Source organism: Rhizobium etli CFN 42 (genome assembly GCF_000092045.1).
GTDB classification, from domain to species: domain Bacteria; phylum Pseudomonadota; class Alphaproteobacteria; order Rhizobiales; family Rhizobiaceae; genus Rhizobium; species Rhizobium etli.
In genome coordinates this window covers 1,706,381-2,155,057 of sequence record NC_007761.1, presented here as the reverse complement: position 1 = coordinate 2,155,057, position 448,677 = coordinate 1,706,381, and the positions used below count along the sequence as shown (strand labels likewise).

Here is a 448,677-nt window from a genome sequence, read left to right as displayed (position 1 = left end):
CCATAGGAAATGGCCAGGATGGTGATCAGCTGCACGGCGATGTTCGGCAGGACATGGCGCCAGATCGTGCCGAAGGGGCTCACACCCTTGGCGCGGGCCGCAATGACGTAATCCTGACTCAACTGCTCCAGCGTGAAGCTGCGGGTCATGCGGGTGATGTAGGCCATCGCGGCATAGGCGAGGATGATGGCCGGAAGGATGATATGGCCGAGCGCGTTCCAGAAGATTTCCGTCTCGCCCTGCAGGAGGCTGTCGACCAACAGCAGCCCAGTTTGCGGAGTGACGAGACCTTCGTAAAACACATCGATCCTGCCCGGGCCGCCGACCCAGTTCAGGCCGGCATAAAAGATGACGAGCCCGACGATGCCGAACCAGAAAACCGGGATCGAATGACCGACCAGGGCGACCACGCGCGCGACCTTGTCGATCACGCTGTCGCGAAACAGCGCCGCGACCAGGCCGAGCGGCACGCCCACGAAAGTCGAAATGATCACGGCAAGTGTGGCCAGTTCGAATGTCGCCGGAAAGGCCTGAGCGAGGTCCGAGGAGACGGGATTGCCGGTGAGTACGGCCGTGCCGAAATCACCATGGGCGAGCCCGTTCAGATAGAGCAAGAACTGCTGATAGATCGGCAGATCGAGCCCCAGACGCGTCCGCATCGCCGCATAGGCGGCGGGATCGGCAAGCTCGCCGACGATCGCGCCGACGGGATCCGTGGGAAGGACGCGGCCGATCACGAAGGTCACACAGAGGAGGATGAACAGGCTGACGAGCAGATGCGCCAGGCGTCGGCCAAATTCGGCTACAGAGAGTTCCTTCATGATCGGTTGCCTCGGGAGTATTACTGGGCTTCAGTCTTCGTGACGTTCTCGAGGCGCGTCAGCTGGGTCGGATGCCCGACATAGCCCTCAACCTTGCTCGACAGGACGATCGGCTCGAAACGCTCGAACATCGGCAGCACCGCCGGCTTCTGCTCGACGAACATCTTCTGCATCTCGACATAGAGTTCGCCGCGCTTCTTGGCGTCCGGCTCCATCGAAGCCTTGGCCGTCAGCGCCGTGAGTTCGGGAATGTCCCAGGCCGAGCGCCAGACGAAGTTACCGGCGTTGTTGGCTTCCTTCGAGTTGTCGGGATTGGAGGAGAACTGCTCCATCGAGCCGAGCACGTTCGGCATGTAGGCGCTGGTCTGCGGGATCAGCAGATCGAAATCCCTGGCGCGATGAGCGGCGATGATTTCCGAGCCGTTGCCCTGCTGGATGTCGATCTTGATGCCGACCTGAGCGAGCGATGCCTGGATGGCCGTGGCAAGATCGATGCGCGGCGTCTGCGCGATCGTCTTCAGCGTCAGCGAGAAGCCGTCCTTGAACCCTGCTTCGGCCAACAGCTGCTTGGACTTTTCGACATCGAGATTCCAGTCGGGGTTCGGGATCGCAGATTCGAAATTCTCCGGAACCGGGACGTTTCTCGCCCGCCCGTAGGGCCCCATGATCGTCTTCTCGATGCCCTTATAGTCGATGCCATAGGCAATCGCCTCGCGGACCTTGGGATTGGACAGGTACTGGTTACCGGCATTCATCGACAGCACATAGAAGCCGCCTGTCGGAATACGCTGAATGGTAAAGCCCTGCTTGTCCTTGAAGGTGGCGAGATCGGCGGCGGTCAGTGCGCTGGCGATATCGATGTCGCCGTGCTCCAGCATCAGCCGCTCGACCTGGCTTTCCGGGACATGGCGGACGATAACGCGCTTCATCTTCGGAGCGCCGGTGACGTAATCCTTGTTGGCGTCGAGAATGACAAGTTCGTTCGGAGACCAGCGGTTCAGGGTGAACGGACCGGAGCCGGCGGAGTGCGTGCGCATCCAGGCATTTCCCCAGTCGTTGTCGGTGACATGCTTCTCGACTTCGACGCTGTCGACCACGCTGGTGGTCGATGCCGCGAGTCGGTAGAGCAGCATCTCGGCGGTCACCTGGCCGGAAAAATCGATGCGCACCGTCTTGTCATCGACTGCGGTGACGAGCTTGTCGACATTGGTCTTGTCGTAGCCGACGCGCTTGAGGTTGGCGGCGGCAGCCTGGTCGAGCTTCAGGAGCCGCGCCAGCGAATAGACGACATCTTTAGAGGTCACCGGATTGCCGGAGGCGAAATTGGCCTGACGCAGCGTGAAGCTGATGCCTTTGTCGTCGATCTTCCAGCTTTCGGCCAGCTGCGGCACGATCTTGCCATCCGGCGTGCTGTTGACCAGCCGGTCATAAAGGTTCGACATGATCTCGACCGCCTTGCCCTCGGTCGCCTGATGCGGATCGAGCGACAGGACCTGCGCCAATGATGTTCCGATCACCAGCTGGTCCTTCGGGGTGGCGGCGTACGAGAGCGGCGCAGCGATCGTCAGAGCACCGAAGACGACGCCGACGAACAGGCTCTTAGAAAAATGCTTCATTGCAACTCCTCCCTGGATTACTATAAGAGACATATTATGTCGCCCGTATGTCGTATTATGATTTATCGAAGTCGAATTCGATTTGCAAGTGCCGAGCGGGAGACGTGAGCCAAGGAACTGGGGAACGAAGAATGACAGCACTCGGCCGTGGTCGGCAAAGACTGGCGCAGCAGGTCATCGATCAGCTGCGGGCGCAAATCGAAACCGGGAAACTGCGCGTCGGCGATCAGTTGCCGACCGAACCCCAGCTCGAATCGACCTTCGGCGTCAGCCGCACCGTCGTGCGCGAGGCCATCGCCGATTTGCGGGCGGCGGGTTTCGTCCGGCCGATCCAGGGCAAAGGCGTCTTCGTCGCGGACCCGAAGGTAAATACCGTGATGTCGCTGACGCCGGTCGAGATCAAAAGTATTCCGGAAACCCTTGAGTTGCTGGAGTTCCGCATGGCGACCGAGGGTGAGGCGGCAGCCATTGCCGCCTATCGCCGCACCGCCGAGCAGGAGGCGGCGATTCGCGAGGCCAATCGGAAAATGGCGGGCATGATCGAGACCGGACAGCAGACCGTGGAAGCGGACTACGCCTTCCACATGGCGGTCGCCGCCGCCACCAACAACCGCTTTTACGTGGACGTCCTGCGCCATTTCGGCCCACGCGCCATTCCGCGCGGCCAGTTCCCGACCCTGCCCGAAGCCAATGATCGCGAATACCTGCAAAAGGTCTATGCCGAACATGTCGAGATTCTGTCGGCGATCGCCGATCAGGACCCGGAACGCGCCCGTCAGGCGATGCGCGCGCATCTGATGGCAAGCCAGCGTCGCTACCGCATGCTCGCCGAACAGCAATAGGGCTCGACACTCTCAGAAATTCATATTATGTCATACGACATTGATGAACTTTGAGAGGGTCTCCGATGTATCTGGGAACACAGGTGGCGGCGCGCGATGACGACGATTATCGCATCTTTGCGCAATTGGGCGTCAAGCATATCAGCGCCGACCCGCCGGGCAAGCCGAGCAGCTGGACGCTGGCCGATATCGAGCGTCATCGCGACAAGGTCGAGAGCTTCGGCCTGATCCTCGACATGATCCAGCTCCCCCTACCCTCGCAGCCGATCGAGAAGGCCTCCTTTCCCGATATTCTGCTCGCCGGCCCCGAGCGCGATCGGCAGATCGATGCCGTGTGCACAATGATCGAGAATGTCGCAAAGGCCGGCATTCCGGCGGTAAAATACAATCTCAACCTGATCGGCATTCCCCGTACCCCGGATGAGCCGGGGCGCGGCGGCTCGATGAATGCGAGCTTCCGCTGGGAGAAGACCGATCAGCAGGCAGCACCCGGCCTTGCTGGGGTGCTTTCCGAAGACGAGAACTGGGAGCGGATCGATTATTTCCTCGAACGGGTCGTGCCCGTCGCCGAAAGCAATCGCGTCCGCCTCGCCTGCCATCCGCACGATCCCTATACACCGCCCGGCTATCGCGGCGTCACCCGTGTGCTCGGCACGGTGGAAGGCCTGAAGAAGTTCGTGCAGATGCGCGAAAACCCGTATCACGGCCTCAATTTCTGCCAGGGTTCGGTCGGCGAAATGCTTGAAAATCCCCGCGAAGAGATCGACGACATCATTCGCTGGTTCGGAGAGCGCGGCAAGATCTTCAACGTCCACTTCCGCAACATCCGCGGCGGCAAGCTGTCCTTCATGGAGACCTTCCCCGACGAGGGCGACATGGACATGGTCCGCTCGGCCAGAATCTACAAGGAAGTCGGCTACAAATACATGCTGATGCCCGATCATGTGCCGACCGTCAGCGGCCAGGACCCGTCCGCCACCGCATTCGCCTTTTGTTACGGCTACATCGCGGCACTTCTGCAAGTGCTCGAGAATGCCTGACATGATTTTCAACACCTAAGGAATAGGACTTGATGATGAACCCGATCGAATTGAAAAAGGCCGTCGGCAGTGGCCTGCTCTCGTTTCCGGTCACCCATTTCGACGATCAGCTTAAATTCGACGAGGCGAAATACCGCCGTCATGTCGAGTGGCTTGCCGGTTACGACGCCGCCGCACTGTTTGCCGCCGGCGGCACCGGCGAGTTCTTCTCGCTCAACCCGGCCGAAATCCCTCAGGTCGTCCGAGCCGCCAAGGTGTCGGCGGGCAATACGCCGATCATCTCCGGAACCGGCTACGGCACGTCGCTTGCCATCGAGATCGCCCAGGCCGCCGAAAAGGCCGGCGCCGACGGATTGCTGCTGCTGCCGCCCTATCTGATGTTTGCCGAACAGGCCGGCCTGATCGCCCATGTCAAGGCGGTCTGCCAGTCGGTCGGTATCGGCGTCATCGTCTATAACCGCGACAATGCCGTCCTGACCGCCGAAAGCATCGCGCGGCTCGCCGAGGAATGCCCGAACCTGATCGGCTTCAAGGACGGCGTCGGCGACGTCGACAAGGTGATCGAGATCACCACGCTGCTTGGCGACCGTCTCGTCTATGTCGGCGGCATGCCGACCCATGAGGTCTATGCGCAAGCCTATTTCGCCGCCGGCGTGACGACCTACTCGTCCGCAGTTTTCAACTTCGTCCCTGCCCTCGCTCAGCGCTTTTACGGGGCGCTGCGCACCGGCAACCAGGCGACCGTCGACGAGATCCTCAAGAGCTTCTTCTTCCCCTTCGTCGCCCTGCGCAACCGCAAGAAGGGTTATGCCGTCTCAATCATCAAGGCGGGTCTTCGCGTCCTCGGCCAGAACCCCGGCCCCGTGCGGCCGCCGTTGACGGACCTCACCCAGGAGGAACTGGCGCTGCTGGAGAAAATCGTGCAGGCCAATGGCCTCTCGCGGATCGCAGCGGAATAATAGCCGTGACCGGGAACGGCGGTGGCACTGCCGCCGCAGACTCTTCCAGCGGCTCAATTTGTTGAGAGACCTCGCTCCTCACTCTCGACGTCATCCTCGGCCTTGTGCCGAGGATCTGCTGTGCATCGACCCGTGGCAGATGCTCGGGACAAGCCCGAGCATGACGAAAGAGGAGTTAGTCCCATTTTCATCAGGTCTTGGTGACTGCGCTTACCCGGCGGTCCGGTCGTTGTTGGGCTGAATGAGAACCACGCCTACAGCGCCACCCCGCTGCCGCGGTCGAAGACATGCACCTGATCACTGGCAATGCTTGCCTCGAACACCGCGCCGTAGCGGGCGGGGTATTCGCCGTCGACGATTGCCGTGACCTGCTGGCCGGCGAGATCGAAGACCACATGGGTCTGGGCGCCGGTCGGTTCGACCAGCATGGTGCGGCCGGCGAGCGGTGTGCCGGCTGAAAGGCCGGGAACGAGATGTTCCGGACGAAGGCCGATGGTGATGGCCTGGCCGGGCCTGACCCTGCGGTCGGGTGCGATGCGAATCGCCGTGCCGTCTTCGAGGCGGGCGGCGGGCGCACCGTTTTCACCGTCGACAGTACCCTCAAGCATGTTCATCGCCGGCGAACCGATGAAGGCGGCGACGAAGAGGTTGGCCGGCTTCTTGTAAAGTTCGAGCGGCGTGCCCGACTGCTCCACCCTGCCCTGATTGAGCACGACGATGCGGTCAGCGAGCGTCATTGCTTCGATCTGGTCGTGGGTGACATAGATCGAAGTGGTTTTCACCTTCTGGTGCAGCGTCTTGATCTCCGAGCGCATCTGCACGCGGAGCTTGGCATCGAGGTTGGAGAGCGGCTCGTCGAACAGGAAGACCGCCGGATTGCGCACGATGGCGCGGCCCATGGCGACACGCTGGCGCTGACCGCCGGAAAGCTGGGCCGGCTTGCGGTCGAGCAACTGGGCGAGATCGAGCATGCGGGCGGCTTCAGCAACGCGCGCCTCGATCTCAGGCTTCTGAACGCCGGCAAGCTTCAGGTTGAAACCCATGTTTTCGGCGACCGTCATATGCGGATAAAGCGCGTAGGACTGGAAGACCATGGCGATATTGCGCTCGCGCGGCGTCATGCCGTTGACGACATTGCCGCCGATCGACATCTCGCCGTCGGTGATCTCCTCGAGCCCGGCGATCATCCGCAGCAGCGTCGATTTTCCGCAGCCGGACGGCCCGACGAGGGCGACGAATTCGCCGTCCTCGACATGCAGCGAAATGCCGTGGATGACGTCGACGGCGCCATAGGCCTTAGTCACATCGTGCAGTGAAACGGATGCCATGATTGCAGCTCCAATAGTTCGGCTCAGGACTTGACGGCGCCGGCTGTCAAGCCGGCGATGATGTGCCGCTGGGCGACGAAGAAGACGATAATCGTCGGCAGGATGGTGAGCGTGATGAAGGCCAGCACCAGCTGCCATTCCGTGCCGTATTCGCCGCGATAGACCATGATGCCGAGCGGCCAGGGATATTTCGATTCCGAGTTCAGCATGATCAGCGGCAGGATGTAGCTGTTCCAGCTGCCGACGAAGGAAATGATGCTGACGGTGGCGACGATCGGCCGCGAAAGCGGCAGCGAGATATGCCAGAAGAACCTGAGATAACCGCAACCATCGACGAAGGCCGCCTGAAACAATTCCTCCGGCAGATTGCGGAAATAATTGCGGAACAAGAGGATGCTCATGCCGAGCCCGAAGGCCACCTGTGGCAGCACCACGCCCCAATAGGTGTTCAGCAAGCCGAGATCGCGGATGCGGATGAAGAGCGGCAGGATCGCGGTCGCTGCCGGAAACATCAGGCCGAGCAGGAAATAATTGAGCAGGAAGGACGAGCCAAAGAAGCGGACATGGGCAAAGGCGAAGGCTGCCATCGACGAGACGATCAGCGTCAGCAGCACGGTGAGCGCGGCGATGATCAGCGAATTGCCGATCTGCAGCCAGTAGCGTTCGCCGAACAGGATGTCGGTATAATTCGCCCATTGCCATTCCGTCGGCAGGCCGAAGGGATTGGTGCGCAGGTCGCCCAGCGTCTTGAAGCCGCCAAGGGCCGTCGTCAGCAGCGGGATCAGTACGATGGCGGCAATCAGGCTCAGCGACACATAGAGATAGATGCGGGTCGACGCGCGCATGCGGATGGAAGAGCTCATGTCAGTCATGGCGCATGAAGATCCTTTTGTAACCGAAGGCGAGCGTCACGCAGATGATGAAGAGCACCACACCGACGGCGCTGCCCAAGCCGACCTGCATGCGCATGACGCCATAAGTGTAGAGGAAGGTGACCATCGTCTGCGTCGAGTTTGACGGCCCGCCGCCGGTCAGCGGCATGATCATGTCGAAGAGCTGCAGCGAGCCTACAACGGCAAAGAAGATCGAAAGGCGCAAGGTCGAGCCGAGCAGCGGCAGCGTGACGTAGCGGAATTTCTGCCAGCCGGTGGCGCCGTCGATTTCAGCCGCCTCCAGCACGCTCTTGTCGACCGATTGCAGGCCGGCGATGAAGAGCATCATGTGAAAGCCGAAATATTTCCAGACGATGACGCCGAGCACGGCGTAGATCGCCACGTCCTTGTCGGCGAGCACGTACGGGTTGGCGAAGCCGAAAAAGTTGGAGACGGCGGCAAACAGGCCGTAATCGCCGTCATAGACGAAACGCCAGATCAGGCCTGCGGCAACATCGGCCAGCACATAGGGCAGGAAGAAGATCAGGCGATAGCCGACGACGCCCGGAATGCGGTGGGCGAGCATGGTGGCAAGCCAGATGGCGAGCGGCACCTGGATGCAGATCGAGATGACGATGATCAGGCCGTTATTGACCAGCGCCTGGGTGAAGGCCGCGTTGCGGAACAGCACCTGGAAATTCCGCAGGGCGATGAACTCGGTCGGCGTGCCGTAGCCGTTCCATTTGTAGAGGCTGTACCAGGCCGCCTCGCCCATCGGCATGATGACGAAGAGCGTGAACAGCAGCAGCGCCGGCGGCAGGAAGAGCAATAGAACCGTCAACCGGTCGTGGGCGACTGAACTCTTTCGGTTTACGGCTCGTCTTGCCGGCCTTGCGGCGCTCGGTGTCGATAGGACTGAGATATTGGCCATGGTTCCTGCTTTCGCATCTCGTCGGCAGCGATGCCGGCGCTCCCAATTGGCAGGAGCGCCGGAAGGTTCTGCAGGCGCTGGTTATTGTTCCAGCTCGAAAGCATCCTGGATCATCTGGGCGCCGTCCTTGGAGTTCATCTGTCCGGAGACGATTTCCACCGAGACGTCGTTGACGACACGGCCGACGGCTGCGCCGAGATCCTGGTCGAAGAAGTTCTGATGCCAGGTTGAACCGGCCAGCTGTTTGGCGGATTCGGCCAGCAGCGGGTTGACGACGCCGTCATCGGCGCCGACGGCAACGGGAAGCAACATGCCAGCCTTGGCCATCGCCCGCTCATTCTCCGCATTCGTCAGGAAAGCGAGGAAATCGATCGCTTCCTTGGAGGCCTTCTTGGTGACGGCCCAGCCATTCAGACCACCAAGCGTATCCGTCGGCTTGCCGGCGCCGCCCTCGACCGTTGGGAAGACGAAACGGCCGATATTATCCGGGGAGAGGCCCTTGCCGTCGCCGGCATTTTTTCGCTGATTGGCCTCGGTCGCTTCAAAGCCGAGGATCATCGCAGCCTTGCCGTCGCCGAAGACACCGAGCGTCTGCGGCCAGGTGGCGCCGAGATAGCCGGGCTGGAAAGGCTCGAGCTTGCCGAGCTCGGCGAGGTCGTCACCGGCCTTGATGATGGCGGGATCGAGGAAACCTTCGCCCTCGCCGTTCTTGGCCGCTTCGAAGACCTTCTGGCCGCCTTCGCGCATGACGAGATAGCTCCAGTAGAAGTGAATCGGCCATTTCTCGCCGCCGCCGCCGGCAATCGGCACGATGCCGGCCGCCTTGATCTTCTTCACCGCAGCGAGGAAATCAGTCCAGGTCTTGATGTCTTCGGCCTTGACGCCAGCCTTGGCAAACAGCGCCTTGTTATAGAAGAAGCTGACAAGACCGACCTTGTAGGGAATGGCCCAGGTCTTGCCGTCGAAGGTCAGGCCATCGACCGAGGCCGGGGTATAGGCCTTGCGCAGCTTGCCGCCATCGGCGTCGAGAGCTGCCGTCACATCCTGCAGCGCGCCGGTCTCGGACTGCTGCTTCAACACACCGCCGCCCCAGCTGAAAAAGAAATCCGGCACGTCGTCGGACTGCAGCAATGTCGGAAGCTTGGCCTTGAAGGCCTCGTTTTCGAGGAACTGCATCTGGATATCGACATCGGGATGCTGGGCTTCGTATTTCTTGACGATATCCTCCCAGGCCGCGACGTTTTTCGGATCGAGCTCGAGATGCAGCCATTTGACCACCGTCGTCGCCGAGGCGGCTCCTGCTCCGGCCAGCAACATGCCGGCTGCCGCGGCCATAGATACGATGCGCCTGCCGCCGAAACCGGCGTTCTTCAGCATGAAATTCATGATTTCCTCCCTGGGGACCTATCCTCACAATTTTTTCCCCGATGCGGATTAATTCAACGGAGGTTTCGTCGGATGTCAACCCAATCGCCGCTATTTTTAGCAAATGCGCTTGACAGGCGCCTGGAATTGCCTGCTATTTATTTCGTAACCCGTTAAAAATATTGGCTTCCGCCCAACTAAACGACCGCCGGCTGATTTTCATGAAGACTGCAGATCCAGAATTGATGCGCGCGATCAACCGCTTGAACGTGCTCGATACCGTCCGGCGCCATGGTCCAATCTCGCGCATCGAGATCAGTGAACGGACCGAGCTTTCCACCACCACCGTTTCCGCTATTACCGCCTCGCTGCTCGACGATGGGCTGATCCTGCCGCGTCACGAAGGCGACATCCGCAACGAGGCGGTGCGCGGCAGGCCGCGCGTGGCGCTGGAGCTCAATCCCGATGCCGCCCGCGTCGTCGGCGGCAAGATCGCCGCCAACCGGATGGTGTTCGTCGTCACCAATTTCCGCGGCGACGTGCTGTCGAAGCTCGCTCTGCCGATCCGCATCGACCGGCAGCCGATCGGCGTCATCGCCGATCTCGTCGAGGACGGGGTCAGGCGCTGCGTCGTCGATGCCGGACTGTCGCTCGAGGATGTCGACAGCGTCTGCCTCGGCTTTCCCGGGGTCATCGAACATCGCACCGGCTACATAAGAAGCAGCCCGATCTTCCGCGACACCAATGTCGATTTTGCCGCCGAAATGTCGACGCGGCTGTCGACGCCGACCATCGTCGAAAGCGACGCGCATGCCATTACGCTTGGCCATCACTGGTTCGGAAGAGCCAGGGATCTCGAGGATATGGTGTTGATTTCGTTGGAGCAGACGCTGGGTCTCGGCGTGTTGCACGGCAACCGCCTGTTTCGCGGCGCCGGCGGCCTCAGCCACAATCTCGGCGACCTGGTGCTCGGCATGGGGCCGAACGGCGTCATGCGGCTCTCCAGCCAGGCCGGCGAAAGCGCCATTCTCGGCGAACATCAGGCCGACGGGCGTTTTGCCGAAGCGATTCGGCTCGGCCGCGGCATGACGCACGCCCAGGCGCTGATCAAGGCTGACGACGACCGGCTGATCAGCGCCGCGATCCGCGCCGGCGAAGCCGTCGGCTTGACGATCGCCAATATCGTCACGCTGTTTGCGCCGCCGCGCGTCATACTGGTGGGGTCGAGCCTGGCGCTCGGCGAACCCTTTTTGAACAGTCTCCGAGACGCCTATGCGCTTGCCATTCCGCCATCGCTCAAGGGGGTGAGCGAACTCGTCTTCGACGATTCGAGCGATGATTTCTGGGCGCAGGGTGCGGCCGCGGTGGCGCTCTACGAACTCTACGAATCGCCCTGGAGCACCACCGGGCCGGCGCTCTGACGGGGGTCACAATCACGATCAGATGGAGGAATTCATGGAAAGAGTCGGTATCGGCATCATCGGATGCGGCAATATTTCGGGCGCCTATCTCACAGCGATGGCCTCCTTTCCCATTCTCGACATTCGCGGTGTGGCCGACCTCAACCGGGACCTGGCGGAGGCGAAGGCGCGGGAATTCAACGTTCCCGCCAAAACGGTCGAGGGACTTTTTGCCGACCCTGAGGTCGAAATCATCGTCAATCTGACGATCCCCAAAGCCCATGTCGCCGTGGCGCTGCAGGCGATCGAGGCCGGCAAGCATACCTATTCGGAAAAGCCGCTCGGGATTAATTTCGCGGAAGGGAAAAAATTGGCCGAGGCGGCGCGCGCCCGCAATCTGCGTATCGGCGCGGCGCCCGACACCTTCCTCGGTGGCGGCCACCAGACGGCCCGTGCGCTGATCGACCAGGGCGTCATCGGCCAACCGGTCGGCGGATCGGCCACCTTCATGTGCCCGGGCCATGAGCGCTGGCATCCGAACCCGGCCTTCTATTACGAGGTCGGCGGCGGGCCGATGCTCGACATGGGTCCCTATTACATTACCGATCTCGTCAATCTGCTCGGGCCGGTATCGCAGGTCGCGGGCTTTGCGACGACGCCACGGGCCGAACGGCTTATTACCAGCGAGCCGCGTAATGGCGAGCGTATCGCCGTGCATGTGCCGACCCATGTCGCCGGCATGATGGCTTTTGCCAATGGCGCGGTCGTGCAGATCGCCATGAGCTTCGATGTCGCCGGCCACAAGCATGTGCCGCTCGAAGTCTATGGAACCGAGGGCACGCTTATCGTCCCGGATCCCAACAAGTTTGCCGGTCCTGTCGAGTATCTGAAGAAGGGCGGCGCCTTCGAGGACCAGCCGGTCACCGCGCCCTATGCCGAAGGCAATTTCCGCTCGCTCGGCGTCGCCGACATGGCGCATGCAATCCGCTCGAACCGGCCGCACCGCGCCAATGGCGACCTGGCGCTGCACGTGCTCGAAGTCATGGAAGCCTTCCATACAGCGTCCGAGACCGGCCGAACGGTGACGATCACCACGGCGGTGGAACGCCCCGCCCCGTTGTCCCAATCGATCGTCGACGGACGGCTGGCGAAATAAGTTTCAGGAGGAAAGAGAATGCGTGAAGCACTGATCGTCTGGGGTGGCTGGAGCGGACACGAGCCGCAGGAATGCGCCGAAATCATCAAGACCATGCTCGAGGAAGACGGTTTCAAGGTTTATCTCGAACACGGAACCGAGGCGCTTGCCGACCCTTCGGTCCATGATCTCAGCCTCGTCGTGCCGATCATGACGATGTCGAAGATCGAGAAGGAGGAGGTCAAGAACCTCGCCGCCGCAATCGAAAGCGGCGTCGGCATTGCCGGCTATCACGGCGGCGCCGGCGATGCCTTCCGCGACTCCGTCGACTATCAATTCATCATCGGCGGCCAGTGGGTGGCCCATCCCGGCAACATCATCGACTATACCGTCAACATCACCCGGCCGGATGATCCGCTGATGGAGGGGATTGCCGATTTTCCCTACACCTCCGAGCAATATTACATGCATGTCGACCCCTCCAACGAGGTTCTGGCAACGACCAGGTTCACCGGCGAACACGCCTACTGGATCGACGGCGTCGTCATGCCTGTCGTCTGGAAGCGCAAATACGGCAAGGGCCGCGTCTTCTATTCCTCGCTCGGTCACCAGGCCAAGGAATTCGACGTCCCGGAGATGAAGACGATCTTCCGCCGCGGCGCCAACTGGGCGGCGCGGTAGTCTGTTCAATTCGCGGGAAACCAAAAGACCCCTCCCCAACCCTCCCCACAAGGGGGAGGGGCTAAGATGCCGCACCGCTTCACCTAAACTCTATCGGGTCAATTCGTCGAACGGCGACAGCCAGCAAGACCTCTGCTTTTGGGTCGCCGTCGGACGCCACAGCTTAGTCCCTCCCCTTGTGGGGAGGGGTTGGGGATGGCTTTTTGGCTCAGCGAATGATCAACGCCGTCCCGTAAAGTCCCAGCGCAAACACCGTATGCGCCAGCAGATTGAAGCATCGGACCTTCATCGGCTTCGGATGCCTGGAAGCGGCCCAGCCGAGGCCGAGGCCGGGCTGCAGCAGGAACCACCCTGCCCCGACGGTTACGATGCCGAATATCCAGGCGGGGAGAAATGTCGGTGCGGCCAACCACTCCTGCCCCATGATGATCGCAAAGATCACGCCATAGAGAATGCCGACGGCATAGTGGCTGATCCAGCCGAGAGCGAGCTCATTCGCATAAGGCGCTGCATCGGCGATGTTCTCATGAAAGACCTTGCCGCGACCAAGATGCCAGAACCAGCGGCCGACCGGCGCCCAGTTCGGCGGCGTCTGGCCGAAGACCTTCGTGAGCACAATCGCCCAGAGGTCCATGAGGATGGTTGCGCCGGCGCCGATCACCAGACCGCGCCACAGGATATCGAACATCGTGAATCACCGGAAAGCGTTGCGATTGCAGAGGCCGTAGAAAACCATTGCGGACGCACTTGCGCAATGGTTTCGGCAAGACATGCGCGGAGACATTACGGCAAAGAGCCGCGTTCGACGGGGCCGTTGCTCCATCATCCGCAAAAAGGCATCGGTGCGACCGCAAATTGATGCTTTTCGCAGGTAGCTTTATTCCCTACTCACTGTCTCGAACGGCAAGGAGAGGCGAACGGCAATGACAGTGCCATTTTACTGGAACGAGTTGGTCAGCGATGACTTCACCGGACTGTCTCCCGACACCACGATCGCCATCCTGCCGATCGCCTCGACGGAACAGCATGGGCCGCATCTGCCGATCGCGACCGATGTGGCAATCGCCGAAGGCATGCTCGCCGAATTACGCAAGCAGAAACCCGTCGATCTCGATTGTCTGGTGCTGCCGACGCAGGAAATCGGTAAGGCCAATGAACATATCTACGGTCCGGGTACCTTGTCGCTCGGCGCCGAACTGCTCATTCCGGTCTGGACCGCGATTGGCGCAAAGGTTGCCGAAGCCGGCATCCGCAAGATGGTGATCATCAATTCGCATGGCGGCAATGTCGATATCATGAGCATCGTGGCGCGAGAGCTGCGCGTGCGCTACGCGATGGCCGTCATCTCCACGCAATGGGGGCGCTTCGGTCACCCCGGGGGCATGATCAGCGAGCATGAGCTGAAATACGGCATCCATGGCGGCGAGGTGGAAACGTCGCTGATGCTGCATTTCCGGCCTGACCTGGTACGGATGGAGAAGGCGCAGAATTTCAAATCCAAGGCGGCATGGATGCGGGAGCAATCGAATTACATTCAGCCGCTGCCGCCGCATTCGCTCGCCTGGATCGCCCACGATCTCAATCCCAACGGGGTCGTCGGCGACGCGTCGCGCGGGACGGCCGAAAAGGGCGAAGCGATCTGCCGCCATCAGGTCAAGGGCTTCATCGAACTGCTCTGCGACCTAAAGCGCTATCCGCTTTCCAGTCTTTATTCCAAGTAGGGCCTGCCGAACTGCGGCTCAGATCGCGACGGAAGTATCCGCCGCGATGTGCCCTTTGGCCTGCAGTTCCTGCACCAGTCCGGCCAACTCGGCCAGGAGATATTCGACGAACAGGCTGGTGGCGGAGTCGAGCGGCGCGCGGGCGCGGGCAAAAAGCTTCATCGGCTGGTGGCGCGCATGTGGCTCCGCGATCGGCCGGAAGACCAGTTCGCCCTGCCGGCATTCGGTGATGACGTCGAGCGGGTTCAGGATCGTTAGCCCCGCCCCCGACTTGACCAGCTTTTTCAGCATCTCCGAGGCATTGGTTTCGAGCACCGGTTCGACATGCACGTCGAGGCGCGCCAAAGCCAGATTGATCACGTCGCGCAGGCTGGTCCCTTGCTGCGCCAGCACCAGGCGCTCCTGGACGATATCGGCCAGGTTGATCGGGCCGGGACCGATCAGATGGTGACCGGGCGGCAGAACCACGCCGATCGGAATGTCGAAATTGCCGAGCGTGCGGATGCCGGGCGTTGCCGGAATATTGAAGCCGAGGCCAATATCCACCTCACCTGAAAGTACCGGGTTGACGGTCATCGTGCCGGCGTCGTTCCGCAATTGCATGAAGACGCGCGGATGTTCCGACTGGAAGCGGGCGATTATTTCCGGCAGCGGCCCTGCCGCAAGGCCGACGGTCGTCACCAGCCGAACCTTGCCCGCCTGCTGCATCTTAAGGCTGCGGATACGCCCCTCCAGCCGCTCGTAGTTCTTCAGCACCTCGCGGATATGTTCGATGCAGAGCTCGCCGGCGGCGGTCAGCCGCAGCCCGCGCGGCAAGCGCTCGAAGAGCGGCGCGCCCATTTCCTCCTCCAAGGCCAAAATCTGCCGGTTGATCGCCGAAGACGCCACGTTCAGTCGTGCCGCCGCCTTGCGGATCGAGCCCGAACGCGCGATCTCGTTGATATAGAGAAGCTTTCTGGAATGCAGCATCAGAACCTCGTTGCATGAATATCAGGCACGCAGCGCAAAATAGGCACGGGCTTTCAATGAGATGCCGAAAAGGCATCATTGCGCACGAAATTTGATGCTTTTCAAAGAGCAAAGCAACGGCTCCTATGAAGAAAATCGGACGTCGCCGCGACGGCCGCGAACTCAGAAGGGGAACGTTGATCATGCCCATGACAAAGAAGAACAGGGTCTTTTCCGCATTGGCCGGGCTTGGCGGCATGATTGCCTCCATCGCGTCCGCTCAGGCGGCCGACAAGGTCACCTATGGCACCAACTGGCTGGCGCAGGCCGAGCATGGCGGCTTCTACCAGGCGGTCGCCGACGGCACTTATGCCAAGCATGGCCTCGACGTCACCATCGTCCAGGGCGGTCCGAATGCGGCCAACAGCGCGCTGCTGATCTCCGGCAAGATCGATTTCTACATGGGCGGGCCGCAGGGCGAGATTTCGGCCGTCGAGCAGGGCATTCCGCTCGTCGACGTCGCGGCGATCTTCCAGAAGGATCCGCAGGTGCTGATCGCACATCCCGATGCCGGCATCGAGAAATTCGAAGATCTCGCCAAGCTCAAGACGCTGTTTCTCGGCAAGGACGGCTATCTCACCTATTTCGAATGGATGAAGGCGAATTTCAAAGGCTTCAGGGACGAACAGTACAAGCCCTATAATTTCAGCCCGGCGCCGTTCCTTGCCGACAAAGATTCGGCGCAGCAAGGTTATCTCACCTCGGAACCCTACGAGATTCAGAAGCAGGCCGGCTTCGAGCCGAAAGTCTTCCTGCTCGCCGACAACGGCTACTCCCCCTATTCGACGATGATCACCACCACGCAGGCGATGATCGACAGCAAGCCCGATGTCGTCCAACGCTTCGTCGATGCCTCGATCGAAGGCTGGTACCACTATCTCTACGGTGACAACACCAAGGCCAACGAGCTGATCAAGAAGGACAATCCTGAAATGACGGATGGTCAAATCGCCTATTCCATCGCCAAGATGAAGGAGTACGGCATCATCGAATCCGGCGACAGCCTCGACAAAGGCATCGGCTGCCTGACCGAGGCGCATTACAAGGCCTTCTTCGACGAAATGGTAGCGATCAAGGTGTTCAAGCCGGAGACGGATTACACCAAGGCCTTCACGACGAAATTCGTCTGCAAAGGCACCGGAATGGCGATGAAGAAGTAAGCCGAAGACTCCGTCGGAGATCCGCCTCACACGGCGGATTCCATTCCCTGATGAACGAGACAGCCAATGCCCCCAGCAGAAGCTCAGGCCCTATCCCCGAAAGAGTTGCGCAAGCGGCCGCTGGTCGTCATGCAAGCTGTTTCAAAAGCATTCTCCAGCGGAACCGTTGCCCTTTCGGAGATGTCGCTCATAGTGGAGAGCGGCGAGTTCATCAGCCTGCTCGGCCCATCCGGATGCGGCAAGTCGACGGCGCTGCGGATCATCGCCGGGCTCGGCGATGTCACGTCGGGCGCGATCGACTGGCCGAGTTCTCGGATCAACTCCAAGGGTCTTCCGGAGGGGGATATCGGTTTCGTCTTTCAGGAGCCGACCCTCATGCCCTGGAAGACCGTGTTCGACAATGTTCATCTGCCGCTGAAGCTTCGACATATCTCCAAGAGGGCGGCACATGATCAGATCGTGGAAGCGCTGACCACGGTCGGCCTAGAGGATTTCGCCAAGGCCTATCCGCGCGAACTGTCCGGCGGCATGAAGATGCGTGTCTCGATTGCCCGGGCTCTGGTGACGAAGCCGAAGCTGCTACTGATGGACGAGCCCTTCGCGGCTCTCGACGAGATCACCCGCCAGAAGTTGAACGATGACGTGCTCAGGCTGTGGAATACGACCGGCATCACCGTCATCTTCGTCACCCATTCGGTCTTCGAATCCGCCTATCTCTCCAACCGCATCGTCGTGATGAAGGCAAGGCCGGGGCGTGTACATGCCGATCTGCCGCTGATGACCAGTCTGGCACGCGACGCCCATTTTCGCACTTCGGAAGAATACCGCAAAGCCTGCGAGACGGTCTCGCATTCGCTCATCGGAGCGATCAACGCCGCGGAGGATCGTCGATGAGTGACGAAAAATCCGCGGCGCCGCTGCTTGTCCAAACGACTGCAAGCGCCCGGCGCCGCGAACTGGCGCTGCGCGTCCTGACGCCCTTGCTGGTTATCGCGTGCCTGGTCCTGGTCTGGTATGCCTATGTCAGACTGTCGGGCGTGCCGCCCTATATCCTGCCCGGTCCGGCGGCCGTCGCCAGCACTTTCGTCACGGATTGGGGTACGCTTGCCCCTGCCCTCTGGGTCACCACCAAAATCACGCTGATATCGTTGATGCTGGCGCTGGTCGGTGGCGTCGGCTTCGCGATTTTCCTGGTGCAGTCGCGTTGGATCGAACTCGCCTTCTATCCGCTCGCCGTCATCCTTCAGGTCACGCCGATCGTCGCGATTTCGCCGCTGATCCTGATCTACGCGCCGTCAACGCAGGTGGCGCTTCTGATCTGCGCCTTCCTCGTCGCCTTTTTCCCGATTCTTTCGAATATGGTTCAGGGCCTGAAAAGCGTCGATCACAATCTCATCAATCTGTTCGAGCTCTACGGCGCCTCGCGCTGGCAGACGCTGCTCTTTCTCAAGCTCCCGGCTGCCCAGCCCTATTTCATGACCGGCCTCAGGATCGGCGGCGGCCTTGCACTGATTGCTGCCGTCGTCGCGGAATTTGCCGCAGGCTCGGCGGGTGCGGGCTCAGGCCTCGCCTTCCGGCTTCTCGAAGCGCAATACCGGCTCAACATTCCACGACTCTTTGCAGCCCTGCTGATGCTCTCGCTGCTCGGTGTGGCGATCTTCGCCGTCACCTCGTTCATATCGTGGCTTGCCCTGCACCGCTGGCACGAGAGTAGCCTGAAACGGGAAAACTGATGACCTATTCCTTCATTTCACCGCCCAATTCCGGCCGCTTCGTGCTGAGCAATGCGACCCTGCCTAGCGCCGCCGTCACCGGTTATGAGGCGCCTATTGTCGAGGGGCTCGTCAGGGCTGATATCGTCATCGCCGACGGCATCATTGCCGATGTACTGCCGCCCGGCGAAGCGCCCGTGGAACTGGCGAAGTCCGACCTGAAGGAGAGCATGGTCTGGCCTTGCTTCGCCGACATGCATACGCATCTCGACAAGGGTCATATCTGGCCACGCAACGCCAATCCGGACGGCACCTTTCCGGGAGCGCTGGAGGCCGTGCGCGCAGACCGCGAAGCGAACTGGTCGGCTGGCGACGTGAAGAAGCGCATGGAGTTTTCCCTGCGCTGCGCCTACGCGCATGGCACAAGCCTCATTCGAACCCATCTCGATTCGCTGGCGCCACAGCATCGCATCTCCTTCGAGGTCTTTGCCGAGATGCGCGAGGCCTGGAAGGACAGGATTGCGTTGCAGGCGGTGGCGCTCTTTCCGATGGAAAATATGGCGGATGCTGCCTATTTCGCCGAGCTCGTCGCCGTGGTTCGCGACAAGGGTGGCCTGATGGGCGGCGTCACACGGATGAGCCCGGATCTCGACAGCCAGCTCGATACGCTGTTCAGAGCCGCGGCCGATAATGGCTTTGATGTCGACCTGCATGTCGACGAGACAGACGATCGGGCCGCTGAAACACTGAAGGCGATCGCGCAAGCCGTGTTGCGCAACCGTTTCGACGGCAAGGTGACGGCCGGCCATTGCTGCTCGCTCGCCCGTCACGACCAAGAGACGGCAAAGCGCACAGTCGAACTCGTTGCCGAGGCCGGTATCGCCGTCGTTTCGCTGCCGATGTGCAACATGTATCTGCAGGACCGCTACCCTGGCCGCACACCGCGCTGGCGCGGCGTTACCCTGTTCAAGGAATTGGCCGCGGCCGGCGTGGCAACCGCGGTCGCCTCCGACAATACCCGCGACCCCTTCTATGCCTATGGCGATCTCGACCCCGTGGAGGTGTTCCGCGAGGCGGTCCGCATCCTGCATCTCGACCATCCGCTGGATACGGCGGCGCGCGTCGTCACCACCTCACCTGCCGAGATTCTCGGCCGGCCCGATAAAGGGCGCATCGCCGCCGGCGCCTCGGCCGATCTGGTGCTCTTCAGCGCTCGGCGCTGGAGCGAATTTCTTTCCCGTCCGCAGTCCGACCGCGTCGTGCTTCGCCGCGGCAAGGTGATCGACCGCCGCCTGCCGGACTACCGTGAACTCGACAGCGTCGTTGGAGCCTGACATGCCGGATTATCAGTCGATCAAGAAAGAACTTGAAGGCATCGCCATTGAAGACAATCCGGCGCTAGTGCGCCAGAAGAGCCGCGATTTCTACTGGTATTCACCGATACTGAAGGCGCAGCTCGACAACGTGACGGCCGATCTCGTCGTCACGCCGACAAACCAAGAAGAGGTCATCCGGACGCTGAAGGTTGCCTTCGCGCATGGCGTGCCGGTCACGCCCCGCGGCGGCGGCACCGGCAATTACGGCCAGGCGATGCCGCTTTCCGGCGGCATCGTGCTGAATCTGGCGGCCATGGACAAGATCAAGGAAATCCATCCCGGCCGCGTGATCTGCGAGCCTGGCATCATCATCGCCCAGCTCGACAAGCAGACCAAGGCCCATTCCGGCCAGGAGCTGCGGTTCCACCCGTCCACGGCGCAGATGGCAACCGTCGGCGGCTTCATTGCCGGCGGCTCCGGCGGCGTCGGTTCGATCACCTGGGGCGGCCTGCGCGACCTCGGCAATATCCTGCGCCTGCGCGTCGTCACCATGGAGGCCGAGCCACGCGTGCTCGATCTCACCGGCTGGGACCTGCAGAAGGTCAGCCATGCCTATGGCACCAACGGCATCATTACCGAGATCGAAATGCCGCTGGCGCCCGCCTATGATTGGGTGGACGTTCTCGTCGGCTATGACGACTTCATGGCTGCCGTGCGCTTCTCCGATGCGCTCGCCAAATGCAACGGCATCCTCGTCAAGGAGATCGCACCGATCGCCGCCCCCATACCGCACGACTATTTCACCCGGCATAAATCCTATATCAGCAAGGGCCAGTCCGTGGTGGTGCTGATGATCGCGCCGCATTCCATGGATGCCTTCCTCGCCTTTGCCGCCGCTCACAAGGGCGAGGTCATCTTCCGCTCCGACAGGGTCGAAAGCATGAAAGGCATTCCGCATGCCTATGAGCTTGCCTGGAACCACACGACGCTGCGTGCTCTCAAGGTCGACCCCAACTTCACCTATCTGCAAGTGCAGTATCCGGGGCCGGACCATGTGGCCAAGGTCGCCAAGATGGTGGAAATCTTCGGTGATGAAGTGCCGGGTCATCTCGAATTCATCAAGTTCGACGGGCAGATCCAGTGCTCCGGCCTGCCGCTGGTACGCTACACCACAGAGGCGCGGCTCGAGGAGATCATCAAGATCCACCAGGATCACGGCTGCCCGATCTTCAATCCGCACCGCTACACGCTGGAGGAAGGCGGCATGAAGCGCACCGACAAGGTGCAGCTCGCCTTCAAGCACGAGACCGATCCCCGCGGGCTGCTGAACCCCGGCAAGATGATTGCCTGGGAGAATCCTAGTTTCGATTTCGATGCCGGCAAGAACTATCTGTTTCCCGGACTTGCGAGCGTCATGGAGGCCTGATGAACGTTCTCGTCCTTCATTCGCACCCGGTTGAGGAAAGTTACGGCAAGGCGCTTTACAAACAGACGCTGGATAGCCTTGAGAAAGCCGGCCATGCGGTTGATGCCTGCGATCTCTATGCCGAGAAATTCGACCCCGTGCTCACCCGCCGCGACCGGCTCAGCTATCACGACTATCCCGCCAATTCTGATCTGGTGAAACCCTATGTCGAGCGGCTGAAGCGGGCCGAGGGCCTGGTGCTGGTGACGCCGATCTGGAATTTCGGGTTCCCAGCGATCCTGAAGGGCTATTTCGATCGCGTCTGGCTCCCGGGTGTTTCCTTCGACCTCGTCGACGGCAAGGTGGAATCGCGGCTTCGCCATATCAGGAAGCTCGCCGCCGTTCTGACATACGGCGCCACGCCGTTTCGCGCCTTCGCCGCCGGCAATCCGCCGAAGAAGATTGTCAAACGTGTGCTGAGGGCACAGATCAATCCCCTAAGGCCGGTCACCTTTCTTGCGCATTACGACATGAACAATTGCACCGCGGAAACTCGAGCCAAGTTTCTGGAAAAGGTGAAGACGGCGATGGAGCGGTTCTAGATGAAGAGGATCTTCAATCCCTCCTCCGTTCGCCGCCCCTTCGGAAATTACAATCACGGTTTGCTGGTCCCACCGGGCGCCTCGTTGCTCGTAACCTCCGGGCAACTTGGCATTGGCCTCGCGGAGGAGGTGCCGGAGGATGTCGGCGCGCAGGCAGAACTTTGCTTCGAGGCGATCAAGGCGATTCTTGGCGAGGCGAAGATGAGTTTTTCCGACATTATCCGCATCTCGGGTTTTGTGACGAAGCGCGAGCACTTCGCCGACTATATGGAGGTCCGGGATCGATACACGCTCGAGCCGAAGCCGACCTCGACGCTAATCGTCGTCGGTGGCTTCACCCGCCCCGAATTCCTTGTGGAAGTCGAAGTTACGGCCGCAAAAGTATTTTGAGGCGCTTTTCTCGACGCCCACCTGTCAGTCGCCATCGTCCTGCGGCTTACGGGCGCTGACGCTTATCTTGCCGCTGATCTCATCTGCGAATTTGCGCGTCAGCACGTACCAATTCATTGAGATCGTGTTCGTCCAAGCTTTCGAAGATCGCGCGTCCGATGCTTTCGCGTGCGGCATCGATGCGGTCGGCCATCGAAAGACGACTTGATTTGCTCTTGCCGGGCGTCGCCAAGGCGAACGAACATCCAACCGGAACGCCTGACACTCTGGGGACGGAAACCGCAAGATGAGGTGTCATATCGATTGGCGCCAAGGTCTTGCGCTTCTCTGAAATTTAGCCAAAAATACTGATCGAATACTTGTGCTCCGACAGCAATCCAGTGTCCTTTACGCATTCATTCGATAAATCAACATTGAGTGCGGATTTCACAGCGTGGCAGCGGCAATCTGCCTACCCGGACTGAACAATACGAATTTGTTTCATTGGCGGCATGGATGCGACATGTCTTTCGTGGAATCGCAAGGTGACAGAAAGTATCGGACCAGCGAGCGAGTGGGTGGGCTTGTTGATTGCTCATCGCTACAGGTCGAGCTCAGACATTTCGATCCGGGCTGGCAGGTCGACCTTACACTCGAATGCACGGAAATAGCTGTCCTGCTCTCGGGGCAGTCGAAGATCAGGTGGACGGGTGACGGCCACAGGCAGGAGGCGATTGCCCGCCCTGGTGTCGCTTGGGTTTGTCCGGCGGGTGTCCATGAGAGTGCCGTGGAAATCATGGGTACCATGCCCGAGTCCCTCCACATCTTTCTACCGCCGTCGCTGGTCGGTGAGAGCGCACTTTCAAACTTCGACATCGATCCGGCCAAGGTGCAACTCGCCTATGCGGGAGGCGTCCCCGATCCCATGGTGCTGCAGTTCGGTCAACTCTTTCGAGGTTTGTTGAACAGAAGCCTTGAACCGACTGATCGCCTCTATCTGGACGGCATTCAGACGGCGCTGGCGGCGCACCTGCTCAGCACCTATTCGTCTGTTCGCTGGCAACCTGCCGCACGGGCGCCGACTGTCGACCCAAAAAGGCTGCAACGCGTCTTCGATTTCATTGAAGCCCGCATCGCAGCCGAAATCTCGCTGGATGACCTTGCTGCGGAGGCTTGCCTCAGCCCCTTTCATTTTGCCAGGATGTTTCGAAAGGCTACTGGGCTGACGCCGCATCGCTACGTCACCGAGCGACGGATCGAGGCGGCCAAGGAAAAGCTGCGGCTCGCACGGTCATCGCTCGCGGAGATTGCGCTCGATACCGGCTTCGGCTCGCAGGCCAATTTCACCCGTGTCTTCCGCAAGATGACCGGCTTGACGCCTGGCCAATTCCGCGCGCTCATCCGCGGTTAGCGCGTTCCGCCTGCCGGAGATAGTTCGCCGTTCGTGCGTGCCGGCACGCCGGAGCGCAAGATTTGCACAAAGCGCAGCAAGAGCTGAAAATACTGCAAAACCGGTTCCGCCTATACATCTGTCTCATCGAGCGGGGAGCGCCAGCCCCTGAACGAAAAGAGGAGACAGGAGATGTTTACCATTGACGAAGCTCGCAGGATCATCGCCGCAGGTGAGGCGCGGGCCAATGAGATCGGTGTGCGGGTCAATATCGCGGTCCTGGACGCCGGAGCCCATCTCAAGGCGTTCACCCGAATGGACGGCGCAGTGCTCGGCTCGATCGACCTCGCTATGGGCAAAGCCCGGACGGCCGTCTTGTTTCAAACCACAAGCGAGGCCGTCTGGGATTATTGCAAGCCCGGGGCTCCCGCCCATGGCCTCGAACTATCCAACGGCGGCCTGACTCCCTTTGCCGGCGGCATATCGCTTTTTGCCCGCGACGGCACGGTGATCGGCGCCGTTGGCGTTTCCGGCGGAGCGGTTCCACAGGATCTCGAAATAGCGCAGGCAGCGGCTGCAGCCGCCGCGTGATGCTGCGGCGACACTTGATTTCGACCAACCCGAACCATCAGAAGGAATGTCTCATGACCAAGACCATTTTGATCACCGGCGCAGGCTCCGGCTTCGGCAAGGGTGCCGCCATCGGCATGGCCAAGAACGGCCACAGCATCATCGCGACCACGCAGGTTTCCTCGCAGGTAACGCCGCTGCGTGAGGAGGTCGCCGCCCTCGGCCTGAAGAACATCCGTGTCGAGCGACTCGACCTCACCGATCCCTACGACATCAAACAGGCGCAGGGATGGGATGTCGACGTTCTTTGGAACAATGCCGGTATGGGCGAAGCCGGCCCGGTTTGGGAAATCCCGATCGAACTTGTTCGCAAGAACTACGAAGTCAACGTCTTTCTGCCGCTGGTGCTGACTCAGGGCGTCGTCCAGAGATGGGTGCGCGAAGGCAAGAAGGGCAAGGTGGTCTTCACCTCCTCGATGGGCGGCCTCTTCACCCCGGCCAACTGGGGCACCTATGTCTCCACCAAGCACGCGTTGGAATCGATAGCCGAGGCGCTGCAGCAGGAACTCGCCCCTTATGGCATCAAGGTCCAGACGATCAATCCGGGCGCCTATTACACCGGCTACAATGAGACGATGGCGGACAATCCGTTCCGCTGGCTGGATGACAGCAAGAACTTCACCAAGCGTGCAGATCTGCGAAAGGGCTTCGACGATTTCTTCGCGACGCCCGAAGGTAAGATGGATCCGAAGGAAATGATCGACCGGATGATCGAAGTCGTTCCGGCCGACACCGGCAGGTTCCGCAATGTCGTTCCGAAGGTTATCGAGGACATGCTGAAGGAGCATCAGCTGAGAGCTTGGGAAAACCAGATCTAAGCAGATTTCTGGCGGCGAGCCCGCAAGCTGCACCCGGCCAGCGGGTGTCGCCCCACTTACTCGACCCTCTGGAGATAACCATGTCCCACACCGCAACGGCAGCCATCTGTCGGCCGCAATCCCTGACCAGGCGCGTCTTCAATGCAATCCTCGGCATCGCAACCACCATCCTTGCTCTGGGCGGGCTCGAAGCCCGCGCCGCAGCGCAGTCTCTCACCGAAACCGAACGCCGCAACAAGGCAGCCGTCGAGGCTGGCTTCGAAGCCTGGACGGCCGGCACAGGCAGCCCTTATGACCTCCTCGCCGACGACGCCCGCTGGACAATCGAGGGCTACTCGCTGGCATCGAAGACCTATCCAAGTCGCGAGGCATTCTTGCGTGAGGTGATCCACCCGTTTAATGCCCGGATGAAGGCGCCGCTGAAGCCGGCGATCCGCAACGTATATGCCGACGGCGACACTGTGATCGTCTTTTTCGACGCCCGCGGCATCGCCCGTGACGGAGAACCCTACGCAAACACCTATGCCTGGTTTCTCGACATGCGCGACGGCCGTATCGTCCGTGCCTCGGCCTTCTTCGATTCGGTCGTGTTCAACGCCTTTTGGACCCGTGTGACGCCGGCCGACTAGCGTTTTCCAGGTCAGAACCAAACTTGCCGTTCCTAGGGGCGCGGCGGACATCCTTGCGCGGGCGGACATCCTGCACCATATCGCTGGGTGCCCGACGCCTTCTCTGCGCTTCAGTGGAAAGTTTAACAGGAACGGCAGTCATACCGATCAGCCGCCCAATTCCTGCGGTTTCTCGGCGTCCTTATCGATATCCCCACCGATGTCCTGAGCAAATTTCCGCATCAGCCGCACCAGTTCATTGAAGTCGTGTTCGTCCCAGCTTTCGAAGATTGCACGGCCGATCTTTTCGCGAGCGGCGTCGATGCGGTCGGTCATCGCCTTGCCTTTCGCGCTGATGACGGCCTCACGCACGCGGCGGTCCGCCGCACTTCCGCGGCGCTCGATGAGATCAAGGCTTTCGAGCTTGGCGACCTGGCGGCTGACCGTGGTGTAGTCGCGCCCGGCGCGGTCGGCGAGTTCGACCACGCCGATTGGACCGAGGCGCTCCACCGTCACCAGCAGCGGAAACAGGGCGCGATCGAGCGAAATGCCCGCCTCGCGGACCATCTGCTCGTCGCGCTGGGGCCGGTTCATGACACTGACGATCTCGATCAGCGATCCGTGCAACTCTCGCAGCTTTTCCGACATATGTGTATTTTGCACGTTTTTTCTTGACGTCATATCGATTCTCCTATTATGTGCATAATACACATATGGAGATCGCGATGACACAGAATTCGACAACCGACGTGCTGATATCGGGGGCCGGCGCGGCCGGGCTGACACTGGCGATCGAGCTGGCCCGTCGTGGCGTATCTTTCCGTCTGATCGAGAAAATGGACGACCCGTTCCGCGGTTCGCGCGGCAAGGGCATTCAGCCGCGTACGCAGGAAGTCTTCGAGGATCTCGGCATCCTCGACCGGATCGTCGCGCGCGGCGGCGCATATCCCCCGCAGCGGGAATATCGCGACGATGGAAGCTTCGTTGAATCCGACGCCATGCTGCATCAGGAGCCGACGCCTGCCGAACCCTATCACCTTCCGCTGATGGTGCCGCAGTTCCGGACCGAGGGGGTGATGCGCGAGCGCCTCGTCGAGCTCGGGCACTGGCCGGAATTCGGATGCGAGCTCACCGGCTTCGAGCAGGACGAGACGGGCGTGTCGGCGCGGCTCAAGGGCCGATCCGGCGAAGAGACCATCCGTGCGCGATGGCTGGTGGGCGCCGATGGCGGCCGAAGCTTCGTACGCCAAGTGCTGGATATCGGCTTTCCCGGCAAGACGCTCGGCGTGCGCGCCGTCGTCGCCGATGTCCTCCTGACCGGGTTGGATCGCGACGCCTGGCATCGCTTCGGCGAAGGCGACATGCAGCGCCAGCTGGCACTTTGCCCACTGGCGGGAACCGATCTGTTCCAGATCCAGGGGCCGATCCCTCTCGAGGGTGAGATCGACCTGTCGGCGGCGGGATTGACGGCGCTGGTGAGCGAGCGCACCGGCCGCAACGATATTCAGGTACACGCGGTTTCCTGGGCTTCGGCCTTCAACATGAATGCCCGGCTTGCCGACCGCTACCGGCTCGGCCGCGTCTTTCTCGTCGGCGATGCCGCCCATACGCATCCGCCGACCGGCGGCCAGGGCCTCAATACCAGCGTCCAGGATGCCTATAATCTTGGATGGAAACTGGCGGCGGTCGCCGCCGGGGCCTGTGATGCGCTGCTCGACAGTTATGAGGAAGAGCGTCGCCCGATCGCTGCGGCGATGCTCGGTCTGGCGACCAGACTGCTCGACGCTCTGACGCGCGGCGATATCAGGCGCGGCCGCGAGGTCCATCAACTCGATATCGGCTATCCCCAATCCTCGCTTGCGCTGGAAAAGCCGGAACGCCGCGGCAGCGTGCTTGCCGGCGACCGCGCGCCGGACGCGCCGCTCACCGGCGCAGCCGGCCAACCGACGCGTCTGTTCGACCTCATCAAGGGTCCGCACTGGACGCTGCTCGGTTATGAGGCGGAGCAAGCAGCCGTGCCGCCACGCCCAGGACTGCAGATCCACAGGATCGGCCGGCGCGGCGATCTCGTTGACGAAGACGGGCATTTCCGCGACGCCTATGCGCTGGCGCCCGGCGAGTGGGTGCTCCTGCGTCCGGACGGCTACATCGGCGCCATCGTCGCCTCCGCCGAGGCCTCAACACTGGAGACCTATCTCGCGACCGTCGGCCTTGGCCTGGTTGCGGACCAATGGTCATAACCGCGCCGATCGCAACAGACGACGCCGCGGGCCTGTCTCAGAGTGCGTCGCGTTCGTATCGCGGCGTCCAGCCGCGGGCCATTCCGCGGCTCATCACGCTTTCCGCCAGCGCCAGTTGCCGGCGCAGATGTCGGCAGTCGTCGAGCAATGCGCGGATCGCCGCCTTGGCATCGTCGTCATGCCAGGCGAGCACGGCTTCCACCTCCCAGGCGGGATCAGGCCAAGCCGGATTGGAGCAAGCCGGATCTGGCCGCAGCTCATCGGGTTTGGATGTCTTTGCCGACTGCATCAGTTCAACGCCAGCGGCAATTGGACCGGCCGCGGCAGAGGCGGCAGCGGTCGGCTGAGTTCGACCTTTTTCTGCCAGGCGGCGCGGCGCTGCTGATCCCGCTCGCGGGCGGCGCGAGAAGCTTCGACGAGGGCAAGGGCGTTGGCGATCACCTGTTCCGTATGTGTCATGACCATCTCCAATGTTCCTGTTTTGTTCCAATTTAGACTTTTGACTGGAGAAGTCAAGCGTCGGGACGAGCTGCGTGGAACGGCGAGAAAACCGGAACAGATGCGCGCCGCTGGTCAGTCGGCGGCTTCTATGACGGCGATGCCCGCCTCCTGCGCAGCCCTGATGAAGACGGCGCGCACATGATCCGGCGGGAGATCGCCGGTAATCGCATCCAGGCAGGCTTTGACCGCTTCGAAATATTCTTCGCCGTCATCCACCGGCCAGTCACGGAGCAGCGTGCGCGCGGCATCCCACACAGAATTAATAACGGCATAGTGCCCGAGCCCCATAGAGGCCAGGCCGACCGGTCGAAAATTTGCCGTCTGTCTCACTTTGCTACAGCTTTTCCTAATTTCGGCGAGCTAACCGATAATATGCAATTAGCATGCCGTTGGCAGCGGCCTTCGATCCGTGGCACCATGGCCGTGACAGACATGTCTCTCCGGCGGGATCCGGCAGGCGACGCTTGAAGCGGGAAACGTCTGAAGCTTCTCGAGAGGGTTCCGGAAATCTGGCTATCAGCATTAAACGACCGATTATGGTAAATATCAGACAGAACCACCACGCCTACTCATTAAAACCGCAGTATTCATGCGTATTCTCTCGAATGTGCAGCAACGCGTTGCGTTTCCGGAAGCAACGCCTTGCGACAATCAGCCTTTGATTGTCCCTAAGGTGGACGGGAATGCTTCCAGATCGTACAATGCCACCTCCTGCACGCGGCGGATCTGGGAGGACGCGCGATGCCCATCTTCATGGACCGGCACTTTCTCGAAGGAACGTCAGCCGCCGAGGTTGCGCAGGCGCATCGCATGGATATCGACATTCAGGATCGATACGGCGTCAAGTTTCTGACCTACTGGTTCGACGAGCGGCGCGGGACGGCCTTCTGCCTGGTGGATGCGCCCGATGTCGAAACCGTCCACTGCGTGCATCGCGAGGCGCACGGTTTTGTCGCCAATGAGGTCGTCGAGGTGGCACTGTCGGCCGTCGAGGCTTTTCTCGGTCGCATCAATGACCCCGATCCGGCCCCCGGCCAATCCACGCCGCAGATGGATGCCGGCCACCGGGCGATCCTCTTTACCGATATTGTCGGCTCGACCGAGATGACGGCGCGCCTCGGCGACCGCATGGGGACGGAGCTGGTCAGGGCTCACGACGCGATCGTGCGCCGGTGCCTCGGCAAAAATTCCGGCCGCGAGGTGAAGCACACCGGCGACGGCATCATGGCGGCCTTCGCGGCGACGACCGCAGCCGTCGAATGCGCCATGGCTATCCAGCAGGAATTCCAACATTACAACGGCAGCAAGGCCGAGCCGATCCATGTTCGCATTGGACTCGATTGCGGCGAGCCGGTCGAGGACAGCAACGACCTCTTCGGCTCCACCGTGCAACTCGCAGCACGCCTCTGCGCGGCCGCAGCCAGTGACCAGATCCTCGTGTCGGAGAATATATTCCGGGAATTTGGCGCCGGCGACCTCTTCGTCGACGCGACGCGCCGGCGCATCAAGGGATTTTCGAAGCCCATGCTGGTCTTCCGCTGCGATTGGGCGGGTGCCAGCCTTGGCTAAAGCGTGTCGCGATCGGGCGACGCGCATAGATCCGGTGAAATCAACGGAGAGCTGTTGCCGCTGTCCGCGGCCTGCCGCGGTCGGCTATGACCGCAGATTCGCGACCGGACGCGCCGCTTTGACGTGGCGGCACGCCGGCTCAGATCGTCAAGAACAGAGCTGGCTCTTCAAGCATTGCCGACGTTTCGATCGCCCATCCTCTCGAATTTGGGGCCGTTGTCGAGCATGCCCGACATCTTCAGAAAACGGCGGAAATTCTCGCGCGCGGCGCTGAGCGGAAAATGCCCCTTGGCGGTATCCCTGCACGCCTTCAGCAGCGTGTCATATGCCAGGCCTCGTTTGTCCTGCGGCCAATCATCCAGAAAATCGATGATTTCGTCGAGACATGTGATCTCGGCAACGAAATGCTGACGATGAAGAAAAACCGGCTCGAACCGAGCTTCCGACATAGTAACCTCCCATTTATATTACTTTTTTATGGGATAATACTACTGAAAATCAGCGATTTATTCAAGACAAAATCGGGAATCATTCGCTTGCCAACACTGCGGACTTACTTCCATAATCGCAGAATAGTTCGACCAAATTATCCCCGAATTTTCCCACGGAGCGAAGAGCGGCCCTCGGATCATCGAAGCCAGTTCCTATCAGATGAGCGTGATTGCCCTCTCAGGTCCTCGCATCTCTTTGTGCCGGCATGATAGATTGCCGAGACCAACCTCAGGAGAAGCTCAGATGGCCCGATTCCCCGCCTTGTTCGCGACCAGCGCGATCATCGGCTTGTCCACGCTCACGGCGTCCTGCACCTCGCTCGCAAGGCAGGACCGGGAAGATTATCAATATCAGCTGGATACTTCGAGGAACCCGGCCTGTGCGGGCGGATTCAGACCCGGCAATGCTCGCTCGTGCAGCTATTGAAATGTCCGTTTATGCCAATGGGAGGTTTGGCGCGTCAGGAACCGGGATAACCGTTGCAGTGCGGTCGATCGTCTGCATAGCCAAGAGAAACATTGGAAACACCGTGGATCCTCCGACGCGATGTCGCACCGCGCCTGTCAAAGCCGTCCCGCAAAGGCATTCCTGCTGCATGCCCAGAACGCACTCATGGAGTGGGCGATATCTTGAGGATCGGGCATTGCGCCTCGACATGATCCGGCCCGCGACCCTCGGCATGCACGAGCTTTCCCAGTCCTTAAATTGTGTCGTTTTCGCATCACTTTCCGTAGGGTTGTAAATTCCCTCTTGGCAATGGCCAATAGCTTCGCTACAAAACGCTACCGCTTCAGATCGAACACAAGGGAGGCGTTGTTGACATCAGCAATCATCGAAGCCTTCCCGTGCGGAATGACCCGACGCTAGGTCATATCCATTCGCGCCCCGCCTTAAGCGCGCGCGACATGCGGTTTTCTCTTCCTTCATAGCCCGATTGATCTGACGCCATTACTTCGTCTTCCGCGCGGGCTGTGCCTTTGAACTCTCGATTTTGAGGACCGGTTTCCGATACGGGCCGGACTGTATAAAATGACTCGCAAGAAGCTCGATTTCCGCGCCGATGCCTATCGTCACGTGCTCGGCTTTGTTTTTCATCATTGGAGCCACCGTCCGGCATTGGTTGGCATCATCATCGTGCTGGTAATCTCGAGCACGCTGGCCGAAGTCATGGTGCCGGTGTTTTCCGGCCGGATCGTCGATGCCATTGCCGGCGGCAATGCGGCTGACGGCGCGCTCAGCGCCTTTGTTGTCGTCGTCGTTCTCGGCTTTATCAGCGTGGCACTGCGCTGGTTCATCTTCAACGGCATCATCCGGCTGACGCTGCGCATCATGGCGGATGTGGTCAATAACGGTTTCTACAAGGTGCAGCGGTTCTCGACCGACTGGCACGCCAACAGCTTCGCCGGTTCGACGGTGCGCAAGATCACCCGCGGCATGTGGGCGCTCGACTCGCTCAATGATCTGCTGCTTGTCGCCCTGCTGCCTTCCATCGTCATGCTGGTCGGCGCCAGTATCGTGCTCGGCAGCTACTGGCCGGTCATGGGCCTGATCGTGGCTGCGGGGTCGCTGATCTATATCGTTGTCACCGTGGCGCTTTCCATGGGCTTCGTGTCGCCGGCGGCAAGGCTTGCAAATGCCTGGGACACCAGGCTCGGCGGTGCGCTGGCGGATGCGATCAGCTGCAATTCGGTGGTCAAGGCCTTCGGCGCGGAAAACCGCGAAGAGGCCCGCTTGCGCCGTGTGCTGGCAAAATGGGACAGCCGCACGCGTCGGACATGGAAGCGCGGAACTTTGAGCGGCACGATCCAGGGTTTTATGATGGTATCCATGCAGGCCGGCATTCTGGGAACGGGCCTGATCATGTGGCGGCAGGGGCTGGCGAGCCCCGGCGACATCACATTCGTGCTCGCCATGTTCTTCGTTCTGCAAGGCTATCTGCGTAATGTCGGCCAGGACATCCGCAATCTCCAGCGTGCCGTCAACGACATGGAGGAGCTGGTGCTGCTCGACAGGATGCCGCTCGGCATCGAGGACAAGCCGCACGCCAAGCCGATTTCGATCGGCGCGGGCGAAATCGTCTTCGATCGCGTCACCTTCCAATATGGCGCTCATCCCGACCCGCTTTACGAGGACTTTTCGGTTACCATCAGGCCGGGCGAGCGTGTGGGGCTGGTTGGACATTCAGGCTCGGGCAAGACTACTTTCGTCAAGCTCATCCAGCGCCTCTATGACGTGAACTCGGGCGTCATCCGCATAGACGGGCAGGATATCGCCGAGGTTAGACAATCAAGCCTGCGCGGCCAACTCGCCATCGTGCAACAGGAGCCGATCCTGTTCCACCGGACGCTTGCAGAAAATATCGCCTATTCCAGGCCGAACGCCTCGCGGCGCGAGATCGAGCAGGCGGCAAAACAGGCCAATGCGCACGGCTTCATCATGGACCTTCCGAAGGGCTATGAGACGATGGTCGGCGAACGCGGCGTCAAGTTGTCGGGCGGCGAGCGGCAGCGTGTCGCCATCGCCCGCGCCTTCCTGGCTGATGCCCCGATCCTGATCCTCGACGAGGCGACGTCGAGCCTCGATAGCGAAAGCGAAGTGCAGATCCAGCAAGCCATGGAACGGTTGATGGACGGCCGCACGACGCTGGTCATCGCCCATCGGCTGTCCACGGTGCGGGCGCTCGACCGGCTGCTGGTGTTCGACAAGGGCAAGATCGTCGAAGAGGGTGACCACCAGGCGCTGATCCGGCTCAATGGCGGCATCTATCGGCGGCTGTTCGAGCGGCAGGCGCTGGAACTGACCAAGGGTCTGGTGGCCTAAACGGGAATGCCGGGGCTGACGCCCCAGCTTTTGATAACGACAATGGCTCTGCTGTCGAGCTTCCCACTGAGGCTGCAGTGGGGCCTCGGCCGGGGCGATGTCGTTCTCCCGCGGCAATCTGCGTCCTATTGCTCGGCAGCCCGGTATATCTCCGCCAGATCACACAAGTCCCAGTTCCCGCCAGTCAAAACCGCACAGACCTTTTCATCCGGCCTGACTACTATCGAGCCGGCAAGCAAGGCTCCGATCCCTATCGATGCGGCAGGTTCGGCGATCAGCTTCGCATCCCTCGCCAGGCTGCGCATGCCTGCGATAATGTGTTCGTCATCAACAAGGACGATCTCGTCGACATATTTTTCGATGATCGGATACGGGTTCTGCCCCGGAACGCTTATCCTCAAGCCGTCCGCGATGGTATTCTTCAGTGGAAACGAGGTGCGTTCCCTATTGATCCGGCTGTGAAAATACTTCGGCGTCAAAGCGGGCTCTGCGCCTATAACCCGGACCGAGGGTTTCGTTTCCTTGATGGCAGTGGCAATGCCTGAGATAAGCCCTCCGCCACCGACGGGCACGATGACCGTATCCACATCGTCCAAATCATCCAGTATCTCACATCCGATCGTGCCCTGCCCTGCCATGACAACGGGATCCTCAAACCCGTGAATGGTCGCGTAGTTGTTTTGCTCGGCGATTTCATAGACCTTTTTCCATCTGGCAGCAGTATCACCATCAAACAGAATGACCTCGGCGCCGAGAGCCCGCGTGTTGGCGATCTTGATTGCCGGCGTGGTCACCGGGAGCACCAGGATTACTTTGACGCCGAGCATCCTAGCTGCGTAGGAAAGCCCCTGGGCGTGGTTGCCCGACGAACTGGCGATGACGCCGTTTGCGAGCTCCTGTCGCGGAAGCGAGAGCGCCTTGTTGAGCGCGCCGCGGATTTTGAAGGCGCCGGTGATCTGCAGCGTCTCAGGCTTGAGGTAGAGCTGGCAGCCAACCTCTTTCTCTATTTTTTCGGCACGCAGCAGCGGCGTGTGCCGGATGTGGGGCTTAAGCCTTTCCCGGGCTTCGCGGATGTCCTGAATGGTCGCGTAGTCGCGCATGATGCTCCTCGCCTTCCGCTTCCAGGCCGACATTCTTGCGAACATGGGCGCAGAGCGCTGATCGATGGTTTTTTGATTTGGTAGGCCAAGCCTTGGATTTGCTCACAAGCCGATCGGAAGAGCGCACGGCCTCCGTCAGGATCTAAAGAATTCAAAGAACGTTCCGGCGCCCCTGTCTATTGCGTTCCGGTATATCCTGTCCGCTGTGAGATTGTCTTGAATAGCCATTCCCGTGGAGTCGAAAATGGTGACCTCGTCATCATTTTCTCTGCCCGGCTTTCGACCCAGCAAAATCTCGCCGATCTCTCCATGAATATCGTCTCTGGCGATGATATTCCTGTTCAACGGATGCCAGGTCTCACCCTTTTCGGCGCACTGCGCCATTGAATCGACCACCACCTTGGCATTCCTGAATATCTCAGGGTCCAGTTCCTGTTTACCCCTCTGATCGGTGCCGATGGCAACGATGTGCGTGCCGGCCTTCACCCAATCGGCTTCCACAACCGATCCTTTCCCGCGGGTGGTCGTAACCAGGATATCGGCCTGCTCTACGGCCGCCCGTTTGGAATGCGCCGTGACGACGGAAATGCCGAACTCGCTCTCGATATCCGCCTTATACTTGGCAAGCGTATCCGGATGGCTGTCCCAGGCACGGATCTCTTCGATGGTCATGATCTCGTTGATCGCCCGGATCTGCATTCTCGCCTGGTTTCCTGTTCCGATCGAAGCGACTTTCCTGGCATCTTTCCGCGCCAGTGCTTTCACCGAAACAGCTCCGGCGGCTCCTGTCCTGAGGCCGGTGATCAGGCTACCGTCCATGACGCAGTTCAGGGCGCAGCTTCTCGCATCGAACAGGAGGATCGTGCCCATGCCGCTCGGCACCCCATGCGCCGTCGGGTTGTCGATGAAACCTCCGGAAGATGCCTTCATGGAAATCACTTCATTGGCTTTGTTGTAGCCAAGCTTGAAATCCACTTCCCCACGAGGTGGCGGGAGATGAATCCCGATATAATCGGGCTGCACCACCTGATCGCTGTTGAAGGCCTTGTAGGCTTCTTCCACTGCAGCGATGACGTCGCGCATGCAGATCAGCCTTCCTACGTCTTCCTTGGTAAGCAGCAGCGTTTGCATCCATTGCCTCCCTATTCTCAAGCTTCAGGCACAGGCGCGTCCCACACCCGCCAGACTGGGTCCACCACGCCCCGTGTTCAAACGCCGCGCCGGCCATGTTCAGGCGAGACGGCCGGCTATGGATGCTCTTGTTCACGCGCTCCCCCGCGACTATCGCATGGATCTGCGTGCGATCATCATTGCATCGGCAAGACGGCAGAAGATGTGGGATTTTCGGGAAATTCAGACATTCCGGCGGTGTCCGCCTCCACCTGCAAAAACTCATCGCCGGTAGCCTCTGCTAGAATGATCACGCCGTCCTTTCGCGGTCATGGTGAGCAAACGAGACGAGGTGCGGCAATGCAAAGCCGCGGAGAGCATCTGGGCCGAAGAAGATCCACGGAGATATGGCTTGTCGCAGCGAGTCGGATGCGCCGCGTTCAGGTCGAACCCACTTCTGCCTCGATACCTGCGTTCAGCGGAACGACCCTTACGACAGCGCGAAGATCCTGACCTCCCTGCCGATGCCTTGAAGTTCCGCCATCCGAGAAGCTGATGTGACGCCGCTGTCGCGCAGGATCTCCGAGACATGGATATCCTCGACGATCGCCTCCGTCGTCATGATCACATTCGGATCGGCAAGCCCCTGGACGCGCGAGGCGATGTTGACGGTCTGGCCGAAATAGTCCTGCCGGTCGTTGAGGTTGACGGCGAGGCACGGTCCCTCATGGATGCCGATCTTCAGGAGCAGGTCTTCGCTGCCGTGTTCGGCATTCAACCGGCGCATCGCCTCGCGCATTCTGAGGGCGGCCGCCACCGCGCGGTCCGGGCTCGGGAAGGTCGCCATCACGGCATCGCCGATGGTCTTGACGACCGCGCCGGCCTCGGTGGCGACGATCTCGTGAAGAACGCGGAAATGCGCGCGCACCAGGTCGAAGGCGGCAAGATCGCCGACACGTTCATAAAGCGCGGTCGACCCCCTGAGATCGGTAAAGAGGAACGTCAGGCTGGTGATCTTCAGGCGCTGGTCGACGTCGAGCGTATCGGTCCGGTAGATGTCGCGGAAACTCTGGTTGGTCAGCAGGCGCTTGGCCGTCAGAAATGGCCGCCTGCGGCCCAGGAGATCGTGCAGATCATCGCCGGCGATGCAGACATTCGGCACCACCCGGCGATCGGTGTGGTTCTCGAGGGTGAGCCGCAGCAAGCCGGGACGCAGCGTCACGGTTTCGTTCAAGGCATGCCCGCGGCTGATGACCATCGAGAGGTTCTGGCGTTCGCCGGTGGGTTCACCCTGCACGTCGATGAACTGCGCCGAATGCGTCACAGCATCAAAGATGATGACGAATTGCGACGGCAGCTGCAGCGACACGAAGGCTTTCTCGCCGGGTCCCAGCTCGATCATCTCCAGAAGGATGCTTGCAAACTTGCCTTCCAGATCCTCCGGCAGGTCGACGCCGGAGCTGAAGAAAATCTGGCGGTAATATTCGAGCGGCGGTAGCCGGTCGGGCTCGTGGGCGGCAATCCTGCGCACGCGCGGACTGACCGTGAAGGTGACCTCGACCATCTCGTCGAGGGTCGGTTCGTATCCGGCCGCGCAGAGGGCGCAATGATAGGTATCCTGGTTGACCCCCTTGAGGGTTGCACCGCTGTCAAGGACGCCGCCGCATCCCGGGCAAAGCACGTTCCAGGTCATCTCGAAGGCGCCGATACGGGCCGCATGCAGAAAGGCTGCAATGGTTTTTTCTTCGTCGAGATGGTGCTTGTCGGCGAAGGCGAGCGCATTGATGCGATTGAGATCGCGGTCCAAGCCCTGCTTGACGACATTTTCGATACACTCGACCGTCCGCTGGTCAGCCGCCTGTCGCAGGGTGGCAAAAAGCACGTCCATTTCACTCATCGGACAAGCCTCGGTACTGACAACACGGCCGATAAGGCCAGTCCCGTAATCATAACACGGGATGTTCCCAATAGAAATCAACGGGCCTGGGATGCCGCTCGTTTCCCGGTCGTCAAGCTTCGTCGCCGCCCGGAAACAGGGCATCGGATTCTCCGTTACGCCGCTGCATCAGCACCGCGAAAATCGGTGGAAACAGCGCACAAAAAGTGAACATCACCCCCTCGACTTCCGCTACAATCAGTCGTTTCGGCCTCATGAGGCAGATCGCAAAGGAGAAACGATGGATCGTCTCGTCGGCGCGGATGAAGAGGCCCAATCGCCGGGGCGGGTTGAAGAAGCCGGTATTGAGCGGGAGATTACTGCAATCAAAATCGGCGACTGCCTCCTCGGCTACAAATCCGTGCAGCGCCGCATGCGGGGCAGTCGCTGGAACCATTTCCGCGGCCGGATGCGCGAGATCGAAAAATTGATCCGGCATCGTCACGGCGAAATCGTTCCCGAGGCGGATGACGCAATGATCTATGTCGAGGTGATCGCCAGCCTCGCCCTAGTCGAGTTCAGGGAAGGGTTTGTCGAGGTGGTTCTCGGCTGGGCGGCGCGATGGCTGCCCTGGGCTGAGAAAGCCGCGATCGAGGAGATCATCTATGAGCGGACGAAAGTGCGCTTTTCTCCCCTGACCGCCGATGCGCTCGGTCACGCCCTGCATCTGAGCCACGCAGAACGCGGCGCGCTCGACATTCGCACCATCGGCGCCTTCGACGTGCCGAAGGCGAAAAGAGCAAAACTGCAGAAGGAAAAGCGGCGCCAGCGCGACCGAAGCCGGAAGGAAGAGCAGCGGCGGGCCGCCGGCGCCGTTTCCAGATCCGATTATCTCGACAATTCCCTCACCGCAGCCCGCCCCTGGGAGGCCTTCGGCATCAGCCGCCGCACCTGGGAGCGCCGTGGCAAACCCATGCCGGAACCGGAGACAATAGCTGGGTGCGCGCCCATTTCCCGCGCCGCTTAGCTCAGCGGCTTTTTCGCCTTGTCAGCGGGGCGGCCCGAACCACGTGTTCATCGCTGCGTCGAGGCCAGTCCGGGAGCCATCGCCCACCCATGCTACATATCCGTCCGGCCGGATCAGCACCGCAGTCGGCGCGGCGACCGTCCCCAGCGCCGGTAACTCCCATGGCCCGTCATAGCGCGCATGGACCAGAGGCACGCGGTCTGACCATGGCCCCGTGTCGAGGCTGTCGCGCGGTCCGAGGTTCAACAGCACCGGTCTCGCTTGTTTCAGCAGCGTAAAGAAACGCAAGGGGTCGTCCGGCGTGATCAGGTCGAGGTCGGGCATGCGGCGGCCGAGCAACGGGTGCCCCTCGCCGAAATCGTAACGGATGGCAAGTCCGGACATCTCGGCGGCGATCTTCTTGCGCGCCTCCTCCAGGCCAAGCAGCTCCAACACGATGTCGCGCAAGGCTTCGGTGCGATCATCGGTCCGTTGCAGGGCGACCTGCGCCATCGTCGTGCGCAGCACGCGGGCGGCGACCGGATGGCGCTCGGCATGATATGTGTCGAGCAGGGCCTCTGGCGATATGCCCTTCACAACCTGGGCAAGCTTCCAGCCGAGGTTCACGGCATCCTGCACACCGGTATTGAGCCCCTGCCCGCCGACCGGCGAATGAACATGGGCGGCATCACCCGCCAGCAGAACCCTGCCCTTGCGGTAGAGCTCCGCCTGGCGCGACATGTCGGTGAACCTGGAGATCCACTTCAGGCCGTGGATGCCATAATCGGTTCCGCAGGCGGCGATGAGCGCTTGTCTCAGATCATCAAGCGTCGGCTCGCCTGTGGCGCCGGCCGTCTTCTCCGTCACCATGACGTTGATCGGACCCTCATTGGCAAAGACCACCTTGCCGTCGCGGATTTGATATTCCTCGCGGCCGAAGGCATGCATGCCGAGCGCCGTGCGATGGACGCCGAGTGGCGGCTCCTCCTCCATCTCGGCCTCGGCGAGAATATTGCTGGTGGTCGCGTCCCATCCCGGAAAGGCGATGCCGGCGATCTTGCGAACCAGGCTGCGGCCGCCATCGCAGCCGACGAGATAGCCCGCGCGCAGCGACGACCCATCGGAGAGTTCGAGGGTGACGCCGGTCTCATCCTCCCGGAAACCGGTCAGTTCGCGGCCGCGATAGATAGCCACCGGCAGTTCGCCCACCCAACCGGCCAGGATGCGCTCGATATGCTTCTGCCGCAGCGCCAGCCCGTAATTGTGTCGCGTCGGGAAATCGCTGATATCAAGCCGCGTGACCGCAAATCCCGTGACCTGGGCGATCTGCCCTTCCGCCAGGAACCGATCGACGATGCCGCGCTGATCGAGCACTTCGAGCGTGCGCGAACTCAGACCGCCGGCACGTGAACCGACGATCTCCTGATTCTCGCGACGTTCGAGGATGGCGACATCGACGCCCGCCAGGGACAGTTCACCCGCCAGCATCAGCCCCGTCGGCCCTCCTCCCGATATCACGACCGCATGGTCTCTCATCCGCGAGCTCCTTTGTTCACTCTATCCGATCGCAATCCGGCATTGCGGACCGTCCCGGCCCGGCTGCCTCTCCCCTATTTCGCAATGCCTGCGCGGGCCCCGATTACCCCTGTCGCAGGTTGTTCCCCCCATAAATATAAGCTCTCTACTGGTGGGAAGGACTTGCGACAGAATTTCTGCCTTGCTTTCCAAAGCCCTTGTTGGTTGCCGCTTGCGGGCTGCCTCGCAGTGGAGCGCGGGCGTTTCAGCACGACCGGACCGGGTGGGCGTTGGATCTGGCAGAACGCCTTCCCTTTCACCATTCGTTCTCAAAGGGCGACCGATACAATTGCTGTTGTGATGTCTCTCACTGCGGAGCTGTCGACTTTTGCGGAATGGACTCAGCCGCTGGTGGCTCGGACGGATCGGCGGGATGGCCGTAGAGCGTGTACACGGCGCCCGCCAGAATGCCGAGGACGAGAAGAGCGATCACGTAGGACAACATTCCGCGAATGGCTGTTTTCGGTGTTCTGTCCATCAGGGGGACCTCCAAGGTAACTCAGGGGTCAAAGTCGATGCGGGCGCTTTTGGTTCCGTGAAGGAAAGTCTCGGACCGCCCGTCGGCGTCTGCACGAAGGCCATTTGGATGCCGTGTCCGGGTGTGACGCTCGCGCGTTGGGCGGAACTGCATCGAACCGAGATTCTGCGAGGTTTGAACCAGTCGCTTATTGAGCATCTCCGTCGCCATGCCACCGGCGGCAAGCGCACATTTTGCTTCTGGCTGGTCGGCTTCTCGGAGCGACGAAAGATCACCGTCCGCTACCTAGCCCGCCATAGTGCCGCCATAGAATTCGGCCCAATCATGATTTTATAACAAGCGGATGCGAAGAATGAGATTGCTGGTTTTCCTTGCTGCGGCCCTATTTCTGACAGTGGCGCATGCCCAAGCCCAAGTTTACGCGCCGTATGATGGATACGATGAATACGACGGTTATAGCTATGATGACCCTTACAGCCCCTATCCCCCTCCTCCTAACTACGAGCCAGAGCCTGGCTACCCGGAACCCTTTCCGGAACGTCGGGAGCCATCGACGCGCGTTGGAAGAGGAACCATCGTCATCGCCACGCGTGAGCACACCCTTATCTACACGACATCAGAGGGTGAGCAGTTTGCCTACCCCATCGCCGTCGGCCGCGAAGGCAAACAATGGTACGGGACGACGCGTGTCGTGTCGAAACGACTGCATCCCGAATGGCGGCCAACAGCCAGCATGCGCCAGAAAAACCCAAGGCTCCCGGCAGTGGTCAAGCCCGGGCCCGCAAACCCGCTCGGAACCCGCGCGATCTACCTTGCCGACGGACTTCTCCGCATCCACGGTACCAACGATCCCTCCTCCATCGGCACCAATGCATCAAGCGGATGCTTCCGCATGTACCGCGAGGATGTCGAGGAGCTTTACGACATGGTCCAACCGGGGACCCGCGTGATCGTCCAGCGGTGACCGGATCGGGTGCGTCGCAGCCCTGGAGATGACGCTGGCGAAACATCAGGTCGGCTGTATTTCGCCGGAATAGCGATTGCCACCAAATCCGTCATTTATCGTGCTGCAACGGCGACGTAACTTGGAATTGAGATGCGCGTTGCATTTTGACCTCATAGGGTACGGCTCGGTGCTGGCCTGCCGGAACGCTCTTGCGCGGATAACCGAGCGTATTTCGCAAACACGATTATTTGCAACCGTCACCGCCGGCGAGTAGCTGTGCGGTTCGGAGGGCGGCGTTCGTTTCGACGGCACGAGCATTGAGGAAGGATGACAACTCCGGGGAAACGGTGAGTCGATTTTCCCCAGCCGATCCGCCGGAGCAATCGTTCCGCGCATCCGATACACTTTTTATGGTTGTCTTTTGCTTGTGGTGAGAGCGTCGGGGTTCGAACCCGAGACCTACTGATTAAAAGTCAGAGCGGATGAATCATATATAACTGGTTTAATTCATTTATTTTCTTCAATTTCTTCAATGTGCGTAAAATTGTGTGTGTGTGCGAAGTGGAAAAGTGAGCCACGACGGGCGGCGCTCTGATGAATTTTAGTGATGGAACGGACCCAAACGAGACAGAGCATCCCTGTGCGGCTTCGCCATAGCCGGCGACGATCACGGCCCTCGCAAGGGTGCCGCTCCGACCGGAGCTCACCTATCTTCCGGCGCGACGCCAACCGGCCGCACGGGCCTCCGCTTCCGAGCAAAACCATCTCTCCCCATACTGCGGGGAAATCCGGGTCTCGAGATAAAACTCCTGCCCCGGCATGTGATAGATGCGCTCGCCGCTGCCGATGCTGATATTGCCTTTGATATTGCAGCCAGCGGCAAGGCCTGCAAATGGAGCAAATTCTGGCCAAACCTCGGCGCCGAGGTATCCGGCCACGCCACCGGCGATGATCGCCAGATAGAACACCTCCATCCCGAACCGCGGGCGAGCCTGTTTCCCGGTTCTATGCTTCGGCGAGAATGAGCGATGGGTCGGCATACGCCATAGAATGCACATCCCCCCACCATTGCAAGTGGTGGTTGATTTAGCGGTTAATCCGAGTCCGCGTTATTCATTAAAATGCACCGATCCATAGACGCCCTCACCGTAGCCCGAAAACAATAGCTGGGAGGCGGCTTGCGCCGCCTGCCAGCTAACTCTTACGTGCGCTCAGAGCCGCAGGCATGGTTCGGTCGAAAAACCTTACCCATCCCGTAATCGATACGACCGGCCCGGATCGTAAGGCCGGTTTCCTTGGTGATGGCGAGGATAATTGGCGCCAGCGAGCCAAGCTCCTCATCGCCCAAAGAGATGAGCGTGGGATACTCGATATGGACGCCGCCGTCATCGGCCGTCAAAGCATTGCTCCAGTATCCGCCATTGATGCGGTATTCATGCGTCTCATGATCGATGTCGAGCTCATCGAGCAGGTCAACGGTGGTGCGCCCGAAGATCTCTACTTCGCCCTTGAGTTGATAGACCGCGCCCTTGTCGTCACCGTGGAGAATCGCTCGCTCCAGCGCCATAATCGTCCGAAGCTGGCCAATGGCCGCGTCGAGTCCGTCAAGCAATCGATCATGAAGCACCCGGGAGAAATCGCCGTCGCAGCAGATGCTATTTGCGATGACAGCTAGCCGAAAGCCACCGAGCTTCGCATAGAGCATCAGGTTGTCGTTGGATGTCATGATATCAAACTCCTTTATAGTGAAGACGGAGATTGCCGCGAGGCAAACGTCCCCGCGTCATCATGTGACAGTGGCTATGATAAAGGGCGGAACACGCCCCAGCAGACGATCAGATGGCAATTTAGGAAAGGCTGCCGTGGACTTGTTCAAGCTGCGGCAGCTTCACGCGAGATCGGTTGATCTCCAAGGGTTACTTAGACGTTCGTCATAGAGATAGCGAAGCCACGCCTTTCACCGATGGCCAAGAGGATGCAACGGCGCCGAGGGCGGATTGGGAGAGAAAAAGGGCTTGAGAAGATCGTAATAGCCCACGTTCGCGCGGAGTGGGTTCATTGACTTACGCGATAATCATGCCCGACGGAAATGTTTGGCGCAACAGATTGCGCCATCGCTTTCCCGAACTGCGCCGGCACGCTTGCTGCAGTTCCTACCGTCGGCGGTAATACGCATCCCAGGCTAGCTTGATGTCGAAAAACGACCATTCCCGGCGACGGCCGTAAGCCGGGCTCGAGCGGCTAAAACACTCGCCCAAGCCGCTCTCGCGCTGGAACTTCATAAACCACGCGGTGGACTTCGCTTTGCCGCGCGACGTCTCCGCGATTAGACAGATAATGCCGCTGTGAGCCCAATGATCGCGCGGGTTGGTAAGGGAACCCGGATCGGCCAGATAGGCGCGGAGTTTCTGCAGCGTGGCGTCATCCGGCGCTTGGTGAAGCTGGGCGCGAAGTTCATTGACTGCTAAAGCTGCACCTTGTCTGGCCGCCTCCATCAACATATCGCGCAATTGCACATCAGTGAGAACAAGCGCCCGCAAGGCTTCCATGAGCAATGACTTTCATTGGTGGGATGTGCGCGGTCGGAGATCACCGCGAACTCATTGCCGCACAGCAAAAAAATGACGTCAAGGAGGAACGGACCTGAACAGCATAGCAACAAAATGCCCAGTTTTACCGACAGCGTTGGAAAGAACTTTCGGTGACGTGGAGCGTAGTGGCTTTGCCTCCAATCGCCTTGTAAAAGGATAAAACGAAGAAGTTTCATAATCCGAGTGAGCCTCATGACCGATAGCATCTCCCCCGACCTCATCGAAGAATGGATCACTTGGCTTCGAGACTGTGCTGCTGCGGCGAAACGCTTCATGGCGGAGGACGCCGTCCCCGTTGCCACCGAAGAAGAGCGTCAGCTCGTATCAATCAAGATGGCTTTGTATGCTCGCGCCTTAAGTTTGTTCGAAGGCTCGTTGCTCTTTATCGAGAATGACCGGCAGCTCGATTTTCGCATCCATTCGCGTGGAGTAATCGAGGCCGCCATGTACCTCATCGCACTGGACCGCAGCCCAAGCTTCGTTGACAAGATGAAGGATGACGACTGGAAGAGCCGCCAAAAGAGAGCCAAACTACATCTGGACGCCAACGACTTCAGGGGTACTCCTGACGTCAGGGACATGCTCGAAGGTTTCGTCGCCCAAGGTCTTCAGGGCGCGAGGGGCATCGAATTGGGTTCGTTGCTGGAGGGGAGTGATTTCGAACGGATCTATCGAAGCTATCGGAATATCTCCGGCGATGCGGCTCACGTAAGCATCGTGAGCGTACGGTGAGCTGTTTTTGCTGATCGGCCAAATCAGGCGATGTTCTGGCATTAGAACCAGCATTAGTGCTGACATTAATACCAGAACGAAGAGGTTTCATGGCTCGCATAGAGATCATGTCCGGTACCGAGCGCAGACGGCGTTGGTCGGACGAGGCGAAGCTGAGGATACTTGCGGAAGCTGATGAGCCCGGTGCTCGCATTGGCGATGTGGCGCGCCGGCACGACATTCATCCGGGCCAGATCCGCTTGTGGCGGCAATCATTCAACTATGCCGATCGGCCGACGGTGTTCCTCCCGGTGGAAATCACGGAGGAGGTTGGCGTAAGCCAGCCGTCTACCGCATCAACAAGGCCGACGATCGTTGAGATCTTGCTTCGAAACGGTCGGAGCTTGAAGGTTGCGGTTGACGTTGAGTTGAAGCTGCTTGGCCCGCTCGTCGCTTGCGTGGAGGCGGTATGATCGGCCCATCGGGGAATGTGAGGGTCTATCTGGCCTGCGGAGTGACCGATATGCGGCGTGGCATTGATGGTCTGTCCGCGCTGGTCGAGACGGTCGTGAGGGAGGCACCGGGCTCGGGCGCAATCTTCGGCTTTCGCGGAAAACGCGCGGACCGGATCAAGCTGCTTTGGTGGGATGGCCAGGGGTTCTGTCTGTTCTACAAGATTTTGGAGCGCGGATACTTTCCCTGGCCGACGGCGAAAGAGGGTGTAGCGCACCTGACGCAGGCGCAGCTTTCGATGCTCGTTGAGGGGATCGATTGGCGACGCCCGGCGTGGACTTCCGCTCCCGGCCGAACGGGATAAAAGCTATATTTTGCAGGGGCATGGGAAGCTTAACGCTGGTGCGTCAGAGGCAAATCGGCTAGTTTCGCGGATATGGAAACAGCGCCGCTGGACAGTCAGGACGAGCTCAATACTTTGCGCGCACTCGTCGCGGAACAGGCGGCAAAACTTGAGAGCCAGGAAGCCGAGGTCATCAAGCGAGACTCCATAATCGGGCTTCTTCGCGCGCAACTGGAGCTTCTCCGACATCGGCAACATGGCGCGTCTTCGGAAAAGATCGACAGGAAGATCGAGCAATTCGAGCTGATGTTGGAGGAGATCGAGGCCTCCCGGGCCGAGGCTGAACAGCGCTCCGGGAAACCGCCTCTGCCGGAGTTGGACGACGCATCCGAGAAGCCGAAGCGCAAGCCTCTACCCGATGATCTCACCACCGAAGAACTGGTCTATGCAGCTCCCTGCAATTGCCCGACCTGCGGTGGCACTTCGTTCCTGAAGGCGGCCGACAGAGTGGTCCAGGTGCTGGAGCACGTGCCGGCGTCGGTCAAGATTGTCCGGCATGTCGAGAAGCGCATGATCTGCAGGGAATGCGATACGACAGTGGCTGGCGAGATGCCGACCTTGCCGATCGAGCGCGGCAAACCCGGGCCGGGGCTGCTCGCCCACATCATGATCGCCAAATTCGACGATCACATTCCCCTTTACCGCCTGTCAGAGATGTACGACCGGTTGGGGATAGACATCTCCCGATCCGTAATGGCCGACTGGGTCGGCCGGGTATCTGCATTGCTGACACCACTTGTCCTGTTAATCAGGGCCCATATCGCCGCACTCGACCTAATACATACGGACGATACCCCGGTCGATGTTCTCGACCCCGGGCGGGGCAAGACAAAAACCGGCAGGGTCTGGGTCTACATCTTTGACGGCAGTGGCTATCAATCCGCCACTCCCGCAGCCATTGCCTATTACTACAGCCCCGACCGCAGGGGCGCACATCCGGCTGATCACCTGGCAAGCTTCAGCGGCGTCATGCATGCCGACGGCTACGGGGGTTACAAGAAGCTCTATGGCAACCAGATCATTGAAGCCGCCTGCATGGCGCATGTGCGCCGCAAGTTCCATGATGTGATAAAGCTCAAGCCGTCTCCGATCGCTGAGGAAGCGCTGTCACGCATCGGCGCTCTCTACGATATCGAGAACCGTATCCGAGGCATGTCGGCTGACGAGCGGCGCACCCTGCGCCAACACCATGCCCGGCCTGTTCTGGACGAACTCAAGGCCTGGATCGAGGCGACACTCTCGACTTTGCCTCAGAAGCAGAGGCTGGCCGAGGCGATGCGATATGCCCTGTCGCGATGGGCAGCCTTAAGCGTCTACATCGACGATGGCCGTGTCGAAATCGACAACAACATCGCTGAACGAGCCATGCGTCCGCTTGGAATTGGAAGGAAGAACTGGCTGTTTGCCGGCTCGGACAAGGGCGGCGAGCGCATCGCCAACATCCTCACCATCATCGAGACGGTCAAACTGCAAGGCCATAATCCAGAGGTCTATCTGACGGATGTCCTGACCCGGATCCAGGATCACCCCGAAGACCGAATTGAAGACCTCCTGCCTTGGAACTGGACGCCGGCAAAAGCTCGATGCGAGGCCGCCTGATGGCGCGCTCGAGGTTCATCTACACACTCAGCCAAGTCGCCGGCATGATCGGCGAAAACCTCGAACTGATCGAAGAAGTGACCGCAAACTCGGACAACATCTCCGAAGGCGAACTGGTTTACGTCGGCGATGGCAGTGAAGACGGCACGAAGGGTCTGACCGAGAATGGCATCGAAGAACTTCAAAGCCTACTCGCCGACATCAGGACGTGGGACGGCGGTATCCGCGAGTTCCTCATCGACACACAGTGCGATCCCGAAATAATCGACCGCATCATGGCCGATGAGATGAAACGCGGCCTATAGATTCCATCTCTCGACACCCGAAAATGCGTTCGCCGGACGCTTACTAAGCATCACGGCGCTCAACCGTCATTATGTGGAGAACCCTGCCGATCAGTCAGCCATGCTCATTGCTCATCCTGCCCTCGACGAGGTCGATTTTCTGGTGACCGTGACCGAACTGGCGATGTCGATGATTATCGCCACTCTTATGCTTATGAAAATTAAGCAAAAGACGGATCTCTGGGACGGTAAACGGCAAGCTGAGACCGTTCAGCGCGCGTAATTCCACGGCATGAGTGCATCGAGATCGCTGCTCGGCCAGCCGTTGGCGATCCGCTCAAGTGTTTGGGTGAGCCAAGCCTGCGGGTCCACGTTGTTCATCTTCGCCGTCTGAAGGAGCGTGGCGATAGTCGCCCAGGTCCTTCCACCGCCATCGCTGCCGGCGAAGAGACTGTTCTTTCTCGTGATCGTCTGGGGCCTGATGGCACGCTCAACGATGTTGCTGTCGAGCTCGATGCGGCCGTCGGTAAGGAAGCGTTCGAAGATGGAGCGACGCGAGGTGGCATAGCGGATCGCTTCTGCGAGCTTCGACTTGCCGGAGATCCGCGGCAGGGTCTTTTGCCACAGGGCGAAGAGCTCAGTGACAACTGCAGCAGATGTCGCCTGACGTGCCGCGACACGCGCGTCAGGGCTCTGCCCCCGGGCCGCCGCTTCCACCTCCCAGAGCTTTGCCATCAATTCCACCGTCTCGCTGGCTATCTTGGAGCTGTCCGAGGCGTGGAGTTCGTAGAACTTGCGCCTGCTATGGGACCAGCAGCCGGCCAGCATCACGCCGTCATTGCCGCCGTCAGATCGGGCAAGCTTGTTGTAGGCACCATGCCCGTCCACCTGAAGGATACCGCGATAGCCATTCAGATGCCGGGCGACGCGATCGCCAGCGCGGCTATCTTCGAAGCGATAGGCGACCATCGGCGGGCCACTACCGCCAAAGGGTCTATCATCCCTCGCATAAGCCCATAGCCAGGCTGTCTTTGCCGATCCGGATCCGGGCGCGAGCGTTGGCAATGTCGTCTCGTCCGCAAAGATGCGCTCAGCCTTCTTGATCTCGGCGAGGATGTAGTCGGCCAGGATATCGAGCTCGTAGCCGAGCTTGCCCATCCATTGGGCCATCAGCTTCCGGTCAAGCTCAACCTTGTCGCGTGCATAGATTGCCTCCTGTCGATAGAGCGGAAGGCCATCTGCATACTTCGAGACAGCGATCTGGGCGAGAAGCGCTTCCGTTGGAATGCCACCCTCGATGATGTGCGCGGGCGCGGCTGCCTGGATGACGCCGTCTTCGTTCTTGAAGGCATACTTCGGCCGCCGGGTGACGATGACGCGGAACTTCGCCGGCACGACGTCCAGTCGCTCCGAGACGTCTTCTCCGATCAGCACCTTCTGTTTGCCGATGTGTTCGTGCAGTTCATCCGGCTCGATCACCACTTCGACTCGTTCCAGATGAGGTGCAAAGCCCTTGCGCGGCCGGGGTGCACGTTTCGCATCGGGATCAGCGGCACCCTTGTTTACCTTGGCTCGGATTGCCGAGATACCGGTCTCGATTTCCTCGAAGACAAAAGCCTGCTGCTCATCATCGATGCCCGGAGAGCCGAGCTTTTCCGATTGCCGGCCGAAGCGGGCGCGATCGAAGGCTTTCAGGATCTGGGTCAGTCGCTCGATGCGTTCGTCGGCATCGGCGTTTCTGGCTTTCAGGTCTGCGACCTCGCTCTCGAGAGCATCGGTGCGCGCTGCCTTCTCGGCCATGGCAAGGACCATGGCTTTCAGGGTCTCTACATCATCCGGGAGCTGTAGATCGGGCGGCGTCATGAGGCCTACCAGAGCACAATTTGCTCCGGTTTTCCTGCCTTTTCAGGCGGTTGATTCACTTCGCCGCAGCCCTTTACCCAACAATCTCCGGCGGCTTCACCGCCACTGAGCGCACCCGTTTCCAGTCCATGCCGTCAACGAGCGCCATGAGCTGAGCGTGATTGAGCTGCACCCGGTTGTGGCCGATCCGCGGCCAGCAGAACTGCGCCTTCTCCAACCGCTTGGAATAGAGGCAGACCCCTGATCCATCCCACCAGACGATCTTGACCCGGTCCGCCCGCTTCGCCCGGAAGACATAAAGCGAGCCATTGAACGGATCACTGCCGGCGTCGCGCACCAGCGACAGCAAACTGTCCGGCCCTTTACGAAAGTCGATGGGGTGACTGGCGAGGAAGACCTTTACACCTGCGGGGATCATGCTGAGCGAACTGCCCGGATGACACGCTGCAGATGAGCTTCGTCCACATCGGCGGGAGCGCGCACGACGACATCGCCAATCAGAACTTCGATTATCGCGCCGTCGGCAGATGGCGTGACTGCCTTATGACCGATCGGCGCTATGTTCTCCTTGTGAGAGCCCAGGGCGGCGCGACGCCAGCCAAACAGTTGTGACGGATGGATATCAAGCCGACGTGCGATCGCTGACACGCTCGAGCCAGGCTCGAGTGCCTCTGCAACTGCACGCGCTTTAAAATCGTCCGACCAGCGCCGCCGAAGCTGCCGAGGCGCGCCCTCAAATCGGTCCGCAACAGCCTCGATCATATGAAAAGTTCTAGTTCCAGAGCTAGGCGCAGACATAGAAGCTCACAGCAGTTCATCGTGTCCGCTACCGATAGCCGACCGCTAAGCTGCTTCGCCAGATGGGGTCTGCTTGTCGCTTACCTGGGACGACTTTCAGTCTCTACTCCGTCGATATCATGAACTCACACCCGGCACGCCGATATCCTCTGACGGGAACTCCGACTAAACGCCGAGTAAATCGCCAAGCTTTTCTGTGACCGGCCTTAGGGGGTCGACTAGGCCGAGGTCATAGATCATGGTCGTCTCAAGATTCCCCTTGTGATCGACATAGTGGGAGATGGCTTCGTGCGACACACCCTGCCCCGCCAGCATCAGCGAAATCGCGATCCGCTTGAGGTCATATAACTGGAAATACTCCGGCGCGTCCGGCAGCGCCTTGAACCGTACTAATCCGCGACGGAAGTTGTCTCGAGGCTGAGAGGCATCGGTATGCGACGGAAACAGAAGCTCACTCTCCGGCCAACGAGCCCGCTGCGCTCTGACCATTTGAGCCACCCTAGGATGGATCGGCACCGAACGGTAGGCGTATTCATTCATTGAACGGGAAAGCTTGATGCCCTTCGTATTGTGCTTGTGCCAAACGAGCTTTTCGAGGTCGAAATGCTCGAATTTGGCGGTCGCGAGATCGCTCGGCCGCGCCATCGTCAGGAACAAGATACCCATCAGATTGCACAGTTCCAACATCTGATCATTGGCGGTCTGAGCTGCTCCTTTGGCGAGGGCAGCATTCCGCTTCTGAAAGCCGGTTAACCCCTCGATTTCCGGCACGGCTTCTATAACGGGATGGAAGATGTAGGATGCGATCTTGCGGATTTGCTCAGTCGAGTAATCGCGGCGCCGGCGGATAACCTTCCGCAAGCGGATGGGATCGCAAGGGTTTCGCATGTCGACCAATTGCATGCGGATCGCCCAGTTAAATACGGCCCTAACATGCTTCAGCGCATCGTTGTGGCTGTACAACGATGAAAACTGCTTCTGGTAGCGCTCAATGTCGAGCGGTTTGATCGACGTAAGGGAACGATTGGCGAACATCGTTCCAAAGTCGACATAGCTTCTTTTGATATTGTGGCCGCGGCGGGTGGCCGTCTTCGGCGCGCGCTTCCGCCAATCTGCCACATACAAAGCAAAGGCATCCCTATATCCTTCCGTGAGGCCGTAGATGTAGCTTTCCCAATAGCGATCAATTACGCTACGAACCGTGAGGGTCTGCGCATCGTTGAACTCCACTTCCGGTCCGGCTTCCGACGCGTCAGGGTTTGTGCCGGCATCAAGTTGCTGCTGCCGTTCACCAATGAGCAGACGGGCAGATGCGACGCTCAGGTTGGCGGGAGTTCCGAGGATTTTCCGATAACGCTCACCATTGAACCTGTAGTCGTGAATAAACGTCCTTCTTCCGAGGTTGGTGACCTTGAGGCCGAGCCCCGAAACGGAGCCATTGCGGGTCCGCCCATCGGTTCCGACGGGGTGATCCCAGTAAATGCACTGCCGTCTTCCGGCCTGACACCTCAATGTCAGAACCAGGGTATCGGTCAAATATAACTTTGGCATATTGCGTCACTTTCGCGTCACCAATTTATAGCATTGGTGACGCAAAAAGTGAAGAAATGACGACTACAAAAATCAAAAAAATGATGAAATTACATATAACTCCTTACATTTCCTAATAATCGAAATAAGCTCGGGATGGGCTCCGAAGGAAGGGGTCATGCGTTCGAATCGCGTCGGGTGCGCCAAACTTTTCAAAGCGTTATACATCCTTCCCGCAACCCAAACCTTCCTGCGTCACTTTTGCGTCACCACGCCCCATCGGCGAGCCTGAAGCTTACGAGGCCGAACTTGAAGCGCGGGCGCAGCTTGCACATAGCACGCTTCGCCAGACCATCTACGAAAACCAATTTGAGAATGCGACCGTGCAGCAGGACCGCGTCCGCACCCCGGGGGCAGCAAGAACGGTGGGGCTGAAGGGGGACAACGGTTCACGCAGGAAACCGGCTAAGCGGACCGTGGCGCAGCGGTGTGGAAGCTCGCCTTGCTGCGAACACCAATTAAAAACTACCTCACATTCGGCGTCGCATTGATCAACCTTCGGGAAGGTCAATCGGCTCGATGGTCGCCGCAAGAGGTACTGATGATTTCGGGAAATCCTTGCGCAGTTGCCGCGCCAGATCGCCCACTGGATCCTTACGCTCAATCGCATGCTGGATAAGGAGCGCCACCACTTGCATTGCTTCGGATTTGGCGCCCCGAACGTGATTGTTCTGACGTCCAGCGAGCGCATCGCGCCAGCCGCGGGTAGCTTTGTCGACCTCTACCTGTCTTAGTACTTTCTGCAGGAAGTTAGAGTCTACCGCGATCATAAGCTGCAGAAATAAAAGCGCCTCGTTGTAAAAGGTCGGACTCTGTTGCGAAAGCGCGGTTGCGATGGCCCCAAGATGCGGCGCGATCAGCGCGGGGATCAGTTGCCGCTTCTTCTCGATGAAACGGATAAGCACTGCCCCGCCGAGTCGCCATTCTACATGCCCCGAATAGGAAAGTGCGATGCTCCTGCCGTTGGCGATGTGACGGAACGCACTCTCTGGCGCGACCGCGGCAAGGTGTGCCGACATAGTGGTGATCTTGGCTTCGTTGCGCGCAACAAGTGCCTCAATCGCCGGACGCGCCGCAGGCAGACCCCAGGCAACACCCAGCAACATGCGTGCGTCACCAATCTCTTCCGCCCAGCCCGCGCCGATCTGCTGATCGATCTCGTTCCAATCGAGGGCGAGCACCGTTGCTTCGAACATTTTTGGCGCCGCCTTGCGTATGAAACTCAGCAGTCCTGCAGCAGACTGAAAGTTCCGCGGTGTACTCTGTGACAGCTTCGCGGCGAGATCGACAGGCGACCAACATGCACAAATCTTTCGACCGACCTGCCGCATCCGACGTGTCGGTGCGAGCTTGCCGACATAGACCTCCAATGGGTCATAGAGCCGGAGTGAATGCCAGACAATATCGTCCAACTCACGAAATGAATATTGTGGATCGCCGCGAAGCCGCTTTGCAACCGCCGGAATGAGGGCTTCGATTAGCTGATAGCCAAACTCAGGCTCGAAATAACAGAAATGCTTACAAAGATCAGCGACGGCGGAAAGCCACGCATCCTCCGGCCACCTTGAAACAAGGCCGAACAGCTTGAAACGGTCGATTCGTTTGAGATAGACGGCCTTCCAATCTTCATTTTCCGCGACACGCATCGCCGAGATCAGTTTGGCGATCTCGCATGCATGAAGCGGCTCTGCCGTGCTGATCGCCCGAGCAAGTATCAAAGGTTCGACCTTAGCACTGATAGTGCGGCCGAGAGCACCGTCCTCATTGTGGATATGATTAATCAGCTGACCTATCGCGTAGCAAGCCCCCTGCGGCGCGCTGGTGATCCAGGTCGCCAATTCGTCCTCATGTGCAGCGACAATTGCCATTTCGTCCACAGCATAACCGTGTAAGGCGTTAAGCGCCCAGCAAGCCTCACGAATTTCATTTGGCGCGCTGGCGGCCCAACAGCGCTCCAGAAGAGGGTTCAGCCATTCGCGTTCCACAAGCTTATGCCACCGCCCATAATCACCGCCAAACGACAGCTCGTTCAAGAGCAATGCGATACCGCCGACTGGCACCTCGGGATTGATCAAGAGCCGGTGGAGCATTGTTCCTATCGCCTTGCGGCCCAGAGCGCTCTGCCCCTCAAGCACTTTGGTAAGAAGGACGCTTGCAAGCCGCTGATGCGGGCAGCGCAGGTCATCCCGTGCCAGGAGGAGCCTCTGAGTGACTAGCCACTCTATCGCCGGACCAAGCTCGCTGGCCGAAACCGTATCTCCTATGAAATTCACAAGTGCCGTTTCTGAACATCGGGCGTCTCGGGTTCCAAGCTGTCGTATGGCCACCGCTGCGAGAACAAGATCAAAACCGGCAGCTCGGGCGGAACTGGCGAGCGCGCTCGCTCGACGCCAGCCGCCGCCAAGGATGAAACAGAACTGCCATGGAAACAGCGCCACCTCGGCTGCGTGATCCAGCCGTTGCTCAAGACGTTCGTCTCCGGGCCTGTGCCCGACGTGATCATCGGCCCGACGTACAGCTTCGAGCGTCACATCAGGGACCGCTCGAAGGCCGTCCGCGATCACGCGAACTGCACGCTTCGCATCAAGTTGGATTGTGCCCGGCGTGTTCTCCCTGCCCTCCCCGATCGTATGCCCACTCAGCACACGGCACGTTGCAGTCGCCTGCTCCTCAAGACGGCGCACGAAGGCCGGTCGAGCGAGATGCGCGTCATCAACGATCAACAGCGTCGGCGTGCTTGCTTCGATCGCGGGAATGCTCTCTGCCATCGGGTCGTCTAGCCGTAGCACGCGCCAGCCTTTGGCATGAAGGTGACGCGCCGCTTGAAGCATGCAGATCGACTTGCCCGCGCCGGCGACTCCGGAAAGTCGCGCAGACCAGGCGCGCTCAAGATCAGCCAGAAGCTCGGCTACCTCGGGCAAGAGTGGACAGGCCGCCACATCGGCCGGTCCGAGCGGTCGCCCCATGAGTGCTGGGCCGAGGTTGCGGGCGGTCTCAAAGCGGACTTCTGACCAGTTGGAGCCGAGGACAGCAGTCACCTCGTGTTTGGCGACTGAGCGCAGAGCGATCTTGATGGCTTCGAGTTCGTCCGGCTTGGGAAGGGCCTTCAGCGCAGCTAAGACTGCGGGCAGGTCGCCGGAATGTTCAGGATAGAATTGCTCGATGATATCGCTATGACCTGACATGATCGCCTGGATTGTCTCCCAACCCACAGCGACCACCGGGAACCGCCCTTCTCGCACACGCTGTTCCGAAACAATGCGGGCGTGACGCTGCAACGTTGCGTCATTGGGCGCAGTCGTTGCGAATGTCCAATGCGTCAGACCCGGCTCAAATTTCTCAGCCTTAGCAAGCTCCGCATCAAACTCATCTATGGTCGCTTTCGCGCCGTAGTTGCCCTCTTTTCCCTTGCACTGCACCCCGCGGAAGGCACCGGGGCGATCCGGCGGCGATCCATACACATCTACGCCGTGCTGCTTCTGACCGGTTCTGCCGTTTTTCTGAGCGACCGGATCAAGCCAGATCTTTCCAAACAACGCTCGCGTCAGCTCCTCGAATTTCTCCCAGGATTTTGGCGGCGCTATTTGCTTGTCGATAAAGTCCATGCACAATCTATATGTCTACTTTACCTTTCCTCGCAATTCTTTAAGCACATACCGCAACCGCGGGCGCCGTCATAAAGCAAGAAATTGAGCTCTCGCCGATAGCGAGAAGACACCCGGCCTCAGATTTGGCGGCATCGCAACTCACCGCCATAATTCGTCTTCGAAGGAACGCGTCGCGTCGGGTGCGCGAAAGCTCTCAAAGCTTTATTTGGTCGGCCGAGCTAAACGGAAGGCCCCGCCATTCTTTGCAGGATCCTGCAATTGACCGTCAGCTAACACTTTTGCGAGTAGCAGTTTGGCCGGAATGCAGGTCATGTCTGGTGCGATAGACATTAGAAAAGGAGATAAGAATGCCGGAGAGCCCGTCCTTTACCTTTTATACCTATAGCCTGGTCAACGACCCCTGTGACGATCGCTGGGCCTATACAGGCATCCCAGGCATCTTCTTCGATGACGCAGAAAGTGCGCGCCACGATCTTCTCGAATTGCGACGCGACGTCGAAAGTGAGCCGGGCTGCAAATGGTCGCCCATGCGACTGGAGAAGATCGAAACCCTCCCCATTTCGAAAGCGAGCATCCTGGCGCTGCTGAACAGCGACTTGGGCTCGTTCGTGAAAAGCTACGAGGTAATCGACGTCATCGACTGAACCCGGGACCGGGGCGACGTCGTGCTTTATATGAACAGAGCTCTCCCGCATCTTGACCCTATTACGGAGGGCAGTTTTCCGCTATTGCCAGCAGTATGGGGCGGAATGTCGGTCCTCCTCCAACGCGGGCGACACAAAGCCGCTCCCTCTCTGGGGAGAGCGTCATGTTTCCGTTTGAAATGGTGTCGTTCACAGATGCCGAATTCGATCTCATCACGACGACGGTCGGCCGGTGGGCGCAGCGCAATCATGTGGAGGTCGAAAGCGCACTCGGCGAAGCGGCAATGAAGTATGCCGTCGCACTGGTCAGCCGCGGGCTCAATTCAGATGAGGCGATTGCAGCTCGGCTCAATGAGCTTCTCGGTTCTCGCGAGAAGCCACCTTCAACGAAGAGCGCATGATATCGCTCTTCCATCGTCACGACCTGTTCCCTGCGTTGTGGCGCCATGTCCACGCCTGAGCACTCGGTCCCGTCGCTGAAATGTGATTTCGCGCCCATCCGCTAACGCGCTGGTAAGTGGGAACCTTTAATCATGGCCCAATGCCAATGTCTCTGGAATCAAATCGTTACGGTTTGGAAGGCCGGGGTCAACGAGCGACAAGCTCCGGTCCTTCTTGCCTCGTCAGGATGTGCGGCCGGGACACCAACCGGCGTCAAGAGATCAAGACCGCGTGACCAAAGCACCTCAAAAGAAGACCGAAATTAAATTGCAGGACGCCCGCGAAGAGCTCGAACATCGCATGAGGGTCACGCCGGCGATGCTCCATTCCATTGACGGCCAAGGCCGCCTCATCTCCGTCAGCGACGCCTGGCTGACCAAACTGGGCTATACGCGTGACGAGGTTATCGGCAGGCGCTCGTCCGAATTTCTGACGCCGGAGTCACGGCTTCATGCCGTCACCAACGTGCTGCCCGACTTCTTCAGGACCGGACGCTGTGATGACGTGCAATACCAGATGGTCTGCAAGGACGGTCGGATCGTCGACGTTCAATTATCGGCAGTTTTGGAGTTCGACGAATCGATCCAGGAATCGATCTCCTTGGCCGTGATCACGGACGTAACGGCACTTAAGGCGACGAAGCGGCAACTGGCGGCCAGCGAGGCCCGATACCGCGAACTCGTGGAGAGCCAATCGGAACTTGTGTCGCTGGCACGCGAGGACGGTACGCTCGAGTTCGTCAACCACGCCTATGCTCGCTGTCACGGGAAACGGCCGGAAGACATGGTGGGCGCAAGCCTGTTCGATTTCGTGCCCGAAGACGATTACGCCGAGGTCGCCCGGCACCTGAAGGCCGGCTGCGCGAATGGCGACTGTGTCGACAACGAGAATCGGATCTTGATGCCTGATGGCGAGACGCGCTGGTTTGCCTGGACGAACCGCGCTCTCAAAGACGCCGATGGACGGGTGACGGTCATTCATTCCGTCGGCCGCGATATTCACGAGCGCGTCATGGCCGAGGAACGACTGAGGGAAAGCGAGGCTCGCTATCGTCTGCTCGCCGACCACAGCACCGACATGGTGTTCCAGCTCGATCGCAATCTTGTGCGCCGCTACGTCTCCCCCGCGTGCCGGGAAATTCTGGGGTACGAGCCGGCTGATCTTATCGGAAGATCTCCGGCGGAGTTGATACACCCCGAAGACGAGCCGTTTGTCACGCTCGCGTTTCGAGCCCTGCTCGACGGCACCTCGGAGCGGCGTTCGATAACGAACCGGATCCAGCATCGCGACGGTCATTGGATATGGGCTGAAGCCCAGTTGAAGGCGCTCCGCAACAACCTGACAGGAGATTCCGACGGCATTATCGGAACCTTGAGGGATGTGTCTTCACGAAAGGCGATTGAGGACCAACTCCACCAGGCAAATACGCGTTTGTTGGCTCTGGCGGAACAGGACGACCTGACGGGCCTGTCAAACCGGCGGTGCTTCGATGCCGCTCTTCTGCGCGAGCATAACCACGCGCGCCGGGACAAACGAGCCCTCGCCCTTCTGATGATCGACGTCGACTGGTTCAAGCCATACAATGATCTCTACGGTCATCCGGCCGGTGACGAATGCTTGAAAAGGGTCGGCGCGGTTATCAAAGACGCTGCCAGACGACCCCATGACCTTGCGGCACGGTATGGCGGCGAAGAATTCGTCACTCTTCTTCCCGACACCGACGTCGCGGGAGCGATGATGGTTGCCGAGCGGATCAGGGAAGCTGTCCTCGATCTGAGGATCGAGCATGGCGGCAGTGCCTTCCGGGTTGTCTCGGTGAGCATCGGTGCGATTTCGCTCGACTGGACCGAGCTGAATGACTCCGACAACCTGCTTCATCAAGCGGACCGTGCTGTTTACCAGGCTAAAGGCGCCGGTCGAAACAAGGTGATTTGTTCAGGCGAAGGGGCCGGCAACCGGGTGGCAGGATCCTCGGCCCGTTAGATTGACATGAATTGGGGCCAGGTCCCGAGATCCGATCTATGCTATCTCAATGAAAGGAAATGCGAATGTCAGTGCTTGAATATTTCGAAGGTAAGGGCAAATGGGCGTTTCATCCATGGTCCGGCCTGGGATTATGGGTGGCGGCCGTCGTTCTCTTGGAGATCGTTTGCAGACTGTCCGGTTTCGCGCCGGCTCTCAGCTCGAAACTTGCGTTGGCAGGTGCGGTGATGGCGAGCCTCGGCGTATTCACGATTGCCCGGCCCGTCATTCGCGCTGGCGGTTATAAGTCGTGGCTAGAAAAGAATCGTAAAATCGGCGGAGCGTCCTATCAGCCCACGCCAGAAGAATTGGAAGAAGCCGGTCAGATCGAGAAGGACGCGCTTGCGGTCAATATTGTTGGACCGGCGCTTGCCATTGTTGGGACGATCATGAACGGTGCGAGCGGGTTCTTCTGAATGCTTGCTGCATGAAAGGGTGGTAAGCGAGCGCGAGGAGAGCCAAGCCAATAATGAACCGAGTGTCACCCTATCGATCAGTGGGAAAACAAAATCAAATCTCGAGTCGCACAATCAGCAAGATAATTGCTGCAGCGACGGCAACCTCAAAAAGCCTGAATTGCCGAATGCGTCGCCGAAAGAGCGGCTTGTCATCGCGCTCGACATACTCAATCTTCCCTGGCAACGAGCGATAGCGACAAACTTCAAAGAAAAAGCCCCAAAAGTTTTTGTCGAGGGTCCTCAGATGCGCGGCAAAGAAGGCCGAACTCGCTTTGAAATTCGGGCAGACCTTGAAATACTCCAACAGCATCAAGGTAAAGGGCTTTCGCTTGAAATGAATGCGAATGTAAAGCGCTTCAAAATTCTTATAGATCGTTCCGGAGTTTTTTTCCTGACGAATCTTGTTGATAAAGAGGTGCGAGACCCAGAACAATCGCTCAGTTAAGGTCCTGTACTTCTTATAGAAGTACTCCTCAGAGATATATCCCATGTCGATGTCGATTGCCGCCTTCTCCATAGTCTGGAACAATCCCATATAGCTTGCGAATATCTGTTTTGCTGATCTTCGGGATAATCCGCCTCGATATAGTAGGTACCTTTATCCAGCAAAGTGCTGATTGTCTTAAGGGCACCGAGATATTCTGACCTATCAAGAATACCCAGATAGCTATGGCTATGTTTCGCGCGGTCGCCGTGTATCTGACCACGTCGCGTTGCAAACCATCCAGCCGCTACTGCCAAAAGAGAAACAAGCGCAGGGTATTCTTTAAAAAATTCGAGAAACAAGAGAGGCCCCCAAGAAGAGGGCCTCTCAATACCACGATTATCGTGGCCAAGGAACATCACGCATGGCATGTTCTCCTGTGGAAAAACGATAATACTCGGTGAATCCTGAACGATTCCTTAAGAACATATAGGGAACTCGAGATGCATGGCAAGAGATATCTACATATAAGCTCTTGCGGGGCTGATTGCAGGGGCCCTCCGGCAGACCGGGTGGGTGGGGAGCGCGAGGGAAAGCGGCCACGGGCTCCTCCTCGCCGTTGGCTTGGCCAGGCCGAACCCGGCGGAGATAGGCATCAGGCTCCGCGCCGGGTAGCAAAAAAGCCCGGATGCTGGCCCGGGCTTGGTAGTCGGTATCGCTCAGGGGGCTATACCGAAGCTTCCGGCAAAGCGCCATGCCCTTCGCTGCGCAAGTGCACCGGGAGCCATCCTTTGCCCGCAAGCTGCTTTTCAGCTTCGGCCACCGCCTCGGCTTTTGGGGCCTTCTCGATAACCCGCACCACCTGTGCCGCGCAACCGGCCTCGTCCAGCACCTCCGCAATCCCCGCCTTGCTCAGACGGTTGAGGAATGTGGCGTCCGCCGTCCAGTGGCTCCGCATGTCGAGGCCCACGGCCACGGCCACCTGTTCGGCATTGTCCAGCCGTGTGCGGCTCTGGTCGTGCTTGCCCTTCACGCCATTGAGGTTGGCGGCGGTGACGAACGCCAGCAGTTCCAGCAGCTTGTCGGTGGGCTGGTCGAGCAGCCATGTCCAGAGGTCCGCAGCCGCACCGGGAAGGATGTCACCCCATGCCTCCTTCATCGCCTGCCATGCCGAGAGCGCGCGGGCCTCCCCCGGCTCCTTGATGGACGGGGCAAGCTCACGGCGTTGGCCATTCACTTCCACCGCCGCATCATAGCTCGTGTAGCCGCTGTGGAAGATGCGGCCCACCAACGGATAGAGCAACGCGGCCAGCGCCACCGCAGGACGGTTGGCCAGTTCGACCCGCATGGCGGCGGTGCGGATGGCGGTCAGTTCCTCCACCAGTGCGGCGGAATAGCCCGCTTCCGGCTCCGGGGCAGACGCGGCAGGCACCTCGCCATCCTCTTCATTCCCCGCCTCCCCGCGCCGCAACTGCTCCAACGCCTCGCGGCCCTCGGCCTTCACATAACCTCTGCCCACCTGCACCGCGCCGAACTGGTCGACATAGACCTTGCACCCGGCCAGTGCCTGTTCCCGTGGGTCGTAGGTCTTGGTGCCGCTCTGGATTGCTCTGATGCGCCCTTCGATCTCGGCCAGCCGCATCTTGTCGGCCTCAATCGCCGGGTCGGCTTCTTCATACCCCTCCAACTGCGCCTGCATCTCGTCAAAGCTCTCGCCCAGCGCGGCAAGCTCGGCCTGCTCGTCGTCGGTCAGGTCGCGGGTCTGCGGGTAGATGCGCCCGTAAACGCCGCCATAGGCCACCGAGGCGTCAAGCGAGGTTTCGACCCAGCCCCACCCCTCGATTTTGAGGGGTTCCGCCGCCCGCTCCAAGACCTCCATCGCCAGCCGGACCAGCAACGGCTGGTCGGTGAGGAAGATGCCGCTGTCCTCGTTGAACAGGTCACGCACGATGCCGCCGCCCGCCGCCTCATAAGCTTCCAATCCCACCAGCCGGGCCAGCCGGTCGCTACTGCGCACATGCTCGCGGGTCAGCATCGCCCGCAGGCTGCGCGGGTCGCGGTTATACGAGACCGTCTCGAACCAGACCCGCTCCTGCTCCTCGTGGCTGTCGCTAAGGGCCAGCGCCCGCGCCTGCTCAAGGCTCATGCCATCCTCGCGCAGCACGTCCAGCACCTTCGGGGAGAGGTTGGCAAGCTTCAATCGCTGGCGCACGGTGATGACCGACTGGCCAAACCGCGCCGCGATGCTCTCCGGGGCCATGCCGCCTTCGGCCAAGTCCCGGAAGGCAACTATTTCATCGACGACGTGCATGGCTTCGCGCTGCACATTCTCAGCCAGCGACAGTTCCGTCACGTCCTCCCCGTTGCGCAGGGTACAGGGAATAGGCGCATCCTCCGCCAGCCGCCCCTCCTTGGCGAGCAGCCGCAGCGCCCCAAGGCGGCGCGACCCCGCAATCACCTCGTACCTGCCCTTCTTGCCCTTGCGCACGGTGAGTTTGTGGATGAGGCCGTGGGCCTCGATGCTGTCGGCGAGCTCCGACAGGCCTGCCGTCGCGTTCACGCGCCGCACGTTGCCCGCGCTCGAGACCAGCCGGTTGAGCGCAATGCTCTCATCCTCGTGCTGGATAGTGATGAGGGGATGGACCGCGGCGGTATCCGTGGCAATTGTCATGGTGTTCATAGGTCTTTTCCTTCGATTGGGTTGTCTTGGTGGAACACGGCAGAACCGCGTTCTGCCTCCCGGGGCCGCGCGAGCGGTGGGGATGGAAGGGGGACAACAGTCTTCGCGGGGAACCGGCTGCACGGAACAGAGCGTAGTGGCGTGGAGGAAGCTGGGCGGAAGACCTTGTCGTCGCGGACGGACTGCAGGAATTCCGCACCTTCTGCGGTCAGACGCTCAACCTCAAAACTGGTCATCGAGAGTTGGCGACCCGCGACGACTTCTGGTCGAAGAGGTACATCATGTTGATCCTGATCTCCATCGGATCGGCGCCTTCAAACCGCCCATTCTCGCTCACCAGAGCCTCAGCATAGAATTGATGGGTCGCACCGTCCTGCAGGCTTTCGACCTTAAACAGGAGCGCGCGCATGAGGTCTGGATTCATTTGGGTGTTTTGGCCATTGATAATGCCAACACATCGAAAACTTGTAATCGACGAAAGAACAACATCATAGCGGGAACAGCAACCGGGCGCTGATGGAATTCCACCGATTTATGACAGCCAATCAGTTTCTTACTGAGTTGAAGCCTTTGCGCGCCTTTCGTGGCGAGTTTATCGGCACGGGTCTTCTAGATAGTCTGGAGGCGGCGGGATTGCTTCGCCCCCGACTTCGCATCCGCTATCCCGACCCAATCGCACGCCGTTTCTGGTTGGAGACGCACGACCACATACAATGTCAATTCACGCTGCCGGTTGAACCTGACGGCCCACGGTGGGATGCCGCAGTCGAGCTTTCCAACGGGCTCTACAGGTGGCGAAATTTCATTGCCTATGGCCCCTCGCCTCATCCCTTGGATGATCGGGATCCACGGTTTTCCGAATTTATCCAGCAGCCCAAGGATTTCCTCTTCGAGCCGAGGCTTGCTCGGCGCGTTGACGTCAGCAGCGACGTTTACGACGAGCTCTTCGACGATTGCAATGTCGAGGATTATTATTGCACTTGGCAGGTTCTTCTCGCTGCGGAAGCTGCTGAAGCCGGCATCCATATCAGATTGAACCTGGCGGACGACGACATCGCTCAAGCCGCCAGAGACGCCTTCGCCGCAGGCCGCGTTCCCAGTGGCGCCACCTATTCGTACGATACGAGCAGTGCCCGCGCGGCCGGACAATTTATGGAACACCAGAATGCTTTGGATGCGGTTGTCTGGTTTGCGGAAGAGCGCGCGTGTGTTGCGGTATATCATCAGGGATCATGGTGGGGGACGGTTTCAACTAAGTCCGACAGAAGCGGCAGCATATGAGCAGCAGAGCCAAAACTTGGCACTCGCATCAGCCGCCCGCTTTGGCATCGGCGATGATGAGCTTCTCGCGCTCATACATTTTCTGGCTGAAACCTGGTCAAACTGGCATCGCGACGGCCGCCCGCTGATCGCAGAGGCTTACAAAGCTGTGCTCGAAAAAGCTATCATCCTCACGCGACACACCGAAGGTATGTCGTTTGCACAACTGCGCGAGCGGATTGGCAAGATTGGCGGCTGGTTCAAACCTATATTTGACTTGATCTGGCCCGACTGGGCGGAGGAGGAAAAGGAACGCGTCCGCCTCACGCTGAAAGGCGCAACTCGGTCGAGCAAGCTCAACACGATTGCGGTTACGGATTCCGATATAGAGGCCTTCGTTAATTTCCTTGCCGCTGGAGGGCTTGAAGCATTCTTCTGGAGGCTGAAATCTTTTGAGGACCATGCTTTGCGTGGCAACGAGTTTGCCCGTGAAGGCATGAGAAGCGACATTCAGGGAATGGCCATCGCCGTCGAGCACGTTACGGTGTCGCTTGGCGGAACCGAAACGCAGCTATACGAGAAATTCAAGCAGTTGTGGCGCAATCCCGATGTTCTGCAAATTCTCAAGCGCGGCGATGTTGCGCCCCTGGCCAGAAAAGCTGATCTTGCGAACGATTGGAGCTCCCTCAAAACGAGGATCAAGGCATTGGCCAATGAACCCTCTGGTCAGATCGCGGCCGATCTCGTGATGGCACATCGTATTCGGGGCGGCGTCCACACAAGCCTGCCGGAAGACGATCATTTTGAGCTGGAGGCCCTTTTCATCGGGCTGATGCGGGCTGCACTCTTAACGTTCATAGAAACCCAATCCAATTTGCCGGAAGCTAAACACCCAGCTTAGTCGTTGTTTGGAAATCGATGCCGCCCCAGCGCCACCGGCGCAACATATCGAAAAGCAAAAATCGCCCTCCACGGCATGTGAAATGCTCGTTAAGCGAGAGAATCTTTACATCTTGGGATTAAAGGAACCAATCTGAATACCACATCGAGGGAAGTTATGAGAATCACGACAAACGCAACCACAAAAATGCTTACCAACGCAGTCGTCGGGGAGTTGGTAAAGGTGCTGCAGGATGGTGCGCAGGCATATGGTGTCGTACTTCAAAAAGAGGGCACTTCGCCGCGCGTTGGGTTTTTGGAAGGCACCGACGCCGCATATGGCGTGCTTAAACTGAAAACGTTCTCTTCCGAGGCCACATGCTTGTCGCTGGGAAGAGAATGGGTGCTGGATCCCATCATCTTCTCAAGCTTTGCCCCAGGCAATTGGCGTAAGCTTATTCCAGGGTGCATCTACTGTGATGGCGCCGCACTCAAATTCATGTTGACGGAGCATTCTGAAGGACAGGATATTCCTCGGTGGATTGATCTTCGAACGATGGAAGCAACATCCAAACCGGCTGAGTCTGCTGCTATTATTGTTAAGACGGGAATATGGGAGAACGAGGAGAAATTCGTCAAGTATCCCGGTAATCCGCTTTTCTTGCTTCAAGAAATGACCAAATAATGGGACATCCGCCGGGCCCATAGCCCTGTCAAGATCCTCAGTTAGTCAGCAATCGTTGGCGGGCTGTCCTGCCAACATTATTCAATTTGTACTCGTTGGTCTGATCGCCGGAGTCAACCTGGGTACCCGTGCAATCGTGCTCCCGCTGATACCGAACGCCCGCGCAATCAGCGTTTCCAAAGTCGTGGCGCCAAGATGCAAGTAAAGATGCGCGCGGCGCAACGTGGGGTTGGAAATTCTCGATAACTTCCTATATAGTTGGCGAAGAATTAACCGGCCGTGGAAAGGCCATTAGACTCGACCTAATCTAGAGGTATTGATGGTCCCGAACGCGCGTTTTCTCGAACTCCTCCAAGACATCGAACCCAGCACCACTACGAAAACCAATTCATCAAAAGCCCATACGGGCGTCCGAGATCACCTGAAAGTACAGGACGACTTTAAGACGAAAATCGTGAGGGACTTTCTCTCCGGAAGCTACGCGCGTAACACCTCCATCCGTCCCAAGACGGATGCCGACGGCGTGGTGCGTCCCGACGTCGATATCATCATCGTCACCAACTATACGACGGATGACGAACCTGAGGATGTTCTCAACGATCTTTGCGCCGCTCTCGAGGACGGAGGCGACGGCTACGAGGTCGAGCGCATTAACAAACGGTCCGTCAAGCTGATCACGCCCCTTGCCGAAATGGATGTCGTGCCGGTGATCGAATGGGGAGAGCAATACAAGATTCCGGATCGTGAAACAGGCGAATGGAAGCTGACCGACCCGCCTGGCCATATCAACTGGAGCCGCGATCGGAACAATGATTTCGGCGGTCGCCTTAAGCCGCTTGTCAAGCTGTTCAAGTGGTGGCGCCGCGAAAACAACTCCGGCAAACGCCCCAAGGGCTTCGTGCTTGAAGTGCTAACGGCGCTGCACGCCCCGCAAGACGAAACCCACTACGGTGAAGCCTTCGCCAAAATGCTGGAGAACATCCGTCAGGCATATGCATTCCAGGCCGAAATGGACATCAAGCCTGTCATCCTTGACCCGTCTGTCGCTGGCAGCGACATCCTTGCCAAGGTGTCAATAACGCAGTGGAAGGCATTTATGGACAAGGTGAAAACCTATGCCGACTACGCACGGAAAGCTCAGTCAACCGACAACATGGATGACGCGACGTGGTATTGGCGCAAGGTGTTCGGCAGCCGATTTCCTGCGACCGAAACTGAAAAGGTTGCCAAGGCCAGCAACCTGCTTGAGAAGGCGGCCGCTACGGCGGGTACCTCGTCCTATGTGTTTCCGGATGCCATGGCCGCTCCCACGAAGCCCCGCGGATTTGCATGAGCATCTGGTGGCTTAACAACACCGTCCGCGTTGCCCGGGAAAAAGAAGCGGTAGAGAATCTGGCGACCGAGACAGAGTGGTTCGTTTTGGATCGCTGGGAGATACACGATTACAAGTTTGCGGCTATCGGCTCGATCGTCGCGCACGGCGCCACCTACCCTATCCGTCTCGTTTATCCGGACAACTTTCCGCTCGTGCCTGCCTGGGTGGAGCCGCAAGACCCTGAAGCGAAATGGTCCTATCATCAATACGGCAAAGGCGGTGCGCTTTGTCTCGAGCTGCGCCCCGACAACTGGACGTCCCGCGCTAACGGGGCAGATGTTCTGCGTAGTGCCTATGGCTTGCTCAACCTCGAGAACCCGTTGGGAGATGGGGAGAAGGGCAAGGTTACCTCGGCCCATAATGTCGGTGAGATCCAGAAATATAACTGGGGCGAGTCACCAGTCTTCATCGGGCAGGAATGCCTGACACGTCTATTGAGTGGTGACATTCAAGACGTTAATGCCTTGCGGTGGTCGGCCTCGGACAAGGTTTGGCCCATCTTCCTCAGCGACGCCGTTGACCGCCAGGGTGTTCAACGGCCACCATCGGCGGATCTGAACACTTGGCGGCTTCACGTGCCCGTAGCTCTGGTCAGCGGGAAAGTGCCCGATGGTCTTCCGTCAGAGCGAAGCACCTTCATATCGACCCTATGGGAAAGTTCGCCGGTGGAAGGCGAAGTGAACTTCGTAACCGTGTTCATCGAAGATGATGGCATTAACGTCTTCCATGTGCTGTCGGATAATGCCTATCATCGCAAAGTTTATGTCCTGCCTCCCGAAACGGGCCTGCGCTCCGGTCGCGCACCCTCTGCTCAAGCCAAGAAAGTAGCCGTTGTCGGGGCCGGTTCGGTGGGCTCGAAAGTTGCGGAAATGCTGTTGCGCAGCGGGATTGACACGCTGCGCATCTTCGATGGAGATGTCTTCCTGCCGGGTAATCTGGAGCGCCATGTTCTTGACTGGCGGGATGTCGGATATCACAAGGTCCATGGCCTGAAGCGCCGGCTTCTTCATATCGTTCCAGGCGCCGATATCATGACCATCGACCAGAACTTGAACTGGCAGAAATCTGCCAGAACCAATGCTCTTCATTTCGATCTGATTACGGCCTGCGATATCATCGTGGATGCCTCTGGTGATCCCGCAACATCGATGCTGCTCGGCGCTCTTGCTTTCGAGAACAAGAAGCCATTCGTTTCCGTGGAAGTGTTCGAAGGGGGGATCGGGGCCTTGGTTGCGCCGTCCGTGCCGGAGCGAAATGCCGCTTATACCCTTGGCCGAGAGGCGCTGCTGAACTGGACAGATGAAAAAGGGCGCGTAGTGCCACTTTCGGCCGGCGATAGGGCTTATGAGGCAATCAGCGATGACGGCGATATTATCGTCGCGGATGATGCAGCGATCAGCATGGCCGCCTCGCATGCCGCCCGCGTTGTGCTCGACATTCTTGACGACAAGCTTGACGATTTCCGGTGGTTGCTGATTGGCTTCCGGAAGGAATGGGCCTTTGACATGCACGGCCATGTAATCGCTCTCGATGTCGGTGGTCCGTCGGAGTGGAATAATAATACCGAGGATGCCGACGCCCAGAAATTTGTAATCGAGATTGCCGGAGAATTGCTGGATGTTCTTAAAGCTTTCACCCAGTGAACTGGCAACTCTGACGACTGCCCTCAGGAGCGCAGGCGACAAGGAGATCGGGGGCCAGCTGTTCGGCGAACAGATTGAGCCCTCACATTTCCGCGTATCCACCATGACGATTCAGGCCCGGCGCGGCACTTTCAGCCGGTTCCTGGTCGACATCCTACAGGCCGTACGCGATGCAACACGATTCTTCGACCGGACGCACCACCAATATCGCCGCTACAACTACATCGGCGAGTGGCACAGCCACCCCAGCTTTGAAGTCCGCCCCAGTGGAGTCGACGTCCAGAGCATGAGGGATCTGGTCAGGGATCCGGATTTCAAGGGCAGCTTCGCAGTTTTGATGATCGTGCGCTTGCGCGCCGACAAATTCGAGGCGGGCGCCTGGCTTTTTGATCCACGCGGCTTTGAGCAAAACGTAAAATTGGAAATGGACGCATGACCGACAAGCAGGCCGCACCAACGCTAACCGACGCCAAGGGCATGGGCGGTATAATCGCCCAGGATGGTTTCGAATACCAGATCTGGGACGGACTGGCGCGACTGCCCGCGTGGCTCGGGAATCCCGCGTTCGAAGGGATGATTTTCGAAGGACTGGAGGATCTCGAAGCCCGTTTTTTCGCGCCTCTCGCGCCACATGGTTCTGTAATTGACCGCCACCAGGCCAAATCGGGCGTTCTCAAGCCCGCCGACATCAAGGAGATTGTAGAAGGGTTCTCCCGCTATAATGACAGCTATCCGGGCACCGCACGAACCCACATTCTGGTAACTCCCGTGGTTCCAGCCACGTTGGCATACATGGCGAAAGACCGCGACCGGGTGCGAAAGGCGCGGCCTTTCTATGATCCGTTCACAGAGATCAAGGCACAGTTCGATGCCAAGTTCCGAGCTGACGTAGTCGATCAATATCCAGATCCCCTTGGCGGATTCGTCGTGGATTTCGTCGACTTTGACGAACGCAACATTCCGGACGAAAAGATCGCCCGCAGCCTGTTTGATAGTGCGTTCCATGAGGCGTTTCCCGCCTTAGACCTCAAGGCCAGCCAGCTTCGGAAAGTCTTCGATGATCTTCTCGCAATGGCCAAGGCAAACCACAATATCGGCAGTTTTCTGACCCGATCGGCCTTGATCCAGTGCATTGAAACAGCCATGGGCGGCGACCTGCCTTTGCCACCGATTGCGCTGCATATTCTCTCCGACCGGAGGGAGAGCAATCCGTCGATGCTGGAACTGGATGCCAGCGCGTTTTCGGCCGGTGCCGCCAGCACGGCAGATTGGCAGCAAGGTCTCCTAACCCCCCTCCAGCGAACGGCCACCTGGCTCAAGCAACAGGGGGCTGCGCGTCTAATTGTGCAGGGATCCTATCGCCTGTCGGCGGGCTTCGCTCTCGGATGGTCGTTTCGATCGGCCACCGGCTTCGATATAGATATCGTGACCCGTGACGGCGTATGGGCAACGGACGATCGCCCCCAGGCCGACGCCACCTACGCCCAATGGGACGTGTCGGATCCTCAGCTGGCTGCAGGTGATGTGCTGACCGTGAGCATTGGAATCCTTCGGGACCCTTTCGGCGATCTGGTGGCATCCGGCATCCCTGCCGAAAAGATCCAGCGCTTCCACCTCTCGGTGCCGGTTACATCGGCTAAAGAGATGCAAGCAATTGTAGGGCAGCTCAAAAGGCACGTCTCCGACCTTGCGGCAAAACTTCAGATAAAGAAACTCCGGCTCTATTATGCTGGTCCCGCTCAGTTCGCGGTCGCGCTGGGCCACCGCTGGAATGCAATGCCGGAAACTGCGCTCCACGAGTTCAACGCTGAAACCCGAGATTACGTCGCTACTCTGACCTTAAAATAGCTTCGAGCGGCGAGTGTTGGAGCAGATCGTGCGGTAAACACTTCCAACGTCCGGATCGGACCTTTCGCCAGCTACCATAAGGATTTGGTAGTGCGGTGAACCGGCACCAGGTCCATCAGGCGGCCTGCGATCGGGGCGTTATTAAGAAGATAAACGCGTCGCGACGTTTGATTCCACGCCTGATTGGGAACGCAAAATTCGCTACATGTGAGCGCGGTTATCGCCAATCAAGCCGCTCAGCATCATCATCATGCCAGCGAGCATCCTGCTCATAACCTTTAGCGATGTTTTCAAGAATGGCGGATGTACGCGGCCACTCTAGTGCGGTAGCGCGCGACCATTCACGATACGTCGCCACCAACTGGTGTTCCTGCACCCCCCCATCACCCGGCAATCTCGTTGTCACACCCCGAAGATTGCGACGACCAATCATAACCCCGGTATCGACTTGTCCGCTTCGAACACTTTCAATCACCTCACGAACAGCCTCTGCTGGCCAGATGCTGTCCTTACCCACCCCCGAACACGCAAGAATTTCGCCAATTTTCTGGTCCGCGATATCTTCCCTTCCCACAGACCGCGCCAGTCGCCTTGCCTCTCGGACCCAGCCTTCGAGCGCTGTTTGGTCGATGGTGCCATCATCGGATGATCCCGGCACGACGTCCCACAGACGCAAGAGATCAAACGCTTTATGTGCCAGAATCTTGGCACGCTCTGGTTCTAGTTGGACATCATCAGCGACGCCGCTTTCGTCGCTGGGTTTATAGATTGCTGAGATCATCTCCACGAAAAGCTGCGGATTGGAAGCCAATTCGCGCATGATCAACTTGGCTGGGCGCTGCGAGTATTCCAGCAGGGGAAGATACATCCACTCCAACATCAGCATATCGTTTGCGTCCAAATCCTCACGCTTATCCAGATCCGCGAAAATCTCAGCCACGTAGTGCTGGAACATGGTCGCTTCGTTGCTGTCGGTCTCGGAATCGATCGGCTGCTGAGCAGCCTCCCTTAATACGCGGACGAGCAAATTTGAATCGAGCTTCATGCCATTGTGCGAGCGTAGTCCGACAAGATGGACCGCATGACGAGCCCGACCAACCTCTATCAATTTGTTCAAGGCGAAAGCGGTGTCGGCAGGCTCTTCGTCAACCAAAAGGATCGGCGCTTTCCTCCAGTATTGAGCCTCAATTTCGGCACCTATCTGCCCGGCCAACAACCACGTCCCTGAAGAGACCGGAAGTGCAAGCAGAATTGTGAGGATTGCGTCGTCTGCCCCGCCCCCCTCTTTCACTTGCGCAAGCAACGCTTCAGCCCAGCCATCAGCCTTTTTTCCCCGAAGAGCGAATATTATGCCTCGTGCCAATCCAAAGCCATCTTCCCCTTCGCTCATCAGCGCACGTAGCAAGATTTCGTCTTGCTGCGTTGGAACGCCTAAATCGGCTTCCGCTACAGCGATTCCTAAGAAGCCCTTTTCCTGAACTGTGTGAACAAGAGCGAACACCCCGTCGACGCCAAGATTGCGGAATATGTTCTCAACGGCCTTTCGCCGTTCCTCTTGAAGCTGCGCGTCTCTCTCACTCCATCCACCGACAGGGTTCGGAACTGCTGCCGAGGTCTCAAAAAGCCACGAGACTTGCCCGATTGGATCATGAGGATTGAGGGAATCATAGATTTCCTGAAAGTGCGCGAGCTCTTCTTCCGGGAGCGCCCACGCTGCATCGCTAAAATTGCGGTTATGGTGCAGAATTGCACGCAATTTTGTTCGCAATGCGCGGCGGTCATCCTCATTTGTTATCTGGCGGTGGAGTTCTTTCAGCTTCTGTAGGGCTTCTCCACGTTTCGCTCCCAAGTTAGCCCACCGGTCAAGTAACGCCTCCCATCGAGAAACGTCAGTCGAAACATCGACAAGGAGGCGATCGATTACGGCCAACGCGCCCTTTTCAATAACTGCATATGTAACGACCTCCGGCGCCCTTGCGTAGAAGTCACGCCAGCGCGGAGTTGGAGCAGGTGAAAAGGAATCGTGCCCCTTTGGAAGGATCGCCAACATTAGCTTCCATGCCGCTTTGGGAAACCGTAGACGCAACCGGTCAAGCACACGGAGCCTTTGCTCCAAGGTTGCATGTGTTTGCGGTGCCCAGAGGAGGAATGTTGTTTTCAGACTATTACCAGGACGGTTGGTATAGCGGCCGCCTGGGTCTATTTCGTCAAGCGCGGCAAGAATGGATGCAACACGGCCAAGATAATCAGGTGACCAAGCAAGGGCTTCGAGCGCCCACAACAATGGTGACAGATGCTCGGTGCCAAATAGAGGAGAATCGTCCTGCCCAAACAGGACAGCCACGGGGCTATTATCCATAACTAGTGCATCATCAAGAGCACTGAGAAAGCTCAAGGGTGAAGCCTCCGCCAAGAGCCGAAAGTCTCTCGACAGCGACCACCAACGCTGACGATCAGCCCCATCAAGCAGGTCTCGCACAATACCATCCGGCAATCGATCGGCAGATGGCACGGACGACGCAAAGCTGCCGAACAAGGCCAACAGGATCAGCACTTCGCCGATTCCATGGCGTAAATGCTCAGAAAATTGCGGGTGCACGCCTCGGATCGGCGCGTACCAACGCTCCTCCTGAGACATCTCAAACCGAGGATCTGTCGCACTCAGAACGTCGAAAGCAACCGCAGCGAACCGCTCGACGTGAACGGTTGAAAGATGGCGGGCAAGCAGGCCCCAAGCATCACGTGGCGACGCAAGCTTCCAAGTGGAACCAACGCGGCGCAGCGGGCTGTCAAAATTTCCTGCGAAACCGGCAATACCCGCGACAAACTGCTCGTACGGCATATCGGCCAATCGTGACAGGATTGTTCTATCACCCTCATTACTCTCATCCCATCCGCCCGCCAACAATGATGCGAGTAGCGACTGCGACGGAGCTTCTTGCGCCCAGCGGGGCAAACGTCCGGCAACTCCCGGCATTTGACGCCGCAGAATGCTGAGGCTGCGAGCGGACTCTCGCGCCAAACTCTTTGCGGACTCTGGCGGAACACCAATCCCGTGAAGAGAAACTTCGATGCTCTCACGCGATGGACGCTCCAGCACAACTTCGATTTTAGATGAGGCGTTGTCCTGACCATAGGCCGCAAGTACGTGATGCCCCTTTTTGGCAAGCAGTTGCACCAGCCCCGGTTCCGGATCTAAGACAACAATAATCAATGGTGTCGCACTGTCACCTGCCAACCTTGCCATCTCGGGACTTGCCGCGACGAGGCATCGGCAAAGATAGTGCTCCGCAATTTCCTGAGGAAGTTGGGTGATCGCAGAATAGAAGAAAGCAGAAACCTCTTCGGGGCTTTCACCCTTCACCGCTAACACTGACGAGGGCTCTCGAAGCCACCGAAGAACACGGGTAGCGCTTTCATCGCGGTCGCTAAGCAACAACTCGGTCGAAAGGGGCCAGCGGGTTGCGAGCGACCACTCAAGCCAATGCTCGCGAAGATCAAGCGCTCCTACAGGACGCTTACCGAGTGCAATGGCAAGCCATAAACCAATGGCAGGATACAACTCGATCCAGTGGACGAGATTGGTACCATCATAAGCGCGGACATCCCGGAAGATATTCTCTGCTCGCCGCGCCTTCAGCCAAGCCGCCTTTTCCGGCCAGTGTCGGGGAGTTACAAAAACAAACGTTGTCTCGTCAGGCTTGAGTCCCAAAGGATCTTTAGCGCGTTTGTTAAAATCATCAGTCGCCTTGGTAGCGATGCGATCCCGCTGCGACCCGATCTCCCAACCGGCAGTACCTGCCGGAACGAATTCTGTATCCTCGCTCGCCTCGGTTATGCCGTCCCAGCCGGAATACTGGACACCCTCGTCGGATGGAAACTGCAAAGACATCGGCCGTGCAGCCCTGGCCAATTTGGCCAGAAGCGTAGGCATAGAATCTTGCCCGTCGCGCCGCTCGGCCCATTGGGCAAGGTCTGTGGCGTCAACCCATCGGATAGGGGAACCACCACCGCCATTCTGGGGAAGCGCGGGCAACGGTGGGCCGATGACTGCACCTCCCTCGCGAAATGCAATGCCTGCCGCCTCAAGTGCGCCACGGATTGCCTCGGCATTTTGCGCGATGGGAGTTCGCTGTCCACGCTCGAAATCCGCTACCGTCGACGTTCCCACCCCCGCATGGGTCGCAAGATCCTGCTGTGACCACGCCAATAGCGCGCGCGCTGCGCGGGATTGAGCGGGAGTGATGGCGCCTAACGCGCCGGAAGAAGTTGGGTGCATCGACATCAGTGAATTTATATGACATCATGGAATAAATAGCAAAAAGCGAAAAGGATCGAGCGCAATGGACAGGCTCGAGGTGAAGCTCAGCCGGTATTTGTCGCTCAAGGCAGAGGGAAAACTAGCACTGTCGGTGTTGGCGCTCATAACCATTTGCGGCGGAATCGGCATGACAATTTGGACCTGGCACTAAGCAGCCATCTTGGGATGTGATGCGGTCATAGGTGCGCAGGCGAATTCCTAACGCTCTGCACCCCGTACCCGTGAAATTGTGCTCTCGCTCACGCTGAAGGCTTGCGCAATTCGCGCACACGGCTCGCCTCGAGCTTTCCTATCCATCACCTGAGCCCTCTGGCGCTCACTGAGCTTTGGCTTGCGCCCGAACTTCACGCCACGAGCCTTCGCCATTGCACGGCCATTGGCCGTGTTTGCCAGAATCCTCAGACGCTGCATACGACCTACCCAGCCGCGAAAATAGGCGATCACGTCGGCAAAATCGAAAGCCGTGTCGATGTACGGTTCGTCGAGAAGACGAAGCTGAGCGCCTGCGCTCTCAACTTCCCTGAGGATCAAAACCAGATCGAGCGGGTCCCGGGCAACACGATCCGACTCTGTGGAGAGCAGGACATCGCCAGGTTCGAGACCTGCCAACAGCCGCAGAAATTCCGGCCGCCCTTTCGTGTCTTTACCGCTCTTCTTCTCGTGGATGATGCGCTCGCAACCAGCCTTTCGGAGCCTGTCGAGCTGATAGGCGAGATCCTGCTTTTTCGTGGAAACGCGGGCATAGCCGTATATCATTGCTGTAGCCTGCCAATTAAAGCGACAGGAACAAGGGAAATCGACACGTCGTCAACACTTTGTATTATTTTATATTAACTCTCCACCGCGACATTCATAAATCACGACTTTTGCAAGAGAAGTAGATTCACATTCTGTTACAGCATTTATATTTCAGCAATACCTTATGTAATTGATCTTACTATTTAGACTCTGTCTGCAGTTTCTCGGTCACGCAACCGTCAAAAGTCGTGATTTTTGCTATCCCAGGCCTTTATCGCGCAAGGGAGCAACACATGGCGGATTCCTTTAAATTATCGACATTCATCTGGATTGCGGCGGGGCTTCTGGTGCCTCTCTGGCCCATCAGCCTGCCGATCTGCTTTTATTTCGCTTACCGCTCCTTCAAGGACGGCACGCCGCCGAGCGGCAGCCTCACCGACCTCCAGACCGCAGTCGAGCTGCACAAGTCCGGCAATCTCTCGGACGAGGAGTTGCGGGCCATCCGCGCCAAAAGCCTCGTCGGCCGGACTTAAGATCGCGGCGGGAGCTCCTCCCCCAACTCCAAGCAGCCCCACCCGCCGACAGCGAATGCACGTCGGTTTTCTCTTTCAAATTACCCTGAGGTCACCGCATGGTCACGAAGTTCTGGAAATGCCTCTTGCTTGCCCCGGCCGTCTTCATTTTGCCGGGATGGTCGCTGTTCGGCGGGAGCGACGGCCCGTCAGCCGACGTGGCTGCATCCTATCTCACCAACGAACTCGGCAACGTCTCCAATCTCAAACTCTCCAACTGCTCGGGCGACGACACGCACCAGTCCTGTATCGCCGCCTACAATCGGACCTTCGGCCCCGGCCGGTATTACGAAGAGCTGAACATGGATTTCCAGAAGACTCCTTCGGGCTGGAACGTCACCCGCTACCGCGTCATCAAAACCGACATCCTGTGAGGCCCCCCATGTTCAAACGCACCCTGACACTCGCCGTCCTCCTCGGCACCATCGTCGTCGGTACGGCACGCGCCGACGACAGCTGGGACCGCTACCGCCTGATCACCAAGCATTTCGGTTACATGGAAGGCTGCAACTACATGGGTCAATCCCCCATGACCGCCCAATTCATGGAGAAGCTGCACCAGAAAATAAACCAGTTTGAAGCCTCTCACGGCTTCAAGACAGCCGATATCGATGCCCTATTCGAGGTCAACAAGGCAGACACGCTCAACGTGATGCAGACCGGCTGGCTCGACGGCCCGCAATGCTACAAGACCGGCGAACTGCTTAGCGCCAAGCTTAAAGACGACGTGTTCTGGCAGTAAATCCGCTGCGCTTTGAATGCATTGCCGGCCGCCTCAAGGCGACCGGCTATCCGGATTGTACGGTTTGATCGCTTTCTCGCGTCAGCCACGTGGCGCTATTCCCGAGGCCGCCGCGCCCCATCCCCTTCATTTGCACCACGAGGCCCGTTTATGCGTTCGACGCTTGCCAAAGCCCTACTCACACCCAGCATCATCGCCGTCCTCGCCGGCTGCTCCGATGACCGCTCTCCCCTTCAGGGAACGTGGGAACTGCACAGGCGTGGTGAAACCCGGCTCCTGGCGACGATTGACTTTCAGAAGGACGGCAAGGCCTCCATCTATGACCAGGATTCGTCCACAGTGAGCGCAAGCCGTCCCTGGAGCGTCTCGACGGACAACCCGCCCGACAGCTACGCGGGCATCCTCAACATCGCGTTTGGTGAGCGCGAAGAAAACAGGGTCGCCTGCGCTTACAAGATCAGCGGCACGCAGGTGACGTTCGGCGAGTGCTCGCCAGGCGACTGGAACGCGATGACGCTGATACGCATTCAACCAGACCCGGACATCTCGCCATCGGCCGACCAGGTTCTGGGCAAGTGGCAATGGGACGACCACGGTCAGGCCGTCACGGTCGAACTGCTCAAGGACGGCCGGGCCATGGTCACGCCTGAACTCAAGGGTCAGGGTGTGCTCGACAGCCTGGCATCGACATCCGGGGTGGGCACTTCCTTTTATAGGGAAGGCGGTTGGAGGTTGGCCAGGTATGCCCCCTCGGGCTATGACGGCATCCTTAAGGTGTCGATACCGGGCGACAAGCACTTCTCGTGCGCCTACAAGGCCGCATCCCAAAGCCTCACGTTCGCCGACTGCACATCCGAAAACAACGACGCCGGCCCTTACAACGGCATGACATGGACCCGTGCCCAATAAGGTGACGGCGCACGGGCTCTCGGTCCGGCAGAATCCAAGGCGACCGTCACCGGCCGCCTTGGCTTAGTGGCATCAGTATTCATCAGCCCGCATCACGGTCAGCACCCGGCAAGTGACGGCAGGATCGGCCGGATCCGGCGAGCCGTAGGTCTTGTCACGATCGCAGTAGTCGATCTTCCAGAAGTAGCGTACACTGCGGTGCACGAAGCTGCCGAAATCATGCTCGCCGTGCGGATCATTGTCGGCACTGAAGGCATCAAAGGTCCTCACCTGATGCAGCACGGCGCCGAGATCGTGTCCGGACAGGCCGGCCACACCACTGGTGAGAACCATCTCGCCACGCGGCGGGAACGGGAACGCGCGCAGCTGGTCGTTCAGCTGGCGGATGCGAAGGGTGGACGCGCTCATCGCGCGTCTCCCTTCGATTTATCATCCTGCTTCGGTTTGCGGACCACGAGCCGGCCGTTCAGTGGCAGGCAGCTGAGGCTGATAGTGAAGCCGTCGTCGTGCGTCCAGGCACCGCCGATCTTGGTCCAGAAGGCTTTCTTGCCCTCACCCTCGATGTGAAAGACCTCGTGAGAGGGTCGTTTACTTTCGGTCGTCATTGGGATTCTCCCGTTGGTTACCCGGCTCGCCCCTTGCGGCCGGTCGGGATCTCACAGCGACGTAAAGCCCGAGGCGCGGCACGCGCCGGTCCCCGTCAACGGCAACACGGGAGCGCAGCGAAGGGAGCGGGCAGCTAGATTGACGGGGACGTGCCACGACGCAAAAGCCCGACCACACCAGGCCGTGAGGGAGAGACGGTCACCCCGGAACCCAGACTCAAAAGCATCGACAAAGACGGACAAATTGGCGGGTAGGCAGATCCTTCACAGGGCAATATCGAATGCTGCCCAGGCGATCAGCGTCATCATATAGCCACTGCCTAGCAAATGCTCTCGGATGCTTCGTTATGTCTTCCCCTTAAGAGCCGATGAAAAAAGAAGGGCGTGAGGAGAGTTGTTCACAGACATTTTACCTTTCGAACTTTTCGCGATCCCATTGCCTGGTGGGTGCCCTCATGGCGATGCGACGGTCCGCGTCTCGGAACCTTCTGCAATGTTGAACCATTCGGCCTGAGTAACTGCAAACGATCGCCGTGAAATAGCCGTAAGGCTTTGTATTACCTGAAATGAGATCTTGTCATTTTGCAAAGCGGACTTAAAACGTACTTGATCGAAAGGTATTTTTCTAACCTTGTGATTGTGATATTGTCTTAGTCGCTCAACCACAAACAGGCGTCACATGGAGCATCTAAAGCTTTTGATCATCTTCTCGCCATTCATAGGCGGTGCCATCTGCTTTGCAGTCGTGGCATTCATTCTCGAAAAAAAAGGCCTTCTCCGTTAGGAGAAGGCTATCTTGTTATTCTCAAAAAATACTCGTGATCCTCTTTCTCGATTCGGCTGTCCATGTTTGGAAGAGAATGTAACGCTCGCAGCATCATCCCGCCGCAGCCAAATAGAATTATTGTGAATGATAGACCTATGTATATCCCGGTGAATACGCCGCTAAACTCCCCGGAATTGTAACCTCTCAAAACGTGGGAAATCGCGATTGTAACAAACAACGGGGCCCCAAAAAGCAACCCCTTTAACCAGAAATTGCGGTGAATTCCCCTGATTGCGGCACGCTTCGTTGTTGCGCCAAGATCCGAGACTTTGCGGTTATTCTTAGCCTTCATAAATACAATGTTATTTTCTATTGAGACGCCAGAAATAGCATCCAACGCTTTATTAACGCTGCGCTTCTTTTGCATCAAAAACATGGAAATCATAAAATATAAAGCAGGCAATCCATAGTACCAGCACTGAGGCACAAGAATAAGACCGACAAAGGTGATCGAATGGGTTAAAAGAAATGCATACATTAATTGCTCGTCTGATGCTGTAACAAAGTGTTTGTTCCAGAAACGAATCACGTAGAAGTTAATGTATATCAGAGACCCATTAAATAATGTTATCGTGCATATCAGACCACACAGCAGCATTAATTTCGCGGACTGATATTGTCCCCCGAAAGAATTGAAAATATAGCTGAAATATTCTCATGTATAGACACTAAGAACGTTGGAGGAGCTGCCGCAATGCCAATGTAAGTAGCTATGAGAAAGAAGAGATTTGCGGTGAGTGTCCCGTAAAGCAGAGCAGTGGGCTTAAGCTCGATACCTTGATCCTGAAATGCGTCATTAAAGGAGGTGGCCATCAACTTCTAGTCTCGTTTTCAGGGGCCTATCAGGAAGATCGGAATATGAAGCAACCAATGATTGCCCAATATCTCACAGCAATACAAGAACCTGCAATTTTATTTATTCGCGGCACGCCTTCAAGCGTCAGCAAACCGCGCGTTATTGATTGGGTTTCCGTCCGAAGCGGTCGATGATTTCAATCACTGTCCGCCACAATTCTTCTTTCACCATTTCAAGCGGTGTTGGATTTTCGTTCTCAGGAACGCCGTTGGTGTAGATGTGGCCCCGCCACTCCCCCAATACGAATTTTCCTCCTAAGTCGATCTCATTATTCCGTACGACTATCGCTACGTACTCGGGATCACTCGCGATTCGCCGCTTTGGCAACTCTGGCAGCGGAAATGGAATTTCTGACCCATGCCAAAGCCCCTCCCCAGGGTTTCGTAGCTTGACCGTCACTCGCCAAGCGCCATAGTCGTATTTTGCTGGCTGATAGATATGCACAACCACCCTATCGTCGATCCGATCGGCATATTTTCCGATGAATTCTTCAATAAGCTCTCTTAGTTGATCCGAGGGGGTTTTGTCGAATGAGGTAGCAATAGCTTCAAAATCAGCCTTAGTGGCCTTATCAATTCGCGCCCGAATTATTTCTGTTTTTTCATCGGCCATACCGCGATCTCCGTGCTACAAATTCTCATTTTCGTGATTTGTAGCGCGTTTTGGTTCCGGCGTCAATTTATAGGGTAACAAGAGGTGCTCGGTCCCGTTATCGTGGGGCGTTGCGGGTCTCCCGCAGAAGGGGTGGCGTAAAACCGCCCGCGGGTTGCAGACAGGGGAAGGCCTTCCCCACCAATTCCATTCCCACATCACCCAACAACATCAGTCAGCCGTCCGCACTCCCGCCAAGCGGCGCGCAGCCGCGCCCTGCCCGCGAACCAGATGGGCCAACCATCGGAAGGTGGCCCCACTCCGATCCGCCGATACCCGGCGTCGCGCCAGTCTGTGCTCGGGAGACCGCCGATAGGCGGCGGCACACGACTTGCGCAACGCCGGAGGCGGATCAGGGTGCCACCCCTGCCGAAAGCCCATCGCCAGCGAGCGGAGCACCCGGCGCAAAGCAGCGGCGGGACCGGTCGGACATCACATGTCCGACCGTACGGACGGCGGCGGGTCCGTCACTCGCCAATCCCATTGGGGAGTGACGGACCCGCCCTCGCCCACTACCGAAGCCATTTTCCCGCAAACGATCCCACGTGACCGACAAATGACGCCCGTTCCGATCGGAACGAAGCGGCATCATTTTTTAGGCAACACGCTGGCACTTATCAGGCGACCTCGTTCACTATCCCGCTCGGTCAAGCAAGACGCCTGATCCATCTCACCCGACCTTTTTCCCACCCAACAGGAGAGCACTATGCATGCTCATACCATCCGAGCGCCGCCGCGGCGGCGCCACCCCGGACGCCGGTTCCCCGAACCGCCGCCGGCCGCCCAACAGGGCAAACCCACTCGGCCAGCCGCCCGGCTGGCTCAGGACGGCTCTTACCGCATGAAAGGAGACTAAACAGCATTCCCTGGCCCCCGCCGCGGATGTCTTTTCGCGGGGTGACCTGATCTAAGGACAGGCATCGGCCATCAACACTCACCGCCTTGAACAAAGGAAACGAGGCTGATGGACGATCTGACCATGGACCTGGTGCGGGTGTGCCGCCGCAACCGGGACGGCGCCTACGGCACCCAAAATAACCGCCAACGCGGCCTTGCCGCGATGGCCGAAGAACTCCTCGAACTCGGCTATCGACTGCCGACCGCGGCTTCGCTCAAACCGAAGCACGTCGAAGCCCTTGTCGAGAAATGGCTGAACGAAGACAAGACCGACGCCAGCATCCGCAACCGGCTGACCTGGCTGCGCTGGTGGGCCGAGAAGATCGGCAAACCTAACGTGGTCTCCCGCGACAACGCCGCCTACGGCGTCGCCGAACGCGGCGAGGTCACGCGCAACCGCGCCCAGGTTCTCGACCAGAGCCGCCTCCAGGCCATCGAAAGCCCGCATATCCAGGCGTCCCTCCTGCTGCAGGTCGCGTTCGGCCTGCGCCGCGAAGAGGCGATCAAGTTCCGCCCGCAGGTCGCCATGCGCGCTGACCATATCAGCCTGCAGGGCAGCTGGACCAAGGGTGGCCGCTCACGGACCATCCCCGTGACCACCCTCGAGCAGCGCCAGACCCTCCACCACATCGCGGCCCTCGTCCAAGGCCAGGGCTCGCTGATTCCGCCGGACCTCACTTATGTCGAACAGCTCAAACGCTACGAGTACCAGACCCACAAGGCCGGACTGCGCAACACCCACGGGTTCCGCCACGCTTATGCGCAGCGCCGCTACCAAGCGCTCACCGGCCTCGCCTGCCCGCTCGCGGGCGGCAAGACCTGGAAGGAGATGACCACCAGCGAACGCGACGCCGATCGTGCCGCCCGGCGGCAGATCTCGGCCGAACTCGGCCACGGGCGGCTCAAGATCACCGATACCTACCTGGGGAGGGCCTTCCAATGAAGCGCGCCGAAGGCAATTTCCTGATGGCCACCAATGTCAGGACCAAATACGCTAACCAACTGTTCACTCCGGCGACCGTCGCTGCCGGCATCGATGAGGTGGCCTTCCGGGGCCTGCGCCAGTACCGCATCGTCCAGGACCAGCCGTTCGACCTGTCCGACACCGATGCCGCCAAGGCCCTGGAGGAATGGCTTGATGAGGAGCAGTTCCATTACATATGGCGTCCGACGTTCATCGAACGCGACGCGCTGCGGCCCGCCATCACCACCGAGTATCCGGAGCTCGAAATCTCATGGTGATCCTGATCCTCCTCGCGCTGCTGCTAGTGCTCCAGTCGCTGCTGACCGTGACTGGCCTGATTGCCCGACTTGTGTCGGGCATTCTGGGCTTGATCCTCCTCTACATCCTGGCGATGCGGCTTCTCATCGGCTGAAGCCGCTCAGCCAATCCATTCCCAGCCGAGGGAAGACAGACGTTCTCGACACCAGCCACCCCGGGCTGAATTCGTGCAGATGAACATGCACGCGTTGATGCGGCACGATGACAAGGCTGCTATCTGAGATATTGTTGGTCGAAATATGCGTGGAGGCGGTTGATGGAAAACGAAATTGAGATCCGAAAAATTCCCCCGTTTCCATCACGAGCCCTCGTGATCGCCGCAGCGAATATGCTGCGGGCCGAAGGGCACGACGGATTTGACGCCATGCGCCTGGCATGGGATCTGTTGGAGACCGATGCCGGGCGGGGATCAACATTGGCCGCAAGGGCCACGTCGCTAGCCACTTATGCTCTCAAGAATCCGGAATTTCGGACGCCTGATGGCGTCTATTTGCAGTCTGCAATCGTCGCGAGGGCCGGCGATATCTATCGCAGCGGCTGGATGACCAATATTGGCGAGAATGAACGCAACGCCTTCGAAAAGGCTTCCACAGAAGCCGGCTCGATGAACGACGTCTCCCAAACCGGCGTCGTACGATCTACGGGAAGTGCCGAGACCACGTTCAATGCGCCGAAAGCGGATTTATCCGATGAGCCTCAAAAAACGACAGCAACGAGACTAAAACGCAACGTCATCAACATGGAGGGGAAAATGAATAATGGCGATACTAACAACGGACTGAGGTCGGATGCGGATCGAAAACCCGGTTTTTGGGAAGGCGTCAAAAACAAGGTCATCGAGAACGTCGGCGTAGCCATTGCAGGCGTCATAACAGCCACGATTTTGGCGACTGCCGCTGTGACATGGGCGGCAATAAAGAAATGGGTGGTCATTGATATTCCGTCGGGACTGGTCATAGCGTCAACCCGCGAATGCCGCGATCTTGCAGGCGGATCTTGGAGCGCCTTCGACGCAGCAGGCGGTAGGTTTATTATCGGCGCGGGGGGACATCCCACCAATCCTGGCGTGACTAAATCCTACGCGGTGTTCACGAATGAAAGCGATGCACCGCCAACAGGGATGGTAAAATCCACAGGTGGTACAGAATCGATAACCATTGCCGCTGTCACCCCACCGACACTGGACATGGACACGCCAGATGGCTATTTGAGAAATAACAATCCTAACTATAAGGCAGTTACCGCCGTCAGGATTTCTGGAGGAGGCAGTCTAAGCTACCCCCTGGAGAGTATTCCTCCCTATGTTGCGCTTTATTACTGCAAAAAGAATTGAAATTGCAGCAACAGTTCCTTCGTTGCGGACAGGCGGCCGCCTCACGGCAGTCACAGTGATACGCCCTACCTTCATATCCAACTGCCGACGCTCCGGCCGACTCCGGCTGGAGCGTCTCGCGTCAACCAGCCGCTCACCGGTATGGATGGACTACTGCCATCCCACCGTAAGCCGCACGCTGCCGCGGTTGTTGCCATAGGCCTGCCAGGCATCATTGGCAAAGGCGTATAGATATCCGCTTTTGGCGGGTGTGAAGCTCGCCTTGTCACCGATCATGAAAACCTCATGCGGCGAATAGTTGGGCTTCTCGTCCGAGTCGGCGGTCGGAAACACGCCATTGGCGACGACGCCGACCAGCGAGAACCACTTGGCGTCCTCCTGGCGCCGGGTGTACCAGAAGTCAATCTGATGATTGCCGGTCAGCTTGCTGTAAAGCGCTTCGCCTTTGCCCCAGATGGAGGAAGCCATCTGGACGGCCTCGCCGAGATGGAATTTGCCGTCGTCCGTTCCGGCAGGTCCAGCGGGAATGCTGCTGTCCATCCATTCCCCCTCCGCGGAGAACCGATATTCGACCCCAGCCTCCAAATACAGGCCGGTGAAATTCCATCGCTCGGCCGCGAAAACGTCGACGGTGACCGGCGTGCCCTTGTCGAGCCGGCGCGTCTTCCAATAGTCACCCTGCGCTAAGGGCGGATTCGTGTGGCGATCCAATGCCGATTTGTGAAGAAGGGGACTGTCCGCAGCAAAGAGTGGCACGTCGCGGGGCCGCGTCTTCAGGGATTTGAACACGCCCGTGACGGAATCGTGCAATTGCCCCAACTCGTTTGCAACCATTTGGCTGGCAATGTTCTCCCGGAAGTTCAGGCCGAGCTGCTTGGCCTCGTCGATCATCCAAACGAGCGCACCATCTGATAACTCAGGCCTGCCGTATCCGCCGCCGACATCTCCGTGAACGCCTGGGAACCAGATCTGCCGCACATTGGGATTATCGTCCACGTTCGTCCACAGGGTCGGGATGAAGCTTTCACGCCTTTCGTCAATAGCCACGGCGTGGCGGGCATTCGCAACGATGGGGCTCAGGTCGGTATCGTGAAAACTGTGTTTGCTGGGATCGTCGATGAGATTGAGGAGCGCCATGTCATTGGGCACACCCAGCGCGCCGACCGTGTCCCAGACGCCGATAAAATGGATGGGCATGGAATGCTTGGTCATCTGGCCGCTCGCCACGCCGTGGAACGGCAGTTTCTTCGTTGCGGTGACTGGCTTGGCTTCCTTTATTGGCAGGCGGTAGTTGGCGAATAACTCCTCAACCGCCGCCCAAATCTCCTGCTCGGTAAGGTTTTCGCATTCAGCAGACCACACCGCGATATCATCCCGCCGAGGCTCCGCACCGTATAGGCGCCACGACTGAATCCGAAGAGCCAGATTTTTGCGCCCGGCTCATAGTTGCGCGCCAGCCAGTTGTAGGCGCTCATAATGTTCTTATCGAGCCCCTCGCCCATGCCGCCCCCGGCAATCCGGTCCCACCATCCTCCGTCGGTGCCGACACCTTTGTGGTAATAAATCCGCTGTTCTTGGCCGTTTGGTCCGCGGGTGCCAGCGCGTAGCGAAGCTTCACCACATTGGTTGGAGCCGGCAAACCGTCATCCATCTGATCCGGTGTATTCCAAGTGCCGTCGCAGAATGTGATTAAATGCAAATTCGCCTCCCGCTCCCAAGAAGAATATTGGCACGTATACTTGACAATGCCGCCTGGAGAAATTCAACATAAACTTGTAATATTTGGGAATTTTTCACCGCATTCAGGAGCAGCCATGGCGCGGCATCTGCGATCCGACAAGGATATCGACAAGTTCATTGCCAAGGCGCTTTCGAATGCGGTACGAGCCCTGCTCAATTTGGCCATCGATAAAGTTGAAGTTTACGAACGAAACGGCCAACTCGCCAGAACATGTTGGGTGACGATCAGGGGGCGACGATACGTCTTCACCTACAACTATCGTTCGGGGCAAATCGACCTCAAAGTTGGCTCTTTACAAGGTGCCCACCGATTTAGTTTTGGTAACAACACCTCTCCGGCTGCCATCACCCGTGAAGCGGCTGGCCTCTAAAGTGCGGGCAAAATATTCCAATCATGGACCTCGCCTCAGCCGATCAAACAACCTACTGTGGCGGCCAGATTCCAACTGCTTCTTGATGAAATTCTCGTAGTGTTCAATCAGTGCAAACTTGCCATAGCGCATTGGCCTCCACCTCGGAGGACGGCACCGCCGATTCCGCGTGCGTGATAGATCGCGCCTACGCCTAGGCTAGCCGCAACAAAACCAGCCCTGTCAATATTGCAAAGCTGCCTATCATCTTACTCCGATTCAACGTTTCCTTGAGTATCGTAACCGCGATCAGAAGACCAAAAAGGATATTGGTTTCTCGCAGCGCCGATACGAGCGCTACCGGCGCAACCGTCACAGCCCATACCGATATGACGTACGAAGCCATCACGAAGAGCGATCCAGCGGCCAATTGGAGAGCATTCGCACTTATGTAGCGCTCGGGCAGTTCCTTCCTTAGGAACAAGGCATAGATAGCCAGGAAAATCACGCCGTCGAGTGTAGCTCCTACCAATCCATAGGAAATGGCCGAGGAGGCGGCGCGGCTGCCCCATGCATCCAGCATGGTAAAGCAGGAGATTGTAGCACCTGCAGCGAGCGCAAGGGCCAGGGGGCTGAACGAGGTCGTGATGGAGCCAGCAGATCTCGCCAGACCGACAATCATCACGCCTGCCATTATCAGACACAGGGCGATGACGCTCGTGATCGACATGTGATCGCCGAGGAGAGGAATGGCCAGGATGGTTGTCAGAACAGGCGCTGTCCCGCGGGCCACCGGGTAGACCTGGCTTAGATCGCCGCCCTGATAAGCCTTCGCCATCAGCAGGTAGTAGCATTGCCGCAAACCGGAAGCGGCGATCGCCGGAAGGAGCCATCCGCCGTGAGGCAGGCCAATGAACACCAGCGCAACCGACGCGAAAAGACCGGCGATGATGTTGAGAGCGGCAAGGGCCAGATAAGGCCTTATATTGACCTTTGTTAAACTATTCCACGCAGCGTGCATGACTGCCGACAGCAGCACAAGAAAGAAAACCTCTACGCTCAAACAACCCCCTGCACCATCATCAAACGACCAGTGTACCCAATGTTTTCTCAACGTTGGTGCTGTCAATTAGGCATTTCAGAGTTGTCAGCGTATCCTTCGCTACATCGGAGGAAAATGCTGCCGAAACAAGTGAAAGATATTTTTCTTCCAGATCCTGTGGAGACAGAGGATTCAGCGTCTGGCCCTTGGCGTGATCTACACGTTTCTCATGACGACCACGAGGGGTATACACCTCGACGACAGCGGCCTCCTGGCCTGAACCCTCACTCGTGCTTCCGATGCCAACCGACGGATCTTCAACGATCGAAATCTTCGAGAACCAGCGCCTCAATTGCTCGGAATTGATGAAATCCCCATCGAGTTCCGCAAGCCCGACCGTCCCTCTTGCCATGACGGACGCCACGGAGAATGGAAGGCTGAATTGCGCTTCCTCGCGGTTGTTCGGGCGAGCAAAGGTAAGGCATGACACGACATACTTATTCACGCGCACGGTGATATTCTCGACCTCCTCGGGCGTGACACCGTCTTCCCGAATCTGCCGGAGCGCATCGATTGTCGCATGCGCCGCGGTGCAAACCGGATAAAGTTTGTAGGTTGGACCGGGAGCATCGAGAAATAAACTGTCTCTACCGTAGTCAGGGCCGGAAGCCACGTTTACGTTTCGCAACGCGAGCGGCCCTCTGGCGTCTTCCAGAATTCCTAGTGGACCGGTGTGACCGGACTGGGCCAATAGCGCCGCTTCGAAACCGGCGCGTGCGCTCAAGCCAACACCCAGCGCCTTCGCTGACGACCCGAAGCACCCCTTCATCCCAAAACTGCTCGCGATTGCCAAGGCGGTGGCATGAGCGCTGACTTCTGCGGTGTATCCGAGGACGTGCGCGACAGCCAACGCGGCGGCCGGAGCTCCCAGCAAAGCGGTCGTCCACCAGCCATCGTCATAAAAACGTTGTGCGCAGAGTTCCCCGAGTAATCCCTGAAATTCAAAGCCTACGGCCAAGGCATCGAAAAACACGCCGGCATCGACTTCCTTTATCGATACCGCCGCCAATAATGCCGGCAGGATCACAGCCGTTGGATGCGATTGAGCGGGATAGAGACTGTCGTCGAAATCCAGGAAGTGGGCGTGATAGCCGTTCAGCAGCGCCGCGTGGCTGGGACCGGCTCTCGTCGATCGACCGATCACGACTGCAATTCCGTTGTTGGACGGCTCCGTTAATCCGAACGGTTTTGTCGCGGATGCCGCACCTATAAACATGCACCCGACAGCGTCGATTATCGAATTGAGCGCGCGCTGGCGAGAAGAGGCGTTCTGCAGTCTCGAAACCCGCTGCCTGGCCTGATGCACCAACTCGTAACACAGTGTTGAATGCGCCATTGTGCACCCCTTATGCGGTTTTAGCGGGTATGAACATGTCTTCCCGTTGCAGGGTGAAGCAGGCATTCACAGCCTCCAAGAGCGATGAAACCCGCAAATCCGCGTCCGCCGCGGCGGATTCCGTATGTTTCAGGTTTCGGTCCAAGAGCACCGTGGTCATGTCGCAGCCGTGAGCCCCGGCCAACTCGTTGTCACCTCCATCCCCGATATAGATGCAATCCTCCGTGCGGACGCCGAGCAGTTCCGCGGTGAACCGGTACGCCTCGGTGGCCGGCTTCATCTGCCCGATTTGATAGGACAGAATTGTCGCGTCGAAATGGCGACGCAATCCGGCCATCGACAGGATGTGTTCCGAATAGCTTGAAGCGTTGCTCAGCAGACCGAGTTTGAATCCCTTACCGCGGAGGAGATCGAGCGCAGCGTGCGTGTCGTCATATATGCGGATACTGCGCAGCCACAGATAGAGATGACGTTCACCGATTTCATGCGCGAGCTTGCTGGAGCCGCTAAATCCCGCCATCTGGGCGGCGACACTGACTCGCTCCCCCATGCTGACGATCTTTCCCGACATCGTTGCCGTTCCGAGCGACTTGTAGGCCGTGAGGAACGCATTGACATCTGTTCCCAGGTCGGATGCCACCCGATCGTAGAAGGGGTTGGCCGCATCCTCCCAAACCAGGGTGCTGTACTGGTCGAAGATGACCGCCTTGTATTTGAACTTCATTCGTGACCTCCGATGGTTTCTACGACCGTGGACACAGCGCCGTGAAGAGCCAGAAGGCCGTCGGCAATCTGCTCGGCTGAAATCGACAGCGGTGGCGTAAACTTGAGAATGGTCTTTTCCCGGCCTATCGGCGCAAACACCAAGAGGCCCGATTGCCATGAGCGCTTCGCGACAAGAGCGCAGATACGTGGGTCTTTGAAGACCAAGCCGGCAGCCAGACCGACGCCCCGAACATCCTCGATGTGCGGGTGGAATTCGGCAGAGATGGCATGCAGCCCCTCCAAGAGTTGTGCACTGCGAGCCGTGACATTCGCGAGGATGTTCGAATTCGTAAATGCGTTGAGGACGGCTGTCGCGGCAGCCAGGCCTAATGGATTTCCGGAATGGGTGCTCGACAGTTCTCCGAGATTGAAGTTGCGCACGACCTCGTTCGAGCAAAGCACCATGGCCATCGGGAAGCCGTTCGAGATCCCTTTGCCACAGCAAACGAGGTCGGGTTCAATGTTCAGATATTCGTAACCAAACATGCGACCCGTTCTGCCGAACCCCGCCTGCACCTCGTCGCAGATGAGCAACGCATTGTGGGCTCGGCACCATTTTTCGATATTCGCGACGGCCGCCTTATCCGCCACCTTGAGTGAGCTGCCTTGGTAGGGTTCAATCAGAACCGCGGCGACGCCGCCTCCTTCCTCCTCGAGCTTGCTCAGTGGCTCGACGGGATCAAAACCATCGGCGACACTGTCCCTCGCAGGAAAGGGAATTCGGGTGAATGTCCTGCTATTTTGCGGGAGCCATGTTTGCTGTGCGGCGATGCCGCCGGCCGATTGAGCGCCCATCGTGCGGCCGTGGAACGCATAGTCGAAGCTGACGATCTTTTCTTTTCCGCGAGAGGCGCCGTTACGCAGCGCAATCTTGATCGCTGCCTCGACTGCCTCGCTGCCGGTGGTCAACAGCAGCGCCTTCTCGTATCCCAAAACCTCCTTCACCATGTTGAGGTAGGCAGCCCGTTCCAATGTGGGGTAGACATAGCTGTGAAGGAGGGGTCTCGAAGCAACCTCGATAATGGCGGCACCGACTGCTTCTGATCCGTGACCGAGATTGGCGGCGATAACCCCGGAGGTCCAGTCAAGCCAGATGTTTCCATAAGGGTCGAAGATTTGCGATCCTGAGGCTCTCGTCCAGACGGTTGGGAATTGGGTGAGAACCGAAGGGGGCTCGTTGCGGAAAATTTCGGAAAGTACTGCGACGCTTTCCGGAACCGGGAGTCTGGTGCCGATGCGCCGAAATTCGGTTAGGACCTTCGGCACATCTTCGGGAATAAGCTCAAACATCACCGCCCTCAACGTGCCACAAATTGCGATTGGAGAGACAGCGATGAATGGGTCACCAAAATGGAGAGCTCGGCTCCCTCAGCCCGCAGCGCGTGAAACACGTTTTTCTTGACCGCCAGCGCCTTTACAGGCTGAAGCGCCACCCTCTCGACGGCTCTTTCGTAGATGCCGGACGGTTTTGGCGTTGGAAGGACCTTCGACGTCGGATCGGGCTGATAAAATTCGCCGCCGGCGAACGAGCCGTTGTCAAACAGATAAAGACCGCCTGTGCCGGACAGTATGACATATTGGACGTCCGATTCCAGGAGCCTGTAGGGTCCGAAATCCGTCTCCGGCGGCAGGATGTAGACGCTGGATGCGAAGGAGCGATCGTACCACTGTCCAAGCTTATTGGCCTGTCCGAGGTTCGAACCCAGGGCGTTGTTCCAATCATACTCCTTAAACATTGGCGATCTCCTCATCGGCAGGGGACAGGAGCTCGAGCTCCATGAACTGGAGGAAATATTTTCCTTCAGGCCGTCGACCGACCTCGGAAAATTCCAAGCGGACTTTGGAAGTCTTGGTCGAGCCGATGTCCCAAGTGTGCCAGGCGTCCGGAGTATTGACGATCTCCTGCTGTTCCCAGAATTCTGCCCAGGTTCCGTCCTTCCACGCGCTCGCAACGATTTTGCCCGGGAAGCCGGCATCGGCGTTGATCTTCCGGGAAAGAATGCGCAATTGCTGGAGAACGGTTTCCTTCCCCAGATCGATTTCCAGGAATTCGGTAGTGGGTTGTGACCGGCTGGGCGTGCACCAGCCGGTATCTTCCCGCCCGTCAAAGAGAAACTGCTCGTTCCAATAGGGATACCGATGGCATCCGGAGGAAGCGGTAACGACACATTCGCGTAACAACTGCATTCAAACCTCCATGTAGCGGTCTGGTTGGCACGGCGATTTTCCAGTGGGTTGGAAAAATCGCCGGGAATTCGCTCGTCGTGACCGGGAGAGTGAAACAGCTGATTGATGAGCACAAGCTGTGGGGAGTCAGAGGTTTTGCCACCTAAGCGGCAGTATCATTTACAAAATTTGAGAAAAAATATCGCAGGCAATTTTTTCGGTTTGCCTGGCTGAACATGGGGGTATCGTTGTTCTCGCCGTCGCGGGAGCCATCGCAGGTGGGATCAACACCAGGACAAAGAGTAGTTGAATTAAGCCTTTGCTCAAGGCGATGGCTGCAGCTTCCACACGGGATCGAGCACTCAGCTTTAAACGTGTATTTGCCAGATGCATCCGAACGGTGTGTACCGATAGGTCGAGCCTTCTGGCGATTTGACGATCAGTCAAACCTTGGCATGAAAACTGTAAGCAGCGACTCTCTTGACGGGTTAATTTTGCAGGAAAATCAACGGCTTTAGTGCCATGGATATTCATGTCATTCATACGTGCTCTCCTTTCCGGGAAGCCGGATGCTTAATTTTGATCTTATGATTGTGGCGCAACTATAGAGAGAAAATATTTTCCTCTGAAACGCCAAAACGAAGATAGTTTTGGCGTTTGCAACCTCTAGTACGCTTGAGACGTACCGTTTCGGCGGGACCGGTGCAGAGAACGATTAACGACATGACCGTTTTGCGGTCGCGTGAGCGCATCCGAATGGATTTCGGTCGCAGAAAAATCGGCCCGACAGCGGCTTGCGCTGTCGGGCCGACCGACTGCTACGCCATGCCGGAATGAACCCGCAGACTCGCCGTCAACTGATGACGATGTTCCAGCTCCATACCCAAGTAGTCCCGTCCGCTTCGCGCGGCGGCGAGCAACGTCGAGCCGGACCCACAGAACGGGTCGAGCACCAACTCACCGGGCTTGCTGAACGCCCGGATGATCTGCTCCAGCGGACGCAACGGTTTTTGGGTCGGATGCATCCGGTTGCCGGTATAATCCCACGGCAGAACATCCGCGATCGGTTGCGCGGGCGGCGCGGCGTCGCCCTTTGCCAGAACATAGGCCTGCTCATGGTGATACCGCACGAACCGCTGCGAGGACGCATAGGATTTGACGAAGACCAGATGGCCGACCACCCGGAACCCGGCCTTACGCCAGGCTTCCATGAACCGGTCGACATGGTTCCAACCATAGAAGCTCACCGCCAACCTGCCGGGTTTGAGGACGCGATGCATTTCAGCAAAGGCGGGCTTCAACCACACAGCGTTGTTGTCGTTGGCCACGGTGCGCCCGCGACGGTCGCGGTAGCGCACCAGGTAAGGCGGATCGGTCAGGATGAAATCCACCGACCCGCCCTGTAGGCGCTGCATCAAGGTCATGCAGTCGCCGTACAGGATGGTGTTGCGGGCCGCGGGCATTAGGCGTCGTCCCGTTCGGCCTTGGGTTTGCGGACCGTCAGGCGGCCATTCATCGGCAGGGCCGACAGGATGATGTTGATGCCTTCGTCGTCACCGTGTGACCAGCCGGCGCCGATTCTGGTCCAGTGGGCTTTGTCGCCCTCCCCTTCGACGACGTAAACGGCGTAGTCGGGCTTGCTTTTTTGGGTCTGTTTCATGATGGGTTCTCCCCGTTGGTTATCCGGCTGCGCCTCTCGCGGCCGGTCGGGGAATTGAAGCGGCTACGTATCTGAGGAGAAGGCGGTCGTAGGCAACGGCCACTCGGGAGCGCAGCGAATGGAGCGGGCAGCCGATTGCCGACGGCAGAAACCAGACGCATACCCCGACCGTTCCGGCCGCGTGGCGTAGCCGCCACGGGGAAAAGCGATGAAACGGCTAGAACAGGCAAATCTTGCGTTCATGGCGAATGATGGAGATGGCCACGGAATGCCCATCCAATATGGCCGGACCATACCTCCCGCGACAGCATTTTTGTCTCCCGTGTTCACGCGCGGTAACGTGACCCAAAAGTATCATCCTTTGGGCGATCTTCAGCGCGACTTTGTGCTTGCGCTGTTGATGGTGCTCCAGGTCCTACTCACAGCGACACGCCGGATTACCCGGCTGCTGTCGGGCATTGGGCTTACCTGCTGTATTTTGTCGTCATGCACGTGTCCCGCGGTCTAAAACTCGACATTTCTCGATCTCGCCGGCGACTTTCGCCGCGCCAGGCTGCAGCAAAACGGCGGGACCATATTGCATGCACACCGGTTTCATGCCGTTCTAATGGAATCGCAGCAACAGTCGTGCCTCACCAGCGATAGGGAGGGAGCTATGCCTGATGAAGAGGAACATGGTTTCTTACATGGTTTGAAACTGCCGCCCGGCTATGCAGAAAATGAGCAGGCATTTTTGGACGCTCGCGCTCAGGCTCAAAAACTCATGGCCTCGATCAAGCAGCCACTCGTTCAATTCGACAAGGTCGATACGGAGAATGGGGTGATCGGCCCAACCGTGGTTAAGAAAAATCCACCCTTCCCGTCCAGAGCGCTGGTCATCGCAGCTTGCGATATGCTGAAGGTCTTAGGACATTCTGGCTTTGACGCTCTCCTTCTCAGATGGGATCTACCCGCAGGCGTAGGCGACGGGTCCGGTTTAGCCGCCAGGGCAACCTCTTTGGCGAAATACGCCCTCAGCGATCCCGAGCTGCGAACGGCGGAAGGGCATGCTCTTCAGTCTGAGATCGCTCGCGAAGCAGGCGAGATCTATCGCGCTGGATGGATGACCAATATTGGCGAGAAAGAGCGGGACGCCTTCAAGAGGGCTTCAGCAGTCGCCGGATCCATGGATGACGTTACAGAGAGCGGGATGCTCGTTTACGGGACAAATGACGTGCAAAATGCTGCTGTGAATGTACCTGGGCGGCCGGCGAAGCCGAAATCCAACAAAGTTTTCATCGTCCACGGCCACGACGAGGCCGCTTTGGAGAAGCTGGCGCGATTCCTCGAAAAAGTAGGGCTCGAAATCATCATTCTCAAGGAACAGCCAAACCAGGGTCGAACCATCATCGAGAAGTACGAAGGTTGCGCGGACGAAGTCGGGTTTGCGGTGGTACTCCTCACACCGGATGACGTAGGATCAGCGGCGGCCGCCACCGGCCAGGCGCAACGCGCCCGTCAGAACGTCATCTTTGAACTAGGCTATTTTTCCGGGAAACTGGGACGCGGAAAAGTCTGCCTGCTGCGCAAGGGCAACGTCGAAATGCCGTCTGACCTGTTCGGGGTCGTCTATACCGATATGGACTCGTCCGACGGATGGAAAATGGCGCTTGTGAAGGAGCTTAAGGCGGCCAAACTTGAATTCGACCCCAACCGGCTCTGGGAATGAATTTGCCAGCAATCGCGAACGCGTCGCTCACATTCTCATGAACCCAACAACCTAAATCGCGCTTAGGTCGGTTTCGGCGCCATCCCAGCTTGACCATACTGCGGACTTTATTTGGTAGAAGCCAACCCCGGATCGGATTCTGATTGATCCTCAATTTCCGATTGATATTCTCGCGCTGGTTGGGCCGGGGCGATATTGTGACCAATAAGTTTGATCCTTTAGGCGATCTTCAGCGCAACTTTGCGCTGGCGCTGAGTTCGGCAAAATGGGGACTGAAGGCCGGAAGGAGCCTCAAAGCGCGCTCCGCCCGGCGAGACGTCGAAGAGCTCTATGGTCCCGAAGTGGCCGATGCCGTCGAGGCCGCCATCCGTTCCGGTCGTGACCCTGCCCCCATCATCGAACGGGCCAAACGGGATCTCGCGGCCCGCCAGGAACGGGAGCGCCAGATTGCCGATCCTCCTCCGCTTTACGGTTCGGCCCGGTGGCCGACCTCGCAGGATCTTCGAGCCTACCTACGAGACAGGACCGCCTTCGACGATCCGCGGTCGATCCTGCTCGGCGCGTTCAGCGACGAGGGCCAGACGATACCACCGGGGTTCGTGCATTGGGATGGGGACGGGCACCTCCTGACAATCGCACCGACCCGTTCGGGCAAAGGCAAGACGACGATCATTCCGAACCTGCTGCGCTATCAGGGCAGCTGTGTGGTGCTCGACCCGAAGGGGGAGCTTTTTGAAGCAACCTCCCAATGGCGCAGCAAGCTTGGTCCGGTCTACCGGATCGCGCCCCTGGATGGCGGCTCGGGCAAGCCCGTTCATCGTTTCGATCCCGTCAGCCGTGTGCGTCGGGAATCCGATGCCCGTGCGATCGCCATGCAGATGTTTCCCCATGATCCGAAGTCGCCGGCGTTCTTTGCCGACGACGCGGTCGGTTTCGTGACGGCAATCATCATGTTTGTCCGCTACAAGGCGCCGCCGCACCGCCAGACATTGGCGACGGTGTGCCAGATGGCATCCCTCAAGGGCGCCAGCCTGCTCCAGATCGCGAAACAGATGGAAACGTTCCAGCCGTCCGCCGATGCCGCTAGGACGATCCTTGAGAAGGACCCGACGCGCGGGCTGAAGGTCCTGCAGGAAACGCTGACCAGCAAACTCTACGAATGGAAAGATGTCGATATCCAGCGCAGCGTCAGCGGCAGTGATGTCAGCTTTGAGAGCCTGAAGGACCGGCCGGCGACCGTCTATATTGAAATTCCGTTCGACATGATGAAGACGTTCTCCGGCTGGCTCCGGGTGCTGCTGAAGTCCGCCCTGGATGCGATGCTCGCCAACCCGCGCATACCGGAGCTTCCGGTGCTGTTCGTGCTCGACGAGTTCTTGAACATCGGCCCTTTCCCTGAGTACCGCGACGCGATCCGTACCCACGCCGGCGCCGGCATCCGGCTATGGTTCTTCCTGCAGGACATCTACTCGATCGAGGAACACTATCCGGGCAACAGCTGGCGACCCTTCCTGAATTGCGCCGTCAAGCAGTTCTTCGGCATCAATGACGACGACACCGCCAAGATGATCGGCGGCTATCTCGGCCACAAAACCCATGCGGTCCGGACGACCGGCGGCAGCGCCAACGTCTCGTCGCACCTCAGAGATCTCTACGGCGACGCCTCCACCAACACCAGCTTCTCGATGACGGAAGGCGTGCAGTTCCTCGGCCGCCCGCTACTGACCAGCGATGAGGTCAGGGAACTGCTGGGCGGCTGGCAGGGCGACGGCTGGCGCTACGGGATCACCGACATCGCCGGCACGCGGCCATTCAAGACGCAGCTGGTGGTACACGAGAAGAGTGAAACCTGCCGGCAACGCATCGGCATGATGATGCAAGGGGACGACAAATGGCCGTAGAGAAGGTGAATGTTCAAAATCTCAAAAATAGCAGTTTCCCGACATGGCTGAGCCTGGTGTTCGGCAGCTGGGTCGGATTGCTCTGGGGCAGCCTGATCTCGGCGCCGGTCGGAATCGGATTTGGCGTCCTTGCCGGAAGCGCGTTTGGTGGCTTCCTGGCGGTCCCGCTGTGGGGTACCATCTGGGGTCTTGTCGGCCTCGGCCGGCAGCGCGAGAACGCTATCCGTCAACAGGGCATCACGCTCCTGAAGGAAGGCGACCCGCTCGCACGGCGCGTCTACACGTTGTCTGCCCAACTCGGGCTGAAGACGCGGCCATGGGTCGGCGTAATGCCGCACAACAATGCCTACGCCATTGGCGCCCATGCCGACGCCGCCCTGGTGGTGATCGGCCAACCGTTGATCGACACGATGAGCGAGGCGGAAGTGGATGCCGTCATCGGCCACGAGTTGGGCCATATCGCCAACAATGACATGCGCCGCATGGGCCTGGCGCGCTCGTTTCAGAACTCCTTGGTGTGGTATCTCGGTTTTTCGCAGACAGTGCAGAACTGGGGCCGTTGGATCCTGACCTGGCTGTCTGAGCTGTTCGTGCTGCGCCTGTCGCGCAGCCGCGAATACTGGGCCGATGCGATCGGTGCCGCCCTCACAAGCAAGGAGCATATGATCGCCGCTTTGGAGAAGCTGCACAACGGGCCGAAGCTCAGCGAATTCGAGCGTTCCAACGCGCGACTGATGTTCCGCGGTGTGGCTGCAGGGTCTCTGCTGTCGACACACCCGACCCTCGAAGAACGCCGTGCGGCGCTCCGGACCGAGGCCTACCTGAAACAGATCCCCTTACTGACAGACCATGGCGCGATATCCCACAGTTCGCACCGCCCCCGCTAAAGCTTCAAGACATCTCGTACGCTAAAAACGCCAGCCTAGACTAGTCTCTGAGAATCGTCGTACGAATTAACGGGGCGCACTTCCTCATCTTATGCGCCCCAACTCTTGCGGGTAGCGAACAGCAAAGGCTGGGCGCCAAATTATCCGTGAATGAACAGTTAATGCAGTTGATCTCAACTACGGATTCTGCCAGCCTTTAGTAAAGCGAATCGATTCGCAGGACTAATTGCAAAGATCGGCGGAACCGGAAAACTCCCCGAATTTAGAATAACTTCGTTGCACTCGCTACGTCGCCGGCGAGGAGCTGATCGTTGTGAATTACTCAGCGGAATTCTTATGAACCAGTTCAAACCAGCTGAAGCTCCGAATCTTCTTTTGAAGGGCATGCCCGTGTTCAGACCGCTATCGAAGCGCAAGTTGAGGCTTTTAACGTACTATGCGTCCCTCGAAACCATCTCGTAACGCAACATTCTCGGCTGGCCGGGACGTCGTCCATTATTGGGACGGACGTACGATCAATTTTATCGTTCCTTTGACGGGGTCGTTTGTCGGCCCCGTTTTTCGTTTCGCAACATCCAACAGAAAGGAGAAAATTGGATGCGAAGCCATCGTAGACGAAGTGACAAAATGAAAAGGGGGCCACCGCCGAAGCGACAGCCCCCCTCTCATGCATCTCCCACTAGCGAACCCAGACCGTCATCCTCGCAAGATACATCTGAAGTTCACCTGACCAGGGAGAACTCGTTAGCCTCCGTTGTCGCTGACGCAACGTGGAAGGTTTCCGTTTTTCGATTCAGCTTGGAATTGCTGGTGATTTGCGCCCCGGCGTGGAGCGTAGATCCGGGCAAAATCGAGCTGCTCGAATTACTGGTATTCTGCTTGCTTTGGCCCAATATATTCTTCGAGATGTGCGACCATCTCGTACAGAAGTGGGTCAACCGCCGATATGGCAACAGGTAAAACGCCAGATGGCTCATCGCAATACCCCACGCCTTCACCGGCGTGGGTTTCGTTACGTTCGTGTAAAATATGCCAGATTCGGAACCAAATGGCAACATTTCATGAATCCCTGGTTCGGGGACGCCGATTTTCCGATCCCAAATCACCGAAATCCCTAATTCGGGCGAAATACACACGCACATTTCACCGAGGCCGCTATCTGAGACTTGACAGGATCACGAATCATTAATCAACCGGAATCATGCTACGCTGTCAGGTTACCCCAAAAATCCCCAATGTTTTACACAGCCACATGGGGCTTGACATCGCAGCGGGGCACTCCTTACCTGCTTTTCCACCAATCCAGATAATCTTCCGGCTCCAGATCCTCGCGGTGCATGTCCTGCAACATCCGCTCCTCGCCCTCATGGTGACGATCGCGGTCGTCCCGGTCGTGCTCCGGCGGCTCCGGCGCATCCAGCACCGGCCGCAGCCAGTCCAGGTAATCTTCCCGGGCGACCGGCACCGCTGCCTCCCAACGTTCGACCGCCGCTATCTCTTGCGCGCGCTCGTCCTGCTCGCGTATCCGGTTCTCGATGTCCTCGATCTGTGCTTCCGTCTTTCCGAGGTCATACATCAGTCCCGCCTGGTCGTTCTGGCGGTCGCGCAAAATGGAAATGGCACGACCGGTATCGGTTGAGCCCGACGCGACCGAGTGAACCGCCCGCTCGATCTCGTAATCGAGGTCCTTGACGGCCTTGTCGAGCGTCAGCGCGTGCTCTCGAAGGCGCTCCAACTCGTCTTTCAGATCCATGGTGACCTCCGGGCGAAATGCCCTCAATGGGCGTAGTGATAGGCAGGCAGGTGTTCAGGTTGGTCTTGAAGCTCGGCAACGAGATAAGCGCGCAGGCGCTCACCGGAGTTCACAAGCTCCTGGGCGCGCGCGTGGAAGTAAATCGCGCTCTGCCGCAGTTCCTCGCGAATGTTTGGTAGGGTGTCGGCCTGATGCTTGCGCAGGGCCCAGTAGGCAAGCCGCTTGCGGCGGCGGATCAGGTCGCCTTCAAGCCATGCCAACTCGTCGCGCGCCGCTTCGCGCTGTTTATCCGTGAGTTCGCGGATTCCGAATACCGAGCCAGTATAAACCTTGGTCATGACATGATGATGGGATGAATTGTGTATGTCCGCAAGTGCTACTTGTGGCTTTATTGCACCTAAGTCCGAAACCTCCCAGTCAAAGGGTTTGCCGGTAATTTAGCTGTTTCTATCTGGATATTCCTCCGGCTCCAGATCCCCGCGGTGCATTTCCTGCAGCATCCACTCTTCCCCCTCATGTCGGCGATCATAGCCCTCCCCACTTTCCAGCGTACCGGCTACGGGGAGGAGCCAATCCAGATAATCTTCCTGCGCGACTGGTCGTCCCTCAGCTAAATCGTCCGCTAAAACCTTCGCGCGATCCAGATCCGCCTGCTCGCGGATATGAGTTTCCAGACCTTCAATCCGAGCACCGATGTCGCCCAGATCGAAGGTTAATTTCGCCTTGGCTTCATACAGGTCCTGAATGCGTGAGATGGTGCGCTCACCATCACTAAGCCCAGCCGTAAAGGTGCGGACCTCTCCCGCGATTTCACCATTGAGATCGCGGATGCGTTTCCCCAGCGAGTGCTCTTCCTGTTGGAGAAGATCCAACGCCACATCATCGTTCATGGTCGCCCCCTATCGTGTTCAATGCAAACTTTGCTGAAACCACCGCGTTGGCCGCAAGAGAAATCCCTGAAAAATGATGGCAGGCACTAGCTGCGGCCTCGATCAGGTTCGCGCGATATTCCATCGTCCCCAGGTGCCGCCGGCAGCCGCTGCTCGGGCTCCAGCCAGTCCAGGTGGTTTTCCCAGCGCTCGAGGGTGTCCAGGTCAGCCACATCTTGTGACAGAGTCTTTTCTCCCAACCAATCCAGCATGTCTTCCGAGGCCAGCCGATAGGCGGCGGCTTGGTCCTCGCTCATCTCACGGGTATTTTGTCGATCAATGACCGCCCGTGCCGCAGCGATGTCGCCTTCGCGACTAATCGCGCCGGGCGGAGCATTGCCATGCATGTCGTCCAACATGCGGCTTTCCGCTTTCGCGAGTTCTCGCGGATGGATTGGCGACCCGTCCGGGTCTGGAACAGGCAGATTATCGTCGTTGTCTCGTGGTATCATCTGCGGCCTCCGTTGCTGCAGGCGGGCTCGGCGCGCCTGTCGTTCCTCTCGGTCCGGGCCGCGATGCTCGCCCGGCTTCCGTTCCAATTGACGTTTCGCATAACTCCGCTCATCGATGGCCACGGCGATGCCTGCCTTGCCCAAGGCAGCATTGGCAACTCTCGCCCAGAGGCTTCTCGCCTCGATCACAAAGGCGCGGCCGTCGGCGCTGCGGATCTTCGGCCCGAACCCTTTCTCGGTGATCACGCGCGTGGTCAGCAGCAGGTGCACATGCGGATTGTGTTGGGCGCCGTCATCGTGGATCGCAAGGTCGGCAACGAAGCCCTTGGCGGTATAGGCGTCCGCCATGGCGTGCGCCACGCCGAGCCATGCCGAGCGCGGCAACTCGCGCGGCAGTGAAAACTCCAGCTCTTTGGCAAGGCGCGCGTCTTTACGGATCTCGGCAGCTTCCACGGCGTTCCACAACTCGGCGCGATCTGCCATCCAGGATGGTGCTCCTTGCGGAAGGCGGATTTCATTGGCGACGACATCGCGTCGTCCGCCGAAGACGGACATCCGCTCCTCGATCTCGTTGGGCAGCGTCTCGCCGGCTCGATAGGCGGCGGCCGCGAGGATCGAACGTCCCTCGCCCCGGCTGATGTTCTTCACATGCAGGTGGTAGATGGCCACCAGCCTCTCCTCGGCACGGACGGGTCCAGGGGTCTCCCCTGGCGCACTTGCCGGTTTTCTCCAGACGCCGTGCGGCTGGTCAGAAAACCGCGCAACGCATCGCCTCTAGCTCAATGCGTACACATTGGGCGATGCGTAAGTGCGCTGTACGCATCCTACACGGATGCGTTGATTTTCTTCAAGGTCACCGACAACGCCAAATTATGACGCCCGCCCTACTGATGGCGCGTCTTAATGAGCCCAATGAGGGGGCTGGGCGGCACCGCGAGCTTGAGGCGGTCGGGACGCGGAGCTGAGCCCTACGCAGCAACAACCGTCAAGCGCGAGGTTCACGACACGCTGGAGCGAGCTTCCTGGCGTTCAGCCTGCGGATAAATGCCCGTTAAAGCAGCAATTCCTGCGAAACGGCCCAGATTGATCAAATCTTGAGGAGAGACATGGTGTATGAAATGCCAACAAGTCAGTAAATCTGTTCAGGCAGTGGGAGAAGATCCGAATGGCAGAGAAAAAAGTTGTCTTTGTAGCTTTTGCTATCGAGGACGAACGGACTCGTGACATGATCAAAGGGCAGTCGCTCTACACCAACTCGCCTTTTGAATACATCGATATGTCCGTCAAAGAAGCATATGAATCAGATTGGAAGGCCAAAGTTAAAGTCCGTATCCAACGTTCGCACGGTGTACTCGCCATCATCAGCAAGAACTCTCTGTCTTCAACAGGTCAGAAGTGGGAGATCGCCTGCGCCAGAGAACTCGGTGTGCCAGTCCGCGGTATCTGGGCGTACAGGGATGACCGTACTACGATCCCCGGCGTCAACACTATGGTCTGGACGTGGGATAACATCTCTAACTGGATTAACGGCCTCTAAGGGTTTCCAATGCGCAAGGCACTCATTGTCGGGATTGATCACTATGAACATATCTCGCCGCTAAACGGCTGCGTAAACGACGCGCACTCGGTTCGCGCGGCCTTGGAGCGGAATTCCGACGGCACAACCAATTTCAAGACGCCGAGGCTCATCACTGGCACCGGTGCAGCCGATATCGTCGAACGTGCTGAACTCAAAGAAGCGGTTCGTGCGCTGTTTGCTGATCAAGCTGAGATTGCGCTCTTCTATTTCGCCGGCCATGGGTACATTGAGGACACGGGCGGGTTTCTCTGTGCGGGCGACTGCAAGACTGGCGATGACGGGCTTTCGCTCAATGAAGTGATGACTATTGCCGCTGCGTCGCCCGCAATCAATAAGGTGATTATCCTCGACAGCTGCCATAGTGGCATTGCCGGTGAACGTCCGGCAATGAAGGGCTTTTCGGAAATTTCGACTGGAATGACCATCCTCACAGCTTCCACCGCTGACCAATACGCTCTGGAGACAGGTGGTCCCAATCCAGGCGGCGTCTTCACGAGTCTGCTGGTCGACGCCTTAAGTGGCGCCGCTGCGAACCTTGTGGGTGACGTGACTCCTGGCAGTGTCTACGCGCATATCGACCAATCACTCGGTCCTTGGGCTGGGCAGAGACCCCTGTTCAAAACGAACGTACAAACGTTCGTGTCATTGAAGAAAGCCGACGCGCCAATCCCATTGAGCGATCTGCAGCAGTTAGCGACGCTCTTTCCAACACAGGATTACGCGTTTCCGCTCGATCCCGGGTATGAGCCCGAGAGGAGTGCCGAGCAGAAGGCCGATCCGACGATCCCGCCCCCCGATCCGGCGAAGACTGCTGTCTTCGCCATTCTGCAGAAATTCGTAAAAGTGAACCTGGTCCGGCCTGTCAATGCTCCTCACATGTGGCACGCCGCGATGCAAAGCAAGAGCTGCGAGCTCACGGTGCTTGGTGAGCACTACCGGAAGCTCGTTGAAGCGGGGATGATCTAGGCGTGGCCACCGACGAGATCTTAGACGGCTTACTTGATGAACTGGCGGCGATCGAACATGAACGCTGGGCTCATTGGCAGCGATATGTCCATGACAAAGGTCAAAAGCGGTCCGACGGGTCCCTGCTTATCCCAGCAGAGCTTGTTGCTCGGTGGGAAAAGCAGATCGAAACCCCTTTCGCCCTCCTCTCGGATGAGGAAAAAAACAGCGATCGTGAACAGGTTCAGAAATACCTACCCCTGTTGAAAGCCGCACTTCGTGAGTGAGGCGTTGCACAGCGCCCTGCAGATCAATGACAAACAGTGACATGCCGGGTAGAATGCCCGCAATGAACTCACACTCCGAATACCACCTCTTCATCGACGATACCGGCAGTCGGGATCCCGACCATGAACTCCCCGGGCAACGCAAAGACAGCATGGACTGCTTCGGCCTAGGCGGCTTCCTGATCAAGCAGGAAGACGTAGACGAGCTGACGGCGCAGCACGCGGCGTTCTGCGCGGCGCACGGCATCAACTACCCGCTTCACTCGCACAAGATCCGGGGCGGGCGCGGCGACTTCGGCTGGCTGAGGAACCCCGAAAAAGCGCGCATCTTTTTCTCAGAATTGGACAGCTTTATGCTGTCACTGCCGGTGATGGGAATCGCGGTCGTAATCGACCGACCCGGATATGTGCTGCGCTATCGCGAGAAGTACAACGACCGGCTTTGGCTTATGTGCAAGACTGCGTACTCGATCCTCATCGAGCGCGCGACGAAGTTCGCCGACAGCCAGGGCCGCACCCTACGTGTCTTTTTCGAGGAGAGTGGCAAACATGAGGACCGTGACCTGATTGCGTATGCCAAAGCGCTGAAGGCTGAAGGCATGCCGTTTGCGGGTGAAGGCGCCGCCGCCTACGGGTCCTTGCCCCCCGCCGAATTTCGGCGAATCGTCATGGGTGAGCCGAAGCGCCGGACCAAGAAGGCGCCGATGCTGCAGATCGCCGACCTGTTGCTGTACCCGATGGCCAAGGGCGGCTATGATCCTACCTATAAGCCTTATGTCGACCTGAAGAAGGCTGGCAAGTTGATCGACGCACACCTTCGCGAAGAGGACAGGCCGAGCATGGGCATCAAATACAGTTGCTTTAAATGAAAAAAGGTCCTTGCGGACCTTAATTCGTTTGCGGCCAGCGCCTAGCGCTGACCCCGGAGCGTTGCTCTAACTAGAATCTAGTACGCGTAAAACTTTTTTACAAGCTTTTTTGCAAATTCATTGCAAATCAATGCGTTGCTCCCGAGGTTCAGCCAGCAGTTTCCGACCGCTTCCCAAGGACGATGCTCAAGCCTGCGCTGGCGCAGAGATTCCATCCACACTAGCGACCCGGCCGGGCTCATTGACGATGACGCTGGTGATCCAACCACGGCTTTCACGCAGCAGCTCCCCAAGTCCTACGCATCTACAACAGCCCTCGTCCGCCGCCGCACATTGATGGCCTTGGCATCGAGGGTGTTCTTCAGATGCACCGCATAGTGCTTCTCAATCATTTCCACGCTGGTCCGGCAGTTCTTGGCAATTTGATAGATATCCGCGCCCTCGAGGAGGCGCAGGCAGATATAGGTGTGACGCAGGCTATAGGCCGAGCGCCTGTTGCCCTCACGATCGAATTTCAGCTCACAGTGCTCGAGCACCCGGTTGAACTGCTTTTTGTGGTCCTGGGGGAAGATCAAATCAGTGGGTTTGGGCGTGTTACGCTTCACCAGCCGTTCAAACGGATGGACCGCACCCGACGTGCTCTTGCAGTAGCCGACGCCGCGTTTGCCGCGCACCTCAATCACCAGAATGCGCTCGCCATCTTGCTCTTCCTGCTCAATCGTCACGTCCCGATATTCCAACCGGTTGGCCTCGTCCGGCCGCAAGCCCGTATTCGCCATGAAGAGGATATAGTCGTGCATCTGCGCGACGGCATGTTCCCAGCTCGTGCCCTGGGTGGCTCGTACGCGCTCGCGGGTGTGGGTATAGAGGCGCTTATACTCCTCGGGCGAAAACCAGGCGCGGTGAGTGATTTTGCCGGATGCGCGATACGGGGCGGAAAAGTCCGGCAAATGGCTGATCCAGCCGTGCCGCAAGGCAGTCTTCATGACCTGCCGTAGCGTCACCGTCTCATGGTGCAAGGTGCTGCGCGTCGGCACCTTCCCGGTCGCGGCGTTCGGCTAAAGCCGCATAACTCGGTATTCCTGCACCTTGCCCGCGGTCAGGGCACTGAGGCCGGTGGCGCCGAAGTAGGGCAGCAGATGATTGTCCAGCCGTGCCTCGTGATCCTTGACATAGCGCGGATGGCGCTGGCCGTTGGTAAGGGGCACATATTCCTGGACGAACTGCTTGGCGGCGTCGGCGAAGGTTTTCTCCTTATTCAGCTGGCCCGCGCGGCTCTTCCCTTTCAGCTCAAAATACCAGTCTTCCGCAAACTCTTTTGCAAGGGAGAGGCTGTCAGTCTTCGTGCTGACCCGCCATTCTTTGCCGTCGATATAGGTGGCGCATTGCCAGACGGAACTGTTGGACCGGCGATAGACGCGAACCTTGTCACCGAGCACTTTGTGGGATGTCATTTGACCCTCAAAACTGTGCGAGAAGTGTGTGAGGGCATTTTAGCTGATCTTCCACCAATCTCAATGCCATAAACCATTGAAATTATTGGTGAGAGCGTCGGGGTTCGAACCCGAGACCTACTGATTAAAAGTCAGTTGCTCTACCGGCTGAGCTACGCTCTCCCGCCCCGCGGGTGTGAAACACCCCGGCTGGAAGTGGGCGGAACATAGGCAGGCGACCCATTGCGGTCAACCGAAAAATTCGGCTTTTTCCAGCGATCGGCACATTTCTTGCGGGGCGCAGAGGCCAATCGCCGGCGCACGCAAAAAGGTGATTGGCAATCGCGGCCTCGCAAAGCTAGGAACAGGGCGCAGATTGCAGCCGGAGAGAATGCGTGTCGATTGCCGATATTTCCCTGTGGAGCGCGTTGATAGCCGGGGCGCTTTCCTTTCTTTCGCCCTGCGTGCTTCCCCTCGTCCCGCCCTATCTCTGCTATATGGCCGGCATTTCAGTCGATCAGTTTCGTGGCGGCTCCGCGGTGGCGGTGGCGCCCGATGTCAGGCGCGGCGTGCTCTTCTCCGCGCTGTTTTTCACGCTCGGCTTTGCCACCGTCTTCGTGGCGCTCGGCGCCGGGGCTTCCAGCATCGGCATGGCGCTTCGCCAGCATCTCGACCTGCTCTCCAAGATCGGCGGGCTGATCATCATCGTCATGGGGCTGAATTTCCTCGGTCTCTTCCGAATCGGGTTTCTCGGCCGCGAGGCGCGCTTCCAAAGTGGCGGCAAGCCGGCGACGCTGACGGGCGCCTATGTCATGGGTCTGGCCTTCGCCTTCGGCTGGACGCCCTGCATCGGCCCGGTGCTCGGCGCGATTCTCGGTGTCGCCGCCTCGCGCGAGACGGTCGGCTCCGGCGCCGGGTTGCTCGCCATCTATTCGCTGGGTCTTGCCATTCCCTTCTGGATCGCCGCCGGCTTTTCCGGCGCCTTCATGCGCTTCCTGTCGCGCTTCCGCCATCATCTCGGCACGGTAGAAAAGGTGATGGGCGTCTTCCTCATCCTCACCGGCCTCGCCTTCCTGTTCGGCTGGGTCAGCGATGTGGCAATCTGGTTCCAGCAGACCTTTCCGATCCTGATGCAAATCGGCTAGAAGAGATTCTTTCCCGCCGACTACCCCGCGAAAACCGGACTTTCCCTTGGCCGATATCGTCAGCCTGCTCCTGCCGTTCTTCGGCCTGATCCTGATCGGTTACCTCGCCGCAAAGGCGACGAAGCAGCCGGCCGAGGCGCTCGGCTGGCTGAACACTTTCATCATCTATGCCGCCCTGCCCGCTTTGTTCTTCAAGCTCGTCTCGCGCACGCCGATCGAAGAGCTGACGCGGGTCGATTTCATTGTCACCGATATCGCCGCGACCTATGCGGTCTTCGTCCTGCTCTTTGTCATCGGCTGTTTCGTGCGCCGCAATCCGCTTGATGAATGCACCATCCAGTCCTTTGCCGGCGCCTACGGCAATATAGGGTATATGGGGCCGGGGCTGGCGCTGCTTGCGCTCGGCGAAGGCGCTGCCGTGCCGGTGGCGCTGATCATCTGCTTTGAGAATGCGCTGCATTTCATCGTTGCGCCGGCGTTGATGGCGGCAGCCGGCGACGACAAGCGTTCGGCAGGCCGGCTCGCCGCCGATATTGCCCGCAAGGTGGCGCTGCATCCGTTCATCCTGTCGACGACGGCAGGCTTTGCCGTCGCCGCCTTTCACATCGACCAGCCCCTGGCCCTTCAGCGGCTTGTCGACTACCTCGCTCAGGCAGCTGCTCCCTGCGCCCTCTTCGCCATGGGCGTCACGCTGGCTCTGAGGCCGCTGAAGCGGATTCCGGCGGAGATTTCCTATATCGTGCCGGCGAAGCTGATCCTGCATCCGATCGCGGTGTTCCTCGCGCTGACTGCTGTCGGCGGTTTCGAGCCGGTCTGGATCCAGTCGGCCGTGCTGCTCGCCTCACTGCCGACGGCGACCAATGTCTTCGTCATCGGCCAGCAATATGGCGTGTGGCAGGAGCGCGCCTCGGCGACGATCCTGATCACGACGGTGCTTTCGGTGGCCACCGTTTCGCTCTGGCTGATTGCGATCCGCTCAGGCCTTCTTTCGCTTCAGCTTTTCCCGTAGGGCATCGGGAATATCGCGAAAACCACGGCCGGGCTCGATACCTTCGCGCATGACGAGGTTGCGCAGCGGCGGAATGGCCGAGAGGATGTGCAGGCCGGCGGCGCGCAGCACCTGCACGGGGAGGAAATCGGAAAGCAGCGAACGGTTGAGCAGATCGACGCTCGCCGTGCGCGTCATGATGTCGGCGCGGCGGCGGCGGTCGAAGCTTTCGCCGGCATCGGCCGGCACCGGCAGTTCCGCCCGGTCGCAGAGAATGTCGGTGAGCGCCAGGATATCGCGCAGGCTGAGGTTCAGCCCCTGCGCCCCGATCGGCGGGAAGACATGGGCGGCCTCGCCGATCAGCGCGATGCGGCCTTTGCCGAAACGATGGGCCATCATGCCCGACAGCGGCCAGAGCTGGACGCCTTCCTCGATGCTCACCTTGCCGAACATCGACTGCATCTGCGTCTCGACGAGAGAGCCCAACTCGGCCAGCGGCAGCTCCAGGCGGGCGGCCGCTTCGGCGGGATCCTGCACCCAGACAAGGCTGGAGCGGCTTCCTGGCAGTGGCACCTGGGTGAAAGGGCCGTGTTTGGTATGGAATTCGCTCGAAATGTTCTGGTGCGGCAGCGAATGGGCGAAATTCAGCACCATGGCCGATTGCGGGTAGGACCAGTTGCGCACGCCGATACCTGCCGCCTCGCGCAGCTTCGAGCCGCGGCCGTCGGCGCCAACGGCGAAATCTGCCGTCAGCGTCTCGCCGCCGGCAAGCGTGATCGACACTCTCTCGGTTGATATCTCAATCGATTCGGCCATATCGGTGAAGCGGGTGATATTGCCCTCGCCGGCCGTGGCCGCTTCGAGAATCTCGGTCAGCGCCTTGTTGGGGAAATTGTAGCCGAAGGCATCGAGGCCGACCTCGGCCGCGCGGAACGTGGTGGTCGGCGCGCGCAGCAGCCGGTCGGTGCCGTCGATGATGCGCATGCTGGTGAGAGGCGCCGCCGCCGGGCGCAGCTTTTCCCAGAGCGTCAGGCGGTCGAGGAAACGGATCGACTGATCCATCAGCGCTGTCGTGCGCCGGTCCTCCTTTGCAGCAACGGGAGCCACCAGCGCCACGCTGCGGCCGCCGCGACCAAGCGCTATTGCGGCGATCATGCCGGCAAGCCCGCCACCGATCACCGCGATTTCGAATGTCTTCATGCTATATTCCGCCATCGTAAAGAGGCGGACCCGTCGCTTATGCGGCCGGCTTCGCCTGACGGCGCCAACTATAGCCCTTGCCGGCTTCGGCGTCACGCACCGCCGGCTGATAATGATGGGGAATGGCGGGCAGACGGTTTTCGGCAAGCCGCTTCAGCGCCGTGGCGTTGGTCACGGCAAAGCTGTCGATGCCGACGCGCAGCATCAGCGGCACCTGGTCGATCAGCACGTCGCCGACGGCGCGCAGCTCGCTGGTGTAGCCGAGGCGCTGGCGCAGCAGCGAGGCATGGCTGAAGGCGCGGCCGTCGTTGAAGGCGGGAAAGGCGACCGCCACGATTGCGAGGCGATCGAGATAAGGCTCCAGCCGGCGCACGTCGTCGGCCGGCTTGATCAGCACGCCGAGGCCGGCATCGTTGCTTCCATCGGCCTTTGCGATCAGTTCATCGAGGCTGAGCAGCGGCTTCTGCTCGCCTGTTGCCTTCACCTCGTCGGTTTCGATCAGCCAGGGATCATTGTCGACAAAACCGGTTTCTCTCCAGATCTTCGTCATCATCCCCTCCTTAAGCCGCTTCGGCGGCCGAGCCGTAGAGCGCATCCTTGAAAGGCTGCGGCCCGACGCGGCGATAGGCGGCGAGGAAGGTTTCGGATTGTTCAAGACGCAGGCCGAGATAGGTGTCGACGATCGTCTCGATCGCATCCGTCACCCGGTCCGGCTCGAAGCCGCGGCCGATGATCTCGCCGATCGAGGTATGTTCGTCACCCGAACCGCCAAGCGTGATCTGGTAGAGTTCGGCACCCTTCTTCTCCACACCAAGCAGGCCGATATGGCCGACATGGTGATGGCCGCAGGCATTGATGCAGCCGGAGATCTTGATCTTCAGCTCGCCGATTTCGGCCTGGCGTTCCGGGCTGCCGAAGCGGCGGGAGATTTCCTGCGCGACCGGAATGGAGCGCGCATTGGCGAGCGCACAGTAGTCCAGCCCCGGACAGGCGATGATATCGGTGATCAGGCCAGCATTGGCTTCCGCCAGGTTAATGGCGACGAGGCCGCGATAGACCGCTTCCAGATCGGCCAGCGCCACATGCGGCAGAATCAGATTCTGCTCGTGGCTGACGCGGATTTCGTCGAAGGCATATTCTTCGGCCAGATCGGCGACGGCATCCATCTGTGCGTCGGTGGCATCGCCCGGAATGCCGCCGATCGGCTTCAGCGAGATCGTCACCATGCCGTAATCGGGGTTCTTGTGCGGCTGCACATTCTGCTGGACCCAGCGGGCGAAAGCCGGATCGGCCTTTTTCCAGCGGGCGAGATTTTCCCAGCCCTCGGCGCGCTCGGGCAGATCAGGCAGTGCGAAATAGGCGGCGATCGCCTCGACATCCTGTTCCGGCAGCTTGAGCTCGCTGTCCTTCAATGCGGCGAATTCGGCTTCCACCTGACGCGCCAGCTCCTCGGCGCCCGTCTCATGCACGAGGATCTTGATGCGGGCCTTGTATTTGTTGTCGCGCCGGCCATGAAGATTGTAAACGCGCACGATCGCCGTGGTGTAGGAGAGCAGATCCTCCTCGGGCAGGAAGTCGCGGATCAGCTTGGCGATCATCGGCGTGCGGCCCTGGCCGCCGCCGACATAGACGGCAAAGCCGATCTCGCCCTTGTCGTTCTTCTTCAGGTGCAGGCCGATATCATGGACCTGGATGGCGGCGCGGTCGCGCTCGGCGCCTGTGACGGCGATCTTGAACTTGCGCGGCAGGAAAGAGAATTCCGGGTGGACGGACGACCACTGGCGCAGGATTTCCGCATAGGGCCTGGGATCAGCGATCTCGTCGGCGGCAGCACCGGCGAAGTGGTCGGCGGTGACGTTTCTGATGCAGTTGCCCGAGGTCTGCAGCGCGTGCATCTCGACACTTGCCAGATCGGCCAGCGCATCGGGAATGTCAGACAGCTTCGGCCAGTTGAACTGCAGGTTCTGCCGGGTGGTGAAGTGGCCGTAGCCGCGGTCGTAGGTGCGGGCGATATGGGCGAGCATGCGCAGCTGGCGCGCGCTCAGCGTGCCATAGGGAATGGCGATGCGCAGCATATAGGCATGGAGTTGCAGGTAGACGCCGTTCATCAGGCGCAGCGGCTTGAACGCATCCTCGGCAAGCTCGCCCGAAAGGCGGCGCTGAACCTGGTCGCGGAACTGCTCGACGCGCTCGCTGACAAAGGCATGATCAAATTCGTCGTAACGGTACATCGTCTTCCTCAGACTGCAATGAATTCGGGATCGGCAGGAGCGTAGCCCGGTGCGTATTCCATGGTCGGGCCCTGCGCGCGAATGCGCTCGCGCAGGCGAAGCGGCCAGAGAATGCCGTTCGTTTCCTGGACGTCGACGACGGCCACGTCAACGACCTCATTGTCGGCATAGGACTTTTTGCCGATTGCTTCCAATGCTTCGACGGCTTCGTTGTGACGGGCGACAAGCGCCTCCTGCAGCGAGGTCGACCATTTCCCGCTCGCATCCAGCCAGACGGCAATGCCGTCCGTCAGCCGGTTGGCCGTCAGGACCTTGTCTACCATGTTCAGCTCCTTGCAAATTCCTCGAGCCGGGCGTTCGCGCGCACCAGCGGCTCGGACAGTTCGAAATTGGCGCCGGCGACCGCATCGCCGATAATCACCATCACCGGACCAGTCAACTCGTCACGGTGCTGCAGGTCGGGCAGATCGGCAAGCGTGCCATGCAGCAGACGACGGTCAGCGCGGCTGGCATTCTCGATGACGGCGACCGTGGTCTCGGCGGGAATGCCGGCCTGCATCAGCCGCTCGGCAACCGAGGCGGCAACCGTGCGCCCCATGTAAACGGCAATCGTCGCGCCGGAGACGGCAAGGCTTGCCCAATCGGGCAGCACGTCGCCGGTGAGATCATGGCCGGTCGTGAAGACCAGCGACGAGGCGACGCCGCGCAGCGTCAGCGGCAGTTCGAAATCGGCGGCGGCGGCGAAGGCCGAGGTAATGCCGGGCACGACCTCATAGGTGATGCCGGCGGCGCGCAATGCAGCCATCTCTTCCCCTGCCCGGCCATAGACCAGCGGATCGCCGGACTTGAGGCGGACGACGCGCTTGCCCTGGCGGCCGAGCTCGACCAGCAGCTCGTTGATCTCTTCCTGCGACTTCGAATGGCACCCTTTGCGTTTGCCGACGGAAAGCCGCTCGGCATCACGGCGGCCCATATCGACGATCGCCTGCGGCACGAGCGCATCATAGACGATGACATCGGCTTCCATCATCACGCGCTGGGCCCGCAGCGTCAGCAGATCCTCAGCCCCCGGACCGGCGCCGACAAGCCAGACATGGCCAGCGACCTTGTCCATCGAACCTAAGAGACGGTCGGCAGCGTGGCGGGCCTGCGGCAGGTTGCCATTGGCGACAGCATCGGCAACGGGGCCAGAGAAGAATCGGCGCCAGAAGGCCCGGCGGGAAACTCCGCGGGGAACGAGCTGTTCGACTGACTTGCGATAACTCGTCGCCAGCGCGGCCAGGCGCCCGAGCGAAGGGGAAAGAATCTGATCGACCTGGGCGCGGATCATCTGCGCCAGAACCGGCCCCGCCCCTTCGGTGCCGATCGCAACGGCGACCGGGGCGCGATTGACCAGCGCCGGCGTGAAGAAATCACAGTAATCGGGCTGATCGACGGCGTTGGCCGGAATTCTTGCGGCACGGGCGGCATCGACAATATCCCGGTCGTCGGCCTCATTGCCGGTGGCGGCGAAGACGAGTGCTGCGCCTTCGACCTGCTCGGCGGCAAAGCCGGCTCGCACGGTTTCGATGCGATTGGCGATCAGGAAAGCATGATAATCGGCTTCCGGCCTGTCGGCATAGGCAACGATCCGCGCCCTTGTATTGAGCAGCAGCCGCACCTTGGCGAAAGCCTCGTCGCCATTGCCGAAGACAGCCGTCTTCTGGCCTTCCACGCGAAAGAAGGCTGGAAATACCGAAAGCTGCTCAGTCTTGGGAGACATTACCAATCCACTTCGAAGTTGCCAGAATATGCCCGTGATCCACAAGCGATTGAAGGAACAGAAATCCGAAAGCCCCGGCAAGCGCGTATTCTTTTGCTCGCCTCATCGGCGATTTGAGAAAAGTCAACCGTGCTGACGACAACCACCTGTTCTCACGCTCTTTGTTGCGGTGCAGTGTAAAGCCTGTGACAAACGACGTCCACCGGCGTTTGCCGCATTTCGCTCGTGCCGCCAAGACGATAGACTGGGAAAAAACCGGAGACACCAATGGCCGACAAGACCATCGCCACCCGCCTGCTTTCGGTCATCGAGGACGATATCCTGCCGCTCACCGAACGCGGCGTCTTCTTGGGCAACAAGGTGTTCGGCGCGGCGATCCTGCGCAAATCCGATCTCTCGCTCGTCGTCGCCGAGACCAATAACGAGCTCGACAATCCGCTCTGGCACGGCGAGGTGCACACGCTGAAGCGCTTCTACGAGCTTGGCGACAAGCCGCAAACCAAGGATCTGATCTTCCTCTCGACGCACGAACCCTGCACCATGTGCATGTCGGCGATCACCTGGGCGGGCTTCGACAATTTCTACTATTTCTTCAGTCATGAGGATTCCCGCGATGCCTTCGCCATTCCGCACGACCTGAAGATCCTGAAGGAGGTCTTCGGGCTTGAACCGGGCGGCTATCGCAGGCAGAACGCTTTCTGGAACAGCTTTGCCATCGCCGATCTGGTCGAGACCGAGGAGGCTCAGCTGCAGGCAGCGCTGAAGGCGCAGACCGCCCGCATCAAGGCGCGCTACGACACGCTGTCTTCCACCTACCAGTCGTCGAAGGGCGCCAACGACATTCCGCTGAACTAAGGCCGCCGAACCGAGGCATCATGGAACCTTCCAAAGACATTTCGCGACTGATCGAGATCATGGCGGCGCTGCGCCATCCCGAAACCGGCTGCCCTTGGGACATCGAGCAGAATTTCCAGACGATCAAGCCCTATACGATCGAAGAAGCCTATGAGGTCTCCGATGCAATCGAGCGCGGCGATATGGACGATCTCTGCGACGAACTCGGCGACTTGTTGCTGCAGGTGGTCTTCCACGCCCGCATGGCCGAGGAGGCCGGCGAATTTTCCTTCGGTGATGTGGTCAACGCCATCACCACCAAGATGATCCGCCGCCACCCGCATGTCTTTGCCCGGTCGGACGCCGATACACCAGACGCGGTGAAGATCCAATGGGACGAGATCAAGCAGGCGGAAAAACGCGAGCGCGCCGAGCGCCGGGCCAGGCGCGGCATCACCGAGGATTTCAAGGGTGGCTTCCTGGGCTCAGTGCAGCGCAGCTTCCCGGCGCTGACCGAGGCGCTGAAGCTGCAGGAACGCGCCGCCAAGGTCGGCTTCGACTGGTCGGCTCCCGAACCGATCCTCGACAAGATCGAGGAGGAGATCGGCGAATTGCGTGCGGCGCTGAGAGACGGCGACCGGGTCAAGGTCAGCGACGAACTCGGCGACCTGATCTTCGCCGTCGTCAATATCGGCCGGCATGTGAAGGCCGATCCGGAACAGGCGCTGCGCGGAACGAACACGAAATTCCGGCGTCGCTTCAATCATATAGAACAGGTTCTTGAAGCAGAAGGCGAGACGCTGGAAGATGCGACGCTGGAGCGCATGGAGGAGATTTGGCAAGCGGCGAAGGCGATCGAGCGGGCTGTGACGTCGGGGGCTGAGTGAGTACGCGGCCGCATCGCCCGTCCACCCATCCGAAACAGGATATTTCCTTGCTTTGATAAGCGTCATTCACCGCGCAGACGCGCGGTGGCTGGATTCCTGTGCCTGTCAAAGGAATCCAGCGCGCCCAAGTCCTTGGGCAGAGAAGACTCTTCCCTCTCAGGATATCGAATTATCGACGCAGCAGACGCGCGGTGACTCGGCGTCTGGCAGGATGAGGTGGGCTACCGCTCCCAATCCTCACGCGGCGGCTTCGGGCCGTTGCCGATGCGGCGCTCGAGTTCGGCGGCCTCGGTTTCCGACAGGCGCAGATCGAGCGTGATCGAGCCGTCCTCATTGTCCTCGCGGCCGTCGACGATCGCGTGGTCGTAGAGCCAGGGCAGCAGCGCCAGCTTGTCGACCGGAAGCCGGATCGTCGTTTCGGTCATCACGCCGGAAAGCCTGCGGCTGATCTCTTCCATCAGCGTGTCGACGCCCTCGCCGCTGACGGCCGAGACCGCGACGACGTTGCTGGCGCCCGCCGCCCTCTGCACCATGGCGTCATGCACCTCAGGCTCCAGACGGTCGATCTTGTTCCAGACCTCGATCAGCCGCTTCTCCGCTTCGGCCTCATCGATGCCGAGGTCGCCGAGAATGCGCATCACATCGGAGCTCTGCGCCTGGTTGTCGGGATCGGACATGTCGCGGACATGCAGGATGAGATCGGCCTCGAGCACCTCTTCCAGCGTCGCCCGGAAGGCTGCGACGAGATGGGTCGGCAGGTCTGAGATGAAACCGACCGTGTCGGACAGGATGACGGTGCGTCCATGCGGCAGCTTCATGCGGCGAAGCGTCGGGTCGAGCGTCGCAAAAAGCATGTCTTCGGCCAGCACGCCGGCGCCGGTGATGCGGTTGAACAGCGTCGACTTGCCGGCATTGGTGTAACCGACGAGCGCGACGATCGGGTGCGGCACCTTGCGTCGCTTGGCCCTATGCAGCTGGCGGGTGCGCACGACCTGCTCCAGCTCGCGTTCGAGCTTGATGATGCGGTCCTGCAGGAGCCGCCGGTCGGCTTCGATCTGGGTTTCGCCGGGGCCGCCCATGAAGCCGCCGCCGCCGCGCTGGCGTTCGAGGTGGGTCCAGCTGCGAACCAGCCGGCCCTTCTGATAATTGAGATGCGCCAGATCGACCTGCAGCGTGCCCTCCTTGGTGGAGGCGCGGCGGCCGAAGATTTCGAGGATCAGGCCCGTCCGGTCGATGACCTTGGCGTTCCATTCCTTTTCGAGATTGCGCTGCTGCACCGGCGTCAGCGGATGATCGACGATGACGAGACCGGAATCGCGCTCATCGAGCAGCGCCTTGATCTCCTCGATCTTGCCGGTGCCGAGCAGCGTTGCGGGTCTCGGATCATTGACCGGCACGATCGAGCCGTTGACGACATCGAGGTCGATCGCCTGGGCAAGGCCCGTCGCCTCTTCAAGTCGGCTTTCCGGCGTGCGGGTCGAGGCCGATTCGGTCTGACCACCGCGACTGCGCGATTTCAGAACCGGCACGACGACAGTCGCACGCATATCGTCCCTGTGCTTGGCGGCCTCAGGGATGATCGAATCGTTCTTGGTATCGCGTGTCGAAATGACGGCTGATCCTGTTAGGACGCGGCTTCTTCACTCTCGAACATCTGCATCGGCTGACCCGGCATGATCGTCGAGATCGCATGCTTATACACGAGCTGCGAGTGGCCGTCACGACGAAGAAGAACACAGAAATTGTCGAAGGAGGTAACAACGCCCGTGAGTTTCACGCCGTTGATCAGAAAGATTGTAAGGGAAATCTTTTGCTTGCGAACAGTATTGAGAAATAAGTCCTGCAAATTCTGAGAACGTTCCGCCATCGCGCCGCTTCTTTCTTTATTGCCGACCTGAGCTGGCCGGTAGAATATCAATCAACCTCTCCATGCAAGACCGGCAGCACCCTCATTCCGCCGGTCCAGCAAATCTTGGTATCAAATCGCAATCTTTTCCGCAACGTCGAAAAAGGCTTCGCGGACTTTCTGCGAGACGCTGCCCGGATGGCCGTTGGCGATAGGCAAACCATCAACGGAAACGACCGGAAAACAGATACTTGTGGCTGCCGTGAGGAAGACCTCGCGGGCCGCGAGCATTTCGGAAACAGAGAAATTCCGCTCGGCGATCTTCAAGCCCAGCTTGGCTGCGACATCCATCAATGTGGTGCGGGTAATGCCGCGCAGGATGCCGTGTTCGGCCGGACGGGTCACCAGCGTTCCATCCGAATCGACCATCCAGACATTGGTCGCCGCCCCTTCCTTCACCATGCCTTCGCCGTCGATATAGATCGCCTCCTGGGCGCCGGCTTCCTTGGCCTGCTGGCGCGCCATGGCGTTCGGCAGCAGGCCGACGGATTTGATGTCGACGCGATCCCAGCGGTTATCGGTGACAGTTATCGCCTTGATGCCGTTGGTGTTCTTGGCGGCGATGATCTTCGGGTCGGTGCTTTTCGCGGTTATCACCAGCGAGGGCGGCGTGCCCTCGGCCGGAAAGACATGGTCGCGGCGGGCGACGCCGCGTGTGACCTGCAGGTAGAAAAGGCCGTTGCGGACATGGTTGCGGCGCAGCGTCTCGCGAATGACCTGCGTCAGCGCCGCCCGGCTCATCGGCCAGGCGATGCGCAACTCCCTGAGCGAACGGTCGAGACGATTGAGATGGCGGGTGAGGTCGACGATATAGCCGTGGCGGATCTCGCACACCTCGTAGACCCCGTCGGCGAATTGATAGCCGCGGTCCTCTATATGCACGCTGGCATCGGAATGCTTGACGTAGCGGCCGTTCACATAGGCGATTCTCGGCATGGGAAACCTGGTCTTCGGGATTTGGGGGACGCGGCGCGGCGGCGGACCGCGCCGACAGGATCAGACTCCGAGCGATTTCAGCTTGCGGTGCAGCGCCGAGCGCTCCATGCCGACGAATTCGGCGGTGCGCGAGATATTGCCGCCGAAGCGGTTGATCTGGGCGATCAGATAATCCTTCTCGAACATCTCGCGGGCTTCGCGCAGTGGCAGCGTCATGATGTGATAGTCGTTCTTGGCCGAAACCTTGGGCAGCATGTCGCCGAGATCGGTCGGCAGCATATCGGCGGTGATCGGCGTATCCGGGCCGTCGGTACGGGCAAGGATCATCAGCCGTTCGATGTTGTTGCGCAGCTGGCGGATATTGCCAGGCCAGTCATGCGCCTGCAGCACCGCCATGGCATCGTCACCGATGCGGCGCGGACGGATGCCGGCCTGTTCGGAGATCTGGCGCATCAGCTGGTCGACGAGGAAGGGAATATCCTCGCGCCGCTCGGCAAGCTGCGGCACGCGCACCGGCACGACGGCGAGGCGATGATAGAGATCCTCGCGGAACCAGCCTTCGGCGATGCGGCTCTCAAGATTATAGGCCGTCGAGGAGATGATGCGGACGTCGACCTTGACGCGCTTGGATCCGCCGACCCGCTCGAACTGCTGATCGACAAGCACACGCAGGATCTTGTTCTGCGTCTCGCGCGGCATCTCGCCGACCTCGTCGAGATAAAGAATACCGCGATGGGCTTCCTCGAGTGCGCCGATCTTGCGCGCCTGGCCGGGCGTGCCTTCGGTGCCAAAGAGCGCCACTTCCATGCGATCGGGCGTGATGTTGGCAGCGTTGAGCGCAACAAACGGGCCGTTGGCGCGGGCCGACTTCTTGTGGATCATCCGCGCCACCAGTTCCTTGCCGGAACCGGATGCGCCGAGGATCATGATGCGGCTGTTGGTCGGCGACACCTTCTCGATCGTCTGGCGCAGCTGCGAGACGGCGACCGAAGTGCCGATCAGTTCCAAGGCGTCGCCGGTGCGCCGCTTGAGCTCGGAAACCTCGCGCTTGAGCTTGGAGTTTTCCAGAGCGCGTTCGGCGATCAGGATCAGCCGGTCGGCCTTGAACGGCTTTTCGATGAAATCGAAAGCGCCGCGCTTGATCGCCGAGACCGCGGTTTCGATGTTGCCGTGGCCTGATATCATCACGACGGGGAGATCGGGATGACGAGTCTTGATCTCGTCGAGCAGCGACAGTCCGTCGAGCTTGCTGCCCTGCATCCAGATATCGAGGAAGATCAGCCGCGGCACGCGATCTGATATCGCGGCCAGTGCGCTGTCGCTGTCATGGGCCGTGCGTGTCTCATGGCCTTCGTCGGAGAGAATGCCGGAAACGATCTCGCGAATATCGTGCTCGTCATCGACGACGAGAATATCAGAGGCCATAAGCGCTTTCCTTGTCATTGGCTGCGGGAGCGGCGGGCGCTGGCTCCAGGCGTGGCAGATGCACGCGGATCATGGCCCCTCTTCCCCGGTCAAAATCGGCGGGCGCATCGTGTAGCTCGAGCTGCCCGCCATGTTCCTCGATGATCTTCTTGACGATGGCGAGGCCGAGGCCGGTGCCCTTCTCGCGCATCGTCATATAGGGTTCCAGAATGCTGTGGCGGTTTTCCACCGGCAGGCCGCGACCATTGTCTATCACGTCGACGGTGAAACGGTCGCGGGCCACATCGAGCGCGGCACGCACGAGAACCTTGCGCTCGTCGCGCTCATCACTCGGAACGGCTTCCAGCGATTCCACGGCATTCTTGATGAGATTGCCGAAAGCCTGGCCAAGCATGCGACTGTCGAACAGGCCCTCCAGCGGCTTATCGCCGAACTCCGAGAGGAAGGTGACGTGATGATTGCCCATCTCGCGCAGGAAGATGGCGTCGCGCAGGATGTCGCGCAGGTCGCTCGGCTCCTTGGTCGGCTTCGGCATGCGGGCGAAAGCGGAGAATTCGTCGACCATGCGGCCGATATCGCCGACCTGGCGGATGATCGTATCGGTACATTGGTCGAAGACGGTGCGGTCGTCCTGGTTGATCTGCTTGCCGTAGCGGCGCTGGATGCGCTCGGCGGACAGTTGGATCGGCGTCAGCGGGTTCTTGATCTCGTGGGCAATGCGCCTTGCCACGTCGCCCCATGCGGTCGAACGCTGGGCGATAACGAGATCGGTGATATCGTCGAGCGTGATCACGTAGGATTCGCTCATGTCGCGCACTTCCTCGCGGGTGACCTGCACGCTGAGCGTCCTGACCGTACCGCCGCGCACCAGCGCGATCTGCTTGCGGAAATCGCCGCGATGACGCACCGCCGCCTCGGTCAGCACCTGATCGACCTCGGGCGCGATATCGGCTAGCTGCTTGCCGAGCATCTCGTCGGCCGGCAGCGCCATCAGCGTTTCGGCCGAGCTATTGACGATGGCGATGCGGCGATCCTGTTCGACGCCGATGACGGCGGCGGTGACGCCCGACAAAACTGCTTCAATGAAGCGCCGGCGGTCGTCGACCTCGTCCTTGGCCTCGAGGATCTCGTCGCGCTGGGTGCGGATTTCCGAGATCATCTTGTTGAAGGTGCGCGACAGATTGGCGACGTCGCCATCGACGGCATGCACCGGCACGACGATATCCATATTGCCCGATGCAACGCTGTCGGCCGCCGTGATCAGCAGGCGGATGGGCCGAACGATGCGGTCGGCGACGGCAATCGCCGTCCAGATTGCCGCGAGCAGCACGATCAGCGCGAAGCCGATGTAGAGCACGGCGAAGGCGATCTGCAGCGAAAAGCGGTTGGCCTCCATCGAACGATATTCGGTGGCGTTTTCCTCCATCATGCGCATCGCGCCCATGACTTTGGGATCGACGGCGCGCACTGTGTAGAGGAAGGTGCCCTGGATGGCATCGAGCTTGATGATGGCGCCGACGAGATTGGTGACGCCGGGCGGAATGAGCGTCGGCTGGCCGGCCGCCGCCTTTTCCAGCGCATCCTGCGGAATGGCCGGCAACGGTTTTTCCGTGGTGATATCGGCCTGGACGACCACCGAACCGTCGCTTTCGACAAGGAAGGCGCCGAGCAGGCCGCGGCCCCTTGCCTGGCGCGTCATCAGGTCGGCGAAGCCCGTCCTGTCGAGGCTGTAGAGGGCGCGGTTGCGCTCCAGGTCGTTGGCCATGGAGACCGTCTGCCCCTGCAGGTAGCTGGCGTTCTCCATCATGTAGGCCTGGCCGATATTGCGCGACGAGCTGACGATCGACTGGGTGCGCAGCGCAAACCAGCGATCGAGGCCGGCATTCAGCGTGATGCTGGCGAAGATGGCAACGAGGATCGCCGGCGTGATCGCGACGATTGAGAAGAGCACGACGATACGAATGTGCAGGCGCGCGGCCGCCCTGCCCCTTGTGCGCGCCTTGAGCAGCCTCGACACCTCGCGGGCGATCAGCGCCAGCAGCGTCAGGACGAAGAAGGAATTGACGATCACCGAGGTGATGACGACATGCGAGGTCGGCGCGATCGGCGTCAGGCCGAGCAGTATGAAGAGTGTGATTGTTGCGCAGAGAAGCGCGCCGCCGGCTAGCACGAGGCCCGGTACGGCGAAAAGGGCGCGGCGATCGGTCACCGTCGTCACCGTCTCCCCCGCCGCCGGCGCTACCCCATCCTGCGTCATTCGGCCTCTCTTCAGACGGCACCCGCCGCCCGCCATCCGACCGAAACCAAAGAACGCCGGCTCATGAGAGCCAGCGTCGGAACGACGCGATCGGGAGCGAAATGTCCAAAACCCTTGCGTGACCTTTAAGCAACGCATTGTGGCGAAAATGCAACGCGCCTCGTCACGTTGTCAAGCTCCGGCAGAGCCCCGCCTCGGACACTTTTGCGCGACTTGCGTCAGAAACGTCGTGGACCTTCCGGCTTATTTCCTGCAATCGCATCAATGCGGTCCATCACCTCAGGTGTCATCTTGTGCCGGTGCGAGAGGGCCGCGAGGTTGTCCTGCAGCTGGCTGGCGCGCGAGGCGCCGAGAATGACGGTAGAGACGTTCGGATTGGCGAGGCACCACAAAAGGGCAAGATGAGTGATCGACAAGCCGACCTCGTCGGCGAGTTTTGCGAGTTCGCCAACTTGTCGGAGCTGAGCGCGGCCGGCGTCGCTCGACCATCTTTCCTTCAGCCATTCGTAGCCGGGAAGGTTCATGCGGCTGTCGTCCGGCACGCCGTTATTGTATTTACCGGTCAGGACGCCCGAGGCGAGCGGCGACCAGATGGTGGTGCCGAGGCCGATCAAGTCGTAGAGCGGGAGATAATCGGCCTCGACCTTCTGGCGCTCAAAGATGTTGTACTGCGGCTGCTCCATGGTCGGAGGCGTGAGGCGCAGGTCCCGGGCCACGGCATAGGCTTCGGTCAGCTGCTGCGCCGACCATTCCGATGTCCCCCAATAGAGCACCTTGCCCTGGGCGACGAGATCGTGCATCGCCCGGACCGTTTCCTCGACCGGCGTGTCGATGTCGGGGCGATGGCAGAAGTAGAGGTCGAGATAGTCGACCTGAAGCCGCTTCAGCGCCGCGTGGCAGGCGTCGGTCACATGCTTGCGCGAGAGGCCGCGCTGCGTCGGCTTCTGGCCTCCCCAGAAAACCTTGCTGGAGACGACGAAGCTGTCGCGGCTCCAACCAAGCGACTTCAGCGCCTCGCCCATGACGATCTCCGACTTGCCGCTTTCATAGCCTTCAGCATTGTCGAAGAAGTTCACCCCGTTGTCGTAGGCAAGCCGCATGAGATCGACGGCGTCACCGCCGTTCACCTGCTTACCGAAAGTGACCCATGAGCCGAAGGAGAACTCGCTCACCTGCAGGCCCGACTTTCCCAAACGACGATATTCCATCATGCAGCTCCCGCAAATTATGAACATGTGCCGGCCAGTACCCGGCCTCGACAGCACACGATCGATCAACGACCGATCGGCTTAATCTATGGCATGAACGACAATATGCGAGCCTCGGCGCAACAAGCTGCTTAAACCAGCCCCGCAAAAGACGCTCAATGCGGTTTTGATGCCTCCTCGATACTGGCTCTCATTTCCTCGACCGATTGTGCCCTGGTAAACTTCTTGCCGTTTACGAAGAATAGCGGTGAGATGAAGTCCGGCCGCGTCAAGTTTCGGGTGGTGCTGACGATGGAGAAAAACGATGCGTCTGAATCATGATTTCACCAAGCCGACCGTCGTGCACGCCGCGAAACTCGATTGGGTCGCCAGTCCGGCTCGCGGGGTCGATCGCCGGATGCTTTACCGCATCGGCGGGGAAGTGGCTCGGGCGACCTCGATTGTCCGCTATGCCGCAGGCAGCGTCTTTCTGTCTCATACCCACACGGGCGGTGAGGAAATATTGGTGCTCGATGGGATATTCGAGGACGAGCACGGTCGCTTCCCGGCCGGATCATACTTCCGCAATCCGCCGGGCACGTCGCATGCGCCTGCATCCGCTGATGGCTGCACCATCTTCGTCAAACTCTGGCAGTTTCGCGAGGGCGACGAGGCGCAAATCTTGCGCAGACCGGGTGAAGGAGAGCCTGGACTTCGAAACGATGCCGTCACCGCAACGATCCTGTTCGATGACGGTCATGAGCAGGTCTATCTTCAAAGGTGGGGTCGCAGCGCCTCGGCCAAACTTTCGAATCATCGTGGATTGGAGCTGCTGGTTCTCGAAGGCGAGCTGTCTGTCGGAACAGAGCAACTTGTATCCCAGAGCTGGATGCGGCTGCCCGAAGGCGAAAACCTGATGGCGAGCGCCGGTCCGGAGGGGTGCATATGCCTGGATCAAAGACGCACCGCTACAGCACGCCGATGTTCTTAAACTGCCGCGCTGACGCATTTGAACCGCATGCAATTTTGAAAGACTGGGCCGCCAACCCATTCACTGCAACAGTCCGCGACCGCCTCGCCGCCGGGCATCTGTCGGCCGAGGATAAGGATTGGGTCATCGGGACCCTGGGCCCATCGACTGTTTATGGCCGGCAGCGAGACGATTGAACCCCGCTTCCTTGCCGGCGCCGTCGCCGCTACGAGACGGGCGGTGCCGGCGGTCGTTTCGCCAAGCTGATCACAGAGGGCTGCCTCCTCAGCGGTTCCAAACTTGATCCGGAACGGATTGGCAACATCCGTGTGGAATCGGGCGTCTTATCGCATGCTTCCCAACCCATGCCGTCCACCTGTTATCCACAGCTTATCCACAGGCGTGGTGTCGGCGACCGCAGCAACTTCAATGACATTTGCCCGGCGGCAAACAATAGCTCGCAAATACTATGTGACTATCAAATGACACTGCGTTTTTGTTTGCCGGCGCAGATACAAACCGTGACGGGGCTGGGATAGATTTAATTTGTTCCCGACCGTGGCGGCGGATACTGGGAGGAGGAGGCGGTGGGCAAACGAGGAGCCCACCGCCTTTTCTTCAGGCCGTGCGCGAGCTTCTGTAAACAGAGACGCCGAGTTCCCTGATCTTCTTGCGCAGGGTGTTGCGGTTGAGCCCGAGGAGATCGGCCGCCTTGATCTGGTTGCCGCGCGTCGCCGTCAGTGCCGCAAGGATCAGCGGATATTCCATTTCGGTCAGCACACGGTCATAGAGACCGGGAGGCGGCAGGTTGTCGCCGAAGCTCGCAAAATAGGTGCGCATGTTCTCCTCGACGGCCTGCGAGATCGTCATCGAGCCGTTGCGGATCGGCCCCTTGTCGATCGGGCTGTCGGGCACATCGGAGCGCAGCTCGGCATCGATGATCTCGCGAGTGATGACATCCTGGGGATAAAGCGCCATCAGGCGGCGGATGAGATTTTCAAGCTCGCGGACATTGCCCGGCCAGGCATAGGCCTTCATCAGTTCCAAGGCTTCCTGATCGAAGCGTTTGGAGCCGAGGCCTTCCTTTTCCGCCTGCTGGATGAAATGGCGCACAAGATCGGGAATATCCTCAGCGCGGTCGCGCAGCGGCGGCAGGCGCAGCGGCACGACGTTGAGGCGATAATAGAGATCCTCGCGGAAGAGGCCCTGGTTGATCGCCTGCTTCAGATCCTTGTTGGTGGCGGCGACGATGCGCACGTCGGTGCGGATCGGCGTGCGGCCGCCGACGGTGGTGTATTCGCCCTGCTGCAGCACGCGCAGCAGCCGGGTCTGGGCGTCCATCGGCATGTCGCCGATCTCGTCGAGGAAGAGCGTGCCGCCTTCGGCCTGCTCGAAGCGGCCGGTGGAGCGGGTCTGCGCGCCGGTGAAAGCACCCTTCTCATGGCCGAAGAGTTCGGATTCGATCAGGTCGCGCGGGATCGCCGCCATGTTGATCGCCACGAACGGGCCGTTGCGGCGCTTGCCGTAATCATGCAGCGCGCGGGCGACAAGCTCCTTACCGGTGCCGGACTCGCCGGTGATCATCAGCGTCAGATCCGTCTGCATCAGGCGGGCAAGGACGCGATAGATTTCCTGCATGGCCGCCGACCGGCCGACGAGCGGCATGCCGTCCTGCATATCCTCTTCGAGCTTGGCCGGCTTGCGCTTCGGCTCGGCCAGCGCCCGGCCGATGATGCCGATCAGCTCGGTCAGGTCGAATGGCTTCGGCAGATAGTCATAGGCGCCTTTCTCCGAGGCCTTGATGGCGGTCATGAAGGTGTTCTGGGCGCTCATGACGAGGACCGGCAGATCCGGACGGGCCTTCTTGATGCGCGGCAGGAGGTCGAAGGCGTTCTCGTCAGGCATCACCACGTCGGTGACGACAAGATCGCCCTCGCCCGCCGAAATCCAGCGCCAGAGGGTCGCGGCATTGGAGGTGATGCGAACGTCATAACCGGCGCGGCTCAAAGCCTGGTTGAGCACGGTGCGGATCGCCGCATCATCATCTGCAACGAGGATCGTGGCTGTCATCGAGAAGGTCCTGTCGAGCTTGCGGAAGAAGCATCCTCGAGCGAGGCGTCTTTCGACGCCGGCATGAGAACACGGAAAGTCGTGCGGCTGTTCTGGCTGTCGCATTCAATGATGCCGCCGTGATCGCCGATGATCTTGGCGACCAACGCCAAGCCGAGGCCGCTGCCATTCGTCTTGGTGGTGATGAAGGGATCGAAGAGATGCGGCAACAGATCGGCGGGCACACCTGGGCCATTGTCGTGGACGCAGAATTCCAACGGCAGCGAGATTTTTTCGCGCGTGCCGGCGACCGAGAGACGGATGCCGGGGCGATAGGCAGTCGTCAGCATGATCTCGCCGTCCGGCCGGTCGCCGACTGCTTCGGCGGCGTTCTTCACCAAATTGAGGAAGACCTGAACAAGCTGGTCGCGATTGGCATAGACCGCCGGCAGCGATGGGTCGTAACTTTCGGTGATGCGGATATTGCGGGCAAACCCCGCCTTGGCGACCGCCTTCACGTGGTCGAGCACGGAATGGATGTTGACCGGCATGCGGTCGACCGGGCGTTCGTCGGAAAAGACCTCCATTCGGTCGACCAGCGAGACGATGCGGTCGGTCTCGTCGCAGATCAGGCGGGTGAGCGCCCGATCGTCGTCGATGACGGATTGTTCGAGCAGCTGGGCGGCACCGCGGATACCGGAAAGCGGGTTCTTGATCTCGTGCGCCAGCATAGAGGCGAGACCGGTGACCGAGCGGGCGGCGGCGCGGTGCGTCAACTGCCGGTCGATCTTGTCGGCCATCGAGCGTTCCTGAAAGACGATGACGACGGCGCCTGGTTCGCTCAGCACCGGAGCGACATAGAGATCGACGAGTTTGTCCTGACCGAGGCGTGGCGAACTCAGATCGACGCGATATTCGTTGACCGGCGCCTTGCGCTCGCGCACCTGATCGACCAGGGCGAGCAGCGGACTGCCGAAGGGAATGAATGTCGAGATCCGGTAACGCGCCAGATGCGAAGCGCTGGCGCCGAAAAAGGCCTCCGCCTCCCAATTGGCGAAGGCGATGAAACCGGATTCGTCGACCATGACGACCGGGTTCTGGATGGCGTTCAGCACGGCCATGGCAACGGTTCCGCCAGCCTGATCGGGCGGAGATGTCGTATCCTTCGTCATGCCGCCTCCCGGCCGTCGAGCGCACCTGCATCAAGCGCGTGATAAAGGCGCGCGGCCACCTCACGCGGGTCACGCGAGGTCATGATCCCAGCCTTCTCGGTGCCGGCAAGCGCGGGGGCGAAACGCTCGAGATACCAGCCGAGATGCTTGCGGGCATGGCGGATCGCCACCGCCTCGCCGTAGAAATCGAGCATCATCCGGTAGTGTTCGACGGCGATATCGGCAATGTCTTCGCGCCGCGGCTCCGCCGCACCGGCAAGCACGCCGGCATGCCACGGCCTGCCTTGGCAGCCCCGGCCGATCATGACGGCATCGGCGCCGGAGCGGCGCAGGATTTCCTGCGCATCGTGCGCGGTCTCGACATCTCCATTGGCGATGAGCGGAACGGAGATCACCTCACGGACGGCGCGGATCGCATCCCAGTCGGCGCGGCCTTCGTAAAACTGCATGCGGGTGCGGCCATGGATGGTCACGAGCTGAATGCCGGACGCCTCGGCGCGGCGTGCAATATCGGGCGCGTTGATCGAATTCTCGTCCCAGCCGAGGCGCATCTTCAGCGTCACCGGAATGTCGACGGCCTTGACCGTCGCCTCGATCAGGCCGAGTGCGTGATCGGGATCGCGCATCAGCGCCGAGCCGGAATAACCGCCGATCACCTTCTTTGCCGGACAGCCCATGTTGATGTCGATGATATCGGCGCCATGATCGGCGGCGATCTTCGCCGCTTCTGCCATCCAATGCGCCTCGCGGCCGGCGAGCTGGACCATGTGCGGCCGGAAGCCGGCGGCCTTCAGCCGCGACCAGGATTCGGCGGTGTCATTGACCAGCTCGCGGCTCGCCACCATTTCGGTGACGACCAGGCCGGCGCCGAAGCGCCAGGCTAGCTCGCGGAAGGGCATGTCCGTGACGCCGGACATCGGCGCCAGCACAACGCGGTTCCGCACGGACACGGGTCCGATTTGAAAAGGCGCTGCGAGATTCTTGCAAATCAAATGATTATCTTTCAGGCACACCATAGAACTGCATTATTTTTAGCCACAGATCCATGGCTTTGCCAAGGGGGCTCGGATCGGAATCGATATTTTTTGGGCATATGCTGGAAAAGGCCAAAGCAAGAGGTTAGAGCACTCCGGTCAATTCCGCATAATTTAGGGGATTTATGCTGCAAATGCCGTCCAAGCAACCGATATCGGCTGGAATTGTCGTCGTTGCCGCCGGCCGCGGCGAGCGCGCCGGATCTTCCACGGAAGGCCCCAAGCAATATCGCATGATCGGCGGCAAGCCGGTTATCGTTCATACGCTTGAAAACTTCATGACATGGGAAGCCGCCAAACAGATCGTTGTCGTCATTCATCCCGATGACGAGGCGCTGTTTGCCAAGGCGTCTCGCCACATCATCTCGGAAACTCCGATCGAAACGGTACATGGCGGTGCGACAAGACAAGAGTCCGTGCTCGCCGGCCTGAGATACCTTAAGGACAAGCATGTTAGTCATGTGCTGATCCACGACGCAGTCCGGCCCTTCTTCGACCATGTTCTTCTCGACCGCATTGCCGAGCGCCTTGGCAATGGCGCGCCGGCGGTGCTGCCGGCCATGCCAGTCACCGACACCCTGAAACGCGCCGACAGCGCCGGCACCATATCGGCGACGGTCTCGCGCGAGCACCTCTATGCGGCACAGACGCCGCAATCCTTCGTATTCGAAACCATTCTCGACGCGCATGAGAAGGCAGCGGCAAGCGGGCGAAGCGATTTCACCGACGACGCCTCGATCGCCGAATGGTCGGGCATTCCGGTGACGGTCGTCGAAGGCACGCCCGACAACGTCAAGCTGACGCTCAGGAGCGATATCGCCATGGCTGACGACAAACTTTCGGCTCCGATGCTTCCCGACGTGCGCACCGGCAACGGCTATGACGTGCACCAGCTCGAACCAGGCGACGGCGTGACACTCTGCGGCGTGTTCATTCCGCACGACCAGAGGCTCAAGGGCCATTCGGATGCCGACGTCGCGCTGCATGCGCTAACCGACGCGCTGCTTGCCACCTGCGGCGCTGGCGATATCGGCGATCATTTCCCGCCGTCCGATCCGCAATGGAAGGGAGCGGCTTCGAAGATCTTCATCGAGCATGCCGCCCGGATCGTACGGGAACGCGGCGGCACGATCATGAATGCCGACGTCTCGCTGATCGCCGAGGCGCCGAAGGTCGGCCCGCATCGCGAGGCCATGCGGGCGAGGTTGTCCGAATATCTCGGCATCGATATCGAACGATGCTCGGTCAAGGCCACAACCAACGAGAAGATCGGTTTCGTCGGCCGGCGCGAAGGCATCGCGGCGATCGCCACGGCAACCGTCGTCTATCGCTGGAGGAAAAGATGAGCTTGTTTCCGCAGGATATCGTTTCCGCGGCGGAGGCGATCATTCGTGATTTCACCGCCGCCGGGCTCATGATCTCCACCGCCGAATCCTGCACCGGCGGGCTGATCTCAGGCGCCCTCACCGAGATATCCGGTTCGTCGGCCGTCGTCGACCGCGGCTTCGTCACCTATACGAACACGGCAAAGATCGAACTGCTCGGTGTGCAGGAACAAACATTGCTGCGCTTCGGGGCCGTCTCTGAGGAAACCGCGCGGCAGATGGTGCACGGCGCCCTCCTCCGTTCGAGCGCTGACATTGCCGTTGCCGTCACCGGCATCGCCGGCCCCGGCGGTGGATCGGCCGAAAAGCCGGTCGGTCTCGTGCATCTCGCCGCCAAGTCGCGCGCCGGGGCCCTCATCCACCGGAAAATTCTTTATGGCGACATCGGTCGTGGCGAGATTCGGCTGGCGACCATCAGGACGGCGCTGGAGATGGTACGTTTGCTGCTCACGCGTTGAGGATGCCTGCAACCGGCCGTCAGACCGGAGCGTAGATCTTGCTCGCGCGCGTCTCGAAGGCTTCGGTGAACATGCGGAAGGCGCGGTCGAACATCGAGCCCATCAGCGCCCCGAGGATGCGGCTCTTGAACTCGTAATCGATGAAGAAATTGATGGTGCAGCCGCCGGACGGCGTCTCGGCAAAATGCCAGCGGTTCTCGAGATATTTGAACGGGCCGTCGATATATTTGACCTCGATCACCCGCTCGGGTCGGTTCAGCAGCACCTGGGTCGTGAAGGTCTCGCGGATCGCCTTGTAGCCGACCGTCATGTCGGCCACGAGCAGGATCCGGCCGTCGCGCTCCTTGCGGCTCCTGACCGACAGCGCCTCGCAGAGCGGCAGGAATTCGGGATAGTGTTCGACATCGGCCACGAGATCGAACATCTGGTCGGGCGTGTGCGGGACGGAGCGGTGCGTTTCGAATTGCGGCATAGGCGGCACTTAAGCGGGCCGGTCCAGAAGATCAAGGAGCTCGCGCATCTGGCGGCGGGATTTTAGTTGGAGACCCGGCATTTCAGGACCGTCCTCGGCGATGCCGGCAGCATGATCCCGAAGTGCGGCCTCGATTAACGGGACCGCATCGCGCTCGAAGTTCCAGATATAGGAAAGCGCGGCGAGCGACAGGCTTTCAGGGCAGCCGGCAGGCAGTTCGGGACGGTTACGCCCGAAATAACGCAACGCTCTTACGATGGCACCGTACAAACAGACACGTCTTGGCGGGCGAAGCCAGATGACCGCCTGCGCGCGCGGCAGGCGAAGATGAAAGGAGCTGAGGCCGGTCCCATCCATGATCCAGCGCTCGCCCGCCACGGCCTTGCCGATACGGCGATCGACCTCATCGCGCGGCCTCTTTCTCCAGCCCGGCAGCCAGTAAAACTCGCGGTCCATGGAGATGTAAGTAAGGTCGAGCGCTCGCGAGAGCCGCTTTGCGAGCGTGCTCTTGCCGCTCCCGGGGCAGCCGATCACCAGGATACGGTGGGCTGCGGCCAGATTCGAATTCAACCCGGATGTGACATTCATCGGCGACCGCCCAAGGAAAAACCGCGGCAAAATCGCTGCGGTTTCCTAAAAAAGCAAGCGCCGACTATTACTCAGCCGCCATCAGCAGCTTCTTCTCACGCGCTGCCCGCAGCCGCGCAAAATCATCACCGGCATGGTGGGAGGAGCGGGTCAGCGGACTGGAGGCGACCATCAGGAAGCCCTTGCTGTAGGCGACCGTCTCGTAGGACTTGAACTCTTCGGGGGTGACGAAGCTTTCGACCTTGTGGTGCTTTCGGGTCGGCTGCAGGTATTGGCCGATTGTCAGGAAATCGACATCGGCGGTGCGCAGGTCGTCCATCAGCTGCAGCACCTCGTTGCGCTCCTCGCCGAGGCCGACCATGATGCCAGACTTGGTGAACATGGTCGGATCGAGTTCCTTCACCCGCTGAAGCAAGCGGATGGAGTGGAAGTAGCGGGCGCCAGGGCGAACCGTCAGATAGTTGCCGGCTACCGTTTCCATATTGTGGTTGAAAACGTCGGGCTTGGCGGCGACGACACGCTCCAAAGCACCCGGCTTCTTCAGGAAGTCCGGCGTCAGGATCTCGATCGTCGTTGCCGGCGAGGCGGAGCGGATCGCCCAGATCACCTTTTCGAAGTGCTCGGCGCCGCCGTCCTCGAGATCGTCGCGGTCGACCGAGGTGATGACGACGTGGCTGAGGCCCATCTCCCTGACGGCCTTGGCAACGTTTTCTGGCTCGTCCATATCGAGCGCATTCGGCTTGCCGGTGGCGACGTTGCAGAAGGCGCAGGCGCGGGTACAGATCTCGCCCATGATCATGAAGGTGGCGTGCTTCTTGTCCCAGCACTCGCCGATATTCGGGCAGCCGGCCTCCTCGCAGACGGTGACGAGCTTGTGCTCCTTCACGATCGCGCGCGTCTCGGCATAACCCTTGGAGGTCGGCGCCTTGACACGGATCCAGTCCGGCTTGCGCATGACTTCCGTATCCGGCCGATGCGCCTTTTCGGGATGGCGCACGCGCTTGGCGTCGGGATTGATCGTGTCGAGAATGGTCACCATTGCAGTTTCAGCTTTCCGTCGCCCTTGAAGCGGCATCATCTCTTGATCTAGCGCCGCACCAGCCGCGCAAGGAATATCAGCAGGCAGGCGCCAAGGAAACCCGTCACGAAATAACCGAGCCGTCCGCCGGCGAGCTGGACATGGAATTGGGCGAGAATGGCGGTGGCGACGACCGAGCCGACGATGCCGAGCACGATGTTCAGGAAAATCCCGTATCGCGCCTCCATCAGCTTGCCGGCGAGCCAGCCCGCAAGCCCGCCGATGATGATTGCCGATATCCAGCGGACGCCTGCCATGCCTATCCTTACCCTTAAGCGACCGCCCTGGCGACCAGCACCACGATGATGGCGCCGACGGTGGCGTGGATGATCTGCACGACCAGCGCATTTTCAATGCCCAGCGAAATTCCGAGCGCGCTGAACAGATAGCCACCGACGAAGGCGCCGATGATGCCGCTCAGCAGGCATCTGATCAAACCACCGCCACCGACGACGAGACTTGCCAGGAAGCCCGCAACCAGACCGATCAGCAAAAACACCAGCAACGCCTGCGTCTCCATAGACATGATGATTTCCTCTCGCTTTTTCCACCCGACCGGAGTGGCTTCCCACTCCGGAAAAAGGGCGGCGCCCCGAAAATTCTCAAGCGTTCAGCACACGACCATAAGCATCGAGCACCGCTTCCTTCATCGTCTCGGACACGGTCGGATGCGGGAAGATCGTATGCATCAGCTCTTCCTCGGTTGTTTCGAGGTTCATCGCGACGACGAAGCCCTGGATGAGTTCCGTGACTTCGGCGCCGACCATATGGGCGCCGAGCAGCTCGCCGGTCTTCTTGTCGAAGATCACCTTCACCATGCCCTGATCTTCGCCAAGCGCGATCGCCTTGCCGTTGGCGGCGAAGGAGAAGCGGCCGACGCGGATATCGCGGCCCAGCTCCTTGGCCTTAGCTTCGGTGAGACCGACGGAAGCGACCTGCGGATTGCAATAGGTGCAGCCCGGGACCTTACCCTTATCGGTGGGATGAACATTCGGCAGGCCGGCGATCTTCTCGACGCAGACGACACCCTCATGCTCGGCCTTGTGCGCCAGCATTGGCGGGCCGGCGACGTCGCCGATTGCATAGATGCCGGCGACATTGGTCTTGCCGTAACCGTCGGCGACGACGCAGCCGCGGTCAGTCTTGACGCCGAGCGCCTCGAGGCCGAGATTTTCGATATTGCCCTGAACGCCGACGGCCGAAATCATCCGGTCGGCGGTGATCTGCTGCACCTTGCCGTCTGACGTCTCGACATGGGCGGTGATGCTGCCGGCACCCTTCTCCACCTTGGTGACCTTGGCGCTGGTGAAGATCTTCAGGCCACGCTTTTCCAGCTGCTTGCGGGCGATGGCGGTGATTTCAGCATCCTCGACCGGCATGATCGTCGGCATGACCTCCACCACCGTGACGTCGACGCCCATCGAGCGGTAGAAGCTGGCGAATTCGATGCCGATCGCGCCCGAGCCCATGACGATCAGCGACTTCGGCAGTGCATCCGGCTTCAGCGCCTCGAAATAGGTCCAGATCAGCTTGCCATCCGGCTCGATACCCGGCAGCGCACGCGGACGGGCGCCGGTGGCGATGATAATGTGCTTGGCGGTATAGGTGCCCTCGCCCTTGACGTTCTTCGGCAGCGGGTGCTGCGGCTCGACGACCGGCTTCGACGACTTGCCGACGACGATCTCACCAGGCTTCGTAAGCTTCGCCTCACCCCAGATGATGTCGATCTTGTTCTTCTTCATCAGGAAGCCGACGCCGGCGTTCAGACGGGCGGAGACGGCGCGCGAGCGGCCGACGACGGCCTTGGCGTCCGGCTTCACCGAGCCTTCGAGGACAAGGCCGAAATCCTTGAAGTGGTTGGCATGGTCGAGCACCTCGGCCGAGCGCAGCAGCGCCTTGGTCGGGATGCAACCCCAGTTCAGGCAGATGCCGCCCATATGCTCACGCTCGACGATCGCCGTCTTGAGGCCGAGTTGGCTGGCGCGGATGGCGGCGACATAGCCGCCGGGACCGGAACCGATGATGATGACGTCGTAGGATTCAGCCATGTGTGTCCTGCCCTTTGTTTACGCTGCGCTGCGGGTCATGAGCACCCACGCGTGTCTCTTGCTGTTTTCGAAGAGCGGCACGGCGTCAGCGCGCGCAGCCTCCGAGAATCCGTTTCTTCCATAAAGCGACAGAGCCGCCTCGTTATCACTTGCGGTAATGAGACAGACAGGCCGGCGATCGGCCCTATCGATCTGATCCTCCAGCAACCTTCTCCCGATCCCGATGCCGCGCAGATGGCGATAGACGCCGAGACTGCCGATAAACCAGCTTCCCACCACCGTCTTCTGCAAGGCGAGCATCGGCTCGGTCGCGGCGATCGTCGCCTCGACACCCTCTATGGCTTCATCCAGCACATGGCCGATCGCCACGCCCGCAACTTCCCCATAAGCCTCGGCGATCGCGGCATCCCGCCAACCGCCGGTGGCCTCCTCATCGCTCATCTTCAGCCGCCCCAGCTCCAAAGGCGTGTCGGTCACACCATTCGCAACATCGGCAAACCAGAGCCAGGAAGCAAAGCCATGCGATGCGATATCTGCCAGGATCGCCAGCTCCGAGGCATCGCGCCGGGAGGCCTGCCGCAGCGCGATGAAGGCGGTCATCAGCCTCAGATCCCCAGCATCATCCGCACGATGGATTCCAGCCCGCGTCCCAATGCACGGGTATTCTCCGCATCGAGATGAATGCCGTCGATCGGCGTGGTCTTGGCGACGGAATTGCCGTCGAAAAAGCCACAGCCGAGCTCGTCGGCAAGATCGCGATAGAGCGTTGCGAGCTTTGCCGATTCCTCGATTCCGCCGGGAAAAGACGCCGCGAAGGGCACATTGCCCGTCGCGCAGATCGCCGGCGGCGCGACGATCAGGATCTCCGGCCCGTCGAATTCGAAGGGCCAGGCGTGATTGCGGATCAGCCGCACGAGCCGGCTGATGCCCTGGCAGGCGGCAAAGGCGGAGCCCGCCACGACCGGCTTCATGTCGTTGGTGCCGAGCAGAAGAATGACGAGGTCGAGCGGCGCATGCGTCTGCAGGATCGTCGGCAGGACGCGCGCGCCGTTGCGGTCGCAATCGGCGAGGTGGTCGTCGAAAGCGGTGGTGCGACCGTTCAGCCCTTCGGCGATGATACGCGCCTCGCTGCCGAGCGCCGCCTGAAGCACGCTCGGCCAGCGATTCTTGTACTCGTGACGGCCGATGTTTTCGGGGTCATGACCCCAGGTCAGCGAGTCACCATAGCAAAGAACGGTCTTGGTCATTTCCGCCTCCGCTTCGCTATTAGACGAGCATGCCCATCGGGTTTTCGATGTAGCCCTTGAAGGCCTGGAGGAGCTCGGCGCCGAGCGCACCGTCGACGCAACGATGGTCGGTTGACAGCGTCACCGACATCACGGTGGCAATCGCCATTTCGCCGTTCTTGACGACGACCCGCTGCTCCCCGGCGCCGACTGCGAGGATCGTCGCATGCGGCGGGTTGACGACGGCGGCGAAATTCTTGACGCCCATCATGCCCATGTTCGAGACCGAGCTGGTGCCGCCCTGATATTCCTCGGGCTTCAGCTTGCGGTCCTTGGCGCGCTTGCCGAGATCGCGCATCTCGTTGGAGATGGCAGACAGCGTCTTCTGTTCGGCCTTGCGAATGATCGGGGTGATCAGGCCGCCGGGGATCGAGACGGCGACGCCGACGTCGGCGTGCTTGTGCTTGACCATGTTGCTGTCGGTCCACGACACATTGGCGTCCGGAACGTCGCGCAATGCCAGCGCCATGGCCTTGATCACCATGTCGTTGACCGAGAGCTTGTAGGCCGGCGCGTTTTCCTTGCGCGGCGCCGCATCGTTGAGCTGGGCGCGCAGCGCCATCAGCGCATCGAGCTCGCAATCGACGCTGACATAGAAATGCGGGATCGTCTGCTTCGACTCGACCAGGCGCCGGGCAATCGTCTTGCGCATGCCGTCATGCGGGACGAGCTCGTAGGAGCCCGGCTCGAACAGCTTGAGAACGGCATCATCGGAAGCGCCCTTCGGCGCGGCGGCAGGAGCCGGCGCGACAGCCTGCGGAGCCGAAGCAGCGGCAGGCGCCGGAGCGGGCTTGGCGCCGCCGGCAAGGGCAGCTTCGATATCGCTCTTGATCACGCGGCCATGCGGACCAGAACCGGCGACGGCCGAAAGGTCGATGCCGGCTTCCTTGGCCAGGCGGCGTGCGAGCGGCGAAGAAAAGGTGCGGTTGCCACCAGCCGAAACGGCCGCGGGTGCAGCGGTAGGTGCCGGTGCCGCGGCCGGAGCGGCCTCAGCCTTCGCTGGCGCAGCGTCGGCTTTCGGCGCAGATGCAGCCTCAGCCTTGGCCGGAGCAGCGGAACCCGCGCCGCTTGCGGCAGCGGCGACATCCTCGCCATCGGCCGCGAGAACGGCGATCAGCGCATTGACCTTGACGCCTTCGGTGCCGGCGGCAACGACGAGCTTGGCGACCGTGCCTTCATCGACAGCTTCGACTTCCATCGTCGCCTTGTCGGTCTCGATCTCGGCGATCACATCGCCAGACTTGACCTTGTCGCCTTCCTTGACCAGCCACTTGGCCAGATTGCCTTCTTCCATGGTCGGAGAGAGGGCGGGCATCGTGATATTGATCGGCATCGAGATACCCTCCCCTTATTTGTAGCAAACGGCCTTCACCGCATCGACGACTTCGCCGACGTTCGGAAGCGCCAGCTTTTCGAGATTGGCGGCGTAAGGCATCGGCACGTCCTTGCCCGCAATCGTCAGGATCGGCGCATCGAGATAGTCGAAGGCCTGCTGCATGACGCGGGTGGCGATTTCGGTGCCGACGGAAGACTGCGGATAACCTTCCTCGACGGTGACTAGGCGACCGGTCTTCTTGACCGATTCGATGACCGTCGGAAGATCCATCGGGCGGATGGTGCGAAGGTCGATCAGTTCGACGTCGATGCCGATCTTTTCGAGTTCGGCAACCGCCTTCGTCGCATAGGTCATGCCGATGCCGAAGGAGACGACCGTGGCGTCCTTGCCCGAACGATGGATGCGGGCCCTGCCGATCGGCAGGACGAAATTATCGAGCTTCGGCACGTCGAAGTGCTGGCCGTAGAGAATTTCGTTTTCAAGGAAGATCACCGGGTTCGGATCGCGGATTGCAGCCTTCAGCAGGCCCTTGGCGTCGGATGCCGTGTAGGGCATGACGACCTTCAGGCCGGGGATGGCGCTGTACCAGGCCGCATAATCCTGGCTGTGCTGGGCGCCGACGCGAGCTGCTGCACCGTTCGGGCCGCGGAAGACGATCGGAGCGCCCATCTGGCCGCCGGACATGTAGAGCGTCTTGGCGGCCGAGTTGATGATGTGGTCGATCGCCTGCATGGCGAAGTTGAAGGTCATGAATTCGACGATCGGGCGAAGGCCGGCCATAGCGGCGCCGACGCCGACACCGGCAAAACCATGTTCGGTGATCGGCGTATCGATGACGCGGCGGGGGCCGAATTCCTGCAGCAGGCCTTGGGTGACCTTGTAGGCGCCCTGATATTCGGCGACTTCCTCGCCCATGACGAAGACGTCATCACTGGCGCGCATTTCTTCGGCCATGGCGTCGCGGAGCGCTTCGCGCACGGTCATCGACACCATTTCGGTGCCGGCAGGGATTTCCGGGTCGTTCGGCACGGCAGCCTTCGGCTCGGCGGGAACGGGAGCGGCAGCCGAACCCGTATTCGTTGGCTTTTCTTCCTGGGCAACCTGCGGAGCAGCGACGGGAGCCGGCTGAGCAGCGGGAGCAGTGGAAATCGCGTCCGCCGATTCGCCATCCTGCAGCAGCACGGCGATCTTGGTGTTGACCTTGACACCTTCGGTGCCGGCGTCGACGAGCAGCTTGCCGATGACGCCTTCGTCGACGGCTTCGACTTCCATCGTCGCCTTGTCGGTCTCGATTTCGGCAATGATGTCGCCAGAGGTGACCTTGTCACCTTCCTGCTTCAGCCATTTGGACAGCGTGCCTTCTTCCATCGTCGGAGAAAGGGCGGGCATGAGGATATCGATAGGCATGGGTTCCCTCCCCGAATTAGAGCAGAATGTCGGTGTAGAGCTCGGATGCATCCGGCTCCGGATCGGCCTGGGCGAAATCGGCGCTGTCGGCGACAATGTCGCGGACATCCTTGTCGATTGCCTTCAGATCATCTTCGGACGCCCAGCCCTTTTCGATAAGGCGTGCCTTGACCTGCTCGATCGGATCCTGCTCGGAGCGCATCTTCTGCACTTCTTCCTTCGTGCGGTACTTCGCCGGGTCCGACATGGAGTGGCCGCGGTAACGATAGGTCAGCATTTCGAGGATGATCGGCCCCTTGCCGGAGCGGCAATGTTCGAGCGCCTCGTCGGCCGCCGCCTTGACGGCGCGCACGTCCATGCCGTCGACCTGGATGCCGGGGATGCCGAAGCCGGAGCCGCGCAACGAGTAGTTCGACTGCGCGGTGGCGCGGGCGGTCGACGTGCCCATGGCGTAGCGGTTGTTCTCGACGATATAGACGATCGGCAGCTTCCAGAGAGCCGCCATGTTGAAGCTCTCGTAGACCTGGCCCTGGTTGGCGGCGCCGTCGCCGAAATAGGCGATTGCGACATTGCCGTTGCCACGGTAATGGTTGGCAAAGGCGAGACCGGTTCCGAGCGAAACCTGGGCGCCGACAATGCCGTGACCGCCATAGAAGTGCTTTTCTTTCGAGAACATGTGCATCGAGCCGCCCTTCCCGTGGGAATAGCCGCTGCGGCGCCCGGTCAGTTCCGCCATGACGCCGCGCGCTTCCATGCCGGTTGCCAGCATGTGGCCGTGGTCACGATAGGCGGTGATGACCTGATCGCCCTCCTTCTGCGCCATCTGCATGCCGACGACGACAGCTTCCTGACCGATATAGAGATGGCAAAAGCCGCCGATAAAGCCCATGCCGTAGAGCTGGCCGGCCTTCTCCTCGAAGCGGCGGATCAGTAGCATCTCGCGATAGGCCTTGAGTTCCTCATCCCGATCGAAGTCGGCTACCGGGCCTCCATTCGATGCTTTGGCTGCTGGTTTTGCTGCAGTTTTGCGGCTGGAAACGGTCGCGGTCTTTCGCGGCGCCATTCAACCCTCCCTATGGGTTTGTCGTTTCTCGATGGCGCGTACCATAGGGAAGAAATATGACCACAGCAATGCCATAATTGCATGGCTCGTATTCGTCACTAAACCATTGGAAATACTTAAAAAATCCCAATTAACCGAATTCAGGTTAATTGGAATAATGGTTGAATATGACGATCTCGTCGGCGCGCGACATATTCAGCTGATAGCGCGCTTTTTCGTCCAGCATATCCTTGTCGAGCGAGCCATCACTGAGGAGCGCGACCTGATTTTCCAGATGTTCGCGCTTCGCCTTCAAGATCGCAAGTTCTTTTTCACGCGCGACGCGCTGGTGCTCGAACGTCTCCGTCGCCCGCAGGCCGTAATCACCGTGAATGCAATGATAACCGAAATAGGAGAGGAAGGCGACCGTCATGGCTGGAATGACGAAGCGGCCGAGCTTTCTCTTCTTATGATGCTTTGTCCACATACACGTATGCTCTTGAACGCATTACCAATTCGTTCAGTATAATGCGCAGAGATTAACCGTTCGTTGACCGTAAAAATCAAGCAATAAAAAACCCGCGCCGGGAGGGCGCGGGTTAAGCCGTTGAATTCAGATCCGATCAGCCGCGGATGATCGAGCGGCCGGCATACTGTGCCTGGGGCCCGAGGCCTTCCTCGATGCGGATCAGCTGGTTGTACTTGGCGAGGCGGTCGGAACGCGACAGCGAACCGGTCTTGATCTGGCCGCAGTTGGTGGCAACCGCGAGATCGGCGATGGTCGAATCCTCGGTCTCGCCGGAACGGTGGGACATGACCGCGGTGTAGGCCGCCTTGTGCGCCGTATTGACCGCATCGAGCGTTTCCGTCAGCGAACCGATCTGGTTGACCTTGACGAGGATTGAGTTGGCGACACCCATGCGGATGCCGTCGCGAAGACGGGCGGAGTTGGTGACGAAGAGATCGTCGCCGACGAGCTGGATCTTCTTGCCGGCCAGATCGGTCAGCGCCTTCCAGCCGTCCCAGTCGTCTTCGGCCATGCCGTCCTCGATCGAGATGATCGGGTACTTGGCGGCGAGTTCGGCCAGATATTCGGCCATGGCGCCCGATTCGAGCGTGCGGCCTTCGCCTTCGAGGACGTATTTGCCGTCCTTGAAGAATTCCGTCGAGGCGCAGTCGAGGCCGAGGTAGATGTCCTCACCCGGCTTGTAGCCGGCTTTCTCGACCGACTTGACGATGAAGTCGAGGGCTTCCGAAGCGCTCTTCAGGCCCGGTGCGAAACCACCTTCGTCGCCGACGTTGGTGTTGTGGCCCTGTGCTGCAAGTTCCTTGCGCAGCGTATGGAAAACTTCCGAACCCATGCGCACGGCTTCGGCGATCGTATCAGCGCCGACCGGCAGGATCATGAATTCCTGGAAGTCGATGGGATTGTCGGCATGAGCGCCGCCATTGATGATGTTCATCATCGGCACCGGCAGCAGGCTGGCGGAAGCGCCGCCGACATAACGGTAGAGCGGCAGGCCGGAGGCCTGGGCGGCCGCCTTGGCGACGGCGAGCGACACGCCGAGGATAGCGTTGGCGCCGAGACGCGACTTGTTCGGCGTGCCGTCCAGCTCGATCATGATGTTGTCGATCTGGATCTGGTTTTCCGCGTCGATGCCGCCGATCGCGTCAAAGATCTCGGTGTTGGCGGCCTCGACGGCCTTTTCGACGCCCTTGCCGAGATAGCGCTTGCCGCCGTCGCGGAGCTCGACCGCCTCATGCGCGCCCGTCGACGCGCCCGAGGGAACGGCCGCGCGGCCCATGCTGCCGTCTTCGAGATAGACGTCGACTTCGACGGTGGGGTTGCCACGGCTATCGAGGATCTCGCGGGCGATGATATCGGTGATTGCAGTCATGGATTCTTCCTGCTCGGTGGGTGATCAAACGTTCGAAGCCTGTCATAATCGAAGGCGTGTAAATTACAATGCCGCAATTATCAGCCTTCGAATCGGCGTTCCCAAGTGGCCTAGACCACGATCATGTCATCCTGTTGAAGGTCAGGCCTTGGCGACCGCATCAAACGCAAGCAATTTCTCAAGCAGCCGCGGCATGTCCTTGAGATAGACCATGTTCGGGCCGTCGGACGGTGCGTTGTCAGGGTCCTGGTGTGTTTCGAGGAAGACGCCGGCAATACCAGTCGCCACTGCTGCGCGTGCCAGCGTCTCGACGAATTCGCGCTGACCGCCCGAGGATTCGCCCTGCCCGCCTGGCTGGGCGACGGAGTGGGTCGCATCGAAAATGACGGGCGCGCCCATCGCCGTCATGATCGGCAGCGAGCGCATGTCGGAAACCAGCGTATTGTAGCCGAAGGAGGCGCCGCGCTCGCACAGCAGCACGTTCGGATTGCCGCTGGCATTAAGCTTCTTCAGGACGTTCTTCATATCCCAGGGGGCGAGGAACTGGCCTTTCTTGACGTTGACGACGCGGCCGGTGCGGGCGGCGGCGATCAGAAGATCGGTCTGGCGGCAGAGGAAGGCGGGGATCTGCAGAACGTCGATCACCTCCGCCACCTCGGCGCATTGCTCGGCGGTGTGGACGTCGGTCAGGACGGGAAAGCCGAATTCCTTCTTCAGGTCGGCGAAGACCTCCATGCCCTTTTCAAGCCCGATGCCGCGCTCGGCCGAGAGCGAGGTGCGGTTCGCCTTGTCGAATGAACTCTTATAAACGAGGCCGACGCCGAGCTTTGCGCAGAGCTCCTTCAGTGTGCCGGCGACCATGAAGGCGTGATCGCGGCTCTCCATCTGGCAGGGGCCGGCGATCAACGACAGGCGGCCTGCATTGGAAAAGGTGACCTGGCCTTCGCCTTCGCCAATCTTGACCTCGGAATTGGTATCAGTGCTCATCGTGGTTCCTCGAAGGCAAAAAGCACGCCCTGCCCGGGCGTGGGCTTCACCAGAATGCGGTTGTTCTTGCGTGTGTATGTCACCCCGTTAGCAGCCAAATGCGCTTCTGTCACGGCAAGATCGGCGACGCTGAAAAGGATTGCCTGACCGCGCAGGCCACGATCGGCGGCGGAAACGACAAGCTCGAAATAAGCCTCCAGCCCTTCCGGTGTCATCAGGCTGATCTTGGCATTCGAGGCGGCGATCTTGATGCCGAAACCGGTTTTCTCCACCGCCGTTTGCCCGACCGCAAGACCAACGAAGGCGGCAAATGCCGCCGGGTCCGGCGTACAAACCGCGATTTCGGCAATGCCGGTCACGCCATTGGCATGTGTCTCCAGCGTGCCGCGATCGGCGGGGAAGGCATTGATGCGCTGACAGGTAAAGAGAAAGAAGTCGGGAGCGCGCAGATCGCCTGAAAAGGCCAGTTTGAAGCTGCCGACGCTTTCCGAACCGTCGGGCATCCGCAGCGGCCGGCTGAACTGCAACATCTCGCCGGCACTCGCTCCGTTGCCGACGAATCGCCGATGATCCAGGCCGGCATCCTCGGTGAGAAAGGCCAGCGCCGAAAGTCCCTCCTCGCCGCAGCGGAAGCGGAAGGCGCGATTGCGGGCGATGAAGACGTTGCCCTGGCGGGCCGCTGCCTCGCTCTCCTCGACGCTCGCCACACCAAGCGGCTCGATATACGTCTTGTCTGCGAAGAAGACGCAGGCATTCTCCGTTCCGAAGGGATGACGCGCATCGGCGGCGACGGTGAAGCCGAGTTTGCCGAGCCTTTCGCGCGCCAGCTCGATATCGACGACCGGAAGTACCACGTGATCCAGCGGATGCGGCTTAGCGGAATGTGCGATCATGATATCCCTCCTGACACGCCAAGAGATGTGCGACAGCACTCCCCTCAATGCAAGACGTGTGTGCCAATCCGGCCAATGAAAATAAGAATCTCGACGAGTTGGCGCGAAGTTTTACGGAAATTTAGCTACTTGCGGAACACATATGGAACAGATAGTGTCTGTTCTGGATTTGTTTCAATCACGGGGTCTGACGTCGATGCTCACGCGCAAACAACAGGAGCTTCTCCTTTTCATCCATGAGCGCATGAAAGAATCCGGCGTTCCTCCTTCTTTCGACGAAATGAAGGACGCCCTGGATCTAGCCTCGAAATCCGGAATCCACCGGCTGATCACGGCGCTGGAGGAACGCGGCTTCATTCGCCGCCTACCGAACCGCGCCCGGGCGCTCGAGGTGATCAAGCTTCCGGAGGCCTATAATCCCAGCCTTCAACCGCGTCGCGGTTTTTCGCCGAGCGTCATCGAGGGCAGCCTTGGCAAGCCCCAGCCGGTCGCCGCCCCCGCTGCGCCAAAGCCGGTCGCCGACAATGGCAACTCCATCTCCGTGCCGGTCATGGGACGTATCGCCGCCGGCGTTCCGATCTCGGCGATCCAGAACAACACGCACGACATCGTCGTTCCCGCAGATATGCTTGGCTCCGGTGAGCACTATGCGCTGGAGGTCAAGGGCGATTCGATGATCGACGCAGGCATCTTCGACGGCGACACCGTGATCATCCGCAACGGCAGCACCGCCAGTCCCGGCGATATCGTCGTTGCCCTCGTCGATGACGAGGAAGCAACGCTGAAGCGTTTCCGCCGCAAGGGTGCCTCGATCGCGCTCGAGGCCGCCAATCCGGCCTACGAGACCCGCATTTTCGGGCCCGACCGCGTCAAGGTGCAGGGTAAGCTCGTCGGCCTCATCCGCCGCTATCACTGACGCTGGACGGGCCGGAATCGATGAAACGGTCGTTGCGCCAATCATAGGCGCGATGGCGCTTCCATGGTCGCGACAAAGCATCGAAGGCGGTGGTGACCTCCAGGCCACTGTCGGCGAAACGCAATTCGAGCGAACCGGTCCTGCGCAGCGTCTCGCCGGTAAACAGCGCCGCACCCGAGCGGCAGCTGGCGAAGCGCAGGCGCACCGACGTCACGACGATATCGCCGGCATCGCAGGCCGGGCCGAGATAGGCGGCATTCTCGATGACGGTGACGACGTGACCATTTGCAAGCCTCGCTGTGCACCAGGCTTTCTTTACGCAGGAAAAACGCTCCGCCTCACCCTCCGCTGCGGCCGTCCGGATGGCGATCCTCGCTTCGTTCTGCTGCTCGCGGGAAAGCCTGAGGCGCCTGTCTTTTTCCTCCGGGACTGCAGGACCATCCAACATTTTCGGCGGATGGTGCGTCGGCAGAACCAGCGCTCTCTGCCACTGGCTGAAGATGAAGTCCGATGGCCTTTCACGGTTGGAGGCGAGCGCGGCCGTGGCGACGACTGCGACGAGAGCGCCATCTTCCGAAATCACCAGATGGGGTGGCCGGGATGCCGGTAGAACCAAGACGGTAACCGTCGAGACGGCGATAAGGGCGGTCCCCACGTGGCGCAGGCGCGTCCGCAGTAGGCTCATCAGCAGGAAACCTGCCACGGCCACCGAGAAGTACCAGCCGGGCAAACGACCGATGTCGATATTCCCGCCCCAGCCGGATATCGTCTTTGCCACCGCGATCACCAGATCGAGGCCGAATCCGACCACCTTCCAGGGTAAGGTATCCAGGCCGAAAGGCATGAGCAGCATCGCTAACAGCCCGGCCGGCATGACTATGAAGGAGATGATCGGCATGGTTGCGAGGTTTGCGGGGAGCCCATAGGCCGTCAGCCGATGAAAATGCTCGATCGAAAACAGCGCCGTCGAAAAGCCCCCGATGAGCGAGGTCAGGAAAACGCCGCCGAAGAAACGCACGACGGCAACAACTGGGCGCAGGGCCGGCATTTTCAGCAAGGCGTTTTGGCGAACGGGCCGGTCCTTCCACAGCTGATAAACCGATACCAGTGCCAAGGTCGCGGCAAAGGACATTTGAAAGCTCGGGCCCAGGACTTCGGAGGGCGAAATTGCGATGATAACAAGGGCGGAAAGAGCGACATTGCGCAGACTGATCGACGGCCGGTCGAAGAAGACGGCAACCAGCATGATGGCCATCATGATGAAGGCGCGTTCTGCCGAGACGGCGAAACCCGAGATTAGGAAATAGGCCGAGACGGCGATGAGCGCGCCGGCGGCGGCGAACTTCTTGGTCGGATGTGCCTGGGCGACGCCGGGAAAGAGGCTGAGCAGCATCCGGAAGCCGACGAAGAAGATGCCGGCCGACAGTGCCATGTTGAGACCTGATATAGCGATGATGTGGGCAAGGCCCGACTGACGCAGCGCCTCTGTCGTCTCATTTGAAATGGCGCGCCGCTCGTCCGTCACGAGAGCGGCGGCAAAAGCGCCCGTGTCGCCGGGCAGGATCGAGCGTATGCGATCGCCGATGCCGCTGCGTAGCCGATAGAGCCGTTCGAGCAGAGCATCGGAAGTCCATCTCGCCCCCGGCGGCTCCACCTGCGGATCGAGCTTCGTCGGCGCGCCGTAGAAGAAGCCGTTCGCACCAATGCCATCGAAATAGGCACCGAAGGAAAAATCGTTAAGCGCGGGCAGCGCCGGGCCCGCCGGCGGTGTCAGCCGTGCCCTGCCGGTGATGATGTCACCGATCTCGAAAGGCGCATCGGCGCCGCGGGCGATCACGGTTATACGCCTCGGCGGCCGCTTAACCTCCGGCTCCGCAGTGCCGGCGACGGCAAGAATATAGCGCCACCGCCCGCGGTCGTCGCCTTCACGCCGCTCGACGCGGCCGGTCACCGTCGTCGTCACCGATGAATCGAGTATGACAGTCGACGCCCGCCAACTCTCGAACTGCGAGCAGAGCATGCCGCTTACTACAAGCGCAAGCGCCAGAAGCGTTATCTGCAAAACCGGCCGGCCGCTGCAGGCGACGAGGACCGCAACCGTCAACGCCGACAGGCCGAGCAGCAATGGGCCGACCGGGATATCGGTCGCCGCCAGAAACCAAAGGGCCGAGCCGGCGCCGAGGAGAACCGGCGAGAACAAGAGCAGGCGGCCATAGTCCACCTCCTCGCTCAGCATTCGGGCGCCGGCACGCGATACTTGTAAGATGGCGGACGTTAGCCGGTGTCGCAAATGGACCGAGGACTGCGTCGTTACCAGCCGCTTCCCCGCTGCAGGCGCAAGAGAAGGCGCGGGATCGGCAAGGCCGACGCCCGCTTGCGGCCGCAATTCGGCTGTCGTTGTTTCCTGCATGCGCCGCCCAAGATCACCCCGCCATGCCCCAGAATGCAACCTTCGAGTAAATCCGGCAAGAATAATCGCTTGAAATATGAGGGAAAATCGCGAGCGGCAAAAGACCAGTCGAATCATCGGCTTCCGCTATGCGTGCGGCTCATCGCTGCAGTGCCTAAAAGGTGATGCCGCAATGCACAAAATGGCGTCACGGTAACTTGGCATTAGCCTCGCGATCATATAGCTATCGCAAAGGACGCTTAACCCCTATGGCGCTTTTGTGGCGCCACCGACATTTCGGAGGATCAGCATGACGGATCAAAGCGCAACAATAAAAATCGGTGACAAATCGGTCGACCTCGCCGTCAAAAGCGGCACGATCGGCCCGAGCGTCATCGATATCGGTGCTCTCTACAAGAACACCGCCTCCTTCACCTACGATCCGGGCTTCACTTCGACCGCATCCTGTGAATCGAAAATCACCTATATCGACGGCGACGAAGGTGTGCTGCTGCACCGCGGTTATCCGATCGAGCAGCTCGCCGAACATGGCGATTTCCTTGAGGTCTGCTACCTCCTGCTTTACGGCGAACTGCCGACGGCCGCGCAGAAGAAGGACTTCGACTATCGCGTCACGCATCACACCATGGTGCACGAGCAGATGAGCCGCTTCTTCACCGGCTTCCGCCGCGATGCGCATCCGATGGCTGTCATGTGTGGCTGTGTCGGCGCGCTGTCGGCCTTTTATCACGACTCCACAGACATCACCGATCCGCACCAGCGCATGGTCGCCAGCCTGCGCATGATCGCCAAGATGCCGACGCTGGCCGCCATGGCCTACAAGTATCATATCGGCCAGCCCTTCGTTTACCCGAAGAACGACCTCGACTACGCCTCGAACTTCCTGCGCATGTGCTTTGCCGTCCCCTGCGAGGAATATGTAGTCAATCCGGTGCTTGCCCGCGCCATGGACCGCATCTTCATCCTGCATGCCGATCACGAGCAGAACGCTTCGACCTCGACCGTGCGCCTCGCCGGTTCGTCGGGCGCCAATCCGTTCGCCTGCATCGCCGCCGGCATCGCCTGCCTCTGGGGCCCCGCCCATGGCGGCGCCAACGAAGCAGCGCTCAACATGCTGAACGAGATCGGCACGGTCGACCACATTCCGGAATATATCGCCCGCGCCAAGGACAAGAACGATCCGTTCCGCCTGATGGGCTTCGGTCACCGCGTCTATAAGAACTACGATCCGCGCGCCAAGATCATGCAGAAGACGACGCATGAAGTGCTCGGCGAACTCGGCATCAAGGACGATCCGCTGCTGGAAGTGGCGATGGAGCTGGAGCGCATCGCGCTCACCGACGAATATTTCATCGAGAAGAAGCTCTATCCGAATATCGACTTCTATTCCGGTATCACGCTGAAGGCGCTGGGCTTCCCCACGACCATGTTCACCGTGCTCTTCGCGCTTGCCCGCACCGTCGGCTGGATCGCCCAGTGGAACGAGATGATCGAGGATCCGGAACAGCGCATCGGCCGTCCGCGCCAGCTCTATGTCGGCGAACCCAAGCGCGACTACATCCCGGTTTCCAAGCGCTGATCGCTTCAGAGCTCAAAATAAACCCGGTCAGGAATGGCCGGGTTTTTTCTTTTTCAAAACGTCGAGAAGGATTTCGGCGGCATGTTCGCCAGGCGGCTTTTCCGTCTGCATGCGCTGCCAGATGAGCTCGTAGCCTTCCTTCATCGCCTTCAGCTGATAGGTGTCGGCCGACAGCCTCTCCATCCAACGTGCAAGGCTTGCGCCTCGAACGACATCGTTCAGATATTCCGGCACGACCGGGTAATCGGCGATCAGGTTCGGCAGCGCGCCGGTCCAGGTCTTGATGCCCGATGTTAGCATGCGCATGATCCAGTCGACCTTGTAGGCAGAGACGACGGGAACGTCGGCAAGCGCGAGTTCGAGAATAACGGTTCCGGACGCCGCCATGGCTGCATCGGCCTCGGCAAAGGCTTTCCATTTTGCTTGCGTGCCAACGACGATCTCCGGCTTTACCGCCCACCCCGCCGTCATTTCGCGGACAAGCGCTTGCCTGTGCGTCACCGTCGGCAGAATGAAGCGCATCGACCCGTTGCGGGCGACGAGTTCATTCGTGGCGACCTCGAAGTAAGGCAGAAGCTTCCGGATTTCGGAGGAGCGTGAGCCGGGAAGAAGCAGGATCGGGCCATTGCCTGGCTGCCTTCCCAGACGCAGGCGACGTGTCTCCAGCAGCGCGGGATCGGCGACCAGACGATGCCCGACATAGGTTGTCGCCGGCCCATTGAGGCGCTGCATGGCTGCCGGTTCGAAGGGCAGGACGGCAAGCACGTGATCGACGTAGCCGAGCATGCGCGTGGCGCGATATTCCTTCCAGGCCCAGACGCTCGGACAGACGTAATTGACGACCGGCAGATCGGGCAACGCGGTGCGCACACGCTTGGCGACGCGATGGGTGAAATCGGGACTGTCGATTATGACAAGGATATCCGGCTTTGCGGCGACGATCTCAGCCGTGGTTCGGCGGATAAGCCCAAACAGCCTTGGCAGCCGGCTCAGCACCTGGGTGATCCCCATGATGGACAGCTCGGAAAAATCGAACAGGGATTTCAATCCTTCCGCCTGCAGCCCCTCGCCGCCAACGCCGACAAGCTCCACCGGTCCGCTGTAAATCCGCTTCAGCGCCGCGATGAGATCGGCGCCGAGCAGATCGCCCGACACTTCCCCGGCGATGACGGCGATCTTCAGCGGCACCCCGTTCATTCGAGCCCCCATGCCGGCAGACCGCGGTCGATGCCGCAAACGAACAACCCAGCCTCGTCGGCGGCGCTGATGACTGCGGCCCGATCAAGCACCAGCGAGCGACCGGCTTCGATCGCGATGCCGGCAAGGCCGGCTTTCGCAGCGTTCAGGATTGTGGCAACGCCGATCGCCGGCAGGTCGGCGCGAATGTCCTGTTGCGGCTTGCAGAGCTTGACGAGCACGCCGCGGCGGCGCGGCGAGATTCGTCCGGCAGCCCTGAGCCCGGCGACACGGTCCAGCATCTCATCTGTGCCCTCAAGTCCTTCCAGCGCGACGACGCGCCCGCCGATGCTGACTGCACCCTGCCCGACATCCAGCCGGCCAAGCGTCTCGGCGGCATTGGCGGCTTGGCTGATATCGCGCCGGTCTTCCTCGCCGGGCGCGGCGGCCCCAAGCGGACCAACGGAAGCGAGCAGGTCGGGGGCGATCTCGTGGGCACCGACTACGCGCCGGCCGTTCCCCTCGATCAACCGGATCACCATCTGCAGAACGGTATCATCGCCGCCGGAGAGCAGTGTGCGAATGGCGGCCGGGACCTTCATCAGAATGCGCAACGTCGGGCGCACCTCGCGCCATTCCGGCCGGCGGCGCACACTTCCCGACATCACCACACGTCCGACGCCATATCGGTTGAAGAGACCCTCAAGGGCGGCGAAATCGCCGATGCCGATAACGGCGTGATCATAGCCCTCCCAGCGTGGATCACTCTCCTCCTTCAGCGCGACGATAACGGGATTCTCGCCAGCTGCGCGGGCGGCTTCAGCGACATAGGAAGGCAGAAGGCCACCGCCGGCGATGATCGCCAACCGGCCCGCAGCGGTGTCGCCTGTTAAAGCCACGGCCTAGCCCTTCTGCCCCCGCGTCGGCGAGGACAGTGCGCGGTCGCTGTCGGCTGCAATGAAGTCGAGGATCTGCACGACCTGCTCGCAATCGGCATATTCATCGCGGATCGCGGCGGCGTTTTCGCGCACGGAGCCCGTTCCTTCGAAGATCGCCTTGTAGGCGCGGCGCACCCGGTGGATGACGGCGCGGTCGATGCCGGCCCGCGTCATGCCGACGACATTGAGGCCGCCCAGCAGACCGGGATTACCGTTCAGCATGCCATAGGGAATGACATCGTAACTCACCGCCGACAGGCCGCCGACAAAGGCGTGGCGGCCGACGCGGGTGAACTGGTGAACAGCCGAGCCGCCACCCAGGATGACGCGATCCTCGATGACGACATGGCCGGCGAGCATGACGTTGTTCGACATGATCACATGGTTGCCGACCCGGCAGTCATGCGCGACGTGGGAGTTTGCAAGGAAAAGGTTGTTGTCGCCAACGATCGTACGGCCGCCGAAATCGGCCGTGCCGGTGTTCATCGTCACACCTTCACGGATCGTGCAATTGGCGCCGACCGTCAGCGTCGTATCCTCGCCGCCGTGATGCACGCTCTGCGGATCACCGCCGACGACGGCCATCGGAAAGATGCGCGTGCCCTTGCCGACCACGGTGCGGCCAGTGACGACCGCATGCGCCAGGAGCTCAACATTCGCATGCAGGACGACATGCGGCCCCACATGGCAGAAAGGACCGATTTTGACGCCCTCGCCGATGGTAGCCCCGTCTTCGACGACAGCCATCGGATGAATACGGGCGCTTTCGGCGATATTGCTCATGCCTGATCCTTACGAACGATCATCGCGCCGATATCAGCTTCGGCGACAAGTGCGCCGTCAACCTTGGCGTCGCAGTGGAATTTCCAGATATTGCCGCGTTGCTTGTTCTTCTTGACATGGAATTCGACGCGGTCGCCGGGCACGACCGGCTTACGGAAGCGCGCATTCTCGATTGTCATGAAGTAGACGAGGTTGCCGGTTTGACCTTCCTTCTTGGCGCAGATGGCACCCGCCGTCTGAGCCATGCCCTCGATCAGCAAAACCCCGGGCATGATTGGCGCTTCCGGAAAATGGCCGGTGAAATGTGGTTCATTCACCGTGACGTTCTTGATGCCGATCGCGGTGTTGTCGCCGTCGATCTCGATGATCTTGTCGACCATGAGAAACGGATAGCGATGCGGCAGCAGCTTCATGATCTCGGTAATATCAGCCGAAGAAAGCGTCGTCGTGGCTTCCTCAGTCATTTTGCTTGCCTCCAGGGTTCCTCCCGCGCAACTTGGACTTCGACACCTGTTGCGCGGCCTCTCTCAGATAGTCTTTTAGCGGACGTGCAGGTATACCGCCATATTGTCCGCCCGCGGCAAGGTCAGTCATGATACCGCTTTTAGCAGCGATCTGCACGCCGTCACCGATCGTCACATGCCCCTTGATTCCCACCTGGCCGCCGATCTGAACGCCATTGCCGATCTTCGTGCTGCCGGCGATTCCGACCTGCGAAACGATGGCGCAATGGCGACCGATCTGAACGTTGTGGCCGATCTGGACCTGATTGTCGATCTTGGTCCCCTCGCCGATCACCGTATCGTCCATGGCGCCGCGGTCGATGGTGGTGTTGGCGCCGATCTCGACATTGTCCTGGATGATCACCCGGCCAATCTGAACGATCTTGATCATGCCGCGCGGCCCTGGTGCGTAACCAAAACCGTCCTGGCCGATCCGAACGCCATTGTGGATGACGACGCCATTGCCGATCAGCGCACAAAGAATGCTCGCTCCAGCCGCAATCGAACAATCCCGGCCGATCTTGACATCCGGGCCGATGACGCTGTTCGCGCCGATGCGCGTTCCCTCCCCGATCTCGGCATGCGGACCGATAACGGCCAGCGGTTCCACGATCACGCCCTTTTCAAGTTTGGCGCTCGGGTCGATCACTGCGCTCGGAGCAATCTCGCTTTCACCCGAAATTGCGACCGGGCGCAATGCTGCCGGGTAGAACAGGCCGCCCGCCATCGCGAAGGCAGCATGCGGATTAGACGAGAGGATAACCGGAAGGTGCGGAGGAACGACATCGGCAAGCGCCTTATCGCAGATCACCGCCGAGGCCTCGCATGTGGCAAACTCCTCGCGGTTACGGCGCGACAGGATATAGCAGACATCGCCCGCCCGCGCCCTGCTGATGGGGGCGACGGACCTGACGATGACATCGGAATGATCGGAATTGGCGAGTTCCGCCCCAAGAAACTCTGCCAGCTCAGCGAGCTTCAGACCTTCATGGGGCAGAAAGAAAACGTTTTGCTCCATCGGCAATGCTCCAGAACGGAATTGAGTCTTACAGTTCCGGACTGCCGATATCAGAATTGGTTGTTGATGCCAAACTTGAAGTTTTGCGTCTTGTCGAAGTCTTCCTTGAGGACCGGGATTGCGTAATCCAGACGCAATGAACCGAAAGGGGACTGCCAAACGACACCGACACCAACGGAAGCGCGCAACGAGGCGTCTTCGCCCTCAATACCGTCGCCCCTCAGGTCAACGTCGTTGCCGAACAACGTGCCGGCGTCGGCGAAGACCGCGCCGCGCAGGTTGAAGTCGCGCGGGAAGCCCGGCATCGGGAAAGTCGCTTCGGCCGATGCGGTGAAGTATGTCGTACCGCCCAGCGGATCGTCGTTGTCACCCCTGACGCGCGGACCGATACCCTTGTTCTCGAAACCGCGAATGTCGCCATTGGTCAGCGTGAACTGGTCGAAGACGTTCAGGTGCTCGCCGAAGCCGACCACATAACCGGCCGACGCCGAAACCGAGCCGATGATATCTGCATCGTCGGCGAGCAGGTGGTAATAGCGGGCCTTGCCGTAGATCTTGTAGAACTGCGAGTCGCCCCCGAGGCCGGCAATTTCCTGCGTCGCCGTCGCGTAGATGCCTTCGCGCGGCAGAACTGTGTCATCGAGCGTGTTATAGGTCAGCGTCTGCGAGACGGAAGAACGTGTCCACGGGCTGTCTTCAACCAGGTGCTGATACGGAGCCGACAGATCGGAAAGATCGCTGTTGTCAGCGTCGTACTTCATCTGCTTGTAGTTATAGCGGAAAGTCGTCGCCAGATCTTCGGTGATCGGCGCCGTGACGCGCAGAACGACGCTGGTTTCCTCGTAGTCGTAATTGTCGTTGCTCGACGTTTCGCTGTGGTTGACGTCGAAGCCCGCCGCCAGGCGGTAGCCGAGGAAATAGGGTTCGGTGAAGCTGACGCCGTAGGCGCGCGAGCCTTCCTGACCGCCGCCGGCCGAGATGCGGATGTACTGACCGCGACCAAGGAAGTTCTTTTCTTCGATTGATGCTTCGAGCAGCAGACCGTCACCGCCAGCGGCATAACCAGCGCCGACACCGAACGAACCGGTCGACTGATCCTGCACGTCGACCACCACCACGACACGGTCCGGGGAACTGCCCGGCTGGGTGGAGATATTGACGGAAGAGAAGTAACCGAGCGCTTCCAGGCGGCGCTTGGCCTTGGTGATCATCTGCTGATTGAAGGCGTCGCCTTCGCTCATGTCGAATTCGCGGCGAATGACGTAGTCGCGCGTACGGCTGTTGCCGCGGATCTCGATGCGCTCGACATAGGCGCGCTCGCCCTGGTCGACGAGATATTCGACGCCAATCGTATTGTTGTTGAGGTCGCGGTTACCGCGCGGCGTGACGCGCGCAAAGGGATAACCGGCCGACGCGACCTGATCAGAGATCGCTTCGATCGACTTCTGCACTTCCTTGGCGCTATAGACGTGGCCTTCCTTCGTGCGCACGAGCGGCAGCAGCTGATCGGAGCCGACGCCTTCGACGGTCGACTGGACGGTCACCGGTCCGAAGTCGTAGCGCTGACCTTCCTCGATATTGAAGGTGAGCGTGTATTTGTTGGTCGCCTCGTCGAAGCTGGCATCGGAAGAGACGATGCGCATATCGGCATAGCCGCGATTATAATAGAACTGGCGCAGCGCTTCCTCGTCGGCGTGAAGCTTGTCTTCGTTGTAGACGTCCTTGCGGGTCAGGAACGAAAGGAAGTTCGAGCGCTTGGTATTAATGACGGCAGCCAGACGGCCGGCGCTGTAGGCGTTGTTGCCGACGAAATTGATCGAATCGATCTTGGTGCGATCGCCCTCGTTGATGACAAAGGCGAGATTGACGCGGCCCTCGCCGAGCGGCACCACCTGCGTCGTCACTTCGACTTCGCTGCGGCCGGTGGCAGCATAGGCATCCTTGATCGCCTGGATGTCGGACTGGATCTGCGTGTCACTGTAAGGACCGGCAGCATGCGTCTGGACGATCGTCGCGAGCTTGTCGTCCTTGATCTTACGGTTGCCGTTGAAGACGACCTGATTGACGAGCTGGGCCTCCTGGACATTGACAACGAGCGTGCCGCCGGAAACCGAAATCTTCACGTCGGAAAAGTAGCCCGTGCCGTAAAGCTGTTTGACCGAGTTATCGATATCAGTGTTCGAGAAACTCTTGCCGGGCGTGATGGTGAGGTTCGACCGGACGGCTTCCGCGCCGACGCGGCTTGCGCCACGCACATCGATGCGTTGAATGACCGCGGCCTCAGCGGCCGTAGCAGAAACGAACGTCACAGCACCTGCGCCCGAAGCAACAACACCAGCAGACAGCGCAACCGCCGATACTGCGTTCAAAAACTTTGAACCAGCCTTCATTTCACCTATTACCTTTTTTCCCTCGTCCCCGTCCCCGGGAGAACCCGATTCCGGTCACGTGTGTCGTTTTACCCGCTTTTGACATACAAGCAAGGGAGGCCGTTAATTTCTGTTTACTTCATTTCCAAGCGTGACCCATTCGCCACTACAGCCTTGAAACATCGTAAATAAATAGTAATTCCCTTGCCTTGCGCGTTTACCTTCAGCTCAGGCTGATGTCGTTCCAGGTCGTGAAAACCATCAATGTTAATATCATTGCCAGGCCTATACGAAATGCAATTTCCTGGGCCTTGGCACCCAGCGGTTTTCCTCTGACCGCTTCCACCGCATAGAACATCAGGTGGCCGCCATCAAGTACCGGAACCGGCATCAGGTTAAGCAATCCTATCGAAACCGACAGCACCGCAGCAAGCTGCAACACTGCCCCCAGGCCAAGCTTTGCCATCTGGCCGGTAGCCTGTGCCACACGGATCGGTCCGCCCAGCTGATCGGCCCGCATCGATCCGCTGAAGATGTTGCCAATATATTTGAAGGTGTCCGTGACGATTTGTCCGCTGGCGATCACGCCCTCACGCAGCGCCTGGAGCGGCGTGTAGGTCTGCAGCCGGAAATTGCCGGCGTTCTTGTCGGTGGCGATGCCGATCTGACCGACTTCCATCTTGTTGCCGAACTGATCAGTCTGGTCTACGCGCTGGGGCACCATCGGCACATCGAGCTTCTGGCCGCCGCGCTCGACTGTGACGACAATCCTCTGGCCAGGGCGCATGCCCACATAGCGGCGCACATCCTCAAACGTCTCGACCTTACCGCCATCGATGGCAACCAGGAGGTCGCCGGGAAGGATGCCGGCGGCGGCGGCCGAGCTCTCCGGCTTGACCTCGGCGACGACCGGGTCGGCGATCATGCGGCCATAGACGGTGAAGAGAACAGTGAAGATGGCGATCGCCAGCAGAAAATTGGCTATCGGACCGGCTGCGACAGTCGCGGCACGTTTCCACAGCTTGGCGCCGGCAAAGGAGCGTGCCCTCTCCTCCTCGGACATGGCGGCGAGCTTGTCGCTGTCCGGTTTGCTCGACGCATCCTCGTCGCCGAAGAAGCGGACGTAACCGCCAAGCGGGATCACGGAGATCTTCCAGCGTGTTCCATGGCGGTCGGTGAATCCGAATAGCTCCGGACCGAACCCGACCGAAAATGCAAGGATACGGATGCCGCTCCAACGCCCGACAAGGTAATGGCCCATCTCATGCACGAAGACGAGCAGCGAGAGCACCAGGATGAAGGTGACGATGTTCCCCATCACAAATGCGTATATGCCGGTCATCGCGTCCATGGGTTCCTTCCGTCAGGCTGCCGCGTCATCAGAGGCCGAACAATGCCGCTCCGAGCGACGTCATGCCAGCCCCTTTTATCAGGGAAAATAGTGTAGCAAGCAAGAACGCCGCAAAACAGGCGAAAATCAGTCCGTCGACGCGGTCCATGACGCCGCCATGGCCCGGAATGAGACGGCTCGAATCCTTGACACCGAATTTTCGCTTGATGAAGGATTCGAAAAGATCGCCCGACTGGCTGAAGACCGACAGGATGAGTGCCACGCCGGCAGCGACGACTTCGGTGCCCGGAAGGAGGAAATGAGCGAGAAGGACGCCGGCTGCGACCGCGGAAACGGCGCCTCCGATTGCGCCAGACCATGTCTTTCCCGGCGAGATCGATGGGGCAAGCTTCGGTCCCCGGAGCGCCCTGCCGACGAAATAGGCGAGGATATCGGTCGCCCAGACGACAGCAAATACGAAAAGCATGGCGTAAAGACCGGGCTGGTCGTTGCTTCTGATCGCGGCGAGCGCCAGGCCTGTGGCACCGGCATAGAAGAGGCCGACCGGCAGCCAGCGACTCGTGCCGTGCAGGATGATCAGGGCGATGCCGACAGCGGTGACGCCGGCCAGCATGCCGGCGGCGAATTCGAAATTGCCGACAAGCACGAGGAAGGCGATCGCCGCTTCGCCGATCCAGCCGACGACATTGGCGACCCAGTCACGCGCGACGCCTGTTATTTGCGACCATTCATAATAGATCAGCAGTCCGATCACGACCGCCAGGATGCGGAAGGCAAGGCCGCCGTACCAGGTGGCAGCAAGAACGGTGGCTGCGAGAATCAGTCCTGAAACGATGCGAAGTTTCAGTTCCTGCTGCATCAGGTGCCAACCGCAGCCGCCTGCGACGACAGGCCGCCGAAGCGCCGGTCGCGAGAGGCGAACTTCTCCAGCGCCGAGCGGAAGATTTCGGGGCTGAAATCCGGCCAATACTCCGGAACGAAGATGAATTCCGAATAGGCGGCCTGCCAGAGCAGGAAATTGGAAAGCCGCTCCTCGCCGCTGGTGCGGATGATGAGATCCGGATCGGGAATGCCCGCCGTGTCGAGACGAGCGTTGATCAGCGCAGGCGTGATGTCCTGCGCCCGCAGCCGACCGGCCTCGACATCCTTCGCCAGGCTCACCACGGCGCGGGAGATTTCATCGCGCGAGCCGTAGTTGAAGGCAATGACCAGAGTCAGCGCCGTATTGTCCGTCGTCGTCTCCTCCGCCTCGAGCAGCAGGCCGAGAATGTCGCTGCGCAGGCTGTGGCGGTCGCCGATCACCTTGATGCGCACATTCTGGCGATGAAGCTCGGCCAGGTCGCGACGAATGAAAGCCTTGAGCAAACCGAGCAGATCGGAAACCTCGGCTTCGGGCCGGCGCCAGTTCTCCGACGAAAAGGCGAAGAGGGTGAGATATTTTATGCCCGCCGCGCCGGCGGCGCGCACTGTCTCGCGTACCGCCTCGACGCCCTTGCGATGGCCCATCGTGCGCGGCAAGCCGCGCTGCTTGGCCCAACGGCCATTGCCATCCATGATGATGGCAACATGCTCTGGCATAGTCACAAATACAGATTCCGACATTTCCCGTCCGGTCTTTCCAGGCAAAGGTACAGGTCCACTAGACCTGCATGATTTCCTTTTCCTTCTCGCCAAGCAAGCGGTCGATTTCCGAAATCGTCTCGTCCGTCATCTTCTGGACGCGTTCAGACTGCGCACGGCTCTCGTCCTGTCCGATTACACCGTCCTTTTCGGCCTTCTTGAGGCCATCCATGCCGTCACGGCGAACATGGCGAATCGCAACCTTGCTCTTTTCGGCATAGTCATGAGCCACCTTAACGAGCGACTTGCGGCGCTCCTCGTTCAGCTCCGGCAGCGGAATGCGCAGGCTCTGACCGTCGACGATCGGGTTGAGGCCGAGATTGGATTCGCGGATGCCGCGCTCGACGGCGCTGACCATCGACTTGTCCCAGACGGAAACCGTCAGCATGCGCGGCTCGGGCACGGTGATGTTCGCGACCTGGTTCAGCGGCACGCGCGAACCGTAGGCCTCGATGGTTACCGGATCGAGAATGTTGGCCGAAGCACGGCCGGTGCGCAGCGATGCGATGTCGCTCTTGAATGCGGAGACCGCGCCGTCCATGCGGCGCTTCAGTTCCTTGATATCGATACCTTCACTCATGTCGATGCTCCCGTATAAAGCGCGTCGCGATCTTTCAGATTCGCCGGCCGCGCTTCACTATCAATTGTCGGAGACGATGGTCTTGAGGCCACCGCCCGTCAAGATTTCAGCAAAACCACCTTTCTCGTGAATCGAGAAGACGATGATCGGAATGGAATTTTCCCTGGCGAGCGCCACGGCGGCAACGTCCATCACCGCAAGCCCCCTGTCCAGCACTTCCTGGTGCGTCAGGCGGTCGAAGCGGGTCGCATCGGGATATTTTTTCGGGTCGGCGGTGTAGATGCCGTCCACCTGCGTGCCCTTGAAGATCGCTTGCGCGCCCATTTCGGCCGCGCGCAGTGCGGCGGCGGAATCGGTCGTGAAGAAGGGATTGCCGGTCCCGCCGGCAAAGATCACCACGCGTCCCATCGACAGATGATAAAGGGTCGCTCGCTGCGAGAAGCTCTCGCAGATCTCCGGCATGGAGATGGCCGAAAGCACCACCGTATCGATGTTCAGCTTGCGCAGCGAGGTTGCGAGCGCCAGAGCGTTGATGATGGTGCCGAGCATGCCCATATGGTCGCCGGTCACCCGGTCGCCACCTTTGGATGCGACTGCGACACCACGGAAGATATTGCCGCCACCGACGACGACGCCGACTTCCACGCCCATATGCCTTGCCTCGGCGATATCGGATGCAATGCGGTCCGCCACCGTGACATCGATCCCGAAACCCTGGGCACCCATGAGCGCTTCGCCGGAAGCCTTGAGCAGAACGCGTTTATAGACAGGCTCTAAAGACATCTTGGCTCCTCGTAAATTGCCGTGAATGCCCGATACACGAAGGGCACCGCGTTGTCACGCGATGCCCTGGCGTTTTCCCAATTATGGCTGAAAGATCAACCCTTGACGGCAGCCGCAACTTCGGCCGCGAAATCGGTCTCTTCCTTCTCGACGCCTTCGCCGAGCAGGAGACGGGCCATGCCGGCAACTTCGATCGGGGCGCCGACGGCCTTTTCAGCTTCCTTGATGGCGGCTGCGACGGTGAGATCCGGATTGATGACGAAAGATTGCGAGAGAAGAGCGACTTCCTCGAAGAACTTGCGCATGCGGCCTTCGACCATCTTTTCGATGATGTTGTCGGGCTTGCCCGAAGCGCGCGACTGCTCGATGAAGACGTTGCGCTCGCGTTCGGCGACGGCGGCATCGACTTCTTCCGGGCGGATCGCCAGGGGCGCCGTCGCAGCAATGTGCATGGCGACCTGACGGCCGATTGCGTTCAGGGCTTCCTTGTCGCCGGTCGACTTCAGCGCGACGAGAACACCGAGCTTGCCGAGGCCATCGGAAACAGCATTGTGGATATAGGTGGCGACGACGCCGTCCTCGACGGAGAGAGCGATCGAACGGCGCAGGTTCATGTTCTCGCCGATCGTTGCGATCGCATCCTTGATCGTGTCGGAAACGGACTTGCCGGATGCCGGATAGGTCGCGGCCGCAACGGCCTCGACAGTGCCGTTCGTCGAGACGGCGACCTTGGCGATGCCGCGGACGAGATCCTGGAAGGCATCGTTACGGGCGACGAAGTCGGTTTCGGAGTTCACTTCGACAACGACGGCCTTCGTGCCTTCGCTCGAAACGCCGACGAGGCCTTCAGCGGCGGTGCGGCCCGACTTCTTGTCGGCCTTGGCGATGCCCTTGGCGCGCAGCCAGTCGATCGCCGCTTCCATGTCGCCGCTGGTCTCAGCAAGAGCCTTCTTGCAGTCCATCATGCCTGCGCCGGTCTTTTCGCGCAGTTCCTTCACCATTGCAGCCGTAATCTCGCTCATTATCTTCCTCTTGTCGGTTCAAACGGTGGGCCGCAAAGCGCGGCGCGGCACCGGATTGAGGCACGAAATGTACCTGTATGTATGACAGCGTGATGAAGACGCGCCATAACGAAACTTTACTGACGGAGTGCCTGATGCCTCCGCCCTGAAACAGGCAAGGCCGCCGAACTTCGATGAGTCGCGAGCGGCCTTCCCAGTCTATGCAAGCTTCGACGGAGTTTTGTCTCCGCCCGCCTTCATCAGCCTTCGGCTGCTTCCTCAAGAGCCGGCTCGACCGGAACTTCGGAGGATGCTCCGAGATCACGGCCGGAAGAGCTCTGCTGGCGCGCAATGCCGTCGATGGCAGCGCGGGAGATCAGCTCGCAGTACAGGGCGATGGCGCGCGATGCGTCGTCGTTGCCCGGGATCGGATAGTCGATCAGGTCCGGATCGCAGTTCGAGTCGATGATGGCGACAACCGGGATGCCGAGGCGCTTGGCTTCGTCGATCGCGATCTTTTCCTTGTTGGTGTCGATGATGAACATCAGGTCGGGGGTGCCGCCCATATCGCGGATACCGCCGAGAGCCTTGTCGAGCTTTTCACGCTCGCGCTCGAGGTTGAGGCGTTCCTTCTTGGTGAAGCCCTGGGCTTCGCCGTTCAGGATCTCGTCGAGCTTGCGCAGGCGCTGGATCGAGTTGGAGATCGTCTTCCAGTTCGTCATCATGCCGCCGAGCCAGCGCGAGTTGACGTAGTACTGGGCCGAACGCTTTGCGCTGTCGGCAATGATCTCGGACGCCTGGCGCTTGGTGCCGACGAAGAGGACGCGGCCGCCACGGGCCACGGTGTCGCTTACGACCTGAAGGGCACGCGACAGCATCGGAACGGTCTGAGCCAGATCGATGATATGAATGTTGTTGCGGTCGCCGAAGATATACGGCTTCATCTTCGGGTTCCAGCGATGGGTCTGGTGGCCGAAGTGGACGCCTGCCTCAAGAAGCTGGCGCATAGAAAAATCAGGCAATGCCATGCCTTGTTACTCCTTTTCCGGTTGAACCTCCGCAAGACGAACAGCACCCTCTTCGAGAATGCCACCGGCGGAACAGCCCGGATTTCTCCCGGACGATCCCATGCCTTACGTGTGGAATGCCGGTGCCCATACATTCGGTTCGGCATAAAAGCAAGGAAAACATTCCATTCGGCATAAAAACACGGATTCTGCCGAACATCTGCCCGGCTGCCCTGCCCTTTAAATGTCGCCGCTCAGCTTGCCAACTAATCACAAGAGCAGGACGACAGAAGGCGACTCAATCATCGCTGGTCGCCGGCACAATAATGAACTTTATGATTCAGTTTTATGACTGCGGAGAAACCGCGGCCTACTTGCAGACCTCAGCCTTGTGATCCAGCAGCTCAAGCTTGGCGAGCTTCCCGGTCAGGACGAAATCGCCATAATCCATCGTCAGGTCGCGGGTGATGCCGTTCTCGTAGAGTTTGAAGGACATGCGGTAGACCGGCAGCGAATCCGTTTTTGCATTCTCATTGAAATAGGCGATGGTCACCGGCCAGAAGGCTGTCTTCGAGAAGGCGCCGGCATTGCCGGCATCAGCCTCCTCGGCGGCGGGCGTTTCCTGCTTGCCGACGATCGTGGTCGTCACCAGCGACTTGTCGCCGTCATCGGAACCGTCGAAAACGCGGGCTTCGAAGAAACGTTTTCCCTCCTTGGCGTTCTGGATCACATCGAGCATATGCTCTGTCGGAAAGCGGCTTTCGCCAAGCTGCAGCTCGCGGCTCGCCGGCTGCTTGAGATCGACTTTGACGCCATTGGCCTGATTCTCGGCCGCGCCGTTGACCTCCTTGTCGAGCTGGTCGTCGGTGAAGGATTTGGTATCGAAGGTAAACTTGCGATCCTTCAGGTTCTCGAAGGTCTTTGTCTGCTGATCGCTGACGCGTACGCTGTCGCCAGTATCGATCTGCGTCACGAAGCGGAAATTTGTGGTGAAGCCCTGGCAATAGCTGCCGTCGAATTCATAGACCATGCGGCCGTACATCGAGGCGATGCCGGAGCGGTCCGAGGCATCCTTCAATTCCAGATCGTAGACGGCGCGATGGGCGACGAGACCGGTCGCGATCGCAGCGCTTGCCGCAGGCGCACCCGCCCATGCATTGGCGGATACGCTGGCAAGAAGCAGAGCGGCAAGCGACGATCGGAACATTCATTCACTCCTGTTGGACTCAGCCGCGATGTTATATGAACTCTTTCGGCCAAATCGAGGCTCGAAGCTGTCATAATAAAGATTCTAGTCTTGATGCATAATTTTTGAAACATTGACAACAAAAGCGGAGACGAAAATGTCCGATGAAATTGCAGCGCGCCTGACTGAGATGGGGATAACCCTACCCGAAGCCGCAGCCCCAGCCGCAAATTACGTTCCCTATGTCATCAGCGGCAATCTTCTCTACATCTCCGGTCAGTTGCCACTCGAAGGCGGCAAGATTGCCGTATCAGGCCATCTCGGCAAGACGGTAGACGTTGCAAGCGGCCAGCGCGGCGCCGAACTCTGCGCCATCAATATTCTCGCCCAGGCCAAGGCCGCTCTTGGCGGCAATCTCGGCCGCATTCGGCGGGTGATCAAGCTAAACGGATTCGTCGCCTCGGCGCCCGACTTTGTCGAGCAGCATCTCGTCATCAACGGCGCGTCGAACCTGATTGCCGGCGTGCTCGGCGAGGCGGGCAAACATGCGCGCGCCGCCGTCGGCATGGCCGCCCTGCCGCTGAACGCCGCCGTCGAGATCGATGCTATCATGGAAATCGCAGAATGACGAATGCGGCCTGGATCAAGGACGTGCCGGTCGCCCATCGCGGCTTTCATGACCTCAACAAGCTCGTCTGGGAAAATACGCTTTCGGCCTTCTCGCGTGCCGTCGAAGCTGGCTTTGCGATCGAATGCGATCTGCATTACGCCTCCGACGGCGTGCCGGTCGTCTTTCACGACGAGGACCTGCAGCGTCTGTGCAATCTGAACGGCGACATCCGCGAGCGCACCTCAAGGGAACTCGGGCTGATCGCCGTCGGCGGCACCAGCGATAAGGTGCCTACGCTGCGCCAGCTTCTCGATCTTGTTGCGGGCAAAGTGCCGCTGGTGCTGGAGCTGAAGGGGCGTGAGGCCGATGACGAAGGCTTTGCCGAATCCGTGCTCGAAGTGCTCGAAGGCTATGAGGGCAAGGTCGCGCTGATGAGCTTCGACCATTGGCTGCTGCGCGATCTGAAGGCGCTTGGCTCGCCCTACCCGCTCGGGCTGACCGCCGATGGCAACACACCGGAGGAGTTTGAGACCCATGCCAGAGCGATGGAGATCGGTCTTGATTTCATCTCCTATTATTATGGCGACCTGCCGAACGCCTTCATATCAGGCCAGCGAGAAATGGGCATTCCCGTCATCACCTGGACAGTGCGCGACGAGGAGGCGCGCCAGCGGACCTTCGCCAACGCAGACCAGATGACCTTCGAGGGCTTCGACCCGCGTGTGGCGGTTTGATGCTCGCTTTTTGGCCAAGATCATGCGCAGACTGCTGCATAATTCCTTAAATCGGATCGATTTGAGGATAAATGATGCGCCAACTAAAGTGTTGCAGCGTCCTTTGCGCGTCTGAAAGCAGCGCGGCGCTGTAAGGCAGAGCCGACCCGTCCCCCACAGGCTTCGCATTTGCCCCATGACCGACGAACTATCCATTCGCGTAGAACGCTCCTTCACCGCGATTTCCCCGGAGAGCTGGTCCAGGCTTTCCGGGGCGTCCAAGGCTTGCAGCACGCTTGCCTACAACCCGTTTGTTTCGCACGCTTTTTTATCATCGCTGGAAGAATCAGGCTCGGCCACGGCCGAAACCGGTTGGCTCGGCCACCATCTGTTACTCGAAACAGATCGTGGCGAGTTGATCGGCGCCCTGCCCGGCTACCTCAAGAGCCACAGCCAAGGCGAATATGTCTTCGACCACGGCTGGGCCGACGCCTTCGAGCGGGCCGGCGGGCGTTACTATCCGAAGCTGCAGTGCTCGATCCCATTTACACCCGCGACCGGCCCACGTCTTCTCGTCGCCGAAGGGTTGCAGCGCCTACCGATCCAGAGCGCGATCGCCGAAAGCCTGAAGGAGGTCGTGCGCCGGCTCGGCATCTCCTCGGCGCATATTACCTTCGTGCCGGACGAGGAGATCGGCGTCTTCGAGATGGATGGCTATCTGCACCGCACCGACCAGCAGTTCCATTTCATCAATGACGGTTATGCCAACCACGACGAGTTCCTCGAAACGCTCGCTTCGCGCAAACGCAAGGCATTGCGCAAGGAGCGCCGCGCCGCGCTCGAAAACGGCATCAGGATCGACTGGCTGACCGGGCGCGATCTGACGGAGCGGATCTGGGACCAGTTCTTCAAATTCTACATGGATACCGGCGGCCGCAAATGGGGCCGGCCCTATCTCACCCGCAAATTCTACTCGCTGATCGGCGAGCGCATGGCCGACGATATCCTGCTCGTCATGGCCAAGCGCGACGGACGCTATATTGCCGGCGCGATCAATTTCATCGGCGGCGAAACGCTCTACGGCCGTCACTGGGGCTGCATCGAGGACCACCCCTTCCTGCATTTCGAGGTCTGCTATCACCAGGCGATCGACTTCGCCTTAGCGAAAGGGTTGAAACGGGTCGAGGCTGGCGCGCAGGGCGAACATAAGCTCGCTCGCGGCTACCTGCCGGTGACGACGCATTCCGCCCATTATGTCGCCCATGCCGGGCTGCGCCGAGCGATCGGCGACTATCTCGCCCGCGAGCGCGCCGATGTCGAACATATGAGCGAGCTTTTGGCCGAGCACAGCCCCTTCCGCAAGGGTGAGCGTCAGCAGGAGGATTGACGCCGCCCCGCCAAGCGCGCTACCCGATCAAATGGAACGTGAGGAGATTTTGCGATGACCAGCGCCTATGACGACAACAATATCTTCGCCAAGATCCTGCGCGGCGAAATTCCCTCGCACCGAATCTTCGAGGACCAGCATACGGTCGCGTTCATGGATGTGATGCCGCAAGCGCCGGGCCACGTGCTCGTCGTTCCGAAGGCGCGTTCGCGCAATATCCTCGATGCCGATCCCGCCACCCTCGTCCATGCCATTACCGTCGTTCAAAAGGTCGCCCAGGCGGTCCAGGAAGTTTTCGACGCCGACGGCGTGTTCATCGCCCAGTTCAACGAGCCGGCGGCTGGACAAACGGTGTTCCATCTGCATTTCCATATCATCCCTCGCCATGAGGGCGTGGCCCTCAAGCCGCATTCCGGCAAGATGGAAGACGGCGCCGTGCTCGCCGCCCATGCTGAAAAGATCCGGGCGGCCCTGGCGTAACGCGGATCTCTGCCGACGAAGGGAAACAAAAAAGGCCGCTGGTGACGCGGCCTTTTTAATTCGGTGACGAACTCTCACTTCTTGCGCGGAACCTTGGGAACCGTGCTTCCCTTCTTGGGGGCGTCGCGGACCTCGGGCTCGGCCTGCGGGACCGTCTTGGCACGGGTCTTGCGGGCCGTCTTCGTCTTCAGCTCGCCATCATCCTCGTCGTCGGCTTCGGGATGCACGGCCTCGGCTTCCGGCTTAGGCTTGATCGGCGCCGTATCCGGAATGGCTTCCAGCAGGATACCGGGCTTGCCGTCTTCCTTCGGGCCGACGGTGACGTTGACGACGCCGCCTTTCTTCAGCTTGCCGAAAAGGATTTCGTTGGCGAGCGGCTTCTTGATCGTGTCCTGGATGACGCGGGCAAGCGGCCGGGCGCCCATCTTCTCGTCGTAACCCTTTTCTGCAAGCCAGGCGATCGCATCCTCATGCAGATCGAAGGTGACGTTCCTTTCGGAAAGCTGGGCCTCCAGCTGCATGATGAACTTCTGAACGACCTTGTGAATGACAGCCGTCGGCAGTGCCGCGAAGGGAATGATCGCGTCGAGACGGTTGCGGAACTCCGGCGTGAAGAGACGGGTCAGCGCCTCCTCGTCCTCGCCGGTGCGCTTGGACGAACCGAAGCCGATCGCCGCTTTGGCCATTTCAGAAGCGCCCGCATTCGTCGTCATGATCAGGATGACGTTGCGGAAGTCGATCTTCTTGCCGTTATGGTCGGTCAGCGTGCCATGGTCCATGACCTGCAGCAGGATATTGTAGATATCCGGATGCGCCTTCTCGATTTCGTCGAGCAAGACCACGCAATGCGGATGCTGGTCGACGCCATCGGTCAAGAGACCACCCTGGTCGAAGCCGACATAGCCGGGAGGTGCGCCGAGCAGACGCGAGACCGTGTGCCGCTCCATATATTCCGACATGTCGAAACGCAGGAGCTCTACGCCGAGCGACGCTGCCAGCTGCTTTGCCACCTCGGTCTTGCCGACGCCGGTCGGACCAGAGAAGACATAGGCGCCGATCGGCTTGTTCGGCTCGCGCAGGCCGGCACGCGCCAGCTTGATCGAGGTCGAAAGCGCTTCGATCGCAATGTCCTGGCCGTAGACCACCGAACGCAGTTCCTGCTCGAGATTGGCAAGCACCGCCTCGTCGTCCTTGGAGACGGTCTTCGGCGGAATGCGCGCCATCGTGGCGATCGTCGCCTCGATCTCCTTCTCGGTGATCAGCTTGCGGCGCTTCGAGGGCGGCAGCAGCATCTGGGCCGCACCCGTTTCGTCGATCACGTCGATTGCTTTGTCCGGCAGCTTGCGGTCGGAGATGTAGCGGGCCGACAGTTCGACGGCCGACTTGATGGCGTCGTTCGAATAACGCAGGTGATGATATTCTTCGAAATAGGGCTTCAGCCCCTTCATGATCTCGATCGCATCATTGATCGACGGTTCGCTGACGTCGATCTTCTGGAAACGACGGACCAGCGCCCGGTCCTTCTCGAAGAACTGGCGATATTCCTTGTAGGTGGTCGAACCGATGCAGCGGATGGCGCCGGATGACAGCGCCGGCTTCAAAAGGTTCGATGCATCCATCGCCCCGCCAGAGGTGGCGCCGGCGCCAATCACCGTATGGATTTCGTCGATGAAGAGGACGGCTCCCGGATATTCCTCCAACTCCTTGACGACCTGCTTCAGGCGTTCCTCGAAATCGCCGCGGTAGCGTGTGCCGGCAAGCAACGTGCCCATGTCGAGCGAGAAGATCGTCGCATCGGCGAGCGCTTCTGGAACTTTGCCTTCCACGATCCGCTTGGCAAGACCTTCGGCAATCGCCGTCTTGCCGACGCCGGGATCACCAACATAGAGCGGATTGTTCTTCGAACGGCGGCACAGGATCTGAATGGTGCGGCTCACCTCGGCATGACGGCCGATCAGCGGATCGATCTTGCCGCCCTTGGCCTTCTCATTGAGATTGACGCAATAGGCTTTGAGCGCATCCTGCTGTTTCTTGGGGCCGCTCTCTTCCTCGCCGCCGCGCGCCGTCGGCTTGCTCTCGGCCTCTTCCTCGGCGCCGCGCGGAGTGCGGGTCTCCGACGCGCCCGGCCGCTTGCCGATGCCGTGGGAAATGTAATTGACGGCATCATAGCGGGTCATCTCCTGCTCCTGCAGAAAATAGGCGGCATGGCTCTCGCGCTCGGCGAAGATCGCGACGAGCACGTTGGCGCCGGTCACCTCCTCGCGGCCGGATGACTGTACGTGGATGACGGCACGCTGGATGACACGCTGGAAGCCGGAGGTCGGCTTCGAATCCTCATCGTAACCGGTGATCAGATTGGAAAGTTCGTTATCGACATACTCGACGAGCGTCTTGCGCAGCGCGTCGAGATCGACGTTGCAGGCGCCCATGACCGCAGCCGCATCGGCATCGTCGATCAGGGCGAGCAGCAGATGCTCGAGCGTCGCATATTCATGATGCCGCTCGTTGGCAAAGGTCAGTGCCTGGTGGAGCGCCTTCTCTAAGCTAGGCGAAAATGTTGGCACGTTAAGATCCTCACTTCTTTTCCATGACGCATTGTAGCGGATGCTGGTGCTGCCGGGCGAAGTCCATCACCTGGCTGACCTTCGTTTCCGCTACCTCGTATGTGAATATTCCGCACTCGCCGACGCCGTGATTGTGGACATGGAGCATGATGCGGGTGGCACTTTCACGGTCCTTCTGAAAAAAACGCTCCAGAATATGAATGACGAATTCCATGGGAGTGTAGTCGTCATTCAAAAGCAGCACGCGGTAAAGGTTGGGCTTCTTGGTCTTCGGCTTGGTGCGTGTGATGACCGAGGTTCCGCGATTTCCGTTGTCCCCGTTCCTTTCGCTGTCGTTCTGCATCCGGATCGGCTTTGCGATCATTGTCATTCATTCCTCGATCAATCCGGCGGAGCATGGGAGGGTGCTTTTCCCGCCGAATATCTGAAACACTAACTTAGTTCATAATGGGCCGATTTTAAGCCCCCTGCCAGACACTGCAATCAAGAAATGCCGGCATGCACGGGAAAGGCCAAAAAAGTCCCCGGGCCGATCCAAGCGGACGCTGTGGCGAAGGTGGAAACAAAAAAAGACCGGCTACAGATGCGTAGCCGGTCCCGGTATTTCAATATGTCGCGCAGGTTGCGCCGTCGCAATCAACTCATGCGGCGGCAGGCGTTGCCGCCGGCGCCTGCCTGCCCGTCTTGACGACGGCAGTGGCGATCGGAGCCTCGTAAGGCTTGTAGGCGGACTTGGCGAGATCGGCGTACATTTCGCCGAGCTTGGTGGCTTCGGAAACGAAGCTCTCATAGCTGGACTTGACGAAGCTGGTCTGCAGTTCGAACACGGCCTCGAAGCTCTTTGCCCCGGCCAGCGTTTCGAAATGCGTCACCGCATCCTGAAAGGACTTCTTCGAATAATCAGCAGCTTCGGCGGCGATTGCCTGAAAGCCCCTCGCCGTATCGGAATAGGTTCTCAGCGCCGTATCGACGGCTTCCTTGCTCTTCCTGTTTGCTTCGTCAAAGTTGAACATGGCCGTCCTCCGTTGGGCTGTTGGATGGCGGCAGGGTAGCCGCAACGCACAAATAGTCAAGTAGTCTTGTGCGGCGCAAAACATCTCAGGGTTGCGTTACCGCGATAAGACAAAGCGAGCGCGCCTGTGAACGTACCTCTTTAACGGTTTTTGCTAATATATATCACAACGCCACAACCAGGCGTTTAAAAAAAATTTGATTCGTCAGCAAAAAAACAAAAAAGACCGGGCGCTTGCGCCGCCCGGTCCACTTCAAGTTCTCAGGCGCGATCAAAGATCGACGTCGAGGATCGCCATCGAAAAGTTGTAGGAGCGATCGCCGTCTTCGTCGTCGACATAGACGACGCCCAGAAATTCTTCGCCGAGATACACTTCCGCGGAATCGTTCTTGCGCGGACGCGCCTTGACGATGATCTGCGGGTTGAACATGCGCTTGAAATAGGCGTCGAGCTTCTTGATTTCTTCAGGCTTCACTCTGTCATCTCCGTAAGCGATCTTGATTGGCCGCTTCTTGCACAGGAAAAGCAGCGGTGTAAAGGCGGGCTGCTGCTTGGGCAGTGGCTGTCCCTGCTCGGTCCCTGCCGGTTTTCCTTTCCTTTTCCAATAGGCGCTCAGATATCGGCGCCGATCACCTGATCCATGTTACGCGACGGTTCGGAACAACCGGCCTCGCCGACGACCTTGGCCGGCACGCCGGCAACCGTCTTCTTGGGGGGCACCGCCTTCAGCACGACAGAGCCGGCGGCGACGCGTGAGCAGAAGCCGATCTCGATGTTGCCGAGAATCTTCGCGCCGGCGCCGATCATGACGCCGCTGCCGATCTTCGGATGGCGGTCGGCCCCCTCCTTGCCGGTGCCGCCGAGCGTGACGCCATGCAGGATCGAAACATTGTCGCCGACAACAGCCGTTTCGCCGATCACGAGGCCGGTGGCATGATCGAGGAAGATACCCTTGCCGATACGGGCGGCCGGATTGATGTCGGTCTGGAAGACGCTGGAGGAGCGGCTTTGCAGATAGAGGGCGAAGTCACGCCTGCCGCGGTTCAGCAGCCAGTGGGCCAGACGATGCGTCTGCAGCGCGTGGAAACCCTTGAAATAGAGCACCGCCTCCATGAAGCGGAGGCAAGCGGGATCGCGGTCATAAACCGCCTGGATATCGACGCGCAGGATCGAACTCCATTCCGGCCAGTCGGCGAGCATTTCCTCGAAGGTCTGGCGCAGGAGGATCGCCTGCATGTCGGGGTGATCGAGGCGTTCGCAGATGCGGTGGATGACGCACTCTTCGAGCGACCGGTGATTGATCACCGTCGAATAGAGAAAGGCGGCGAGAACCGGGTCCGTTTCGGCGGCAGTGCGGGCTTCCTCGCGCAGGCTGTCCCAGATGGGATCCATCACTTTCAGCGGATGGCCTGTCTCAAAAGCACGAATGTCTGTCTTGGCGACCATCGCCGCTCTCCTCGTTGCCAGCCGGAATGCCGTTTCGGAATGCCCATATATAGTGGAAAACGCCAATAACATAAATGGGTGCCGTCACCATGGTTTTTTAGCACGATTTTTCGGCATCATGATGATGTCACCCTTCGGCGACCCTTGCGTAGAAGGCCAGCACCGCCTGCTTGAAAACCTTATCGCCGACGGCGAGCATATGATCGCGGCCGGGAATATCGAGCGCTTCGGCCTCGGGCATCAGGGCAGCCAGCTCCTGCGGCGAGCCGGCGATATCGTCCTTGGTGCCGACGCCGATCAGGGTCGGCATATCGAGCTTGGCCATATCCGAGCGCGCGACGAGGTCGCGCGAGCCGCGGATGCAGGCGGCAAGCGCAGTGCGGTCGCTCTTCGTCTGTTCGGCGAAGGCGCGGAACATGCGGCCGCGGTCATGCATCACGACGTCCAGCGACGGAGCCAGCAGCGCATCGGCAATCGGGTCCCAGTCGCCGACGCCATCGGTCATGCCGATGCCGAGGCCGCCGAGCACCAGCGAGCGGACGCGATGCGGATTGGCGAGTGCAGCAAAGACGGAAATGCGCGCGCCCATCGAATAGCCCATGAGATTGGCCTCAGGGATGCCGAGATGATCGAGCAAGGCGATCGCATCGCCGGCCATCACCCATGGACGATAGGCTTCGGCATCATGCGGCTTGTCGCTCGCGCCATGGCCGCGATTGTCGATGGCGATCACCCGGTAGCCGGCATCGCCGAGCGTCCTCAGCCACCCCGGATTCACCCAGTTGACGTTTGCTGTCGAGGCAAAGCCGTGAATCAACAGGACAGGCACACCGGAGGGATCGCCTTCGTCAAAAAAGGCGAGCCGCAATCCCTCATGGGTAAAGCTCGAAAATGCGGGGGTGTTCAGGTTCATCGGGTCTTCCTTTTTGGCGCGACCATAATCGAGCCGCCTGCCAGCGTGAAGCCAAAAACCGTGGCTGAAAACTGTGCTTGCCGCGGCGCTTTGGCTCTACACATTTGCAGCGAAGACTTATAAGGTCCGCGCACCTTTCATAGCATTCGGAGAGCGACATGGCCGGCCACAACATTCCTCACTTCCAGAACGACGGCGGTCATCGCGTCATCGAAGTCGGCGTCAAGGAATTCATGTGCACTGGCGCTTCGGTTCCTTTCGACCATCCGCATATCTTCATTGACATGGGCGACGACAACGAGAAGGTCTGCTCCTATTGCTCGACGCTTTACCGCTATAATGCGTCTCTCAAGCCGAGCCAGACCAATCCGGCAGGCTGCGTTTTCCACGTGAAGGCGGCGTAAACAGTCCAGAATCCGGATCGGACTTGATAATGCCGGTCGAACATGCCGCCATCATCGGCGCCGGCATTGCCGGGCTGACCGCCGCGCTGTCGCTTTCCCGGCGGGGCATCAGCTCGGAGATTTTCGAGCAGGCGGAAGAACTCATCGAAGTCGGCGCCGGCTTGCAGGTTTCGCCGAACGCCTCCCGCATCCTGGCTGAACTCGGCATCCTCGACGGACTTTCAAAAGTCTGGCTCGAACCGGACACGATCCGGCTAATGTCAGGCGGTTCGCTGCGCCAGCTTGCGGCCGTGCCGGCCGGAAAATTCGCGCGGCAGCGCTGGGGAGCACCCTATGGCGTGCTGCACCGCGCCACGTTGCAGAATGCGCTTCTCACTGCGGTCGAAGCCGATCCGCTCTGCCGGCTTCATCTCGGCGTGCGAATGGAATCGAATTCGCCGCCTGTCGAGCGGGCCGCCGATGTCGTCATCGGCGCGGACGGCGTCTGGTCGAAGCTCCGGCAATCCGTGCCCGGCAGCCCCTCGCCGCGCTTTTCCGGCAATATCGCCTACCGCTTCACCATTGCCGAAAACGAGGCGCCGGGTTTTCTCGACCGAACAAGTGTTTCGGCCTTCCTCGGCGGATCGGCGCATCTCGTCTGCTACCCGCTGAGGGAGACCGCCAGCATCAACATGGTGGCGATCACCGCCGGCAATGCCGCGCCGCAGGCTTGGCGAAACGAGCCGACGGCAGAGCAGCGCGCACGGCTCAGGGCGCAGCTTTCCGGCTGGAACAGCGCGATTATGTCGCTGCTCGAAAAACAGCCGAAGCTGACGTTCTGGCCGCTCTTCGAAACGACATCGGGCGTGTGGCAGGATGGCCGTAGGACGATTCTGATCGGCGATGCCGCGCATGCGATGATGCCCTTTGCCGCCCAGGGAGCGGCCATGGCGATCGAAGACGCCTACGAACTTGCCGCGTTTCTCGCCAATCGTCCGGTAGCGAAAGCACTGGCGCTCTTTGAAAGGCATCGTGCACCGCGCATTGCAAAGCTTCGCCAGCGCGGCGCCTTCAATAAATTTGCCTATCATGCGAAGGGTCCGATTCGGATCGCGCGTGATCTGGTGCTCGGCCTGAAGCCGCCGCAAAACCTGGCGGCCGATCTCGACTGGATCTACGGCTACCGGGCTCTGAGCACGCCGTAAGGCGCCGCAGGCGGCCGCAGCGCCTGAGGCGCGTCGCGATCTTTCAGATTCGCTCCTTGCGCTTAGATGTTTGTTTTACGCATGTCGTTGCCGCAAGACCGCTGCACATTTTTTCGCGACATGCGTTAGCCGCAACTGCTCAGACGGCGCTTGCCGCCGCAAAACCCCGTTCGATATCGGCTTTGAGATCAGCCACGTCTTCCAGGCCGATCTGCAGGCGGATGACCGGCCCCTCCTTCGGGGCCTTGGCGACCTTGCGGTCGTTCAGATTGGCGTGCAGCGCGAGGCTTTCAAAGCCGCCCCAGGAATAGCCGAGACCGAAAATCTTGAGCGCGTCGAGGAAGGCGTGGGCCTTCGCCTTGAATTTCTCGGGGCTCTCCGCGGCAAGCACGAAGGAAAAGATACCGCTGGCGCCCTTGAAATCACGCTTCCAGATATTGTGAGAGGGGAAACTCGGCAGCGCCGGATGCAGCACCCGGGCGACATCCTGCCTGCCCTCCAGCCATTCCGCGATATCAAGCGCGCTTTCATAATGGCGCTCGAGGCGCAGCCCCATGCTGCGCAATCCGCGCAGGATCTGATAGGCATCGTCGGGCGCGCCGCAGATGCCAAGGGCGCCGTTCGCCTCCTTCAGCCGCTCCCAATGCTCGGCATTGGCCGACACCGTTCCGAGCAGGATATCGGAATGGCCGGACGGGTATTTCGTCGCCGCGTGGATGGAGATGTCGACGCCGTGATCGAGCGGCCGGAAATAGAGCGGCGTCGCCCAGGTATTGTCCATCATGACGACGGCGCCATGGCGATGCGCGACCGCCGCGATCGCCGGAATATCCTGCATCTCGAATGTATTGGAGCCTGGAGCCTCTGTATGGACGATCCTGGTGTTCGGCCGGAACAGTGCCTCGATGCCGGCGCCGATCGCGGGATCATAATATTCCACCTCGACGCCGAGGCGCTTCAGCATCGTATCGCAGAAATGGCGGGTCGGGCCATAAACCGAATCAACGACCAGTGCGTGATCGCCGGCGGCGACGAACCCCAGGAACGGAATGGTGACGGCCGCCAGCCCCGAGGGGACGAGGATCGTGCCGGCCGAACCTTCGAGCGCGTCGATCGCTTCGCAGAGCGCGTCCGTCGTCGGCGTACCGCGCGTTCCATAGGTATATTTCTGCGAGCGCGTGTCCATCGTCGCCGCATTCGGAAAAAGGACCGTCGAGGCATGCACGACCGGCGGATTGACAAAGCCGTGATAATTGAAGGGATCGTTGCCGATATGGGTCAGGCGGGTATTGATGCCGGCAGTCTGCAGCAAGCGGTCTTTGTCTTTCATGTCGGAAATAGCCTTTGGCGAGGGGCGCAAAGTCAGACTTTTGGACGCCTCGAGCAGCCCGGTCAACCCCTCAAAGACGGTTACCGCGGATGCACGGATTCTCGAATTTCGCGTTATTTTTCCGCAATCGGGCGCCCATTTCCTGGCCAACTGGCTTCGAATGCGGCGCAATTTGGCAAAAAGCTGAATTTTGCCGCAATTATTGATCGCGACACTTGACCATGGTGACATTTGCGACTGTGATAGGGTACTCGCGCCGGGAGGGTGTCGAGACGATGGGGATGGCAGAGTTTTCCGCCGGAACGCCCCACAAGAAAATATAATACGATGGAAAAGGTTGGGAAAAAAATGAAGAACAAGCTTCTGTCCGCCGCGATCGGCGCAGCAGTTTTCGCTCTTGGCGCCTCGGCTGCTTCGGCCACGACTCTCGGTGATGTAAAGGCAAAGGGTTTCATTCAGTGCGGCGTCAACACCGGTCTCGCCGGCTTCGCCGCGCCTGACGCTTCCGGCAATTGGGCGGGCTTCGACGTCGACTTCTGCAAGGCTGTCGCTTCGGCCGTGTTCGGCGACCCCACCAAGGTGAAGTTCACACCGCTCAGCGCCGCCAATCGCTTCCCTGCCCTGCAGTCGGGCGAAATCGACGTCCTCGCCCGCAATACGACCTGGTCGATCAACCGCGATACGGCACTCGGCCTGAACTTCCGTTTCGTCAACTATTATGACGGCCAGGGCTTCATGGTCCGCAAGAGCCTGAACGTGAAGTCGGCATTGGAACTCTCGGGCGCGTCCGTGTGCGTCCAGTCGGGCACGACCACCGAGCTCAACCTCGCCGACTATTTCAAGGCGAACAACCTTCAGTACAATCCGGTCGTCTTCGAAAAGCTGGACGAGGTCAACGCCGCCTATGATGCCGGCCGTTGCGACGTCTACACCACCGACCAGTCCGGCCTCTATTCGCTGCGCCTCACGCTGAAGAACCCGGACGAACACGCGATCCTGCCGGAAATCATCTCCAAGGAACCGCTCGCCCCGGCCGTTCGTCAGGGTGACGATCAGTGGTTCGATATCGTCAGCTGGGTCGGCTATGCCATGATCAACGCTGAAGAATTCGGCATCACTCAGGCGAATGTCGACGACATGAAGAACTCGCCAAACCCTGACATCAAGCGCTTCCTCGGCGTCGAGGCCGACACCAAGATCGGCACCGATCTCGGCCTGACCAACGAATGGGCCTATAACATCGTCAAGAACGTCGGCAATTACGGCGAAGTCTTCGAGCGCAACATCGGCCAGGGCAGCCCGCTCAAGATTGCGCGCGGCCTTAACGCCCTGTGGAGCAAGGGCGGCATCCAGTACGCTCCGCCGGTTCGCTGAGCGGCATCACGCAGGAAAGCCGGAAAGGCGGGCGACCGCCTTTCCTCCTCCAATAAAAAAGCTCCGAAAAGGAGCATAATGGGGAATTGGCCAAGCATGACGCATCAGGCTTTGGATTCAACGCGTTTATCCAGGAGCGGCTGGAGCTTTCAGTCCGCCCTCTACGACCCGACAGTTCGGGGCATTTTCTTCCAGGTTCTCACCATCGTACTGCTGGTCGTTTTCGTCTGGTGGGTTGCACACAATACTGCCGTCAATCTGGCGCGCGCCAACATCGCGTCGGGCTTCGGATTTCTGAACGGCCGCGCCGGCTTCGAGGTCGGTCAGTCGCTGATCGCCTATTCAAGCGATTCGACCTATGGCCGGGCGCTGGTCGTCGGTCTTCTGAATACGATCCTGATCGCCGTTACCGGCATCATCACCGCCACCATCATCGGCTTCATCGTCGGCATCGGCCGCCTGTCGAGGAACTGGCTGATTGCCAAACTGTGCACGGTTTATGTCGAAGTCTTCCGCAATATTCCGCCGCTGCTCGTGATCTTCTTCTGGTATTCGGGCGTTCTGGCGGTTCTGCCGAATGCTCGCGAGTCGCTGCATCTGCCGCTCGGGACGTATCTGAACAACCGCGGTCTTTCCTTTCCCAAGCCGATCTTCGGCGAGACTTTCTGGCTTGTTGGCGTCGCCTTCGTGGTCGCGATCATCGCGGTGATTGCCACGGCCCGATGGGCACATCGCCGGCAGGCGGCGACGGGTCAGCCGTTCCACACGATCTGGGCTTCGATCGGCCTGCTGGTCGGCCTGCCGCTAATCACCTTCCTGCTCGCAGGCGCGCCGCTTTCGTTCGATTATCCGATCGCGGGCAAATTCAACCTCACCGGCGGCTCCGTCGTCGGGCCGGAATTCATGTCGCTCTTCCTGGCACTCTCCTTCTACACCGCTGCCTTCATCGCCGAAATCGTGCGCGCAGGCATTCGCGGTGTGCCGAAGGGACAGACCGAAGCTGCAGGCGCACTTGGGCTTCACCCCTCGTCGATCACCCGGCTGGTCGTTATTCCGCAGGCCCTCCGCATCATCATTCCGCCGCTGAGCAGCCAGTATCTCAATCTGACCAAGAACTCGTCGCTGGCGATCGCAATCGGTTTTGCCGATCTCGTCGCCGTCGGCAGTACGACACTGAACCAGACCGGTCAGGCTGTCGAGGTGATCCTCATCTGGATGGTCATTTACCTCGGTCTCAGTGTCGTAACTTCGCTGTTGATGAACTGGTTCAATGCCAAGATGGCGCTGGTGGAGAGGTAAGATGAGCAACGCTTTCGTCAGAAGCGCCATACTGGCGCCGGAGCCGCCGCCCTCAGCCGAGAAAGGCCCGGTCGCTTGGATTCGCCGCAACCTGCTTGCGACGCCCAAGGACATCGTCCTTACCATCCTGGCGCTGGTCTTTGTCGTTTGGGCCCTGCTGCACGCGCTCGACTGGCTCTTCGTGGAGGCGGTTTGGAGCGGCCCGGACCGCACCTTCTGCGCCACTGCCGTACAGGGTGGCATCCAGCCGGATGGCTGGAGCGGTGCATGCTGGGCCTTCGTCAATGCCAAATTCGACCAGTTCATCTTTGGACGTTATCCGCTCGACGAGCGCTGGCGCCCAACGCTGGTCGGCATTCTTTTCGTACTCCTGTTGGTGCCGATGCTCATCCCTTCGGCGCCGCGCAAAGGCGTCAATGCCCTCCTGCTCTTCGGCGTGCTGCCGATTATTTCCTTCTTTCTGCTTTACGGCGGATTTGGCCTGGAAATCGTCGAGACCCCACTCTGGGGCGGGCTGCTGGTGACGCTGGTGCTCTCTTTCGTCGGCATCGCCGTCTCCTTCCCGCTCGGCATCATCCTGGCGCTCGGAAGACGGTCGCAGATGCCGGTCATCCGCACGTTCTGCGTCGTTTTCATCGAAGTCGTCCGGGGCGTGCCGCTGATTACGGTCCTGTTCATGGCGAGCGTCATGCTGCCGCTTTTCCTGCCGGCCGGCTGGACGGTAGACAAGCTCTTGCGCGCGGTCATCGGGGTATCGATCTTCGCTTCGGCATATATGGCGGAAGTCATCCGCGGCGGCCTGCAGGCTATTCCCAAGGGCCAGTTCGAGGGCGCGGATTCGCTTGGGTTGGGCTACTGGCAGAAGATGCGGTTGGTGATCATGCCGCAGGCAATCAAGCTGGTGATCCCCGGCATCGTCAACACCTTCATCGGCATGTTCAAGGACACCTCGCTGGTATCGATCATCAGTATGTTCGACCTTCTCGGCATCGTTCGCCTCAACTTCGTCGATCCGAACTGGGCAACCGCAGTAACGCCGCTGACGGGGCTGATATTCGCTGGCTTCGCCTTCTGGCTTTTCTGCTTCGGCATGTCGCGCTATTCAGCATTCATCGAACGTCACCTCGACACGGGCCACAAACGATAAGAATGAGGGAAATAATCATGGCTGAAGCTCCAGCTAAGAAGCTCACCGTTTCCGCAACGGAAGTGGCGATCGAAATCATCAACATGAACAAGTGGTACGGCGATTTCCACGTGCTGCGCGACATCAACCTGAAGGTCATGCGCGGCGAACGCATCGTCATCGCCGGCCCGTCCGGTTCGGGCAAATCGACGATGATCCGCTGCATCAACCGCCTGGAAGAGCACCAGAAGGGCCAGATCATCGTCGACGGCACCGAGCTCACCAACGATCTGAAGAAGATCGACGAGGTGCGCCGCGAGGTCGGCATGGTGTTCCAGCACTTCAACCTCTTCCCGCACCTGACGATCCTCGAAAACTGCACGCTGGCGCCGATCTGGGTGCGCAAGATGCCGAAGAAGCAGGCGGAAGAAATCGCCATGCACTTCCTGAAGCGGGTCAAGATCCCCGAACAGGCAAACAAATATCCTGGCCAGCTTTCCGGCGGTCAGCAGCAGCGCGTGGCCATCGCCCGGTCGCTCTGCATGAACCCGAAGATCATGCTGTTCGACGAGCCGACTTCGGCGCTCGATCCGGAAATGATCAAGGAAGTGCTGGACACCATGGTCGGCCTCGCGGAAGAAGGCATGACCATGCTCTGCGTCACCCACGAAATGGGTTTTGCCCACCAGGTCGCCAACCGCGTCATCTTCATGGATCAGGGGCAGATCGTCGAGCAGAATTCGCCGGCCGAATTCTTCGACAATCCGCAGCACGAGCGCACCAAGCTCTTCCTCAGCCAGATCCTGCACTGACCCCGAACGCTGAACTTGTTTAAGACCCGCCGCAGGCGGGTCTTTCATGTTCAGCGGGCGGCGGTCGCCTGCAACTGACAGCAGATGCCGGTAGGACCGGAATCGCCGCCGCTCAGCGGAAGGTGCAGGCCGATCTCCTGGATTGATTCTCGGATTGTTCCGTTGAGAGCATGGATGACCGCCGCGACGCCGGCGCAGTCCCGGCAATGCCTAGAGCGGTTCAGCTTTCATGGAGGCGCAGAACCGCTCTAAGCTTTTGTTTTTATGCAATTACGGACGGAAAACCGTTCAACGCTTTCCTGGAGTTGCTCTAGCAGCTCATGCCTCTTGCCCGCAGGCGTTGAAACAAATAACCTCCCGCTCGATTACTTCGATGATCAATCAGAGGAGAACTGAACCCAATGAGATTGATGGCAGTCGTTGGCGTTGCACTTAGCCTGGGCTGTATTTCAGCCGCAGAATCTCCTTCAAACTATCAATCCCACAGTGGCATTCGGGTCGACACAGACCCTGCCCTCCTCTCTCGATATGACAAAGCTCTTAGGTGGTGCGTGCCGGAGGCAGGCTCATGGCGACGCGGGTCGCCGGATCCGCAGAGCCTGCACTATAACGCGGCGCTCAGAAATTGCCTCTACAGGCGCGGCTTTGTCGATCGAGGCGTCTACGCTTACCCCATCCCCAAGATTTACTTCGATCATTTCCTGGATCGCTGAGAAGAACCGAACGGTTCTAGTTTGCCATAGGACTTCAAAAGCCGGGAACACAAGCCCGCTGTATCGGTGTGGCTTGTCGACGGCGGCCGCATATCAGCTTTTGGCGCTGTCGGATGGCCGGCCTTGCCGTCCGGCATTTACCACGGGGATGGTGGAACCTGCAGCGCGGCTTTCAGGGCAACCGGAGCAGCGGGATTGGACCGAGCTCCATAAGTGCGGAGATCGGGAGCTGCGGGATGGATGCGAACCTCAACCGACAGTCGACACCGCATGTACTTTCATGTCATCTCGAACTTCATAGAACTTGCTGCCGTCGATATAGATAAAATGGCAGCTTGGCTTTTCGCCTTTGCCGGCAGAACAGGCCTTATCCCCCTTGAAGGTGAGTTTCGTTTTCACGTCGATCGTTTTGCCGCCGACATCGGCCTTGCCGGTAATGGTCCCCTTCTTCCAACTCCAAACGAGTTCGGCGGTCACAGGCCTTTCGAGGTCGACAATCTCTACCTTCACATGCTTGCCATCAGCAAAAGCTTTGAACTCGTCCATAGTAGCCTTTTTGGCCCCTGCAGGAAGATCAACCGCGTAGGCATTCATTGCAGTTAGAAATGCAGCGGCGCTGATGCTCACAAAGATCGTTCTCATCCTCGCCCCCTAAGAATTGTGGGGAGGGTATACGTTGTCGACGGCAGCAGCATCCCACCTATTACGGCTAGAGGCAGTATAGCGCAGATCGAACATATATAATCCCACGATATTTCAACTTTCTGGCGACATCCTCAGAATTTCTGTCTTTGTCTTGGCTGCAACGCACCACACGAAATAACCCACTTGCGATGATTACTTTGCCGTCTTGGGTAATATTATTCACGTCTGCGATGTATCAAAGATGATCTCCATAAAACTGCTTGCCGCCTGCATGACGACGTGACAGCCAAACCGAAATCGTCATGGCTCCGGTATCGGAAAGACCAGCCACGAAGAAGATGGATCTTTCCCTCGCTATACAACAACTGCGAGGCCGAGAGCGTCTGAACATCTCCGTGCCATTCGATGTGCCGCCAAAGGACCCCGCGCCGCAACTGGGTTCGGCCGCCTCCACGCCAGATGAGGTGTCCGAGCAAATTTCCCTTGTAATCTAGCGATGTGACCCCGAGCCATGGATGAATTGCCCCGCCCACCCTCTTCAAAATGGGCGGGGTTCGAGTTCAGGATTGTTCGGGATACGCCACCACCTGAGCGGTTTCTTTGGGCGCGATCACACGCATTCGATGCCGTTGCGCTGAGTATAGGCGTCCGCCAGAGCCTGCGCTTCGAAGGCGAATTTCACCTGCTGGCATGTGTCTGCGGAGGAGCGGTGTGCCCATTATCTAATCAGTCTTGAAAGCGACTCATGATCGAATCGAGCACCCCGGAGAGGGTGCTGGCCTTGCCACGGCCATGTCAATTAGCCCCAATCGTGAAGGCGAAGCTGCCAAAAATTGAAAAATTCAGAAAAAATGTTGATCCCTCCTTGGCGGCAGGATTCCAGTCACGTCCATCAGATTTTCCTAATCTTTTCAATGGGCGGGCCTCGCTATGGTTGCAGAAAGAATAATTCGCGGGGAGCGAGATATATATTTTGTCCCAATTTGGGCGAATCGGATTTCCGCAAATATTTCAAAATGTAACTTGGGAGTGATCTGGATATTGTGGCAGCAATATGGCTATGTTTCTCAAGTACTTACTGTTTAGATGCTGTTGCGCCCTTCAGAACCTCGTCCTATAAACCCCGCCGCAAGACATGATTAACCACAAAATATTAGACAACGCTGAAGTTGAGGAACAAAACCATGACAACATACTACGTAGCTTCGAGCAGCAGCGGCGGCGGTAACGGCAGTGCCTCCTCTCCTTTTCGCACGATCAGTGAGGCGATGGCTTCGGACCTTAAGCCTGGCGACGAGGTCGTGGTGAAGCCCGGGACCTACAACGAGAGCATCAACATCGACAAGGACGGCTCGGCGGCCGGCGACATCACGCTGCGTTCGGAAGTGCCCGGTGGGGCGCTGATCCGGCCGCCCGCGGGCTCGTGGAACGCGATCAGTGTCAACGCCAACCACGTGGTCATCGACGGCTTTGACATCGGCGGCGCCAACGGCGACGGCATTGAAGCGAACAATGTCCACCACGTCCAGATCCTCAACAACAAGGTCCACGGCAGCGGAGAGTCGGGCATCCAGTTCAACCAGTCGGACTTCATCCACATCGAAGGCAACGAGACTTACAATAACGCTTCGACAGGCTGGTTCTCGGGCATCTCCATCTACCAGAACCGGAACATCACCGGTGATACCTCGACGGACGGATACCGGAACATCGTGCGCAACAACATCTCGCACGACAACGTCACAAAAACTGGTGAGCACACCGACGGCAACGGCATCATCATCGACGACTTCCAGAGCACGCAGGCGAGCGGTAACCCGAACTACACGTTCAAGACCCTGGTCGACAACAACCTCGTCTACGGGAACGGCGGCAAAGGCATCCAGGTTACCTGGAGCGACTCCGTCACTGTGTCGAACAACACCGCATACCACAACAACCAGGACCCGCAGAACAGCGGCACCTGGCGCGGCGAACTCAGCAACTCGGCGTCGAGCAACAACACCTGGGTCAACAACATCGCCGTAGCGGATCCATCGCTGAACAAGAACAATACCGCGATCGATAATACGTCTACCGACGCCTACACCAACAAGAACGTTGTCTGGGCCAACAACATCACTTACAACGGCACGGCCGGCCAGGCCTCGGTCAAAACCGATGGCGGCAACGCGATGCCGAGCACGGCGAACGGCAACCAGCTCGGCGTTGACCCTAAATTCGCAGGGGCATCGAGCGACAACTTCCACCTCAGCTCCGGCTCGACGGCGATCGACCACGGAACCAGCAAGTACGGCGTCAGCTCCGTCGATCTGGACGGCGACCATCGCGTCGTTGGAACTGTCGATATGGGTGCCTACGAATCCGGCTCCAGCCCCACATCGGGAACGCCAACTACGCCGACTTCGCCAACCGCGCCGACTTCACCGACTTCGCCAACCGCGCCGACTTCACCGACTTCGCCAACCGCGCCGACTTCGCCAACGGAGCCGACTTCGCCAACCACCGGTACCCCGACTACGGAGACGCCAACCACGGGAACGCCAACCACAACGACGAAGCTATACACCGGCACCAACGGTAACGACATCATGCCACACGACGGTCAGTCCAACGGCGGCAACGAAACCTTCAAGGGGCTCGCCGGCAATGACCTGTTGAAGGGCGGCGCCGGCGCGGACGTGATCGACGGCGGTAGCGGCAACGACACAGCCAGCTATGCGGGCTCCAACGCGGGGGTCCACGTCAGCTTGGCGACTTGGACCGCATCGGGCGGGCACGCCACTGGTGACAAGCTCGTCAGCATCGAAAACGTGACCGGCTCCAGCTACGACGACGTGCTGACCGGCGGCAACAACGGCGGCAACGTTCTCAATGGCGGGGCCGGCGCGGACAAGCTGGACGGCGGCGCCGGCGGGGATGTCATCATTGGCGGTGCCGGGAAGGACATCATGACCGGTGGCACCAGCTCGGATACGTTTGTCTTCAAGACAGCGACGGAGACCGGGTCCGGCTGGAACCGCGACGTCATCACCGACTTCCAGCATGGCGTCGATAAGATCGATCTCTCGGCGATCGATGCGAATGGCTCTGCGCAGGGCGATTCAGCCTTCCATTTCCAGGCGCAGGAGAATGCCTTGTTCGATAAGAAGGCTGGCGCGCTCGCATGGCACTACGAGGACGACCATACCGTTATCCAGGCCGATTTGAACGGCGACGGTGTTCATGACTTCGAGATTCAGCTGAACGGCCACGTCCAGCTGGGGGCAGGCGATTTTCTCCTGTAAAGATACCCGTTGCGGCGGTCGTCCGACCGCTGCAATAATCGTGCCACCAATCCGGGAATATGTCGACGGCGGAGTAAAATCCGCCACACGGCGCGCAAACTTCGGTTGCTTCAGCGCGTGGATGAGCAAGCTGGGAGGGCGAAGCCCGAGCGGCGATCCCATCCGCGCGCTGTGATTTTTTCGCGGCCGGCCGCTCCCGTGCAGCTTTGCGGGCCGATCGACGGATTCTTCGAGTAGAAGGACACTCACAGCAAGGGCATGGACAACCAGCCATACGCCATTGCGATGAAGGACGATCGGCCTTCGCGATCACCGGCATCTGGGAAGCCAGAGAAGGTGAGAATGGGGTGTCGACGCGCAACTTAGCTATCCCCACCTGCGAGCCGAATGAGATGATTGCGGAGATCCGTAACCGTTTGTCCGTCATTCTGCAACGAGAGGATTATGCGCGCTGGCTGTCGCCGGAACCTGATCCATGCGACCTGATGAAGCCCGCAGAGCTTATGACCATGTGGCCGATTGGTCGTGCCGTGGATAATGTCAAATCCGTCGGGCCAGAGATCATCAATCCGGTTAGTCTTGATCCCCAGCGGCACTGAAACCTCGGCTTATCTGCGACCAGCGGGATAGCCTCGGTCCAACAGCCTACCGGAACCTGACAGTTCCCTTTTTCGTTATAGCAACAGGAAAGCACGGGGTTCCTCCTGTGCGATCCGTGTTTGTCAAGACTTGCCCGCTTCGGCGGGGCTCTTTCGGAAATGCCTCGGCATCCGCTCACTCGGCGTCTGGACGACCATAATCGGTTCTTCCAGCAACGATCTGACTTCCCTCTCGGATGGCGGTCGCTGGCGGAGCGAGCATAAGTGGGCCGTTCTAATCTAAAAGCCGGCGGTCTCGCGCACTTCGATCGCCCCCATCCGAGCGAGCGAGTCCCGCTGCGCGATCTCCATTGCCTCCGCAAGGTTCTTCGCTTCGATGAGCAGGAAGCCACCCAAATGCTCCTTGGTCTCTGCGAAGGGCCCGTCGGTCCAACTCGCCTTGCCGGCGCGAACGCGCAATGTCTTTGCAGTCTTTGGGTCGGCAAGAGCGTTGGAGGCAAGATAGTGTCCTGAACGTTGGAGTTCTTCATTGGAAGCTAAGGACTCCCGGTTGATCTCGGCCCATTCCTCCTTGCTGGCGGCATCAACAAGTGTTTGATCGATATAGAAGAGACAAAGGTAGCGCATCGGTTTCTCCATGGTGCTGTCGATGATAGTCGCAGTTGAACACCGCGATTGGACAAAGAGCAAAAGAATGCTGCCAGTTCAGTTATCCGGTGAGAGTTGCTGCTGCTCTCCGATCTTTCCAGTGGAGATCTCTGGGAGGCTCCAAGCCGATGTCACAAAGAAGGCGAGAGTCAAACCGCGAGAGCTCGCTCAAGCTTCGGCGGTACTTTCGCTGATGCTTCAGCAGCATCCAAACGGCTTGCATTATCGGGCACTGCGAAACTGAAAGAGAACATCCTAACCCCTCAGAACAAATCCGATGAGGGGCTTGCGCTAGAAACCAGAGCGAAAACAGAATTTTAAAGAATTGATGGCGACCCCTGCAGGAATCGAACCTGCGACAACCTGCTTAGAAGGCAGGTGCTCTATCCAGCTGAGCTAAGGGGCCGTCCGGCGGTCACGTTTAAAGAGCGCGACCGAATGCGCCATATGTGGACGAGAAATCTCAATGCGTCCAGGGCTGGGTGCGGGTATAGCGGAAATTATCCGGATAGGCCACGACCTGACGAGCCGGGTCCTTCGGCGCGATGACTCGGTATTCGATGCCGTTGCGCTGGGCGTAGGCTTCGGCAAGCGCCTGCGTTTCGAAAGTGAGTTTTACCTGCTGGCGCATGTCGCCCGAGGAGGTGTAGCCCATGATCGGATCGATCTTGCGCGGCGTCTCCTGATCAAATTCAAGCACCCAGAGATGGGTCTTGGCCTTGCCGGACTGCATGGCGGTCTTAGCAGGACGATAGATCTTGGCAGACATGACTGCGGCATCTCCGAATATGCGGGGGATAGCACGCCCCCTCTTTCCTGGTCTCAATCCCGTTGCCGGGCCTTTGCTTCGTCGTTAGCGATAACGCGAAGAGATGAATTTTGCTTATCCGCGAATTCCCGTCTTTTCAAGAAAAAAGCGGATCGACGATGCGGCAATGGGTTGGGGAACAAGGCCTATCGCGGCTCAGCACATTCTTCCCTCATGTCGCTTGCCATTCCACCTAAATCCGAAGGAATTCCAGGCGATTGCGCAATATTACCAATTGTCTCATGTTGTGATCACAAGCTGATTGCCGCAGCCAGCCACGGGCACTAGTTTGCGGCTTAATCGGCTTCAGTGGATGCACGCATGATGAGACGTTCGACAGAGTTCAATGCCATTGTGATAGGAGCTGGCATCACGGCTTTTTTCTATATCGCTATCAGCTATGCCCAGTATATCGGCCTGATCGCCCGCGGCTAAGGCTCATCCTGACATCCAATTGCGGCTCACAGGTAAATTGACCGGCCACCGAGATTTTCCCCCTGCGTCCACAGGCCTGGTGAGAAATCTCAGGCCACAGCTGGATTTATGGGTTGCGACGGCGGAGTGAACCGTGTATTCCCGCTGCCAATCACGGCACGGAGTGTAGCGCAGTCTGGTAGCGCATCTGGTTTGGGACCAGAGGGTCGGGAGTTCGAATCTCTCCACTCCGACCATTCAATATCCTGATATTCTTGAATTTCTTTTTGGCCGGCATCGCACATCGCGAGCTTGCGCGCTATCACTTCGCCTTCGTCGTCGTGGCGCTCACGATTCTGTCGCCTGGCTTGATTCCGAATTTGCTGACGATGCCGGCATTGAGTTCGACAACGTATTTCACCGGGTTCATCGAATCGATGATGTCGCGCGAATAGGGTGTTGCGTTTTCCTTGATGTGGCGGATCGTGCCGCTGTCGTCGGCAAAGAGCATGTCGAGTGGCAGGATGGTGTTCTCCATCCACATGGCGACGCGCCGCGTTTGGCCGAAGTCGAAAATCATGCCGGCGTCGTCGGCCATCGACTTGCGAAACATCAGCCCGCGGGCGCGCTGATCACCGGTGGCGGCGACCTCGACGGTGAAATGCAGCGTCTTTCCCGCGGCTGTCTGGATAAGCAGCGGCTCGTTGTCGAACCGCATCTCCTCCTCAGCCAAAGTCGGCAGGGCGACCAAGAAAAAAAGCGCCATGATGGCGCTTCTGATCGCATAGAACAGGACGATGCCGCGCATGTCAGTGCGACCGGCTTGCCGGGCTCGGAACATCGGGATGGATTTCTGCGGCCATCAGGCCCTTTTCGCCGTCGCCGAAGCGGACGAGGACCACCTGGCCGGGGCGCAGCTCCGTCAACCCGAAGCGGCGCAGCGTCTCCATGTGCACAAAAATGTCTTCAGTGCCCTCACCGCGCGTCAGGAAGCCAAAGCCTTTGGTGCGGTTGAACCACTTGACAAGCGCCCGCTCGAGGCCGCTGGTGGCGGTGACCTGCACATGGGTGCGCACCGGCGGCAGCTGCGAGGGATGAATGGCAGTCGACTGATCCATCGAGAGGATCTTGAAAGCCTGGTAGCCGCGCTCGCGGCGCTGGACAAGGGCGACGATGCGCGTCCCCTCGAGGATCGTCTGGTAGCCGTCGCGGCGCAGGCAGGTCACATGCAGAAGAACATCCTGCATGCCGTTATCAGGCACGATGAAGCCGAAGCCCTTGGCGACGTCGAACCACTTGACGACACCGGTGATTTCGACAAGATCGACCGCTTCTGACGACAACTCGTCGACATCGGCGTATGCGTTCGATGAAATCCTATCAGCCATTATCGCCAGCCCCTCGAATACGCGTCACACTGTTACGGTTAACTGATTCTTGAAATCAAGATTAACATCTTGGTAACGGATAAGCGCAAGTCCTAGTTTTCGGTTATTCCCAGCTGCACATTTTATAAAGATGACTTGCCCGAAGCTGACCTCGGCTCACCAAAAAGGCCAGCCCCTATAAAGGAGTAGATAGAATGCGTTATCTTCATACGATGGTTCGCGTCAAAGATCTGGACGCTTCGCTTGCCTTCTATACCACGCTGTTCGGACTGGAGGAGATTCGCCGTCACGAGAACGAGAAGGGCCGCTTTACCCTGGTTTTCCTGGCTGCTCGCGACGATCTCGACCGCGCCCGCAGCGAAAAAGCCCCCTGCCTCGAGCTTACCTATAACTGGGATACGGAGGATTATAGCGGAGGACGCAATTTCGGCCACCTCGCCTATGAGGTGGATGATATTTACGCGATCTGCCAGAAGCTCATGGAAAACGGCATTACCATCAACCGGCCGCCGCGCGACGGCAACATGGCCTTCGTGCGCTCGCCCGACGGCATTTCGATCGAAATTCTGCAGAAGGGAAGCCCGCTTCCGGCCGCTGAACCCTGGGCTTCCATGGGCAATACCGGCGTCTGGTAAGGGTTTTGGCCGCAAGCTTTTGCGAAACTTGCGGCTTTTGCGATTTCGGGTCCGGCCGGCGCCTTGGCGCTTGCCGCGATCCGGCCCCGCAGGCAATCTCCCGGTGAATCGAAGCGAAGGATGGCAATATTTCGCCGTTTTTCGCATCAACGGGAGACTGATTGCTTGGGTAATATTGAGAAGCGGATGCCCATTACGGGCGCATTGCTGATCGCCACTTCGATGCTGGCGCTGTCGGGCTGCGTCTCGAACAAGAAGACGCTCGATTCTGCCGCGGCGGTTCCGGAGGTTCCGGCGACGATGGCTGCAGCGCCACAGCTTGGCGCAACGGCGCCCGTGAAATCTGCACCGCGCTCAGTCTATACCGACCCACGGCTCGTCAATGTCTCCGGCGCCCACCCCGCGCCACAGGTCGTGGCAGGGGATGCAAATGCCGCCGCCCCGCCGGCCGATCCGGCAATGGCCGCGCCTGCCAATATAGGCGGGCTCGTCATGCAGTCGACACGGATCAACGCGCAGGCGATGAGCATCTTTTCGGATCACCAGCCGCCGCCGCAGAACAACAGCACGTCCACCGTCATTCAGCCGCAAGCCTATGCGCCGACGGACGGAGTGACACCCGCAAAAAACAGCGTCTCTAGTCAGCCGATCATGCCCTCACAGCCGGCAGCGCCGGTGCTGCCGCAGCAATCGTCCGAAAATTCCGGCACGCAGCCTGCGACCGTACAAACAGCCTCGCTGGCGACGGGCGGCATCCCGGCCTCGACGACAAACGCGCTTTACAGCGCACCGAAGCAGAACCTGCTCGGCAGTCTTTCCGGCCTCCTGCACAAAGCCGCCCTGCCCGGCATGACGCGTGTTGCGCCGAATGGGCTGCACGTCCAGAACGATCATGTCGAGGTCGGCTGCTTCAGGCCGGACCTGCTGAAAGTGATCAAGACGGTCGAAAGCCATTTCGGCCGTCCTGTCATCGTCACATCAGGCTATCGCGACGAAGAACATAACCGTTTGGTCGGTGGCGCCGACGAATCGATGCACAAGAGCTGTGAGGCCGCGGATATTCAGATCGACGGCGTGTCCAAGTGGGATATCGCCGCTTATATCCGCTCCTTGCCGGCTCGCGGCGGGGTCGGCACCTATTGCCACACCGACTCGGTCCATCTCGACACCGGCAAGACCCGCGACTGGAACTGGGGCTGCGGCGGCAAACGGGCGCCTCTAGCCACCGCAAGAGCGATCTGACACCGTCGGCGCGAAGTTCCCTCACCTAACGTCAGCTGAACTTCACCCACTTCTAGTAGGAAGTACAAGCCTTTGATTCGGCAGCGGCAATCTCAAATAACCGTGCAGGCGGAATATCTGCCATTTTTTTGAAAAAATCGAATTTGCCGCTTGCGGGATCGAAAGTGCCTGACTATAAGGGCGCCACCACGAAGGAAGCGCCCTTCGTCTATCGGTTAGGACACCAGATTTTCATTCTGGGAAGAGGGGTTCGACTCCCCTAGGGCGTGCCACTTTCTCCCCATATTGAAGCCACCACATCCGCTTGCAGAAGCCGGCGCGCACGCCTATTTTAACGAGGCTGGCCTGCGCCCTTCGTCTATCGGTTAGGACGACAGATTCTCATTCTGTAAAGAGGGGTTCGATTCCCCTAGGGCGTACCATCGCGCTTATGATTGCCGCCAACCGCCCACCGGTCAGATAATTCCAGATATCCGCCGCATCGTAGCGCCATGGTTTTCAACAGCTCAAAAAAATCGAAGAAACTGTGATTTTTTCGCGCCTTGGCGCTTGCGGCTTTCGAAGGTGCTGACTATAAGGGCGCCACCACGAAGGAAGCGCCCTTCGTCTATCGGTTAGGACACCAGATTTTCATTCTGGGAAGAGGGGTTCGACTCCCCTAGGGCGTGCCACTTCCTCTAATTTGCTCATCCGCCACGCGTTTTTCGTGACCGCTCTATTTCGCCGGCGCTGCATCGCAGACGCGCAGCTGGATGCGGCGCGCGCCTTGATAATGTTCAGCGCCGAGCGAGCCTGCGACATGGAGGCTCGCGCCGCGTGAGTTGATGAGAAGATTGCCGAGACCAGTATCGGCGGCGCGGAAGGCGATACCGTCGAGCCGCGACCCGTCCATCGCCTCCAGCGTCACCTTCACATGTTTCTCGCCGACCAGGCGCGCATCTCGCACCCGATGCGCCGGTACGGCAAAGAGCGGCTGGGCGTGGCCGGAGCCATAGGGGCCGGCGGCTTCCAGGCGGTCAATGAGTTCAAGCGTGGCGCCGCTGGCGCCGATCGCGCCATCGATCTTCAATGTCTCGTTGGCGACGAGGCTCGCCACCGTCCTTGCGGCCTTCTCCGTAAAGAAGGTCCTCAACCTGCCGAGATCGGCGCGCTCGACCGTCAGCCCGGCCGCCATGGCATGGCCGCCACCCTTGACGAGGATGCCCTCCTCGACCGCAGCCCGCACCATCCTGCCCATGTCGAAGCCGTTGATGGAGCGGCCTGAGCCGGTGCCGCGGCCGGAGGGATCGAAAGCGATCGCGAAGGCGGGCCGCTTGAATTTCTCCTTCAGCCGCGCGGCGATCAGCCCGACGATGCCCGGATGCCACTTCTCATGGGCGGTGACGATGATGGAGGCGCCCTCGCCGTCGCCATATTCGGCAAGCGCCTCGGCTTCCGCCTCCTGCAGCATCATCGCCTCCATCGCCTGACGTTCACGGTTGAGCTCGTCGAGGCGCTGCGCGATCACCTCCGCCTCGCCGGCATCATCGAGCGTCAGCAGGCGGCTTCCGAGTGCGGCGTCACCGATCCGGCCGCCGGCATTGATGCGTGGGCCGATCAGGAAGCCGAAATGATAGGGGGTCACGGGCCCCGCGAGCCCCGCCTTGCGGAAGAGCGCGGCAAGGCCGGCATTGCTCTGGTGGCGGGCGGCGACCAGCCCCTTCACCACATAGGCGCGGTTGAGCCCCTTCAGCGGCACGACATCGCAGACTGTCGCAAGCGCCACGATATCCAACCATTGCAACAAGTCGAGGGCCATGATGCGCTTGTTGCCGGCCGCTCGCAGCAGCCTCAGCGTCGCGACCAGCACCATGAAGACGACGCCGGCCGCGCACAGATGCCCCTGCCCCGACAGATCGTCTTCGCGGTTCGGGTTGACCAGCGCATGGCAGGGCGGCAGCTCATGTGTCACCTGGTGGTGATCGATAACGACGACATCGATATTGCGCGCCGCAGCCGCCGCAAGCGCCTCGTGGCTGGTGGAGCCGCAATCGACGGTGACGATCAGCCGAGCGCCATTGTCGATCAGCTGGTTGATCGCCGCCGGATTGGGGCCGTAGCCTTCAAAGATGCGATCGGGAATGTAGATGTTCGCCTTGACCCCGAAATGGCTGAGAAAGCGGAACATCAGCGCCGAGGAGGCCGCGCCGTCAACGTCATAATCGCCGAAAATCGCCACGCTCTCGCCGCGCTCGATCGCACGCACGAGGCGGGTAGCCGCCTTCTCGCAATCCGTCAGCGTGTGGGGATCGGGCATCAGGCTGCGGATCGTCGGATCGAGGAATTCGATCGCCTCGTCCACCCGGACGCCGCGTCCTGCGAGAACACGGGCGATCAGATCCGGCAGCCCGTGAACCTGCGCCATGGCGAGCGCCCGGTTCTGGCCGGCCTGATCGAGTCTTGCAACCCAGCGATTGTCGAGTGCGGATTTCTCCACGCCGAGAAACGCGCGCGGTACCGGATCGACGAGATCTGCCATGCCAAACTCCGCTGACTTCATCTGTTCTTTCTACAGGAGCAGCGGAGATAACATAGCGACGGATTTGCAGACACGGATTTTTACCAGAAGATCAGCCAGACGATCACGGCGATGCCACCGATTTGCACCAAGAAGAACGAAAACAGCGTCAGCAGAATGGCCCAGTTACGGCCTTCCGTGTGTTCATCGTCAAAGGCCCCGTCATGGCTGTCGTCCCGAATGTCAGGGCGCGCCGGCTTGAGGATGTCTGCAAACATATCAGGGCGGGCTGGCGGCACCTTGCTCGGGCTGCCATGCTCCTTTCCGGCGTGGCTGTCCTTGCTCATGAAATACTCCACGCCGGCGACTCACCATCTATGGTTTTATTTATATCAATATTTCGGCATTTGGTAATATAGACTTCCGCTGGGGAGGCTGAACGATTAACAGAAAAAGCCGCCCTGCCAGAGACAGAGCGGCTGATACTACCAGGCGAAAAATGCTTAAGCTTCTTCTTTCGGCCGTTCGATACGAATCACCTGCGGCTCGCCGAAGAGGTAGCCTTCCGACCTTATCGAGGCGACCGCCTTGCGCACGGACTCTTCCATCGTCGCATGGGTGACGAGGATGATCGTCTGGTGATGCGATGGGGCCAGGTGCTGCGTGGAGCGCTGGACGATCGATTCGAGCGAGATGTGGTTTTCCGCCATGCGGGTGGCGACGCTTGCAAAGACGCCGGTGCGGTCGAGCACAGTCAGGCGGATGAAATATCCGCCCTCGTGGCTCTGCATCTGCGCCTTGCGGTAAGGCTCCAGCGCCTTTGCGGGATGGCCGAGCACCGGCACGCGCTGAGCACCCGGCTGGCTCTTGGCGATATCAGCGATATCGCCAAGCACGGACGAGGCCGTCGCATTGCCGCCGGCGCCTGGACCGACCATCAGCAGTTCGCCGAGTACGTCGGATTCAATTGCCACCGCATTGGTAATGCCGTCGACCTGGGCGATGACGGAATCGACCGGGACCATGGTCGGGTGTACACGCTGTTCGATGCCGGTCTCGGTGCGCTGGGCAACGCCGAGCAGCTTGATGCGGTAACCGAGTTCGGCCGCGGCGTGGATGTCCTCGATCGAGATATTGGTGATGCCTTCGAGATAGATGTCGTCGGCCGCGATGCGATTGCCAAAGGCAAGCGTCGTCAGGATGGCAAGCTTGTGGGCGGTGTCGTTGCCTTCGATATCGAAGGCGGGATCGGCTTCGGCATAACCCAGCCGCTGCGCTTCCTTGAGGCATTCGGCAAAGGAAAGCCCCTCCTTCTCCATCTTGGTCAGGATGTAGTTGCAGGTGCCGTTCATGATGCCATAGATGCGCGAGACGGCGTTGCCCGTCAGCGATTCGCGCAGCGCCTTGATGACGGGGATGCCACCGGCGACCGCCGCCTCGAAATTCAACAGCGAGCCCTTCTCTTCCGCGATCGTCGCAAGCTCGACGCCGTGATAGGCGAGCAGCGCCTTGTTGGCTGTCACCACATGGAGACCACGCTGAAGTGCGGCGCGCACCGAGACGTTGGCAGCCCCTTCGGCGCCGCCCATCAGCTCGACGAAGACGTCGATATCACCCTTTTCGGCCAGATCCTCAGGCCGATCGAACCAGGCGACGGCAGAAAGATCGACGCCCCGGTCCCGCGTTTTGTCGCGCGCGGAAACCGCGGTGATCGTAATCGGACGTCCGCAGGTGACGGCAAGCTCGTTGCTCTTCTGCTGAATGATGCGGACAAGCGAGGCGCCAACGGTGCCTAAGCCCGCAATGCCGATTTTGAGGGCATCTGCCATGGATCGATCCTGAATGTATGTGTGGCGGCAGCCGCCGAACGCGGCTGCCCAAGAGTTGGAATTAACGGTGGGCGTTGAGCGAGATGACATTATGCATCGTCTGGTCTGCGGTCGACATGAACTTCTTGATGTTGCGCGCAGCCTGACGGATGCGGTGTTCATTCTCGACAAGCGCCAGACGGACATAGTCGTCGCCCATCTCGCCGAAGCCGATGCCCGGAGCAACGGCGACGTCGGCCTTCTCGACCAGCAGCTTGGAAAACTCCAGCGAACCGAGATGACGGAACTTTTCCGGGATTTTCGCCCAGGCGAACATGGTGGCTGCCGGCGGAGGCACATCGAAGCCGGCCTTGCCGAAGCTTTCGACCATGACGTCGCGGCGGCGCTTATAGACGTTGCGCACTTCGGCAATGTCGGAGCCGTCGCCGTTCAGGGCATGCGTCGCCGCCACCTGGATCGGCGTGAAGGCGCCGTAATCGAGGTAGGATTTGACGCGGGTGAGCGCAGCGATCAGCCGCTCGTTGCCGACGGCAAAGCCCATGCGCCAGCCAGGCATGGAAAAGGTCTTCGACATCGAGGTGAACTCGACCGTCACATCCATTGCGCCCGGCACTTCGAGAACCGACGGCGGCGGCGTGTCGTCGAAATAGATCTCCGAATAGGCGAGGTCGGAGAGCACGATGATGTCGTGCTTCTTGGCGAAGGCGACGACGTCCTTGTAGAAATCGAGCGTCGCGACAAAGGCCGTCGGGTTCGAGGGATAGTTGAGGATCAGCGCCAGGGGCTTCGGGATCGAATGCCGGACCGCGCGCTCAAGCGGCGGGAAGAAAGTCTCGTCCGGCTCCACCGACATCGAGCGGATCACGCCGCCGGCCATCAGGAAGCCGAAGGCGTGGATCGGATAGGTGGGATTCGGGCAGAGAATCACGTCGCCGGGCGCGGTGATCGCCTGCGCCATATTGGCGAAGCCCTCCTTGGAGCCGAGGGTGGCGACCACCTGCGTATCCGGGTTGAGCTTGACGCCGAAACGGCGGGCATAATAGGCGGCCTGGGCGCGGCGCAGGCCCGGTATGCCCTTGGAGGAGGAATAACGGTGGGTGCGCGGATCCTGCACGACCTCGCACAGCTTGTCGACGATCGCCTGGGGAGTGGGAAGGTCAGGGTTTCCCATGCCGAGATCGATGATATCGGCGCCGCCCGCTCGCGCGCTTGCTTTCAAACGGTTGACCTGTTCGAAAACATAAGGCGGCAAACGCCGGACTTTGTGAAACTCTTCCATTTCATTCCCCATGGAAAGGCGGCATTTCGGGCCGCGGTCGAAGTTCGTTCCGTCTCCCGGCGGCTGCGACACGAACTTCACAATCGCAGCGCCGTATTCATCAGACCTAAATCACACGGCAAATCTTTGACGGAAAGGCCGCACAATCACGCATTATCGGGAAAATCGCATCTTCCGATCCTTGCCGAAGGCTTTGCGTCCAAATTGCCTGAAAGGCAAGGCTTATTTGGAGATTTCGGAGAGCGTTTGCGGACCATGCTCGGCGGCGAGGCGGCGCATTTCGGTGACCTTGGCCTGATATTCGGCTTCCGAGATCGTGCCGGCCTTGCGGCGGGCAGCAAGTGCTGTCAGCTGATGCTGCAGTTCGGCCGCCTGCTCGTCGCTCATCTGGACATTGGCGGCCGTCAGCGGCGCGCCGAAATTCGGATAGCCGTCTGGCGACTTCATCAGACCACCCTCCACCGCCTCGCCCTTGGTTGCCGGCATGACGACGGCGGTCGGCGCCGCTCGCTTGGCGGCGGCTGCGGCTTTTTCCTCCGCCGTCAGATTGCATCCGGCAAGGGCCATCGCCGCCGCGGCGCAGATCAATGCGGTGCGGTTGAAGGTTGCGATGGGCCGAATGCCGTTCTTGATCATGCCTCAAAATCCAGTTCTGATTGCTTCGACTGTTAAATTTGTCGCAGCCACAAAGCAATAGCACGAGCCGATGCGGCTGGAACTTGTTTTCTCGTTCGGTCACGATGTACAACAAACGGATAAAAAGAGTGCTGCCGCCGGAGGAAATGGTGACCGACAGCAAGCAGGAGAGTGGCGGCCAGAAAAATGGCGACAAGACCGGTTTCGACGCGACCGATCTCAAACCCTATCTGTTGAAGGATCCCGAGACCATGGCGATGAATTTCGCCCGGGCGCTCGAAAATCTCGGCCAGGCCGCCTCGGCCTGGCTTGCGCCGCGCGAACGCGGCGAGATCACCGAAACGGCCATCGATCCGATGACCGACATGGTCAAGACGCTTTCCAAGATCAGCGAATACTGGATTTCCGATCCCCGCCGCACCTTCGAGGCGCAGACTCAGCTGATGTCGTCCTTCTTCGGCATCTGGATGCGCTCGATGCAGCGCATGCAGGGCACGCGTGGGATGCAGGGCGAGCCCCTGCCGCCCGAGCCCGACACCCGCAAGGACAAGCGCTTTTCGGATGAGGATTGGCAGAAAAATCCGTTCTTCGATTTCCTCCGCCAGGTCTATTTCGTCACGAGTGACTGGGTGGACAAGCTGGTGTCGGAGACCGACGGCCTCGACGAGCACACCAAGCACAAGGCGGGATTCTACGTGAAGCAGATCACGGCAGCCCTTTCGCCGAGCAACTTCATCGCTACCAACCCACAGCTTTATCGCGAGACCATCGCGAGCAACGGCGAAAACCTGGTGCGCGGCATGAAAATGCTCGCCGAGGACATTGCTGCCGGAAAGGGCGAGCTTCGCCTTCGCCAGACCGACATGACGAAATTCGCCGTCGGGCGCGACATGGCGTTGACGCCGGGCAAGGTGATCGCCCAGAACGATATCTGCCAGATCATCCAGTACGAAGCCTCGACCGAGACGGTGCTGAAACGGCCATTGCTGATCTGCCCGCCCTGGATCAACAAGTTCTACATTCTCGACCTCAACCCGCAGAAATCCTTCATCAAATGGTGCGTCGACCAGGGGCAGACGGTCTTCGTCATTTCCTGGGTCAACCCGGATGGGCGCCACGCCGAGAAGGACTGGGCCGCCTATGCCCGAGAGGGCATCGATTTCGCGCTGGAGACGATCGAAAAGGCGACCGGGGAGAAGGAGGTCAACGCCGTCGGCTACTGTGTCGGCGGCACGTTGCTCGCGGCAACGCTGGCGCTGCACGCAAAGGAGAAGAACAAGCGGATCAAGACCGCCACGCTCTTCACCACTCAGGTCGATTTCACCCATGCGGGCGACCTCAAGGTCTTCGTCGACGAGGAGCAACTGGCCGCGCTCGAAGAGCATATGCAGGCGGCCGGCTATCTCGACGGTTCGAAGATGTCGATGGCTTTCAACATGCTGCGTGCGTCCGAGCTGATCTGGCCTTATTTCGTCAACAGCTACCTCAAGGGCCAGGAGCCCCTGCCCTTCGACCTATTGTTCTGGAACGCCGATTCGACCCGCATGGCGGCGGCAAACCATGCCTTCTACCTTCGCAATTGCTATCTTCGCAACGCGCTGACGCAGAACGAGATGATTCTCGACGGCAAGCGCATATCTCTGAAAGACGTGAAGATCCCGATCTATAATCTCGCCACGCGCGAGGATCACATCGCCCCCGCCAAGTCGGTTTTCCTCGGCAGCCGGTTCTTCGGCGGCAAGGTGGAATTTGTTGTCACCGGCTCGGGACATATCGCCGGCGTCGTCAACCCGCCCGACAAGAGGAAATATCAATTCTGGACGGGCGGCCCGGCCAAGGGCGAATACGAGACCTGGCTCGAGCAGGCGAGCGAGACGCCCGGATCATGGTGGCCACATTGGCAAGCCTGGATAGAGACGCATGACGGCAGACGCGTTGCAGCGCGCAAGCCCGGCGGCGATGCGCTGAACGCGATCGAAGAAGCACCGGGAAGTTATGTGATGGAACGCACCTGAGACGCCGGCAGGCATCTCTTTTTGAGACATCCTAAGAAACAGCGATATCGCGTAAACAAATTAGAAACCATAATTCGTCATCCTCGCGAAACAGTCGGAAGTCGCAACCGGTCTAAATTCGGCCCCTTTGCGCCTTTACCGGCCCCGGCGAAGTTTTAGTCAGTCAGTGCCGCCGGCCTGCGTAGCGAGTTTGAAAGACGAGTGTAGTATGGCGTTTGCGGTAGGGACGTTGGATAACGTCGCCCCTCTTAGCGGATCTGCTTTGCGTTCGCGCAGATCTCGTGGTTTTCTTTACGGTGTCGTCGGCGCCGGGCTTTTAACCTCAACATGGCTGATCGCGACCTTGGCAACGATGCATTCGGTGGCCGGGCCCCTCTCTCCAGCCGATAGCCTGGCACAGATCGGGGCCGCCCCGAAGGTGACGCCGTCAACTCGCCTTGAGAGGTTGATCCATGTCGGCAAGGGTGACCGGCTGACCGCCTTCGACGCGAAGCCGAAGATGCCGCTGACCGCAAGTCTCATCCAGTCTCACGCCGAAAAGACTGCCGCTGCCGCAACGGCATTGGCGGCTCTTGCGAAGAACAATCGGCTCGTCATGGCCGCCGAGCAACCTGTCGTCGCCGCGATTTCCGATAGCGCCAAGTTCCGCAAGGATGATGCGATCGCGCCGCCGCCGGTCGAACTCGCCTCGGCAGAGATTGAAGACGACGGCAACCGGATCATCGTTCCGTCAAAGGAGGCCGTCGCCGCGGCCCAACTCCAGGCGATGCTCGCGCTGGCCGATGCCGACCCCCGGCAGATCGCGCCCGCCCCGATCGAGCCGGTCGCCTCTCCTGTGAGGACCGCCGCACCGGTGGAGGTCGCAGCGGCAGAGGATCAACCCTTCGCTCTCGTCCTGTCGCCCGATGCAGGTTCCGTGCCGTTGCCGATGGCGCGTCCGGATGGACTCATCGGCAAACCGGCGCCGGCCGTCAAAGGGGCGCAGCGCTCTGCCGGGCCTGTCCTGGCCTATGCCCAGCCAAACTCGCCGATCGAGGACGATGAGGACGATGCCGTGCCACGCTACGACAAGCCGGTCTTCTCGCCGAAACTGCGGGCGGGTATCGCGATCTATGATATCGAAAACAGCACTGTCTACCTGCCGAATGGCGAACGGCTGGAGGCTCATTCCGGTCTCGGAAAGATGCGCGACAACCCGCGCTATGCGAACAAGAAGATGCGCGGACCAACGCCGCCGCATACCTATGTCCTCACGATGCGCGAGGCCCTCTTTCACGGTGTCGAAGCGCTGCGCTTGACACCGGTGGAAGGCTCGGATGCCATCTATGACCGTGTCGGCCTGCTTGCCCACACCTACATGCTCGGCAAGAACGGCGATTCCAACGGCTGCGTTTCCTTCAAGGATTACAAGCGCTTCCTGGCCGCCTACAAACGCGGCGAGATCAAGCAGCTCGTGGTGGTGCCGCGGATGAACAACAAGCCCGCCTCGACGCTGGCCTCGCTGTTTTCGCCGCGTAGCTAATTTAAGGAGCAGGTGGGCAAGCAACTGCCTGCCCCCGCAGCCCTACCTCAGCCAAACTGCTATCCGCTCCAACGCCTCAGCGATCTCTCCTTGCGAACCCGCATAAGAGAGACGCAAGGTTCGATGTCCCTCCAGCGGATCGAAATCCAGGCCCGGCGTCGCCGCGACGTTGATTTCTGCGAGCATGCGTTTGGCAAAACCCATGCTGTCATTGGTGAAGCGCGAGACATCGACATAGGCGTAGAAGGCGCCGTCCATCGGCGAAGCGGGCGCAAGGCCGATCTTGGGCAGGCGGTCGAGCAGCAGTGCGCGATTTGCCGCATAGCTCGCCTTGACATGATCGAGCTCTTCGCTTGCGCCAAGCGCGGCCACCGCTGCGATCTGGGAGAGCTCGGGCGGCGAGATATAGAGGCTCTGCGCCACCCGCTCGATCGGCCGCACCAGGCGCTCGGGCAGCACCATCCAGCCGATTCGCCAGCCGGTCATGCAGTAATATTTGGAGAAGGAGTTGACGACGATCGCCTCGTCGGTCAGCTCAAGCGCGCTCGCCTCCTCCCCCGCGAAGGTCAGCCCATGATAGATCTCATCGGAGATCAAGGCGATGGATTGGGCCGCGCAGTAATCCGCAAGCGCCTTCAACCCGTCACGGCCGGTCACAGTGCCGGTCGGATTGGCGGGGCTCGCAAGCAGCACGCCCTTGAGCCTGACGCCGCTTTGCTGCTGCGCCGCCTCGAGGCTCTCAGGTGTCAGGGTGAAGTGGGTCTCGGCCGTCACCGGCACTTCGAGAGCCTCCAGCCCCAGCGCGCCCAAAATGTTGCGATAAGCGGGATAACCCGGTCTTGCGATCGCCACGGCATCGCCGGCATCGAAAAGCGACAGAAAGGCAAGATTGAACCCTGCAGACGAACCTGTGGTTATTGCGATGCGCTTGGGATCGATATCCAGGCCGTGACGGTCCCTGTAGTGCCAGGCAAGCGCGGATTTCAGCCGCGCCGTCCCCAGCGCATCCGTATAACCGATCCGGCCTTCGACAAGGGCGGCGCGTGCCGCTTCGAGCGCAGCTCGAGGCGCGGGATGCGAGGGCTGGCCGACCGCCATCGAGATGACGGCGTGGCCGGCTGCCCGCCGCTTCGTCGCCTCCGCCAACACGTCCATGGCATGAAAAGGCTCGACTTCGCTGCGTTTCGATATGGAAAACAAGATCGCTTCTCGCTCGGCTTCTTCGATATTGGCCAGACAATTGCCGCATTAATCGGGTCATCACAATCCCGCGAGGGCAGCGCAGGGATGAAAATTCCTGTTTGAACAGAACTCGACACCCCGTACCTTGACGCGACGCGTTCGAGTCCATAACCCGGCGAAGGTTTTCTCGACCAAGACCATATCGCCGATGACGAGGATATCATGGCCTTCTTCCCGAAAAGCTTCACCGCACTGGCGCTTGCCGCTTCGATCGCGCTCCCGTTACCGGCGGCAGCGCTCGACGATCAGCAGAAGAAGGAGTTCGGCGAATTCATCAAGCAATATCTGATCGAAAATCCGGAGATCATGCTCGACGTCCAGGAGGCGCTGCAGAAGAAGCAGGAAGCCGCGCGGCTGGTGAAGGCCAATATGGCGATCGAGGAGAACACCGCGAACATCTTCAATTCAAAAGATGACGTCACGCTCGGCAATCCCAAGGGCGACGTGACCGTCGTCGAATTCTTCGATTATAATTGCACCTACTGCCGCCACGCGCTTCCCGACATGCAGGCGATGCTGAAGAAGGACACGAACGTCCGCTTCGTGCTCAAGGAATTCCCGATCCTCGGGCCGGATTCGGTTGCCGCCCACAAAGTGGCCGACGCCTTCCGCAGGCTGGCGCCTGCGAAATATGCCGATTTCCATGTGGCCCTTCTCAGCAGCGAAGGCCGCGCCTCGGAAGACAGTGCGATCGCCGTCGCAGCCTCTCTCGGCGTCAGCGAAGACAAGGTTCGTGCCGAGATGGCCAAGAGCCCGAACGATGGGATCGTTCAGGCGACCTATCAGCTGGCCTCCAGCCTCGGCATCAGCGGCACGCCCTCTTATGTGATCGGCAACGAGCTGGTCCCGGGCGCCGTCGGGCTCGACGATCTCGAAGCCAAGGTCAAGAACATGCGCAGCTGCGGCAAGACCGTCTGCTAAGGAAGCGGGCAGCCGACCGGCCGCTCATCAAATCGCCAAAATCGAAGCGTTTCAGCCATGTGGACAAATGTGGCGCGATTCCTGTCGGCCAACCCGTAAGGGCTTTCATTCAGCCCTCGCGGAGTCTATAGGTTGCCGTCGTGCATTTACGGAACATTCGATGACGCAAACGATTTTTGTCCTGAACGGGCCAAACCTGAACATGCTGGGCAAACGAGAGCCCGGGATTTATGGGAGCAAGACGCTCAAGGACGTCGAGGCAGACTGCAAGGTAGAGGGGCGCGAACTCGGCTTTGATATCGACTTCCGTCAGAGCAACCACGAAGGCACGCTTGTGGACTGGCTCCACGAGGCCGACGAAAAGGCCGCCGGCGTCGCCATCAATGCAGCCGCCTACACGCATACGTCACTCGCGCTGCACGACGCGATCCGCGCTATTTCCATTCCCGTCGTCGAGCTCCACATGTCCAACGTCCATGCACGGGAAGAATTCCGCCACAAGTCGATCATCGCGCCGGCATGCAAGGGCGTGATTTGCGGCTTCGGGGCTCACAGCTACATCCTGGCGCTGCATGCGCTGAAGAACATCACGGCATAAGAAGAAGACAGGGCAACACCATGGCTGAAAAGAAATCGGGTATCGATCAGGCACTGATCCGCGATCTCGCCAACATCCTCAACGAGACGGATCTGACGGAGATCGAGGTAGAGCAGGACGACTTGCGCATCCGCGTTTCGCGCGGCGGCACGCCGCAATACGTCCAGGCGCCGATCGCTGCACCGGCCTTTGCCGCTCCGGCAGCAGCCGCCACTCCGGCAGCCGCCGCTGCCGCGCCCGCCGCAGCACCCGGCCGCAACCCGGCGAATGTCGTTAATGCGCCGATGGTCGGCACCGTCTATATGGCACCGGCTCCGGGCGCACGTCCGTTCATCGAAATCGGCGCCACCGTCAAGGAAGGCCAGACGCTCATCATCATCGAAGCGATGAAGACGATGAACCAGATTCCTTCACCGAAGGCAGGCAAGGTGACCGAGATCCTCGTCGACGACGGACATCCCGTCGAATACGGCCAAGCCCTCGTCGTCATCGAATAGGCCCAAGCCCATGATTTCGAAAATCCTCATCGCCAATCGCGGGGAAATCGCCCTTCGCGTGCTTCGGGCCTGCAAGGAGCTCGGCATCGCCTGCGTCGTGGTGCATTCCACCGCCGACGCCGATGCCATGCATGTGCGCCTTGCCGATGAAAGTGTCTGCATCGGTCCGCCCTCCTCGCGCGAGAGCTATCTCAACATCCACCAGATCGTCGCCGCATGCGAGATCACCGGCGCCGATGCCGTGCACCCCGGCTATGGTTTTCTGTCGGAGAACGCCAAGTTTGCCGATATCCTGGAAGCCCACGGCATCACCTTTATCGGGCCGACGGCGGATCATATCCGTATCATGGGCGACAAGATCACCGCCAAGACGACGGCGCTGGAACTCGGCATTCCCGTCGTTCCCGGCTCGGACGGCGAAGTGAAGACCGAAGAGGATGCGCTGCGGACGGCCGCCGAAATCGGCTATCCCGTGCTGATCAAGGCAACGGCCGGCGGCGGCGGGCGCGGTATGAAGGTTGCCAAGAGCGAGGCCGATCTGATCGAGGCGTGGTCGACGGCGCGCACGGAGGCGGCAGCCGCCTTCGGCAACGATGCCGTCTACATGGAAAAATATCTCGGCAAGCCGCGCCACATCGAAATCCAGGTGTTCGGTGACGGTGAAGGCAATGCCATTCATCTCGGCGAACGCGACTGCTCGCTGCAGCGCCGCCACCAGAAGGTCTGGGAAGAAGCAAATTCGCCTGCACTCAACGTCGAGCAACGCATGAAGATCGGCCAGATCTGCGCCGACGCCATGAAGAAGCTCAAATATCGCGGCGCCGGCACGATCGAATTCCTCTATGAGAATGGCGAGTTCTATTTCATCGAAATGAACACCCGCCTGCAGGTGGAACACCCGATCACGGAAGCGATCACCGGCATCGACCTCGTACACGAGCAGATCCGCGTCGCCTCGGGCGGCGGTCTGTCGGTGACGCAGGACGAAGTGCATTTTTCCGGCCATGCCATCGAATGCCGCATCAATGCCGAGGATGCGCGCACCTTCGTGCCCTCGCCCGGCACGATCACGCATTTCCATGCCCCAGGCGGCCTGGGCGTGCGCATCGACTCCGGCGCGTATCAGGGCTACAAGATCCCGCCCTATTATGACAGCCTAATCGGCAAGCTGATCGTGCATGGCCGCACCCGTGTCGAGTGCATGATGCGACTGCGCCGGGCGCTCGATGAATTCGTCGTGGACGGCATCAAGACGACGCTGCCACTATTCCAAGAACTCGTCTCCAATCAGGATATCGCCAACGGCGACTACGACATCCATTGGCTGGAACACCACCTCGCCAACACGCCGGCGGCATAGGACAGGAATGGCAGGACCGCGCAGGAAGTCACCAGGCATAACCCCTGACATCCTCCTGCGCGCCTATTCCATCGGCCTCTTTCCGATGGCCGAGTCCGCCGACGACCCGGAGATCTTCTGGGTCGAACCGGAACTGCGCGGCGTCCTGCCGCTCGATAATTTCCACATCTCGAAAAGCCTCGCCAAGAGGGTGCGCAGGAGACCTTTCGAAATCCGTTTCGATCACGATTTCGAACAAGTTATCGCTGCTTGCGCAGAAGAGACATCGGGCCGCCCGAGCACCTGGATCAACCAGACGATCAGATCGCTTTACGCGACACTCTTCGAGATCGGTCATGCCCACACCGTCGAAGCCTGGGACGGCGATGAACTTGTCGGCGGCCTTTACGGCGTCTCTCTCGGCTCCGCCTTTTTCGGTGAAAGCATGTTCTCACGCCGGACCGACGCTTCCAAGATTTGCCTCGTGCATCTGGTCGAGCGCCTCAGGGAGAAGGGCTTCACTCTACTCGACACGCAGTTCACCACCGAGCACCTGAAGACGTTCGGCGCGATCGACGTTCCGAAGGCTGAATATGCCCTGCTGCTTGCCGTAGCGATGGAATCGCCCCACCTGAAGTTTTAAGCGGAATCGCTTCAGCCCTGCGTTGATTTTCCAGCCGATTTGAGTAGGTTCGCGAACACAACGGGGGATAGAATTTTGAAACGACATTTTGGGGCCGCGATTTTTTTCGCCTTGCTCACAAGTCACGCCGAGGCACGCCCTTATCGAGAGATGTTCCCCGGCAGAAATTTTTCGGACGCAGAAAAACCACTTCTGCAAAAGCTCGATTTTCAGGAAGGTGCGATCAAGCTGCCCGAAGCGAAGGCGACATTGAACCTGCCGCAGGGCTTTTACTATCTGAACCCTGCCGACACGAAGACGGTGCTTGTCGATATTTGGGGAAATCCGCCGACGGCGGCTGAGGGAAGGCTGGGGATGATCTTCCCGGCGAAATATGCGCCGACCGACCCGGAATCCTGGGGATCAATCGTGGAATACAGCGCGGATGGCTATGTCTCCGATAGCGATGCCGCCACGACGAATTACGACGAGCTGTTGCAAAGTATCAAGGAGTCGATCAGGGAAAGAAATCCCGAGCGCGAAAAGCAAGGTTTCCCAAAAATCACCCTTGTCGGCTGGGCTTCAGCGCCGCGCTATGACAAGCCGGCGCATGCGATGCACTGGGCGCGCGATCTGATATTCGGCAACGATATGAAAGCCGAGCACACGCTGAATTATTCAGTGCGCGTGTTCGGTCGGGAAGGTGTCTTTGAATTCGACTTCATTGCCGTACTGAGCCAGTTGAAGGAGATCGAGGAGGCCATTCCCACGGTCACGAAGCTCGTGGAGTTCGACAAAGGGATGGCCTACACCGACTACGTTGACGGCGACAAAATCGCGGCCTACGGCATGGCAGGAATGATCGCAGCAGGCGCCGGCGCCAAGATTGCCGCAAAGGTAGGGCTTCTGGCGCTTGCCCTTGCCTTCTTCAAAAAGGCAGGCGTTCTCGTCGTTATCGTGCTGGGTGGGGCGCTTCGCTTTGCTAAGGGGCTTTTCACGAGGAATAAGACGCCGACCGCGTAGATTCATTAAAGTCTTGCAGCGTTCCCGTCCCGAGGGAACGCGCGGCTGCAAAGCGCGTAACAGCACCGGCTCAAGACGCCGGCTTCAAATCCTTATTGCATTCATATCGTCGTTGATGCTGCCGCTGGGCGAAACCTGTCAGCGGGTTGGCGCCTTGGCGCTATCGGGGGCCGGCACATCCGAGGTCGCCTTGCAGTCCTTCAGCCAGACGTCGTAGATCGGGTGCTCGACGGCGTTCAGGCCGGGGCTGTCGGCGAACATCCAGCCGGTAAAGATGCGGCGGATCTTGCGGTCGAGGGTAATTTCGTCGACCTCGACGAAACCGTCGATCTTCTGCGCTTCCGCCTGGTCGCGCGAATAGCAGGCCTTCGGCGTCACCTGCAGGGCGCCAAACTGTACCGTCTCATTGACATAGACGTCGAAGGTGGTGATGCGGCCGGTGATCTTGTCGAGGCCGGAGAAGACGGCAACCGGATTGTCGATGCGTGCGGCATGCGCCGCAACCGGTGGAAGCAGAGCCGCGAGCGCCAGCAGCGATCCGGCGCCACGCAGGACCATGTTCCGCGTGAAGAGCTTCATATGCACCCGTCTCCAGACATTTTCGGTTCACGGCCGCGGTCTAGCGCGGCCAACCTGCGGGTAAAGGTCAATTGTGGCCAAAAGCCGGGCTTGCGATCGCCCGGTCGGGCCGTCTCAATTGCCGGGCGTCCAGGCGTCGTAATCGCCGGTGACACGCGGCCGCTCGCCGGGAACCGCGAGCGAGCCCGGCGGACGGTAAGCCTGCGGCGATCCAGTGAGGTTCGGACGATGCGCCTTCTGCCATTCCTTGGCGACGTAGTTTTCCTTGGATGGCGGAACATCGGTGCGATGATGCATCCAACCATGCCAGCCCGGCGGAATGGCGGAGGCTTCGGCATAGCCTTTGTAGATCACCCAGCGCTTCGGCAGGCCGTAGGAAGACATGCCGCCTTCATAATAGACGTTGCCGAATTCATCCTCGCCGACGCGCTTTCCAAAACGCCAGGTCGCAAAACGCGTGCCTATCGTCTGACTGTTCCACCAGGTGAAGATTTGAACCAGAAGATTCCGCATGTCTTTTCCTTGTGCCCGCCAGTGCGGGCCAAACCAGAATTTAGCTCCTCGCTTATGCCGTCGCCAAGCCGAATTGTCCAGCGATTCCGCGAGAGGCCAGGGTCATTTCACGGCCATCTTGAAGCCGAGATGCGACGGCTTGAAGCCAAGCCTTTCATATAAACGATGGGCGTCCTTGCGTATGGCATTCGAGGTCAGCTGTACCAGCCGCACGCCCCGGCCTTTTGCCTCTGATATGGCGAATTCGATCATTCCAGTGCCAACCCCCTGCCCGCGCATTTCAGCCCGCGTCTGCGCCGCCGCGATGACCATTGTCGAAGAACCGCGGCCGGTCAGCGAGATCGTGAGCGTCGCCTGGAATGCCTGCGCGCTTCGCGAATGAGAATGTCCGACAATTCGGCCGTCAGGAGGTCAATGCCCTTCCAGCGTTTTTTCGAAAATCAGCGAGGGAATGCCGGATTGTCCGGGCGCGCTGTTCTCGTTGCGGCCGACTTCGGTGAAACCATGCGCCTGATAGAAGGCGATCGCCGCCGCATTCTGCGGTTCGACTTCCAGACGCATGATCTCAGCATCCGGAAAGCAGGTTTCGAGCTCGGCGAAGATATCGCGGCCGATGCCCTGGCGCTGCAGTGACGGGTCGACGTAGAGGAGATGCAGCATGACCGTCTTCGTCAGCGCCTGCGACAACGCTGCATAACCCATGCCGCCGATGTTGCGGCCATTATCGGCGACGAGGAACTCGGCATCCCTGCGTACCAGCCGCGCCTTCAGCGCTGCCGGCGTAAAGAGATGGGCGATCAGATCATCCACCTTTGTTTTGCCGTGGAGGTCGTCATAGGTGGCGTGAAAGCTCTCCACCAGAAGAACGCGCACCTTTTCGAGGTCACGCTCTCCGGCGGTGCGGACGAAATACACGGGCTATTCCTCGATGCCGAGCTTCGCCTTGACGAGCGCCTGGACCGCCTGCGGATTGGCCTTGCCGCCGGTCGCCTTCATCACCTGGCCGACGAACCATGCCGCCATGGTCGGCTTCGCCTTGACCTTTTCGACCTGTTCTGGGTTGGCGGCGATAATCTCGTCAACGGCCTTTTCGATGGCGCCGGTATCCGTCACCTGCTTCATGCCGCGCAATTCGACGATCTCGGCCGGATCGCCGCCTTCCGTCAGCACGATCTCGAAAAGGTCCTTGGCGATCTTGCCGGAGATCGTTCCGGCCTTGATGAGGTCGATGATCGCGCCTAGCTGAGCCGGCGACACCGGCGTCTGTTCGATGTCCTTGCCGGTACGGTTCAGCGCACCGAGCAGGTCGTTGATCACCCAGTTTGCCGCCGTCTTGCCGTCGCGTCCAGCGGCCACGGCCTCGAAATAATCGGCGATCGCCTTTTCGGAAACCAGCACCGAAGCATCGTAGACCGACAGGCCGAGTTCACGCACGAAGCGCTCCTTCTTGTCGTCGGGCAGCTCCGGCAAATCGGCTTCGAGCGTCTTGATGAAGGCATCGTCGAATTCGAGCGGCAGCAGATCCGGATCGGGGAAGTAGCGATAATCATGCGCGTCTTCCTTGGAGCGCATGGAGCGTGTCTCGCCCTTGTTCGGATCGAAGAGGCGCGTCTCCTGCTCGATCTCGCCGCCATCCTCCAGAATGCCTATCTGGCGGCGCGCTTCATATTCGATCGCCTGGCCGATGAAGCGGATGGAGTTGACATTCTTGATTTCGCAGCGCGTGCCGAAAGGCTCGCCAGGACGGCGCACCGAGACATTGACATCGGCGCGCATCGAGCCTTCATCCATGTTGCCGTCGCAAGTGCCGAGGTAGCGGACGATCGAACGCAGCTTGGTCATATAGGCCTTCGCTTCATCGGACGAGCGCATGTCGGGTTTGGAGACGATCTCCATCAGCGCCACGCCGGACCGGTTCAGATCGACATAGGACATGGTGGCGTGCTGGTCGTGCATCGACTTGCCGGCATCCTGTTCCAGGTGCAGGCGCTCGATGCCGATCTCGATATCCTCAAACTGGCCCTGGCGATCCGGCCCAAGCGAAATGACGATCCTGCCCTCGCCGACGATCGGATCCTTATATTGCGAGATCTGATAGCCCTGCGGTAGGTCGGGGTAGAAATAGTTCTTGCGATCGAAGACCGAGCGTTTGTTGATCTCAGCCTTCAGGCCGAGACCGGTGCGCACGGCCTGCTTGACGCATTCCTCGTTGATGACGGGCAGCATGCCGGGCATGGCGGCATCGACCAGCGACACGTTCGAATTCTGCGGCTTGCCGAATTCCGTCGAGGCGCCGGAGAAGAGCTTCGAATTGGACAGCACCTGGGCATGGACTTCCATGCCGACGATGACTTCCCAGTCGCCGGTGGCGCCGGGGATGAAACGTTTCGGATCGGGCGTGCGGACGTCGACAAGGGTCATCTGATGCTCTTTGCAGGCTGTTCTTTTCCACTGGTGAGGTAAAGGAAACGGCGTTCCGGTGCAAGGCTTTCCCCATCGCGCACCGCGGTTTGACGGAGGGCGGCGACGTTTGCCGTGAGTTAACCGAGGCATGGCAGTGTAGCCGCATGACGATGACCGATAACACCAAATTGGCCGCACTGTTTCTGGCGCTGAACCTCATCGTCTTTTTGGTCTATTTCCTCGACAAACAGGCGGCGCGCCAGGGCGAGTGGCGCATCAGCGAGCGTACGCTTCTAACCCTTGCGCTGATCGGCGGCAGCCTCGGCGCGGTGGCGGCACAGCAGATCCTGCGCCACAAGACGAGAAAGGAGCCGTTCCGGTCGATCCTGGCGGCGATCCTGATCCTCCACGCCGCCTTGGCCATGGTCCTGGCCTTCGCGCCGCTATGGGCCCCTCGCCTTCATCTGGATTTTTAAACTTCAGAATTCCTGCCCATAGCCGCCCTGGCTGTCCGAAACCAGCGGCTTCGTCAGTCCGACAGAGGGTACGTCGCGGTCAAGCTTCGGATTATAGGCGACCGACAGCCAGTGGATGCCATAACCGTTCTTCCGAAAAAAGCCGATTGCCTCGCTATTGCCGGAATGGGTCTGCACCGCTGCCGTCTCGAAGCCTCGGCCGGCGATATCCTTCTCGATGCGTTGGAGAAGGGCTGAGCCGAGTCCCTGCCGGGTGAAGATGGGATCGATCCAGAAATCCGAGATGGTTTCGTCCAGTCCCTCGCGTGCAGCCCAGCCTGCGACCTGGCCGTTCTGCTCGATGACGGTGATGGTCAGCCAGTCATTCTCCACGAAGCTGCGAAAGGCGTTGCGCGCCGCGTCGATCATCGCATCCGATTCGCCGATCGACGCCATCGCCTTTTGCCAGGCCCTGAGCCCGATCTCGCTCAATAGCTCCGCTTCCCCGTCGCGGGCATTGCGAATGTGGATCAACGACACCTCCGCGTTACCCCTCTGACTAGATCACTGAGTCGCGGAATTTACCAGTAGCTGCAAAGGGATGATCAACCGAAACCAGGGTTTTCGACCGGTTTTCACCGACAAGGATGCTCTTGACCGCTTTTTCCGGGCTGAATAATAGATCTTATCGAGGTGTTTTATGTTGAGCCTGCCTGAGACCCGGTAAAGGCCCCTGCCCGCAAGTTTCCTTGCGCGCATGGGCCCGAAAGAACGAAGCCCTGACGTTCGAATGAGCGCCAGATCGTTTTTGTGCGCGCCTACGGCGCGATACCGGATCTCACAACATGGACATTTCCCGCACGGAGCAGCGCATCCTGCATCTCATGGCCCAAGGCGGCCGCATCGAAATTATCCGCGACGACAACAGGAAGATCGAAAACGTCAGTTGCTTTACCCGCGACGGCTGGCTTTATCCCGGCGTCGACCTCGATCTCTTCCGCAGGCTGAAGCGGCTGAAGGCAATCAAGTCTTCGGGCGGCCAACCCTACCGGATCACCGAACGAGGGTTGAGATTGGTTAGGTCGCAGCTGGACAATAGATAGGTCAATTGACCAACTCACCGTGATCGCGCCTTAGACCGGCGCGGTCGGGGCTCAGCATCAAAAATGGATTATTTCAACGAGGCAATGTCAGGCGGACGATTACAACCATTTCCGGCCCCACTATCCCGGGATGTCAAACCTTGGCAGACTTTGCCCGGACCAGCTCCAACGTTGCGCAAGATGAAAGCTGCGCGTTCCGCCGGTTGCTCAAAACTCGCCTGATGGCGTTCAAAACCGTCGGGCTCTAATCGCAGCTGGATGAAAATTCAGTGGCAGGTCATCGCTGACGAGATTCTCCAGCTCGCCGACGTCACTCTGCTCCTTGGCCATGCGATTAAAGCCGGATGCATTGTCTTAGTGAGTTTGATCGCGCACCGGCTGCGAGAGGAATATATCCCCGATCGTAACATGCCCGTTCGGATCACTCTTGTTGACAGGATCGTTCTCGGCATAGGCATACCGGTCGTCCCGAGCCCCTTGCTGCGTCGGATTCCAATCACCTGGCGTGATGAACCGCCCAAATGCTGGGATCGTAGTATCTGGCATTGAGATACATCAGCCGGTCTCGGCATCGAAGCGTTCGCCGATATAGCTCTTATTGGTCTGGAAGCTGGTGTTGGTATCTTCGGCATATGCGGGCAGTATCTCCTGGAGGGTATTGTCTGCCCCTTCAGCTGGCTGAGATTTGTCATAGCTGTATGTATAGTTGCCGTTGGCTGCCATGTCTGTGCCCGAAAAAGCGATCCGTTGCGCTCGCGGAGACTCAGCGAGTTACGTCTGATACCGGCGAAACTCGTGAATCAATAAAGAACTTCTCTCATCTGGTTCAAACAATTTGCTAACGACGATATATTTGCCGGGCTGAAAATCCAAACTCAAGTACGCATCCCCAACTTCAGAAAACGGATAAGCGGAGTCGAAAATTACTATTTCACGCTCTCTTATTTCAACATTGACAGATTCGACGGGATCTATCTCGTCAAGAACTTTTAGATCATTCAATTTTTCGACTACATCAACACCCTGATCTGCATAAAAAATTCTTACTATAAATGGAACATCCCCGGTTCCATAAGAAACCCGTGTTTCCAGCGGCATATCTCCAAGGACGACCGCGAAGCCAGTATTCAGCAGGATGACACCCAGATAATCTTGAACATCACAAGCTCTTTCGTAGTCACTAGAAAATTTAGTATGGATTCCATTCCCGAAGTTAGTCCCTCCGACTCCGAGCCATTGAGCTGCATTGCCCCTCTCTATACATACAAGCGGGCCGCCACCAGATTTAATCCAATCTAACGAATTATTCATGATTATCTAACTCCACCGAGCCATCGGAGCTTCCCGCCCTGTACTGCACATTTTACATTGAGGATAGTAACGTTGAGGTTTTTCTTCTGGATTTAATTTGTTCGGACGTGGCAGAACCTGCTTGTTGTTTTTTCCTTGTCCCCTTCGACACGAACGACAACAACCCTATCTCTGCTGCTTTTGGCGGCCGGCTTGACGCTTGCCCAAGAAGTCCTTCGATACGAGGGCGCACTATCGGATCTTGAAACCGAGATCTGCCGTTTTCAAAGAACCAGCGGAGACCGAACTTCAGCTCGCTGTTCAATGTAACTTCAGCGATAACGGCCTCAAGTAGGACCTGCGTAGGGAAGACATCCAGTTGGCGCAAGAGCTGTTGAACATGCTCGTATTCCCGACGGTTGTCGGAAATCAGCAACGCGTTGTTTTCGACATCGGCAACAATCGAGGTTTGACCTTGGCCGGCTCCGCGCTGTAGCCTTCGAGCTAATTGCAGTCAGTTGAACCGGCGCGGTCAGGGCAAAGCTCAAGCCTTGGTAGACAATTCCGCCCGCATCGCCGACCATTCGTCGGGCAGTGCGCCCGAGCCGCGCATCTTGCCGGCGCGGCGATACCAGTAGTCGGCATTCCAGACGTCGCCCTCGATGCGATGGCAGAGGGCGTGGCCCCAGTCGAAGGGCTGTTCGCCTTCGTGGCACTGACAGATATCGTGAACCGCCTGCCAATCCGCGCCCATCGCGAAGCCGCCGGCGGCAAGGCGATCGATTGCCTCGATCAGGCGCACAAGATCATTGCCTGCCATGTAGCCCTCCCAGTTTCGGCTATCGCTCAGCCTAGCTGCTTCTCCAGGTGCACCTTTTCGCGCGGGACGCCCATGCTCCAGGAGAATTCGATACCGTGCCAGATGATGGTGAAACCGCAGCGTTTGTAAAGCCGGATCGCGCCTATGTTCCTGGCATGAGTGTCGATCCGGGCGGTCGTCAGTCCTTCTGCCCTCATCAACTCGCACAGATACGACAGCAGAGCCTCGCCCACCCCCGTGCCCTGATGATTGGGATGCACCCAGAGATCGGACACCTAGTTGGGTTCGCCTTCACGAGCGCCCCAGCCGACGATCTCCGCGTCGAGCGCGGCAACGAAGATCTCACCCTTTGTCTCCCGCGGAAAAACGCTGAACTCGTGCCCGACTTTGGCAATCACATCGGGGTCGCGATAACTCTCGTCGAAGGCGTCGGCTGCGGCCCATGCGGCGAAGCCGACGGCGCCGACCGTTTCGTGGTCGGCGGACGTCATCTTTCGGATCGTGAGACCGGTTACCACCACTTGGCCGGCGTAAACTTGCCGGCAGCCTGTTCGATGACATAGGCGGTCTTGAAGAGGGTTTCCTCGTCGAAGGCCTTGCCGATCAGCTGCAGGCCAAGCGGCAGGCCCTTCTGGTCGAGGCCGGCGGGCACGGCGATGCCGGGCAGGCCCGCCATGTTGACCGTCACCGTGAAGATGTCGTTCAGATACATCTTCACCGGATCGGCGGCGAGGTTCTCGTCAGCAACGCCGAAGGCGGACGACGGCGTTGCCGGCGTCAGGATGGCGTCGACGCCGGCATCGAAGGCGAGTTCGAAATCGCGCTTGATCAGCGTGCGGACCTTCTGGGCGCGGATGTAATAGGCGTCGTAATAGCCGGCCGACAGCACATAGGTGCCGATCATGATGCGGCGCTTGACTTCCTTGCCGAAGCCGGCGGCGCGCGTCTTTTCGTACATGTCGACGATATCCTTGCCATCGACGCGCAGGCCGTAGCGCACGCCGTCGTAGCGCGCGAGGTTCGAGGATGCTTCGGCGGGGGCAACGATGTAATAGGCCGGCAGCGCATATTTGGTGTGCGGCAGGGAGATATCGACGATATCGGCGCCGGCATCCTTCAGCCAAGCGATGCCCTGGCGCCAGAGGGTCTCGATCTCCTCGGGCATGCCGTCGACACGATATTCGTTCGGAATGCCGATCTTCATGCCCTTAAGCGACTGGCCGAGGACGGCTTCGTAATCCGGCACCGGCAGATCGACTGAGGTGGTGTCCTTCGCATCGACGCTTGCCATCGATTTCAGCAGGATGGCGGCGTCCCGCACATCACGGGCAATCGGGCCCGCCTGATCGAGCGAGGAGGCGAAGGCGACGGTGCCCCAGCGCGAGCAGCGGCCATAGGTCGGCTTGATGCCGACGGTGCCGGTGAAGGCGGCCGGCTGGCGGATCGAGCCGCCGGTATCGGTCGCGGTGGCGCCGGCGCAAAGATGGGCGGCAACGGCAGCGGCCGACCCGCCGGAGGAGCCGCCCGGCACGAGTTGCTGGTTGGAGCCCTCTGCCCGCCAGGGATTGATCACCGGGCCGTAATAGGACGTCTCGTTGGACGAGCCCATGGCGAACTCGTCCATATTCAGCTTGCCGAGCATGACGGCGCCATCATCCCAGAGGTTCTGCGTCACGGTCGATTCGTAACGCGGCTCGAAACCGTCGAGAATGTGGCTGCAGGCTTGGGTGTGGACGCCGACGGTGGCAAAGAGATCCTTGATGCCGAGCGGAATGCCTTCGAGCTCGCCCGCCGTGCCGGCGGCGATGCGCTCGTCCGATTTTCTCGCCATGACGCGGGCCAGATCAGGCGTGACCTTCACATAGGCGTTCAGCCGCTCATTGGCCGCATCGATCGCCGAAATATAGGCTTCGGTCAGTTCGATTGCGGTAATTTCCTTGGCGCGCAGCTTCTCGCGGGCTTCGGCAATGGTCAGGCTGGTGAGTTCGCTCATCGTGTTTTCGCTTCAGATCTTGAAAATGGCAACAGGGTCGGAAAGAGGCTTTGAAAGCCTTATTCGACGACTTTCGGCACCAGGAAGAAATTATGGTCGGTGACGGGCGCATTGGCGACGATATCGGCGGCCTTGTTGCCGTCGGTCACCTCGTCGGCCCGCTTCTTCATCGCCATCGGTGTAACCGATGTCATCGCCTCAACGCCATCGACATTGACTTCGGAGAGCTGCTCGACGAAGCCGAGGATGCCGTTCAGCTCGCCGACCATGCGATTTGCCTCATCCTCGGAGACGGCAATACGAGCAAGTTTGGCGACGCGCTTCACGGTGGCAAGATCGACGGACATGGCATTCTCCGGATAGGATTTTTCTCACCCGCTATAAAGGCCATGTCCGCCCGGTGCAACGGGGTTTCGTCAGATCGACAGGCTCTCGGCAGGCTTCATCGCCCTCGCTTGGGTCTTCGATCCCTCCATGCCGGCAACGAATTTGTCGGCCGTCTGGTCGATGATCGGGAAGGTGCCATAATGGCAGGGGATCGCGGTCTTGAAGCTGAAATAGCGCTGGCAGGCGAGTGCCGCCACCGCGCCGCCCATGGTGAAGCGGTCGCCGATCGGCACGAAGCCGATATCAGGCTGGTGCAACTCGTTGATCAGCGCCATGTCGGAGAAGATGTCGGTGTCGCCCATGGCGAAGATCGAGGCTTCGTCATCGAAATGCAGCATCAGGCCGTTGGCGTTGCCGAGCGCATGCGAGACACCGTCCTCGGTGATCTGGGCAGAGGAATGCAGCGCATTGGTGAACGTCGCGGAGAAGCCGCCGAACGTGACCGTCCCGCCCGTGTTGCCCATCTCGATCCTGTCGACGCCTTTGGAACCGAGCCAGGCGGCAAGATCGGCATTCGCAAGAACGACGGCGCCCGTTTCCTTGGCAAGCGCCACGGTATCGCCGACATGGTCGCCATGGCCATGGGTCAGCAGGATATGGGTGATGCCTGCGGACACATCCTTAATGTCCTGGCCGGAAAAGGAGGCGTTATGGCTGAGGAAGGGATCGAGCAGGATCTTCGACTTTGATGTCTCGATGCGGAAGGCGGAATGGCCAAGCCAGGTGATCTTCATGAAATCTCTCCTTACGTGATGCAAAATCTGATTTCGATGGTAAGGACATATCTCATGCCCCGGCAAAGGAAAGCGGCGGCGGCTTCAATTTCTTTTGACGGGATGAAACGGCAATGACGGTGCTGACGATCGAGGAAATTGCCGAGATACTCCCTCCGGGACAGGCTATCGCCGGCCTTGATCTCGGCACCAAGACGATCGGACTTTCGATCTCAGATCTCGGCCGGCGTTTCGCCACGCCACGCCCGGTGATCCGCCGGATCAAATTCACGATCGATGCGCAGGCACTGCTGGATTTCGCCTCAGCTGAAAAGGTTGCGGGCTTCGTGATCGGCCTGCCGATGAATATGGACGGATCGGCGGGGCCGCGGGTGCAGGCAACACGCGCCTTCGTGCGCAACATGGAACAGAAGACGGCGCTGCCTTTCATCTATTGGGACGAGAGGCTTTCGACGGTTGCAGCGGAACGGGTGCTCATCGAAATGGACGTCTCACGCGCCAAGCGGGCGGAACGGATCGATTCGGCCGCGGCAAGCTTCATCCTTCAGGGCGCCCTCGACAGGCTGTCGTTGCTGGCAAGGTCTGCCGGAGACGAATTCAGCGCCTGACGCGCCTTCCACCAGGCGGCGATCGACTTGCGCTTTCTGAAGCCCAGAACGGCGAAGACGACGAGACTGTCCACCGCAATGGCACGAGCAACGAGCGGCGGGATTGTTTCCGGCGGAACACCGAGAGCTTCGCCATAAATCTCGAAGGTCAGGTCATGGACCTGCCTTGTCAGCATGAAGATGCCGAAATTCATGTCGTAATAGGAGAGCCAGTACCATGCGCCCAAAAAGACGATAGGGCCGGCCCAGAAGATCAGAAACCACTTCATGCGGCTTCTCCTCCTTGCTTGCGGGCAACGGGCAGATCGAGGGAAACCAGCCAGGTCGACAATGCCATGATGCAAAGCACCAGCGCCGGAACTGCAATATCCAGCGCCAGGATTGCGAAGAACATCATTGCCGTCACCAGAAATGCGGCTTTGGCGATCTTACTTCCCATGGGCGTCAACTCGCAGGTTCTCACTCGTACATCTCTGCTCCTCGCCACACTGTCGGGTTAGCCAGCCCTACGCAACGTAAACCATTCGTTAAGGTTAACGCCGCACGGCCTGCCTGTGGATGAAAGGATATCAGCCGTAGACGCCGCGCACGAGACGCTTCAGTGCCGTCGCCGCCTTCTCCCAGTCCTTCGACGTCTTCAGCGATAGGCCGGCGCACCGGCCGCCGGCTGCGCCGGAAAGCACGAGATGCTGGATCGCCGCGATGACGACGGCATTGACGGCTGCCGCATCCAAGCCCTTCGGCGGCGCCAGCGAACCGCGCATGCGATCCAGCCAGAGGGCGAGAGCCTTCGAACGGGCCTCGGACAGCCGCCTCACCTGCTCGGTATTTTCCGATATCTCCCAGGCGAGGATGCGGCGCATCAGCGGATCATTCTTCAAGGCGTCGAGCAGGAGAAGCGCCAGCCGCTCCATCAGATCGCCATAGGTGAGCATGAACATGCCGCCGGTATCTTCCGGAATGCGATCCCTTACCCATGTGCCGAGATCCGCGCCGATCGCCTCGACCAAACCGTCGAGGCCCCCATAGTAGCGGTAGATCAGCTGCTTGTCGCAGCCGGCGCGGCGGGCGACGGCATTTATACCGAAATTCTGGAAGCCCTCCTCCGCCAACAGCCCCTTGGCGGCGGCAAGGAGCGCACGCTCGGTGGCCCCGCGATCACGCACCCGCCGTTCCGGCTCAGCATCGACCGCAGGCAAACTATCAAGATTTTCAGCTTCGTTCAGCATGACCGACCCTTCCCCGCTGTCACCAACCGGTGAGTAGCGGGGAGACATTACCCGATCAATACTATCCCCTTGGGAAGATTGTGGATATTTCATCCGGCACTCAGAATTCAGCGTCGAATGGCTGCGGAAGGCGGATCGAAACCTCCCAGAAATCTCGTTCCGACGGTTGATCGCGATGGACGAACCCGGCATAGCTGCATTATGAACAAATCTAACAATCTCCGCTAAGGCCCTGCAATGGTGAATTATATCGAAGCCTCCTCCGCGCCCCCGAAGAATACGGGCGCCATCCGGCTTTACGATGCGCAGGCATTCGAAGGCATGCGCAGGGCGTGCCAACTGACGGCTCGCTGCCTCGATGCGCTTGCCGATATCGTCAAGCCTGGCCTGCTCACCGACGAGATCGACCGGTTCGTATTCGATTTCGGCATGGATCACGGCGCTTTTCCCGCGACGCTGAACTACCGCGGCTACACCAAATCCACCTGCACCTCGATCAATCACGTCGTTTGTCACGGCATTCCAAACGATAAGCCGCTGCGCGAAGGCGATATTGTCAATATCGACGTTACCTTCGTGCTCGACGGCTGGCATGGCGATTCGAGCCGGATGTATCCGGTCGGCACGATCAAGCGCGCCGCCGAGCGGCTGCTTGAAGTCACCTATGAATCCCTGATGCGCGGCATATCAGCCGTCAGGCCCGGCGCCCGCACCGGCGCGATCGGCGAGGCGATCCAGACCTATGCGGAGGCCGAACGCTGTTCGGTGGTGCGCGATTTCTGCGGCCACGGCGTCGGCCGGCTGTTCCACGATTCGCCGAACATCTTGCATTATGGCCGCGCCAATGAAGGGCCGGAATTGCGCGAAGGCATGATCTTCACCATCGAACCGATGATCAATCTCGGCCGGCCGCATGTAAAGGTGCTCGCCGACGGCTGGACGGCCGTGACCCGCGATCGCTCGCTGTCGGCGCAGTACGAACACACCGTCGGCGTCACCGCCGAGGGCTGCGAAATCTTCACGCTGTCACCGGGTGGCCTCGATCGGCCCGGACTGCCGCCGCTTGCCAGGTGACGACCCGATGGCGAAGGGGCCTGTTGCGACATCTTCCGACGACGAGCTGCCTTTCGAGACCGAAGAGCCTGTTGCCGACGAACGCTCGTTCTTCGGCGGCCGGCCGCAAAAGCCAGCCGCGCGCAACCTCCGGCCCGCCCTGACGGCCTCGCTCGCCGCGCCGGAACATTATCACGGCCATCGTGAACGGCTGCGCGACCGCTTCCGCGAACTGGGCGATACCGCGCTTGCCGATTACGAAATCCTCGAACTCTTGCTTTTCCGGCTGATCCCGCGCCGCGATACGAAGCCGATTGCCAAGGCGCTCATCGAACGGTTCGGCTCCCTCGCTGGCGTCTTTGGCGCGCCGGCGGCGCTGCTGACGGAGGTGAAGGGCGTCGGCGAGAATGTCGCCCTCGACCTGAAACTGATCGCCACCGTCGCGCACCGGACCCTGAAGAGCGAGATCAGAAGCAAGCAGGTTCTCTCCTCCTGGTCCTCGGTTATCCAGTACTGCCACGCCGCGATGGCGCATGAAACACGAGAACAATTCCGCATCCTCTTCCTCGACAAGCGCAACGTGCTGATCGCTGATGAGGTGCAGGGCCGCGGCACGGTCGACCATACGCCGGTCTATCCCCGCGAGGTAGTCAAACGCGCGCTTGAGCTTTCGGCAACGGCGATCATCCTCGTGCACAATCATCCCTCCGGCGACCCGACGCCGTCGCGCGCCGACATCGACATGACGAAGGTGATCATCGAGGCAGCCAAGGCGCTCGACATCACCGTCCACGACCACATCATCATTGGCAAGGACGGCCATGTCAGCCTGAAGGGGCTGAAGTTGATCTAATCCCGCTACGCTGAATAATACCCACCCGAAATACTGAGAAGATAAAGCTTCATGACGATCTCCAGCGGTAACACTGATCGATCGACGCGGCTCTGCCGCGATGCGCTCTGCCTCGATGACTTCGAAATGAGGGCGCGGCGACATCTGCCGAAACCTCTGTTCGGTTATATCGCCGGCGCGACCGAGACCAATGCGTCGCTGCGGCATAACGCAGAGGCCTTCCAGGCCTATGCCTTTCGGCCCCGTGTACTTCGGGACGTCTCGAGGCGCAGCACCGAGACGAGCCTCTTCGGCAATACCCATGCCGCACCATTCGGCATCGCGCCGATGGGGATCAGCGCGCTGATGGCCTATCGGGGGGACATCGTGCTCGCGCAAGGCGCGGACCGATCGGGAATCCCGATGATTATAAGCGGTTCGTCGCTCATCCCGCTGGAGGAGATCGCCGCAGTTTCGCCGCAGGCATGGTTTCAGGCCTATCTTCCCGGCGAACCCGACCGTATCGACGCTCTCATCGATCGGGTCGCTGCGGCCGGTATCGGTACACTTCTGCTGACCGTGGATACAGCCACGCTGCCCAATCGCGAAAATAATGTGAGAGCGGGGTTTTCGACGCCTTTGCGTCCCGGGCTCCGCTTGGCATGGCAGGGCATCTCGCATCCCCGCTGGACCACCGGTACATTCCTGCGCACGATCGTCCGGCACGGCATTCCGCATTTTGAAAATTCCTACGCCACAAGAGGCGCGCCGATCATCTCCTCGAACGTCACGCGCGATTTCGGCAAGCGTGACCATCTCAACTGGAGCCACCTGGAACGGATACGCAAGCGCTGGTCCGGCAAGCTGGTGGTCAAGGGGATCATGCACCCTGACGACGCGGCACGGGCTGCAGATACCGGGGCGGATGGGGTGATCGTCTCCAATCATGGCGGCCGCCAGCTCGACGGCACCGCATCTCCCCTTCAGGTCCTTCCTGAGATTGCGGCAAGTGTTGGGGACAGCATTGCCGTCATGATCGACGGCGGCATCCGGCGTGGAACGGATATCATGAAGGCTCTCGCGCTTGGCGCCTGTTTCGTATTCGTGGGCAGACCATTCCTTTATGCTGCAGCCGTCGCGGGACTACCGGGCGTGCTCAGGGCGGCGGATATCCTGAAGGCCGAATTGCATAGCAATATGGCGTTACTCGGGGTCACCAGGGTGACCGATATTTCCACCGACTACATCACTCGGGCATGAACAACCGTCGCGCGCTGGCATCGATATGGCGAAAGTAATCATCGACGCGGCGAAGGCGCTTGATATCACCGTTCACGACCACATCATCATCATCGGCGAAAACGGCCATGTGAGCCTGAAAGAGCTGAAGGATCTGAAAAGCACAATTCGGCTGAATCGGCAGCTGTAAAACAATCTGTAACATTGACCGGCTACCGATAGAGGAGCGACATTTTTGTCGCAAATGATTCCATTTCCAATCCGAGGCAAGAGAATGTTCCAGTACGATCTCGTTGTGGTGGGTAGCGGTCCTGCAGGGCGCCGCGGCGCGATCCAGGCTGCGAAACTCGGCAAGAAGGTGCTCGTGATCGAGCAGGGTAAGCGCGTCGGCGGCGTGTCCGTTCATACCGGTACGATTCCCTCGAAGACGCTGCGCGAGACCGCGCTCAATCTCTCCGGCTGGCGCGAGCGCGGCTTCTATGGTCGATCCTACCGCGTCAAGCAGGAGATCAGTGCGGAAGACCTGCGTCGCCGCCTGCTGATTACGCTCAACCATGAAGTGGAAGTGCTCGAGCATCAGTTCGCCCGCAACCGTGTCCACCACATACGCGGAAAGGCGAGTTTCATCGATTCCACCACCTTGCAGGTCATCAAGGACGATGGCGAAGCAATGACAGTCAGCGGCGCCAGTATTCTGCTTGCAGTAGGCACGAAGCCTTTCCGGCCGGACTATATGCCGTTTGATGGCAAGACCGTGCTCGACAGCGATGAATTGCTTGACATCGAAGAACTGCCGCGCACCATGGTCGTCATCGGCGCCGGCGTTATCGGCATCGAATATGCGACGATCTTCTCGGCGCTTGATACTGCCGTGACCGTGATCGATCCAAAGTCGACCATGCTCGACTTTATCGATAAGGAAATCATCGAGGATTTCACCTATCAGCTGCGCGACCGCAATATGAAGCTGCTGCTCGGCACGAAGGCCGATAAGGTCGAGCGGCTGGATAGCGGCAAGGTCCAGCTGACGCTCGACAACGGCCGCCATCTTGTGACCGACATGGTGCTCTTTGCCGCAGGACGCATGGGAGCGACCGACGCGCTGAACCTTCCCGCCATTGGACTGGAGGCCGACAGCCGTGGCCGTCTCAAGGTCAATCCGGAGACGTTCCAGACATCGGTTGCCAACATCTACGCCGCCGGCGACGTGGTCGGCTTTCCAAGCCTTGCCTCGACCTCGATGGAACAGGGCCGCATCGCCGCGCGCGTGGCGATCGGCGCGGTCGCCAAGGAGCCGCAGAAATATTTCCCCTACGGCATCTATGCCGTGCCGGAAATTTCGACCTGCGGCCTGACCGAAGAAGAAATGAAGGAGCGCGGCATTCCCTATGAATGCGGCATTGCCCGCTTTCGCGAGACCTCACGCGGCCACATCATGGGCCTTGATACCGGTTTGTTAAAGCTGATCTTCTCGCTGAAGACACGCCGCCTGCTCGGGGTGCATATCGTCGGCGAAGGCGCCACCGAGCTGGTGCATATCGGCCAGGCGGTGCTCAATCTCAAAGGCACGGTCGAGTATTTCGTCGAAAACACCTTCAACTATCCAACGCTCGCCGAAGCCTACAAGATCGCCGGCCTCGACGCCTGGAACCGGATGGGCGACATCAAATCGGAACTGTGAAAACCCCGATGGCATCGCCACCATCTGATTCCGCCAGCTAAGATGGAGCCGAGAGGTCGCGCATCACTTCGCTGACTGCATGGGGCGGCAGGCTTCACGAGGCCCTGATCGCCTATGCCAAGCAGGCCGACCCTGATGCGCTGTGCCTGCAGGAGGTGCTGCGGGCGCCGAATGCGGATAGCGGATGGTCGACATACCGGGATGCGGGGCTGGAACTGCCGCAACGTGTCAATCTGTTTCAGGAAATCAGCGCCGCCCTGCCCGGCCACGACGCCTTCTTCTGCCCGGCATCGCGAGGTGAACTTTTCGATGGCGACGCCGCTATTGTCGCGGATTTCGGGCTGGCGACCTTCGTCCGCAAATCACATTCCGTTATCGCCCAGGCACTTGACTTCGTGCATGGCAGTTTTTCCGCCGATGGCTGGGGTGAGCATCCCAGACCGCGCAACGCCCATTGCATCCGCCTCTTCAGCCACGCGCACGGCCGCGCCGTGACGATCGCCCATATGCATGGCCTGCGCGATCCCGCCGGCAAGCGCGATACGGCGCAGCGCCAACAGCAGGCTCTGGCGTTGGCCGGCCTCATCGGGCGGATCTGGCCCGGCGACGAAGGGCTGGTGGTCTGCGGCGATTTCAATGTGCTGCCCGACAGCGCGACCTTTCGGGTTCTTGCCCGGCTGGGCCTTTCCGATCTCGTCACCGGAAGCGGCCTTGTCGACACGCGAACCTCTCACTATCTGAAGCAGGGCCGCTTCGCGGACTACATGCTGATTACGCCTGGCTAGAGGTTGCCAAGTTCGAGGTGGTCGATGCGCCCGAGGTCTCCGACCACCGCGCATTGCTGCTCGATATCGCGTAGTATATTGAGGGATGCGCTGCACGAAACTTCTGCGCTTCCTTTTTTACGCCTTAGTTTGAACCCTGATCAATCGCATTGATACGCCGTGCCTGATTTGTGCCTTCACCTCCATTTTGCCTCCGGGCAGACGTTTCTAAAGAAAGATAGATACTCTTGGCCCATGCTTCGGAATCCGTGCGCAGACGTTTTCAGCTCATCCTGATCAAGCCGTCGCATTATGACGATGACGGCTACGTCATCCGCTGGTGGCGGGCGATGATCCCCTCCAATTCGCTCGCGGCCCTCTACGGCATCGCTGCCGAATGCGCCGAGCGCAAGGTGCTCGGGCCGGATACCGCGATCGACATTACCGTGATCGATGAAACCAATACGCGAATCGATTTTGCCGGGCTGCTCGCCCAGTTCAGGCGCCACGGCAATTTCGGCATGGTCGCGCTGGTCGGCGTCCAGTCCAACCAATATCCGCGCGCCCTCGACATCGCCCGCCCCTTCCGCAATGCCGGCCTGCCGGTCTCGATGGGCGGCTTTCATGTGTCCGGCTGCCTGTCGATGCTCGACGGCACGGCGGTCGGGCTCGATGCCTGCCGCGAGATGGGCATCTCGATGTTCGCCGGCGAGGCCGAGGGGCGGCTGGACATGGTGCTGCGCGATGCTGCCGCCGGCGAGCTGAAGCCCCTCTATAATTTCATGAACGACCTTCCCGGCATCGGCGGCACGCCGGTTCCGTTCCTGCCGAAAGACAATATCCAGCGCACGCTCGGCCTCAGCACCAGCTTCGATGCCGGACGCGGCTGTCCCTACCAGTGCTCGTTCTGCACCATCATCAACGTGCAGGGGCGCAAGTCGCGCTTCCGCTCGGCCGACGATGTCGAAAAGCTGGTGCGGATGAACTGGGCGCAGGGCATCCATAAATTTTTCATCACCGACGATAATTTCGCCCGCAACAAGGATTGGGAGGCGATCTTCGATCGGCTGATCGAGCTCAAGGAGCGGGACGGCATTCCGCTCGGCCTGATGATCCAGGTCGACACGCTCTGCCACAAGATCCCGAACTTCATCGAGAAATCCCGACGCGCCGGCGTCACCCGCGTCTTCATCGGCCTCGAAAATGTCAATCCGGACAATCTGACCGCCGCCAAGAAGAACCAGAACAAGATCACCGAATATCGCAAGATGCTGCTCGCCTGGAAGGCGCAGGGCATCATGACGCTGGCCGGCTATATTCTCGGCTTCCCGGCCGATACACCGGAATCGATCCGCCGCGATATCGCAATCATCCAGGAAGAGCTGCCGCTCGATGTAATCGAGTTCTTCATCCTCACACCGCTGCCGGGTTCCGAGGACCATCAGGTCCTGTGGAAGAAGGGCGTCGAGATGGACGGCGATCTCAACATTTACGATGTCGAACATGTCTGCACTGCGCACCCCAAGATGAGCAAGCAGCAATGGGAAGAGATCTACCACGAGGCCTGGTCGCTCTATTATTCGCCTGATCATATGAAGACGCTGCTGCGCCGGGCCGTGGCGACCGGAGTGCCGCTGGCAAGGCTCGTCAAGGTTCTCGTCTCCTTCGCAACCACGGTGCCGCTGGAAAACGTGCATCCGCTGCAGAGCGGCCTCTTGCGCCTGAAGACGCCGTCGGAGCGGCGTCCGGAGCTCCCGCGCGAACATCCGCTGGTCTTCTGGCCGCGCTTTGCCTGGGAAACTTTGAGCAAACATGTGTCTATCGCCGGCACGATCATCAGCCTGACGATTTTGGCGTTCCTGATTTCGCGGGATGCGAAGTCGAAGAGCTATATGGATCAGGCTCTGACACCCGTCGCGGACGATGAGGAAGAGACTCTCAGCCTCTTCACCAAAACCGCCGGTGGAGCCGCGGCCGTCAGCCATGTCCGGAAAGTCGCGGAGCTGACACGGCATTGAGCCAAAGTTCCCCCTCAAGCGCCTGGCTTGAACAAGGTTGATGCGAGGCGCTCTGGCCATTCCGACTGTGGTGGCAGCTTAAGCGACCTGGATTATCCGCGTTGTCTCGGCCACCTGTAGCGTGTCGACGAATTCGATGATCTTGACCGGTTTCCCGTCTCTGAAATGGATCTTGTCGACGAATTCCGTATGGAAGCTCACGCCGGACGGGATATGTGTGACCTCCCCTTCGCGGTGGGCGAAGACGACCTGCTCATCCTCGTCCACATGGATGCCGGTCGTACTGATCTTGGACAGATCCCAGGCAGTGATGAGCTGCGCTATCACCTGGCGAAAGTCATGGCCGCCCAATTCAGTCGAAAAAGGCGCCAGCCGTGTATTGCCAGCCATCCGGAAAGTGCAATCCTCTCCGATCAGCGCCAGCGTGCCCTCGATATCGCCTCGGTCGCGCACAGCATAGATTTCCTCCACCAATTTCTTCATGTCGTGTTTTGCAGTCATTTTCAGGTCCCTCCCACCAAAAACAAATCTGCATCGAATTATACTTCATTTCAACTCTTTGTTGCTGCGGATAAACCATGAAAGGCCGGACAGCCGAAAAAGAAAAGGCCCCGCACGATGGCGGGGCCCTTTCAAACTTCAGAACCGGGAAGCGATTATTCGGCGCTGTCCTCGGAAGCCTTCTTCTTCGGAGCAGCCTTCTTTTTCGGAGCGGCTTCCTCGCCTTCGCCAGCCTCGGCGGCTTCTGACTTGGCGGCAGCCTTTTTCTTCGGGGCGGCTTTCTTGGTTTCAGCCTTGGCTTCGCCTTCGTCCTCGGCGAGCAGTTCTTCCTTCGTCACCTTCTTGTCGGTGACGTCGATTTCGGTCAGCAGGTGATCGATGACCTTCTCTTCAAAGATCGGCGCGCGGATCGAAGCGGCCGCACCCGGCTGGCTGCGGAAGAATTCAAGGATCTGCTTTTCCTGGCCGGGATACTGGCGAAGCTGATCGTAGATGGCGCGCTGCATCTCGTCTTCGGTCACTTCGACGCCGGCCTTTTCGCCGATTTCGGAGAGAACGAGGCCGAGGCGAACGCGACGCTCGGCGAGCGTCTTGTATTCCTCACGCGCTTTCTCTTCGGTGGTGTCTTCGTCCTCGAAGGTCTTGCCTGACTGAGCGAGGTCGTTGTTCACCTGGCTCCAGATGCCGTTGTACTCGGCATCGACGAGCGAAGCCGGAGTGTCGAACTTGTACATCTCGTCGAGCTGGTCGAGGATCTGACGCTTCAGCTTCTGGCGGGTCAGCGAGCCGTACTGCGATTCGATCTGGCCACGGACGATTTCCTTCAGGCGATCGGCGGATTCGATGCCGAGCTTGGAGGCGAGTTCGTCGTTGATTTCGACAGCGCCGGGGGCTGCGACGTCCTTGACCGTGACGTCGAAGGTCGCTTCCTTGCCGGCAAGGTTCTTGGCCGGATAGTCGGCCGGGAAGGTCACGGTGATGGTCTTCTCTTCGCCAGCCTTGACGCCGACGAGCTGGTCTTCGAAGCCCGGGATGAAGCGGCCGGAGCCGATCACCAGTTCGGCGCCCTGGTCGGTACCGCCTTCGAAGGCTTCGTCGTCGACCTTGCCGACATAATCCATGGTGATGCGGTCGCCGTTGGCGGCCTTGCCGGTCTTGCTCTCGTAGGAACGGGCGCTTTCCGCAACCTTCAGGACCTGCTCATTGACTTCGTCATCCGAGATGTCGATGACTTCGCGCGTGACTTTGATGCCCTTGACGGACTTCAGCTCGATCGGCGGCAGCACTTCGTAGGAGAGCGTGAATTCGAAATCCTGCTGGGCGGTGAGGATCTTGTCGGCCTCGTCCTTGTCCTCAGTCATGGCGATTTCCGGCTGGGTGGCCGATTTTTCGCCGCGGCTGGACAGGATGGCGGCGGGCTGTTCGCGGACAATCTCATTGACGAGGTCGGCCATGATCGACTTGCCGTAAACCTTCTTCAGGTGAGCAGCGGGGACCTTGCCAGGACGGAAGCCGTTGATGCGGATCTTGTCCTTCACGTCGGCAAGACGCTCATTCATCTTGTCTTCCATGTCCTTGGCCGGGATAACGACCTTGATTTCGCGCTTCAGCCCTTCAGCGAGCGTTTCGATAACCTGCATGTCTTCCTACCTTCATGTCGTGGCGGCCGTGCCCAGACGCCGTTCGTTTCTATGAGCACGACGCCGGCAGCGTGCCGCGCGTGGCTTTTCCCAATTCCTGCATCATTCCGCCCAAGGGGGAACGGCATTTGCTTCCGGGTATCAGGGATAACTAACTTCTTAGTCGCCCCCCTGCAAACAGCCTGGTGCGGGTAGAGAGACTTGAACTCCCACGCCTTGCGGCACCAGAACCTAAATCTGGCGTGTCTACCAATTTCACCATACCCGCGTTCACAGAACCGCATGCCTATGCCTGCGCATGAGGCCTTCCGGAGCGCGGCGTCTCTATATCACCCGATTTGGTCGAGGCAAAGGAAAAATGAACGTCCAATGACAGGCTATTCAAGGCCCAAAAGCCGCCCTGGCCCGAAGGCTCCGGAGATCAGTAAAGCGGTTCGTCGTAAACCGGCTTGCCGTCGACGAGCAGGCTGCGAATCTGCGCGCTTCCATCCGGCGAGACGCGCACCGCTATGGCGACGTTGCCATCGTTGCGGGCCTCCTCGATCGGCTTGCCCTGACCTTCCGGAACATAATAGCGCTCGATGCCGTATTCGGCCCGGATGCTGTCGCCCGCGGCCAGCCCGCCGCTATAAAAAGGCTTGCTGCGCAGGATCACCGTCTCCGGCTGCGGCGGCAGCGCCTGGAACGACGATTCGCTCACCGTCCAGAAACCGTCCGGCTGCTTCTTCAACCTGACCCACAGCGTACGTTCGCCGGGTTCGGCGGGAATGCCGCCGGAGACCGTCTCCACCGGCACGGTGGAAATGTCGTAGTTCAAGACGACATAATCGCCCCGCAGGAAATCGCGTGGATCGACCGGCGTCGTCTTCAGCAGGACTTCAGCGCCGTTGCTGAGGATCGATGCGCGGCTCTGGATGATCGTGCCGAGGATCATGGTCTGAAAGCCGGCGACGATGATCGCCGAAATGAGATATCCCTTGCCGGATTGCAGCCTAGCCATCAACGAGCTCATGCGCGTGCCTCCTGTGAAAAGCGCCGCTCGAGACGGATGACGATCCAGGCGACGAGCGCCACCACGAGACCGGAGAACAGGAACAGGCTCGACGTGCCGAGGATCGAGCCGACGGTGACGGAGGCGAGATAGAGCATCTCCACGGCAAAGGTCGTATAGGCGAGATAACGCACGGCCCCGTTATCCCTGCCATGCAGGGCGATCGCCAGCACGGCAGCGGCGAGCGTCGCCACCCCGAGCACCACCAGTCGCCAGCCTTGCTCGATCTCGATATGCAGCAGCAGCAAGCCGATCGCGGCGACGAGAAAGCTGTAGAAGGCCGGCGCTGCGCCGGCACTCCTGACGAGGGAAGCGATACGGGGGTGCGGCAAAGCCGTCAGCGAGAACACCGCCATGCCGCCGATCGCGAAGGCGAGCGCCACGGCGATCTCCTCATAAAGAGTGTAGAGCCAAGCGAGCCAGCCGATCAGCAGCAGATAGGCGAGATGACGGGCGCGCTCGGCACCGGTATAACGGACCAGTGCGACTGTGATCACCGCCATGATCGGCGCCATCCAAGGATCAAATCCGATCCAGTGCGTGTCGTTGTTCTCGAGATAGACGGCGAAGGACGCCCAGGAGAGAAAGCCCGCGACGACGGCGACCGCGCCCGAACGGAACAGAATTGCCGAGATCGTCGCAATCGCGAACCAGAGATACATCACCGTCTGCTCATCGCCGGAGAGATGATACATCTGCCCGACCAGCGAAATCGCGCCACCGAAGCTCATCGCGCCGACGACCAGCAGTCCGCCTGCGGCGGCTGCCGCACCGCGGGCGAGCATTAGGGCGGCGGCAATATGCACCGCCCAGATCAGAGCGAGGATGGCGCCGACGCGAACGAGGCGCGGAATGGCCTCCCAATTGGAGGCGACGACCAGCAGAACGGCAGCAGCAAGCAGCACCGCCGCCAGCGCCATCAGCACCCGGCCGAGGCTGAAGCTGGCCGGGCGACTGTCATATTCGGCGAGAAGCGCGCCGGCCGTTTCCGCTCCAAGCAGACCCTTGCCCACCCAAAGCGAGAGATCCCGCTCCAATCTGCCGCGATACATGCTTGCACCCCTCAGTTCCGCAACGCTGGCTCCGGCGCTGCGGCTATCGACATTTATAGACGCAGCAGGCGGCTTCGCAAACGCCTGGGCTCCAAATATGCAAATTCCTCATTGGTCTAATTTGGGTCAGGTGTTAACCGGGCGCTAACGTCGGAACTGCCAATATGCGCATATGAAGGACTAGGTATGCGCAATCTGCATGCCTCTCATGTAAATATTGCACTGCAAAATATCAATTAGTCATACTATTTACCGACACATCGAAGCACGGGGATGGCGCCCCGGCCCGGCACTGCCGGACGCCCGCGGATTATTTGTCCGTGTCGAGATTCGCAGCCGCGCACTCCTCCTCCCAAGCGCGCTGCGATGGACTGGCAACACTCCTCCTCCCAGTTGCCAGTCGCTATAATGCGCCCGCCGGATCCTCCCCCGGCGGGCGTTTTATGCAATGACAGAAAAATGCGTGAGCTCAAGGCGTTAGCACATCCGTCGCGGGCTACTCTGTGGCGCTGGGAAAGCAAGTCCAGCGGATTTTTCTTCGCATCAGGCCGCGGCGTCGCATTCGTGGTCGCGCCGCTTCGCAGGGCCATCGCAACGACTGACGGGCTGTCGAACCGGCGACGAACCGCCTGTTCAGCGCATGACCCGCCAAAGGCGGATATTTCCTCATCGCTGCCTCTCTACCCGCCTCAAAGGTCGAGTACTCGCTCAAGTCACTTTGCCTATTCGTTGACCAGACTGCGGTAAGTTTGCGTAAAGCATTGCATCCGTCGCATAGGTGACCTGAAAACTTGTCTGTTTTCCTTCTTCGCACCGCAACATATATTCCAGCCATCAAATAGAGGTCAGCGCCGATCGGTGGCTGCTGGCAGATCAAACCCTCGGAAAGGGGCTTAACATGAACATCACTCGCTCTTTCAACAACTGGCGCAAGTATCGTCAGACCGTCACGGAACTCGGTCGCATGACCAACCGCGAATTGCATGACCTCGGCATCGACCGTTCAGACATCCACCGCGTTGCCCGTGAGGCTTCTTCTCGCTAATTCAAGGCGATCGCCGCTTCCTCCCAAGCAGATCCGCCAATGATTGAAACGCCCGCTGCATCCCAGCGGGCGTTTTCTTTTGCAAGCAATCCACTGCCGCTCCGGTTGCTAGCTTCCCAGCTCTCTTCCGCCCGCTTAAAAAACATTCACCGCTCAAATTGCGAGCATCATCGTGCACAATTGCATGGCAGACGCCTTTTATTTGCACTGCACAATGCGACCGATATCGCCTATATAAACATCAACCGCAGAGAGACAGGCGATCCCGCCGTCCCGCGGACATTTGTTCGAGGAAGAAGACAATGAACCCGATCCGCATCGCAAAAAGCTGGCTCAGCTATCGTCGTACGCTCAATGAACTCGGCAGCCTGTCGAACCAGACTCTGTCCGATATCGGCGTCAGCCGCTACGACATCCGCAACATCGCATCCCGCTCTTTCCGCTAATCGCGGTCTGGCAACGGGCACGACGTTTCAAGACGGCGCCATCAGGGGCGCCGTTTTTGATTCCGGGGTGTTGGATCGCACCTGCCGACATGATATCAGCCCGGAATGGACATAATCTCCTCCTACTCCCCTATCCATGTCGTCGGCGGCGGGCTTGCCGGTTCGGAAGCCGCGTGGCAGATCGCCAGTGCGGGCGTTCCCGTCATTCTGCATGAAATGCGCGGCGTGCGCGGCACGGATGCGCACAAGACCGACGGTCTTGCCGAACTCGTCTGCTCCAATTCCTTCCGTTCCGATGATGCGACCAGCAACGCCGTCGGCGTCATCCATGCGGAAATGCGCATGGCCGGCTCGCTGATCATGGCCGCTGCCGACCGCCACCAGGTACCGGCCGGCGGCGCGCTCGCCGTCGATCGCGACGGCTTTTCGGATGCCGTGACCCGCGCCATCCACGACCACCCGCTCATCACTGTCATGCGCGAAGAGATCACCGGCCTGCCGCCAAGCGATTGGGATCTCGCCATCGTCGCGACCGGACCGCTGACGGCGCCGTCGCTCGCTGCCGCCATCCAGGCGGAGACAGGCGAGGATTCGCTCGCCTTCTTCGACGCTATCGCGCCGATCGTCTACCGAGAGAGCATTGACATGGATATCTGCTGGTATCAGTCGCGCTACGACAAGGTTGGCCCCGGTGGCACCGGCAAGGATTACATCAACTGCCCGATGGACGAAGCGCAATACAATGCCTTCGTCAACGCGTTGATCGCAGGCGACACGGTTGGTTTCAAGGAATGGGAAGGCACCCCCTATTTCGATGGCTGCCTGCCGATCGAGGTCATGGCGGAGCGCGGCCGCGAGACACTGCGCCACGGGCCGATGAAGCCGATGGGGCTGACGAACGCGCACAACCCGACCGTCAAGGCCTATGCCGTCGTGCAACTGCGGCAGGACAATGCGCTCGGCACGCTCTACAACATGGTAGGTTTCCAGACGAAGCTGAAATATGGCGCGCAGGCGGAAATCTTTCGGATGATTCCCGGCCTGGAAAATGCCGAATTCGCCCGGCTCGGCGGCCTGCACCGCAACACCTACATCAATTCCCCCACCCTGCTCGATCCGTCGCTGACGCTGAAATCACGGCCGGGCCTGCGTTTTGCCGGCCAGATCACCGGCTGCGAGGGGTATGTGGAAAGCGCCAGCGTCGGGCTGATGGCCGGACGTTTCGCCGCCGCCGAACGCAAGGGCGAAGCAATCTCGCTGCCGCCGGCGACGACGGCGCTGGGCTCGCTACTCGGTCACATCACCGGCGGGCATATCGTCACCGACGAGGAGCCGGGCAAGAGGTCGTTCCAGCCGATGAACATCAATTTCGGGCTGTTTCCCGAGCTCGAGCCGGGCTCGATCGTCAAGCCCGAGGGCGTCAAGCGCTTTCGCGGCAAGGACAAAACGATCATGAAACGGCAGTTGATCGCACGTCGCGCGCTTGCAGACTGCGCCGCCTGGCTCGGTCAGACACGGACCCTTGCCGAAAGAGCCTAAGCAGCCGGTCTACTGCTTGTTGGCCGCGGAAATACTATCGGACGGCAGATCCCTATCCGGCTCGGCGATGTAATTGCCGAGCAGCCAGAGCGCCACTTCGGAAGCCTCCTTCGGCGAAGCAAACTCGAACCTGCCGTTGTGGCTAGGCGCATCCAGAAATTCGATCATCAACCCCCTGCCCGTCTCCGTGCTTACGGCACGCACACGGCCGGGCTCGATCAGATGGCAGGAGAAATGGCGTGTCATGTTGCGCATGAGGCCGGCCTTGTTGTCGTGCAGGCGCACGAAGATCGCCTGACCGTTTTCCGTCGCCTGCAGCTGGCGGATCGCCTCGTTGGGAAAGGCGCGGCCGAACTCGATGATGGCCAGACCCGTGTCGTGCAGACTGTCCTCCTTGTTCTGCGCAGCCATGCGTGTGGCTGCGAAAGCAAAGAAGATGACGATGGCGAAAAGGACGCACCAGACGATAATGCCCACGCCGAGTCTCCGTTCAAAGCATAGTGGTGAGGATCTTGTAGCGCGCGAGACTTGCGCGAATTTGACCGATATCAGATTTTCCGGCGGCTCGCTGCCAGCGCCATTCTGAGCTGGCGGCGCCATTGCGGCGACTGCAGCGGCCGGTCGAACAGGAGAGCGCCCTGCCTCTGCGCCTTGAGGAGCACCGGTTCGGCCAGGGTCGCGGGAAGGAAGGCAGGGAACACCGCCGGCGCAATCGACCCCGCCCCTCTCGCCTTTGCCAGATGCTCAAGGCCAAGGCCAGCGAAGGCCTCGATGGCGGCGGAGACGTGCGACCGGTCTTCGCCAGCGAGGAAGGCGTCGCGGTCGAGCCCGGTGGCGGAAAGGATCTGCAGCGGAATATAGAGCTGGCCGCGGCGGCGATGCAGCGGCATCAGCAGCAACAGCCCGGCAATCGCCTGTGCGACGCCGGCATGGCCGGCGGCATCCGCCGATCGCGGGGCCTCCTCCGGCGAAAGCACGAGGCTTGCGAGCTGGATCAGCGCGGAGGCCGTTTCGCCGGCATAACCTTCAAGCGAGACCCGCGTCTCCATCGGATCGTCGTAGAGGTCGAAGGTGCGAGCGTCGATCATGTCGACCAGCGTCTTGCGCGGCAGGCGATGCGTTTCGATCGCGTTCAGAAGGCCGGCGGCGACGGGATTGGCCGCCGTCGAACCATGCGCGCTGCCTTCCAGCAGGTCGCGCCAATATTGCATCCGCACCTCGCCGGGCAGCGGTTCATGCACGAGATCGCGCACGCGGGCAAGCTCAGCATTGAAGGCATAAAGGGCTGCAAGCGCGCCGCGCTTTTCCTCCGGTGAGAGGAGGCAAGCAAGATAGCGGTCGCGATCATTGTCGCGCAGCATCGCCAGGCAGATGTCCTGGTTGGTTTCCGTCATCGTCAGACCGCAATCAAAGCCGCGGCAACGGCGCGCTGCTCCGACAGCATGATGTTGAAGGTGCGCACCGCAGCACCCGTGCTCATCGGATCGGAAGAAATGCCGCGCGCCTTCAGCGCCTGTTTCAATTCCTCGGGCAGACGGCGAAGCTCGGTTCCGGTGCCGACGAGCAGAACCTCGATATCATCAGCCTCATCAAGCACCCGGCGGAAGTTTTCAGGCGACAGCGGCTTCGACATGTCCATGTCCCAGCCGTAAATGCCGGAGGGCAGGCAAAGGATCGAGCCGCGATGCGACATGTCGGCAAAACGGAAACCGCCATTGCCGTAGGTGTCGATCGGAGCCCGGCCCGGAAAATGCGCCGCGCGGATTTCTATGCCTTTTGCCATGTTTTCAAACCACCGTGCCGGATTTTACACCAGCATCCGTCTTGTTGCCCTCTTCTCCGTCGGTAGCCTCCGGCCGCAGCCGGAAGACGATCAACACGGGAGCAGCGATATAGATCGAAGAGAAAGAGCCGAGAGCGACTCCGAGGAGCATCGTAAAGGAGAAGGAGCGGACGACGTCGCCGCCGAACAGATAGAGCGCCAGCAAGGCGAGCAACGTCGTCGCCGCCGTCAGGACGGTGCGCGACAATGTCTGATTGATCGAGGCATCGATCAGGATCGGCAGCGGCATCTTCCTGTATCGTTCAAGATTCTCGCGCATCCGATCATAGACAACGACCGTGTCGTTCAGGGAGTAACCGACGATGGTCAGAACGGCGGCGATGCTCGTCAGGTTGAACTCGATGCCGGTCAGCACGAACAGACCGAGGATGATGACGACGTCGTGCAGTGTGGCAATGATGGCGCCGACGGCGAACTGCCATTCGAAGCGGATCCAGATGTAGAGCAGGATCGCCGCGAGTGCGGCCGCGACACCGAGCGTCGCCATCATCGTCAATTCGCCCGAGATGGCGGGGCCGACGACCTCGACGCGGCGGAAATCGTAATCCGTCTCGAGCTCGCCGCGCACCAGCGTCACTGCCGATTGCTCGGCATTCTCGCCGCCGCCCTGGGACGCGATGCGGATCCGCGCATTCGCCGGCCCGCCGGTGCCCTCGACGCCGACCTCGCCGAGATTGAGATCGTTAAGGCGCGATCTGAGATCGGCGATGTCGGCAGTACCCTGTTTCGCCGTCACCTCGAGGAGCGAGCCGCCGGTGAAGTCGATGCCGAGCTGCAGGCCGACGGTGGCAAAAGCCGCCATGGCGATCAGCGAGATCGCAGCCGACGCCGTGAAGACATAGCGGCGGATCCCCATGAACCGGATATTGGCGTGCTCGAAGAGATGGGTGAGGAAGCTTTTCGGCAGGTGCCGGGGGTGGCCCCGCGCCAGCCAGACGGCGACGATCGAGCGGGTCAGCGTGAATGCCGTGAAGACGGTCGTCAGAATGCCGACCGCCAGCGTCACGGCGAAACCCCGAATTGATTCGCTGCCGAGGAAAAAGAGAATGATGGCGGCGATAAAGATCGTGACATTCGCATCGACGATCGTCGCAAAGGCACGCGAAAAACCCCGACCGACGGCGTCGGCAAAGGAATGGGCGGTTTTCTCTTCTTCGCGGATGCGCTCGTAAATCAGCACGTTCGAATCGACCGCCATGCCGACGATGAGCACGATGCCGGCAATGCCGGGCAAGGTGAGAGTCGCGCCGGCAAGGCTGAGTGCCGCGATAATGAGGATCAGATTGAAGAAGAGCGAAACGATAGCAATGACGCCGAGGATGCGGTAGAGCGCGATCATCAGCGCTGCGACCAATACGACGGCGATGAGGCCGGCAACCAGGCCGGAAAAGATGGAATCGGCGCCGAAGGTCGGGCTGACGCTGCGCTCCTCGACGCTCGTCAGCGTCGCCGGCAAGGCGCCGGCGCGCAGCATCACGGCAAGGTCGCGAACACCGTCTTCGGAGAAATTCGCCGATATCCGGCCTTCACCATTGGTGATCGCGGCATCGATAACCGGCGCCGACATGACCTGATCGTCGAAGACGATGGCAAGGTGCTTGCCAATATTCTGTCCCGTGACCTCAGCCAACCGTTTGGTGCCTTCCGCATCGAGACGATAGGCGATGGAGGTATCCTGCGTCTGCGGATCGACGACCGGCTGGATATCGACCATGTTGCCGGCGTTGGCGAAAGCCGTGCGATCGACGAGATAGGGAACCGGCGGATCGTCCAGCGAATAGAGCACCTGCGATGTCGCCGGCCAGCGGCCGTTCAGCGCCTCCTGCCCTGATATGCTTTCATCGATCAAATGAAAAGAAAGCTTGGCCGGCTGATTGAGGAGATTCTTCAGACGCTCGGCATCGACCGATCCCAGCACCTGCACGATGATCCGGTCGTCGCCCTCGGGACGAACGAGGAAATTCCCATAGCCAAATCCGGCGATGCGGCGGCCGACGATATCGAGCGAGCGGGCCCGGGCGGAGGCAACGTCAGCGGTAATGCCGGCGTCGGAAATCTGCAGCGCAAGCTGCCCCTCGCCGCCCTCCTGCAGGGCGAGCCCAGGCGCGGAATCTCTGCCGGTCGTCGTCAGGGATTTCAGACGATCGACCGCTTTCTGCGTCTCAGCAGGATCGGTGATCCGGACACTAACGGTTCGGTCGTTGCCGGTCAGCCCGGTATAGCGGATGCCGGCGCCGCGCAGCGCGTTGCGCACATTCGCGACTGCCTCTTCCAGGCGATCCTTGGCGATATCGGAACGCTCGACCTTCAGCACGATATGCGAACCGCCCTGCAGATCGAGGCCGAGCACCACGCGATCGTGTCGCAGCCAGTCCGGCAGCGAGGCACGCTGTGCCTCGCTCAGGAGATTGGGCGCAGCGATGACGACGGCCGCAAACGCAACCAGCCAAATCAGAAGTGTTTTCCAGCGGGAAAAATGCAACATTCTCTCGACGATCTTCCGATCCGGCGGTTTGCCGCTATCGCTTGTTACGCCGCGTCGGCCTTGATGGGTTCACCCTTGACGCGAACTTCCGAAATGCCACTGCGGACGATGCGCACGCGCACACCTTCGGCAATCTCGACTTCGACTTCCTTGTCGTCGACGACCTTCGTCACCTTGCCGACGAGACCGCCGCCGGTCACAACCTGGTCGCCGCGACGGATCGACTTCAGGGTTTCTTCGCGCTTCTTGGCCTGGGCGCGCTGCGGACGGATCAGTAGGAAGTACCAGACGACCATCAGCGGCACGAACAGAATGATCATTTCGAAGCCGGAGCCGCCGAAACCGGTTGCGGTATCGGTCGCACTCTGGGCGAATGCCGTGGTGATGAACATGCTAAACTCCTCAGGCTTGGCGGCGGAACTCCGCCTCGTTTTTCAGGTTGCCGGACTATAGTTGCCGCTTCGATGAATGCAACAGAAACAGCCGGAAACAGTACCGATTCCGCTGCCTCATAACCTTTCCGGCGGCAAAACGCCATGCTACCCCGCATCGAAAGATAAAGCGGATAGCTGCAGCAAGAAATCAGGAGCTTGCGATGACCGAGGAAATCAACACCGCTCTGCTTGGCGAGCTGAAACGGCTCGCTGATGCCGTCCAGCGTCTTGCCGGACCGGCGCCCGCCGTCAATGACTGGGACGCGGCCGACTGTTTCGTTTGGGCGCCGCTCCGCCAGCATCTGCAGCCCGTTAAGAAACCCAACCGGGTGGCGCTGAAGCTCATCCGCGGCGTCGACCACGTGCGCGATATCCTTCACGAAAATACCGTACGTTTCGCCGAAGGTTATGGGGCCAACAATGTTTTGCTCTGGGGCGCGCGCGGCATGGGCAAATCATCGCTGGTCAAGGCCGTGCACGAGGATGTCAGGCGCGAAAGTGGCGTCGCGCTGAAGCTGGTCGAAGTTCACCGCGAGGATATTGGCAGCCTGCCCAACCTGCTCGACCTTCTGAAGGACACGCCCTACCGCGTGATCGTGTTCTGCGACGATCTTTCCTTCGATCACGACGACACCGCCTACAAGTCGCTGAAGGCGGCGCTCGACGGCGGCGTCGAAGGACGACCGGACAATGTGCTCTTCTATGCCACGTCGAACCGGCGCCATCTGCTGCCGCGTCACATGATGGAAAACGAACAGTCGACGGCGATCAATCCGTCCGAAGCCGTCGAGGAGAAGGTTTCGCTGTCCGATCGTTTCGGCCTCTGGCTCGGGTTTCATAAATGCAGCCAGGAAGATTATCTCGGCATGATCGACGGCTATGCCGATCACTTCAAGCTGGGGCTCGCGCGCGACACGCTGCATGCCGAGGCGTTAGAATGGGCAACAACGCGCGGTGCGCGCTCGGGCCGCGTTGCCTGGCAATACATCCAGGATCTGGCGGGGCGCATGCGCGTTCATATCGATCGCGCGTAGACAGGCCTCCGGTTCGATACAAGACGGTCCAAAATGACAAAAGCCCGGCTGGTGGCCGGGCTTTTGCGCTTCCTGGTACGCTTTACCTATTCCAGGAAAGTCATCGGGTTGACCGGGGACGCGTCCTTGCGCACCTCGAAATGGACCTGCGGCTGCTTGACGTCGCCGCTCATGCCGGAGACGGCGACGGTCTGACCGCGCTGGATCTTTTGGCCGCGGGCAACGCTCAGCGTGTCGGCATTGCCATAGACGGTGACGGTGCCGTCGTCGTGACGGACGAGAACGGTGTTGCCGAGTTCCTTCAGGCCGTTGCCGGCATAGATGACGACACCGTTTTCGGCGGCCTTGATCGGCGTGCCCTGCGGTACCGAGATATCGATGCCGTCATTGCGGCTGCCGTTGACGTTCGCGCCATAGGCCGCAATGACCTGGCCGCGCACCGGCCAGCGGTATTTGCCGATGCCGGTCGATTCCGGCGCGTCGGAGCTGACGTCGGCCTTCTTCTCGACCTCATCGACGGTTTGGGTGGCGGCCGGCGCCTTATAGGGCGCGGGCTGAACGGAAGCCGTCTGCTGGGCAGGCGCCGGATCAGCCGGTTTCGACTCGACCTTTTCAGCCGGGATCGAAGCGGTCTTGATCGTGTCGGCTTTGGCGGCCGGGATCTTCAGGGCCTGACCAACACGCAGCGAGCTCGCCGAAATATTGTTGGCGGCCTTGAGGTCGTCGATATTGGCGCCGGTGGCCTTGGCGATCTTTGCCAGCGAATCGCCCTGCTTGACGACATAGGTGCCGGCAGGCGCCTTCGGATCCTTGCCGGCGCCGGCGGGAAGTTTTGCGGCCGGATCGGCGCTCGCCATGGTCTTGTCGCGGGCGGAATTGGCGCCAGGGACGACGGCGACCTTCTGCTCCGGCGCCTTGGCCGGCTCCGGCATATTGCCGGGCTTGGCAAGATCGGCCGCCTGCGACGCCGCCTTGGCGGCATTGCCGCCATTCAACGTCGGGATCAGGATGGCCTGGCCGGGTTGGGCGGCAGAGGCGGTTTTCAGATTGTTGATGCGCAGGATTTCCTTTTCCGGAACGCCGAAGCGCCGGGACAGCGTGGCGATGTTTTCACCCGGGCGCAGCGTCACGGAAGGCGCATTGGTCGAGGACCAGCCGGAAATCTTCGGCGTGGTGCCTGTTGTCAGCGAATCGGGCGTTGCCTTCGGTGCCGCCGGTGCCACGAGCCGCGGCTTTTGAGCCTGCGGCGAAGCCGGGAACGGCTGGGCAAGCGCCACTTCCTTATCCCGCTGGCGGGATGGCGCGGCAGCCGTGGGCGCGGCAAGCTCGGAACGCTGGATCGAGACCGGCGAGGAAGCCAGGCGTGCGCTGGATGTACGGACCGGCTCGTAACCCGGGTTCGCCGGATAGGGCTGGTTCAGCGCATTGTTGCCGCCGTAACCGGACTGGCTGGCGACGGCCGAACCGCCGAGATCGGCGCGCGGAACCGGATCGCCCTGAACGCCGCCCCGGCGCGGAATGGAACTAGTGGTGACCTGATCCTGCCCGGAGGAGGAAAACAAACCGCCAAACCGTGTCACATCGGAACTGCAGCCCGTTGCGGCACTCGCCAGCAGGCCCACAACCAGAAGATTACCGGCCGACTTACCGAACTTCGGCGAAAGACTGAAACGCATTGACTCGACCCACTGAGAACGCAACCATTTGTGGGTCTATTAAAACGCGTTAGTATTACCACGCGGTTAAGATGCTGGAATCAGTGCGATATTTTTGAGAAGTTGATAACCATAGCTTACGGGTGAAAAATCGCAGTGCCTACAGCAGCGAGGCAAGACGCGGAACGATCGGCAAATAAGGGGCTTCGAACAGCTCCTCGCGTTCGAAACGGCTGCCGGTTTTCGTCAGCCGCACCATGCGACATTCGTTTTCGGAAATCATAAGCGGCGCGATCATCGAACCGCCGGAAACGAGCTGGTCGGTATAAAAGCGCGGCATCGCGTTGAAAGCCGCCGTCACCAGGATACGGTCGAAGGTGCCCTCGCCCTGCATGCCCGCGCTGCCGTCGGCGTGGCGGATGATGACATTGCGCAGGCTAAGCGATTCCATGCGCCGCTGTGCAGCGGTCGTCAGCGTCTTGTAGCGATCGATCGACAGAACACGTTCGGCCAGGCGCCCCATAACGGCGGCAGTGAAACCGCTGCCGGTGCCGATTTCCAGGACGCGCTGTCCCGGTTTGAGCTTCAGGTGATGCAGGATGCGGACGACAAAATCGATGCCTTCGAGAAAGGAACCGCATTCGATCGGTATCGTGCGACTCGAATAGGCATCGTCGGCAAATTGCGGCGGCACGAACAGCGAGCGCTGCGTCTGCTCGACGGCCGTCAGCAGATCAAGATCGGAGATGCCTTCGGCACGCAGTCTGAGGACAAGCGCCGCAAAGCCCTCCTTCTCCGCCAGTCTTGCCGTCAAACCTGTGCTCCGTATCCCAGGGCCCGCGCCACGCGGTCCGTCACGGAATAATCGGTCAAATCCAGTTTCAAAGGCGTTACCGAAATCTTGTTATGCTTCAGAGCGTGAATATCGGTGCCTTCGATGAAGGCGCCAGCGCGTTCGCCGAACTTCAGCCAGTAATAGGGAAAGCCCCGACCGTCGGAGCGGGCATCGACCTGCAGATTGAAGGCGAGCTTGCCCTGCATGGTCACCTCCGCGCCATCGACCTCGTCGGGACGGCAGTTCGGAAAATTGAGATTGAGGAAGGTGCCATCCGGCAGGTCCAGAACCATCAGCTTTTCCAGAAGAGCCGGCGCATGCGTCTCGCAGACCTCCCACGGCACGATGCGTGCGCCGTCTTCGTAGAGGTAGGCCTGGCTGAGCGCGAAGGAGCGCACGCCCTGCATGGTGCCCTCGATGGCACCGGCGATCGTGCCGGAATAGGTCACGTCGTCGGCGACGTTTGAGCCTGAATTGACGCCGGAGAGAACGAGATCCGGCTTGATGTCCATCACCTGTCGGATGCCCATGATGACGCAATCGGTCGGCGTGCCGCGCAAGGCGAAATGCTTGTCGGAAATCTTGCGCAGCCGCAGAGGTTCGGAGAGGCTCAGCGAATGGGCAAGACCGCTCTGGTCGGTTTCGGGCGCCACGATCCAGACGTCGTCCGACAGCGTGCGGGCGATCCGCTCCAGCGCAGCCAAGCCTCCCGCATGGACGCCGTCGTCATTCGTAAGCAGGATGCGCATCGCCTCAGGCCGCCCGTTCAATCTTGGTCAATCCGCCCATATAGGGCAGCAAAACGTCCGGAATCGTGACGGAACCGTCTTCGTTCAGATAATTTTCTAGGACGGCGATCAGGCAGCGGCCGACGGCGGTGCCGGAGCCGTTCAGCGTGTGGACGAACTTGTTGTTCTTATCGTCCTTGCCGCGGTAGCGCGCATTCATCCGGCGGGCCTGAAAATCGCCGCAGACCGAACAGGAGGAGATTTCGCGGAAGGCATTCTGCCCCGGCAGCCAGACTTCGAGATCGTAGGTCTTGCGCGAGCCGAAGCCCATGTCGCCGGTGCACAGCGTCATCGTGCGGAAATGCAGACCGAGGCGCTTCAGCACCTCCTCCGCACAGGCGGTCATCCGTTCATGCTCGGCAATGGAGCTCTCGGCATCGGTGATCGAGACGAGCTCGCATTTCCAGAACTGGTGCTGGCGCAGCATGCCGCGTGTGTCGCGGCCGGCCGAACCCGCTTCCGAACGGAAGGACGGCGTCAAGGCAGTGAAGCGCAGCGGCAGCTTTTCCTGGTCGAGGATTTCCTCGCGCACCAGATTGGTCAGCGTCACCTCCGCCGTCGGAATGAGGTAGCGGCCATCCGTCGTCTTGAAGAGATCCTCTTCGAACTTCGGCAGGCTACCGGTGCCGAACACCGCTTCAGCCCGAACCATCAGCGGCGAGCTGACTTCGGTATAACCGTGCTCGCGGGTGTGGAGATCGATCATGAACTGGCCGAGCGCGCGCTCGAGCCTGGCGAGCGGCCCGGTCAGCACCGTGAAGCGCGAGCCGGAGAGCTTGGCGGCTCGCTCGAAGTCCATATAGCCGAGAGCCTCGCCGATTTCGAAGTGCTCCCTCGGCGTATGGTTCCAGCGCGGCTTTTCGCCGACAATGCGGGCGACGGCATTATCGTGCTCATCTTTACCGACGGGAACGTCGTCGAACGGCACGTTTGGGATGCGCGAGAGAGCGTCAATGAGCTCGGCGGACAGCGTGCGTTCTTCCTCTTCGGCTGCAGGCAGCGTCTCCTTGATTTCGGCGACCTCGGCCTTCAGCTTTTCGGCCAGCTCAGCGTTCTTCTGCGCCATGGCTGCGCCGATCTCCTTGGAGGCGGCGTTGCGGCGGGAGAGCAGATCCTGCGTCTTCTGCACGGCGGAGCGGCGCTTTTCATCGAGGGCGACGAGAGTTTGGGCCAAAGGCTCCGCGCCCCGCTTGGCAAGGGCGGCATCGAGCGCTTCGGGATTCTCACGGATCCATTTGATATCGAGCATCGTCGTTCCAGGTCGTTGCAACAGAAATGACCCGGCCAAAGCCTGACCGGGCCTCAACCGGATGAGGCGGCGTCATAAAAAGGCTTCCGGATCGCCTCAGACGCTGTCGGTCTTGGCAACGTCCGCGGATCCGGTTTCTTTTTCGAGCGCCTGCCGGGCACGCTGGCGCTCCACGAGTCGCGCCGCATAGATGGAAATCTCGTAGAGAAGGATCGTTGGTAGCGCAAGACCGATCTGGGACATCGGATCCGGCGGCGTCAGCACGGCGGCGACGACGAAGGCGAGCACGATGGCGAACTTGCGCTTCTCGGCGAGCCATTGCGACGTCAGCAGACCGACGCGGGCAAGCAGGGTCGTGATGACGGGCAGCTGGAAGACGAGACCGAAGGAAAAGACCAGCGTCATGATGAGGCTCAGATATTCCGAGACCTTCGGCATCAGCGAAATCGCCACCTCGTCATGACCCGGCGCCTGCTGCATCGACAGGAAGAACCACATGACCATCGGCGTGAAGAAGAAATAGACGAGCGCGGCCCCCATCAGGAACAGGACCGGCGACGCGATCAGGAACGGCAGGAAGGCCTGGCGCTCGTTCTTGTAGAGGCCGGGCGCCACGAACTTATAGACTTGGGCGGCAATGATGGGGAAAGCGACCACCAGGCCGCCGAACATCGCCACCTTGACCTGGGTGAAGAAGAATTCCTGGGGCGCGGTATAAATCAGCTGTGCCTTCTCGACGTCGAGATGCGCCCATTCCACGGCCGTCTTGTAGGGAATGACCAGATAATTGAAGAGATGCTTGGCAAAAAAGAAGCATGCGATGAAAGCAACGAAAAACGCGCCGATCGACCAGATCAGCCGCGTGCGCAGCTCCATTAGATGTTCGATCAGCGGCTGCGGCTTGTCTTCGATATCACCGCTCATGCCTCGTCCTTCTTCTTTTTCGTCTGCACCGGCGTCTTGGGCGCTGCGGGCTTTCTGGCAGCCGTCGTTCGTTTCGGCTTTTCGGCGGGCGGGTTTTCCACCGGCGCGGCAATGGCAAAGGCGGCCTTATCCGCAGCCTTGGCGCGCGGCTTACGTGGAGCCTTCGGCTTGGCGGCAACCGTCTCGGCCGCGACGGCCGCGGGTTCCGGCGCTGGAGCGGGCGTCGGCACCACCGGCGGCGTTTCCGGCAGGCTCATCGACGGCGTCGGGGCGGACATTGCAGCCGACGGCACTTCGGTCTTGTTTTCGGTAACCGCGGTCGCCTTCTGCAGGTCGGCCTTGATCTCGTTGCCCATCTGGCGAAGCGGGTTCATCGCCTCGCGCAGGCTACTGACCGGATTGAGCTTCTGGGCGTCGCTGATCGTCTGGCGGACATCATCGAGTTCGGCCTCGCGCAGCGCTTCGTCGAACTGCGCGCGGAACTCACCGGCCACTTTGCGGGCGCGCTGCGTCATCTTGCCGAAAGCGCGCAGCATCGGCGGCAAATCCTTCGGACCGACAACGACGATCAGCACGACCGCGATGACCAAAAGCTCGGTCCAGCCAATATCGAACATGCAAGGCTCCTGGACGGGAAGCGCGGGGGCTGCGCTTTTCCCGGACTTGGTTACTTCGTTTCGTCGGCCTTGTGATCGACGGTCTTTGCCGTTTCGGGCGCGTCTTCGTCCGTCATGCCCTTCTTGAAGCTTTTGATGCCCTTGGCAACATCGCCCATCAATTCCGGAATCTTGCCACGACCGAACAACAACAGCACGATGACCAGAACGATCAGCCAGTGCCACATGCTAAGAGAACCCATCACTCTAACTCCCTGTTTCGATGTTCCCACGATGTAAGGATTTCTGACACCGTTTCCAACATCAAGCCCTTTGAACTGCGCTTAATGTCACGGTATAGCCCTTTATGACAAGCCACTGACCCGTCGAAAAATCGTGAGCACCATTGTTTTCGTCATGCATGGAAAAAGCAAGACGAAGTCCTTCAATCTTCGGAGGTAGAACGCGGGGCAAGCAACCCAAGTTCTTCGAGATCCATTTGGGTAATGGGGTCTTCGTCCTCGCTCAGCTCGTCGTTCATCAATGGCGAGGGAATATTGAAATTCGCCGGAATGCGGCCCGAGAGCAGGCCCGCGCCCTTCAATTCTTCGAGCCCGGGCAGATCGCGCAGTTCCTCGAGGCCGAAATGGTCGAGAAAATCGCGCGTGGTGCCTAATGTAACCGGCCGGCCCGGCGTGCGACGGCGACCGCGAAACCGTACCCAGCCCGCTTCCATCAGCACGTCGAGCGTGCCGCGCGAAGTCTGCACGCCGCGGATATCCTCGATTTCGGCGCGCGTCACCGGCTGGTGATAGGCGATGATCGACAGCACTTCCAGCGCGGCGCGCGACAGCTTCTTGACCTCGTTCTCATCGCGGCGGATGACGAAGGACAGATCGGCGGCAGTCCGGAAGGCCCAAGCCCCCTCGATCTGCACGAGATTGACGCCGCGCGGCGCATAATGTTCCTTCAGTCGCAGCATGATCGCGCGCACGTCGGCGCCCCTCGGCAGGCGCTCGGCGAGGAAAGCTTCGGAAACCGGCTGGGAGGAGGCGAAGACCAGCGCCTCGGCAGTGCGCTCGGCCTCGATCTCGGCCTGCAGATCGCGGCCCTCTTCCTCGAAATCCTCTTCGCCCTTCAGATCGGTCAAGCCGGCCGCTCCTGTTCAACCACCTGCAGAGTCGCATGTTTCGGGCCGCGGCGCATATAGATCGGCTGAAAGGCTCCTTCCTGACGGATTTCGAGCTTGCCCTCGCGCACCAGTTCCAGCGACGCAGCGAAGGCGCTGGCAATCGCCGTGACGCGCTCCTCGGGCGCTGCGAGATAAGGCAGCAGATAATGCTCCATCGCCGTCCAGTCGCCGACCTCGCCGATCATCTGGGTCAGCAGCTCGCGGGCGTCGGTCAACGACCAGACATTGCGCCTCTCGATCGTCACCTGGGTGATGGCGTGGCGCTGGCGCAGCGCCGCATAGGCGGTCAGGAGATCGTATAGGCTCGCCACATAAGCCGACTGCTGCCGGTCGGGAATATGCTCGGGCGCGCCGCGCGCGAAGATATCGCGGCCGAGGCGGTTGCGGTTGACGAGGCCTTCGGCCGCCTGGCGCATGGCTTCGAGACGTTTCAGGCGGAAGGCAAGCGTTGCCGCCATCTCCTCGCCCGAGGGGCCATCATCCTTAACCTGCTGGGGAATGAGCAGCCGCGACTTGAGATAGGCAAGCCAGGCCGCCATGACGAGATAGTCGGCGGCAAGCTCGATGCGGATCCGCCGGGCGCTTTCGACGAACTGCAGATATTGTTCGGCCAGCGCCAAGACAGAAATGCGCGACAGGTCGACCTTCTGGTTGCGGGCGAGATAGAGCAGCAGGTCGAGCGGACCTTCGAAGCCGGCGACGTCGATCACCAGCGCTGGCTCGTGGCTGGCGCGCTCGGCGCCGTTCTCCTGCCACAGCTTGTCCATCGGCGTTGCCGCCTGCGGACGTTCCGAGCCCTTGACCGTGCTCACCACCCTGCTCTCCTACGATCACACCGACACGAACATCGCCTCGAATTCCGCCCTCAACTCCGCCTCATCGGCAGTATCCGGCGCGGCAAAGCCTGCTTCTACCGCTTTTGCGCGGCTAAGCGAAAGACCGGCGAGCGGCGGAACATTTGCCACGACCGCCCGCATCTCGTCCATATGGCCATTGCAATGCAGCACGATATCGCATCCCCCTGCAATGATATTCGCCGCCCGTTCACCGATCGTGCCGGAAAGCGCATTCATCGAGCTGTCGTCGGAAAGCAGCAGACCGCCAAAACCGATGTGCTGACGGATGACGTCGTCGATCACCTTGCGCGAGGTCGTCGCCGGATTGTCAGGGTCGATTGATGTGAAGACGAGATGGCAGGTCATTGCCATCAACTCGTCCTTCATCGCGATGAAGGGGGGGAAATCATGGGTCTCCAGCTCATCGCGCGAGACGGTAACGACAGGCAGCTCCAGATGTGAATCGGCAAAGCCGCGACCGTGGCCGGGCATATGTTTCATCACGGGCAGCAGGCCGCCGGCCTTCAGCCCCTCGCCGGCCGCCCGTCCCATTGCGATGACGGTCTCGGGATCGCCGCCATAGGCGCGGTCGCCGATGACGTTGCTGCTGCCTTCGACCGGCACGTCGAGAACCGGCAGGCAATCGACATTGATGCCAAGGTTCGACAGGTCGAAGGCATGCAGGCGCGACATCACCCAGGCGGCGCGCAGCCCGAGCGCCGGGTCGCGGCGATAGAGATCGCCCAGCGCCTGGCCTGAGGGATAACGCGGCAGAACCGGCGGACGGATGCGCTGGACGCGACCACCCTCCTGATCGATCAGCACCGGCGCATGCCAGCCGACGCTGTCGCGCAATTCGGCGACGAGATCGGTGATCTGCGCTGTTTCGGAGATATTGCGCCCGAAGAGGATGAAACCCCAGGGCCGTTCGTCCCGGTAAAAGGCCTTTTCTTCGGATGTGAGGGCAAGGCCGCTGCAGCCAAGGATCATCGCTTTTGATTCGGTCATGGAAGAATCATAAACGGCGGCGGGCCAAATGCGAGCGAGCGCGGGCGCGATGCACAAAAAAGAGCGGCGGTCCGATCCGGCCCGCCGCTCTCATAATTCAATGACCGATGTTACTTGGAGATCAGGCAGCTTCCACCGGCTGCGCGATACTGTTCGCAAAGGGCTGCGGCCTCGTCCTTTGAGCCGACCGGGATGCGGACACGGTAGAAAGTGCCCTTACCGGCGATATCGGCCCTACGGATCTCATGGGCGCGGCCGCCAAGCACGCCGGCGAATTTCTTCGACAGGCTTGCATAAGATTTATTGGCCTCGTCCTCCGACGGAAGCGAAGCGATCTGAAGGCCGTAGCCACCGACGGAGACGGCTTGCTGCGGCTGGGCGACGGCCGGCGTTGCCGAGGCGACCTGCGTCGGCTTCGGCTGCTGCGCGGGCGTGCGGACATTGCCCTTATCGGTAACCGTGCCAACGACGTTGACAGGCTGATCGGCCGGGCGGGCGATCGGAACCGGGGCCGTATCGGCGATCGTTGCCGTCTTGACCGGCCGTACCGGCGCATCGACCGGTGCGGGATTTGCCGCCTGCTCATCGGCAGTTGCGGCAGACGACAGCTGCGCCGGCGCGGTTTGAACGGGTGCTGCAGAACGGGCATCGGCGGACGCAATCTCGGCGCTTGCCGGGAAGGTCGCAGCCGTTCCGGCAACCGGCGGCGCGATCGGGGCTGATGGCGCAGACGGGGCCGACTGCGCCGTAACTGGAGGCTGGCCAGACGGCATCGGCTGAGCAGACGGTGCCGGCTGGTCGACCGGCGCGGACTCCTCGCGGGCGACCAGCGTGCCGTCAGGCTTGACGATCATCGTGCGGACCTTGCGCGGCGAAACAGATGGCGTCTTGTCGGCGTCGCTTGCGGAAGCGTCGTCGGCGTCGGCGTGGTTCGGCAGCAGACGCGGATCCTCCGTCTCACCAACCGCGGTCGGCGTGACCCTATCGTCAGTGCCGGCGTTCTCGTCATCTTCCGGCAATGCCTCCGGCGTCAAGGTGCGCTGGACAACATCGACCGGCGCCTCGTCCGAGGAGACGAGCGCCTTCTGCTTCGGCTCCTCGGCAGAACCCGCAACGCGGTCGTAGACGGCCTTATCCTGGTTCGGAACCGTCTTACCGCCGGGATTTTCCGGAACGACCTTGACCGGCTCCTTGTCGGCCGTGATCACACGCGGCTCGCCGGACGCGACAATGCCGAGCCCTTCGCCGTTCCAGACGGAGGAATAGACGCCATAACCGACGCCGGCGAAGACCACCAGCACGACGGCGCCGGCCAGCAGCCGGCGCATCGACCGGGCGCGGCTGAAATCAGCGGCCTGGCTTGCCGACTCGATGTGGACCTCGGAGGTCTCGCGGCGCTCGACCGGCTCGCGCACGCTGCGGCGGAAATCCTCCTCCAGCGCCCGTTCGAAATCATCGAGACCGTCGGCAATGGTCGGCTTGATCGGCGTTGCCGCAGCGGCAGCCATATTACGGGCAGGCGCCGCCGTTTCGCGCGGCTTGGCCGGCTCGAAAAAGCTCGCGATCTCAGCATCGAGATCGAAATCGAAATCCGCGGTTTTCGCGACCGGAGGGGGCGACTCGACCGGCGGCAGCGCCGGCACATGCATGTCGTCCACCGTCTCGGGACGATCCTCCGGATCGGAGATCATCGCCGGATCGAAGGGCAGATCTTCGGTCGATTCAGCGGCGGACGCCTCTGCGGCAGGTGCCCAGTTGAAAGCCGGAGCCGGCGTCGGAGCTGGGGCCGGCTCTTCGGAAACCAGGGCCGGCGCGGGCTGCGCCGGGACAGCGGCCTGCGGGTACTCGGGCGTTGCCTGCTGGTGCACGGCGGGCGCCGGCTGTGCTTTTGGCTGCGGCGCAGGCTCGACTGCTTCGGAAAAATCGAGATCGGCAAGTTCCAGCTCGATACCGGCGAGGTCCAATTCAAAATCGTGGCCCGCGAAGGGATCATCGGCTTCCGGCGCCGACTGCTGCGCCCGTGGATAGGCCGTTGCGACAGGATGGGGCGGCGTGACGGCGGCAGGCTGCGACGCGACCGGCCTTGCAGCTTCGGCAGCATAGGCGAGCGCCATTTCGATCGGAGCGGACAGGACCGGCGCGGGCGCGATCGCCTCGGGCTGAACCGGTGCGGCAGCGACCGGGGCGACTTCGACGGGAGCAGGCTCCGGCGAAACCGGCGCCAGATTGGCGCGCTGCAATACCGGACGGGGCACAGGATAGCGCGAGACGTCGGCCAGCAAGTCGTCGACATCGAAGGTGCCGGCGGCATGCGGAACTTCAGGTCCGACCTCGGTCAGCGCGGCATCGGCCTGGATCTCGCCTTCGATGGCGGCCGCGAGATCGAAACCGGCGTCGGAGCCGAACTCTTCCAGATCATTCTCGACTTCAACGAATTCCTCGGCTTCAGCAGCTTCTTGCGGCGCAATTGCCTCATCGTGGCGATCGAGCTCGGCGGGAAAGCCGAACGACGGCGCCGCGGATTCGAACTCTTCGGGAGGTTCGACGGCAGCAACGGGCACCGGCTGCTCGATTGCGGGCTCCGCCGAGGCAGGATCGGCAACCGCTGCGTCAGCCACCGGTTCAGCGACTGCTTCAGTCGCAAGCGCAGCGACTGCTTCGGCTACCGGCTTGATCGCTGCCACCGGCTCCTCACGCTTCGGGGCGTGGAAATTGGCGAGCGGCAACCTGATGCTGGCAGCCGACCATTGCGGGGCTTTGGCGGACTGCGCCAGCGAAGAGACCGGCGCAGCACCGATCGACAGTTCGAGTTCCTCGATCAGGTCGCGGGCGCCGCCGAAAGCGGTTTGGACCGACGCCTCGGGGGCAGGGTCGACGGACAACTGCTGTGGACCGGCCGCCCAGTCGGCAGAAGCTACGTCCCAGCTCCTTGCCGGAGGTTGCGCAGCTTCTTCTGCGGCGACGGGACCAACGGAGACGGGCTCCGGAACATCCACGCTTACGGCAGCCGCAGAAGCATCGAGAACGGGCTCGACATAGTCTTCGGAAGCGACGCCGTCGGAGATCGGCTCGGCCGGCCGATCGAGTTCGGCCAGCGGACGCGGTGAATCGTAGCGATCGAATTCTCGCCCGAGCTCGTCCTCCAGATCGAAGGCAGGCTCGCGCCGGGCGGCGTCGCTTACGGTATTCGCTGCAACACGCGGCTCGAAACCGACGATCCTGGCAAGTTCGGCCAACGGATCGTCGTCGGCAAACAGATCGTCTTTTCCGCGCGTATCATACGCAAATTGTTTCTCAGCCATGCCTATCCCACTCGCAAACGCCAACGCTCAAATGCCAGCGCATTGTGGGTAAATGGTGACGTTATCGCATTTCGTCAGGTGCGGCAGTGCCTGTAATGGCAAGTCCCGACTTCAAAACCGACGCGACGGCGTACACCAGCCCAAGTCTGGCAATAGTTGATTCTCGGTTTTTATCATTAACAAATCGTAATTCCGGCTGATCTTTACCTTTGTTCCAGTGCGCGTGGAAAGCACTGGCCAGGTCGTAGAGGTAAAAAGCGATGCGATGTGGCTCCTGGGACTGGGCGGCCGACTCGATGATACGCGGGAATTCGGCGAGCTTGGCGACGAGCTGCAATTCGGCCGGATCTTCAATGCCAGCAACGGCTTTCGCAAGATCCTCGGGCGAAACATCGAGGCCGGCAAAAGCCTCTTTTGCCTGCCGGAAGACCGACATGCAGCGGGCATGCGCGTACTGCACATAAAAAACAGGATTATCCTTCGACTGCTCCGTCACCTTGGCGAAATCGAAGTCGAGTGGCTCGGAGTTCTTACGATAAAGCATCATGAAGCGGACCGAATCACGACCGACTTCCTCGACGACGTCCCGAAGCGTGACGAAATCGCCCGAACGTTTCGACATCTTCACCGGCTCACCGTTGCGATAGAGCTTGACGAGCTGGCAAAGCAGTACAGTCAGCTTTGCTTTGCCATCCGAAACGCCGCGCGCAACCGCTTCCAGACGCTTGACGTAGCCGCCATGATCGGCGCCGAGCACATAGATCATCTCCTCGAAGCCACGATCGAACTTGTTCTTGAAATAGGCGACGTCGGCGGCGAAATAGGTGTAGGAACCGTCCGACTTGATCAGCGGCCGGTCGATATCGTCGCCCACCTCGGTCGAGCGGAACAGCGTCTGTTCGCGATCCTCCCAATCCTCGGGAAGCTGACCCTTCGGCGGCGGCAGAGTGCCTTTGTAGACATAGCCCTTGAAGGTCAGATCATTGATCGCGGTGCGGATGGCTGCCGCGCCGTTGGCGTGCAAGGTGCGCTCGGAGAAGAAGATGTCGTGATGGACGTTCAGCGCCGCCAGATCTTCGCGGATCATCGCCATCATCGCGTCGATCGTGCGATCTTTGACGATTGGCATCCATTCCTCTTCCGGCATATTGTGCAGCCGGACACCGTAATCGGCGGCAAGCGACTGGCCGACGGGCACGAGATAATCTCCGGGATAAAGGCCCGAAGGGATTTCGCCGATCCGTTCGCCGAGCGCTTCGCGATAACGCAGGAAGACCGAGCGGGCCAGCACGTCGATCTGGGAACCGGCATCGTTGATATAATATTCCTTTTCGACGCCATAACCGGCAAAGGCAAGCAGGTTGGCGAGCGCATCGCCGACGACGGCGCCGCGGCAATGACCGACATGCATCGGGCCGGTCGGATTGGCCGAGACGTATTCGACGTTGACCGTCCGGCCTTCACCGAGGCTCGAGCGGCCATAGTCAATGCCGGCGCCGATGATAGAAGCCAGCAGCCGCTGCCAATAGCCGACGGCGAGACGGATGTTGATGAAACCGGGACCTGCCACCGAAACATCGGCGACGTCGGCATCCTCCTTGAGCTTGGCGATGATGACGTCTGCAAGGGCGCGAGGATTGGTGCCGAGCGGCTTTGCCAGCACCATCGCGGCGTTGGTCGCAACGTCGCCGTGACTCGCATCGCGCGGTGGTTCGACTGCGATGCGGCCGAAATCGAGTTCAGATCGCTTTTCCCTGACCAGATCGATCTGTTCAAGGGCGGTTTTGATCCTGGCTTCGAAGTCGGTAAAAAGGTTCATCGCACTCTTCCATGCATAGGCTGTGCCAAAGGCGCAAATCGGCCTTCGGCGGGCGACCGCTGCCTATCGCAAATCCGGAGTGTGGTCAAACAATCGCCTGTGGGCACTGATCGCATAGGTGTCGGTCATGCCCGCGAGGTAATCGCCGACATGTCGAGCCTTGGGCGCATCGGCGAGCCCGGCGATGTGATCGACCCAATAATGGCTCTGCATCTCCTTGGGACTGGCCATGTAAGCGGCAAAGAGATCCGTGACGATCTGGGCAGCACCGGCGCGGATGCGCATGATATCGGGATTGCGGTAGATCCGTTTGAAGAGCAACGCCTTGATCTGCCGGTCGGTTTCGGCCATCGCGTCGGAGAAGGTCGCGATCACACGGTCGGCAGCGCGAATATCGGCTGCACTCTCAGGGCGAAGAATTGAAAGACGCTGCTGGGCGACGCCGATCACGTCCTCGACCATGCGGGTGATCTGGCGGCGCATGATCTCGTGGGTGAAACGGCTCGGTTCCAAATGCGGGTATCGAGCCCTCACCTCGGCCATCAACCCCGCCAGAAACGGGATTTCCTCCAGCATGTCGAAGGTCAGGTAGCCGGAGCGCAGGCCGTCGTCGATATCGTGCGTGTTATACGCAATGTCGTCGGCGATCGCCGCGACCTGGGCTTCCAGGCTGGCATAAGTCGCGAGCTCGAGATCGTGCAATTCGCAATAATCGAGGATCGGCTGCGGCACCGGGCCGCGCGTGCCGGCCCCTTCTGGCGTCAGCAGCGGACCATTGTGTTTGACGAGGCCTTCGAGGCTTTCCCATGTCAGATTGATGCCGTCGAATTCGGCATATCGCCTTTCGAGCTTGGTCACGATGCGCAGCGATTGGGCATTGTGGTCAAAGCCACCATAGGGCAGCAGCACCTCGTGAAGCGCATCCTCGCCGGTATGGCCGAACGGCGTGTGGCCGAAATCGTGCACCAGCGCCACGCCCTCGGCCAGATCCTCGTCGAGTTTCAGGGCGCGGGCAAGCGCACGGGCAATCTGCGCCACCTCGATCGTATGCGTCAGCCGGGTGCGGTAGTGATCGCCATCCTGGGCGATGAAGACTTGGGTCTTATGCTTCAGCCGGCGGAAGGCGGTGGTATGGACAATGCGGTCGCGGTCGCGTTGGAAATCGGAGCGAGTCGGACTGCCGTCTTCTGGATAGAGACGCCCACGCGTCGTCCACGGGTCTGCCGCATAGACCGCTCTTTCGCTGCCGCCAAAACCTAAAGCCCGTCTGTCAACCGTCATTCTTCACCGTCATTCTGCCTGTTGCCGCATCTGCCCATTGACGCCGCTTTGCCCTCTTCATACCTATAGCCCGACGAAACGGCAAAGCGGCACCCGCCGAGCCGTTTCGCACATCATGGCATTTTCGCGAAGATCATGGTAAGTTCTTTTGATATCAGGCATTTGAACATTCGAGTGCCAAAACCCATTCTCTCCGGATCTTGACCCCGGCAGGAGGAAACATGACGGATACGAGTGTAACCCTTTCAGATGCCGCGGCAAAGCGTATCGCCTCCATCATCGGCGCAGAGACCGGCAAGAGCGCGCTGCGCGTTTCGGTCGAAGGCGGCGGCTGTTCGGGCTTTTCCTATAAGTTCGATCTTGCCGACAGCCCTGGTGAAGACGACGTCGTCGTCGAAAAGAACGACGCCAAGGTTCTGATCGACAGCCTGTCTCTCGTCTATATGGCAGGGTCGGAGATCGACTTCGTCGACAATCTGCTTGGTCAATCCTTCCAGATCAAGAATCCCAACGCTGTGGCGAGCTGCGGCTGCGGCACCAGCTTTTCGATCTGAATATCCGAACGCAAAACGTTGTCCCCAACGACCGGCGGAAGAATTGCTTCCAGCCGGTTTATCGGCTTGTCCAGCGGCGAAAGACCGCGATAAAAGGAGCGCACTAAAGCGCGTCGCGATCTTTCAGATTCGCTTGCCACGCTTTAGGTCTTTGATTTTCCGCATGTCGTGGATCGCAAAAACGGCCGCACATTTTTGCGCGACATGCCCTAGCGAACGGGACAGTGCCATGAAGATCGCGACCTGGAACATCAACGGCGTTAAGGCGCGTATCGACAATCTCACACAATGGCTCAAGGATTCCGATCCCGATATCGTCTGCCTGCAGGAGATCAAGACGATCGACGAAGGCTTTCCCCGGCTGGAGATCGAAGCGCTCGGCTATCATGTCGAGACGCACGGCCAGAAGGGATTCAACGGCGTCGCGATCCTCTCCAAGACCTCACCTTTTGAAGTCAACCGCGGCCTGCCCGGCGACCCGCTAGACGAACAGGCGCGTTTCCTGGAAGCGGTGTTCACCCTCCCCGACACGCGCATCCTGCGCGTCTGCTGCATCTATCTCCCGAATGGCAATCCCGTCGACACGGAGAAGTATCCCTACAAGCTCGCCTGGATGGAGCGTCTGAGGAGCTTTGCGGCCGAACGGCTAGCCTATGAAGAGATGCTGGTGCTTGCCGGCGATTACAACGTTATTCCTGAACCGCACGACTGCTTCGATCCCAGGGCATGGGAAAGCGATGCACTGTTCCTGCCGCAGACGCGGCGGGCATTCCGCAGGCTTGAAAATCTTGGATTGACCGATGCGGTGCGCGCAACGACAGACGCGACGCGGCTCTATTCCTTCTGGGACTATCAGGCGGGTGCATGGCCGAAGAACAACGGCATCCGCATCGACCACCTGCTGCTGTCACCGGAAGCAGCCGACCGGATGACGTCGGCAGCTATCGAAAAACATGTGCGGGCCTGGGAAAAGCCGTCCGACCACGTACCGGTGATCGCCTATTTCGATTTCGCGGCCTGACATTCCGAGCCCATGGCAGCGCGTCCTTTCAGGGGCGCGATGGAGATGATGCACGGGTTGAATGCCGCTTGGCGCTGAACGCAAAGCGTCAATCGGAACCGCTCGCGATGGCGTGCGACAGCGAAACTGCCGTGCGACGGTCGGCCTCGTTGGCAACCGAGAAGGCCTGCTCCTGCAACGCTTCCATCCAGCTGCAATCCTTCGGCTTGCAGCGGTCGAGAGCGGCGGTCATCAGCGCGAGACCGCGAGCCGTCTGGCCTTCGTCGAAAAGGATATTTCCGAAAACGGCCATGGCGCCGGGATGGCCACTCTTGCGAGCCTGGTTCAACCACTTTTTCGCCTGCTGCGGGCTGGCATTGCCACCCTCACCGGCTAGCATCATCTGCGCCAGCTGGAACTGCGCTTCGGGAACGCCAAAGGTGGAGGCGACCTGGAAATAGAGCTGGCGCGCCTGAGTGAGATCGATCTTGACCGGGCTGCCGGCAATTCCATGCTTGTAGTAGTTGGCGAGCGAGAGGAGCGCGTTGACGAAGAAGCCGGTATCTTCCGAGCCGGGTTCGACACCCTGCTGGGCGATCTCACTGTAGATCTTGAAGGCTTCGAAATCATCCTGGGTGACGCCGTCGCCGTCGGCATACATGTTGGCGAGCGCCCAGCGCGAACCGGTATGGCCCTTTTCGGCGGCGTATTTGTAGGCTTCGACCGCCTCCTCTTTCTGTCCGTTTTTGTAGGCCTTGAAGCCGAACTTGAACAGATCGAAAGGACCGGACTCCTTGCTGACGTCGCTCTTGATGTCGAAAGCGTGAACCGGACCGGACAGCGATATTGCCACCCACATGCTCACCAGCATGAATTTGAACAGTTTGAACTCGGACGTTACCATTTCAACCGATTTCTTTCATTCATCGCGCGCAGCCGGCGCTGACGCCGGGCATATCGCGGATGTATTCTTTCGAGGCGAGCGATCCCGCGGCGGGCTCCATGGCCCCTTTGCCCGCGTCGCATCCAGCCCATAGGCCTTTTCTCAAAGGCCGAATTTTCAGCACATCATTCAGGACCACCCGGCTCCCGGCATGGCCCGACTGCAATCTTTCTGGCGCTCTTTCGGCGGGCGCGGCATCCGCCTTCCCCCCGTTATCGGATTCGTAAATAGCAAATGTGACCAAACCGGTATCGACATCTGCCGCGAAGCCCGCCTGCCTGTGCGAACGGGCAGATAACGACGGTAATGAATGGATCGACGGCATGTTCGTGAGACCGAATTTGCGGTCGGAATAGCCTTGCCCGGAAAGAGAAAAGGCCGCAATCACGCGGCTGTCGCCACTTGCGCCGTACGATCTGGTGTTACCGGAAAAAAATCGACCCATGCTACTGATTACACGCACCGTAAGTCTGTCATCACCTCGCCCCAAATACCGCTGCGCTCTCTTTGTGGCGGGAAATGGACAAATTCGCCCCATCGCCACCATACGCCATTCATCGTAAAAAACTGTTGCTGAATCGTCACAAAACGAGACCAGCAAATGACATGAATAACGGGCGCGCATAAAGAAGAGCCCGGCAGTGCCGGGCTCCTCAATTCTTCAGAACGTGGAATTAGAACTTGATCTTTATGCTTGTCGACAGTGCAGCGACCAGATCATCGTCAAAGGAATAGGAGACATCATCTCCATATGTAACGCCATTCCGGGTCACAGCGCCAGACGAACCGCTCGTCAACACGCCCACGGCACCGGCAAAGCGCCATTCGATATGTTCCGTCGGCGTATAGGCCGCACCGAGACCGAGCGTCCAGCTGTCTGTCTGGGCGCCATAGCCCTGGCTGGTGCCGCGGTCCCATGTCAGGCTGACTGCACCGGCCCATTGTTCATTGAACTTGTGGCCAATACCGCCGGAGATCGTCCAACCGTCACGATAAAGAAGATCGAGCGAGGTCAGACCACCCGCGGGACAAGGCAAGCCGTTGGTCGGGCAGAATGCTACCGACTGCAGGACGCTCCAGTTCGTCCATTTAACCGATCCGAATGCAAGCCAATCCGGAGCGATACCGCTTTGCAGTTTCAGCTCCAGCGAATCCGGCGCTTCGGCGGAACCGGAAACAGGTGTGACTAGGCCCCCATATAGCGGCACAACTGGAACCTGACGGAGATCAACAGTCCCGGACAGGTCATCGTACTTGACGCGACTGTTATAGACGAGGCTCGCACGCATTGCATATTCCGGAATCTCGTAAGCGAGACCGGCGCGCCAGCCCCAACCGCTATCGTCGATATCCAGGCGGCCGACGCCAGTTCCAGTCCCGAGCAGAAGCGGAAGCGTTGAAACCAGACGTTCCTTGAAGCCTTCGACTTCCTGATAAAAAGCGCCGCCAATGAAGCGAAGCTGCCCAGGGCCGACATCAAAACGATAGGAGCAGGTGCCGCCATAGTTGCGGGTTTTGATCTCTGTCTCAATGTTATCGTTGGCGCCGGCCCAGTTCAGGCCGGGGCTGGTGTGGGCGCCGAAGGGCTCCGAATAGTCAACGAGGCAGTCGACTGCATCGCCAAAACCAGCCTTAAAGCCGATATAGGGGATGGTGTAATTTGAGGTATCGTCAGCCGTGTCTGGACGGCTGCTCAGATTGCCGCCCCCTGTAAGTATCGACGTATTCGTGTCTCGGACATCCTTCAGCTTGCGCTGCGGCGTGACGTAAGTCACGCCCGACTGAAACGAGAAAGGCGACGTATCGAACAGCTGATCGATGTTATAGCCGCCGCGCTCCAGGCCACCGGCAAAGGACGGTGAGGCAAGCGACGAAAGAAGAACGAGCGACGTTACGCCCCTGGAAAACATACGCGATGCCATTGTGTCTCCCCCACTCCAGCAATTGATGTCAGGCCACTTTAGTAAGCCTTCGCTCGACATGGCAACGCGCCCCACGGCGGCGCTCCCAGGCATTGCAGTGGCTAGCTTACGTAAAGAAATTGACGGACACGTCAAAAAATCTGGTTAATAAAATTTTATTCCAGAACCATCGGTTTTTGGATGGGCTTTTGGGTTTTCATTCCAAACATTGCGGAAGATGTATCAATCCGACAACAGTGACAGTTTTCACCGACTGGATAGCTGTGAAGTCAAAATCCACAGGTTCAGCGCCCGAAATCAGCCGCGTTCAAGACCGAATCAGGGGCGCCCCAAACGACAAAAAGACGCGCCCGAAGCGGGCGCGTCTTTGAAATAACTTACCAAATCGGCAATGAAATTTATCCGGCCTCGCTGACCCTGGAAAGGGCGGTTTTCAAGCTGGCGATCTGCCCCTTCAACTCATCGAGACGCTCGCGCTCGGCCTCGACCACCTCGGGATTGGCATTGGCGACGAACTTCTCGTTGGAAAGCTTGCCATTGATGCGGGCGATTTCTCCGTCCATCTTGGCAATCGCCTTTTCCAAGCGGGCCTTTTCGGCAGCAAGATCGATCAGATTGCCGAGCGGCAGGCAGACGGTGGCTTCCGCGACGACGATCTGAGCCGCACCCTTCGGCGCATCGTCGGCCAGCGATATCGCTTCCACGCGGGCAAGCCGCTTGATGGCGGCATCGTGGCGGAACAACCTTTCGCGCGTGAGATTGTTGGCCTTGACGACAACCAGCGGGGCGGTGGCCGACGGCGGCACGTTCATTTCGGCGCGCACGGAGCGGATGCCGGAGACGAGGTCGATCAGCCAGTTGATCTCGTCAGCAGCTGCGTCATCGGCATAGGACGGCGCTGGCCATTCGGCATGGCAGACCAGCGTGTCGCGTTCCTTGCCTTCGCCTGCGGTATGCGCCCAAAGCTCTTCGGTCATGAAGGGCATGAAGGGATGCAAGAGCTTGTAGATCTCTTCGAGAATATAGGCACTGCAGGCCTGGGCTTCGGCCTTGGCGCCTTCGTCATCGCCACTGAAGACCGGCTTCAGAAGCTCGAGATACCAGTCGCAGACTTCGTTCCAGACGAAACGGTAGAGCGCGCCGGCGGCATCGTTGAAGCGGAAGGCTTCAAGCGCTTCCGTGACGTCACGTTCCGTACGGGCAAGCTCCGTCAGGATCCAGCGGTTGATGGTGAGTTCGGCGGCCTCCGGCACGAAGTGCGGATCGCTTTTTGCACCGTTCATCTCGGCAAAGCGCGTGGCGTTCCAAAGCTTGGTGCCGAAATTGCGGTAGCCGGCGATGCGGGCAGGGTCGAGCTTCACGTCGCGGCCCTGTGCGGCCATGATCGCCAGGGTGAAGCGTAGCGCGTCGGCGCCGTATTCGTCGATCAGTTCCAGGGGGTCGATGACGTTGCCCTTCGACTTCGACATCTTCTGTCCGTTCTTGTCGCGCACCAGTGCGTGAATATAGATCGTATGGAAGGGTTCGACTGGATCGCCATTCTCGTCCTTCATGAAATGCAGGCCCATCTGCATCATGCGAACGACCCAGAACGGGATGATATCGAAACCGGTGACGAGGACATTCGTCGGATAGTAACGCGCAAGTTCCGGCGTCTCGTCGGGCCAGCCAAGGGTCGAGAAAGGCCAGAGCGCAGAAGAGAACCAGGTGTCGAGCACGTCCTCGTCCCGCGTCAGGATCTCACCGGGCTTGAAGTTTTCGAGCAGGTCCTCGACATAGGCCTTCATCGGCCCCTCATGCGAGAGGTAATGCTGGATCGCTGCCTGCAGCGCCTCTTCCTCGGTCTTTTCGACAAAGACCTGACCGTCGGGGCCGTACCAAGCAGGAATCCGATGGCCCCACCAGAGTTGGCGCGAGATACACCACGGTTCGATGTTCTCCAGCCAATTGAAATAGGTGTTCTCCCAATTCCTGGGAATAAATCTGGTTCTTCCCTCGCGAACGGATTCCAGGGCAGGCTGCCCCAATGTCTTGTTATCGACAAACCATTGTTCCGTCAGCCGCGGCTCGATCGGCACGCCGCCGCGGTCGCCATGCGGGACCACATGTTTGTGCGGTTCGATCTTGTCGACAAGGCCGGCCTCTTCCAATATCTCGACGATGACCTTGCGCGCATAGAAACGGTCCTGCCCTTCCAGGCGGTCCCAGGCGCCATGCAATGCCGCCGGATTGTCGAGACCTTCAAGGAAATCCTCATTGTCCTTGATGGCAATGGTGCCATCGATATTCATGACGTTGATCGCCCGCAGCTTCGCGCGCTTGCCGACTTCGAAGTCGTTGAAATCATGGGCCGGTGTGATCTTTACCGCGCCGGTGCCGGCCGTCGGATCAGCATAGGAATCGGCGACGATCGGTATCCTGCGGCCGACGATCGGGAGGATGACGTGCTTGCCGATGATCGGCTTATAACGCTCGTCTTCGGGGTTCACGGCAACGCCGGTATCGCCGAGCATCGTCTCGGGTCGCGTCGTCGCGACGACGATATAGTCACGCGTCTCGAACTGGGTCGGCTTGCCTTCCTCGTCGAAAGCGATCGGGTATTGATAGGTGACGCCGGGCTCGAGCGGATAGCGCAGATGCCAGAGATGACCCTTCACCTCGTGTTGTTCGACCTCCATGTCGGAAATCGCCGTCAGGAGTTTTGGGTCCCAATTGACGAGGCGCTTGTCCTTGTAAATCAGGCCTTCCTTATAGAGCGTGACGAAAACCTCGAGAACGGCCTGCGACAGGCCTTCGTCCATGGTGAAACGCTCGCGTGACCAGTCACAGGACGCACCGAGGCGCTTCAGCTGGTTGAAGATCAGCCCGCCCGATTCCGCCTTCCACTCCCAAATCTTGTCGATGAAGGCCTCGCGGCCCATCTCGCGGCGGCCCGGCAGCTGCTGCTCCATCAACTTGCGTTCGACGACCATCTGGGTGGCGATGCCGGCGTGGTCCATGCCCGGCTGCCAGAGCACGTCCTTGCCGCGCATGCGCTCGAAGCGCACCATGATGTCCTGCAGCGTATTGTTAAGCGCGTGCCCCATATGGAGCGAGCCGGTGACATTCGGCGGCGGGATCACGATGGTGAAGGTCTCGGCCCCCGGTTTGGCGTTCGCGCCGGCGCGGAAGGCGTCCGCTTCATCCCATTTCGCGGCGATTTTCGGTTCGACGGCAGCGGAATCATAGGTCTTGTCGAGCATTTTCTGACCAGTTTCGAGGTTCGAGGATGGGCGTTTGTAAATAGGATGGCCACGGCCAAGTCAATAAAAAAGCCGCCCCGGAGACCGGAGCGGCTTTTCCAGAAAAAAGCAATCCGATCAGCGGCGCGGGCCGCGCGCCACACGCTCGATTTCCTCGCGCACCAGCCGTTCGACCAGCGTCGGCAGATTGTCATCAAGCCATTCACGCAGCATCGGGCGCAGCATGTCCTCGGCAATCTCGTCCAGCGAGCGGCGCTCGGCACCGTCGATCGCCGCGGCAAGCTCCTCGAAGGAGCGGCTGATCTGCAGGCCGGCGTCTTCCGAAAGCAGTGTCGGCTGGGCCTCCTCGACAACGCTCGGCAGGAAACGCTCGGTCGGCGAGTGGGCTGGCTCCAAAGCCGGCGGCGCAGTTTCGGCGGCAACAGCGGCCGGCTCGGCGGCTGTGGCCTGCAGTGTTTCGGCAAACGCCGGCTCAAGCGGCTGCCGGACGGGACCAGGGGAAACGGGTGCTGCGACAGCGGTAAAAACAGGCTGTGTCGGCTGCGGCTGCGAACTTGCAGCCCGCGGCGGCTCCGGCATCACGGCCGGCTGCGGCTCCTGCTGGCGGAAGCCGCTCGGAATTTCGCGCAAGGCTTGACCGGCCTGCACGGCGCTGCGCTCGGAGGCGGCGCGCACGCGGGCTGCGACATCGGCAAGCGACAGCGCGCGGGCCGGAGCTTCGGTCTGAGGGGCGATGCCGGCCGAATTGGCGGCGACGAAACGCGGATCGGAAGAGCGCATGGCCGGTTCGGGAAATTCCACGCCGGCATAAGTGTCATCCACCGTCAGATGGATTTCGGAGCCGTTTTCGTCGTCGGCGCCGTAAACCGGCGGCACGGATGCTGAAATCGCCTTGCCGGCCCCGGGTTCATTGCTTTCGATGATCTGGCGGATGGAGGCCAGAATTTCTTCCATGGACGGTTCACGCGCTACACTTGGCTGAGCCATATCTATCCCCGTTATCCCAACACAACGATCGGACGGTGTGGAGCGTTCATCCGAATCACCACGACCTTAGAATACCCCAGACGCGAAAAAAATCATCGAGAATCAAATGAATGCAGCCATGCACAGTTTTGTTACCCAATGGTTGCCACCCGCCATCCGAGACCACAACGTCAGGATAAATGATGTTTGTGAAGGCTTTCCGGCAGCACTGACAGAAACGGGCGCCAATGGCGCCCGTCGCTCGAATTCCCCAGGGAGAACGGCGTCAGAAAACGAATTCGCGCGCCTTCGCGAAACCCGGCAGCGGCTTGACTGAAGCGTTGAAGAAGACATTCTCCGAGATTGCGCCGCGCTCGGCGACGAAGACCTTGGCACGAGCCGCATTGCCGTGCCCTTCGACCGTGACCAGACGGCCGCCATCGCGCAACTGACCGAGAAGAGCGGCCGGAACCTCCTCGACCGCGCCGTTGATGAAGATCAGATCATAGGGGGCGCCGGCGGCGTAGCCCTTTTCGAGGGGACCCGTCACGACCTCGATCTTGCCATAGCCGGCAAGCTTTGCCTTCGCTTCGGCAGCCAGTGCCTCGTCGCATTCGAGGGCAATGACCGACCCGGCGATGATCGACAGCAGCGCCGATGTATATCCGGTGCCGCACCCGACCTCGAGCACGAAATCGTCTTTGCCGATGGCGGCCAACTGCAGCAGCTTGGCGAGCGGCGAGGCCTCCATTAGGAAGCGGGCCGGCTTGCCCGGTGCAGCGGCCGATATTTCGACATCGTTGTCGATATAGGCCAGCAGCTTTGACTTCTCCGGCACGAAAGCCTCGCGGGGCACTGTGAGAAAAGCCGTCAGCACGGAATGCGAGGTAACATCCGTGGTGCGGATTTGGGTGTCGACCATCTTTGCGCGCGCTGCTTCGAAATCCATCATGTCCTCTCGCTCTTGAAAAGCGGTTCCTGTCCCTCGTCTCTTAATCTCCGCCACGGATGCTTTCAAGGCTTGGCAACGGTCGGCGAAAAGAATCCGCCGGCGGCTCTCTCGCGCCACAGGAGACAAGGGCTGCAGCTCAAGCGTAGAACGCCCTGCCCCTTCATGTTATGATTTGCAACGGAGGAAATAGGAGGAGCAGGCCATGTCTGCGATTTTCGAATATTTCACGCTGTTCGATTTCCTTATCGTCGCAGCGCTCGTCGGCATCTTCTGCTGCGGGCTGCTGGACGGTGAAACGACCTGAGGAGATCGAGCGCCGAAGCAACTCCGGCGCAGTAGCATGGAGCCCGCGACAGCCTAGTCGGGCGACGCGTTGCCCATAAAAATAGCGTGGCCGAGCAGCCACCACGAAAATCAGCGATATTTCGCAACTCTAGCAGCGATAAGAAGAAATTGGAGGCCTCGCCCGGAATTGAACCGGGGTACAAGGATTTGCAGTCCTCTGCGTCACCACTCCGCCACGAGGCCTCACCTGTGACCGACATCGAAAAATATCGTGTGGTGGCCGCGATTTAGACCAGCTCTAGAATGAGCGCAAGGCCTTTCATTGTGAATATGATCCTTTTTTCATTCCGAATAGGCGTTTGCGGAAACCAGCTCCACGCTCGGATGATGATGGGTGATGGACAGCCGATTAGCTAAACACCAATAAAAGTCCGGCCCTTTGGCATCACCCCAAATAGTTACGATTGTAATGCGAACCGATTTGGATAATCCCCATTTTCTGGGGAGAAATCATGCACGACGCGACATTCGGCGGGACCGCCAAAGACATCTTCTTTTCACTGCTTGCCACGCTCAAACGCATCTCGATGATCTACGCGAACGGAGGCAAGGAAGACGAGTGGGGCTATGCCCTCGTTACCGAACCTGTCATCGACATCAACACGAAGATGCCGATTACCGGTCACGTGATGCGCAAGGTCGTCGCCGGCAAGTTTGTTCACCGCCAGATGACCGAGGAAGAGTGCGAAGATTTCGACGCCGGCCGATCCTGGTGAATTGCCTGCACTGCGGACACGAAGAAACACCGCGGCATTTGGACAAATTCCCAACTTGACTTAGAGCGCCTGCTCGCCATCTTATCGCCGTGGGAGGGATAGGAGCTGCGATGGAATGGGCTGCCCTCAAAGAAAGGCAGGGACGTGCGGCATATGATGCCGAGACCCGGGATCTCCACGTAAAGTTCGCCGGTTCCGCGCCGGTGAGACATGCGAACATTCCGCCACATGTCTACCAGAACCTTCTGGAAACGAACGATCCGCACTTCTATTACGGGTATTATATCGCGCCATCGCGCGTCTCACCGGCCCGTCGACAACCGGTCTCGATGGTCGTCCACGGACTGAAGCTCGTTCTGCTTCTTGCCGCCTGCAGTGTGTTGATGGCAACCGAGCTGGATCCGGGCCATGGCGGGATTTTCGAGGAAAGCGAACTGAGATCGAATTAGAATCGCAATCATCTGGATCCATGCAGCTCGAACTCGACGGCGGGCACGTGTGATCAGCCGACGATGATGCCGACGCTTTCAAGCGAGGTCCTGTTCTGGGAGCGGTAGCGGCGATCGTCTCGACCACGGTCGTTCCTGCCGTCGCGCTCATTACGGCCGTTAAAATTGCGATAGTTGCGAGGCCCGTTATACCAGCTTTCGCCTTGATCGATGACGCACCCTTCGGGGCGGCGGCAGATACCGCTCGCGTCAAAACCCCGGCTGTCGACGGCCTGGGCCTCGGCTGATGTGGCTGAGACCATCGCCGCTACCGAGAAAACTGCAATAAAAATTGGCTTCATATCCTCACCCGGATCATCGTGGTGTGTTTCAGCTCCATAAACCACCAATGCCGAAAACGATCCACGTTCCGCAGGGCGTCTCCCGCGACCGCCGTTAGCCGGCCGGCGTTCGCCGTCTGTGCCACCAGACTGCCAGCCGGCGCCGAAGCCGGCGGGCGATGGAAAGATCATGCGAAAGCACCAGGAGGCCGAGCGGCAGCATCCAGAAACCGAGGACCGGCAGGAAGCCCAGCAATCCACAGAAAACGAGGGCCGCACCGATTGCCATCCGTCCGATGCGTGAGTGCGGCAAGCCAATGCTGAAGGAGCCGAGCATAAGCCTGTGGTTTACGTGGTCGATACCGAAGCGCCCTGCCCGCCTTCTGCGCTTTTCGCTGCCCGTTGTCTCTTGGCGATCATTCCTGTTTGTCATTTCCCAGAGATGGGCGCAGACTGTCCAAATACAAGTTCATTTCATTTTTTTGAAAAAACCGCTTGGCAAATCGGGCAAGCATTTGTATTAGCCCACTCACACCGCGCCAAGCAGTGATCCCTGGTAGCTCAGCGGTAGAGCATTCGACTGTTAATCGACAGGTCGCCGGTTCGAATCCGGCCCGGGGAGCCATTTCCAGAATAAGTGCTGTTTTTGTTGAGATCCGAAGCAGGCACTTACTTCCCGCTTTCCCTCCTCACTGCGCCCCGCGCACGCGTTTCTGTCGGAGATGGATGGAGGGGTTGTTCATCTGCCCTCTTTACCACAGTGGCGAGAAACGGCAAAGCCGCCGGCAAGTGAGACCGGCGGCGCGCTTGTTGAGCGCCAAGATTGGCTTCCGTGGCACTGCCGACTAAAAATCGAAATACACGGTCACACCTGACCGACGGCGATAGGGGTAGTAGTCGCGATAGCCGTAATAGTCGCGACTGCCGTAATACCGCGGACGATAGCACGAGCCGTAATACCGGCAGTCGCGGTAAGCGTACCGGTGTTTCTTCCAATGGCCATACGCATGACCATGACCGTGGCGACGGTAATGGACCTGCTCGACGTCGGCGGTGTGCATCGCTACCGCTTTCGGCATGACAATCGGCGTGGCGTTTAGCGGCAGGGCGAAAGATGCAGACAAGACAATGGCTGCAAGCGAGGAAAAAAACATCTTCATCGGCGCATCCTTTCAAGCTGCGATTCTGGGTTAATAGGCATTAACCTCCGATGAACGACTGCCTGCTTACAGAAAACACCAGCCGACGCGCCGCTGGTGTGGTCGCGGGTGGTGCTGGAGCCGAGCCATTGGTGTTCATGCTGTGCGCAGGCGAGAGAGCAAGCGCACGGCTAGCCAGCCGGCCGCGACCGGGTATCTACGCGGCGCGCAGTGCGCTGCTGTCTTGACGCTGGCATCTGTTGGATAAAGATGTGAAGATGACACGCCCATCAAATTGGGCGTGCCGAGTTCCGATCCGCTCCCCGATAATGCGAATTACCAGGTCTGGCGATTATACCAATCATCGATGTCCTTGCGGGTACGGTCTTTCTCGTAGCCGTAGCGCTCCTGGATCTTGCCTTCGAGCTGATCGCGCTTACCGTTGATGACGTCAAGATCGTCGTCCGTCAGCTTGCCCCACTGCTCCTTGACCTTGCCTTTCATCTGCTTCCAATTACCTTCGACGCGGTTCCAATCCATGGCTTATTCCTCCTGTCGTTAGGATAGAGGAACGGAGAGGAGCGATAAGGGTTCCGCTTCGGCACGCGGCCGGCCAGTACGGAACCAATATTCTTCATATGGGCCGCGAGTGGTAAGATTCCGCCTTGATCGCTCGCGCGGCCCGAGGCTCCGATGTGGGCGTTCAGCATGTCCGATCGAGCGCTTCGTTCTCGCGATATTGGTCGTCCGACTCCCGACATCGGCGGCTCTCTAATAGCTGCACGAACGGCCGTCGCCGGGTCGGAAGCCGTCGGCGCAGGCCGGGTTCATGGAATCGCCCGGCTGGTATCCCGATGCCGAGCCATATGAATTTGGCGGTGTCGAGCAAGCTGAGGAAATGACCGACAGGCCAATTGCTCCGGCTGCTAAAATTCCTCGAAATCTGCTCATGGATGCTTCTCCCATTCCGCTGCGCTCGGTAAGCGAGAGCCGCTCCTTCGAGAACCACGGACGTGTTTCCCGGGGTCATCTCTTCCGAGATCACTCTGCGCCTGAAGATATAGGCGCGCCTTTCAACGGACGTCAGCCCCAGCCGCGAAGATTCGTGCCGATCGGGATAAATTATGCGTGCAATACGCTGATATCGCTGGCCGTTCCCGCGATATTACAAGGTAGCACGACGCAAATGACGCCCCGGAAGCGATACTGATTTCCGGGGCAAATTGACGAAGCGACCAACGTTCAACGGCATGCATTTGCCGCATCGGGTTGTGTCGAGTTATTGCCGGAGGTGGGAGCCGGGTTGCCGGTGCCGCCGGCCTGCTGGCGCTGACAGTCGTTCGGATCGCCGCCGGAGCCGGTCGCACCGGTCGCACCGGCGCCGACAGTCGTATTTGCGCCGGCACCGTTGGAGTTGGTGTTGCCGGAACCGCCAGTATCCGAACCAGACATGGTGCCGCTGCCGGAACCTGAAGCTCCGCTGCCGCTGCCCGATCCCGCGCCTCCACCTGATTGCGCCATTGCCGACGTTGCCAGGCCAATCGTGATTGCTGTTACTGCCATCACTCTCAGAAGCATTGGATATCCTCCTCGCTGCTTCATTGCCGATAGGCAGCAAACAAAAGCCTTTGGAGATTGTTTCAGTTCGAAAGCGTACAGGAACGCCCCTGCGTCGCGCACCGCCTCGGTTGATGACAAACGGTCCCCGGAAACGCCCTCATTCTTGACTGGGAGGTCGATGAGAACGTAATAGGAACATCAGGGAGGCGGCAGGTGAAAATCGGGTTGAAAGCTCTGAAGGAGATCAAGGTCGTGCGTCCGCAGGCAGCCGAGAAATTGGCAGAAGAAACATTGAGAGAAGAAGTCGACGCAGTTGTCGCTTTTCACCAAGGGGACGTCCGTGCCGCCATTACGACGCTGCTGCTGGATTGCCATCATCTGCGACTTCAGCTTGCCCTGAGAGATAAGGACGTGAGCCGCGCCATCGCATGTGAACGGACACGTTTTGAAGGGCCATGAGACATCGTCGCGGTATCGGCCTCGCGCCCCCTGATCGCCACGCCGTCGAAATCGAAAAGGTAACATTGGCGACGTTACCGGAGTGGTTCGTCATTCATGCCCGTTGCCGCGCATGTCGCCGCCAGACGTTTATCGACCGGCGGGATATTGCCCGGCGCTGCGGCCAGAACCTGTCTCTCGCCAGTCTGGCCAAACGCCTTCAATGCCAAGGATGCGGCAACCGCTCCGGCAATCTGCTGCTCCTTCAAATGCTGCCGCGCGATTGACATGAAATCGCCCACTTCAAACCGACCGCTCCCACCGGCCGGGAACAAATGCCGTGCTTAAAAGTTGTGTGGCATCAACCACGTAACGTCGCCTTTGACAGGAGGTCTCTCATGGGTCGCGGTATTCTACTTTGGCTGCTCGGCGTTCCACTGCCTATCATCATCCTTCTCGCTCTGTTTATGCGATAGGAACGGATCATGTCGGTTTCAATGACAGAGTCCGGAGAGGTTGCTGCTCCGGTCGAATCCTCCAAATCAGCCATGACATGGGGCCCCATCTTCGGTGGCGCAGCCGCCGCCATCGGAGTGACCCTCATCCTTCTGCTTCTGGGATCCGGGCTTGGGCTGACGATGGTGTCGCCCTGGTCAGGACAAAGCAGTTCGCTCGGCACACTCGGCATCACGGCGGCGATCTGGCTCGTCCTCGTGCAATGGCTCTCCTCCGCACTCGGAGGCTATGTTACTGGCCGCCTGCGCACAAAATGGGCGGCGGTCCACACCGATGAGGTTTTCTTCCGCGACACCGCGCATGGTTTCATAAGCTGGGCTCTGGCGACGATCTTTGTCGCCGGATTCCTTGCATCGTCGCTGACAGCGCTCGCTGGCGCCGGTGCACAGGCTGTGGGATCGGCCGCGTCAGCGGTAGGCTCGACCGCCGCGGCCGCCGGTACGGCAGCAGCATCGTCGGCAACTTCGCCACTGGATCTTTCCACCGCTTATTTTACCGACGCCTTGCTGCGACCTGACCAGGCGCGTGCCGCAGCGACATCCAACGATGCCGCGGCAACATCGGAAGTCTCCCGCATCCTCCTCAATGGCGCTGCCGAAGGGCAAATTCCAGATGACGACAAGGCCTATCTCGCGACAATCGTCTCTGCGCGGACCGGCCTTTCCGAAGCCGATGCACGCACCCGGGTCGATACGGTGCTGAAGCGCATCGACGACGCCAAGGTCGCCACCCAGAAGGCTGCCGACGAGGCACGAAAAGCCGCCTCGACCACGGCATTGCTCGGATCCTTGTCGCTTCTGGTCGGCGCTTTCATAGCCGCTGCGGCCGCGGCTCTGGGAGGTTCGCAACGCGACGCAGAGGAAGATCTCGTCGTCACTTCCCGCCTTTAAATTAAGCGGGGCGCTGGCTTTGCTGCGCCCCCCTTACTTGAAGACCTCGGCTCTGCAATGAGCCTAGGATAGAAGTAAGAATACGCGTCACGCTAACCCTGGACGAGACCGCGTATTTGAGACCTGAAGCGCCAGAAGCCCATCTCAAAAATCGCGGTACGCCTGGTAATGGAAACGGTTCCGATCTGCTCCATCTTCCCTCGTACGGGATGTGGAGGGCCATATGCGCTGGCGCTTTCGACTGATTTCCGACCTCGCCGTAGCATGGGCAGGGCATCGTGTGCTTCTTGCCGCGCTGATCGCATTCACAGCTATATGGATCGCGGTGGGTTTGAGCTTTTCCTTTCCCCGGCAGTGGTTCTTGCTGACCAACATGGTGGGGACACTCATTACATTCTTCATTTTGCTGTTGGTGCAGCACTCCCAAAATCGGGACATGAAGGCACTCCACACCAAGCTCGACGAACTGATCCGATCAAGTGAGGCGGGGAACCATTGGATTGCGGCGGAGAAGAAAGATGTCGGCGCCATTGAAGACATGCGCCAGCAGCATCAAGACCAGATTCCGGAGAATCGCGCCTGAAGCAGTGCACCGCGTTTAGAGCGGCGTGTCGTCCTTTCGGACGAGCCGATGCGCTAGCTGGACGCCTCTGCCGCGGATTTCTCCTCCGCCTTTTCCTCGACGCTTTCGGCCTTTTCTGCAAGCGTCTTGCTCATTTCCCTGAGTTCGCCCTCGTCCAGCTTTTCGATGCCGACGAATTTATTGGCGGCCTGACTCGTCAGAATGAGCTCGTCAAGCTTGGCCTGCAGAGCCTTTCCGTCTCGGTTCTGGCTGTTCTGCAACACAAACACCATCAGGAAGGTAATGATGGTGGTCGTCGTGTTGATCACGAGCTGCCATGTTTCGGAGTAGTCAAAATAAGGGCCTGATATCGCCCAGAGGAGGACGAGCATCAGAGCTGCGACAAAGGTGAACGGCCTTCCCGACAGCTCGGCGACGGCGGTTGCGAAGGATGAGAAGAAGTTGGATTTGTTCGACATTCGAGTAGGCTCCCGCAGCGTCAATGCTGTCAATCGACAACATCAACTCCACATCCGGGCGGAAGTTCCTTATGCCGTCGAGGTCGATCCGGACCGTCTGCTCAACGCATGAGATTGCAGGTCAGACGCGTCGAATTCAACCTGACGAATCAGCGTTTCCGCGATTTGGCAACGGCCTGCTTCTGGTGGCTGAGGACCAGTTCGATCTGGACATCTTGTTGAAACTCCATCACCCGCTGGCCGACATCGCTCTCCGGCATTCCCGCGGAGAGAAGCTGATCGGCAAGCCTGCGGCACTCTGCCTTCCAGAATTCGATCGCGTCCGCGCCATGCCGGCGGCCGAGTTCCCGAGCGCAGCGCTCGACATTGGCAGTCCCGGTTGCGGAGGGAAAAGCAATAATCTTGCCGTCGTGAGAGGCGGCGGGGCGGCAGGTCGTTTCAGTGGCCATCGAACACAGGTTTCCTTTGATCCTATATGCTGTCTACGGGACGATGGTTAATGCTTTCTATTAGTTCGCCTCTTTCAATGGCCAGACTCTGCGTCACTGCCGTCAGATCATCGCATCTTCGGCCTTGACGCCGCCACGCCGATGCGCCGACAGTCCCCGTCATGATCGACACATTGAGGCAGCAGAGACCACCGATGACGATAACCGCCCCCCGCGATTTCCTGAAAAGCCTGTTCGACGCGGCGGTTCGCGCCGCCGATCCGCTGACCGGCATCAAATCGCATCTGCCGGAGAAACCGAAAGGAAGAACCGTCGTGATTGGCGCCGGCAAGGGCGCGGCGCAGATGGCGCGGGCGCTCGAAAGCGCATGGGAGGGACCGATCGAGGGATTGGTGGTCACCCGATACGGCTATGGCTGCGAAACGCGCTTCATCGAGATCATCGAGGCAGCCCACCCGGTGCCCGACGCTGTGGGGTTTGCTGCCGCGAGACGGTTGATGGAAACGGTGAACCGGCTGACGGAAGACGATCTCGTGATCGCGCTGATCTGCGGCGGCGGCTCGGCACTGCTGCCCGCCCCGCCGGAAGGGTTGACGCTCGAGGACGAAATTGCGCTCAACGAAATGCTGCTTGCTTCGGGCGCGCCGATCTCGGCGATGAACGTCGTGCGAAAACATCTCTCCACCATCAAGGGCGGAAGGCTGGCGGCAGCGACGAAAGCGAGAGTCGTCAGCCTGATCGTTTCCGACATTCCTGGCGACAACCCAGCCCATGTCGCGTCCGGGCCGACGGTTCCCGATGATTCGACGCGGCACGACGCGCTCGAGATCATCAGGCAATATGGATTGCAGCTGCCGCAGGCCGCGCTCGACCACCTGAACTCGCCGAAAGCCGATGCGCCGCGGCCGGACGATCCGGTATTCCTGCGGCACGAGCATCACATCATCGCCTCTGCCGGCGTTTCGCTGGCGGCGGCCGCCGCCAAGGCGAAATCGCAAGGGATCACGCCGGCAATCCTCTCAGATGCCATCGAAGGCGAATCGCGTGACGTGGCGCTGGTGCATGCGGCCATCGCCCGCGAGGTCGTGGGGCGGAACAGGCCATTCTCGAAGCCGGTCGTCATCCTGTCCGGCGGCGAGACGACGGTGACGCTGAGAGCCAAGGGCGGCAAAGGCGGGCGCAATGGCGAATTCACCCTTGCCATGGCGCTTGCGATCGATGGGCAAGACGGCATTGATGTGCTGGCTGCCGACACGGACGGCATCGACGGCTCGGAAGACAATGCCGGCGCCTTTGCCGATGGCGGCACGGTGAAGCGTCTGCGCGCCGCCGGGCTCGATCCGCGCCCGCTGCTCGACGGCAATGACAGCTACTCGGCGTTCCAGACGATCGGCGATCTCTTCGAAACCGGTCCGACCGGAACCAACGTCAACGATTTCAGAGCGATCCTCATCCGTTAGCGCCCGTAACCGGCGATCAGCTCTTGATCCGCCCCTGCCCGAGCAGCCAGCCGACTGATTCCTGCACCGCCTGCAGAGACGTATATCTCGGGCCGTAACCCAACAGGCGCCGGGCTTTGGCAATCGAGCAGTTCGGACTGCGGGCGATGTGCTCCCATGTCGCCTCCGCGTCCTCGGCCGCCTGGCCTCTCGCCCAGGCGTCGAACGGCGCGAAGGTGAGCTTCGGATCCCGCCCGAACCAACGCGACATGGACTCGGCGTAACCGCGAAGCGTCAGCGCCTGCTCCGATACCGCGTGAAAACTTTCGCCGAGCGATGCGTTCCGATTGGCGATTGCATCCATGAACATCGCCGCCACGTCATCGGCGTGGACATGATGAACGGTCTCCAGACCGAAATTGGGCAACGCCAGAGCCTCCCCGCGGGCAAGGGTCGAAAAGACCTGCAGATTAAAATTGCCGGCCGGATTGAGCGGCGCCCATCCGCGGCCGACAATGTGGCCGGGATGAATGATGGTCGCCGGAAAACCCCGAAGTCTTGCCTGCTGCAGCAGATAGGTTTCGATCGCCGCCTTTTGAATGCCATAGTCACCGAACGGAGACTTCGGCGCTTCCTCCCGTGTCGGCACGGCCACCGGATATCCATGTGTCCAGATCGTGCCGGTATGCAGAAAATGGCCGACATAGCCTGACAGCGCCGTCACCAGCTGCTCGGCGCTTTCCAGCGTGAAGCAGATCATGTCGATGACGATATCGGCGTTCAAGGCCCGCATGGCCGGGCCGAAATCACCCTTTCGCTCCATCTCTACCCGGTCCATCTGTCGCTGATCGACGGAGGCCCAGGCGCGGTCCGCCGTATAGGGCCTTGCCGCACCGCGGCTGATCGTTACGACATCGTGACCCGCCTCGACCAGACGGGGAACAAGGTAGGTTCCGACATGTCCCGTCGCTCCAATGACCAAAACGCGCATTGTCTTCCTCCCGATGGCATGATCCGCCCCGACTATGCTGCGCCGTCCGGCGATGCCGCAAGCAGACTTTTCGCCGCGAATGGGAGCTGGCCTTGCTATTGGTTCCTGAAAACCAGGCAGGTCCCGCCATGCTTGCGGATCTGGCTGCAGACGTCGTTCGCCTCCAAGCGTGTCTGGCGGGCGATGCGGGCGGCGTAACGCGGGCGGAACCCGAAGCTGCGATCGCGCTGGCGCAGGATCAGCGGCTGCTCCGCATTCAATGGCGCCGGCAGATCCTGCACGGCATCGCGAAACATGCGCCGGGCCACTGCGACATCGGCATTCGCGGCCAGCTGGACGCCCCAGGGAGCCCAAATGCCCTCCTGACGCCAAGGCGTGTCCTTCAATATTCGGCTTTCGGCAAGCGCCACGCAGCCATCGAGGAAGGGCTTGTCCTTGTCGAGCGGGACGGCCGCATCCTCAGGCGGATTATCCTTCCACTCCTCGACCGTATGGGCGGTGATCGCCATCACGTAGCCGCGCGTCTCGTAGGGTAACCTGCCTGATGTGAGGTAAGTCGCAAGACCGTTTTCACCGGCGTTATAGGCGGCGGCGGCAAGCCCGAGATTGCCGAAACGATTGCGCAATTCGTCGAGATATTGCGCTGATTTCCTCAAGGCTTCCAGCGCCTGATAGCTGTCTTCGAGACCGCGAAGTTTCGCCGTTCCAGGCATGAACTGCGCAATGCCCTGCGCGCCCTTGAAGCTGACCGCATCGGGGCGAAAGGTGCTTTCGCGCCAGATGAGCCGAGCGAAATAAGCCGGCGGCAACCGATTGGCCTCGGCGAAATGCTCGATCGCATTGCAGAGGTCACGATTGAAACTGTCCTTGCGGATGCAGAGCCTCCCGCCCGACCCTGAGGCCGAAGGTCCCGAATAGAGACAAGCCGGATCGGCAGCACTCTCTTCTGCCCAAGCCTTCGACGTGTTTAGGACGAAAAACAGGAAACCCAGCGAAAACAGCGCCTTCGCCGATCTCCTCACAATGCCGGACTGACGCTTTCGCCCTATCATCGGATCTCAGCAGTTTCAATTTCCATCGCGACGCTGGTTTTAAATAACATCGATCACGGCGCGAAGCTTCCCGATTTCGCAATGTAGGCATGAAAAAGCCGCCGGGCGTTGGCCGCGGCGGCTTCGGAACGGACTTGAAAGCCGTTTTCAAACCGACGGCTGCTTCGTCTTCCTGAGATAGGGCAGAACCGTATCGAAGGAGCCGAAACGGGCGATCGCGTCGTCGTTGGAAACGGCGGCGGTGATGATGACATCTTCGCCCTGATTCCAGTTTGCCGGGGTCGCCACCTGGTGTTTGGCCGTCAGCTGGATGGAGTCGATGGCGCGCAGGATCTCGTTGAAATTGCGGCCCGTCGTCATCGGATAGGTCAGGATCAGCTTGATCTTCTTATCCGGGCCGATGATGAAGACCGAACGCACCGTTGCGTTGTCTGCGGGCGTGCGGCCTTCGGAGCTGTCGCCGGCGCCGGCCGGCAGCATGTCGTAGAGCTTGGCCACCTTGAGGTCCTTATCGCCGATCAGGGGATAATCGACATCGAAGCCTGTTGCGGTCTTGATATCACCTTTCCACTTGGCATGGCTTTCGACCGGATCGACGGAGATGCCGATGATCTTGACGCCGCGCTTGGAAAACTCGTCAGCGAGGCCGGCCATGGCGCCGAGCTCCGTCGTGCAGACAGGCGTGAAATTCTTCGGGTGCGAAAACAGCACGGCCCAGCCGTTGCCGATCCAATCATGGAAGCTGATCGGTCCCTGTGTGGTGTCGGCGGTAAAATCGGGGGCAATATCGTTGATACGTAAGCTCATGGTCGGCCCTCCAAAGCGGTTGTTGGATTTCGTTATTTCAAATCGTGGTCATGGGGAATGCCCGCCGGAACGGTCGTCAATTGCAATTGTCCGGATCGCAGCAGCCGCGGGCAGAAAACCTCCCATCCCAAGATCTTCATCGTTCCCTAAGCCATATACCACGAGAAGCGAAGGCATGCTCTTCCGATTTGCGGCCGGCGTCGGTATTATTTTTTCGGGCAGGTCGGAGCGATGAAAAGACCGATCGTTTTACATAGCCTGCAGGAGAATCGACCCGCCGTCGCTGTGGGGCGACCATGTCCGGTCAGGCCGGCCGCTGGCGGCCGTAAAGCAGAAGCATACCGATGATAACGGCGCCATAGATAAGTTGGCGGCCTGCTTCCTCGATCTGCATGACGGAGAGGATCGATTGCAGCAGCGTGATCAGGATGACGCCGGCGACGGTCCCGAGATAAGACCCTTTGCCGCCGAGCACGTGCGTACCACCGAGAACGACGGCAGCAATCGAAGGCAGCAGATAAGAGTCGCCCATGGATTGCGAAGCCTTCGACGCATAACCCGCCAACAGCACGCCGCCGAGCGCACTGAGTCCGCCCGACATGATGAAGGCGAGAAGCGTGACGCGGCGTGTGTCGATGCCCGACATATAGGCGGCGCGCTCACGGTTTCCGACAGAGTAAAGCGATCGACCGAAGGTCGTGCGAGTCAGCATGAAGACCGCAAGCAGACCGATCAAGAACCACACGAGAACGCCGTTCGGCAATCCGGGGACGGTGTATCCGGCCGCGAGGAATCGCATAGTCGGCGAGGCCGAATCCTGCGGCGAGAAGCCGCCGGTATAAACGACCATCAGCCCCTGCGCGACAGCATTGGTGGCCAGTGTGACGATCATCGAGGGAATGCGGAGATAAGCGACCGACAAGCCGTTGACGAGACCAATCATGCAACCGCAGAAAATGCCGAAGGGGATCGCCATAACCGAGCCGGTCGTTCCGTAGGCTGTCGCCGCGCAGGCCATCATTGCGCCCGTCGTCACCACCCACGGCACAGAAAGGTCGATCTGGCCGAGCAAGATGACCGCCATCATGCCGGTGGCAATGACGCCGAGGAACGAGGCCACCTTCAACTGTTGCAGGAGATAGTCGAGTGACAGGAAATTTCGCGAATAGATCGATCCGGCAAGCAGAAGCAGGATGATGCATCCAAATGCGATTGCCACCGCGGGATCGACGCCGCGCAGCCGTGCAGGCACCCGAAGCTGCCGCAAGGTTGTTTCCTCGCTCATTGAAACCACTCCAGCCGATTGCGGACTCTGGCAAGGCCGATGCATCCGATACTGATCGCCAGCATCAACACTACGCCCTGGAATAGCGGCTGCCAAAGCGGATCGAAATCGAAGACGAACAGCAGGTCGCCGATCGTGCGAAATGCCAAGGCTCCGAAAACGGCGCCGACGGCACTCCCCTTGCCGCCCGCAAGGGAAACGCCGCCGAGCACCACCGCCGCAATCGAATACAGTGTATAGGCGTTGCCGCTCGCTAGAGCCGCTTCGCCGGTATAGGAGAAAAAGGTCAAATAGAGCCCGCCGATCGCCGAAAGAAGTCCAGCCAACGCATAGGCGGCGAATTTTGCCCGCTTGACCGGCATAGCCGACATATAGGCTGCATTCTCGGCCGAACCCACCGCATAGGCTGCCCTGCCTATCGCCGAGCGGCTGAACGGAACCCAGACGACGATAATAACAACGAGAAGGACGGCGAGGCTTGCCGGAACAATCCCAAAAAGCTTTGAAGTAAACGCATCCGCCAGATCCTCATTCACCGAACCTCCGGGAGTCGGCCGCAGCAAGAGCGCTAAGCCGTAGAAGATTGCGCTGGTCGCAATCGTTGTGACAATCGGCTGCAATCGACCGAAGATGATGATGAGCCCGTTCAGCATGCCGCAGCCGAGTCCGGCAAGCAGCACCACGATGACACCTGCCCCTGTCTCCAGCGGCGTCCCAACGACCAGCCAGGAGGCAAGACAATTGCAGAGGACCAAAATCATACCGACCGAGAGGTCGATGCCGGCGGTGATGACGACCAGGCACTGCGCCATCGCTACAAAAGCAAGCAGCGTCGCCTTGTTCGAAGCCGTCTGCACGACGTTGGGGGTAAAGCCCGCCGGGTGGTTCGAGACGTAGAGGGCGAACATGGCGACGAAGAGCAGTGCGGCAAATAACGACCCTTTCTGCTGCGCATACCAGAACCGTCGTTCGCCGAGAGCCAGCCCGGTCATGGCGCAATCCTTTGCTGTGCATGCTCGCCGCCGATATTGAGTGCGGCGCCGATCAACTCATGTTCATTGATATCGGCGCCTTCAAGCTCGCGGACGATGCTCCCGTCATACATGACGAGCACGCGGTCGCAGCAGCCGATCAACTCGTCATAATCGGTCGAGTAAAAGATGATCGCTGCACCCCCGTCCGCAAGCTTGCGCAGCAGCAGATAGATTTCCTGCTTGGTTCCGACATCGATGCCACGCGTCGGATCGTTGAGCAGGATGATGCGTGGCCGGTTCATCAGCCATTTGGCAATGACCACCTTCTGCTGATTGCCGCCCGACAGGCCGGCAACAGGCATGTCGATCGTCGCAGCCTTGATTGCCAGAAGCTTGAACAGGTCGTCGATCTCGCGACGCTCGGCCGCCCGATCGATGACGCCATTACGCGAAATACGGTCGAGGGCTGCAATCGAGAGGTTCTCGCGCACGGTCATCGGCAGCATCAATCCTTCGGTCTTCCTGTCCTCAGGGATCAAGGCCATCGATATGCCACCGGACTTGGCATGACGTGGACTTCTGAGCTTAACCTGCGTGCCGTCGATCGCGATCTCCCCCTTCAGGTCACGCAGCACGCCAAAGAAGGCCAGCAGCAAATCGCGCTGTCCCTGCCCGTCCAGTCCGCCGAGTCCAACAACCTCGCCGGGCCTGATATCGAAGGTGATGCCGGAGAGTCGATCGCCCCAGGAAAGCTCACGGCAGGAAAGGATCGGCTTTTCCTCAGGTCGATGGGCCGGTTTCGGCGGAAAGACATTGTTATATTCCCGACCGATCATCAGTTCGACCACCTGCTGATCGGTCTTGGTGCCGGCTGGATAGGATTCGATGCTGCGGCCGTTGCGGAAGACCGTACAGTCATCGGCCAATTGGGCGATTTCGTGCATGCGGTGAGAGATGTAGATCAGCGCCATTCCCTCGGCACGCAGGCGCTTCAACACGGCAAAGACCTTTTCGACATCCGACCGCGTCAGGGCCGACGTCGCCTCGTCCAGGATTATCAGTCGCGGCTTGCGAGCAAGAGCCTTGGCAATCTCGACCATCTGCCGTCTAGACAGCGGTAGGTCTTTGACCAAGATCGAGGGATGAATGTCGGACGCGCCGGCGCGGGTCAGCGCTTCCTCAGCGATCCGCCGCTGCGCGCGCCGGTCGATCATGCCGAACCGCTGGGGCGGATGGCTGATGGTAATGTTGTCGGCGACGGAGAGATCGGGAATGAGCGAAAGCTCCTGGAAGACACAGACGATGCCAACTGCATTGGCCGCTGCCGGCGAGGCAAAAGCGATCTCCCTGCCATCAAGCAGCATGCGCCCTTCGTCCGGCGTCACCACGCCCGCCATGATCTTAATCAGTGTCGACTTGCCGGCGCCATTCTCGCCAAGGACGGCGTGGATCGCCCCTCGGCGGATGGCGATATCGGCGTCCTTGAGCGCGATGGCTCCGCCATAACGCTTCGATATGCCTTCCATGCGGAAAATCGGTTCGGACAAACTCATGCGTCCAGCCTCCGTTCGGTCTGACACGGCCAGGATTGCGGGTGCGAACACCCGCAATCATATCAGAGGAAGGCTACTATTGGTTCTCTTTCGTCTGCCCCATGATTTCCTGGGCGGTAAAATTGATGCCGCAGGTAGGGAAGGAATTTCCTACGAAGAAATTGTCGGATTGGGTCGGATAATAATCCTGACCCTCCTTGAAATCCGGGTCAGAAACGATCGCGGTCGGCAACTTGATGGCCTGTGGCACGACCTGCCCCTCAAGTGCAGCGATCGCGGTCTTGATGGCAACGGCGACCTGGGCGGGGCCCGTGCCGGCGGACGAACATTTCAGGCCCTCGGCGGCGTGGGCGGCGCAGAATTTCCGAAAACCGTTTTCGGTCTCACCGCCGAAAGGAACAAAGGGATGCTTGGCATCGATCATCGCCTGCACGACGCCGGTATCGCCACCCTGAGCGGTGATCCCATCAAACGGGCCGTTGGTGGCGATCGCATCGGCAGTCGCCTTCTGAGCTACGCCGTCATCCCATTTTCCGACCACCTCGGTCACGGTGAATTTCTTGCCGGAGGCGTCCAAGGTCTCATGAATGCCATTGTGACGATCCGTATCGACCGACGTCCCGGCAACGCCGCGCACCTCCAGCACCTTGCCGCCGTTCGGCAGATGCTTGATCAGCCAGTCGGCCCAGAGGACGCCGAGCCCCTTCTGATCGACGTTGACATTGATCGCATCCTTCGTATCGAGGATATTGTCGAAGGCAACGAGGATGACGCCGGCCTGCTTGGCGCGCTTGATCACTGGACCGAAGGCGGTTGGATTCTGAGCGTTTACCACGATCGCGTCATAACCGGCGTCGATGAAGTTATTGATGGCGGAAATCTGTGCCGGCACGTCTTCGCCGGTCGAGACAACCTTGAATTCCTTGAGCTTGGCCGCGACGTCGGGTTGAGCGGCATAGGCCTTGGCCGTCTGGACCATCTGGATACGCCAGGTGTTAGCGATGTAGCCGTTAGCCAGGGCGATGCGATAGGGGCCATCCTTTTTAGGATACTGCAGGAACTGTGTGTCCGCGCCCCACGGCACCATGCATCCGGGGTCGGCGGCCGGACCGGAGACGACCTTCGGCTCCGCGCCGGCGGTGCCACAGAACAAGACAAACGCGGACGCGGAAAACGCGGCAATACGGGCGAATTTGGCTTTCTTCACCTTATGCATGAATGTTCTCCTCCTCAGGCGAACGGGGCCGCCTCTTTTATGCTTTTGCTGTGCATATTGGGACCGGAAAGACTCCATCCCTATTTTTCCGGTACAATTGCAAATTAACATAGTTGACAGCGCAGTCAAACCGGATTTGCTAGCGCTATCAACTATAGTCGCGGCAGTGTTATTACTATGAGAGAAAATGAAAACCCAACTTCGAGTGGCGGAACTCCATGCGGCGGATAACCCTTGATGACGTTGCCAATCTCGCGGGTGTCAGCCCGATCACCGTTTCAAGAGTACTACGCAAACCCGATGTGGTCTCTCCAGCCCTGCGACTGCGCGTCGATGCCGCCGTCAAGGAACTCGGCTACGTCCCCAATTTAGCAGCAAGCCGCCTCGCTTCGTCGCGCACGCATGCGATCGGCGTGATTGTTCCGACCCTCTACAACGTCATCTTCGCCGAATACCTGTTCGCGCTTCACGACGTTCTGGTCGCCGCAGGTTTCCAGGTCATCGTCGTCAACAGCCGCTATTCCGAGATCGAGGAAGAAAACGCCATCAAGGCGCTTCTCGGACAGAGGGTGGAGGCGATTATCATCACCGGCACTCATCACACGCCGCTCTCGCGTCAGCTTCTCACTCAAGCGCATCTGCCCGTGGTCGAGACCTTCGAGCTTTCGCCGGATCCGATCGATCTGAATATCGGCATGTCGCAGGAACAGGCCGGTCAGACCGCGACACGGCATCTCATCGAACGCGGCTTCCGCCGCATCGCTTTTCTGACCGGCAATCTCGATCACCGCGCCCAGTCCCGCTTCGAGGGCTACCGAGTGGCGATGCAACAGGCTGATTTGCCGAATCTCCCGATCGTCGCCGAGAGGCCGCGCCACAGCTCCGTCGCGCTCGGCTCGGACCTCTTCGCCATTACGTGCGCCCACGGCGACGTTCCTGAGGCGATCTTCTGCACGGACGACAATCTGGCGCTCGGCGCCATGCAGGAGTGCCGCAAACGTGGCATACGCGTGCCGGATGACATAGCGATCATGGGATTTCACGATCTGGAATTCGCCGCCTGCGCCGCCCCCTCCCTTTCCTCCGTCGTTACGCGGCGTTTCGAAACCGGAAAGTTGGCCGCTGAAAAGGTACTCGCCGCGCTGGCCTCCTCCGCGAGGTCGAAAAGTGAGCAGATCGACCTTGGCTACGCCCTGATTCCGCGCGAAAGTACGGCAGTCTGATTACTTTTTGTGCAGAAATTTGTATCGCACAGTTTTCAGGCTTACACTTGCAAAAATTGCTGCAGCGCGTCATAAATACGCTAATGACGCATCGCGATCTGACAATTCTGGTGATCGACGAAAATGCCATACGCGCCTCCATCATCGAGGAAGGGCTGCGCGAGGCAGGGCATGCGCGTGTCACCGTCGTGCATGAGGTCAACGGCATTGCGCGAACGATCGAAACGCTGATGCCCGACGTGATCATCATCGATATCGAAAATCCTAACCGGGACATGATGGAACATCTGTTCCAGCTAACGCGCACGGTCAGCCGCCCGATCGCCATGTTCGTTGATCGCTCCGATACGGCGTCGATCGAGGCCGCCGTCGACGCCGGCGTCTCGGCCTATATCGTCGATGGATTGAAGAAGGAGCGTGTCAAGCCGATCCTCGATATGGCCGTCAGCCGCTTCAATGCCTTCAGCCGGCTGCGGCGGGAACTGGCGGATGCCCGCTCGGCGCTTGAAGAACGTAAGCTCATCGAGCGCGCCAAGGGCATACTCATGAAGATGCGCGGCCTCTCCGAGGAAGAGGCCTTCGCCCTGCTGCGCCAGACGGCGATGAACGAAAAGAAGAAGATGTCGGAGATCGCTCAGAGCGTTGTCACCGCCGCGGGGCTTTTGATGTAATGGCCGACTGTGCGAATTTCCGGAGGAAACCGGAGTGGATATGATGACGAAGACCGCCAATTCCGGCGGGCTGCCCTTGCCCGCACGCGTGAACAACGAAGGCCCCAAGGTGCTGCGGGCGGGGTTCATTCCGCTTGTCGACGCATCAATTCTGATCGCGGCGGCAGAATTCGGTTTTGCACGGAAAGAAGGCCTGACCCTCGATCTCGTCAAGGACGTTTCCTGGGCGAATGTTCGCGACCGCCTGGCGTTTCGCCAGTTTGACATCGCCCATATGCTTTCGCCGATGCCGGTCGCTTCGATGCTTGGCCTCGGTTCCAACCCTTCGCCGACGATCACGCCTTTTTCGTTGGGGCGCGGCGGCAATGCCATCACCCTATCGGCCCGGCTCTTTGAGAGGATGCGCAAGGACGCCGGCTTGCCGGAAACGGCAGGCGCGCTCGACAATGCCCGTGCCCTGGCAAAGACATTGGCGGCAATGAAGGCACGCGAAGAACCGCTGCTGACTTTCGGCGTTACCTATCCTTTCTCTTCCCATAATTACGAATTCCGTTACTGGCTGGCGGCGGGCGGCATCGATCCCGACAAGGACGTCAAGCTCGTCGTCGTGCCGCCGCCCATGACGTCCGACGCGTTGGCGGCTGGTGCGATCGATGGGTTCTGTGTGGGCGCCCCGTGGAATATGGTTGCCTCGGAGCGCGGGCTCGGCCGTATCGTCGCCGCCAAGCAGGATATCTGGCCCTCGGCTCCTGAAAAGGTGATCGGCATGCGCCCGGATTGGGCTCACAGCCATCCCGAAACCGTTTCCCGGTTGATCGTAGCGCTCGACGCTGCAGCGCGCTGGTGCGACCGCTCGGACAATCACGACGCGTTGGCGGCCGCCCTTGCCGATCCCCGCTACATCGCCGCCCCGGTAAACATCATCCGCCGCGTCCTCGCCGGCGAATTCAACCTCGACGCCAGGAGCAACCGGCGCGTCATCCCTGATTATTTTCAATTCCATTGCGGTTTCGCCAACTATCCGCGGCCGAGCCACGCATTGTGGATCTACAGTCAGATGATCCGCTGGGGGCAGTCGGAGACCAGCCTCAACAAGGCACGGGCCGCCACCTCCGCCTACCGCCCGGACCTCTATCGCGCAGCTCTAGGCGACAACAACGCGCCTGTTGACGCCGATATTCGCGTCGAGGGCGGCGAAGAGAATGATCGCTTCATGGATGGTCGAATCTTCGATCCCGCAGAGCTGCCGGATTATGTCGCGGGCTTTGCCGTCAGGAGCACTCTGCCCTTCTTCTCCGGCAACGACGAGACCTGATGCCAGACCAGCCTGCACAAAACGCCAGCACGGATCGGCGCCCGCCCTATCGTAACGCACAAAAGATTTGCACCCGCGTCGCTGCTGAAAAAACGGGCAACGCCAAACTCTCCCTCGAAAAAGCTTTAATTTCAATATCTTGATCGACACATGGAAAGTTGGCACGCGGTTTGCATTGCTTGTATTGCACAGATCAACGGCGATCCGGGCAATTGGGCACACGCAGGCGCTCATCAAGACACGGGCTACGTTGCGACATGCAAAGCAAACGGTAGTCGAACAAATTCTCAGCAACCCGGTATTCGGATTGCTTTGAGGTAGATAGGCCGGAAGGCCAATGATTGGGCGTCCAACGGCGGGCGCCACCAGCAAAGCCGCTGATCAGGATATTCGCGCGCCTCGTGCAAGCGCGTCCTGACCAGCGGCTTTTTGTTTTAACCCCAGCAATGGATCGGCACGACCTTGTCGGGCCACGGAGAAGCTATGTCTGCCATTGAGAAAGTGCAGCCCATGTCAGCCGGCGAACCAGCCAAAGCACTGTGGATTTCCACTGTGGCCTTCACCCTCTGTTTCGCCGTCTGGACGATCTTTGCGATCATCGGCATCCGCATCAAGCAGGAGCTCAACCTCAACGAGGCCGAGTTCGGCCTGCTGATCGGCACGCCCGTTCTCACAGGTTCGCTCGTGCGCATTGTTCTCGGCATCTGGACAGGGCGTTACGGCGGCCGTCTCGTTTACACGCTGACGATGCTTGCCGCCGCATTGGCGACCTTCCTGCTCTCCTACGCCCACACCTATCCGCAGATGCTGATCGCCGGCCTCGGCGTCGGGCTTGCCGGCGGCTCCTTCGCCGTCGGCGTCGCCTATGTCTCGCCCTTCTTTCCGGCCGAGAAGCAGGGTACGGCGCTCGGCATCTTCGGCGCCGGTAACGTCGGCGCAGCCGTCACCAAATTCGCAGCCCCCTTCGTGCTCATCGCATGGGGCTGGCAGGCGGTTGCCGAAATCTGGGCCGTCTGTCTGGCGCTGATGGCCATCGTCTTCTGGTTCACCACGTCCGACGATCCGGCCTTCCGTCTTCGCCGCGAACGCGGCGTCGCCTCCAAGAGCCTCGCCCAGGAATTCGCACCGCTGCAGAACGTCCAGGTCTGGCGCTTCTCGCTCTACTATTTCTTCGCCTTCGGCGGCTTCGTCGCCCTGTCGCTGTGGCTGCCGCGCTATCTGGTCGGCGTCTACGGCTTCAACCTCGAAACTGCCGGCATGATCGCCGCGGCCTACTCGATCCCGGGCAGTATCTTCCGGGCCTTCGGTGGCGTGCTGTCCGACAAGAAGGGGGCACGCAGCGTGATGTATGCGATGTTTGCCGTGTCGGCCGTGGCCACGCTTATTCTGTCGCTGCCGGCTGCGACCATCACGCCCGTCTTCTTCATCGTCGTCATCTTCGTGCTCGGCTTCTTCATGAGCCTCGGCAAGGCCGCCGTCTACAAGCACATTCCGGCCTATTATCCCGACAGCGTCGGCGCCGTCGGCGGCATCGTCGGCATGATGGGCGGTCTCGGCGGCTTCATCCTGCCGATCGCCTTCGGACTCCTCAAGGACATGACCGGTCTCTGGTCCAGCTGCTTCCTGCTGCTCTTCGCGATCGTCGCGATCTCGCTGATCTGGATGCACCTGTCCGTCAAGCAACTGTCGCGTCAGGGGCACTCTGCGCCCGTGGCTGCCACCTAATCCAAGGGACTTGAACGTATGACCGAAAAACTCGTCATCATCGGCAATGGCATGGCGCCTGGGCGCATGCTCGAGCACCTCTTCGAACGGGCTCCCGGACGCTATGAAGTCACGATCTTCAATGCCGAGCCACGCGTCAACTATGACCGCATCATGCTCTCGCCGGTTCTCTCCGGTGAGAAGGACTATGAACAGATCATCATTCACGGTGACGGCTGGTACATCAAGCACGGCATCACGCTCTACAAGGGCCACAAGATCGTCAACATCGATCGTGATGCCAAGACGGTCACCTCCGACCACGGCGTCACCGAAAGCTACGACAAACTGGTGATCGCCACCGGCTCCGTGCCCTTCATCATCCCTGTTCCCGGCAAGGATCTGCCCGGCGTCATCACCTATCGCGATCTCGATGACGTGCAGGCCATGCTGCTTGCCGCCCAGTCGCGCGAAAGGGCTGTCGTCATCGGCGGCGGCCTGCTCGGCCTCGAAGCGGCCGCCGGCCTTGCCCAGCGCGGCATGGACGTGACCGTTCTGCATGTCATGCCGACGCTGATGGAGCGCCAGCTCGATCCCGCCGCCGGTTATCTCCTGCAGAAGGCTGTCGAGGAACGGGGCATCAAGGTCATCTGCAAGGCCAATACCAAGGCGATCATCGGCAATGGCAAGGTCGAAGGCATCGAGCTCGACGACGGCCGCATCATCCCGGCAACCCTCGTGGTCATGGCCGTTGGCATCCGGCCGAATGTCGGGCTTGCTCGGGATGCCGGGCTCGCAGTCAATCGCGGCATCGTCGTCGATGCAGGCATGCAGACCTCGGACGGCGATATCTTTGCGCTCGGCGAATGCGCCGAGGTCGGCGGCATGGTTTATGGCCTCGTCGCGCCACTTTACGAAATGGCTCGCATCGCCGCCGCGCATCTCTCCGGCGACCGTTCGCCCGCTTTCGTGCATGCGGACACGCCGACGAAGCTCAAGGTCACCGGCATCGAACTCTATTCGCTCGGCGATTTCGCCGACGGTGACGATCGCGAGGAGATCGTGCTGCGCGACGCCAGCGCCGGCGTCTACAAGCGCCTCGTGCTGAAGGACAACAAGATCATCGGCACCGTGCTTTACGGCGAGACCGCCGACGGTGCCTGGTTCAACGACCTGAAGAAGAAGGCCACCGACATTTCGGAGATGCGTGAGACGCTGATCTTCGGCCAGGCCTACCAGGGAGGGTCGCCGCTGGACCCTATGGCGGCCGTTGCAGCCTTGCCGGATGACGCGGAAATCTGTGGCTGCAACGGCGTATGTAAGGGCAAGATCACCTCGACGATCACGAGCAAGGGGCTGACGTCGCTCGACGACGTGCGCGCCCATACCAAGGCCTCCGCCTCGTGCGGCTCCTGCACCGGCCTCGTCGAACAGCTGATGGCGCTGACGCTCGGCGACGGCTACAATCCGGCCGCCGTGCAGCCGATGTGCACCTGCACCGAACTCGGCCATGACGATGTTCGCCGTCTGATCAAGGCGAAAGGTCTGAAGAGCATTCCCGCGGTCATGCAGGAACTGGAATGGAAGACCTCCTGCGGCTGCGCCAAGTGTCGGCCGGCGCTCAACTATTACCTCGTCTGCGACTGGCCGGACGAATATGCCGACGACTACCAGTCGCGTTTCATCAATGAGCGCGTCCACGCCAACATCCAGAAGGACGGCACCTACTCCGTCGTGCCGCGCATGTGGGGCGGCGTCACCAATTCGAACGAGCTGCGCGCCATCGCCGATGTCGTCGACAAGTTCGAGATCCCGATGGTCAAGGTGACGGGCGGCCAGCGTATCGACCTGCTCGGCATCGAGAAGGAGGACCTGCCCGCCGTCTGGGCAGATCTCGGCAAGGCCGGCTTCGTCTCCGGACAGGCCTATGCCAAGGGCCTGCGTACGGTGAAGACCTGCGTCGGCTCCGACTGGTGCCGCTTCGGCACCCAGGATTCCACCGGCCTCGGTATCCGCATTGAGAAATTCATGTGGGGCTCATGGACGCCGGCCAAATTGAAGATGGCCGTGTCCGGCTGCCCGCGCAATTGCGCCGAAGCAACCTGCAAGGATATTGGCGTGATCTGCGTGGATTCCGGTTTCGAGATCCATTTCGCCGGTGCGGCCGGTCTCGACATCAAGGGCACCGAGGTGCTCGGCCTGGTGAAGACCGAGGACGAGGCGCTGGAGCATATCGTGGCGCTGACGCAGATGTACCGCGAGCAGGCCCGCTATCTCGAACGCATCTACAAATGGGCCAAGCGCGTCGGCCTGGAGGAAATCCGCCGGCAGATCATTGGCGATGCCGAAAAGCGCAAGGCCTATTACGACCGCTTCGTCTTCTCCCAGAAATTCGCTCAGGTCGATCCCTGGTCGGAGCGAGTTTCCGGCAAGGACAAGCACGAATTCAAGCCGATGGCGACGATCGGCTATCCGCAGGCAGCCGAGTAAGGAGATGGACATGAATTGGATCGCAATCGGTAACATCTCCGATATTCCGCTGCGCGGCGCGCGCTGCGTGAAGACGCCGCAGGGCAAGATCGCCGTCTTCCGCACGGCCGAAAACGAGGTCTTTGCCATCGAGGATCACTGCCCGCACAAGGGCGGCCCGCTCTCCCAGGGCATCGTGCATGCCAAGGCCGTCACCTGCCCGCTGCACAATTGGGTGATCTCACTCGAAACCGGCAAGGCGCTCGGCGCCGACGAGGGCGAGGTGCGGACCATACCGGTCCGCAACGAGGACGGCGCCCTGTTCATCGCGCTCGAAAGCCTGTTGATGGCGGCTGAATAATGGCGGCTGAGGTCAAGACCACCTGCCCCTATTGCGGCGTCGGCTGCGGCGTCATCGCCACGGTCGACGAAGCCGGCGCCGTCAGCGTCAAGGGAGATCCCGAGCATCCGTCGAATTTCGGCCGGCTCTGCTCGAAGGGGTCGGCGCTTGCCGAAACCATCGATCTCGACGGCCGGCTCCTTTATCCCGAAATCGCCGGCGCACGCAGCGGCTGGGACGAGGCGCTCGATCTGGTCGCCCGGCGTTTCTCCGAAACGATCGCCGAACACGGGCCTGATTCCGTCGCCTTCTATGTCTCCGGCCAGTTGCTGACCGAAGATTACTACCTCGCCAACAAGCTGATGAAGGGCTTCATCGGTTCGGCCAATATCGACACCAATTCAAGACTCTGCATGTCCTCGTCGGTGGCCGGGCATCGCCGCGCTTTCGGCGCCGATACCGTGCCGGGGACCTATGAGGATATCGAGCTTGCTGATCTCGTGGTGCTCACAGGCTCCAACCTTGCCTGGTGTCATCCCGTCATCTATCAGCGGCTGGCCGCCGCAAAAGCAGCGCGGCCGAACATGCGCATCGTCGTCATCGATCCGCGCCGGACGATGACATGCGATATCGCTGATCTGCATCTGGCCATCCGCCCGGACGGCGATGTCGCGCTGTTCATGGGGCTGCTTGCCCATCTCGCGACAAGCCCTGCGATCGATCAGAATTATATCGCCTCCCATACGGAAGGCTTCGCCGGCGCCTTTGCGGCCGCCGCAGCACTTGATATCAACGATCTCCTCGAGCGGACCGGCCTGCCTGCCATGCAGATCCGGGAATTCTTCCGCCTGTTCGAGACGACCTCGAAAGTGGTGACCTGCTACAGCCAAGGCGTCAATCAATCCTCGTCCGGCACCGATAAGGTCAACGCCATCCTCAACTGCCATCTGGCGACCGGCCGCATCGGCCGCCCGGGCATGGGCCCCTTCTCGCTGACCGGCCAGCCGAACGCCATGGGCGGGCGCGAAGTCGGCGGTCTCGCCAACATGCTCGCCGCCCATATGGCGATCGAAAATCCTGAAGACCGCGACCGCGTTCAGCGTTTTTGGGAATCGCCTGTTATCGCTGCAAAGCCGGGGCTGAAGGCGGTCGACATGTTCCGCGCAGTCGCCGACGGGCGCATCAAGGCGCTCTGGATCATGGCCACCAATCCTGTTGTCTCGTTGCCGGATGCCGATAGCGTCGAACGCGCCATCGCCGCCTGTCCCTTCGTCGTCGTCTCCGACATCCTGCGAGAGACGGATACGGCCCGACACGCGCATGTGCTTTTGCCCTCGCTCGGCTGGGGCGAGAAGAACGGCACCGTCAGCAATTCCGAACGGCGCATTTCCAGGCAGCGGCCATTTCTCGGCGCTCCCGGCGATGCGAAGGCCGACTGGTGGCAGCTTGCGGAGGTCGGACGCCGCATGGGATTTGCCGCCGCCTTCGATTTCGATGCGCCGGCCGAGATCTTCGCCGAACACGCCGCCCTTTCCGCCTTTGAAAACAACGGCAGCCGCGACTTCGACATCGGCGCCCGCGCCAGCATGACTGGCGGCGCCTATGACGAACTGTCGCCGTTCCAGTGGCCGCAGGCGGCAGGGAGCGCGCCCGGCGTCACTCGCTTCTTTGCCGATGGCGGTTTCTACCATGCCGATGGCAAGGCGCGCTTCGTCGCGGTCAAACCGCCGCTAACCGATCGCACCAATGCCGATTTCCCCTTCACCCTGAACACCGGGCGCATCCGTGACCAGTGGCACACGATGACGCGAACCGGAAAGAGCGCGCGGCTTTCCGCCCATATCGCCGAACCCTTTGCCGAGATCCATCCGCGCGATGCGATCGAGGCCGGCATCTCGAGCGCCGGCCTCGTCGAGATCGAGAGCCCCCAGGGCAAGGCAATCGTGCGGGCGCTGGTGACCGAGCGCCAGGCGCGCGGCGGCATTTTCGCGCCGATGCACTGGAACGACCAGTTCGCGGCAAAAGCGCGGATCGACGCCGTGGTGGCGCCGATAACCGATCCGATTTCCGGTCAGCCGGCATCGAAAAACGTCGCCGTCGCCGTCCGCCCCTTCCGCGCCGCGCATTACGGCTTCGCGGTCTCGGCCGTCAAACCTGCGATACCGGAGGCGGCCTATTGGGCGCTGGCGAAAGCCGACGGCGGCTGGCGGCTGGAGCTCGCCTTCAACGAAACCGTCGAAGACTGGACGGCCTGGTGCCGGGCGGTTTTCGCCATTCCTGATGAGATCGAACCGCTGGGTTATGCCGACCGGCAAACCGGCGACCTCCGGCTCGCCTTCTTCGACGGCGAGATCCTGCTTGCCGCTCTGTTTCTCGCCCGCGAACCGGTGGCGGTCGCGCGCAACTGGGCGATCTCGCAACTCTCCGCCGTCCACGGCGATCTGAGGAAGCGTTTTGCGCTGGTCGCAGGCCGTCCAGGGGCCGGCAGACCGGATCCGGGCGCCACCGTTTGCTCCTGCTTCAGCGTCGGGGTCAACCAGATCGCTGCCGCGGTGCGCGGCGGATGCCTCAGCGTCGAAGCGATCGGCAAGGAAACCAGTGCCGGGACCAATTGCGGCTCCTGCCGCAGCGAAATCGGCCGGATCATCGATCGCTGCCTCGCCGCAGCGGCGGAGTGAATGCGCAACCGCGGAGCTGCGGTCGGCTGTCAGGCCGCGCTCCGGACGACAAGCATTTTATGGTCGGCTGAGATGCGGACGGCGATCTCGTCATAGGAAGAGATGGTCGGATGCGGCGTCTCCATCTTTTGGTGATGAGTTGCCGTAACGACCATGACGTCGGCGCCCGCGGCCTCGCCGGCCTTAATGCCGGCCGCGACATCTTCAAACACCAGACAATCCCGCGTGCTGACGCCGAGGCGTTCGGCGCCGAGAATATAACATTGTGGATCGGGCTTTCCGACCGTCACGTCCTCTGCGGTCACCATGAATTTCGGCAGAGGCAGGCCAGCCGCTTCCAGCCGGCGGCGGGCAAGACGCAAGGGCGAAGAGGTGACGATCGCCCAGCGATCCGGCGGCAGCGCACTCAGGAACGCCGCGGCACCGGAAATGGCAACGACATCCCCGACATCGGCAATTTCGGCCTCGGTCACCAGCCTTGCCTCATGTTCGGGATCGACGCCCGGCAGGTTCAGCCGAGTGATTGTGTCAATGCCGCGCGATCCGTGCATCTTCGGCAAGAAGGCCGCGACATCGAGCCCATGGCGTCTTCCCCAGTCACTCCAAACACGCTCGGCCGCGAGGATCGAATTGAGGATGGTGCCGTCCATGTCGAAGAGGAAGGCGGCATAAGGCTTCTCGAAGCCGTGGGGCATCGGCAGGTACAAGGGTGCATCTCATTAAAGAAGAGTGTCGGATGGTCGTCACTGGCGTCGATGAAACGGCAAATCGCAGCGTTTTGCAAGTCTGGGCAGGATGGCAACGCGGCATGCTTTAAAACGCCGTAGTTCCAGAGGTGAGAATCAAGTCACAGCAGGGGCGCAAGCCGCTCCGGTCATGGCAGCGTTCCTCGGCCCCGTAACGATGCAAGGTGCGCGTGCAGGTTTTTCGGAAAACATCGGAACAATGAATCCTGCAAGTGGTTACCCAGAGGTCATCCATGATGAAAATCAAAGGAGGATATCCTCATGACCAAATCCCTTATTGCCGCTTCGCTGCTCGCGATCGGCATGGCGTCGTCAGCCTTTGCCCAGTCGAATCCGGATCCCATTGGACCAACGAATGGTGGCTCGACCGATCCGAGTTCGGGTAACTATTCGTCCGATTACACCAACAGCGACAATGGCATGCACCCCGTCCAGGTCGCGCCCGTCGATCCAACCACGACCCAGAGCATCCGACCGCCGCAGGCGATGGAATGCGCCGCAATGCCGCAGCAGGGGACTGGTGTCGATACGCGCGGCGGTCAGAGCGGCGCATCGATTAGCGAAGCCTGCCGCGAATACGACAACTGACAGGCAATCGCCCGCTTTGAAACATGTCGCGCAAAAGTGCACCCCCTCTGAAAAGGCCGGTTTATGCCGGCCTTTTCATGTCACGGCAGATAAAGACTCCCTCCGCATACGACTTTTTCGATCCGCGCGTTCCGACCACCCGTCGTCCCGCACCGTTGATCATTCCGCAGGGTGCGGCATCACCGGGTGGTGATCATCCAGCGGCGGCCAGCCAGTCAGATGGTTCATCAGTGGGAAATAAGCGCCGTAGGGGAGCAGACGCGCCAGCTTCAGCATCGTGGTGAAGCGTCTGGGGAAAGCGATCTCGAAAGCCTGCGATTTCAGTCCGGCGGCAATCTGGCGGGCAGCCTCCTCGGGCGACACGAGCGCCGGCATGAGAAAGGCGCTCTTGCCCATCGTCGGCGTGTCAACGAAGCCTGGGCTGATGAGCTGTATGCGGATGCCCATCTTGTCGAGATCGAATTTCAGGCTTTCGGCCATGTTGATCAACGCCGCCTTGGTGGCGCCATAGGCAGCCCCGTTCGGCAGGCCGCCATAGCCGGTGACGGAAGAGACGATGGCAATCTGTCCCTGCCCTTTCGCCTTCATGTGGCGGATCGCCGGCACCAGACAGTTGACGACACCGGAAAGATTGACGGCAAAGCTCTTTTCAAAATCGGCGCGGTTCAGATTCTCGGCGTGGATCGGCAGGTAGACACCGGCATTGAGGATCGCCATGGCCAGCGTGCCATGCTCATATTCAATGGAGGCCAGGACATGTTCCATGTCCTCGGCATCGGTGACATCACCGTCGAGGACGATAATGTTGCCGGAGAGGCCGCTGGCTTCGGCCTGTAGATCGACCAGCCTTTCGTGGCTTTTCGCGGTGACGGCGACCTTGTATCCTTCGCCGGCAAGCTTCAGCGCAAGCGCCCGGCCGATACCCGAGCTCGCGCCTGATATCCACACGATTCCATGTTCGGGACGGGCGATGAAATCACGCATCACATGCACCTCCGGCTCTGCCTGACCAGCACGAAAACAGGTCCGGAAGTTCTTTGCGCCTTCCGGATTTACGGCTTTATCACACCATTGTGGCTGCTTTCAGCCGATCAGGTCGCCGATTATCTGACGAAAGGACCCGGTCAGCCGGATCGGTCCGTCGGACACCGCGAAGGCAATGCAGGGCCTGTCCATTTCTGCAACCGGCCGGTGATCGACAGTTTCGTCGGCAATCGAGATGTCGCCGGGGCCGAAATGGCCGCGCTCATCGTTGAAAGCCCCATCTAGAACGAGGATCAGTTCCACGCCTTTATGAGTGTGCGCCGGCAAGGCGCGGCCAGGGCGGATCCACATCAGACGGACCTCGCAGCCGTCCATGTCGAGCGAATATTCCTTAAGGCCGGGCAGCCGCTTGCGCCAGGGGACGTCCGCGACCTCGAAGCCGACAAGAGCGCGCAATGCCCGGGGAAACAGGGCGGTTTTGGGTCTCTTGGCGGCCTGCGGCCCAGAATCGGGAGAAGTGGAGGAGAAGATTGCCGCAAGGCGCTGCCTGCGGTCGGCAATGGCGGCTTCCGGCGTGTTTTCCAGCGCCCCTCCCGCCAACAGCTCGAGGGTGTTCACCAGGCGGTGATTGTCCGGCTTCAATTCGAGATGGGAGCGTATGAGCACACGCGCCGGCTCGGGCAAGGAGCCGGCGACATAATGCGCTATCAATGCGTCGATCGCGTCGATCTGCTCGTGAACCATGTCGCTTTCGGCCATGCCCGCTGCCCGGTTTCCGTTTCGCTTTGTCGTCATCGGTACGGGTAAAGTCAATCTTCGGATCATCGCGCAACCGCAGGATGGCGGGTGACGGGCCTTTTCGGGCAGGGAAAGCGAAATTTTGTCGTGGCCGACAGAGGCATGGAATAGCATTTCTTGCCAACCCAGCCTTGTGAAGGGAAAAGACCGTTCTTAAAGTAAGAGTTCGAAAGAGGCAGATTCCATGACCTTCCATCCCTCCGTCCTCGAAGCCATCGGCAATACGCCCCTGATCAAACTCAAGGGCGCCTCGGCGGCAACCGGCTGCACCATCCTCGGCAAGGCGGAGTTCCTGAACCCCGGCCAGTCGGTCAAGGACCGTGCCGCCCTCTACATCATTCGCGACGCCGAGCGGAAGGGGCTGCTTCGGCCCGGCGGCGTCATCGTCGAAGGCACGGCCGGCAATACCGGCATCGGCCTGACGCTGGTCGCCAAGGCGCTCGGCTACCGCACCGTTATCGTCATCCCGGAAACGCAGAGCCAGGAAAAGAAGGACGCGCTGAAACTGCTCGGCGCCGAACTCGTCGAAGTGCCGGCCGTTCCCTACAAGAACCCGAACAACTATGTGAAAGTGTCCGGGCGTCTTGCCGAACAAATGGCGAAGAGCGAACCGAACGGGGCGATTTGGGCAAATCAGTTCGACAATGTCGCCAACCGCCAGGCGCATATCGAAACGACGGCGCCGGAAATCTGGAACGATACCGCCGGCAAGATCGACGGCTTTATCTGCTCCGTCGGCTCCGGCGGCACGCTGGCGGGTGTGGCGGCCGGCCTCAAGGCCTTCAAGCCGGACGTCAAGATCGGCATTGCCGATCCCGACGGCGCCGCGCTCTATGAGTTCTATCAGAACGGTGCACTGAAATCCGAGGGATCCTCGATCACCGAAGGCATCGGCCAGGGTCGCATCACTGCCAATCTCGAGGGTTTCACGCCCGATTATGCCTATCGAATTTCCGATGCCGAAGCTCTTCCTTATCTTTTCGACCTCGTCGAAAACGAGGGGCTGTGCCTCGGCGGCTCGACAGCGATCAACATTGCCGGCGCGGTTAATCTCGCGCGGGATCTCGGGCCTGGTCACACGGTGGTGACAATCCTCTGCGACTACGGCAACCGCTACCAATCGAAGCTCTTCAATCCGGATTTTCTGCGGTCGAAGGGACTGCCCGTTCCGGGCTGGATGATTGGTTCGTCCGACATAGACGTTCCCTACGAGCCCGTGTGAGACCTCATGCGCGTCAATGCCCTCTATCGCGACGACTTCTATCTCTCCACGTGCGAGGCGGTCGTCACTGCCGTTCACGACGACGGGGGCATCGAGCTCAACCAGACCTGCTTTTATGCCACATCGGGTGGCCAGCCCGGTGACACCGGCCAGCTTGAACGCGCCGACGGCACCAAGATAGCACTCGGCCAGACGAAACACGGCGCCGGCAAGGATGTCATCATCCACGTGCCGCTCGAAAACGAGCCGCGGCCGGAGGTTGGCGAGACGCTGGTGCTGCATGTCGACTGGCCGCGCCGCTACCGGCTGATGCGTATGCACACGGCCTGCCACCTGCTGTCGGTCATCTGTTCCTATCCAATCACCGGGGCGGCGGTCGGCGAGGAAGAAAGCCGCGTCGACTTCGACATGAGCGAGACGATCGACAAGGACGAGGTCACGGCCAAGCTGATGGAACTGGTCGGCCAGAACCACCCGGTCTATCAGCAATGGATCACCGACGACGAGCTTGCGGCAAATCCTGATATCGTCAAGTCGAAGAACGTGCGCCCGCCGGTGGGGCTCGGTCGGGTCAGCCTCGTCTGTATCGGCGAGAACTCCTCGATTGACAGCCAGCCCTGCGGCGGCACACATGTCTCGGAGACGCAGGAAGTCGGTCAGATCCATATCGCCAAGATCGAAAAGAAGGGCAAGGAGAACCGGCGCTTCCGCATCCGCTTCGGCACGCCCGGCGAAGAAGCCCGACAAAGGGGAGACCATAATGACTGAGAGCAAGAGCCGCTTCGTCGTTTCGGCCGAATGGCTGCGGGCCGAGCTCGGCAAGCCGGACCTGCGCGTGCTGGACGCCTCCTTCTACCTGCCGGCGCAGAAGCGTGACGCCGATGCCGAATATGCGGCCGGCCATATCCCCGGGGCCATCCGCTTCGATCAGGACAAGATCGCCGACCACTCGACGGCGCTGCCGCACACTATCCCCTCGCCCGATTACTTCGCCGCCGAAGTCGGCAAGCTCGGCATCAGCGAGAACGATCGCATCGTCGTCTATGACGGTATAGGCCTGTTTGCCTCGCCTCGCGTCTGGTGGCTGTTCCGGGTGATGGGGGCCAAGAACGTCTACGTCCTCGACGGCGGTCTCGACGGCTGGAAGGCAGAGAGCCGTCCGCTCGAAACAGCGGCCCCCAACTACGCGCCGGCGACATTTACGCCTGACTTCGACGAAAGCCGCGTCGTGACGCTGGATACCATGCGCGACATTGTCTCGAGCGGCGCGATGCAGATCGCCGACGCCCGCAGCGCCGGCCGCTTCGCCGCTACCGAACCCGAGCCTCGTGCCGGCATGCGCTCCGGCCATATGCCCGGCGCCCGAAGCCTGCCCTCCGGTGTCTTCGCCAACCAGGGTCGGTTCAAGTCGCTGCCCGAACTCAGGCAGACGATCGAAGAGGCCGGGATCGATCTCTCCAAGCCGGTCGTCACCTCCTGCGGATCGGGAATCACGGCCGCGATCATCACGCTGGCGCTGGAATCCCTCGGCCATCACGACAACAAGCTTTATGACGGTTCATGGAGCGAATGGGGCAGCCGTGACGATACGCCTGTTGTCACCGGTCCGCCGACGCCGGTCAAAGCCTGACCGCCATGGGAAAGACGCCCGCTTCTCTCAAAGCGCATATCACCCGTCTTGAAATGACGGCGCCGCCGAAGGCCAGCATGCCGGTGCCCGTCAACATACAGACGGCGATCATGCGCGCCCCTGGCATACCGCTGCCCTTCTACCGCTATCTCTACCGACAGGTGGGCGCGCGCTGGCAGTGGGTGGACCGGCTGCGCATGAGCGACGAGCAACTGTCAGAAATGCTGAACGACAAACGCAACAATATCAGCGTCCTCTACGTGAACGGCGCACCGGCCGGCTTCTACGAATATTTCTGCGAGGACGAGGAGACGATCGAACTCAGCCATTTCGGCCTGATCGAACATGCGCTCGGGCTTGGCATCGGCAAATGGTTTCTGCTGCAGGCGCTCTATGCCATCTGGGCGCTCGACCCGAAGCGCGTCACCACGACCACCAATAATCTCGACCATCCGCGCGCACTGCAGCTCTATCAGATGTACGGCTTCTCTCCTGTCTCGACCGGCACCGGCATTGTGCGGCCGCTAAGTGACAAGGAGCTTCTGGAGCTTGCAAGAAAGGGCTGACGGTTTGGTTACCCACCGCCCTAATTCCTGTGCCTGTCACAGGAATCCAGCCACGGCGCGTCTGCGCTGCGAATGAAGTAAGACGGACAGGAATGAGCACGCAAGGTGGCAATTTTCCTCCGGCCGTTGAGAAATTGCCATGCCCTGCGTCGGGAAACTGCGTTCGAGCGGTGATCTCGACAAGCAACTGCATGCGCAAGAAACGGGTGGCTTGGGCGATGACTCAAGCGCAGTTTCACGGCAATCACCAAGGAGATTTGCCATGACCGCCATTCGTTTTACCGCCATGCCGACCATCGACGCCGAGCATCTTTGGAAAGGCGGCTGCGATGCTTACGACAGACTGCCAGATACGATGGTTTCCGACGGTCCGGGTCATCCTTGCCGCCACTGCCTTGAGAATATCGATGAGGGCGAGGAACTGCTGGTTTTCGCTTACCGACCATTCCCGGCGTTGCAGCCCTATGCCGAAACCGGCCCGATCTTTCTGCACAAGAGACCTTGCAAGCGCTATGCTGCCGAGGAGATCCTGCCGCCGGTGTTGATGACGAGCCCGGACTTCATTCTCCGCGGCTATAATGAAGACAACCGCATCGTCTATGGCACCGGTGCGGTGACCGTGATCGGCGAGATCGCGACCTATGGCGAGAGGCTATTGGCACGGCCGGACGTTGCCTATGTGCATGTGCGCTCGGCGCGCAACAACTGCTTCCAGTGCCGGATCGACAAGATAAAGGCGCCGGCTCTGACAGAGACCGGCGCCTTCGCTTGACGTTGAGTCACGAAGCTTACGCTACGTTCAGCACGCTCTCCGGCGCGAAGGCCTCGTAGCCGAGCGCCTCAGCGACCGGCTTGTTGGTTATCCGGCCCTTGTGCACGTTGAGGCCGTTCCTCAAATGCTTGTCTTCCGCGATGGCGCGCAGGCCGCGGTCGGCAAGCGCAAGCCCATGGACCAGCGTGGCGTTGTTCAGCGCATGCGCCGACGTGACCGGTACCGCGCCGGGCATATTGGCGACACAATAATGTACGACGCCGTCCACCTCATAAGTCGGATCGGAATGCGTCGTCGCATGCGATGTTTCGAAGCAGCCGCCCTGGTCGATGGCGACGTCGACGATGACGGCGCCCTTCTTCATGCCGGACAGCATTTCGCGGGTAACGAGCTTCGGAGCGGCCGCACCCGGGATCAACACGGCGCCGATGATGAGGTCGGCCGAGAAGACCTCCTCCTCCAGCGCCTGAATGCTGGAATAACGGGTGTGGACACGGCCAGCGAAAATGTCGTCGAGTTGACGCAGGCGCGGCAGGGATTTGTCGAGGATGCTGACATCGGCGCCAAGTCCGGCGGCCATTCTGGCGGCATGCAGGCCGACGACGCCGCCGCCGATGACGGCGACTTTGGCCGGCAGTACGCCGGGCACGCCGCCAAGCAAGACACCGACACCGCCATTGGCCTTCTGCAGGGCTGTCGCTCCGGCCTGGATAGACAGGCGCCCGGCGACCTCGGACATCGGCGCCAGCAGCGGCAGGCCGCCGCGCTCGTCGGTCACCGTCTCATAGGCGATTGCGGTGACGCCGGAGGCGAGAAGACCCTTGGTCTGATCGGGATCGGGCGCCAGATGCAGATAGGTGTAGAGCAGCTGACCGTCGCGAAGCTGCGCCCATTCGGAGGGCTGCGGCTCCTTGACTTTGACGATCATGTCACACTTTTCGAAAATATCCTTCGCGGAGGCGGCGATCTTCGCGCCAGCCGCAGCGTAGGCGGCATCATCGGCACCGATACCGGCGCCCGCCTTGGTCTCGACCCAGACCTCGTGGCCGTGCGCCACATATTCGCGCACCGAAGCAGGCGTCAGGCCGACCCGATATTCATGATTCTTGATTTCCTTCGGACAACCGACACGCATTTCGCGTTCCTCTCATTTTGTCTCCGCGGTCGCGGATCTCCTCTGCGACCGATCCAATCATCAAGGCTGCGAAATGTCCTTGCAAACACGGTTTGCACAAACGTCATTTTTCGGTGATTATTGCGTTACCTATTATTTTTTTCGAAGGTTGTTCGAATGGCTGATCTCGATACCATCGATCTTTCGATTCTGAAGGTTTTGCAGGTCAATGCCCGCATCACCAATGCCGAGCTCGCCGAGAGGATCGGGCTTTCCCCTTCGGCCTGTTCGCGCCGGCTCGACATTCTTGAGAGAAGCGGCGTCATCGACGGCTACCATGCGCGGCTTTCGCACAAGGCGCTCGACTATAAGATGATTGCCATCGTGCATATTTCACTCTCAGGCCAGTTCGCCAAGACGCTGGCGGAGTTCGAGTCGGCGGTGAAGCTCTGCCCTAACGTGCTCGTCTGCTACCTGATGTCGGGCGAATATGACTACATCCTCAGGGTCGCCGCCCGCGACCTCGAAGACTATGAGCGTATCCATCGCGACTGGCTGTCGGCCCTCCCCCATGTGGTCAAGATCAACTCGAGTTTCGCGCTCAGAGAAATCATCGACAGGCCGAATGTGGGGCTTTGAGGCCTTGCTTATTTCCGAATGCCTGACCAGACTTTCGGCGCGCGCGGGCGTCTCCCGCTTCTCGGCATGTCATGAAATCGAAGACCCACGGTTACATTTTCGCCCTGCTGGCGCTGACCATCTTTTCGCTGCAGGACGCCATCTCCAAACACCTGGCATCCGCCTATCCGCCGATCTTCGTGACGATGATCCGCTACTGGGCCTTCGGGCTTTTCACAATCATTCTCGCTTCGAAGATGCGCGGCGGTCTCAAGGCGACGGCTCGCACCAAACGCCCCGTCCTGCAGGTGGCACGCGGCCTGCTGCTTGCGGTTCAGGTGGTTCTGGCCATCACCTGTTTTGCCGTGATCGGCCTTGCCCGTTCACAAGCAATCTTTTCCGCGACGCCGATCCTGATCGCGCTGCTGGCAATGCCGATCCTCGGCGAGCGAGTCGGATGGCGGCGATGGGCGGCAATCGGCGCGGGGCTTTTCGGAGTGCTGCTGATCCTGAAACCGGAAGGGGATTTTTTCGACGTGAAGCTGCTTCTCGCCGTCGCCTCCTGCTTCAATTTCGCCTTCTACGTCATCGCCACACGCCTCGTCAGCCGCGACGATTCTTCGACGACCAGCTTCTTCTATACCGGTGTCGTCGGCGCCGTCGCGATGACGCTGATCGGGCCGTTCTACTGGAGCTGGATGTCATCAGGCGACTGGGGCTGGATGGCGCTGGTCTGCATGACCAGCATTTCCAGCCACTATTTCCTGATCCGCGCCTACGACAGTCTCGATGCCGCCGCCGTTCAGCCGCTGACCTATCTGTCACTCGTTTACGCTTCGATCATCGGCGTGACGATCTATGGCGAAACGCTCAGCCTCAACACGATCGTCGGCTCGGCGATCGTCGTCGCCGCCGGCATCTTCACGATCTGGCGCGAGCATGTCGTTGGGCGAAGGGCGGCCAAAGCCCGCATCGCATTGGACCTGCGCGACGCCGGCTAGCCGGCGTTGCGTCATTGTTTTTGCCGCATAGCTGGCCGGCGTACGTTAACGCGAACGACCAGTTTTACTCCAATTTTAGCCAAGCGCCTAAAACCATTTCAATTTTCGGCCGCTATGCTCTTTCGCTGTATCAAGGGAGAACATATGACCCGAAACCTGAAAATCACGGCGCGAAAGGCCGACCGGAAAAACTGCCGCGTCTTCGGAAGCGTCAAATTTCTGAACAGCGAGGTGGATGTCCGCATTCTCAATCTGTCGGTGACCGGCGCCGCCCTGGAGACGAGGGAACCTTTCCACGCCGCTTCGGGTAGCAAGGTGCGCATCGAAGCTGAAAACCTCGGGCTCCTCGAAGGCGTCATCCGCTGGAAACACAATGGGCGCATCGGGATCCAGTTCGATGTGAACTCCAACGCGCGAGCGCAGGTCTCCTCCTATTTCCGTTTTTTCCATAAGGAAATACGGCCGGTGCTGGCGGTACGGCAGCTGACGACCCCCAGGCCCGTCGGCGACCGCTCGCCTCAGCGGACGGCATTGCGGCCGAAATCGTAGGCAGCACTGCCTTTCCAAGCACCGGCGGATCCATTTCCGCACCTGGCCGGCATCGCAACAAGTCGCCTGCGCCTCGTCGACCAGCGGACGGGCGGCACGTGGAGCAACAGGGATGGCGCGCTACTCCCGCGGGATAACCGCATCCCACATCGCGCTTCAAGACTATCTCGCCTTCCCCGCGAATTGTTTTGCGGTCCTGTCATTTTCGCCGTGTACTCCTCGCCAAATCGTCCTAATTCTGAGGGGCCGGACGATGCGTGACCTTTGAAGGAGAGTTTTCATGTCTTCCATTTTCGATGTCGGCTTAATGAGCCGTCGTTCCTTACTTGGCGGCCTTGCCGCCACCTCGGCGCTGGTGCTGCTGCACCCATTCAGTGCGCGTGCCAGCGCCAACCAGGCACATCTCCGGCTGATGGAAACGACGGACATTCACGTCAACGTCTTTCCCTATGACTATTACGACGACAAGCCGAACGACACGATGGGTCTGGCGCGCACCGGGACCATCATCGACAATATCCGTGCGGAGGCCGTCAACTCGCTGCTGATCGACAATGGCGACGTGCTGCAGGGCAATCCGATGGGCGACTACATGGCCTATCAGCACGGCATGAAGGACGGCGACGTCCATCCCGTGATCAAGGCGATGAACACGCTCGGCTATACTGTCGGCACGCTCGGAAATCACGAGTTCAACTACGGCCTCGACTTCATGTTCAAGGTGCTGTCGGGCGCGAACTTCCCCTTTGTCTGCGCCAACCTGACCAAGGGCCAGCTCGCCTCGGACCCGAAGCAGGACGACCTGTTCTTCAAGCCCTACATCATCGTGGAAAAACAGATCAAGGACGGCTCCGGCAATGAGAGCCCGGTCAAGATCGGCTTCATCGGCTTCGTCCCGCCGCAGATCATGCTCTGGGATATCAAGAACCTTGAGGGCAAGGCGCAGACGCGTGACATCGTCGAGGCCGCCAAGGCCTGGGTCCCGGCGATGAAGGAGGCCGGCGCCGATATCGTCATCGCCCTCTCCCATTCAGGCATCGACGGGAGCGCGCCGTCCGAAAAGATGGAAAATGCATCGCTGCATCTTGCCGCCGTTGAGGGGATCGACGCGATCTTCACCGGCCACCAGCATCTCGTCTTCCCCGGCCCCAAGAGCTGGGACGGCATCGCCAACGCCGACCCGGTCAAGGGCACACTGCACGGCAAGCCCGCCGTCATGGCAGGCTTCTGGGGCTCGCATCTCGGCCTTATCGACCTGCTCTTGGAAAAGGACGGCAACAGCTGGAAGATCGTCGACTTCACCTCGGAAGCACGGCCGATCTATCATCGCGACGACAAGAAGAAAGTGATCGCCGATTATACCGACAAGAAAGAGGTCGTCGAGGCCGCCAGGACAGAACATGAGGCGACACTCGCCTATGTCCGCACGCCCGTCGGCAAGACCTCCGCGCCGCTCTATTCCTATTTTGCGCTGGTTGCCGACGATCCTTCCGTGCAGGTCGTCAGCCAGGCCCAGACCTGGTACATCAAGCAGATGCTCGCCGACACCGCGTACAAGGATCTGCCGGTGCTTTCAGCGGCGGCCCCCTTCAAGGCGGGCGGCCGCGGCGGCGCCGACTACTATACCGATGTCCCGGCTGGCGATATCGCCATCAAGAACGTCGCCGATCTCTATCTCTATCCCAACACGGTGCAGGCTGTGGCGATCACCGGCGCCCAGGTGAAAAACTGGCTCGAAATGTCGGCCGGCATGTTCAACCATATCAAGGCCGGTTCGAAGGATGCGCCGCTGCTCAACACCGACTTTCCGTCCTATAATTTCGACGTCATCGACGGGGTGACCTACCAGATCGATCTGTCGCAACCGCCGAAATATGATTCATCCGGCAAGGCGATCAATCCGGACTCCAACCGCATCCAGAATCTCGCCTTCGATGGCAAGCCGATCGATCCGGCTCAGAAATTCGTCGTCGTCACCAACAATTACCGCGCCGGCGGCGGCGGCAGTTTCCCGGAGATTGCAGCGGACAAGGTGATCTTCCAGGCACCTGATACCAATCGCGACGTCATCGTCCGCTATGTCCACGACCAGGGTACGATCAATCCGTCGGCCGATGCGAACTGGACCTTCAAGCCGCTGCCGGGCACGACCGTTACCTTCGACAGCGGGCCCAAGGCAAAGCAGTTCCTCGCCGCGGTCAAGAGCGTCAAGATCGAGGATGCCGGCGACGGTGCCGACGGCTTCTCGAAGTTCCGGCTGGTTCTTTAGGGGTGGAATTTGGAGGAAGGCGCGGCTCCGCGTCTTCCTCATTCGGCCGCAAGCGGCGGAATGGCGTCACGCAGTTCCGCCATTTCCGCATGGAAATCGGCCTGGTTCGGGCAATGGGAAAGCCGCGTGCGAAACGCGTCGATCATCCAGCTGGCGGCAGGCCCGGGCGGGTTGGCGAGCTGGCGCATCGAATAGATGGCGTACTCGCCCTGTTCATAGGCATCGAGATCGAGATGGACGAGTGCGCCGCTGCGCAAATCATCATGCATAATGGGAGCCGGAAGACCGCCCCAGCCAAGACCGGCCTTGATAAGCTGGTGTTTCGTCGCGATATCGCTGACGCGCCAGGTCTTGTAGGACAGGACGTTGAAATCCCGTCCCTTCGTGCGGCCTGAGGCGTCGGTGACGACGAGTTGCACTTCCTCGCGCACGTCGCCGAGTGTCAATGGCCGGCTGATTTGGGCAAGCGGGTGGTTGGGAGCGGCAACGGGCAACATGAAGGAATGGCCGATCCGTTCGGTGATTATCGCATCGTCCTGCTTGAGGACGGCGCCGCCGATGCCGATCGTCGCCTTGCCGCTCAGAACGAGATCCATGACCATTCCAAGCTCGCCGACATTGAGGTTCAATGAAACGGTCGGAAACCTTTCGCGGAATTCGTGCAGCACGTCCACCACAGCCCGCGAGGGCACCATGACGCTGATCGCCACCGAAACCTCCGCCTCAAGCCCTTCCTTCAGGCTCTTGACGCGCGCCCGCATGACCTGCAGGTCGCCGAGAATTCGTCGCGCATCCTCCAGCATCGCCTTGCCCGCTTCCGTCAGCTTCGGCTGGCGCGCCCCGAAGCGCTCGAAAAGCGGCATCTCGAGCTGTGCCTCGAGATTGGCGATCGTATAGCTGACGACCGACTGCGCGCGATTCAGCGTGCGCGACGCGGCCGAAAAGCTGCCGGTCTCGGCAACAGTCAGAAACACCTGCAATTGGTCCAGGGTCGGGTTCGGAAGCATCTTCCATCCATTCCGTCGATAGTTTCGATCGACATTATCTCCGTTTTTTCGATAGCAGGCCAGACTTATTTTCCTGTTCGACACCGCGGCTCACCTCCCAACACCGGGCCGTCCCGTTCAATTCGAAAGGAAATGCACCATGTCGTCCATTCTTCTTCTGACGTCCAGCCCGCGTGCCGAATCGCTCTCGACGCCAATCGCCGCCGACCTCGCCGAGAAGCTGAAAAACCAGAAGCCGGGCAGCGTCGTCGTCCGTCGCGACCTTGCCGCCACCCCGCTGCCGCATATCGACGACCTCTTCACCGGCGCGATCCGCAAGCCGGCGGAAGCCCGCACCGCCGAAGAGATCGCAGCCGTCAAGACCTCCGACGAACTGGTCGCCGAACTGTTTGCCGCCGACACGATCGTCATCAGCACCGGCCTGATCAACTTCAACATCTATTCGTCGCTGAAGACCTGGATCGACAATGTCGCCCGCGCCGGTGTGACCTTCAAATACACGGAAAGCGGCCCGGTCGGCCTCGTAACCGGCAAGAAAGTTTATGTGGTGCTTGCTTCCGGCGGCGTCTACTCGCAGGGACCGGCTGCCCCCCTGAACCATGCCGTGCCTTACCTGAAGTCGGTTCTCGGCTTCCTCGGCATCACCGACATCGAAACCATCTATGTCGAAGGCCTGGCTTTTGGCCCCGAAGCCGCTGAAAAGGCCATCGGCGCCGCCAAGTCGCGCGTCGAGGAAATCGCACTCGCAGCCTGATCGGCTTTCAACCCTCGTTGAACGGCCGGCACGTGCCGGCCGTTCGTCATTTCTCGATATCGGCAACGAAATCCCGGATCGTCTCCAGGATTTCGTCCGAAAGAGCCTCATCCGAGGAAACCCTGGCAAGGCCGACGCCGCCTGCCATCATTGCGAAGGCCATGATTGCCTTTCGCCGTCTTTCCCCTTCATTCGCTCCGGTGGCCTTGCTGGCCAAAGCCTCGAAATTGCGTTCGAGCCGCTCCGTCGCTATGCGCCGCGCCTTCTCGCCGCTGCGCGCGATATCGGAGGTCAGCGCGGCGAAAGGGCAGCCTTCGCCCGGATTGTCGCGGTGATAGGCGCTGACATAGCGATCGGCGATATCGGCAGCCGTCATCTTCGCCGGGTCCACCCCCTCTGCTTCCAGCCTGCGCCCCCATGAATCGAAGGCGGACTCGATCGCCTCGGCGACGAGTTCGTCACGGGAGGCGAAGTGCTTGTAGAAGCCCCCGACGGTCAGCCCGGCCTCCTTCATCAGGTCGGCGACGCCGATGCCTTCCAGCCCCTCTTCCCGCAGCCGCTTTGACGCGGTCTCGACGATCTTCTCGTGCGTCTTCTGTTTTTCCAGCTGCGAACGCCCCATCGGAATCTCCTCGAATTGTCTCTTGACTCGCATGGATTACAATCATAATCCTTAAAGATAACGATCATAATCCAGATCGTTGACATTTCCAAGAGGAGCATCATCATGCGTCTACGAAACAAGGTCGCCCTGATCACCGGCGGAAACAGCGGTATCGGTCTTGCGACCGCCAAAGTGTTCATCGATGAGGGCGCCAGGGTGGTGATCACCGGCCGCAATCCGGAAACGCTCGCTGCCGCCGAAAAGGCGCTTGGGGCGGGCGTGCTGGCGCTGAAGGTCGACGTCACCGATGCTGCCGCCACCGAGGGAGCCTTTGCCGACGCCGCCGCAAAGTTCGGCAAGTTCAACATCGTTTTCGCCAATGCCGGCATCGGCGGCGCGACACCGCTCGGTGATACGTCGCCGGAGCAGTTCAATCAGATCATCAGCACTAACCTGACGGCAGTATTCTTCACCGTCCAGTCAGCCCTGCCGCATCTCGTCGACGGTAGCTCGGTCATCCTCAACGGTTCGGTGCATGCCGTGCTCGGCGCTCCCGGCTGGTCGGCTTATGCGGCGACAAAGGCTGCGGTCCGCGCCATGACGCGCAACATGGCGTCCGAACTCGCCCCGCGCGGGATTCGCGTCAACCAGGTGACGCCAGGCGGTACAAAGACGCCGATCTGGTCGCCGATGGCGCCGACCCAAGATGCAATGTCGGCGCTTGAGGCCCGCCTCGGCGGCATGAGCCCGCTCGGCCGCATGAGCGAGGCCGACGAAATCGCCAAAGCAGCGCTCTATCTCGCCTCGGATGATTCTGCCAACGTCACCGGCATCGAGATCACCGTCGATGGCGGCATGACAAGCGCGCCTTCAGGCGCCAAGATCTTCCGCACCGCCTGATCAAACCGGAGGGCTAGCTGGATTTCATGATGACGAGCGGCCGACGACGCAGTTGCGGCCGCTCTTCTTTGCCGCGTAGAGCCTGTCATCGGCGGCTGCGAGCACCGTCGTGAAACTGGCGCCGTCCTCGTCGGCCGTCGCAACGCCGATGCTGACCGTCACGGGCTTCTCATCCGGCGTTTTGACGCTGGTCTCGATCGTCCAGCGCAGCCGCTCACCTAGCAGCAGCCCTTCCTCATGGCTTGTGCCGGGGCAGACGGCGACGAATTCCTCGCCGCCGAAGCGGAAGATGCGGTCGCTGGACCGCAGTGTCGCGCCGAGGCGGGCGGCGATTGCCTTCAGCACCTCATCACCCTGAAGATGGCCATGACCATCGTTGACATCCTTGAAGTGATCGGCGTCGATAATGAGGACGGTGGCAAATAGCCCCTGCCTCAAGGCCTCGCGCAGCATCAGCGGCGCTTCGAGCTCCATGCGCGTGCGGTCATAGACGCCGGTGAGCATATCGCGGCCGGTGCGCTCCAGAAGGTCGTTATAACGTTCGCGAAAGGTAAGGTCGCCGAAGAGGTCGCTGATGGAGCGCGCGGCGAGGTCGGCGCCAAGGCGGCGGATCCGATACTTATAGACGGCAAACATCGCCCCATAGAGGCAGACGGAGAGCATCTTCGCCTTCCAGCCACCCCAGAATACGGCGACCGGAACACCGAGGAAATAGTACAGCGCGGCGAAGAAGCCGACCTGGTCGAAAGTCAGCAGCACAAAGCCGGAGATCATGAAACGCAGAACGACACGCCTGCGGAAGAAATCGCCGAGTTTTTCATAGAGCAGGATGATGCCGAGCGAATCGACATAGAGCAGCGCCGTGCCCCAGATCATCAGCCAGCCCATCTCCTTCAGAAAATCGACGTCGGGCGTGTGGTTCGACGACAGCTGCAGCGGCTGGTGAAGCTGCAGCACCCAGGCGATGCCGACGGTTAGTAGATTACCGAGAAACAAGCCGTAGATCGGCTGGCGCACCGTCGCGGCATCCTCCCACAGATACAGCATCAGAATCATCATCAGCTTGCCGGAGAAGAACACGGATGAGCCCGGAGACACATCGCCGAACGGCAGCGAGACGTAAAAGACCGCCGCCAGGTAGGTCTCCATGAAATGCATGACGCCGAGCGCCGTCAAAAAAACGCCGAGGCCGAGCCGATGGCGGAAATGCAGAAGCGTCACCATCAGCACGAAATAGGCGACGGCTTCGACGACGAAGAGCGCGAGGTTGATCGTCTCCATTACGGCACCCCGGCGTCCGGGAGCCGCCTTCGCGGCCGGGCGGGCACTGCGATCACGACAGCGGATCCTTCGATCGATCGTCTGATAAATTGAAGCACAAGAGCGGCCCTGCAAATCTGCAAGCGATAGCTTTCGCCGCAATCCTTTAAGATTGCGTGTGCAAGATGACAGGCCCGGGATCAGAGCCCAAGGACATACGATTGAAATGCAATGGCCGAACGGGAGGATTCCGATTTCAGACCTGGCGGATCTTCTCGCCGTCACCGAAAAGTGACGACCCATGCTGATCGATAATCTGCTGCGCCTTGCGCACCGTGCATTCGATCGCATCGTCGGAGGAGGAAAACATATCGGCGCGGATGAAATTGCGCACCAGCACCTCGTCGCCGACCTTCTTTTCAATGCGACCGGCCAGACGATACTGGCTACCTTCCTTACGCGGCTCCGCATAGATCGTGCAATCGCCGTAAAGCTGCGACTCGCCGGACGGGCCTGCCGCCTGCGAGGCCGGTTGGGCCCCGCCGGAGAACATCGAAAAGAGATTTGAAATGAATGACGCCATGTCGTGTCTCTAGCACGGCGGCCTTACGATCGCCAAGTCAAATGATCAGGTTGGCGAGGATCTCGTTTTCGGTAATATCCTCGTAACCCATGCCGGAAGCTTCGAAATTTGCAATCAGCCGGGCAAAATTCTCCGGCGCCTTGGTTTCGATGCCGATCAGGATAGAGCCGAAGTTGCGCGCCGATTTTTTCAGATATTCGAAGCGGGCGATATCGTCGTCGGGTCCGAGCAGATTGAGGAAATCCCTGAGCGCCCCGGGACGCTGGGCAAGCCGCAGGATGAAGTATTTCTTCAGCCCTGCGTAACGCATGGCTCTTTCCTTTACGTCAGGCAGGCGCTCGAAGTCGAAATTGCCGCCGGAGACGACGGCGACGATGGTCTTGCCGCGGATTGCCTGGCGATCCATCGCGGCGACCGCCGTCAGCGACAGGGCTCCGGCCGGCTCCAACACGACGCCCTCGACGTTCAGCATCTCCTGGATGGTGACGCAGATGGCGTTTTCCGGCATCAGTTGCACCTGTTCAACAGGGAAATCGCGAAGGGCGGCGAAATTCAGATCGCCGATGCGGGCGACCGCTGCGCCGTCGACGAAGTTGTCGACCTTTGCAAGCGTCGTCACCTTGCCTGCCTCGATGCTGCGCCTGAGGCTCGGCGCGCCCGACGGTTCGGCGAAGACGAAGGCCGATTTCGGCACGATGCCGTCGAGATAACCGGTGATGCCGGCGGCCAGTCCGCCGCCGCCGACCGGCAGAACCACCCTATCGGGCACCGTTCCCTCAGGCAGCTGCTGCATGATCTCGGCAGCGACCGTCGCCTGCCCCTCGATGATATCGGCATGGTCGAAGGGCGGCACCATGACGCCGCCGACCGCCTCGACATGCTCGCGCGCCGCCTGATAGCACTGATCGAAAAAGTCGCCGAACAGCCGGATGGTGATGAATTCAGCGCCAAACATGCGGGTCTTTTCGATTTTCTGCTGCGGCGTCGTCACCGGCATGAAGACGACGCCCGGCACGCCGAAATGACGGCAGACATAGGCAAAGCCCTGGGCGTGGTTGCCGGCCGAGGCACAGACGAAAGTCTTGCCGGCCGCCCCCTGCCCGATCGCCTTGCGGAAGAAGTTGAAGGCGCCGCGGATCTTGTAGGAGCGCACCGGCGACAGATCCTCGCGCTTCAGCCAGATATCGGCGCCGTAGCGGGCCGAGAGATGGTCATTGAGCTGCAGCGGCGTTGCCGGAAAGAGGCTGCGCATTGCCTCTTCGGCGCTTTCGACTTCAAGTCTCGTCACGGGCGTGGTCCATTCTCATGATTGGTCACCGCCGCTATGGCACAAGCCGGCGGCCAAAGGAAAGGGTTCACTGACCGGGCCGGCTCAGCCCATAGAGCCTTTCTTAAGCCAATCGCAAAATCGGCGGCAGATGAACTGATTTTAACTGTCAATGAAAAAGCCTGCCATGTATATGGAGCGATGATGATCTTCAAATTCGCAAGACCGCTCGCCTGGCTGCTGCTCGCCCTCATCCTCTTTATCACGGTTTCGCCGATCGGGCTGAGACCGGATACGGTCACCACGGTCGATACGGACCGCGGCGCAGCCTATGTTCTTCTCGGCCTCGCCTTTGCGCTCGCCTATCCGAAGCAGTGGAAACTGGTGGCCGTGCTGCTGATCATTGGGGCAGTCGCCATCGAATATCTGCAGTATTTCGCGCCGACCCGCCATCCGCGCCTGCATGACGCCGGCATCAAGGCCACGGGTGCCGCCCTCGGCCTCGTCGCCGGCTGGGTGATCAACAGATGGCGTGAAACCAGGGCGCCGCGCCCCGTTCCGCTCACTGACGATTACATGTAACAGACCACAGGTAAGCCCGTAAATCCAATTCGGAATCCGTGCGGTTCGAAAGTGATAGAGTGTCCTTAGCGCGTCTTCTCCGACGCGCTAAGGACACTCTAGAAGTCGGCCAGTTGCACCGCCCACAAGAACAGCGGGATTGCGGCCATCGCAGTTCCCAGAACAAGCGCAACACCGGCCTTGAAGATCCGGATGCGCCGAACCTTAGTCCCACTCCAATCGTAAACCATCGCCTTACTCCCACAAGACAACACTTACTCAACTGTCGCGGCCAATGCTTGCACCCAAAATGCACTTGTCAAGCGATAACTCGCCTTTATGCACAATATACATGCATGTTCAACGGAAATATGAAGGCGATGCGGGCGATCAGGATCGAACCCATATAACCGGGGCCGATGGGTTGCCGCTGAAACTCGGTAGATTTGATCAGCGCCGAGGGCGACTGTGGTTACATCGATGGCGCTCTGCCCGCTTCTCGACGGCGAGCACTGCCGGACGCTCAAAGCGACCAGCGTTTGGAGCGCCATCTGCCCGACGCCTGATATCCGACACTCACCTCCCCCGCAGCGGAATCGCATGCCACACCCTGAATATCGGTTGAGAATGCCGTCTCTCTTTGTTAGCACGGAGGTCCCACGCGGACGTGGTGGAATCGGTAGACACAAGGGACTTAAAGAAAAATTGAGTGCACGGGCGGAAACGCCTGATGTAGAACTGCTCAAAGTCGGGGAAACCTGTCAGATGGCAATCCCGAGCCAAGCCCCTCAGGGGAAGGTGTAGAGACTAGACGGGCAGCACCTAAGGCGGAAGCTAGGGTGAAGGTATAGTCCAGACCACAAACGCCGGAAGGCGGCGGCGAAAGCCGTAGCGGTATGAAAATCCCTCGGCCTAGGCTATGCGGGTTCGACCCCCGCCGTCCGCACCATATGTCGATACGGACCGGGCTCCCGATGAAAAGGTATGGGGCGCCGCAGGCCTGGCGGTTTCATTGCGACGGAAAACCGTCAAACCGGTACAGCTCCCACCCAATTCCGTCTTTCAGCAGCAAAGTCGATTCTGGCAACATTCGCGATATGGTTTTTTCCGCCAACGCAAACCTGGCGGCGCCGCCCATGCGATCAGCCAACAGCTCCTGTTTCTCCGTCACCCGAATAAAGTACCGGATGTTGTTGCGTTTGATGAAGGCGTCCAAATCATTTTCGGATTGAGGAAGCATATAGGGAGGCAGCAACCATCCCTTATCTCTGCCGCCGGTATAGGCGGCCGCAAATAAAGCGCTGCCAATGTCGAACGGTTGAAATACAGTCCTCAAATCATTTGCCGCGACATAGCGATAAATCATGTAACCTTCACGCTGGGTCCCAAGAAAATCGTCCGATTTTTGCCGGCCGATCAGGACATCCATGACTCCATGCTCCATCCACGAATAGGGCTGTCGATCGGGGCGGTAGATGAATTTGACGGCGGGACGACAGAAAACCACAAGAGCGATAACCGCCACTGCAAGCGTAAACAAATGTCCATTGACGGCCCTGTGTCCGGCCCGCACGCGTCCGGACACAGCGAACATAACCCCACCCGGCTGAGCGGTTTTGCTCACTGCAATTTTTTCCACGATCAAGCTCGCGCCGATGTAAGCGGTAGAAAAATATAACAAGTAGGCCGGCGTCGCCCATCGGATGTGGTTGAACATGACGGCGTACCAGATGATGAACATCGCCGCAGTTGTCGCTACAAGCACAAATATCCTTCTGAACGACGCGAGCAACGCGCCAATGATCAGGATGAGAGCCACCATCGCATATTGCCGGCGATCCAGAAACCAATCATCCAGGATGAAGAAAAAGTCGTGCCAGCCCTGGCGGGTCGTCAGATCGGTCACGAAAACCCGGTTTGCCGGATCGAAAGCACGGCCGAGTTCAAGCCTGTAGTTCGCCATCCACTGGTCTGAAAGTCCGGGATGCCCGAAGATGAAAGGATAGATAGGGTTACCGAGGACAATGAGATTTTTGAGGTACCAGTAGCCCGCAAGGGACAAAAACGCGGCCAGGCAGGTCAAAAAAAGCGACAATGACATTTTGCCGCGATAGATCGACGGCAAGAGCGCCAGACCGATCAAGCCTACCATCTGAAGCTCGGTGTATTTGCCGCCGACTGCCCCGCCCAAGAGCAAAGCACAAGAGACGATCTCGGAGGGCCTGCGGGTCTCAAAGTAGCGCCAAAGATAAAGGACGGCCGCAACCGAAAAACAGGATCTGGGAAGGTCGGTTAAAGGAACTGCCGCGCCTGGGGTAAAAAAGCCCTGGAACGCAATCAGATAGAAAACCAGCAACAACCCAGCCGCCCGCCAGCGGTGCGCACAGCTTGTGAGCAATAACAAAAATCCGAGGAAAATCGCCGCGTTCATCAGGCCCGCCGCGAGCCAGTGATCGACGAACAGCAGTGCACTGGCGAAAAGAACATTGAAGAAAAGCGGTATGTTTCCGTAAAAATGACTGTCTATCTGCGGCGTAACAAATCCACTATGGGAAACCATGCTTTGCGCGAGCGGAATCTGAAAAGCCCAAACATCCGCTGACCCTGCCGGGAAAAGCGCTGTTATCGAGATCACCCCAATCAAGACAATAAATGCGCCAGACGCCAAAAGGGGAAACGGATTGCCCTTGGCAGTCGCCCGCACACCGATCACCGCCAGATTGCGCAAATCGACAAAAATCGCCAGTACATCATTCCGTCTCCAGATCATTAAACTCGCGGCAAGGGGCAGCACGATTTCTATGCGCAGCAGATGAATGACTCCGAGAGCAGTTGCCAAACCACCGACGAGGGCAATCCCCGGCAGGATACCGCTTAAGAGCAGATCCGTTCCGTCACGAACAGCCGGCTGAACGCCGCGGTTTAGCCAAAGCACAAGAGCGCGATTGAGGGTAAGGCCAAACAGCAATATCGCGGCAACGACAAGCCACACCACAAGGACAGTCATGATCTCACGTTCCTCTCCCCCAACTACAATAGCCGACTACGAAGACAGCATGAGTTCGGCGGGCGGACGGTCGGACCGGTTGCAAAGCTGGAAGGCCGCGATCCATCTCCAAGTACAGAAATGCTGAAAAAGTTTGGGGCTTTGCACTTCAATCTAATTGCCTTGTCGCCTACGGATCCGCCATAGCTTGTAAATCGTTTGCCTGCAATCCGAGAGACGCAGTGATTATCTGGGAACTATAGCCTCGTTGCGTCCATGGCTTTCGCCACACCCGGTGCTGCTGGCGCGAGCCGTTGGCGATGGTGGAACCGCCGTGGAACGAGCCGTACTTGAATTCAATTTCGGTAAGGTGACGCATCGGCGAGTGTTTGCAAAGCGGCCTAAGGACGCTACCTATTGACCAGCCTCACATCACGGAACATCCCATGAGCCATGACACCGTCGTCACCGCCGCCATGCTCGCCATCGGCGACGAACTTCTTTCCGGCCGCACCAAGGACAAGAATATCGGCCACCTCGCCGATCTGCTCACCCTGTCCGGTATCGATCTCAAGGAAGTGCGCATCGTCGCCGACGACGAGGAGGCGATCGTCGAGGCGCTGAATGCGCTTCGCGCTCGGTATGATTACGTCTTCACCTCGGGCGGCATCGGGCCGACGCACGACGACATCACCGCCGATGCGATCGCTAAAGCTTTCGGCCTGCCCTGCGAATATGACGAAGCGGCGATGACCCTGCTTGCCGATATGTACCGTCGCCGCGAGATGGAATTCACCGAGGCGCGTCAGCGAATGGCGCGCATGCCGCGGGGCGCCGCCCATATCCCCAATCCGGTTTCGACAGCGCCGGGCTTCATCATCGGCAATGTCTATGTCATGGCCGGCGTGCCGCAGGTCTTCCAGGCGATGGTCGACAATGTGCTGCCGACACTTCGCACCGGTACGCCGGTGCTCTCGCTCGCCATCGCCTGCCCTTATGGCGAGGGTGATATCGGCACCCCGCTTGCCGCGATCCAGAAAGCGCATCCGGATACCAGTATCGGCTCCTATCCGCGTTATATCGGCCAGAAATTCTCAACCGAGATCGTCGTGCGCGGCCGCTCGCAACCGGCGATCGATGCCGCCGGCGCCGACGTCCACGCGATGATCGACGCTATCCGCCGGAACAAGGAGATCGCAGAAAACTATTCCGCCGAGGCTTGAGGGGCAGACTTGATCCCCGTCAAGGAACGGGAGAACGGTCCGGTGCATTCCTTCCCTCGCGCACGCCATTTCAGCGCAAGGAGAATTGATATGACTTACAAAACCGTTCTCGCCATTCTCGATACAGCAGACAATAGCGTCGCCGTTGCCGATTTCGCCTTTGCCATAGCCGCTGAAAGCGGTGCTCATGTGATCGGCCTGCATGCCGAAACCATCTCCGCCGTGCCGCTAGTGGCGCCGATGGAAATCCCCGACCCGGTCGCCGTGCAGGCGCTGCAGGACATGGCACATAGCGAAACGATGGCCGTCGAGCGCATCTTTCGGGCTAAGGCGGACGCGGCGAGCCTCTCCTCCGAGTGGCGCAGCTTCACCACGTCGACCGGCTACGGTTCCGCACCGCTGATCGAGAGCGCGCGCAGCGCCGATCTCCTGATCGCCTCGCAAGCCGACCCGGCAAACCCTTCCGACAGCCATGTCGACGTCGACAATTTCCTCTTCGACACCGGGCGGCCGGTGCTGATAATCCCCTATATCATCCGTCAGCCGAAGCCGATCAAACGCGTGCTGATCGCCTGGAACGGCTCGAAGGAGGCGGCGCGCGCAACCTTCGACGCGCTGCCCTTCCTGAAGACGGCCGAGGCGGTGGAAATCTTTTCGGTCGATCCGGTCGAGACGACGCTGCCGCTTACATCAGGCACCGAGATTGCCGCGGCCCTTACCCGCCACGGCGTGAAGACGAAGCTTTCGACCGCCCATAGTGTGGACAAAAGCGCCTCTGACGTCATCGAGAACCGTCTTTCGGACAACAGCATCGATCTTCTCGTCATGGGCGCCTATACGCATTCCTGGCTCTGGCAGATGATCTTCGGCGGTACGACGAGAAGCCTGCTGCAATCGATGACGGCACTGACGCTGCTATCACGTTAACGGGCGGCTCTTGCGTTTTGACGGCAAATTCCGCTAATTGCAGCGACCGATGAGGGCTTCGGGCTTGGCCGTTCTCACGCAGCTTGGGCTGCGCGATTTGGCCTGCCGATTGCCGCCTCAAGCCCGTCCGGTCGCCGGCCAACGGCGTGTCGTCATTTTCATGCCGCGGAGCAGCCCGATGTCCCTTCCCGATAAAGCCTTTCCCGTTTCCTGGGATCAGTTCCACCGCGATGCGCGCGCGCTTGCCTGGCGGCTTGCCGGCCTTGATCAGACGTTCAAGGCGATCGTCTGCATCACCCGCGGCGGCCTCGTTCCAGCCGCGATCATCTCACGCGAGTTGAATATCCGACTGATCGAGACCGTCTGCATCGCCTCCTATCATGACTATGTGAATCAGGGCGACATGGTGCTGCTCAAGGGAATTGCGCCCGAGCTTGCCGAAAACGGCGGGGAAGGCGTGCTCGTCGTCGACGATCTGACGGATACCGGCAAGACCGCCGCGCAGGTGCGCACCATGCTGCCGAAGGCGCATTTCGCCTGCGTCTATGCCAAGCCGAAGGGCGTTCCGACCGTCGACACCTTCATCACCGAGGTGAGCCAGGATACCTGGATCTACTTCCCCTGGGATATGGGCTTCACCTATCAGGAACCGATCGCCAAGGGCGCGCGTTGATTGTCCGCAGTGCGCCGCCATCCGAGGCGCACTTTAGACAGCGCTGATTTCCTCAGCGAATCGGCATGCGCATTTGCGCCGGAAATGCCATCACAAGATTTGTCGCGGGACACTTTTTCGCCGCTGCGGCATTTTCCTTACTCGAGAACACCCGCAAGTCCTTGTATTTTCAGCACTCCGCGGCTTTCCCCAATCTCCACAGGCGCATCCACAACATGTTGTGGCTACCATTCAATTAAAAACCAGCCCTTGACGGAATCAGCGGTTTCAAACTTTACTGCTCTTGATGTTGCGGCGGCGACAGGACCGGAGGTCACGAGCCCGGTTCCCTTTGAAAAACAAGACGCAGATTGAGGGCATTGTGCCGGAATCGGTTCAGGCCCGCAGGGATCTCTGTGCGGTTTTCTGCCTCCAAAAAAAGCGACATCGGGACTGGCGATAATAAGCTGTTAATACTATATTTAGCGTTTGCAGCCACCATCACCACAAGATACAGGAAAGACATCTCCGGATGACACCCCTGTCACGATACGGAAACGAGACTGGCTGCACGACGACAATGTGCCGCCGGATTGGAAATTTGCGCCCTGGGGACGGGCGCCAACGCGAGGTCAAGACTATGCGCATCGAACGTCGTTTCACGAAGGCCGGCCAAGGCGCCTATGCGGATATCGAATTCCGCAAGGCGACGAGCGAGATCAAGAACCCGGACGGGTCGATCGTCTTCCGCCTCGAGAATATCGACGTTCCCGCGCAGTTCTCCCAGGTCGCGACCGACGTTCTGGCGCAGAAGTATTTCCGCAAGGCCGGTGTTCCCACCCGTCTGAAGAAGGTCGAGGAAAACGACGTTCCCTCCTTCCTGTGGCGCTCCGTTCCCGACGAAGCCGCGCTGAAGACCCTGCCCAAGGAGGAGCAGACCGGCTCCGAGATCGATGCGCGCCAGGTCTTCGACCGTCTCGCCGGCACCTGGACCTATTGGGGTTGGAAGGGCGGCTATTTCTCTTCGGAAGAAGATGCAGCAGCCTTCAAGGACGAGCTTGCTTATATGCTCGCCACCCAGCGCGTCGCCCCGAACTCGCCGCAGTGGTTCAACACCGGCCTGCACTGGGCCTATGGCATCGACGGCCCCGGCCAGGGCCATTTCTACGTCGACCCTTTCACCGGCAAGCTGACCAAGTCCAAGTCGGCCTACGAGCATCCGCAGCCGCATGCCTGCTTCATCCAGTCGGTTGAGGACGACCTCGTCAACGAAGGCGGCATCATGGACCTCTGGGTGCGTGAAGCGCGCCTGTTCAAATACGGCTCCGGCACCGGCTCCAACTTCTCCATGCTGCGCGGTGAAGGTGAAAAGCTTTCCGGCGGCGGCCGCTCCTCCGGCCTGATGAGCTTCCTGAAGATCGGCGACCGCGCCGCCGGCGCCATCAAATCGGGCGGCACGACGCGCCGCGCCGCCAAGATGGTGGTCGTCGATATCGACCATCCCGATATCGAGGAATACATCAACTGGAAGGTCAAGGAAGAGCAGAAGGTGGCGGCCCTCGTCACCGGCTCGAAGATCGTCGCCCGCCACCTAAAGGCGATCATGAAGGCCTGCGTCAACTGCGACGGTGGCGACAACGGCGATTGCTTCGACCCGGCCAAGAATCCTGCCCTGAAGCGCGAAATTCGCGCCGCCAAGAAGGACCAGGTTCCTGAGAATTACGTCCAGCGCGTCATCCAGTTCGCCCGCCAGGGTTATAAGGATCTCGAATTCAAGACCTACGACACGGACTGGGATTCGGAAGCCTATCTCACGGTCTCCGGCCAGAACTCCAACAACTCGGTCTCGATCAAGGACGACTTCCTGCGCGCCGTCGAAAATGACGGCGAATGGAAGCTGACCGCCCGCAAGGATGGCCGGGTGATGAAGACGTTGAAGGCGCGCGATCTCTGGGAAACGATTTCCTACGCCGCCTGGGCCTCGGCCGATCCGGGCATCCACTTCAACACGACGATGAACGACTGGCACACGTCGCCGGCCGGCGGCCCGATCCGCGGCTCGAACCCGTGCTCGGAATATATGTTCCTCGACGACACGGCCTGCAACCTTGCCTCGCTGAACCTGCTGCAGTTCAAGGACAAGGCCACCAAGCGCATCAATATCGGCGATTATGAACATGCGGTTCGCCTGTGGACTGTCGTGCTCGAAGTCTCGGTCATGATGGCGCAGTTCCCGTCGAAGCGCATTGCCGAACTCTCCTACGAATACCGCACGCTCGGCCTCGGCTACGCCAATATCGGCGGCCTGCTGATGTCCTCGGGCATTCCTTATGACTCCGCCGAAGCCCGCGCCATCGCCGGCTCGCTGACCGCGATCATGACCGGCATTTGCTATGCGACGTCGGCCGAAATGGCTGCCGAGCTCGGGCCGTTCCCGAACTTCGCGCCCAACCGCGAGAGCATGCTGCGGGTCATCCGCAACCATCGCCGCGCCGCCTACGGCGAAACCTCCGGCTATGAGGCGCTGTCGATCAACCCGGTCGCGCTGATCCATTCGGAAAACCCGGATCAGGATCTTGCCGCCCATGCCAAATCGGCCTGGGATAAGGCGCTCGAGCTCGGCGAACAGCATGGCTACCGCAATGCCCAGGTCTCGGTCATCGCCCCCACCGGCACGATCGGCCTCGTCATGGATTGCGACACGACCGGCATCGAGCCTGACTTCGCCCTCGTCAAGTTCAAGAAGCTCGCCGGCGGCGGCTACTTCAAGATCATCAACCGCGCCGTACCGGAAGCGCTGCGCACCCTCGGCTATTCCGAAAGCCAGATCGCCGAAATCGAAGCCTATGCGGTCGGCCATGGCAATCTGAACCAGGCGCCGGCAATCAATCCGTCGACGCTGAAGGCCAAGGGCTTCACCGATGAGAAGGTGGAAGCCGTCAACGCTGCGCTGAAGAGCGCTTTCGACATCAAGTTCGTCTTCAACCAGTGGACGCTCGGCGCCGACTTCCTCAAGGACACATTGAAGGTTTCCGACGAACAGCTCACTGACATGAGCTTCAGCCTGCTCGACCATATGGGCTTCTCGAAGAAGGATATCGAAGCCGCCAACATCCATGTCTGCGGCGCGATGACGCTGGAAGGCGCGCCCTTCCTGAAGGCCGAGCACCTCCCGGTCTTCGATTGCGCCAATCCCTGCGGCAAGATCGGCAAGCGCTACCTCTCGGTGGAAAGCCATATCCGCATGATGGCAGCTGCCCAGCCCTTCATCTCGGGTGCGATTTCCAAGACGATCAACATGCCGAACGAGGCGACCGTCGAGGATTGCAAGAACGCCTATCTCCTGTCCTGGAAGCTCGGTCTCAAGGCCAACGCGCTCTATCGCGACGGCTCGAAGCTGTCGCAGCCGCTCAACGCCTCGCTGATCGAGGACGAGAGCGACGAGGATGCACTGGAGGATCTGATCCAGCAGCCGCTCGCCGCACAGGCCGTGACAGTCACTGAAAAGATCATCGAGCGGGTAATCGAACGGGTTTCGCGCGAACGCGAGAAGCTGCCGAACCGCCGCCAGGGTTACACCCAGAAGGCCGCCGTCGGCGGGCACAAGGTGTATCTGCGCACCGGCGAATTCGGCGACGGCCGCCTCGGCGAGATCTTCATCGACATGCACAAGGAAGGCGCTGCCTTCCGTGCGATGATGAACAATTTCGCCATCGCCATCTCGCTCGGCCTGCAATATGGCGTGCCGCTCGAGGAATATGTCGAGGCCTTCACCTTTACCAAGTTCGAGCCGGCCGGCATGGTCATCGGCAACGATGCGATCAAGAACGCCACCTCGATCCTCGACTACGTCTTCCGCGAGCTTGCCGTCTCCTATCTCGGCCGCCACGACCTCGCGCATGTCGATACGTCGGATTTCTCGAACACCGCACTCGGCAAGGGTATCCAGGAAGGCAAGACCAACCTGCTGTCGACTGGCTGGACCCGCGGCTACAAGCCGACGCTCGTTTCCGGCACCGGCGGCGAGCGCCAGGCGGGCGAACCCAAGGGTGCCGCCGCCGCAGCCCCTGCCCGCGCCGCTTCCACCGGCACGGTCACCGCCTTTGCCGGCAGTGCGGCCCGCAAGCTGGAGCCGACCGCCGCCATCTCCACCTCCGAAATCGTTGCCTTCAAGCGCGATTACGAAGAGCGCGCCAAGGAACTGGCCGAGGAGATTGCCGAAGAGGTGATGGAAGAAATCACCAGCGACGCCACCGCCCTCTTCTCCGACAAGGCGGCAGCGGATGCGGCAACGGCCAAGACCGAAGCCAAGAAAGTGGAAGCCGAACGCCGCCAGCGCTCGATCATGCAGGGGTATACGGGCAACATGTGCTCGGAGTGCCAGAACTTCACGATGGTCCGGAACGGCACTTGCGAGAAGTGCGACACGTGTGGTGCGACGAGCGGCTGTAGCTGAGTAGGCTTGCGGTTCTTCATTTCCGACAGAAGAAATGGTCATCGTCCGGGCACTAAAAGTGCCCGGACGATGACGCGTTTTGCGACTTGGCAGCGAATAGCCTCCCTGCATCAGCCTGCGATCTGGGGTATCGAAATAGGTTGATGCCTGCTCGAGACCTACTGCGGTTCTCCTGGCAGATCGGAACTCAGGACGTCGTCCGAAGTTTCGTCTGCGAGGTCGAGCTTAATTTCGATTTCGGATAAGACGCGTTCCAGGCTCGATTGAACACGGTCACGCCGAAATCCGCGGGATGCTCAAGTTTCGCAAAAGTGGGACGAAACGACGACTGACCTCCCACTGACATCCGCCTCGTTTGCGAGCTGTATCGGAGGCCCTTCATGCTCCAGGAGTCAACACGCAACGAAGCTCTAACCGACGACATCGGCCTCGCGATAAAATGACGCCGAAACCCATGCTGCCGAAACACCGCCTCATCCTTTTGCGCCATGCCAAATCCGCCTGGCCCGACGGTGTGGCCGACCGTGAAAGGCCATTGGCGGATCGCGGGCGCAAGGCAGCATCCGTCATCGGCACCTATATGGTGCGCGAAAAACTGTTCCCCGATCTCGCCCTCGTCTCGCCGGCCCGCCGGGCGCGGGAAACCTGGAAGCTCGTCCGCGGGGCCCTTTTGAAAAAGGTCGAACACGAGGCGGCGGATATCTACGAGGTGTCGGCCGAGCGCATGCTCGATGTGATCCGGGCCGTCGAACCTGATATCCGCACGCTTCTCATCGTTGGCCACAATCCAGGCATGGAGATTGCAGCCTCGCTGATCGTGGCGGACGGCGATGCCGATGCCGTGGGACGCATGCGGGAGAAGTTCCCGACGGGGGGACTCGCCGTCATTGACCTCGATCTCGACGGATGGGACGAGATTGCGGCGGACACCGGTTATCTCGAGCGGTTCGTAACCCCGCGATCCTTGGGGTAATAATGGTGCATGGCCCTGATTTTGCCCGCGCCGGTTCGAACGGGTCGTTCGCGACAGAATGGTTTGACAACGCCGACTTCGCCGGAGAACCCGTTCACTTCAACGAGATGGGATCGGTTCGCCAAGGTAATCCATTGCGGACATCTCTTTCCCTATATCGTGGATTGCCACACGCCGGGCAGCCCTTCCCTCACCTCGTCAGAGTTCCGCCTCCGGGCTGTCTTGGCCGGCACCTCCGGCTATTGTCAAAAGGGCAAAACGTCGAATAGACGCCTGCTCGCTCTCGCCGCCCAGGGGGGCTTCACCGTCCCGGATGCCAACGGCGGGCCGGAGGACGGCGCCGGCAGCGGTTGATAGAAGCGATTGAGCATCGCGTCGCACACATAGTGCCCCCAGTTCGTCAGATACTCCGTTTCCCTGGTGCCGAGGAAGTGAAGATAGGTGCCGACCTCGGACGGAACGACCGAGGACGGCGGCAGCGTGTAAGAGGCGTATGCCTTGAGTTCGGCGTCCTTGCTGTCGATCGACCAATAAACGCCATGGGTTCTTGCCCGCAGCGCCGATTTCGCGAGATCGTCGAGGCCAAGCAAATCGGCCTGTTTTGCGGCCCTGAAACCGCCGATCAGGTCTCGGCGCCGCAACGACCGCACCTGATTGTCCGTCGTATCGAGAACGCGCTTGAGTTGCGAGAGATAGTTCCAGTAGCCGCTAGCCGAGGAGCGCCAAGGCGCGCCGGCATCGCTGACAAGCAGGCAGTCGCAGCGTTTCAGCGCCGGCTCGATGCCGTGATTGTCGTAGACGCCGCCGTCGCTCAATATTGCCCTTTCCGGTGCAACGGGATCGCCAACGGTGTCATCGAGTTTTTCCCTTTTCCAGGGAAATTTCGATAGGTCCAATCGCAGCGGCGACAGGACAGGCGGGAATGCCGCCGAAGCAGCAACCGCGGTCGCGAGCGAAAGTGCCGGATGAAACGACAGGCCGATCCGGTAATCCGCGATATAGCGGTTCGACATCCGGAAGAGTGAACCCGTGCTGAGATTGCTGGCGCAAAATACGAACCAAGGCGAGACCGGAAGATCGCTGAGGCTTGGCGACCTTCCGTCGAACAGATGTCTTTCGTAGAGTTTCGCGACCTCCTCGGCAGCGCTCGAGAAGGGATTAAACGCGCCCTTCAGGAAACTCGGCCCATCCGCGAATATCTGGCTGAAGGCCAGAATGCGGTCGACGTATTGAGCCCTGAAGTTGACGGCAACCTCGTTCTCAAAGGCCAGCCGTGGCCACACATGGGCCAGCAGGCCGGAGGCGATGGACCCGCCCGAGACCGACGAAATCATGTCGAGCTTCGCCAGAAGACCGGCCTCGTTGAGCCTTGCCAGCGATCCCGCATGGAAAAGCATGGCCCGATAGCCGCCGGAAAGGCAGAGGCCGAGTTTATAGCGCTCAGCGGGCTTCTCGGGGTCGTCGGATCCCGACAAGACAGCATTCAATGGCGCATGTTCGTCTTCCGACATGCTCGGCCTCACTCAGGAATATGAGGTCTTCACCGGTCTTTTCCTTCAAGCAAGCTGCTGACCTGTGCGGTCGCTGCCTGCGGACCGGCGATACCTACTCCGCATATCTGCGGGAGTTGGCGTCGCATTTGTGCCACTCCCAGTCCAGTCCGGCCTCGTCCTGATGGCCATAACACCGGCCGACGCCAATGACGGTCCGAAGACCAATAGCTTCGCAGAGAATGTTGACAGGTACCCCAGCAGCTCAGATCAATGCACAAGGGCGATCTTCTGGCAAGCGTCACAATCAGAAGTGATGAGACAAGGTAAATGCCGGCCCTCGCCGAAATGAATCGCAGTTCAGAGGCATCATAGACGCGTGCAATTGATATCGGCTATGTCGCCTGCACCGACACATTTGACCAGCGAGGCCGTTCGTGACTTCTCCCTATGACAACAACGCCCTCGACCTGAGGAATGATCCCGATTTCTTTGCCCTTCTTGCCGGCAGCTACCGGCTTATTGTCGGCCGCCGTCTTGTGGAGGATTGGCAAGGGCCGGAGTGGCTTTACAGCCAAGCGCCTTTCGTGGTCCTCGCCCACAATACCCTACCCGACCCGCGCTTCATCTACGCAAACCGAACCGCGCAGAACTGCTTCGAATATAGCTGGGACGAATTCGTCATGCTGCCGTCACGGCTTTCGGCCGAGCAGCCTGATCGCGCCGAACGCCAGCGGCTGCTGGACGCCGTCACGCGCGATGGGTTTGTCGACAACGGACGCGGCCTCAGGGTGGCGAAGTCGGGGCGCCGTTTCTGGGTCGAAAATTTCACTGTCTGGCAGCTCATCGATGAGACGGGAAAGCGGTTGGGCCAGGCGGCGATATTTTCATCGTGGCGGGACGAGTAGTTCCTACGGCTTCACGCGGTCCGGATGCGCTGCCTGGAAGGCGGGGAGGTCGGCGCATCTAGCGTCGATATCGCTGATGCGTCTGAAAGCAGTGATATCAACTCCCCAGCGGCGAGCATTGTAGACCTGGGGAACAAGGCAGAGATCGGCGATCGACGGCCTGCCGCCAAAGCTGAACGCGCCATCGGATTCGCCGAGCATGATCTCCAGCTTGCGAAGTCCATCGCCGATGAAGTGCTTCATCCATTCCTCGCGAGCCTCGGCCTTGTCGGTAAGCGTCCGAAGATGCGAGACGACATGCAGGTTGCAGACCGGATGGATGTCCATGGCAATCGCATAGGCCAGGGCGCGGACTTTCTGACGATCAGCGCTGTCGGTTGGCAGCAGTCCGCATTCCGGTCGAAGCTCGGCCAGATATTCGATGATGGCCAGCGACTGTGTCAGCGTTTTCCCATCTATCACGAGTGTCGGCACGAGCCCCTGCGGATTGAGGGTGAGATAGTCCGGCATCTTGTGCGCACCGTCGAGCAGGTTGATCGGCACTGTCTGGTAGTCGAGGCCCAGAAGATTGAGCGCGATCCGCACCCGATAACTCGCCGATGACCGCCAGTAGTCGTAAAGAATGATCTCGCTCATCCCCCGGCAGCTCCCTCGTATTTTCCGACCGTCTGCTCGATCGCCCCGAAGATCGAATGGCCGGCATCGTCCTTCATCTCGATGCGGACCTGGTCGCCGAACCTCATGAAGGGGCTCTTCGGCGATCCGCTCTCGATGGCCTCGATCATCCTCAGTTCGGCAATGCAGGAATAGCCGTCTCCCCCCGCGTCCACCGGCTTGCCGGGGCCGCCGTCGAGTTTGTTGGAAACCGTGCCGGAACCGATGATCGTCCCCGCCACGAGGTGGCGGGTTTTCGCGGCATGGGCAATCAGCTGGCCGAAGTCGAAGGTCATGTCGATGCCGGCATTCGCCCTGCCGAATGGCTTACCATTCAAGCTTACGAGCAGCGGCAGGTGGAGCTTGCCGCCATCCCAGGCGTCCGCTAGCTCGTCCGGCGTCACCGCCACCGGCGAGAATGCCGAGGCCGGCTTGGATTGGAAGAAACCAAAACCCTTGGCGAGCTCATCGGGGATCAGGCCGCGCAGCGACACGTCATTGACGAGCATCAGCAGGCGGATTGCGCCGCGCGCCGCCTCGGGGCTGGCTCCCATGGCAACGTCGCCCGTGATGACGGCAACCTCTCCCTCCATGTCGATCCCATAGGCCTCGTCTGCCACCAGGATCGGATCCCGCGGCGCAAGAAAACTGTCAGAGCCGCCTTGATACATCAAAGGATCGGTCCAGAAGCTAGCCGGCATCTCGGCGCCGCGCGCCTTGCGCACCAGTTCCACATGGTTGACGTATGCCGAGCCGTCGGCCCATTGATAGGCGCGCGGCAAAGGCGATGCGGCGTCATGTTCGTGAAACCGCATCGTCGGCTGGGCTCCCGTCTCGATGCCTTCGGCAACCAGACGAAGTCTCGGAGCGACATGCTCCCAGTCGTCGAGCGCCGCCTGCAGGGTGCGGGCGATATGGCCGACCTCCGAACAGCGGGTCAGATCGCGGGACACGACGACGAGGCGGCCGTCCCTGGTGGAGTCCTTCAAGGTCGCAAGTTTCATGTCTCAATTCCGTGACCGAGGAAGCTTCGCCGATCCTGTTACTTGATGCCCGGAGTTCCGTCGAACTTGCGTTCGAGGCCATCCCAGCACTCGAGGTAATCGTCCTGCAGCGTTTCGAGCTCGGCTGCATATTTGGTCAGCTGCTGCGGGTAGCGAGTCTCGAACATGAAGGCCATGGTGTGATCGAGCTTCACCGGCTTGAGTTCTACATTGGATGCCTTTTCGAAGGCGAGCGCGTCCGGCCCATGGGGCAGCATCATATTATGCAGGCTGATCCCGCCCGGCACGAACCCCTCCTCCTTGGCGTCATACTGACCATGGATCAGGCCCATGAACTCGCTCATGATGTTGCGGTGGTACCAGGGCGGGCGGAAGGTGTGCTCAGCGACCAGCCAGCGCGGCGGAAAGATCACGAAATCGACATTCGCCGTGCCGGCATCTTCGGTCGGCGCCGTCAGCACCGAGAAGATAGACGGATCGGGATGATCGAAGCTGATCGCGCCGACCGGGGAAAACGTCCGCAAGTCGTATTTGTAGGGCGCGTAGTTGCCATGCCAGGCAACCACATCCAGCGGCGAGTGGCCGATCTCGGTGACATAGAATTTGCCGCACCATTTCACATGGACGCGGCAGGGTTTTTCCTTGTCCTCGAAAGCGGCAACAGGCGTCTTGAAGTCGCGCGGATTTGCCAGGCAATTGGCGCCGATCGGCCCGCGATCCGGCAATGTGAATTTGGCGCCATAGTTCTCGCAGATATAGCCACGCGAGGCCGTCTGCTCGCCGGTCGTCATGACCTTGAACATCATGCCGCGGGGAACGAGGCATATCTCCAGCGGCTCGACGTCCATGATGCCCATTTCGGTGAACACTCTGATGGCGCCGAGCTGCGGCACGATCAGCAGTTCGCCATCGGCATCGAAGAAATAGTCGTCGACCATGTCTTCGTTGAAGACATAGGCATGCGCCGACATGCCGACCTGGGTCGCGGCATCGCCCGCCGTCGTCATCGTCCGCACCCCTTGCAGAAAAGTCAGCTTCTCCTCAGGCGCGGGGATCGGATCCCAGCGAAGCTGGCCGAGCGGGAGCGAATGCTCGTCCAGACACGGCGCGGTTTTCCAAAGCGGATAGGAGGCGTTCGAGAAGCGGCGGGTGTGGCGCACGCTCGGGCGAATGCGGTACAGCCAGGATCGTTCATTCGTGCCGCGCGGCGCGGTGAAGGGCGAGCCGGAAAGCTGCTCGGCATAAAGGCCGTAGTTGCATTTCTGCGGGCTGTTCTGGCCCTGCGGCAAGGCGCCAGGCAGCGACTCCGTCTCGAAATCGTTGCCGAAACCTGGCATATATTTCAGTCTGTTTGCGGTCGCCGCTTCCGCATCGGCGGCCTGGATCGCTGTCTGGTCCATGCTCAACTCCTCCCCGAAAACTCTACTGCGCCGTAGAGTTTACTCCGCTGCCGTGCCGATGACACCACGCTTGATCTGATCGGCTTCGATCGACTCGAACAGCGCACGGAAGTTGCCTTCGCCGAAACCCTCGTCGCCCTTGCGCTGGATGAATTCGAAGAAGATCGGACCGATCACCGTTTTGGAGAATATCTGCAGCAGGATTTTTGTCATGCCGCCGTTCACCACACCTTCGCCGTCGATCAGGATGCCGTGCTTCTTCATGCGGTCGATCGGTTCGTCATGGCCATGCACGCGTTCATAGGACATGTCGTAATAGGTCTCGGGAGGCCCCGGCATGAAGCGCAGGCCGTTATCGGCAAGCCGGTCGGTTGCCTCGTAAATATCCTCCGTGCCAACGGCGATATGCTGAATGCCCTCGCCCCGATACTTCTTCAGATATTCCTCGATCTGGCTGGTGTCGTCCTTCGATTCATTCAGCGGAATGCGGATCTTGCCGCAGGGCGAGGTGATGGCGCGGCTGACCAGACCGGTGATGCGGCCGTCAATATCGAAGAAGTGAATCTGTTTGAAATTGAACAGGTTGCGGTAAAAATCCCACCACTTGTCCATGTTGCCGCGGAAGACATTGTGGGTGAGATGGTCGAGATAATAAAAGCCGATCCCGAGCGGCTTCGGATTGGGCTCGCCAAGCCAATCGAACTCGGCCTCGTAAGCCGATCCTTTCGCCCCATAGGTCTCGACGAAATAGAGCAGCGAACCGCCAATGCCGACAATCGCGGGGACATCGAGCACCTTGTCATTTCCTTCATAGGGAACGGCGCCTTTCGACACGGCGTGATTGAAGGCGTGCCTGGCATCGACCACACGCCAGGCCATCGACGGGGCGCAGGGACCATGCTTTGCGACGAAACGGGCGGCATGACTGCCGGGCTCGGCATTGAGGACATAATTGATGTCGCCCTGGCGCCAGATGGTAATGTCTTTCGTCTTGTGCCTGGCGACCGCGACATAGCCCATGCGTGTGAAGAGCTCGCTGAGTTTCTCAGGTTCGGGGTGAGCGAACTCGACGAATTCGAAGCCGTCGGTGCCGGCCGGATTGTCGGCGGTGATTTCCGACGGAGGCGCATCATGCGGGAACGGACCCATTTTCCTTCCTCCAGAGGAGATTGCATTTTCTATGCAAACTATGGCTCAAAACACGTGCAAAGTTCTTGCGTTCTTTATGCGCAAGGAACATTTTATGCACGACCCGTGAGCATTTTGGAGATTTTGCGCAATGGATGAGCCCCTCGACAAACTAGACCTGCGCCTCCTCCTGGAACTTCAAAAGGATGGCAGGCTCACGAACAACGAGCTTGGTGAGCGCATCGCGCTCTCACCGTCGCAATGCTCACGCCGGCGCACCAGACTGGAGGCCGAGGGATATATTCGCAGCTACCGTGCCCACCTCGATCGGGAGAAGCTGGGGCTCGATATGCTGGTGGTCATTTCCGTCACGCTTGCGACCCACAACCGGGACAATGCCCGCCGATTTTCGCAATTGATCAACGGTCTACCCGAGGTTCTCGAAGCCTATGCGCTGACCGGCGAGATGGATTATCACCTCAAGGTGGCGACCCGTGGGCTCACCGATCTGTCGAAGTTCGTCAACGATGTTCTGCTGCCGCACGAATCCGTGCAGCACGTGAAAACCTCGATCGTGCTCGACACGCTGAAGACATTCGAAGGCTATCCGGTGATGATGCCGGGCAGCCGACATGGCGACAGCGCGCGATAAAAGTCAGAGCGGCAGTTCGGTGGAGAATTTAAGCTCGCGCAATACGAAGCTCGATACGACGGTGCGCACATGCGGATTGCGCATGAGATAGCGGGTCATGAAGGCCTCGTAGCTTTCGACGTCCCTCGCCCTTATCTTCAGCATGTAATCGAAGGCGCCCGACAAGGCGTAGCACTCCATGATCTCCGGCCGCTCCAGCACCACTGAAGCGAAAGAAGCCACCGCCTCTTCATGGTGATCCTCCAGCGTAACGTGGGCAATTACGCAGAGCTTGAGATCGAGTTTGCCGGGATCGAGCAACGTCACCCGCTTGCGGATGACGCCGTCGGCTTCGAGTTCCTGGATCTTCCGCCAGGCCGAGCTCTGCGACATGCCGGCCTTTTCCGCCAGGTCCGCCAGCGACAGAGCGCCGTCGGCCTGGATCAGTTGCAGAAGCTTGCGGCGGAAATTCCCAGATTCTTTCATCATTGCCACCACATTCGAGAATATCTTCCATCACTATGGTCTCAGCCGGCATGAAAGAAAAGAAAATCCGTCAAACCCGGAGCATAATGACAGAAATATCGCCATTCCGGGAGGATCAGCCGATGACCAAGGAAAGCAGCTACACCGCCAAACTGCCCGGCCCGGACGGCCTCTATGATTATACCCCCGAAGAAGATGCGATCTGGGGCGAACTCTATCGGCGTCAGATGAAGCTCTTGGCCGACAAGGCCTGTCAGGAATATCTTGACGGCGTCAAACTGCTTGGGCTCAGGCCGGAGAAAGTGCCTCAGCTCCTCGATGTGAACAGACGCCTGAACGAGACCACCGGTTTCGGCGTCGAAGGCGTGCCTGCGCTCATTCCGCCTTCGCGCTTCTATGAACTTCTGTCACAGGGCAAGTTCCCGCTGGCGACCTTCCTGCGCCGCCGCGAGCATATCGATTATATCGAGGAACCGGATCTGTTCCACGAGGTGTTCGGCCATTGTCCGCTGCTGACAAATCAAAGCTATGCCAATTTCGTTCGGCATTTCGGTGAAACTGCCATGCGCCTCGGCAAGGGCTATTCATGGCATCTGTTCCGGATTTTCTGGTTCACCGTCGAATTCGGCCTGATCAACACACCGCAAGGGCGCCGCTGCTTCGGCGCAGGCATCGTCTCCTCTCCGAGCGAAGCGAAGGCGGCAACGGAAGGCACGGCGTGCGAGTTCCGGCCGTTTGATTTGCTGAGCGTGCTCCGGACGCCCTACCGCATCGATATCCTCCAGCCGATCTACTATGTCATTGACAGCTTTGCCGATCTCGAGGCGATCGTGGAGCAGGATATCGGCGGCGCGATCCTCAAGGCGAAATCGCTCGGGGATTTCGCCCCGGCTTTCGAAGCCAAGGCTTCGTAATCCTGACGCTGCGGTGGCGTCTGGGTATTCGTCAGATCCTGCGTTTCACTTTCGATCGGCGAGACTGCGATTGACGAATTCGACCGGGACGCCCGGCTTGACCATGCCGGCCAGCTCCTCGGCGTCCCAATTCGTCAGCCGCACGCAGCCATGCGAGCCGACCTTGTCGATGAGCTTCGGCTCCGGCGTCCCGTGTATGCCATAGGTCGGCTCGGTCAGGTCGATCCAGACGGTGCCGACCGGGCCGTTCGGACCTTTCGGGATTGTCAGGACCTTGTTGTTCTTTCCCTGCTTGAAATTTCGCTTCGGATCGTATCGGTAGACCGGCATTCTCGAGACGCCCTTGACCTTGTGTTTTCCGGAGGGCGCCGGATTGTCCTCGCTGCCGATCGTCGCGGGATAGACGGCAAGCAGCGACGCATCCTCGCCATAGGCCAGCACCTGCCCTGTCTTCTTGTCAGCCTCGATGCTCTTGACCTTGCCTTGCCTGGGAGGGCCGGGGTTAACGACCCACACCTTATCGCCAGGCGCAAAATGCGAACCAGGGTTAAGTGCATTCAAGAGATCGAGATCCATGTGGAAGCGCTCGGACAGCTTCTCCGCAACGCTGGTATAGCCGAGGCTCTGCATCTTTGCCTTCTCGCCGTAATCCTCAGGAATCCTGTCGACGAGCCCCGTGGCGTCCTCCGGCGAGACGACATAGCTCTCGATGATGGGCGAATTGTCTTCCAACCGGGAGGCGACATCCGGATCCGGCCTGCCGTCCACGGGAAGCTTGTTCATCGCCTCGAAGCCGGCCACCGCCTTGTCGACGTTCTCGCCGGAGAGACCGTCGATCACGCCGGGAGACGAGCCCGCGCGGTCGAGCAGGACCTGGAGGCGGACGATCGCCGGGTCTGGATCTGCGGGCTGCAGCTTTCCTTTCCCGATGTCGGCAAGGGAAGCGGCGTTGATCGCTTCGGGACGAAGCTCTCGCGCGAGGGCGCCGCCAACGGAGAGGGCCAGAGCGAGCAGCGACATCGGCAGGGCTGTTTTCATGGACAACAAATGGCCGACGTGGGAATTTGTTCCCACACCGGTCGGACATCGTTAACGCAGCATCTGTTACAAGTCCGCGAGACCGGTGGCAGGCTCCGGTCACCGCGTCTGCGCTTGCTTCCTGGCCTCGCGTGACCTTGCGGCGCGGCGGGCGGGCCTCAGTTCTTCAATCGTCGGGTGCCACCATCCGGCATCGCGGCGGGGAGGCGCTTTCGCAGGCCATGTGCGGACAAGTTCATCCAATGTCGGCATCCGCCAGTATCCCCAGAGGTAATCCTCGGTGACGCCGGGATAGAAATCCACGACGAGACCCGGATCGACCAGTTCACCGGTGATATAAGTAAAGACGACGATCCCATAGGAGGTGGCCACCGGACGTCCTAGCGGCGGCAGATCGTCCGTCGGAAGCGGGTAACGGCGGCGCTTGCGTTCCGCTGCGCGAAGCCTGCTGCGCATCTCCCGTTCGGTTCCCTTCCGCTCGTCGGCACGCCGTCGCCTCTCCTCCGGTTCATTCCTGTGAGCCGCCGCCTCGATATCAGGCCATCTGCGTCTGAGTTCCTCATAGGATCGAAAGGGCACGTGCCATATTCGAAGATCGTCGTCCCATCGCGAGAACGGCACCTCGCGAAGCGCGTCGACGACGGTTTTCGAATAGGGCGTGCGGATTCGAAAGCCGGCCTTGCCGAGTTCCAGATATGGGCTGTCGATGGGTTCGAAGGCGAAGGCATCGCGTCCCTTCGCATCCGCATGCGCGTCGGCGTCTGCTTCCAGCTCGGCAAGCCATCGGCCGATGCGACGTGACGCCGTTCGGCCGGGAACGAACCAGGCCTTTCGCACGTCGCTCCAGCGGGCACGAGGGAAGCGGTTCCGGAACTGCTCGACAGTCATCCTGTCGTAGGGGAAGGAAACCTCTGCGCCTGGCTTCGGCTCATCGTCACGGGGCGATATCTCGTCCTGGTCAGCGGGCGATTTTGTTTCGATCATAGAACGAGAACGCTCCCGCGTCGGAATAAGTTTCCGGCGCGACCGTACGTCACCTTAACGACGCTAGTGAACCGTCTTCGACGGCTTCTGCGGGTGCGAAATGTTATGCAGCGTTGCCATGAGCTTTTCGAACTCGTTCAAGACACGGTTGAACTCGGCGTCCGGCATCGTGACGATTTCCGATACCGTCGAAGAAACTGACGCGATCAATTTATCGATCCAGGCACAGCGATCGGCCGGCACACTTCCGAGAACTTCGCGACGGAGTATCTTCAACTCGCGAAGAATGCGAACGATAAGGGCTCCGCGCTCCGCCCTGCTCAAGAACGGAAGCCTTGTCTGCGCCTGGTGGATTTCTGCTATCAGCGTCGTCGCCATCCCCGCTCTCCGCCCCTCAAATGCAACCGGATATCACAACCGGTGCGATTACAACACGGACTTTAGTCTGGCTAAGCAGCACGGTACGATTTTGTACGCCTTACCCGGCCATGGTTAATTGCTCGTCGCGACCAGATCCGACATCTCGCAGCTTCGGCGCGGACCATCCCATGGCTGATAGGTATTGTCTTCCGGTCGATACGATCTGTAGCGGGCGGCGCATCGGGCCGCCGCCTGGGCATTGACTTTCGTGCCGCCTGCCTCAGGGCTTGCGGCAATATTCTGTTGGAAGGGCGAGGAGCATTCGCGGATCTCGCCCTTATAGGATCGGTAGCTATTGGTCGCAGGCTCGAAGGAGCGGTAGCGTTTGGCGCACCAGGCAAGGTGCTCGGCGGCGAATTTTGGCTGCGGTGCCTGCAGTTCTGTCGACGGACGAGCGGGTTGCGAGGCCATCCTTGGCGCGACTGTCGCCGGAGCCTCGGTGACATAGCTGGAATAGACAGGCGGAATTCGTTCATAATGCTGATGCCGGGGATCGATTTTGACCGGTTTCGTCGTCCAGAGATCGCGAGCGGCAAGGTCCGCGAAAGCGTGAGGTTCGCGATCCGCCGCGACGTGCGAGGCAACAGATGCAGCGGCCATACAGGCGCCAATCGAGCTGGCGATGCCGAAGGCGACGGTGGCAATGGCATTCATCGGCCCGCCTCCTGCTGTTGTGCCTGGGGAACCCAGACGCGCGCGCCGGCGCTGCTGTGACCGCCGGTGGCGACGAGCACGGCGAGAATGCCGACGATCGCCACGAGGATAGCGATCAACGGCACGGCGAGACCAGCGGATTTCTCTTCGGAATAAATCATGTTCCCTCTCCTTGAACGCGGCGGCCGCACGACGACGCTGCCATCCGTCGTGCGGCTGATCTGAAGATGATTTGCGAAGGAAGACGCGGCAGAGCCACGTGTATGATCAGGTCACTTGATCACCTGGATCACCTTGCGGGACGACGGTTCGACAATGACACGCTCGTCGTTGACCACTGCGTAGGCGTATTTCGGATCATCCGGAACGGGCGTCACGACGACCGTTTCCGGCAGGGGCTGGCCAACGACCACCTTTTCCCTCACGACCACGCGCGCCGAGGGTGCCGGAGCCTCGCGGACATAGGTGACGACTTTTTCCGGAGGCGGATCGATCGCCGTGCCGACGACTGCGCCGGCAACGCCGCCGATGGCAGCACCGGCGGGACCACCGACGATGGCTCCGGTGATTGCGCCACCGGCCGCACCATTGACGGTCGAGGACTGGGCGAAAGCGACGCCTGACATCAGGGTCATGGCAGTTGTCGCGCCTGCGATAAGCTTGAAGAGCATCTTTTCCTCCTTGCTTTTCAATGCGGCCTGCTCGCCGCTGTCAAACCAACTAGCTGGCGACGAGGTCGTTCCACGCCCCGGACCTCGGTCTGACGCATCTCGGCCCTTGGTCTGGATTTCCTTATTCGTTAGCCGCGCTATTCTCGAGCCGAACGCCATCGCATCGCGGGCTTGGGCAGGAGACCAAGGGAGATGACACGATCCAACCGCCGGGAAGCAGGACGCAGGCGCCTGGCCATGCGGCTGCCGCAAGTGCGGACGCTGATCATGCAGGCCCGCGACCCGTGGCAGCTCGAGCTCTTCGAGGCCTATCAGATGGCAGTCGAAGCGCGTGATCGGCTTCGAAGACGACAGTTCAATTTGAAGCTGGTGCGGGAATACGACGAAACCTGTGTCGAGATCGAACAGCACGTTATCGGCGCTATGCACGCCCCTGCCTACCTCAACCACTGCCTCATCCCCTAATCGGCGACGGTAGGTTCGAGCTATGCGCCAGGACAATGATTGTCCGCAGGAGCCCCAGCACCGGCAATCGGCGCGCGAGAAGATGCCGGAAGAGATTAGGGGGCCCGGCCGGAGACGACCAGCGCGCTCATGCTGCCGCAAGGACGGGCGCCATAGCGGGAGGCCACCCGCTCGGCCACCTCATCAACGATCTCCGACATACGCTCCGGCGCCCGCCATTCGATTTCTCCGCTGAGCGGCGTGCCCCGGCAGAAAGCGGTCGCGACATCCTGTGATGTGGCCGCGATAGAGGCCAGTTCGAGCCGTTCGCAAGAGACCGCCTTGAACCCCGCCGAAGATACTTCAGCCTTGATCAGGCTGGGGTCGAAGTAAGAATATGGCAAGCGCCCGAGAAAATCGGGAGGATCCGACGGGAAGAGGCCTGTCAGACATTCGTCCACACATCTTGCGAAGTCGTTGGCAGCAAGCGAATCCCACGTCGAAAACAGCAACCTGCCTCCGCTCCGCAACACTCTTTTCGCCTCGTGATAGGCCTTCGGCTTATCCGGAAAGAACATGACGCCGAACTGGCAAACGACGAGATCGAACATCAAGGGGGCGAACGGCAGATCTTGCGCATCCGCGTGCATCCAATGCGTTCGCGACATCGTCACAGATGGTGCGCCGACGTCAATCATCGCCTGGCTGAGATCGGTGGCAACGATCTCGGCGGCCGGATCGAGCTTCGCCCGCAGAGCGCGTGTCAAGGCGCCAGTCCCCGCCGCGACCTCGAGCACGCTGACCGGCTTCGACCGTTCGGCGACGATTGCCATTTCCAACGCATAGGGTTCAAAGAGAATCGGCACGAGAAGGGCTTGGTAAAGATCGGCGACGCCTGCCCCGAACGGAGGGGGAGACGCGACAAATGCGGCATCTGCACCGTCTTCGATGTTCGCAGAAGTTGACACCGCACGTCTCCAAACACAGCTCCATCGAAGTTGAAATATGGCTGAATCTGCTGTTGTCCACGGGGACGGACCTTGGTCCGAGGCCTCTTCGACCGAAGTCCGCGAAGCGGAACGGTCGCCTGACCGCGTCGTTTGAACGATATGAAAGGAGATCCGCTTATGCCCCATAGGAACAGATCCCATGTCAACGACGCCTGGAACGCCTCCGTCATCGCCCTCGTCATCGTTCTGGCCGGCCTCCTCTATGTCTTCGGCGCAGCCATGTCAGGCGATAGCCTTCGTTTGACCGAGAGCGTCAGAGGCGCTGAGGTCTTCGATACCAGGAATCTGCCCTGATCCTGTCTGGAAAAACTCCAAAGACGCTGTAGGTTAATCGGCAAAGTCTCTTGCCGGTATCAAAATGAATTGGCTGCGCCGCTGGAATGCCCGCTCACTCGCCTCGCAATTCTTCATCGCGGGTGGCTTGGTCTCGATCGCCGCCATGTTTCTGGTGGGCTTACTTGTGACCCATCTGATCGAGGAAGCCGTCATTCATAATTCCGGCGCGGCGACGGCGCTTTACGTCGACAGTGTGGTGGCGCCGCTGCTTCCCGACATGCAAACGGAATCGCTGCTGGACGAAGGCAGCGCTCAGGCTCTCGACGAAACGCTCGGCCAGGGGGCGCTTGGCAGACGCCTCGTCTCCTTCAGGCTATGGCGAAACGACGGCACCATCCTCTACTCGAAGGACAAGGAACTGGTAGGCCAGAAGTTTCCCCTGAACGCCAAGCTGCAGAAGGCATTCGCCGGCTCGCTCGTTGCGCGCTACGAGATTGCCGATGACCCGGAAAGCGGTGCCGAGCGCGCGCTCGGCAAGCCGCTGATGGAAATCTACAACCCGGTTCTCCAGCCGTGGTCCGGCCAGGCGGTCGCTGTGCTCGAATTCTACGAGACTGCGGAAGGCCTCGGCGACAGTCTGGCGCACGCGAGGCTGCAGAGCTGGGGGGCCGTCGCCGCTCTCACTGGCATCTTTTTCCTCGTTCTCTCCGCCCTGGTGTTTCGGGGAAGCCGCACGATAGAAGCACAGCGCAGGGATCTCAAAGAACGTGTCAAGGAATTGTCTGAGCTGCTGGCGGAAAATCGCGGGCTCCAGCGGCGGCTGCAGCGCGCTTCGCAGCGCGTGGCGGCGCTGAACGAAACCTATTTGCGCAGCATTGGCGCCGATCTTCACGACGGGCCGGCACAGCACATTGCCTATGCTTCACTGCGACTGGACAGCGACTTATTGATCAACGCATCAACCGAACCCGAAGCGCGCGAAAAAGAACTTGCCTGGATACGCTCGAGCCTCGCCGAGGCCATGACGGAAATCCGCAATATCTGCAGCGGACTGGTGCTCCCGCAGATCGAAAAGTCGTCAATCACCGAGATCGTGCTGCGAGTCGTCGAAGCGCATCGGCACAAGACGGAAACCGTTGTCGAAACGATCATCGACGAGGATGGACCCGAACTCGCCGCTGCCGTAAAGATCTGTATCTATCGCTTCGTTCAGGAAGCCTTGAACAACGCCTATCGCCACGGCGGCGGCGTTCAGCAGACCGTGAAAGCCGTGTCGCATAATGGTCATGTTTGTGTGGCGGTCAGTGATCGTGGCGATGGATTCGACCCGACGGAGGTGAGGCCGACAAGCCTCGGCCTGGTGGGGCTGCGCGAACGCATCGACAGCCTCGGGGGATCTTTCGATATCGAGACGGGCGAAGGAGGAACGACCGTGACCATGACCTTCGAGCCTATGGAAGCAGGAGACTAGAAATGACACAAATCACCGTCGGCGTCGTGGACGACCACCCGCTCTTTCGCGAGGGTGTAACGCGCAGCTTGTCGGAGATGAGCGACTTCGTGGTCATTGGCGAAGGGGCCAGCAGCGAAGACGCTGCCATGATCGCCTCGAACAACCGCCCCGACATCATGCTTCTCGATGTCTCAATGCCCGGCGGCGGATTGGCTGCGATCGGCAACGTCCTGGCGCTGAGCCCGACGACGAAAGTGCTGATGTTGACGGTATCCGAGGAGGTGGACACGTTGCTCGGAGCCCTGCAGGAGGGCGCGATGGGCTACGTTCTCAAAGGTGTCGGCTCCCGCGGTCTCGCCGAAGCAATCCACACCGTCCTCAGCGGATCGCGATATGTGTCGCCGACGATGTCGGCGAAAGCGATGGAAAATTCGCTGCAAAACGGAAGCTCGGACAAGAACAGTCTGACGCCAAGGGAGCGCGAGGTGATGGATCTCGTCGCCCAAGGTCTGTCAAACAAGCATATCGGCCTTCGCCTCAACCTGCAGGAAAAGACCGTGAAGCACCATATGACCCAGATCCTGAGCAAGCTCGGCGCCTCCAACAGGACCGAAGCGGCACTGCAATGGCGCGAACGGCGATAGCGCCGGCTCGAGCTGCGATCCCTACGGTGCCGTTTTCCGCATTCTGTCTCAGCGGAGGAAACGGCTCAGCCGGTTTGCGTCGCTCGCCGTCGCCTGCCGGCTTATGATCGTCCTGCCCTTCGAGTCCTTCATGATATAGCGGCCACTGCGCAAGCTTTCGGTGATGCCATTGGCGTGACGAACGTTGATCGACCCATCGGTACCTTCGGTCACTCTAGCTTTCGATCCCGTCGAGACGGAGGAGGAAGAGGATCCGGCGTTGCTGTTGGAGCTTCCACCTGCGCTGTTGCCGGAACCATTACCGCCGTTTCCGCCCCCATTGCCACTGCCTCCCCCGTTGCCATTCCCTCCGCCGTTGCCGCTTCCGTTGCCGCTTCCGCCGCCGTTGCCGTTATTGCCGTCCTTTGCCTCTGCGTGTTTCACCGTCAGAATGCGAAGGGAACCATCGACATTGATTGTCACGGGCGATGCGGCAACCACCAAGGCGACCACTGCGCTGCCGCCGAATCTCAAAAAATCCCGTTTCGAGACAGTCAATGCCATTGCCTTGTTCATCCGTTCTTCGCCGTTCCTACGCTTATGGGGCGCCTCGGGAATTTTCGCTTTTCCGAAGGCTAAATGCAACCGGACCTAGGTACTAAGAAAAGGCAGGACTTTGGTCCGGCATGCAGTGGATGCGCCCCCAAAAATACGAGTGATGTCATCAAAAATACTGCCTCGGCGCGTATATTGTCGACATTGTCGCCGTGGTGTTGTTGGATGAGGCGCAGACGCATTTTTCTGGAACTTCTTTGCTCGTCATCGCTTTGATTGTCAAAGTGCAACAGAGGAAACCGCGATGCCGAACCCGAATGATTCACCCGCCGTCCAGTCTTTGCGAAAAGAGCAGGCAGAGCAACGAAAACAGTCCCGAAAGGGCGAACTCGACAAGGCGATCGAAGACACGTTTCCGGCGTCTGATCCCGTCTCCGCCACCCATACCTCCATTCCCGTCGGTCGCAGCGATGTCGAGGCGGCTGAGCGGGTGAAGCGGGAGCCTGATCCAACGGCGCTTGACCAAGAGTATCCGCTTGTCGATCAAGCCCTGCGCTCCACCGGGCAAACTGCCCGCGCCTCCGACAGATTTGACGCCGACCGCGAGGAACTGCGCGCGCTTCAGAAAGAAGCCGGTCGGATAGCCGAGTCCGCGTCGGAGCTGGCGTCCGGAACAGCCCGTCTGGCAAAGGCGGAAGCTAGGAGCTTCGTCCAGGATTTCGAGGATCGGATACGCCGGCAGCCGCTGACGGCCGCAGCGATCGTCGCCGGCATCGCCTTCGTGTACGGCGCAACGCGCTAAAGGGCGGCCCACCATCGCGAGCCAATGGACCCGGCGGCCGTCTGCATAGATCCTACGCACGACAAGTGAACCAAAGAACGCGGCGTGCCTCCGGATCTGGCCAGCCCCGCCTCGGCATGAGCTCTCATGAAAATCGCAACCTACAATGTCAACGGGATCAACGGGCGACTGACCAACGTGCTGCGCTGGCTGAAGGAGGATGGTCCCGATGTGGCCTGCCTTCAGGAACTGAAAACCGACGATGCCAGGTTTCCGCGAAAAGAGCTCGAACGGGCCGGCTACGGCGCCGTCTGGCACGGGCAGAGATCCTGGAACGGGGTCGCCATTTTGGCAAAGGGTAAGACGCCGATCCTGACCCGGCGCGGTCTGCCCGGCGATCCCGACGACACCCACAGCCGATATATCGAAGCTGCCGTCGATGGCATGCTGATCGGATGCCTGTATCTGCCGAACGGCAATCCCTTTCCCGGCGCCAAGTTCGAATACAAGCTCCGCTGGTTCCGTCGCCTGAGTGCCTATGCAGCAGAACTCCTCGAAATCGAAGTGCCGTCGATCCTGGCGGGGGATTTCAACGTCATGCCGACCGAGATCGACGTCTACAAGCCGGAGCGCTGGCAGGACGACGCGCTTTTCAGACCGGAAGTCCGCACGGCCTATGCACAACTTGTGGCCCAGGGCTGGACGGATGCAGTCAGGCATCTGCATCCCGGCGAGCGCATCTACACATTCTGGAAATACTGGCGGAACAGTTTCGAACGCGATGCTGGGCTGCGGATCGATCACCTTCTGCTCAGCCCGACGGTGGCGCCCTGGCTTCGATCGGCAAGTGTCCGCCGAAAGCCAAGGGGCTGGGAGCAGACCAGCGACCATGCGCCGGTCATGATCGAGCTTGAAGCTGGCGGCGGCTGACCCGCATTTCACGCGGATGGGCCAAGGAACCTGATGGTGCCAGTTGGAGTTAGCTTATGAAAGGAGATCGCCCCATGGCTACCAATTCCATTCCCGATCGAGCAAAGCTTCCTGACCGGAGCAAGCCGCCCGTCACCATGGGGAACAGTCGCGAGGCGGGCGAAGGCCTCACGGATGCCGACCCCAAGACGCGCCGAGCCGATCAGAAAGACCGGATTCCCAGCCCGCAATTCTCCAATCGGAAATGACGGTCATGGACGAAGCCAAGAACTACCTGAACACCGACGAAATCCAGGCCGACGACCAGTTGTCGCCCAAGCCGCTCGAAGGTAAGGATCCGCCAAGGATCGTGCGCAAAAGCGAGGAAGCCGTGGCTGAAGGCTCCGACGAGACCGAGCGCGTCCGCGTTCCGCCGCCGGTCCCCAATCCCGATTGATTGCAACTACGGCATCGTCTCATTCTCGGCGCCAAGATCGTAGATGCGGCCCGTCAGCCAGTCGGGCCAGTCCCGCTCGAAAAAGGATTTCGCGCTTTCATCCAGATTGCGGTTCGGGCGGGTTGAAAGCTTGATCTCATCGGCTTCGATGCGAACGACGATCTGCTCGTTGCGATGGGACTCGCGCTCCGTCCGGAAGCGATATTCCTGCAAGGGACCAGATCTCGCCAGCGGAAGGGATTCGCCGTCCGCATCGCAGATCGCTCGTGCCCCGCGGCTGCCGCCGCCATTGCGAATGAAGAAATCGAGGGCGCTGAGAACGGCTGCGGAGGCGAGCGCCATGTGCCGCCATTGCACCCCTCGGACCGCTTCCGCCGGGTGACCGTAGGCGACGCCACTGACGCGAATTTCGGCATTCAGTTTATGCGCCTCGATCAAGGCCCGGCCGACGCTCTCCTGATCGCAGATGATGCCGGCTTTCTCGCTCATGCGCGCCTGTACTGCCGAGCGGATGGCTTTGACGCTGAGCGGGCTTTCGGCTCGCAGGGCGGCAAGGAGATCGGCGATGCCCGCTTCTGCGGCGCCTGGTATGCCACCCGGCACGGCCCGTTTGCACCTGCCGCTGGCGCCGATGTGTTCTGCCACCCTGGTGCCGAAGACCTGTCCGGCGTTGAGTGCCGCTCCACCGGGCCGCGTTACTCCATGTGTGCCCGCCGCTTCGCCGACCGCGTAACAGCCTGCAAGATTGCTGCGGCCCCAGGTGTCGACCATGATGCCGCCGTTCATATGCTGATTGTTGACTGCGAACTCGAGCGGCTCTGCGGCAATATCGATCTTGTAGCGGCGATAGAGCTCGATCGCGAGCGGGTTCATATGCTTCAATCGATCGATCGGCATTTCCTGATCGGCGCCAGCCTTGCCGAGATAGAGGCGAACGTCCTCATCCAGCCTCACCAGGCTGAATGGCAAGTCGCCGCGAACGGGCGGAGGATTGCGATTGAAGTCCATAAAGACGCGCCGACCCGCTGCGGTCTCACGGTAAATGGCGAGATCGATCAGGCTCGATCCGAAATCAAGCATGCGGGTGGCATGGAAGGGCCATTGATAGCCCTTGCGGAAGATGTTTGACGCCAGCTCCTGGGTGCTTCGATAATATCCCGCCAGGAAATGGTGTTCGGCGCCTTCGCCGTCGAGCGAATAGATGTGCGGGATCGCCTGGACGTAAGTGCCGGACAGATTCCACGGGAATCCCTCCCTGCGCGTTCCGATGCCGAACTGGCTTTCGGTCAGGTTGACGAGCTCGATGCCTGCCTCCAGCGCCAGTCCAAGGGAACCGAAGCAGCCATTGGGATAAACGCTGTCGCGATAGAGTTCGCCCGGGCCGCCGGCGGCGAGCACGATCACGTCACTCACGAACAAGCCGATGCCGAGCGGGTTCTCCTGCGTACGGTCGCCGGCGCGCATGACGAGCATGCCGGCGACGTTACGCTCAGCCCCCTCGCCCTGGGTGAGGATTTTGACCGCAGTGGTCTGGTTGTAGAACGGCACGCCCAGTCGGATCGCCTCCTCCGCCAGCACCTTGACCATCAGCCGTGAGGTGCGCGGGCCGCAGCTGGTGGCGCGGCCGACCTCGTCATGATCGGTCTGATATCTCAGCGTTCCGCCAAGCGGATCCTGGGGCAGCGGCAGCCCCAGGAACTGCAGCGACGCCATCATCCGCGATGAGCCCACCGCCTCGACATAGGCGGTGTCCTCGTCCATGGCGCCGCCGCTGCCGATGGCGCGGGCCATCGCCCTGTAATTATCGCCCTGATCGGCCGTATTTGCGGTGTGAAGGGTTTGCTTATCGGAGCCGGAGCAGGCCGAGGTTCCCCCCCATGCACTTTGAGTGATGAGGACGACATCGACGCCGCGCCGCTTCATTTCCACCGCCGCACGCAGACCTGCAGCACCGGATCCGACGACGACGCAGCCGGCCCGGTAGATAGGCACGCCGAAACCAGCGAGGCGGGCTGCTCCGGAAGCAGGAGCCTCCGGCGGAAGCCGCGGCATATCGACATCGGTCAATGCGTCAAGAATTTCCTGCGGAACGTCTATGGTCATCGGCTCGTCACAATCAATTGAGCGGGATATCCACCCAGCGTCTCTGCCGGGAGGATTCCATGCATGCGTCGACGATCTGACAGATATGGTGGCCGGTATCGAATGTCGGCCACATTGGTTTGTCTGCGACGATCGACCGGATCACCTCCGCCACCTCGATGATCTTGCTTTCATTGTAGCCTATGCCGAAGTTCGGCAGCGGAAGGAAGGCTCTGAAGGTGGGGTTCTCAGGACCGACGTCGATCTCGCGAAAGCCCCTGCGTCCCGTGCTGTCGTCGTTGGAGTAAAAACGGAGCCGGTTTATCTCGTCATAGGTATAGGCGATGCTGCCTTTCGTTCCATAGACTTCGTAGGTCTGCATGAATTTGCGGCCGGTGGCGACGCGGCTGAAGTCGACGATGCCGGCGGCGCTGTTTTCGAACCGGCACAAAAGGTTCGTCGCGTCGGGATTGGTGATATCGGCCCATGCCTCGTTACCTGACAGTTTCACCTGCTCGCCATAGGCAAGACCCTCGACGATCGGCCGGCGCGGAGTGACAATGAGATTGTCGGCGATCAGCGAGCTGACGCGGCCGACGAGGAAATCCATGAAGCTGAAGATGTGCGAACCGGTGTCGCCGACGATTCCGGTCGGCGCGAGCTTGCCATCGGCGCGCCACATGAAGGGCGCTGTGGGATCCCCATACATGTCGACGTGCTGGCAACCACGAAACAGCTTGATCTCGCCGATTTCACCGGATTCTATGATCTCTTTCGCCAGATCATGAACGGGGTTGCGGGGGAAGGCGTGTCCGACACGCGTAATGACACCCTTTTCTCTGGCGATCTCGGCCAGCTCCCGCGCATCATCGGCGGTGTTTGCCAGCGGTTTCTCGCAATAGACATGTTTGCCGGCCAGCAGGGCGGCCTTGGCTACCGGATAGTGCAGATGATCAGGCAGACAGATATCGATCAGATCAACTTCGGGATCGGCGACCGCCAGCTTCCAATCCTGATAGATCCTGGCCCCCGGCGCCCTGTTGCCGATATCCTGCGCTACGTCAGGGTTGCTGTCGACAAGCGCCACGATCCGCGCCGTTCCGTCCGACACGCCGAAGAAATGCGGAAAGGTCTGATAGGCCATCGTGTGGACCTTTCCCATCCAGCCCGAGGCGCCAAGCACTGCAACTTTCACTTCAGACATTGTCGTTACTCCTTAGCGGATCTCGGCGCGGGCCCGCGGCCTGGTATCATTGCGTTCATAGGCGAAGATCGCCGACGGTAGGGCAGGCAGGCCCCGGATGAGGTCCGATCCTTTTTCACCAACCATGATCGTCGGCGCGTTGGTGTTGCATGACGGCACGCGCGGCATGACGGAAGAATCGCACACCCTCAGGCCTTCCAGGCCGTGGACCTTGAGATCGAGCCCGACAACAGCGTCAGACCCGGTTCCCATCTTGCAGGTGCCGACCGGATGATGGTCGGTCTTGGCGTTGGCGCAGCCATAGTCGAAAAGCTGCTCGTCGGTAAGGACCTTCGGTCCCGGCAGCCTTTCGGCCATGACATAGGGTTTCAGCGCCGCCTGCTGCATGATTTCGCGGGCGATCTTGAGCCCCTCCAGCGACATCTTCCTGTCGTGAGGATCGGACCAGTAGTTGGGATCGATCAAGGGAGCCGCGGCGGGATCGGCGGATGAGAGACGCACCGTCCCCCGCGAGCGCGGATGCAGATAGGCCGAATTGAGCGTGACCCCGGCATTCTTGAGCCGCTCCACGCCTGCTTCGATGCCGGAACCCAGGCCGAGGTGGAACTGGATATCGGGAGACCGTGCGTCGGGATCGGCATACCAAAAGCCGCCGGTCTCGAAGAGCGACGAGGCGACAGGACCGGTACGGAAGAGAACATATTGAATTCCGGCCCAAATTGTCCGGTGGAGCTTGGCGACCCCGTCGTAGGTGTGATCGCCGGTGCATTCGGCGATAACGAAGAGATCGAGATGGTCCTGAAGATTGCCGCCGACGCCGGGCAGATCATGGAGGGGCTTCACGCCGACCGAGGTCAAATGATCGGCCGGCCCTATGCCGGACTGCAACAGGAGCTTCGGCGACCCGATCGCGCCTGACGAGACCAGGACTTCTCGTTCAGCGCGCACGACGTCCGGACCGTGTGCGTTCGCGATCTCGACGCCCACCGCGCGGCCTGCCTCCAGCACGATGCGCGCGACACGAGCGCCCGTCCGGATCGTCAGATTCTTCCGGTTCCTGATCGGCGAGAGATAAGCAAACGACGCCGATGACCGGCGGCGGTTGCGCTGGGTGAGCTGGTAAAATCCGACGCCGGCCTGCTGGCGGCCGTTGAAGTCGTGATTGTAGGGTATGCCGAGCTCCTGCCCCGCGCGGATATAGGCGTCGCAGATCGGCAGCGGTGCAGCCGGCATCGAGACACCCAGCGGACCGCCATAGGCGTGGTAGTCGTCGGCGAAACGTTGATTGTCCTCCGCACGTTTGAAATAGGGCAGGATCGAACGATAGTCCCAGCCCTCGCAGCCGTCTTCACTGGCCCAGAGATCATAATCGGCCGCGTTTCCGCGGGTGTAGAGCTGCGCATTGATCGACGAGCCGCCGCCGATGATCTTTGCCTGCGTGTAGCGAAGCACCCTGCCCTTCATGTGCTTCTGGGGAACGGTTTCCCATCCCCAGCTGGCGACGCCCTTGGTCATCTTGGCGAAGCCGGCGGGCATGTGGAAAAGAGGATTCCAGTCGCCTCCGCCCGCCTCCAGCAGCAGTACCTTGACATCGGGATCCTCGCTGAGGCGGCTTGCAAGTACGCAGCCGGCAGGACCGGCACCGGTGATGATATAATCGAATCCCATTTTACTGTCCTATTTGAAGCCGACGTGCACCGATGGACCTGCCTGTGTCTGCAAATCCGTCGACGCGATGTGGTGGGCAACTCTGAGCGCTTGGCTGGCGACGGTAAGCGCGGGATTGACCGCAGCCGATGTGGGCAGAAAACCGGCGTCGACGACGAAAAGATTGCCGTGATCGTAGGACCGGCAGTATGGATCCAGTGGCGCCGTTGCCGGGTCGTTTCCAATGCGGATCGTTCCGCATTGATGGGACGGCGTGCGTTTGTCGAAGGGTCTGGACAGCACGATCGGAAAACCGATCGACCGCAAGATCGCCTTGAGCTTGGCGACAAGCGCAAGATGCGCGTCCCAATTGGTCCTCTGCCATTTGAGGACGATCCGATCGCCATCGACCATCACGCGGCTTTCGGGATTCGGAACGTCCTCGCTCATCGCATAGAAGTCGATGGCATGGTCCGTCATGAAACGCAGAAGCCATTCCGGCGCCTGCGGCAGAGAGCCCTTGAGGACCTTTTCGGAAATCCGCCCCAGCAACTGCACATTGCCGAGCGGCGGTCCGCCCTCCCCGTCCGAGAGATAGAAGTCGTTGAGGGCGAAGGTCTTCTGGTAGACGGCGGTGTTCCTGAAGCGCGGCGAGACCGCTATCACAGCCGAGGCGTTGTGGTTCATGAAGTTGCGGCCCACCTGATCGGAAGAGTTGGCGAGCCCCCTCGGGAAGCGGTCGTTTTTCGAACGCAGCAAAAGCACGGATGACTGCACCGCACCGGCGGAGAGGATGACGATCCTGGGCGAGACGGTCAGCGTCTGTCCGTCCTTAACGTAGGTGATCCGGTCGATCCGGCTCCCCGCCCCCGTGTCGAGCCGTATCACCCGTGCATTTGTCTCAAGCCGCACGTTTTCGTGTTTCAGCGCCACCGCGAGCGCTGCGGTCTCGGCATCCATCTTGCCATCCCGCGAATTCGGATGTGCATCCCAGGGCGTGCGCGCCTTGGAAAGCCAGGTATCGAGATCCAGGCCGAGCGGCAGCGAAAAGGGGTGCAGTCCTTTCGCCTTCAGGCGTGCCCTGACTTCGGCGATCGGTGCCTCGTCGGGCACGGGCGGGAATGCGTAGGTAACCGAGTGATGCGGTTCGGTCGGATCTTCGCCAAGACTGCCGCGGACCTGATACATAAGCTCCGCCTGCGAATACCATGGCTCCAGCTCTTCATACGGAAAGGGCCAGGCCGGCGAAACGCCTTCCCGATGTTCGATGACCCCGAAATCTTCTTTGCGATAGCGCGACAAGACGGCGCCGTAGAACTTCGAATTGCCGCCGACATTGTAATAGTTGCCGGGGTTGAAGCCCCTGCCGTCCGCCTCGTACCAAGTTTCCTTCGGCCGGAAATGTCCACGCTGGAAGATGGCGCGCTGGTCGCGATTGACAGGCAGATCGGCGATATGGTCGCCGGCTTCGAGGACCAATATCCGCGCACCTGATACAGCAAGGCCGGCAGCGACGGTGGCGCCGCCGACGCCCGAGCCGATGATAACGATGTCTGGTGAACCGCTCATGTCAACACCTGGTGATCACGCGATGCGTGCCTGTGTTTCCGGATCGAAGAACACCGCCTTGTCGAGATTGAAGGCGAGGCGAGTGTTCTGGCCTGGGGCGATGCCGGCATCGGCCCGCAGGCGGGCGACGACTTCCTTGCCGCCGAGCTTGGTGACGGCGAAGGTGTCGGAGCCGGCGGGTTCGACGACCTCGATCAGGCAGTCGCCTTCGGTGAGCGAGCGGGCATTGCGGTCGGCGCCGTCGGGGTCGGTCAGCGCTTCCGGGCGGATGCCGAAGATCACCTGGCGGCCGGCATAGGAGGAAAGGCCGTTGCCGGTTGTCGTGACGGGCAGCCTGAGCGGGGCGGCATTCGGCCGCTCGAGCGACACCGCCAGGCCGCCGGCGCCGTTCTCGACCGAGGCCTTGACCAGGTTCATGGCGGGCGAGCCCATGAAGTCGGCGACGAAGATGTTGGCGGGATTGTTGTAGATCTCGGCCGGGGTGCCGAACTGCTGGACGATGCCGTCCTTCATCACGGCGATCTTGGTCGCCAGCGTCATCGCCTCGATCTGGTCGTGGGTGACGTAGACGATGGTCTTGCCGGTCGCCTGATGCAGCCGCTTGATCTCGATGCGCATGTCGACGCGCAGCTTGGCGTCGAGATTGGAGAGCGGCTCGTCGAACAGGAAGAGCTTGGGATCGCGCACCAGCGCCCGGCCCATGGCGACGCGCTGGCGCTGGCCGCCGGACAGCTGGCTCGGCTTGCGGTCGAGCAGGTGACCGATCTGCAGCACCTTGGCGACCTTGTCGATCGCCTGCTTGCGCTCTTGCGGCGGCACACCGCGCATCTCCATGCCGAAGGCGATGTTGCCCGCTACCGTCATGTTCGGATAGAGCGCATAGGACTGGAACACCATGGCAATGTCGCGCTTGGAAGGATGCAGGCCGTTGACGGCGCGGCCGTCGATCCGGATGTCGCCCGAGGTGATCGTCTCCAGCCCGGCGATGGTGTTGAGCAGGGTCGACTTGCCGCAGCCGGACGGGCCGACCAGCACCAGGAAGCCGCCCTTTTCGAGTTCGAGGTCGATCCCCTTGAGGATGTCGACGGCGCCGAAGCGTTTTCTGAGACCGGAGATTTCCAGGAAGGCCATGACTTACCCTTTGACTGCGCCCGCCATCAGGCCACGCACGAAGTAGCGGCCGGCGAGGATATAGACGATGAGCGTCGGAACGGCCGCGATCATTGCCGCCGCCATGTTGACATTGTATTCGACCACCCCGGTCGAGGTGTTGACGACATTGTTGAGCGCCACCGTCATCGGCATGGAGTCGCCGGTGCCGGCGTAAGCCGAGGCAAACAGGAAGTCGTTCCAGATATTGGTGAACTGGTAGATCACCGTGACGACGATGATCGGCAGCGAGTTCGGCAGCATGATGCGGCGGAAGATCTGGAAGAAGCTGGCGCCGTCGACCTGGGCGGCGCGCACCAGCTCGGTCGGAAAGGCCTCGTAGAAATTGCGGAAGAACAGCGTGGTGAAGCCCAAGCCGTAGACGACATGGACGAAGACCAGATTGACCGTCGAATTGCCGAAGCCGAAGTTCCAGCCCGTCGCGTTCTGCAGGGTGACGCCGAAGCGGCCGAGCGAGCCGAGGATGGTGGCCATCGGCAAGAGCACCGACTGGAACGGGATGAAGCAGGCAAACAGCATCAGCCCGAACACCAGCGTATGGCCGGGGAAGCGCCATTTGGTCAGGATATAGCCGTTGAGCGCTCCCATGATGGTGGAGATCGCCACTGCCGGCACCACCATCTTGATCGAGTTCCAGAAGTAGCCCTTGATGCCGGCGCAGGTCAGCCCGACGCAGGCCTCGCCCCAGGCCTTGACCCAGGGATCGAAGGTCGGCGCCTCAGGCAGCGCCAGCATGTTGCCGCCCTGGATCTCGTCCATCGTCTTGAACGAGGTGGTGAGCATGACGAAGAGCGGCATCAGATAGAGGATGGCGAAGATCACCAGCAGGCCGTAGATGACGATGCGGCCGATTAAGCGGGCGCTGTTGCCACGCTCCACTCCTTCGGCGGCCGTTGCCGATGAGGAGGTGCCGATGGAAGAGCTGAGGCTGCTCATCGGGCCTTCTCCTTCAGTTCGGAATAGAGATAGGGCACGATGATCGCCGAGATGGTCATCAGCATGATGATGGCGCTGGCCGAGCCGACGGCCATCTCGTTGCGCTTGAAGGTATATTCATACATGAAGTTGGACGGCAGCCAGGCCGAGCCGCCCGGCCCGCCCGAGGTCAGCGCCACGACCAGGTCGTAGGACTTGATCGCCATATGGGCGAGCACGATGAAGGCGGAGAGAAAGATCGGCCGCAACAGCGGAATGACGATGCGGCGATAAAGCTGCAAGGGCGAGGCGCCGTCGATCTGCGCCGCCTTCATGATCTCGCCGTCGATGCCGCGAAGGCCGGCCAAAAACATCGCCATGACGAAGCCCGAGGCCTGCCAGACGCCGGCAATGACGACGGTGTAGATGACGAAGTCCTTGTTCTTGATCCAGTCGAAGTGGAAGCTCGTCCAGCCGAAGTGGTGCAGCGTCTGCTCCAGCCCGAGACCGGGATCGAGGAACCATTTCCAGGCCACGCCGGTGACGATGAAGGACAGCGCCATCGGATAGAGGAAGATCGGCCGCAATAGTCCCTCGCCGCGGATCTTCTGGTCGAGCAGGATGGCAAGCAGCAGGCCGAGCGCCAGGCAGATGCCGACATAGAGAAAGCCGAAGATCGCCATATTGGTGATCGAGGTGTACCAGGAGGATGGCGGGTCGCTCTCGAAGGTCCAGCGCCACAGCCGCTGATAGGCACGTGCGCCGGTCAGCTGATAGGAGGGGAAGGTCTTGGAATTGGTGAAGGACAGATAGGCCGTCCAGACGATGAAGCCGTAGACGAAGACGAGCGTGATGACGAAGCTCGGCGCCAGCACGATCTTCGGCAGCGCATCCTGCAGCCGGCCCCGCAGCGAGACCGGCGTCGCTTGTCGCGGCGTCAGAACCGGATCGGTGGTCGCAACTGTGCTCATGGAATGTTCTCCCTTCCCGCAGGATCGGCCTTGCCGATCGTCTCCGCCTGATCGTCGCGGAGCTGACGCCTCCCCGCGAGATCGCGCGGGGAAGCATATTCATCGACAGATCTCAGCGGGCGTCGTCGATCGCCTGGACGAGCTGGGTGACAGCTTCGTCCGAGCTCTTGATCTGGCCGTGGACGAACTTCGAGACGACGTCCTTATAGGCATTGGCGATCGCCGGAGGGGCGCCATAGCCCTGAGCGAGCGAACCGAACAGCGTGCCGCCCTCATTGGCGGCCTTCAGGTCGGCAATGCCCTTCTTGCCGCAAGCGTCGAAGTCGGTGTCGGGAACGTCGGTACGAGCCGGCACCGAGCCCTTGACGACGTTGAAGGCCGACTGGAAGCTCTTCGACAGCGTCGCCGTTGCCAGTGCCACCTGGGCGGCCTTGCGGTCGTCAGGAACGTTGAACATGCCGAACATGTCGGAGTTGTAGATGACGCTGCCTTCGGTGCCGGGGAAGCGGTAGCAGAGGAAGTCCTTGTCCGGGGTCTTCTTGGCGGCAACGAATTCGCCCTTGGCCCAGTCGCCCATCACCTGCACCAGCGCATCACCCTTGATGACCATGGCGGTCGCCAGGTTCCAGTCGCGGCCGGAGAAGTTCGGATCGACGTATTTGACGATCTTCGCCAGGTTGTCGAAGGACTTCTTCATCGTGTCCGACTTCAGCGCTTCCTCGTCGAGGTCGTTGAAGGCCTTCTTGTAGAACTCCGGCCCGCCGGTCGACAGCACGATCGAATCGAACATCGTCGCTTCCTGCCAGTTCTGGCCACCGAGCGCCAAGGGAATGACGCCGGCAGCCTTCGCCTTGTCGAGCAGCGCGATCAGGTCGTCGAAGGTCTTCGGCTGGCTGCCGCCGATCTTGTCCATGACAGCCTTGTTGATCCACAGCCAGTTGACCGAGTGGACGTTGACCGGGGCTGCGACCCACTTGCCGTCATAAACGGAGAACTTCTGCAGGGCTGCCGGCACCGACTTGTCCCAGCCTTCCTTCTTCGCCGTCTCGGTCAGGTCGCCCATGACGCCGGCCTGGGCATAATCGAGCACGGTATAGCCCAGCATCTGCGAGGCCGTCGGATAGGTACCGGCTGCCACCATCGCCTTCAGCGCCGTCATCGCCGCATCACCGCCGCCGCCGGCAACCGGCACGTCCTTCCAGGCAAACCCTTCCTTCGAGAGATCCTGCTTCAGAACGTTCAAAGCCGCTGCCTCGCCGCCTGACGTCCACCAGTGCAGCATCTGAACTTCCTTCACGTCGGCCGCGCGGGCAGAGACATGCGCGCCGGCCAGAGACAATGCGATCACCGCAGTCGTGGTCAGAAACCTATTCATCGAAGAACCTCCCAGTTCCCTCTTGGAAGATGCGGGACCATTCCCGCATCCGATCACCCGCCCTCCTCGGGCGTAGTTTCATTGCCGGCTAGACCAGCTTTTCCGTCTGCGGCATCCACCAGTTGGTGCGTTTGCCGATATGCATGTTGAGCGTCTTGGTCTCGGTGTAGTCTTCTACCGCATGGCGGCCGAGCTCGCGGCCGAGGCCGCTCTGCTTGTAGCCGCCGAAGGGAAGCTCCGAGGCGCCATCCATGAAGGTGTTCATCCAGATGGTGCCCGCCCGCACCGACCGGCCGATCGTCAGGCAGGTGTCGAAATCACGGCTCCAGACACCGGCCGACAGGCCGTAGTCGATGGAGTTGGCAATCCTGACCGCTTCAGCAGTCGTCTCGAATGTCAGGACCGACAGCACCGGACCAAAGACTTCCTCGCGCGCCACCGCCATATCGGGCGTGACCGCTTCAAGGATCGTCGGCGACATGAACTGCCCCATGCCGAGGTCGAGCGTCTCGCCGCCATGGGTGACGCGGGCGCCGTTGCTCCTGGCGCCGGCGACATATCCCGATATCTTCTCCAGATGCTGCGGCGTGATGATCGCGCCGACCTGCGTCTGGGGATCGAGGGGATCGCCGACCTTCACCCCCTTCGACAGCTCGGCGACGCGCCTGACGACATCGGAGGCGATCGACTTGTGCAGGATCAGCCGCGAGCCGGCGTTGCAGCACTCGCCGGCATTGAAATAGGCGCCGAAGACGGCGGCATCGATGAAGGCGTCGAGGTCGGCATCGGGAAAAACGATCTGCGGGTTCTTCCCGCCCAGCTCCAGCGAAACCTTCTTCAGCGTCTGCGCGGCATTCTTCATCGTCAGTTTTCCGACACCGGTCGAGCCCGTGAAGGAGATCATGTCGACGTCTGGATGAGACGTCATGACCGCGCCGACCTCGGGTCCCGTGCCGGTGACGATGTTGACGACACCATCCGGAACGCCCGCCTGCTGCAGGATTTCTCCCAAGACAAGCGTCGATCCCGACGTCAACTCGGAAGGCTTGACGACGGTCGTACAGCCTGCGGCGAGTGCGAAGGGCAGCTTCTGGCCGACGATCAGGAACGGGAAGTTCCAGGGCGTGATGATCGAGACCACGCCGATCGCTTCGCGCAGGACGACACCGACCGTGCCGTCGCCAAGCGTGTTGTAGCTTTCGCCGTGGAGATCACGGGCAAGTGCCGCCGCATAGCGCCAGATGTCGACCGAGCCGGCGATTTCTCCCCGTACCTGGGTGATGGGCTTGCCCGCCTCGATGGCATCGAGAAATGCCAGCTCTTCGGCACGCGCGGCAATCAGATCGGCAGCCTTGAGCAGGATGGCGGAACGTTCGGACGCGGTCATGCGCGGCCACGGCCCCTCGTCGAAGGCCTTGCGTGCCGCAGCAATGGCACGCTCGGCGTCGGTCGCGCTTCCGGCGGGGAAGCGGCTGACCGTCACACCATGGCTCGGCGCGATACGTTCGATCGGATGGGAGGCGCCGGCCTCCCATTTGCCGTCAATCAGCATCTTGAAATCACGCGCCTGGTGGTCGCTGAGCGCCGTGGGGTTGACGAGGACCGTCATTACCATTCTCCCTTGAACGTTGCCGGACGCTTCTCGCTGAATGATGCGACGCCCTCCTTCAGATCGCCGGTCTTCGCGGCGAGGATCGAGCCCAGGGCTTCGACCGCTGTTCCGTTGTCTTCGCCGTTCGCCGATGCGATCATCAACTTGGCGATCTCGACGGCAGCCGGCCCACGCGCGGCAATCCGCCCGGCATATTGCCTGGCGGCGGCGACCGAATTTCCTGTCGGAACGACCGCGTCGACGATGCCGAGCAGGCGGGCTTCCTCGGCGGTGAATATCTCGCCACCGAGCGCCATACGGCGGACGGCCTGCGCGCCGAACCGGCGCACGAGACGCTGGGTGCCGGACCAGCCCGGCACCATTCCAAGGCCGGTCTCCGGCAGGCCGATCTTGATGTGTTCCTCGGCGACGCGAATGTCGGCAACGCCCGCCAGTTCGAGCCCGCCGCCAAGCGCGTGGCCGTTCAGCGCCGCTATCAGCGGCACCCGGAGCGTCGCCAACCGTTCGAAGATCCGGTGACCGTGCCTTACCCAGGCATGGCCGAACACCTGCGGCAGCATCCCGCCCCAGGCCTTGATGTCACCTCCGGCGGAAAAGCCCTTTCCTTCACCCGTCAGAACGGCAACGCGCAAATCCGGATTCGCCTCCACCGCATCCGCCGCATCGGCCAGCGCTTTCAGCATATCGAGATCGAGCGCGTTCAGCTTCTCCGGACGAGAAATCGTCAGGATTGCAACATGCCTATCGACGTCGACTCTGACCGTTCCGCTAGCCATGGAAGCTGCCCTCCAGCGTCCGTGCCTTTTTGGCAGGAAGCGACAAGCCGATGCCTGCTTCGTGGAAGAGTGCCGCGTCCATGACCTTCAGGTCGGGCGCAACGATCAGCGGAAAATCCGACTGGTCCAATATGTGGGACTGAAGATCGACGCCTGGCGCGATCTCGGTCAGCACAATGCCATCAGGGGTCAACTTCATCACGCACCGCTCCGTGACATAGGTGATGTCCTGCCCCTGCTCGATCGCCCGCCTGCCGCTGAAGGTCACGTGTTCGACCTCGTTCACCAGCTTCTTCAGCTTGCCTTCCTTCTCGATGAGAAGAGTACCATCAGCGATCGAAAGCTTCGCGCCGGCGTTGAACATGCCGGAGAAGACGATCTTCTTCGCCCGCGCCGTGATGTCGACGAAGCCGCCGGCGCCGGCAGTCACATGCGGCCGGAAGGAAAGCTTGGAGACGTTTACGGAGCCGTCCTTACCGATCTCGAGGAAGGACAAGAGCGACGCATCGAAACCCGCGCCCTGGAAATAGGTGAACTGATAAGGGGACGGCATGAAGGCGTCCGCATTGGAGGCGCAGCCGAAGGCGAAATCGAGCAGCGGCACGCCACCGACCGCGCCTTGCTCAATGACCCAGGTGACGGCGCCATGGAGCCCCTCCTCCAGCAGAATACGCGGTACGTTGGCCGAAATTCCGAAGCCGAGATTGACGCAGCTTCCGGTCTCAAGCTCCTGCGCGACGCGGCGTGCGATGACCTTCTGAACATTGAATTCCGGAACGTGAAAACTATCGAGCGGGCGGAAGATCTCACCCGAGATTGCCGGATCATACCCCGTCTGCGTCGTCTGCTTCTGATCGGGATCGACGATGACATAATCGACCAGCATTCCCGGCACGCGGACGTCATGCGGTTTCAGTGAGCCTTCCTTGGTGATTCGCTTAACCTGCGCGATGACGAGCCCGCCATTGTTGCGGGCGGCGAGCGCCTGGTCGAGGCCGCCGAGATAGGCGCCTTCATGCTCATAGGTGAGATTGCCGCGTTCGTCGGCGGTCGTGGCGCGGATGATGGCGACCTGAGGAACGATCGAGGGAAAGAACAGCCAGTCTTCGCCCTCGAAGCTGACGCGCTTGACCACCGGATCGTCCGAAGCGAGAGCGTTCATCGCACAGCCCTGCCGCCGAGGATCGACGAAGGTGTCGATGCCGACCTTGGTCAATACGCCAGGCCGCTTGGCGGCGGCTTCGCGATGAATGTCGAACAGGATGCCAGAGGGAATGTTATAGGCCGGGATCTGGTTGTCGGTGATCATCTGCCAGATCAGCGGTGGCTCGGCCGAGGACGGGCCTGAGGGATAGGAACCGCCGATGATGCGCTTGAGCAGCCCCTTCCTCGCGATATAGTCGACGCCCTTGATGCCGCTCATATCGCCGGCAGCGATCGGGTGAAGGGTTGTAATGTGACGGGGATGGCCGGTCGCATCGAAACGCTCGCCGATCGCCTTCAGCATCAGGTCAGGGCAGCCGAGACCGCTCGACGACGACACCGTCACAACGGCGCCGTCCGGGATCAATGCCGCCGCTTCGGCTGGTGTGAGATGCTTCTTCATGTGCGTCACTTCGAACCCCATTTCAATTTACCGCTCTGCCGGCCCTCGCCGGCGAGGCTGTGCCGGCGCCGCAACTCTCGCGGACGACCAGCCGAACAGCTGTCGTCACCGTCTCCGCTTCGGCCTTGCCGGCATTGATCTGCTTGAGGAGCATTTGCGCACCGCGGCGCCCGATGCCTTGAGGATCGACTGAGACCGTCGTCAGCGCGGGAACCGCCGCCTGAGCCTCGATGACGTCGTCGAAGCCTACGACGGCGAAGTCGGCGCCAGGCTCCAAACGGCGCGCACGCAATCCGTCGCAGACTCCGAAGGCGACGGCATCGTTGAAGCAGACGGCTGCAGTGGGCCTATCGCCAACAGCGATCGCTTTTCCGATCGCCTCCACGCCACCCGCTCGCGACGGGGCGGACGAGATCACGAGTGCCTCGTCGTAGCTGAGCCCGGCCGCCTCTGTTCCGCTGCGGTAACCGGCAAGGCGATCATCGAAGACAGCGGTGTCGGGAAAGCCGCCGAGAAATGCGATGCGCTTATGACCGAGACCCACCAGATGCTGAACGGCGGATATCATGCCCGCGCGATTGTCGGAGACGATGGACGAGACCTTGGCGCCGGGCAGATTTCGAACGACGACCACCACGGGAATGCCTGCCGCGACCAGCGGCTTGAAGTCGGCAGCATCGGTGGCGCGCGCCGGCGAGACGATCAGGCCCGAAATGCCATGTTCGCGCATCGATGCGACAACCTCGCGCTGCCTGTCGATGCTCTCGCCGGTGTTCGACAGGAACTGCACGAAACCCGCTGATTGCACGACCGTATCGACCCCGACCGCCAACTCCGCAAAGAAGCTGTTCGTCAGATCGTTCACGACGACGCCGATGATCCTCGATTTGGAACCGGCCTGCCGAAGATTGGCTGCGCCGCGATTATAGACGTATCCGAGCTCGCGCATCACGGCATTGACCTTGGCACGCGTCGCCTCATTGACCAGCGAGGAGCCCTGAAGCACGAGCGACACCGTCGACTTGGAGACGCCGGCGGCCTTCGCAATGTCGATGACGGTCACCCGCGCCTTTGTCACTTCACCCTCCCGACGTCATCACTGACTGATGCCTATTTATTTGGAACGTTCCAAAAATGTCAAGAGCCATTCCAACTTGAAGCTCACCTTTATTGAGCTTTCTCTCCCTCTCATCAGGTCGCGAGGGGACGTACTTTTGGAACGATTTAAATCGTGGAATCAACCAGACAGGCTCTTTCCCAACGTTGCGAGCTCGGGCCAGCCTGCGAAATCTCCGACTCTTCAAGTCCGAGGATGAAGCGCGGCAGATGTCGTTGATCCAATAGCCTGACGCAGAATCGCGATGCAGTTTTGCTGGAATTGCTCTCAAGAAACTGCCGACCAGAGGCATTAGCGAAACTTTATCGTTTGTGGCCAATGCTACGGATAGGGCACGTGCCAGATCTAAAGCGGGGCCGGAAATGCCGCATTCGTTTGAAGCCGTTCTGGAGAACCTGCCGCAGGGCATTGTTCTCCTTGATTCTGCCGATACGGTGACGGCTTTCAATTCCCGCGCGCTCGACATTCTCGGCCTTCCGGATGGCGCTCTGCGCAGGGGAATGAATATCGACGGTTTGCCCGGCACCGCCGAGTGCCGTGCAGCGACTTGTTCACGGCTGACGATCGGCAGGCGGAACACCTCGCAATTTGCGCTGTCTGACGGACGGATGATTTCACTGACCTGCGCTCGAGAGAGGGAAGCTGGATCCTGAGCCACGAAGATATCTCGACCCTCAGCCGCGTCGCAGACAGTCTGAGCGAACAGCATCACCGGTTCGACGCAGCCCTCGCCAATAGGCCGCATGGGCTGTGCATGTTCGATTCGACGAAGAAGCTGATATTGTGCAACGCATCCTATGCGCGGATGTACGATCTGCCGGATTTCCTGACTCAGCCCGGCACGTCGCTGGTGGACATCCTCGCCTATCGAAGTCGGCAGGGAAATGGCCCGGCCGATACCGCCACCTATTTTGACGTCGTCTTCGAAGCGACCGCACTCGGCGCACCGGCGAGCCAGAACATTGCGCTCACCGACGGGCGCATCATCAAAATCACCCACAATCCGATGCAGAACGGCGGATACGTGGCGACCCACGAGGATGTCACCAAGACCGTGCGGCTCGCGGAAGCGCTGCGCCGCCATCACGACCAGCTCGAGATTACGGTGCAAAGCCGAACGGCGGAGGTTGAGCGGCAGGCGCGCGAGCTTGAGCGGATGCTCGCCCAGGAGCGGAGCATCAACGAATTGCAGCGCCAGTTCGTGGCGATGGCATCACATGAATTCCGCACTCCGCTTGCAATCATCGATGCTGCCGCTCAGCGGCTGTTGCGGAAGGGAGGCGCGGTCGAGCCCGAATTTCTCAATGACAAGGTCCGACAAATCCGTGCATCGGTGAGCCGGATCGTCGATCTCATGGAGAGCATCCTGTTCAGACGGACGGCTCGATGCCGGCAAGATCGACATCGGTTACGACGACTGCGCCGTGGGAGCATTGATCAGAACCTGCTGCGAACGGCAGTCGGCGATCTCGAAGACGCATGGCTTCGTGCTTGACATAGATGGGTTGCCGGAATTCATCGATGCCGATCCCCGCAGCTTAAGCCAGGTCGTTACCAATCTGCTCTCGAATGCGGTAAAATATGCGCCAGGAACCTCCGAAATTCGTGTTGCGGCATGGGAGGAGACGGGCAACGTCAAGATTTCGATCAGCGACGATGGCGTCGGGATCGATGCTGAAGACGTTCCCCGCTTGTTTCAGCGCTATGTCCGCGCGCACGTCGACCGGGATTGCGGGAACTGGTATCGGCCTCAATCTTGTGAAGCAGATCATCGAACTGCATCAAGGCTCGATAGAGGTGCGAAGTGCAAGAGGGTGCGGATCCACCTTCACCGTCACTCTTCCAATCAAGAGGGCCGCTGACGTTTTGGCGAGCAACGACGTTGCCTGATCATTCAGGCACTCAAATGGCGCCCCGTCGGGCCGATGGCTCGTTCCCGAACTGAAGGTGCAGGATTGCTGTCCGGCATATCTACCCTATCCTTCTCGCAATAGAGGAGAACCATGCCATGGCTTTCATTCACACCCCAGATGCATCCGCCAGCGAGAAGACGACGTCGATGTACGCCTCGGCCGAGGCGAATTATGGTTATCTGCCGAACATGTATCGTGCCTTCGGCCATCGGCCGGAGGTGATGGAGAGCTGGGCGGGGCTGCTTTCGAGCATTCGCAGCCATATGAGCCTCAGGCGCTACGAATTAGTGACGCTGGCGGCCGCCAAGGAACTCAAATCCTCTTATTGCATGCTGGCGCACGGCTCGGTGCTGCTGCGCGAGGGATTTACCAGCGACGGGCTGACGGCCGTTGTCAACGAGACGGAAAAGGCGCCGATCGATGCCGGCGAACGGGCGATCATGGCCTTTGCGGCCAAGGTAGCGCGCGATGCGACGTCGGTCACGCAGCAGGATATAGACGGGTTGAAAAAACACGGGCTGAGCGACGCCGAAATATTCGACGTCACGGCCGCCGCCGCCGCCCGGTGCTTCTTCTCGAAAATGCTGGATGCACTCGGCGCTGCCCCCGACCACGCCTATATCGAACGGCTGGAGCCGAATGTGCGAAGGACGCTCAGTGTCGGCCGGGAGGTCGAACGGCCCCTGGCGCCTTCATCGGCCAGCGGCGCATCGCAATGATGCGGTGACGCCGGCTGCCGTGACCGCTACTCTTCCGGCCTGTCGGCAAAGTGCCGGATCGCAAACTCGGCAATATTCTGGCTTGAGCGATCGGCATCGTCGAGCATCGCGGGAAACAGCTGCCACTGGTGCGGCATGCCCGCCCACACCTCGGTGGTGACATCCACGCCCTCCCGGCGCGCTTTGTCGGCAAGGCGCAGCGTGTCGTCAAGCAGGGCTTCGCCGGAACCGACCTGCAGCAGCAGCGGTGGGAATCCGGTCATGTCGGCGTAAAGCGGTGATGCCTGAGGATCGGTCGCAGGCCGGCTGCCGAGATAGGTCTTACGCAAAGTCTCGATCCACGCCTTGTCGACCAGCGGGTCGTTGCCGGCATTCGCCAGCATCGATCCGCCCGTCGCGGCAAGGTCGGTGATCGGGCTCAGCGCAATCACGGCCGCCGGCAGGGGTTTTGCCGCCTGCTTCTGCCGCAGCACCGTCTCAAGCGCGATATTGCCACCGGCGCCGTCTCCTGCCACGACGACATTCTCGTTGCGATAGCCGTTATCGAGAAGCCAGCGATAGGCCGTCAGCGCGTCGTTGATCTGGGCGGGATAGGTATATTCCGGCATCAGCCGATAATTGATCAGAAGCACGTCGCTGGATGCAGCCTTGGCGAGCGAACCGGCGAACAGGCCGTGCGTGCGGATGGAACCGCCGGAAAAGCCGCCACCATGGATGTAGAGAATCGCCCTTTTGCCGATTGGGTGATGAAGCCGGGCGGGCCACATCAGCTCGCCATCCACACCGTCGGCATCGACCTGCCGGACCTGGATGCGCGTCGGCCCCGGCATCGTTTCCATCAGCTTGGCGAAAGCCGCCCTGCGCTCTTGCAGGCTATCGGCCCCAGCAAAATGCTCTTTCCAGAGGCCGAGCAGTTTTTCGACCTGCGCACGCGAGGACTGGCTTTGCGGCCCAATTTCCTGTCCCAGTGCCAGTGGTGCCGATAGGATCAGCGCGACCAGGGCGTGAAACAGATATCCGAGCCGCTTCGGCGCTCTTCGATCAGCATTTGACAAAATCCGCGCCTTCATCAATCTCTCCCGATGATGCTGCCGATGGCCGTATCTTTGGCCGCTTCGACCAGCGAAGTCAAAAGGGTGACAAGCGCAACCTTCCGCTTTTTCACCTCTCCAACGAGCAGGCTGATGCCGGCCCGCGGCAGCTGCCGGCCTGATGCGGGCTGATTGGACTATCATTGGAAAAATCGACAATTGCTGCCGGCGCGGCTTGCCATCTGCCCGGCTTCCATCGGAAATAGGTGCCGCCCTGCCCTCAACTCCCGTGTCGGCTCGCGTAGGAATGAAGGATACCGATGACCACCATTTACCTTGCAGGCCCGGAAGTCTTTCTTCCCGATGCATTGCCCATCATGGCCGAAAAACGCCGATTGGCGCGTCAGTTCGGCTTCGAACCGACCGGTCCCGGCAGCGATGAAAACCAGACGCCGATAAAGCGGACGGCTGCGGAGATCTACGCTCGCAACGACGTCGCCATGCGTCGGGCCGAAATCTGCCTCGCCAACATCACTCCCTTTCGCGGCGTCAGCGCTGATCCAGGTACAGTCTACGAAATCGGCTTCATGATTGCTCTCGGTAAATCGGTCTTCGCCTATACCAATCACCCCGATGACTACGGGCTGCGCGTTCGCTCGATCTGGTATGCGGGAATGGAGATTGACGAGACGAGCGGGCGCCCGCGCGGGCCTGACGGCATCGCGATCGAAAATCACGGCATGGCCGACAACCTGATGATCGACGGCGGCGTCGGGGCGGCGGGAGGCAAGGTATTCCGTGCGACCACCCTGCCGGCGGATCCTGCCCGCGACCTGACGGTTTATTTTGAGGCGCTTCAGACGATCGCCGGCATACGCAGGTAGGATTGCGCTTTCACTCCGCCCTGATCGCATCGATCACCGCCCTGAAGCCCGCGGACATGTGGCGGCGGCTCGGATAATAAAGATAGAGCGGTTCCTCCGGCTGACACCAGTCATCGAGCACCTGGATGAGTTCGCCGTCGGCAATGGCTTTTTCGACGCGAGGCTCCCAGATATAGGCAAGGCCGACGCCGCCGAGCGCTGCCTGCAGCATCAGTTCGTGATCATCGAGCGAAAGCGGTCCGGTCGGCTGAAAACTCACCATCTGATCGTCCTTCTCGAATTCCCAGGCATAACGTGCACCTGACGGAAACATGTTCTGGATGCAGAGGTGGCGCTTGAGCTCGTAAGGCGTTTGTGGCTTCGGGCGCCCCTCGAAATAAGCGGGTGACCCGACGACGACCAGTCGGATGCGTGGCTTGATGCGCAGGGCGATCATGCCTTCAGTGACGCGCTCGCCGAAACGGATGCCGGCATCAAAGCCTTCCTCGACAATGTCGACCAGCCTGTCGGTGGCGTTGATTTCCAGCTGCAAATTGGGATTGCGTTGAAGCAATGGGGCGATCACACGGCCGATGACGAAGGGACCGATCGAATTCGGCACGTTGATCCTCACCCTGCCGAACGGGGTGGAGCGGTAACGGTTCAGCGCATCGAGCGCGGCCGCCATCTCCCCGAACGCCGGAGCGAGATGTGAGATGAGGAGTTCGCCGGCTTCCGTAAGCGAAACGCTACGTGTCGTGCGGTTGAGCAGGCGGATGCCAATTCGGTCTTCCAGATTGAGCACGGCATGGCTGACGGCAGAGGCTGTGACGCCCCGCTCCTCCCCCGCCTTGCGGAAGCTCTTGTGCCGCGCCACGGCCGCGAAGGCCGCCAGTTCGGAAAGTTCGGTAGCCCGCATTGCTGAATTTTGCTCATCATGGTTTCAATAATAACAAATCTTATACAGCATCGGAACTTCGGTCAAATTCAGTCCGTCAGCACAAAGATGCGACGCCATGAAAGGAATTCGTCATGAAAGTCTGGTTCATTACTGGTGCATCCCGAGGTTTCGGCGCGTTGATGACCAAGGAAGCACTTGCATTAGGCGATGCCGTCATCGCCACCGCCCGCAGCCCGAAGACCATCATCGAGCAATTCGGGAACCATCCGAACCTGCTGGCCGTTGCACTCGACGTCGCCAACGAGACGCAGGCGAAGGAGGCTGCGGCCGCCGGCATCGCCCGCTTCAGCCGTATCGACGTTCTCGCCAATAATGCCGGCTACGGCCTGCTCGGCGCCGTCGAGGAAGCCACAGCCGAAGAGATCGAAAAGATCTATGCCACCAATGTCTTCGGTCTCCTGAAGGTGACACGCGCCGTGCTGCCCTATATGCGTCGCCAGCGTTCCGGCCATATCCTGAACTTCTCTTCGATCGGCGGCTATTTCGGCTATCCCGGCTGGGGCGTCTACGGCTCGACCAAATTCGCCGTCGAGGGACTGTCGGAATCCATGGCCGCCGAACTCGAACCTTTCGGCATCAAGGTGACGATCGTCGAACCCGGCTTCTTCCGCACGGACTTCCTCGCCGACACCTCGCTGGCAATAAGCCCGGCCTCGATCGCCGATTACGAAGGCACCCCGGCCGGCGACATGCGCAGTTTCGCCGCCGACGCCAATCACGCCCAGCCCGGCGACCCCGCCAAGCTCGCGGCTGGCATCATGACGATGGTCAACTCGGCCAACCCGCCGTTGCGCATGCCGTTCGGGAGCGATACGGTCGCCATGATCGAGGCGCAGCATGCGAGTGTCGAAAAGGAGCTGGCCGTCTGGCGCGAGCTTGCCGCCTCCACGGATTTTGCAAGCAACGCGACCGCTGGGGCCTGAGCAGCCAAGACCAATGCCGCCGCATTGGGATTGGGGATGTGGCGGCGGCACCATGGAGATAATGCAAAGAACGCCTTGCGGCAAATTCGCATTCGCCTCTCGCCGGGGATGGCCTAGATGTAAGTCAGACCGCGACCCCCTAGAAGAGGCAACACATGTCCATCAAGACCATCTGTATTTATGGCGCCGGCGCCCTTGGCGGCGCCATCGCCGCCAAGCTCGCAGGCAAGGAAGATAACGACGTCTCCGTCGTCGCGCGTGGAGCGCATCTCGATGCGATCCGCAGCCACGGTCTCAGCTTGCGCGAGGCCGATGCGGAAACCCCGCTCAAGGTGCGCGTGACGGCAACAGACGATCCGAAGACATTGCCGCGGCAGGATCTCGTCATCACCGGCCTCAAGGGGCATCAGCTGCCGTCCGCCGCCGAGGGGATCGCCGGTCTGCTCAAGCAAGGCACCCGCGTCGTCATGATCCTCAACGGCATTCCGTGGTGGTATTTCCATCGTGATGCCAGGAGCGGACATGCGGAGCTGCAATTTGATGAGCTCGATCCCGGCGGCAAGCTTTGGCGGCTGATCGGCCCCGAGCGCGTGATTGGTTGCGTTGCCTATCAGGGTGCGGAAGTGGTCAAGCCTAGTGAGATCGAGCTTTCCCACAAAGGTCGCTTCGTGCTTGGTGAGCCGTCCGGCGAAATGTCTGTTGATCTCGCGGCCATAGGAGCGGTGCTGACCGGTGCCGGTCTCAGCATTACGACTACGGAGGACATCCGCAGTGAAATCTGGAGCAAGTTTATGGGCAACGCCGCCTTCAACCCGATCAGTGCTCTGACGCGGGCCCTGATGACAGACATCATGGCGGATCCGGCGCTGATGGATATGGTGAGCAAAGTGATGAAGGAGGTGCGTGCGGTCGGCGATGCGCTCGGCGTGCATTTCAGCATGACCGTCGAGCAACGGCTGGAACAATCACGCCACATCGGCGGCGTTCGAACCTCGATGCTGCAGGACTTGATCGGCGGCAAGGCGCTCGAAATTACGCCGCTTGTGGGCATGCTGGTGGCGCTTGGACGCCTGACCTCCGTGCCGACACCGGTATCGGAGACGATCTTGGCGCTGGTGACGCAGCTGGATCGGGAAAACCGGCGCGGCAACTGACAACGAGGAGAACGGCGGCTATCAGGGCGATCATTCCTTTCTGACATGGCGCGCGGAAATTTCCACCGCCCGTCTTTATGCTATTCCTATATTTTTGCCCCTCGCCTCGAATGGATTTCCTATCGCAGCCGGCTGTAGATTCTCGCCGTAACGGCAAAGGTCGAATGCCATGCGAAATATCATGCCCTGCGCTTTCCACGCTCTACGCCCACACCGGATCACGCGCGGCGACCGGCGGATGCGCGAGAAGCGCACCGCCTGGGCGCTGATCGCCTTCAGCGTCCTGCTGGCCTGCGTCGAACTTTACGTCGTCTACTCCGCGCTCTGAGCCCTCTGCGCGTGTTTTCCACAAGCGAGAGAAGGCATGGGCTGAAGGGGCGATTTCCAACTTTTCGTTAACCGGCATGCTGGTAAAATCTCGTCGCCCAAGTTATCAGACGCCGCGAGACCGATGCCGAAACCGAATTTCCGCTTCACCCATTACGATCTCAAGGAACAGCGAGCCGGAACGATCGTCGAAGTGTCGCTGAATGCGGTGAACAATGTTCGTCTGATGACGGCGCCGAATTTCCAGCGCTTCACCGAGGTTCTTGACTTCAAATATGTCGGCGGCGTAGCGCGCAAGTCGCCGGTGAAGCTTACCGTTCCGGAAAGCGGCCACTGGCATGTCGTTGTCGATATGGAAGGCCATCACGGCCTTGCCGAATCTGCCGTCAAGGTGATCGCCGCGCCACCCAATCAGAAGACGCCGCGTTCCTCCTGACATTCAGACGGATCAGCGCGGATTGCGCTCCTTGCGAAGCTTGGCCCACCATTCCAGCCGCTTGCGGATGTCGCGTTCAAAACCGCGTTCCGGCGGATCGTAGAAGGTCTGGCGGCCCATTTTCTCCGGGAAATAATCCTGGCCGGAAAAGGCATCCGGCTCGTCATGGTCGTAGCGATAACCTTCACCATAACCCTCGCCTTTCATCAGTTTGGTCGGCGCATTGAGAATATGCTTGGGCGGCAGCAGCGAACCGTTCTGCTTCGCGGCCTGGCTTGCCGCCTTGAAGGCGGTATAGACGGCATTCGATTTCGGAGCGGTGGCGAGATAGACGCACGCCTGGGCGAGCGCCAGCTCCCCCTCCGGCGACCCGAGGTAGTCATAAGCATCCTTGGCGGCGTTGCAGATCACCAGCGCCTGCGGATCGGCAAGCCCGATATCCTCCACTGCCATGCGCACCAGCCGCCGGCCGAGATAGAGCGGATCCTCGCCGGCATCGAACATACGGGCGAGATAATAGAGCGCAGCATCCGGATCCGAGCCGCGCACCGACTTATGCAGCGCCGAAATCAGATTGTAGTGGCCGTCCTGCGCCTTGTCGTAGACCGGGGCGCGGCGCTGGACGATACGCGTCAACGCTTCGGTATCGAAGCTCTCGCCCTCGCGGGCGGCACGCCAGACCTCTTCGGCAAGCGTCAGCACCGCGCGGCCGTCGCCATCGGCCATGCGGATCAGGCTGGCGCGCGCCTCCCCGGTCAGGGGCAGCGGCCTCTGCTCGATCGCCTCGGCGCGCGTCAGCAGCTCCTCCAGGCTCTCCTCGTCATGTGACTTGAAGGTGAGGACGCGGGCGCGAGACAATAGAGCGGCGTTGAGCTCGAAGGAGGGATTTTCGGTGGTGGCACCGACGAGGATGACGGTGCCGTCCTCCATAACCGGCAGGAAACTGTCCTGCTGGGCGCGGTTGAAACGGTGGATCTCATCAACGAACAGCAGCGTCTGGCGGCCGTCCATGCGGCGCATGCGAGCCGCCTCGAACACCTTCTTCAGATCGGCGACGCCGGAAAAGATCGCCGATATCTGCTCAAAGGCCAGCCCCGCCTCACCGGAAAGCAGCCGCGCCACCGTCGTTTTGCCGGTGCCTGGCGGACCCCAGAAGATCATCGATCCGAGCGAACCACTTTCGATCATCCGCTTCAGCACGCCGTCTTCACCGGTCAGATGTTCCTGACCGGTGACATCGGCAAGCGTCTTCGGCCGCAACCTGTCGGCAAGCGGCCGCCTGGCGGCAACCTCTTCCGGAACACGCGGCGCGAAGAGATCATTGCTCATCGAAAGAACTGCCTGATGCGCTGACCATCGCGCTCGATCTCGACCCGCCAGAGGCCAGGGTCGCTTTCGGCAATCTGAGAGAGCTCTTTGGTCGATTTCACTTCCGTCCCGTTGATCGAGACGATGATATCCTTGGGCTCAAAACCAAGGCGGGCTGCCGGCGAATCCTCCTTGACATCGGCAACGACGACGCCTGCCGATTCCGAGGGCATGCGCAATTCGTCTGCGACACGCGGCGACAGGTTTTCGACGACGGCGCCGGTAAAGGGCGTGCGCCCGCCGATAACGCGCTGGTCGCGCGGCGAGGTCTCCGGCGCGCGGTCGAGCGCCAGCGACAACTGCTCCTCGCGGCCATTGTCGATGACGGTCAGATTGACCGTTTTGCCGAGGCCGGCTGTCGTCAGGCGATAGAGCAACGCGTCCGGATGCTCGACGGCGATGCCGTTGACTGATGTGACGATCTGACCGGCCTTCAGCCCGGCCTTCGCCGCCGGGCTGCCTTCCGAAACCTTGACCACGAGTGCGCCGCGCACTTTATTGAGCCCAAGGGCTTCGGCGACTTCCGAGGTCACCGCATCGAAGCTAGCGCCGACATAGGGCCGCTCGAAGGATTTGACGCCGGCATCGGCGGAAGCGAGGAAGACTTTGACGAGATTGGCGGGAATGGCAAAGCCGATCCCGTTCGAGCCGCCGCCGCGCGAGAAGATCGCGGTGTTGATGCCGATTAGCTCGCCTTTCATGTTCATCAACGCGCCGCCGGAATTGCCCGGATTAATCGATGCATCGGTCTGGATGAAGAAGCCGAACTCGTTCTTGACCACCTGGTTGCGGGCAAGTGCGGAGACGATACCGCTCGTCACCGTCTGACCGACGCCGAAGGGATTGCCGATCGCCAGCACGAGATCGCCGACCTCGACGGTATCGGAATTGCCGATCGGCAGCGTCGGGAAGCTCTCCTTGGTGTCGATCTTCAGCACGGCGAGGTCGACGCGGTCGTCGCGCAGCACCACCTTGCAGGGGAATTCGCGGCCGTCCGACAGCGCCACCTTGATGTCGTCAGCGCCTTCGACGACGTGATTGTTGGTGACGACGGTTCCGTTCGCCTCGACGATGACGCCGGAACCGAGCGAGGACTGCTTCTCGGATCGATTCGGCATCTGCTGGCCGAAAAACTGCTCGAAGAAGGGATCGCCGGCAAAGGGCGACTGGCGCTGGATGATCTTTTCCGCATAGACGTTGACGACTGCGCCCGACGTCTGCTTGACCAGCGGCGCGAAGGAGAGCTGCATCTGCATCTGGCTCTCAGGCACCGTCTTTGCCGTCTGCGCCTGGGCTGCAGCCGGCAGAACGAGCATGAGAGCGAACAGCGAAACGGAGGCGCGCTTGAACAGGCCTTGCATGGGTATCCCTTTTGAATCCTCTTGAGCAACGTTGTAGCGTCCGACGCTAGAAAGGAAAGAGGGCGGAAGCATGGAAGAATAAGGCAAGGGTATGCCCTGAAGTCGCTGCGAATTTGATTCAGGAAGATCAGCCATGGAACTGATATCAAAAGCCAAAATCTGGGCAAAGTCACTGAAGCGTGACATCGTAGCGCTGTGGCTTGCCGCCCGCGATCCTCGCGTGCCCTGGTATGCGAAAGCGGTCGCCGGTGCTGTCGCAGCCTATGCGCTTTCGCCGATCGATCTGATCCCCGATTTCATTCCCGTGCTCGGCTATCTCGACGATCTCGTCATCGTTCCGCTCGGGATCCTGCTGGCGACGCGTCTTGTTCCGGCAAAGGTGATGGCTGCGCTTCGCGTCGAAGCTGCGAGGCGGATCGAACGCCCGGCCGGCCGGGCAGGATTGATCTTCGTGCTTGCCGTCTGGCTCGCCTGCATCATCTTTCTGGCTCTGGCAGTGCGCAAGCTGATTTGATCGGCAACAAAGGAAGATGATGATGACATGGCGAATGTCGGCCGCGCTTGGTTTGGCGATCCTGATTTTCCCATCGGATCCGGCATGGTCGGCGAGCTTCGATTGTGATGCGAAGGAATTGAAGCCGGACGAAAAGGCGATCTGCGACAACCGCGCCCTCAACGACGCCGACGTCAAGATGGTGACGACCTTCGAGCTGCTCTCCGGGCTGCTGGCCATGGGCTCGCGCGGAACATTGCAGGACGAGCAGACCGCCTGGCTGAAGAAGCGACAGGAATGCGGGGCCGACGCGGCCTGTATCAAGGCTGCCTATGACGAGCGGATGAAGCAGCTCGGCGAGACCTACAAAAACATCAACCGGCCGCTTTGACGGCGGCCGGTTGGCAAAACCGCTGACTCTTAATCAGCGGGTCGTAGGTTCGAGACTACTCAGCGGGCGTCGAGATCCCGCACGGCGCCGCGGTCGGCGCTGGTTGCGAAAGCCGCATAGGCCTTCAGCGCTGTGGTCACGTTGCGCTTGCGAACCTCGGTCGGCCGCCAGCCCCTAGCGTCCTGCTCGGCGCGGCGGGCGGCGAGCTCTGCTTCGCCGACACGCAGGCTGATCGTGCGGTTCGGGATATCGATATCGATTATGTCGCCTTCGCGCACCAGGCCGATCGTGCCGCCGTTTGCCGCTTCTGGCGAGACATGGCCGATCGACAGACCGGAGGTGCCACCGGAGAAGCGGCCGTCGGTGATCAGTGCGCAGGCCTTGCCGAGGCCTTTGGACTTCAGGTAGCTCGTCGGATAGAGCATTTCCTGCATGCCGGGACCGCCCTTCGGGCCTTCATAGCGGATGACGACGACGTCGCCGGCCTTGATCTCGTTGGCGAGGATCGCCTTGACCGACGCATCCTGACTTTCGAAGACCCGGGCCGGGCCGGAGAATTTCAGGATCGATTCATCGACGCCGGCCGTCTTGACGATGCAGCCGTCGACCGCGAGATTACCCTTCAGCACGGCAAGACCGCCATCCTTGGAGAAGGGATGCTCGACCGAGCGGATGACGCCGTTCTGGCGATCGGTGTCGAGCTCGTCCCAACGGGCCTCCTGGCTGAAAGCAACCTGGGTCGGGATGCCGCCGGGAGCGGCGCGATAGAAGTCGCGGACGGTGTCGCTGGTGGTGCGGGTGATATCCCAGCGATCGATCGCATCGCCGAGCGTCTCGGCATGGACGGTCGGGCAATCGCGGTTCAGGAGGCCACCCTTATCGAGCTCCCCGAGGATCGACATGATGCCACCAGCGCGGTGGACATCTTCCATATGCACATCGCTCTTGGCGGGCGCGACCTTCGACAGGCACGGCACCCGGCGCGACAGTGCGTCAATATCGGCCATGGTGAAATCGACCTCGCCTTCATGGGCGGCTGCAAGGATGTGCAGGACCGTGTTGGTCGAACCGCCCATGGCGATATCGAGCGCCATGGCATTCTCGAAAGCTTGCTTGGAGGCGATGGTGCGCGGCAGCGCCTTGACGTCGTCCTGCTCGTAATAGCGGCGGGCGAGATCGACGATCAGGTGGCCGGCCTCGACGAAGAGGCGCTTACGATCGGCATGGGTGGCAAGCGTCGAGCCGTTGCCGGGCAGCGACAGGCCGAGCGCCTCGGTCAGGCAATTCATCGAGTTCGCCGTGAACATGCCGGAGCACGAGCCGCAGGTCGGACAGGCTGAACGCTCGATAACCTTGACGTCTTCATCGGAGATCTTGTCATCGGCAGCCGCGACCATGGCATCCACGAGGTCGAGCGCGTGTTGCTTGCCGTGCAGGACGACCTTGCCCGCTTCCATCGGACCGCCGGAAACGAAGACCGTGGGGATGTTGAGGCGCAGCGACGCCATCAGCATGCCGGGGGTGATCTTGTCGCAGTTGGAGATGCAGACCATGGCGTCGGCGCAATGGGCATTGACCATGTATTCGACACTGTCGGCGATCAGCTCGCGCGACGGCAGCGAATAGAGCATGCCGTCATGGCCCATGGCGATGCCGTCGTCGACGGCGATCGTGTTGAACTCCTTGGCAACGCCGCCGGCCGCCTCGATTTCGCGAGCGACCAGCTGGCCGAGATCCTTCAGATGCACATGGCCGGGAACGAATTGGGTGAAGGAATTCACCACCGCGATGATCGGCTTGCCGAAATCCGAATCCTTCATGCCCGTGGCGCGCCAAAGGCCGCGCGCGCCCGCCATGTTGCGGCCGTGGGTCGTGGTTCTGGAACGGTAAGCTGGCATCGGTGTCTTCCTCGACATGTCGGAAACATCAGGCGAAGCCGGGGCGGCAATGAAGCCTCAAGGCCGGGCGAACGCCGCTTTTTGGAATTGTCCTAATCCAATCGATGGGGGCTGTCACTACCGGCAAAGCCAAATCCGGTACGCTGCCGGGAGAAGCGCGTTGAGGGCCATTCGAATATATACGGTTGGCGGGACTTTTGGTTACAACCTCATCCATCACAGCCGAACACAAAAAATTGGCTTCCCGTCAGCAATATTCAAGGCATAGAGATTGATCCGAACATGCGGGCGGTTCGTTTAAAGACTATATTCGGAATATCCGCCCTGGAGGTTTTCGACATGCCAAGCTATCGCCCCCCGAAGATCGCGTCGTCGGAGATCACGCCGCGCCAGGTCTATCTGCGCCGCCGTGAATTCCTCGGCGCGGCGACGCTTGGCGCCATGGCGCTCTATGGCGCCGGCAAGGCGAGCGCGGCCGCCTTTTCCGCCGTCGAGAGCAAGTACAAGGTCGATGAGAAGACGACACCGATCAAGGACGTCACGACCTACAATAATTTCTATGAATTCGGTCTCGACAAGGGCGACCCCGCCGCTCTGTCCGGCGAGTTCAAGCCACTGCCCTGGGCGGTCAAGGTCGACGGCATGGTCAACAAGCCTGGCACCTTCGACGTCGAGGCGCTGATCAAGGAATTCCCGATCGAGGAGCGCACCTATCGGATGCGCTGCGTCGAGGCCTGGTCGATGGTCATTCCGTGGAACGGGTTTCCGCTGGCGGCGCTGCTCAACAAGGTGGAGCCGCTCGGCAGCGCCAAATATGTCGCCTTCGAAACCGTCGTGCGACCGGAGGAGATGCCGGGGCAGAAGGGCTTCTTTCAATCGCTCGACTGGCCCTATGTCGAGGGGCTGCGGCTGGACGAGGCGCGGCACCCGCTGACGCTGCTTGCCGTCGGGCTTTATGGTGAAACGCTGCCGAACCAGAATGGTGCGCCGATCCGCCTGGTCGTGCCGTGGAAATACGGCTTCAAGGGCATCAAGTCGATCGTCAGGATCACGCTCACCGACCAGCAGCCGAAGAACACCTGGCAAGTGACCAATCCGCAGGAATACGGCTTCTACGCCAACGTCAACCCCGCCGTCGACCATCCGCGCTGGAGCCAGGCAAGCGAACGACGAATCGGCGGAAGCGGTTTCTTCGGCGCGAGCCGCCGCCCCACCCTGCCCTTCAACGGCTATGCCGACGAGGTGGCGAGCCTTTATGCCGGCATGGACCTGAAGGCGAATTTCTGATGGCCGAACTGTCGCTTGCCATTCCAAAGCGCTGGCAGCCTGCCTCCGTCTGGCTGCTCTATATCGCTGGGCTCGCGCCGGCGGCCTGGACCTTTTATCTCGGCGCGACCGATCAGCTCGGCGCCGATCCGGTCAAGACCTTCGAGCTCTTCCTTGGCATCTGGACAATCCGCTTCCTGATCGCAACACTTGCAGTGTCCCCTGCCCGCGAGTTGTTCGGCTGGAATTATCTGCGCTACCGCCGCGCTCTCGGCCTTTTGACCTTCCATTACGCGCTGATGCATTTCACCGTTTACATGATGCTCGACCAGGCGATGGATATTCAGGCCGTCGTCAACGACGTGCTGAAGCGCCCGTTCATCATGTTCGGCATGGCTGGCCTTGCGATGCTTATTCCCTTGGCGGTGACATCCAATAATTTCTCGATCCGTCGCCTCGGCAATCGCTGGATCTGGCTGCACCGCTTCGTCTACATCATTGCCGCCTGCGGGGCTCTGCATTTTGCGCTTTCGACCAAGATCCTCGATTTCGAGCAGTTTATTTATGTAGGGTTGATCATCGCGCTCATCCTTTACCGCTCCTGGCGGCCGATCGCGCGCAGTCGGAAGAAAAGCCCGGGGCGGCAACGCAATCGTGCGGTGGCGTCGGTTTCCTGAAGTGTAGCCAGCCAAGGGTCAACGGCGCGCGGAATCAAAGGCACAGGCCGCAGCGATGCCGATCGCATAGGCCAGTATGTTCCGGACGGAAAATATCCGGCCAAGCAACAAGGCGCCTGCAGTCGTCAGCCGAAACGCGTCCAACCAGGGTGTATGATAAAACCGAAACAATTCGACTGCGACTGCCATGAACAGTGCCATGACCGCAATGACTGACCGCGGTGACTTTCCGAGAACGAGCGCCGCCAGCAGATAGACCATCGCCCCCCACAGCGCCGACCCGCCATATTTGACGACGACGAAAGGCAGATTAACCGTGTAGCCGAAGCGCCTGAGCGCCAGGCCGGCCGCAATCACCACAAGCACGGCCGCGAGACGGAGGAACTGCGCTCGAGAATGCGCTTCGCGCATAGCACCTTCCATATTGATCTCCACAGTTTGGGGCTCCGGGACGGACTACGAATGGCTCCGTCGCCAAAGAAGCTTGCGCCACTTCCGTTTTTGACCGATGCACAAACGAAAACAGCCGGGCTTTGCAGCCCGGCTGTTTTCTATCCGCCGAAGCGGAAGACTTAGGCGGCGACGGCCTGCTCTTCGGCAGCGACGCGGGCCTTGTCGGCGGCGCCCTTGGCGTAGGTGTCGCGGTCGACGAACTCGATCACGGCCATGGCGGCGTTGTCGCCCTGGCGGAAGCCGGCCTTCATGATGCGCAGGTAGCCGCCGTTGCGGGTGGCGTAACGCGTTGCGATCGTGTCGAACAGCTTCGAGACGACGGCGGCATCGCGGATCTGCGAGATCGCCTGACGGCGAGCGTGCAGGTCGCCGCGCTTGCCGAGCGTGACGAGCTTTTCGACGATCGGACGGATTTCCTTGGCCTTCGGCAGGGTCGTGACGATCTGCTCGTGGGTAATCAGCGAAGCCGCCATGTTGGCGAACATCGCCTTGCGGTGGCTTGCGGTTCTGTTCAGCTTGCGGCCGGCTTTACCATGGCGCATTGCTATTCTCCTTTAATGCAGTGCCCTTACGTTAGGTGGGCCTGCCGTTTCCTGGCACATGCAGGCGATCGGCCTGCTGTTTGACGGGGAAAGGCAGTCGAAAGAGCCTGCCTTTTGTTTTCTCAATATTGGTCTTCGTAACGCTTGGCGAGATCTTCGATGTTCTCGGGCGGCCATGCCGGCACTTCCATGCCGAGGTGCAGGCCCATGGAAGCGAGAACTTCCTTGATTTCGTTCAGCGACTTGCGACCAAAATTCGGCGTGCGGAGCATTTCTGCTTCGGTCTTCTGAATGAGGTCGCCGATGTAGACGATGTTGTCGTTCTTCAGGCAGTTTGCCGAACGGACCGACAGTTCGAGTTCGTCCACCTTCTTGAGGAGAGCCGGGTTGAAAGCGAGTTCGGTGACTGCTTCCTCTTCGGTTTCCTTCTGCGGCTCGTCGAAGTTGACGAAGACGCCAAGCTGATCCTGGAGGATGCGCGCCGCGAAAGCGACGGCGTCCTCGCCGGTGATTGAGCCATCGGTTTCGATGGTCATATTCAGCTTGTCGTAGTCGAGAACCTGTCCTTCGCGGGTATTTTCAACCTTGTAGGACACCTTCTTGACCGGCGAATAGAGGCTGTCGACCGGGATAAGGCCGATCGGAGCATCTTCCGCACGATTGCGTTCGGCCGGAACATAGCCCTTGCCGTTGTTGACGGTGAATTCCATGCGGATTTCGGCACCCTCGTCGAGCGTGCAGATCACATGCTCGGGGTTGAGGATTTCGATATCGCCGACCGTCTGAATGTCGCCAGCCGTGACAACGCCCGGGCCCTGCTTGCGCACGACCATGCGCTTTGCGTCGTCGCCATCCATCTTGATGGCGATTTCCTTGATGTTGAGCACGATATCCGTGACGTCTTCGCGGACGCCGGGAATCGAGGAGAATTCATGCAGCACGCCGTCGATCTGCACCGCCGTGACGGCAGCACCGCGCAGCGAGGAGAGCAGAACGCGGCGCAGCGCGTTGCCGAGGGTGAGACCGAAGCCGCGCTCCAGCGGTTCGGCGACAAGCGTCGCCCTGGTGCGCGAGCTCGAGGAGAACTCCACCTTGTTCGGCTTGATCAGTTCCTGCCAGTTCTTCTGAATCATGAGTTTGCCTTCCGTTCGTTGCCACCATCCAATCGTGACAACCGAGCTTGAAAACCACCGGGAGCACAGAAGCGCTCACCGGTGACGAGAGCGATGATCAGACGCGGCGCTTCTTGCGCGGACGGCAGCCATTGTGCGGGATCGGGGTCACGTCGCGGATGGACGTAATCATGAAACCCGCAGCCTGGAGCGCACGCAGAGCCGATTCACGACCCGAACCCGGACCGCAGACTTCGACTTCCAGCGACTTCATGCCGTGTTCCTGGGCCTTCTTGGCGCAGTCTTCGGCAGCGATCTGGGCAGCAAACGGGGTCGACTTGCGCGAGCCCTTGAAGCCCTTGGCGCCAGCCGAAGACCAGGCGATCGCATTGCCCTGCGCGTCTGTGATGGTGATCATCGTGTTGTTGAAGGTCGAGTTGACGTGAGCGACACCCGACGAGATATTCTTGCGCTCGCGACGGCGAACGCGGACGGCTTCCTTGGCCATGCTATTCCTTTCGTTGATCTCTTCACCGCCGTAATACCAGCGGCTACACCGGAACGGCGCCTATATGGCCCCGTTCCAAACTCAAAAGAGGCCGGCGCGGACCGCCAGCCTCCCCACCCCGGTTTCCCGGAAATTACTTCTTCTTGCCAGCGATCGCCTTTGCCGGGCCCTTGCGGGTGCGGGCATTGGTGTGCGTGCGCTGACCGCGGACCGGAAGGCCGCGACGATGACGCAGGCCGCGGTAGCAGCCGAGATCCATCAGACGCTTGATGTTCATCGCGGTTTCGCGACGAAGATCACCCTCGACCTGATAGTCACGGTCGATGGTTTCGCGGATCTGAAGGACTTCAGCGTCCGTCAGCTGATGCACACGACGCTCAGCCGGGATACCGACCTTCTCGACGATTTCCTGTGCGAATTTCGGACCGATCCCGTGAATGTAGGTCAGCGCGATGACTACGCGCTTCGCAGTCGGGATGTTGACGCCAGCGATACGTGCCACGCCTGTTCTCCTTGCATTCCAGTTGCCATCCGGCAAGTGGGCTTCGTTATGCGGCCCTCAGGACCGCCCGTTCAGATTTAGTGTCCGTAACATGTCAAAACGACCGCACCCGGACTTCCCAGGGAAATCCGCGCCGATCGCAGGGAATGTCGCGAGTTGGCGCGGTGTTTAGCGGAATCACTGCTGAAAAGCAACCGTTTCCGCCAAGTTTATTTTCAAGCCTTACAGCTTGGAAAGAATGGCTTCGACCTCGGCAGTCACCTGATCGATTTCAGCCATGCCGTCGACGGGCCTGAGCTTACCCTTGGCATGGTAGTAACCGATCAGCGGCGAGGTCTCCTTATAGTAGACCTCGAGACGCTTGATCATCGTCTCGGCGTTGTCGTCAGGACGACGCTTGAAGTGAGTCGAACCGCACTTGTCGCATACGCCTTCCTCGACCGGAACCTTGTCCGTGTCGTGATAGACAGTGCCGCACTGAGCACAGGTGTAACGGCCATCCACGCGGCGGACGAGTTCCTCGTCGTCGACGCGAAACTCGATAACCACCGAAAGGTCGAGTCCCTTGGCTTTCAGCATCGCCTCGGTGGCGTCCGCCTGGACCAGCGTCCGGGGGAAGCCGTCGAGAATGAAGCCGTTGGCGCAATCGGGCTGGTCGATTCGCTCCGAAACGATGGCAATGACGATCTCGTCCGAGACCAGCTTGCCGGCATCCATGACCGCCTTGGCGCGCTTGCCGACCTCCGTGCCGGCGTTGACCGCCGCACGCAGCATATCTCCCGTGGAAAGCTGCGGAATGCCGTGCTTTTCCACGATCCGCTGGGCCTGGGTTCCCTTACCCGCGCCCGGCGGCCCCAAAAGGATAAGTCTCATCGCCCCCTCTTTCCTCCACGCAACTTCGATTTTTTGATCAGGCCTTCGTATTGCTGCGCGATCAGGTGACCCTGGATCTGTGCAACCGTATCAAGAGTTACGCTAACCACGATCAAAAGCGAAGTCCCACCAAGGGATAATGGAATGCCGGTTTGCGACACCAGAATCTCCGGAAGGATGCAGACGAAGACGAGATAGATCGCGCCGATCAGCGTGATGCGGGTCAGCACGTAGTCGATATATTCGGCGGTGCGCTCACCCGGACGAATGCCGGGAATGAAGCCGCCGTGCTTCTTCAAATTGTCGGCCGTGTCCTTCGGATTGAAGACGATGGCCGTGTAGAAGAAGGCGAAGAAGGCGATCAGCGCCGCATAGAGCACCATGTAGAGCGGCTGGCCATGGCCGAGGGCGGCGACGATCGACGTCGCCCAGGCAGGCATCGCCGTGGTGTTGGCAAAACCCGCGACTGTCGCCGGCAGCAGCAGCAGCGAAGAGGCAAAAATCGCCGGGATCACGCCCGAGGTGTTCAGTTTCAGCGGCAGGTGCGACGTATCGCCCTGGAACATGCGGTTGCCCACCTGGCGCTTCGGATACTGGATCAGCAGCCGGCGCTGGGCGCGCTCGACGAAGACAATGACACCGATGACGGCGATCGCGACAATGATGACGAGCAGGATGAGGCCGGTCGACAGCGCGCCGGTGCGGCCAAGCTCAAGCGTGCCGGCAAGAGCGCTCGGAAGGCCGGCCGCGATACCGGCGAAGATGATCAGCGAAATACCGTTGCCGATACCGCGCGAGGTGATCTGCTCCCCGAGCCACATCAGGAACATCGTGCCGCCGAGCAGCGTCAGAACGGTGGAAATACGGAAAAACCAGCCCGGATCGACGACAAGGCCCTGGCCGCTCTCAAGGCCGGCGGCAATGCCGTAAGCTTGGAGCGCACCCAGAACGACGGTGCCGTAGCGGGTGTACTGGTTGATGATCTTGCGACCCTGCTCGCCTTCCTTCTTCAGGTTTTCAAGCGTCGGCACGACCGAAGTCATCAGCTGCACGATGATCGAAGCGGAGATATAGGGCATGATGCCGAGCGCAAAGATCGCCATGCGCTGAACGGCGCCACCCGAGAACATGTTGAAAAGGCCGAGAATACCGCCTGCCTGGCCGCGGAACGCCTGGGCATAGGCTTCGGGATTGAGCCCCGGAAGCGGGATATGGGTGCCGAGCCTGTAGACGAGGAGAGCTGCCAGTGTGAACCACAGGCGCTTCTTCAAATCCTCGGCTTTGGCAAAGGTCGAAAAATTGAGGTTGGATGCCAATTGTTCCGCTGCAGAAGCCATGCGATTCTCCGCCCTACCAATCCCGGCGTCTCTGGAGAAATACCGGCCCCGGAATCAGTATGAAAATAATTCAAAACCGGGTTTGGGACGGATTGCAGCGCAACCCCATGCCTCACCCTTGTTTTCCAGTCTTACCGGCATGACGCGAGCGCGCCAGCCAACATTTTGTGAGGCCCACATATGGGAGCAAAATCGCCCGGTGTGAAGCACCCCGGGCGATATATCATCAGATATTATTCTGCTGCAGCCGGAGCCGAAAGCAGCGTCACTGTCCCGCCGGCTTTTTCGATCTTCTCGACAGCGGGCTTGGAAGCGCCTGCGACGACGATGGTGATCTTGGCCTTGAGGTCGCCGTCGGCGAGAACGCGAACGCCGTCCTTGGCGCGGCGGATAACGCCGGCGGCCTTCAGGGCAGCTGCGTCGACAGTCGCCTTGGCATCGAGCTTGCCGGCGTCGATCGCCGCCTGAATGCGAGCAAGCGACACAACAACAAAGTCGGAAGCGAAAATGTTGTTGAAGCCGCGCTTCGGCAGGCGGCGATAGATCGGCATCTGGCCGCCTTCGAAGCCGTTGATGGCGACGCCGGAACGGGACTTCTGACCCTTGACACCGCGACCAGCCGTCTTGCCGGAACCCGAACCGATACCGCGGCCGAGGCGCTTGCGGCTGTGGGTCGAGCCTTCGTTGTCCTTGATTTCATTGAGTTTCATGAGCGTTTCCTCCGTCTCACTTCTCGTCGACGATGCGAACGAGATGCTGGACAGCACGGATCATGCCGCGAACGGAAGGAGTATCCTCCAGCGTGCGGCGACGGTGCATCTTGTTCAATCCGAGACCGATCAGCGTGCGCTGCTGGACGTCCGGACGGCGAATAGGGCTGCCGATCTGTTCGATCGTGACAGTCTTCGCTTCAGCCTTCTTGGTAGCCTTGGCCATTGGTCAGCTCCTCTTATTCTTCAGAGGCGTTGCCGGAGGCGCTACGACGAGCCTGCAGCGTTGCATACTTGATGCCGCGCTGAGCTGCGATGTCCTTCGGGTGAACCTGGTGCTTCAGAGCGTCGAAGGTGGCGCGAACCATGTTGTAGGGGTTCGACGAACCGGTCGACTTGGCAACGACGTCGTGCATGCCGAGCGTTTCGAATACGGCGCGCATCGGACCGCCGGCGATGATGCCGGTACCGACCTTGGCGGAGCGCAGCAGAACCTTGCCGGCGCCGTGGCGGCCATGAACGTCGTGATGCAGTGTACGGCCATCACGCAGCGGTACGAAGATCAGCTCGCGCTTGGCCGCTTCGGTTGCCTTGCGGATAGCCTCCGGCACTTCGCGTGCCTTGCCATGACCGAAGCCGACGCGGCCCTTCTGGTCGCCGACGACGACGAGTGCTGCGAAACCAAAACGACGGCCGCCCTTGACGACCTTGGCGACGCGGTTGATCGCGACCAGCTTGTCGACGAATTCGCTATCGCGCTCTTCACGGCTCTGGCGGTCTTCCCGCTGCGGCCTTCTTTCCTGTGCCATTGTCCTCTTCCTTTTTCTTTTCCGGGTGCAATCGGCAAATGAATGTGGACCGCATCAGCCTCCCCTTCTTGCCAGGGAGTGCCTGCAGTCCGGCGAAAATCCGGCCGGAGCGACAGCGTCCGGCCGGAAACTGATCAGAAGGTCAGACCGCCTTCGCGGGCCGCTTCGGCGAGAGCCTTGATGCGGCCGTGATAGATGAAGGCGCCACGGTCGAATACGACGTCCGTAACACCGGCCTTGGAGGCGCGCTCGGCGACGAGCTTGCCGACGGCGGCGGCGGCGGCGGTATCGGCACCGGTCTTCAGAGAACCGCGCAGATCCTTGTCGAGGGTGGAGGCGGACGCAAGCGTCTTGCCGGCCACGTCATCGATGATCTGGGCATAGATGTTCTTCGAGGAGCGATGAACCGACAGGCGCGGACGGCCATTGGCCACCGACTTGATATGACGGCGCACGCGGTTGGCACGACGTGCAAGTGCTTCTTTCCTGCTAGCCATTTCGCGTGATCCTTACTTCTTCTTGCCTTCTTTGCGGACGATCCGCTCGTCGGCATACTTGACGCCCTTGCCCTTGTACGGCTCGGGACCGCGATATTCGCGGATTTCGGCGGCAACCTGACCGACCTGCTGCTTGTTGATGCCGCTGACGATGATTTCAGTCGGCTTCGGAACAGCGATCGAGATGCCGACCGGCGGTTCATAGACCACGTCATGGCTGAAACCGAGGGCCAGCTGCAGGTTCTTGCCCTGCATGGCGGCACGGTAGCCGACGCCGTTGATTTCGAGCTTGCGCTCGTAACCGTCCTTGACGCCCTTGAAGATGCCTTCGATCATCGTGCGGGACATGCCCCACTTCGAACGCGCATCCTTGGACTGGTTTACGGGCGTCACGACGACCGCGTTGTTTTCGAGCTTGAGGCTGATTTCGTCGTTAGCGACGAAGAACAGCTCGCCCTTCGGGCCCTTTGCGGTAACCTTCTGGCCTTCGACCGTAGCCGTGATTCCAGCAGGCACCTGAACGGGCTTCTTACCGATACGAGACATGTTTCAATCCTGTCTGTTCGCCATGGAGATCCCTGCCCGATCTTAGAAGACCGAGCAAAGAACCTCGCCACCAACGTTCTGTTCGCGAGCCTGGTGATCGGCCATCACGCCCTTCGGAGTCGAAAGGATGGTGATGCCGAGGCCGTTCGCGACCTGCGGAATGGACTTGACCGAGACATAAACCCGGCGGCCCGGCTTGGACACACGGCCGATCTCACGGATCACCGATGCGCCTTCATAGTACTTCAGCTCGATGTTGAGCTCCGACTTGCCATTGCCGAAATCGACAACGGAATAGCCACGGATGTAGCCTTCGGACTGCAGGACATCGAGAACACGCGCACGGAGCTTGGACGCAGGCGTCGAGACCGACGACTTGCGGCGGGAAGCGCCGTTACGGATACGGGTGAGCATATCGCCCAACGGATCAGTCATTGTCATCTAACCTGCTCCTTACCAGCTCGACTTGACGATGCCCGGCACCTTGCCGAGATTGCCGAGTTCACGCAGCGCAATACGCGACATGCGCAGTTTGCGGTAATATGCGCGCGGACGGCCCGACACTTCGCAACGGTTGCGAATGCGGGTCTTCGATCCATCGCGCGGCAGGGATGCCAGCTTGATCGAGGCCTTGAACCGCTCTTCGATCGGAAGAGCCTGGTTCATGATGATCGCCTTCAACGCAGCCCGCTTAGCGGCCTGGTTGGCGACCGTAGTACGGCGGCGCTTGTTCTTTTCAACTGCGCTTGTCTTCGCCATGTCAGGTTCCTTTTCTACGCTCGTCGTTACGGTTATTGACGGAACGGGAAGCTGAACTCCTTCAGGAGAGTCCGTGCTTCGTCGTCGGTCGTCGCCGTCGTGCAAACGATGATGTCCATGCCCCACATCTGATCAACCTTGTCGTAGTTGATCTCAGGGAACACAATGTGCTCCTTGATGCCCATGGCGAAGTTGCCACGGCCGTCAAAGCTCTTCGGGTTCAGGCCGCGGAAGTCGCGAACGCGCGGGAGCGCGATGTTGACCAGACGATCCAGGAACTCGTACATGCGGGCGCCGCGCAGGGTGACCTTCGCGCCGATCGGCATGTTTTCGCGGACCTTGAAGCCTGCGATAGAGTTGCGTGCGCGGGTGATGACCGGCTTCTGACCGGCGATCGCTGCGAGGTCGGCGGCAGCAACCGTCGGCTTCTTCGAGTCAGCGGTCGCTTCACCGACGCCCATGTTGATGACGATCTTGTCGAGCTTCGGAATCATCATCTCGTTGGCGTAGGAGAATTTCTCCTGCATCGCCTTGCGGATGCGCTCGACATATTCTTTCTTGAGCCGCGGCTCGTACTTTGCCTCAGCCATCGATCACTTCTCCAGAACGCTTGGCCACGCGGACCTTCTTGCCGTCAACGACCTTGAAACCGACGCGGGTCGGCTTGCCGTCCTTGTCGACGATTGCAATGTTGGACAGGTGAACCGGGGCTTCCTTGTTGATGATGCCGGCTTCCTGGGTCTGCGTCTGGCGCTGGTGGCGCTTCACGACGTTGACGCCACGGACGACCGCACGATCTTCCTTCGGCATGACCTGAACGACTTCGCCGGTACGGCCCTTGTCCTTGCCAGCGAGCATGACGACCTTGTCGCCTTTACGAATCTTCTGCATCGCTTCCGCTCCTTACAGTACTTCGGGAGCCAGCGAGATGATCTTCATGTGGTTCTTGGCGCGAAGTTCGCGCGGAACCGGTCCGAAGATACGGGTGCCGATCGGCTCTTTCTTGTTGTCAATGAGGACTGCTGCGTTGGTGTCGAAGCGGATGACGGAGCCATCCGGACGGCGGATGTCCTTGGCGGTGCGAACGACAACCGCCTTCATCACGTCACCCTTCTTCACGCGGCCGCGCGGGATCGCTTCCTTGATCGAAACGACGATGACGTCGCCGATCGAGGCATACTTGCGCTTCGAGCCGCCCAGCACCTTGATGCACATGACACGACGTGCGCCGGAATTATCCGCGACGTCGAGGTTTGTTTGCATCTGAATCATATCAGGTCGCCTTCTTGGTTTACCGGAATGGTTGGGCTAGCCCCCTACTCCGGCTTATGAAAATTTTCTGCCGGCCGACCTGCCAAACGGCAGCACAGACGCGGCAATAGCTGAATAGCGCGGGATCGATCGTGCCAGGGTGGTTTCCCGAACGGGACCTTCCGTGCGCTCAAAGCAAAAGAACGCCCGGCATTCGAGCGTTCTGACGCTGCTTCATACAGATATTTCGGCGAGACGCAAGGCCTCGCACAAAATTCTGTTACTTGCCCTGGGCGGCAATGACCGTCCAGCGCTTGTCCTTGGAAATCGGCGCGCATTCCTCGATGGATACGGTATCGCCGATCTTGTACTCGTTGTTTTCGTCGTGGGCCTTGTACTTCTTGGAACGACGAACGGTCTTCTGGAGCAGCGGATGAGCAAAACGACGCTCAACGCGAACCACTACCGTCTTCTCGTTCTTGTCGCCAACGACGACGCCCTGCAGGATGCGCTTCGGCATGTTTTTCTTCCTTTAGGCCTTAACTTCTGCCGCCTTCTGGCGGGCAATGGTTTTCACGCGGGCGATGTCCTTGCGGACTTCGTTGATGCGCGAGGACTTTTCGAGCTGGCCGGTCGCCTTCTGGAAGCGCAGGTTGAACTGCTCCTTCTTCAGCTTGGCAAGCTCCTCCTTGAGTTGGTCGGCGGTCAACGCGCGAACGTCTGAGGCTTTCATGAGCTCAATCCTTACTCTGCAATGCGCTGTACGAAGCGCGTCTTGACCGAGAGCTTGGCAGAGCCGAGACGAAGCGCCTCACGGGCGATCTCTTCGCTGACGCCGTCGATCTCGAACATCATACGACCGGGCTTGACCTTGCATGCCCAGTATTCGACGGAGCCCTTACCTTTACCCATGCGGACTTCGGTCGGCTTTGCGGTTACCGGAACGTCCGGGAACACGCGGATCCATACACGGCCGGCGCGCTTCATGTAACGCGTGATCGCGCGGCGGGCCGCTTCGATCTCGCGTGCGTTGACGCGGTTGGGCTCCTGAGCCTTCAGGCCGAATTCGCCGAATGCCAGGTCAGAACCGCCCTTGGCGACGCCCTTGATGCGGCCCTTGAACTGCTTGCGGTACTTAGTACGCTTTGGCTGCAACATTTTCTTACTTCTCCGAGCTTATCTTTCGCCAGCGCTAATTACGCGTTGTCGCGTTCGCGGCGACGATCGCCACGGTCGCGTTCGCGGCTTGCCGGACCCTGTGCGTCGCCTTCCAGCGCGCGACGTTCGGAAGCCATCGGATCGTGCTCAAGGATTTCGCCCTTGAAGATCCAGACCTTGATGCCGCAGATACCGAATGCGGTTTCGGCTTCTGCCGTGCCGTAATCGATGTCGGCGCGCAGCGTGTGCAGCGGCACCCGACCTTCGCGGTACCATTCAGTACGGGCGATTTCCGCACCGCCGAGACGGCCGGCGCAGGTGATCTTGATGCCTTCGGCGCCAAGACGCATCGCGGACTGAACGGCGCGCTTCATGGCGCGGCGGAAAGCCACGCGGCGCTCGAGCTGCTGGGCGATCGACTGAGCAACCAGCGTCGCGTCGACTTCGGGCTTGCGCACTTCGACGATGTTGAGGTGCGTTTCCGAATTGGTCATGTCGGACAGCTTCTTGCGGAGCTTGTCGATGTCGGCGCCCTTGCGGCCGATGATCAGGCCCGGACGGGCCGAGTGGATCGTGACGCGGCACTTCTTGTGCGGACGCTCGATCACCACCTTGGAGATGCCGGCCTGCTTCAGTTCGCTCATGACGAACTTGCGCATTTTCAGGTCTTCGTGCAGCAGCTGGCCATACTCGGCATTGTCCGCGAACCAGCGGCTATCCCAGGTACGATTGATGCCGAGACGGAAACCGATCGGATTGATTTTCTGACCCATTATGCGGCCTCCTCTGCTGCCTGCACTTCACGAACGACGATCGTCAGGTGCGCGAAGGGCTTTTCGATGCGCGACGCGCGACCGCGGCCACGAGCGTGGAAGCGCTTCATGACGATCGACTTGCCGACGTAGGCTTCGGCGACGACGAGCGCGTCGACGTCGAGATCGTGATTGTTCTCGGCGTTGGCGATCGCGGATTCGAGCGTCTTCTTGACGGCGCCCGCGATGCGCTTGCGGGAGAACTCCAGCTCAGCGAGTGCACGCTCGACCTTCTTGCCGCGGATGGCCGCAGCAACCAGGTTGAGCTTCTGGGGGCTGACGCGGAGCGTGCGGGCGACTGCTTGCGCCTCGTTGTCCTTCAGCCGGCGTTCGGCTTTTGCCTTGCCCATTGTTACTTCCTCTTCGCCTTCTTGTCCGCGCCGTGACCGTAGTAGGTGCGGGTCGGAGAGAATTCACCGAATTTGTGGCCGACCATGTCTTCATTGACGCTGACCGGGATATGCTTGCTGCCGTTGTAGACGCCGAAGGTAAGACCGACGAACTGCGGCAGGATCGTGGAGCGACGGCTCCAGATCTTGATCACTTCTGCACGTCCGCCTTCACGAACCTTCTCAGCCTTCTTGAGAAGATAGCCGTCAACGAACGGACCTTTCCATACTGAACGAGCCATTGGAGACTTCCTCTCTTACTTCTTACGCTGATGACGCGAGCGCATGATCATCTTGTCGGTCGACTTGTTCGACCGAGTGCGCTTGCCCTTGGTCGGCTTGCCCCACGGTGTCACCGGATGGCGACCACCGGAGGTGCGGCCTTCACCACCGCCGTGCGGGTGGTCGACCGGGTTCATGACAACACCGCGGTTATGCGGACGCTTGCCGCGCCAGACGGTACGACCGGCCTTGCCGTCGTTGATGTTGGCGTGGTCCGGGTTGGAGACGGCGCCGATCGAAGCGAGGCAGACGCCGCTGACCAGACGCTGTTCGCCGGAGTTCAGGCGAAGGATCGCCATGCCCTGGTCACGACCGACGAGCTGCGCGTATGAACCGGCGGAACGGGCAATCTGACCGCCCTTGCCCGGCTTCATTTCCACGTTGTGGATGATGGAGCCGACCGGGATGTACTGCAGCGGCATGGTGTTGCCGGGCTTGACGTCGACTGCCTTCTCCGAAGCGATGACCTTGTCGCCGGCAGCGAGACGCTGCGGAGCGATGATGTAGGCCTGTTCGCCATCCGAATAGGTTACCAGCGCGATGAAAGCCGTGCGGTTCGGGTCGTATTCGATACGTTCGACCGTGCCTTCGATATCGAACTTGCGACGCTTAAAGTCGACCAGACGGTAGCTGCGCTTGTGACCGCCACCGATGAAGCGAGCCGTGATGCGGCCGAGGTTGTTACGACCACCGCTCTTGGTCAGACCTTCCGTCAGCGCCTTGACCGGCTTGCCCTTGTAGAGCGAGGAGCGGTCCACGATGACCAGCTGACGCTGGCTCGGGGTCGTCGGATTGAATGTTTTCAATGCCATTTTCTTATTCCTCAGAGACCGGTGGAGACATCGATCGTCTGGCCTTCAGCCAGCGTCACGACAGCCTTCTTCACGTCCTTCTGCTTGCCGACGAAACCACGGAACCGCTTGGTCTTGCCCTTGCGCAGCAGAGTGTTGACGGCCGTAACCTTGACGCCGAACAGCGCCTCGACAGCAGCCTTGATTTCCGGCTTTGTCGCCTGCTTGGCGACATTGAAAACAACCTGGTTGTTTTCAGATACCAGCGTGGACTTTTCGGTGATCGCCGGAGAGACGATCACATCGTAGTGGCGAAGATCGGTCACTTGAATCGCTCCTCTAGCGCTTCAACCGCAGCCTTGGAAAGCACGAGCTTTCCGCGGCGCACGATGTCGTAAACATTGATGCCCTGGATCGGCAGAACATCAATGTTCGGGATGTTCTGCGCTGCAAGCTTGAAGTTGCCGTCAAGCTCTGCGCCGCCGATGAAGAGGGCGTTGGTCAGGCCGAGCGTCTCGAAAGCGGACGCGAGAGCCTTGGTCTTGGCTTCAGCTGCGACCAGGTTGTCGATGACGATGACGTCATCAGCCTTGATCTTGGCCGAAAGGGCATGGCGAAGGCCGAGTGCGCGAACCTTCTTCGGAAGGTCGTGCTCGTGGCTGCGAACGACCGGGCCATGGGCCTTGCCGCCGCCGCGGAACTGCGGAGCGCGAGCCGAATGGTGACGAGCGCGGCCCGTACCCTTCTGCTTGTACATCTTGGCGCCGGTGCGCGAGACTTCAGCGCGGCCCTTTGCCTTGTGCGTGCCCTGCTGCTTCTTGGCAAGCTGCCAGCGGATAACGCGGGCGAGAATGTCTTCGCGGGGCTCGAGGCCGAAAATCTCGTCCGAAAGGGAGACCTTCCCGGCGTCTTTTCCCTCGAGGGTCTTGACGTTCAATTCCATTGATCTGGCTCCCTTACTTCGCGGCCGACTTGACGGCGTCGCGCACGATGATCCAGGCACCCTTGGAACCGGGAACAGCACCCTTGATCAGGATCAGACCGCGATCTTCGTCGGTCGAAACCACTTCCAGGTTCTGCGTCGTGACGCGCGTCTGGCCCATGTGACCAGCCATCTTCTTGTTCTTGAAAACCTTGCCCGGATCCTGGCGCGAGCCGGTCGAACCATGCGAACGGTGCGAAACCGACACACCGTGCGTGGCGCGCAGACCGCCGAAACCGTGGCGCTTCATGGCGCCGGCAAAACCCTTACCGATGGTCGTACCCGTCACATCGACGAGCTGACCGGCGGCAAAGTGATCCGCCTTGAGCTCCGTGCCGATCTCCAGCAGATTGTCTTCCGACACGCGGAATTCTGCGAGCTTGGCCTTCGGCTCGACGTTGGCAACGGCAAAGTTGCCGCGCATCGCCTTCGACGTGTTCTTTACCTTCGCCTGGCCGGCACCGAGCTGAACTGCGGTATAGCCATTCTTCTCGACAGTGCGCGTGGCGACGACCTGGCAGCCGTCCATACGCAGTACCGTTACCGGGACATGCTCGCCGGCGTCGTTGTAGACGCGGGTCATTCCCACCTTTTGTGCAATCACACCTGAACGCATCGGTTCAATCCTTCCAACTCAGCTCGAGCAAGCTCAGAGCTTGATCTCAACATCGACACCGGCGGCGAGATCGAGCTTCATCAGCGCGTCTACCGTCTGCGGGGTCGGGTCTACGATGTCGAGCAGGCGCTTATGCGTGCGCATCTCGAACTGTTCGCGGCTCTTCTTGTCGATGTGCGGGGACCGGTTGACCGTAAACTTCTCGATGCGGGTCGGAAGCGGAACGGGGCCCCGGACGCTTGCACCGGTGCGCTTCGCCGTCGACACGATCTCGCGCGTGGAAGCATCGAGAATCCGGTGATCGAACGCCTTCAGGCGAATGCGGATATTTTGGCCGTTCATTCGACGTTATCCTTGTGTTTGTTTTCCGCATGTCTCTCAACAAGACACGGGCTGTTCTTTCTTCCTAAGGCGGACCACCGGTTTCAAAGATCGAGAGGGCGCCGATGTCGGCGTCCCTATCCAGTCTTCAGGGCCTTCTAGCCCACCTTATTTGCTTGTTCAGTCACCGCTTCGTCGTCCAAAGCGGCACGCAAATCGCGCTCGCGCGCCATTTGCTACATTTCTGTGTAATAAGCAAGCGGCTTACGCCGCCTGCATCATATTATTGTCATCGAATCGGCCACCCCACCGGAGCGGCCGAATGAATTACTCGAGCGACTCGATAGCGACGATACCGGCGCCGACGGTGCGGCCGCCTTCGCGGATGGCGAAGCGCAGCTTTTCTTCCATCGCGATCGGAACGATCAGCTCGACGTCAACCGTGACGTTGTCGCCCGGCATGACCATTTCCGTGCCTTCCGGAAGCGTCACGATGCCGGTCACATCCGTCGTGCGGAAGTAGAACTGCGGACGGTAGTTGGTGAAGAACGGCGTATGACGGCCGCCCTCTTCCTTCGTCAGGATGTAGGCTTCTGCCTTGAACTTCTTGTGCGGCTTGACGGAGCCCGGCTTGCACAGGATCTGACCACGCTCGACGCCGTCACGGTTCACACCGCGGATCAGCGCGCCGATGTTGTCGCCGGCCTGGCCCTGGTCGAGCAGCTTGCGGAACATTTCAACGCCGGTCACCGTCGTCTTCGAGGTCGGACGGATGCCGACGATCTCGACTTCTTCACCAACCTTGATGATGCCACGCTCGACGCGGCCGGTCACGACCGTACCACGGCCCGAGATCGAGAACACGTCTTCGATCGGCATCAGGAACGGCTGGTCAACCGGACGCTCAGGCGTCGGAATGTAGGAGTCGACCGCTGCCATCAGTTCGCGGATCGCGTCTTCGCCGATCTTCTTGTCGGAGTCTTCAAGAGCAGCAAGCGCCGAACCCTTGACGACCGGAATGTCGTCGCCCGGGAAGTCGTAGGACGACAGAAGTTCGCGAACTTCGAGTTCAACCAGCTCGAGAAGCTCGGCGTCATCAACCTGGTCGACCTTGTTCAGGAACACAACGATTGCCGGAACGCCGACCTGGCGGGCGAGCAGGATGTGTTCGCGCGTCTGCGGCATCGGGCCGTCAGCAGCCGAGCAAACCAGGATCGCGCCGTCCATCTGCGCCGCACCGGTGATCATGTTCTTCACGTAGTCGGCATGGCCGGGGCAGTCAACGTGCGCGTAGTGGCGGGCCGGCGTCTCATACTCAACGTGCGCCGTCGAGATCGTGATGCCGCGTGCCTTCTCTTCCGGAGCCGCGTCGATCTGGTCGTACGCCTTGAACTCACCGAAGTACTTCGTGATCGCTGCCGTCAGAGACGTCTTGCCGTGGTCAACGTGGCCGATCGTGCCAATGTTGACGTGCGGCTTGTTGCGCTCAAACTTACTCTTTGCCATTTTCGGCTCTCCGTTTTGCTAGTCCCCGAGGGGGTCTAATTCTTGTTATCGGTCAATTGGTATTCCGGTCACTTCTGACCGGAATACTTTGCCTGGATTTCGGTTGCGACGTTCGACGGGACCGGCGCGTAGTGATCGAAGGTCATCGTGTACTGAGCGCGGCCCTGCGACATGGAGCGCAAGTTGTCGACGTACTTGAACATGTTGGCCAGCGGAACGTTGGCGCTGATGACAACCGCAATACCACGGCTTTCCTGACCCTGGATCTGGCCACGGCGGGAGTTGAGGTCGCCGATAACATCACCGACATAATCTTCCGGGGTGACGACCTCGACCTTCATCATCGGCTCGAGGAGCTGAGCGCCGGCCTTCTTGGCTGCTTCACGGAAGCAGGCACGCGATGCGATTTCGAACGCCAGAACCGACGAGTCGACGTCGTGGAAGGCACCGTCGATAAGCGTCGCCTTGACGCCCAGCATCGGGAAGCCAGCCAGCGGACCGGAAGACAGAACGCTTTCGATGCCCTTCTGAACGCCCGGGATGTATTCCTTCGGAACGGCACCGCCGACGATCTTGGATTCGAACTTGAAGTCTTCGCCTTCCGGGTTCGGTTCGAAGATGATCTTGACGCGAGCGAACTGGCCGGTACCACCGGTCTGTTTCTTGTGCGTGTAGTCTTCTTCGGTCTGGCGCGTGATGGTTTCGCGGTAAGCAACCTGCGGCGCACCGACGTTTGCTTCGACCTTGAACTCGCGGCGCATGCGGTCGACGATGATGTCGAGATGCAATTCGCCCATGCCGGCGATGATCGTCTGGCCGGATTCCTGGTCCGTCTTTACGCGGAAGGACGGGTCTTCAGCTGCCAGGCGGTTGAGCGCGAGGCCCATCTTTTCCTGGTCGCCCTTGGACTTCGGCTCGATGGCGATCTGGATGACCGGCTCCGGGAATTCCATGCGCTCGAGAATAACCGGCTTCAGCGGATCGCACAGCGTATCGCCAGTGGTGGTTTCCTTGAGGCCGGCGAGAGCAACGATGTCGCCTGCAAAGGCTTCTTCGATGTCTTCACGCGAGTTGGAGTGCATCTGCAGCATGCGGCCGACGCGCTCGCGCTTGTCCTTGACCGTGTTCAGAACCGAAGAGCCCTTTTCAAGCTTGCCGGAGTAGATGCGTGCGAAGGTGAGCGAACCGACGAAGGGGTCGTTCATGATCTTGAACGCCAGCATCGAAAGCGGCTCGGCGTCGTCTGCATGACGCTCGATATCGGCTTCGGTCTTGAAGTCGATGCCCTTGATCGCCGGAATGTCGAGCGGCGACGGCAGGTAATCGACGACGGCGTCGAGCAGCGGCTGAACGCCCTTGTTCTTGAAGGCGGTGCCGCAGAACATCGGATGGAACTTGACGTCGATCGTGCCGCGGCGAACGAGTTCGCGGATCTTATCGTTGTCCGGCATGTTGCCTTCGAGGTAGGCTTCCATCGCAGCTTCGTCGATCTCGACAACGGTCTCGATCAGCTTTTCGCGATATTCTTCAGCCTTGGCCTTCAGGTCATCCGGGATTTCGACGACGTCCCACTGGGCGCCGAGCGATTCGTCGCGCCAGATCAGGGCGTTCATCTCGACGAGATCGACAACGCCCTTGAAGTCGCTTTCAGCGCCGATCGGCAGCTGCATGACGACAGCGGTGGCGCCCAGACGGGTTTTGATCATCTCGACGGAGCGGTAGAAGTCAGCGCCGGTCTTGTCCATCTTGTTGCAGAAGATCATGCGCGGAACATTGTACTTCTCAGCCTGACGCCAGACGGTTTCCGTCTGCGGCTCTACGCCGGCGTTGGCGTCGAGAAGAGCAATCGCACCGTCGAGAACGCGCAGCGAACGCTCGACTTCGATGGTGAAGTCGACGTGGCCGGGAGTGTCGATGATGTTGAAGCGGCGCATCTTGCCGTCACGGCCCTTCCAGAAGGTCGTGGTGGCAGCAGAGGTGATCGTGATGCCACGCTCCTGCTCCTGCTCCATCCAGTCCATGGTGGCTGCGCCGTCGTGGACTTCGCCGATCTTGTGCGACTTGCCGGTGTAGTAAAGGATACGCTCGGTGGTCGTGGTCTTCCCGGCGTCGATATGCGCCATGATACCGAAATTGCGGTAGTCTTCGATCTTATATTCGCGAGCCATTGTGGACTGCCTTTCGATACCGTTCGGAATTACCAGCGATAGTGCGAGAACGCGCGGTTGGCGTCAGCCATCTTGTGCGTGTCTTCGCGCTTCTTGACGGCGGAGCCGCGGTTGTTGGACGCATCGAGCAGTTCGCCGGACAGACGGTCGATCATGGTCGTTTCATTGCGCTTGCGGGCAGCGGCGATCAGCCAGCGAATGGCGAGGGCCTGGCGGCGCTCCGGACGAACGTCGACCGGAACCTGATAGGTCGCACCACCGACGCGGCGCGAGCGGACTTCAACGTGCGGGGCAATGTTGTCGAGCGCGGAATGGAAAACCGAAAGCGGCTCCTGCTTGGACTTGCCCTGAACGGCGTCGAACGCACCATAGACGATGTTTTCAGCAACGGACTTCTTACCATCGAGCATGATGGCGTTCATGAACTTGGTCACGACGAGGTCACCGAACTTCGGATCCGGATTGATCTCGCGCTTTTCTGCTTTATGACGTCTGGACATACTTTTCGTCTCTTCAACCGTTAAGGCGCTTCATCACGCGGAGGACCTCGCGCAGCGCCGGATTATTCAAAATCCGAATTACTTCGGACGCTTCGCACCGTACTTGGAGCGACGCTGCTTGCGGTTCTTGACACCCTGGGTATCGAGAACGCCGCGGATGATGTGATAACGGACACCCGGAAGGTCCTTGACGCGCCCGCCACGGATCATGACGACGGAGTGTTCCTGAAGGTTGTGACCTTCACCGGGGATGTAACCAATGACTTCGAAGCCGTTGGTCAGGCGGATCTTGGCGACCTTACGCAGAGCCGAGTTCGGCTTCCTCGGCGTCGTCGTGTAGACGCGCGTGCAAACGCCGCGCTTCTGCGGGTTCTCCTGAAGAGCGGGAACCTTATTACGCTTTACGTTCGCCTGGCGAGGCTTGCGGATCAGCTGGTTTACGGTAGGCATTCAACCATCCCTTACGTTTATCTCAGTACCCTTGCGGGCTTGAACTCACGCCGTCTCCGGCAATGACGCATGCTTTCCGTCAATGCGCAAAATATGGCCCGATCCGCTTCCGCAGATGGACCACAAGGAGCAGAGGACGCATAAAATCCTGCGTCATGCGTGCAGCATCATGACTTCAACGTGCGTTTAGAACCTTGTTTGAGGTGAACTTCAGGGCGCGTCGCCCCGAACAGCCAAGCCTCACATGGGATCTGATGGCCGGGGTACTACTGGTTTCCACCCGTCCCGTCAAGGCCGGTTAAGAAATAAACTTGGCCGCATCACCTTGATATGCGGGCCAAACGCCCTGTTTTCATCCTTCTAGACGCATTCAGGAACGTGCGCCAAGATAAAAACTTGGGCCTTGCAGCAAAAACGATTAAGGAATCAGCAATTGCGGCGTTAGGTCCTCTCAGCGGATTCGACAAAGCGAATCTCCAGGAACCGAGGACAGGCGATGATCACGACACCTGATAACGACAATAACTTCGACGGGCCGATGATCTTCATCATCATCGGCAAAGGCTATGAGTCCGAGGCCAGCGAAGGCATCGACCTGCACATCCTGCTGAAGGCGCCCGATGACGACACCGCCGTGCGCGAAGCCTTGAACGCTCTTGCCGAGGAGGGCTTCATCGAGGCCGACCTCGACCAGATCGGCATGCTGACCGAAATTCCGGCGGAAGAGCCGCATGCCTCGGCCTATCAGGGTGCGGTCGATGGCGAGGTCGCGATCATCCGGTTCAGCTGACGGGAACGCCTTCCCTCCCGCTATCAATCAAAGACTAGCACAAACGAAAACCGCCCGGATCGCTCCGGGCGGTTTTCAATTCGTGGACCTCAGCTGCGGATCATTCCGCAGCCGGAGCGTTTTCGGCCATGTCCTGCAGCATCGGGGTGGCGACCGCTGCCCCGGTGCCCTTGCGGCGCTCTTCGAGGATGAGCTCGTCGCGCGACGTGGCGATGCGGCGGATCTGGGTCATGGTGCCGCCGGTGCCGGCCGGGATGAGGCGGCCGACGATGACGTTTTCCTTGAGACCCTGCAGACCGTCGGTTTTGCCGGCGATTGCAGCTTCCGTCAGCACCTTGGTCGTTTCCTGGAAGGACGCGGCCGAGATGAAGGACGGGGTCTGCAGCGACGCCTTGGTGATGCCGAGAAGGACCGGCTCGCCGCTGGCAGGCTTCTTGCCCTGCTCGATCAGGTGGTCGTTGACGTCCTCCAGCTCGATCCGGTCGACGTTGTCGCCGACGATGTAGGTCGAGTCGCCTGCATCGGTGATCTCCACCTTCTGCAGCATCTGACGGACGATCACTTCGATGTGCTTGTCGTTGATGACGACGCCCTGCAGGCGGTAGACTTCCTGGATTTCGTTGACGAGGTAGGAAGCCAGAGCCTCCACGCCCTTGATCGCCAGGATGTCGTGCGGAGCCGGGTTACCGTCGAGGATGTAGTCACCCTTTTCGATATAGTCGCCGTCCTGAAGGTGGAAGGGCTTGCCCTTCGGGATCAGGTATTCGACAGGCTCGACACCGTCTTCCGCCGGCTCGATGATGACACGACGCTTGTTCTTGTAGTCGCGGCCGAGGCGGATCGTACCATCGATCTCTGCGATGATGGCGTGGTCCTTCGGACGCCGAGCTTCGAACAGTTCGGCAACACGCGGCAGACCGCCGGTGATGTCCTTGGTCTTGGCGCTTTCGAGCGGCGAACGGGCGAGAACGTCACCCTGGGAGACCTTCGTGCCCGGCTCGACCGACAGAATAGCATCGACCGAGAGCAGGAAGCGGGCGTCACCGCCACGCGACAGCTTGGCGACATTGCCGCTGGCGTCCTTGATGACGATCGCCGGTTTGAGGTCCGAGCCGCGTGGGGTCGAACGCCAGTCGATGACCTGGCGCTTGGTGATGCCGGTGGATTCGTCGGTCGCCTCCAGAACCGAGAGACCGTCGACGAGATCCTCGAACTGAACGGTACCGGCGACTTCGGTCATCATCGGGCGGGTGTACGGGTCCCACTCGGCCAGACGCTGACCGCGCTTGACCTTGTCACCTTCGTCGACGTGCAGCTTCGAACCGTAGGCGACACGCTGCGAGGAGCGCTCGACACCACGCTCGTCCAGGATCTGGACGGTCATGTTGCGGCCCATGGCAACCAGGCTGCCTTCCGAGTTGCGCAGGACGTTGCGGTTCTTGATCTGCACCGTACCTTCGTACGAGGCTTCGAGGAACGACTGGTCGACCACGGTCGCCGTACCGCCAAGGTGGAAGGTACGCATGGTGAGCTGGGTTCCCGGCTCGCCGATCGACTGAGCGGCGATGACGCCGACGGCTTCGCCCATATTGACAGGCGTACCGCGGGCGAGGTCGCGGCCGTAGCAGACCGAGCAGACACCCGTCTGGATTTCGCAGGTCAGCGCCGAGCGGATGCGGATCGACTGGATACCGGCCTTCTCGATCTCGATGACGTCAGGCTCGAGGATCATCTTGCCGGCATCCACGATGCGCTCACCCGTCACCGGATGATCGATGTCGTCGAGTGCCGTGCGGCCGAGGATACGGGCGCCGAGCGAGGCGACGACCTGGCCGGCATCGACGATGGCGGTCATGGTCAGGCCGGTTTCGGTGCCGCAATCGACGTGCGTGACGATGCAATCCTGCGCGACGTCAACGAGACGACGGGTCAGGTAGCCGGAGTTCGCGGTCTTCAAGGCGGTGTCTGCCAGACCCTTGCGGGCGCCGTGCGTCGAGTTGAAGTACTCGTTGACGGTCAGGCCTTCCTTGAAGTTCGAGATGATCGGCGTCTCGATGATTTCACCCGACGGCTTGGCCATCAGGCCGCGCATACCGCCCAGCTGGCGCATCTGGTTCGGAGAACCGCGGGCGCCGGAATGGCTCATCATATAGATCGAGTTCATCGGCTTCTGACGGCCGGTGTTCTCGTCGAATTCGACCGCCTTGATGCGCGCCATCATCTCTTCGGCGACCTTTTCAGTCGCCTTGCCCCAGGCGTCCACAACCTTGTTGTACTTTTCGCCCTGGGTGATGAGGCCGTCATTGTACTGCTGCTCGTATTCCTTCACCAGATTTTCGGTGTCGGCAACGATCTTCGCCTTGGTGGCCGGAATGACCATGTCGTCCTTGCCAAACGAAATGCCGGCGCGGCAGGCATGGCTAAAGCCGAGCTGCATGATGCGGTCGCAGAAAATGACCGTGTCCTTCTGGCCGCAGTGGCGGTAGACCGTGTCGATCATCTTGGAGATGTTCTTCTTGGTCATTTCCTGGTTGCAGATGTCGAAGGGCACCTTGCCGTTCTTCGGCAGCAGTTCGCCGATAAGCAGGCGGCCAGGTGTCGTCTCATAGATCTTCGAGTAGGGCTTGCCATCCTCGTCGACCGACTTGAAGCGGCCGCGGATCTTGGTGTGCAGCGTCACGACCTTGCTCTCGAGGGCGTGATGCAGCTCGCCGAGATCCGAGAAGGCCATGCCTTCGCCCGGCTCGTTCTGGTTCAGGATCGAAAGATAGTACAGGCCGAGAACCATGTCCTGCGAGGGAACGATGATCGGCGCGCCGTTTGCCGGGTGCAGGATGTTGTTGGTCGACATCATCAGGACACGGGCTTCGAGCTGGGCTTCGAGCGACAGCGGCACGTGAACAGCCATCTGGTCACCGTCGAAGTCGGCGTTGAAGGCCGTGCAGACGAGCGGGTGCAGCTGGATCGCCTTGCCTTCGACCAGGGTGGGTTCGAAGGCCTGGATGCCCAGGCGGTGCAGCGTCGGTGCGCGGTTCAGGAGAACCGGATGTTCGCGGATGACCTCGTCGAGGATGTCCCAAACTTCCGGCTTTTCCTTTTCAACCAGCTTCTTGGCCTGCTTGACGGTCGAGGAGTAACCCTTGGCGTCGAGGCGCGCATAGATGAACGGCTTGAAGAGTTCCAGCGCCATCTTCTTCGGAAGACCGCACTGATGCAGCTTCAGTTCCGGACCGGTCACGATGACCGAACGGCCGGAATAGTCGACGCGCTTGCCGAGCAGGTTCTGACGGAAGCGACCCTGCTTGCCCTTCAGCATATCGGACAGCGACTTCAGGGGACGCTTGTTGGCGCCGGTGATGACGCGGCCGCGGCGGCCGTTATCGAAGAGCGCATCGACGGATTCCTGCAGCATGCGCTTTTCGTTGCGGATGATGATGCCCGGAGCACGCAGTTCGATCAGGCGCTTCAGGCGGTTGTTACGGTTGATGACGCGGCGATAGAGATCGTTCAGATCCGACGTCGCGAAACGGCCACCGTCGAGCGGAACGAGCGGGCGCAGATCCGGCGGGATGACCGGAACGACCTTCATGATCATCCATTCCGGACGATTGCCCGACTCCATGAAGTTCTCGACGATCTTCAGGCGCTTCATCAGCTTCTTCTGCTTGAGATCCGACGTGGTGTCGGCAAGCTCGGACCGCAAATCGCCGGCGATCTTTTCGAGGTTCATCGAGGCCAGCATCTCGTAGATCGCCTCAGCGCCGATCATCGCGGTGAACTGGTCCTCGCCGTATTCGTCGACGGCGAGCATGTACTCTTCTTCCGTCAGGAGCTGATGCTCCTTGAGCGCGGTCAGGCCCGGCTCGGTGACGATGTAATTTTCGAAGTAGAGAACGCGCTCGACATCCTTCAGCGTCATGTCGAGCAGTGTCGAAATGCGCGACGGCAGCGACTTCAGGAACCAGATGTGGGCAACGGGAGCGGCGAGCTCGATATGGCCCATGCGCTCACGGCGAACGCGCGACAGCGTGACTTCGACGCCGCACTTTTCGCAGATGATGCCCTTGTACTTCATGCGCTTGTACTTGCCGCACAAGCATTCGTAATCCTTGATCGGCCCGAAGATGCGCGCGCAGAACAGACCGTCACGTTCCGGCTTGAACGTGCGGTAGTTGATGGTTTCCGGCTTCTTGATCTCACCGTAGGACCAGGAGAGGATCTTCTCCGGAGACGCGATCGAAATCCGAATGGAATCGAAATTCTGTGCAGGCACCTGCCCATTGAAAAGATTCATGACCTCTTGGTTCATGCCTGTCTCCTTCATGGGCTAAAGCGCCCTCAAAATGCGATGGCCGGCGGCAATTTCCCGGGAGCCGCCTCCCTCGCTTAAACGAGAATAACCGCAAGATGCGGCGAAACATCCCTTCCGGGCCGACATGGACGCGGCTTCCGGCGGGACCGGCGTGCGCCGCATCAGCAGCGCACGCCCTATCAATGTTTACTCGGCAGCGTCGGGCAGCTGGGTTGCCTGCGCTTCGTCGAGCTTGGTGTTCTCGAGCTCGACGCTGAGGCCCAGCGAGCGCATTTCCTTGACGAGAACGTTGAAGCTTTCCGGAATACCGGCTTCGAACGTGTCGTCTCCGCGGACAATGGCTTCGTAGACCTTGGTGCGGCCGGCAACGTCGTCCGACTTCACCGTCAGCATTTCCTGCAGCGTGTAGGCCGCGCCGTAAGCTTCGAGCGCCCAGACTTCCATTTCGCCGAAGCGCTGACCGCCGAACTGCGCCTTGCCGCCCAGCGGCTGCTGGGTCACGAGCGAGTAAGGACCGATCGAACGGGCATGGATCTTGTCGTCGACCAGGTGGTTGAGCTTCAGCATGTAGATGTAGCCCACGGTCACTTGGCGATCGAACTGCTCGCCGGTACGGCCGTCATAGAGCGTCGACTGGCCGGTGTCCTTGAGACCCGCCAGCCGCAGCATGTCGTTGACGTCACCTTCGTTGGCGCCGTCGAAGACCGGCGTTGCAATCGAAACGCCGCGCTTCCACTGGTCGGCAAGACGCAGAACCGACTCATCGTCGAATTCGTGGACCTGCTCGGCCTTCGGGCCGGCGCCAACGACATCGCCGATGGTCTTGCGCAGGGGCTCGATATTGCCATTGGCCTTATAAGCTTCGATCAATTCGCCGATCTGGCGACCCATGCCGGCACAAGCCCAGCCCAGGTGCGTTTCCAGGATCTGGCCGACGTTCATGCGCGAAGGCACGCCGAGCGGGTTCAGAACGACGTCGACATGCGTGCCGTCTTCGAGGAACGGCATGTCCTCGACAGGCACAATGCGCGAGACCACGCCCTTGTTCCCATGACGGCCGGCCATTTTGTCGCCCGGCTGGATCTTGCGCTTCACGGCAACGAAGACCTTGACCATCTTCATGACGCCCGGAGGCATTTCATCGCCGCGCTGCACTTTCTCGACCTTGTCCATGAAGCGCTGTTCGAGGCGCGACTTGGATTCGTCGTACTGGCCGCGGAGTGCTTCGAGCTCGCTCTGGACCTTCTCATCCTCGACGGCGAACATCCACCACTGCGAGCGGGGATATTCGGAGACGACGGCGTTCGAAAGCTCGGTGCCCTTCTTGAAGCCCTTCGGGCCGGCAATCGAGACCTGGCCGCGCAGCATGTCGATCAGACGGCCGTAGACGTTACGGTCGAGGATCGCCTGCTCGTCGTCGCGGTCCTTGGCGAGACGCTCGATCTCTTCGCGCTCGATCGCCATCGCGCGCTCGTCCTTCTCGACGCCATGGCGGTTGAAGACGCGAACTTCGACGATGGTGCCGTAGGTGCCGGGCGGCATGCGCATGGAGGTATCGCGCACGTCGGAGGCTTTTTCACCGAAGATGGCGCGCAGAAGCTTTTCTTCTGGCGTCATCGGGCTTTCGCCCTTCGGCGTGATCTTGCCGACGAGGATATCGCCCGGCTGAACCTCGGCACCGATATAGACGATGCCGGCTTCGTCGAGGTTCTTCAGCGCTTCTTCCGAAACGTTCGGAATATCGCGGGTGATTTCCTCGGGGCCGAGCTTGGTGTCGCGCGCCATCACTTCGAATTCCTCGATGTGGATGGAGGTGAACACGTCGTCGGCAACGATGCGCTCCGAGAGCAGAATCGAGTCTTCGTAGTTGTAGCCGTTCCAGGGCATGAACGCGACGAGCGCGTTGCGGCCGAGCGCCAGGTCGCCGAGATCGGTCGACGGACCATCGGCGAGAATATCGCCACGGTTGACGACGTCACCGACGGTGACCAGTGGACGCTGGTTGACGCAGGTGTTCTGGTTTGAACGCTGGAACTTCTGCAGACGGTAGATATCGACACCGGACTTGCCGGCTTCGAGGTCTTCCGTGGCGCGGATAACGATACGCGTCGCGTCGACCTGGTCGACCACGCCGCCGCGGCGGGCGCCGATGGCGGCACCGGAGTCACGCGCGACGACCGGCTCCATGCCGGTGCCGACGAACGGAGCTTCGGCACGCAGCAGCGGCACGGCCTGACGTTGCATGTTCGAGCCCATGAGGGCGCGGTTTGCGTCGTCGTTTTCCAGGAACGGGATGAGTGCCGCAGCAACCGAAACGACCTGCTTCGGCGAAACGTCCATCAGGTTCATGCTGTCGCGGGGCGCGAGCATAACTTCACCGGCGTGACGGCAGACGACGAATTCGTCGACGAAGGAACCGTCAGCGTTCAGCTCGGCGTTGGCCTGGGCGACGTAGTACTTCGCCTCTTCCATGGCGGAGAGGTAGAGCACGTCGTTCGTCACCTTGCCGTCGACGATGCGGCGGTACGGGCTTTCGATGAAGCCGTATTTGTTGACGCGGGCAAAGGTCGCGAGCGAGTTGATCAGACCGATGTTCGGGCCTTCCGGCGTTTCGATCGGGCAGATACGGCCATAGTGGGTCGGATGCACGTCACGGACTTCGAAGCCGGCGCGCTCGCGGGTCAGACCGCCTGGACCAAGGGCCGAAAGACGGCGCTTGTGGGTGATTTCCGAGAGCGGGTTGACTTGGTCCATGAACTGCGAGAGCTGCGAGGAACCGAAGAATTCGCGGACGGCTGCGGCAGCCGGCTTGGCGTTGATCAGGTCCTGTGGCATGACCGTATCGATTTCGATCGAGGACATGCGTTCCTTGATCGCACGCTCCATGCGGAGCAGGCCGAGACGGTACTGGTTCTCCATCAGCTCGCCGACCGAGCGGACACGACGGTTGCCGAGGTTGTCGATGTCGTCGATCTCGCCCTTGCCGTCGCGCAGTTCGACCAGCATCTTGACCACGGCCAGGATGTCGTCCTTGCGCAGGGTGCGCACGGTGTCTTCTACGGAGAGGTCGAGGCGCATGTTCATCTTGACGCGGCCGACGGCGGAGAGGTCGTAACGCTCCGCATCGAAGAACAGCGAGTTGAACATGGCTTCGGCCGATTCCATGGTCGGCGGTTCACCCGGACGCATGACGCGATAGATGTCGAACAGAGCGTCCTGACGGTTCTCGTTCTTGTCAGCCGAAAGCGTGTTGCGGATATAGGCGCCGACATTGATGTGGTCGATGCCGAGAACCGGGATCTCGTCGAAACCGTTCGCGAGGATGACGGCAAGCGTCTTCTCGTCGATCTCGTCGCCGGCCTCGAGATAGATCTCACCCGTAGAGTAGTTGACGATATCCTCGGCAAGATAATTGCCGTAGAGATCGTCGTCGCCGGCCTTCAGCGCCTTCAGGCCCTTATCGGAAAGCTGTCGCAGCAGGCGCGGCGTCAGCTTCTTGCCGGCTTCCACGACGACTTCGCCGGTATCGGCGTCGACCATCTCGGTGATCGCCTTGGCGCCCTTCAGCGTTTCCGGCTTGAAGGGAATGCGCCAGCCTTCGCCGTCGCGCTTGTAGAGCGACTTCGTGTAGAAGGTGTCGAGGATTTCCTCGCCGTCCATGCCGAGCGCCATCAGCAGCGACGTGACAGGGATCTTACGGCGGCGGTCGATGCGGGCGTAGACGATGTCCTTGGCGTCGAATTCGATATCGAGCCAGGAGCCGCGATAGGGAATGACGCGGGCGGCAAAGAGCAGCTTGCCGGAAGAATGGCTCTTGCCCTTATCATGGTCGAAGAAGACGCCCGGCGAACGGTGCATCTGCGAGACGATGACGCGCTCGGTGCCGTTGACGATGAACGTGCCGTTGTTGGTCATGAGCGGCATGTCGCCCATGTAGACGGACTGTTCCTTGATGTCCTTGATCGACTTTGCGCCGGTATCCTCGTCGATATCGAACACGATGAGACGGAGAGTGACCTTCAGCGGCGCGGCATAGGTCAGGTCGCGCTGGCGGCACTCGTCAACGTCGAACTTCGGCGGTTCGAATTCGTAAGACACGAACTCCAGCATCGAGGCGCCGGAGAAGTCGGTGATCGGGAAAACGGACTTGAAGACGGCCTGAAGGCCTTCGTCAGGGCGACCGCCCTTCGGCTCTTCAACCATCAGAAACTGGTCGTAGGACGCCTTCTGAACCTCGATGAGGTTCGGCATTTCTGCGACTTCGGGGATCTTACCAAAAAACTTGCGTACGCGCCTGCGACCATTGAACGAAAGGGTCTGAGCCATCGTCGCTCCTTCAAAATTGCATCCGGGCCTGCAACGGACGGGAACCGATGGCCAGTCGACCCCGCCGATCAATGAGTAGTTCAACCTCGTCCCACCTCCCGAAACAGCCAGGCCGGATTGCCTTGGCACTTCGGTTCGAGACCATGCTCTTGAAGAACCCATTACCCAAAAGCCGTTTTCACGCGGCTTTTGGGTAATTCGTTCAGGAAAACGGCAAATGGGAGGCAGTAAATGCCGCCTCCCACGTGCAGTTCAAGATTACTTGACGTCGGCCTTTGCGCCAGCGTCTTCAAGCTTCTTCTTGATGTCGGCGGCTTCAGCCTTGGAAACGCCTTCCTTGACAGCCTTCGGAGCGCCTTCGACGAGGTCCTTGGCTTCCTTGAGGCCGAGACCGGTGATGGCGCGGACTTCCTTGATGACGTTGATCTTGTTGGCGCCGGCATCCGTGAGGATGACGTCGAACTCGGTCTTTTCTTCTTCAGCCGGAGCAGCTGCGCCGCCTGCAGCGCCGCCAACGGCAGCAACAGCTACCGGAGCAGCGGCGGAAACGCCCCACTTTTCTTCAAGAAGCTTCGACAGTTCTGCAGCTTCCAGAACGGTCAGCGAGGAGAGGTCTTCAACGATCTTTGCGAGATCAGCCATTTTCTAGTTCCTTTTGTTCGGTTCGAACTGTTGAGTATGTACAGCGAAAAACCGCCTTAAGCGGCTTCGTCCTTCTTGGCGTAGGCCGAGAACACGCGAGCAAGCTGGCTTGCCGGTGCTGCAACAACGCCTGCAATGCGGGTAGCCGGGGTCTGGATCATGCCCAGCAGCTTCGCACGCAGTTCGTCCAGCGAAGGCAGGGTCGCGAGCGACTTGACACCTTCGGCGTTCAGCGTTGTCGTGCCCATGGCGCCGCCGAGAACCACGATCTTGTCGTTGGTCTTGGCGAAATCCATGACGACCTTCGGAGCGGTGATCGGATCATTGCTGTAAGCAATGAGGGTCTGACCCTTGAAGAGATTGGAAATCCCTTCCGCTTCCGTACCCTGAAGGGCAATTTTGGCCAGGCGGTTCTTCGCGACTTTGACGGTGCCGCCAGCAGCGCGCATCTTCGAACGAAAATCGTTCATCTGCGCGACTGTAGCACCAGCATAGTGGGCCACGACAACCGAGCCCGAAGCCTTGAAGACTTCGTTCAGTTCCGTGACGAATTCGCGTTTTTCCGCTCTTTCCACTGCCTATCTCCAGTTGGCGGGACCGTTTGAACGGACCCACCGGGTTGCCTTTTGCCCCTTGGGATCAAAAGAGATCCCAAGCGACGCTTGAGGATCCTGTCCCCTCGCGCTCCGCGCCAATCAAGGCTAAAGAGGCACAAGGCATCCAAGGCTCGAACCGAGTTCCAAGAAGCGAACTTCATGCAATTCGGGTCTTACCCGTCTCATGCAGGCCAAGTGATTAAGGGAAAACCACCTGCAATCTCGGACAGGATTCCGGATTTCTCCGGAATATTCCGGCCCCTTGTGAGGCCGGAAATTCAGAAGCCGGGCGCAAGCCCGACCTTAAACTTATGCAGTCGGAGCTGCGGTGACCGAGCCGACTTCGATCTTGACGCCCGGGCCCATGGTCGAGGAAATCGCCACGCGCTTGACGTAGTTGCCCTTGGCGCCAGCCGGCTTCGCCTTGATGACGGCGTCGGCAAAGGCGCGGATGTTTTCTTCCAGAGCCTTGGCGTCGAAAGAAGCCTTGCCGATACCGGCGTGGACGATACCAGCCTTCTCGACGCGGAACTCGACAGCGCCGCCCTTGGAAGCCTTGACGGCGCCGGCGACGTCCATGGTGACGGTGCCGACCTTCGGGTTCGGCATCATGCCGCGCGGGCCGAGAACCTTACCGAGACGGCCGACGAGCGGCATCATGTCGGGGGTGGCGATGCAGCGGTCGAATTCGATCTTGCCGCCCTGGACGATTTCGACGAGGTCTTCGGCGCCAACGACATCGGCACCGGCAGCCTTGGCTTCATCAGCCTTGGCGCCACGAGCGAAGACGGCGACTCGAACCGTGCGGCCCGTGCCGTTCGGCAGGTTGACGACGCCGCGAACCATTTGGTCCGCATGGCGCGGATCGACGCCGAGGTTCATCGAGACTTCGATGGTTTCGTCGAACTTGGCGACAGCCCGTTCCTTGACCATGCCGATGGCGGTCGTCAGAGCGTAGAGCTTGGTCGGATCAACACCTTCGTTGATTTTGCGAGTGCGCTTGCCTGCCATGGTCTTAACCCACCACTTCCAGGCCCATGGCGCGGGCAGAGCCCTCGATCATCGCCATTGCACCTTCGATATCTGCTGCGTTCAGGTCCTTCATCTTGGCTTCGGCGATCGTCTTGATCTGAGCCTTGGTGAGGGTACCGGCCTTTGCACCCTTGCCGGGCGTCTTGGAACCGGAGGTGATCTTCGCCTCCTTCTTCAGCCAATAGCTGACCGGCGGCTGCTTCATCGCGAAGGTGAAGGACTTGTCCTGGTAATAGGTGATGACGACCGGAATCGGCATACCCTTTTCCATTTCCTGCGTGGCGGCATTGAACGCCTTGCAGAATTCCATGATGTTAATGCCACGCTGACCAAGCGCCGGACCAATCGGCGGGGACGGGTTTGCCGATCCTGCCTTGACCTGAAGCTTGAGCTGGCCTGCAACTTTCTTAGCCATATCTCTCTGCCTTTCATGAACGGCCGGTCGCCCGACCCGTGATGCCGGATCGCTCCGGCGGCTGCGGTTGCGTGGTGCGGATCATTAGGGTCCGGCTAAGACCCCTCACCTTCCACGCGGATGCGGACAAGGTCCGCAAGAAGCAGGCCACAAGGACCCGCCTCCCATCTCTCGCGATCAGACCTTCTCGACCTGCGCGTATTCCAGTTCGACCGGCGTTGCGCGACCGAAGATCGACACTTCCACCTTCAGGCGCGAACGCTCTTCGTCCACATCCTGAACCGTTCCGTTGAACGAAGCAAAGGGACCGTCGGAAACGCGGACCTGCTCACCGATCTCGAAGGTGACGGACGCTTTCGGCCGCTCGACGCCTTCCTGAACCTGACCGAGAATGCGCTCGGCTTCATAATCCGGAATCGGAACGGGCTTATTGTCGGAGCCGAGGAAACCCGTGACCTTCGGCGTATTCTTGATCAGGTGGTAAGCCTCGTCCGTCAGATTGGCGCGGACCAGAACATAGCCCGGGAAGAACTTACGCTCGCTATCGACCTTGCGGCCGCGACGCACTTCCACGACCTTTTCGGTCGGCACGAGAATCTTCTCGAACAGGTGCTCAAGCCCCTTCTGGCGAGCCTTGTTCTCGATGTCCTCAGCCACCTTCTTTTCAAAATTCGAGTACGCGTGGACGATGTACCAACGTGCCGCCATTTTCATCTCCACCCGTATCAGTTGCCGGTATTGAGCACGAAGCTCAGGACCCAGCCGATCAGCTGGTCAGCGGCAAAGAAAAACAGCGCGGCAAAAACCACCATCACCAGCACCATGACCGTCGAGATCATCGTCTCGCGGCGCGACGGCCATGTGACCTTGGACGTCTCGGAGCGAACCTGCTGCAGAAACGCAATTGGATTGGATTTGGATGCCATCGACTGCCCACGCAATTACGGCGCGTAAAGCTGAAACTATCAGCCCCACGCACCGCGTGTCTGTTGAACCCTAAATAAACACCGATTTCCGAATGCACAAGAGGGAAACCGAGGTTTAACGAAATTAGTTGCCACCAATTGACCCCAGCCGGAATGCCGCGAGCAGCGCCGCGCTGTCCGAATCAGGGAAGATGGCAGGGGCAGAGGGGCTCGAACCCCCGACCTGCGGTTTTGGAGACCGCCGCTCTACCAACTGAGCTATACCCCTTCATGCCTGTCCTTCAGCGCCCGGGCCAAGACCCGCAAATCGCTGCTGAAATGCATGGCGCTCCCTTTAAGACGGCGGCAGCGGATTGGCAAGCACGATTTTCGATTTTCGAAGTCTTCCACTCATTTGCGAGTGTCCGCTTTTCGATCGCGCAACCGCAAAGCTTTCAAACCTTCACATATTTTCGCCAGTCGTGTTCTTCCTTGAAGCCCAGCACCTCGCGAATCTTGCGGTTGGAAAGCAGCCCCTCATATTCACCGATCTCGCGGGTGAAGGGTACGTTGGGAAAGAATCGCTTCGCCAGTTCCTTCGCCGGCGTATTGGCCGAAACTGTGTCGTTAGCGGCATTGAAGACCTGGTAGCCAAGCCCGTCCTTCTCGATGCAGAGATGGCAGATCTGTCCGAGGTCGCGAGCGTCGATATAGCTCCAGGTGATGCGCTTGCGCATCTCGGGATGGGCAAAATAGGTCGGAAACCGCTCATATTCATGCGGCTCGATAACGTTGCCGATGCGCAGCGCATAGATGTCGAAGCCCGATCGTTCGGCAAAAGCGCGCGCCGTCTTTTCGTTGACGACCTTGGAAAGGCCGTAAGAATCCATCGGATTGACGTCGTAATCTTCCTCCAGCGGGAACTGGTGGAAGTCGCGATGGCCTTCGGCGAAGCAGACGCCGTAGGTTGTTTCGCTCGACGCGACGATGATCTTCCGGATCCCGAGTTTCACCGCAGCCTCGATGACATTGTAAGTGCCCATCACGTTGATTCGGAAAGTCTCGTTGTCCGGCTTGATCAGGATGCGCGGAATGGCGGCGAAATGCACGACCGCATCAAAGGGTTGAACGCCCCTGCCCCCGTCGAGATCGGGGAAATCGCGATGCATCGACAGCGCGTTGAAGACTTGGCCGCTATCGGTGATGTCGGCGATGAGATTGGTGACGCCGGGGCTGTCCAGAGGCACGAGATCGAGGTTGTGAACCTCGTACCCTGCATTGACGAGCCATGGCACGGCATGGCGACCTGCCTTGCCGGAACCGCCTGTGAACAGAATCCGCTTTTTCATCGAAAGGTCCTCCGCATCATTAAACCGGAGGCATAGTTAGACGCTTCCGCGCGAAGAGCAAGCGAGCGTCCTGCAAGGGTTTCACCCCGCCGCGCCAGGAGCACCCTGTCCGGGAGCACCTGGCCCATTATTGCCCTATCACCGCAGCCCCGTGCGATGAACTGGAAAGGTCGTCACTTGACGACGCTTACCTCACCGATCTGCACTCCGGCCGACTGAACAACCTCTTGCGGAATCGCAGCGATGAAAAACATCGTGAAAACATACATCGCGAATATCGTCGCAACGAATGTGGCCTTTGGAATCATCCCGACTCTCCTCTTTACAAGGAGGAGTCTGGACTAAAATGAGCCAATCACAACTGCTTTCTGAACGTGAGATGAACAAAATACTGTGACGGGCATTCTTAACGATATTTTTACAACACCTGTTAAGCGGCTCGGATGCATCAAAAACGAAAAACCCCGCTGTTTCCAGCGGGGTCTTCCTGATTGTGGATAACCTGAAAGGTTACTCGACGATCGAAGCGACGATACCGGCGCCGACGGTGCGGCCGCCTTCGCGGATGGCGAAGCGCAGCTTTTCTTCCATCGCGATCGGAACGATCAGCTCGACGTCAACCGTGACGTTGTCGCCCGGCATGACCATTTCCGTGCCTTCCGGAAGCGTCACGATGCCGGTCACATCCGTCGTGCGGAAGTAGAACTGCGGACGGTAGTTGGTGAAGAACGGCGTATGACGGCCGCCCTCTTCCTTCGTCAGGATGTAGGCTTCTGCCTTGAACTTCTTGTGCGGCTTGACGGAGCCCGGCTTGCACAGGATCTGACCACGCTCGACGCCGTCACGGTTCACACCGCGGATCAGCGCGCCGATGTTGTCGCCGGCCTGGCCCTGGTCGAGCAGCTTGCGGAACATTTCAACGCCGGTCACCGTCGTCTTCGAGGTCGGACGGATGCCGACGATCTCGACTTCTTCACCAACCTTGATGATGCCACGCTCGACGCGGCCGGTCACGACCGTACCACGGCCCGAGATCGAGAACACGTCTTCGATCGGCATCAGGAACGGCTGGTCAACCGGACGCTCAGGCGTCGGAATGTAGGAGTCGACCGCTGCCATCAGTTCGCGGATCGCGTCTTCGCCGATCTTCTTGTCGGAGTCTTCAAGAGCAGCAAGCGCCGAACCCTTGACGACCGGAATGTCGTCGCCCGGGAAGTCGTAGGACGACAGAAGTTCGCGAACTTCGAGTTCAACCAGCTCGAGAAGCTCGGCGTCATCAACCTGGTCGACCTTGTTCAGGAACACAACGATTGCCGGAACGCCGACCTGGCGGGCGAGCAGGATGTGTTCGCGCGTCTGCGGCATCGGGCCGTCAGCAGCCGAGCAAACCAGGATCGCGCCGTCCATCTGCGCCGCACCGGTGATCATGTTCTTCACGTAGTCGGCATGGCCGGGGCAGTCAACGTGCGCGTAGTGGCGGGCCGGCGTCTCATACTCAACGTGCGCCGTCGAGATCGTGATGCCGCGTGCCTTCTCTTCCGGAGCCGCGTCGATCTGGTCGTACGCCTTGAACTCACCGAAGTACTTCGTGATCGCTGCCGTCAGAGACGTCTTGCCGTGGTCAACGTGGCCGATCGTGCCAATGTTGACGTGCGGCTTGTTGCGCTCAAACTTACTCTTTGCCATTTGAATGCTTCCTGTGAACGAAATGGTGGCCCCGGCGAACCGGTTTAGTGCCGCCGTTTAAGGCTTTCGGCGAAATTGCGCAAGACTTAATTGCAGACGCCAATCTTGGCGTGACAGCGCATATGGGAGACAATTCGCCGCCTGCAAGGCGATTCGCCGTGGCCCTTCCAAAAATCGCTGAAATCTCGGAGAAAATCCCACGGATCGCCAGGGACGAGCGGCCGCCATTGACGTCCCTCGCCTGCGGCAACACCGGCCGGCGTCCACCCACGGCTGGGAACAGCGTGCGCGACGACCGCGACTGCGATCGCATCAATTGGTTTTAAGGGAGACTGGAGCGGGTAGCGGGAATCGAACCCGCGTATTCAGCTTGGAAGGCTGCTGCTCTACCATTGAGCTATACCCGCGGGATGGTCCGATCCAATGACGAATGGTGGAGAGAGTTGGATTTGAACCAACGTAGGCTGAGCCAACGGATTTACAGTCCGTCCCCTTTAACCACTCGGGCATCTCTCCAGTTTTTCGTCCGGATCTTGAAGACCAAGTTCGTCAGACTTCGAAGCGTTGCCGCCCGTCGTCTGCGCCGCGTATATGACCGGAGCATTTCCGTCTGTCAACACGATGACAATGGAAAAAACACGAAAAATTTCATTCGCCGCCGAAAGCCGGCACATGAAAGAAAGCCTATGCGGCAGCGAACGCCATGGCTATAAAGCCGCATGAGCAAAGACAACAAATCCGGCGGCAAGGCCGCAACAGACCCATCCGCCAAGGATACGCACTACGCCAATCTGAGGCGCGCGCACCGCGACGCCAAGCGCGAACGCGGCGAGATCCCGACACCCCAGCCACAGAAGCGCCGGCGTGGAGCTGAGGACTGGAAGCCACCGGCGCTCGCGCCCGACCAGGTATATCTTTACGGCCTGCATACGGTGCGCGCCGCTCTCGACAATCCGGAGCGTAAGAAGATCAAGCTGTTTACGACGCAGAATGCGCTCGCGCGTCTGGAAATCGACGTCGAGACGCTCGGCATTCCCTTCGAAATCGTCTCGCCGCACGAGATCGACAAGGTGCTCGGTCCCGAGGCGATCCATCAGGGCGTCATGCTGGAAACGCGGCCGCTACCGGTGCGCCGGCTCGAAGCGCTAAAGGACAGCCCTCTCCTGCTCGTGCTCGATCAGGTCACCGATCCGCACAATGTCGGCGCGATCATGCGCTCGGCCGTCGCCTTCAATGCCGGGGCCGTTATCACCACTCAGAGACATAGCCCGACCGAGTCAGGCGTGCTCGCCAAATCCGCCTCCGGCGCCCTGGAACTGATACCTTATATACAGATCACCAACCTCGCCGATGCGCTCGGCGAATTGCACAAGCTCGGCTTCTCCACCATCGGCCTCGATTCGGAAGGGCCGGCGCCGCTCGAAGGCACCTTCTCAGGCGACAAGGTGGCGCTGGTGCTCGGCTCGGAGGGCAAGGGGCTCAGGCAGAAGACACGTGAGACCGTGACGGCGCTTGCCCGCCTCGACATGCCGGGCGCGATCAAATCGCTGAACGTTTCGAACGCCGCGGCGATCGCGCTCTACGCCGCGCGGCTTTACTTAAAGGCATAGGCTGGACTTAAAAGCGGCTTACGGGCCGCGGCAGAGGGGGGATTGCGATGATTGGTTTCATGCTTCGGCTCACAATTCCAGCAGCCATGCTGCTGGACTGCGGTTCGGCTGGGGCGCAGGATATCGATCCCGATATTCTGAGGGCGCAAGCGGGAACCTATCTGGTCGCGCCCGAAAACGGACGCGCCGGATGCCGGCTGACGCTCGAAACCGACCTTGCGATCGGCGGCTATTCGCTCTCGGGCCAGGACCATTGTTCCAAGCCGCTGCCAGCGCTTGCCGAAGCCGCTGCCTGGAATTTCGACGGCAATGGCGGCCTCATCCTGATCGATCCGACGCGCAAGGCCATCGCCCGTTTCGTCGAGAATGAGGGTTCGCCGATGAAAACGGAAGATGAAACACCGCTCCTGCTGCTCTCGGCACCCGATGGTGTCGATCGCCTGCCGACCTTCAGGAGCCTTGCCGGGACATGGGCGATGCAAAGACCGGGCGGCGAAAAGCTCTGCAGCGTGACACTCGACGGCACCCTCGATACGGACGGCCACGCGCCCTTGTCGCTTTCCGCAGACTGCGCCGCCAATGTCGCCAGGCTCAAGCTCGCCGTATGGAATATCGATGGTTTCGGGCTGACGCTGATGAGCCATGATGGTTCGTCGCTCAGCTTCGACATGCGCGCCGACGGCAATTTCGACAAGTCCAGAGAGGAAGGCGGCAAGCCGCTTTCGCTCGTGCGCCACTGATCCCGACGCAGGGCTCGACCCGGAGAAATCCACTTTTGCCTTGGAATGACCTTCTGGAGCATTATGATCTGGCGGCGATCGATCCGTAGCGACCGGTCACAAGTAAGAAGGAGCGATTCCCATCATGGCCATTCGACCGCTGATTTTCGGTATCCTCTTCATCGCGGCCTTTGTGGGAATCATCCTCAGCATCATCTGGGTGGACACGTCGCACCCCGTCCGCCAGCCCGATCCCCTGTCGCCGACGGCGCCCGGGCCCGCGACGCCGGGACCGGTGCAATAGGCCGAGAGAAACGCGGGCGGCGATTGTGCGTTAATCCCAACCGGAACGAGGATTGAACGCTTACGCGCGTAATGATCGCCATCGTCACCGTGATGGTCGCCTCGGTGCTCAGCATCGCAATGATGTCACCTTCCGGTGCCGGACAGACCGGCAACGGCGACAGGATCGAGGCGAGAGTCAACGACCCGTCGCGCATTGAACCGGAAACGGCCGGTGGCTGAGACCGACTGTCCTCAGCTGCGATAGAACCGGGGCATGCCGCGATCATATTGGCGCCACTCGCGACGCTCTTCCCAGCGCCACGGCCGCCAATGGCGGCGTTCATAGCGCCATTCGGACCGGCGCCAATCGCGGCCATCCCTCCAATCACGATCACCCCGCCAGTCACGATCATCCCGCCAATCACGGTCGTCACGCCAGCGGTCGTTTCGCCAGCTGTCATGAATCTGGACGATGCCGCTTTGCACCGATAGCGCCGACCGGTCGACAGGCACGGCGGCGGCCGGCGCAACGGCAGCAACGGCCGCACCGAGGGAGATGGCCGCGGTCAGAAAAATATGCGCGAACTTCATGGCTGTTTCCTCATTGACGATGAGGAGACACTGCGCCGCCACGGCTGAACTGCCGCTGAAGCAATCCTTCAGGCAAGGTTCAAAAGCGCGCCGGGCATTATCGGAACCAGTCCGCCTTCGTTCCCAACGGGACGACGGCGCGACAGCCTTCGCTTGGCCGCTCTCTTCGGCTCGCGGAGTCGAAGCTCACAGAGTGTAGGCTGGTGCCCCCGGCAGGGTTCGAACCCGCGACCCCCTGATTACAAATCAGGTGCTCTACCAACTGAGCTACAAGGGCAATAGCTGCCCAACTAACAGATTCTGCGATCCTGTAAAGGAAAATCCGTGCCGGCGCGGCCAAGTCGGCGCGGATCCAAAACACCTTGTCGTGCAAAACGGCCTTGTCGCGACTGCCATTTATCCTTTAGCTAGAGCAGCTTCACAAAGGGCATTGTATGGGCCGTTCATTCCAGACGCTTTCCTTTATCGCCTCGCCAACGATGGAGGCGCTCGCAGCGCGCGAAGAGCTGATTCGCATCTATGGCGACGTGCCGCAGGACAAGGCTGATGTCATCGTCGCTCTGGGGGGCGATGGCTTCATGCTGCAGACGCTGCACAGCACCATGAACTCGGGCAAGCTGGTCTATGGCATGAATCGAGGCTCGGTCGGCTTTCTGATGAATGATTACAGCACGGAACGGCTTCAGGAGCGTATCTGCGTCGCCGTCGAAAACGCCTTCCGTCCCTTGAAGATGACAACGGCCAATGCCGACGGTACCAATTCCACAGCGCTCGCCATCAACGAAGTCTATCTTTTCCGCCAGTCTTATCAGGCCGCCAATCTGAGGGTCGTGGTCGACGGGCGCGTGCGCCTGGAGGAGCTGATCTGCGACGGGCTGATGGTGGCCACCCCCGCCGGATCGACGGCCTATAATCTTTCCGCCCATGGCCCCATCCTGCCGCTCGAGGCGCCGCTGCTCGCCATGACGCCCGTCAGCGCTTTCAGGCCGCGGCGCTGGAGGGGCGCCCTGCTTCCGAACAAGGTGACTGTCGATATCGACGTGCTCGAGCCGGTGAAGCGGCCGGTGAATGCGGTGGCAGACAATACGGAAGTCAAATCGGTGCTGCATGTCCGCATCGCCCAGTCGGAGCATATGACGGCGCGTATCCTCTCCGATCCGGACCGCTCCTGGTCCGACCGCATTCTCGCCGAGCAGTTCAAGGATTGAAATGATGGCAATGCGCCTGACATTGATGACCACGATTTTCCTCGTCGGATGCTCGGCCGCGATCGCTGCTCCCACGCAGGACGTCATCCTGCCGGCTTCTGTGATTTTCGCGACCAGCACCGGCTACTGGGAGGACGACGGCAACGCACCGGCCGTCGAGCGGGCGCCCGCCACTGCCGAAAGCGTTTCCGACTCCCAGGAAAGGCGCCATGGTTACTATAAGCTCTTTGCCGTGCGTCAGCCGGACAGGACGTCGAAAGTCTATCTTCAGCAGATCGCGCAGACCGAGACCGGTCCGGCGATTGCCTCGACCATCGAGCTGCAGGAGATCAGCGATCTGAAGCCTTACGTGACCGATATCCGCCCCGAAAACTCGAGCGGCATCATCAAGCAACCCGGTCTCTTCGCCACAATCTATCTGAAGACTGATCCCGCGGCCGAGCCGGACGGCTGGACCGTGCTGATCGACGAACTCGGCGACATCACCATCGAGAAAGCGACCAATTGAGCAGCGAGACGCTGTTCGCACAGGCGACGAAGATGAAACTCGGTTTTCGCGAGGGCGTCCTCTACGACGACCGGAGACAGGACTGGGACTCAGCCGGCCCAAGACCCGTCCGCTGGTCGCTATGGTATCCGGCTGCCGATAACGCGCAGGAATGCGAGATCCAGGAGAGAAGCTGGTTTCGGAAGGCCGCGGTCGCCCGCGACGCACCGATTCGGCCCTCAGACCGGCCTTATCCGCTCGTCCTGCTGTCACACGGCACCGGCGGTTCTGCGGCCGGACTGGAATGGCTGGCGCGACGCCTGGTCGATCGCGGATTTGCAGCGCTCGGCGTCGATCATCACGGCAATACGGGCAGTGAGCCTTATCGCGCCGAAGGTTTTGCCTGTCTCTGGGAACGGGCGCCGGATCTGAGCTTGATGCTCGACCGCCGTCGCGACTGGCTTGGCGATCTTGCCGGTGGGATCGATGCAGACCGTGTATTCGCGGCCGGATTTTCGGCCGGAGCCTATAGCGTCATGCTGCTTCTCGGCGCTGTCACCCAGTTCTCGCAGTTCGAACCGTCAAGGCTGAAGCCGGGTGCTCCACGCTGCCCAAGGGAATTTCCCGATCTTGCCGATCATATCTCCGCCTTACTTCGTACCAGCGATGTTTTTCGCGAATCATGGTCCCGCATGTCGCAATGCTACCGGGACGACCGGATTACGGCGGCGCTGCTGTGCGCACCAGGTCGTTCCATTCTCGGTTTCAGCGAAGAGAGCCTGAAAACTGTCGTGGCACCCGCTCTTATCCTTGTCGGCGATGCCGACAAGGCGGCACCAGCCGAGGAATGTTCTTCTTGGCTGCATGAGCGGCTGACCGGCAGCGCCCTGAAAATCTTCGGCGGCGGCCTCGGGCATTATATCTTTGTGCCGGAGGGCACCGGGCTCGGCCTTGCCTTCGCCGCCGAGCTCTTCACCGATCCGCCGGGCATCGAACGGGGGGCCGTTCATGACGAGATTGCCGCTCTATCGGCAGCTCTGTTTCATGACGGCGATGCCGGCGCGATAGGCTGAACAAAAAAGCGCTGTTCCCAGGGCTTTTCTGATTTCCATACTGCCGAATTATCAGTCGACATCCTCGACGACCGCATCGGCGGCGCCGCTGATGCGGTGGGCAAGTGCTGCTTCCATGAATTCATTCAGATCGCCGTCGAGCACGTCATCCGGCGCGGTGCTGGCAACGCCGGTGCGCAGGTCCTTGACCAGCTGATAGGGTTGCAGCACGTAGGAGCGGATCTGGTGACCCCAGCCGATATCCGTCTTGGAAGCGGCTTCGGCGTTGGCGGCCTCTTCGCGCTTCTTCAACTCTGCTTCGTACATCCGGGCACGCAGCATTTCCCAGGCCTTGGCGCGGTTCTTGTGCTGCGAACGTTCCTGCTGGCAGGCCACCACGATGCCGGTCGGGATATGGGTGATGCGCACGGCCGAGTCCGTCGTGTTGACGTGCTGGCCGCCGGCGCCGGACGAACGATAGGTGTCGATGCGGCAATCGCTTTCGTTGATGTCGATGTTGATCGAGTCGTCGACGACCGGATAGACCCAGATCGACGAGAAGGACGTGTGACGGCGCGCATTGCTGTCGTAGGGGGAAATGCGCACCAGACGATGCACGCCCGATTCCGTCTTCAACCAGCCATAAGCATTGTGGCCCTTGACGAGCAGGGTGGCGGACTTGATGCCAGCCTCTTCGCCGTCATGGACTTCGAGAAGCTCGACCTTGAAGCGCTGGCGTTCCGCCCAGCGGGTGTACATGCGCAACAGCATGTTGGCCCAGTCCTGACTTTCGGTGCCGCCGGCGCCGGAATGGACTTCCAGATAGGTGTCGTTGCTGTCGGCCTCGCCGGAGAGCATCGCCTCCACCTGGCGGCGCGCGGCCTCTGCCTTCAGTGCCTTCAAGGCGTCCTCGGCCTCTTTGACGATGCCTTCGTCGCCTTCTTCCTCACCCAACTCGACCAGTTCGACATTGTCTTTCAGCTGCTGTTCCAGCTGCCGGACGCCGTTAACTCCGTCATCGAGCTGCTGGCGCTCGCGCATCAGCTTCTGCGCTTCCTGCGCATCGTTCCAGAGGTTCGGATCCTCTGCCTTGTTGTTCAACCAGTCCAGTCGTCTTATCGCCTGGTCCCAGTCAAAGATGCCTCCTCAGCAGGGTGATAGCCTGCTTGGTTTCATCGACCACGTTTTCGATTTCGGCTCGCATTTTCCTGCTTCTCTGTAACGGTCTTCTTCGAGTGCTGGTGACATAGAGACGCCCGCCGCGGATGTAAAGAGCCGGGGCGGGCTTCCAAAATTGGATGAGGCTCAGAAGAGGCCTGGCGTGCCGGTCTGAACGGCCTGGTTGGCCTGAGGCGAGGTCTTCAAGATCTCCTCCGGCGCCATGGTGCTGTCCATGCCGATGACGGAGAAGCTGTCGGCAGGTCCGGTGCCGGGCTTGAAGGCTTCGACGATCGTGTTCGGATCGCCGTCGGCGGCGGCCATGCCGGTCTTGCGGTCGATCGGGATCAGGTTCATGCCCTGCGGAATGACGAATTTCGATTCCGGCATGTCCTTGACGGCGGCCTGCATGAATTCGTTGAAAATCGGCGCGGATAGACCGCCGCCGGTACCGCCGCGGCCGAGCGGGGCCGGCGTATCGAAGCCCATATAGAGGCCGGCGACCAGATCCGGCGTGAAACCGACGAACCAGGCATCCTTCTCGTCATTGGTGGTGCCGGTCTTTCCGGCGACGTCGCGGCCGCCGAGATCGATCTTGCCGGCAGCGGTGCCGCGCTGGATGACGCCCTGCATCATCGAGGTGATCTGGTAGGCGGTCATCGGGTCGAGGACGGTTTCGCGGTTGTCGACGACATTAGGCTCTTCCTGGTTCTGCCAGTCGCCGGCATTGCAGCCCTCGCAGAGGCGCTCCTCATGCTTGAAGATCGTCTTGCCGTAGCGGTCCTGGATACGGTCGATCAGCGTCGGCTTGATCTGCTTGCCGCCATTGGCAATGACCGAATAGGCGGAGACCATGCGCAGCACTGTCGTGTCGCCTGCGCCGAGCGACATGGAGAGAACCGGCAGCATGTGATCGTAGATACCGAAGCGTTCGGCATATTCGGCAACGATATTCATGCCGAGATCGTTGGCGAGGCGCACCGTCATCAGGTTGCGCGAATGCTCGATGCCCGAGCGCAGCGTCGACGGGCCGCCGACTTCGCCGCCGTAGTTCTCCGGCTTCCAGACCTGGCCGCCCGAGACGATCTCGATCGGCGCGTCCATGATGACGGAGGCTGGCGTATAGCCATTGTCCATCGCCGCTGCGTAGACGAAGGGCTTGAAGGAGGAGCCCGGCTGGCGCATCGCCTGGGTGGCGCGGTTGAATTCGGACTGGGCATAGGAGAAACCGCCGACCATGGCGAGCACGCGCCCAGTCTTCGGATCCATGGCGACAAGGCCGCCCTGTACCTTCGGGGGCTGGCGCAGACGGTAGGAGGTCGACGACTCGTCGCCGAGCTTCTCGACATAGACGACGTCGCCCGGGCTCAAGACGCCGGCCGGCGATTTTGCGGTCTTGCGCGAGCCGTCCGCCGAGCGGTAGGCCCACTGCATGCTCTTGGCGTCGATGGTGCCGCGCAGACGGTCCGCCGCAACCTTGCCGCTGCCGTCCTTGGCCGGCTGCAGGCCGATGTCCACATTGTTATCCGATGCGGCGAGCACGACGGCGAGGCGCCATTCCGGCACGTCGGACAGCGCGGGAATATCGGCAAGCGCCTTGCCCCAGTCGCCGCTTGCATCGATCTGCTTGATGGGTCCATGGAAACCGCGGCGCTCGTCATAAGTGACGAGGCCGTCCTGCAGCGCCTTGCGGGCGGCAAGCTGCATCTGCGGATCGAGCGAGGTCCGCACGGAAAGGCCGCCCTCATAGAGCACCTTCTCGCCATATTGATCGATGAGCTGGCGGCGCACGGCTTCGGCGAAATAGTCGGAAGCGAAGAGCGAAGGACCGGTGCTGCGGGCGGTAACGCCCAGCGGCTGCTTCTTGGCTTCGGCGCCGTCGCTCTGGCTGACATAGCCGTTCTCGACCATGCGGTCGATCACCCAGTTGCGGCGCTCGAGCGCAGCCTCCGGATGGCGGAAAGGATGATAATTGGCAGGACCTTTCGGCAGCGATGCCAGATAGGCGGCCTCGGCAACGGTCAATTCGGTAACGGACTTGTTGAAATAAGTGAGTGCGGCGCCAGCGATGCCGTAGGAATTCAGGCCGAAAAATATCTCGTTCAGGTAGAGCTCGAGAATCTTGTCCTTGCTGTAGGCCTGCTCGATGCGGAAGGAGAGAATTGCTTCCTTGATCTTGCGATCGATCGTCTGATCCGAGCTCAAAAGGAAGTTCTTGGCCACCTGCTGGGTGATTGTAGAGGCGCCGACCGGGCGGCGGCCCGAACCGAAATTCTGCAGATTGACGAGGATTGCACGGCCGAGACCGGTGAGGTCGACGCCCGGATGGTTGTAGAAATTCTTGTCCTCGGCCGACAGGAAAGCGGCCTTGACCCGGTCGGGAATGGCCTGGATCGGCAGGAAGAGACGTTTTTCCTTGGCATATTCGGCCATGAGAGCGCCGTTGCCGGCATGGACGCGGGTCGTCACCGGCGGCGCGTAGCTGTTCAGAACAGCATAGTCCGGAAGATCCCTGGCGACATTGGCGAGATAGATGGCAATGCCCGCCGCCGCGACCAGAAACAGGACGCAGGCCATTCCGAAGAAATATCCAAGAAGTCTAAGCATATTTTCAGCTACCGGTCTCTTCGATCTGCAATCGGCGCGGACGCAACGATTGCACAGATCGAGACAATTTGCACGTTGCGCGCGGCTTACTCCATGAGCGCTACCGCCACAAGCCGATTCCGCGCCTCAAGCTAGGAAACATAAGCCGGAGTAACGGCGCGAATGTGAGCAAAATAGGGCTCTGCCCGCCGCATTCGTCGCTGCGGCAGCGTTTCATCAGGACTGTCACATCCAAGCAACGCCCTTCCCCGCCGACAAACCGAAGCGCGCCGCTCAGAACGTGATTCATCGGATGTGTCCAAGTCTCTGTTTTCATGGAATATCGCCTGAGCGAACCCATTAGAATTTTCGGGCGGCGTTCTTATCCGCCATTCGCCACGACGCCGGTGCGGTATCGCTTCACCGCCTCGGTCACGAGATCGACGATCCTGGTGCGCCAGGTTTCGTCGAGCAGCAGTTTTTCGTCTTCGGCATTCGACAGGAACCCGAGCTCGAGCAGGATCGACGGCACATCGGGCGCCTGCAGCACGCGGAAGCCGGCGTGGCGATGCGGATTGTTGATGGTGCCGATCTGGTCCTTGAAGGAATTCAGCACGCTCTCGGCCAGCGAGATCGAGAAGGCCTGCGTCTCGCGCCGCGTCAGATCGAGCAGGATGTCGGCGACCTCAGGCGGCTCGGCGACCGTCTCCTTGCCGGCGATCTGGTCGGAAAGGTTTTCGCGCTCGGCAAGGTCGGCTGCGAGCTTGTCGGAGGCCTTGTCCGAGATCGTATAGACAGTCGCGCCGCGGATATCCTTCTGTTTCAGCGTATCGGCATGCAGTGAAATGAACAGGCCGGCATGGTTCTGGCGGGCGATCAGCACGCGCTGGGAAAGCGAGAGGAACTCGTCGTCACTGCGCGTCAGGAACGCCTTGATGCCCGGTTCCTTGTTCAGCCGGTCGGCCAGGGCCCTGGCGAAGGCAAGCGTGACCTGCTTTTCCTCGGTCTTCGTATCGACGCCGATCGCGCCGGTATCGATGCCGCCATGGCCGGCGTCGACGGCAATGACGAAATCGCCGGGGGCTGTTTTTTCTGGCGCCGGAATGGCGCTCGTCGTCTGGGCCGCCTCGGTCCGATCGTCCCAGGATTGTGTCTTGACCAATTCGGCAAAGGCCTGTTTATCGATCACCTCGGCATCGAGCACCAGGCGATGGCCCCTGCCCGCCTCGTCGGCCTGCACCTTGGCCAGCGAGAGCTTCACCGGCGCTGCCGTCGTCAGCACGATGCGGGCGCTCTCCTCGTCCATCTTGCCGTAGCGGATATCCTTGAAGAGGCCGCGGGCTGCCAAATCCTTCGCCGGAAAACCGAAGGCGGTGGCCGGCAGATCGACGACGATCCGCTCCGGATTGGCGATATAATGGACGGAGAAACGGGGTTCGCGATCGAAATCGATGACGATACGCGTCCTGGCGTCGTCGCCAATGATACGCGCCCCATAGGCGAGCAGCGGATCCTTCGTCTCGGACGAACCCGCGAGGCCAGGCAGGAGGCAACATGCAATGAGCACCGCCGTCTGAACCCGCCTTGCCAATGTCGATCGCCGCGTTGCGGACTGCGCCGCGATCCGAGCCCTCTTAAACAATAAACCGCCACACCCTCTATTATGCCGCGATGAACTAGATATGGCCGGAACGGACGCCCGAGAGCGAAACGCCTTGCCGCCTGCCGAATCGCGGTCACCTGCCCCAGTTTCTATGCGATTCGAAATCCATCAATATTATGGCACATTTGGCTTTTCCCTTGCTATTGTGACAGAGAAAACATACAACGCATTTTAGGGTAGAAGTGTTGACGGGATAGAGTCGCCGCAAGGGCTGCCAGCCAGATCTGGACCTGGCGCCACATCGGTCATCGTCCGCCGTCTCATGCGCTTCAACCCGAGAACTGGATCCTGATTTTCCGGCTTCTGTCGGAACTTCATTGGTGGATCAGCCACCACGCTCTCAGGGAGCAACCTCATCGGACCCGAACCGGGTCTACGTATTTGTCGATCACGCTTGGTTGTTGATGGTTTCGCAGCAGGTTTTATCTGAAGTGTACAGGCCCCGGACCGAAACGGTTCCGGCTGCGGTCTGGCTGCTGCTCTCCTCTTCGCGTCAGGCGCGACTTTCATTATCCGGCGCGGCCACGGTGGACCGCATTCTTTCTGTTTCAACAGCAGTCGGGAATGCGCTCTCGCGGCCACGCCGAGGAGCACAGCTTACATGGCAGACAAAATGCTTATCGATGCGTCTCACGAGGAAGAGACGCGCGTCGTTGTCGTTCGCGGGAATCGCATAGAAGAATTTGACTTCGAGTCGCAGCACAAGAAGCAGATCCGCGGCAACATCTATCTTGCAAAGGTAACGAGGGTCGAGCCCTCGCTCCAGGCCGCTTTCGTCGATTACGGCGGCAACCGACACGGCTTCCTGGCCTTCGCCGAAATCCATCCTGATTATTACCAGATTCCGCTCGCCGACCGTCAGGCGCTGCTTCGGGCCGAGGCCGAAGAGCACCGTCGCGACGAAGACGTCGAGCACGTCGAAACCGCGCCGATGGTCGACCTTTCGACCCAGGACCAGCCGGATGTCGGCATCGTGTCGGCGGAGGCGCCTGAGCCGGTTGTCGCAGCCGACGAGGCAACCACCGAGGAGATTGCTGCAGCGCCGGAGATCGTAGCTCCGCCCGAGGTCGCCGAAGAAGCCCCGGCCAAGAAGGCCAAACCACGCCGCAGTCGCAAGAAGGTCGCCGAAACAACCGCGACGGAAGACGCCGTTCCGACAGACGTCGAAGCGGAAGGTGCTTCGACCGTCGACAACGACGATGACACCCCTGCGGGCGGCACGATGGCCGCGATGGTGGAAACCGACACGATCTCCGAGGACATCGACACCAGCAAGCGTCGCCACGATGACGACGATGACGATGATGACCACGGCGAAGAGGAAGTCATCGAATCCGTTGGCGCCGAAGACGCAATGGAAGAAGTGCCGGACCGCGTGCAGCGCAAGCCGCGCAAGCAGTACCGCATCCAGGAAGTCATCAAGCGCCGCCAGATCCTGCTGGTTCAGGTCGCCAAGGAGGAGCGCGGCAACAAGGGTGCCGCTCTCACCACCTACCTCTCGCTTGCAGGCCGCTATTCGGTTCTGATGCCGAACACGGCGCGCGGCGGCGGCATTTCCCGCAAGATCACCAATCCGCAGGACCGCAAGCGCCTGAAGGAAATCGCGCGCATGCTCGAAGTGCCGCAAGGCATGGGCGTCATCCTGCGCACCGCCGGCGCCAACCGCACCAAGGTCGAGGTCAAGCGCGATTTCGAATATCTGATGCGCCTGTGGGAAAACGTCCGCACGCTGACGCTGGCGTCGACCGCCCCCTGCCTCGTCTATGAAGAGGGCTCGCTGATCAAGCGCTCGATCCGCGACCTCTACAACAAGGACATCGGCGAGATCATAGTTGCCGGCGAGGAAGGCTATCGTGAAGCGAAAGACTTCATGAAGATGCTGATGCCGAGCCATGCCAAGGTGGTTCAGCCCTACCGCGACATCCACCCGATCTTCTCGCGCTCCGGCATCGAAGCCCAGCTCGACCGCATGCTGCAGCCGCAGGTGACGCTGCGTTCCGGCGGCTACCTGATCATGAACCAGACGGAAGCGCTGGTTTCGATCGACGTCAACTCCGGCCGCTCGACGCGCGAACACTCGATCGAGGACACCGCGCTGCAGACGAACCTCGAGGCCGCGGAAGAAATCGCCCGCCAGCTTCGCCTGCGCGACCTCGCCGGCCTGATCGTCATCGACTTCATCGACATGGAAGAGAAGCGCAACAACCGCGCCGTCGAGAAGAAGCTGAAGGAGTGCCTGAAGAACGACCGCGCCCGCATCCAGGTCGGCCGGATCTCGCATTTCGGCCTGCTCGAAATGTCGCGTCAGCGCATTCGCGCTTCGGTTCTCGAATCGACGACCCAAGTGTGCTCGCATTGCGGCGGTACCGGCCACGTCCGTTCACAGTCCTCTGTCGCCCTGCATGTGCTCCGTGGCATCGAGGAATATCTGCTCAAGAACACGACGCACAACATCACCGTGCGCACCACGCCCGATATCGCGCTCTACCTGCTCAACCACAAACGTCAGACGATCGTCGATTACGAAGCGCGCTTTGGCGTAGCGATCATCATCGATGCCGACGGTTCGGTCGGCGCGCAGCACTTTGCGATCGACCGCGGCGAGCCCGTCGAAAACCCAGTCAAGATCGAAAGCCTCTTCAACTTCGCAGCCATCCCCGAGGATGAGGACGATGACATCGTTATCGAGGCTGATGAGGACGAAGACGAAGAACTCGAGGAAAAGGCTGCCGCGACCGAACGTCCCGCTGCGGCGCGTTCGGAAGGCGAAGGTGAAGGCAACCGTAAGCGCAAGCGTCGCCGCCGCCGTCGTGGCCGCAACGGCAATGCCGAGCAGCCGATAGCCGCGGGCGAGACCATCGACGAAGACGAGGATGGAGAGGATGAAGGCAGCGAAGGCGATGAAAACGCTGCAGCAGCGCCTGAGACCCGCGCTGAGAACGAGGAATCGCAGCGTCGCAAGCGTCGCCGCCGTGGCAAGCGCGGCGGCCGCCGCAATCGTGCCGAGGACGGCTCGGAAATAACTGCCGAGGAAGCCGGTGAAGACAACGGCGACACGAGTGAAGGCGAAGGCGAAGAAATCACAAACGACGTCGCTCCCAGTGAAGCCGAAACCGTCGAGACGATTGCCGAGCAGGCTGGCGAAGGCCAGGCCGCCATGGCCGCCGTTGAAGGTGCAGCCGTCGTCACCGAGGATGTGAAGCCGGCTCGCGGCCGCGGCCGCCGCAAACCTGCCGCACCGCCGGTCGAGGAGCCGGTGACAGAGGCAGGGGCGGCACCCGCCGTCGAGGCCGAACCGGAGGTGGTCGAAGCCTCCGCCGATCTCGCAACGCCCGCCCAGGAAGAAGCAAAGCCGGTTCGCGCCAACCGCGAATCCAATATTTCTTCCTCAGAGCCGACGGTGAAATCCACCCGTACCGACAATGGCGAAAGCGACGAAGGCAAGCCGAAGAAAGCCGGCTGGTGGCAGCGCCGTGGCTTCTTTTGAACGCTGATTTTCGGACGTAAATGACGATAAATCCGGCCGTGGTGACGCGGCCGGATTTTTGTTTATGGAAACAGCATCAGCATCGATCTTGAACCCCATGAGGCGGATGTGTATCTTTTAAGAAAGTTATACACATGAGGAAGAAAATGCGGACGAATATAGATATCGATGATGCCTTGCTCCACGCAGCGATGACCGCCACGGGGTTGGCGACGAAAAAAGCTACCATTGAACAGGCCCTCCGAAGCCTCGTCGACAGGCACCGCAGAAAAAATGCGATCGCAAATCTCTCTGGAATCGGCTGGGAGGGTGATCTGGAAGAGATGCGCCGCGATCGACCGGAAGGAACCAGTGATCGTCGTCGATAGTTCGGTCTGGATTGCGCATCTACGTGGGATAGAAAACGCCGCTAGACGGCGTCTGCAGAATATCGAAGATCCGCTGGAGATTCTTGTTGGCGATCTTATTCTTATGGAGGTCCTCCAAGGCGCGCGCGATGACCGTCATGCAACCACCATCGAAGCGAATTTGCGCCAATTCACGATCCGTCCGATGCTTGACGACAGCCTCGCCGTTAGGGCAGCCCGCAATTATCGCCTGCTGCGGGAACGCGGTATCACAATGCGCAAGACCATCGACGTAATCATTGGCACATTCTGCATTCAAGAAGGCCACTCGCTCTTGCACGATGATAGGGATTTCGATCCCATGGCCCAGCATCTCGGTCTCAAGATCGCCTGATCGCCTTGCAATCAGGCGGCCGGCGGGTAAAGCAGATCGACGATGTAGCTGGCGTCGAAACGCGAATCGAGCATGCCGTAGGTAGAGCGCCAGCCGCCGGCAAGGCGTGTCTCAATGAAAGCATCGGCGATGCGCCCTGCCCCGAGCCGATAGAGTTCGGCCGCGCCGGCGGCAAGAGCCAGCTGCTCGACGAGCAGGCGTGCCGCGCCCTCGTCCTGTTCGCAGAGCGCGATTGCGGCGCGCAGCACATCGATCGTCTTCTTGCCGGCAGGGCCGAGATCGCGGGCAAGACCTGCGAAGACCGTCTCGAATAGATCCTTGCCACGGTTGAGCACGCGCAACACATCCAGCGCCATCACGTTGCCGGAGCCTTCCCAGATCGCATTGACGGGCGCCTCGCGGTAGTGGCGCGCGATCGGGCGTTCCTCGATGTAGCCATTGCCGCCGATGCATTCCATCGCTTCATAGATCAAGGCTGGCGCGATCTTGCAGCACCAATATTTGGCGACTGGCGTCATGACGCGGGCATAGGCCGCGTCCTCGGCGTTCCCGCGCGCCTTGTCGAAGGCATCGGCAAGGCGGAAGGACAGCGCTGTGGCGGCGGCGACATCGAGCGCCATATCGGCGAGCACGCGTGTCATGATTGGTTGGTTGACGAGCATCTTGCCGAAGACGCTGCGGCCGCGCGTGTGATGCACGGCCTCGGCAAGCGAGGCGCGCATGATGCCTGAGGAGGCAAGCGCACAATCAAGCCGCGTCAACGTCACCATGTCGAGGATGGTGCGGATGCCCGCATCCGGGCCGCCGAGCAGGAAGCCGAAGGTATCGGTGAACTCCACCTCTGAAGAGGCGTTGGAGCGGTTGCCGACCTTATCCTTCAGCCGCTGGAACTGCAGGCCGTTCGCGGACCCGTCCTCCAGCAGGCGCGGCACGAGGAAGCACCCCATGCCTTCCTTCGTCTGCGCCAGCATGATGAAGGCATCGCTCATCGGAGCCGACATGAACCATTTGTGGCCGGAAAGCCGATAGATGCCTTCGCTGACCTTTTCGGCAGCGCTGCGGTTGGCCCTGACATCGGTGCCGCCCTGCTTTTCCGTCATGCCCATGCCTATGGTCACCGCAGACTTCTGCATAGCGGGCCGATTGGACGAATCATATTTGCGCGACAGGATCTTCGGCGCCCAGTCCTTCTGCACCGCAGGGGACGCCGACAGCGCAGCCACCGAAGCGCTCGTCATCGTCAGCGGGCAGAGATGGCCGGATTCCAGCTGCGCCGTCAGGTAAAATCGCGCGGCACGGACCTTGTGGCCCGCGTCCTTCGCCTCGATATCGGCCTGCGGATCCCAGACGGAGGAATGCAGGCCGACCGACATGGAGCGGCGCATCAGCGCGTGCCAAGCGGGATGGAATTCGACGACATCGAGACGCTCGCCGCGCGGACCATGGGTGCGCAGCTGTGGCGCCCCCTGGTTTGCCATGCGCGCCAGCTCCTGTGCCTCCGGCGAGGTGACGTAGCGGCCGATATTTTCAAGGTCTTCACGGATGCCGCGCGGCAAGGCCGCCGTCAGATCGACAATCAGCGGATCGGATCGATAGGCATTGATGCCGGACCACAGGCTCGGCTGGTTGAGTTCTGCGAGTTTGTCGTCAGTCCGGTTTGCGGAGGTCATTGTTCGCTTCTAGTGCAAGAACCCGGCAAGGAAAACCGGAAGTTATGATTCGCTTTATTCTGCTCTATCGGAATTCGGGCGAAAATGCATGGGGACATGAGCCTTTGCCCACAGCGCGTGCTTGCCCCGGCGGGCGGCACTCATTATAGACCCGCAAGAGACAGCAAGAGGCAGGGTCATGGTCTTTTTCCCCCACCGCCACCTCATTGGCATCAAGGGCCTCACCGAGCAGGATATTACCTATCTTCTCGACAAGGCCGACGAAGCCGTCAAGATCAGCCGCCGGAGAGAAAAGAAGACGTCGACGCTGCGTGGGCTGACGCAGATCAACCTCTTTTTCGAGGCATCGACCCGCACGCAGGCCTCCTTCGAGCTTGCCGGCAAACGGCTCGGCGCCGACGTCATGAACATGTCGGTCGGCAATTCCTCGGTGAAGAAGGGCGAAACGCTGATCGATACGGCGATGACGCTGAATGCGATGCGCCCGGATGTGCTGGTGATCCGCCATTCGAGCGCCGGAGCGGCCGCGCTTCTCGCCCAGAAAGTCTCCTGCTCGGTCGTCAATGCCGGCGACGGGCAGCACGAACATCCGACCCAGGCGCTGCTCGATGCATTGACCATCCGCCGCGCCAAGGGCAAGCTTTCGCGCATCATCGTGGCGATCTGCGGCGACGTGCTGCACTCGCGCGTGGCGCGCTCCAATATCCTGCTGCTGAACGCGATGGGCGCACGCGTGCGCGTCGTCGCGCCCGCCACCCTTCTGCCCGCCGGCATCGCCGAGATGGGTGTCGAGGTGTTCCACTCGATGAAGGAAGGATTGAAGGACGCCGACGTCGTGATGATGCTGCGGCTGCAGCGCGAACGCATGTCCGGCGCCTTTGTGCCATCGGTGCGCGAGTATTATCACTTCTACGGACTCGACGCCGAAACGCTGAAGGCGGCGAAGGATGATGCGCTGGTCATGCACCCTGGGCCGATGAACCGCGGTGTCGAGATCGCCTCCGAGGTGGCCGATGGTCCGCAGAGCGTGATCGCCGAACAAGTGGAAATGGGGGTCGCCGTGCGCATGGCCGTCATGGAGACGCTGCTCGTCTCGCAGAACCAAGGTCCCCGAACTGACGGGATGATGGCATGAGCAACCCGATCGTCCTCAAGAATGTCCGCATCGTCGATCCCTCGCGCAATCTCGATGAGATCGGAACGATCATCGCTAAAAATGGCGTGATTCTTGCCGCTGGCAGCGGGGCACAGAACCAGGGCGCGCCGGAAGGCGCCGTCGTGCGCGACTGCACCGGCCTCGTGGCAACGCCCGGCCTCGTCGATGCGCGCGTCCATATTGGCGAGCCCGGCGGCGAGCACCGCGAGACGATCGCCTCGGCGAGCCGGGCGGCGGCGGCCGGCGGCATCACCTCGATCATCATGATGCCGGACACCGATCCCGTCATCGACGACATCGCGCTGGTTGAATTCGTCAAGAAGACCGCGCGGGACACGGCCGCCGTCAACGTCTATCCGGCAGCCGCCCTCACCAAGGGTCTTGCCGGCGAGGAGATGACGGAGATCGGCCTGTTGACGCAGGCGGGCGCCGTCGCCTTCACCGATGCCCATTCAAGCGTCCATAACACGCAGGTGCTGCGCCGCATCATGACCTATGCGCGCGAATTCGGCGCCGTCATCTCCTGCGAGACCCGTGACAAATATCTCGGCGCCAATGGCGTCATGCATGAGGGACTTTTCGCCAGTTGGCTGGGGCTCTCCGGCATCCCGAAGGAAGCCGAGCTGATCCCACTCGAACGCGATCTCAGGGTGGCAGAGCTGACGCGCGGCCGTTATCACGCCGCGATGATCTCCGTGCCTGAATCGGTCGAGGCCATCGAACGCGCCCGCAGCCGCGGCGCCAAGGTGACCTCGGGCATCTCGATCAACAATCTGGCGCTCAACGAGAACGACATCGGCGAATACCGCACCTTCTTCAAGCTCTATCCGCCGTTGCGCCCGGAGGACGATCGGGTCGCCATGGCCGAGGCGCTTGCCAACGGCGCGATCGACATCATCGTCTCCTCGCACGACCCGCAGGACGTCGACACGAAGCGCCTGCCGTTCGGCGAGGCGGCCGATGGTGCGGTCGGATTGGAAACGATGCTGGCAGCGGCCCTCAGGCTTCACCATGGCGGTCAGGTCGGCCTGATGCGGTTGATCGACGCCATGTCCACCCGCCCGGCACAAATCTTCGGCCTCGAAGCCGGCACGCTGAAGCCGGGTGCTGCGGCCGATATCACGCTGATCGATCTCGATGAGCCTTGGCTTGTCGCCAAAGACATGCTTCTCTCCCGCTCGAAGAACACGCCGTTCGAGGATGCGCGCTTCAGCGGGCGGGCGGTCGCGACTTACGTCTCGGGAAAGCTTGTCCACGCACTTTAGGGACCGGCTGGACTGAGGACAGGCCATCGGAGGGCCGAGGGGGCATATGTTATCCAATCTCATGTCATGGCAGATCACGCTGCAGATCGCACTTGCCGCCGCCGTCATCGGCTATCTCCTCGGCTCCATTCCTTTCGGTCTGATCCTCACGCGCGCAGCCGGCCTCGGCGATGTGCGCAGCATCGGCTCCGGCAATATCGGCGCCACCAATGTGCTCAGAACCGGAAACCGGAAGCTCGCCGCGGCGACGCTCTTGCTTGACGCGCTGAAGGCGTCGGCGGCAGCCTGGATCGTCGGCTATTTCCTCGGCGAAGAGGCCGCAATCATCGCCGGCTTCTTCGCCTTCATCGGCCATCTCTTCCCGGTCTGGATCGGCTTCAAGGGCGGCAAGGGCGTCGCCACCTATATCGGCACCCTGCTCGGTGTCGCACCGATCATGGTCGTGCTCTTCGCCGCCGTTTGGCTGGCGGTCGCCGTCACCACCCGCTATTCCTCGCTGTCGGCGCTCGTCGCCATGCTCGTCATTCCGGTCGCCCTGTTGATCCTTGGCAATGAAAAGGTTGCGGCTGTCATGGCGATCATGACTGTCATCTCCTACTGGAAGCATAGGGCCAATATCTCCCGGCTGATGGGCGGGACGGAGAGCAAGATCGGGGCGAAGGGATAATGGACGCGCCGAGCGCGGGATCAAAAGGTACGGTGCTGAGCGAACGGCAGAGGATTGCCTGGCTGCGCCTGATCCGTTCCGACAATGTCGGCCCTGCAACCTTTCGCGATCTCATCAATCATTTCGGTTCGGCCGAGGCTGCGCTCGCGGCGTTGCCGGAGCTTTCGGTGCGCGGCGGCGCGACCCGGGCTATCCGCATTGCCAGCGAGGCCGAGGCACACCGGGAACTGGAGGCGGCGCATCGTTTCGGCGCCCGCTTCGTCGGCATCGGCGAGCCGGACTATCCGCAGGCGCTGAAACAGATCGACGGCGCGCCGCCGCTCCTTGCCGTCAAAGGCGCGCTTGCCGCCGCCAAGCGGCCGGCCGTCGGCATCGTCGGTTCCCGCAACGCCTCTGCCGCAGGCACCAAATTCGCGGCGATGGTGGCGCGCGACTGCGGCCGGGCGGGTTACACGGTGGTCTCCGGCCTGGCGCGCGGCATCGACACATCAGCGCACCGGGCAAGCCTCGGCACCGGCACGATCGCCGCCCTTGCCGGCGGCCTCGACAAACCCTACCCGCCGGAGAATCTCGGCCTCATCGAAGAGATAACCGGCGGCAACGGGCTGGCGGTGAGCGAAATGCCCTTCGGCTGGGAGCCCCGCGCCCGTGATTTCCCGCGCCGGAACCGGCTGATTGCCGGCATCGCCCTCGGTCTCGTGGTCGTCGAAGCGGCGACGCGCTCGGGCTCACTGATCACCGCCCGCCTTGCCGGCGACTTCGGCCGCCTGGTGTTTGCCGTGCCCGGCTCGCCGCTCGATCCGCGCTGTCACGGCACCAACGGCCTGCTCAAGGACGGCGCTTCGATCGTTACCGAACCTGCCGACGTTATCGAAGCCCTCGCGCCGCTGGCGCAACTCGAGCTGTTCCCCTCGTCGAGGGCGGAGGCACCGGCAGGCGAGAGCAAGCCAATAACGATGCCGCCCGGCGATTCAGACCGGATGCGCATCATCGATGCGCTCGGGCCGACGCCGGTCGAGATCGACGACGTCATCCGCCACACCGGCCTTCCGGCATCCGCCGTCTACCTCATTCTTCTGGAACTCGACATATCAGGCCGGCTGCATCGGCATCAGGGCGGCCTCGTTTCGCTTTCCGACTGAGCTTTGCGCGATATAAGAGAGCTGCCTCGGGAGTTGCAGGAACCGCGTGTCGAATTCAGCAGGCGCGCCATCTGTATTCAACGCACAATCTTCCCACGATTGCACCGTACGCAAGAGGTAAAATTGTAGCAAACCCCTTGACCGCAGCGATTTCCCTGTCCATGTCGGAGAGCCAGTATCCAAGTTGCGCTGCGTGTTGCGCTGGCTTCCACGCCGGCGCGGAGTCTTTTTTAGAGAATCATCATGAATGTTGTAGTGGTGGAATCGCCTGCCAAGGCCAAGACGATCAACAAGTATCTGGGTTCGGGATACAAAGTGCTCGCCTCCTTCGGCCACGTGCGCGATCTGCCTGCCAAGGATGGCTCTGTCCTCCCCGATCAGGATTTCGAAATGCTCTGGGAGGTCGATGGGGCCTCGGCCAAGCGGATGAAGGACATTGCCGAGGCGGTGAAATCCTCCGACGGGCTTTTCCTCGCGACCGACCCCGATCGCGAAGGCGAAGCGATTTCCTGGCACGTGCTCGACATGCTGAACAAGAAGCGAGTGCTGAACGGCAAGTCGGTCAAGCGCGTCGTCTTCAACGCGATCACCAAGAAGGCGGTGCTCGACGCGATGGCCGATCCGCGCGACATCGACGTGCCGCTGGTCGACGCTTATCTGGCGCGCCGTGCGCTCGACTATCTCGTCGGCTTCAATCTTTCGCCGGTCCTATGGCGCAAGCTGCCAGGCGCCCGTTCGGCCGGCCGCGTCCAATCGGTCGCGCTTCGTCTGGTCTGCGACCGCGAATCAGAGATCGAGCGCTTCATTTCGGAAGAGTACTGGAATATCTCGGCTCTGCTGAAGACGCCGCGCGGCGATGAGTTCGAGGCAAGACTGGTTTCGGCGCACGGCAAACGGCTGCCGCCGCGCGCGATCGGCAACGGCGAGGATGCGGGCCGCCTGAAGGCCCTGCTCGAAGGCGCGAGCTATATCGTCGACACGGTCGAGGCAAAACCGATCAAGCGCAACCCGGGCCCGCCGTTCACGACCTCGACGCTACAGCAGGCCGCCTCCTCCAATCTCGGCTTCTCCGCGTCGCGCACGATGCAGATCGCCCAGAAGCTCTATGAAGGCGTCGATATCGGTGGCGAGACAGTCGGTCTCATCACCTATATGCGAACCGATGGCGTGCAGATGGCGCCCGAAGCAATCGATGCGGCGCGGCGTGCCATCCTCGACCAGTTCGGCGAACGCTACCTGCCGGAGAAAGCGCGCTTCTATTCAACCAAGGCGAAAAACGCCCAGGAGGCGCACGAGGCGATCCGCCCGACCGATTTCAACCGCTCGCCCGATCGCGTGCGCAAGTTCCTCGACGCCGACCAGATTCGGCTCTACGAGCTGATCTGGAAGCGTGGCATCGCCAGCCAGATGGCGTCGGCCGAGATCGAGCGCACGACGGCCGAAATCACAGCCGAGAACAAGGGCGAAAAGGCCGGCCTGCGCGCCGTCGGCTCGGTCATCCGGTTCGACGGCTTCATCGCCGCCTATACCGACCAGAAGGAGGACGGCGAGCAGAGCGACGATGGCGACGAGGATGGTCGCCTGCCGGAGATCAATGCGCGCGAGACGCTCGCCAAGCAGAAGATCAATTCAACGCAGCATTTCACCGAGCCACCGCCGCGCTATTCGGAAGCTTCGCTGATCAAGAAGATGGAAGAGCTCGGCATCGGTCGTCCCTCCACCTATGCCGCCACACTCGCGACGCTGCGCGACCGCGACTATGTGACGATCGACAAGCGCAAACTCATCCCGCAGGCCAAGGGCCGGCTGGTGACAGCTTTCCTCGAAAGCTTCTTCACCAAATATGTCGAATATGATTTCACCGCCGACCTCGAGGAAAAGCTCGACCGGATTTCCGCCGGCGAATTGAACTGGAAGCAGGTGCTGCGCGACTTCTGGAAGGATTTCTTCGCGCAGATCGAAGACACGAAGGAACTGCGCGTCACCAACGTGCTCGATTCGCTGAACGAGGCGCTGGCGCCGCTCGTCTTCCCTAAACGCGAGGATGGCGGCGACCCCAGGATCTGCCAGGTCTGCGGCACCGGCAACCTTTCGCTGAAGCTTGGCAGATACGGCGCCTTCGTCGGCTGTTCGAATTATCCGGAATGCAACTACACCCGCCAGCTCTCCTCCGAAAACGGCGGAGAAGCGGAGGGTGTCGCGCTCAACGAGCCGAAGAGCCTTGGCACCGATCCAACGACCGGCGAGGAGCTGACGCTCCGTTCGGGCCGCTTCGGTCCCTATATCCAGCGCGGCGACGGCAAGGAGGCCAAACGCGCCTCGCTGCCGAAGGGGTGGAAGCCTGAGGATATCGACTATGAAAAGGCGATGGCGCTGATCTCGCTGCCGCGCGACATCGGCAGACATCCCGAAACGGGCAAGATGATCTCGTCGGGCATCGGCCGCTACGGGCCGTTCCTTCTGCATGACGGTTCCTACGCCAATCTTGAAACCGTCGAAGATGTCTTCTCGGTCGGCCTCAACCGCGCCGTGACGCTGATTGCCGAAAAGGCGAGCAAGGCGCCCGGCCGCGGCGCACGCGGTACGCCGGCGGCGCTGAAGACGCTCGGCGATCACCCCGATGGCGGCGCGATCACCGTTCGCGACGGCAAATACGGCCCCTATGTCAACTGGGGCAAGGTCAATGCCACGCTACCGAAGGGCAAGGATCCGCAGGCGATCACCATTGAGGAGGCGCTTGCGTTGATCACCGAAAAGGCCGGCAAGGCCCCCGCAGGCAAGACGGCCAGGGGGAAAGCCAAGCCGAAGGCGGCCGCCGCCGAAGCCAAGACAACCAAGACGGCCGCCAAGCCGAAGGCAGCGAAGGCCAAGGCGCCCGCGAAATTGAAAAAGAGCTGACGTGAGCAGGACACCGCGCGATAGGACGAACCTCGCGGGCAAGCGCCCGGGCAAGATCGGCCGCGCCGGCAGGGATGTTTCCGCCGTCGAACCGCTGAACATCGTCCACGGCACGCTGCCATCGCGCGAGGTGATTCTGCGTTTCATTGCCGATCATCCGCAGAAGGCTTCCAAGCGTGAACTCGCCAAGGCGTTCGGCCTGAAAGGCGACAGCCGCGTCGAGCTCAAGCACATGCTGCAGGAGCTCGAACAAGAAGGCATGCTGCAAAAGAGTCGCAAGTCGCTCATTCGTCCTGGCGCTCTTCCGCCCGTCACCGTTCTCGACATCACGACGCGTGATAAGGACGGTGACCTGATCGGCCGGCCGGCGGAATGGCCGGAGGAGCAGGGTGTGGCACCGGCCGTCGCCATCCGTCAGCAATCGCCCGCAGGCCGCCAGAAAGGCAAAGCGCCCGTCGCCGGCCTCGGCGACCGTATCCTGGCGAAGATCTTCCCGGCCGTCGATCGCGGCGGGCCAGCTTATACGGCGCGTATCATCAAGGTGATCGATAGGCGCCGCGGTGCGGCGATGGGCGTCTTCCGCAGCGCGCCCGGCGGCGGCGGCCGGCTGCTGCCGATCGAACGACGCGGCGAAGAGATGGTAATCGATCCCGACTATACCGGCGGCGCCGAGGACGGCGACCTGGTCGAGATCGAAGTCGCGCGCCTCGGACGTTTCGGCCTGCCGCGTGCCAAGGTCCTCTCCGTCGTGGGCTCGGTCGGCTCCGAAAAGGCGATCTCAACGATCGCGATCCATGCGCACGGCATCCCGCACGTCTTCCCACCGGCCGTGATCGCCGAGGCGGAAGCTGCCAAACCCGCCACGATGTCGCATCGGGAGGATTGGCGCGACGTGCCGCTGATCACCATCGACCCGGCCGACGCCAAGGACCACGATGACGCAGTTTACGCCGAACTCGACCCCTCGCCCGACAATCCCGGCGGCGTCATCGTCACTGTCGCGATCGCCGACGTCTCCTGGTATATCCGCCCCAATTCCCCGCTCGACCGCGAAGCGCTGAAGCGCGGCAACTCGGTCTATTTCCCTGATCGCGTCGTGCCGATGCTGCCGGAGCGCATCTCCAACGATCTCTGCTCGCTGAAGGAAGGTGTCGACCGCCCAGCGCTCGCCGTGCGCATGAGCTTCTCAGGCGAAGGCCGCAAGATCGGCCATACGTTTCATCGCATCATGATGAAGAGTGCCGGCAAGCTCTCTTATCAGCAGGCACAGGCGGCGATCGACGGAAGGCCGGATGACAAGACCGGACCGATGCTCGAGACGATCCTGAAACCGCTCTGGCACGCCTATGGAGTAATGAAGCGCGGACGCGACCGGCGCCAACCACTGGAACTCGACATGCCGGAGCGGAAGATCTTGCTGAAGCCAGACGGCACCGTCGACCGGGTCTTCGTGCCGCCGCGGCTCGATGCGCACAAGCTGATCGAAGAGATGATGATTCAGGCGAATGTCTGCGCCGCCGAAACGCTTGAAAAGAAGCGTCAGCCATTGGTCTACCGCATCCATGACGGCCCGACCCTTGCCAAGCAGGAAGTCTTGCGCGAATTCCTGGCGACACTCGGCATCTCGCTTGCCAAGGGCGGCAATGTGCGCGCCAACAGCTTCAACGGCATTCTCGCAAAAGCCGAAGGCACGGCGCATCAGACCATGGTCAACGAAATGGTGCTGCGCTCGCAGAGCCAGGCAATCTACAGTCCGGAGAATATCGGTCACTTCGGCCTCAATCTGATGAAATACGCCCACTTCACATCGCCGATCCGCCGCTACGCCGATCTCATCGTGCATCGCGCGCTCGTCGGTTCGCTCGGCCTCGGCGAAGGCGGCATCACGCCCGACGAAGAAGCCTCACTCGACGATATCGCCGCCGAGATCTCGACCTTCGAGCGCCGGGCGATGGCGGCCGAGCGCGAGACCATCGACCGGCTGATCGCCCATCATTTGAGCACCCGCGTCGGCGAGGAGTTCGCCGGCCGCGTCTCCGGAGTTACCAAATCCGGGCTGTTTATCACCTTGCCGGATTATGGCGCCGACGGTTTCGTCCCTATATCTACACTCGGTACCGATTATTTCATCTATGACGAGGCGCATCAGGCGCTCTCGGGTGAAAAGACGGGCCTCGGCTATCGTCTTGGCGACAGCGTCACCGTGAAGCTTGCGGAAGCAATCCCGCTTGCTGGCGCGCTGCGTTTCGAGATGCTGAGCGAAGGACGCGAGATGCCGACGGCGGTGCGTTCCTTCCATAAGGCCGGCCGCCGCGACAGGGACCAGGTCCGCAAGAAACCGGGAACGCGTCCCCCGCGCGGACGCCGCTAAGCCGCTGTGCCGAAAGCAGCAAGGTCGATTGCGGCGCTTCATGCTTTTTGCCTGAAAGGGGAAGATCAGATGAACACACCGACCGATCCGGTCGTCCGTTACGGGGATGGGCCCGGGGGCGCCGAGCGTCCGCTCGGGCGTTCCATCATGCGCGGGCTGTTGAACCGCTGCCCGGCCTGCGGCAACGGCAAGCTCTTCCGCGCATTCCTGAAACCGGTCCACCATTGCGCCGCCTGCGGCGAGGCAATGCACCACCATCGCTCCGATGACCTGCCGCCCTATATTGTCATCCTGGTCCTCGGCCACGTCCTCGTCGGCGGCTACATGCTGACCGATCTGACCTTCGTGTTGCCGGTATGGGTCCATCTTGCCATATGGGCGCCGATCACAGTCATCGCTGCCCTCGCCTCGATCCAGCCGATCAAGGGCGGCGTCATCGGCCTGCAATGGGCGCTGCGCATGCATGGTTTCGGCGGCGAGAGCGATAGTCCCGATGATTACGAGCTTCCCCGCCGGCCGGATTGAGCGCCTTCACCTTCCAGACATATTTAGCGTGTAGTGCCAGCGCTCCACCGACCACCACCGACACGCGGGAGTCAACGATCTTCAACGACTTGACATGGTAAGCTTTTCTTGTCTGAACAGGCTTTACATTCCGCAGATCACATCGGAAATACTGCGAAACGCCGCCCGTCACCTGGATTTGGCACATCTGTGTCCCTTCCATGTGAGACGAGAGGTCGATTCGCTCGCGCAGCTTTCTAAGGATTGATAAATGTCTCAGCCGAGAACCGGCACACCGGGCGATGTCGAAGAAATCCATTGGCCTTCTCTGGTGGCAGCCATCTCGTCCATTTCAGCCGTCGGCATAGCAATCGGTCTCGGGCTCCCGCTTCTCAGTATCATCCTCGAAAAACGCGGCATCTCATCCACGTTGATCGGGCTCAATACGGCGATGGCCGGGATCTCGGCGATGGCCGCGGCACCCGTTACCACCAAGCTCGCTCATAAATACGGCGTTGCGCCGACGATGCTCTGGGCGGTGCTGATTTCGGCGCTGAGTGCACTCGGCTTCTATTATGCCGAGGATTTCTGGATGTGGTTTCCGCTGCGTTTCGCCTTCCATGGCGCAACGACGACGCTGTTCATTCTCTCCGAATTCTGGATCAACGCCGCCTCGCCGCCATCCAAGCGAGGCTTTGTGCTTGGCATATATGCGACCGTGCTTTCCATTGGGTTTGCGGCCGGACCCCTGCTCTTTTCGATACTCGGCAGCGACGGCATCTTTCCCTTTCTGGTCGGCGCGGGCGCCATCCTGCTTGCCGCCATTCCGATTTTCATCGCCCGTGACGAAAGCCCCGTGCTCGAGGAAAAACCGGAATTGCATTTCATGCGCTATGTCCTGCTGGTGCCGACAGCGACGGCTGCCGTCTTCATCTTCGGCGCGGTCGAAGCTGGCGGGCTGTCACTGTTTCCGATTTTTGCCGTGCGCGCCCATTTCACCGAATCGCAGGCGGCGCTGCTGCTCACCATGATGGGCGTCGGCAACGTCATCTTCCAGATTCCCCTCGGCCTGCTCTCCGACCGCATCCGCGACAAGCGACCGCTTCTGGCAGGGATGGCATTGATGGGCTTTATCGGTTCGATGACGCTGCCGATCCTCGTCAACAACTGGCTGCTGATGGCCGGGATCCTGCTCTTCTGGGGCGGCTGCGTCTCCGGCCTCTACACGGTCGGCCTCAGCCATCTCGGTTCGCGGCTGACGGGCTCCGATCTGGCTGCCGCCAATGCCGCCTTCGTCTTCTGTTATGCGATGGGAACCGTCGCTGGGCCACAGGTGATCGGCGCCGCAATCGACGTCGCCGGAAACAATGGTTTTGCCTGGGCGATTGCCGCTTTCTTCGGCCTTTATGCCCTACTTTCCGGCATCAGATTAATGTTCGTTCGAAAACGGACTTGACTTTTCGGGCGAGATTCGTAGTTTCGCGCCAGAATTTGCCGTGGAGCCCATCCGGCTTCCACGGCTTTCATTTTCTTAAAGGCAGGACGACCATGGCCAAGGCTACAACAATCAAGATCAAGCTGCTGTCGACAGCCGACACCGGTTTCTTCTACGTCACGACGAAGAACAGCCGTACGATGACGGACAAGATGACGAAGACGAAGTATGACCCGATTGCTAAGAAGCATGTCGAGTTCAAGGAAACCAAGATCAAGTAATCACTTGGCCTGATGGATTTCAAAAGCGCGCGCCTTTGGGTTGCGCGTTTTTTTATTGCCCCGGAAGATGGCCTTGGAAAATGATAGCGCAAACAGACAAACGCCGCCCTTCCATCTTCCGGAAGTGGCGGCGTTTTCTTGAAAGGGGGTCGGCCAGCATGCAAAACGGCACGAGGAACCGTTATGACTTGCCTACTAGCCGACCGACCCCACGACCCAGGAGATGCGGCGGACCTGAGCATCATGGGGTATCGACAGCTCCTCTGCGGGAGCGCTTCTTTTATGAAGCCGATAATTTGCGCAGAAATGAAAGAAAATCAACAAATTCTTAATGATGAATTTTCTGAGCTTGATTCTATGGTTAAAAGTCCAGTTTTGGAACACACCAAAGATTTGACGGCTCTGCCTGACGGCAAAGCCTAATGACGAAGGGCTCGAAGAATTTCGACAATATAACTTAATAACTTAAGCAGCCCCTCCCCTTACGTGAGGTGATGCCGCCACACTTTATTTGACCCTCTTGGCGGCGGGCGTTTTTTATAGTCTTCATTTCATTTTGGGCTGGGCCGCGGCATTCAGGAGACTGTCGCGCCGCACCATATCCACAGCAACGCCGGGAGTCCATTTTGGGCTACCGGTCTGCTAAATTTGGGCCTGCGTCGCACAGGCGAAGGTTAAAAATCGGTAACAAATCGCTTACCGCTGTGGAAAACCGCAAATGGCGCCGTATGGCGCCCCAAGTGATTCGTCAGGCAGCCGCTGCGACCACGCGATTGCGGCCGGTATTCTTGGCCTCGTAAAGAGCAAGATCGGCCTGCTTCATCAGTTGGTCAGGGGTCAGCACCGCGCCGATGCGTGAGGCGATGCCGAAGGACGCGGTGACGCTCAGGGCTTCACTTGAGCGCTTCAGCATGAAGGGGGCGCTTTCGACTGCCGCGCGCAGGCGCTCGGCGACGGCGGCGGCAACTTCCGGCGAGGTGTCCGGCATCACCACGACGAATTCCTCTCCGCCGTAACGGCAGGCGAGATCGGCGCCGCGGATGGTCGAACGGACGCGGTTTGCGAATTCACGCAGCACTTCGTCGCCGCCGTCATGGCCGTACGTGTCGTTCACCTGCTTGAAACGGTCGATATCGGTGATCAGCACCGAAAGCGGCCGGCCCCGCGCCATCGACCGGTTGAAGAGCACGTTCAGGTGATTGTCGAGATAACGTCTGTTGTAAAGGCCAGTCAGCGGATCGGTCACGGCAAGCTCGATCGTCTGCTTGACGCTGGCGCGCAGACGGTCGTTGTAGCGCTTGCGACGGATCTGCGTCAGGCTGCGGGCGACGAGCTCGTTGGGATCGACGGGGCGGATGAGGTAGTCGTTGACGCCGAGATCAAGCGCGCGGACGACCATGTCGTCGGCGCCCTGCTCGGTGATAATCAGGATCGGCAGGAAGCGTGTGCGCTCCAGCGAGCGCAGTTGCGAGCAGAGGCGAAGCGGATCGTAATCATCGAAATTGGCATTGACGATGACGAGATCGAACGTGTTCTCGGCCGCCTCGAAGAGGGCTGCCTGCGGATCGGAAAGAGCAACCACATCGGCGACGGACTTCAACGCCTTGACGATGCGCTCTTGCGAATTGGCGCGGCCATCAACCAATAACACCTGGCCGGCCTCGTCGCCACGGCCTTCGCCTGCCCGCATGAGATCGCCCATGCCCATCGTATGGGCGGTGTCGGCGCGGATGCGCAGCTCGTCGCTCAACGTCTTCAGCCGCAGCAGGCTCTTCACCCGCGAGATCAGCTGCAGGTCGTTGACAGGCTTGGTGAGGAAATCGTCGGCGCCGGCCTTCAGGCCGCGTACGCGATCGGCCGGCTGGTCGAGTGCGGTGACCATGACGACGGGAATATGGGCGGTCTTCTGACTGGCCTTCAACCGCTCGCAGACCTCGAAGCCATCGATACCGGGCATCATGATGTCGAGCAGGATCAGGTCGACCTGATTACGCTCGCAGATTGCCAGCGCTTCGTGACCGTCGGCAGCGGTCATCACGTCGAAATACTCCGCGAGCAGCCGCGCTTCAAGCAGCTTCACGTTGGCCGGAATATCGTCAACCACCAGTATTCGCGCGGTCATAAGTGTCTTTCCGATGCGTCAGGCATCGCCCAGATAGGTCTTGATCGTCTCGATGAATTTCGGAACCGAGATCGGCTTGGAAACATAGGCTTCGCAGCCGCCCTGGCGGATCCGCTCCTCGTCGCCCTTCATCGCGAAAGCCGTGACGGCGATGACGGGAATGACGTGCAGCTCGTCGTCTTCCTTCAGCCATTTTGTGACTTCGAGGCCGGAGACCTCGGGAAGCTGAATATCCATGAGGATGAGGTCTGGACGATGCTTGCGCGCGAGATCGAGCGCCTCCATGCCATTTCTCGTCTGGATCGTGGTATAGCCGGACGCCTCGATGAGGTCGCGAAAGAGCTTCATGTTGAGCTCGTTATCTTCTACAATCATCACCTGTTTGGGCATGACAAGCTGTCCCTACGTCCGTTCGCGCAGCGGTTCGTTCCATGAGAAAGGCACATGCGGACGAAAGCTCCGTGAAACCGATAGCGCACGCTAGCGGTATTTGGTTGAAGAAAAGGTAACTTACCCCTCGAAATGCAAAGCAACTTCAAGACTTCGAAACAACAGGCGGCCGACCCCCACGAGACGGCGATCGCCGTCCTCGGCTGGCTTGCCGACGATCCCCACACGTTCGGCCGCTTCCTCGCGCTCACCGGCGTGGCCCCTGGACAGGTGCGCAGCGCCGTCAACGATCCGGGGTTCCTCGCCGGCATGATGGATTTCCTGATGAACCACGAACCGACGGCGATGGCCTTCTGCACGGCGAGCGGCCTCAGCCCGGAAACTGTGACCGCCGCCTGGCGGCATTTCTCCTCGCCGGGTCTCGATTCAGGGGAATACTGAGCGTGACCGAACTCGATATTTCGCATATCCGGCTTGGCGAGCGGCCGCTGATCGTCTGCGACGTTGACGATGTCGTGCTGCGGTTCATCGACCCCTTCCAGCTCTTTCTTCAGAGCCTGGGTCACGAGTTCCTGCCGCGATCGTTCCGACTTCATGGCAACATCATCTCGAAAGCGGACGGTACGGAGATAAAAAGCGAACAGGTCAGCCGGCTGATCGAAGAGTTTTTCGAAGCGCAGGAACTGTGGCAGACGCCAATCGACCAGGTCGTCGAAACGCTCAGCCGGCTTTCGCGGGCGGCCGATATCCTTTTCCTGACCGCGATGCCGCCACGGTTCCAGGATCATCGCCGCCGCCTGCTGGACAGCGCCGGCCTGCTCTTTCCGCTGCTTGCCAGCGAGCAACCCAAGGGGCCGATCGTCCATGCACTGCATGCCAGCCGCTCCTTTCCCGTCGCCTTCATAGACGATATGGCGCACAATCTGCATTCGGTCAGGGAACACGTGGCCGATTGCCTGCTCATTCACCTGATGCCGAACTCGCCCGTCCATCGTTTCGCGCCGGCGGCAGCCGACGACATCACCCGCGCCACCGATTGGGCGCACGCGGCCGGGCTGATCGAGGCCCATTTCCTTTCCGGCACAGTCAACCGCGCAGTTCCAGCCGCATGAGCGGGCGGCCGTCCTTGCGCATTGCCACCGTCTCGAATCCGGCTGCCTCGAAGACTGCAGTCGAGCCGATGCAGAGCGTCACCGATTTCGACTGCTTCACATGATCGATCGGACAGGCTTCGAGCAGCCGCGCGCCCTGGCGCCGGGCATGGTCGATCGCGCCGGCGAGCAGGCGATGACTTAATCCCCTGCCGCGCATTTTCGGCAGCAGGAAGAAGCAGCTGACCGCCCAGATCGAGGGATCGCGCGCATCCTCCTCCTCCAGCGGCCGCGAGACGGTGCGCGGTGAATTGAACTGCGGCACGTCCTGGCGCGGCCCGACCTGCACCCAGGCGACCGGCTGGCCATCGGCATAGTAGAGTATTCCCGGCGGCGGCCCCGCCTCGATCCGTTCGCGCATATGCGCCTTGCGCTCGTCGGCCGTCATCGTCGTCCTCATGGCGTGCGGCAAGCGCAGCGCGACACACCAGCAATTATAAAAAGCCCCCTGTGGGCCGAACAGGGTTTCGAAGTCGTTCCACCGGTCTGCCGTCACCGGCTCGAAACGAAGATCTTTATCCAAAGGCAAAGCTCCACCCTCTCTTGTGACTCGTCAGCTTAAGGCGTAGTGTCGCGGCGTTCAACCTTTGTTCTCACCATGACGCCCGCGCCTGACAAGACACCCGGCTTCTGTCGCGACTGCCTTGCCGAGCAGAAGGGCGAGGCGCGCCGTTGCATTACCTGCGGCAGTCCGCGCCTGGTGCGCCATGGCGAACTCTATCGACTGACACTTGCGCATATCGATTGCGACGCCTTTTACGCGGCGGTCGAGAAGCGCGACAATCCCGAACTTGCCGACAAGCCGGTCATCATCGGCGGCGGCAAACGCGGTGTCGTCTCCACTGCCTGCTATATCGCCCGTATCCACGGCGTGCGTTCGGCAATGCCGATGTTCAAGGCGCTGGAGGCATGCCCTCAGGCCACCGTCATACGCCCGGACATGGAGAAATATGTCCGGGTTGGGCGCCAGGTGCGCGCGCTGATGCAGGATCTGACGCCGCTGGTGCAGCCGCTGTCGATCGACGAAGCCTTCCTGGAACTCGGCGGCACGGAGAGGCTGCATCACGATCCACCGGCGCGTACGCTCGCCAAATTCGCTCGCCGCATCGAAAAGGAGATCGGCATTACCGTTTCGGTCGGGCTTTCCTATTGCAAATTCCTCGCCAAGGTCGCTTCCGACCTGCAGAAGCCGCGGGGCTTTTCCGTCATCGGCCGTGAAGAAGCGGTGGAATTCCTGGCGCCGCGTCCCGTCACCACCATCTGGGGCGTCGGCAAGGCCTTTGCCGCGACGCTGGAGGCGGACGGCATCCGCACAATCGGTCAGTTGCAGCAGATGGAGGAGAACGACCTGATGCGCCGCTACGGCAGCATCGGCCAGCGGCTCGCCCGGCTATCACGCGGTATCGACGACCGCGAGGTGCATCTCAACGATGCCGCCAAGAGCGTTTCGGCCGAAACGACGTTCTTCGACGACATCTCGCGCTACGACGATCTGGTGCCGATCCTGCGCAACCTTTCCGAAAAGGTTTCCTGGCGACTGAAGAAAAACGATATCGCCGGCCAGACAGTGGTGCTGAAGATGAAGAGCGCCGACTTCAAGACGCGCACCCGCAACCGCAAGCTCGAGGACCCGACCCAGCTTGCCGACAGGATCTTCCGCGTCGGCCTCGAGCTTCTCGAAAAGGAAACCGACGGCACGAAATTCCGCCTGATCGGCATTGGCGTCACCGATCTCGGCGATGCCACTCGCGCCGATCCGCCCGACCTGATCGACCGGCAGTCAGGCCGCCGGGCGGCGGCCGAAGCGGCAATGGACAAGCTGCGCGACAAGTTCGGCAAGAACACGGTCGAGACCGGCTACACCTTCGGCAGCAGCAAGCGCGATCACTAGAACATCTCGCGCAAAGGTGCAGAGTTTCGAAATACATACGAGTAACAATGCCTTAACTCAGACAGCTCAAACTTTGATTCATGCGCATTCTTCGCCGTTTATCTTATGCGTGTCGTTAGCGCGGAACCGCTGCACCATACCCGGCGAGCCGAGGAGTCCGGGTTTTAAAATCTTCCTTAAACTTCGTCTCGTAATGTGCCGAACCAGTATTGCGTATGGTTGGGTATCATGTTTTCGCGTCTCGTCTTCGGCCTCGGCTTGCTGTCGGCCACCGCACTCGTGCACCCTGCTCTTGCCGCGGATGCACGCACGCTGCAGATCTTCGTCTCGAAGAACAAGCAGTCGCTGGTGGTTTATGACGGCACCGAGGTCGTCGCGACTTCGAAGGTCTCGACCGGCAAGGACGGCCATACGACACCGAGCGGCATTTTCTCGGTGCTCGAAAAGCAGAAATACCACGAATCCAATCTCTATTCGGCGGCCCCGATGCCGTTCATGCAACGGCTGACATGGTCCGGCATCGCGCTGCATGAATCGAATTCCGTGCCGCGTTATCCGGCTTCGCACGGCTGCGTGCGCATGCCCGGCGCCTTTGCGAAAATGCTCTATGGGATGACCGAGCCCGGCATCCCCGTCATCATCAGCGACGGCGAACTGGTGCCGCAGCCGATCGACCATTCGACCCTCTTCCACCCGGATGCGCCGGCGGCGATGCCGCTGCTTTCGGATGTCGAATTGCGGCCCTCCATGCCCGACAGCCCGCAAAAGCCGGTGCAGGTGGCGATGAACGATACCGCCGCCATGCCGATGCCGATGGTGCAGCCGCTTGCAACGCATGAAGCCGAGCCGCCGTCAGAGCCGATCAGCATGCTCATCACGCGCCGCACGCTGCGCGAGACGGTGATCGACATCCAGACCCTGCTCAACGCACTCGGCTTTTCCGCCGGAGATTCGGACGGATTGCTCGGCCCGTCGACCGTTGAGGCAATCAGGGCTTTCAAGACGCTGCGGCCGGCGGAATTTGCCGGTGACAGAAGCCTGATCTCCGATACTTTGCTCAAAGCGCTCTATACCGCAGCCGGCAAAGGCGAGCCGCCGAACGGCGTCATCATGGTGCGAAAGGCATTCAAACCGGTGTTCGAGGCGCCGGTGACGATCGCCGATCCGGGGCTGGCGCTCGGCACACACTTCTTTACCCTGCACGCGGTCGATGAAAAAGCCGGCACGGCGGACTGGCTCGGCATCACGCTCGAAAACAATCTCTCCCGCGAAACGATGAGGCGGCTCGGGATCAGCAATCCGGAAAGCTCGATCGTCACCGGCAAGCCGATCGCCCGTTCGCTGAGCCGGATTTCCATCCCCGACGAGACCCGTCGCAAGATCGACGCGCTGATCGCGCCCGGCTCGACGCTAACGATCTCCGATACCGGCCTCGGCCGGGAGACCGGCGAGGGCACGGATTTCATTACCATTACCCGCGGCTGACGGCCATCAGCCCAGGTGCCTTGCATCACCCTGGGTGAGGTGCATTATCCTAGGCGATCTGCATTGCCCTCGGGGCGATCGGCTTCGCCATCAAACAAGCTCGACGTCGACGACGCCGGGGGCTGCGCGAAGGGCGGCGGCGATCTCCGCTGTGATGCGGTATTTCTCCGGCAGCGCCACTTCGACCTCGCGCTTGCCCTCTTCCTTGATGACGATGAAGGAAACCAAGCCGTCGCCCTTGGCGTTCAGATGACCGGCGACCATTTTCAGCGGTCCGGAATCTCTGATATAGACGCGCAACGCCTTCTGCATCTGCAGCGACTTTTCCTCAAGCGACTGGATCGTCTGGATGCGCAGACCGATACCCTCCGGCCGCTCCTCACCGGTCGCGGTCAGCAGGAAGGATTTCCCGGACTCGAGCACGTCGCGATACTGGTTCAGCATCTCCGAAAAAAGCACCGCCTCGAACTGCCCCGAGGAATCGGAAAAGACGATGATGCCCATCTTGTTGCCGGTGCGGGTCTTGCGCTCCTGCTTCGAGATGACGGTTCCGGCAAGGCGCGCATTGGCGGCGCCCTGTTTGATGGCGGCAGAAAACTCGGCGAATGTCTGCACGCGCATCTTCTGCAAGATGTTGTTGTAGGAATCGAGCGGGTGGGCGGTTAGATAGAAGCCCAGCACCTGGAATTCCTTGAGCAGCCGCTCCGATGCCAGCCAGGGCGAATAGGGCGGCAAGGAGATTTTTTCCGGACCTGAGTTTAGCGCGCTGCCGAAAATATCCGACTGGCCGCTCAGCTTGTTTTCCTGAGCGCGCTGGGCATAACCGAGGATGCGGTCAAGGCCGGCGGCAAGCTGGGCGCGGTCGGTGCCGAAACAATCGAAGGCGCCGGCATAGATCAGGCTTTCGAGCACGCGGCGGTTCACCTGGCGCGGATCGATGCGCAGACAGAAATCCTCGATGCTGGCAAAGGGCTTGTCGCCACGCACCTCGACAATGTGGTCGACGGCGGATTCGCCGACGCCCTTGAGGGCGGCCAGCGCATAATAGATGCGGTTGTCGCCGGTCTCGAAATGGCGGAAGGAGGTCTGCACGGAGGGCGCGATCACCTCGATGCCGAGGCGCTTCGCATCCTGACGGAAATCATTGACCTTTTCCGTGTTGGACATGTCGAGCGTCATCGAAGCGGCGAGGAACTCGACCGGATAATGCGCCTTCATATAGGCCGTCTGGTAGGAGACGATGGCGTAGGCGGCGGCGTGCGACTTATTGAAGCCGTAATTGGCGAATTTCGCCAGCAGATCGAAGATGACGTCGGCCTGCGGTTTCTTCACCCCGTTTTTCACGGCGCCCTCGACGAAGCGCTCGCGTTGCTGGTCCATCTCGGCCTTGATCTTCTTGCCCATGGCGCGACGCAGAAGGTCGGCTTCGCCGAGGGAATAGCCCGACAGGACCTGGGCGATCTGCATCACCTGCTCCTGGTAAACGATGACGCCCTGGGTTTCCTTGAGGAGATGGTCGATTGTCGGGTGGATCGATTCCACCTCCTCCTCGCCGTGCTTGCGGGCGTTATAGACAGGAATGTTCTCCATCGGGCCCGGGCGGTAAAGAGCTACCAGCGCGATGATATCCTCGATACAGTCCGGCTTCATGCCGATCAGGGCCTTGCGCATGCCCGCACTTTCCACCTGGAACACGCCGACCGTCTCGCCGCGCGACAGCATTTCGTAGGTCGGCTTGTCGTCAAGGGGAATGGCGGCGAGATCGACATTGATGCCGCGCTTGGCGACAAAATCGACGGCGACCTTCAGGACCGTCAACGTCTTCAGACCGAGAAAGTCGAATTTGACGAGGCCGGCCTGCTCCACCCACTTCATATTGAACTGGGTGACCGGCATGTCAGAACGCGGATCGCGATACATCGGCACGAGTTTGGACAGCGGCCGATCACCGATGACAATACCGGCGGCATGCGTCGAGGCATGGCGATAAAGGCCTTCAATTTTCTGGGCGATGTCGAGCAGGCGCGCGACCACTGGTTCCTTCGCCGCCTCCTCCTGCAGCTTCGGCTCTTCCTCAATCGCCTTGGAGAGCGGCGTCGGATTGGCCGGATTGTTCGGAACAAGCTTGCAGATCTTGTCGACCTGGCCGTAGGGCATTTCCAGCACGCGGCCAACGTCGCGAAGTGCTGCGCGGGCCTGCAGCGAACCGAAGGTGATAATCTGCGCCACCTGTTCGCGACCATATTTCGCCTGGACGTAACGGATCACCTCTTCGCGGCGATCCTGGCAGAAGTCGATATCGAAGTCCGGCATCGAGACGCGTTCCGGATTGAGGAAGCGCTCGAAGAGCAGCGAGAAGCGCAAGGGGTCGACGTCAGTGATTGTCAGCGCATAGGCGACCAGCGAACCGGCGCCCGAACCACGGCCGGGGCCGACCGGAATATCATGCTGCTTGGCCCATTTGATGAAGTCGGAAACGATCAGGAAGTAACCGGGGAAGCGCATGCGCTCGATAACGCTGAGCTCGAACTCCAGTCGCTCGCGATAATCCTTTTCCTCGTAGCCCGGCGACATGCCTAGCGTGGCAAGCCGCATGTCCAGCCCTTCGACCGCCTGGCGACGCAATTCGCCCGCCTCGGCGCGCTCGGCCTCCTCGGCATCATCAGTCGCACCGGTGAAGCGCGGCAGGATCGGCTTTCGCGTCTTCAGCACGAAGGAGCAGCGCTTGGCAATCTCGATCGTGTTCTCAAGCGCTTCCGGCAGGTCGGCGAAGAGCCTGGCCATCTCGGCGCGGCTCTTCAGGTAGTGATCAGGCGTCAGGCGAAAGCGGCTGTCGTCGGAGACGATGGCGTTATGCGCAACCGCCATCAGCGCATCATGGGCGTCGTAATCGTCGCGGGTGGGAAAGAAGGCCTCGTTTGTGGCGACGAGCGGCAGGTCATGCGTGTAAGCAAGCCTGACGATCTTCTGCTCATGCCGCTTGTCGTAGGTGCCGTGCCGCTGCAGCTCGACATAGAGTCTGTCGCCGAAGAGACGCTTCAGCGTGAGCAGCCGGGCTTCCGCCTGGGCGGGGTGACCTTCCCTGACAGCTGCGTCGACCGGCCCGGTCAGCGCGCCGGTCAAGGCGATCAGCCCTTCCGTACCTGCCTCTTCCAGCCAGGAAGCTCTGATATGAACGGCCTGATTGCTGTCGCCGCCGAGATAGGCGCGGCTAACGAGATCGACCAGCCTTTCGTAACCGGCCTCCGTCGCGGCAAGAAGAACGATCGACGGCAACTTGATCAGGGCCTGCTGACCGCCGCGCTTTTCGCTTTCCAATCCGTCTTCCATGTCGATGGAGACTTGGCAGCCGATGATCGGCTGCAGGCCCTCGTCCATTGCCTTCTGCGAGAATTCAAGGGCGACAAACAGGTTGTTGGTATCGGTAATGGCGATTGCCGGCTGATTGTCGCCGGTCGCCTTGTAGAGGATCTTCTTCAGCGGCAGCGCGCCCTCAAGAAGCGAATAGGCGGAATGGACCCTCAGGTGGATGAAGCCCGGCGTGCCGCCGGTCGCCTCACCCGTTGAACCCTTTTCCGTCTCCGCCATGATATGCCTTCCCAATCAGCCGAAATGAATCGGATACATTGTCGGCATTGAGGGCGATGATGTCCAGAAGAAGACCCGCGTACGAACCGCATGATTGCCATGCGATCCCCTGAAAACTTTAGATCGCGATGACGATCAGCGAGAAGCTGGCAACGAACATTGCGATGGAGGTGAATGCTGCGATATCACGGATCATGTCAGTCATCTGGCTCTCCTTTACTCGTTATGTTTTCAATTTGTTCCATGTTTGTTCCTATGTCAACGGGAATCTTTTCCTTTGCGCTTGCATTTGAAAAATGCCGGTTCCGGGCTGCGAATCGAATGCAGCTTCAGCGCTGGCTTTGAACATGCTCGGCGCCACCGGCTCGACATCGCTTGCCGAACGGATCCGTACAGCGCATTCAATGTCTTGCGACTGCCCCAAGGCGATCGAGCGATGCTCGCTCTTTTGTTCTTCTTATGTTCTCGCAATTCTGTTATATCCGTATCAGATGAGGCAGGGAGGAAGATGATAATGCTCGACACCGCGATGCTGAACGACTTCATCGTAGAGGCGAAAGCCGCAACCTATGTCGGCGGCGGCGTGCCTCGCCCACCCTGCCGACTAGGTGCCCATGATATCGGTTACGAACGCGGCCATTGGCGTTATCTCGACAGCTATTTCGGCGGCACCGATTTCGCCGGACAGGAAGTGGTCTGGTTTGTCCGCGAACCCGTCTGGGCGATGAATTATTTCGGCTGTGTCGTCGCGCCTGATCTCATCGACGGCAGTGCCGCCGGAACGGTGATCACGGCGGCGCTGTCGGCAATGTATCGCGAAGGCCGATTTCTTGGCGGAATGGAATTCGATCATTCGTTGGGCCGCTATATCGACCGCAGCGAAGGCGGCTGCGACCGATTCAATGGCCATGAATGCATCATGGTCGGCGGCCGGAAGGCCTATGCGCTCGACTACCGCGGCGGGCTTGTCACCCCGTAATCGCCTTAGACTAAAACTCTACGACCTTGCCATCGGAGATCGTGACGCGCCGATCCATGCGGCCGGCGAGTTCATGGTTGTGAGTGGCGATGAGGGCCGCAAGGCCGGACTGGCGCACCAGCGCCTCCAGCGCGTCGAAGACGTAGCTTGCCGTTTCCGGATCGAGATTGCCGGTCGGCTCGTCGGCAAGAAGCAGCGTCGGCGCATTGGCGACGGCGCGGGCGATGGCGACGCGCTGCTGTTCGCCCCCGGAAAGTTCGGCCGGGCGATGCGAACCGCGATGGCCGATGCGCATATAGTCGAGGAGCTGCCCGGCTCGCTCCTGGGCTTCCTTCCAGGACAGACCGGCAATCAGCTGCGGCATCATGATGTTCTCAAGCGCCGAAAATTCCGGCAGGAGATGGTGGAATTGATAGACGAAGCCGATCTCGCGGCGGCGGATTGCCGTGCGCTTCTCATCGGAAAGGCCGTCGCAGGCATGGCCGTTGATGGTAACCTCGCCGCCGTCGGGATGCTCGAGCAGGCCGGCGACATGCAGCAGCGTCGACTTGCCGGTGCCGGAGGGGGCGACAAGGGCGACGATCTCTCCTTTCGCCAGC

Annotated in this window: 453 protein-coding genes, 13 tRNA genes and 6 pseudogenes (2 of these 472 only partly in view); 192 read left to right on the top strand and 280 right to left on the bottom strand. The window is 60.3% G+C overall.

Annotated elements, in window-relative coordinates:
* Together RHE_RS10555 and RHE_RS10550 are read right to left on the bottom strand one after the other, a co-directional pair.
* Positions 1-821, bottom strand: the 5' portion of a protein-coding gene (locus RHE_RS10555) for an ABC transporter permease (RefSeq protein ID WP_011425329.1). 208 nt of this gene lie to the left of the window's left edge; only the first 821 of its 1,029 coding nucleotides appear in the window; its start codon is at positions 819-821; its stop codon lies beyond the left edge, outside the window.
* 20 nt (positions 822-841) lie between these two features.
* Complete coding sequence (locus RHE_RS10550; RefSeq protein WP_011425328.1) at positions 842-2,437, bottom strand: ABC transporter substrate-binding protein; 1,596 nt, start codon at positions 2,435-2,437, stop codon at positions 842-844.
* 131 nt (positions 2,438-2,568) lie between these two features.
* Here RHE_RS10550 and RHE_RS10545 point away from each other — a divergent pair, with 131 nt between their 5' ends.
* From RHE_RS10545 to kdgD, 3 genes are all read left to right on the top strand, one after another.
* Entirely contained in the window at positions 2,569-3,279 is a 711-nt protein-coding gene (locus RHE_RS10545) for a FadR/GntR family transcriptional regulator (protein ID WP_011425327.1), read from the top strand.
* Positions 3,280-3,344: 65 nt separating this feature from the next.
* Positions 3,345-4,319: a mannonate dehydratase gene (locus RHE_RS10540; protein WP_011425326.1), complete on the top strand. Its 975-nt coding sequence runs from the start codon at positions 3,345-3,347 to the stop codon at positions 4,317-4,319.
* Between the two features lie 32 nt (positions 4,320-4,351).
* On the top strand, positions 4,352-5,278 hold the full coding sequence (gene kdgD / locus RHE_RS10535) for a 5-dehydro-4-deoxyglucarate dehydratase (protein ID WP_011425325.1): 927 nt from the start codon (positions 4,352-4,354) through the stop codon (positions 5,276-5,278).
* Between the two features lie 254 nt (positions 5,279-5,532).
* Here kdgD and RHE_RS10530 read toward each other — a convergent pair whose 3' ends face one another.
* The 4 genes from RHE_RS10530 to RHE_RS10515 form a co-directional block, all read right to left on the bottom strand.
* Positions 5,533-6,606 carry an ABC transporter ATP-binding protein gene (locus RHE_RS10530; protein WP_011425324.1) on the bottom strand — a complete coding sequence of 358 codons (1,074 nt, stop codon included), beginning with the start codon at positions 6,604-6,606 and terminating at the stop codon, positions 5,533-5,535.
* Between the two features lie 23 nt (positions 6,607-6,629).
* Positions 6,630-7,478, bottom strand: coding sequence for a carbohydrate ABC transporter permease (locus tag RHE_RS10525; RefSeq protein WP_011425323.1), 849 nt, complete (start codon positions 7,476-7,478; stop codon positions 6,630-6,632).
* On the bottom strand, positions 7,471-8,409 hold the full coding sequence (locus tag RHE_RS10520; protein ID WP_011425322.1) for a carbohydrate ABC transporter permease: 939 nt from the start codon (positions 8,407-8,409) through the stop codon (positions 7,471-7,473). The genes RHE_RS10525 and RHE_RS10520 overlap by 8 nt, the downstream gene beginning before the upstream one ends.
* A gap of 81 nt (positions 8,410-8,490) precedes the next feature.
* Positions 8,491-9,795 (bottom strand): extracellular solute-binding protein, encoded by a 1,305-nt coding sequence (locus RHE_RS10515; protein WP_011425321.1) that lies wholly within the window; start codon positions 9,793-9,795, stop codon positions 8,491-8,493.
* A gap of 200 nt (positions 9,796-9,995) precedes the next feature.
* Between RHE_RS10515 and RHE_RS10510 the strand changes: the two genes are divergently transcribed.
* The 3 genes from RHE_RS10510 to RHE_RS10500 are packed head-to-tail and all read left to right on the top strand — an operon-like array spanning position 9,996 to position 12,990.
* Entirely contained in the window at positions 9,996-11,195 is a 1,200-nt protein-coding gene (locus tag RHE_RS10510) for an ROK family transcriptional regulator (protein ID WP_011425320.1), read from the top strand.
* A gap of 34 nt (positions 11,196-11,229) precedes the next feature.
* Positions 11,230-12,330, top strand: coding sequence for a Gfo/Idh/MocA family protein (locus RHE_RS10505; RefSeq protein ID WP_011425319.1), 1,101 nt, complete (start codon positions 11,230-11,232; stop codon positions 12,328-12,330).
* A gap of 18 nt (positions 12,331-12,348) precedes the next feature.
* A complete protein-coding gene (locus RHE_RS10500) occupies positions 12,349-12,990 on the top strand; it encodes a ThuA domain-containing protein (protein WP_011425318.1) in 642 nt (213 codons plus the stop codon).
* 208 nt (positions 12,991-13,198) lie between these two features.
* Here RHE_RS10500 and RHE_RS10495 read toward each other — a convergent pair whose 3' ends face one another.
* The gene (locus RHE_RS10495; protein ID WP_011425317.1) at positions 13,199-13,678 is read right to left on the bottom strand and encodes a DUF2938 domain-containing protein; all 480 of its coding nucleotides are present in this window, start codon (positions 13,676-13,678) and stop codon (positions 13,199-13,201) included.
* 235 nt (positions 13,679-13,913) lie between these two features.
* Between RHE_RS10495 and RHE_RS10490 the strand changes: the two genes are divergently transcribed.
* The gene (locus RHE_RS10490; protein ID WP_011425316.1) at positions 13,914-14,711 is read left to right on the top strand and encodes a creatininase family protein; all 798 of its coding nucleotides are present in this window, start codon (positions 13,914-13,916) and stop codon (positions 14,709-14,711) included.
* 18 nt (positions 14,712-14,729) lie between these two features.
* Here the strand turns inward: RHE_RS10490 and RHE_RS10485 are convergent, their stop codons facing one another.
* Positions 14,730-15,680, bottom strand: coding sequence for a LysR family transcriptional regulator (locus tag RHE_RS10485; RefSeq protein ID WP_011425315.1), 951 nt, complete (start codon positions 15,678-15,680; stop codon positions 14,730-14,732).
* Positions 15,681-15,862: 182 nt separating this feature from the next.
* On the opposite strand from RHE_RS10485, the gene RHE_RS10480 reads away from it, so the two are divergent.
* From RHE_RS10480 to RHE_RS10450, 7 genes are all read left to right on the top strand, one after another.
* On the top strand, positions 15,863-16,879 hold the full coding sequence (locus RHE_RS10480; RefSeq protein ID WP_011425314.1) for an ABC transporter substrate-binding protein: 1,017 nt from the start codon (positions 15,863-15,865) through the stop codon (positions 16,877-16,879).
* A 66-nt stretch (positions 16,880-16,945) separates the two neighbouring features.
* Positions 16,946-17,773, top strand: coding sequence for an ABC transporter ATP-binding protein (locus RHE_RS10475; protein WP_011425313.1), 828 nt, complete (start codon positions 16,946-16,948; stop codon positions 17,771-17,773).
* Positions 17,770-18,612: an ABC transporter permease gene (locus tag RHE_RS10470; RefSeq protein WP_011425312.1), complete on the top strand. Its 843-nt coding sequence runs from the start codon at positions 17,770-17,772 to the stop codon at positions 18,610-18,612. Before RHE_RS10475 ends, RHE_RS10470 begins: the two co-directional genes overlap by 4 nt.
* A complete protein-coding gene (locus tag RHE_RS10465) occupies positions 18,612-19,925 on the top strand; it encodes a cytosine deaminase (protein WP_011425311.1) in 1,314 nt (437 codons plus the stop codon). Before RHE_RS10470 ends, RHE_RS10465 begins: the two co-directional genes overlap by 1 nt.
* 1 nt (position 19,926) lies before the next feature.
* Entirely contained in the window at positions 19,927-21,333 is a 1,407-nt protein-coding gene (locus tag RHE_RS10460) for an FAD-binding oxidoreductase (protein WP_011425310.1), read from the top strand.
* The gene (locus tag RHE_RS10455; protein ID WP_011425309.1) at positions 21,333-21,914 is read left to right on the top strand and encodes an NAD(P)H-dependent oxidoreductase; all 582 of its coding nucleotides are present in this window, start codon (positions 21,333-21,335) and stop codon (positions 21,912-21,914) included. Before RHE_RS10460 ends, RHE_RS10455 begins: the two co-directional genes overlap by 1 nt.
* Complete coding sequence (locus RHE_RS10450) at positions 21,915-22,304, top strand: RidA family protein (protein ID WP_011425308.1); 390 nt, start codon at positions 21,915-21,917, stop codon at positions 22,302-22,304.
* A gap of 79 nt (positions 22,305-22,383) precedes the next feature.
* On the opposite strand, the gene RHE_RS33565 is transcribed toward RHE_RS10450, so the two are convergent.
* Positions 22,384-22,536 (bottom strand): hypothetical protein, encoded by a 153-nt coding sequence (locus tag RHE_RS33565; RefSeq protein WP_406867026.1) that lies wholly within the window; start codon positions 22,534-22,536, stop codon positions 22,384-22,386.
* 270 nt (positions 22,537-22,806) lie between these two features.
* Here RHE_RS33565 and RHE_RS10445 point away from each other — a divergent pair, with 270 nt between their 5' ends.
* The 4 genes from RHE_RS10445 (at position 22,807) to RHE_RS10430 (ending at position 25,750) form a co-directional block, all read left to right on the top strand.
* Complete coding sequence (locus RHE_RS10445) at positions 22,807-23,694, top strand: AraC family transcriptional regulator (RefSeq protein WP_011425307.1); 888 nt, start codon at positions 22,807-22,809, stop codon at positions 23,692-23,694.
* 171 nt (positions 23,695-23,865) lie between these two features.
* Entirely contained in the window at positions 23,866-24,264 is a 399-nt protein-coding gene (locus RHE_RS10440) for a GlcG/HbpS family heme-binding protein (RefSeq protein ID WP_011425306.1), read from the top strand.
* 53 nt (positions 24,265-24,317) lie between these two features.
* Positions 24,318-25,121, top strand: a complete 804-nt coding sequence (locus tag RHE_RS10435; RefSeq protein WP_011425305.1) for an SDR family oxidoreductase — start codon at positions 24,318-24,320, stop codon at positions 25,119-25,121.
* An 80-nt stretch (positions 25,122-25,201) separates the two neighbouring features.
* Entirely contained in the window at positions 25,202-25,750 is a 549-nt protein-coding gene (locus tag RHE_RS10430; protein WP_011425304.1) for a nuclear transport factor 2 family protein, read from the top strand.
* Positions 25,751-25,897: 147 nt separating this feature from the next.
* On the opposite strand, the gene RHE_RS10425 is transcribed toward RHE_RS10430, so the two are convergent.
* A complete protein-coding gene (locus RHE_RS10425) occupies positions 25,898-26,410 on the bottom strand; it encodes a MarR family winged helix-turn-helix transcriptional regulator (RefSeq protein WP_011425303.1) in 513 nt (170 codons plus the stop codon).
* 44 nt (positions 26,411-26,454) lie between these two features.
* Between RHE_RS10425 and RHE_RS10420 the strand changes: the two genes are divergently transcribed.
* Entirely contained in the window at positions 26,455-27,969 is a 1,515-nt protein-coding gene (locus RHE_RS10420) for an FAD-dependent oxidoreductase (protein WP_011425302.1), read from the top strand.
* Between the two features lie 37 nt (positions 27,970-28,006).
* Here the strand turns inward: RHE_RS10420 and RHE_RS10415 are convergent, their stop codons facing one another.
* The 3 genes from RHE_RS10415 to RHE_RS10410 all read right to left on the bottom strand — a co-directional run bounded on the left by RHE_RS10415 (position 28,007) and on the right by RHE_RS10410 (position 28,800).
* Positions 28,007-28,258, bottom strand: a complete 252-nt coding sequence (locus RHE_RS10415) for a hypothetical protein (RefSeq protein WP_020921233.1) — start codon at positions 28,256-28,258, stop codon at positions 28,007-28,009.
* Entirely contained in the window at positions 28,258-28,428 is a 171-nt protein-coding gene (locus tag RHE_RS33225) for a hypothetical protein (protein WP_164517744.1), read from the bottom strand. The genes RHE_RS10415 and RHE_RS33225 overlap by 1 nt, the downstream gene beginning before the upstream one ends.
* 114 nt (positions 28,429-28,542) lie before the next feature.
* Entirely contained in the window at positions 28,543-28,800 is a 258-nt protein-coding gene (locus RHE_RS10410; protein ID WP_011425300.1) for a DUF982 domain-containing protein, read from the bottom strand.
* Positions 28,801-29,211: 411 nt separating this feature from the next.
* Here RHE_RS10410 and RHE_RS10405 point away from each other — a divergent pair, with 411 nt between their 5' ends.
* Entirely contained in the window at positions 29,212-30,039 is an 828-nt protein-coding gene (locus RHE_RS10405) for a nickel-binding protein (RefSeq protein WP_011425299.1), read from the top strand.
* 167 nt (positions 30,040-30,206) lie between these two features.
* Here RHE_RS10405 and RHE_RS10400 read toward each other — a convergent pair whose 3' ends face one another.
* Positions 30,207-30,488, bottom strand: coding sequence for a DUF982 domain-containing protein (locus RHE_RS10400; protein WP_011425298.1), 282 nt, complete (start codon positions 30,486-30,488; stop codon positions 30,207-30,209).
* 577 nt (positions 30,489-31,065) lie between these two features.
* Between RHE_RS10400 and RHE_RS34320 the strand changes: the two are divergent.
* Both RHE_RS34320 and RHE_RS10390 read left to right on the top strand, forming a co-directional pair.
* Positions 31,066-31,164 (top strand): annotated as a pseudogene (locus tag RHE_RS34320) (ornithine carbamoyltransferase); the annotation flags it as partial.
* Positions 31,165-31,560: 396 nt separating this feature from the next.
* Entirely contained in the window at positions 31,561-33,351 is a 1,791-nt protein-coding gene (locus tag RHE_RS10390) for an ABC transporter ATP-binding protein (RefSeq protein WP_011425296.1), read from the top strand.
* Positions 33,352-33,476: 125 nt separating this feature from the next.
* Here RHE_RS10390 and RHE_RS10385 read toward each other — a convergent pair whose 3' ends face one another.
* The 3 genes from RHE_RS10385 to RHE_RS10375 form a co-directional block, all read right to left on the bottom strand.
* On the bottom strand, positions 33,477-34,451 hold the full coding sequence (locus tag RHE_RS10385) for a threonine/serine dehydratase (protein WP_011425295.1): 975 nt from the start codon (positions 34,449-34,451) through the stop codon (positions 33,477-33,479).
* 135 nt (positions 34,452-34,586) lie between these two features.
* A complete protein-coding gene (locus RHE_RS10380) occupies positions 34,587-35,582 on the bottom strand; it encodes an ornithine cyclodeaminase family protein (protein ID WP_011425294.1) in 996 nt (331 codons plus the stop codon).
* A gap of 469 nt (positions 35,583-36,051) precedes the next feature.
* Complete coding sequence (locus RHE_RS10375) at positions 36,052-37,458, bottom strand: adenylate/guanylate cyclase domain-containing protein (protein ID WP_011425293.1); 1,407 nt, start codon at positions 37,456-37,458, stop codon at positions 36,052-36,054.
* 280 nt (positions 37,459-37,738) lie between these two features.
* Between RHE_RS10375 and RHE_RS10370 the strand changes: the two genes are divergently transcribed.
* On the top strand, positions 37,739-38,464 hold the full coding sequence (locus RHE_RS10370) for a hypothetical protein (protein ID WP_011425292.1): 726 nt from the start codon (positions 37,739-37,741) through the stop codon (positions 38,462-38,464).
* 21 nt (positions 38,465-38,485) lie between these two features.
* On the opposite strand, the gene RHE_RS10365 is transcribed toward RHE_RS10370, so the two are convergent.
* Together RHE_RS10365 and RHE_RS33555 are read right to left on the bottom strand one after the other, a co-directional pair.
* A complete protein-coding gene (locus tag RHE_RS10365; RefSeq protein ID WP_011425291.1) occupies positions 38,486-39,979 on the bottom strand; it encodes an FAD-dependent monooxygenase in 1,494 nt (497 codons plus the stop codon).
* 346 nt (positions 39,980-40,325) lie between these two features.
* Positions 40,326-40,496 carry a hypothetical protein gene (locus RHE_RS33555; protein WP_020921224.1) on the bottom strand — a complete coding sequence of 57 codons (171 nt, stop codon included), beginning with the start codon at positions 40,494-40,496 and terminating at the stop codon, positions 40,326-40,328.
* A gap of 352 nt (positions 40,497-40,848) precedes the next feature.
* Between RHE_RS33555 and RHE_RS10355 the strand changes: the two genes are divergently transcribed.
* Positions 40,849-41,460, top strand: a complete 612-nt coding sequence (locus RHE_RS10355) for a L,D-transpeptidase (RefSeq protein WP_011425289.1) — start codon at positions 40,849-40,851, stop codon at positions 41,458-41,460.
* Between the two features lie 689 nt (positions 41,461-42,149).
* On the opposite strand, the gene RHE_RS10350 is transcribed toward RHE_RS10355, so the two are convergent.
* The 3 genes from RHE_RS10350 to RHE_RS10340 all read right to left on the bottom strand — a co-directional run bounded on the left by RHE_RS10350 (position 42,150) and on the right by RHE_RS10340 (position 43,991).
* Positions 42,150-42,482: a sunset domain-containing protein gene (locus tag RHE_RS10350; RefSeq protein WP_011425288.1), complete on the bottom strand. Its 333-nt coding sequence runs from the start codon at positions 42,480-42,482 to the stop codon at positions 42,150-42,152.
* A 161-nt stretch (positions 42,483-42,643) separates the two neighbouring features.
* Entirely contained in the window at positions 42,644-43,168 is a 525-nt protein-coding gene (locus RHE_RS10345; RefSeq protein WP_042118433.1) for a hypothetical protein, read from the bottom strand.
* A gap of 427 nt (positions 43,169-43,595) precedes the next feature.
* A complete protein-coding gene (locus RHE_RS10340) occupies positions 43,596-43,991 on the bottom strand; it encodes a hypothetical protein (protein ID WP_042118430.1) in 396 nt (131 codons plus the stop codon).
* Positions 43,992-44,225: 234 nt separating this feature from the next.
* On the opposite strand from RHE_RS10340, the gene RHE_RS10335 reads away from it, so the two are divergent.
* The 6 genes from RHE_RS10335 to RHE_RS33550 all read left to right on the top strand — a co-directional run bounded on the left by RHE_RS10335 (position 44,226) and on the right by RHE_RS33550 (position 47,766).
* The gene (locus tag RHE_RS10335) at positions 44,226-44,765 is read left to right on the top strand and encodes a hypothetical protein (protein ID WP_011425286.1); all 540 of its coding nucleotides are present in this window, start codon (positions 44,226-44,228) and stop codon (positions 44,763-44,765) included.
* A gap of 89 nt (positions 44,766-44,854) precedes the next feature.
* On the top strand, positions 44,855-45,217 hold the full coding sequence (gene tnpA / locus RHE_RS10330; protein ID WP_009996987.1) for an IS66-like element accessory protein TnpA: 363 nt from the start codon (positions 44,855-44,857) through the stop codon (positions 45,215-45,217).
* Complete coding sequence (gene tnpB / locus RHE_RS10325) at positions 45,214-45,561, top strand: IS66 family insertion sequence element accessory protein TnpB (RefSeq protein WP_009996986.1); 348 nt, start codon at positions 45,214-45,216, stop codon at positions 45,559-45,561. The genes tnpA and tnpB (RHE_RS10325) overlap by 4 nt, the downstream gene beginning before the upstream one ends.
* A gap of 72 nt (positions 45,562-45,633) precedes the next feature.
* Positions 45,634-47,199 (top strand): IS66-like element ISRel19 family transposase, encoded by a 1,566-nt coding sequence (locus tag RHE_RS10320; RefSeq protein ID WP_011425284.1) that lies wholly within the window; start codon positions 45,634-45,636, stop codon positions 47,197-47,199.
* Complete coding sequence (locus RHE_RS34975; protein ID WP_009996984.1) at positions 47,199-47,504, top strand: hypothetical protein; 306 nt, start codon at positions 47,199-47,201, stop codon at positions 47,502-47,504. The genes RHE_RS10320 and RHE_RS34975 overlap by 1 nt, the downstream gene beginning before the upstream one ends.
* 100 nt (positions 47,505-47,604) lie before the next feature.
* A complete protein-coding gene (locus RHE_RS33550; RefSeq protein WP_187331724.1) occupies positions 47,605-47,766 on the top strand; it encodes a hypothetical protein in 162 nt (53 codons plus the stop codon).
* On the opposite strand, the gene RHE_RS10310 is transcribed toward RHE_RS33550, so the two are convergent.
* The 5 genes from RHE_RS10310 to RHE_RS10295 form a co-directional block, all read right to left on the bottom strand.
* A complete protein-coding gene (locus RHE_RS10310; protein WP_011053350.1) occupies positions 47,754-49,346 on the bottom strand; it encodes an IS66-like element ISRel15 family transposase in 1,593 nt (530 codons plus the stop codon). The genes RHE_RS33550 and RHE_RS10310 overlap by 13 nt on opposite strands.
* A 73-nt stretch (positions 49,347-49,419) precedes the next feature.
* Positions 49,420-49,764, bottom strand: coding sequence for an IS66 family insertion sequence element accessory protein TnpB (tnpB, locus tag RHE_RS10305; protein ID WP_011053349.1), 345 nt, complete (start codon positions 49,762-49,764; stop codon positions 49,420-49,422).
* Positions 49,761-50,108 carry a transposase gene (locus tag RHE_RS31610; RefSeq protein WP_092755364.1) on the bottom strand — a complete coding sequence of 116 codons (348 nt, stop codon included), beginning with the start codon at positions 50,106-50,108 and terminating at the stop codon, positions 49,761-49,763. The genes tnpB (RHE_RS10305) and RHE_RS31610 overlap by 4 nt, the downstream gene beginning before the upstream one ends.
* A 201-nt stretch (positions 50,109-50,309) precedes the next feature.
* Positions 50,310-51,680, bottom strand: coding sequence for a tyrosine-type recombinase/integrase (locus RHE_RS10300; RefSeq protein ID WP_166486905.1), 1,371 nt, complete (start codon positions 51,678-51,680; stop codon positions 50,310-50,312).
* A 545-nt stretch (positions 51,681-52,225) separates the two neighbouring features.
* Positions 52,226-55,339: a hypothetical protein gene (locus RHE_RS10295; RefSeq protein ID WP_011425282.1), complete on the bottom strand. Its 3,114-nt coding sequence runs from the start codon at positions 55,337-55,339 to the stop codon at positions 52,226-52,228.
* Positions 55,340-55,689: 350 nt separating this feature from the next.
* Between RHE_RS10295 and RHE_RS10290 the strand changes: the two genes are divergently transcribed.
* The 4 genes from RHE_RS10290 (at position 55,690) to RHE_RS10275 (ending at position 58,865) form a co-directional block, all read left to right on the top strand.
* Positions 55,690-55,986 carry a hypothetical protein gene (locus RHE_RS10290; RefSeq protein WP_011425281.1) on the top strand — a complete coding sequence of 99 codons (297 nt, stop codon included), beginning with the start codon at positions 55,690-55,692 and terminating at the stop codon, positions 55,984-55,986.
* Positions 55,987-56,150: 164 nt separating this feature from the next.
* The gene (locus RHE_RS10285) at positions 56,151-56,387 is read left to right on the top strand and encodes a hypothetical protein (protein WP_011425280.1); all 237 of its coding nucleotides are present in this window, start codon (positions 56,151-56,153) and stop codon (positions 56,385-56,387) included.
* 271 nt (positions 56,388-56,658) lie between these two features.
* Positions 56,659-58,410: a sensor domain-containing diguanylate cyclase gene (locus RHE_RS10280; protein ID WP_011425279.1), complete on the top strand. Its 1,752-nt coding sequence runs from the start codon at positions 56,659-56,661 to the stop codon at positions 58,408-58,410.
* Between the two features lie 65 nt (positions 58,411-58,475).
* The gene (locus RHE_RS10275) at positions 58,476-58,865 is read left to right on the top strand and encodes a hypothetical protein (protein ID WP_011425278.1); all 390 of its coding nucleotides are present in this window, start codon (positions 58,476-58,478) and stop codon (positions 58,863-58,865) included.
* A 94-nt stretch (positions 58,866-58,959) separates the two neighbouring features.
* On the opposite strand, the gene RHE_RS10270 is transcribed toward RHE_RS10275, so the two are convergent.
* From RHE_RS10270 to RHE_RS10260, 3 genes are all read right to left on the bottom strand, one after another.
* Positions 58,960-59,424 carry a DUF4760 domain-containing protein gene (locus tag RHE_RS10270; protein ID WP_166486904.1) on the bottom strand — a complete coding sequence of 155 codons (465 nt, stop codon included), beginning with the start codon at positions 59,422-59,424 and terminating at the stop codon, positions 58,960-58,962.
* A 634-nt stretch (positions 59,425-60,058) separates the two neighbouring features.
* Positions 60,059-62,011 (bottom strand): ParB/RepB/Spo0J family partition protein, encoded by a 1,953-nt coding sequence (locus tag RHE_RS10265; RefSeq protein WP_011425276.1) that lies wholly within the window; start codon positions 62,009-62,011, stop codon positions 60,059-60,061.
* A 232-nt stretch (positions 62,012-62,243) separates the two neighbouring features.
* The gene (locus RHE_RS10260) at positions 62,244-62,420 is read right to left on the bottom strand and encodes a hypothetical protein (protein WP_166486903.1); all 177 of its coding nucleotides are present in this window, start codon (positions 62,418-62,420) and stop codon (positions 62,244-62,246) included.
* 125 nt (positions 62,421-62,545) lie between these two features.
* Here RHE_RS10260 and RHE_RS33545 point away from each other — a divergent pair, with 125 nt between their 5' ends.
* The 7 genes from RHE_RS33545 to RHE_RS10225 all read left to right on the top strand — a co-directional run bounded on the left by RHE_RS33545 (position 62,546) and on the right by RHE_RS10225 (position 69,701).
* Positions 62,546-63,292: a hypothetical protein gene (locus RHE_RS33545; RefSeq protein WP_011425275.1), complete on the top strand. Its 747-nt coding sequence runs from the start codon at positions 62,546-62,548 to the stop codon at positions 63,290-63,292.
* Between the two features lie 16 nt (positions 63,293-63,308).
* The gene (locus tag RHE_RS10250; RefSeq protein ID WP_042118420.1) at positions 63,309-64,172 is read left to right on the top strand and encodes a hypothetical protein; all 864 of its coding nucleotides are present in this window, start codon (positions 63,309-63,311) and stop codon (positions 64,170-64,172) included.
* A 156-nt stretch (positions 64,173-64,328) separates the two neighbouring features.
* Positions 64,329-64,835 carry a hypothetical protein gene (locus RHE_RS10245; protein ID WP_011425273.1) on the top strand — a complete coding sequence of 169 codons (507 nt, stop codon included), beginning with the start codon at positions 64,329-64,331 and terminating at the stop codon, positions 64,833-64,835.
* A gap of 319 nt (positions 64,836-65,154) precedes the next feature.
* The gene (locus RHE_RS10240; protein WP_011425272.1) at positions 65,155-66,168 is read left to right on the top strand and encodes an SMODS domain-containing nucleotidyltransferase; all 1,014 of its coding nucleotides are present in this window, start codon (positions 65,155-65,157) and stop codon (positions 66,166-66,168) included.
* Positions 66,165-67,853 carry a ThiF family adenylyltransferase gene (locus tag RHE_RS10235; protein ID WP_011425271.1) on the top strand — a complete coding sequence of 563 codons (1,689 nt, stop codon included), beginning with the start codon at positions 66,165-66,167 and terminating at the stop codon, positions 67,851-67,853. Before RHE_RS10240 ends, RHE_RS10235 begins: the two co-directional genes overlap by 4 nt.
* Entirely contained in the window at positions 67,828-68,289 is a 462-nt protein-coding gene (locus tag RHE_RS10230; protein ID WP_011425270.1) for a Mov34/MPN/PAD-1 family protein, read from the top strand. The genes RHE_RS10235 and RHE_RS10230 overlap by 26 nt, the downstream gene beginning before the upstream one ends.
* Complete coding sequence (locus RHE_RS10225; RefSeq protein WP_042118415.1) at positions 68,286-69,701, top strand: SAVED domain-containing protein; 1,416 nt, start codon at positions 68,286-68,288, stop codon at positions 69,699-69,701. The genes RHE_RS10230 and RHE_RS10225 overlap by 4 nt, the downstream gene beginning before the upstream one ends.
* A gap of 217 nt (positions 69,702-69,918) precedes the next feature.
* Here the strand turns inward: RHE_RS10225 and RHE_RS10220 are convergent, their stop codons facing one another.
* Positions 69,919-73,980, bottom strand: coding sequence for a helix-turn-helix domain-containing protein (locus RHE_RS10220; RefSeq protein ID WP_244425787.1), 4,062 nt, complete (start codon positions 73,978-73,980; stop codon positions 69,919-69,921).
* A 240-nt stretch (positions 73,981-74,220) separates the two neighbouring features.
* Complete coding sequence (locus RHE_RS10215; RefSeq protein WP_011425267.1) at positions 74,221-74,778, bottom strand: recombinase family protein; 558 nt, start codon at positions 74,776-74,778, stop codon at positions 74,221-74,223.
* Between the two features lie 275 nt (positions 74,779-75,053).
* Here RHE_RS10215 and RHE_RS10210 point away from each other — a divergent pair, with 275 nt between their 5' ends.
* The 4 genes from RHE_RS10210 (at position 75,054) to RHE_RS10195 (ending at position 76,983) form a co-directional block, all read left to right on the top strand.
* Positions 75,054-75,293, top strand: a complete 240-nt coding sequence (locus RHE_RS10210; protein WP_042118409.1) for a hypothetical protein — start codon at positions 75,054-75,056, stop codon at positions 75,291-75,293.
* Between the two features lie 98 nt (positions 75,294-75,391).
* Complete coding sequence (locus RHE_RS10205) at positions 75,392-75,706, top strand: hypothetical protein (RefSeq protein ID WP_011425266.1); 315 nt, start codon at positions 75,392-75,394, stop codon at positions 75,704-75,706.
* Positions 75,707-75,714: 8 nt separating this feature from the next.
* A complete protein-coding gene (locus tag RHE_RS10200) occupies positions 75,715-76,074 on the top strand; it encodes a hypothetical protein (RefSeq protein ID WP_042118405.1) in 360 nt (119 codons plus the stop codon).
* Between the two features lie 150 nt (positions 76,075-76,224).
* Positions 76,225-76,983, top strand: coding sequence for a hypothetical protein (locus RHE_RS10195; RefSeq protein WP_011425265.1), 759 nt, complete (start codon positions 76,225-76,227; stop codon positions 76,981-76,983).
* Between the two features lie 72 nt (positions 76,984-77,055).
* Here RHE_RS10195 and RHE_RS10190 read toward each other — a convergent pair whose 3' ends face one another.
* The 4 genes from RHE_RS10190 to RHE_RS10170 all read right to left on the bottom strand — a co-directional run bounded on the left by RHE_RS10190 (position 77,056) and on the right by RHE_RS10170 (position 79,882).
* Positions 77,056-77,391, bottom strand: a complete 336-nt coding sequence (locus tag RHE_RS10190) for a DUF3768 domain-containing protein (RefSeq protein WP_011425264.1) — start codon at positions 77,389-77,391, stop codon at positions 77,056-77,058.
* Positions 77,388-77,588, bottom strand: coding sequence for a hypothetical protein (locus RHE_RS10185; protein ID WP_042118403.1), 201 nt, complete (start codon positions 77,586-77,588; stop codon positions 77,388-77,390). The genes RHE_RS10190 and RHE_RS10185 overlap by 4 nt, the downstream gene beginning before the upstream one ends.
* Positions 77,589-78,379: 791 nt before the next feature.
* Positions 78,380-78,892 (bottom strand): hypothetical protein, encoded by a 513-nt coding sequence (locus RHE_RS10180; protein ID WP_166486901.1) that lies wholly within the window; start codon positions 78,890-78,892, stop codon positions 78,380-78,382.
* Positions 78,893-79,369: 477 nt separating this feature from the next.
* Positions 79,370-79,882, bottom strand: coding sequence for a hypothetical protein (locus tag RHE_RS10170; protein WP_011425262.1), 513 nt, complete (start codon positions 79,880-79,882; stop codon positions 79,370-79,372).
* A 749-nt stretch (positions 79,883-80,631) separates the two neighbouring features.
* Between RHE_RS10170 and RHE_RS34870 the strand changes: the two genes are divergently transcribed.
* From RHE_RS34870 to RHE_RS10155, 5 genes are all read left to right on the top strand, one after another.
* Positions 80,632-80,766 carry a hypothetical protein gene (locus RHE_RS34870; RefSeq protein WP_276328759.1) on the top strand — a complete coding sequence of 45 codons (135 nt, stop codon included), beginning with the start codon at positions 80,632-80,634 and terminating at the stop codon, positions 80,764-80,766.
* A gap of 119 nt (positions 80,767-80,885) precedes the next feature.
* The gene (locus RHE_RS10165; RefSeq protein ID WP_011425261.1) at positions 80,886-81,761 is read left to right on the top strand and encodes a phage integrase N-terminal domain-containing protein; all 876 of its coding nucleotides are present in this window, start codon (positions 80,886-80,888) and stop codon (positions 81,759-81,761) included.
* Positions 81,758-82,060 carry a hypothetical protein gene (locus RHE_RS10160; protein WP_011425260.1) on the top strand — a complete coding sequence of 101 codons (303 nt, stop codon included), beginning with the start codon at positions 81,758-81,760 and terminating at the stop codon, positions 82,058-82,060. Before RHE_RS10165 ends, RHE_RS10160 begins: the two co-directional genes overlap by 4 nt.
* Positions 82,054-82,194, top strand: a complete 141-nt coding sequence (locus RHE_RS33540) for a hypothetical protein (RefSeq protein ID WP_166486900.1) — start codon at positions 82,054-82,056, stop codon at positions 82,192-82,194. Before RHE_RS10160 ends, RHE_RS33540 begins: the two co-directional genes overlap by 7 nt.
* 162 nt (positions 82,195-82,356) lie before the next feature.
* Entirely contained in the window at positions 82,357-83,433 is a 1,077-nt protein-coding gene (locus RHE_RS10155; protein ID WP_011425259.1) for a hypothetical protein, read from the top strand.
* A gap of 150 nt (positions 83,434-83,583) precedes the next feature.
* On the opposite strand, the gene RHE_RS10150 is transcribed toward RHE_RS10155, so the two are convergent.
* Both RHE_RS10150 and RHE_RS34865 read right to left on the bottom strand, forming a co-directional pair.
* Positions 83,584-84,795, bottom strand: a complete 1,212-nt coding sequence (locus RHE_RS10150) for a phospholipase effector Tle1 domain-containing protein (protein WP_011425258.1) — start codon at positions 84,793-84,795, stop codon at positions 83,584-83,586.
* On the bottom strand, positions 84,708-84,998 hold the full coding sequence (locus RHE_RS34865; RefSeq protein WP_082239836.1) for a phospholipase effector Tle1 domain-containing protein: 291 nt from the start codon (positions 84,996-84,998) through the stop codon (positions 84,708-84,710). The genes RHE_RS10150 and RHE_RS34865 overlap by 88 nt, the downstream gene beginning before the upstream one ends.
* A gap of 249 nt (positions 84,999-85,247) precedes the next feature.
* Between RHE_RS34865 and RHE_RS10145 the strand changes: the two genes are divergently transcribed.
* Positions 85,248-85,544: a hypothetical protein gene (locus tag RHE_RS10145; RefSeq protein ID WP_011425257.1), complete on the top strand. Its 297-nt coding sequence runs from the start codon at positions 85,248-85,250 to the stop codon at positions 85,542-85,544.
* 193 nt (positions 85,545-85,737) lie between these two features.
* On the opposite strand, the gene RHE_RS10140 is transcribed toward RHE_RS10145, so the two are convergent.
* The 9 genes from RHE_RS10140 to RHE_RS10105 form a co-directional block, all read right to left on the bottom strand.
* Positions 85,738-86,586 carry an EamA family transporter gene (locus RHE_RS10140; RefSeq protein WP_042118396.1) on the bottom strand — a complete coding sequence of 283 codons (849 nt, stop codon included), beginning with the start codon at positions 86,584-86,586 and terminating at the stop codon, positions 85,738-85,740.
* 19 nt (positions 86,587-86,605) lie between these two features.
* Positions 86,606-87,961, bottom strand: a complete 1,356-nt coding sequence (locus RHE_RS31200; RefSeq protein ID WP_011425255.1) for an MmgE/PrpD family protein — start codon at positions 87,959-87,961, stop codon at positions 86,606-86,608.
* Between the two features lie 10 nt (positions 87,962-87,971).
* On the bottom strand, positions 87,972-88,685 hold the full coding sequence (locus RHE_RS10130; RefSeq protein ID WP_011425254.1) for an HAD family hydrolase: 714 nt from the start codon (positions 88,683-88,685) through the stop codon (positions 87,972-87,974).
* Positions 88,682-90,016: an aspartate aminotransferase family protein gene (locus tag RHE_RS10125; protein WP_011425253.1), complete on the bottom strand. Its 1,335-nt coding sequence runs from the start codon at positions 90,014-90,016 to the stop codon at positions 88,682-88,684. The genes RHE_RS10130 and RHE_RS10125 overlap by 4 nt, the downstream gene beginning before the upstream one ends.
* An 8-nt stretch (positions 90,017-90,024) precedes the next feature.
* Complete coding sequence (locus tag RHE_RS10120; protein ID WP_042118393.1) at positions 90,025-90,462, bottom strand: hypothetical protein; 438 nt, start codon at positions 90,460-90,462, stop codon at positions 90,025-90,027.
* A complete protein-coding gene (locus RHE_RS31605; RefSeq protein WP_042118390.1) occupies positions 90,455-90,913 on the bottom strand; it encodes a discoidin domain-containing protein in 459 nt (152 codons plus the stop codon). Before RHE_RS31605 ends, RHE_RS10120 begins: the two co-directional genes overlap by 8 nt.
* A gap of 159 nt (positions 90,914-91,072) precedes the next feature.
* Positions 91,073-91,435 (bottom strand): response regulator transcription factor, encoded by a 363-nt coding sequence (locus tag RHE_RS31600; protein WP_073990379.1) that lies wholly within the window; start codon positions 91,433-91,435, stop codon positions 91,073-91,075.
* Positions 91,436-91,710: 275 nt separating this feature from the next.
* Positions 91,711-92,355 carry a DNA methyltransferase gene (locus RHE_RS10110; protein WP_011425251.1) on the bottom strand — a complete coding sequence of 215 codons (645 nt, stop codon included), beginning with the start codon at positions 92,353-92,355 and terminating at the stop codon, positions 91,711-91,713.
* Positions 92,355-92,552: a hypothetical protein gene (locus tag RHE_RS10105; RefSeq protein ID WP_042118388.1), complete on the bottom strand. Its 198-nt coding sequence runs from the start codon at positions 92,550-92,552 to the stop codon at positions 92,355-92,357. The genes RHE_RS10110 and RHE_RS10105 overlap by 1 nt, the downstream gene beginning before the upstream one ends.
* 655 nt (positions 92,553-93,207) lie before the next feature.
* On the opposite strand from RHE_RS10105, the gene RHE_RS10095 reads away from it, so the two are divergent.
* The 3 genes from RHE_RS10095 to RHE_RS10085 all read left to right on the top strand — a co-directional run bounded on the left by RHE_RS10095 (position 93,208) and on the right by RHE_RS10085 (position 97,048).
* Entirely contained in the window at positions 93,208-94,260 is a 1,053-nt protein-coding gene (locus RHE_RS10095) for a TIR domain-containing protein (RefSeq protein ID WP_011425250.1), read from the top strand.
* Positions 94,261-94,457: 197 nt separating this feature from the next.
* Positions 94,458-96,161, top strand: coding sequence for a type IV secretory system conjugative DNA transfer family protein (locus RHE_RS10090; RefSeq protein ID WP_042119242.1), 1,704 nt, complete (start codon positions 94,458-94,460; stop codon positions 96,159-96,161).
* On the top strand, positions 96,152-97,048 hold the full coding sequence (locus tag RHE_RS10085) for a M48 family metalloprotease (protein ID WP_011425248.1): 897 nt from the start codon (positions 96,152-96,154) through the stop codon (positions 97,046-97,048). The genes RHE_RS10090 and RHE_RS10085 overlap by 10 nt, the downstream gene beginning before the upstream one ends.
* Positions 97,049-98,330: 1,282 nt before the next feature.
* Here RHE_RS10085 and RHE_RS10075 read toward each other — a convergent pair.
* The 4 genes from RHE_RS10075 to RHE_RS10060 form a co-directional block, all read right to left on the bottom strand.
* On the bottom strand, positions 98,331-98,801 hold the full coding sequence (locus RHE_RS10075) for a hypothetical protein (RefSeq protein WP_011425247.1): 471 nt from the start codon (positions 98,799-98,801) through the stop codon (positions 98,331-98,333).
* A gap of 23 nt (positions 98,802-98,824) precedes the next feature.
* Positions 98,825-99,139, bottom strand: coding sequence for a hypothetical protein (locus RHE_RS10070; RefSeq protein WP_011425246.1), 315 nt, complete (start codon positions 99,137-99,139; stop codon positions 98,825-98,827).
* A gap of 99 nt (positions 99,140-99,238) precedes the next feature.
* Positions 99,239-99,691, bottom strand: a complete 453-nt coding sequence (locus RHE_RS10065) for a hypothetical protein (protein ID WP_011425245.1) — start codon at positions 99,689-99,691, stop codon at positions 99,239-99,241.
* An 86-nt stretch (positions 99,692-99,777) separates the two neighbouring features.
* On the bottom strand, positions 99,778-100,851 hold the full coding sequence (locus RHE_RS10060) for a MobA/MobL family protein (RefSeq protein WP_011425244.1): 1,074 nt from the start codon (positions 100,849-100,851) through the stop codon (positions 99,778-99,780).
* A 496-nt stretch (positions 100,852-101,347) separates the two neighbouring features.
* Here RHE_RS10060 and RHE_RS10055 point away from each other — a divergent pair, with 496 nt between their 5' ends.
* The 4 genes from RHE_RS10055 to RHE_RS10040 all read left to right on the top strand — a co-directional run bounded on the left by RHE_RS10055 (position 101,348) and on the right by RHE_RS10040 (position 103,862).
* A complete protein-coding gene (locus RHE_RS10055; protein WP_042118377.1) occupies positions 101,348-101,719 on the top strand; it encodes a hypothetical protein in 372 nt (123 codons plus the stop codon).
* Between the two features lie 9 nt (positions 101,720-101,728).
* Positions 101,729-102,727, top strand: coding sequence for a caspase family protein (locus RHE_RS10050; protein WP_011425243.1), 999 nt, complete (start codon positions 101,729-101,731; stop codon positions 102,725-102,727).
* A 2-nt stretch (positions 102,728-102,729) separates the two neighbouring features.
* Positions 102,730-102,993: a hypothetical protein gene (locus RHE_RS10045; RefSeq protein WP_042118375.1), complete on the top strand. Its 264-nt coding sequence runs from the start codon at positions 102,730-102,732 to the stop codon at positions 102,991-102,993.
* Between the two features lie 62 nt (positions 102,994-103,055).
* Complete coding sequence (locus RHE_RS10040; protein ID WP_166486898.1) at positions 103,056-103,862, top strand: DUF3800 domain-containing protein; 807 nt, start codon at positions 103,056-103,058, stop codon at positions 103,860-103,862.
* 296 nt (positions 103,863-104,158) lie between these two features.
* Here the strand turns inward: RHE_RS10040 and RHE_RS34310 are convergent, their stop codons facing one another.
* The 3 genes from RHE_RS34310 to RHE_RS10030 form a co-directional block, all read right to left on the bottom strand.
* Positions 104,159-104,848: a site-specific integrase gene (locus RHE_RS34310; RefSeq protein WP_011425241.1), complete on the bottom strand. Its 690-nt coding sequence runs from the start codon at positions 104,846-104,848 to the stop codon at positions 104,159-104,161.
* 72 nt (positions 104,849-104,920) lie between these two features.
* Positions 104,921-105,301, bottom strand: coding sequence for a hypothetical protein (locus RHE_RS34305; RefSeq protein WP_244425783.1), 381 nt, complete (start codon positions 105,299-105,301; stop codon positions 104,921-104,923).
* Positions 105,302-105,402: 101 nt separating this feature from the next.
* Positions 105,403-105,478 (bottom strand) — tRNA-Lys (locus RHE_RS10030).
* Between the two features lie 212 nt (positions 105,479-105,690).
* Here RHE_RS10030 and RHE_RS10025 point away from each other — a divergent pair.
* Both RHE_RS10025 and RHE_RS10020 read left to right on the top strand, forming a co-directional pair.
* A complete protein-coding gene (locus tag RHE_RS10025; protein ID WP_011425239.1) occupies positions 105,691-106,440 on the top strand; it encodes a cytochrome c biogenesis CcdA family protein in 750 nt (249 codons plus the stop codon).
* A 46-nt stretch (positions 106,441-106,486) separates the two neighbouring features.
* The gene (locus RHE_RS10020) at positions 106,487-107,449 is read left to right on the top strand and encodes an AEC family transporter (protein ID WP_011425238.1); all 963 of its coding nucleotides are present in this window, start codon (positions 106,487-106,489) and stop codon (positions 107,447-107,449) included.
* Here RHE_RS10020 and RHE_RS10015 read toward each other — a convergent pair.
* The 5 genes from RHE_RS10015 to cysG are packed head-to-tail and all read right to left on the bottom strand — an operon-like array spanning position 107,417 to position 112,621.
* Complete coding sequence (locus tag RHE_RS10015) at positions 107,417-108,628, bottom strand: UbiH/UbiF family hydroxylase (RefSeq protein WP_042118372.1); 1,212 nt, start codon at positions 108,626-108,628, stop codon at positions 107,417-107,419. The two genes, RHE_RS10020 and RHE_RS10015, sit on opposite strands and share 33 nt — an antisense overlap.
* Before the next feature lie 37 nt (positions 108,629-108,665).
* Positions 108,666-109,178, bottom strand: a complete 513-nt coding sequence (locus tag RHE_RS10010; protein WP_011425236.1) for a DUF934 domain-containing protein — start codon at positions 109,176-109,178, stop codon at positions 108,666-108,668.
* Between the two features lie 10 nt (positions 109,179-109,188).
* Complete coding sequence (locus RHE_RS10005) at positions 109,189-110,859, bottom strand: nitrite/sulfite reductase (RefSeq protein ID WP_011425235.1); 1,671 nt, start codon at positions 110,857-110,859, stop codon at positions 109,189-109,191.
* Positions 110,860-110,867: 8 nt separating this feature from the next.
* Positions 110,868-111,182 (bottom strand): DUF2849 domain-containing protein, encoded by a 315-nt coding sequence (locus tag RHE_RS10000; RefSeq protein ID WP_011425234.1) that lies wholly within the window; start codon positions 111,180-111,182, stop codon positions 110,868-110,870.
* Between the two features lie 2 nt (positions 111,183-111,184).
* A complete protein-coding gene (gene cysG / locus RHE_RS09995) occupies positions 111,185-112,621 on the bottom strand; it encodes a siroheme synthase CysG (protein WP_011425233.1) in 1,437 nt (478 codons plus the stop codon).
* A 267-nt stretch (positions 112,622-112,888) separates the two neighbouring features.
* Between cysG and RHE_RS09990 the strand changes: the two genes are divergently transcribed.
* Positions 112,889-113,476, top strand: coding sequence for a nucleoside deaminase (locus RHE_RS09990; RefSeq protein ID WP_011425232.1), 588 nt, complete (start codon positions 112,889-112,891; stop codon positions 113,474-113,476).
* Positions 113,477-113,496: 20 nt separating this feature from the next.
* Positions 113,497-114,342 (top strand): nucleoside triphosphate pyrophosphohydrolase, encoded by an 846-nt coding sequence (gene mazG, locus RHE_RS09985; protein ID WP_011425231.1) that lies wholly within the window; start codon positions 113,497-113,499, stop codon positions 114,340-114,342.
* Between the two features lie 221 nt (positions 114,343-114,563).
* Here mazG and hflX read toward each other — a convergent pair whose 3' ends face one another.
* From hflX to RHE_RS09955, 6 genes are all read right to left on the bottom strand, one after another.
* Positions 114,564-115,889: a GTPase HflX gene (hflX, locus tag RHE_RS09980; RefSeq protein WP_011425230.1), complete on the bottom strand. Its 1,326-nt coding sequence runs from the start codon at positions 115,887-115,889 to the stop codon at positions 114,564-114,566.
* 77 nt (positions 115,890-115,966) lie between these two features.
* Entirely contained in the window at positions 115,967-116,209 is a 243-nt protein-coding gene (hfq, locus tag RHE_RS09975) for an RNA chaperone Hfq (protein WP_003539403.1), read from the bottom strand.
* A 111-nt stretch (positions 116,210-116,320) separates the two neighbouring features.
* Entirely contained in the window at positions 116,321-117,184 is an 864-nt protein-coding gene (locus tag RHE_RS09970; protein ID WP_011425229.1) for a D-amino-acid transaminase, read from the bottom strand.
* Positions 117,185-117,244: 60 nt separating this feature from the next.
* Positions 117,245-118,609, bottom strand: a complete 1,365-nt coding sequence (gene ntrX / locus RHE_RS09965) for a nitrogen assimilation response regulator NtrX (protein WP_011425228.1) — start codon at positions 118,607-118,609, stop codon at positions 117,245-117,247.
* Entirely contained in the window at positions 118,599-120,866 is a 2,268-nt protein-coding gene (locus RHE_RS09960; protein ID WP_011425227.1) for a sensor histidine kinase NtrY-like, read from the bottom strand. Before RHE_RS09960 ends, ntrX begins: the two co-directional genes overlap by 11 nt.
* Before the next feature lie 218 nt (positions 120,867-121,084).
* Positions 121,085-122,074, bottom strand: a complete 990-nt coding sequence (locus RHE_RS09955) for a potassium channel beta subunit family protein (RefSeq protein WP_011425226.1) — start codon at positions 122,072-122,074, stop codon at positions 121,085-121,087.
* Positions 122,075-122,378: 304 nt separating this feature from the next.
* On the opposite strand from RHE_RS09955, the pseudogene RHE_RS09950 reads away from it, so the two are divergent.
* Positions 122,379-123,057, top strand: a pseudogene (locus tag RHE_RS09950) (cupin domain-containing protein).
* Positions 123,058-123,641: 584 nt separating this feature from the next.
* Here RHE_RS09950 and ntrC read toward each other — a convergent pair.
* From ntrC to dusB, 3 genes are read right to left on the bottom strand one after another with little or no spacing between them, the layout of a single operon-like run.
* Complete coding sequence (gene ntrC / locus RHE_RS09945) at positions 123,642-125,093, bottom strand: nitrogen regulation protein NR(I) (RefSeq protein ID WP_011425224.1); 1,452 nt, start codon at positions 125,091-125,093, stop codon at positions 123,642-123,644.
* Entirely contained in the window at positions 125,090-126,244 is a 1,155-nt protein-coding gene (locus RHE_RS09940) for a two-component system sensor histidine kinase NtrB (protein ID WP_011425223.1), read from the bottom strand. Before RHE_RS09940 ends, ntrC begins: the two co-directional genes overlap by 4 nt.
* Positions 126,241-127,260: a tRNA dihydrouridine synthase DusB gene (gene dusB / locus RHE_RS09935; RefSeq protein WP_042118368.1), complete on the bottom strand. Its 1,020-nt coding sequence runs from the start codon at positions 127,258-127,260 to the stop codon at positions 126,241-126,243. The genes RHE_RS09940 and dusB overlap by 4 nt, the downstream gene beginning before the upstream one ends.
* Positions 127,261-127,403: 143 nt before the next feature.
* Here dusB and RHE_RS09930 point away from each other — a divergent pair, with 143 nt between their 5' ends.
* On the top strand, positions 127,404-128,624 hold the full coding sequence (locus RHE_RS09930; protein WP_011425221.1) for a bifunctional 2-C-methyl-D-erythritol 4-phosphate cytidylyltransferase/2-C-methyl-D-erythritol 2,4-cyclodiphosphate synthase: 1,221 nt from the start codon (positions 127,404-127,406) through the stop codon (positions 128,622-128,624).
* Positions 128,621-129,121 carry a CinA family protein gene (locus tag RHE_RS09925; protein ID WP_011425220.1) on the top strand — a complete coding sequence of 167 codons (501 nt, stop codon included), beginning with the start codon at positions 128,621-128,623 and terminating at the stop codon, positions 129,119-129,121. Before RHE_RS09930 ends, RHE_RS09925 begins: the two co-directional genes overlap by 4 nt.
* Before the next feature lie 19 nt (positions 129,122-129,140).
* Here the strand turns inward: RHE_RS09925 and RHE_RS09920 are convergent, their stop codons facing one another.
* The 15 genes from RHE_RS09920 to RHE_RS09850 all read right to left on the bottom strand — a co-directional run bounded on the left by RHE_RS09920 (position 129,141) and on the right by RHE_RS09850 (position 142,156).
* A complete protein-coding gene (locus RHE_RS09920) occupies positions 129,141-129,593 on the bottom strand; it encodes a type II toxin-antitoxin system RatA family toxin (RefSeq protein WP_011425219.1) in 453 nt (150 codons plus the stop codon).
* A gap of 9 nt (positions 129,594-129,602) precedes the next feature.
* A complete protein-coding gene (locus tag RHE_RS09915) occupies positions 129,603-130,181 on the bottom strand; it encodes an AAA family ATPase (RefSeq protein ID WP_011425218.1) in 579 nt (192 codons plus the stop codon).
* 67 nt (positions 130,182-130,248) lie between these two features.
* Complete coding sequence (gene lipA / locus RHE_RS09910) at positions 130,249-131,220, bottom strand: lipoyl synthase (protein WP_011425217.1); 972 nt, start codon at positions 131,218-131,220, stop codon at positions 130,249-130,251.
* A gap of 47 nt (positions 131,221-131,267) precedes the next feature.
* Positions 131,268-131,516 (bottom strand): GlsB/YeaQ/YmgE family stress response membrane protein, encoded by a 249-nt coding sequence (locus RHE_RS09905; protein ID WP_011425216.1) that lies wholly within the window; start codon positions 131,514-131,516, stop codon positions 131,268-131,270.
* Between the two features lie 14 nt (positions 131,517-131,530).
* Positions 131,531-131,785 (bottom strand): GlsB/YeaQ/YmgE family stress response membrane protein, encoded by a 255-nt coding sequence (locus RHE_RS09900; protein WP_011425215.1) that lies wholly within the window; start codon positions 131,783-131,785, stop codon positions 131,531-131,533.
* A 76-nt stretch (positions 131,786-131,861) separates the two neighbouring features.
* Positions 131,862-133,307 (bottom strand): dihydrolipoyl dehydrogenase, encoded by a 1,446-nt coding sequence (gene lpdA, locus RHE_RS09895; RefSeq protein ID WP_011425214.1) that lies wholly within the window; start codon positions 133,305-133,307, stop codon positions 131,862-131,864.
* A gap of 18 nt (positions 133,308-133,325) precedes the next feature.
* A complete protein-coding gene (locus RHE_RS09890) occupies positions 133,326-133,907 on the bottom strand; it encodes a GNAT family N-acetyltransferase (RefSeq protein ID WP_011425213.1) in 582 nt (193 codons plus the stop codon).
* A 5-nt stretch (positions 133,908-133,912) separates the two neighbouring features.
* Entirely contained in the window at positions 133,913-134,554 is a 642-nt protein-coding gene (locus tag RHE_RS09885; RefSeq protein WP_011425212.1) for an SGNH/GDSL hydrolase family protein, read from the bottom strand.
* 19 nt (positions 134,555-134,573) lie between these two features.
* Positions 134,574-135,926 carry a pyruvate dehydrogenase complex dihydrolipoamide acetyltransferase gene (locus RHE_RS09880; protein ID WP_011425211.1) on the bottom strand — a complete coding sequence of 451 codons (1,353 nt, stop codon included), beginning with the start codon at positions 135,924-135,926 and terminating at the stop codon, positions 134,574-134,576.
* Between the two features lie 15 nt (positions 135,927-135,941).
* Positions 135,942-137,336 (bottom strand): pyruvate dehydrogenase complex E1 component subunit beta, encoded by a 1,395-nt coding sequence (locus RHE_RS09875; RefSeq protein WP_011425210.1) that lies wholly within the window; start codon positions 137,334-137,336, stop codon positions 135,942-135,944.
* A gap of 16 nt (positions 137,337-137,352) precedes the next feature.
* Positions 137,353-138,399 (bottom strand): pyruvate dehydrogenase (acetyl-transferring) E1 component subunit alpha, encoded by a 1,047-nt coding sequence (gene pdhA, locus RHE_RS09870; protein ID WP_011425209.1) that lies wholly within the window; start codon positions 138,397-138,399, stop codon positions 137,353-137,355.
* A gap of 145 nt (positions 138,400-138,544) precedes the next feature.
* Positions 138,545-138,865 carry an FtsB family cell division protein gene (locus RHE_RS09865; protein WP_011425208.1) on the bottom strand — a complete coding sequence of 107 codons (321 nt, stop codon included), beginning with the start codon at positions 138,863-138,865 and terminating at the stop codon, positions 138,545-138,547.
* A 136-nt stretch (positions 138,866-139,001) separates the two neighbouring features.
* On the bottom strand, positions 139,002-140,276 hold the full coding sequence (eno, locus tag RHE_RS09860; RefSeq protein WP_004678645.1) for a phosphopyruvate hydratase: 1,275 nt from the start codon (positions 140,274-140,276) through the stop codon (positions 139,002-139,004).
* Positions 140,277-140,417: 141 nt separating this feature from the next.
* Positions 140,418-141,263, bottom strand: coding sequence for a 3-deoxy-8-phosphooctulonate synthase (gene kdsA / locus RHE_RS09855; RefSeq protein WP_011425207.1), 846 nt, complete (start codon positions 141,261-141,263; stop codon positions 140,418-140,420).
* On the bottom strand, positions 141,260-142,156 hold the full coding sequence (locus RHE_RS09850; protein ID WP_011425206.1) for a VOC family protein: 897 nt from the start codon (positions 142,154-142,156) through the stop codon (positions 141,260-141,262). Before RHE_RS09850 ends, kdsA begins: the two co-directional genes overlap by 4 nt.
* Positions 142,157-142,352: 196 nt before the next feature.
* Here RHE_RS09850 and lexA point away from each other — a divergent pair, with 196 nt between their 5' ends.
* Entirely contained in the window at positions 142,353-143,072 is a 720-nt protein-coding gene (lexA, locus tag RHE_RS09845) for a transcriptional repressor LexA (protein WP_042119239.1), read from the top strand.
* On the opposite strand, the gene RHE_RS09840 is transcribed toward lexA, so the two are convergent.
* Positions 143,053-145,482: a ComEC/Rec2 family competence protein gene (locus RHE_RS09840; RefSeq protein ID WP_042118363.1), complete on the bottom strand. Its 2,430-nt coding sequence runs from the start codon at positions 145,480-145,482 to the stop codon at positions 143,053-143,055. The two genes, lexA and RHE_RS09840, sit on opposite strands and share 20 nt — an antisense overlap.
* Positions 145,483-145,771: 289 nt before the next feature.
* Here RHE_RS09840 and gltA point away from each other — a divergent pair, with 289 nt between their 5' ends.
* Positions 145,772-147,061 (top strand): citrate synthase, encoded by a 1,290-nt coding sequence (gene gltA, locus RHE_RS09835; protein ID WP_008526864.1) that lies wholly within the window; start codon positions 145,772-145,774, stop codon positions 147,059-147,061.
* Positions 147,062-147,088: 27 nt separating this feature from the next.
* Here gltA and lpxB read toward each other — a convergent pair whose 3' ends face one another.
* The 14 genes from lpxB to RHE_RS09765 form a co-directional block, all read right to left on the bottom strand.
* Complete coding sequence (gene lpxB / locus RHE_RS09830; RefSeq protein WP_011425203.1) at positions 147,089-148,258, bottom strand: lipid-A-disaccharide synthase; 1,170 nt, start codon at positions 148,256-148,258, stop codon at positions 147,089-147,091.
* Positions 148,255-149,136 (bottom strand): LpxI family protein, encoded by an 882-nt coding sequence (locus tag RHE_RS09825; RefSeq protein ID WP_011425202.1) that lies wholly within the window; start codon positions 149,134-149,136, stop codon positions 148,255-148,257. The genes lpxB and RHE_RS09825 overlap by 4 nt, the downstream gene beginning before the upstream one ends.
* Before the next feature lie 3 nt (positions 149,137-149,139).
* On the bottom strand, positions 149,140-149,958 hold the full coding sequence (gene lpxA / locus RHE_RS09820; protein ID WP_011425201.1) for an acyl-ACP--UDP-N-acetylglucosamine O-acyltransferase: 819 nt from the start codon (positions 149,956-149,958) through the stop codon (positions 149,140-149,142).
* Entirely contained in the window at positions 149,955-150,422 is a 468-nt protein-coding gene (gene fabZ / locus RHE_RS09815) for a 3-hydroxyacyl-ACP dehydratase FabZ (RefSeq protein ID WP_011425200.1), read from the bottom strand. The genes lpxA and fabZ overlap by 4 nt, the downstream gene beginning before the upstream one ends.
* Positions 150,415-151,479, bottom strand: coding sequence for a UDP-3-O-(3-hydroxymyristoyl)glucosamine N-acyltransferase (lpxD, locus tag RHE_RS09810; RefSeq protein WP_011425199.1), 1,065 nt, complete (start codon positions 151,477-151,479; stop codon positions 150,415-150,417). Before lpxD ends, fabZ begins: the two co-directional genes overlap by 8 nt.
* A 50-nt stretch (positions 151,480-151,529) precedes the next feature.
* Positions 151,530-153,869: an outer membrane protein assembly factor BamA gene (gene bamA, locus RHE_RS09805; protein ID WP_011425198.1), complete on the bottom strand. Its 2,340-nt coding sequence runs from the start codon at positions 153,867-153,869 to the stop codon at positions 151,530-151,532.
* Positions 153,870-154,071: 202 nt separating this feature from the next.
* Positions 154,072-155,199, bottom strand: a complete 1,128-nt coding sequence (gene rseP / locus RHE_RS09800; RefSeq protein ID WP_011425197.1) for an RIP metalloprotease RseP — start codon at positions 155,197-155,199, stop codon at positions 154,072-154,074.
* 28 nt (positions 155,200-155,227) lie between these two features.
* The gene (locus tag RHE_RS09795) at positions 155,228-156,058 is read right to left on the bottom strand and encodes a phosphatidate cytidylyltransferase (RefSeq protein WP_011425196.1); all 831 of its coding nucleotides are present in this window, start codon (positions 156,056-156,058) and stop codon (positions 155,228-155,230) included.
* The gene (locus tag RHE_RS09790) at positions 156,058-156,801 is read right to left on the bottom strand and encodes an isoprenyl transferase (RefSeq protein ID WP_042118361.1); all 744 of its coding nucleotides are present in this window, start codon (positions 156,799-156,801) and stop codon (positions 156,058-156,060) included. Before RHE_RS09790 ends, RHE_RS09795 begins: the two co-directional genes overlap by 1 nt.
* A gap of 37 nt (positions 156,802-156,838) precedes the next feature.
* Positions 156,839-157,399, bottom strand: coding sequence for a ribosome recycling factor (gene frr / locus RHE_RS09785; RefSeq protein WP_004678618.1), 561 nt, complete (start codon positions 157,397-157,399; stop codon positions 156,839-156,841).
* A 60-nt stretch (positions 157,400-157,459) separates the two neighbouring features.
* Positions 157,460-158,182 (bottom strand): UMP kinase, encoded by a 723-nt coding sequence (gene pyrH / locus RHE_RS09780; RefSeq protein WP_011425194.1) that lies wholly within the window; start codon positions 158,180-158,182, stop codon positions 157,460-157,462.
* A 95-nt stretch (positions 158,183-158,277) separates the two neighbouring features.
* On the bottom strand, positions 158,278-159,204 hold the full coding sequence (gene tsf / locus RHE_RS09775; protein ID WP_011425193.1) for a translation elongation factor Ts: 927 nt from the start codon (positions 159,202-159,204) through the stop codon (positions 158,278-158,280).
* Between the two features lie 239 nt (positions 159,205-159,443).
* Complete coding sequence (gene rpsB, locus RHE_RS09770; protein WP_003573382.1) at positions 159,444-160,211, bottom strand: 30S ribosomal protein S2; 768 nt, start codon at positions 160,209-160,211, stop codon at positions 159,444-159,446.
* Between the two features lie 349 nt (positions 160,212-160,560).
* The gene (locus RHE_RS09765; protein WP_011425192.1) at positions 160,561-161,397 is read right to left on the bottom strand and encodes a cell envelope integrity EipB family protein; all 837 of its coding nucleotides are present in this window, start codon (positions 161,395-161,397) and stop codon (positions 160,561-160,563) included.
* A gap of 136 nt (positions 161,398-161,533) precedes the next feature.
* On the opposite strand from RHE_RS09765, the gene RHE_RS09760 reads away from it, so the two are divergent.
* From RHE_RS09760 to RHE_RS09745, 4 genes are all read left to right on the top strand, one after another.
* Entirely contained in the window at positions 161,534-162,004 is a 471-nt protein-coding gene (locus tag RHE_RS09760) for a RidA family protein (RefSeq protein WP_011425191.1), read from the top strand.
* Positions 162,001-162,720, top strand: a complete 720-nt coding sequence (locus RHE_RS09755; RefSeq protein WP_011425190.1) for a glycerophosphodiester phosphodiesterase — start codon at positions 162,001-162,003, stop codon at positions 162,718-162,720. Before RHE_RS09760 ends, RHE_RS09755 begins: the two co-directional genes overlap by 4 nt.
* A 175-nt stretch (positions 162,721-162,895) precedes the next feature.
* Positions 162,896-164,086: a GNAT family N-acetyltransferase gene (locus RHE_RS09750; RefSeq protein ID WP_011425189.1), complete on the top strand. Its 1,191-nt coding sequence runs from the start codon at positions 162,896-162,898 to the stop codon at positions 164,084-164,086.
* A gap of 54 nt (positions 164,087-164,140) precedes the next feature.
* On the top strand, positions 164,141-164,566 hold the full coding sequence (locus tag RHE_RS09745) for an HIT family protein (RefSeq protein WP_011425188.1): 426 nt from the start codon (positions 164,141-164,143) through the stop codon (positions 164,564-164,566).
* Between the two features lie 74 nt (positions 164,567-164,640).
* Here RHE_RS09745 and clpA read toward each other — a convergent pair whose 3' ends face one another.
* The 6 genes from clpA to RHE_RS09715 form a co-directional block, all read right to left on the bottom strand.
* Positions 164,641-167,130, bottom strand: coding sequence for an ATP-dependent Clp protease ATP-binding subunit ClpA (gene clpA, locus RHE_RS09740; protein ID WP_011425187.1), 2,490 nt, complete (start codon positions 167,128-167,130; stop codon positions 164,641-164,643).
* Positions 167,131-167,140: 10 nt separating this feature from the next.
* Positions 167,141-167,494, bottom strand: a complete 354-nt coding sequence (gene clpS, locus RHE_RS09735; protein WP_008526939.1) for an ATP-dependent Clp protease adapter ClpS — start codon at positions 167,492-167,494, stop codon at positions 167,141-167,143.
* Between the two features lie 277 nt (positions 167,495-167,771).
* Positions 167,772-168,143 carry a phasin family protein gene (locus RHE_RS09730; RefSeq protein WP_011425186.1) on the bottom strand — a complete coding sequence of 124 codons (372 nt, stop codon included), beginning with the start codon at positions 168,141-168,143 and terminating at the stop codon, positions 167,772-167,774.
* Positions 168,144-168,413: 270 nt separating this feature from the next.
* Entirely contained in the window at positions 168,414-168,617 is a 204-nt protein-coding gene (locus RHE_RS09725; RefSeq protein ID WP_011425185.1) for a DUF3126 family protein, read from the bottom strand.
* A gap of 137 nt (positions 168,618-168,754) precedes the next feature.
* A complete protein-coding gene (gene cysE / locus RHE_RS09720) occupies positions 168,755-169,588 on the bottom strand; it encodes a serine O-acetyltransferase (protein ID WP_004675925.1) in 834 nt (277 codons plus the stop codon).
* 127 nt (positions 169,589-169,715) lie between these two features.
* Positions 169,716-170,501, bottom strand: coding sequence for an alpha/beta fold hydrolase (locus RHE_RS09715; protein ID WP_011425184.1), 786 nt, complete (start codon positions 170,499-170,501; stop codon positions 169,716-169,718).
* A 158-nt stretch (positions 170,502-170,659) separates the two neighbouring features.
* Here RHE_RS09715 and RHE_RS09710 point away from each other — a divergent pair, with 158 nt between their 5' ends.
* Together RHE_RS09710 and RHE_RS09705 are read left to right on the top strand one after the other, a co-directional pair.
* Positions 170,660-170,905, top strand: a complete 246-nt coding sequence (locus RHE_RS09710; RefSeq protein WP_011425183.1) for a zinc-finger domain-containing protein — start codon at positions 170,660-170,662, stop codon at positions 170,903-170,905.
* A 29-nt stretch (positions 170,906-170,934) separates the two neighbouring features.
* Positions 170,935-172,089 (top strand): FAD-dependent monooxygenase, encoded by a 1,155-nt coding sequence (locus RHE_RS09705; protein ID WP_011425182.1) that lies wholly within the window; start codon positions 170,935-170,937, stop codon positions 172,087-172,089.
* Positions 172,090-172,228: 139 nt separating this feature from the next.
* On the opposite strand, the gene RHE_RS09700 is transcribed toward RHE_RS09705, so the two are convergent.
* Positions 172,229-173,419, bottom strand: coding sequence for a cystathionine beta-lyase (locus RHE_RS09700; RefSeq protein ID WP_011425181.1), 1,191 nt, complete (start codon positions 173,417-173,419; stop codon positions 172,229-172,231).
* A gap of 348 nt (positions 173,420-173,767) precedes the next feature.
* On the opposite strand from RHE_RS09700, the gene RHE_RS09695 reads away from it, so the two are divergent.
* The 5 genes from RHE_RS09695 (at position 173,768) to RHE_RS31590 (ending at position 178,743) form a co-directional block, all read left to right on the top strand.
* Positions 173,768-174,793 carry an amino acid ABC transporter substrate-binding protein gene (locus tag RHE_RS09695; RefSeq protein WP_020921184.1) on the top strand — a complete coding sequence of 342 codons (1,026 nt, stop codon included), beginning with the start codon at positions 173,768-173,770 and terminating at the stop codon, positions 174,791-174,793.
* Positions 174,794-174,889: 96 nt separating this feature from the next.
* Positions 174,890-176,092 carry an amino acid ABC transporter permease gene (locus RHE_RS09690; protein ID WP_042118350.1) on the top strand — a complete coding sequence of 401 codons (1,203 nt, stop codon included), beginning with the start codon at positions 174,890-174,892 and terminating at the stop codon, positions 176,090-176,092.
* A gap of 1 nt (position 176,093) precedes the next feature.
* Positions 176,094-177,239 carry an amino acid ABC transporter permease gene (locus RHE_RS09685; protein WP_011425178.1) on the top strand — a complete coding sequence of 382 codons (1,146 nt, stop codon included), beginning with the start codon at positions 176,094-176,096 and terminating at the stop codon, positions 177,237-177,239.
* Between the two features lie 17 nt (positions 177,240-177,256).
* The gene (locus tag RHE_RS09680; RefSeq protein WP_011425177.1) at positions 177,257-178,030 is read left to right on the top strand and encodes an amino acid ABC transporter ATP-binding protein; all 774 of its coding nucleotides are present in this window, start codon (positions 177,257-177,259) and stop codon (positions 178,028-178,030) included.
* A 401-nt stretch (positions 178,031-178,431) separates the two neighbouring features.
* Positions 178,432-178,743 carry a hypothetical protein gene (locus tag RHE_RS31590; RefSeq protein WP_073990378.1) on the top strand — a complete coding sequence of 104 codons (312 nt, stop codon included), beginning with the start codon at positions 178,432-178,434 and terminating at the stop codon, positions 178,741-178,743.
* Positions 178,744-178,992: 249 nt separating this feature from the next.
* Here the strand turns inward: RHE_RS31590 and RHE_RS09675 are convergent, their stop codons facing one another.
* Positions 178,993-179,385 carry a hypothetical protein gene (locus RHE_RS09675; protein ID WP_042118348.1) on the bottom strand — a complete coding sequence of 131 codons (393 nt, stop codon included), beginning with the start codon at positions 179,383-179,385 and terminating at the stop codon, positions 178,993-178,995.
* Between the two features lie 748 nt (positions 179,386-180,133).
* On the opposite strand from RHE_RS09675, the gene RHE_RS33535 reads away from it, so the two are divergent.
* The 3 genes from RHE_RS33535 (at position 180,134) to RHE_RS31585 (ending at position 183,274) form a co-directional block, all read left to right on the top strand.
* Complete coding sequence (locus RHE_RS33535) at positions 180,134-180,337, top strand: hypothetical protein (RefSeq protein WP_011425175.1); 204 nt, start codon at positions 180,134-180,136, stop codon at positions 180,335-180,337.
* 235 nt (positions 180,338-180,572) lie between these two features.
* Complete coding sequence (locus tag RHE_RS09670; protein ID WP_011425174.1) at positions 180,573-182,675, top strand: choice-of-anchor Q domain-containing protein; 2,103 nt, start codon at positions 180,573-180,575, stop codon at positions 182,673-182,675.
* 206 nt (positions 182,676-182,881) lie between these two features.
* The gene (locus tag RHE_RS31585; RefSeq protein ID WP_011425173.1) at positions 182,882-183,274 is read left to right on the top strand and encodes an SOS response-associated peptidase family protein; all 393 of its coding nucleotides are present in this window, start codon (positions 182,882-182,884) and stop codon (positions 183,272-183,274) included.
* Positions 183,275-183,553: 279 nt separating this feature from the next.
* On the opposite strand, the gene RHE_RS09660 is transcribed toward RHE_RS31585, so the two are convergent.
* The 4 genes from RHE_RS09660 to RHE_RS09650 form a co-directional block, all read right to left on the bottom strand.
* Complete coding sequence (locus RHE_RS09660; protein ID WP_011425172.1) at positions 183,554-183,901, bottom strand: YciI family protein; 348 nt, start codon at positions 183,899-183,901, stop codon at positions 183,554-183,556.
* 82 nt (positions 183,902-183,983) lie between these two features.
* Complete coding sequence (locus tag RHE_RS35080; protein ID WP_157700401.1) at positions 183,984-184,130, bottom strand: DUF1127 domain-containing protein; 147 nt, start codon at positions 184,128-184,130, stop codon at positions 183,984-183,986.
* 121 nt (positions 184,131-184,251) lie between these two features.
* A tRNA-Arg gene (locus RHE_RS09655) sits at positions 184,252-184,328 on the bottom strand.
* Positions 184,329-184,385: 57 nt separating this feature from the next.
* A complete protein-coding gene (locus tag RHE_RS09650; protein WP_011425171.1) occupies positions 184,386-184,691 on the bottom strand; it encodes an ETC complex I subunit in 306 nt (101 codons plus the stop codon).
* 633 nt (positions 184,692-185,324) lie between these two features.
* On the opposite strand from RHE_RS09650, the gene RHE_RS09645 reads away from it, so the two are divergent.
* Positions 185,325-185,401: transfer RNA gene (locus RHE_RS09645), tRNA-Pro, on the top strand.
* Positions 185,402-185,466: 65 nt separating this feature from the next.
* On the opposite strand, the gene RHE_RS09640 is transcribed toward RHE_RS09645, so the two are convergent.
* Together RHE_RS09640 and RHE_RS09635 are read right to left on the bottom strand one after the other, a co-directional pair.
* Positions 185,467-185,952 carry a DUF192 domain-containing protein gene (locus RHE_RS09640; protein WP_041678635.1) on the bottom strand — a complete coding sequence of 162 codons (486 nt, stop codon included), beginning with the start codon at positions 185,950-185,952 and terminating at the stop codon, positions 185,467-185,469.
* Between the two features lies 1 nt (position 185,953).
* Positions 185,954-186,532, bottom strand: coding sequence for a cold-shock protein (locus RHE_RS09635; RefSeq protein WP_011425169.1), 579 nt, complete (start codon positions 186,530-186,532; stop codon positions 185,954-185,956).
* 194 nt (positions 186,533-186,726) lie between these two features.
* On the opposite strand from RHE_RS09635, the gene gloA reads away from it, so the two are divergent.
* From gloA to RHE_RS09610, 5 genes are all read left to right on the top strand, one after another.
* Positions 186,727-187,167, top strand: coding sequence for a lactoylglutathione lyase (gene gloA, locus RHE_RS09630; RefSeq protein ID WP_011425168.1), 441 nt, complete (start codon positions 186,727-186,729; stop codon positions 187,165-187,167).
* Between the two features lie 186 nt (positions 187,168-187,353).
* Positions 187,354-188,409 (top strand): YcbK family protein, encoded by a 1,056-nt coding sequence (locus RHE_RS09625; RefSeq protein ID WP_011425167.1) that lies wholly within the window; start codon positions 187,354-187,356, stop codon positions 188,407-188,409.
* Between the two features lie 197 nt (positions 188,410-188,606).
* Positions 188,607-188,681, top strand: a tRNA-Glu gene (locus RHE_RS09620).
* 75 nt (positions 188,682-188,756) lie between these two features.
* Positions 188,757-188,831: transfer RNA gene (locus RHE_RS09615), tRNA-Glu, on the top strand.
* Between the two features lie 174 nt (positions 188,832-189,005).
* A tRNA-Glu gene (locus RHE_RS09610) sits at positions 189,006-189,080 on the top strand.
* Between the two features lie 44 nt (positions 189,081-189,124).
* On the opposite strand, the gene recJ is transcribed toward RHE_RS09610, so the two are convergent.
* The 5 genes from recJ to RHE_RS09585 form a co-directional block, all read right to left on the bottom strand.
* Positions 189,125-190,927 (bottom strand): single-stranded-DNA-specific exonuclease RecJ, encoded by a 1,803-nt coding sequence (gene recJ, locus RHE_RS09605; protein ID WP_011425166.1) that lies wholly within the window; start codon positions 190,925-190,927, stop codon positions 189,125-189,127.
* Positions 190,928-191,007: 80 nt separating this feature from the next.
* Positions 191,008-191,253, bottom strand: coding sequence for a hypothetical protein (locus tag RHE_RS09600; protein WP_020921174.1), 246 nt, complete (start codon positions 191,251-191,253; stop codon positions 191,008-191,010).
* Between the two features lie 156 nt (positions 191,254-191,409).
* Positions 191,410-192,735, bottom strand: a complete 1,326-nt coding sequence (locus tag RHE_RS09595) for a homoserine dehydrogenase (protein ID WP_011425165.1) — start codon at positions 192,733-192,735, stop codon at positions 191,410-191,412.
* Between the two features lie 61 nt (positions 192,736-192,796).
* On the bottom strand, positions 192,797-194,014 hold the full coding sequence (locus RHE_RS09590; RefSeq protein WP_042118343.1) for an LL-diaminopimelate aminotransferase: 1,218 nt from the start codon (positions 194,012-194,014) through the stop codon (positions 192,797-192,799).
* A gap of 222 nt (positions 194,015-194,236) precedes the next feature.
* Positions 194,237-194,650, bottom strand: coding sequence for a hypothetical protein (locus RHE_RS09585; protein ID WP_011425163.1), 414 nt, complete (start codon positions 194,648-194,650; stop codon positions 194,237-194,239).
* 146 nt (positions 194,651-194,796) lie between these two features.
* On the opposite strand from RHE_RS09585, the gene phaC reads away from it, so the two are divergent.
* Together phaC and RHE_RS09575 are read left to right on the top strand one after the other, a co-directional pair.
* Entirely contained in the window at positions 194,797-196,665 is a 1,869-nt protein-coding gene (gene phaC, locus RHE_RS09580) for a class I poly(R)-hydroxyalkanoic acid synthase (RefSeq protein WP_011425162.1), read from the top strand.
* 208 nt (positions 196,666-196,873) lie between these two features.
* Positions 196,874-198,187, top strand: a complete 1,314-nt coding sequence (locus RHE_RS09575) for a DUF2778 domain-containing protein (protein WP_011425161.1) — start codon at positions 196,874-196,876, stop codon at positions 198,185-198,187.
* Positions 198,188-198,229: 42 nt separating this feature from the next.
* On the opposite strand, the gene RHE_RS09570 is transcribed toward RHE_RS09575, so the two are convergent.
* Positions 198,230-199,387, bottom strand: coding sequence for a pyridoxal phosphate-dependent aminotransferase (locus tag RHE_RS09570; RefSeq protein WP_011425160.1), 1,158 nt, complete (start codon positions 199,385-199,387; stop codon positions 198,230-198,232).
* Positions 199,388-199,591: 204 nt separating this feature from the next.
* On the opposite strand from RHE_RS09570, the gene RHE_RS09565 reads away from it, so the two are divergent.
* The 6 genes from RHE_RS09565 to RHE_RS09540 all read left to right on the top strand — a co-directional run bounded on the left by RHE_RS09565 (position 199,592) and on the right by RHE_RS09540 (position 204,429).
* The gene (locus RHE_RS09565) at positions 199,592-200,350 is read left to right on the top strand and encodes a DsbA family protein (protein ID WP_042118333.1); all 759 of its coding nucleotides are present in this window, start codon (positions 199,592-199,594) and stop codon (positions 200,348-200,350) included.
* A gap of 160 nt (positions 200,351-200,510) precedes the next feature.
* Entirely contained in the window at positions 200,511-200,948 is a 438-nt protein-coding gene (aroQ, locus tag RHE_RS09560; protein ID WP_011425158.1) for a type II 3-dehydroquinate dehydratase, read from the top strand.
* 20 nt (positions 200,949-200,968) lie between these two features.
* Positions 200,969-201,445, top strand: coding sequence for an acetyl-CoA carboxylase biotin carboxyl carrier protein (accB, locus tag RHE_RS09555; protein WP_011425157.1), 477 nt, complete (start codon positions 200,969-200,971; stop codon positions 201,443-201,445).
* A 10-nt stretch (positions 201,446-201,455) separates the two neighbouring features.
* Positions 201,456-202,805 (top strand): acetyl-CoA carboxylase biotin carboxylase subunit, encoded by a 1,350-nt coding sequence (accC, locus tag RHE_RS09550; RefSeq protein ID WP_011425156.1) that lies wholly within the window; start codon positions 201,456-201,458, stop codon positions 202,803-202,805.
* A 7-nt stretch (positions 202,806-202,812) separates the two neighbouring features.
* Positions 202,813-203,427 carry a leucyl/phenylalanyl-tRNA--protein transferase gene (gene aat, locus RHE_RS09545; RefSeq protein ID WP_011425155.1) on the top strand — a complete coding sequence of 205 codons (615 nt, stop codon included), beginning with the start codon at positions 202,813-202,815 and terminating at the stop codon, positions 203,425-203,427.
* Positions 203,428-203,502: 75 nt separating this feature from the next.
* Positions 203,503-204,429, top strand: a complete 927-nt coding sequence (locus RHE_RS09540; RefSeq protein ID WP_042118328.1) for a DUF2167 domain-containing protein — start codon at positions 203,503-203,505, stop codon at positions 204,427-204,429.
* A gap of 138 nt (positions 204,430-204,567) precedes the next feature.
* Here the strand turns inward: RHE_RS09540 and RHE_RS09535 are convergent, their stop codons facing one another.
* The 5 genes and pseudogenes from RHE_RS09535 to gatB form a co-directional block, all read right to left on the bottom strand.
* Entirely contained in the window at positions 204,568-205,008 is a 441-nt protein-coding gene (locus RHE_RS09535; protein ID WP_011425153.1) for a DUF2155 domain-containing protein, read from the bottom strand.
* A gap of 114 nt (positions 205,009-205,122) precedes the next feature.
* Complete coding sequence (locus tag RHE_RS09530) at positions 205,123-205,521, bottom strand: NADH:ubiquinone oxidoreductase subunit NDUFA12 (RefSeq protein WP_011425152.1); 399 nt, start codon at positions 205,519-205,521, stop codon at positions 205,123-205,125.
* Between the two features lie 102 nt (positions 205,522-205,623).
* A pseudogene (locus tag RHE_RS09525) lies at positions 205,624-205,881 on the bottom strand (GNAT family N-acetyltransferase); the annotation flags it as partial.
* A 51-nt stretch (positions 205,882-205,932) separates the two neighbouring features.
* Positions 205,933-206,436: a GNAT family N-acetyltransferase gene (locus RHE_RS09520; RefSeq protein WP_011425150.1), complete on the bottom strand. Its 504-nt coding sequence runs from the start codon at positions 206,434-206,436 to the stop codon at positions 205,933-205,935.
* A gap of 3 nt (positions 206,437-206,439) precedes the next feature.
* Positions 206,440-207,942 (bottom strand): Asp-tRNA(Asn)/Glu-tRNA(Gln) amidotransferase subunit GatB, encoded by a 1,503-nt coding sequence (gene gatB, locus RHE_RS09515; RefSeq protein WP_011425149.1) that lies wholly within the window; start codon positions 207,940-207,942, stop codon positions 206,440-206,442.
* A 146-nt stretch (positions 207,943-208,088) separates the two neighbouring features.
* On the opposite strand from gatB, the gene RHE_RS09510 reads away from it, so the two are divergent.
* A complete protein-coding gene (locus RHE_RS09510) occupies positions 208,089-208,400 on the top strand; it encodes a DUF1294 domain-containing protein (RefSeq protein WP_011425148.1) in 312 nt (103 codons plus the stop codon).
* Between the two features lie 3 nt (positions 208,401-208,403).
* On the opposite strand, the gene RHE_RS09505 is transcribed toward RHE_RS09510, so the two are convergent.
* Positions 208,404-208,913, bottom strand: coding sequence for a GNAT family N-acetyltransferase (locus tag RHE_RS09505; RefSeq protein WP_042118325.1), 510 nt, complete (start codon positions 208,911-208,913; stop codon positions 208,404-208,406).
* Between the two features lie 311 nt (positions 208,914-209,224).
* Here RHE_RS09505 and RHE_RS09500 point away from each other — a divergent pair, with 311 nt between their 5' ends.
* Positions 209,225-209,482: a YjhX family toxin gene (locus tag RHE_RS09500; RefSeq protein ID WP_011425146.1), complete on the top strand. Its 258-nt coding sequence runs from the start codon at positions 209,225-209,227 to the stop codon at positions 209,480-209,482.
* Positions 209,483-210,037: 555 nt separating this feature from the next.
* Here the strand turns inward: RHE_RS09500 and RHE_RS33530 are convergent.
* The 9 genes from RHE_RS33530 to RHE_RS09465 all read right to left on the bottom strand — a co-directional run bounded on the left by RHE_RS33530 (position 210,038) and on the right by RHE_RS09465 (position 214,706).
* Positions 210,038-210,205, bottom strand: a complete 168-nt coding sequence (locus RHE_RS33530) for a hypothetical protein (RefSeq protein ID WP_166486897.1) — start codon at positions 210,203-210,205, stop codon at positions 210,038-210,040.
* Positions 210,206-210,253: 48 nt separating this feature from the next.
* A complete protein-coding gene (locus RHE_RS31580; protein WP_011425144.1) occupies positions 210,254-210,793 on the bottom strand; it encodes an Imm21 family immunity protein in 540 nt (179 codons plus the stop codon).
* Between the two features lie 52 nt (positions 210,794-210,845).
* Positions 210,846-211,208 (bottom strand): hypothetical protein, encoded by a 363-nt coding sequence (locus RHE_RS34970; RefSeq protein ID WP_338060907.1) that lies wholly within the window; start codon positions 211,206-211,208, stop codon positions 210,846-210,848.
* A gap of 108 nt (positions 211,209-211,316) precedes the next feature.
* Positions 211,317-211,592 carry a hypothetical protein gene (locus RHE_RS09485; RefSeq protein WP_042118320.1) on the bottom strand — a complete coding sequence of 92 codons (276 nt, stop codon included), beginning with the start codon at positions 211,590-211,592 and terminating at the stop codon, positions 211,317-211,319.
* A 26-nt stretch (positions 211,593-211,618) separates the two neighbouring features.
* A complete protein-coding gene (locus RHE_RS35075; RefSeq protein ID WP_406867025.1) occupies positions 211,619-211,867 on the bottom strand; it encodes a GNAT family N-acetyltransferase in 249 nt (82 codons plus the stop codon).
* Complete coding sequence (locus tag RHE_RS35070; RefSeq protein WP_406867024.1) at positions 211,868-212,083, bottom strand: hypothetical protein; 216 nt, start codon at positions 212,081-212,083, stop codon at positions 211,868-211,870.
* Between the two features lie 20 nt (positions 212,084-212,103).
* Complete coding sequence (gatA, locus tag RHE_RS09475; protein ID WP_011425143.1) at positions 212,104-213,585, bottom strand: Asp-tRNA(Asn)/Glu-tRNA(Gln) amidotransferase subunit GatA; 1,482 nt, start codon at positions 213,583-213,585, stop codon at positions 212,104-212,106.
* 59 nt (positions 213,586-213,644) lie between these two features.
* Complete coding sequence (gatC, locus tag RHE_RS09470; RefSeq protein ID WP_011425142.1) at positions 213,645-213,932, bottom strand: Asp-tRNA(Asn)/Glu-tRNA(Gln) amidotransferase subunit GatC; 288 nt, start codon at positions 213,930-213,932, stop codon at positions 213,645-213,647.
* A gap of 69 nt (positions 213,933-214,001) precedes the next feature.
* On the bottom strand, positions 214,002-214,706 hold the full coding sequence (locus RHE_RS09465; protein WP_011425141.1) for a metal-dependent hydrolase: 705 nt from the start codon (positions 214,704-214,706) through the stop codon (positions 214,002-214,004).
* 113 nt (positions 214,707-214,819) lie between these two features.
* Here RHE_RS09465 and ruvX point away from each other — a divergent pair, with 113 nt between their 5' ends.
* On the top strand, positions 214,820-215,314 hold the full coding sequence (gene ruvX / locus RHE_RS09460; RefSeq protein WP_011425140.1) for a Holliday junction resolvase RuvX: 495 nt from the start codon (positions 214,820-214,822) through the stop codon (positions 215,312-215,314).
* On the opposite strand, the gene RHE_RS09455 is transcribed toward ruvX, so the two are convergent.
* From RHE_RS09455 to RHE_RS09445, 3 genes are all read right to left on the bottom strand, one after another.
* On the bottom strand, positions 215,251-215,583 hold the full coding sequence (locus RHE_RS09455) for a DUF6105 family protein (RefSeq protein WP_011425139.1): 333 nt from the start codon (positions 215,581-215,583) through the stop codon (positions 215,251-215,253). The two genes, ruvX and RHE_RS09455, sit on opposite strands and share 64 nt — an antisense overlap.
* Entirely contained in the window at positions 215,580-215,753 is a 174-nt protein-coding gene (locus tag RHE_RS33525; RefSeq protein WP_042118316.1) for a hypothetical protein, read from the bottom strand. Before RHE_RS33525 ends, RHE_RS09455 begins: the two co-directional genes overlap by 4 nt.
* 130 nt (positions 215,754-215,883) lie before the next feature.
* A complete protein-coding gene (locus RHE_RS09445) occupies positions 215,884-216,543 on the bottom strand; it encodes a TetR/AcrR family transcriptional regulator (protein WP_042118314.1) in 660 nt (219 codons plus the stop codon).
* Positions 216,544-216,780: 237 nt separating this feature from the next.
* Here RHE_RS09445 and map point away from each other — a divergent pair, with 237 nt between their 5' ends.
* The 7 genes and pseudogenes from map (at position 216,781) to RHE_RS09415 (ending at position 224,130) form a co-directional block, all read left to right on the top strand.
* The gene (gene map / locus RHE_RS09440; RefSeq protein ID WP_011425137.1) at positions 216,781-217,617 is read left to right on the top strand and encodes a type I methionyl aminopeptidase; all 837 of its coding nucleotides are present in this window, start codon (positions 216,781-216,783) and stop codon (positions 217,615-217,617) included.
* A 7-nt stretch (positions 217,618-217,624) separates the two neighbouring features.
* The gene (radC, locus tag RHE_RS09435) at positions 217,625-218,449 is read left to right on the top strand and encodes a RadC family protein (protein WP_011425136.1); all 825 of its coding nucleotides are present in this window, start codon (positions 217,625-217,627) and stop codon (positions 218,447-218,449) included.
* A gap of 51 nt (positions 218,450-218,500) precedes the next feature.
* Positions 218,501-219,688 carry an alpha-hydroxy acid oxidase gene (locus RHE_RS09430; protein WP_011425135.1) on the top strand — a complete coding sequence of 396 codons (1,188 nt, stop codon included), beginning with the start codon at positions 218,501-218,503 and terminating at the stop codon, positions 219,686-219,688.
* Positions 219,681-219,857 (top strand): annotated as a pseudogene (locus RHE_RS31570) (JAB domain-containing protein); the annotation flags it as partial. The gene RHE_RS09430 and the pseudogene RHE_RS31570, both read left to right, overlap by 8 nt.
* A gap of 84 nt (positions 219,858-219,941) precedes the next feature.
* Positions 219,942-221,348: a Si-specific NAD(P)(+) transhydrogenase gene (gene sthA, locus RHE_RS09425; protein WP_042118311.1), complete on the top strand. Its 1,407-nt coding sequence runs from the start codon at positions 219,942-219,944 to the stop codon at positions 221,346-221,348.
* Positions 221,349-221,410: 62 nt separating this feature from the next.
* Positions 221,411-222,207 (top strand): annotated as a pseudogene (locus tag RHE_RS09420) (endonuclease/exonuclease/phosphatase family protein).
* 153 nt (positions 222,208-222,360) lie between these two features.
* Positions 222,361-224,130, top strand: a complete 1,770-nt coding sequence (locus RHE_RS09415; RefSeq protein WP_011425132.1) for a B12-binding domain-containing radical SAM protein — start codon at positions 222,361-222,363, stop codon at positions 224,128-224,130.
* 78 nt (positions 224,131-224,208) lie between these two features.
* Here the strand turns inward: RHE_RS09415 and RHE_RS09410 are convergent, their stop codons facing one another.
* The 5 genes from RHE_RS09410 to RHE_RS09390 form a co-directional block, all read right to left on the bottom strand.
* On the bottom strand, positions 224,209-224,631 hold the full coding sequence (locus RHE_RS09410; RefSeq protein WP_011425131.1) for a nuclear transport factor 2 family protein: 423 nt from the start codon (positions 224,629-224,631) through the stop codon (positions 224,209-224,211).
* A 155-nt stretch (positions 224,632-224,786) separates the two neighbouring features.
* A complete protein-coding gene (tig, locus tag RHE_RS09405; protein WP_011425130.1) occupies positions 224,787-226,271 on the bottom strand; it encodes a trigger factor in 1,485 nt (494 codons plus the stop codon).
* A 183-nt stretch (positions 226,272-226,454) separates the two neighbouring features.
* Positions 226,455-226,539: transfer RNA gene (locus tag RHE_RS09400), tRNA-Leu, on the bottom strand.
* Between the two features lie 153 nt (positions 226,540-226,692).
* Entirely contained in the window at positions 226,693-227,283 is a 591-nt protein-coding gene (locus RHE_RS09395; RefSeq protein ID WP_011425129.1) for a GDYXXLXY domain-containing protein, read from the bottom strand.
* The gene (locus RHE_RS09390) at positions 227,280-228,374 is read right to left on the bottom strand and encodes a DUF2157 domain-containing protein (RefSeq protein ID WP_011425128.1); all 1,095 of its coding nucleotides are present in this window, start codon (positions 228,372-228,374) and stop codon (positions 227,280-227,282) included. The genes RHE_RS09395 and RHE_RS09390 overlap by 4 nt, the downstream gene beginning before the upstream one ends.
* Before the next feature lie 898 nt (positions 228,375-229,272).
* On the opposite strand from RHE_RS09390, the gene RHE_RS31565 reads away from it, so the two are divergent.
* The 4 genes from RHE_RS31565 (at position 229,273) to trmFO (ending at position 231,404) form a co-directional block, all read left to right on the top strand.
* Positions 229,273-229,419, top strand: coding sequence for a DUF1127 domain-containing protein (locus RHE_RS31565; protein WP_004678838.1), 147 nt, complete (start codon positions 229,273-229,275; stop codon positions 229,417-229,419).
* A 39-nt stretch (positions 229,420-229,458) separates the two neighbouring features.
* Positions 229,459-229,725 (top strand): hypothetical protein, encoded by a 267-nt coding sequence (locus RHE_RS33520; RefSeq protein WP_155249414.1) that lies wholly within the window; start codon positions 229,459-229,461, stop codon positions 229,723-229,725.
* Positions 229,722-229,865: a DUF1127 domain-containing protein gene (locus RHE_RS35065; RefSeq protein ID WP_004678841.1), complete on the top strand. Its 144-nt coding sequence runs from the start codon at positions 229,722-229,724 to the stop codon at positions 229,863-229,865. Before RHE_RS33520 ends, RHE_RS35065 begins: the two co-directional genes overlap by 4 nt.
* Positions 229,866-229,970: 105 nt before the next feature.
* Entirely contained in the window at positions 229,971-231,404 is a 1,434-nt protein-coding gene (gene trmFO / locus RHE_RS09385; protein ID WP_011425126.1) for a methylenetetrahydrofolate--tRNA-(uracil(54)-C(5))-methyltransferase (FADH(2)-oxidizing) TrmFO, read from the top strand.
* A gap of 9 nt (positions 231,405-231,413) precedes the next feature.
* Here the strand turns inward: trmFO and RHE_RS09380 are convergent, their stop codons facing one another.
* From RHE_RS09380 to yajC, 5 genes are all read right to left on the bottom strand, one after another.
* Positions 231,414-231,881 carry a hypothetical protein gene (locus RHE_RS09380; RefSeq protein WP_020921137.1) on the bottom strand — a complete coding sequence of 156 codons (468 nt, stop codon included), beginning with the start codon at positions 231,879-231,881 and terminating at the stop codon, positions 231,414-231,416.
* A 71-nt stretch (positions 231,882-231,952) separates the two neighbouring features.
* Positions 231,953-232,798: a phytoene/squalene synthase family protein gene (locus tag RHE_RS09375; protein ID WP_011425124.1), complete on the bottom strand. Its 846-nt coding sequence runs from the start codon at positions 232,796-232,798 to the stop codon at positions 231,953-231,955.
* A 2-nt stretch (positions 232,799-232,800) separates the two neighbouring features.
* The gene (locus RHE_RS09370; RefSeq protein ID WP_011425123.1) at positions 232,801-233,187 is read right to left on the bottom strand and encodes an Mth938-like domain-containing protein; all 387 of its coding nucleotides are present in this window, start codon (positions 233,185-233,187) and stop codon (positions 232,801-232,803) included.
* 4 nt (positions 233,188-233,191) lie between these two features.
* Positions 233,192-235,732 carry a protein translocase subunit SecDF gene (gene secDF / locus RHE_RS09365; RefSeq protein WP_011425122.1) on the bottom strand — a complete coding sequence of 847 codons (2,541 nt, stop codon included), beginning with the start codon at positions 235,730-235,732 and terminating at the stop codon, positions 233,192-233,194.
* Between the two features lie 44 nt (positions 235,733-235,776).
* Positions 235,777-236,124, bottom strand: coding sequence for a preprotein translocase subunit YajC (gene yajC, locus RHE_RS09360; RefSeq protein ID WP_011425121.1), 348 nt, complete (start codon positions 236,122-236,124; stop codon positions 235,777-235,779).
* 203 nt (positions 236,125-236,327) lie between these two features.
* Here yajC and RHE_RS09355 point away from each other — a divergent pair, with 203 nt between their 5' ends.
* Positions 236,328-237,200 carry an ATP-binding protein gene (locus RHE_RS09355; RefSeq protein WP_011425120.1) on the top strand — a complete coding sequence of 291 codons (873 nt, stop codon included), beginning with the start codon at positions 236,328-236,330 and terminating at the stop codon, positions 237,198-237,200.
* A gap of 86 nt (positions 237,201-237,286) precedes the next feature.
* Here the strand turns inward: RHE_RS09355 and RHE_RS09350 are convergent, their stop codons facing one another.
* The 13 genes from RHE_RS09350 to RHE_RS09290 form a co-directional block, all read right to left on the bottom strand.
* Positions 237,287-238,876, bottom strand: coding sequence for a peptidoglycan DD-metalloendopeptidase family protein (locus tag RHE_RS09350; protein ID WP_011425119.1), 1,590 nt, complete (start codon positions 238,874-238,876; stop codon positions 237,287-237,289).
* Positions 238,877-239,015: 139 nt separating this feature from the next.
* Positions 239,016-239,669, bottom strand: a complete 654-nt coding sequence (locus tag RHE_RS09345; RefSeq protein ID WP_011425118.1) for a protein-L-isoaspartate(D-aspartate) O-methyltransferase — start codon at positions 239,667-239,669, stop codon at positions 239,016-239,018.
* Positions 239,666-240,439 carry a 5'/3'-nucleotidase SurE gene (surE, locus tag RHE_RS09340; protein ID WP_011425117.1) on the bottom strand — a complete coding sequence of 258 codons (774 nt, stop codon included), beginning with the start codon at positions 240,437-240,439 and terminating at the stop codon, positions 239,666-239,668. The genes RHE_RS09345 and surE overlap by 4 nt, the downstream gene beginning before the upstream one ends.
* Before the next feature lie 4 nt (positions 240,440-240,443).
* Positions 240,444-241,727: a serine--tRNA ligase gene (serS, locus tag RHE_RS09335; RefSeq protein ID WP_011425116.1), complete on the bottom strand. Its 1,284-nt coding sequence runs from the start codon at positions 241,725-241,727 to the stop codon at positions 240,444-240,446.
* Positions 241,728-241,823: 96 nt separating this feature from the next.
* Positions 241,824-242,651 (bottom strand): twin-arginine translocase subunit TatC, encoded by an 828-nt coding sequence (gene tatC, locus RHE_RS09330; RefSeq protein WP_020921132.1) that lies wholly within the window; start codon positions 242,649-242,651, stop codon positions 241,824-241,826.
* Positions 242,648-243,268 (bottom strand): Sec-independent protein translocase protein TatB, encoded by a 621-nt coding sequence (gene tatB / locus RHE_RS09325; protein ID WP_011425114.1) that lies wholly within the window; start codon positions 243,266-243,268, stop codon positions 242,648-242,650. The genes tatC and tatB overlap by 4 nt, the downstream gene beginning before the upstream one ends.
* A 50-nt stretch (positions 243,269-243,318) precedes the next feature.
* Positions 243,319-243,510, bottom strand: a complete 192-nt coding sequence (locus RHE_RS09320) for a twin-arginine translocase TatA/TatE family subunit (RefSeq protein WP_011425113.1) — start codon at positions 243,508-243,510, stop codon at positions 243,319-243,321.
* Between the two features lie 182 nt (positions 243,511-243,692).
* Positions 243,693-244,397, bottom strand: coding sequence for an SMC-Scp complex subunit ScpB (gene scpB / locus RHE_RS09315; protein WP_020921130.1), 705 nt, complete (start codon positions 244,395-244,397; stop codon positions 243,693-243,695).
* Complete coding sequence (locus RHE_RS09310; RefSeq protein ID WP_041678867.1) at positions 244,394-245,251, bottom strand: segregation and condensation protein A; 858 nt, start codon at positions 245,249-245,251, stop codon at positions 244,394-244,396. The genes scpB and RHE_RS09310 overlap by 4 nt, the downstream gene beginning before the upstream one ends.
* A gap of 18 nt (positions 245,252-245,269) precedes the next feature.
* Positions 245,270-246,283 (bottom strand): beta-N-acetylhexosaminidase, encoded by a 1,014-nt coding sequence (gene nagZ, locus RHE_RS09305; RefSeq protein WP_042119237.1) that lies wholly within the window; start codon positions 246,281-246,283, stop codon positions 245,270-245,272.
* 110 nt (positions 246,284-246,393) lie between these two features.
* Positions 246,394-249,585 carry an SPOR domain-containing protein gene (locus RHE_RS09300; RefSeq protein WP_011425109.1) on the bottom strand — a complete coding sequence of 1,064 codons (3,192 nt, stop codon included), beginning with the start codon at positions 249,583-249,585 and terminating at the stop codon, positions 246,394-246,396.
* Between the two features lie 61 nt (positions 249,586-249,646).
* On the bottom strand, positions 249,647-251,404 hold the full coding sequence (gene argS / locus RHE_RS09295) for an arginine--tRNA ligase (RefSeq protein WP_011425108.1): 1,758 nt from the start codon (positions 251,402-251,404) through the stop codon (positions 249,647-249,649).
* Positions 251,405-251,467: 63 nt separating this feature from the next.
* Entirely contained in the window at positions 251,468-252,685 is a 1,218-nt protein-coding gene (locus RHE_RS09290; protein WP_011425107.1) for a deoxyguanosinetriphosphate triphosphohydrolase, read from the bottom strand.
* A gap of 221 nt (positions 252,686-252,906) precedes the next feature.
* Between RHE_RS09290 and erpA the strand changes: the two genes are divergently transcribed.
* Positions 252,907-253,239, top strand: coding sequence for an iron-sulfur cluster insertion protein ErpA (erpA, locus tag RHE_RS09285; RefSeq protein ID WP_011425106.1), 333 nt, complete (start codon positions 252,907-252,909; stop codon positions 253,237-253,239).
* A gap of 229 nt (positions 253,240-253,468) precedes the next feature.
* The gene (gene xth / locus RHE_RS09280; protein ID WP_011425105.1) at positions 253,469-254,260 is read left to right on the top strand and encodes an exodeoxyribonuclease III; all 792 of its coding nucleotides are present in this window, start codon (positions 253,469-253,471) and stop codon (positions 254,258-254,260) included.
* Between the two features lie 88 nt (positions 254,261-254,348).
* Here xth (RHE_RS09280) and exoR read toward each other — a convergent pair whose 3' ends face one another.
* The 7 genes from exoR to RHE_RS09245 all read right to left on the bottom strand — a co-directional run bounded on the left by exoR (position 254,349) and on the right by RHE_RS09245 (position 262,792).
* Positions 254,349-255,143: an exopolysaccharide production regulator ExoR gene (exoR, locus tag RHE_RS09275; RefSeq protein WP_011425104.1), complete on the bottom strand. Its 795-nt coding sequence runs from the start codon at positions 255,141-255,143 to the stop codon at positions 254,349-254,351.
* 19 nt (positions 255,144-255,162) lie between these two features.
* Complete coding sequence (locus RHE_RS09270) at positions 255,163-255,807, bottom strand: hypothetical protein (protein ID WP_011425103.1); 645 nt, start codon at positions 255,805-255,807, stop codon at positions 255,163-255,165.
* A gap of 49 nt (positions 255,808-255,856) precedes the next feature.
* Complete coding sequence (locus RHE_RS09265; protein WP_011425102.1) at positions 255,857-257,104, bottom strand: OmpP1/FadL family transporter; 1,248 nt, start codon at positions 257,102-257,104, stop codon at positions 255,857-255,859.
* Positions 257,105-257,502: 398 nt separating this feature from the next.
* Positions 257,503-260,346, bottom strand: coding sequence for a valine--tRNA ligase (locus RHE_RS09260; RefSeq protein WP_011425101.1), 2,844 nt, complete (start codon positions 260,344-260,346; stop codon positions 257,503-257,505).
* Positions 260,347-260,463: 117 nt separating this feature from the next.
* Entirely contained in the window at positions 260,464-261,333 is an 870-nt protein-coding gene (locus RHE_RS09255; protein WP_011425100.1) for a PopZ family protein, read from the bottom strand.
* Positions 261,334-261,598: 265 nt separating this feature from the next.
* A complete protein-coding gene (locus RHE_RS09250; RefSeq protein WP_011425099.1) occupies positions 261,599-262,264 on the bottom strand; it encodes a protein-L-isoaspartate O-methyltransferase family protein in 666 nt (221 codons plus the stop codon).
* A 454-nt stretch (positions 262,265-262,718) separates the two neighbouring features.
* A tRNA-Cys gene (locus RHE_RS09245) sits at positions 262,719-262,792 on the bottom strand.
* A gap of 269 nt (positions 262,793-263,061) precedes the next feature.
* Here RHE_RS09245 and RHE_RS09240 point away from each other — a divergent pair.
* Together RHE_RS09240 and RHE_RS09235 are read left to right on the top strand one after the other, a co-directional pair.
* Positions 263,062-263,325, top strand: a complete 264-nt coding sequence (locus RHE_RS09240) for a hypothetical protein (protein ID WP_020921119.1) — start codon at positions 263,062-263,064, stop codon at positions 263,323-263,325.
* Positions 263,326-263,435: 110 nt separating this feature from the next.
* Complete coding sequence (locus RHE_RS09235; protein ID WP_011425098.1) at positions 263,436-263,774, top strand: KTSC domain-containing protein; 339 nt, start codon at positions 263,436-263,438, stop codon at positions 263,772-263,774.
* A 53-nt stretch (positions 263,775-263,827) separates the two neighbouring features.
* Here RHE_RS09235 and RHE_RS09230 read toward each other — a convergent pair whose 3' ends face one another.
* Both RHE_RS09230 and RHE_RS34290 read right to left on the bottom strand, forming a co-directional pair.
* A complete protein-coding gene (locus tag RHE_RS09230; RefSeq protein WP_011425097.1) occupies positions 263,828-264,115 on the bottom strand; it encodes a hypothetical protein in 288 nt (95 codons plus the stop codon).
* Between the two features lie 94 nt (positions 264,116-264,209).
* Entirely contained in the window at positions 264,210-264,527 is a 318-nt protein-coding gene (locus tag RHE_RS34290; protein ID WP_011425096.1) for a membrane protein, read from the bottom strand.
* Positions 264,528-264,644: 117 nt separating this feature from the next.
* Between RHE_RS34290 and RHE_RS09220 the strand changes: the two genes are divergently transcribed.
* Positions 264,645-264,719: transfer RNA gene (locus tag RHE_RS09220), tRNA-Asn, on the top strand.
* A gap of 220 nt (positions 264,720-264,939) precedes the next feature.
* Here RHE_RS09220 and RHE_RS09215 read toward each other — a convergent pair.
* The 4 genes from RHE_RS09215 to RHE_RS09205 form a co-directional block, all read right to left on the bottom strand.
* Complete coding sequence (locus tag RHE_RS09215) at positions 264,940-265,254, bottom strand: hypothetical protein (RefSeq protein WP_011425095.1); 315 nt, start codon at positions 265,252-265,254, stop codon at positions 264,940-264,942.
* A 315-nt stretch (positions 265,255-265,569) separates the two neighbouring features.
* Positions 265,570-265,773, bottom strand: coding sequence for a CsbD family protein (locus RHE_RS09210; RefSeq protein ID WP_011425094.1), 204 nt, complete (start codon positions 265,771-265,773; stop codon positions 265,570-265,572).
* Positions 265,774-266,004: 231 nt separating this feature from the next.
* Positions 266,005-266,184, bottom strand: a complete 180-nt coding sequence (locus RHE_RS34285) for a hypothetical protein (RefSeq protein ID WP_073990375.1) — start codon at positions 266,182-266,184, stop codon at positions 266,005-266,007.
* A 291-nt stretch (positions 266,185-266,475) separates the two neighbouring features.
* Complete coding sequence (locus tag RHE_RS09205; RefSeq protein WP_011425092.1) at positions 266,476-266,811, bottom strand: hypothetical protein; 336 nt, start codon at positions 266,809-266,811, stop codon at positions 266,476-266,478.
* 195 nt (positions 266,812-267,006) lie between these two features.
* Here RHE_RS09205 and RHE_RS09200 point away from each other — a divergent pair, with 195 nt between their 5' ends.
* The gene (locus RHE_RS09200; RefSeq protein WP_020921114.1) at positions 267,007-267,252 is read left to right on the top strand and encodes a hypothetical protein; all 246 of its coding nucleotides are present in this window, start codon (positions 267,007-267,009) and stop codon (positions 267,250-267,252) included.
* Positions 267,253-267,326: 74 nt separating this feature from the next.
* On the opposite strand, the gene RHE_RS34965 is transcribed toward RHE_RS09200, so the two are convergent.
* Complete coding sequence (locus RHE_RS34965) at positions 267,327-267,533, bottom strand: hypothetical protein (protein ID WP_042118305.1); 207 nt, start codon at positions 267,531-267,533, stop codon at positions 267,327-267,329.
* 183 nt (positions 267,534-267,716) lie between these two features.
* On the opposite strand from RHE_RS34965, the gene RHE_RS09190 reads away from it, so the two are divergent.
* Both RHE_RS09190 and RHE_RS09185 read left to right on the top strand, forming a co-directional pair.
* Positions 267,717-268,637: a hypothetical protein gene (locus tag RHE_RS09190; protein WP_011425090.1), complete on the top strand. Its 921-nt coding sequence runs from the start codon at positions 267,717-267,719 to the stop codon at positions 268,635-268,637.
* Positions 268,638-268,860: 223 nt separating this feature from the next.
* Positions 268,861-269,220 carry a low affinity iron permease family protein gene (locus RHE_RS09185; protein ID WP_011425089.1) on the top strand — a complete coding sequence of 120 codons (360 nt, stop codon included), beginning with the start codon at positions 268,861-268,863 and terminating at the stop codon, positions 269,218-269,220.
* 53 nt (positions 269,221-269,273) lie between these two features.
* On the opposite strand, the gene RHE_RS09180 is transcribed toward RHE_RS09185, so the two are convergent.
* Together RHE_RS09180 and RHE_RS09175 are read right to left on the bottom strand one after the other, a co-directional pair.
* Positions 269,274-269,678 (bottom strand): low affinity iron permease family protein, encoded by a 405-nt coding sequence (locus RHE_RS09180; protein ID WP_011425088.1) that lies wholly within the window; start codon positions 269,676-269,678, stop codon positions 269,274-269,276.
* 149 nt (positions 269,679-269,827) lie between these two features.
* Positions 269,828-270,127 carry a DUF6074 family protein gene (locus tag RHE_RS09175; protein ID WP_011425087.1) on the bottom strand — a complete coding sequence of 100 codons (300 nt, stop codon included), beginning with the start codon at positions 270,125-270,127 and terminating at the stop codon, positions 269,828-269,830.
* A gap of 194 nt (positions 270,128-270,321) precedes the next feature.
* Between RHE_RS09175 and RHE_RS09170 the strand changes: the two genes are divergently transcribed.
* On the top strand, positions 270,322-271,587 hold the full coding sequence (locus RHE_RS09170; RefSeq protein WP_011425086.1) for a glycerate kinase type-2 family protein: 1,266 nt from the start codon (positions 270,322-270,324) through the stop codon (positions 271,585-271,587).
* Positions 271,588-271,603: 16 nt separating this feature from the next.
* On the opposite strand, the gene RHE_RS09165 is transcribed toward RHE_RS09170, so the two are convergent.
* The 7 genes from RHE_RS09165 to RHE_RS09135 form a co-directional block, all read right to left on the bottom strand.
* Positions 271,604-272,557 carry an NAD-dependent epimerase/dehydratase family protein gene (locus RHE_RS09165; RefSeq protein ID WP_011425085.1) on the bottom strand — a complete coding sequence of 318 codons (954 nt, stop codon included), beginning with the start codon at positions 272,555-272,557 and terminating at the stop codon, positions 271,604-271,606.
* Between the two features lie 95 nt (positions 272,558-272,652).
* Positions 272,653-273,609, bottom strand: a complete 957-nt coding sequence (locus RHE_RS09160) for a lytic transglycosylase domain-containing protein (RefSeq protein ID WP_011425084.1) — start codon at positions 273,607-273,609, stop codon at positions 272,653-272,655.
* Positions 273,610-273,756: 147 nt separating this feature from the next.
* Positions 273,757-274,416: a peroxiredoxin gene (locus RHE_RS09155; protein WP_011425083.1), complete on the bottom strand. Its 660-nt coding sequence runs from the start codon at positions 274,414-274,416 to the stop codon at positions 273,757-273,759.
* 304 nt (positions 274,417-274,720) lie between these two features.
* Positions 274,721-275,701: an ABC transporter permease gene (locus RHE_RS09150; RefSeq protein WP_011425082.1), complete on the bottom strand. Its 981-nt coding sequence runs from the start codon at positions 275,699-275,701 to the stop codon at positions 274,721-274,723.
* Entirely contained in the window at positions 275,698-276,693 is a 996-nt protein-coding gene (locus RHE_RS09145) for an ABC transporter permease (RefSeq protein WP_011425081.1), read from the bottom strand. The genes RHE_RS09150 and RHE_RS09145 overlap by 4 nt, the downstream gene beginning before the upstream one ends.
* A complete protein-coding gene (locus RHE_RS09140) occupies positions 276,690-278,228 on the bottom strand; it encodes a sugar ABC transporter ATP-binding protein (RefSeq protein WP_011425080.1) in 1,539 nt (512 codons plus the stop codon). Before RHE_RS09140 ends, RHE_RS09145 begins: the two co-directional genes overlap by 4 nt.
* 76 nt (positions 278,229-278,304) lie before the next feature.
* A complete protein-coding gene (locus RHE_RS09135) occupies positions 278,305-279,444 on the bottom strand; it encodes a sugar ABC transporter substrate-binding protein (RefSeq protein ID WP_011425079.1) in 1,140 nt (379 codons plus the stop codon).
* A gap of 218 nt (positions 279,445-279,662) precedes the next feature.
* On the opposite strand from RHE_RS09135, the gene RHE_RS09130 reads away from it, so the two are divergent.
* The 7 genes from RHE_RS09130 (at position 279,663) to RHE_RS09100 (ending at position 289,844) form a co-directional block, all read left to right on the top strand.
* Positions 279,663-280,667: a LacI family DNA-binding transcriptional regulator gene (locus tag RHE_RS09130; RefSeq protein ID WP_011425078.1), complete on the top strand. Its 1,005-nt coding sequence runs from the start codon at positions 279,663-279,665 to the stop codon at positions 280,665-280,667.
* Positions 280,668-280,750: 83 nt separating this feature from the next.
* On the top strand, positions 280,751-281,338 hold the full coding sequence (locus RHE_RS09125) for an ANTAR domain-containing response regulator (protein WP_011425077.1): 588 nt from the start codon (positions 280,751-280,753) through the stop codon (positions 281,336-281,338).
* A 34-nt stretch (positions 281,339-281,372) separates the two neighbouring features.
* Positions 281,373-282,653 carry a CmpA/NrtA family ABC transporter substrate-binding protein gene (locus RHE_RS09120; RefSeq protein WP_187331723.1) on the top strand — a complete coding sequence of 427 codons (1,281 nt, stop codon included), beginning with the start codon at positions 281,373-281,375 and terminating at the stop codon, positions 282,651-282,653.
* Between the two features lie 483 nt (positions 282,654-283,136).
* Positions 283,137-284,378 carry an MFS transporter gene (locus tag RHE_RS09115; RefSeq protein WP_011425075.1) on the top strand — a complete coding sequence of 414 codons (1,242 nt, stop codon included), beginning with the start codon at positions 283,137-283,139 and terminating at the stop codon, positions 284,376-284,378.
* 18 nt (positions 284,379-284,396) lie between these two features.
* Positions 284,397-286,847 carry a nitrite reductase large subunit NirB gene (gene nirB, locus RHE_RS09110; protein WP_011425074.1) on the top strand — a complete coding sequence of 817 codons (2,451 nt, stop codon included), beginning with the start codon at positions 284,397-284,399 and terminating at the stop codon, positions 286,845-286,847.
* Positions 286,848-286,851: 4 nt separating this feature from the next.
* Positions 286,852-287,187: a nitrite reductase small subunit NirD gene (gene nirD / locus RHE_RS09105; protein ID WP_086005020.1), complete on the top strand. Its 336-nt coding sequence runs from the start codon at positions 286,852-286,854 to the stop codon at positions 287,185-287,187.
* Complete coding sequence (locus RHE_RS09100; RefSeq protein WP_011425072.1) at positions 287,187-289,844, top strand: nitrate reductase; 2,658 nt, start codon at positions 287,187-287,189, stop codon at positions 289,842-289,844. Before nirD ends, RHE_RS09100 begins: the two co-directional genes overlap by 1 nt.
* A gap of 29 nt (positions 289,845-289,873) precedes the next feature.
* Here the strand turns inward: RHE_RS09100 and RHE_RS09095 are convergent, their stop codons facing one another.
* Positions 289,874-290,551 (bottom strand): HAD family hydrolase, encoded by a 678-nt coding sequence (locus RHE_RS09095; protein ID WP_082239834.1) that lies wholly within the window; start codon positions 290,549-290,551, stop codon positions 289,874-289,876.
* Positions 290,552-290,851: 300 nt separating this feature from the next.
* On the opposite strand from RHE_RS09095, the gene RHE_RS09090 reads away from it, so the two are divergent.
* Entirely contained in the window at positions 290,852-291,178 is a 327-nt protein-coding gene (locus RHE_RS09090) for a hypothetical protein (RefSeq protein ID WP_011425070.1), read from the top strand.
* 159 nt (positions 291,179-291,337) lie between these two features.
* Here the strand turns inward: RHE_RS09090 and RHE_RS09085 are convergent, their stop codons facing one another.
* Both RHE_RS09085 and RHE_RS09080 read right to left on the bottom strand, forming a co-directional pair.
* Positions 291,338-292,162 carry an SDR family NAD(P)-dependent oxidoreductase gene (locus RHE_RS09085; RefSeq protein WP_011425069.1) on the bottom strand — a complete coding sequence of 275 codons (825 nt, stop codon included), beginning with the start codon at positions 292,160-292,162 and terminating at the stop codon, positions 291,338-291,340.
* A 99-nt stretch (positions 292,163-292,261) separates the two neighbouring features.
* Entirely contained in the window at positions 292,262-292,921 is a 660-nt protein-coding gene (locus RHE_RS09080) for a ChrR family anti-sigma-E factor (RefSeq protein ID WP_011425068.1), read from the bottom strand.
* Between the two features lie 223 nt (positions 292,922-293,144).
* Between RHE_RS09080 and RHE_RS09075 the strand changes: the two genes are divergently transcribed.
* The 5 genes from RHE_RS09075 to RHE_RS09055 all read left to right on the top strand — a co-directional run bounded on the left by RHE_RS09075 (position 293,145) and on the right by RHE_RS09055 (position 297,150).
* Positions 293,145-294,182: a cysteine synthase A gene (locus RHE_RS09075; RefSeq protein ID WP_011425067.1), complete on the top strand. Its 1,038-nt coding sequence runs from the start codon at positions 293,145-293,147 to the stop codon at positions 294,180-294,182.
* A gap of 6 nt (positions 294,183-294,188) precedes the next feature.
* Positions 294,189-294,950 (top strand): alanyl-tRNA editing protein, encoded by a 762-nt coding sequence (locus RHE_RS09070; RefSeq protein ID WP_011425066.1) that lies wholly within the window; start codon positions 294,189-294,191, stop codon positions 294,948-294,950.
* Positions 294,943-295,812 carry a 3-mercaptopyruvate sulfurtransferase gene (sseA, locus tag RHE_RS09065; protein ID WP_011425065.1) on the top strand — a complete coding sequence of 290 codons (870 nt, stop codon included), beginning with the start codon at positions 294,943-294,945 and terminating at the stop codon, positions 295,810-295,812. The genes RHE_RS09070 and sseA overlap by 8 nt, the downstream gene beginning before the upstream one ends.
* A 5-nt stretch (positions 295,813-295,817) precedes the next feature.
* The gene (locus RHE_RS09060) at positions 295,818-296,378 is read left to right on the top strand and encodes a GNAT family N-acetyltransferase (RefSeq protein ID WP_011425064.1); all 561 of its coding nucleotides are present in this window, start codon (positions 295,818-295,820) and stop codon (positions 296,376-296,378) included.
* A gap of 262 nt (positions 296,379-296,640) precedes the next feature.
* Positions 296,641-297,150 carry a DUF1203 domain-containing protein gene (locus RHE_RS09055; protein ID WP_011425063.1) on the top strand — a complete coding sequence of 170 codons (510 nt, stop codon included), beginning with the start codon at positions 296,641-296,643 and terminating at the stop codon, positions 297,148-297,150.
* Positions 297,151-297,166: 16 nt separating this feature from the next.
* Here the strand turns inward: RHE_RS09055 and ald are convergent, their stop codons facing one another.
* On the bottom strand, positions 297,167-298,285 hold the full coding sequence (ald, locus tag RHE_RS09050; protein WP_011425062.1) for an alanine dehydrogenase: 1,119 nt from the start codon (positions 298,283-298,285) through the stop codon (positions 297,167-297,169).
* A 156-nt stretch (positions 298,286-298,441) separates the two neighbouring features.
* On the opposite strand from ald, the gene RHE_RS09045 reads away from it, so the two are divergent.
* From RHE_RS09045 to RHE_RS09030, 4 genes are all read left to right on the top strand, one after another.
* Positions 298,442-298,903: an Lrp/AsnC family transcriptional regulator gene (locus RHE_RS09045; RefSeq protein WP_011425061.1), complete on the top strand. Its 462-nt coding sequence runs from the start codon at positions 298,442-298,444 to the stop codon at positions 298,901-298,903.
* A gap of 71 nt (positions 298,904-298,974) precedes the next feature.
* Complete coding sequence (locus RHE_RS09040) at positions 298,975-299,883, top strand: DMT family transporter (RefSeq protein WP_011425060.1); 909 nt, start codon at positions 298,975-298,977, stop codon at positions 299,881-299,883.
* A 144-nt stretch (positions 299,884-300,027) separates the two neighbouring features.
* Positions 300,028-300,432: a PilZ domain-containing protein gene (locus RHE_RS09035; RefSeq protein ID WP_011425059.1), complete on the top strand. Its 405-nt coding sequence runs from the start codon at positions 300,028-300,030 to the stop codon at positions 300,430-300,432.
* A gap of 280 nt (positions 300,433-300,712) precedes the next feature.
* Positions 300,713-302,701 (top strand): bifunctional 2',3'-cyclic-nucleotide 2'-phosphodiesterase/3'-nucleotidase, encoded by a 1,989-nt coding sequence (locus RHE_RS09030; protein ID WP_011425058.1) that lies wholly within the window; start codon positions 300,713-300,715, stop codon positions 302,699-302,701.
* A gap of 38 nt (positions 302,702-302,739) precedes the next feature.
* Here RHE_RS09030 and RHE_RS09025 read toward each other — a convergent pair whose 3' ends face one another.
* Complete coding sequence (locus RHE_RS09025; RefSeq protein ID WP_011425057.1) at positions 302,740-303,708, bottom strand: LysR family transcriptional regulator; 969 nt, start codon at positions 303,706-303,708, stop codon at positions 302,740-302,742.
* A gap of 139 nt (positions 303,709-303,847) precedes the next feature.
* Here RHE_RS09025 and RHE_RS09020 point away from each other — a divergent pair, with 139 nt between their 5' ends.
* A complete protein-coding gene (locus RHE_RS09020; protein ID WP_011425056.1) occupies positions 303,848-304,462 on the top strand; it encodes an FMN-dependent NADH-azoreductase in 615 nt (204 codons plus the stop codon).
* A 46-nt stretch (positions 304,463-304,508) separates the two neighbouring features.
* Here the strand turns inward: RHE_RS09020 and RHE_RS09015 are convergent, their stop codons facing one another.
* The gene (locus RHE_RS09015) at positions 304,509-305,084 is read right to left on the bottom strand and encodes a TetR/AcrR family transcriptional regulator (protein ID WP_011425055.1); all 576 of its coding nucleotides are present in this window, start codon (positions 305,082-305,084) and stop codon (positions 304,509-304,511) included.
* Positions 305,085-305,189: 105 nt separating this feature from the next.
* Here RHE_RS09015 and RHE_RS09010 point away from each other — a divergent pair, with 105 nt between their 5' ends.
* Positions 305,190-305,966, top strand: coding sequence for an SDR family NAD(P)-dependent oxidoreductase (locus RHE_RS09010; RefSeq protein WP_011425054.1), 777 nt, complete (start codon positions 305,190-305,192; stop codon positions 305,964-305,966).
* Between the two features lie 24 nt (positions 305,967-305,990).
* Here RHE_RS09010 and RHE_RS09005 read toward each other — a convergent pair whose 3' ends face one another.
* The 3 genes from RHE_RS09005 to ilvA all read right to left on the bottom strand — a co-directional run bounded on the left by RHE_RS09005 (position 305,991) and on the right by ilvA (position 309,097).
* Positions 305,991-307,247: a GGDEF domain-containing protein gene (locus tag RHE_RS09005; protein ID WP_011425053.1), complete on the bottom strand. Its 1,257-nt coding sequence runs from the start codon at positions 307,245-307,247 to the stop codon at positions 305,991-305,993.
* A 235-nt stretch (positions 307,248-307,482) separates the two neighbouring features.
* Complete coding sequence (locus RHE_RS09000; protein WP_011425052.1) at positions 307,483-307,809, bottom strand: HlyU family transcriptional regulator; 327 nt, start codon at positions 307,807-307,809, stop codon at positions 307,483-307,485.
* 37 nt (positions 307,810-307,846) lie between these two features.
* Positions 307,847-309,097, bottom strand: coding sequence for a threonine ammonia-lyase (gene ilvA / locus RHE_RS08995; RefSeq protein ID WP_042118298.1), 1,251 nt, complete (start codon positions 309,095-309,097; stop codon positions 307,847-307,849).
* Between the two features lie 180 nt (positions 309,098-309,277).
* On the opposite strand from ilvA, the gene RHE_RS08990 reads away from it, so the two are divergent.
* The gene (locus RHE_RS08990; RefSeq protein WP_042118296.1) at positions 309,278-309,658 is read left to right on the top strand and encodes a VanZ family protein; all 381 of its coding nucleotides are present in this window, start codon (positions 309,278-309,280) and stop codon (positions 309,656-309,658) included.
* A 988-nt stretch (positions 309,659-310,646) separates the two neighbouring features.
* On the opposite strand, the gene RHE_RS08985 is transcribed toward RHE_RS08990, so the two are convergent.
* Complete coding sequence (locus RHE_RS08985; RefSeq protein ID WP_011425049.1) at positions 310,647-312,644, bottom strand: hypothetical protein; 1,998 nt, start codon at positions 312,642-312,644, stop codon at positions 310,647-310,649.
* A 425-nt stretch (positions 312,645-313,069) separates the two neighbouring features.
* On the opposite strand from RHE_RS08985, the gene RHE_RS08980 reads away from it, so the two are divergent.
* The 5 genes from RHE_RS08980 (at position 313,070) to RHE_RS08960 (ending at position 320,854) form a co-directional block, all read left to right on the top strand.
* Complete coding sequence (locus RHE_RS08980) at positions 313,070-313,846, top strand: competence/damage-inducible protein A (protein WP_011425048.1); 777 nt, start codon at positions 313,070-313,072, stop codon at positions 313,844-313,846.
* Positions 313,847-313,936: 90 nt separating this feature from the next.
* Entirely contained in the window at positions 313,937-314,773 is an 837-nt protein-coding gene (locus RHE_RS08975) for a universal stress protein (protein ID WP_011425047.1), read from the top strand.
* Between the two features lie 178 nt (positions 314,774-314,951).
* Positions 314,952-315,446: a xanthine phosphoribosyltransferase gene (gpt, locus tag RHE_RS08970; protein ID WP_010025058.1), complete on the top strand. Its 495-nt coding sequence runs from the start codon at positions 314,952-314,954 to the stop codon at positions 315,444-315,446.
* A 619-nt stretch (positions 315,447-316,065) separates the two neighbouring features.
* Positions 316,066-319,881, top strand: a complete 3,816-nt coding sequence (locus tag RHE_RS08965; protein ID WP_011425046.1) for a vitamin B12-dependent ribonucleotide reductase — start codon at positions 316,066-316,068, stop codon at positions 319,879-319,881.
* Positions 319,882-320,320: 439 nt separating this feature from the next.
* A complete protein-coding gene (locus RHE_RS08960) occupies positions 320,321-320,854 on the top strand; it encodes a SixA phosphatase family protein (protein ID WP_042118293.1) in 534 nt (177 codons plus the stop codon).
* Between the two features lie 245 nt (positions 320,855-321,099).
* On the opposite strand, the gene RHE_RS08955 is transcribed toward RHE_RS08960, so the two are convergent.
* On the bottom strand, positions 321,100-322,365 hold the full coding sequence (locus tag RHE_RS08955) for a patatin-like phospholipase family protein (protein WP_011425043.1): 1,266 nt from the start codon (positions 322,363-322,365) through the stop codon (positions 321,100-321,102).
* A gap of 416 nt (positions 322,366-322,781) precedes the next feature.
* Here RHE_RS08955 and RHE_RS08950 point away from each other — a divergent pair, with 416 nt between their 5' ends.
* A complete protein-coding gene (locus RHE_RS08950) occupies positions 322,782-323,252 on the top strand; it encodes an MEKHLA domain-containing protein (RefSeq protein ID WP_011425042.1) in 471 nt (156 codons plus the stop codon).
* Positions 323,253-323,255: 3 nt separating this feature from the next.
* Here RHE_RS08950 and maiA read toward each other — a convergent pair whose 3' ends face one another.
* The 4 genes from maiA to hppD are packed head-to-tail and all read right to left on the bottom strand — an operon-like array spanning position 323,256 to position 327,459.
* The gene (gene maiA, locus RHE_RS08945; RefSeq protein WP_011425041.1) at positions 323,256-323,888 is read right to left on the bottom strand and encodes a maleylacetoacetate isomerase; all 633 of its coding nucleotides are present in this window, start codon (positions 323,886-323,888) and stop codon (positions 323,256-323,258) included.
* Entirely contained in the window at positions 323,885-324,910 is a 1,026-nt protein-coding gene (locus tag RHE_RS08940) for a fumarylacetoacetate hydrolase family protein (protein ID WP_011425040.1), read from the bottom strand. The genes maiA and RHE_RS08940 overlap by 4 nt, the downstream gene beginning before the upstream one ends.
* Positions 324,911-324,948: 38 nt before the next feature.
* Positions 324,949-326,310 (bottom strand): homogentisate 1,2-dioxygenase, encoded by a 1,362-nt coding sequence (hmgA, locus tag RHE_RS08935; protein WP_011425039.1) that lies wholly within the window; start codon positions 326,308-326,310, stop codon positions 324,949-324,951.
* 39 nt (positions 326,311-326,349) lie between these two features.
* Positions 326,350-327,459 carry a 4-hydroxyphenylpyruvate dioxygenase gene (hppD, locus tag RHE_RS08930; protein WP_011425038.1) on the bottom strand — a complete coding sequence of 370 codons (1,110 nt, stop codon included), beginning with the start codon at positions 327,457-327,459 and terminating at the stop codon, positions 326,350-326,352.
* 130 nt (positions 327,460-327,589) lie between these two features.
* On the opposite strand from hppD, the gene RHE_RS08925 reads away from it, so the two are divergent.
* Positions 327,590-328,090, top strand: a complete 501-nt coding sequence (locus tag RHE_RS08925; protein ID WP_011425037.1) for an Lrp/AsnC family transcriptional regulator — start codon at positions 327,590-327,592, stop codon at positions 328,088-328,090.
* 3 nt (positions 328,091-328,093) lie between these two features.
* Here RHE_RS08925 and RHE_RS08920 read toward each other — a convergent pair whose 3' ends face one another.
* Positions 328,094-328,555, bottom strand: coding sequence for an Lrp/AsnC family transcriptional regulator (locus tag RHE_RS08920; protein ID WP_011425036.1), 462 nt, complete (start codon positions 328,553-328,555; stop codon positions 328,094-328,096).
* Positions 328,556-328,677: 122 nt separating this feature from the next.
* On the opposite strand from RHE_RS08920, the gene RHE_RS08915 reads away from it, so the two are divergent.
* Positions 328,678-329,469 carry a phenylalanine 4-monooxygenase gene (locus tag RHE_RS08915; protein ID WP_011425035.1) on the top strand — a complete coding sequence of 264 codons (792 nt, stop codon included), beginning with the start codon at positions 328,678-328,680 and terminating at the stop codon, positions 329,467-329,469.
* 45 nt (positions 329,470-329,514) lie between these two features.
* Here the strand turns inward: RHE_RS08915 and RHE_RS08910 are convergent, their stop codons facing one another.
* From RHE_RS08910 to RHE_RS08890, 6 genes are all read right to left on the bottom strand, one after another.
* The gene (locus RHE_RS08910; protein WP_011425034.1) at positions 329,515-330,507 is read right to left on the bottom strand and encodes a L,D-transpeptidase family protein; all 993 of its coding nucleotides are present in this window, start codon (positions 330,505-330,507) and stop codon (positions 329,515-329,517) included.
* Positions 330,508-330,606: 99 nt separating this feature from the next.
* Positions 330,607-331,491 (bottom strand): hypothetical protein, encoded by an 885-nt coding sequence (locus tag RHE_RS08905; protein ID WP_011425033.1) that lies wholly within the window; start codon positions 331,489-331,491, stop codon positions 330,607-330,609.
* Positions 331,492-331,554: 63 nt separating this feature from the next.
* Positions 331,555-331,869, bottom strand: a complete 315-nt coding sequence (locus RHE_RS08900) for a hypothetical protein (protein ID WP_011425032.1) — start codon at positions 331,867-331,869, stop codon at positions 331,555-331,557.
* 114 nt (positions 331,870-331,983) lie between these two features.
* On the bottom strand, positions 331,984-332,565 hold the full coding sequence (locus RHE_RS08895) for a BA14K family protein (RefSeq protein ID WP_011425031.1): 582 nt from the start codon (positions 332,563-332,565) through the stop codon (positions 331,984-331,986).
* Positions 332,562-332,726, bottom strand: coding sequence for a hypothetical protein (locus tag RHE_RS33510; protein ID WP_020921070.1), 165 nt, complete (start codon positions 332,724-332,726; stop codon positions 332,562-332,564). The genes RHE_RS08895 and RHE_RS33510 overlap by 4 nt, the downstream gene beginning before the upstream one ends.
* Positions 332,727-332,837: 111 nt before the next feature.
* Positions 332,838-333,236 carry a DUF1236 domain-containing protein gene (locus RHE_RS08890; RefSeq protein ID WP_020921069.1) on the bottom strand — a complete coding sequence of 133 codons (399 nt, stop codon included), beginning with the start codon at positions 333,234-333,236 and terminating at the stop codon, positions 332,838-332,840.
* A 192-nt stretch (positions 333,237-333,428) separates the two neighbouring features.
* On the opposite strand from RHE_RS08890, the gene RHE_RS08885 reads away from it, so the two are divergent.
* Positions 333,429-333,701, top strand: a complete 273-nt coding sequence (locus RHE_RS08885) for a hypothetical protein (protein WP_020921068.1) — start codon at positions 333,429-333,431, stop codon at positions 333,699-333,701.
* 95 nt (positions 333,702-333,796) lie between these two features.
* Here the strand turns inward: RHE_RS08885 and RHE_RS08880 are convergent, their stop codons facing one another.
* Complete coding sequence (locus RHE_RS08880; protein ID WP_042118289.1) at positions 333,797-334,648, bottom strand: class I SAM-dependent methyltransferase; 852 nt, start codon at positions 334,646-334,648, stop codon at positions 333,797-333,799.
* A 159-nt stretch (positions 334,649-334,807) separates the two neighbouring features.
* On the opposite strand from RHE_RS08880, the gene RHE_RS33505 reads away from it, so the two are divergent.
* The 3 genes from RHE_RS33505 to RHE_RS08865 all read left to right on the top strand — a co-directional run bounded on the left by RHE_RS33505 (position 334,808) and on the right by RHE_RS08865 (position 337,063).
* Entirely contained in the window at positions 334,808-334,984 is a 177-nt protein-coding gene (locus tag RHE_RS33505; protein WP_041678625.1) for a hypothetical protein, read from the top strand.
* A 64-nt stretch (positions 334,985-335,048) separates the two neighbouring features.
* Positions 335,049-336,437, top strand: coding sequence for a sensor histidine kinase (locus tag RHE_RS08870; protein WP_011425028.1), 1,389 nt, complete (start codon positions 335,049-335,051; stop codon positions 336,435-336,437).
* Between the two features lie 2 nt (positions 336,438-336,439).
* Complete coding sequence (locus RHE_RS08865; protein ID WP_011425027.1) at positions 336,440-337,063, top strand: LuxR C-terminal-related transcriptional regulator; 624 nt, start codon at positions 336,440-336,442, stop codon at positions 337,061-337,063.
* A 48-nt stretch (positions 337,064-337,111) separates the two neighbouring features.
* On the opposite strand, the gene RHE_RS08860 is transcribed toward RHE_RS08865, so the two are convergent.
* Positions 337,112-337,600 carry a hypothetical protein gene (locus RHE_RS08860; protein WP_042119232.1) on the bottom strand — a complete coding sequence of 163 codons (489 nt, stop codon included), beginning with the start codon at positions 337,598-337,600 and terminating at the stop codon, positions 337,112-337,114.
* Positions 337,601-337,901: 301 nt separating this feature from the next.
* On the opposite strand from RHE_RS08860, the gene RHE_RS08855 reads away from it, so the two are divergent.
* From RHE_RS08855 to RHE_RS08845, 4 genes are all read left to right on the top strand, one after another.
* Entirely contained in the window at positions 337,902-338,399 is a 498-nt protein-coding gene (locus tag RHE_RS08855; RefSeq protein WP_011425025.1) for a hypothetical protein, read from the top strand.
* A gap of 126 nt (positions 338,400-338,525) precedes the next feature.
* Positions 338,526-339,308: an exodeoxyribonuclease III gene (xth, locus tag RHE_RS08850; RefSeq protein ID WP_011425024.1), complete on the top strand. Its 783-nt coding sequence runs from the start codon at positions 338,526-338,528 to the stop codon at positions 339,306-339,308.
* Positions 339,309-339,382: 74 nt separating this feature from the next.
* A complete protein-coding gene (locus RHE_RS33500) occupies positions 339,383-339,556 on the top strand; it encodes a hypothetical protein (RefSeq protein ID WP_020921062.1) in 174 nt (57 codons plus the stop codon).
* A 5-nt stretch (positions 339,557-339,561) separates the two neighbouring features.
* Positions 339,562-339,744: a hypothetical protein gene (locus RHE_RS08845; RefSeq protein WP_041678624.1), complete on the top strand. Its 183-nt coding sequence runs from the start codon at positions 339,562-339,564 to the stop codon at positions 339,742-339,744.
* 6 nt (positions 339,745-339,750) lie between these two features.
* On the opposite strand, the gene RHE_RS08840 is transcribed toward RHE_RS08845, so the two are convergent.
* The 12 genes from RHE_RS08840 to RHE_RS08785 all read right to left on the bottom strand — a co-directional run bounded on the left by RHE_RS08840 (position 339,751) and on the right by RHE_RS08785 (position 355,749).
* Positions 339,751-341,847, bottom strand: a complete 2,097-nt coding sequence (locus RHE_RS08840) for an FAD-dependent oxidoreductase (RefSeq protein WP_011425023.1) — start codon at positions 341,845-341,847, stop codon at positions 339,751-339,753.
* Between the two features lie 13 nt (positions 341,848-341,860).
* A complete protein-coding gene (locus RHE_RS08835) occupies positions 341,861-343,030 on the bottom strand; it encodes a Gfo/Idh/MocA family protein (protein WP_011425022.1) in 1,170 nt (389 codons plus the stop codon).
* A gap of 12 nt (positions 343,031-343,042) precedes the next feature.
* The gene (locus RHE_RS08830) at positions 343,043-344,698 is read right to left on the bottom strand and encodes a GMC family oxidoreductase (protein ID WP_020921058.1); all 1,656 of its coding nucleotides are present in this window, start codon (positions 344,696-344,698) and stop codon (positions 343,043-343,045) included.
* A 9-nt stretch (positions 344,699-344,707) separates the two neighbouring features.
* Positions 344,708-346,246 carry an FAD-dependent oxidoreductase gene (locus RHE_RS08825; protein WP_011425020.1) on the bottom strand — a complete coding sequence of 513 codons (1,539 nt, stop codon included), beginning with the start codon at positions 346,244-346,246 and terminating at the stop codon, positions 344,708-344,710.
* A 15-nt stretch (positions 346,247-346,261) separates the two neighbouring features.
* On the bottom strand, positions 346,262-347,377 hold the full coding sequence (locus tag RHE_RS08820) for an ABC transporter ATP-binding protein (RefSeq protein WP_011425019.1): 1,116 nt from the start codon (positions 347,375-347,377) through the stop codon (positions 346,262-346,264).
* A 3-nt stretch (positions 347,378-347,380) separates the two neighbouring features.
* Positions 347,381-348,352 carry a carbohydrate ABC transporter permease gene (locus RHE_RS08815; protein WP_011425018.1) on the bottom strand — a complete coding sequence of 324 codons (972 nt, stop codon included), beginning with the start codon at positions 348,350-348,352 and terminating at the stop codon, positions 347,381-347,383.
* A complete protein-coding gene (locus RHE_RS08810; protein ID WP_011425017.1) occupies positions 348,349-349,302 on the bottom strand; it encodes a carbohydrate ABC transporter permease in 954 nt (317 codons plus the stop codon). The genes RHE_RS08815 and RHE_RS08810 overlap by 4 nt, the downstream gene beginning before the upstream one ends.
* A 112-nt stretch (positions 349,303-349,414) precedes the next feature.
* Positions 349,415-350,677, bottom strand: a complete 1,263-nt coding sequence (locus tag RHE_RS08805; RefSeq protein WP_011425016.1) for an ABC transporter substrate-binding protein — start codon at positions 350,675-350,677, stop codon at positions 349,415-349,417.
* Between the two features lie 88 nt (positions 350,678-350,765).
* Positions 350,766-352,286, bottom strand: a complete 1,521-nt coding sequence (locus tag RHE_RS08800; protein ID WP_011425015.1) for an aldehyde dehydrogenase family protein — start codon at positions 352,284-352,286, stop codon at positions 350,766-350,768.
* On the bottom strand, positions 352,286-353,065 hold the full coding sequence (locus RHE_RS08795; RefSeq protein WP_011425014.1) for an enoyl-CoA hydratase/isomerase family protein: 780 nt from the start codon (positions 353,063-353,065) through the stop codon (positions 352,286-352,288). Before RHE_RS08795 ends, RHE_RS08800 begins: the two co-directional genes overlap by 1 nt.
* Positions 353,058-354,671, bottom strand: coding sequence for an acyl CoA:acetate/3-ketoacid CoA transferase (locus tag RHE_RS08790; protein ID WP_042119230.1), 1,614 nt, complete (start codon positions 354,669-354,671; stop codon positions 353,058-353,060). The genes RHE_RS08795 and RHE_RS08790 overlap by 8 nt, the downstream gene beginning before the upstream one ends.
* 22 nt (positions 354,672-354,693) lie before the next feature.
* Positions 354,694-355,749, bottom strand: coding sequence for a LacI family DNA-binding transcriptional regulator (locus RHE_RS08785; RefSeq protein ID WP_011425012.1), 1,056 nt, complete (start codon positions 355,747-355,749; stop codon positions 354,694-354,696).
* A gap of 401 nt (positions 355,750-356,150) precedes the next feature.
* Between RHE_RS08785 and RHE_RS08780 the strand changes: the two are divergent.
* Together RHE_RS08780 and RHE_RS08775 are read left to right on the top strand one after the other, a co-directional pair.
* Positions 356,151-357,678, top strand: a pseudogene (locus RHE_RS08780) (PAS-domain containing protein).
* Positions 357,679-357,796: 118 nt separating this feature from the next.
* A complete protein-coding gene (locus RHE_RS08775; RefSeq protein ID WP_011425008.1) occupies positions 357,797-358,420 on the top strand; it encodes a carboxymuconolactone decarboxylase family protein in 624 nt (207 codons plus the stop codon).
* A gap of 26 nt (positions 358,421-358,446) precedes the next feature.
* Here the strand turns inward: RHE_RS08775 and RHE_RS08770 are convergent, their stop codons facing one another.
* Positions 358,447-359,421, bottom strand: coding sequence for an alpha/beta hydrolase (locus RHE_RS08770; RefSeq protein WP_187331729.1), 975 nt, complete (start codon positions 359,419-359,421; stop codon positions 358,447-358,449).
* 350 nt (positions 359,422-359,771) lie between these two features.
* Here RHE_RS08770 and RHE_RS08765 point away from each other — a divergent pair, with 350 nt between their 5' ends.
* Positions 359,772-360,335, top strand: coding sequence for a nucleoside 2-deoxyribosyltransferase (locus tag RHE_RS08765; RefSeq protein ID WP_011425006.1), 564 nt, complete (start codon positions 359,772-359,774; stop codon positions 360,333-360,335).
* Between the two features lie 10 nt (positions 360,336-360,345).
* On the opposite strand, the gene RHE_RS08760 is transcribed toward RHE_RS08765, so the two are convergent.
* Positions 360,346-361,233, bottom strand: coding sequence for a LysR family transcriptional regulator (locus RHE_RS08760; protein WP_011425005.1), 888 nt, complete (start codon positions 361,231-361,233; stop codon positions 360,346-360,348).
* A 113-nt stretch (positions 361,234-361,346) separates the two neighbouring features.
* Between RHE_RS08760 and RHE_RS08755 the strand changes: the two genes are divergently transcribed.
* The 4 genes from RHE_RS08755 (at position 361,347) to RHE_RS08745 (ending at position 364,115) form a co-directional block, all read left to right on the top strand.
* A complete protein-coding gene (locus tag RHE_RS08755) occupies positions 361,347-362,198 on the top strand; it encodes an SDR family NAD(P)-dependent oxidoreductase (protein WP_011425004.1) in 852 nt (283 codons plus the stop codon).
* Positions 362,199-362,353: 155 nt separating this feature from the next.
* Positions 362,354-363,352, top strand: coding sequence for a ketopantoate reductase family protein (locus RHE_RS08750; protein ID WP_011425003.1), 999 nt, complete (start codon positions 362,354-362,356; stop codon positions 363,350-363,352).
* A gap of 169 nt (positions 363,353-363,521) precedes the next feature.
* Positions 363,522-363,680 (top strand): hypothetical protein, encoded by a 159-nt coding sequence (locus RHE_RS33495; RefSeq protein WP_020921050.1) that lies wholly within the window; start codon positions 363,522-363,524, stop codon positions 363,678-363,680.
* A 123-nt stretch (positions 363,681-363,803) separates the two neighbouring features.
* Positions 363,804-364,115, top strand: coding sequence for a DUF1883 domain-containing protein (locus RHE_RS08745; protein ID WP_011425002.1), 312 nt, complete (start codon positions 363,804-363,806; stop codon positions 364,113-364,115).
* 12 nt (positions 364,116-364,127) lie between these two features.
* Here RHE_RS08745 and RHE_RS08740 read toward each other — a convergent pair whose 3' ends face one another.
* Complete coding sequence (locus RHE_RS08740) at positions 364,128-365,444, bottom strand: replication-associated recombination protein A (protein WP_011425001.1); 1,317 nt, start codon at positions 365,442-365,444, stop codon at positions 364,128-364,130.
* On the bottom strand, positions 365,441-366,844 hold the full coding sequence (locus RHE_RS08735) for a DegQ family serine endoprotease (protein WP_042118282.1): 1,404 nt from the start codon (positions 366,842-366,844) through the stop codon (positions 365,441-365,443). The genes RHE_RS08740 and RHE_RS08735 overlap by 4 nt, the downstream gene beginning before the upstream one ends.
* A 133-nt stretch (positions 366,845-366,977) precedes the next feature.
* On the opposite strand from RHE_RS08735, the gene RHE_RS08730 reads away from it, so the two are divergent.
* Both RHE_RS08730 and RHE_RS08725 read left to right on the top strand, forming a co-directional pair.
* Positions 366,978-367,358 (top strand): YkvA family protein, encoded by a 381-nt coding sequence (locus RHE_RS08730; protein ID WP_011424999.1) that lies wholly within the window; start codon positions 366,978-366,980, stop codon positions 367,356-367,358.
* Positions 367,359-367,377: 19 nt separating this feature from the next.
* Positions 367,378-367,728 (top strand): lysozyme inhibitor LprI family protein, encoded by a 351-nt coding sequence (locus tag RHE_RS08725; RefSeq protein ID WP_086005019.1) that lies wholly within the window; start codon positions 367,378-367,380, stop codon positions 367,726-367,728.
* A 59-nt stretch (positions 367,729-367,787) separates the two neighbouring features.
* Here the strand turns inward: RHE_RS08725 and ilvD are convergent, their stop codons facing one another.
* Positions 367,788-369,626 carry a dihydroxy-acid dehydratase gene (ilvD, locus tag RHE_RS08720; protein WP_011424997.1) on the bottom strand — a complete coding sequence of 613 codons (1,839 nt, stop codon included), beginning with the start codon at positions 369,624-369,626 and terminating at the stop codon, positions 367,788-367,790.
* Between the two features lie 339 nt (positions 369,627-369,965).
* Between ilvD and msrP the strand changes: the two genes are divergently transcribed.
* Together msrP and msrQ are read left to right on the top strand one after the other, a co-directional pair.
* Positions 369,966-370,913, top strand: coding sequence for a protein-methionine-sulfoxide reductase catalytic subunit MsrP (msrP, locus tag RHE_RS08715; RefSeq protein WP_011424996.1), 948 nt, complete (start codon positions 369,966-369,968; stop codon positions 370,911-370,913).
* Entirely contained in the window at positions 370,913-371,569 is a 657-nt protein-coding gene (msrQ, locus tag RHE_RS08710; protein ID WP_011424995.1) for a protein-methionine-sulfoxide reductase heme-binding subunit MsrQ, read from the top strand. The genes msrP and msrQ overlap by 1 nt, the downstream gene beginning before the upstream one ends.
* 18 nt (positions 371,570-371,587) lie before the next feature.
* Here the strand turns inward: msrQ and RHE_RS08705 are convergent, their stop codons facing one another.
* From RHE_RS08705 to rpsL, 32 genes are all read right to left on the bottom strand, one after another.
* Positions 371,588-371,992, bottom strand: coding sequence for a ribosomal maturation YjgA family protein (locus tag RHE_RS08705; RefSeq protein ID WP_011424994.1), 405 nt, complete (start codon positions 371,990-371,992; stop codon positions 371,588-371,590).
* Between the two features lie 149 nt (positions 371,993-372,141).
* On the bottom strand, positions 372,142-372,564 hold the full coding sequence (gene rplQ / locus RHE_RS08700; protein ID WP_011424993.1) for a 50S ribosomal protein L17: 423 nt from the start codon (positions 372,562-372,564) through the stop codon (positions 372,142-372,144).
* 122 nt (positions 372,565-372,686) lie between these two features.
* Positions 372,687-373,697, bottom strand: a complete 1,011-nt coding sequence (locus RHE_RS08695; protein ID WP_003547579.1) for a DNA-directed RNA polymerase subunit alpha — start codon at positions 373,695-373,697, stop codon at positions 372,687-372,689.
* A 97-nt stretch (positions 373,698-373,794) separates the two neighbouring features.
* Positions 373,795-374,184 (bottom strand): 30S ribosomal protein S11, encoded by a 390-nt coding sequence (rpsK, locus tag RHE_RS08690; protein ID WP_003547577.1) that lies wholly within the window; start codon positions 374,182-374,184, stop codon positions 373,795-373,797.
* Between the two features lie 133 nt (positions 374,185-374,317).
* Positions 374,318-374,686, bottom strand: coding sequence for a 30S ribosomal protein S13 (rpsM, locus tag RHE_RS08685; protein WP_011424992.1), 369 nt, complete (start codon positions 374,684-374,686; stop codon positions 374,318-374,320).
* 222 nt (positions 374,687-374,908) lie between these two features.
* Positions 374,909-375,559, bottom strand: coding sequence for an adenylate kinase (locus RHE_RS08680; RefSeq protein WP_011424991.1), 651 nt, complete (start codon positions 375,557-375,559; stop codon positions 374,909-374,911).
* Positions 375,556-376,896, bottom strand: a complete 1,341-nt coding sequence (gene secY / locus RHE_RS08675; protein WP_011424990.1) for a preprotein translocase subunit SecY — start codon at positions 376,894-376,896, stop codon at positions 375,556-375,558. Before secY ends, RHE_RS08680 begins: the two co-directional genes overlap by 4 nt.
* A 233-nt stretch (positions 376,897-377,129) precedes the next feature.
* Positions 377,130-377,606 (bottom strand): 50S ribosomal protein L15, encoded by a 477-nt coding sequence (gene rplO / locus RHE_RS08670; RefSeq protein ID WP_011424989.1) that lies wholly within the window; start codon positions 377,604-377,606, stop codon positions 377,130-377,132.
* Between the two features lie 16 nt (positions 377,607-377,622).
* A complete protein-coding gene (gene rpmD / locus RHE_RS08665; protein ID WP_011424988.1) occupies positions 377,623-377,832 on the bottom strand; it encodes a 50S ribosomal protein L30 in 210 nt (69 codons plus the stop codon).
* Between the two features lie 13 nt (positions 377,833-377,845).
* On the bottom strand, positions 377,846-378,415 hold the full coding sequence (gene rpsE, locus RHE_RS08660) for a 30S ribosomal protein S5 (RefSeq protein ID WP_003573784.1): 570 nt from the start codon (positions 378,413-378,415) through the stop codon (positions 377,846-377,848).
* A 134-nt stretch (positions 378,416-378,549) separates the two neighbouring features.
* Complete coding sequence (gene rplR, locus RHE_RS08655) at positions 378,550-378,912, bottom strand: 50S ribosomal protein L18 (RefSeq protein WP_011424987.1); 363 nt, start codon at positions 378,910-378,912, stop codon at positions 378,550-378,552.
* Positions 378,913-378,924: 12 nt separating this feature from the next.
* A complete protein-coding gene (gene rplF / locus RHE_RS08650; RefSeq protein WP_011424986.1) occupies positions 378,925-379,458 on the bottom strand; it encodes a 50S ribosomal protein L6 in 534 nt (177 codons plus the stop codon).
* Between the two features lie 42 nt (positions 379,459-379,500).
* Positions 379,501-379,899: a 30S ribosomal protein S8 gene (rpsH, locus tag RHE_RS08645; protein WP_004674934.1), complete on the bottom strand. Its 399-nt coding sequence runs from the start codon at positions 379,897-379,899 to the stop codon at positions 379,501-379,503.
* Between the two features lie 12 nt (positions 379,900-379,911).
* The gene (rpsN, locus tag RHE_RS08640; RefSeq protein WP_003573787.1) at positions 379,912-380,217 is read right to left on the bottom strand and encodes a 30S ribosomal protein S14; all 306 of its coding nucleotides are present in this window, start codon (positions 380,215-380,217) and stop codon (positions 379,912-379,914) included.
* A gap of 32 nt (positions 380,218-380,249) precedes the next feature.
* Positions 380,250-380,807 (bottom strand): 50S ribosomal protein L5, encoded by a 558-nt coding sequence (gene rplE / locus RHE_RS08635; protein WP_011424985.1) that lies wholly within the window; start codon positions 380,805-380,807, stop codon positions 380,250-380,252.
* Complete coding sequence (gene rplX / locus RHE_RS08630) at positions 380,800-381,108, bottom strand: 50S ribosomal protein L24 (protein ID WP_004674929.1); 309 nt, start codon at positions 381,106-381,108, stop codon at positions 380,800-380,802. The genes rplE and rplX overlap by 8 nt, the downstream gene beginning before the upstream one ends.
* Before the next feature lie 12 nt (positions 381,109-381,120).
* Positions 381,121-381,489, bottom strand: a complete 369-nt coding sequence (gene rplN / locus RHE_RS08625; RefSeq protein WP_003573790.1) for a 50S ribosomal protein L14 — start codon at positions 381,487-381,489, stop codon at positions 381,121-381,123.
* Between the two features lie 259 nt (positions 381,490-381,748).
* Positions 381,749-381,988 (bottom strand): 30S ribosomal protein S17, encoded by a 240-nt coding sequence (gene rpsQ / locus RHE_RS08620; RefSeq protein WP_011424984.1) that lies wholly within the window; start codon positions 381,986-381,988, stop codon positions 381,749-381,751.
* A gap of 12 nt (positions 381,989-382,000) precedes the next feature.
* Positions 382,001-382,201, bottom strand: coding sequence for a 50S ribosomal protein L29 (gene rpmC, locus RHE_RS08615; protein ID WP_011424983.1), 201 nt, complete (start codon positions 382,199-382,201; stop codon positions 382,001-382,003).
* Positions 382,202-382,212: 11 nt separating this feature from the next.
* Positions 382,213-382,626: a 50S ribosomal protein L16 gene (gene rplP, locus RHE_RS08610; RefSeq protein ID WP_003573792.1), complete on the bottom strand. Its 414-nt coding sequence runs from the start codon at positions 382,624-382,626 to the stop codon at positions 382,213-382,215.
* Between the two features lie 38 nt (positions 382,627-382,664).
* Positions 382,665-383,399, bottom strand: a complete 735-nt coding sequence (gene rpsC, locus RHE_RS08605) for a 30S ribosomal protein S3 (RefSeq protein ID WP_003573793.1) — start codon at positions 383,397-383,399, stop codon at positions 382,665-382,667.
* Entirely contained in the window at positions 383,399-383,788 is a 390-nt protein-coding gene (gene rplV, locus RHE_RS08600; RefSeq protein ID WP_004674922.1) for a 50S ribosomal protein L22, read from the bottom strand. The genes rpsC and rplV overlap by 1 nt, the downstream gene beginning before the upstream one ends.
* Positions 383,789-383,790: 2 nt before the next feature.
* Positions 383,791-384,069, bottom strand: a complete 279-nt coding sequence (rpsS, locus tag RHE_RS08595; protein WP_003573797.1) for a 30S ribosomal protein S19 — start codon at positions 384,067-384,069, stop codon at positions 383,791-383,793.
* Positions 384,070-384,084: 15 nt separating this feature from the next.
* Positions 384,085-384,921 (bottom strand): 50S ribosomal protein L2, encoded by an 837-nt coding sequence (gene rplB, locus RHE_RS08590; protein WP_011424982.1) that lies wholly within the window; start codon positions 384,919-384,921, stop codon positions 384,085-384,087.
* An 11-nt stretch (positions 384,922-384,932) separates the two neighbouring features.
* Positions 384,933-385,226, bottom strand: a complete 294-nt coding sequence (locus tag RHE_RS08585) for a 50S ribosomal protein L23 (RefSeq protein WP_003547550.1) — start codon at positions 385,224-385,226, stop codon at positions 384,933-384,935.
* Positions 385,223-385,843 carry a 50S ribosomal protein L4 gene (gene rplD / locus RHE_RS08580; RefSeq protein ID WP_004674918.1) on the bottom strand — a complete coding sequence of 207 codons (621 nt, stop codon included), beginning with the start codon at positions 385,841-385,843 and terminating at the stop codon, positions 385,223-385,225. Before rplD ends, RHE_RS08585 begins: the two co-directional genes overlap by 4 nt.
* Positions 385,844-385,856: 13 nt before the next feature.
* A complete protein-coding gene (rplC, locus tag RHE_RS08575) occupies positions 385,857-386,498 on the bottom strand; it encodes a 50S ribosomal protein L3 (RefSeq protein ID WP_011424981.1) in 642 nt (213 codons plus the stop codon).
* Between the two features lie 33 nt (positions 386,499-386,531).
* Positions 386,532-386,840 (bottom strand): 30S ribosomal protein S10, encoded by a 309-nt coding sequence (gene rpsJ / locus RHE_RS08570; protein ID WP_003547547.1) that lies wholly within the window; start codon positions 386,838-386,840, stop codon positions 386,532-386,534.
* Positions 386,841-387,146: 306 nt separating this feature from the next.
* A complete protein-coding gene (gene tuf, locus RHE_RS08565) occupies positions 387,147-388,325 on the bottom strand; it encodes an elongation factor Tu (RefSeq protein ID WP_011424980.1) in 1,179 nt (392 codons plus the stop codon).
* Positions 388,326-388,393: 68 nt separating this feature from the next.
* Complete coding sequence (gene fusA / locus RHE_RS08560; RefSeq protein ID WP_011424979.1) at positions 388,394-390,493, bottom strand: elongation factor G; 2,100 nt, start codon at positions 390,491-390,493, stop codon at positions 388,394-388,396.
* Between the two features lie 29 nt (positions 390,494-390,522).
* Positions 390,523-390,993: a 30S ribosomal protein S7 gene (gene rpsG / locus RHE_RS08555; RefSeq protein ID WP_004669085.1), complete on the bottom strand. Its 471-nt coding sequence runs from the start codon at positions 390,991-390,993 to the stop codon at positions 390,523-390,525.
* Between the two features lie 78 nt (positions 390,994-391,071).
* Positions 391,072-391,443, bottom strand: coding sequence for a 30S ribosomal protein S12 (gene rpsL, locus RHE_RS08550; RefSeq protein ID WP_011424978.1), 372 nt, complete (start codon positions 391,441-391,443; stop codon positions 391,072-391,074).
* A gap of 496 nt (positions 391,444-391,939) precedes the next feature.
* Here rpsL and RHE_RS08545 point away from each other — a divergent pair, with 496 nt between their 5' ends.
* Positions 391,940-392,233 carry a hypothetical protein gene (locus RHE_RS08545; RefSeq protein ID WP_011424977.1) on the top strand — a complete coding sequence of 98 codons (294 nt, stop codon included), beginning with the start codon at positions 391,940-391,942 and terminating at the stop codon, positions 392,231-392,233.
* 100 nt (positions 392,234-392,333) lie between these two features.
* Here the strand turns inward: RHE_RS08545 and rpoC are convergent, their stop codons facing one another.
* The 14 genes from rpoC to RHE_RS08480 form a co-directional block, all read right to left on the bottom strand.
* Positions 392,334-396,542, bottom strand: a complete 4,209-nt coding sequence (rpoC, locus tag RHE_RS08540) for a DNA-directed RNA polymerase subunit beta' (protein ID WP_011424976.1) — start codon at positions 396,540-396,542, stop codon at positions 392,334-392,336.
* Positions 396,543-396,731: 189 nt separating this feature from the next.
* On the bottom strand, positions 396,732-400,871 hold the full coding sequence (gene rpoB, locus RHE_RS08535; protein WP_011424975.1) for a DNA-directed RNA polymerase subunit beta: 4,140 nt from the start codon (positions 400,869-400,871) through the stop codon (positions 396,732-396,734).
* Positions 400,872-401,129: 258 nt separating this feature from the next.
* A complete protein-coding gene (gene rplL / locus RHE_RS08530; RefSeq protein ID WP_011424974.1) occupies positions 401,130-401,513 on the bottom strand; it encodes a 50S ribosomal protein L7/L12 in 384 nt (127 codons plus the stop codon).
* Positions 401,514-401,569: 56 nt separating this feature from the next.
* Positions 401,570-402,088 carry a 50S ribosomal protein L10 gene (gene rplJ, locus RHE_RS08525; protein WP_008521410.1) on the bottom strand — a complete coding sequence of 173 codons (519 nt, stop codon included), beginning with the start codon at positions 402,086-402,088 and terminating at the stop codon, positions 401,570-401,572.
* Between the two features lie 330 nt (positions 402,089-402,418).
* The gene (gene rplA / locus RHE_RS08520; RefSeq protein ID WP_011424973.1) at positions 402,419-403,120 is read right to left on the bottom strand and encodes a 50S ribosomal protein L1; all 702 of its coding nucleotides are present in this window, start codon (positions 403,118-403,120) and stop codon (positions 402,419-402,421) included.
* 4 nt (positions 403,121-403,124) lie between these two features.
* On the bottom strand, positions 403,125-403,556 hold the full coding sequence (rplK, locus tag RHE_RS08515; RefSeq protein WP_009985507.1) for a 50S ribosomal protein L11: 432 nt from the start codon (positions 403,554-403,556) through the stop codon (positions 403,125-403,127).
* Between the two features lie 177 nt (positions 403,557-403,733).
* A complete protein-coding gene (nusG, locus tag RHE_RS08510; RefSeq protein ID WP_007791989.1) occupies positions 403,734-404,264 on the bottom strand; it encodes a transcription termination/antitermination protein NusG in 531 nt (176 codons plus the stop codon).
* Between the two features lie 17 nt (positions 404,265-404,281).
* Entirely contained in the window at positions 404,282-404,482 is a 201-nt protein-coding gene (gene secE, locus RHE_RS08505; protein WP_011424972.1) for a preprotein translocase subunit SecE, read from the bottom strand.
* Positions 404,483-404,674: 192 nt separating this feature from the next.
* Positions 404,675-404,750 (bottom strand) — tRNA-Trp (locus RHE_RS08500).
* Between the two features lie 166 nt (positions 404,751-404,916).
* Complete coding sequence (locus RHE_RS08495; RefSeq protein WP_011424971.1) at positions 404,917-405,810, bottom strand: NAD-dependent epimerase/dehydratase family protein; 894 nt, start codon at positions 405,808-405,810, stop codon at positions 404,917-404,919.
* 173 nt (positions 405,811-405,983) lie between these two features.
* The gene (locus RHE_RS34855) at positions 405,984-406,118 is read right to left on the bottom strand and encodes a hypothetical protein (RefSeq protein ID WP_276328709.1); all 135 of its coding nucleotides are present in this window, start codon (positions 406,116-406,118) and stop codon (positions 405,984-405,986) included.
* A 202-nt stretch (positions 406,119-406,320) separates the two neighbouring features.
* Positions 406,321-407,496: an elongation factor Tu gene (tuf, locus tag RHE_RS08490; RefSeq protein ID WP_011424970.1), complete on the bottom strand. Its 1,176-nt coding sequence runs from the start codon at positions 407,494-407,496 to the stop codon at positions 406,321-406,323.
* 333 nt (positions 407,497-407,829) lie between these two features.
* Positions 407,830-407,903, bottom strand: a tRNA-Gly gene (locus tag RHE_RS08485).
* 24 nt (positions 407,904-407,927) lie between these two features.
* Positions 407,928-408,012 (bottom strand) — tRNA-Tyr (locus RHE_RS08480).
* Between the two features lie 203 nt (positions 408,013-408,215).
* Here RHE_RS08480 and rlmB point away from each other — a divergent pair.
* The 4 genes from rlmB to RHE_RS33485 all read left to right on the top strand — a co-directional run bounded on the left by rlmB (position 408,216) and on the right by RHE_RS33485 (position 410,350).
* Positions 408,216-409,106 (top strand): 23S rRNA (guanosine(2251)-2'-O)-methyltransferase RlmB, encoded by an 891-nt coding sequence (gene rlmB, locus RHE_RS08475; RefSeq protein ID WP_011424969.1) that lies wholly within the window; start codon positions 408,216-408,218, stop codon positions 409,104-409,106.
* A 47-nt stretch (positions 409,107-409,153) separates the two neighbouring features.
* Entirely contained in the window at positions 409,154-409,846 is a 693-nt protein-coding gene (locus RHE_RS08470; protein WP_011424968.1) for an AprI/Inh family metalloprotease inhibitor, read from the top strand.
* Between the two features lie 124 nt (positions 409,847-409,970).
* Positions 409,971-410,129 carry a hypothetical protein gene (locus RHE_RS33490; RefSeq protein WP_020921038.1) on the top strand — a complete coding sequence of 53 codons (159 nt, stop codon included), beginning with the start codon at positions 409,971-409,973 and terminating at the stop codon, positions 410,127-410,129.
* A 71-nt stretch (positions 410,130-410,200) separates the two neighbouring features.
* A complete protein-coding gene (locus RHE_RS33485) occupies positions 410,201-410,350 on the top strand; it encodes a hypothetical protein (protein ID WP_166486896.1) in 150 nt (49 codons plus the stop codon).
* Positions 410,351-410,362: 12 nt separating this feature from the next.
* Here the strand turns inward: RHE_RS33485 and RHE_RS08465 are convergent, their stop codons facing one another.
* Positions 410,363-410,773: a hypothetical protein gene (locus tag RHE_RS08465; protein WP_073990372.1), complete on the bottom strand. Its 411-nt coding sequence runs from the start codon at positions 410,771-410,773 to the stop codon at positions 410,363-410,365.
* A gap of 129 nt (positions 410,774-410,902) precedes the next feature.
* Positions 410,903-410,978, bottom strand: a tRNA-Thr gene (locus RHE_RS08460).
* A 157-nt stretch (positions 410,979-411,135) separates the two neighbouring features.
* On the opposite strand from RHE_RS08460, the gene RHE_RS08455 reads away from it, so the two are divergent.
* Genes RHE_RS08455 through RHE_RS08445 form a run of 3 tightly spaced genes read left to right on the top strand, consistent with a single transcriptional unit; the run spans position 411,136 to position 413,469 of the window.
* Positions 411,136-411,909, top strand: coding sequence for an NAD kinase (locus tag RHE_RS08455; RefSeq protein ID WP_011424966.1), 774 nt, complete (start codon positions 411,136-411,138; stop codon positions 411,907-411,909).
* A gap of 4 nt (positions 411,910-411,913) precedes the next feature.
* Positions 411,914-412,417: a hypothetical protein gene (locus RHE_RS08450; protein ID WP_011424965.1), complete on the top strand. Its 504-nt coding sequence runs from the start codon at positions 411,914-411,916 to the stop codon at positions 412,415-412,417.
* A gap of 32 nt (positions 412,418-412,449) precedes the next feature.
* The gene (locus tag RHE_RS08445) at positions 412,450-413,469 is read left to right on the top strand and encodes an alpha/beta hydrolase family protein (RefSeq protein WP_011424964.1); all 1,020 of its coding nucleotides are present in this window, start codon (positions 412,450-412,452) and stop codon (positions 413,467-413,469) included.
* Between the two features lie 51 nt (positions 413,470-413,520).
* Here the strand turns inward: RHE_RS08445 and prfB are convergent.
* From prfB to RHE_RS08430, 3 genes are all read right to left on the bottom strand, one after another.
* Positions 413,521-414,652 (bottom strand): peptide chain release factor 2 gene (gene prfB, locus RHE_RS08440; protein WP_166486895.1). Its coding sequence is split into 2 segments (ribosomal slippage): positions 413,521-414,582 and positions 414,584-414,652, totalling 1,131 coding nucleotides; the frame shifts between segments, so codons are not numbered across the junction.
* A gap of 101 nt (positions 414,653-414,753) precedes the next feature.
* Entirely contained in the window at positions 414,754-417,213 is a 2,460-nt protein-coding gene (locus tag RHE_RS08435) for a penicillin-binding protein 1A (protein ID WP_011424962.1), read from the bottom strand.
* Between the two features lie 361 nt (positions 417,214-417,574).
* Positions 417,575-418,834 (bottom strand): N-acetylmuramoyl-L-alanine amidase, encoded by a 1,260-nt coding sequence (locus tag RHE_RS08430; RefSeq protein ID WP_042118261.1) that lies wholly within the window; start codon positions 418,832-418,834, stop codon positions 417,575-417,577.
* A gap of 622 nt (positions 418,835-419,456) precedes the next feature.
* Here RHE_RS08430 and RHE_RS08425 point away from each other — a divergent pair.
* The 3 genes from RHE_RS08425 (at position 419,457) to vapC (ending at position 423,083) form a co-directional block, all read left to right on the top strand.
* Positions 419,457-422,342 carry an Rne/Rng family ribonuclease gene (locus RHE_RS08425; RefSeq protein ID WP_011424960.1) on the top strand — a complete coding sequence of 962 codons (2,886 nt, stop codon included), beginning with the start codon at positions 419,457-419,459 and terminating at the stop codon, positions 422,340-422,342.
* 146 nt (positions 422,343-422,488) lie between these two features.
* Positions 422,489-422,710 carry a type II toxin-antitoxin system VapB family antitoxin gene (locus RHE_RS08420; RefSeq protein ID WP_042118259.1) on the top strand — a complete coding sequence of 74 codons (222 nt, stop codon included), beginning with the start codon at positions 422,489-422,491 and terminating at the stop codon, positions 422,708-422,710.
* Positions 422,694-423,083 carry a type II toxin-antitoxin system VapC family toxin gene (vapC, locus tag RHE_RS08415; protein ID WP_042118257.1) on the top strand — a complete coding sequence of 130 codons (390 nt, stop codon included), beginning with the start codon at positions 422,694-422,696 and terminating at the stop codon, positions 423,081-423,083. The genes RHE_RS08420 and vapC overlap by 17 nt, the downstream gene beginning before the upstream one ends.
* Positions 423,084-423,094: 11 nt before the next feature.
* Here the strand turns inward: vapC and RHE_RS08410 are convergent, their stop codons facing one another.
* Positions 423,095-424,753, bottom strand: a complete 1,659-nt coding sequence (locus RHE_RS08410) for an acyl-CoA dehydrogenase family protein (protein WP_011424958.1) — start codon at positions 424,751-424,753, stop codon at positions 423,095-423,097.
* A 178-nt stretch (positions 424,754-424,931) separates the two neighbouring features.
* Here RHE_RS08410 and RHE_RS08405 point away from each other — a divergent pair, with 178 nt between their 5' ends.
* From RHE_RS08405 to RHE_RS33480, 10 genes are all read left to right on the top strand, one after another.
* A complete protein-coding gene (locus RHE_RS08405) occupies positions 424,932-425,888 on the top strand; it encodes an aspartate carbamoyltransferase catalytic subunit (protein ID WP_011424957.1) in 957 nt (318 codons plus the stop codon).
* Positions 425,885-427,174, top strand: coding sequence for a dihydroorotase (locus RHE_RS08400; RefSeq protein WP_011424956.1), 1,290 nt, complete (start codon positions 425,885-425,887; stop codon positions 427,172-427,174). The genes RHE_RS08405 and RHE_RS08400 overlap by 4 nt, the downstream gene beginning before the upstream one ends.
* Before the next feature lie 46 nt (positions 427,175-427,220).
* On the top strand, positions 427,221-427,841 hold the full coding sequence (gene plsY / locus RHE_RS08395) for a glycerol-3-phosphate 1-O-acyltransferase PlsY (RefSeq protein ID WP_011424955.1): 621 nt from the start codon (positions 427,221-427,223) through the stop codon (positions 427,839-427,841).
* Positions 427,841-428,983, top strand: a complete 1,143-nt coding sequence (gene dprA / locus RHE_RS08390) for a DNA-processing protein DprA (RefSeq protein ID WP_011424954.1) — start codon at positions 427,841-427,843, stop codon at positions 428,981-428,983. The genes plsY and dprA overlap by 1 nt, the downstream gene beginning before the upstream one ends.
* A gap of 243 nt (positions 428,984-429,226) precedes the next feature.
* Positions 429,227-431,881 carry a type I DNA topoisomerase gene (gene topA / locus RHE_RS08385; protein WP_011424953.1) on the top strand — a complete coding sequence of 885 codons (2,655 nt, stop codon included), beginning with the start codon at positions 429,227-429,229 and terminating at the stop codon, positions 431,879-431,881.
* A gap of 1 nt (position 431,882) precedes the next feature.
* The gene (gene rnr / locus RHE_RS08380; RefSeq protein WP_011424952.1) at positions 431,883-434,252 is read left to right on the top strand and encodes a ribonuclease R; all 2,370 of its coding nucleotides are present in this window, start codon (positions 431,883-431,885) and stop codon (positions 434,250-434,252) included.
* Positions 434,253-434,321: 69 nt separating this feature from the next.
* On the top strand, positions 434,322-434,777 hold the full coding sequence (locus tag RHE_RS08375; protein ID WP_011424951.1) for a DUF983 domain-containing protein: 456 nt from the start codon (positions 434,322-434,324) through the stop codon (positions 434,775-434,777).
* Positions 434,778-435,027: 250 nt separating this feature from the next.
* Positions 435,028-436,212: an MFS transporter gene (locus RHE_RS08370; protein WP_011424950.1), complete on the top strand. Its 1,185-nt coding sequence runs from the start codon at positions 435,028-435,030 to the stop codon at positions 436,210-436,212.
* A 92-nt stretch (positions 436,213-436,304) separates the two neighbouring features.
* Entirely contained in the window at positions 436,305-436,472 is a 168-nt protein-coding gene (gene rpmG / locus RHE_RS08365; RefSeq protein WP_003587245.1) for a 50S ribosomal protein L33, read from the top strand.
* Between the two features lie 282 nt (positions 436,473-436,754).
* A complete protein-coding gene (locus RHE_RS33480) occupies positions 436,755-436,895 on the top strand; it encodes a hypothetical protein (protein ID WP_155249410.1) in 141 nt (46 codons plus the stop codon).
* Between the two features lie 325 nt (positions 436,896-437,220).
* Here the strand turns inward: RHE_RS33480 and RHE_RS08355 are convergent, their stop codons facing one another.
* Together RHE_RS08355 and RHE_RS08350 are read right to left on the bottom strand one after the other, a co-directional pair.
* Complete coding sequence (locus RHE_RS08355; RefSeq protein WP_011424949.1) at positions 437,221-438,594, bottom strand: PleD family two-component system response regulator; 1,374 nt, start codon at positions 438,592-438,594, stop codon at positions 437,221-437,223.
* 18 nt (positions 438,595-438,612) lie between these two features.
* Complete coding sequence (locus RHE_RS08350; RefSeq protein WP_003547430.1) at positions 438,613-438,984, bottom strand: response regulator; 372 nt, start codon at positions 438,982-438,984, stop codon at positions 438,613-438,615.
* A gap of 132 nt (positions 438,985-439,116) precedes the next feature.
* Here RHE_RS08350 and RHE_RS08345 point away from each other — a divergent pair, with 132 nt between their 5' ends.
* Positions 439,117-439,425 carry a DUF3572 domain-containing protein gene (locus tag RHE_RS08345; protein ID WP_020921022.1) on the top strand — a complete coding sequence of 103 codons (309 nt, stop codon included), beginning with the start codon at positions 439,117-439,119 and terminating at the stop codon, positions 439,423-439,425.
* On the top strand, positions 439,422-440,096 hold the full coding sequence (locus tag RHE_RS08340) for a hypothetical protein (protein WP_042118250.1): 675 nt from the start codon (positions 439,422-439,424) through the stop codon (positions 440,094-440,096). The genes RHE_RS08345 and RHE_RS08340 overlap by 4 nt, the downstream gene beginning before the upstream one ends.
* Here RHE_RS08340 and RHE_RS08335 read toward each other — a convergent pair.
* A complete protein-coding gene (locus tag RHE_RS08335; protein WP_042118249.1) occupies positions 440,071-440,658 on the bottom strand; it encodes a GNAT family N-acetyltransferase in 588 nt (195 codons plus the stop codon). The two genes, RHE_RS08340 and RHE_RS08335, sit on opposite strands and share 26 nt — an antisense overlap.
* Positions 440,659-440,733: 75 nt before the next feature.
* Between RHE_RS08335 and RHE_RS08330 the strand changes: the two genes are divergently transcribed.
* Both RHE_RS08330 and RHE_RS08325 read left to right on the top strand, forming a co-directional pair.
* Positions 440,734-442,026 carry a DNA polymerase IV gene (locus RHE_RS08330; RefSeq protein WP_011424946.1) on the top strand — a complete coding sequence of 431 codons (1,293 nt, stop codon included), beginning with the start codon at positions 440,734-440,736 and terminating at the stop codon, positions 442,024-442,026.
* 228 nt (positions 442,027-442,254) lie between these two features.
* Positions 442,255-443,511, top strand: a complete 1,257-nt coding sequence (locus RHE_RS08325; RefSeq protein ID WP_042118248.1) for a L,D-transpeptidase family protein — start codon at positions 442,255-442,257, stop codon at positions 443,509-443,511.
* Positions 443,512-443,601: 90 nt separating this feature from the next.
* Here RHE_RS08325 and dnaE read toward each other — a convergent pair whose 3' ends face one another.
* Positions 443,602-447,099, bottom strand: coding sequence for a DNA polymerase III subunit alpha (gene dnaE, locus RHE_RS08320; RefSeq protein WP_011424944.1), 3,498 nt, complete (start codon positions 447,097-447,099; stop codon positions 443,602-443,604).
* Between the two features lie 514 nt (positions 447,100-447,613).
* Between dnaE and RHE_RS08315 the strand changes: the two genes are divergently transcribed.
* Positions 447,614-448,078, top strand: coding sequence for a DUF5680 domain-containing protein (locus RHE_RS08315; protein WP_042118246.1), 465 nt, complete (start codon positions 447,614-447,616; stop codon positions 448,076-448,078).
* A 10-nt stretch (positions 448,079-448,088) separates the two neighbouring features.
* On the opposite strand, the gene RHE_RS08310 is transcribed toward RHE_RS08315, so the two are convergent.
* Positions 448,089-448,677 carry the 3' portion of an ABC transporter ATP-binding protein gene (locus RHE_RS08310; protein WP_011424942.1) on the bottom strand. 95 nt of this gene lie beyond the right edge of the window, so the window shows 589 of its 684 coding nt (coding positions 96-684); its start codon lies off the right edge, out of view — the gene reads right to left on this strand; the stop codon is at positions 448,089-448,091.

Excerpts from the sequence above, each read along its gene's own strand:
- RHE_RS10550 (WP_011425328.1), bottom strand. The coding sequence starts at position 2,437 with ATGAAGCATTTTTCTAAGAGCCTGTTCGTCGGCGTCGTCTTCGGTGCT.
- RHE_RS10545 (WP_011425327.1), top strand. The coding sequence starts at position 2,569 with ATGACAGCACTCGGCCGTGGTCGGCAAAGACTGGCGCAGCAGGTCATC.
- RHE_RS10540 (WP_011425326.1), top strand. The coding sequence starts at position 3,345 with ATGTATCTGGGAACACAGGTGGCGGCGCGCGATGACGACGATTATCGC.
- kdgD (WP_011425325.1), top strand. The coding sequence starts at position 4,352 with ATGATGAACCCGATCGAATTGAAAAAGGCCGTCGGCAGTGGCCTGCTC.
- RHE_RS10530 (WP_011425324.1), bottom strand. The coding sequence starts at position 6,606 with ATGGCATCCGTTTCACTGCACGATGTGACTAAGGCCTATGGCGCCGTC.
- RHE_RS10525 (WP_011425323.1), bottom strand. The coding sequence starts at position 7,478 with ATGACTGACATGAGCTCTTCCATCCGCATGCGCGCGTCGACCCGCATC.
- RHE_RS10520 (WP_011425322.1), bottom strand. The coding sequence starts at position 8,409 with ATGGCCAATATCTCAGTCCTATCGACACCGAGCGCCGCAAGGCCGGCA.
- RHE_RS10515 (WP_011425321.1), bottom strand. The coding sequence starts at position 9,795 with ATGAATTTCATGCTGAAGAACGCCGGTTTCGGCGGCAGGCGCATCGTA.
- RHE_RS10510 (WP_011425320.1), top strand. The coding sequence starts at position 9,996 with ATGAAGACTGCAGATCCAGAATTGATGCGCGCGATCAACCGCTTGAAC.
- RHE_RS10505 (WP_011425319.1), top strand. The coding sequence starts at position 11,230 with ATGGAAAGAGTCGGTATCGGCATCATCGGATGCGGCAATATTTCGGGC.
- RHE_RS10500 (WP_011425318.1), top strand. The coding sequence starts at position 12,349 with ATGCGTGAAGCACTGATCGTCTGGGGTGGCTGGAGCGGACACGAGCCG.
- RHE_RS10495 (WP_011425317.1), bottom strand. The coding sequence starts at position 13,678 with ATGTTCGATATCCTGTGGCGCGGTCTGGTGATCGGCGCCGGCGCAACC.
- RHE_RS10490 (WP_011425316.1), top strand. The coding sequence starts at position 13,914 with ATGACAGTGCCATTTTACTGGAACGAGTTGGTCAGCGATGACTTCACC.
- RHE_RS10485 (WP_011425315.1), bottom strand. The coding sequence starts at position 15,680 with ATGCTGCATTCCAGAAAGCTTCTCTATATCAACGAGATCGCGCGTTCG.
- RHE_RS10480 (WP_011425314.1), top strand. The coding sequence starts at position 15,863 with ATGCCCATGACAAAGAAGAACAGGGTCTTTTCCGCATTGGCCGGGCTT.
- RHE_RS10475 (WP_011425313.1), top strand. The coding sequence starts at position 16,946 with ATGCCCCCAGCAGAAGCTCAGGCCCTATCCCCGAAAGAGTTGCGCAAG.
- RHE_RS10470 (WP_011425312.1), top strand. The coding sequence starts at position 17,770 with ATGAGTGACGAAAAATCCGCGGCGCCGCTGCTTGTCCAAACGACTGCA.
- RHE_RS10465 (WP_011425311.1), top strand. The coding sequence starts at position 18,612 with ATGACCTATTCCTTCATTTCACCGCCCAATTCCGGCCGCTTCGTGCTG.
- RHE_RS10460 (WP_011425310.1), top strand. The coding sequence starts at position 19,927 with ATGCCGGATTATCAGTCGATCAAGAAAGAACTTGAAGGCATCGCCATT.
- RHE_RS10455 (WP_011425309.1), top strand. The coding sequence starts at position 21,333 with ATGAACGTTCTCGTCCTTCATTCGCACCCGGTTGAGGAAAGTTACGGC.
- RHE_RS10450 (WP_011425308.1), top strand. The coding sequence starts at position 21,915 with ATGAAGAGGATCTTCAATCCCTCCTCCGTTCGCCGCCCCTTCGGAAAT.
- RHE_RS10445 (WP_011425307.1), top strand. The coding sequence starts at position 22,807 with ATGTCTTTCGTGGAATCGCAAGGTGACAGAAAGTATCGGACCAGCGAG.
- RHE_RS10440 (WP_011425306.1), top strand. The coding sequence starts at position 23,866 with ATGTTTACCATTGACGAAGCTCGCAGGATCATCGCCGCAGGTGAGGCG.
- RHE_RS10435 (WP_011425305.1), top strand. The coding sequence starts at position 24,318 with ATGACCAAGACCATTTTGATCACCGGCGCAGGCTCCGGCTTCGGCAAG.
- RHE_RS10430 (WP_011425304.1), top strand. The coding sequence starts at position 25,202 with ATGTCCCACACCGCAACGGCAGCCATCTGTCGGCCGCAATCCCTGACC.
- RHE_RS10425 (WP_011425303.1), bottom strand. The coding sequence starts at position 26,410 with ATGACGTCAAGAAAAAACGTGCAAAATACACATATGTCGGAAAAGCTG.
- RHE_RS10420 (WP_011425302.1), top strand. The coding sequence starts at position 26,455 with ATGACACAGAATTCGACAACCGACGTGCTGATATCGGGGGCCGGCGCG.
- RHE_RS10415 (WP_020921233.1), bottom strand. The coding sequence starts at position 28,258 with ATGCAGTCGGCAAAGACATCCAAACCCGATGAGCTGCGGCCAGATCCG.
- RHE_RS33225 (WP_164517744.1), bottom strand. The coding sequence starts at position 28,428 with ATGACACATACGGAACAGGTGATCGCCAACGCCCTTGCCCTCGTCGAA.
- RHE_RS10405 (WP_011425299.1), top strand. The coding sequence starts at position 29,212 with ATGCCCATCTTCATGGACCGGCACTTTCTCGAAGGAACGTCAGCCGCC.
- RHE_RS10400 (WP_011425298.1), bottom strand. The coding sequence starts at position 30,488 with ATGTCGGAAGCTCGGTTCGAGCCGGTTTTTCTTCATCGTCAGCATTTC.
- RHE_RS10390 (WP_011425296.1), top strand. The coding sequence starts at position 31,561 with ATGACTCGCAAGAAGCTCGATTTCCGCGCCGATGCCTATCGTCACGTG.
- RHE_RS10385 (WP_011425295.1), bottom strand. The coding sequence starts at position 34,451 with ATGCGCGACTACGCGACCATTCAGGACATCCGCGAAGCCCGGGAAAGG.
- RHE_RS10380 (WP_011425294.1), bottom strand. The coding sequence starts at position 35,582 with ATGCAAACGCTGCTGCTTACCAAGGAAGACGTAGGAAGGCTGATCTGC.
- RHE_RS10375 (WP_011425293.1), bottom strand. The coding sequence starts at position 37,458 with ATGAGTGAAATGGACGTGCTTTTTGCCACCCTGCGACAGGCGGCTGAC.
- RHE_RS10370 (WP_011425292.1), top strand. The coding sequence starts at position 37,739 with ATGGATCGTCTCGTCGGCGCGGATGAAGAGGCCCAATCGCCGGGGCGG.
- RHE_RS10365 (WP_011425291.1), bottom strand. The coding sequence starts at position 39,979 with ATGAGAGACCATGCGGTCGTGATATCGGGAGGAGGGCCGACGGGGCTG.
- RHE_RS33555 (WP_020921224.1), bottom strand. The coding sequence starts at position 40,496 with ATGGACAGAACACCGAAAACAGCCATTCGCGGAATGTTGTCCTACGTG.
- RHE_RS10355 (WP_011425289.1), top strand. The coding sequence starts at position 40,849 with ATGAGATTGCTGGTTTTCCTTGCTGCGGCCCTATTTCTGACAGTGGCG.
- RHE_RS10350 (WP_011425288.1), bottom strand. The coding sequence starts at position 42,482 with ATGCCGACCCATCGCTCATTCTCGCCGAAGCATAGAACCGGGAAACAG.
- RHE_RS10345 (WP_042118433.1), bottom strand. The coding sequence starts at position 43,168 with ATGACATCCAACGACAACCTGATGCTCTATGCGAAGCTCGGTGGCTTT.
- RHE_RS10340 (WP_042118430.1), bottom strand. The coding sequence starts at position 43,991 with ATGGAAGCCTTGCGGGCGCTTGTTCTCACTGATGTGCAATTGCGCGAT.
- RHE_RS10335 (WP_011425286.1), top strand. The coding sequence starts at position 44,226 with ATGACCGATAGCATCTCCCCCGACCTCATCGAAGAATGGATCACTTGG.
- tnpA (WP_009996987.1), top strand. The coding sequence starts at position 44,855 with ATGGCTCGCATAGAGATCATGTCCGGTACCGAGCGCAGACGGCGTTGG.
- tnpB (WP_009996986.1), top strand. The coding sequence starts at position 45,214 with ATGATCGGCCCATCGGGGAATGTGAGGGTCTATCTGGCCTGCGGAGTG.
- RHE_RS10320 (WP_011425284.1), top strand. The coding sequence starts at position 45,634 with ATGGAAACAGCGCCGCTGGACAGTCAGGACGAGCTCAATACTTTGCGC.
- RHE_RS34975 (WP_009996984.1), top strand. The coding sequence starts at position 47,199 with ATGGCGCGCTCGAGGTTCATCTACACACTCAGCCAAGTCGCCGGCATG.
- RHE_RS33550 (WP_187331724.1), top strand. The coding sequence starts at position 47,605 with ATGCTCATTGCTCATCCTGCCCTCGACGAGGTCGATTTTCTGGTGACC.
- RHE_RS10310 (WP_011053350.1), bottom strand. The coding sequence starts at position 49,346 with ATGACGCCGCCCGATCTACAGCTCCCGGATGATGTAGAGACCCTGAAA.
- tnpB (WP_011053349.1), bottom strand. The coding sequence starts at position 49,764 with ATGATCCCCGCAGGTGTAAAGGTCTTCCTCGCCAGTCACCCCATCGAC.
- RHE_RS31610 (WP_092755364.1), bottom strand. The coding sequence starts at position 50,108 with ATGATCGAGGCTGTTGCGGACCGATTTGAGGGCGCGCCTCGGCAGCTT.
- RHE_RS10295 (WP_011425282.1), bottom strand. The coding sequence starts at position 55,339 with ATGGACTTTATCGACAAGCAAATAGCGCCGCCAAAATCCTGGGAGAAA.
- RHE_RS10290 (WP_011425281.1), top strand. The coding sequence starts at position 55,690 with ATGCCGGAGAGCCCGTCCTTTACCTTTTATACCTATAGCCTGGTCAAC.
- RHE_RS10285 (WP_011425280.1), top strand. The coding sequence starts at position 56,151 with ATGTTTCCGTTTGAAATGGTGTCGTTCACAGATGCCGAATTCGATCTC.
- RHE_RS10275 (WP_011425278.1), top strand. The coding sequence starts at position 58,476 with ATGTCAGTGCTTGAATATTTCGAAGGTAAGGGCAAATGGGCGTTTCAT.
- RHE_RS10270 (WP_166486904.1), bottom strand. The coding sequence starts at position 59,424 with ATGGAGAAGGCGGCAATCGACATCGACATGGGATATATCTCTGAGGAG.
- RHE_RS10265 (WP_011425276.1), bottom strand. The coding sequence starts at position 62,011 with ATGAACACCATGACAATTGCCACGGATACCGCCGCGGTCCATCCCCTC.
- RHE_RS10260 (WP_166486903.1), bottom strand. The coding sequence starts at position 62,420 with ATGCGCGCGCTCCTGTTTAAGGTCGAAAGCCTGCAGGACGGTGCGACC.
- RHE_RS33545 (WP_011425275.1), top strand. The coding sequence starts at position 62,546 with ATGACAGCCAATCAGTTTCTTACTGAGTTGAAGCCTTTGCGCGCCTTT.
- RHE_RS10245 (WP_011425273.1), top strand. The coding sequence starts at position 64,329 with ATGAGAATCACGACAAACGCAACCACAAAAATGCTTACCAACGCAGTC.
- RHE_RS10240 (WP_011425272.1), top strand. The coding sequence starts at position 65,155 with ATGGTCCCGAACGCGCGTTTTCTCGAACTCCTCCAAGACATCGAACCC.
- RHE_RS10235 (WP_011425271.1), top strand. The coding sequence starts at position 66,165 with ATGAGCATCTGGTGGCTTAACAACACCGTCCGCGTTGCCCGGGAAAAA.
- RHE_RS10230 (WP_011425270.1), top strand. The coding sequence starts at position 67,828 with ATGTTCTTAAAGCTTTCACCCAGTGAACTGGCAACTCTGACGACTGCC.
- RHE_RS10225 (WP_042118415.1), top strand. The coding sequence starts at position 68,286 with ATGACCGACAAGCAGGCCGCACCAACGCTAACCGACGCCAAGGGCATG.
- RHE_RS10220 (WP_244425787.1), bottom strand. The coding sequence starts at position 73,980 with ATGCACCCAACTTCTTCCGGCGCGTTAGGCGCCATCACTCCCGCTCAA.
- RHE_RS10215 (WP_011425267.1), bottom strand. The coding sequence starts at position 74,778 with ATGATATACGGCTATGCCCGCGTTTCCACGAAAAAGCAGGATCTCGCC.
- RHE_RS10210 (WP_042118409.1), top strand. The coding sequence starts at position 75,054 with ATGGCGGATTCCTTTAAATTATCGACATTCATCTGGATTGCGGCGGGG.
- RHE_RS10205 (WP_011425266.1), top strand. The coding sequence starts at position 75,392 with ATGGTCACGAAGTTCTGGAAATGCCTCTTGCTTGCCCCGGCCGTCTTC.
- RHE_RS10200 (WP_042118405.1), top strand. The coding sequence starts at position 75,715 with ATGTTCAAACGCACCCTGACACTCGCCGTCCTCCTCGGCACCATCGTC.
- RHE_RS10195 (WP_011425265.1), top strand. The coding sequence starts at position 76,225 with ATGCGTTCGACGCTTGCCAAAGCCCTACTCACACCCAGCATCATCGCC.
- RHE_RS10190 (WP_011425264.1), bottom strand. The coding sequence starts at position 77,391 with ATGAGCGCGTCCACCCTTCGCATCCGCCAGCTGAACGACCAGCTGCGC.
- RHE_RS10185 (WP_042118403.1), bottom strand. The coding sequence starts at position 77,588 with ATGACGACCGAAAGTAAACGACCCTCTCACGAGGTCTTTCACATCGAG.
- RHE_RS10180 (WP_166486901.1), bottom strand. The coding sequence starts at position 78,892 with ATGTATGCATTTCTTTTAACCCATTCGATCACCTTTGTCGGTCTTATT.
- RHE_RS10170 (WP_011425262.1), bottom strand. The coding sequence starts at position 79,882 with ATGGCCGATGAAAAAACAGAAATAATTCGGGCGCGAATTGATAAGGCC.
- RHE_RS34870 (WP_276328759.1), top strand. The coding sequence starts at position 80,632 with ATGCTCATACCATCCGAGCGCCGCCGCGGCGGCGCCACCCCGGACGCC.
- RHE_RS10165 (WP_011425261.1), top strand. The coding sequence starts at position 80,886 with ATGGACGATCTGACCATGGACCTGGTGCGGGTGTGCCGCCGCAACCGG.
- RHE_RS10160 (WP_011425260.1), top strand. The coding sequence starts at position 81,758 with ATGAAGCGCGCCGAAGGCAATTTCCTGATGGCCACCAATGTCAGGACC.
- RHE_RS33540 (WP_166486900.1), top strand. The coding sequence starts at position 82,054 with ATGGTGATCCTGATCCTCCTCGCGCTGCTGCTAGTGCTCCAGTCGCTG.
- RHE_RS10155 (WP_011425259.1), top strand. The coding sequence starts at position 82,357 with ATGGAAAACGAAATTGAGATCCGAAAAATTCCCCCGTTTCCATCACGA.
- RHE_RS10145 (WP_011425257.1), top strand. The coding sequence starts at position 85,248 with ATGGCGCGGCATCTGCGATCCGACAAGGATATCGACAAGTTCATTGCC.
- RHE_RS31200 (WP_011425255.1), bottom strand. The coding sequence starts at position 87,961 with ATGGCGCATTCAACACTGTGTTACGAGTTGGTGCATCAGGCCAGGCAG.
- RHE_RS10130 (WP_011425254.1), bottom strand. The coding sequence starts at position 88,685 with ATGAAGTTCAAATACAAGGCGGTCATCTTCGACCAGTACAGCACCCTG.
- RHE_RS10125 (WP_011425253.1), bottom strand. The coding sequence starts at position 90,016 with ATGTTTGAGCTTATTCCCGAAGATGTGCCGAAGGTCCTAACCGAATTT.
- RHE_RS10120 (WP_042118393.1), bottom strand. The coding sequence starts at position 90,462 with ATGTTTAAGGAGTATGATTGGAACAACGCCCTGGGTTCGAACCTCGGA.
- RHE_RS31605 (WP_042118390.1), bottom strand. The coding sequence starts at position 90,913 with ATGCAGTTGTTACGCGAATGTGTCGTTACCGCTTCCTCCGGATGCCAT.
- RHE_RS31600 (WP_073990379.1), bottom strand. The coding sequence starts at position 91,435 with ATGAATGACATGAATATCCATGGCACTAAAGCCGTTGATTTTCCTGCA.
- RHE_RS10110 (WP_011425251.1), bottom strand. The coding sequence starts at position 92,355 with ATGCCCGCGGCCCGCAACACCATCCTGTACGGCGACTGCATGACCTTG.
- RHE_RS10105 (WP_042118388.1), bottom strand. The coding sequence starts at position 92,552 with ATGAAACAGACCCAAAAAAGCAAGCCCGACTACGCCGTTTACGTCGTC.
- RHE_RS10095 (WP_011425250.1), top strand. The coding sequence starts at position 93,208 with ATGCCTGATGAAGAGGAACATGGTTTCTTACATGGTTTGAAACTGCCG.
- RHE_RS10085 (WP_011425248.1), top strand. The coding sequence starts at position 96,152 with ATGGCCGTAGAGAAGGTGAATGTTCAAAATCTCAAAAATAGCAGTTTC.
- RHE_RS10075 (WP_011425247.1), bottom strand. The coding sequence starts at position 98,801 with ATGGATCTGAAAGACGAGTTGGAGCGCCTTCGAGAGCACGCGCTGACG.
- RHE_RS10070 (WP_011425246.1), bottom strand. The coding sequence starts at position 99,139 with ATGACCAAGGTTTATACTGGCTCGGTATTCGGAATCCGCGAACTCACG.
- RHE_RS10065 (WP_011425245.1), bottom strand. The coding sequence starts at position 99,691 with ATGAACGATGATGTGGCGTTGGATCTTCTCCAACAGGAAGAGCACTCG.
- RHE_RS10055 (WP_042118377.1), top strand. The coding sequence starts at position 101,348 with ATGGCAGAGAAAAAAGTTGTCTTTGTAGCTTTTGCTATCGAGGACGAA.
- RHE_RS10050 (WP_011425243.1), top strand. The coding sequence starts at position 101,729 with ATGCGCAAGGCACTCATTGTCGGGATTGATCACTATGAACATATCTCG.
- RHE_RS10040 (WP_166486898.1), top strand. The coding sequence starts at position 103,056 with ATGAACTCACACTCCGAATACCACCTCTTCATCGACGATACCGGCAGT.
- RHE_RS34310 (WP_011425241.1), bottom strand. The coding sequence starts at position 104,848 with ATGAAGACTGCCTTGCGGCACGGCTGGATCAGCCATTTGCCGGACTTT.
- RHE_RS10015 (WP_042118372.1), bottom strand. The coding sequence starts at position 108,628 with ATGAAGACATTCGAAATCGCGGTGATCGGTGGCGGGCTTGCCGGCATG.
- RHE_RS10010 (WP_011425236.1), bottom strand. The coding sequence starts at position 109,178 with ATGACGAAGATCTGGAGAGAAACCGGTTTTGTCGACAATGATCCCTGG.
- RHE_RS10005 (WP_011425235.1), bottom strand. The coding sequence starts at position 110,859 with ATGTACCGTTACGACGAATTTGATCATGCCTTTGTCAGCGAGCGCGTC.
- RHE_RS10000 (WP_011425234.1), bottom strand. The coding sequence starts at position 111,182 with ATGGTAGACAAGGTCCTGACGGCCAACCGGCTGACGGACGGCATTGCC.
- cysG (WP_011425233.1), bottom strand. The coding sequence starts at position 112,621 with ATGTCTCCCAAGACTGAGCAGCTTTCGGTATTTCCAGCCTTCTTTCGC.
- RHE_RS09990 (WP_011425232.1), top strand. The coding sequence starts at position 112,889 with ATGGCCGACAAGACCATCGCCACCCGCCTGCTTTCGGTCATCGAGGAC.
- mazG (WP_011425231.1), top strand. The coding sequence starts at position 113,497 with ATGGAACCTTCCAAAGACATTTCGCGACTGATCGAGATCATGGCGGCG.
- hflX (WP_011425230.1), bottom strand. The coding sequence starts at position 115,889 with ATGCGTGCGACTGTCGTCGTGCCGGTTCTGAAATCGCGCAGTCGCGGT.
- hfq (WP_003539403.1), bottom strand. The coding sequence starts at position 116,209 with ATGGCGGAACGTTCTCAGAATTTGCAGGACTTATTTCTCAATACTGTT.
- RHE_RS09970 (WP_011425229.1), bottom strand. The coding sequence starts at position 117,184 with ATGCCGAGAATCGCCTATGTGAACGGCCGCTACGTCAAGCATTCCGAT.
- ntrX (WP_011425228.1), bottom strand. The coding sequence starts at position 118,609 with ATGGCCTCTGATATTCTCGTCGTCGATGACGAGCACGATATTCGCGAG.
- RHE_RS09960 (WP_011425227.1), bottom strand. The coding sequence starts at position 120,866 with ATGACGCAGGATGGGGTAGCGCCGGCGGCGGGGGAGACGGTGACGACG.
- RHE_RS09955 (WP_011425226.1), bottom strand. The coding sequence starts at position 122,074 with ATGGAATATCGTCGTTTGGGAAAGTCGGGCCTGCAGGTGAGCGAGTTC.
- ntrC (WP_011425224.1), bottom strand. The coding sequence starts at position 125,093 with ATGACAGCCACGATCCTCGTTGCAGATGATGATGCGGCGATCCGCACC.
- RHE_RS09940 (WP_011425223.1), bottom strand. The coding sequence starts at position 126,244 with ATGACGAAGGATACGACATCTCCGCCCGATCAGGCTGGCGGAACCGTT.
- dusB (WP_042118368.1), bottom strand. The coding sequence starts at position 127,260 with ATGGTGTGCCTGAAAGATAATCATTTGATTTGCAAGAATCTCGCAGCG.
- RHE_RS09930 (WP_011425221.1), top strand. The coding sequence starts at position 127,404 with ATGCTGCAAATGCCGTCCAAGCAACCGATATCGGCTGGAATTGTCGTC.
- RHE_RS09925 (WP_011425220.1), top strand. The coding sequence starts at position 128,621 with ATGAGCTTGTTTCCGCAGGATATCGTTTCCGCGGCGGAGGCGATCATT.
- RHE_RS09920 (WP_011425219.1), bottom strand. The coding sequence starts at position 129,593 with ATGCCGCAATTCGAAACGCACCGCTCCGTCCCGCACACGCCCGACCAG.
- RHE_RS09915 (WP_011425218.1), bottom strand. The coding sequence starts at position 130,181 with ATGAATGTCACATCCGGGTTGAATTCGAATCTGGCCGCAGCCCACCGT.
- lipA (WP_011425217.1), bottom strand. The coding sequence starts at position 131,220 with ATGGTGACCATTCTCGACACGATCAATCCCGACGCCAAGCGCGTGCGC.
- RHE_RS09905 (WP_011425216.1), bottom strand. The coding sequence starts at position 131,516 with ATGGCAGGCGTCCGCTGGATATCGGCAATCATCATCGGCGGGCTTGCG.
- RHE_RS09900 (WP_011425215.1), bottom strand. The coding sequence starts at position 131,785 with ATGTCTATGGAGACGCAGGCGTTGCTGGTGTTTTTGCTGATCGGTCTG.
- lpdA (WP_011425214.1), bottom strand. The coding sequence starts at position 133,307 with ATGGCTGAATCCTACGACGTCATCATCATCGGTTCCGGTCCCGGCGGC.
- RHE_RS09890 (WP_011425213.1), bottom strand. The coding sequence starts at position 133,907 with ATGACCGCCTTCATCGCGCTGCGGCAGGCCTCCCGGCGCGATGCCTCG.
- RHE_RS09885 (WP_011425212.1), bottom strand. The coding sequence starts at position 134,554 with ATGACCAAGACCGTTCTTTGCTATGGTGACTCGCTGACCTGGGGTCAT.
- RHE_RS09880 (WP_011425211.1), bottom strand. The coding sequence starts at position 135,926 with ATGCCGATCAATATCACGATGCCCGCCCTCTCTCCGACCATGGAAGAA.
- RHE_RS09875 (WP_011425210.1), bottom strand. The coding sequence starts at position 137,336 with ATGCCTATCGATATCCTCATGCCCGCCCTTTCTCCGACGATGGAAGAA.
- pdhA (WP_011425209.1), bottom strand. The coding sequence starts at position 138,399 with ATGGCGCCGCGAAAGACCGCGACCGTTTCCAGCCGCAAAACTGCAGCA.
- RHE_RS09865 (WP_011425208.1), bottom strand. The coding sequence starts at position 138,865 with ATGTGGACAAAGCATCATAAGAAGAGAAAGCTCGGCCGCTTCGTCATT.
- eno (WP_004678645.1), bottom strand. The coding sequence starts at position 140,276 with ATGACTGCAATCACCGATATCATCGCCCGCGAGATCCTCGATAGCCGT.
- kdsA (WP_011425207.1), bottom strand. The coding sequence starts at position 141,263 with ATGAGCACTGATACCAATTCCGAGGTCAAGATTGGCGAAGGCGAAGGC.
- RHE_RS09850 (WP_011425206.1), bottom strand. The coding sequence starts at position 142,156 with ATGATCGCACATTCCGCTAAGCCGCATCCGCTGGATCACGTGGTACTT.
- lexA (WP_042119239.1), top strand. The coding sequence starts at position 142,353 with ATGCTCACGCGCAAACAACAGGAGCTTCTCCTTTTCATCCATGAGCGC.
- RHE_RS09840 (WP_042118363.1), bottom strand. The coding sequence starts at position 145,482 with ATGCAGGAAACAACGACAGCCGAATTGCGGCCGCAAGCGGGCGTCGGC.
- gltA (WP_008526864.1), top strand. The coding sequence starts at position 145,772 with ATGACGGATCAAAGCGCAACAATAAAAATCGGTGACAAATCGGTCGAC.
- lpxB (WP_011425203.1), bottom strand. The coding sequence starts at position 148,258 with ATGAACGGGGTGCCGCTGAAGATCGCCGTCATCGCCGGGGAAGTGTCG.
- lpxA (WP_011425201.1), bottom strand. The coding sequence starts at position 149,958 with ATGAGCAATATCGCCGAAAGCGCCCGTATTCATCCGATGGCTGTCGTC.
- fabZ (WP_011425200.1), bottom strand. The coding sequence starts at position 150,422 with ATGACTGAGGAAGCCACGACGACGCTTTCTTCGGCTGATATTACCGAG.
- lpxD (WP_011425199.1), bottom strand. The coding sequence starts at position 151,479 with ATGGAGCAAAACGTTTTCTTTCTGCCCCATGAAGGTCTGAAGCTCGCT.
- bamA (WP_011425198.1), bottom strand. The coding sequence starts at position 153,869 with ATGAAGGCTGGTTCAAAGTTTTTGAACGCAGTATCGGCGGTTGCGCTG.
- rseP (WP_011425197.1), bottom strand. The coding sequence starts at position 155,199 with ATGGACGCGATGACCGGCATATACGCATTTGTGATGGGGAACATCGTC.
- RHE_RS09795 (WP_011425196.1), bottom strand. The coding sequence starts at position 156,058 with ATGCAGCAGGAACTGAAACTTCGCATCGTTTCAGGACTGATTCTCGCA.
- RHE_RS09790 (WP_042118361.1), bottom strand. The coding sequence starts at position 156,801 with ATGTCGGAATCTGTATTTGTGACTATGCCAGAGCATGTTGCCATCATC.
- frr (WP_004678618.1), bottom strand. The coding sequence starts at position 157,399 with ATGAGTGAAGGTATCGATATCAAGGAACTGAAGCGCCGCATGGACGGC.
- pyrH (WP_011425194.1), bottom strand. The coding sequence starts at position 158,182 with ATGTCTTTAGAGCCTGTCTATAAACGCGTTCTGCTCAAGGCTTCCGGC.
- tsf (WP_011425193.1), bottom strand. The coding sequence starts at position 159,204 with ATGAGCGAGATTACGGCTGCAATGGTGAAGGAACTGCGCGAAAAGACC.
- rpsB (WP_003573382.1), bottom strand. The coding sequence starts at position 160,211 with ATGGCATTGCCTGATTTTTCTATGCGCCAGCTTCTTGAGGCAGGCGTC.
- RHE_RS09765 (WP_011425192.1), bottom strand. The coding sequence starts at position 161,397 with ATGTTCCGATCGTCGCTTGCCGCTCTGCTTCTTGCCAGCGTATCCGCC.
- RHE_RS09760 (WP_011425191.1), top strand. The coding sequence starts at position 161,534 with ATGTCCGATGAAATTGCAGCGCGCCTGACTGAGATGGGGATAACCCTA.
- RHE_RS09755 (WP_011425190.1), top strand. The coding sequence starts at position 162,001 with ATGACGAATGCGGCCTGGATCAAGGACGTGCCGGTCGCCCATCGCGGC.
- RHE_RS09750 (WP_011425189.1), top strand. The coding sequence starts at position 162,896 with ATGACCGACGAACTATCCATTCGCGTAGAACGCTCCTTCACCGCGATT.
- RHE_RS09745 (WP_011425188.1), top strand. The coding sequence starts at position 164,141 with ATGACCAGCGCCTATGACGACAACAATATCTTCGCCAAGATCCTGCGC.
- clpS (WP_008526939.1), bottom strand. The coding sequence starts at position 167,494 with ATGATCGCAAAGCCGATCCGGATGCAGAACGACAGCGAAAGGAACGGG.
- RHE_RS09730 (WP_011425186.1), bottom strand. The coding sequence starts at position 168,143 with ATGTTCAACTTTGACGAAGCAAACAGGAAGAGCAAGGAAGCCGTCGAT.
- cysE (WP_004675925.1), bottom strand. The coding sequence starts at position 169,588 with ATGGTCGCCAAGACAGACATTCGTGCTTTTGAGACAGGCCATCCGCTG.
- RHE_RS09715 (WP_011425184.1), bottom strand. The coding sequence starts at position 170,501 with ATGAACCTGAACACCCCCGCATTTTCGAGCTTTACCCATGAGGGATTG.
- RHE_RS09710 (WP_011425183.1), top strand. The coding sequence starts at position 170,660 with ATGGCCGGCCACAACATTCCTCACTTCCAGAACGACGGCGGTCATCGC.
- RHE_RS09705 (WP_011425182.1), top strand. The coding sequence starts at position 170,935 with ATGCCGGTCGAACATGCCGCCATCATCGGCGCCGGCATTGCCGGGCTG.
- RHE_RS09700 (WP_011425181.1), bottom strand. The coding sequence starts at position 173,419 with ATGAAAGACAAAGACCGCTTGCTGCAGACTGCCGGCATCAATACCCGC.
- RHE_RS09695 (WP_020921184.1), top strand. The coding sequence starts at position 173,768 with ATGAAGAACAAGCTTCTGTCCGCCGCGATCGGCGCAGCAGTTTTCGCT.
- RHE_RS09690 (WP_042118350.1), top strand. The coding sequence starts at position 174,890 with ATGACGCATCAGGCTTTGGATTCAACGCGTTTATCCAGGAGCGGCTGG.
- RHE_RS09685 (WP_011425178.1), top strand. The coding sequence starts at position 176,094 with ATGAGCAACGCTTTCGTCAGAAGCGCCATACTGGCGCCGGAGCCGCCG.
- RHE_RS09680 (WP_011425177.1), top strand. The coding sequence starts at position 177,257 with ATGGCTGAAGCTCCAGCTAAGAAGCTCACCGTTTCCGCAACGGAAGTG.
- RHE_RS31590 (WP_073990378.1), top strand. The coding sequence starts at position 178,432 with ATGAGATTGATGGCAGTCGTTGGCGTTGCACTTAGCCTGGGCTGTATT.
- RHE_RS09675 (WP_042118348.1), bottom strand. The coding sequence starts at position 179,385 with ATGAGAACGATCTTTGTGAGCATCAGCGCCGCTGCATTTCTAACTGCA.
- RHE_RS33535 (WP_011425175.1), top strand. The coding sequence starts at position 180,134 with ATGATCGAATCGAGCACCCCGGAGAGGGTGCTGGCCTTGCCACGGCCA.
- RHE_RS09670 (WP_011425174.1), top strand. The coding sequence starts at position 180,573 with ATGACAACATACTACGTAGCTTCGAGCAGCAGCGGCGGCGGTAACGGC.
- RHE_RS09660 (WP_011425172.1), bottom strand. The coding sequence starts at position 183,901 with ATGCGCTACCTTTGTCTCTTCTATATCGATCAAACACTTGTTGATGCC.
- RHE_RS35080 (WP_157700401.1), bottom strand. The coding sequence starts at position 184,130 with ATGCTGCTGAAGCATCAGCGAAAGTACCGCCGAAGCTTGAGCGAGCTC.
- RHE_RS09650 (WP_011425171.1), bottom strand. The coding sequence starts at position 184,691 with ATGTCTGCCAAGATCTATCGTCCTGCTAAGACCGCCATGCAGTCCGGC.
- RHE_RS09640 (WP_041678635.1), bottom strand. The coding sequence starts at position 185,952 with ATGCGCGGCATCGTCCTGTTCTATGCGATCAGAAGCGCCATCATGGCG.
- RHE_RS09635 (WP_011425169.1), bottom strand. The coding sequence starts at position 186,532 with ATGGCTGATAGGATTTCATCGAACGCATACGCCGATGTCGACGAGTTG.
- gloA (WP_011425168.1), top strand. The coding sequence starts at position 186,727 with ATGCGTTATCTTCATACGATGGTTCGCGTCAAAGATCTGGACGCTTCG.
- RHE_RS09625 (WP_011425167.1), top strand. The coding sequence starts at position 187,354 with ATGCCCATTACGGGCGCATTGCTGATCGCCACTTCGATGCTGGCGCTG.
- recJ (WP_011425166.1), bottom strand. The coding sequence starts at position 190,927 with ATGGCAGATCTCGTCGATCCGGTACCGCGCGCGTTTCTCGGCGTGGAG.
- RHE_RS09600 (WP_020921174.1), bottom strand. The coding sequence starts at position 191,253 with ATGAGCAAGGACAGCCACGCCGGAAAGGAGCATGGCAGCCCGAGCAAG.
- RHE_RS09595 (WP_011425165.1), bottom strand. The coding sequence starts at position 192,735 with ATGGCAGATGCCCTCAAAATCGGCATTGCGGGCTTAGGCACCGTTGGC.
- RHE_RS09590 (WP_042118343.1), bottom strand. The coding sequence starts at position 194,014 with ATGGAAGAGTTTCACAAAGTCCGGCGTTTGCCGCCTTATGTTTTCGAA.
- RHE_RS09585 (WP_011425163.1), bottom strand. The coding sequence starts at position 194,650 with ATGATCAAGAACGGCATTCGGCCCATCGCAACCTTCAACCGCACCGCA.
- phaC (WP_011425162.1), top strand. The coding sequence starts at position 194,797 with ATGGTGACCGACAGCAAGCAGGAGAGTGGCGGCCAGAAAAATGGCGAC.
- RHE_RS09575 (WP_011425161.1), top strand. The coding sequence starts at position 196,874 with ATGGCGTTTGCGGTAGGGACGTTGGATAACGTCGCCCCTCTTAGCGGA.
- RHE_RS09565 (WP_042118333.1), top strand. The coding sequence starts at position 199,592 with ATGGCCTTCTTCCCGAAAAGCTTCACCGCACTGGCGCTTGCCGCTTCG.
- aroQ (WP_011425158.1), top strand. The coding sequence starts at position 200,511 with ATGACGCAAACGATTTTTGTCCTGAACGGGCCAAACCTGAACATGCTG.
- accB (WP_011425157.1), top strand. The coding sequence starts at position 200,969 with ATGGCTGAAAAGAAATCGGGTATCGATCAGGCACTGATCCGCGATCTC.
- accC (WP_011425156.1), top strand. The coding sequence starts at position 201,456 with ATGATTTCGAAAATCCTCATCGCCAATCGCGGGGAAATCGCCCTTCGC.
- aat (WP_011425155.1), top strand. The coding sequence starts at position 202,813 with ATGGCAGGACCGCGCAGGAAGTCACCAGGCATAACCCCTGACATCCTC.
- RHE_RS09535 (WP_011425153.1), bottom strand. The coding sequence starts at position 205,008 with ATGAAGCTCTTCACGCGGAACATGGTCCTGCGTGGCGCCGGATCGCTG.
- RHE_RS09530 (WP_011425152.1), bottom strand. The coding sequence starts at position 205,521 with ATGCGGAATCTTCTGGTTCAAATCTTCACCTGGTGGAACAGTCAGACG.
- gatB (WP_011425149.1), bottom strand. The coding sequence starts at position 207,942 with ATGACCCTTGTCGACGTCCGCACGCCCGATCCGAAACGTTTCATCCCC.
- RHE_RS09510 (WP_011425148.1), top strand. The coding sequence starts at position 208,089 with ATGACGATGACCGATAACACCAAATTGGCCGCACTGTTTCTGGCGCTG.
- RHE_RS09500 (WP_011425146.1), top strand. The coding sequence starts at position 209,225 with ATGGACATTTCCCGCACGGAGCAGCGCATCCTGCATCTCATGGCCCAA.
- RHE_RS33530 (WP_166486897.1), bottom strand. The coding sequence starts at position 210,205 with ATGGCAGCCAACGGCAACTATACATACAGCTATGACAAATCTCAGCCA.
- RHE_RS31580 (WP_011425144.1), bottom strand. The coding sequence starts at position 210,793 with ATGAATAATTCGTTAGATTGGATTAAATCTGGTGGCGGCCCGCTTGTA.
- RHE_RS09485 (WP_042118320.1), bottom strand. The coding sequence starts at position 211,592 with ATGGCAGGCAATGATCTTGTGCGCCTGATCGAGGCAATCGATCGCCTT.
- RHE_RS35070 (WP_406867024.1), bottom strand. The coding sequence starts at position 212,083 with ATGACGTCCGCCGACCACGAAACGGTCGGCGCCGTCGGCTTCGCCGCA.
- gatA (WP_011425143.1), bottom strand. The coding sequence starts at position 213,585 with ATGAGCGAACTCACCAGCCTGACCATTGCCGAAGCCCGCGAGAAGCTG.
- gatC (WP_011425142.1), bottom strand. The coding sequence starts at position 213,932 with ATGTCCGTCGATCTTGCCACCGTGAAGCGCGTCGCCAAACTTGCTCGT.
- RHE_RS09465 (WP_011425141.1), bottom strand. The coding sequence starts at position 214,706 with ATGAAGATCACCTGGCTTGGCCATTCCGCCTTCCGCATCGAGACATCA.
- ruvX (WP_011425140.1), top strand. The coding sequence starts at position 214,820 with ATGACGGTGCTGACGATCGAGGAAATTGCCGAGATACTCCCTCCGGGA.
- RHE_RS09455 (WP_011425139.1), bottom strand. The coding sequence starts at position 215,583 with ATGAAGTGGTTTCTGATCTTCTGGGCCGGCCCTATCGTCTTTTTGGGC.
- RHE_RS33525 (WP_042118316.1), bottom strand. The coding sequence starts at position 215,753 with ATGGGAAGTAAGATCGCCAAAGCCGCATTTCTGGTGACGGCAATGATG.
- RHE_RS09445 (WP_042118314.1), bottom strand. The coding sequence starts at position 216,543 with ATGCTGAACGAAGCTGAAAATCTTGATAGTTTGCCTGCGGTCGATGCT.
- map (WP_011425137.1), top strand. The coding sequence starts at position 216,781 with ATGGTGAATTATATCGAAGCCTCCTCCGCGCCCCCGAAGAATACGGGC.
- radC (WP_011425136.1), top strand. The coding sequence starts at position 217,625 with ATGGCGAAGGGGCCTGTTGCGACATCTTCCGACGACGAGCTGCCTTTC.
- RHE_RS09430 (WP_011425135.1), top strand. The coding sequence starts at position 218,501 with ATGACGATCTCCAGCGGTAACACTGATCGATCGACGCGGCTCTGCCGC.
- sthA (WP_042118311.1), top strand. The coding sequence starts at position 219,942 with ATGTTCCAGTACGATCTCGTTGTGGTGGGTAGCGGTCCTGCAGGGCGC.
- RHE_RS09410 (WP_011425131.1), bottom strand. The coding sequence starts at position 224,631 with ATGACTGCAAAACACGACATGAAGAAATTGGTGGAGGAAATCTATGCT.
- tig (WP_011425130.1), bottom strand. The coding sequence starts at position 226,271 with ATGCAGGTTATCGAAACGCTCGCTGAAGGGCTGAAGCGCGAAATCAAG.
- RHE_RS09395 (WP_011425129.1), bottom strand. The coding sequence starts at position 227,283 with ATGAGCTCGTTGATGGCTAGGCTGCAATCCGGCAAGGGATATCTCATT.
- RHE_RS09390 (WP_011425128.1), bottom strand. The coding sequence starts at position 228,374 with ATGTATCGCGGCAGATTGGAGCGGGATCTCTCGCTTTGGGTGGGCAAG.
- RHE_RS31565 (WP_004678838.1), top strand. The coding sequence starts at position 229,273 with ATGAACATCACTCGCTCTTTCAACAACTGGCGCAAGTATCGTCAGACC.
- RHE_RS33520 (WP_155249414.1), top strand. The coding sequence starts at position 229,459 with ATGATTGAAACGCCCGCTGCATCCCAGCGGGCGTTTTCTTTTGCAAGC.
- RHE_RS35065 (WP_004678841.1), top strand. The coding sequence starts at position 229,722 with ATGAACCCGATCCGCATCGCAAAAAGCTGGCTCAGCTATCGTCGTACG.
- trmFO (WP_011425126.1), top strand. The coding sequence starts at position 229,971 with ATGGACATAATCTCCTCCTACTCCCCTATCCATGTCGTCGGCGGCGGG.
- RHE_RS09375 (WP_011425124.1), bottom strand. The coding sequence starts at position 232,798 with ATGACGGAAACCAACCAGGACATCTGCCTGGCGATGCTGCGCGACAAT.
- RHE_RS09370 (WP_011425123.1), bottom strand. The coding sequence starts at position 233,187 with ATGGCAAAAGGCATAGAAATCCGCGCGGCGCATTTTCCGGGCCGGGCT.
- secDF (WP_011425122.1), bottom strand. The coding sequence starts at position 235,732 with ATGTTGCATTTTTCCCGCTGGAAAACACTTCTGATTTGGCTGGTTGCG.
- yajC (WP_011425121.1), bottom strand. The coding sequence starts at position 236,124 with ATGTTCATCACCACGGCATTCGCCCAGAGTGCGACCGATACCGCAACC.
- RHE_RS09355 (WP_011425120.1), top strand. The coding sequence starts at position 236,328 with ATGACCGAGGAAATCAACACCGCTCTGCTTGGCGAGCTGAAACGGCTC.
- RHE_RS09350 (WP_011425119.1), bottom strand. The coding sequence starts at position 238,876 with ATGCGTTTCAGTCTTTCGCCGAAGTTCGGTAAGTCGGCCGGTAATCTT.
- surE (WP_011425117.1), bottom strand. The coding sequence starts at position 240,439 with ATGCGCATCCTGCTTACGAATGACGACGGCGTCCATGCGGGAGGCTTG.
- serS (WP_011425116.1), bottom strand. The coding sequence starts at position 241,727 with ATGCTCGATATCAAATGGATCCGTGAGAATCCCGAAGCGCTCGATGCC.
- tatC (WP_020921132.1), bottom strand. The coding sequence starts at position 242,651 with ATGAGCGGTGATATCGAAGACAAGCCGCAGCCGCTGATCGAACATCTA.
- tatB (WP_011425114.1), bottom strand. The coding sequence starts at position 243,268 with ATGTTCGATATTGGCTGGACCGAGCTTTTGGTCATCGCGGTCGTGCTG.
- RHE_RS09320 (WP_011425113.1), bottom strand. The coding sequence starts at position 243,510 with ATGGGTTCTCTTAGCATGTGGCACTGGCTGATCGTTCTGGTCATCGTG.
- nagZ (WP_042119237.1), bottom strand. The coding sequence starts at position 246,283 with ATGACCGAATCAAAAGCGATGATCCTTGGCTGCAGCGGCCTTGCCCTC.
- RHE_RS09300 (WP_011425109.1), bottom strand. The coding sequence starts at position 249,585 with ATGGCTGAGAAACAATTTGCGTATGATACGCGCGGAAAAGACGATCTG.
- argS (WP_011425108.1), bottom strand. The coding sequence starts at position 251,404 with ATGAACCTTTTTACCGACTTCGAAGCCAGGATCAAAACCGCCCTTGAA.
- RHE_RS09290 (WP_011425107.1), bottom strand. The coding sequence starts at position 252,685 with ATGACGGTTGACAGACGGGCTTTAGGTTTTGGCGGCAGCGAAAGAGCG.
- erpA (WP_011425106.1), top strand. The coding sequence starts at position 252,907 with ATGACGGATACGAGTGTAACCCTTTCAGATGCCGCGGCAAAGCGTATC.
- xth (WP_011425105.1), top strand. The coding sequence starts at position 253,469 with ATGAAGATCGCGACCTGGAACATCAACGGCGTTAAGGCGCGTATCGAC.
- exoR (WP_011425104.1), bottom strand. The coding sequence starts at position 255,143 with ATGGTAACGTCCGAGTTCAAACTGTTCAAATTCATGCTGGTGAGCATG.
- RHE_RS09270 (WP_011425103.1), bottom strand. The coding sequence starts at position 255,807 with ATGCGCGCCCGTTATTCATGTCATTTGCTGGTCTCGTTTTGTGACGAT.
- RHE_RS09265 (WP_011425102.1), bottom strand. The coding sequence starts at position 257,104 with ATGGCATCGCGTATGTTTTCCAGGGGCGTAACGTCGCTCGTTCTTCTT.
- RHE_RS09260 (WP_011425101.1), bottom strand. The coding sequence starts at position 260,346 with ATGCTCGACAAGACCTATGATTCCGCTGCCGTCGAACCGAAAATCGCC.
- RHE_RS09255 (WP_011425100.1), bottom strand. The coding sequence starts at position 261,333 with ATGGCTCAGCCAAGTGTAGCGCGTGAACCGTCCATGGAAGAAATTCTG.
- RHE_RS09250 (WP_011425099.1), bottom strand. The coding sequence starts at position 262,264 with ATGATGGATTTCGAAGCAGCGCGCGCAAAGATGGTCGACACCCAAATC.
- RHE_RS09240 (WP_020921119.1), top strand. The coding sequence starts at position 263,062 with ATGCACGACGCGACATTCGGCGGGACCGCCAAAGACATCTTCTTTTCA.
- RHE_RS09235 (WP_011425098.1), top strand. The coding sequence starts at position 263,436 with ATGGAATGGGCTGCCCTCAAAGAAAGGCAGGGACGTGCGGCATATGAT.
- RHE_RS09230 (WP_011425097.1), bottom strand. The coding sequence starts at position 264,115 with ATGAAGCCAATTTTTATTGCAGTTTTCTCGGTAGCGGCGATGGTCTCA.
- RHE_RS34290 (WP_011425096.1), bottom strand. The coding sequence starts at position 264,527 with ATGACAAACAGGAATGATCGCCAAGAGACAACGGGCAGCGAAAAGCGC.
- RHE_RS09215 (WP_011425095.1), bottom strand. The coding sequence starts at position 265,254 with ATGAAGATGTTTTTTTCCTCGCTTGCAGCCATTGTCTTGTCTGCATCT.
- RHE_RS09210 (WP_011425094.1), bottom strand. The coding sequence starts at position 265,773 with ATGGATTGGAACCGCGTCGAAGGTAATTGGAAGCAGATGAAAGGCAAG.
- RHE_RS34285 (WP_073990375.1), bottom strand. The coding sequence starts at position 266,184 with ATGAGCAGATTTCGAGGAATTTTAGCAGCCGGAGCAATTGGCCTGTCG.
- RHE_RS09205 (WP_011425092.1), bottom strand. The coding sequence starts at position 266,811 with ATGCTTCTGAGAGTGATGGCAGTAACAGCAATCACGATTGGCCTGGCA.
- RHE_RS09190 (WP_011425090.1), top strand. The coding sequence starts at position 267,717 with ATGTCGGTTTCAATGACAGAGTCCGGAGAGGTTGCTGCTCCGGTCGAA.
- RHE_RS09185 (WP_011425089.1), top strand. The coding sequence starts at position 268,861 with ATGCGCTGGCGCTTTCGACTGATTTCCGACCTCGCCGTAGCATGGGCA.
- RHE_RS09180 (WP_011425088.1), bottom strand. The coding sequence starts at position 269,678 with ATGTCGAACAAATCCAACTTCTTCTCATCCTTCGCAACCGCCGTCGCC.
- RHE_RS09175 (WP_011425087.1), bottom strand. The coding sequence starts at position 270,127 with ATGGCCACTGAAACGACCTGCCGCCCCGCCGCCTCTCACGACGGCAAG.
- RHE_RS09170 (WP_011425086.1), top strand. The coding sequence starts at position 270,322 with ATGACGATAACCGCCCCCCGCGATTTCCTGAAAAGCCTGTTCGACGCG.
- RHE_RS09165 (WP_011425085.1), bottom strand. The coding sequence starts at position 272,557 with ATGCGCGTTTTGGTCATTGGAGCGACGGGACATGTCGGAACCTACCTT.
- RHE_RS09160 (WP_011425084.1), bottom strand. The coding sequence starts at position 273,609 with ATGATAGGGCGAAAGCGTCAGTCCGGCATTGTGAGGAGATCGGCGAAG.
- RHE_RS09155 (WP_011425083.1), bottom strand. The coding sequence starts at position 274,416 with ATGAGCTTACGTATCAACGATATTGCCCCCGATTTTACCGCCGACACC.
- RHE_RS09150 (WP_011425082.1), bottom strand. The coding sequence starts at position 275,701 with ATGAGCGAGGAAACAACCTTGCGGCAGCTTCGGGTGCCTGCACGGCTG.
- RHE_RS09145 (WP_011425081.1), bottom strand. The coding sequence starts at position 276,693 with ATGACCGGGCTGGCTCTCGGCGAACGACGGTTCTGGTATGCGCAGCAG.
- RHE_RS09140 (WP_011425080.1), bottom strand. The coding sequence starts at position 278,228 with ATGAGTTTGTCCGAACCGATTTTCCGCATGGAAGGCATATCGAAGCGT.
- RHE_RS09135 (WP_011425079.1), bottom strand. The coding sequence starts at position 279,444 with ATGCATAAGGTGAAGAAAGCCAAATTCGCCCGTATTGCCGCGTTTTCC.
- RHE_RS09130 (WP_011425078.1), top strand. The coding sequence starts at position 279,663 with ATGCGGCGGATAACCCTTGATGACGTTGCCAATCTCGCGGGTGTCAGC.
- RHE_RS09125 (WP_011425077.1), top strand. The coding sequence starts at position 280,751 with ATGACGCATCGCGATCTGACAATTCTGGTGATCGACGAAAATGCCATA.
- RHE_RS09115 (WP_011425075.1), top strand. The coding sequence starts at position 283,137 with ATGTCTGCCATTGAGAAAGTGCAGCCCATGTCAGCCGGCGAACCAGCC.
- nirB (WP_011425074.1), top strand. The coding sequence starts at position 284,397 with ATGACCGAAAAACTCGTCATCATCGGCAATGGCATGGCGCCTGGGCGC.
- nirD (WP_086005020.1), top strand. The coding sequence starts at position 286,852 with ATGGACATGAATTGGATCGCAATCGGTAACATCTCCGATATTCCGCTG.
- RHE_RS09100 (WP_011425072.1), top strand. The coding sequence starts at position 287,187 with ATGGCGGCTGAGGTCAAGACCACCTGCCCCTATTGCGGCGTCGGCTGC.
- RHE_RS09090 (WP_011425070.1), top strand. The coding sequence starts at position 290,852 with ATGACCAAATCCCTTATTGCCGCTTCGCTGCTCGCGATCGGCATGGCG.
- RHE_RS09085 (WP_011425069.1), bottom strand. The coding sequence starts at position 292,162 with ATGCGTGATTTCATCGCCCGTCCCGAACATGGAATCGTGTGGATATCA.
- RHE_RS09080 (WP_011425068.1), bottom strand. The coding sequence starts at position 292,921 with ATGGCCGAAAGCGACATGGTTCACGAGCAGATCGACGCGATCGACGCA.
- RHE_RS09075 (WP_011425067.1), top strand. The coding sequence starts at position 293,145 with ATGACCTTCCATCCCTCCGTCCTCGAAGCCATCGGCAATACGCCCCTG.
- RHE_RS09070 (WP_011425066.1), top strand. The coding sequence starts at position 294,189 with ATGCGCGTCAATGCCCTCTATCGCGACGACTTCTATCTCTCCACGTGC.
- sseA (WP_011425065.1), top strand. The coding sequence starts at position 294,943 with ATGACTGAGAGCAAGAGCCGCTTCGTCGTTTCGGCCGAATGGCTGCGG.
- RHE_RS09060 (WP_011425064.1), top strand. The coding sequence starts at position 295,818 with ATGGGAAAGACGCCCGCTTCTCTCAAAGCGCATATCACCCGTCTTGAA.
- RHE_RS09055 (WP_011425063.1), top strand. The coding sequence starts at position 296,641 with ATGACCGCCATTCGTTTTACCGCCATGCCGACCATCGACGCCGAGCAT.
- ald (WP_011425062.1), bottom strand. The coding sequence starts at position 298,285 with ATGCGTGTCGGTTGTCCGAAGGAAATCAAGAATCATGAATATCGGGTC.
- RHE_RS09045 (WP_011425061.1), top strand. The coding sequence starts at position 298,442 with ATGGCTGATCTCGATACCATCGATCTTTCGATTCTGAAGGTTTTGCAG.
- RHE_RS09040 (WP_011425060.1), top strand. The coding sequence starts at position 298,975 with ATGAAATCGAAGACCCACGGTTACATTTTCGCCCTGCTGGCGCTGACC.
- RHE_RS09035 (WP_011425059.1), top strand. The coding sequence starts at position 300,028 with ATGACCCGAAACCTGAAAATCACGGCGCGAAAGGCCGACCGGAAAAAC.
- RHE_RS09030 (WP_011425058.1), top strand. The coding sequence starts at position 300,713 with ATGTCTTCCATTTTCGATGTCGGCTTAATGAGCCGTCGTTCCTTACTT.
- RHE_RS09025 (WP_011425057.1), bottom strand. The coding sequence starts at position 303,708 with ATGCTTCCGAACCCGACCCTGGACCAATTGCAGGTGTTTCTGACTGTT.
- RHE_RS09020 (WP_011425056.1), top strand. The coding sequence starts at position 303,848 with ATGTCGTCCATTCTTCTTCTGACGTCCAGCCCGCGTGCCGAATCGCTC.
- RHE_RS09015 (WP_011425055.1), bottom strand. The coding sequence starts at position 305,084 with ATGGGGCGTTCGCAGCTGGAAAAACAGAAGACGCACGAGAAGATCGTC.
- RHE_RS09010 (WP_011425054.1), top strand. The coding sequence starts at position 305,190 with ATGCGTCTACGAAACAAGGTCGCCCTGATCACCGGCGGAAACAGCGGT.
- RHE_RS09005 (WP_011425053.1), bottom strand. The coding sequence starts at position 307,247 with ATGGAGACGATCAACCTCGCGCTCTTCGTCGTCGAAGCCGTCGCCTAT.
- RHE_RS09000 (WP_011425052.1), bottom strand. The coding sequence starts at position 307,809 with ATGGCGTCATTCATTTCAAATCTCTTTTCGATGTTCTCCGGCGGGGCC.
- RHE_RS08990 (WP_042118296.1), top strand. The coding sequence starts at position 309,278 with ATGATGATCTTCAAATTCGCAAGACCGCTCGCCTGGCTGCTGCTCGCC.
- RHE_RS08985 (WP_011425049.1), bottom strand. The coding sequence starts at position 312,644 with ATGACTGTCCTTGTGGTGTGGCTTGTCGTTGCCGCGATATTGCTGTTT.
- RHE_RS08980 (WP_011425048.1), top strand. The coding sequence starts at position 313,070 with ATGAGCCATGACACCGTCGTCACCGCCGCCATGCTCGCCATCGGCGAC.
- RHE_RS08975 (WP_011425047.1), top strand. The coding sequence starts at position 313,937 with ATGACTTACAAAACCGTTCTCGCCATTCTCGATACAGCAGACAATAGC.
- gpt (WP_010025058.1), top strand. The coding sequence starts at position 314,952 with ATGTCCCTTCCCGATAAAGCCTTTCCCGTTTCCTGGGATCAGTTCCAC.
- RHE_RS08965 (WP_011425046.1), top strand. The coding sequence starts at position 316,066 with ATGCGCATCGAACGTCGTTTCACGAAGGCCGGCCAAGGCGCCTATGCG.
- RHE_RS08960 (WP_042118293.1), top strand. The coding sequence starts at position 320,321 with ATGACGCCGAAACCCATGCTGCCGAAACACCGCCTCATCCTTTTGCGC.
- RHE_RS08955 (WP_011425043.1), bottom strand. The coding sequence starts at position 322,365 with ATGTCGGAAGACGAACATGCGCCATTGAATGCTGTCTTGTCGGGATCC.
- maiA (WP_011425041.1), bottom strand. The coding sequence starts at position 323,888 with ATGAGCGAGATCATTCTTTACGACTACTGGCGGTCATCGGCGAGTTAT.
- RHE_RS08940 (WP_011425040.1), bottom strand. The coding sequence starts at position 324,910 with ATGAAACTTGCGACCTTGAAGGACTCCACCAGGGACGGCCGCCTCGTC.
- hmgA (WP_011425039.1), bottom strand. The coding sequence starts at position 326,310 with ATGGACCAGACAGCGATCCAGGCCGCCGATGCGGAAGCGGCGACCGCA.
- hppD (WP_011425038.1), bottom strand. The coding sequence starts at position 327,459 with ATGGGTCCGTTCCCGCATGATGCGCCTCCGTCGGAAATCACCGCCGAC.
- RHE_RS08925 (WP_011425037.1), top strand. The coding sequence starts at position 327,590 with ATGGATGAGCCCCTCGACAAACTAGACCTGCGCCTCCTCCTGGAACTT.
- RHE_RS08920 (WP_011425036.1), bottom strand. The coding sequence starts at position 328,555 with ATGAAAGAATCTGGGAATTTCCGCCGCAAGCTTCTGCAACTGATCCAG.
- RHE_RS08915 (WP_011425035.1), top strand. The coding sequence starts at position 328,678 with ATGACCAAGGAAAGCAGCTACACCGCCAAACTGCCCGGCCCGGACGGC.
- RHE_RS08910 (WP_011425034.1), bottom strand. The coding sequence starts at position 330,507 with ATGAAAACAGCCCTGCCGATGTCGCTGCTCGCTCTGGCCCTCTCCGTT.
- RHE_RS08905 (WP_011425033.1), bottom strand. The coding sequence starts at position 331,491 with ATGATCGAAACAAAATCGCCCGCTGACCAGGACGAGATATCGCCCCGT.
- RHE_RS08900 (WP_011425032.1), bottom strand. The coding sequence starts at position 331,869 with ATGGCGACGACGCTGATAGCAGAAATCCACCAGGCGCAGACAAGGCTT.
- RHE_RS08895 (WP_011425031.1), bottom strand. The coding sequence starts at position 332,565 with ATGAATGCCATTGCCACCGTCGCCTTCGGCATCGCCAGCTCGATTGGC.
- RHE_RS33510 (WP_020921070.1), bottom strand. The coding sequence starts at position 332,726 with ATGATTTATTCCGAAGAGAAATCCGCTGGTCTCGCCGTGCCGTTGATC.
- RHE_RS08890 (WP_020921069.1), bottom strand. The coding sequence starts at position 333,236 with ATGCTCTTCAAGCTTATCGCAGGCGCGACAACTGCCATGACCCTGATG.
- RHE_RS08885 (WP_020921068.1), top strand. The coding sequence starts at position 333,429 with ATGACACGATCCAACCGCCGGGAAGCAGGACGCAGGCGCCTGGCCATG.
- RHE_RS33505 (WP_041678625.1), top strand. The coding sequence starts at position 334,808 with ATGCCCCATAGGAACAGATCCCATGTCAACGACGCCTGGAACGCCTCC.
- RHE_RS08870 (WP_011425028.1), top strand. The coding sequence starts at position 335,049 with ATGAATTGGCTGCGCCGCTGGAATGCCCGCTCACTCGCCTCGCAATTC.
- RHE_RS08865 (WP_011425027.1), top strand. The coding sequence starts at position 336,440 with ATGACACAAATCACCGTCGGCGTCGTGGACGACCACCCGCTCTTTCGC.
- RHE_RS08855 (WP_011425025.1), top strand. The coding sequence starts at position 337,902 with ATGCCGAACCCGAATGATTCACCCGCCGTCCAGTCTTTGCGAAAAGAG.
- xth (WP_011425024.1), top strand. The coding sequence starts at position 338,526 with ATGAAAATCGCAACCTACAATGTCAACGGGATCAACGGGCGACTGACC.
- RHE_RS33500 (WP_020921062.1), top strand. The coding sequence starts at position 339,383 with ATGGCTACCAATTCCATTCCCGATCGAGCAAAGCTTCCTGACCGGAGC.
- RHE_RS08845 (WP_041678624.1), top strand. The coding sequence starts at position 339,562 with ATGGACGAAGCCAAGAACTACCTGAACACCGACGAAATCCAGGCCGAC.
- RHE_RS08840 (WP_011425023.1), bottom strand. The coding sequence starts at position 341,847 with ATGACCATAGACGTTCCGCAGGAAATTCTTGACGCATTGACCGATGTC.
- RHE_RS08835 (WP_011425022.1), bottom strand. The coding sequence starts at position 343,030 with ATGTCTGAAGTGAAAGTTGCAGTGCTTGGCGCCTCGGGCTGGATGGGA.
- RHE_RS08830 (WP_020921058.1), bottom strand. The coding sequence starts at position 344,698 with ATGGGATTCGATTATATCATCACCGGTGCCGGTCCTGCCGGCTGCGTA.
- RHE_RS08825 (WP_011425020.1), bottom strand. The coding sequence starts at position 346,246 with ATGAGCGGTTCACCAGACATCGTTATCATCGGCTCGGGCGTCGGCGGC.
- RHE_RS08820 (WP_011425019.1), bottom strand. The coding sequence starts at position 347,377 with ATGGCCTTCCTGGAAATCTCCGGTCTCAGAAAACGCTTCGGCGCCGTC.
- RHE_RS08815 (WP_011425018.1), bottom strand. The coding sequence starts at position 348,352 with ATGAGCAGCCTCAGCTCTTCCATCGGCACCTCCTCATCGGCAACGGCC.
- RHE_RS08810 (WP_011425017.1), bottom strand. The coding sequence starts at position 349,302 with ATGAGCACAGTTGCGACCACCGATCCGGTTCTGACGCCGCGACAAGCG.
- RHE_RS08805 (WP_011425016.1), bottom strand. The coding sequence starts at position 350,677 with ATGAATAGGTTTCTGACCACGACTGCGGTGATCGCATTGTCTCTGGCC.
- RHE_RS08800 (WP_011425015.1), bottom strand. The coding sequence starts at position 352,286 with ATGACGGTCCTCGTCAACCCCACGGCGCTCAGCGACCACCAGGCGCGT.
- RHE_RS08795 (WP_011425014.1), bottom strand. The coding sequence starts at position 353,065 with ATGGCTAGCGGAACGGTCAGAGTCGACGTCGATAGGCATGTTGCAATC.
- RHE_RS08790 (WP_042119230.1), bottom strand. The coding sequence starts at position 354,671 with ATGAAGAAGCATCTCACACCAGCCGAAGCGGCGGCATTGATCCCGGAC.
- RHE_RS08775 (WP_011425008.1), top strand. The coding sequence starts at position 357,797 with ATGGCTTTCATTCACACCCCAGATGCATCCGCCAGCGAGAAGACGACG.
- RHE_RS08765 (WP_011425006.1), top strand. The coding sequence starts at position 359,772 with ATGACCACCATTTACCTTGCAGGCCCGGAAGTCTTTCTTCCCGATGCA.
- RHE_RS08760 (WP_011425005.1), bottom strand. The coding sequence starts at position 361,233 with ATGCGGGCTACCGAACTTTCCGAACTGGCGGCCTTCGCGGCCGTGGCG.
- RHE_RS08755 (WP_011425004.1), top strand. The coding sequence starts at position 361,347 with ATGAAAGTCTGGTTCATTACTGGTGCATCCCGAGGTTTCGGCGCGTTG.
- RHE_RS08750 (WP_011425003.1), top strand. The coding sequence starts at position 362,354 with ATGTCCATCAAGACCATCTGTATTTATGGCGCCGGCGCCCTTGGCGGC.
- RHE_RS33495 (WP_020921050.1), top strand. The coding sequence starts at position 363,522 with ATGCGAAATATCATGCCCTGCGCTTTCCACGCTCTACGCCCACACCGG.
- RHE_RS08745 (WP_011425002.1), top strand. The coding sequence starts at position 363,804 with ATGCCGAAACCGAATTTCCGCTTCACCCATTACGATCTCAAGGAACAG.
- RHE_RS08740 (WP_011425001.1), bottom strand. The coding sequence starts at position 365,444 with ATGAGCAATGATCTCTTCGCGCCGCGTGTTCCGGAAGAGGTTGCCGCC.
- RHE_RS08735 (WP_042118282.1), bottom strand. The coding sequence starts at position 366,844 with ATGCAAGGCCTGTTCAAGCGCGCCTCCGTTTCGCTGTTCGCTCTCATG.
- RHE_RS08730 (WP_011424999.1), top strand. The coding sequence starts at position 366,978 with ATGGAACTGATATCAAAAGCCAAAATCTGGGCAAAGTCACTGAAGCGT.
- RHE_RS08725 (WP_086005019.1), top strand. The coding sequence starts at position 367,378 with ATGATGACATGGCGAATGTCGGCCGCGCTTGGTTTGGCGATCCTGATT.
- ilvD (WP_011424997.1), bottom strand. The coding sequence starts at position 369,626 with ATGCCAGCTTACCGTTCCAGAACCACGACCCACGGCCGCAACATGGCG.
- msrP (WP_011424996.1), top strand. The coding sequence starts at position 369,966 with ATGCCAAGCTATCGCCCCCCGAAGATCGCGTCGTCGGAGATCACGCCG.
- msrQ (WP_011424995.1), top strand. The coding sequence starts at position 370,913 with ATGGCCGAACTGTCGCTTGCCATTCCAAAGCGCTGGCAGCCTGCCTCC.
- RHE_RS08705 (WP_011424994.1), bottom strand. The coding sequence starts at position 371,992 with ATGGAAGGTGCTATGCGCGAAGCGCATTCTCGAGCGCAGTTCCTCCGT.
- rplQ (WP_011424993.1), bottom strand. The coding sequence starts at position 372,564 with ATGCGCCATGGTAAAGCCGGCCGCAAGCTGAACAGAACCGCAAGCCAC.
- RHE_RS08695 (WP_003547579.1), bottom strand. The coding sequence starts at position 373,697 with ATGATTCAGAAGAACTGGCAGGAACTGATCAAGCCGAACAAGGTGGAG.
- rpsK (WP_003547577.1), bottom strand. The coding sequence starts at position 374,184 with ATGGCCAAGGAAGCCGTCCGCGTTCGCCGTCGCGAGCGCAAGAATATC.
- RHE_RS08680 (WP_011424991.1), bottom strand. The coding sequence starts at position 375,559 with ATGAGACTTATCCTTTTGGGGCCGCCGGGCGCGGGTAAGGGAACCCAG.
- secY (WP_011424990.1), bottom strand. The coding sequence starts at position 376,896 with ATGGCTTCTGCAGCGGAACAATTGGCATCCAACCTCAATTTTTCGACC.
- rplO (WP_011424989.1), bottom strand. The coding sequence starts at position 377,606 with ATGAAACTCAATGAAATCAAGGACAACGAAGGCTCGACCCACAGCCGC.
- rpmD (WP_011424988.1), bottom strand. The coding sequence starts at position 377,832 with ATGGCCAAGGCTACCAAGAAGGCTGAAGCGAAGACTGTCACGATCGAA.
- rpsE (WP_003573784.1), bottom strand. The coding sequence starts at position 378,415 with ATGGCACAGGAAAGAAGGCCGCAGCGGGAAGACCGCCAGAGCCGTGAA.
- rplR (WP_011424987.1), bottom strand. The coding sequence starts at position 378,912 with ATGGCTAGCAGGAAAGAAGCACTTGCACGTCGTGCCAACCGCGTGCGC.
- rplF (WP_011424986.1), bottom strand. The coding sequence starts at position 379,458 with ATGTCTCGTATCGGTAAGAAGCCCGTTCAGGTGCCTGCTGGAATCACG.
- rpsH (WP_004674934.1), bottom strand. The coding sequence starts at position 379,899 with ATGACAATGACTGATCCGTTGGGCGATATGCTCACCCGTATCCGTAAC.
- rpsN (WP_003573787.1), bottom strand. The coding sequence starts at position 380,217 with ATGGCGAAGACAAGCGCAGTTGAAAAGAACAAGCGCCGCCGTACTACG.
- rplE (WP_011424985.1), bottom strand. The coding sequence starts at position 380,807 with ATGGCTGAGGCAAAGTACGAGCCGCGGCTCAAGAAAGAATATGTCGAG.
- rplX (WP_004674929.1), bottom strand. The coding sequence starts at position 381,108 with ATGCAGAAGATTCGTAAAGGCGACAAGGTCGTCATGCTCGCTGGCAAG.
- rplN (WP_003573790.1), bottom strand. The coding sequence starts at position 381,489 with ATGATTCAGATGCAAACAAACCTCGACGTCGCGGATAATTCCGGCGCA.
- rpsQ (WP_011424984.1), bottom strand. The coding sequence starts at position 381,988 with ATGCCGAAGCGCATCCTGCAGGGCGTCGTCGTTGGCGACAAGAACGAG.
- rpmC (WP_011424983.1), bottom strand. The coding sequence starts at position 382,201 with ATGAAAGCCTCAGACGTTCGCGCGTTGACCGCCGACCAACTCAAGGAG.
- rplP (WP_003573792.1), bottom strand. The coding sequence starts at position 382,626 with ATGTTGCAGCCAAAGCGTACTAAGTACCGCAAGCAGTTCAAGGGCCGC.
- rpsC (WP_003573793.1), bottom strand. The coding sequence starts at position 383,399 with ATGGGTCAGAAAATCAATCCGATCGGTTTCCGTCTCGGCATCAATCGT.
- rplV (WP_004674922.1), bottom strand. The coding sequence starts at position 383,788 with ATGGGCAAGGCAAAAGCCGAACGCCGGCTGAAGGACAACGAGGCGCAA.
- rpsS (WP_003573797.1), bottom strand. The coding sequence starts at position 384,069 with ATGGCTCGTTCAGTATGGAAAGGTCCGTTCGTTGACGGCTATCTTCTC.
- rplB (WP_011424982.1), bottom strand. The coding sequence starts at position 384,921 with ATGGCATTGAAAACATTCAATCCGACGACCCCGAGCCAGCGTCAGCTG.
- rplD (WP_004674918.1), bottom strand. The coding sequence starts at position 385,843 with ATGGAATTGAACGTCAAGACCCTCGAGGGAAAAGACGCCGGGAAGGTC.
- rplC (WP_011424981.1), bottom strand. The coding sequence starts at position 386,498 with ATGCGTTCAGGTGTGATTGCACAAAAGGTGGGAATGACCCGCGTCTAC.
- rpsJ (WP_003547547.1), bottom strand. The coding sequence starts at position 386,840 with ATGAACGGCCAAAATATCCGCATTCGCCTGAAGGCGTTCGATCACCGG.
- tuf (WP_011424980.1), bottom strand. The coding sequence starts at position 388,325 with ATGGCAAAGAGTAAGTTTGAGCGCAACAAGCCGCACGTCAACATTGGC.
- fusA (WP_011424979.1), bottom strand. The coding sequence starts at position 390,493 with ATGGCTCGCGAATATAAGATCGAAGACTACCGCAATTTCGGTATCATG.
- rpsG (WP_004669085.1), bottom strand. The coding sequence starts at position 390,993 with ATGTCCAGACGTCATAAAGCAGAAAAGCGCGAGATCAATCCGGATCCG.
- rpsL (WP_011424978.1), bottom strand. The coding sequence starts at position 391,443 with ATGCCTACCGTAAACCAGCTGATCCGCAAGCCTCGCCAGGCGAACGTA.
- RHE_RS08545 (WP_011424977.1), top strand. The coding sequence starts at position 391,940 with ATGATCACGACACCTGATAACGACAATAACTTCGACGGGCCGATGATC.
- rpoC (WP_011424976.1), bottom strand. The coding sequence starts at position 396,542 with ATGAACCAAGAGGTCATGAATCTTTTCAATGGGCAGGTGCCTGCACAG.
- rpoB (WP_011424975.1), bottom strand. The coding sequence starts at position 400,871 with ATGGCTCAGACCCTTTCGTTCAATGGTCGCAGGCGCGTACGCAAGTTT.
- rplL (WP_011424974.1), bottom strand. The coding sequence starts at position 401,513 with ATGGCTGATCTCGCAAAGATCGTTGAAGACCTCTCCTCGCTGACCGTT.
- rplA (WP_011424973.1), bottom strand. The coding sequence starts at position 403,120 with ATGGCAGGCAAGCGCACTCGCAAAATCAACGAAGGTGTTGATCCGACC.
- rplK (WP_009985507.1), bottom strand. The coding sequence starts at position 403,556 with ATGGCTAAGAAAGTTGCAGGCCAGCTCAAGCTTCAGGTCAAGGCAGGA.
- nusG (WP_007791989.1), bottom strand. The coding sequence starts at position 404,264 with ATGGCGGCACGTTGGTACATCGTCCACGCGTACTCGAATTTTGAAAAG.
- secE (WP_011424972.1), bottom strand. The coding sequence starts at position 404,482 with ATGGCATCCAAATCCAATCCAATTGCGTTTCTGCAGCAGGTTCGCTCC.
- RHE_RS08495 (WP_011424971.1), bottom strand. The coding sequence starts at position 405,810 with ATGAAAAAGCGGATTCTGTTCACAGGCGGTTCCGGCAAGGCAGGTCGC.
- RHE_RS34855 (WP_276328709.1), bottom strand. The coding sequence starts at position 406,118 with ATGATTCCAAAGGCCACATTCGTTGCGACGATATTCGCGATGTATGTT.
- tuf (WP_011424970.1), bottom strand. The coding sequence starts at position 407,496 with ATGGCAAAGAGTAAGTTTGAGCGCAACAAGCCGCACGTCAACATTGGC.
- rlmB (WP_011424969.1), top strand. The coding sequence starts at position 408,216 with ATGAGCAAAGACAACAAATCCGGCGGCAAGGCCGCAACAGACCCATCC.
- RHE_RS08470 (WP_011424968.1), top strand. The coding sequence starts at position 409,154 with ATGATTGGTTTCATGCTTCGGCTCACAATTCCAGCAGCCATGCTGCTG.
- RHE_RS33490 (WP_020921038.1), top strand. The coding sequence starts at position 409,971 with ATGGCCATTCGACCGCTGATTTTCGGTATCCTCTTCATCGCGGCCTTT.
- RHE_RS33485 (WP_166486896.1), top strand. The coding sequence starts at position 410,201 with ATGATCGCCATCGTCACCGTGATGGTCGCCTCGGTGCTCAGCATCGCA.
- RHE_RS08455 (WP_011424966.1), top strand. The coding sequence starts at position 411,136 with ATGGGCCGTTCATTCCAGACGCTTTCCTTTATCGCCTCGCCAACGATG.
- RHE_RS08450 (WP_011424965.1), top strand. The coding sequence starts at position 411,914 with ATGGCAATGCGCCTGACATTGATGACCACGATTTTCCTCGTCGGATGC.
- RHE_RS08445 (WP_011424964.1), top strand. The coding sequence starts at position 412,450 with ATGAAACTCGGTTTTCGCGAGGGCGTCCTCTACGACGACCGGAGACAG.
- RHE_RS08435 (WP_011424962.1), bottom strand. The coding sequence starts at position 417,213 with ATGCTTAGACTTCTTGGATATTTCTTCGGAATGGCCTGCGTCCTGTTT.
- RHE_RS08425 (WP_011424960.1), top strand. The coding sequence starts at position 419,457 with ATGGCAGACAAAATGCTTATCGATGCGTCTCACGAGGAAGAGACGCGC.
- RHE_RS08420 (WP_042118259.1), top strand. The coding sequence starts at position 422,489 with ATGCGGACGAATATAGATATCGATGATGCCTTGCTCCACGCAGCGATG.
- RHE_RS08410 (WP_011424958.1), bottom strand. The coding sequence starts at position 424,753 with ATGACCTCCGCAAACCGGACTGACGACAAACTCGCAGAACTCAACCAG.
- RHE_RS08405 (WP_011424957.1), top strand. The coding sequence starts at position 424,932 with ATGGTCTTTTTCCCCCACCGCCACCTCATTGGCATCAAGGGCCTCACC.
- RHE_RS08400 (WP_011424956.1), top strand. The coding sequence starts at position 425,885 with ATGAGCAACCCGATCGTCCTCAAGAATGTCCGCATCGTCGATCCCTCG.
- plsY (WP_011424955.1), top strand. The coding sequence starts at position 427,221 with ATGTTATCCAATCTCATGTCATGGCAGATCACGCTGCAGATCGCACTT.
- dprA (WP_011424954.1), top strand. The coding sequence starts at position 427,841 with ATGGACGCGCCGAGCGCGGGATCAAAAGGTACGGTGCTGAGCGAACGG.
- topA (WP_011424953.1), top strand. The coding sequence starts at position 429,227 with ATGAATGTTGTAGTGGTGGAATCGCCTGCCAAGGCCAAGACGATCAAC.
- RHE_RS08375 (WP_011424951.1), top strand. The coding sequence starts at position 434,322 with ATGAACACACCGACCGATCCGGTCGTCCGTTACGGGGATGGGCCCGGG.
- RHE_RS08370 (WP_011424950.1), top strand. The coding sequence starts at position 435,028 with ATGTCTCAGCCGAGAACCGGCACACCGGGCGATGTCGAAGAAATCCAT.
- rpmG (WP_003587245.1), top strand. The coding sequence starts at position 436,305 with ATGGCCAAGGCTACAACAATCAAGATCAAGCTGCTGTCGACAGCCGAC.
- RHE_RS33480 (WP_155249410.1), top strand. The coding sequence starts at position 436,755 with ATGAAGCCGATAATTTGCGCAGAAATGAAAGAAAATCAACAAATTCTT.
- RHE_RS08355 (WP_011424949.1), bottom strand. The coding sequence starts at position 438,594 with ATGACCGCGCGAATACTGGTGGTTGACGATATTCCGGCCAACGTGAAG.
- RHE_RS08350 (WP_003547430.1), bottom strand. The coding sequence starts at position 438,984 with ATGCCCAAACAGGTGATGATTGTAGAAGATAACGAGCTCAACATGAAG.
- RHE_RS08345 (WP_020921022.1), top strand. The coding sequence starts at position 439,117 with ATGCAAAGCAACTTCAAGACTTCGAAACAACAGGCGGCCGACCCCCAC.
- RHE_RS08330 (WP_011424946.1), top strand. The coding sequence starts at position 440,734 with ATGACGCCCGCGCCTGACAAGACACCCGGCTTCTGTCGCGACTGCCTT.
- RHE_RS08325 (WP_042118248.1), top strand. The coding sequence starts at position 442,255 with ATGTTTTCGCGTCTCGTCTTCGGCCTCGGCTTGCTGTCGGCCACCGCA.
- dnaE (WP_011424944.1), bottom strand. The coding sequence starts at position 447,099 with ATGGCGGAGACGGAAAAGGGTTCAACGGGTGAGGCGACCGGCGGCACG.
- RHE_RS08315 (WP_042118246.1), top strand. The coding sequence starts at position 447,614 with ATGCTCGACACCGCGATGCTGAACGACTTCATCGTAGAGGCGAAAGCC.